Genomic DNA, 450,695 nt, shown 5'->3' on the forward strand with positions numbered 1-450,695 from the left:
TCGCCGGGCTTGTAGATGCCCACGTCGATGGCTTCGAGGATCAGCGCATAGGCGTCCTTCTGCTGTGGTTTCGTCTCGCCCATATCCGCCTTCCCGTTCTTGCGTCGCGCCACCCTAGGGCGGGAAGCCGCAGAGGATCAAGCCAGCCCGGCGATTGAAGCCGCTCGCGCGTCGAATTAGCATGGGCGCATGGTTGCTGCGTCCTTCTCCCACGTCCGTCATTGGGTCTTTGACCTTGATAACACGCTCTATCCGCCGGCCGCGCGGCTGTTTGACCAGATCGAGCAGCGCATGACGGCCTATGTGATGGATCAGCTCAAGGTGCCCCGCGCCGAGGCCGACCGCCTGCGCCGCCACTACTGGCACTTGCATGGCACCACACTTGCGGGGCTGATGCATGAACACGGGGTCGATCCCGTGCCTTACCTCGTGGATGTGCACGACATCGACCTCTCCCACCTTGAACCCGACCCAAAGCTTGCCGCGCTGATCAAAGGGCTGCCCGGGCGCAAGATCGTCTACACCAACGGCAGCGCGCCCTACGCCGAACGCGTCGCGGCGGCGCGCGGGCTTGAGGGCGTTTTTGATGCGATCTACGGCGTGGAGGATGCCGGCTACCGGCCCAAACCCGAAGCCGGCGCCTTTGAGAAGGTCTTCGCCCGCGATGGCGTGCAGCCCGGCGCGGCGGCCATGTTCGAGGACGAGCCGCGCAACCTTGCCGTGCCGCACAGTTTGGGGATGCGCACCGTCCATGTCGCGCCAGAGCGGCTGGAGGCTGCGCATATCCACCACCACACGTCCGATCTGGCCGACTTTCTGTCGCAGGTCAGCGGGGGCGAAACGGGCTAGAAGGCCCCTATATGTATGGTGGAACCCAAAGCGTACAGGAACACATATGACGAGTATCGCCGCCCGCCGCCCCTTCTGGCAGCGCCTTTTCTTCGCCGTGCCGGTCTTCGGCTGGATCCTCAAGGATTACCACGAAGGGCAGGATGCCAATATCTGGTATCACATCATCACTGTTGTCAGCCTCTGGCTGATTTCCGGCCTCACCTTCGGCATCGTGGGCATCGCCATCCCTGCCGTGATGGCCGTGCCGGTGATGTTCACCCTCCTCATCCTGATCAGCCGCGGCTGATCGCCCGCCAAAAAGGACGCCCCGCATGAGTCGCATCGACACGGATATCCTGATCTCCGGCGGCGGCGTCGCGGGGCTGACGGCGGCGGCCGCCTTTGGCACCGCCGGCTTCTCGGTGACCTGCGTCGATCCGCAAGCCCCGGTGACAGAAGCCGGCGCGCCCGGATCAGACCTGCGCACCACCGCCTTCCTGCAGCCCGCCCGCAGTTTTCTTGCCGAAGCGGGCCTGTGGGAGCGCCTTGCGCCCCATGCCGCGCCGCTTCAGGTAATGCGGATCGTGGACGCCGGCGGCAAGGAGCCCGAGCCGCGCGTGGTGAAGGATTTCAACGCCGCTGACATCTCCGATGAGCCCTTCGGCTGGAACCTGCCCAACTGGCTCTTGCGCCGGGAAATGGTGGCGCGCCTGCAGGAATTGCCCAACGTGCGCTTCCTGCCCGGCGTGGCCACCGAGCGCGTGCTCACCCGCAGCAGCGCCGCCCATGTCTCGCTTTCCGATGGCAGCCGCTGCGCCGCGCGCCTGCTGATCGCGGCGGATGGCCGCCATTCGCCAATGCGCGAAGCCCTCGGCATCCCTGTCAAAACCCTGCGCTACGGTCAGAAGGCGCTGGCCTTCTCGGTGACCCACCCGATCCCGCACGGCAATGTCTCTACCGAAATCCACCGCTCCGGCGGCCCCTTCACGCTGGTGCCGCTTCCGGATCTGCAAGGAACACCCCGCTCCGCCATCGTCTGGATGGAGCGCGGCCCCGAGGCACTGCGCCTGAAGAACCTGCCCGTGGCCGATTTTGAAGCCGAAATGCTCACCCGCTCCTGCGGCCTCTTCGGCCCGCTCACACTGGTGACGGAGCGCTCGATCTGGCCGATGATCAGCCAGATCGCCGAGCGCTTCCACGGCGAGCGCACCGCCCTCGTGGCCGAAGCCGCCCACGCCGTGCCCCCGATCGGCGCGCAAGGCCTGAACATGAGCCTCGGCGATCTGCGCGTTCTGCTGGATCTTGCCCGCGCCGCACCGGAACGCCTCGGCGACGCCGACATGCTCGCGCGCTACACCCGCAGCCGCCACCCCGAGGTGAAACTGCGCGTGACCGGCATCGACGCCCTGAACCGCGCCTCGATGATGGGCGCGCAAGGCCTGCGCGATCTGCGCGCAGGGATGCTGAACACGCTGTACTCCGTGGCCCCAGCCCGCAAAGCCCTCATGCGGGCCGGCATGGGGATGGCCACGCGCAACTAGGGGGCTCTGCCCCCGCCGCCTTCGGCGCCTCCCCCGAGATATTTACAGAACAAAGTGGGGCCCCATCATCTTGGCAGAAATATCCCGGGGGGAATTGGCCGGCGCGGCCAAGAGGGGCAGCGCCCCTCTCTACCCTGTGGCCTTGGCGAGCGCTTTTTCCAACCGGGCGACACTGGCGTCTACATCATAGAGCTTATCGAGGCCGAAGAGGCCAAGGCGGAAGCTCTTGTAGTCCGGGCCTTCATCACATTGCAGCGGCACACCTGCGGCGATTTGCAAACCAAGTTCCGCGAAGGCGCGGCCCGTTTGCACCTCCGGATCTTCTGTATAGGAGACCACGACGCCGGGCGCTTCAAAGCCTTCTGCCGCCACCGAGCGGATGCCATGTTCTGTCAGGAGCGCGCGCACGCGCTGGCCTTGCTCCCATTGCGCCTCGCGCAGTTTCTCAAAGCCGTATTTCCGGGTTTCCAGCATCGTGTCGCGGAACGCCTTCAAGGCATCTGTAGGCATGGTGGCGTGATAGGCGTGGCCTCCGGCCTCATAGGCCTCCATGATCGCGAGCCATTTGCCCAGATCCACCGCGAAGGACGTGCTCTGCGCCGCCTTGGCCCGCGCCGTGGCGGTTTCGTTCATCATCACGAGCCCGGCGGAGGGCGAGGCCGACCAGCCTTTCTGAGGCGCGGATATCAGCACGTCCACACCGGTGTCGCGCATATCCACCCAGGCGCAGCCGGAGGCGATGCAGTCCAGCACGAAGATCGCGCCCACCGCATGGGCGGCCTCGGCGACGGCTTTCAGGTAGTCATCGGGCAGGATCATGCCCGAGGAGGTTTCCACATGGGGCGCGAAGACGACCTCGGGGCGGAACTCCTGGATCTTTGCCACCACCTCCTCGATGGGCGCGGGTGCGAAGGGCGATTGCGGATCATTGCCCACCCGGCGCGCCTTCAAGACCGCCTCCTCGGACGGGATGTTCCCGGCTTCGAAAATTTGCGTCCAGCGATAGGAGAACCAGCCGTTTCGGATCACCAGCGCGCGTTTGCCGGTGGCAAACTGGCGCGCTACGGCCTCCATCGCATAGGTTCCGCCACCAGGCACAAGCGCCACGGCATCGGCGGCGTAGACTTCCTTCAGCATGGCAGAGATATCGCGCATCACCGCCTGAAAGGAGGCCGACATATGGTTGAGCGAGCGGTCGGTGAAGACCACCGAGAACTCCAGCAGGCCATCGGGATCGACGCTATCAAGCAGGGCGGACATGGGCATTTCCTTACAAGTATCAGGTTGGCGATACTCTTGCGCCTCCGCCCGGAAAGCACAAGCGGGGCTTAACCTATTGGGCCCGGGCGGCGCTCCTCGCTCAAAAGCACATTGGCCTCCACATTGCCCACGCCGGGCAGCGTCATGATCCGGCGGCGCAGCACGCGTTCGAAATCCGCCAGATCCCGCGCCACCACCCGCAGGCGGTAATCATAAAGCCCAAGCACATGCTCCACCGTCTGCACCTCCGGGATCGCCGAAATCGCGCGTTCGAAATCCTCTAGGCTCACCCGCCCCTTCGTCGCCAGCTTCACCCCCAGAAACACCGTCACGCCAAAGCCGAGCGCTTCCTTGTTCAGCACCAGCCGACGGCCCGCGATGATGCCGGCCTCCTGCATCCGGCGGATCCGGCGCCAGGCGGCGGGCTGCGACAGCCCGAAGCGCCGCCCTAGCGCCCCGGCGCTTTGCGTCGCATCCTGGCTGAGCGCGCGCAGCAGCTTGCGGTCGGTGTCGTCCAGATCGATCATAGGGGCAGCGTCTCGGCGGATTTGATCGTGGCCACATGCATCAGCGCCTCGATGTCGGCGATATGCGGCAGTGTGAGGATCTGGCTGCGGTAGACCTGCTGATAATGGGTGATATCGCGCGCCAGCACGGAAAGGCGCACATCCACGCGGCCCAGAAACGTCTGTATCTCGTAAACTTCTGGCACGTCCCGCGCCGCCGCGATGAAATCGTCAAAAGCGCGCGGCTCGGTTTTGTCGAGCGTCACTCGCAGCGAGACATCCACCGTATAGCCAAGCGCGCGCCAGTCGATCACCGCCTGCTGGGCCTCGATCACGCCGGCTTCGGTGAGCTTTTCGATCCGCCGCCAGCAGGTGGCGGAGGTCACGCCCGCGCGCTCGGCCAGTTCAGCCATGGAGAGATCCGGCTCGGCCTGCAAATGGCGCAGCAGGCGTCGGTCGGTGTCGTCGAGCATGATTTTCTCACCTATTCTAAAATATAGGAATGGATTTTTACATATCGCGGGAAATACTTCAATCACACCACGTGCAATTCGCTCCCCGCTGCCTATGCTCACCCCAGAACACTTCTGCAAGCAAGGAGCGCCGACATGCGCGTGTATTACGATCGCGATTGCGACATCAACCTGATCAAGGACAAGAAAGTGGCCATCCTGGGCTACGGTTCCCAAGGCCACGCCCACGCGCTGAACCTGCGCGATTCCGGCGCGAAGAACCTCGCCGTGGCGCTGCGCGAAGGCTCCCCTTCCGCCAAGAAAGCCGAAGCCGAGGGCTTGACCGTGATGGGCATCTCCGAAGCCGCCGCCTGGTGTGACGTGATCATGTTCACCATGCCCGACGAACTGCAGGCCGAGACCTACAAGAAATACGTACACGATCACCTGAAGCCCGGCTCTGCCATCGCATTCGCCCACGGTCTGAACGTGCACTTCGGCCTGATCGAGCCGAAAGAAGGCGTCGACGTGATCATGATGGCGCCGAAAGGCCCGGGCCACACTGTGCGCGGCGAATACGTCAAAGGCGGCGGCGTGCCCTGCCTCGTGGCTGTCCACAACGACGCTTCCGGCAAGGCGCTGGAAATCGGCCTCTCCTACTGCTCCGCCATCGGCGGCGGCCGCTCCGGCATCATCGAGACCAACTTCCGCGAAGAATGCGAAACCGATCTCTTCGGCGAGCAGGCCGTGCTCTGCGGCGGCCTCGTGGAGCTGATCCGCTGCGGTTTTGAGACCCTCGTCGAGGCCGGCTACGCGCCCGAGATGGCCTACTTCGAGTGCCTCCACGAAGTAAAGCTGATCGTGGACCTGATCTATGAGGGCGGCATCGCCAACATGGATTACTCCATCTCCAACACCGCCGAGTATGGCCAATACGTCACCGGCCCGCGCATCCTGCCCTACGAGCAGACGAAGAAAGCCATGAAAGAAGTCCTGAACGACATCCAGCAGGGCAAATTCGTGCGCGACTTCATGCTGGAGAACGCCGTGGGCCAGCCCACGATTAAAGCCTCCCGCCGCGCCAACGACGAGCACCAGATCGAAGCCACCGGCGAAAAGCTGCGCGGCATGATGCCCTGGATCTCCGCCGGCAAGATGGTCGACAAATCCAAGAACTGATCCGCCCCGTCAGGCGATCCCAAAGGGCTGCCCGCCGGGCGGCCCTTTTTTCGTGGCGCAACGCCCGCGCCCCCCTTACACAAGCCCGATGAGCACCCGCCCCACGCCCCTCAACTGGCTCTCCATCGCCACTCTCGGCTTCGTCTGGGGCGGCACTTTCATGGTGATCGAGATTGCGATCCGCGGCTTCACGCCCCTGCAGGTGGCCGCCGGACGCAGCCTCTTCGGCGCGCTCACCCTGCTGGCGGTCTGCGCCGTCACCGGGCGCAGCCTGCCACGGCTTCGCGATCCCCGTGGCGGCACGGTTTGGCTCTGCGCCATCGCCATGGGGCTGCTGTCAACAGCCATCCCCTTCTTCCTGATCAGCTGGGCACAAACGCGCGTCACCAGCGCCTTTGCCGGTGTCTCCATGGCGATGATCCCGCTCCTCGTGCTGCCGCTGGCCCATGTCTTCGTGCCCAGCGAGCGCCTGAGCGCAAGCAAGCTGGCGGGCTTCGCCCTCGGCTTTGCGGGCACAGTGCTTCTGGTCGGCGGCGGCGCTTTCGCCGCCAGCGGCAGCGACGGCGAGATCTGGGGGCGGCTGGCTTGCGTTCTGGCCGTCATCTCGCTGGCCTCAGGCGCGATCATCACCCGCCTCTGCCCGCCCACCCGCGTGCTGCCGCTGGCGGCGGCCTCGCTGCTGGTCTCCGCCCTCCTCATGGGCCCTGTGGCCCTGCTGGTGGACGGCTGGCCGCAGGCACCGGGCCGCGCGCCGCTCCTGGCGCTGCTCTTCCTCGGCATCGTGCCCACGGCGCTGATGATCTGGCTGCGCACCACGGTGATCCGCTCCGCTGGCCCCAGCTTCATGACGCTCACCAACTATCAGGTGCCGGTCTGGTCCATCCTTTTCGGACATCTCGTGCTGGGCGAGCCCGTGCCCCCGCAACTCACCCTCGCCCTCGCCCTGATCCTTGCAGGGCTTGCCCTCAGCCAATGGCGCGCGAAAAGAGCCGTCTGAAACGGGGCCCTTTTCCTCTTGCCAAAAATACCTCGGGGGGAGTCGCCCGTCAGGGCGGCGGGGGGCAGCGCCCCCCCTCTTCAACTTGCCGCGCTCACAGCGTCAACGATGCTGTCGATCACCTGCTCCAGCAGCACCGGATCCTCGCTCTCGCCCATCACCCGGATCAGTGGCTCGGTGCCGGACTTGCGGATCAGCAAACGCCCGGTGCCGCTCAAACGCCCCTCCCCATCCGCAATCGCGCTCTGCACGCTGCCCGCCGCCAAGGGCTCGCGCCCGGCTTCATAACGCACGTTCTTCAGCATCTGCGGCACGGTTTCAAAGCTCTCCGTCAGCTCCGAGGCCGCCCGCCCGGTGCGCGCCATCTCGGACAGGAACTGCAGCCCCGCAATCAGCCCGTCGCCCGTGGTGGCGTAATCCGTCATCACGATATGGCCCGATTGCTCGCCACCAAGGTTGAACCCCCCGGCCCGCATCGCCTCCACCACGTAGCGATCGCCCACCGGCGTGCGCTTCAGCTCAATGCCCTTATCATTCAGGTAACGCTCAAGCCCGAGGTTGGACATCACCGTGGCCACCAGCGTGTTGCCGGCCAGCCGGCCATCCTCGGCCCAGCGGGCCGCCATCAGCGCCATGATCTGATCGCCGTCGGCCACGCGGCCCGTCTCGTCGATGATCATCACCCGGTCCGCGTCGCCATCGAGGCAAATGCCCAGATCCGCGCCATGCTGAACGACCGTTTCGCTCGCCGTGCGCGTGAAGGTGGAGCCGCATTTCTCGTTGATATTGAAGCCATTGGGCGCAACACCCACGGGGATCACCTCGGCCCCAAGCTCCCAAAGCACATCCGGCGCGGCCTTGTAGGCGGCGCCATTGGCGCAGTCGATCACCACTTTCAGCCCGGTGAGGCGATCGCGGCTGGGGAAGGTCGTCTTGGCGTATTCCACGTAGCGGCCCCGGCCGTCGTCGATGCGCTTGGCGCGGCCGATGTTTTCGGGCTGGGCCGGCAGGATCTCTTCCTGCAGGATCGCCTCGATCTCGGCCTCGGCCTCGTCAGACAGCTTGAACCCATCCGGCCCGAAGAACTTGATGCCATTGTCGTGGTGCGGGTTGTGGCTCGCGGAGATCATGATCCCCAGATCGGCCCGCATGGAGCGCGTCAGGAAGCCCACGGCGGGCGTGGGCACCGGGCCCAGCAGCAAAACGTTCATCCCCGTGGAAGTCAGCCCGGCGGTGAGCGCGTTTTCCAGCATGTAGCCCGAGAGCCGCGTGTCCTTGCCGATCACCACGCGGTGGCGGTTCTGCCCGTCCTTGCGGAAGTAGCGCCCGGCCGCGGCGCCGAGCTTCAGCGCCATGTCGGCGGTCATCGGATAGCTGTTGGCCTTGCCCCGCACCCCGTCGGTGCCAAAGAGTTTGCGGCTCATCTGTTCTGCCTTTCATGCCCGTTTGCGGGGCGTTGCCCGCTGTCGTTTCAGGCCTGCCCGCTTAAGGTGGCCCGCATCAGGTCTGTGGCCTGCTTGGTTTCTTTCGTATCATGAACCCGCAGGATCTGAACACCCTGCCCAAGAGCGGCAAGCGCCACGGCAACCGAGCCGAATGCGCGATCTTCCGCCGCTTGTGCGCCGGCAATGACACCAATGAAACGTTTGCGTGAGGCTCCCAGCAGGATCGGGCAGCCAAGCGCGTGAAACAGGCTGATGCGCTGCAGAAGCGCGAGGTTATGGGGGATCGTCTTGCCAAAGCCGATGCCTGGATCCACGCAGATCTGGCTGCGTGGGACGCCGGCGGCCTCGGCCACGCCGATACGTTCCTCAAGGAAATCATAGACATCCAGCAGGACATTGCCGTAGCGCGGAGCCTTCTGCATCGTCTCGGGATCGCCCTGCGCATGCATCAGGCACACGGGCGCGCCCGCTGCCGCCGCCACCTCGGCCAGACGCGGATCATGGGTGAAAGCGGCGACGTCGTTTACCAGAGTGGCCCCCGCCGCCAGCGCGGCCTCGGCCACGGCAGCCTTGCGGGTGTCGATGGAGATCGCCACGTCGCTTTGGCCGCGGATCGCGGCAATCACCGGCGCGGTGCGGGTAATCTCGGCCTCCGTCTCCACGGTTTCCGCGCCGGGGCGGGTGCTTTCCCCGCCCACATCGATGATCGCGGCCCCGGCCTTTTGCATCGCCTGCGCGTGCGCCAGGGCCGCTTCGGGCGCGTTGAACTTGCCGCCGTCAGAGAAACTGTCCGGCGTGACGTTGAGGATGCCCATAAGCTGTGGTGCATCCATCGCCATGCCTGCCAGGGCCGCGCGCGATGCGGTGAGGCGGGCAAGCGCCTCAGGCGGCACGTTGGACGCCTCAAAGATGCGCGGTGCGGCCTCGCGGGAGAGCACTTCGACATGGGTGAACCAGCACCAGCCGCCCGCAAGCGTCAGGGCGCTGTCGGGGCGGGCGGGATCGGTTTGTGGGATCGGGCGGTAATAGAGGGTCATGAAACTGTTTTTGGACCACAAGGGCGCTTTGGCAAGCCTGACTACAGGTGCGTGAAATCGCCAAGCCCGAAACGGCGTTGCGGAACATCCGCTTCAGGCGCGCTGCCATCGCCGATGAACAGGCATTCACTGGCGTGGATCTGGCGGGCGAACCAATAGGCCAGCTGATCGGCGTCGCGCGGCGAGATGCCGGGGCCGCCGACCGCATCCAGCACGATCTTCGACGGGGCCCAGACGCTGATCTCACCGGCCTTGATCGCGTGATCAAGCTCTGTGCGGGTGCCCACGACGACACAGCGCGGATCGCGCCCCGCCAGCACCCAGGCATTCTGTTCGATCGCCAGCAGATCGATGCGCCGCTGCGCCGCCGGAGCTGCGGCAGTGGGCGCGGGCATATCCCCTGCCCCGACACAAAGCACCACGGGCACGCCACCGGCCTGCAGCGCATCGAGCCATGCCCCAAGCGCCGAGCTGGCCAGCACCGCATTGCCGAGGAACACCACCCGCGCGCCGGGGGCAACCGGCACCGGGGCCACCGCCCGCAGTGGGGTCTCGGATTTGGCGCGCACGATCTCCACCCCCAACGCACCGGGGCCGCGGTCGAGCTTCTCGATCCGCACGAAGACCCGCATCGCCTGAGGCGCGAGCAGGATGCGCTCGGCCACCCGTTCGGCCAGCGTTTCCAGCAGATTGAGCCGTTCGGCGGCCAACTCATAGGCAATGGCCTCGGTGAGCGTGTCATAGGACAGAATGCGATCCACATCATCATCCACCGGCCCCGTCTGGGGCAGCAGTTCCACGACGATGTTGAAACAGATCCGCTGGGTGGTGCCGCGCTCCGACTGGAACGCGCCGATCTCCACCTCCACCGTGTGATCGCGCAGGGAAATGCGATCCCGCGGCGCGGCGCCTTGTGTTGCGGCGCTGCGCTCGGAGGGGTGCGCGAAGGCGAGGTGAATGTCTTTGCTCATGGCGCAGCTCCCGCTGGCCTGCCTGCGCGCAGCAGGCAGGGGCCTCGTTTCGATGCCGTGTATAGAGGATTATCCCCGGCGGGTAAGGGCCATTTGCGACCGATCAGCGTTTGGAGACGCGGATCGGCTTGCGGTAGAAGTGATGCACACCGATGGTGGCCGTGCGCGGGAACTTCCGCGCCCAAGACGGGCTGACGGCCTTGGTGTGGTAATGCGTGGCCCCTTCGGTGAGCGGACGCTCATGGGCCTCGATGGCCGCCATCGCGATCTTGCCCACGTTGGAGTAGGCTTTCTTCTCGTGGATCACCTCGGCGTTTCCGTCACAGGTGAAGGTGAACTGGCACTGGTATTTCTTGCCGGTGCCCTGATGCACCACGCCGCAGATCGTGTCTGGGTAAATGCTGGCATCCACACGGTTCAGGATCACTTCGGCCACGGCGAATTGGCCTTTCACGCTCTCGCCACGGGCCTCAAAGTAGAGCGCCTTGGCAAGGCAGGCCCATTCCTCATCGCCCTTCACCGGCGGCTGACCGCGCAGCCAATCCTTGGTGTAGCTGATGCCCGATGTCAGGTTGTCGGGGCGCGGCTTGGGCTTGAGCGAGGTCGTCAACTGGTTGAGGTAGGCATCTGCAACGCCTTCGAGCGCGCTGCGCTCTTCCATCATCAGCCGGTTCAGTTGCGGGCCGACCAGAGCAGCCGGATCGGTGCTGCTGCTGAGGGTTTCACTGGCGTTTCCCGTAACGCCGTAGATGATCGTGAGCCCGGCAACCGCCAGGGCTTTGCGAAGATTTACGCGCATGTATTACCCAGTTCGTTCTCGTCGTACTTTTCAACACATTCCCAGCCCCCTCCGACCAAGAACAGAAGCGAGATAAAGGATTGATTTTGTTGAGTCTACCCGTGGTACCGCCAACAGGCCGGATCGGCGCAAAGCCGCCAACACCGCTAACAGGCGGCTCCGCCCCGCAGGAAGGCCACAGGCAGCGCGGCCGGCGAACCCTACGTCAAGCGCTTGATTCATAAGTTTTTATAGGGTTTCCACACCCCCATCCCGCAGCGCGTATTGAGCGGCGGACAACCGCGCAACCGGCACGCGGAAGGGCGAGCAGGAGACGTAGTGAAACCCGGCGGTGCGACAAAATGCGATAGATTCCGGGTTGCCGCCATGCTCGCCACAGATCGAAAGCGTCACCTGGGGATTCGCCTGCCGCCCGCGTTCGGAGCCGATGGTGAGCAATTCGCCCACCCCTTCGGCATCCAGAATGTGGAAAGGATCCTCGGGGAAGACCTCCTGCTGCACGTATTGGCTCATGAAGCGCCCCGCATCATCGCGGGAGAGCCCGTAGGTCATCTGCGTCAGGTCGTTGGTGCCGAAACTCAAGAAAGCGCAATGGGCGGCGATGTCCCCGGCGCGAAGGGCGGCGCGTGGCGTTTCCACCATGACGCCCAGCCGGTAGCTGAAATCCCCGCCCGTCTGGGTGCGCACGGCGGCGGCCACGGCATCGATGCGGGTTTTCACAAGCTCGACCTCGCGCTTGGCGCTCACCAGCGGGATCATGATCTCGGGCACCACCGGATCGCCCTTGCGGCTGGCCTCGATGGTGGCTTCAAAGATGGCGCGCGCCTGCATCTCGTAAATCTCGGGGATCGTCACCCCCAGCCGCACGCCGCGCATGCCCAGCATCGGGTTGAACTCCGACAGCGCCTCCACCCGGCGGTTCACATCTGACAGCGGCAGATCCAGCGCCTCGGCCAGCTCGCGCAGGCCCTCGCGGTCGTTGGGCAGGAATTCGTGCAGGGGTGGATCAAACAGGCGGATGCAGACGGGCCGCCCCTGCATGATCTCAAAAAGTGCTGTGAAATCAGCGCGCTGCATGGGCAGCAGTTGATCAAGCACCTCCTGCCGGTCCTGCGGGCGGTCGGCAAAGATCATCTCCCGCATCACGGTGAGGCGGTCGCCTTCAAAGAACATATGCTCGGTGCGGCAGAGCCCGATGCCATCGGCGCGGAAGCGCTCCGCGGTGCGCGCATCCGCCGGTGTGTCGGCATTGGCGCGTACCTTGATGTCGCGCACCGCGTCGGCCCAGCCCAGAAGCGTCTGGAAGGCATCATCGAGCCCGGCCTCCACCAGCGGCGTTTCCCCGGCGAGCACCGCGCCCGAGGAGCCATCCACCGTCACCACATCGCCTTCGCGCACCACGCGGCCATCGGCGCAGGTGAAGCGGTTGGCCTTGCGCGACAGCGACATCGCCGAGGCCCCGACGATGCAAGGCACCCCCAGCCCGCGTGCGATCACGGCGGCGTGGCTTGTCATGCCGCCGCGTTCGGTGAGCACGGCAGAGGCGGCGTGCATGCCGCGGATGTCGTCCGGCGTGGTTTCGCGGCGCACGAGGATACAGGCCTCGCCCTGCGCCGCCTTGGCCTGCGCGGCCGCCGAGGAAAACACGATCGCCCCGCGCGCAGCCCCGGGGCTCGCCGGAATGCCCTGCACCAGCACATCGCGATTGGCCTCAGGATCGACCTGCCGGTGCAAGAGCTCTGACAGCGCGCGTGGCTCCACCCGCAGGATCGCCTCGTCGCGGCTGATGATCCCTTCATTGGCCAGATCCACGGCGATGCGCACTTCGGCGCGGGAATTGCGCGGGATGCGCACCGCGTCCAGAATGCTCAAAGCCCCGGAATCAATGGTGAATTCGATCTGCATCTCTTCGCGCAGGCGGGTGCGGCAGCGGCTGCCATATTCCAGCAGGGCGGCGAATTGATCGGGGCAAAGCTCCTCCAGCGAGGCCCCACGCGGATCGCGGGTGAGGAAGATCGCCTCCTTCTGGCCCGCCAGCGCATCGCGGCTCTGGCTCTGGCTCAGGTAACGGCCCTTGATCAGCTTCTCGCCGGTTTTGCCGTTGACGAACTGGATCACGCCAGAGCCGCTTTCGGGCTGCCCCAGCCCCAGCGCCATCTCCTGCACCACGAGGCCCAGCCCCGCATCCGCCGGTGCGCCGCGTGCCTGCCGCAGCAGCCGCGCCGTGGTGCCCTCCCAGGCCCGCGCCATGGAGCGCAACACCTCAGCCAGCTGGCGCGCCGGGTCCTGCGGGAAGCTTTCGTCGGTCTCGGCCTCGTAGTCCTCCAGCGCGCGCCGCAAGGCGCTTGCGTCGGTCAAATCGTCGGCCTCGAACATATCGGGATCGAGCCGTGCGATGTGGATCGCATAGGCCTGAATGAAACGCAGGTAGAGCGCATTGGCCGCGCGTTCACCGATGGTTTCGGCAAGGAAAGCGTGGCGCGCATCGTTCATGCCGATGTTCAGGATCGCCCCCGGCCCGCCCCAGTCGGGATCTTCCGAACTGGGCCGCACCGACACCAGCGGCACATCGCCAAAAGCAGCCATCATGCGCTCGGTGTCGGCCATATGGCCTTCGGCGATGGCGTGGACCGTGGGAAAGGAGAGCGCGAGCGTCTTGGGCACGGGCAGGCCCAGCCGGATCAGCCGCTGCAGGCATTTCGCGCGGCCGCCATGGGTCTTCACCGAGATCTCGGCCTCTTCCGTGATCTCGCGATAGTCGGAGAATACATCCAGTTTCTGCACCGCAGCGTCCCTCCTCGGCCCGCGCAGCATAGCGTGGGCGAAGTCAGAAACAAGAGGCCGCAGCGCCGCGCCACGGCCTGTTTTGTCAGCCGTCGATGCGGGTCAGATCGGCCACCTGACCGCAAGTAGCACGGATGCGGTGCAGGAGGTTCAGACGGTTGCGGCGGATGATTTCGCTCTCGGCATTCACTTGCACGGCCTCGAAGTAAGCATCGATCGGCTCCCGCAGCGCGGCCATGGCCGCCATGGCGGCCGCGAAATCTTCGGCCTCGATGGCCGGAGAGATCGCACCCTCCGCCCTGTCGAGCGCAGCGAACAGGGCCTTTTCCTCCGCGCCTTCGGCAAATTTCACATCCGCGCCGAAGGAATATTCCACGCCGTCCTTCTCTTCGGCCTGCGTGAGGATGTTATTGGCGCGTTTGAAACCCTGGATCAGGTTCTCGCCATCATCGGTGGCCAGCACGTCCTGCAGCGCGCGCGCGCGCGCCACCAGCAGTGCCAGATCATCGTTGCCGTCCATGGCGAGGCAGGCGTCGATCACATCGTGGCGGATGCCCTGATCGCGCAGGTAGACTTTCAGGCGGTCGTGGAAGAAAGCGAGCAGATCGGCGGCATCTGCCCCCGGATAGCCCTTGGCAAAGACCTCCGCCAAAGGCGCGCGCACGCCGTTTTCCAGCACCAGACGGATCACCCCCAGCGCGGCGCGGCGCAGGGCGAAGGGATCCTTGGAGCCCGTCGGCTTTTCATCGATGGCCCAGAAGCCGGTGAGCGTGTCGAGCTTGTCGGCCAGCGCCACAGCCACGGAAACGGCTTCCGTCGGCACGTCATCGGACGGCCCCAGCGGCGAATAGTGTTGCTCGCAGGCATTGGCGACTTCCTGCGGCAGGCCGGCGTTCTCGGCGTAGTAACGGCCCATCAGCCCCTGCAGTTCGGGGAATTCATAGACCATCTCGCTGGAGAGATCGGCCTTGGCCACGCGCGCCGCCTGCTCGGCCAGATCGGCATCGGCCCCAACGAGGGGCGCGATCTCGCGCGCGAGTGCTGCGATACGGGAAATCCGCTCGCCCTGCGTGCCCAGCTTGTTGTGGAAGGTCACGTTATCAAGCGCTTGCACCCATTGGCTCATGTCGCTCCGGGCGATGCGCAGATCGTTTTCCCAGAAGAATTTCGCATCCGACAGGCGGGCAAACAGCACTTTCTGGTTCCCGGCCAGAATGGTTTTGCCCTGATCCTTCGTCTCGCGGTTGGCCACGGTGATGAATTTCTCGATCCGCCCCGTCTTCGGGTTCTTCACCGAGAAGAACTTCTGGTGCTCCTTCATCGAGGTTTGCAGCACTTCGGGCGGCAGGCTCAGGAAATCCTCGGCGATGTCGCCCATCAGAACGACAGGCCATTCAACGAGCCCGGCCACCTCGGTGAGCAGGCCCTTGTCGTCCACCACTTCAAGCCCTTGGGCGAAGGCCATGTTGGTGGCGTCGGCCCAGATGTGCTCTGCGCGTTCAGTTGCGTCCAGCACAACATGGGCGCGCTTGAGCTTGGTGGTGTAATCCTCGAACGAGGTGACAGAAAATACCCCCGGTGCCATGAAGCGATGGCCCTCGGTGGTGGCCCCGGCGGTGATGCCGTCGAGCTCGAAGGGCACAACGCGGGAGCCCTCTTCATCCGACAGGATGCAGAGGATCGAATGCAGCGGGCGCACCCAGCGCAAAGCGCCTGCGCCCCAGCGCATGGATTTTGGCCATGGGAAGTTGCGGATCACGCCTTCCAGCACCTCGGCGATGATCACCTCTGCCGCGCGGCCCGGCTTTTCGATGGAAGCAAAATAGACCTGCCCCTTTTTGTCGTCGCGGATCTCAAGCTGTTCCATGGTGAGCCCGCTTGAGCGCAGGAAGCCCTCAATCGCCTTCTCCGGCGCGCCCACTTTTGGCCCCTTGCGCTCTTCGCGCACGGCAGGGCTTTCAGACAGCAGCCCTTCCACCGAAAGCGCCAGACGGCGCGGGGTCGAGAAGGCACCTGCCGAGGCGTAGGTCAGGCCCGCGTCCACAAGCCCTTCCGTTACCAGCCGTTTCAAATCGGCGGCGGCCTTGCCCTGCATGCGGGCCGGGATTTCCTCGGAGAAGAGTTCGATCAGAAGGTCGGGCATTGTCTGGTCCTAGAACATCAGGAAGAGCTGGATGACGACGGCATTCGCCAGATCCACGAAGAAGGCGCTTACCAGCGGAAGGATGATGAAGGCAACAGGGGACGGGCCGTAATTCTTGGTGACGGCCGTCATGTTGGCGATGGCGGTGGGGGTGGCGCCTAGCGCGAAGCCGCCAAAGCCCGCGGCCAGCACGGCGGCGCGGTAGTTGCTTCCCATCACCGGGAAGAGCACGAAAAGCACGAAGGCGAGCGCCGCGACGGTCTGGAGGGTGAGCACGATGGCCAGCGTGCTGCCCATGCCCGCCAGCTGCCAGAGTTGTAGGCTCATCAGCGACATGGCCAGAAACAGCCCCAGCGTGAAATCGGAGATCAGCGCCAGTTCCGGCGTGCGGCTCACCTCTGGCGCGCGCGGCAATAGGACCGGGCGCAGGTTGCCAATCACGATGCCCATGATCAGGCAGGGCACGAAGACAGGCAGTTTCAGCCCCGTCGTGGCGATGGCTTCATAGAGCATGTAGCCCAGCAGGATCGAGATATTGAGCGTCAGCAGCACGCGCATCAGCCCGACGTTGGTGATCGTCGGGCGGTCGGCGTCCTCAAATGATGCGCCAACGCTGCCCTCTTCTTCCGGGTGGTCGGGCGTGAGGCTTTTACCTTCGATCAGGATCTTGGCAATCGGGCCGCCGATCAGCGCGGCCACGATCAGGCCAAGCGTGGCCATGGCGATGCCGATTTCCTCCAGCCCCGGCTGGCCTGTGCGCGCCGCGATCTCCGGCGCCCAGGCGATGGCCGTGCCATGGCCGCCGATCAGCGCGGCGGAGCCCAAGAGCACCGACATCTGCGACGGCAGGCCGAAGAGGAAAGTGGAAACGAGGCCAATGATGTTTTGCAGGAAGAGGAAGGCCACGGTGAGCAGCAGCAGCAGGAACAGCGGCTTGCCGCCCCGGATCAGATCCGCCATCCGCGCGTTCAGCCCGATGCCGGTGAAGAACATCACCAGAAGGAAATCCCGGCTCGCCATCTCGAAGCTGATCTCGATCCCGGCGAAACGGTAAAGGGCGAAGGTGAGCAGCGCCGCCGCGAGACCGCCGGAGACGGGCTCGGGGATGTTGAATTCCCGCAGCGGCTTCCAGGCCCGCGTGAGTTGCACGCCAAGCAGATAGACGAAGATCCCGAAGGAGACAGCCACGAATTCAGGCACGACGATGGCTTGCGGCTCCATGCGCTCAATCCCTGTATTTTTCGTTCAGCTGATGCCAGGCGAAGGCGCGGCCATCTTCATAGACGGCGACCACGCGGTCCACCCCGTCGGCGATTTCGCGTTGGGACAGGAAAGCCTGCGCTGCGCCGCTTCCCAGATCCGCGCCGATGCGTTTTGCGTCAAAACAGTCAAACCACCCCGGCGCGTTGAGGGGCTCGGCCCCCTCGTAGGGCAGGAAGGTTTCGGCGAGTGTGGCTGGCGGCGTCGGTGTGGTGAAACAGCCCCGGTAGCGCAGCGGCGAGGAGGTGCCGTCGATGCCGGTAAAGCCCGCGACCTCCATGGCTTCCGGCATTTCGGTGGCGGCGGCGACGAGCGTCACGTCCTTGCCGGCCTCAGGCCCAAGGCGCTCATAGAAGGCGTAGACCTGCAGGTAGTACATCGCCCCCCCTGCGATCAGACCGGTGGCCACGATGGCTCCTGCTGCGATTTTTCCCTTCATGCGCGCCCCTTTGCCCGATTGCAGCTTGCCTCTTGGCTTTGCCCTTACCACTCTGGCGGCGAAAGCACCACCGATGGGCAAGACAGGGCACAAGATGAGCGAAACTTTCTTCATTTCCATGTTTGGCGCCTTGTTTGCCGTGATGAACCCTTTCGTCAACCTGCCGATCTTCCTCGGCCTCACCGAGGGCGAGAGCGTCGCCGCCCAGCGCCGGGCCGCCGTGCAGATCGCGCTTTACACCGCGATCATGTGCGCTGTGGTGGCGGTGGCGGGGGCGGCGATCCTGAAGTTCTTCGGGATCTCGGTGGACGCTTTCCGGCTCGCGGGCGGGCTCGTGCTGGGGCAGATCGGGCTGAACATGCTCAATGGTTCATCGAGCCACTCCCACCACGGCACGCTGAGCGAGCAGAAGGAGCAGGCGGAGGTGGAGAACATCGCCTTCTTTCCGATGACCTTCCCGATGCTCGTGGGGCCGGGCACGATCACCACGCTGATCCTGTTTTCCGACAAAGCGGATTCGCTGCAGAACGCCGTGGCCTATGCGCTGGTGGTGGCGGTGGTGATCGGGCTGCTGGCGGGCACCTTCTGGTTTGCCGGCAGCATCGGCAAGCATATGACGGTGACGATGCGGGTGATCATGAGCCGGATCATGGGGATGATCCTGATGGCGATTGCCGCCGGGATGATCACCGAAGGGCTGAAGGTTCTGCTGCCGGGGCTGGCCGGGGCGGCGTGAGGAGGCCGGGGGCTCTGCCCCCGGACCCCCGGGATATTTTGGTCAGAAGATAAAGGCGGGCCTTAAGCGGCCTGACCGCCCGCTTCTGTTTGCACGAAAGCATCGGCGCATTGCTTTGCCAGGGCGCGGACGCGGCCGATGTAGGCCTGCCGTTCGGTGACGGAGATCACGCCGCGCGCATCGAGCAGGTTGAAGATATGGCTGGCCTTGATGCATTGGTCATAGGCGGGGTGCGCCATGATGATGCGCTTGCCGGTTTTGGGATCCACATGCTCCTGTGCGAGGATCGCCTCGCATTCGGCCTCGGCTTCCTCGAAATGCTTGAGAAGCACTTCGGTGTTGGCGACATCGAAGTTGAAGCGGGAGTATTCCTGTTCGGTTTGCTTGAACACATCGCCATAGGTGAGCGCGATCGGGGCATCGGGATCGTTGAACGGCATGTCCATCACGTGATCCACGCCCAGCACATACATGGCGAGGCGTTCGAGCCCGTAGGTCAGCTCGCCGGAGACCGGTTTGCAATCATGGCCGCCGACCTGCTGGAAATAGGTGAACTGGCTCACCTCCATCCCGTCGCACCAGACCTCCCAGCCCAGCCCCCAGGCGCCGAGCGTGGGGCTTTCCCAATCGTCCTCGACGAAGCGGATGTCGTGCATCTCCATGTCGATGCCGATGGCGGTGAGCGAGCCGAGATAGAGCGCCTGCAGATCGGGCGGGCTCGGTTTGATCAGCACCTGATACTGGTAGTAGTGCTGCAGGCGGTTCGGGTTTTCACCGTAGCGCCCGTCGGTGGGGCGGCGGGAGGGCTGCACATAGGCGGCTGCCCAGGCGTTGCTGCCCAGAGCGCGCAGCGTGGTGGCCGGGTGGAACGTGCCCGCGCCGACTTCCATGTCGTAGGGTTGCAGCACGGCGCAGCCCTTGCTGGCCCAGTAGTTCTGCAGCCGCAGGATGATCTCCTGAAAGCTGCGCGGCGCGGATTGCTCAGACATGCCGTCCCTCATCGAAAAAACGCTCTCTCCTTAGGGCCTCGCCTTGGGCGCGTCAACTCGGCCCCTCAGGCAGATTGGCGGCCAGCCAGGCTTTGGCGGCGACGCAGGTGTCGGCGACGCCCGGCGACAGCGGCAGCGCGCCTTCGGCAATATCTGCGAGCGGCACCCAGCGGGCATCGAGCGCGTCATCGGCGGCCACGGGCGTAGACGGCGCTCCTTTGCAGATCACGCCCGCCAGATAGAAGTGAAACCCCGGCGAGATGGCGTCGGCATGGCCCAGCACATGCACCCCGCGTGCGGTGAGGCCGGTTTCCTCCTGCAACTCGCGCTCGGCGGCCTGAAGCACGGTTTCGCCGTATTCCACGCGACCTCCGGGAAAGCCCCAGAGGCCTGCGTCCGGCGGGTTGCGGCGCTGCACCAGAAGCGCGTGGCTTTCGGTGAGCAGGATCGCCAGCACGGCAAGTTCAGGGCGTTTGGCCATCAACCCCCTCCTGAAGCAGCGCGGCTCCGATCTTCTGCACTTCGGTGACGAGCAGCTCCAGATCGCTGTCGCGGGTGCGGTGGTTGGTGATGTTGACGCGCAGGGCGAGGCGACCGTTGATCTTTGTGGTGGAGAGCACGGCGAGGCCGCTCTCCTGCAGGCGCAGGGCGACTTCTGCGTTCAGCGCATCGTAGTGGGCCACGGGGCCACCGGTGAAGCGGAAGCAGAGGATGTTCAGCGCCACCGGGCAGAGGGCTTCCAGATCCGGCGCGGCTTGCACCAGCGCCTCTAGCAGGCGGGCCTGTCGGCAGTTCTCGGCGATCACCGCGCCCAGCGCATCGGTGCCATGTTCGATCAGATGGGCATAGACCTTCAGCGCGCGGTAGCTGCGGGAGAGCTCGGGGCCGTAGTCCACCGGCCAGACGTCGCCCGCAGCCAGCCCGCGCGTGGCCGGGGCGAGGTAGTCGGGGCGCTCGGAGAAAGCCGCGAGATGGGTGGATGGATCACGGATCAGCACGCAGCCCGCGTCATAGGTGACCTGCAGCCATTTGTGGAAATCGAAGGCAAGGGAATCGGCCTTTTCCATGCCCGTAAGCAGCGGCGCAAGTGCGGGGCTGAGGCGGGCTGTGGCCCCGAAAGCGCCATCCACGTGGAACCAGAGCCCCTCCTGCGCGGCGATGCCAGCCAGGTCGGAGAGCGGATCGATGGCACCGGTGTTCACCGCGCCTGCGGTGCCGACGACGAGAAAGGGCGCAAACCCGGCGGCGCGGTCTGCGGCAATGGCATCCGTGAGCGCAGCCGGTTTCATGCGAAACTGCGCATCAACAGGGATGCGGCGCAAGGCATCGCTGCCGAGGCCGAGCATGTCGAAGGCGCGGGCCACGCAGGAATGGGCCTGCTCGGAGCAATAGCCCACAAGCCGCACCGCGCCCACACCCTCGCGGCGCACCTGCGCGCCAAGCGCCTGATCGCGCGCGCATTTGAGGGCGATGATCGTGGCCATCGACGTACCGGAGACGATCAGCCCGCTGGCGCTTTCGGGCAGGCCCATGGACTGCGCGCACCAGCGCACCACGGCGCGCTCCACGTAGATGCCGCCATGATCGCGCCCGCCGAGATTGGCGTTGATCGCAGCGGCCGCCATTTCGGGCAGGATATTGCCGGGGCTGCCGGCGCCATGGACCCAGCCCCAGAAGCGCGGATGGGTGTTGCCGACGCCGTAGGGCATCAGCGCCTGCAGGTGATCGACTACCGCCGCCGCCCCCTGCCCCTCGTGCGGCAGGGGGCCTTGCAGGGCGGCTTTCCGATCATCAGGCATGGGTGTCCAGACGGGGCCATCCCCGGCGGCCTCCATCTTGTCGAGCGCGGCGTCGAGCATGCGGTGCGCCTGCGCGCGGAAGCCCTGCCAGTCTTTCGGATCGAGCCTGCCCTCTGCCATTCCTGCCCTGCTCCCTTTGCCGTTGCGGCATCGTTACGGTGCAACACTCCTGCGGTCAATCGAGGCCGCCCCCATTGCAGGCGTGCATTGGAAGCGGCGCTTGGTTAGGCTCATTTTTGCGAACACATCCCCTCCCGGCCGATTTGAAAAAGATTTCTGATGAAGACAACGCTTTCCGCCGCTGCAATGCTCCTTGCCACCTGCCTGCCGATGAGCGCGCTGGCGCAATCCACCTTCTGGCTGCAGGTCGAGGCCCAGCCCTCCTTGCGCGAAGGGCAGGAGCGCGCCCGCGCCTATGCCGGGGCTTTTGACAATGTGAACGGGTTCTCGCTCGGCTCCGGTTGGTATGCGATCACGATGGGGCCGTTTTCCCGCGAGGATGCCGAAAAACTGCGCCGCGAACTGCGGTTCGAGAACCTGATCCCGCGCGATGCCTATATCGTGGACGGCAGCCGCTATCGCCAGCAGTTCTGGCCCATCGGCGCCAACAGCCGCAGCGCCGCCGCCGTGCCGCTGGAGCCGCAGGCAGGCGAAGGCAACACGATCGTTCTGAATGTGCCGCAGGCCGAGCCGGAAGCCGAAGAGACAGCCCCCGTCATCGCCGTGATCCCGGATGAGACGCCCACTGAGGCGCGCCGCTCCGAAGCGCGCCTGTCGCGCGAGGAAAAGCGCGAGTTGCAGACCGCGCTGCAGTGGGAAGGCCATTATACCGCCGCCATCGACGGCTCTTTCGGGGCCGGCACCCGTCGGGCAATGGAAGCCTACCAGAGCGCCGAGGGGCTGGAGGTGACCGGCATCCTGACCACGGCGCAGCGGGCCACTCTGGTGGAGACATACAAGTCGCAACTGGCCGAACTGGGCCTGACCCGCGTGATCGACGACACCGCGCTGATCGAGATCGATCTGCCGCTGGGCCTCGTAGCGCTGGATCGCTACCAGGCCCCCTTCGCCCATTACACCGCCACCGATGGCGAAAGCCCGATCACCGCGCTCCTGATCTCGGAACCCGGCACGCCGGAAACGCTCGCAGGCCTGTTTGACGTGATGCAAACGCTGGACATCGTGCCGCTCTCTGGCGAACGGAAACTGTCGCGCAATGCCTTCACCATCGAGGGCGAAGGGGCGGAGATTCGCTCCTACACCCATGTGCGTCACGAGGACGGGCTGTTGAAGGGCTTCACCCTGGTTTGGCCCACGGGCGATGACAAACGCTACGCGCGCGTGGTGGAGGCGATGAAATCCAGCTTCACCCCCTTCGGCAACCGCGCCATGCCGCAAAGCCTTGGACTTTCGCGCGAGGATCAGCAGGTGGATCTGCTGGCCGGGCTGGAAATCCGCAAGCCCAGCCGCGCGCGCTCGGGTTTCTACATCGATGCCGAGGGCACGGTGCTGACCACAGCCGAGGCCGTGGCCGCCTGTGAACAAGTGACGCTGGATGAAAGCCTGCTCGCTTCAGTGAGCTTCACCGACGAGGTGCTCGGCATTGCCGTCTTGAAGCCCGAAGAGCGGCTCGCGCCCATCGCCTATGCTGATTTCAGCGCCCTGCCCCCGCGCCTACGCTCCGAAGTGGCCGTGGCGGGCTATTCCTACGAAGGCCTGCTGGGCGCGCCCACGCTGACCTTCGGCACGCTGGACGATCTGAAAGGGCTTCAGGGCGAGGCGAGCCAGCAGCGGCTGGCCTTGGCCGCCCTGCCAGGCGACATCGGCGGCCCGGTGTTTGATGCCGGCGGGGCCGTTGTCGGCATCCTGCTGCCCCAGCCCGAGGCCGGCGGACGGCAATTGCCTGAAGGCGTCGCTTTCTCGGCCAGCGCCAGTGCAATCTCCGAAGCGCTGACCGCCAAGGGCTTGCGCCCGCGCACGGCCTCCGGCGTGGAAGGGCAGATGCACCCTGAGGATCTCTCGGGGCTGGCAGCCGACATGACGGTGCTTGTGTCCTGCTGGAACTGATGTCGGGCGTTCTGGCGGGTCAGACCCGCCAGAAATTCACCGTGAAGAGCGCATAGACGACCATGATCTCCAGCCGCCCGATCAACATGGCGGCGCAGAGCAACCATTTGGCGGTGGGGTTGAGGGCTGCGAAATTGCCTGCGGGCCCGATCTCCCCGCCAAGGCCGGGGCCGACATTGGCCAACGCCGTTGCCGCGCCAGAGACCGAGGTGATGAAGGACAGCCCCGTCATCCCCAGCAGCACCGAGAAGATGCCCATCGACACGAAGAACAGCATGAAGAAGGCGATCACCGAGCCCAGCACGTCTTCGGGGACGCTCTTGCCGCCGTAGCGGGGCGTGAAGATGCCGTTGGGCGAGTGGATGCGCTGGATCTGCGTCTTGATGGCGGAAAATAGGATCTGGTAGCGGAAGACCTTCACCGAACAGGCCGTGGAGCCCGCGCAGCCGCCGATCAACCCGATGAAGAAGAACAGCACCACCGGGAAGGTGCCCCAGAGCATGTAGTTGTCGGACGCGTAGCCGGTGCCCGTCATGATCGAAACAACGTTGAACAGAACCTTGCGCAGGGTTTCCTCACCCGGATCCTCCGCATGGCCCCAGCGCCAGAGCGCGACGACACAGCAGAGCACCAAGGCGATGGCAAAGAAGCCGCGGATCTGGGGATCCTGCCAGAAGGGCTGGGCCGTGCCCGCCAGCATCTGCACGTAGCGCACGAAGGGCAGCGCGGCGAGCACCATGAAAAGCGTGGCGGTGTATTCCACGCCCGGCCCGAAGGCCCCGAAGGAGGCGTCGTAATTGGCAAAACCGCCGGTGGCGATCGTGGTCATCGCGTGGGTCACCGCATCAAAGGGCCCCATGCCGAAACCAAGGTAGGTGAGCGCGCAGATCCCGGTGAGCCCGAGGTAGACAACCGAGATCGAGGTGGCGATCTGGGTCGCGCGGGGCAGGATTTTCCCATCGGTGTCAAAGCCTTCCGACCGGAAGAGCTGCATGCCCCCGATCCGCAGCTCGGGCAGGAACACCATGGCCACCACGATCACCCCGATGCCGCCGAACCATTGCAGCAGCGCGCGCCAGAACAGAAGCCCCTGCGGCAGCAGTTCAAGGCCTGAGAACACCGTGGAGCCCGTGGTTGTCAACCCCGACATTGCCTCGAAGAAAGCGTCCACCGGCGCGGCGCTGGTTTCACCCAGAATGAAGGGAATCGCTCCGAAAATCGGGAGCGCCAGCCAGACACCGGTGGTGAGAAGGAAGGTCTGCTGAAGGGAAAACTTGTCGCCTAGCCCGTTGGCGCAGGCCAGCGAGACAAGCCCGCCACAGGCACAGGTGATCAGCGCGCTTTCCAGAAACACGGGCCAGTGGCCATTGCCGTTGATGTAGTCGATCGCCATGGGCAACAGCATCGCCACCCCGAGGACGGTGACGAGCAGGCCGATAACGTATCCGACAGGGCGCAGATCAAACATGCGCGCAGGCTTGGCCAGCCCGCGTGCCGGTGTCAAGCGCCAGCGCGCTTGCGCGCGGCCGACTGAAACAGGAATACACCTGCGGCGATGAGCGTTGCGGCCACGGCAAGATTGGCCGGGGGCGCTTCCCCAAGGATCAGGATGGCGATTCCCGCGCCCATGACGGCTGCGACGGATCCGATCTGGCTCAGGTAGACAGGCCCGGCCATGCGTTGCAGCAGGAAGTAGAGCACGTAAAGCACCGAGAAGATGGCCGTTTCTGCCGCCAACCACGCGAGCGGCATGGCAGAGGGCGCGCGTGCGGCTGGCGCAAGCAGCAGGAATAGCCCGACCCAAAAGGCCGCCCCGGCCAGCATCGCGGCGGCGAGGAAGATCGGCGCGCGCCCTTCGGGCCAGCGCCGCGTGCGGTAGATGTTCCCCAGTGCGATCACGAGGGGCAGCGCCAGCGTGATCGCGACCCAGAGGGCCTCACGGCTGCCTCCCGTGGGATCAGGCGCAAGCTTGCCTGCAGCCAGCAACGCCGCCCCGGCCACGCCCAGTAGCACGGCCATGAAGCGCTGGGGCGAGAAGCGCTCCATCGTCAGCAGCAGCGCGATGGCATAGGTGGCAAGGATCGGGAAAGCGAAGGAAAGCGCGTAGAACCCCACGCCCACGTGGCGCACCGCCAAAAAGCCCAGCGCGTTGGGCAGCGCGAACAGCCCGCCTGCCACCAGCCCGTATTCCAGCACTCGCGCATCCACGCGCGCAGGCAGGGCCCGCAACCAGACCACACCAAGCAGAATCCCCGCCGAAAGCGCGCTCGCCGCCGTCAGGAAGGGCAGCGCCTGCCCGCCCGACGCCACCGCCTGCGCCGCAACGACGATGGAAAGCGCCAGCAGCGCGCCGACGGAAAGCAGCAACAGCGGGGCAAGAAAAACAGGGGTGCGGCCCGGGATCGGCTCGACTTTCGCGTGCAGGGTCATGTAGCGTCTCCTTATGTTGTTGCTGAGTATCTAGGTATCAAATTACTTTATATCAAGATAAAAGATGGAGGCAGAGATGGATCGCGCCCAGAAGGCACGGCAGCAATGGGAAACGGAGCTTGGTGGGCTGGACTACCTTCCGATGGAGATTTTCGGCCGTTTGAGCGAGGCCTCGCTGCTGTTTCGCAGGGATTGGCTTGAGCCGCTTCTGGCGGAGCATGGCGTGCAATCCGGCGAGTTCGACGTGCTCGCCACGCTGCGCCGCGCCGGAGCGCCTTACGCGCTGACACCCACGGAACTCTTTGAAGCAGCGATGATTTCTTCAGGCGGGATGACAAGCCGGCTGGACCGGCTGGAGCGCAGCGGCTGGATCAAACGTGCCCCCAACCCCAACGACAGGCGCGGCACGATCGTTTCGCTTACAGAGGCTGGCAAGTCGCTGGTGGACACCATCGTCCCTGCCCATCTGGCGAACGAGGCCAAAGCGCTCTCGCTGTTGTCGGACACGCAGATGCAGCGGCTCAATATCCTGATGGCCCGGCTGATCGAGAGCCTGCAGAAGCCGCATGAGGGCGACGACGGGGCCGCCTGACGGCCCCGCTCGCGTCAGCCGACGTGGAAGAGCGTGTTGAAAAGCTTGGGATCCAGGCTTTCGGAGGCGAATGTGCCGCCTTGGGTCAACACGCTCACCGCATCATGGCTGTGCAGGCTTTCCTGATGGCTGGCGATCACCCGGTAGTCGCCAATCCGCGCATCCGCGGATAGCTGCTCGGCAAAGAGCCGGGCGGCGTCTTCCACGAAGATCGGGTTGGCGGCGTTCAGCTCTGCAAAAGCCTGTTCGTCCTCACGCTTCACCATGACCTGCGTTTCGGTGGGCACGGCGGCGCGGCAGAGATCCACAAGATCCTCGAACCAGAGGCAGGGCTGGCCCGCTTCCAGTTCCACCGAGATCCGCGCCACGGAGCGCTGCGAATGCGGCGTGGCCAGCTGGCCCCGGAACTGGCGGGCGTGCTCGGACAGCTCCAGCGAGCAAGGGCATGTGGAGGAATAAACATAGTCCAGATGCACGATGCGGCGGCGCACGCCGTCGATCTCCACCAATTCCAGCGCGATGTCGTAATATTGAAAGCCAGAGAGTCCGGAGCGCAGAGAGGAGACCTTCAAAGGGAAGGAAAAGCGCATCTGGATGCGGGCGTCGAAGCTTTCCAGATCCGTCTTGTAGTCGTCCAGCGCCGCCTCGATCACCTCGAAGCTGAAAGTGCGCTCGGCGTGTTTGTAGAAGGTGCGCATGATCCGGGACATGTTGATGCCCTTCTTCTCGGCCTCAAGGCTCACCGTGCCGGTGACCGAGGTTTCGAGCGTCAGATCGCCGTTGTCGCGGGTGTGAAAACGGATCGGCAGGCGGAAATTCGAAATCCCCACGTGCTGGATTGCGCGGCGCTCGCCACGGATCAGGCTTTCGGGGCCGTTCTGCAGATCGGGCAGCGTCGCCTTATAGGCGTCGTCAACCCGGAATTCTTCCGGGTAGGCGCGGGCCAGTGCCGGGTAGTTCGCCCGGCCCTCCTGCGGCAGAAGGCGCGAGACGGTCGGGTCCAGTTCGGCCACCTCGGTGTAGCTGGCCTTGGCGGCCCAATCCCTGAGCGTGGCAAGCGCCTTCTCGGCTTCTTCCCGCGTCGGGGCCTCGTGGTGACGAGAAACCTGAATGTTCATGGCCTTCCTCTCGCGTTTCCTGCGTGCAGGTCACTAAGCTAGGCAGGTTGTCGCATCTTTCCAACTTTATTCGCCGGAAAAATGCGACCCATGGGCCGCGGGCCGCGCCTAGATGGCGGCCAGCGCCTGCTCCAGATCGGCGATCAGATCGGCCGTGCTCTCGATCCCAAGCGACACGCGCACGAGCCCCGGCGTGATGCCGAGATATTGTTTCTGATCCTCCGGCAGGCGCTGGTGCGTGGTGGTGGCCGGGTGGGTGACAAGGCTTTTCGCATCGCCCAGATTGTTGGAAATCGTGAAGACTTCCAAAGCGTTGAGGAAGCGGAACGCGCCTTCTTGCCCGCCTTCGACCTCGACCGACACCACGGTGCCGCCCTTCTCCATCTGCGCCTTGGCGATGGCGGTCTGGGGGTGGCTGTCGAGGAAGGGGTAGATCACCTTCTTCACTTTCGCGTGTGCCTGCAGCGCCTCGGCCACGGCCTGCGCGCTTTCGGCCTGCGCGCGGCAGCGCAGATCGAGCGTTTCCATGCCCTTGAGCATCACCCAGGCGTTGAATGGCGACATCGAGCCGCCGGTGTGCTTGAGGTAGGGCTCCAGCGTGCCGCGGATGAAATCCTTGCTGCCGAGCACCACGCCGCCAAGGCAGCGTCCCTGCCCGTCGATGTGTTTGGTGGCCGAGTAAATCACTACATCTGCGCCGTTTTCAAAGGCGCGCGAGAAGACGGGCGTGGCAAAGACGTTATCGACCAGCACGAGCGCGCCCTTGGCGTGGGCGATCTCGGAAACAGATTTCAGATCAATGACTTCCAGCGTCGGGTTGGAGACGGTTTCAAGGAAGACGGCCTTGGTATGGTCTCGCACGGCGGCGCGCCACTGGTCCAGGTCGGTACCATCCACGAAGGTGACCTCCACGCCGTAGCGGGTCAGGATCTCTTCGAGAATGTAAAGGCAGGAACCGAAGAGCGCGCGGGAGGAAACAACGTGATCGCCGGCTTTCAGCATCGACACCAGCGCGCCGTTGACGGCGGCCATGCCGGAGGCCGTGGCGAAAGCATCTTCCGCGCCTTCCAGCGCCGCGATGCGCTCTTCGAACATGCGCACGGTGGGGTTGCCGTAGCGGGCGTAGATGAACTCATCCTCGCCGATCTCGATGAAGCGCGCCTCCGCCTGCTCGGCGGTGTCATACACGAAGCCCTGCGTCAGGTAGATCGCCTCGGCCACCTCGCCGTACTGGCTGCGGCGCGTGCCGGCATGGACGAGTTTCGTGCGCGGGTTCCAATCCTTGCTCATTGTCTTCTCCGTTCGCCCCGCCTGTCGCGAGGCACAAAAAAACCCCCACCGCAGAGAGAGCGTCGGGGGCATTGCGCGATGCGATTTCCCAGACCTCTTTAGCGGCATGTTTAACGTGGCCCGCAATCCGGTGAACAAATCGCCACGATGGGGGACGGATAAACCTGTGGGGGCGAGGCGTCAAGGGTTGCTCTCAAGTGCGAAGCGTTCGCCCGGGCGGACGCGGAAACGCGTTCGCCGTGGGGCGGGCGAACGCGGCCTGCCGCTAGCGCGACAGGCAAAAAGACAGCCATTCTCTTGCACAGCTCCAAAAAACAGGTCATTCTGACCCTGAGGAAGTGTGCCCGATGCCAGCCCCGCGATACGCAGGGCTTTTTTGTTGCGCAATCCTCTCAGCATGTACCCAAAACAGGAAACGCATGACAGTTGACCAATTCTGGTTACTGATCGAGCGCGCGGACCTTTGCATCAGCCTCATAGTAGGCCTGTTTGCGATCGCCCAGCTTCTGAGAAATCGGTAACCCATCCTATCGCTCGCTGTGCTTCGAGTGCAGCGGTGGCGTTTTGGCAACTCTTTCCAGTGGACTGACAACGCGTGCCCTCTGCCCACAATCCTTTCAGCCGTCACTATGCTGTAACCGCCCGTTCACGCTTGCGTCGCATCATGGGCCTAACCGCTGGACACAAAGATGTTGTGCGGAGTGCTGCGATGCCTCTTACCCAGATCAACCTCACCCCCGATGCCCCGCTCACCGCCTCCGGGGCCAAGCTGGACGCAGACGCTTTGGCCGGGATGCTCGCGAAGGCGGGCCGGGGCCCGGTGGTGATCCTGCTCCATGGCTTCAAATTCTCGCCCTTCGCGGCGGATGCCTGCCCCCACAGCCATATCCTCGGCCTGTCCCCACGCAAGGCCCGCCGCGCGATCAGCTGGCCGCGCCACCTTGGCTTCTCCGGCATACGGGAGGATGAGGGTCTCTGCCTTGCCGTGGGCTGGCATGCGCGCGGCTCGATCTGGCGGGCCTTTCGCGAAGCAGAAGCCGCCGGGGACAGGCTTGGCGATCTACTCGCCATGCTGCACCGGATTGCGCCGGAGCAGCCCGTCAGCGTCATCGCCCACAGCCTCGGCGCGCGCGTCTTCTTCACGGCGCTACACAAGGCCCCGGCCGGTAGCGTGGCCCGCGCGGTGCTGCTGACGGGGGCGGAGTTCCGCGACAGTGCGGCGCGCGCCATGGAAAGTCCCGCAGGCCAAAGCGTGGAGGTGCTGAATGTCACCAGCCGCGAGAACGACCTCTACGACTGGATGCTGGAGCGGCTGATCGCGCCGCAGAACCCCTTCCGCCGCACGCTCGGCCACGGGCTGCGCGCGCGCCCGGTGCGTTGGCTCGACGTGCAGATCGACGATTCCGCGACGCTCAGCGCCCTGCGCGGCCTCGGTTTTCCCGTGGCCGCTCCGCAGCGGCGCATCTGCCATTGGAGCAGCTACCTGCGCCCCGGCCTGTTTCCGCTCTACACCGCCTACCTGCGCACTCCGGAACGGCTGCCCCTGAGCCTGCTGCGCGAGGCCCTGCCGCAGCCCCAAGCCCGGCGCTGGAGCCGGATGCTGGCCCTGCCACCCCTGCCCCTGCCCGCCTTGCGGCGGCAACTCAGGTAGCCCTCAGGCCAGAAACCCTCAGACCGGGCCCCATTCCGATTGCCCCTCGAGCCAGCCGCGGAAAGTGGCCAGCGGCTGTGCCTCGGCCTGTTCCTTCGGCCAGACCAGAAAATACCCCCCCAGATCCGGCCCCTGCCCCGCATGGGCCAGCCGAAGATCACCTGAAGCGAGGTAATTCTCCGCCAGATAGCGCGGCAGCAGCGCGAGCCCCAGCCCGTGCGCCGCCGCCTGCGCCATGGTGGAGAACTGGTCAAACAAGGTGCCGCGCGGATGCAGCCCGTCGACCCCTTGCGCGGCGAACCAGCGCTCCCAGGCGTCAGGGCGGGTTTCCAGATGCAACAGCGGCAAGCGCGACAGTGCCTCGGCAGTGAGCGGCGCATCGCCCAGCAGCCCCGGTGCACCCACAGCGACGACGTCCTCGCGCTTGAGCGGCAGATAGTCCACGCCGACCCAGTTCCTATGACCGAAGTGAATGGCCGCGTGAAAGCCCTCGGACGCGAAATCGAAGGGCCGCAGGCGGGTGGAGAGGTTGACCGTCACCTCCGGGTGGCGTGCGGCGAAATCCTGCAGGCGCGGCGCGAGCCAATGCATCCCGAAGGTGGGCAGGATCGCCAGATCGAGGCTGCCGCCGGTGGGGTTCGCCTTCAGCTTCAACGAGGCCTGCGCGATCTGCTGCAGCGCTTTACGCACCTGCCGCACATAGTCCACGCCCGCCGGGGTGAGTGCCAGCTTCACCCCATCGCGCAGCACCAGCGAGACGCCCATCTGCTCTTCGATCTTCTTCAGCTGGCGGCTCACCGCGCTTTGGGTGAGGTTCAGCTCTTCGGCGGCCGCCGAGGCGCTGCCCAGCCGCTCCACGGCCTCCAAAGCCAGCAGGGAGGAAATCGAGGGCAGGAAGCGGCGCGGCGCGAACATATGAGTTTTCCTCATGGGTGTTGATGGAATCTCACTACCCTTATCCCGCGCCCCGTGCAACGAAAGCGCGCTGGCCCCGCTTGCGATTCCGCACGGCAGCCGCCACTGTGACACCGCCCTGCCCCGCCGATGAAAGGACATCCCCGATGAACGATCACACCCCCCGCCTGCGCGCCAAGGATGCCCCCGGCCTTGCCGGTTTCAAATGGGACGATGCCTTCCTGCTGGAGGATCAACTGTTTGAGGAAGAGCGCATGCTGCGCGATGCCGCCCATGGCTTTGCGCAATCCACGCTGCAGCCGCGCGTGACGGCGGATTACGAGGCCGAGGCCAGCGATCCGGCGATCTTCCGCCAGATGGGCGAAGCGGGCCTTCTGGGCGCGACGATCCCGGAAGAACACGGCGGGCTGGGTGCGGGCTACGTGACCTACGGCCTCATCGCGCGGGAAATCGAGCGGGTGGATTCGGGCTACCGCTCCATGATGAGCGTGCAAAGCTCGCTCGTGATGTATCCGATCTACGCTTACGGCAGCGAAGAACAGCGCCAGAAATACCTGCCCAAGCTCGCCAGCGGCGAATGGATCGGCTGCTTCGGCCTGACAGAGCCCGATGCTGGCTCGGACCCGGCAGGCATGAAGACCCGCGCCGAGAAAACGGCCACGGGCTACCGGCTGACGGGCGCCAAGATGTGGATCTCCAACAGCCCGATCGCCGATGTTTTTGTCGTCTGGGCGAAATCGGAAGCCCACGGCGGCAAGATCCGCGGCTTCGTGCTGGAGAAGGGCATGAAGGGGCTCTCCGCGCCCAAGATCTTGCACAAGCTGTCCCTGCGCGCGTCGATCACCGGCGAGATCGTGATGGATGGCGTTGAGGTCGGCGAAGAGGCGCTGCTGCCCAATGTGGAAGGGCTGAAAGGCCCCTTCGGCTGCCTCAATCGCGCCCGCTACGGCATCAGCTGGGGCGTGATGGGCGCGGCGGAGTTCTGCTGGCACGCCGCGCGCCAATACGGGCTGGACCGCAAGCAATTCGACCGCCCGCTGGCGCAGACGCAGCTGTTCCAGCTCAAGCTCGCCAATATGCAGACGGAGATCACGCTCGGCCTGCAGGGCTCCTTGCGCGTCGGCCGCCTGATGGACGAAGCCCGCACCGCGCCCGAGATGATCTCGCTCATGAAGCGCAACAACTGCGGCAAGGCGCTGGAGATCGCCCGCCACGCGCGCGACATGCACGGCGGCAACGGCATCAGCGCCGAGTTCCAGGTGATCCGCCATATGGTGAACCTTGAAACGGTGAACACCTATGAAGGCACCCACGATGTGCATGCGCTGATCCTTGGCCGGGCACAGACCGGCCTGCAGGCGTTCTTCTAAGCGGCGATGGCCAGCCCGCAGCCCGAAGGCAATCTCTGGCAGGACAGCTGCGCGGAAAGTTTTGCGGCCGCCGCGCTTGCGGCGGATACGCAGGCCGACCTGCTGATCATCGGCGGCGGCTTCTCAGGCTGCGCGGCGGCGCTTGCGGCAGCCAAAGCCGGGGCCAGCGTGGCGCTTCTGGAAGCCAGAACAATCGGTTACGGCGGATCGGGCCGCAATGTGGGGCTGGTGAACGCCGGGCTCTGGCTGCCGCCGGAGGAGATCAACGACGCCCTTGGCATCACGGCAGGCGAGGCCCTCACCGCCCGCCTCGCGCTCGCGCCAGACCGTGTGTTCAACCTGATCGCTGACCATGGCATCGCCTGTGAAGCCACGCGCGCAGGAACGCTTCACTGCGCCCATGCGGCTTCCGGCCTGACGGATCTGGCCAGCCGCCACGCCCAACTCGGCACACGCGGCGCGCCGGTGGAACTGCTCGGTGAGTCCGAAACCGCCAAACGCACCGGCAGCACCGCCTTCTCGGGCGCGCTGTTTGATCCCCGTGCCGGAACGATCCAGCCCCTTGGTTACGTGCGCGGCCTCGCGCGCGCCGCCACAGAGGCCGGGGCTTTGATCCGCGAACACAGCCCCGTGCTGCGCCTGACGCGCGGCAACGGGCTGTGGCAGGCCACAACGGCGGGTGGCACCTTAAGCGCGCCCCGCCTCCTGCTGGCCACCAACGCCTATCACGCCGCCGCCGCCGGCCTGCCCGCCCCCGCCCATGTGCCGGTGCACTATTTCCAGCTCGCCACCGCGCCCCTGGGCGAAGCGGCCGCCCACATCCTGCCCGGCGGCGAAGGCGCGTGGGATACGGCGCTGGTGATGTCCTCGTTCCGGCGCGATGCGGCCGGGCGGCTGATCATCGGCGGCATCGGCAATCTGGACCATGGCGCAGGCATCGCGCATCGTAACTGGGCCGCGCGCAAACTGGCGCGGCTCTTCCCAAGCCTCGCAGGCGTGCCGCTGCAACACGCCTGGCACGGGCGCATCGCCATGACGGGCGATCACGTGCCGCGCATCCTGCACCTTGGCGCGGGCGGGCTGGCGCTTTTTGGCTACTCGGGGCGCGGCATCGGCCCCGGCACGGTGTTTGGCGAGGCCGCTGCGCAGGCGCTGCTTTCAGGCGACCTCTCAGATCTGCCCCTCGCCCCGGTGAACAGCCATTCCGAACGTGCCACGCACCTGCGCGCGGCATGGTACGAGGCCGGGGCCACGCTCACCCACCTTTTGGGCGCACGCGGCTAGCTTTCCGCGCGCAACTGGCGCAGACGAGAACGCTGCGCGGCCTCCACATGGGCCCGCATGGCGGCCTCCGCCCCGTCCTGATCACGTGCCCGCAAGGCAATCAGCACCGCCTCATGCTCCGCCACCGCCTCCCGCGCGCGCGCTTCACGACGCAGGGTTGAGGGGCCGAGGATCATCAGCGTGCGCTCCAGCCCTTCCATCGAGCGGGCAAGAAACCGGTTCTTCGCGGCCTGTGTGAGGGTAACGTGGAACTGTCGGTTCAGCGCATAGGCGCGCGCGGCATCCTCCACCTGCGCGCCCATCTCGGCGTTGATGACGGAGAGCTCGGCGATCTCGATGTCAGAGGCCGCACGGGCCGCCAGCCGCGCCGCCGTGCCCTCCAGCACCACGCGCATCTCGTAAAGCTCCATGACCTCGGCGTAATCAAGGCTGCGCACGGCCGCCCCGACGCGCGGCACATGGGCCACGAGCCCCTCGGTTTCGAGCTGCCGGATCGCCTCGCGCACCGGCGTGCGGCTGATCCCGAGCCGCGCGGCGATGTCGGTCTCGGTGAGCCGATCCCCCGGGCGCAGATCGCCACGCCCGATCTCGGCCAGAAGGCTGGCATAGGCGCTCTGGCCCTGCCGCCCGTCTCCTTTGGCTGCGCCGCTCATGGGTGGCCTCCCGATCTTGCCAAATTGCATACAACTGGATACAAGCGGATTCGAAACCCGTCAACACCGGGAGCCCCCCATTGCCCGCCACCCCCCTAGCTTTCCTGACCAAAGACCGTCTTTCCACCCTGGCGCTGGCCGCGCTCGGGGTTGCAGCCTTCTCGCTCCTGGGCCTGCCGCTGCCCTTCCTCTTTGGCCCGATGTGCGCCTGCCTGATCGCGGCACTTGCAGGGGTGAAGCTGCAGGGGTTCGGCCAGATCTCCGCCGCCGCGCGCACGATCCTTGGTGTCGCCGTGGGGGCGGCGATCACGCCGGAAGTGGCGCATCAGATCCCGGCGATGGCGCTTTCGGTCTCGCTGGTGCCGATCTACGTGGCGATCATCGCCGCCATCGGCGTGCCCTTCTTCACCCGCGTCTGCGGTTTTGACCGCGTCACCGCCTATTACGGCGCGATGCCCGGCGGGCTGCAGGACATGGTGATCTTCGGGCAGGAAGCCGGCGGCGACGTGCGGGCGCTGTCGCTGCTGCACGCCACCCGCGTGCTGATCATCGTGACCGTGGCCCCGCTGCTGATCACCAGCGTGTTCGGCGCCTCGCTGAACAACCCGATCGGCGCCCCGGCCCGCGAAGTGCCCCTGCACGAGCTGGCCCTGATGGCGGGCGCGGCCCTTGTGGGATGGAAGGGCGGCGAGAAGATCGGCCTCTTCGGTGCCTCCATCCTCGGCCCTATGATTGTGACGGCGGTGCTTTCGCTCACTGGCCTGATCCACCATCGCCCCCCGGCCGAGGCCATCCTTTGCGCGCAGTTCTTCATCGGCATGGTGATCGGCGTCTACTACGTGGGCATCACCTTCCGGGAATTGCGCCAGGTTGTGCTCTCGGGCGTAGCCTTCGTGCTCATCCTCGCCGCGCTGGCCACGGTGATGGCGGAGATTGTGGTGCTCGCCGGCCTCGCGCCACCGCTAGAAGCCTTCCTCGCTTTCGCCCCCGGCGGGCAGGCAGAGATGACGATCCTCGCCATCGTCGCCGGCGCGGACCTCGGCTTCGTCATCGTCCACCACCTAACCCGCATCATCGTCGTCATCCTCGGCGCCCCCATCATCGCGCGACGCTTGCCGCAAAGGCGGGGCTGACTTTCATGCCTCCGGCGGGGATATTTTCGCCAAGATGATGGGGCCCCACTTTGTTCTGTAAATATCTCGGGGGAGTCGCCCGGAGGGCGGCGGGGGCAGAGCCCCCTTTCCGCGCTTGACCGCGGGACGCAGCCGCAGTAGCTGCGCGCCATGGCACGTGCACCCCTTCTCCAGCTTTCCGACATCTCCCTCACTTTTGGGGGCGATCCCGTTTTCGACGATCTTTCGCTGGTGGTTCAGCCCGGCGACCGGGTGGCCCTCGTGGGGCGCAACGGGTCGGGAAAATCGACGCTGATGAAGGTCATGGCGGCGCTGGTGGAGCCTGACAAAGGCAGCCGCGTGGTACCGCCGGGCACCTCGGTGGGCTATATGGAGCAGGATCCGGACCTCTCCGGCTTTGAAACGCTGGGCGCCTTTGCCGCCAGCGGGTTGGAGGCCAGCGAGGCGTATCGGGTGGATGTGGTGGCAGAGGGGCTGAAGTTCTTGCCCGAGACACAGGTTGAGGCGGCCTCCGGCGGGGAGCGGCGGCGCGCGGCGCTGGCGAAACTGCTGGCGGAAGACCCGGACCTGATGCTGCTCGACGAGCCGACCAACCATCTGGATATCGAGGCCATTCAATGGCTTGAGGACGAGCTACGCGAGACGCGCAAGGCTTTCGTGCTGATCAGCCACGACCGCGCCTTCCTGAACGCCCTCACCCGCGCCACGCTTTGGGTGGATCGCGGGCAGGTGCGGCGGCAGGAAAAGGGCTTTGAGGCCTTCGAGGCCTGGCGCGACAAGACCTGGGAAGAGGAAGACGAGGCGCGCCACAAGCTCAACCGCAAGATCAAGGCCGAGGCCCGCTGGGCGGTGGAGGGCATCTCGGCCCGCCGCAAGCGCAACCAGGGCCGCCTTCGCGCCTTGCACGCGATGAAAGCCGACCGCGCCGCGCAGATCCGCCGTCAGGGCACGGCGGCGCTGGAGCTGGAAGCCGCGCCGCAATCGGGCAAGAAGGTGATCGAGGCCGTCGGGCTGGAGAAGCGCTTTGGCAACAAGGTGATCCTGTCGGGCTTCGATCTGAAGGTGCAGCGCGGTGACCGTGTGGCCTTCGTTGGCCCCAATGGCGTGGGCAAGACGACGCTGCTGAAGATGCTGATCGGCGAGGTTGAGCCAGATGCGGGCACGGTCTCGCTGGGCACCAAGCTTGAGATGGCGGTGTTTGATCAGAACCGCGCGCGGCTCGATCCCGACAAGAGCCTGTGGGACAACCTCGCCAGCGATCCGCTGCTGGGGGTTTCCGGGCGTTCGGATCAGGTGATGGTGCGCGGCACGCCCAAACATGTGGTGGGCTACCTGAAGGAGTTCCTGTTCGACGAAAGCCAGGCACGTGCGCCGGTGCGCGCGCTGTCGGGAGGCGAGAAGGCGCGGCTCCTGCTCGCCAAGATCATGGCGCGTGAAAGCAACCTGCTGGTGCTCGACGAGCCGACGAACGATTTGGACGTGGAGACGCTCGATCTGCTGCAGGACGTTTTGGGCGAATACGAAGGCACCGTGCTTCTGGTCAGCCACGACCGGGATTTCATCGACCGCGTGGCCGCGACCACGGTGGCGATGGAGGGCGATGGCAAGGCCACCGTTTACGCCGGGGGCTGGAGCGACTACCGCGCTCAGCGTGCCGAGGCGGCCCCGCGTGCTGGCGACAAACCGCAGAAGCCCGCAGCAAGCAAACCCACCCCCGCACCGGCACAGGCTGACGTGAAGACACCGGCGCAGCCTGCTGAAACCGAAGCGCTTTCCTTCACCGAGAAGAAGCGTCTTGCCGCGCTGCCCGCCGAGATCGAGCGGCTGGAGGCGGAGATTGCCAAGCTGACGGATTTCATGTCGGACCCGGACCTGTTCACCAAGGAGCCGCTCAAGTTTAAGAAGGCCAGCGAGGCGCTGGTGGAGCGGCAGCAGGCGCTTTCGGAGCGGGAAGAGGAATGGCTGATGCTGGAGGAGAAAGCCTCAGCCTGAACGCGGCCTGAGCCAGCGGATTTGACCGGCCGCATCGCCTTTCTATCCTTATCGGTAGTGACGGAAAGGATGCCTGATGCGACTGCCTTTGAAACTGCTGGCCCTTGCGGGCCTCGCCGCCCTGCCCTTTTCCGGCATGGCGACCGCGCAATCCGAGAGCGCTTCGGATGTGATCCGCTCCCAGATCGAAGCCTTCATCGCCGATGATGTGGGCACCGCCTTCGGCTTTGCCTCGCCGATGATACAGGGCATGTTCGGCACGCCCGAGCGCTTCGGCGAGATGGTGCGCGGGGGCTATCCGATGGTCTGGCGGCCAGATGACGTGCGCTTTCTGGACAGCCGCGATGCAGGCCCGGCCCGCTACCAGACGGTGATGATCCGCGATCAGGCCGGCGCGCTGCATTTCCTGGAGTACATGATGATCCAGCAAGGCGGCGAATGGCGCATCAACGGGGTGCGGTTTCTGGAGCCCCCCGGCGCGGGCGCCTGAGCAGGCAGCGCACGCAGGCTTAAACCCCCTTTAGCCCCCACCCTGTAGCCCTTGTGGCCAATCAGGTGTTTTCGCCGGGGCGATCAAGGGGGTACCGCATGAACAAGGCAATCACGGAAGGGCTGGTGTTCACACCGCCCGCGTTTTCGGCTGGGCTGGGCGTCTGGTCCAAGGGTGACGGCGTACCGGGCTCGCAAACCTATGACGGCGCGGCGAACGCGGCCATCGCCTTTGCGGATGCGGATTTCGGCGACTGCCTCGAACTGCTGAAAACCGACAGCACCCAGAAGCTGCGCTACATGGGGCAGGTTCCGCTCCCGGCGGGCTGCTACCTTGAGATCAGTGTCCGGGTGAAGGCGATCTCGGGCACGCTGCCTTCGGTGCGCATCGCGGGCTGGGCGGGCAACGCCAGCGAGGGCCATGTGAGCGGGCTGGTGGAGACAGGCCCCGCCGTGGCGCTGGCCTCCTACGGCGAGGCCGTCACGGTGCGCGCCATCGTGGGCTCGGGCAGCCGGGGCGGCGTGGACATGCCCTGGGGACGCAGCGCGATCTATGGCCATTTCGGGCTGGATCTGACGGGGGGCAACGGCGGTGTTGTCCGGATCGAAGACATCCGCATCGAGGATGTGACCCGCTACTTCCTGCGCGACATGGTGCCCGTGGTGGATGTGCGCGACTACGGCGCGGTGGGCGATGGCCTCACCGACGACACCGCCGCTTTCGAGGCCGCCGACACGGCCGCGGCGGGCCGCACCGTTCTGATCCCGGCAGGCAGCTACGCGATCAACAACCATCTGACGCTCGACAACCCGGTGCGCTTCGAGGGCACGCTGGTGATGCCCGACGACAAACGCCTGATCCTGATCAAGAGCTACGATCTGCCCACCTATATCGACGCTTTCGGCAACGAGCTGGCCGCCCTGCGCAAGGCGCTGCAGGCGCTGTTTCAGTTCTCCAACCATGATTCCCTCGATCTGGGCGGGCGGCGGATCGAGATCGACTCCCCGATCGACATGGCCGCCCTGGCCGGGCTGAGCAGCTTTGCCTCGCGCCGGGTGGTGCGCAACGGGCAGTTCAACGTGCAGGCCTCCTCCAACTGGAACGACACGGTGGTGACAAGCCAGGCCACCTATTCCACGGGCCAGGCCAAGAAGCTGACGGGCGTGGTGAATGTGGCCAATATCGAGGTTGGCTCGCTGGTGACGGGCGCGGGCGTGGGGCGCGAGGTCTATGTGACGTCCAAGAACGTGGGCGCGCAGACCGTGACCCTGAGCCAGGAGCTGTTTGACGCCGCCGGCACGCAGAATTTCACCTTCCGGCGGTTCAAATATGTGCTGGATTTCTCGGGCTTCTCCAAGCTCGACAAATTCGTGCTGGACGATGTGGAGTTCCAGTGTTCGGGCGCGGCCAGCGCCATCATGCTGGCCCCGGAAGGGCTGATCTTCACGTTGCGCGATTGCTTCATCACCAAGCCCAAGGATCGCGGCATCACCTCGATCGGCGGCGGCTGTCAGGGCATGACGATCGACCGCTGCCAGTTCCTCTCCAACGAGCAGGACATCCGGGTGCAGGATCGCACGACGATTGCCTTCAACGCCAACAGCAACGACACCAAGATCCGCGACAACCGCGTGGTGCGTTTTGCCCATTTCGGTGTGCTCAACGGCACCGGGCATATGTTCGTGGGCAACCACTGGTTCCATGGCGACAACGAAGCCACCGGCGTGCGCAAGGCGGGGCTGGTGTTCACCGCGCTCAGCCTGAAGACGCTGATCACCGGCAACTACATCGACAACAACTTCGTGGAACTGACGAACGAGCACGATTCCCAGCCCGATTTCAGCAGCCAGTTCTCTTTCGGGGGGATCACCTTCACCGGCAACATCTTCACCGTGAACGACGCGGCAAGCTGGTTCAACTGGATCGTGATCACGCCCTACGGGCAGGGCCATTTCATCAACGGGCTGAACGTGTCGGGCAACACCTTCCGCTCGATCAACGGCTCGGTCGAACGGGTGGAAAGCGTGGATGAAACCTACGCCTCGCTGGACATGACAAAGGCGCGCAACGTGACCTTTGCAGGCAATACGTTCAACAACGTGGACACCCGCGCGATCAACCCGGTGACGGTGCGCCATGTGCAAAACAGCTATGCGGGCACATGGACCGTCTCCTCTGAAGGGCACCTGCCGTTTGGCGGGGAAAGCCGGGGGGTAGACTCGGTAATGGCAGACGGGCCGATCAAATCCGGCAACACGACGATCTACAGCGCGCCCTATGCCAGCGTCGGACAAGGGGCGAACCGCGATCAGGTGCAGCTGAAATGGCAGCAGGCCTGCGACGGGGCCATGTGGGTGACGATGCGGATGGACGAACCGTCGTAAGCCGTCAGAGCCCGAGATCCGCGGGCGTGAGGTGGAAGGCCCTGCCGAAGCCGCCATTCAGGTAGCCGCGCAGCACGCGGAAGGCGACGAAGCGGAAATCGGCGAAATCAATGTAGAGTTTCGCCTTGGGATGCGCCTGCAGGTAATGCTGGCGCATTTCGGTGTTCTGGGCGGCGGCGCCCGTGAGAAACTCTGCCGAGCACTGAAGCGTGAGGCGCGGGTGGGTGAGCGGATCGCCCTTTTCGCCGGGCTCCCCCACCAGAAGCGAGCAGGCCGGATTGTCGCTGAGCGCCGTGGTGTGGCCAGAGAGGGTGGAGATCAGCGTCAGCGGCGCGCCCTGCGGCGTGGTGCCCATCGCCACGCGGGTGACCATCGGCATGGACGTGCCCGGCTCCATCACGGCGAGGGCGGCAAACCGCGCGCCATCCAAAAGCCCTCGCCCCAGCGTGCGCGCTTCATCATCGGTCGGGCGGATCGGGCCATCTTTCTTTTCCGGCATCGGCGCACTCCCTGCTAGGGTGGATTTGTCTGATTTGAATCAAGGCGCTCGGCGCCCTCTTTTGTTTAGCCTAGCGCAAAAAGGAGTAAAGCCATGTACAAGCATATTCTCGTCCCCATCGCGCCGGATCACCCGGCCAAAAGCTCTAACTCGCTCGATATCGCACAGCGCCTGCTCGCCGAGGACGGCGTGATCACGCTTCTGACGGTGATGGAGCCCATCCCCTCTTACGTGGCGCAATACCTGCCCGCTGGCCAGCAGGACAAGAACCGCGCCGAGATCCTTGGCGATCTGGAAAAGGACGTTGCCGCCCTTGGCAATGCCGAGGCCAAACTCGCCGTGGGCCACCCGGCGCGCGAGATCGAGGACTACGCCGAAAACCATGACGTGGATCTGATCGTGATCGCCTCCCACCGCCCGGGCCTGCAGGACTATTTCCTCGGCTCCACCGCCGCCCGAGTGGTGCGCCACGCCAAATGCGCGGTGCATGTGCTGCGCTGACCCCACAAGGCCGGGCCCCGCATCATCGCGGGGCTTGGCAGCGCGCCCGGATTGGCTAGAGTCACCTTCAAGAGGGATCTGACCAAGGGGGCGGGATGGCCGACGAAGACAACAGTTTCGGGGTGTTGCACGCCGAACCGGTCATCTATTGCGGGCGCTGCCGGGAAAATTTCGGAGAAGTCCGTTCGCGCGGGCTTCTTGGCGATTTCGTACGCTGCCCGAACCAGAAGCCCGGAGAGAAAACCCATGTCTGCCGCGTGATCAAGCCGCATTCGGGCGAGTTCTGGGCGGTGCTGGAAAGCTGGTTCTACCGGTATGAAAGCGAGTTCAGCCCGATGCGGCTGAACTGGTTTGGGTACCGTTTCAACGGGCGCGTGGGACTCTACAACGTGCTGCGCCTGCTCGCGATCCTGTTCTGCGCCTGGCTCGTGCATCTGGCCTATGTAAGCGCCTTTCCCAACTGGGTGCGTGTGGTGCCCGCGCTGATGGCTTTGGGTATCCTCTTTGACATCATCGTCACCAATACCTCGGTCGTCTTCATCTCCCGCTTTTCCGCCAGCGCCTTTCGCTCCACCTTCGAGATGATCTTCGGCTATTTGCAGTTCATCCTTTGCTTCGGCGTCTTCTATTTCTGCTACAAGGACGGCTTCGTGGTGAACCTCGAATTCGGTAAGGAGTTCTCGCTCAGCTATTTCGAAGGCGTCTATTTCAGCATCGTGACAGCCACGACGCTGGGCTATGGCGACATCTCCCCCCGCAACGGCCACTGGCTGGTGCAGAGCATGGTCATGGCGCAGCTCATGGTGTCGCTCTACTACGGCGCGATCATTCTGGGCGGCGTGGCCAGCTGGATCAACGAGCCCAAGCACCTGAAACCCTTCCGCAAACTGCATCCCGTGGATGATATCCGCAAGCATGCGCCTGCGGATGGGGCGGAGGGGGGCGCTGCCCCCCGTCCTTCGGACTCCCCCCGAGGTATTTGACGCGAGAGGAAGGGAGCCCCTTTCAGCTTGGTTCAACTTTCTCCGCCGGAGGCAAAAAGGTTAAGCTGATGGCGGCAGCGCTTTGGTTGACGCAAGGTTAACGCATTCGGAGATATCCCGGTTTCGTGATATAGAAACGCAGTTTTCAAGAAAGACCACCACCGACGTCCAGCCGCTGTTTTTGCGGCTGCGTTGGCAATTTTCCAAATACTTTCAACGCAAGGATAGTCCCATGACCTGCAAGACACTTGTTGCCGCTTTGATCCTCACCACCACCCCGCTCGCCGCACAGGCGCAGTTCATCGGGATGGGCCGCACGCTGGGGGCCGTTTCCCAGATCAGCACCTCGCTGGAGAAAAGCTGCCTCGGCAAGCCCGGGTGCGGCCAGACAGCAGACCTAACGACCCGCGCTGACACCACCGCGCTGGCCACCCCGCCGGTCGCTCAGCCCGGCGCGAAAAAGACCAACGAATGAGCCCAGTCCGCCCGGCAGATGGCCGGGCGGGCCCGGAATGTCCGGTGGAGGGACCGCGTCCCCGAAAGGGCTTTGCCCATTGCCCCTGCCCTACGAAATCTGCTCTAATGGATGTAACCAACAACAAGACATAGAGCAGCCATGAACATGCCCGGTGACGATCTCCTGTCCGGTTCCGATGCCAGCCAAACCTACGATGCTTCCTCGATTGAGGTGCTCGAAGGGCTTGAGCCGGTGCGCAAGCGGCCCGGCATGTATATCGGCGGCACCGATGAGCGCGCGCTGCATCACATGGTGGCCGAGATACTCGACAACTCGATGGACGAGGCCGTGGCCGGCCACGCCAACCGGATCGAGGTGGAACTGCACGCGGATTACTCGCTCACCGTGCGCGACAACGGACGCGGCATGCCCTTTGACCCGCATCCGAAATTCCCCGGCAAGAGCGCGCTTGAGGTGATCCTTTGCACCCTGCACGCCGGCGGCAAATTCTCCGGCAAGGCCTACCAGACGTCTGGCGGCCTGCATGGCGTGGGCGCTTCGGTGGTGAACGCGCTGTCGGATTCGATGGTCGTGCAGGTGGCGCGGGATCGCAAGCTGGTGGAGCAGCGCTTCTCGCGCGGAGTGCCGCTGGGCCCCGTCGAGCAAATCGGCGCCGCCCCCAACCGGCGCGGCACCACCACCACCTTCCACGCAGACGAGCAGATCTTCGGCCAGCACCGCTTCAAACCGGCGCGCCTGTTCAAATCCATCCGATCCAAGGCTTATCTCTTCTCCGGCGTCGAGATCCGCTGGAAAAGCGCCATCGATGACGGCGAGACGCCGACGGAAGCCACCTTCCACTTCCCTGGTGGCTTGTCGGACTACCTGCAGGAGACGTTGGGCAAGGCCTCCACCTATGCTGATGCGCCCTTCGCGGGCACCGTGGAGTTTGCCGAGCGCTTCAACACGCCGGGCAAGGTGGAGTGGGCGATCAACTGGACGCCAAGCCGTGATGGTTTCATCCAATCCTACTGTAACACCGTGCCCACGCCCGAGGGCGGCACCCATGTGGCGGGGTTCTGGGCGGCGATCCTGAAGGGGATCAAGGCCTACGGCGAGCTTGTGAACAACAAGAAGGCCGCGCAGATCACCCGCGACGATCTGCTAACGGGCGGCTGCGCCCTTGTCTCCTGCTTCATCAGCGAGCCGGAGTTCGTGGGCCAGACGAAGGACCGCCTCGCCACGGTAGAAGCCCAGCGGCTGGTGGAAGGCGCGGTGCGCGATCACTTCGACAACTGGCTGGCGGCGGATACGAAGTCGGCCGGCGCGATCCTCGATTTCCTGATCCTGCGCGCTGAAGAACGGCTGCGCCGCAAGCAGGAGAAAGAGACCCAGCGCAAATCGGCCACCAAGCGGCTGCGCCTGCCCGGCAAGCTGGTGGATTGCTCCGCCACGAGCCGCGAGGGCACGGAGCTGTTCATCGTGGAAGGCGACTCCGCGGGCGGCTCCGCCAAGATGGCGCGGGACCGCAAGACACAGGCGCTGCTCCCTCTGAGGGGCAAGATCCTGAACGTGCTCGGCGCGGCTTCCTCCAAGCTGGGCTCAAACGCGGAGATCAACGATCTGACGCAGGCGCTTGGCGTGGGGCTGGGCACGAAGTTCAACGTGGACGATCTGCGCTACGACAAGATCATCATCATGACGGACGCCGACGTGGACGGGGCCCATATCGCCTCGCTTTTGATGACCTTCTTCTTCACCCAGATGCGCCCGATGATCGACGCCGGCCACCTCTATCTGGCCTGCCCGCCGCTCTACCGGCTCACGCAGGGGGCCAAGCGCGTGTATTGCATCGACGATGCGGAGAAGGATGCGTGGTTCGAGAAGGGTTTGGGCGGCAAGGGCAAGATCGACGTGAGCCGCTTCAAGGGCCTTGGCGAGATGGACGCGAAGGATCTGAAGGACACGACGATGAACCCGGCCACGCGCAAGCTGATCCGGGTGACGATCGACGAAGACGAACCGGGCGAAACCGGCGATCTTGTGGAGCGCCTGATGGGCAAGAAGCCGGAGATGCGGTTCCAGTATATTCAGGAAAACGCGCGGTTTGTTGAGGAGCTGGATGTTTGAGGAGTGTCAGTTTTGATCTTTCTCGAGTTGGTCAAAGTAATTATCCAAAGCCTAATTGCTCTCGGGATAGCCGTTGTAGCTCATAGACAATGGCGGCTGGCAAAACTGACATTAGCTGAGAAGCTGTTTGACCGTAGGATGCAAGTCTATTCCAAAGTTGCGAGCGAAATTTCAAACCTCAATGCTTTAGGAAAAACCACCGCCGAAACGAGCAACAACTTGGCTGACGCTTGGAGGACTTCCCACTTTCTTTTTGGAAAAGAGGTATCGAACTATATTAACGAAATCCGTGCCGAAGTGCAGGACATAGAATTTTATCAATCACTCATTGAATCCGAAGCACATAAAGAAACGCGGCCTGAAAACATTGACCGGCAGGCCGAAAAAAAGAAGTGGCTCTCTAAACAAAGTGATCCCCTTTTTGAAGCTTTCTTACCTTACCTGACACTTACGGACTACCAGTAGAGTTGTGTGCCAACTTAAGCGCCCGCCCAGGGGGCGGGTCGGGCGCGTGCGACATGCTTTGCATGTCGCATTGGGTTGAGAGCAGAGCGCGGCTCGCCAAAGGGCAGCCCCAGCCCGTAGGTGGGGGCGATAGCCCCCGCCTGGGGGGCGGGCGGGGGCTGTCCGGCCTGCGGCCGGACGGTTGGTTGAGAGTGAAGCAACTCCTTCCCAAACAGGGGTGACACCCCGGACGCCACCGCGTTAGGCTCCATGCAAACCGGAGGCTTTCATGGACGCAACCACCGCCAAATACGCCGCTCTCATGCTTGCCGCCGGGATCGGCATTCCGCTGTTGGCCGCGCTCAACGCCGCCCTTGGCACGCGGCTTGGCAGCCCCTTTGCCGCCGGGCTCGTGCTCTTCACCGTCGCCTTCTCTGCCACCGCGCTTGTGGTGCTGCTCACCGGCCCCACCCCGCTTACCAAACTCCCCGGAACGCCCGTTCATCTCTTTGCCGCCGGGCTGCTTGTCGCCTTCTACGTGCTCTCCATCACATGGGTCGCGCCGCGCTTCGGGGTGGGCAATGCGGTGTTCTTCGTGCTGCTGGGGCAGCTGATCTCCGCCGCCGCGATCGACCATTTCGGCCTCTTCGGCGCGAAGCTCTCCCCGCTCAGCCTCACCCGTGCAGGCGGCATCGCGGTGATGGCCTTCGGCGTCTACCTCACGCAACGCGCCTGATGCGCGCCCTGCTCCCCCTGCTGCTGCTGGCGGCCTGTACCGTGCGCCCGCTCACACCCAATGAGGCCGCCTTCACAGAGACGCTCACTGGCGAAAGCCTTGATGCCGCGCCGATCCGCCTGATCACCAATGACTTCATCGGCTCCGTGCCCTATTCGCGCCCTGTCCGCCCCCGCACCACCTGCCGCGAGAAGATCCTGCCCCAGCCGGAAGGAGACCGCGAAGAGGTGCGCACGGCGGGCATGGTGGTGTTCAACCATGTCCACCTGAACCCCGCTTTCGCGCCCGAGGATCTGATGCCCGGCTACCCGGAGCGCCTCAACCTCGTGGCGGCGATGTTTCTGGCCCATGAGATGGTGCATGTCTGGCAATGGCAGAACCGCGACACCACGGGCTACCACCCGCTGAAAGCCGCCGCCGAGCATCGGGCCGAGGATCCCTATCTGTTCGAGATCGGCGAAAGCCCGCAATTCGCCGACTACGGCTACGAGCAACAGGCGAGCCTCGTGGAAGAGCTTGTCTGCTGCACAGCTTTGGACCCGGACGGCGCGCGCACGGCGCGGCTCGCGGCGCTGGTGCGGCAGGCGATGCCCGCCACGCTGGCGCGGCTGGACGATGCGGAGATCTACGTGCCCTGGCCCGATCTGGAGACTGCGGGCATCTGCAGTTGATCAGCGCTGCAGGCTTTGCAGATAGGCGATCAGATCCACCACCGGCTGGCTCGTGAACACCGGCTGGCCCGTCTCGGCCTTGATCACGGCGTCCTGCCCCTCAAAAAAATCGCCGTAAACGGGCATCGGACTGCCATGGGCCACGAGCGGATCACGCCCGTCGATCCGTGCAGCGACGCGGGCCACGGGGAAGCGGCCCTCATTGCCCGCCGCAAGGGCTGTCAGATCGCTGGGCTGTGGATTGAGCGAAGCGGCAAGCGGCCCCATGCCATCGGCCTTGTCCCCGTGGCAGCGGGCGCAATAGTCGGTGTAGAGCGCGTGCCCTTCGACCATGTCCTGCGCCTGCAGCGGCCCGGCCAGCGCCAGAAGCAACGGGATCCAACCTGTATTCATTGCAAACCTCCTTCCGCTCCCCACGAAAGGATCCTGCAACGCGCGCAAGGGGCGAGCCTTGATCGGGATCAAACCGCCGCTTTCGGGTTGCACTGGCACAGCCGCCGCGCCAGCCTGCACCCACAGCCCCCAAAGGAGCGCCCATGCCTGCCCTGTTGAAAACCACCGTCACTGGCCGTGTCACATGGCTGGGCACCGTGAAAAGCCGCGCCGATGCCCTTGCTTCGGCTCCGCGCGAGGTGCTGGAACTGCGCTTTTCCGGCCCCGTCGGGGAGGATCACGGCGGGCTCACCCGCCCCTCGTGCTCACGCGTGATCAGCCAGTACCCGCGCAGCACCGAGATCCGCAACACGCGCCAGCTCTCTGTCGTTTCGGCGGAGGAACTGGCCAAGATCGCCGCCCAGCTCGGCCTACCGCAGCTGGATCCCGCGTGGATCGGTGCCACCGTCGTTATAGAGGGCATCCCCGATTTCAGCCACATCCCGCCTTCAAGCCGCCTGCAGGGCGAGAATGGCGCGACCCTCACGGTGGATATGCAGAACCGCCCCTGCCACCTGCCCGCCCCGGTGATCGAGGCCGCCCAGCCCGGCCACGGCAAGGGCTTCAAGGCGGCGGCCAAGGGCCTGCGCGGTGTCACGGCCTGGGTGGAACGCGAAGGCAGTTTGCGGCTTGGCGAGGCGATCACGCTGCATATTCCCGACCAGCGCCCATGGCAGCCGCTGCCCGACCACCTGTCAGGACGCTAGGCGGAGAAATAGACACCCATCGCGCCCGCGCGTTTCCCATCCGAAACGGCATTCGACGATTTCAGCGTGGATTAGGTCGGAAAACCGCCTGTTGCGGCCATAAGCGCCGCGTATAGCTGGGGCAGACGCCGGGGCAACCGGCTCCAGCCAACAGGGATCGCACCATGGGTTACAAGTCCGACATCGAAATCGCCCGCGAGGCCAACAAGAAACCGATCCAGGAGATCGGCGCGAAGCTTGGTATTCCGTCCGAACACCTGCTGCCTTATGGCCACGACAAGGCGAAGGTCGGCGAGGATTTCATCAAGGGGCTTTCGGGGCGCGCAAACGGCAAGCTGATCCTTGTGACCGCGATCAACCCGACCCCGGCGGGCGAAGGCAAGACGACGACGACCGTGGGCCTTGGCGACGGGCTGAACCGCATCGGCAAGAAGGCGGCGATCTGCATCCGTGAGGCCTCGCTCGGCCCCTGTTTCGGGATGAAGGGCGGCGCGGCCGGCGGCGGCTATGCGCAGGTCGTGCCGATGGAGGAGATGAACCTCCATTTCACCGGCGACTTCCACGCGATCACCTCTGCGCACAACCTGCTTTCGGCGATGATCGACAACCACATCTACTGGGGCAACGAGCTTGAGATCGACATCCGCCGCGTGGCCTGGCGCCGCGTCGTGGACATGAACGACCGCGCCCTGCGCCAGATCACCGCCTCGCTGGGCGGCGTGGCCAATGGCTTTCCGCGCGAAGCGGGCTTTGACATCACCGTGGCCTCCGAGGTCATGGCCTGCCTCTGCCTCGCCGACGATCTGGCCGATCTGCAGCAGCGTCTGGGCGATATCATCGTGGCCTACCGCCGGGATCGCTCGCCGGTCTATTGCCGCGATCTGAAGGCCGATGGCGCGATGACGGTGCTGCTGAAGGATGCGATGCAGCCCAACCTCGTGCAGACGCTGGAAAACAACCCCGCCTTCGTGCACGGCGGCCCGTTTGCCAACATCGCCCACGGCTGCAACTCGGTGATCGCCACCAAGACGGCGCTGAAACTGGCCGATTTCGTGGTGACGGAAGCGGGCTTCGGCGCCGATCTGGGGGCCGAGAAATTCATGAACATCAAGTGCCGCAAGGCGGGCCTCGCGCCGAGCGTCGTTGTCGTCGTGGCCACGGTGCGCGCGATGAAGATGAACGGCGGCGTGGCCAAGGCCGATCTCGGGGCCGAGAACGTGGATGCCGTGAAGAAGGGCTGCCCCAACCTTGGCCGCCACATCGAGAACGTGAAATCCTTCGGCGTGCCGGTGGTGGTGGCGATCAACCATTTCGTCACCGACACCGACGCCGAGGTGCAGGCGGTGAAGGATTACGTGGCCAGCATGGGCTCCGAAGCGATCCTCTGCCAGCACTGGGCCAAGGGCAGCGAGGGCACCGAGGCGCTGGCCACCCGCGTGGCGCAGATTGCCGACGCGAATATGGCCAATTTCGCGCCGCTCTACGCCGATGAAATGGGCCTGTTTGACAAGATCAAGACCATCGCCAAGCGAATCTACCGGGCCGATGAGGTGCTGGCCGACAAGAAGATCCGCGACCAACTGCGCGACTGGGAAGAGCAAGGCTACGGCCACCTGCCCGTCTGCATGGCGAAGACGCAATACAGCTTCTCGACCGATCCCAACCTGCGCGGCGCGCCCACGGGCCATTCGGTGCCGGTGCGCGAGGTGCGGCTGTCTGCGGGGGCTGGTTTCATCGTGGTGATCTGCGGGGAAATCATGACGATGCCGGGCCTGCCACGCGTGCCGAGCGCGGAGCAGATCATGCTGAACGCGGAAGGTCAGATCGAAGGGCTGTTCTAGGCCTTGAGGGGCGACGCGGAAGGTTTTAAGGAACCCGCAGAATTTCCAAACCGGAGAGAAGCGATGATCCGCGCCGCCCAGGACTGCCACAGCATGCGCGAGCTGCGCGTGGCGATCGACGCGCTCGACGCGGAGCTCGTTGCGCTTCTGGCCAAGCGCATGGGCTATATCGACCGCGCGGTGGAGCTGAAACCGGCCGAAGGCCTGCCTGCCCGCATCCCGGCACGGGTCGATGCGGTGATCGAGAACGTCCGCCGCGAAGCCGCAGGCCGCGGGCTGGACCCGGAGCTTGCCGCCGCGCTCTGGACGCAGCTCATCGACTGGTCCATCGCGCGCGAGGCCCAAACGATCACCCCGGAATAAACCGGGCCCGCCCGGACGCAGTATGAATAGCCGGGCGCCTGAGGCCCGGCCACGGCATCAGGAGACGCATATGACAGCACAGATCATCGACGGGAAGGCTTTCGCAGCCGATGTCCGCGCCAAGGTCGCCACGCAAGTGGCTCGTCTGAAAGAAGAAAACGGGATCACGCCGGGGCTTGCGGTGGTGCTGGTGGGCGAAGATCCGGCAAGCCAGGTCTATGTGCGCTCCAAAGGCAAGCAGACAGTGGAAGTGGGGATGAACTCCTACGAACACAAGCTGGATGCGGAAACCTCGGAGGCTGATCTTCTGGCGCTGATCGAAAAGCTCAACGCCGATCCGGCAGTGCACGGCATCCTCGTGCAGCTGCCCCTGCCCGGCCATCTGAACGAAGATCTGGTGATCAATTCGATCGATCCCGCGAAAGACGTGGACGGCTTCCATATTTCCAACGTCGGCCTTCTTGGCACCGGGCAGAAATCCATGGTGCCCTGCACGCCGCTGGGCTGCCTGATGATGCTGCGCGCCCATCACGGCTCGCTATCGGGGCTCGATGCGGTGGTGATCGGGCGCTCCAACATCGTCGGCAAGCCGATGGCGCAGCTGCTGTTGGGCGACAGCTGCACGGTGACGATCGCGCACAGCCGCACGAAGGATCTGCCCGAGGTGGTGCGCCGCGCCGACATTGTGGTGGCCGCCGTGGGCCGGCCCGAAATGGTGCCGGGCGACTGGATCAAGGAGGGCGCGACGGTGATCGACGTGGGCATCAACCGCATCGAGAAGCCCGAAGGCGGCACGCGGCTCGTGGGCGATGTGGATTTCGCTTCCGCCAGCGCGCGCGCCGGGGCGATCACGCCGGTGCCGGGCGGCGTGGGCCCGATGACGATTGCCTGCCTGCTGGCCAACACGCTCACCGCCTGCTGCCGCGCCAATGGGCTGTCGGAGCCGGAAGGGCTGACGGCTTAAAGCGACAAGGGACGCGCCCGAGCCTGGGAGGCGCGCATGCGCCCTCCCGGGGGGAGGGTCGGGCGCGGCCCGGCGTTGCCGCCGGGCCAGACAGGCGTTCAGCCGCCCGCGTTAAGCGCCCACCGGCACCATCGTGCCCTGCAGCAGCGCCACTGGCTTCTCCCCGCTGTCCTGCACCGCAAAAACCTCGGCGACCACAACAACCAGCCGCCGCCCCGGTTTCACCACCCGCCCCCGCGCGATCAGATGGGTGCCAATGGCCGGAGCCAGCAGGTTGATCTTCATCTCCGCTGTCACCACCTCCTGCCCGTCCGGCAGGCGCGTGAGCGCCGCGTAGCCGGCAGCGCTATCTCCTAAAGCGAATGTCAGCCCGGCATGGGCAAAGCCCTGCTGCTGGCCCACCTCGGGCGTGATCGGAGCGCGGATCTCCACCGCGCCTTCCGCCACCGATACCACCTCGGCCGCGAAGCTGCGCATCAGCCCTTGGCGGGCGAAGCTCTCGCGGATGCGGGCTTCCATGGCGTCAGTCCTTGAACACGGGCGCGCGTTTGGCCATCCCGGCCATCACCGCTTCCATCTGGTTCGGTTGGCCAAGGATCGCGCCCTGGATCTCGCTCTCCAGCAGCAGCGCCTCTTCGCGGCTGGCCTTCTCGGTCAGCGTGATCAGGCGCTTGGCGGCGCGCATCGCGTCCGGGCTTTTGGCGGCGATCTCGGCGGCCAGCGCCTGCGCGCGGGCCAGCGGATCGGCGGAGACTTCCGTCACCACGCCCCAGGCCTCGGCCTGCAGCCCTTCGAAAACTTCGCCGGTGTAGGTCAGACGCCGCAGCAGATCCTGCCGCAGCACGGAGGGAAACAGCACCATGCCGCCCATATCGGGCACCAGCCCCCAGCGGCTTTCCATGATGGAGAACTTGCAATCGGGCGCAGCAACGCGGATGTCGGCACCGAACATGATCTGGAAGCCGCCCCCAAAAGCATAGCCATGCAGCGCTGCGATCACCGGCTGCGGCAGATCCCGCCAGACAAGGCTCACGCGCTGGAAGATATTCGCATCGCCATGGCTGCGCGCCATGATGCCGCCGCCCTCAGAATTGAGCTTCATCAGGTCGGGAAAGCTCGCCACGTCGATGCCTGCGCAAAAAGCCTCGCCCGCGCCCGCAAGAACCACGGCGCGCACATCCTTGCGCGCGGCCAGCGCCTCGCCCGCTTCCACGATGCCGGTGAACATGCCCCGATCCAACGCATTGCGCTTTTCGGGCCGGTTCAGGGTGACGGTGGCCACCTGATTTTCGATGCTGATCGTGACCCGTTCGCCCATGGCCGCGGCCTCCCCTCGTGCAATTGCGGATGCCCCCGAGCCTGAGGCGCGGCTGCATCAAACTCAAGGGTTTCGTCGCGGCACGCGCGGCGGCGTTGATGGCGCGGATTTAGCCCCTAGTATGGGCGCGACCCGCAACCTGCCCGAAGGCCCCGCCTTGCCTGCCTCCGAATCCTTCCCTTTCCCGATCCTCGAGCGCCTTGCTGACGAGCCGGTTACCCATTTTCAGGTTTTTGGGGACAAGAACTCCGGCACCAATTTCGCCCGCACCCTGATCGGGATGAACACCCAGACACCCTACCGGCCGATCTACGGCTGGAAACACGGCGTTCCGGCGATGGCGGCCTTTGAACCCGGCGCGCTGGTGGTGCTGCTCACGCGCAACGCGGTGGATTGGGCCAAGGGGATGTATCGCCAGCCGCACCGCAACCTCCCGGAAGACGGCGAGATGCCCTTTGCCGATTTCCTGCGCGCCGAGTGGCATTCCAGCGTGGGCCGCAAGCCCGTCCGCAACTGGACGAAGAAATGGGCGGTGAGCGCGGAAGAGGGCTTTGCCCATCGCGAGTTGCAACTGGACCGACACCCGCTTACCGGCAAACGCTACGCCAATATCTTCGAGATGCGCCGGGTAAAGCTCGCGGCGATGATCGGGATGCGCCACCGGGGCGTGAATTTCGCGCTGGCCCGTTTCGAGGATGTGCGGCGTGATCCTGTGGGCTTCGTGACGGGTCTCTCCGCTGCCTTTGATCTGGAGTTGCAGCCAGACCCCGCGCCGCCGCTTCACAAGGTCTCCCCCACCCGGAACAGCCGCCGGATCGTGCTGACGCCCGAGGTGCTTGCGCCGGAAGACATGGGCTTCCTGCTGGACGGCCTTGACCGGGAAACCGAAGCGCTGGCGGGCTATGCCTATGGGCCAGATGGCGCACCCGAGCTTCTATAGTCCCCACAAAAGCAAAACGCCGCCGGACATCCGGCGGCGTTTCTTGTTTGTGCCTTGGCCTTTAAGCCGAGGGCTCCGGCTCCATGCCGCCATCGGGCTTGGATTTGGGCTTTGTTTTCGGGATTGCGGTGATCGAGGGCGTGTTGCCGCTTGTCGGCGTGTCGTCCTCATCGTCGCCCCGGTTCAACGGCTCGCCGGCGATCACGCGCGTGATCTCATTGCCGGTAAGCGTCTCGTACTCCAGCAGACCATTGGCCAGCCGCTCCAGATCGTCGCGCTTCTCGGTGAGGATGCGCTTTGCCGTCTCGTAGCCTTCATCCACGATGCGGCGCACTTCGGCGTCGATCTTCTCCTGCGTCTCCGGGGAGGCATTGCCGCCGCCCTGGTAGTTGCCCAGGTAGGATTGCTGCTCGTTGGCGTAATCGATGTGGCCCAGCTGATCGGACATGCCGAACTGCGTCACCATCGCGCGGGCGATGCGGGTCACCTGCTGGATGTCCGACGCCGCGCCAGAGGTCACGTTTTCCTTGCCGAACACCAGCTCCTCGGCGACCTTTCCGCCCATCGCCATGGCGATCTTGGAGGTGTATTTGGTGAAGGTCACGCTCAGCTGATCGCGTTCCGGCAGGCTCAGCACCAGCCCCAGCGCGCGGCCGCGCGGGATGATCGTGGCCTTGTGGATCGGATCGTGCTGCGGCACGTTCAGCCCGACGATGGCGTGGCCGGCCTCATGATAGGCGGTCAGCTTCTTCTCATCCTCAGACATGACCATGGAGCGGCGCTCGCTGCCCATCATCACCTTGTCCTTGGCGTTTTCGAAATCTTCCATCGTCACGAAACGGCGGCCCACACGGGCGGCCATCAGCGCGGCCTCGTTCACGAGGTTCGCCAGATCGGCCCCCGAGAAACCGGGCGTGCCGCGCGCGATGATGCGCAGATCCACGTCGGGGCCCAGCGGCACCTTGCGGGCGTGCACGCCGAGGATCTTCTCGCGGCCCTTAATGTCGGGGTTCGGGACCTGCACCTGACGGTCGAAGCGGCCCGGACGCAGCAAGGCCGGATCCAGAACATCGGGGCGGTTGGTGGCGGCGACGATGATGATACCCTCGTTGGCTTCAAACCCGTCCATCTCCACCAGAAGCTGGTTCAGTGTCTGCTCGCGCTCGTCGTTGCCCCCGCCGTAGCCCACGCCACGGGAACGGCCCACGGCGTCGATCTCGTCGATGAACACGATGCAGGGCGCGTTCTTCTTGGCCTGCTCGAACATGTCGCGCACGCGGGAGGCACCCACGCCGACGAACATCTCGACGAAGTCGGAGCCGGAAATGGTGAAGAAGGGCACACCAGCCTCGCCAGCGATGGCGCGGGCCAGCAGCGTTTTACCGGTGCCCGGAGGGCCCACCAGCAGCGCGCCTTTGGGGATCTTGCCGCCGAGGCGGGAGAATTTCTGCGGGTTGCGCAGGAATTCCACGATCTCTTCCAGCTCGTCCTTGGCCTCGTCGATCCCGGCGACGTCGTCAAACGTCACCCGGCCATGCTTCTCGGTCAGCAGCTTGGCGCGCGATTTGCCAAAGCCCATCGCGCCGCCACGGCCCCCGCCCTGCATGCGGTTCATGAAATAGATCCAGACCCCGATCAGCAGCGCAAAGGGCAGAAGCGTCATCAGGAAGGAGGTGAAGCCCGATTGCTGTTGCGGTTTGGCGTTGACCGGCACGTTGTTGTCGATCAGCAGGTTCGTCACTTCCGCGTCATCGGGGCGGATGGCGACGTAATCATTGCCGTCGTTGCCGCGGAACAGGACGCGCTCGCCGTCCAGCGTCACGGAGGCGACATTGCCGCCCTCTACGGCCGTCACGAACTCCGAATAGCTCTTGCTGGAGGTGTTGATCGCGGAATTGTTGCCGCTGAACAGGTTGAACAGCGCCAGGATCAGCAGGAATGCCACGACCCAGAAGGCGATGTTTCGTGCGTTGCCCAAGGGAAATCTCCTCAAAACTTTTCAGGCCAGCGAGCCAAGGCCCCCAGCCGTTACCTTTAAAATAGAGATCATGAAGGTTTCTTCAATGCGATAAAATCGAAGTGAAGAAGTCCGAAGCCCCTTTAGCAAGCGCAATTGCGCCGTTCGGCCCATGACCGGCCAGCGGGGCCGCCATCAGGGCCTGTCCCCGCCAGAGCGCGGGCGCGGCCAGAAGGCTTGCGCGCGGCAGGCCTGATGTGCGCCAGTCGGGGCATTGGGCAAGCCCCGCTTCGCCCAGCATGGCGAGGCTATCGCCTTGTTCATAAGGTGCTTTCGCGATCCAGCGGGTGTCCCATGGCCCCGGTGCGGGGCAGGTCAGCCCCGCCACAGCCGCCGGTTCGCGGCAGATCCGCAAGTGGTTGCCTTCACGCAGGATCAAGCAGCCGTGCAGGTTTCGGGTTTCTCCGCCCAGCACCGCCTCAAGCGTTGCCGTGAGCGTGGTCAGGCGCGGGCGGTATGTTGCCGAGGCCACCCAGCAGAGCGCATGGGCGAATAGCCGCAGGCGGGTGTCCTCCGGGCAAGAGCCAAGCGCGCCTGTGTCAAATACCACGTCGCCGCCCTGCACCTGCGCGCAGGTTTGCGCCTTCTCATAGGCGAGTTGCGCAAGGGCGCTGCGGGCGCGATCCATCGCCTGCGCCGTTTCCGCCAGCCGGGCCTGATCCAGCTCTAGCGCCGCAATCGCCTTGCGCATCCGCACGCGGGAAAAGCGACCATCTGAATTGCTCGGATCTTCCGCCCACCCCTCCCCGATTGCTGACAGGTAGCGGCGCAGATCGGCCCGGCTGCAACCCAGAAGCGGGCGCAGCCAGCGCAGGCCTGCGTACTGCCGTTCGGCCTGCATCGCCGCCAGCCCGTCCACACCGGAGCCGCGCGCCAGCCGCAGCAGCAGCGTTTCGGCCTGATCGTCCTGCGTATGGGCCAGCGCCACGGCGGGCAGGCCCTCGGCCTTCGCCCAATCGGCCATCAGGTTGCGCCGCGCGCGGCGGGCGGCGTCCTGCAGGTTGCCCTGCCCGTCCCAGCCCGTCCAGTTCAGCACCCGATGCGCCACACCAAGCCGGGCGCAAAGCGTAGCGACGGCCTGCGCTTCCTCGGCGGAAGCTTGACGCAGGCCATGATCCACCGTCACCGCCATCAGGCGCTGCGCAGGCCAGGCGTCGGCCAGCGCGCAGAGCAGCGCGACGGAATCCCCGCCGCCAGAAACGGCAATGCCGAGCCTTTCGGGCTCGGCAAGGGTTTCGGGCCAGACAGGGCGGCCGGTGATCTGCTGAAAACGGCTCAGCTGCACCCGAGGCTCGACATGGTGGATTGCGCCTGCGACACGACGGCGGCCGCCGGGAAGCGAGCCTGCACTTCGCTCAGTGTCACGCAAGCCTCGTTGGTCTGGCCAAGCGCCGCCAGAGACGCCCCCAGTTTGAAGAGCGCATCCGGCGCGAGCGCGCCATCGGGCGTGCCGGAGAAGCTGTCCAGAAAGGCGCGCGCGGCGGCGGACATCTCGCCGAGCGCCTCGTGGGCCTGACCGCGCAGGTAATGCGCTTCAGCACTCAAGGGGCTGCCCGGATAGGTCTGGGTGAAGGCCTGGAACTGATCGGCAGCTGTGCGGTAATCCCCGCCGTCAAACGCCGCCTTGGCTGTCTCGAAGTCGGTTTTCTCACCGATGGCCAGCTCCGGCCCCTCGCCCGGCAGCGGCACCGCAGGCGCCGCCGCGGGTGCGCCTTCCAGCCCGCCAAGCGTGGAGGTTTCGCCAAGCTTGCTCAGATCGCCGCCTTCAAGCTCCACCAGACGGAACTCCAGATCACCGATCCGGTTGGCCCCGTCCTGCGCCACGGCGTTCACGCGGAACTCCAGATCCTCGGTGGCCGAGGTCAGCCGCTGCACTTCGCGCTCGATGGCGTCCAGACGCTCCAGCGGCGTGTTGCCACTCAGATTACCGCCCGGCGCCCCGGTGGTGGAGAGCTCGCGCTTGAGCTTCTGGATCTCCACATAGACCACCGACAGCTCCTGCCGGATGTCGGCCAGCGTCTGGGTGCGATCCTGGGCGAAGGCAAGGCTTGTGGGCAGGATCATCGCGCCCGACATCAGCAGCGCGGAAAACAGGCGTTTCATCGCGTGTCCTCTTTCTTTCTGGCTCAGCTCGTCAGCCCGCCTGCGGCCAGCACCGTCACGGCACGGCGGTTCTGGGCGTAGCAGCTTTCCTCGGAGCAGATCTCCAGCGGGCGTTCCTTGCCGTAGGTCACCGTTTTCAGGCGGCTTGCCGAGATCCCGCGCGAGACGAGATATTCGTTCACCGCATTGGCGCGGCGCGCGCCAAGGGCGAGGTTGTATTCGCGGGTGCCCTGCTCGTCGGCGTGGCCTTCGATCACGGCGGTGTATTGTGGGTTCTGCTGCAGCCAGTTGGCCTGCGCGTTCAGCGTGTTGCGGGCCACATCGTTCAGACTGCTCTGGTCAACGTCAAACAGGATGCGATCGCCCACCGCCTGCTGGAAATAGGCGATGGAGGTGGGATCGGACAGCTCGCCCACACCCACGCCGCCGCCGTTCAGCCCGTAATCGGCCGGGTTGATGCCATCGGCACCGCCGCCAGACCCAAAACGATCGTTGGAACAGGCGCTCACGCCGAGAGCGGCGAGCAGAAGAATTGCCTTGGTGAAATGCTTCATCGGGTTTGCCCCTTGCTTTGTCTTTATTGGCTCGATGGCCGTGAGGTTATCATCTCCGCCCCCACATGGGAACGGATCATCAGTTTTGCAGCGGAGACCATGCTGGATCCGAGGCCGCGCCCGGTGTCGGCACCTGCTTGAGGTTGCGGCCCGAGATGTCCACCGAATAGAGCGCCGGCTGCCCGTTTGCGCCCGAGGTGGCGCGGGTGAACATGATCACGCGCCCATTGGGGGACCACGTCGGGCCCTCATCGAGGAAGGAAGACGTTAGCAGGCGTTCCTCGCTGCCATTGGTGCGCATCACGCCGATGTGGAAGCGGCCCTTGTTTTGTTTGGTGAAGGCGATCAAATCCCCGCGCGGCGACCAGACGGGCGTGCCATACCGGCCCTCACCCATGCTGATGCGGCGCGCTTCGCCGCCGTTGGCGTCCATCACGTAGAGCTGCTGGGTGCCGGAGCGATCGCTTTCAAAAACGATCTGGCGGCCATCGGGCGAGTAGCTGGGCGCGGTTTCGATAGAGGGTGCACTCGTCAGGCGGCGCTGCTGGCCGGTGGCGAGGTTCATCGCGTAGATGTCGGTGTTGCCGCCCGAGGTGAGCGAGAAGACAACCGTGCCGCCATCCGGCGAGAAGCGCGGCGCAAAGCTCATTGCCCCGGCCTGATCGCCAAGGATGCGGCGGCCCACGGTGGCGACGTCCAGCAGGTAGACGCGGGGAAAGCCCGTTTCATAGGAGGTATAGAGCACCCGGTCGCCCGTGGGCGAGAAGCGCGGGGCCAGCACGATGGCGGAGCTGTCGGTCAGGTACTGCACGCCTGCGCCGTCGTAATCCATGATCGCCAGCCGCTTCTGGCGGGCGTCCTTGGGGCCGCTTTCGCTGACGAAGACAACGCGGCTGTCGAAATAGCCGCTTTCACCGGTGATCCGCGCATAGACGGCATCGGCCACCTTGTGGCCCATACGCCGCCAGCTGTCGGTGGTGCCGACATATTGCAGCCCCTTGCCCAAGGGCGCTCCGGAGAAGACGTCAAACAGGCGGAACTTGACGGTGAGTTGGTTGCCGTTCACTGCCACCGCCCCGGTGATCAGGGCTTCCGCGTTGATCGCTTTCCAGTCGGCATATTGCACCGGGCTCTCAAAGCTCGTGACATTGGCGATATAGGCGCTGGCCGGGATCTCGCGGAACAGGCCCGAGCCGGTCAGATCGGAGGCGATCACGCGGGCGATGTTGCGCGCATATTCGGTGGCCGCCGGGTTTTCGGCGATGAAATCGGGCACCGCGTAGGGCAGCGGCTCGATCACACCATCGGTGATTTCAATCCGGAGCGGCCCGTCCTGGGCTTTCACGGGGGCGGCAAACCAAGCCACCCCGCCCATGGCGAGCGCCGCAGCGGCGATCAGGAGTTTCGAACGGATCATTTGAACCTCATCTTCTCCGGGTTGAATACCATCTCGATCTCGCGCCAGTGATCATATTTTTCGCTCGGAAGCGAAAAACCTGTCGCGCCGCAGCGAATGATGGCCCGGCGGGCGGCCTCGTAGGCCTGATTGGCGGCGGCTTCATTGCCGCCGTCATAGCCGATCATGCGGATCGTGCCGAGTTCGGGTTTGGCGTCGCGCGTCATGGCAACGGCGACGGTCACGGTCGTTTTCAGCGCCTCGGTGGAGAGCGAGCCGACGTTCCAGCATTGGGAGATCTGGGCGATCAGCGAATCCTTCTCGCCCGAGGTCAGCGGCGGCCCTGCAGGGGCTGAGCTTGCAGCCGGAGCGGATTCGGTGCTGGTGGCGACACCGGCCAGCGCCGCGGCAACGGCGGCGTCGATGGCGGCATCACCGGCCTCAGTGGCGGGCGGGGTCTCTTGCGCCGGAGTTTCTGCCGGAGTTTCCGCCGAAGCTGTGGCCGTCTGGACCGGGCGCTGCGGGCGAGCTGTGGGGCGCTTGGAGGTCGTCGGAGCCGCTGCGGGCGGCGGTGCTGGGGCGGTTTCGGGCTGCTCTTCGGCCTCCGTCACGATGCGGGTCGAGGACTCTTCCGGCGCAGTAGCCTCCTGCGCTTCCTGCACGACTTCGGCCTCGGGCTCGGCTTCCGGCGCGGCCTCTTCGCGCACTTCGGTGTCGATGGTGACTTCGGGCGCGGGCGCGGGCGTGGGTTGCGGGGCAACACGCGGCGCGGGCTTGGGGCTTGAGTCCGGCGGGCTTGGCACCAGCACGGCCACATCCTCGGACGGGCTTTCCGGCGCGGGCGGCGGCGCATCCGCAACTTCCGCCTCCGGCACGGGCGTCAGCTCAGCCACGTCCGGCGTTGCGTCCGGCGTTTCGGGGGCTTGCGGTGCAATCGGCTCGGCGGCCTGACTGCTGGTGGTTTCCGCCTCGGGCGCTTCCGGGGCCGTTTGCGGCTCGGCCGGGGCTTGCGGCGCTTCGGGGCCTTCCTGCGACGTGAGCGGCGCGGCCTCCAGCGGCGCGTCCGGCACCGGCTGCGGCGTGGAGAGTGCTGCGAAATCGTCGCCCGAGATCAGCGAGACCTCGGCAACTTCGATTTCGGGCAGCGAATCCGTGGAGAGCCAGCCCCCGAAGAGCATCCACAGGATAAGGGCGACGTGACCGACGCCCGAGATTTTTTGACCGGTGTTCAACGCCACGCGCCCGCGCTCCGTCAGCCGTCCCGGCCGTCAAGGCTCGGGCCACCAGTGTCGGTGACGAGGCCAATGTTGTTGAAGCCCCCGGCGTTGAGCGCGCCCATGACCTGCACGACGCGCTCGTAGGGGATGGAGCCATCGGCGCGCAGGAAGACCTTGTCCGAGGTGCGCTCTGCCGCCACGGCGCGCAGCTTGGGGATCAGATCCTCCGGCGCGATGGGCGTGGTTTGCAGGATCAGCTCGCCCTCTTGCGTCAGCGTGATCGCCAGCGGCTCTTCCTGCTCGGTGGGCAGCGCGTTGGCCGCGGTGCGCGGCAGTTCCACTGGCACGCCGACGGTCAGCAGCGGCGCGGCCACCATGAAGATGATCAAGAGCACGAGCATCACGTCCACGAAGGGCGTGACGTTGATCTCGCTCATGGCCGCGCTGCGGCGGCCCGAGCGGCGGCGGCGGCCGCTGCCGCCCTGTTTCTGGATGACACCCGCGCCCATGGTTCAGCCGTCCAACTGGCGCGACAGGATGGTGGCGAACTCATCGGCGAAGGCCTCATAGCCGCCGACGATGCGGTCGCTGTCGACCGAGAGCTTGTTGTAGAAGATCACCGCCGGGATTGCGGCCAGAAGGCCCAGCCCCGTGGCCAGCAGCGCCTCTGCGATGCCCGGCGCCACGACGGCGAGGTTGGTGTTCTGCTCCTGCGCGATCTCGACAAAAGCGTTCATGATGCCGATCACGGTGCCGAAGAGCCCGATGAAAGGCGCGGTGGAGCCGACGGTGGCCAGCAGCGACAAGCCGCCATTCATCCGCTCGCTTTCCTTGGCGATGGCCACATCCATGCTGCGATCGATCCGCGCCTGCGCGCCCGCGATCAGCCCGCCGTCCTGCCGGTGGCTGCGCCGCCATTCCGTCATCCCGGCCGCAAAGACCTTTTCCGACGCGCCCGAAGGCTGGGAGCCGATCTTCTCGAACAGCTCGTCCAGCGGCTCGCCCGACCAGAAGGCGCGGTCAAATACCGCGGCCTCGGCGCGCGCGGCGCGGAAGGTGATGATTTTCTGGATGATGATCGACCAGGACCAGAAGGAGGCGATCACCAGGATCACCATCACGAGTTTCACGGTCAGGGTTGCACGCATGAAAAGCGCGAGGATCGAAAAATCGATCTCCTGCGCCATCGCAAGGGTTTCGGTTTCCATGTGCCTGCTCTGTTTGCGTTAGGCCGATGGGTCGGCTCTGGTTGGACGCGAATCTACAGCAGATTCCGTGCAAACGCCACAGAATGCGGAAGATACGGCGAAAATCGCCGCTTCAGTGCAAAAGCAGGCGGATATTCGCCGGCAGGCGCGCCGGCTGGCCCGCCTCATTGATCAGAACCACGGTGAGCCGGGCGGTGAAAATCACCTCGCCCGCGCGAAGGATTTCCTGCCAGAACTGGATTCGCGCGCCCGTGACGGCCTCGATCTGGGTGCGCACCTCAAGCTGATCGGCGAATTTTGCCGCCGAGAGATAATCGGCCTCGACCTTGCGCACCACGAAGGCCAGCCCCTCCTGCTCCTTCATCGCCCCCTGATCCACACCCAGCTCGCGCACCATGGTGGAGCGCGCCCGCTCGATGTAGCGCAGGTAGTTGGCGTAGAAGACGACCCCGGCCATGTCGGTGTCCTCGTAGAACACCTCGACGGGGTAGCTGTGGTAGGGGCTCATGGGCGCGTCCTTTGCTCGATCTCGCGACCGTGATAGGCAGTGCAGCCCGCTAGTGCAACCGCCCTGCCCGCTTGCCACGAAAGCAACGGACGGCCCGAAGGCCGCCCGCTGTCATGATCAGAACTTCCAGCGCAGGCCGCCCATGATGGCGGTGCCATCCTTGTAGTCGGCGCTGGCGTTGTCGAACTTGTACTCACGGATACCGCCGTAGACTTCGAGGTTCTGCTTATCGAAGTTCTGCACCACGGCCAGACCCACGGAGCGGCTGCCCGCGCCCTGTTCGAAGACGTCAGAGCCTTCGTAGTAGTCGAGCGAGAAGGCGGTGGTGCCGGCCTTGAACCAATCCTGCTGGTAGCCCGCTTTCACATAGCCATAGGTGGAGCTGTGATCGGCCGAGGTGCGGCCAGCGGCCACGGCGAGGCTGAGGCCGGTGTCCTTGTGCAGCACGGCAGCAGAACCGGAGAGCACTTCCTCGTCGTCACCGTTCCAGGCGTAGCCGAGGCCCGCGTCAAAGGCGTAGGCGCCGAAATCCTTCGAGTAGCGCGCGGCCACGTCGTAGTAGTCGTTGCTGTCACCGTCGCTCAGCACCTCCTGACCGTAGGAGCCGGAGAAGACGAAGCCATTGTAGTTGGCGCTGTCGTAGCGGGCGCGGAAGCGGCGGGAGCCGTCCATGTTGTCGAAGTGATCCGAGACTTTTCCGCCGGTGAACCCGCCGAGCGTGTCGCGCACGAGCTGGCCGCCGGCCATATCCGACACCGCAGCGCCCGCGATCACGCCGGTGCCGGAGAAATCGGCGCCGGTGATGCCGTCGGTGGCCATGGAGCCCTGACCGAAGGAGAAGGTACCGTAGGCATCAGACCCGAAGGAGACTTCAAGGTGGCGGATATCGGTCTTGTCGAAGGACCAGTCGCCGTGCTCGTCCTGGATGTTCACATCGCTGGTGGAGGACGGCGTGATGCCGAACTCAAGCCGGGTGCCCATCGTCCAGCCGGAGCCGAGGTTGGTTTCGGTCTCAAGCCCGATGCGGGAGCCGGAATTGTCGTTGTCGACCGGGAAATAGGTGTTGGACTGCAGGCCATCGTCATAGGAGAGGATGCCTTGGTTGATCTGGCCGTAGAATTTGAAGGTGGTGCCGCCGACGACCGTGGAGAGATCGGTGCTCTCGATGGTCAGCTCTTCGGCGGCCAGCTCTTCGGCGAAGGCCGGCAGGGCCAGGGTTGCGACGCTCGCGGTGGTGGCCAGCAGGATCTTGGTCTTGGTCATGTCTATCCCCGTTCACGCCCGCCCGGTTGCTTGCAGATACCGGGGCGTTCAGGCGCTATGAATCAGTGAGTTACCAGGCGGCTGTTGCACGCCCGCCACCCACCTAGAGGAATGTCATCCAAGGTTGAATAAGATATTGACAACCTAGATTGTCGTAAGCGGATTTCTGCCGCCGCGCATGGCGCGAACCGGCAGACCTCAGCTTGGCAGCTGCGACTGCGCGCGGGCAAAGAGCCGCAGGGCATGGCTTTTGTCATCCGCATAAGCAGGGAGCACCGGATCATAGGCCGCGCGGATCAGCGCCGCGATCTCGGGCCGCAGCACCGTGGCCCCGGTTTCCGGGAGCACAGCCAGCGGCGACGCGGCATGGAAGGCGGTATCGGACCACAGCAGCACCGATTGCACCATCTGGCTCAGCGCCAGCGTGTCGGCCGAGACCGCCGACAGATGCTCATCCATCCGCAGGAAGACGAAACAGGCCTTGATCGCCCCCTGCTCATCAAACCGGAAAATCCGGTACTGGTTGGCATCGGCCTCCTTGAGCCGCGCCACGAGCGTGGCCAGTTCCGGCACCAGCCGATCAAGGTTCGGCGTGTCCAGAAGCTCCTGCCAGTCGCGCAGGAAGAAGATCATCAGGTTCGCGCCCAACTCCGGGTCCGTCTCGGCCATCTTGTGGCCCGCCAGCGCCACCACGGCCTCGATCGCGCCCTTGATCACGCCGAGGCTCTCCTCCTCCACGCCAAAGACAACCGGCACGATGGGGCGGCCCCAGCGCGCGAAGGCGAAGCTTTGGTCAGAGCGGGTGAAAAGAGCTTCAACAGTTTCGGGGCTCAGCGTGGCCATGCGGGTCTCCTGCCTGTGGGATGCGGCCCACCGCATACGCGAAAACGCCGCGCCACATCAACCGGCCTTACTTGCCGAAAAGATCCGTCTGCCCTTCGGCCTTGGGCGCTTCCAGCCCCAGATGCTGCCAGCCCTTGCGCGCCAGCATCCGCCCGCGCGGGGTGCGCTGCACGAGGCCCTGTTGCAGCAGGTAAGGCTCGATCACCTCTTCCAGCGCATCCCGGCTTTCCGAAAGCGCGGCGGCGATGGTTTCGATCCCCACCGGGCCGCCGCCGTAGTTATCAGCAATCAGGTTCAGGTAACGCCTGTCGGCCCCATCCAAGCCAAGCGCATCCACGCCCAGCCGCTTGAGCGCGCTATCGGCGATCTCCTGCGTGACCTTGCCGTCGCCCTCGACCACCGCGAAATCCACCACCCGGCGCAACAGACGCCCGGCGATCCGGGGCGTCCCACGCGCGCGGCGGGCGATCTCCATCGCGCCTTCCGGCGTGGCGGGTGCGCCGAGCAGGCGGGCGGAGCGGGTGACGATCTCGTTCAGCTCCTGCACATTATAAAACTGCAGCCGCGTCGGGATGCCGAAGCGATCACGCAGCGGTGTGGTGAGCAGGCCGAGCCGCGTGGTGGCCCCGACGAGCGTGAAGGGCTGCAACTCGATGCGCACCGTGCGCGCCGCAGGCCCCTCCCCGATCACCAAATCGAGTTCGTAATCCTCCATCGCCGGATAGAGCACCTCTTCCACCGCCGGATTGAGGCGGTGTATCTCGTCAATGAAGAGCACATCGCGCGCTTCGAGATTGGTGAGGATCGCGGCCAGATCGCCCGCTTTCGCCAGCACCGGGCCGCTTGTCATGCGGAAGGAAACCCCCAATTCGCGCGCCATGATCTGGGCGAGCGTCGTCTTGCCAAGGCCCGGGGGGCCGTAAAACAGCGTATGGTCCATCGCCTCGCCCCGCCGCCGTGCGCTTTCGATGAAGACGCGCAGATTGGCGCGGGCCTCGGCCTGGCCGATGAATTCCTCCAGCGCCTGCGGGCGCAGGGCGCGATCCTGATCGCCGGGTTGCAGCTCAGGGCGTAAGGTCGGATCGGGCTCGCTCATCTATCAGCCTTTCGGGGCCAGCTTGCGCAGGGCGGCGCGGATCAGGGTTTGCGCGTCGGCCTCAGGGGCATCGCCCGCCACTTCGGCCACCGCCGCCGCCGCTTCAGACGGCGCGTAGCCCAGATTGGTGAGGGCGGACAGCGCATCCGATTGCGCCGCCGCATTGCCGGAAGGCTTGGGCGCGGCGCGTGCGGGCTTGGTGGGCGCGGGCTCTGCGGTTTCCAGCACGTCGCCCGGATCCGCCTCAAGCGTCGCGCCGAGCGACCCGGCCATGGCCATCACCGTGGGCGCTTTATCCTTCAACTCGATCACCACCCGCTGCGCGGTTTTCGGGCCGATGCCCTTGGCCGCCTTGATCGCCGCCTGATCGCCCAAGGCAATCGCGCGGGAGACGCCCTCTGGCCCCAGCGTGCCCAGAATGGCGAGCGAGGCCTTCGCCCCGATACCCTGCACCCCCATCAGAAGCCGGTGCCATTCCTTCTCCACCAGCGAGGTGAAGCCGAAGAGCTGCATCAGATCCTCGCGCACCAGCAGGTCGGTATAGAGCGCCACCGCCTCGCCCACGGGGGGCAGGCTGGCGAGCGTGCGGTCGGAGACATGGACGATATAGCCCACGCCGCGCACGTCGATCATCACGTGGTCAGAGCCCTTGTAATCGATACGGCCCGAGAGTTTGCCGATCATGCGCCCGCCTTTCTGAGTGCCTTCTGCCGGTTGCCGGTTTGCGCGTGGAAAGCGTGGCAAATCGCGATGGCCAGCGCATCCGCCGCATCCGCGCCGGCAAGCTTCACGCCGGGCAATTGCAGCTTCACCATGTGTTGAACCTGTTCCTTGGCCGCATGGCCGACGCCCACAACCGTTTTCTTCACCGCATTTGGTGCATATTCCCCCACGGTCAGCCCCGCCTGCGCCGGAACCAGCAACGCAATGCCGCGCGCCTGGCCCAGTTTCAGCGTGCCCACGGCATCCTTGTTGACGAAGGTCTGCTCCACGGCGGCGGTATCAGGTTGGAAGGTGGCGAACACATCGGTGAGCTCGCGGTGCAGCTGGTGCAGCCGCTCGGCCAGCGCGCCGGGCACCGAGTGGATGATCCCATTGGCAACGTGGGTGAGTCGCGATCCTTCCGCGTCAATCACCCCCCAGCCCATGTTCCGAAGCCCCGGATCGATGCCCAAAACCCGCATTCTGCCCAGCCTGTTTACATTTTTTTTCACAAGTAGCACGAAACGCGAACATTTGCCAATGGCGCGGGCGCAGGCATTTGTGATCACATCCGCGATCACAATCGCCAAAATGCGACACGGATGCCCCGATTCCCGTCTGAAAACGACACCCGCGCAAGGGCGCCTTTCGCCTTTGTAACAAGGTGTTTTCGGCCATTCCGACCCATGCAGAAACTGCATGGAAGTTATGCGCCCCACGCCTCTTGATCCATGAAACCCACCGCTCTATTTGCGCCTCAGACACCGCATAAAAATGCATCAGAAAGAAAAGAAAGGACGGCACCTATGGCTGCTTTTGAAACTGCCCGCCCCGCAACCGGCTCCCTGTTTGGTGGCCGTCTGGCCAATTTCTTTGGCGCCCTGATCGAGTGGAACGACGAGCGCGTGACCCGCAAGGCGCTCTCCAAACTCACCGACCGTGAACTGGACGATATCGGCCTGAACCGCGGCGACATCGAGTCGATGCACCGCTAAGGCATCCGCCCCTTTCAACAGGGGGCCGGATTAAAAAAAGGGCCGCTTCGGATCACCCGAAGCGGCCTTTTTCATTCGTGAAACGAGCGCACTCTTTACAGTAAATCTACAAACCTGCCCCTTAAGGCAGGATCTTGTTCAGATGGCCGGCAACCCACAGCGTGGCCGGATCGGCCTGCATCATATAGGCCCCGACCTGCTCAACCGAGGTGCCGGCGGCCAGCTTGTCCACGCGCTGCGTGTAGGTGGCGCCGCCCAGTTGGGCATAGAGAAATCCCTTGAATGCGAAGACGCCGACCGCCACGAGCACAAGCCCGCGGATCGGGAAACGCCGTTCGACACGCCGGCGCGGCGTGGAAACGATCAACCCGTCATGGCCGATCGTGTGAACGTAGCCTCTGGACAGCTTCCTGTGCCGCTTGTCGATACGGCGCAGACGCTTGTCAAAGCTCTGGAGATTGGCATCCGCCATAGCAGCCTCCGCAAGTCGGCCCCCACCGACAGCTTCAATTTCCCCCCGAAATGTGGCGAAAACAAGGCGATTAAGGCGAAATTTAGGAAATTTGCGTGTTTCTCGGTCTCATTTGCCCATGGTCAGCGTCGACCAGTCAACAATCATTTCGTGGTGGATCAGATTGAACCCGTTCGCGGTATAAACCTCGATCACCTCGGCGGCCTGATCGTTCAACAGGCCCGACAGAATCACGTAACCACCCGGGGCGACATGGGCCGCCATATCCGGTGCGAGATCCACAAGCGGGCCTTTCAGGATGTTGGCAAAGACCAGATCAAAGGGCGCGGCCTCGGCCAGAACCGGGGAGTCAAACCCCTTGGCTTCCACGCAGCGCACCCGGCCCGAAAGATCGTTGGAAGCCACATTGGCCTCGGCCACGTCCACGGCCACCTCGTCAATGTCGCTGGCCAGCACGGGATCGGGCCAGATCTTGGCCGCCGCCATGGCCAGCACGGCCGTGCCGCAGCCGATGTCGGCCACGTTCTTGCCGGTGAACCCGCCCTCTGCCAGACGATCCAGCGCGCGCAGGCAGCCCAGCGTCGTGCCGTGGTGGCCGGTGCCAAAGGCCATGGCGGCCTCGATGCGCAGGCCAATCGCGCCCTCTGGCAGCTTGTCCTCATCATGGCCGCCATAAACGAAGAACCGGCCCGCCGCGACGGGCGAGAGCTCACGCCGCACCTTGGCGACCCAATCGGTCTCCGGCAGTTCCGACACCACGAAGGGCTTGGCCTCAAACGCCACGGAAAGCACCGCCAGCGCGGTTTCATCCGGTGCCTCGGTGAAATAGCCGCCCACTTCCCAGAGGCCCGAGCCGTCCTCGATCTCGAAGACGCCCACGCCCATGGGCTCGGGCTCCATCCGCTCGATGGCCTCGCCAAGGCGTTCGGCGGCGGGCTTGCCCGGAAGGGTGGTGAAAGCGGTGAATGTGGGCATGGCGTCCTCGCGTGATGGCTTGCAGGGCGCTTAGACGCCCTGCTGCCACGCGTCAAGCGGTGGCGCCGGTCCCGATCGGGCAGTTCACGCCGGTGCCGCCGATGCCGCAGTAACCGGCCGGGTTCTTGGCGAGATACTGCTGGTGGTAATCCTCGGCGAAATAGAAGGCCGGGGCGGGCAGGATTTCGGTGGTGACATCGCCAAACCCGGCTTCGGCCAGCTTGGGCTCGAAGGCGGCCTTGCTGGCGCGCGCGGCCTCGGCCTGCGCCTCCGTGAACGTGTAGATGCCAGAGCGGTACTGCGTGCCCAGATCGTTGCCCTGGCGCATGCCCTGCGTCGGATCGTGGTTCTCCCAGAAGACGCGCAGCAGGGCCTCGTAGCTGACAACGCTCGGGTCATAGATCACACGCACCACCTCGTTGTGGCCCGTCTGCCCGGTGCAGGTTTCCTCATAGGTCGGGTTCGGCGTGTAGCCGCCCGCATAGCCCACCATGGTGAGCCAGACGCCCTCGACCTGCCAGAACATCCGCTCCACGCCCCAGAAGCAGCCCATCCCGAAGATGGCTTGCTCCATCCCGGCGGGAACATCGGCTTGCAGCGGGCGGCCGGACACGAAATGGGTCTCGGCGGTGGCAATCGGCGTGGCGCGGCCCGGGAGGGCAGCCGATTGCGCAACCATCTTGAGCTTCTTGTTGGTGTTAAACGTGAGCATCGCGGTCTCCTCGCAGGTGGCTTTGGCTGCAGATATAGGCGCTCGCGCGGGCGGCTTCTACTCTGCTGGCGCAGCTGTGAAGCGCGACAGCCGGGTTTCGTTACCCGGCTCCGGGTGGCGCGGGATCAGCAGCGAAAGCCCGAGCGAGCAGAGCGCGATTGCCGCGGCCAGAGTGAACACAGCCGCCGGGGAGGCCAGCCACAATAGGCCAAGCAGCACCGGCAGGAAGACGGCCGCGATATGGTTGATCGTGAAGGCCACGGCGGCGGTGGGGGCGATATCCTGCGGGTCGGCGATCTTCTGGAAGTAGGTTTTCAGCGCCAAAGCCAGCGCGAAAAGCAGGTGATCCAGCACGTAGAGCGCGCTGGCCAGCACCACGCCCCAGCCGAACATGTAAATGCCGCCGTAGGCCAGGAACACGAGCGCAAGGCCCGCATACTCGAAGATCAGCGCGTTGCGCTCGCCAAAGCGGTGCACGGCGCGGCCCATCAGCGGCGCGAAGATCATGTTGGCGACGAGGTTGATCAGGAAGAGCGCGGTGACTTGATGCACTTCGAAGCCGAAGCGCTCCACCATCATGAAACCGGCGAACACCACGAAGATCTGCCGCCGCGCGCCGGCCAAGAACTGCAGCGCATAGTAAAGCCAATAGCGCTTGCGCAGCACGATCTGGCGGCGCTGTGGGTTGGGCGTTTCAAATTGCGGGAAGGCGAAGAGGCAATAGGCCGCGATGGCCACGGTGATGCCCCCCGTCACGAGATACACGAGGTTGTAGGTGAGCCCCAGCCGATCCCACGACAGCACGATCACCACGTAGATCACCAGCGTCGCGGCGGAGCCCACGGCGGCCAACCAGCCCAGCATCTGCGGGGCGCGGTCCTTCGCGATCCACTGCAGCTGCAGCGATTGGTTCACGGTTTCATAGTAGTGAAAGCCGATGGAGGAGAGCATGGTGATCATCAGGATCCCGCCAAGGCTCGGAAACCATGCAGTAACAGCCGTTGCCGCGCCCAGTAGCGCAAGAGTCACCAGCCCAAGCACCTGTTCGCGGATGAAAAGCAGCAGGCCGATGACGCCGATGGCGAAAAAGCCGGGGATCTCGCGCACGCTGTGCAAAAGGCCGATGTCGGCCCCGTCGAAATCGGCCACCTCGATGACAAAGTTATTCAGCAGCGCCGACCATGTGGAGAAGGCGATCGGCATGGCGATCGCCGTCAGCACCAGCAGCGCGATTGGGCGGCGCCAGACAGGCAGGGAGGCGGCATCTTCGAGGCGAACGGTTTTCATGGCTTTCGCATACGCGGCAAACCGGGGGCTGAAAAGACAATTCACTGTTCACCAGCGCACAATCCGATGCGCGAAGGCCACCCGCCCTGACGCATGCGCATTGACTGCGGGCTGCTGCCGCTTGAGGGCTCGGCTGATCGCAAGCGTGCGCGCGCTGTGAACCAGCGAAACAAGCGTTGCGGGCCCTCGCTTAGCCGCAATGGGCTTTTACACGGCATCCCGGGCCGGATCGGCATGCGTGCCCAAAGGCGGCTCTCGCTCCGCAGTGGGGCAAGCCGGATCTGCCGCAGGAGCGCCCGCCATCGGGTCGGGAGCACCGGAAGCAAGCGCCAGATCGGCCGCTTCATTGGAAGGTGCGCCGGATAGCTGCACGGCGATTTCCTCCATGAGAACCGCCTTTCGCAGGGGTTTGGACAGAAACCCCGTCATCCCCGCCTCGAGGCAGTTGCGCCTGTCCTGCTCAAAGGCATTGGCCGTGAGCGCCACGATCGGCACGGGGGCGCGGGCGCTGCCTGCTTCCGCCGCGCGGATTCGGCGCGTGGCCTCGATCCCGTCCATGTGTGGCATCGACATATCCATGAGGATCAGGTCAAACCCGCCCTGCCCTGCGGATTCCACCGCCTGCAGACCATCTTCGGCAAAGGTCAGATCGACCCCGGCCCCATCCAGCAGCCGGCTCAGAACAAGCCGGTTTGCGCGATTGTCTTCCGCTGCAAGGATGCGCCGCCCGGCGAGGCTTCCCGCCGTAGGCGGCGCGGTAGCCTCCGGCGAAAGAACCGCAAGCGCGGCGGCCTCAGCCAGCGGCAGCGTGACCTCCAACCGGAAGGTGCTGCCCTTGCCTTCCACGCTGCGCGCGGTGAGATCGCCGTTCATCTTGCGGGCAAGCCTGCGGGAGATCGCAAGCCCCAGCCCCGTGCCGCCATGAACCCGCGTGATCTGCCCATCAACCTGCTCGAAAGGTTCGAAAATCCGCTCTATCGCGCCCGCCGGGATCCCTGGCCCGGTATCGCAGACCTCCACCGTCACCCGCGCTTTTGTGGCCTTGGCCCCGGAGCGGGCCACGGCAAGCTTCAGGGAAACGGACCCTTCGGCGGTGAATTTCAGCGCGTTGCCCAGCAGATTCATGACGATCTGGCGCAGCTTCCCGGCATCCCCCACGAGAACCGCCCCCTCTGCCGGAGCCAGATTTGCTTCGAACACAAGCCCTTTCTCCGCCATGAGCGGTGCCAGCGCGCGGGCGGCATCCGAAAGGGGCGCGCTGAGCGCGAAAGGTTCGGCGTCAAGCTCCGTCTTCCCGGCCTCGATCCGGGAGAAATCCAGCACGTCGTTGATGATCGAAAGCAGCGCGCGCCCGGCGCTTTCGATCGTGTCCACCACGTCGCGCTGATCCGAGCTGAGCTGGCTTTCCGACAACACATCCGCCATGCCAAGAACCGCGTTCAGAGGCGTGCGGATCTCGTGGCTCATCACGGCCAGAAACTCCGATTTCGCCACGCTGGCGGCTTCTGCCTGACGCTGCAACTCCCGCGCTTCCTGCGCACGGGCCACCAGCGCGGCCTGCGAGGCTTCGAGTTTCGCCAGCATTTCCCGGCCCTCGGCATTGGCGGAGAGCAAGCGCTTTTCGGCCTCGTGCCGGCTTTCGTTCTGGCGTTTGAGCCTGTCAAACAGGCCTGCGAGCATGGTGAACAGGAGCACCGCCGCCGTGAAATGCACCATATAGGTGCGCAGATCGGCCTGCGGGCGCAACAGGCTGTCGCCAAGGATGACGCCGCACATGCCCGATAGCACGGTTATTTTGGCCCGGATCGACGGCGGATGCAGCATGGCCACCAGCTGCGCGTTCACGAGCCCCGCCGTGAGAAACGCCATGCACAGCACCCAGACATCCGGCCCGCCGACAAACCAAAGGATGCCGATGGCCCAGCAAACGCCGACGGCCCAGAAGCCTGAACCGAAGGTCAGCACCCGGCTCGCGCGGCGCGGGTTGCGCAGGATCAACCCGCTGCGCTGCACGTGGCGCACAAGCGAAAGCTCCACCACTTCACTGGCGCTGAGGGCGAGCGCGGCCACCACGCCCCAGGCCGGCGAAATGAACACCGCGACGATCAGCGCGCCGGCAAGCTCAAACCCGGCCCGCACAGGGAAGGTCGCGAAACGGCCACGGCAAAACCGTTGCAGCCGTCCCTGCCGTGAATATTTGGTTTTGGCCAGTTCGGCCGGATCTGAATCGGTTTGCGCCATTCCCTGCTGCCCGTTGGGGCCTGAAGCCGGTGGGTCTATCCCCCAGCTATCGCACAGGAAATCTTGCCAGCCGGTTAAGCGGCGCTCAGAAGAAGCTTTGCGGGTCGATGTCGATCGACACCCGTGTGTTGGCGGGAACGCGCAGCTGCCCCACCCAGGCCTGAAGGGCCTGCTGGATCGGCACGCCCTTGGCCGCCTTCACGAGAAGGCGCACCCGGTGCCGCCCGCGGATGCGCGCAATCGGCGCGGGCGCGGGGCCAAACACCTGCGCCTGAACCTGCCGCAGCGGCGCATCCTGCCGGGCCAGCTGGTTGCCCAGATCGAAAGCCGTCTGCACATCCAGCGAGGATATCACGATCCCCGCAAGCCGCCCGTAGGGCGGTACCCCCGCCGCCTCGCGCTCGCGTGCCTCGGCGCGCCAGAAGCCCTCCTCGTCGCCTGAAAGGATCGCGCGGATCACAGGGTGCTCGGGCTGGTAGGTTTGCAGCAGCGCCAGCCCCTTGCGCTCACTGCGCCCGGCCCGCCCCGCCACCTGCCGCATGAGCTGAAACGTGCGCTCGGCCGCGCGCAGGTCACTGCCCTGCAGGCCAAGATCCGCGTCGATCACGCCAACGAGGGTCAGAAGCGGGAAATTATGCCCCTTTGCAACGAGTTGCGTGCCGATGATGATGTCGGCCCCGCCCTCCGCAATCAGCTTGATCTGGGCTTTCAGCGCGCGTGCAGAGGCAAAAAGATCGGACGACAGAACCGCCACGCGCGCCTGCGGGAAGGCCTCGGCGGTTTCCTCCGCCAACCGCTCCACGCCGGGGCCAACGGGCGACAGCCGCCCCTCGACCCCGCAGCCCGGGCAGGCTTCCGGCATCGGCTTCGTCTCGCCGCATTGGTGGCACATCAGCCGCTTCAGAAACCGGTGTTCCACCATGCGCGCGTCGCAGTGATCACAAGCGATCTGATGGCCACAAGCGCGGCAGATGGTGACGGGCGCATAGCCGCGGCGGTTTATGAACAGAAGCGCCTGCTCGCCCTTCTCGATCCGCGCATTGACCTGTTTTTTCAGCGCGTCCGAGATCCAGCGCCCGGCGGGCAGCTTCTCGGCACGCATATCGAGCGCGCGCATTTCCGGCAGTTCGGCCGCCCCGAAACGCGCCGCCAGATCAAGGCGGCGGTATTTGCCCGCTTCGGCATTGGCCCAGCTTTCCAGCGAGGGCGTGGCCGAGGCGAGGATCACATGCGCGCCACAGAAAGACGCCCGCAGCACCGCCATGTCACGCGCCGAATAGAGCACGCCGTCTTCCTGCTTGTAGGAGGTGTCATGCTCCTCGTCGACAACGATCAGCCCCAGATCGCGAAACGGCAGGTAGAGGGCAGAGCGCGCCCCCACCACGAGCTGCGCGCCGTTTTCCGCCACCATGCGCCAGCAGCGGCGGCGCTCGGTGAGGGTAACGCCGGAGTGCCACTCGGCGGGCCGCGCGCCGAAGCGCTTTTCCACCCGGTCCAGAAACTCTGCCGTCAGCGCGATTTCCGGAAGCAGAACAAGGGCCTGCCGCCCGATCTTCAGGCATTCCGCGACAGCCTCCAGATAGACTTCCGTCTTGCCCGATCCGGTAACGCCCTTGAGCAGAGTTGTACCGTAGTCGCGGCTGGCCACGCCTTCCCGCAGGGCGGCGGCGGCCTCCGCCTGATCGGGGGAGAGATCCACGCCGCCGTAATCGGCCTGCAGCTGCGGATAGGGGAGATCGCGTGGGCTTTCCTCCTCGCGCACGACGCCCTGTTTCACCAAGCCCTTCACCACCGTGCTGCTGACCCCGGCCATCTCGGCCAGTTCGCCCAGCGTGAATGCCAGCCCGCCGTATTCCTGCAGCGTCTCCACGACGCGTCGGCGGGCGTCGGTCTGGCGGTCGGGTTGGCCGGTGCCGAGCCGGTAGATCTTGCGCATCGAGGGCGGATCGCTCAGCCCCGGCGCGCGGGTGGCAAGGCGCAGCATCGCGGGCATCGGCGTGATCGTGTAATCGGCGACGCGCATCAGGAACTGGCGCATGTCCGCCCCCATCGGTGGTACGTCGAGCACACGCGAGATACTGCGCGCCTTCTTCAGGTCAAAGCCGCCCTGCCCCGGCCCCCAGACAACGCCAATCACCTTGCGCGGACCCAAGGGCACCTCGACAAAGGCCCCCAGAAAAGCCCCGCCTGCGGGCGCGCGATAATCCAGCGTACGGTCCAGCGGCTGGGTCGTCAGAACCGCCACCAGCGCGCCTTCCTCGAAATAGCTCTGTTCCTGCCCCGCCGACATGCCCTGCGCCCCAGTTTGATCGCGGAGCTCAGACTACCCCCCCAGCCGGAGAAGCGAAAGCCACCTTTGGGCCCACCTATGGCTGGGGCCTGATTGCGACACAAGCGGCGACAATGTTCGAAAAACACTCTTTTCCGTTCACTTCTGGCCGATAATCCCTGTATGGTTGCGCAAAATAAACAAGAGGCAGGCATGTCGAGCACCGCCAAAATTGACCATTCCCTGCGCGAGCAGATCATCAACGATCCGGAAGTGATCCTTGAGGATCAGGATCTGATGCGCGCCCTCGTGGCCGCCAACGAGAAGGCACTCGGCGGCAATATCGTCGATCTGCGCGGCATCGCGATGGAGCGGCTTGAGGCCCGGCTGGACCGGCTGGAGGACACCCACCGCTCCGTGATCGCCGCCGCCTATGAAAACCTCGCCGGCACCAATCAGGTGCACCGCGCCATTCTGCGGATGCTGGATCCCGTCACCTTCGAGGGCTTCCTGAAGGAGCTCGACGGCGACGTGGCCGAGATCCTGCGCGTGGATTGCGTGCGGCTCGTGCTGGAAACCGTCCAGACGGACGATGACCCGACGATCAAGAAACTTGGCGATGTGCTGAGCGTGGCAGATCCGGGCTTCGTGGATGCCTATCTGACGGCCGGACGCGATGCGCCAGTGCGGCAGGTCACGCTGCGGCAGGCCATCCCGGAAAGCGACATGATCTACGGCGAGGCCGCCGAATGGATCCGCTCGGAGGCCTGCCTGAAGCTCGATTTCGGCGAAGGCCGCCTGCCCGGCATGCTGGTGATGGGCAGCGAGGATCCGCATCAATTCCGCGCCAATCAGGGCACCGATCTGCTGGCCTTCTTCGCCGGCACGTTCGAGCGCGCCATGCGGCGCTGGCTGGCCTAGACCGGTGCTTTCGCCCGCCACAACGGACGCGCTGGAAAACTTCCTCGATGCCCAGCGGGCGCTGAAAGCCTCTGCCGAGAACACGATAACCGCCTATCAGGCGGATCTTCTTGGGTTTCTGGCCTTTCTCGCCACTCACCACGGCGGCACCTTCGGGATGCGTCAGCTCAAGGCGGTCTCGCTTTCGGACATGCGGGCATGGCTTGCGCATGAGCGCAGCCGGGGCGCGTCGGCCCGCAGCCGCGCCCGCGCGCTTTCGGCTGTGAAGAGCTTCTACCGCTGGCTGGCGCGGCAGGAGGGCGACTTCGACCCCACGGCCGTGCTTTCGGTGCGCAGCCCGAAATACACCCGCAAGATCCCCCGCCCTCTTGCCGAAACCGCCGCCCGCGCGATGATCGACACGGTGGAACTGCAGGCCTCCGAGGCCTGGGTCGCCGCGCGGGACGTGGCGGCTGTGACGCTGATGTATGCCTGCGGCTTGCGGATCTCTGAAGCGCTTTCGCTTACAGGGGCCGATGCGCCGCTGCCCGATGTGCTGCGCATTCGCGGCAAGGGCAGCAAGGAGCGCATCGTGCCGGTGCTGCCCGCCGCGCGGGAGGCCGTGGCGGCCTATACGGCGATCTGCCCTCACCCGCTCGAAGCCGATGCGCCCCTGTTTCGTGGCGTGCGCGGCGGGGCGCTGAACCCACGCGCGCTGCAGAAGGTGATGGAGCAGGCCCGCCTGCAGCTTGGCCTTCCGGCCACCGCCACCCCCCATGCGCTGCGCCACTCCTTCGCCACCCACCTGCTCAATGCCGGGGGCGATCTGCGCGCCATACAGGAGCTTCTGGGCCATGCGTCGCTCTCCACGACGCAGGCCTATACGGCGGTGGAAACGGCCCGGCTTCTGGAGGTTTACGACAAGGCCCACCCCAAGGCGGCGGGCCGGGCGTGAGCTTTCACTCAGAGCCGTTGCAATCGCCGCCTGATTGCGCCATGACGATCCGATGACACCAGAACTCCGCGCGCTTTTCGTCCATCTCTTCACCGCTTCGGGTGCCGTCTTTGCCATCCTCGCCATGCTGGCGGCGGCAGACGGCAAATGGAGCCTGATGTTCCTCTGGCTCGTGGTGGCGCTGGTGGTGGACGGGATCGACGGCCCCTTGGCGCGGAAGTTCCACGTCAAGAAATACGCGCCGCAGATCGATGGCGTCTTGCTGGACCTGATCATCGACTACCTGACCTACGTGTTCATCCCGGCCTTCGCCCTGTTCACATCCGGCCTGCTGCCGGGCTGGACAGGCTGGATCGCGATCATCGTCATCACCTTCGCTTCGGCCATCTATTTCGCCGATACGCGCATGAAAACGCAGGACAATTCCTTCTCAGGCTTCCCCGGCTGCTGGAACATGCTGGTGCTTGTCATGTTCGCGCTGAAACCGGGCTTCTGGATCATCCTCGCGCTCGTCGTGGCGCTGGCTGTCGCGATGTTCCTGCCGCTCAAGTTCATCCACCCGGTGCGCACCGAGCGCTGGCGGGTGATCTCGCTGCCCATGGCCATTGCCTGGGCCTTCTTCGCGGGCTGGGCGGCCTGGGTCGATTTCGACCCGCAAAGTTGGGCGCATTGGGGGCTCGTGGTGACGAGCGTCTATCTGCTCTTTGCCGGGATCGCGCAGCAGATTGTGCCGCAGAAGACCACCGCCTGAGCTTTATCCAGAGGGCAGCCCCCGACCGCCGGGTGGGGGTGAAGCCCCCGCGTCGTGACGCAGGCACGCCTTAGGCGTGGGGGGGGGTCGGGGGCTGCCCGGCGTGCCGCCGGGCGGCGCATCCGAAATGCCACTTAGATCAGCAGCGCCCCCTCAAGCCGCAGCAGAGCCGCTTTCGTCTCCACGCCCCCTGCGCCTGAAAACCCGGTAAGCCCCCCTGCCCCGACCACCCGATGGCAGGGGATCAGAATGGGGATCGGGTTGCCGCCACAGGCCCCACCAACCGCCTGCGCCGGGTGGCCCAGCGCCTTGGCCAGATCGCCATAGGTGCGTGTCTGTCCGTAGGGAATTGCCCGCATCTGCGCGCAAACCGCCTGCTGAAAAGCGCTGCCTTCCACACGCAGCGGCAGATCGAAATCCGTCAGATCACCGGCAAAATAGGCCGCAAGCTGCGCCGCCGCCTCGGCGAGCAAAGGCGACGTGCTTTCCGCCGCGTCCCCATGCCAGGAAAGCGCGATGATCGCGCCGCCTTTCTCAGTCAGGGTCAGAGGGCCTAGGGGGCTGTGAAAGGAGGCCTGAAGCATGGCCCCATTGTCCACGCCGGCGCCCCTCCCGCAATCCGCTTCTTGCCCGAAATTAGGAAAATTGCCGAATCCGTGGTAGGATGGCACCCTTCATCAGAAATGCGTTTTGTCAAAATGGGGGGCACTGCCATGCCAACTTTCATTACCTATGCATCCTATTCCACCGAAGGCGCCCGGGGGCTCATGCAGAAGCCGGAAGACCGCCGGCCCGTGATCCAATCCATGCTCGACACGGTCGGCGGCAAGGTGATCGCGCTCTACATGGTGACCGGCAGCAACGACATCGTGCTGATCTCCGAAGCGCCCGATGGCGACGATGTCGCCGCGGTGGCGATGGCCGTGGCGGCGTCGGGTACGCTGTCGAAAGTGGAAACGGTGCGCGCCTGGGCCAGCGAGGATTTTGCCGGGATCGCGGCAAAGGCCGCAAAAATCGCCGGAAGCTACAAGGCGCCCGGAAAATAAGGCTTCAATGCAAAAAGGGCCGCCCGTAGGCAGCCCTTTTCTCAAGTCTTGTTGAACTCCGGCCTGTCAGCTCAGTGCGCTGTCGCAACGGCCGCAGACACCGGCATGGCTGTGCGTGCCGACATCGGGCAGGATCTTCCAGCAGCGCTGGCATTTCGCACCTTCGGCCTTCTCAAACACCACGCCCACATCCGCCACTTCCGGCAGGCGGAAGGCCTCTGGCGGCAGCGGATCGCCGGAAAGCGTGAGCTCCGACGTGATACAGACGTCGGCGAAATCGACTGTTTTCAGCAGCTTCAGCACATCGGCATCGCGCACATGCACCACCGGGGCTGCCTCGAGCGAGGCCCCGATCACCTTGTTCGTGCGCTGCACCTCCAGCGCCGCCGTCACCACCCGGCGCACCCGGCGCAGGGCGGCCCATTTCGCCGCCAGCGGCTCGTCGCGCCAATCGGCGGGCGTGTCGGGGAAATCCTGCAGGTGGACAGAGCTCGCATCACCCAGGAACTGATCGAGCCAGACCTCTTCCATCGTGAAGGGCAGGATCGGCGCAAGCCATGTGGTGAGCCGCGCATGCAGCAGCGACAGCACCGTGCGCGCGGCGCGGCGGCGCGGCGTGTCGCCGTCGCAATAGAGCGCGTCCTTGCGGATGTCGAAGTAGAAGGCCGAAAGGTCCACCGTGGCGAAGTTGAAGATCGCCTGGAAGACGCCCTGGAAATCATACTCCGCGTAGCCCTTGCGCACCTGATGGTCCAGTTCGGCCAAGCGGTGCAGCACCCAGCGCTCCAGCTCCGGCATATCGGCCGGCGCGGTGCGGTCGGCCTCGGTGAAATCATTCAGCGAGCCGAGCATGAAGCGCATGGTGTTGCGCAGGCGGCGGTAGCTGTCGGCTACGCCTTTCAGGATCTCCGGCCCGATGCGCTGATCCGCCGTGTAATCCGTCTGCGCCACCCAAAGCCGCAGGATGTCGGCTCCATATTGCTTGATCACTTCCGCCGGCACGATGGTGTTGCCGAGCGATTTGGACATCTTGTTGCCCTTCTCGTCCAGCGTGAAACCGTGCGTCACCACGTTGCGGTAGGGCGCGCGGCCCAGCGTGCCGCAGGCCTGCAGCAGGGAGGAGTGGAACCAGCCGCGGTGCTGGTCGGTGCCTTCCATGTAAACGTCGGCGATGCCGTCGGCGGTGCCATCGGCGCGGTCGCGCAGCACAAAGGCATGGGTGGAGCCGGAATCAAACCAGACGTCGAGCACGTCGAATATCTGCTCCCATTCGTCCGGATTGTAGCCCGCACCGAGGAAACGCTCCTTCGCGCCTTCCGCATACCAGGCATCCGCGCCCTCGGCCTCGAAAGCGGCAGAGATGCGCGCGTTCACCGCAGGGTCGCGCAGCAGGAAGCCTTCATCGGTGGGCAGCGCGCCTTTCTTCACGAAACAGGTCAGCGGCACGCCCCAGGCGCGCTGACGCGAGAGCACCCAATCCGGGCGTGCCTCGATCATGGAGTAGAGCCGGTTGCGGCCCGATTGCGGCCACCATTTCACCAGCTGATCGATCGAGTTCAGCGCGCGGGTGCGGATGGTCTTGCCCATCTCGTCCTGCCCGTCGCCCACTTCGCGGTCGACGCTGGCAAACCACTGTGGCGTGTTGCGGAAGATCACCGGCGCCTTGGAGCGCCAGGAATGCGGGTAGCTGTGCTTCACCCGGCCGCGCGCGATGATGCCGTAAGCCTCCACGAGCTTGGCGATCACGGCGGTGTTGGCCTTGCCTTCCTTGCCCTTGCGATCAAAGACCTGCAGCCCGGCAAAGAACGGCACATGGGGCAGGAACTCGCTTTCTTCGCCCACGTTGTGGGTCATGCGATCCAGCCAGTTGCGCTTCAGGAAGCACTCGTAGTCGTCCGCACCATGGGAGGGCGCGGTGTGCACGAAGCCGGTGCCCGCGTCATCGGTGACGTGATCGCCATCGATCATCGGCACGTCGTAATCCCAGAAGCCATCCGCGCCTTCGATCCCGGCGAAGGGGTGTTCGCAGATCAGCCCGTCAAGCTCGCTGCCCGCCACGTCGCGCACGCGCACGAAGGCCGTGGCGCGCGATTTCTTCAGCGTCTCTTCGGCCAGCGTATCGGCCAGCACGTAAAGATCGCCAGGCGAAGTCCAGCTTTCGTCCTCGGTTTCATCGACGCGGTACAGGCCATAGGCGATCTTGTCGTTATAGGCCACGGCGCGGTTGGAGGGGATCGTCCAGGGCGTCGTCGTCCAGATCACCACGCGGGCGTTCTTCAAATCGCCGGTGGCGTTGCGGAAGGAGAAGGGCACCCAGATCGTGTGGCTCTGGTGCTCGTGATACTCGATCTCGGCCTCCGCCAGCGCGGTCTTCTCGACCGGCGACCACATGACGGGTTTGGAGCCCTGATAGAGCGTGCCGTTCATGAGGAACTTCATGAACTCTTCGGCGATCACGGCTTCGGCGTGGAAATCCATCGTCAGATAGGGGTCGGCCCAGTTGCCGGTGATGCCGATGCGCTTGAACTCCTCACGCTGGATGTCGACCCAGCCTTCCGCGAACTTGCGGCACTCCTGCCGGAAGGCGACGACATCCACGTCGTCCTTGTTCTTGCCCTTGGCGCGGTACTGCTCCTCGATCTTCCACTCGATCGGCAACCCGTGGCAATCCCAGCCCGGCACGTAGCGCGCATCAAACCCCATCATCTGATGGGAGCGCACGATCATGTCCTTGATCGTCTTGTTCAGCGCATGGCCGATGTGCAGATGGCCGTTGGCGTAGGGAGGGCCGTCGTGCAACGTGAAGGGCTTACGGCCCTCTTTCTCGCGCAGACGGTCATAGACGCCGATCTCTTCCCAGCGCGCCAGCCACTCTGGCTCGCGCTTGGGCAGGCCCGCGCGCATGGGAAATTCGGTCTCGGGAAGGTTCAGAGTATCTTTGTAATCGGGGGTATCGGCACACATGTCCGGATCATCCTGTCAGGAGGGGAAGCGTTCATCTCGAAAATCGGCGCGGCCAGCCCATACGCCTTTGCCCGGCGGCCCTGCTGTTCAGAGCGCCGGGGTGATAATTCGAATAATGATCGCAATACGGCTCATCTCGGGATCGGCTTATAGGCCCATGCCTCAGGCAGGTAAAGCGCGGGTTTCGTTGCACTTGGGGGCTCTGCCCCCGCCGCGCCTTGCGGCGCGACTCCCCCGAGATATTTGAAGAACAAAGTGGGGCGCCATCATCTTGGCTGAAATATCCCGGGGTGCGGGGCAGAGCCCCGCTTAGGCCTGTGTACGGGCAGGGGCCCGATTGAATCGGTGTGCAGGGTGTAAGCCCCGCTTAAACCTTTTTGCCAGCGACGTAGCTCGCTCGGATGGCGCGGTCATCGCCCATCATGATGGTGGGAAAAAGGGCTTCCCAGAAATCTTCCGCGCGCGTGCTGCGCTGGGAGATGGCCGGGGTGGAGGCAAGATCAACGACGATGATGTCGGCCTCATGGCCTGCGGCAAGATTGCCGATGTGGTTATCGATCCGCAGCGCGCGGGCGGAGCCTTGCGTGGCAAGCCACCAGAGCTGCGCCGCATGCAGCGGCGCGCCGTTGAGCTGGCCGATCTCATAGGCTGCCGCCATGGTGCGCAGCATCGAAAAGGAAGAGCCGCCGCCGGTATCGGTGGCGAGGCCGATCCGGTGGCCCCCTTCCGTGAGACCCTTCATGTCGAAGATCCCGGATCCGATGAAAGTGTTGGAGGTCGGGCAATGGATCAGGGCGGCATCCATCTCTTTGAGCCGCGCCTTTTCGCGCGGAGTGAGGTGGATCGCGTGGCCGTAAAGCCCGCCTTCGCGCAGCAGGCCGAAGTGCTCGTAGGTGTCGAGGTAATCCCGCCGCTCGGGAAACAGACCGCGCACCCAGTCGATCTCGTCGGTCTGCTCGCTCAGGTGGGTCTGCATCAGCAGATCCGGCCGCTCACCCCAGAGCGCGCCCAGCGCCTGAAGCTGTTCGGGCGTCGAGGTGGGCGAGAAGCGCGGCGTGATCGCGTAGGATAGCCGCCCTTGCCCGTGCCACTTTTCCGCCAGCGCCTTTGACTGATCATAGGCGCTTTGCGGCGTGTCGGTCAGGAAATCGGGCGCGTTGCGGTCCATGCAGGTCTTGCCGGCCACCACGCGCAGGTTGCGCTGCAGGGCCTCAGTGAAGAAGGCCTCCACGCTTTCGGGGTGTACCGTGGTGAAGGAGCAGCAGGAGGTGGTGCCATGGGCCAACATCAGGTCGAAGTAGCGCGCGGCGATTTCGGCAGCATAGGTGGGATCGCCAAAGCGGCCCTCTTCGGGAAAGGTATAGGTGTTGAGCCAGTCGATCAGCCGCTTGCCCCAACTCGCGATCATGCCCGTTTGCGGGTAGTGCACATGGGCATCCACGAAGCCCGCGCTCAGCAGGTGATCGCCGTGATCCACCACTTCAGCCTGCGGATATCCCGCGCGCAGATCATCGCCTGAGCCCACGGCCGTGATCCTGCCGCCCTCGATCAGCACTCCGCCCCGACGCTCATGGCGCACGGCCTCTGCCAGCGGCGCATGGAAAGGGTCTGCGGTGAACTGCAGCGTCTGGCCAAGCAGGAGCGTTTGAGCGGTCATGGTGCCTCCGGTGTCTGGCCCATTTCTATGCCGCGCGCGGGGGCGGGTAAATCTCCCTTTGCCCCCTGTTTCTTTGAAAGAGTTTTGTCTAAACGATGGGGCAGCAAGGGTTTTGCCGCAGATTCCCCCCTGTTCCAGAGCTTCACGGAGGGCCGCCATGATCGCTGAACCGCGTCAGGATGAGACCGAGGAAGAGGATGACATCGTTCTGAACGAGCGTTTTCTTGCGCAGGTGCACGAGGCCGTGGTCGCAGGCGATGCGCCTGCGCTGCATGCGCTGCTGGACGATCTTCACGCCGCCGATATCGCCGACCTGATCGAGCAGGTGGGCAGCGGCGAGCGCGCCGAGCTGCTGGAGCTGATGGGCGGGCTTGATGGCGATGTGCTCTCCGAGCTCGACGAAGGCCTGCGCGAGGAGGTGATCGCCCAGCTGGAGCCGGAAGAGCTGGCCGAAGCGGTGCGCGATCTGGAATCCGACGATGTGGTCGACCTGATCGAGGATCTGGAAAGCGATCAGGCGGCGGCGGTGCTGGGCGCGCTCGACAGCGCCGATCGCGCCGTGGTGGAGCAGTCGCTCTCTTACCCGGAAGAATCCGCCGGCCGCCTGATGCAGCGCGAAGTGGTGATGGCGCCCGAGTTCTGGTCGGTGGGCGATGCCATTGATTTCATGCGGGAAGCCGAGGAGCTGCCAGAACAATTCTACCACGTCATCGTGGTGGACCCGCGCCTGCGCCCGGTGGGCTACGTGACGCTCGGCTCGATCTTGGCCGCGCCGCGCGCCACGCCGCTGAACGCGCTCTATGAGGACAGTTTCCGCACCGTGGAGGCCACCCGTCCCGAGGAGGACGTGGCCTATCTCTTCAACCAGTATCACCTGATCTCCATGCCCGTGGTGGACTCCGACGACAGGCTCGTGGGCGTGATCACCATCGACGACGCGATGACCGTGCTCGATGAGGAGCACGAGGAGGACATGATGCTCATGGCCGGTGTCGGCGAGAGCAGCCTGTCTGACACCATCCTAGAGACCGCGCAGCAGCGCTTTGGCTGGCTTTTCGTGAACCTGCTCACCGCCATTCTGGCCTCGGCCGTGATCGCGCTTTTTGCCGATGTGGTGGATCAGATCGTGGCGCTGGCCATCGCCATGCCCATTGTCGCTTCCATGGGCGGCAACGCGGGCACGCAATCGCTCACCGTGGCCGTGCGCGCCATGGCGACGCGGGATCTGACCGGGGCCAATGCCTACCGCGTGGTGGTGCGCGAAACCGCCGTGGGCTTCCTGAACGGGCTTATCTACGGGGTGATCCTTGGCACCGTGGGCTGGCTCTGGTTCGACAACGCCATGCTGGGGCTCGTGCTGGCAGTGGCCATGTGGCTGAACCTGATCGTGGCGGGCCTTGCGGGCATCGCCATTCCGCTGGGGCTTGAGAAAGCGGGGATCGATCCGGCGCTGGCCTCCGGCACGCTGGTGACAACGGTGACAGATGTTGTCGGCTTCTTCTGTTTCCTCTCGCTCGCAAGCTGGTTGCTGTTGTGAGCGCCGATACCCTGACAGAGGCGAAGGCCGCCGCGCGCAAGGCGGCTTTCGCCCGCCGTAAGGCTGCCCATGGCGAGGGCCACGACGCGGCTGCGCAAGGCTTTCTTGCCCAAGCGCTTGCACCGCATGCGGGCAAGGTACTCGCGGGCTATATGCCGATCCGCACCGAGGTCAGCCCGCTGCCGGTGATGGAGGCGCATACGGCAACCGCGCCTGTGGGCGTGCCGGTTATTCTGGGTGCGGGCCAGCCGCTTTCTTTCCGGCAATGGCAGCCCGGCTGCGCGATGGAAGAAGGTGCCTTCGGCGCGCTGATCCCGGCAGACAGCCCTGAGATCACGCCGGAAGTGCTCATCGTGCCGCTTGTGGCCTTTGACCGCCACGGCGGGCGGCTCGGCTATGGCGGCGGCTTCTACGATCGCACGCTTCAAGGCCTGCGCGCACGCGGGCCGGTGGTGGCGATCGGCTATGCCTACGCCGCGCAAGAGGCCGAGGCCCTGCCGCTGGAACCCACCGATCAACCGCTTGATGCCATCGTCACAGACGCAGGCATCCTGCGCTTCTGACGCGTCGTTCCACGCCCCAAACACCGGTTTCCGGCTTGCATGGCGTTCACGCTGCCCCTAAGGCAGGCGCATGAAAATGTTGTTTCTCGGAGATGTGGTGGGCCGTGGTGGCCGCGCCGCAGTGATTGACCGCCTGCCCGGCTTGCGCGAGGCATGGAAGCTGGATTTCGTCGTCGTAAATGGCGAAAACGCCACCTCGGGCAACGGGCTCTCCCCAGCCCACGCGCAGGAGATCCTCGCCGCCGGGGCCGATTGCATCACGTTGGGCGATCACGCCTTCGATCAGCGCGACATGCTCACTTACATCGAGAAAGAGCCGCGCATCATCCGCCCGATCAACTTCGCCAAGGGTGCTCCGGGCAAGGGTTTCCGCGTGTTCAACGCGCCGGGCGGCCGCAAGGTGCTGGTGGCGCAGGTCCTTGGGCAGGTCTTCATGAAGCGCCCCTTCGACGATCCTTTCTCCGCCATTGAACATGTCACCAAGGCACACCCTTTGGGCGGGCTCGTGCAGGCGAGCCTCGTGGACATCCACTGCGAGGCCACCAGCGAGAAGATGGGCATGGGCCATTGGTTGGACGGCAAAGTCAGCGTAGCGGTAGGCACCCACACCCATGTCCCCACGGGCGATGCCCAGATCCTGCCCGGCGGCACCGCCTTTCAGGCCGATGCGGGCATGTGCGGCGATTACAACTCGGTGATCGGCATGGAAAAGGCTGAACCCCTGCGCCGCTTCATCACCGGCATGGGCAAGGGCCGCTTCACCCCCGCCACCGGCGAGGCGACGATCAGTGGGCTCTACGTGGAAACCGATGACCGCACGGGCAAGGCCACTGCGGTGAAGATGGTCCGCGTCGGCGGGCGACTCGAGGCGTCGGGGCCGGCTTGAGCGCGGCCCTTCGGGCTGTTCCGGGCGCGGCTGAGCCCGGTGGGGCATGGCCCGGCTGGCCACTGTGCGCCAATGGCGAGCCCTCGCCCAATCCGCCTGTTTTTCAAGCAGAAACGCGCATTTATGCGGGGAAACCCGCGCATCGCCACAAGGAAACGCTTGCCCGAAGCGGTGCCGTAGGCGAAAAAGGGCAGCCTGTTTTTTAGAACTGAACCGAATGACGTTCCTCGATTTTCCCCCTTTCATCGAAGCCATGCTGAGCCTCGCGGTGGTTGCCGTGATGTTCGTGATGTTCCTCACCGAACGCTACCCGGCGGAGGTCGTGGCCATCGGCGGCGTTTCGGCCCTCTTGGTGCTGGGCATCCTGCCCTATGCCGGGGCCATCGCGGTGCTTTCCAACCCCGCCCCCTGGACGATTGCCTGCATGTTCATCGTGATGGGCGCGCTGGTGCGCACCGGGGCGCTGGACTGGTTCACCCAGATGGCCGAGCGCAACGCCGCCTCGCGCCCCAAGCTCGCCGTGGCCGCCCTCATGGGCTTCGTGATCCTCGCCTCGGCCTTCGTGTCCAACACGCCGGTTGTCGTGGTCATGATCCCCGTCTTCGTGCAACTGGCCAACCGGCTCGGCCAATCGGCCTCCAAATTCCTGATCCCGCTCTCCTACGCGGCGATCATGGGCGGCACGCTGACGCTGATCGGCACCTCGACGAACCTGCTGGTGGACGGCGTGGCGCGCGCGCAAGGCATGGAGCCCTTCTCGATCTTCGAGGTCACGCCCATCGGCCTCGTGGTGGTCTGCTATGGCATGCTCTACCTCTACCTGCTCGGCCCAAAACTGCTGCCGGACCGCTCCTCCATGGCGAACCTGCTGTCGGGCCGCGCCAAGATGAAATTCTTCACAGAGGTCGCCATCCCTGACGGCTCGTCCTTGATTGGCCAGAAAGTCACCGAGGTGGATCTGTTCCGCCGCGACGGCGTGCGGCTTGTGGACGTGCTGCGCGGCGATGCCTCGCTGCGACGGGATCTCACGTCGGTGGAACTGGAAACCGGCGACCGCGTGGTGCTGCGCACGGAGATGAGCGAGCTACTGGGCCTGCAGCAGAACAAGGATCTGCGATCCGTGGACAAGCTCTCCTCGGTGCAGACGACAACCGTGGAAGTGCTGATCTCGCCCGGTGCGCGAATGATCGGGCGCTCGCTTGGCTCCCTGCGCCTGCGCCGCCGCTACGGCGTCTACCCGCTCGCCGTGCACCGCCGGAACCAGAACATCGGCCGCCAGCTCGACGATCTCGTGGTGCGCGTGGGCGACACGCTGCTGCTGGAAGGCGCCCCGGAGGACATCCAGCGCTTGGCGTCCGACATGGGGCTGGTGGACATCTCCAAACCCTCCGACCGCGCCTACCGCCGCAGCCATGCGCCGATTGCCATCGCCAGCCTTGTGGGCATCGTGGCGCTGGCCGGGCTTGGCGTCGCGCCGATCCTCGCGCTTTCGGTGATCGCCGTGGCCGTGGTGCTGCTCACCCGCTGCATCGATGCGGAAGAGGCCTTCTCCTTCATCGACGGCCGCCTGCTGGCGCTGATCTTCTCGATGCTCGCCGTGGGCGCGGCGCTGGAAGCCTCCGGCGCGGTGAGCCTCGTGGTGGAATCCATCGCCCCGGCGCTGGGGCAACTGCCGCCCTTCCTGATCGTCTGGGCGATCTACCTGCTGACCTCGATCCTGACGGAGCTTGTCTCCAACAACGCGGTGGCCGTGGTGGTGACGCCGATTGCCATCGGGCTGGCCACGGCGCTGGGGTTTGACCCGCGCCCGCTGGTGATCGCGGTCATGGTCGCGGCCTCGGCCAGCTTCGCCACGCCGATCGGTTACCAGACCAACATGATGGTCTACGGCCCCGGCGGCTACAAATTTGCCGACTTCCTGAAGGTGGGCATCCCGCTCAACCTGACGATGGGCATGCTCGTCTCGGCGGTGATCCCGCTGATCTGGCCGCTGTAAACAGCCCCGCGCGCCCCTCTTGAACCTCTTCGGCCCTCTGACATATAGAGGGCCGACGCGAAACCCACCGCTTGGAGATACCCATGGCAGGCCATTCCAAATGGGCCAACATCCAGCACCGTAAAGGGCGCCAGGATGCGGCCCGCTCGAAACTCTTTTCGAAGCTGGCAAAAGAAATCACCGTTGCCGCGAAGATGGGTGACCCCGACCCCGACAAGAACCCCCGCCTGCGCCTTGCGGTGAAAGAGGCGAAATCCCAATCCGTCCCGAAAGACGTGATCGAACGCGCGATCAAGAAGTCCATGGGCGGGGATGCGGAAAACTACGACGAGATCCGCTACGAAGGCTATGGCCCCAACGGTGTGGCGGTGATCGTGGAAGCGATGACCGACAACCGCAACCGCACCGCTTCGAACGTTCGCTCGACCTTTTCAAAAAACGGCGGCAACCTTGGCGAAACCGGCTCCGTGGGCTTCATGTTCGACCGCAAGGGCGCGGTGAGCTACCCGGCCAGCGTGGGCGATGCGGACACCGTGATGATGGCGGCCATCGAGGCCGGCGCGGACGACGTGGAAAGCAGCGAGGATGGCCACATCATCTACTGCGCGGACACAGACCTGAACGAGGTGTCCACCGCGCTTGAGGCCGAGCTGGGCGAATCCGACTCCACCAAGCTGATCTGGATGCCCTCCACCACGACGGAACTGGACGCCGACGGCCTGCGCGCCCTGATGAAGCTGGTGGATGCGTTGGAAGACGATGATGACGTGCAGAACGTCACCACCAATTTCGAAGCCTCTGACGAGGTCATGGCGCAGCTTTAAGCGCCTGCGCCTTTGGCACATCCGGGAGCGGGGCTGGCTGCCCCGCACCCCGCGGATATTTTTGCCAAGATGATGGGGGCAAAAAACGGCGCCCCACTTTGTTCCCCAAATATCTCGGGGGAGTCGCGCCGCAAGGCGCGGCGGGGGCAGAGCCCCCTACCCGGCCAGCGCGCACGCAAGCGCGCGTTGGCGCTCCAGAACCATCGGCAGATCCAATGAGGTGACATGGCCTTCGGCGACAACGCGCCGGCCCTGCACGAAGAGATCGCGTACCTTGCTGGGCCCGGCGAGCAGAAGCGCGGCCGGGTCCCAGCTGCCGGCAGCTTCCACACAGCTCAGATCCCAGACAGCAATGTCAGCCTGCGCGCCAAGGGTGAGGCGGCCGCAGTCGGGGCGGCCGAGCACATCGGCACCTCCGCGCGTGGCGATCTCCAGCGCCTCGCGGGCGCTCATGGCATCCGCGCCAAGTGAGACGCGCTGCAGCAGCATGGTCTGGCGGGCTTCGGTAACAAGGTTGGCGACATCATTGCTGGCCGAGCCGTCCACGCCGAGGCCGACCTTCACCGCCGCGTCGCGCATCGCGCGCACCGGGGCGATGCCGGAGCCGAGGCGGCAGTTGGAACAGGGGCAATGAGCGACGCCGGTGCCGGAGCGCGCGAAGAGGTCGATCTCCTGCCCGTCCAGTTTCACGCAATGGGCGTGCCAGACGTCTTCGCCCGTCCAGCCCAGATCTTCGGCATATTGCCCCGGGCGGCAACCGAATTTTTCTAGCGAATAGGCGATATCTTCATCGTTCTCCGCCAGATGGGTGTGCAGCATCACCCCCTTGTCGCGCGCCAGCAGGGCGGCCTCGCGCATCAGATCGCGGCTCACCGAGAAGGGCGAACAGGGTGCGAGCCCGACGCGCACCATCGCGCCGTCGCGCGGGTCGTGGAAAGCGTCCACCACGCGGATGCTATCGGCCAGGATGGCGTCCTCGCGTTCCACGAGGCTGTCGGGCGGCAGGCCGCCGTCGCTTTCGCCGATCGACATCGCGCCGCGCGTGGCGTGAAAGCGCAGGCCGATCTCCTGCGCTGCCGCGATGGTGTCATCGAGCCGCGCGCCGTTGGGGTAGAGGTAGAGGTGATCAGACGTCATCGTGCAGCCCGAGAGCGCCAGTTCGGCGAGGCCGGTGAGGGCTGAGACATACATGTGCTCCGGCCCGAAGCGCGCCCAGATCGGGTAGAGCCGTTGAAGCCAACCAAAAAGCAGTGCGTTCTGCGCGCCGGGCACGGCGCGGGTAAGGCTTTGGTAGAGGTGGTGATGGGTGTTCACGAGCCCGGGTGTCACGAGGCAGCCCGCAGCCTCCAGCACCTCGGCATCTTGCGCCACGAGCCCTTGCCCCACGGCGGCGATCTTGCCGCCTTCGATCAGGACATCGGCACCGCGCAGCTCGCGGCGGTCATCATCCATGGTGAGGATAGCATCGGCGTTGCGGATCAGGGTGCGATGGGCGGGCATGGGGGCTCCTTCAGCGTTACGCCGCCTTCGGTGCATGTTGGATGCCCGCGTGCCGGCAGAAAGCGGTGAAGGACCCGGCAAGCGCGGGGGCACCCTAGCCCTTTGCGCCGCCTCAAGGCAAGGCGCTAGCCGTCAAGAAATCTCGAAAGCACCTGCAGGGCTTCGGCGTGAAGTTCGGCACTCCCGGCCGCAAGCACCCGACCGCCTTCGTGCGCCGGGCCGCCGGCCCAGTCGGTGACGATGCCGCCCGCCGCTTCGATCACAGCAATCGGGGCTTGAATGTCATAGGCGTTGAGCCCGGCTTCGATCACCAGATCCACCTGCCCCGCCGCCAAGAGCGCGTAGGCATAGCAATCCATGCCGTAACGGGTCAGGCGGCAGCGGCTGGCGACCGCTTCAAACCCCGCCCGCTCCTGCGCGGAGCCTACTTCGGGAAAGGTGGTGAAGATCGTGGCCTGCGCCAGTGCGCGGCCCCCGCGTGCGGCGAGCGGGCCCTTCCCCTGCGGCCCTGTCACTTCTGCAAGGCCGAAGCCCCCGGTGAAACGTTCACCGATGAAGGGCTGATCGATGATCCCGAAGGCAGGGCCGGTTTCATCCCCCACCGCGATCAGCACGCCCCAAGTTGGCGTGCCCGAGATGAAGCCGCGAGTGCCGTCGATCGGATCGAGCACCCATGTCAGCCCGCTGCTGCCTTCTGAGGCGCCGTATTCCTCGCCAAGAATGCCATCCTGCGGACGCTGCTCGGCCAGCACCGCGCGCATGGCGCGTTCGGCGGCGCGGTCGGCTTCCGTCACCGGATCGTAGCCACCGGCCTCCTTGTTGTCGGCGGCCAGCCCCGGCGCGCGGAAATGCGGCAGGATCGCCTGACGCGCCGCATCGGCCATGGCGTTTGCGGTGGCAATCAGAGCGGTTCGGGTGTCGGGATCGGGTGTAAACATGAAAAAACCTGCGCCAGTGATGGCGCAGGCGGTAGCGCGGCAACGCGCGCCGGGTCAAGGCTTAGTCATCGGTATCAGGCTTCGGCGGCCGTTGTGCAGGACCGCGTCCCCTCTTGGGCGGCTCGGGATCCGTGCCCGCCGCAGCCGGATCCAGCTAAGCGGCGTCGCTCAGGACGCGGGCCAGATCGAACAGGCGGCGGCGCTGGTTTTCCGGGATCGCATAATAGGAGCGCACCAGTTCGAGCGCTTCCTTGTCGGCCAGAATATCCCCCTGCACGGAAGATTTGGCCGCGTGATCCTCGGCACCTTCGCCTTCGTAGCCCTCGAAGAAGAAGCTCACCGGCACCTCGAGCGTTTCAGCGATGTCCCAAAGGCGGGAGGCGCTGACCCGGTTCATGCCCGTTTCATATTTCTGGATCTGCTGGAACTTGATCCCAACATTCTCTGCAAGCTGTTGCTGCGTCATCCCCACCATCCAACGACGGTGGCGGATGCGCTTGCCAACATGCACATCTACCGGATGTTTCATTTTCTAGTCCTGTTTCTGACACGAGTGTGCTTTTTGAGTGGAGGAACCCCTCGCCAGGGGCCCTTGTGCCGCCTGCGCCTGCGCCGTTCTGCCATCCCCTGCGAAAACGGGCCAACGTGGCCAACGTTCAAAGCTTACCCCGGAAAGGGAACAATTACACTGAAAAACTATCCTAGCGTGCGCGAAAGTTAACGCGCGGTAATATGACACCCTAGGGGACGCTGGGTCACGGTGATTACGAAAAAGTGATGTGTTATCAGCCGATAGCCAATCGCAGGAGAGTCGCATGTTGTCATTTCAGGTTGCCGAACCCGGGAAAACCGCCCTCGCGGAGCAGGAGGTGCCTATGCCGGGCGCGGGCGAGGTTCTCCTGAAGGTTGCAGCCTGCGCGCTGAACTTCGCGGATCTGCTCATGATCAAGGGCAGTTATCAAGATACCCCACCCCTGCCTTTCACGCCAGGGATGGAAGTGGCCGGCACGGTGGAGGCGCTCGGCCTCGGTGTGGACAACCTGCCGCTGGGCGCGCGCGTGGCCTGTTTTCCGGGGCGCGGGGGGCTCGCGCAGTATGCCTGCGTGCCCGCAAGCCTTTGCGTGCCCCTGCCCGACCCGATGCCCTTTGACGAGGCGGCGGCCTTTCAGGTCGCGTATGGCACCTCGCACCTTGCGCTTGGCCACCGCGCGCGCCTGCAACCGGGCGAGACGCTGCTTGTCACTGGCGCGGCCGGGGGCGTGGGGCTGACGGCCATCGAGATCGGCAAGCTGATGGGCGCGCGGGTGATCGCCAGCGCGCGGGGGCCTGAGAAGCTTGCCATCGCGAAGGCCGCAGGGGCCGATCACTTGATCGATTCTGACAGCGGCGATCTGCGGGCCGAAGTGAAGGCGCTCGGCGGGGCGGATGTGGTCTATGAAGCCGTGGGCGGGCAGACCTTCACCGACGCCCTGCGCGCCTGCAACCCGGAGGCACGGATGATCCCCATCGGCTTTGCCGGAGGCGAGGTGCCGCAGATCCCGGCCAACCACCTGCTGGTGAAGAACATCACGGTGATCGGCCTGTACTGGGGTGGCTATCTGAAATTCAACCCGGCGGCGCTGACGGAAAGCCTCGCCGAGTTGTTCGGCTGGTATGAAGCCGGCAAGCTCAAGCCCCATGTCAGCCACCGTCTGCCGCTGACCCGCGCCGACGAAGCGCTGGAGCTTCTGCGCAGCCGGGTCTCTACGGGCAAGGTCGTCGTCGAGCCCTGGGCGTGAGACCGCCGGGCCCTGCTTCACACAATCTCAACGATTTGGACGCCGCTGCGCGAATCGGATAGGGTCGGGCGTCGCGAGAGGAAGGACACCCCGAATGCCCCAGTATGAATATAAGGTCGTGCCCGCGCCGCAGCGTGGTGAGAAGGCCAAGGGCCTGAAAACCGCAGGCGAGCGCTTTGCCCATGCGCTGATGGGCGTGATGAACGATCTGGGCCGCGATGGCTGGGAATACCTTCGCGCCGATACGCTGCCTTGCGAGGAGCGCTCGGGCCTGACGGGAAAATCGACCACCTATCAGAACATGCTTGTCTTCCGCCGCGAAGTGGCCGCGACGGCCCTCATCGAGCCGCCGAAGGCGCTGGAAGCGCCGAAAGTGTCTGACAGTGTGCCAGAACCGGCCAATGATGCCGGTGCCGCCGAGGTTGACGACGCCGCCGAGACAGAGACGCAAGAGGCCCCGCCCCTCGCCGCGCAGACGCCCGAAGCCCTCTCGGCCTCGCTGTCGCCCAAGATCGCCTCGGTGAACAGGCCGCAGGAAGGCAAGGCGCCCAAGGTGGGGCCCGCCGCCAACAAGAGCTGACGGCGGCTTTCCCCTACACCATTTCGATGGCCAAAGCGTGAATCCGCCCGATCAACTCGGGCCCGATCGCGCCATGCACCGCCCTGTGGCGGGCAATCCGTGTGGCCCCGCTCACGGCATCTGAACTGATGCGCACGCGGAAATGGCTCTGCCCGCCCTCCTGATAGCCCGCGTGGCCGCGGTGCTGCTCGCTTTCATCGATCACCTCAAGGGTGGCCGGGCTGAAGGCACTGGCAAGTTTGCCGTGAATTTCGTCTGCGACTGTCATTTTTTCGGTGTTTTCCTCTTCCGCTCGCGCGTCAAAACACTAAACTGCCTGCCTCGTATAGAAAAGGTGTGGGCAATGAGCAAAAGCGACCCCTTCGGATTCGACATGTCGGTCTCTTCGGACAAGAAGAAAAGAACCCGCGGCAAGCGCGGCATGTCCGGTGCCTTCGAGACCTCGACCCGGAAGTGTGAGCACCCTGGTTGCGAGGAAGTGGGCCAGTATCGCGCGCCCCGCTCCCCGGACAACCTCGATGAGTACCTGTGGTTCTGCAAGGATCATGTGCGCGAATATAACCAGAAATGGAGCTTCTTTGACGGCGCGACCGAAGCCGAGATGGAAGCCCAGTTCAGCAAGGATCGCGTCTGGGAGCGGGAAACCAAACCCTTCAAGAAGAGCGTGGAAGAACAGGCCTGGGAGCGGCTCGGCATCAGCGACGCCCATGAGGTGCTCGGCGGCAACGCCACGCGCAACCCGGGCCGCAACGCCGCGGGCGGCGGGCGTAAGCTGCCCCCCACCGAGCGCCGCGCGATCGAGATTCTCGAAGCCAAGGACACGATGACGAAGGCCGAGGTGCGCAAGCAGTACAAGGCGCTCATCAAGGTGCTCCACCCCGATATGAACGGTGGGGACCGCAGCCAGGAAGAACAGCTGCAGGAGGTCGTCTGGGCCTGGGATCAGATCAAGGACAGCCGCAACTTCAAGTAAGCCCTGCAGGCTGGCATTCCCTTTGAAAGGCGGCTTTCGGGCCGCCTTTTTTCATTTCCAGCACGCCTGCGCGATGCTTTGCCACTTGGCCTTGCGCCCGCGCCGGATATGTTGCACCACATGCAGGCTGCCCGCGCGCGATCTGGCGCATGGGCTGGCAAGACAGAGCGTAGGTTAGGCAATGGCGGACGGCACGATGGATTTGAATGAGAAACCGACCGAGGAAATTTCGGTCCGCGATGTTTTCGGTATCGACACCGACATGGTCGTGAAGGGGTTTGCCGAAGCGTCTGACCGCGTACCGGATCTTGATCCGACCTACAAATTCGATCCCGACACCACGCTCGCCATCCTCGCCGGCTTCAGCCACAACCGCCGCGTGATGATCCAGGGCTACCACGGCACCGGTAAATCGACCCACATCGAACAAGTCGCCGCGCGCCTGAACTGGCCCGCCGTGCGCGTGAACCTCGACAGCCACATCAGCCGGATCGACCTCATCGGCAAGGACGCGATCAAGCTGAAGGACGGCAAGCAGGTCACCGAGTTTCAGGAGGGCATCCTGCCCTGGGCCCTGCGCAACCGCTGCGCCATCGTGTTTGATGAATATGACGCCGGCCGCGCGGATGTGATGTTCGTGATCCAGCGCGTGTTGGAGACCGACGGCAAGCTCACGCTGCTCGATCAGAACCAGGTGATCAAGCCGCACCCCTATTTCCGCATTTTCGCCACCGCCAACACCGTTGGCCTCGGCGACACCACGGGCCTCTACCACGGCACCCAGCAGATCAACCAGGGCCAGATGGACCGCTGGAGCCTGGTGGCAACGCTGAACTACCTCAGCCACGATGCCGAAACCGCCATCGTGATCGCCAAGAACCCGACCTACAACACCGAGAGCGGCCGCCGCACCATCAGCCAGATGGTCACCGTCGCCGATCTGACGCGCACCGCCTTCATGAACGGCGATCTCTCCACCGTGATGAGCCCGCGCACCGTGATCGCATGGGCTCAGAACGCGCAGATCTTCCGCAACGTGGGCTACGCCTTCCGCCTGAGCTTCCTGAACAAATGCGACGAGCTGGAACGCCAGACCGTGGCCGAGTTCTACCAGCGCTGCTTCGACGAGGAACTGCCCGAAAGCGCGGCCAGCATGAGCCTGCGTTAAGCGGCAGAGCCTGCAAAAAACATTGGAAACGGGGCCCTTGATGGGCCCCTTTTCTTTTGCATCTTGGCCGCGAGAAAGCGACTTGCCTTGTGCCAGACGGCATCTAACGCACAAGACTTGGGCGCATCTCCCGAAATTTCAGCCAAAGTTTTCACAATGCCCGATTGGCAGGCGCAAATTTCACGCCTAGGCTCAAATCATGGGCATTGTGCGAACACTCACCTTTTCGGCCCTTCTCGGCCTGCTGGCCCCTGCCCCTCCGGCACCGGCCTTTCAGGCCACGCCCGATCAACAGCTGCGCTTCTTTGCCACCTGCGCCGGGCGGTTGTCAGCCCAGATGGAACACCAGTGGATGTTTGACGGCGCGGCGTCCGAGATCACCATGGCCCACCGCGACAGCGTGATCGACATACTGGAGGCGCTCATGCCGCCCGATCGCGGGCGGGACGTGCTGGCGATGCGGATCGAGGCCAAGATGGCCCATGCCGCTCTGCTGACCCGCGCCACCTTCAACGAGGACACCGAGGATGCCGCCTGGGCGATGTCCACGGCGCTGCGGCTGGCCGCCGATTGCGAGGCGCTCCTGCTCAGCTGAGCACGGCCACTTCGCCCCCAAAATCCTGCCCCGCGCCACTGGCCATTGCTGAAAAATCCACCTAGGTTGCATGCGGCAAGACAAAGCGAAGGCGCAGGCCCGATGACGACATCCGACAACCCGGCAGATCCGTTCAAGAAGGCGCTCGCGGAGGCCACCAAGGTGATGGCCGACGATCCCGATCTCTCGGTCAGCTATTCGGTGGATCCGCCCGGCCAAACCGGCGATTCCGTGCGCCTGCCGCAGGTCTCGCGCCGGATGACCCGGCAGGAGGTCATGCTCGCGCGCGGCACCGCCGATGCGCTGGCGCTGCGCCACAAGTTTCACGATGCCGCCACCCACGGCCGTTTCATGCCCGAAGGCCAGATGGCGCGCGATCTCTACAACGCGATGGAGAACGCCCGCTGCGAGGCGGTGGGCGCGCGGGCCATGCCCGGCACGCTCACCAACATCGACGCGCAGATCGCCAATGAGGCCGAGCGCAAGGGCTACGGGCAGGCCAAGTCGCAATCCGACGCGCCCCTGCCGGTGGCCGCGGGCTACCTGATCCGCCACCTCGCCACGGGCCGCGCCCTGCCCGAAGGCGCGCAGAACGTGATGGACATCTGGCGCGGCTATATCGAACAGCAGGCTGGCGGCACGCTTGATAATCTGGAGAAGGCGCTGAAAGATCAGGCAAATTTCGCCCGCTTTGCGCGCCAGATCATCAGCGATCTGGGCTATGGCGATCAGCTTGGCGAAGATCCGGATGGCGAGGACGACGACGCAGGCGATGATGCCGAGCAGCAGCCCGAGGAGCAGGAAAACCCTGACAGCCAGGGTCAGGACGACAGCGACACCGACGAGGCCGAGGCCAGCCCCGAGCAGAGCCAGGATCAGCAGCAGGATGCCGCCGAGGCGCAGGTCTCGATGGATGATCTGGCCGATATGGAGCTGGGCGACGAGGCCGAAATGCCCGAAGGCGATGCCCCGATGGAGCCGCCGCCTCCGGCCCCGATCTCGGACGCTGACCCGAACTACGAGGTCTATGACACGGAATTCGACGAGGAAATCCGCGCGGAGGATCTGGCCGAACCGCAGGAGCTTGAACGCCTGCGCGCCTATCTGGATCAGCAGTTGGAACCGCTGAAAGGCGCGGTTTCGCGGCTCGCCAACAAGCTGCAGCGCCGTCTGCAGGCGCAACAGAACCGCAGCTGGGAGTTCGACAAGGAAGAAGGCGTGCTGGACGCAGGCCGCCTTGCGCGCGTCGTCGCCAACCCGACAACGCCGCTCTCCTTCAAGGTCGAGAAGGACATGGAGTTCCGCGACACCGTTGTGACGCTGCTCTTGGACAACTCCGGCTCCATGCGCGGCCGCCCGATCTCCATCGCCGCGATCTGCGCCGATGTTCTGGCCCGCACGCTGGAGCGCTGCCAGGTGAAGGTGGAAATTCTCGGCTTCACCACGCGGGCGTGGAAAGGCGGGCAGAGCCGCGAGAAATGGCTCGCCGATGGCCGCCCGCAGCAGCCCGGCCGCCTCAACGATCTACGCCACATCATCTACAAGCAGGCCGACGCCCCGATGCGCCGTACGCGCCCCAATCTGGGGCTGATGATGAAAGAGGGCTTGCTGAAAGAGAACATCGACGGCGAGGCGCTCGAATGGGCGCACCGCCGCATGGTGGGCCGCCCCGAGGCACGCAAGATCCTCATGGTGATCAGCGACGGGGCCCCGGTGGATGACTCAACTTTGTCGGTCAACCCTGCGAATTACCTCGAAAAACACCTGCGCGACGTGATCGCCATGGTGGAGAAGAAGAAACAGGTGGAGCTTCTGGCCATCGGCATCGGCCACGACGTGACGCGCTACTACCAACGCGCCGTGACGATTACAGATGTCGAACAATTGGCCGGCGCGATGACAGAACAGCTCGCCGCTCTCTTTGACAGCGATCCCCGCGCCCGTGCCAAGGTGATGGGCCTGAAACGCGCGAGCTGATCGCGCGCCGTGCCGGGCCGCCCCATGGCCCGGCGCTCCCTCATTTCCGACATCGCGAAGGACCAACGGCCATGTTCCAGACCTTCACCGCCACCTCCCGCCCCGAGCAAGGCCCGCCGCGCCTTGCCCGCCTGCGCGCCGAACTGGCCGCTGAGGGGCTTACCGGCTTCCTCGTGCCGCGCGCCGACGTGCATCAGGGCGAATACGTCGCCCCCTGCGATGAGCGGCTGTCCTGGCTCACCGGTTTCACCGGCTCGGCCGGCTTCTGCATTGCGCTTACGGATGTGGCTGGCGTGTTCATCGATGGCCGCTACCGGGTGCAGGTGCGCCAGCAGGTTGATACCCAAGCCTTCACGCCCGTGCCTTGGCCCGAAACCCAGCCCGGCCCCTGGCTGGCCGAGCAGCTGCCGGATGGCGGGCGCGTCGGCTTTGACCCCTGGCTGCACACCGCTGGCGAGATCGCGGCGATCGAAGCCGATCTGGACGGCACCGGCATCAGCCTCGTGCCCTGCCGCAATCTGGTGGACGCGATCTGGGAGGGCCGCCCGGCGCGCCCGCAAGGCAAAGCCTTCGCGCAGCCGCTTGAAAACGCTGGCGAAACCGCCGAAAGCAAATGTGAACGCCTTGCCGAGGGCCTGCTGAAAGCCGGGCAGAAATCCGCGCTGATCACCCTGCCGGATTCGCTCTGCTGGCTCTTGAACATCCGCGGCAGCGACATCCCCCGCAATCCCATCGCGCAGGGCTTCTGCGTGCTGTTTTCCGACGGCCGCGTCGCCCTCTTCATGGATCCCGAAAAGCTCGTGGATCTCGCCGATCTCTTCGGACCCCTCGTGACCTGCTACCCGCAGGACGCCTTCGCCCCCTTCCTCGCAAATCTCACCGGCCCCGTGCGCGTGGACAAAGCCTCCGCGCCACTGGAAGTCAGCCGCATTCTTGCCGACGCCGGGGTGGAGATCGTCTACGAGACAGACCCCTGCATCCTGCCCAAGGCCTGCAAGAACGACGCCGAGATCGCAGGCACGCGCGAAGCCCATCTGCGCGACGCGGTGGCCATGGTGCGCTTCCTCGCGTGGCTCGATGCGGAGGCGCCAAAGGGCGGGCTCAGCGAGATCGACGTTGTGCAAAAGCTCGAAGCCTTCCGCCGCGCCGACAACGCCCTGCGCGAGATCAGCTTTGAAACCATCGCCGGTGCGGGGCCGAACGGGGCCATCATGCATTACCGCGTGACGGAGGGCTCCAACCGCGCCATCACGCCCGGCGACATGCTGGTGCTGGATTCCGGCGGCCAATATGTGGACGGCACCACAGACATCACCCGCACCATCGCGACAGGCCCGGTGACGGAAGAGCAAAAAGCCTGCTTTACCCGCGTATTGCAGGGCATGATTGCCATCTCCCGCGTGCGGTTTCCGCGCGGGCTCGCGGGCCGCGATCTGGATCCGCTGGCGCGCTATCCGCTCTGGCTGGCGGGGCAGGATTTCGATCACGGCACCGGCCACGGCGTGGGCGTATACCTGAGCGTGCACGAAGGCCCGCAGCGCATTTCGCGCATCAGCCATGTGAAGCTTGAGCCGGGGATGATCCTCTCCAACGAGCCGGGTTATTACCGCGAGGGCGCTTTCGGCATCCGCATCGAGAACCTGATCGTGGTGCAGGAGGCCGAGGCCCTTGGCGACGGGCGCGACATGCTCGATTTCGAGACCCTCACCTGGGTGCCGATCGACAGGCGGCCGGTGGCGGCCGGAATGCTGAGCGGTGACGAACGCGCCTGGCTCAACGCCTATCATGCCGAAATCCTCGCGCGGCTAGCGCCCAGGTTGGAACCGGACGCAGCGGAATGGCTCGCCAAGGCCTGTGCGCCCATCTGACGCTTACGGAAGCGGCGAAACCCCACTAACCTGTGGCCAAACCGATTCCCCTATCAAAAGGAAACACCATGGCCGACTACATCACCATCGCCCCGGTGCCGGGCACCTGGGTCGTTCGGGCCGGTGGCGCGGTTCTGGCCGAAACCATCGGCGCGCTGGAACTGAAGGAAGGCGATTACCCGCCGGTGATCTACTTCCCGCGCGATGACATCGCGATGGCCTTTCTGGAAAAGACCGATAAAACAACAGTCTGCCCGCATAAGGGCACGGCGAGCTACTACGCGATCCACGCCAAGAGCGGCATCATCGAAGAGGCCGGCTGGAGCTATGAGGATCCGAAGCCCGAGGTGGAAGCGATCCGCGAATACCTCGCCTTCTACCCAAACAAGGTCACCGTTGAGCAGCTCTGAGCTGCCTCTTCGCCTCCGGAAAAAGCACCCGCCCCGTTCACCACGCGGCGGGTGTTTTTCTGGTTAGGAGTGCTCTTCTGCCGCCGTGGCCGCAAGCGCGCGGTTGAAGACCCGCAGGGCGTCCACATGGAAGAGCGCGCCCAGCAGTTCGGGCGGCTGGCCCTCTCCACGCAGCTTCACGATGGGGATGAAGCCCACGCGGGTGGCCTCGAAGATCGGCATGGCGGCCTCCAGCGTGGCGCTTTCGTTGAGGTAGGTGCCCTGCTCTACCAGATCCCAGCATTTGTCTTCCGGCGCGGCGGAGTCCGCCCCCTTGGGCCGCATCAGCTTGCCCACGCCGAAGGTGGCGAGCAGATAGGCCTGCGGCCCCGCCGCCAGATGCACGCCGCGATTTTCCAGCTGGGTGAGGAAGAAGGAGCGCGCCACGAGGCGGCTTGCAAGCGCGGTGGAGAGCGACACGGCGACCATCACCGCAAGGCCCGTCTGCCAATCACCGGTCAGCTCGAAGACAATGAGCGTGGTGGAAATCGGCGCGCCCAGCACCGCCGCGGCCACCGCCCCCATGCCCGCGAGCGCGTAGATCGTTTCGGAGCCGGAGACGTCGGGCAGGATCCCCGTGGCGACGATGCCGAAGGCGAGCCCCGTCAGCGCGCCGATCATCAGCGAAGGGGAAAACACCCCGCCGCCCATGCGCCCGGCCATGGTGATCGAGACGGCGGCCGTCTTGACCACGGCGAAGACGACAGCACTGCCCAAGAGCAGATTGCCAGAGAGCGCGGCGACGGTCGTCTCATAGCCGACGCCGATGATATGGGGAAACCAGATGGCAATCGCGCCGAGCATGGCGCCAGAGAGCGCCGGGCGGCAAAAGTTGGGTATGTGCAAGCGTGCCTGCAGGGAACTGCCCAGATCATCCGCGAAAAAGATCGATTTCATCAAGGCGACCGCCACAAGTCCGCTTACCAATCCGAGGATCAGGAAGGCCGGAAGCTCCACGTAGAAGGCCAGCGCGTTGAGCACCGGCAGGTCGAATTCGGTCACATCGCCATAATGCAACCGGCTCACCACGGTGCCCGCCACGGAGGCAATCACGATGGGGGCAAAGGCATGGACAGCGAAGTGGCGGAGCACAACTTCCAACGCGAAGAGCGCGCCAGCGATGGGGGTGTTGAAACTCGCCGAAACGGCAGCAGCCACGGCGCAGCCCAGAAGATCGCGCCCCGTTACGCCATTGGCATGGATGCGGTTGCTCACCCAGGTGGAAATCACGCCCGCAAGGTGCACCACCGGCCCTTCCCGCCCCGTTGAGCCGCCGGTGGAGAGGGTGATCAACGAGGCCAGTGCCGAAGCGATCCCGGCGCGGCGTTCGACGCGCCCATCGTAAAGCGCAGCCCCTTCGATCACATCGGCCACCGAACGCACCCGGCCATCGGAGGTGAACGCGTTGAGAATGATGCCCACGGCCAGCCCGCCAAGGATTGGCACACAGAGCACGATGTACCACGGCAGGCTGCCCACAAGCGTATGAAGCCCGCCCACATCATCGGTGCCGTACACCAGCGTCTGAAGCTCCGCGATGGCGATGCGAAAGCCCACGGCGGCATAGCCCCCCGCGATCCCGACCAAGAGCGCGATGAACCAGAACTGGAACTCCCCCGGCCCCTTGCGGCGCAGCACGGCCCAGCCGTCCCGGCAGGCAATGGCGGCGGCATTCACCTGCCGCGCAATCGGGTTGGCTTCGGGTTCGGCCATGACTGGCGCACCCCTTTCGCTCGCGCGCGCTTGGCTCCGGCTTTCCCTCGCGGCGCGCCTCGCCTAGGGTGCCATCGGACATCACCGCGCAAGGAACGCCCCATGACGATCGAGGCCGCGATCTCCGAACTTTTCCCACTCCTAGGCGATCGCCTGAGCCGATCCAAGGGCGATCTGGCCCAACATGGGCGCAGTGAAACGCATTTTAACAACATGTTACCAGATGCGGTCGCCTATCCGGAAAACACCGGCGAGGTGAGCAAGATTCTGGCGGTCTGCCATGCGCAGGGCTGCCCGGTGGTGGCCTGGGGCACGGGCACCTCGCTGGAAGGTCATGCGCTTGCCTTGCGCGGCGGGATTTCGCTGGATCTGTCGCGGATGAACCGGGTGCTGGCCGTGCACCCTGAGGATATGGATGCGGTGGTGCAGCCCGGCGTCACCCGCGAGGCGCTGAACGCAGAGCTGCGCGCCACGGGGCTGTTCTTCTCGGTCGATCCCGGCGCCAATGCCTCGCTCGGGGGCATGGCCGCGACCCGCGCGTCGGGCACCACGAGCGTGCGCTATGGCACCATGCGCGACAATGTGATCGGGCTCGAGGTGGTGCTGGCGGATGGACGGGTGATCCGCACCGGCACGCGGGCGCGCAAGTCCTCGGCCGGTTACGATCTGACGGGGCTTTTCGTGGGCAGCGAGGGCACGCTGGGCATCATCACCGAGCTGACCCTGCGCCTGCGCGGCCAACCGGAGGCGATTTCCTCCGCAATCTGCGCGTTTGAAAGCGTGGAAGCCGCCGTGGAAACCGTGATCGCCACGATCCAGAGCGGGATTTCCATGGCGCGGATCGAATTCGTGGATTCCGCCACCGCGCGGGCGTTCAACCTTTACGCCGGGCGTGAGATGCCGGAGAAACCGCATCTGCTGGTCGAATTTCACGGCTCGCCAGCCAGCGTGGCGGAGGATGCCGAGCGGCTTGGGGAACTGGTGGCGGAGTTCGGCGGCAGCGATTTTGCTTGGTCCAGCAAGCCTGAAGAACGCAACGCGCTCTGGGCGCTGCGCCACAACGCCTACTACGCCTGCCTCGGCCTGCGTAAGGGGGCGACGGCGCTGGTTACGGATGTCTGCGTGCCGATCTCCCGGCTCGCCGAAGCCGTGGAGGCCACCCGCGCCGATATTGCCGAAAGCCCGCTGGAGGGCCCGATTCTGGGCCATGTGGGGGATGGGAATTTCCACGCCGTGCTGCTGGTGGAGCCCGGCAATGCAACGGAACTGGAAGAGGCCCTGCGGCTCTCGGCCCGGATGACGGAACGCGCGCTGGAGATGGAGGGCACGGTGACGGGGGAGCATGGCGTGGGCGTGGGCAAGCTGGCCTATATGCCGCGCGAGCATGGCGAGGCCTGGGGGGTGATGGGGGACATCAAGGCGGCGCTCGATCCGACGAATATCCTGAACCCCGGTAAACTGGTGCAGCGGAATTAGGCGCGAAGAGGTTGCCCGGGTGGGCAGCCGCATATCGTTCGTCGAGCGCTGGGGAGTTAAAATGCCCGTCGCGCAAGCGGCAGGCCGCGCCCGCCCACCCCCGGGTGGGCGCGTTCCGCACCCACCTGGGCGGCCACTCAACTCTGTTTGATTATCCGGCCAAAAGCGCCTGTGCCGCCGCGCGGGCTTCCGGTGTGATCCGGTCGCCCGAAATCATCCGCGCGATCTCGTCCACGCGCTCATCCGAGGCCAGCGGCACCACTTCAGAGAGCGTCTGCGCGCCCTCGACCGTTTTCTGCACCCGCCAGTGGTGCCCCCCAAGCGCGGCCACCTGCGGCGAGTGGGTGACGACCAGAACCTGCCCTTGCCCCGCCAGCGCAGCAAGACGGCGGCCGACGGCATCAGCGGTTGCCCCGCCCACGCCCCGATCGATCTCGTCAAAGATCATGGTGCGATCGGAGGAGTCCTTCGTCAGGCAGACCTTCAGCGCCAGCAGGAAACGTGAAAGCTCCCCGCCGGAGGCGATCTTGTTCAGCGGCCCCGCAGGCGCGCCGGGGTTGGTGGCCACAACAAAGGCCACCTCGTCCACACCGTCCGGGCCTGCGGAGCCGAGCGTAACTTCGGTGGTGAACACTGCGCGCTCCATCTTGAGCGGGGCGAGTTCCGCCGCCATCGCCGCGTCGAGCGCGCTTGCCGCCTTGCGGCGCAGGCCGGTCAACACCTCGGCGCAGGATGTGTAGTGAAGCTCCGCAGCGACAAGCGCTGCGCGCAGTTTGCCGATGTTCGCACCGCCCTGATCCAGCGCCTCCAGCCGGGCGCGCAGGCCTTCGGCAAACCCACCCAGATCGTCGGGTTGTACGCCGTGCTTGCGAGCAAGGCCGCGGATCGCGAAGAGCCGCTCCTCGACCTGCTCCAGCTCGTAAGGATCAAACGAGAGGCCGTCCAGAAACCCCTCAACGGCCTGCTGCGCCTCGCCCAGTTCCGCCATGGCGCGGCCCAAGGCGGCAAGCGCCTCTTCCAGCCCGCCAGCCGCCTCCCCGGAAGCGCCTTCAAGCCAGCGGCTGGCGTCGTTGAGCATGGATTCCGCGCCCTCGTAGCCAAGGGCGGCATGGGCGCGGGCGATGTCTTCGCGGATCTTCTCGGCGGCCTGCATCTGCCGGCGGCGCACGTCCAGCGTTCCGTCTTCCCCCGGCTCCGGGTTGAGCTTGTCCAATTCGGCCACGGCGTGGCGCAGGAAATCTTCCTCGGCCTGCACCTCGGCCAGTTCGGCTTCCGCCTCCTCCAGCGCCTTGCGTGCGGTCCGCACGGCAGCCCAGGCGGCGCGCACCTCGGCGATCTCGGCTTCGCATTCCGCGTAACGGTCCAGCAGGCCACGATGAGAACGGGCGTTCAGCAGGCCGCGATCATCGTTCTGGCCATGCAGCTCTACCAGCGTTTCGGAGACCTGCCGCAGCACCTCGCCCGAGGCGCGGCGGTCATTGATGAAGGCCGTCTTGCGCCCGTCTTTCGTGTTGGTGCGGCGCAGGATCAGCTCTCCGCCTTCCACCGGCAGCCCCGCCTCTTCCAGAACGGCCAGCGCCGGGTGGCCGGGGGCCAGTTCGAACTCTGCCGTCACCTCGCCCTTCTCGGCCCCAGCGCGCACCAGTTCGGCCCGGCCACGCCAGCCCAGCACGAAGCCAAGCGAATCCAGCAGGATGGATTTCCCTGCCCCGGTTTCACCCGTGAGCACGTTGAGGCCCGGCTGGAAGGCAAGCTCCAGCCGGTCGATGATCAGCATGTCGCGGATATCCAGCGCCCGCAGCATCAGGCCACACCCCTGCCGTCGATCAGAGCCATTCGCCCTTGATCATCTGGCGATAGACCTGCCGCAGCCAGCCGTCGGAGAACAGCCCGGGCTCCACGCCCTGTTGCGTCAGCAGCTTGTAGCCGTCCTCGTACCAATCGGTGGACTGGAAGTTGTAGCCGAGGATCGCGCCCGCCGTCTGGGCTTCCTGCACGAGGCCGAGCGAGAGATAAGCCTCGATCAGGCGATAGAGCGCCTCGGGTGTGTGGGTTGTCGTCTGGAATTGCTCCACGACCACCCGGAAACGGGCGATGGCAGCGGAGTAATGGCCGCGCTTCAGGTAGTAGCGGCCCACTTCCATCTCCTTGGCGGCAAGGTGATCGAAGGCCAGATCGAACTTCAGGATGGCGGAGCGGGCGTATTCGCTGTCCGGATACCGCTCGATCACCGTGCGCAGGGCCTGCAGCGCCTGGAAGGTCAGGCCCTGATCACGGCCGATGGCGTCGATCTGATCGTAGTAGCTGAGCGCCAGAAGATACTGCGCGTAGGCGGCATCCTCGTCCGCCGGGTAGAAATCGATGTAGCGCTGCGCCGAGGAGCGGCTGTTGTCGTAGTCGCGATCCTGATGGTAGGCGAAGGCCTGCATGATCAGCCCGCGCTTGGCCCATTCGGAATAGGGATAGAGCCGCTCGATCTCGCCAAAGAGCACCGCCGCTTCATCAGGGTTGTTTGCGGCAAGCTGGAATTCGGCCTGTTTGAAGATCGTTTCGGCATCGAGGCTTTCGATGGCAACGTCTTCCGTGCCGGAGCCGCCGCCGATGCCAAGGCGGCTGCAGGCCACCAAAAGCGTGACGGATGCGAGAAGAAGAGCTTTTGCTGCCCGAGACCTGACGCGAGTCATGTAGCCCCTATCCTGTAATTCCCTCTGCGGAGGCGGTGTGCCACCCCCTGATTGAGGTTGTTCCTAGCACAGAAAAATGCGGGGCAAAACGCCTTTGCGCGCAAATCTGCGCGGCTCAGGCATGAAGGGGCACGTCGGCCTTATGCACGCCCACGCCCGGCAGCCGCAGCGCCATCTGGGTGTCGCAGGTGACCATCTCGAAAGCGGTGGGATCGGCAAAGAGCTTGCGCAGCAGCTGGTTCGTCATCATGTGCCCTGCGCGGTGGCCCACGTAGCGGCCCAGAAGCGGTGCCCCAGCTAGGGCCAGATCGCCAAGCGCGTCCAGCATCTTGTGGCGCACGGCTTCATCCTTGTGGCGCAGGCCACCCGGTGTGAGCACTTCGGCCCCATCCACCACAACGGCGTTTTCCAGCGAGCCGCCAAGGGCCAGACCATTGGCGCGCATCACCTCGATGTCAGACTGGCGGCAGAAGGTGCGGCTGTCGCTCAACTCGCGCACGAAAGCGCCGTTGGCCATGTTCAGCACCTTGTCCTGACGGCCGATGGCGGCGTCTTCGAAATCGATGTGGAAATCGATCAGGAAGGTCTCGGACGGCTCAAGCCGGGCGAAAGCCTCGCCCTCTCGGTATTCCACCGGCTTCAGAACGCGGATCGCGCGCACCGGTGCATCCAGCTTGCGTACGCCAGCGGCCAGCAGCGCCTGCACGAAATGGGCGGAGCTTCCGTCCATCACCGGCACTTCGGGGCCGTCGATCTCGATCAGGGCGTTCTGGATGCCACAGCCCGCAAGCGCGGCCATGATATGTTCGATGGTTTGCACCGAGGCGCCCGAGGGGCCGTCGATACGGGTGCAGAGGCGTGCCTCGCCGACCGCGTCCCACAGGGCCGGGATCATCGGTTCGAAATCCAGATCAGTGCGCCGGAACCAGATGCCGTATTCGGCCGAGGCCGGATGCACGGTCATGCGAACAGGTGCGCCCGAATGGAGGCCCACACCTTTAAACTGGACAGCGGATTTGATCGTGGTTTGCACGTGGTCACCCAAGGTTGCCGCCGGCACTTATGGCTCTTTCGGCTGCGCGTCAGGGGCGCGGCCTGGTTCTGCTCTCGTCCGGCACCCTCGAAGTAGAGGCGGGCGCTCATATTCACAACTCAAACATTGTAACCGTCTGAAACATGAAGATTCACAATGCGCGGATTTTTGCCGGCGTTTGCGCTATCAGCGCATAACCTCATGTAATCAAAGCAAAAGAGCCGGCACATGGCCGGCCCTTTCTGGAGGTAGTTCCTGAATTGTGACTTAACGTCACAAAGAAATCAGTTCGCCTGACGCCGCAGGAAGGCGGGGATCTCGATGCGGTCCTGCTCGGGATCGGCCTCGTTTTCCTCCTCGTAGGAGTGCATCGGCGGCTGCTGGCGCGCCGGGCTCTGGGCCGGGCCTTCGCCGTGGCCCGTCATGCGGCCAATGAGGCTGTTGATGCCAAAACGCGGCTTCTCGGCGGCCGGAGCCGGAGCGGGGCGCGGTGCGGCTGCCGGGCGCGGTGCGGCCTCGGGCGATTTCGCCACGGCGGCGCGCAGGCGGGCCAGCGCTTCCGGCGACGGCGTGCCCGGTGCCGGGGCACGCGGGGCAACGAAATCCTGCGCCGGGGTTTCCAGCGAGGCACGCGGCGCTTCCGGCTGGCGGGCCTGCGGCTGATGTGCCTGAGGCTGCTGGAATTGCGGCTGACGCTGCTGCGGCTGGTAGGCCGGCGGCGGCAGCTCATCGCTATCGTCCAGATCGTCGAAGATGTCTTCGGCCTGCTCGTTGGCGGCAAACTCCTGCGCGTTCATATCGCCAAAGAGCGTGGGCTCTTCCACGGCGACTTCGGCGGCAACCGGAGCGGCTTCCATGGCGACAGCCTCTTCTTCCGCGACCTCGGCAGCCGGTGCGAGCGGCTCGGCCAGGCGGCGGCGCGGCATCGGCATGTCGTCGGTCTTGGCGGCGGCGTCGATACCGGTGGCCACAACAGAGACGCGCATCGTGCCGTCCATCGAGGGATCCAGCGTGGAGCCGACGATGATGTTGGCGTCCGGATCCACTTCCTCGCGGATGCGGTTGGCGGCTTCGTCCAGTTCGAACAGGGTCAGATCGTGGCTGCCGGTGATGTTGATCAGCACACCGCGCGCACCGCGCAGGGAGATCTCGTCCAGCAGCGGGTTGGCGATGGCCTTCTCGGCGGCCTGAACGGCGCGATCCTCGCCAGAGGCTTCTCCGGTGCCCATCATGGCCTTGCCCATCTCGTCCATCACGGCGCGGACGTCGGCGAAATCGAGGTTGATCAGGCCCGGACGGACCATCAGGTCCGTCACGCCCTTCACACCCTGATAGAGCACGTCATCGGCCATCGAGAAGGCCTCGGTGAAGGTGGTTTTCTCGTTGGCGAGGCGGAACAGGTTCTGGTTCGGAATGATGATCAGCGTGTCGACGACCTTTTGGAGCGCCTCGACGCCCTCCTCGGCCTGACGCATGCGCTTAGCGCCTTCGAACTGGAAGGGTTTCGTCACCACGCCCACGGTGAGAACGCCCAACTCGCGTGCGGCCTGCGCGATGATCGGGGCCGCACCGGTGCCGGTGCCGCCGCCCATGCCGGCAGTGATGAAGCACATATGCGCGCCTGCGAGGTGATCCACGATCTCTTCGATGGTTTCCTCAGCGGCTGCCGCGCCCACCGTGGGGCGTGCGCCGGCACCGAGGCCCTCGGTGGCCTTCACACCCATCTGGATGCGGGCCGGAGCCTTGTTCTGCTGCAGCGCCTGCGCATCGGTGTTGGCCACGACGAATTCCACGCCGTCGAGCTCTTTTTCGATCATGTTGTTGACGGCATTGCCGCCCGCCCCACCGACGCCGAATACCGTAATCCGGGGCTTCAACTCTTCATGCTCTGGCATGGTGAGATTCAATGTCATTGGTCTGTCCGCCTGTTAATTTCGAGGACCGGTTTTCTCCGGCATTTTGTGCCTGTTCTGCACCAATTCTATCCACAGTTTTCCGAAACGTCATTAAAAAAACGCAGATTCCCCGCCAAATATGGCAGGGAAATTCCTTCGATTCGCGAGATTTCGCCGGGGATACGAAATGTAGGGGTTACCAGTTATCCCTGAACCACTTCACCGCCCGCTTGAGCGAACGTGCCGGATAACGGTCGTTGGGGATCTCGAAATCCCACCATTCGTCCTGCGGATGCGCCGCGAAGAGGCAGAGCCCCACGGAAGAGGAAAACGCCGCGCCGGTGGCTGCCTGCGGCAGGCCCTGCACGCGCAGGGGGCGGCCCAAGCGCACCTGCTGGCCAAGGATCTTGGAGGCAAGCCCATCAAGCCCCGGAATCTGGCTGCCGCCACCCGTCAGAACGATCTGCTGGCTGGGCAGATGCTCAAAGCCCGCCGCGTCCAGACGCTCCCGGACCTCTTCAAGGATCTCCTCCACGCGCGGGCGCATGATGCCGATCAGCTCCGCCCGGCTCACCGTGCGCCGGTCGCGCTCCCAGTCGCCGCAATCGCCGCCGATGTCGATCATCTCGCGATCATCCATGCCCGTGGCCACCACGCCGCCGTGCACCGTCTTGATGCGCTCGGCTTGCGTGAGCGGGATCTGCAGCCCCTTGGAGATGTCCGAGGTCACGCTGTCGCCGCCCAGCCGGACGCTGTCGGCGTAGATCATGTGTTTCTTGATGAAGATGGACATCCCGGTGGTGCCACCCCCGAGATCGATACAGGCCGCACCCAGCTCCTGCTCGTCTTCCACCAGCGAGGAGATGCCCGAGACATAAGCCGAGGAGGCCAGCCCGGCGACCTCCAGATCGCAGCGCTTGATGCAATGCAGCAGCGTCTGTATCGCCGCGCCGTCCACCGTGAGCAGATGCATGTCGGTGGCAAGGCGGTTGCCCACCTGCCCGCGCGGATCGCTCAGCCCGCTGCGGTGATCCAGCGCGAAATTCACCGGCTGAGCGTGCAGCACCTCGCGGCCCGGCCCGATGTCGGGCACGTCACAAGCCGCCAGCACGCGCGCCACGTCCTGCCCTTTCACCACGTCGTCATGCAATTCAATCGCGCCCGCCAGCCCGTAGGAGCGCGGCCGCGCGCCGGAGAGGCAGGCGATCACGTGATCCACCCGCACATTGGCCATTTTCTGCGCCGTCTGCACCACGGTGCGGATCGCGCGTTCGGTTTCCTGCAGCGTGTCCACTTCACCCAGCCGCACCCCGCGCGAGCGCGTTGTGGCCGCTCCGATCACCCTGAAGCTCGATTGCCCCGCCATGCTGCCGACGCCATCGGATTCCGAAAATTCCGCCGGGCCATCAAAGCGCAACACGAGGCAGCCGATCTTGGAGGTGCCCACGTCGAGGATGGCGATCACCCCCCGTTGCATCGCCGCCTGGCGCATGTTGCGCATCGCGCGCTGCTGTGCGTAAAGGTCACTCATTCCTGCTCACTCCCATTTGCTGGAGCTTGGCTTCCCGCAGTTCATCGGCCGCCGGTTTAGACAGCCGAAGCGTGGGCCGCTTCTCGTTCCGCATATCAATCGCCACCAGATCGCGCGCCAGCAGATCCTGCACCTTGTTCAGCGCGATAACCCGCTCCAAAGCCTGCACCGGACGCTCTTCGGGCAGCAGGATGCGCTGCCCGCGATCCAGCACCAGATCCCAGCGCCGCTCGCCCATGCGCACGAGGCCGCGCATGCGATCGGCAATCGGCTCGGCGGCCTTCAGCACCGCAAGCGCCTCGGGCACCGCCGCATTGGCCCCGTCGCCCGCCACCAGCGGCAGGTCGGGCCGCTGTGCCCGCGCCACGAGATGGGCCACGCGGTGGCCTTCGTGATCCAGAATTTCAATGGCGTCACGCCCGCGCCAGACAACTGCCGGCACGCGCTCTTCGATCTCCACCTGCAGGATACCGCCGGGGCGGATACGCAGATCCACGCGCGCCACGGCATCGAGCCCCTCCACCGTCTGGCGCATGGATTCCAGATCCAAATCGAAGGAGGAAATCGGGAAATCGACAGGCAGGATCTCGCGGATGTCTTCGCTCACCTCGATGGAGGCGCCGTCGATGGCCATCAGATTGACCATGAATTCAGGCCGCTCGGCCACGCTGCGGCGGATTTCGGCGATCTTGCCGCTCACCGCGTCGCGGCGCTCCTGCCCGGCAAAGAACACAGCGCCGCCAAGGGCGACGCACAGGATCGGCAGGCCGACCATGGTGAACTTGCGAAACGAAGGCGTGAGCCAGAGCCGCTGCATCCGGTAGGCCGCGCGGCTTGGGGCCGGATCGCGCGGCGCGACGGGCTGTTGGGGGGCGTTGCGGGCAAAGCCGCTCAACGGTCGCATGAGGCATCCTCCACCATCCAGCGGCAGAATGTGCCAAAGCTATACCCTGCGTGCTGCGCCTGTTCGGGCGAAAGCGAGGTGGGCGTCATGCCCGGCTGGGTATTGGTTTCCAGCAGGAAAAGCCCGGCAAGGCCCTTGGCCTCATCCCAGCGGAAATCGGTGCGCGAAACGCCCCGGCAGCCGAGCACCTGATGGGCGCGCAGGGCGTAATCGCGGCAGGCCTCGGTGATTTCGGCGGGGATATTGGCGGGCACCTCGTGTCGCGAGCCGCCGGGCTTGTATTTGGCGTCGTAATCATACCAGCCGTCGGTGAGGATGTCGGTCACGGCCAGCGCCTGATCGCCCATCACAGTGACGGTCAACTCGCGGCCCGGCACGAAGGCCTCCACCATGACCACCTCGGGCATGGCGTCATCGAGCTGGGGCGGGCCGTTGCTGGCCTCATTCACCAGATAGACGCCCACGCTGGAGCCCTCATTGTTGGGTTTCACCACATAGGGCGGGGTCAGCATATGGCGGGCGGAGACCTCGGCCTTAGGGGCCAGAACGCTCTCTACCACCGGAAGGCCTGCCACGCGGAACGCGGCCTTGCTGCGTTCCTTGTCCATCGCAAGCGCAGAGGCCAGCACGCCGGAATGGGTGTAGGGAATGCGGAGCCACTCAAGCAGCCCCTGCACGCAGCCATCCTCGCCCCAGCGGCCATGCAGCGCGTTGAAAACGACGCAATCGCCGATCTCCTGCAGACGCGCTGCAAGATCTGGCCCGGCGTCCAGCTCGATAACGGTGAATCCCTCGCCCCGGAGTGCGGCGGCGCATTCGCGCCCGGATGACAGCGAAACCTCCCGCTCAGCGGAAGGGCCACCCATCAGAACCACAACTGTCGGGGCTGTCCTGCTCGACATGCCCACTCTTTGCCTCGTTCACGCGGGCCTTTTGATATGGCCCGTCTTTTTCGTGAAACACCGCCCGGTTCGGGCGATCACTCTGCCGCCGGTTCGCCGACGCGCATGATTTCCCAGTCTAGCGTTATTCCGCTGTTTTGGAAAACCTTTTTTCGAACGAGTTCGCCCAGATTTTCAAGATCCGCCGCCGTGGCACCGCCGGTGTTGACCATGAAATTGGAGTGCATCTCCGACATCTGCGCCCCGCCGATGCGCGCGCCGCGCATGCCGGCGTCGTCGATCACCTTCCAGGCTTTCAGATCATGCACGTCATCGGCCTTGCCCGTGGAGCTGAACCCGGCCGGGTTGCGGAAGGTGCTGCCGGCGGTGCGCTCCTTGGTGGGTTGCGTCGCATCGCGCTTGGCGAGTTGCTCTTCCATGCGGGCGTGCAGCGTGGCGGGATCGCCATCTGCGCCTTCAAAAATGGCTTCCACCAGCACCCAGCCCTCGGGCAGATCGCTCTGGCGGTACTGGAAATTCAGATCCTGGGCGGTGAGCGTCACAAGCTCCCCTGCCCGCGTCACCGCCTTGGCCGAGACGAAGTGATCCGCCACGTAGCTGCCGTAGCAGCCCGCGTTCATCCGCACCGCGCCGCCGATCGCACCAGGGATCGTGCGCAGGAAGGTGAGATCCACGCCAGCATTCGCCGCCTTGCGCGCCACATGAGCGTCCAGCGCTGCGACGCCTGCCGTCACGCGCGTGCCCTCAATCGTGATGGAATTGAAGCCGCGCCCCATACGGATCACGGCGGCGCGCAAGCCGCCATCGCGCACGATCAGGTTGCTGCCCACCCCCATCGGAAACACCGGCATGGCGGGATCAAGCGCTTTCAGGAAATCCTGCAGATCGGCAAGATCGGCGGGTTGGAAGAACAGGTCGCAATGCCCGCCCACGCGCAGCCATGTGAGCCCGTCCAGCGCGCGGTTTTCCTGCAGGGTGCCGCGCACCTGCGGCAAGGCCAGCGTGCTCATTTGTAGCCGCGCGCCCAAGGCTCGATCCGGGTTGTCCAATACCACCCCACATAGCGGCCCAGCGGCCCGGCGGTGAGGATGTACAGCGCAATGGATGTTGCCCAGGACATGAAGCCGACGTAGCCCAGATACTCCACGTTGCGCTTCTGCAGCTCTTCATTCGGCCCGCGCCCATGGGTCACCACGTCGATCAGCGAGGAGAAGAAGGCGGTGATCGCATGCCAGACGGCATGAGCCGCGCGCACGGCAAACGCACAGAGCCGCGCCCCGGCCACCGCCAGCGCATGGCCCAGCTTCTGCACCCCGAAGAGCACAAAGAAGAAGGCAAACAGGAAGATGTTTTTCTGTCCGGTCATGGGCCCTGTGTGACGTGGTTGCGTTAAAGAATTATTTCGGCGCGGGCGAGAGCTGCCGTTTAATCCAGCGCCCTAAATATAGCAACGGCCAGCGCAAAGTCGAAGCCCCTGCGGCAAAAACGGCCAATCCTATCCAGGGGCCGTTCTGGTAGGTGACCCAGCCCAGAAGCGGCACACCGACGGCGATCAGCCCATAGGCGGCGGGCCAATGGTGGTGCTTGCTGGGGAACATGGCGATCAGATTCGCGATGACAACCCAGAGGCAGGCAAGGATGAGCGAGGGCGTCATTGCACCCGCCCTTTCCAACGATCCATTGCACGAATCCCGTAGTATTTCAGCGGCTTGCGGAACATCGACAGGAAAGCCGCAAACCCCGCCAACCCGATCCAGAGCCCATGCGCCCGCGCCAGCCAGACGATCAGCACCGGTGCCAGCGCCAGCAGGATCACGCCGGGTGCGAACTGGTGGCGCATGGGCAGCATGGCCACGCCAGTGGCCGCCACAACCCAGAGGCAGCAGGCCAGCAGCACCGGGCTCATGACGCTGCGTCCAGATCCTTCAGGCGCGCAGGCAACCCATGCGCCCAGGTGGAAATCGTGCCCGCCCCAAGGCAGACGACCATATCCCCCGGCGCGGCCTGCTCGCGCACCAGCCGCTCCAGATCCTCTTCGCTTTCCACTGCACGTGCGTGGCGGTGGCCGTGGCGGATCAGCCCTGCCACCAGATCATCGCGGCTCGCACCGGGGATCGGATCCTCACCGGCGGAGAAAACCTCGGAAATCCCCACCACATCGGCCTCGTTGAAACAGGTGCAGAAGTCCTCAAAGAGCGAGGCCAACCGCGAGTAGCGGTGCGGCTGGTGCACCGCGATCACCCGGCCTTCGCTGGCCTGCCGCGCGGCTTTCAGCACCGCTTCGATCTCCACCGGATGGTGGCCGTAATCGTCGATGATGGTGACACCGTTGATCTCGCCCACCTTGGTGAAGCGCCGGTTCACGCCGCCGAAACTGGCCAGCGCCTCGCGGATTTCCTCGCGCTTCATGCCGAGGTGGCGCGCCACGGCCACGGCCGACAGCGCGTTGGAGACGTTGTGATCGCCCGGCATCGGCAGGGTGCAGCCTTCGATCTTGCTGTCTTCGCCTTGCAGCAGGATGTCGAAATGCGCCACACCCGCCTTATACGTCAGGTTCACCGCGCGCACATCGGCCTGCGCGTTGAAGCCAAAGGTCACCACGCGGCGGTCGGTAATGCGGCCCACAAGCGCCTGCACCTCTGGATGATCGGTGCAGCAGACGGCCAGCCCGTAGAAGGGGATGTTGGAAACGAACTGGTGGAACCCTGCGCGCAGCGTGTCGAAATCGCCCCAGTGCTCCATATGCTCCGGATCGATGTTGGTGACGATGGCAATCGTTGCGGGCAGGCGGTTGAAGGTGCCGTCGCTTTCATCGGCCTCCACCACCATCCATTCGCCCTGCCCCATGCGCGCGTTGGAGCCATAGGCGTGGATGATGCCGCCGTTGATCACGGTCGGATCGATCCCGCCCGCATCCAGCAGCGTGGCCACCATCGTGGTGGTTGTCGTCTTGCCGTGGGTGCCGGCCACGGCGACGTTGGATTTCAGGCGCATCAGCTCGGCCAGCATCTCGGCGCGGCGCACCACGGGCAAACCTTGCGCGCGGGCGGCGTCGAGCTCGGGGTTGCCCGGCTTGATCGCGGAAGAAATCACCACGACCTCGGCATCCTGAAGGTTCTCGGCGCGCTGGCCGATGAAGATCTTCGCGCCCAGCCCGGCAAGGCGCTCGGTGATCTTGCTGTCCTTCAGGTCAGAGCCCTGAACGGTATAGCCGTGGTTCAGCAGCACCTCCGCGATGCCCGACATGCCAATCCCGCCGATCCCGACGAAGTGAATGGCGCCCAGTTCCAGCGGAAGTTTCGTTGCTGCACTCATTGTTTCTCTTTCTACGTGGCCGGGGCGTGGCGTGCCTGCCCGGCCAATTCCTTCACCATTTCCACGAGCCGCCCCGTTGCGTCCGGGCGCCCCTGCCCCAAAGCGGCCTGCGCCATCTGGCTGGCAGCATGGGCGTCGCCGAGGATCGCGCCTGTTTGCTCTGCCAGCGCTTCGGGATCAAGGGCGGATTCGGGGATCAGCACCGCCGCACCCGCCTCCACCAGCCCGCGCGCATTGGCGCTCTGGTGATCGTTTGTGGCGGCGGCAAAAGGCACGAGGATCGCCGGCCGCCCGATGATCGAGATATCGGCCACCGAAGAGGCCCCCGCCCGGCTGATCACCAGCTGGGCCTCGGCCATGCGGTCCGGGATGTCGGTGAAGAAGGGCTGCACGTAAGCGTTGATGCCATTCTCTGCGTAGAAAGCCTCGACCTCGGGTAGATCCTCGGCGCGCGCCTGATGGGAGATACGCAGGTGGCGGCGGATGCCTTCGGGCAGGAGCGCCATGGCCTGCGGCACGACCTCCGACAGGATGCGGGCGCCCTGAGAGCCGCCGATCACCAGAACGCTCATCGGATGATCGCCCGGCGCGATATAGGGCGCACCCGCACGCGCCAGCACGGCGGCGCGCACCGGATTGCCGGTGTGCACGCCTTCCACACCCGCAGGCAGTTCCGTGGGCCAGATGCCACAGGCGAAGGCATCCACCTTGCGGGCAAACTTGCGGTTCACAAGGCCGGGAAAGCCGTTCTGCTCATGGATCATGCGCGGCAGGCGCATCAGCCAGGCCGCCGCGATGGCCGGGAAGGACGGGTAGCCGCCAAAACCGACCACGACGGCCGGACGATCCTTGCGCATCTTGCCCATCGCCGCCATCACGCCACGCGCCAGCTTGAAGGGCACGCCCGCCTTGGCCGCGATGCCGCCGCGCGCAAACGTGGCTGAAGGAATCTGCTCGATCTCCACGGCCTCCGGGAAGCCGCCCGTATAGCGCGCGCCGCGCGCGTCGGTCGAAAGCTTCACCCGCCAGCCCAGATCCAGCATGGCCTCCGCCAATGCCTGTGCAGGAAACATATGGCCGCCGGTGCCCCCGGCCGCGATCACAAGAAGCGGCGCGCTCACCCGCCGTGTCCCCGGCGCAGGAAGTGGTCGCCGATCTCGCCCTGCGGGCGCGTGCGGGTCAGGGCCAGCAACATGCCGACGGCCAGCCCGCCTGCAATAAGCGAAGAGCCACCGTAGGAGACGAAGGGCAGCGTCATGCCTTTTGAGGGCAGAAGCCGCACCGCCACGCCGATGTTGATCAGCGCCTGCACGCCGAACATGCAAGCGAGGCCGGTGCCTGCGAGCCGGATGAAGGGATCGCGCTCCCGCATCAGCCGCATCAGGGAGCGGAAGGTGATGGTGGCATAGAGGCCGATGATGATCAGCACGAGGATCAGCCCGTATTCCTCGGCCGCCACGGCAATGATGAAATCCGTATGCGCATCGGGCAGCGACCATTTCACCTGCCCCTCGCCCACGCCGACGCCAAAGAAACCGCCCTCGCGGATGGCGTTGGTCGCGTAGCCCATCTGGGTGGTGGGATCGACTTCGGGGTTCAGGAAGCCATCGATGCGGCGCGCGAAATGCTCCGAGCTGTTATAGGCTACCGTTCCGGCCGCTACCACGGCCAGCGCCATGCCGATCAGCAGGACGAGCGGCGCACCGGCTACGAAATACATCACGCCCCAGCCAAAGAGCACAAGGCAGGCCTGCCCGAAATCGGGCTGCATGGCCAAAAGGCCGACGATGGTGATCACCAGCGCGAAAGAGATCGACTTGCCCGGGGGGCCGTTGATTTCCTGGCTGGCGGCCATCAGCCAGGCCGCCATGATCACGAAAACGGGTTTCAGAAACTCCGACGGCTGCACGGAGGCAAAGCCCAGCGAATACCAGCGCACCGCGCCCTTGCCGAAATCGGTGCCGAAGAACGGCAACAACAGAAGGGCCGCGAAGGCTGCGAAGAAACACATCACCCCAAGCCTGCGCACCATGACGGGCGTGAAGGTAGAGACAACAAACATCACCGAAAGCGCCATGCCGCCAAAGACAAGCTGCCGCTGTACATAATGATATTGCGAAAGCCCGTTGCGCTCGGCCAGCGGCACCGAGGCCGCAAGCCCCAGCAGCAATCCGATCACAAACAACAACAGGATGAAAGACAGCGACCACTTGTCCACCGTCCGCCACCATTTCGGAAGTACCGGCTCGCCGCTCTTCACGGGAGCCGCGCCATACACCATTTCCGTCATGGGAAACCGCCCAATTCTGCCTCTCGTACCGCCCGTTTTCCGGGTCTGGGCCAAAGTGTAGCCGGAAAAACCTGCCCGCGCTAGTCGCGAGATCGACATTTGCAGTTGGCCTACCGGGCGCGGCTTGCGCCCGGCGCCGGAGGTTTACATAGTTGTTACATTTTAAAAGGAGGCGGTGATGCCCGGACAGACGGCGCTCAAACAGGCCGAACGCACACTGAATGCCGTTGCTTTCCGTATCGGCACCGCGCTCTCGCCCGTTCTGCACGGGCGCGACCTGAAGAACCGCCTCACCTGCGGGCCCGGCGCGCCGAAGATGTATCAGACACTCTTCGTAAACCCGCGTGAGGTGGAATTCATGCTGCATGGCAAAGTGCCGGGCACCCGGCGGATCAAGCGGGAAGAAAGCGGCCGCGTGCTGGGGGGCGACTGGGAGGACGCCAAAGTCCGGATCAACGATTTCCCGAAAGCCCAATACCTGCACCGCCATTTCGTGGACGGCCTCAGTTGGGAGGACTGCGGCGCCCATGACTTCCTGATGACCGCGATCGAGACCTACGGCCACGGCGATGGCATCAAGACCCGCGAAGGCATGATCCGCCGTTACGACGCCCTGCAGCGAACTTTCGAGGATATGAAGGCCACGGGCCAGCTGAAATCCCGCCGCCAGCTCAAGGGCGGATCTCTGCGGGAAAAGGGCGGCATCACCATGCACGTGGGCCGCGACGGAATGCCCATCTTCGGCGGGGGCGGCACCCATCGATTGGTGATGAGCCAGATCCTCGGCCTGCCCCGCATCCCCACGCAGCTGGGCGTCACCCACCCCGACGCGATCGCCTCGGGCGCCTTCGCCGCGCTCAAATCCCGTGTCCCGCAGGATCCCCAGCGTTAGATCGCGGGGCTCTGCCCCGCACCCCGGGATATTTCCGGTCAGAAGATGGGGCCCCACTTTGTTCTAAAAATATCTCGGGGGAGTCGCCGAAGGCGGCGGGGGCAGAGCCTCCCTCGCCTTACCCTTTCAGCTGCGCGACGGCCGACATGAAGGCCTCGCCGCGCTTCTCGAAGTTGGGGAACTGATCAAAGCTGGCGGCGGCAGGGGCCAGCAGCACTGTATCCCCGGGTTCGGCTTCCGCGGCGGCGCGGGCGACGGCCGCCTCCATGGTTTCACAGATCTCATGCGGCGTGTCGCTGATCTGGAGCGCGAAGTCGCGGGCGGAAAAGCCGATCAGGTAGGCCTTGCGCACCTTGCCGAGCGCGCCCCTCAGGGCCTCGATGCCGCCCTCTTTCCCAAGACCGCCGGCGATCCAGCGGATGTTGTCAAAGGCCTGCAGCGCTTTTTCGGCACTGTCCACGTTGGTGGCCTTGCTGTCGTTTACGAAGGTCACGCCGCCAATCTCGGCCACGATCTGGGAGCGGTGCGGCAGGCCTTCGAAGCTTTGGAAGGCTTGTTCGATCAGCTTAGGCGCGATCCCCAGTGCACGTGTGGCGGCATAGGCGCAGCAGGCGTTTTGGTGGTTGTGCGCGCCCGGCAGGCCCTTGATGGCGCGCAGGTCGATCGCGGCCACCTGACGCCCCTTGCGCATCTCCGAGAGAAACCCTTTGCGTGCGAAGACGGACCAGCCGGGGCCGGCAAGCTTGCTTTCTGCGGAGACCCGGATCACCCGGTCATCGGCCGCACCCTGCGCCATCTGGTTGGCCAGATAGCGCCCTTCGGCCTCGTCGACGCCAATCACCGCACGGTCGGGGCCGCCTTCAGCAAAGAGCCGACGCTTGGCGGCGAAGTAGCCGCCCATGCCCGCGTGGCGATCCAGATGATCGGGCGAGAGATTGGTGAAGACGGCAATATCCGGTGTCAACGCGCGGGCCAGATCCGTCTGGTAGCTCGACAGTTCCAGCACCACCACCTCGCCATCCTGCGGTGGATCAATATCCAGCACGCCACGGCCGATGTTGCCTGCAAGCTGCGTCGGCTTTCCGGCTTCGCGCAAGATGTGGTGGATCAGCGCCGAGGTGGTGGATTTGCCATTGCTCCCTGTCACTGCGATCACGCGTGGGGGCGTGTCGAAATCGCCCCAGCTTTCGGCAGCGTAGGAGCGGAAGAACAGGCCGATGTCATTGTCCACCGGCACGCCCATCTCCCAAGCCTTGGCGATGTGGCGGTTCGGCTCCGGGTAGAGATGCGGGATGCCGGGCGAGGTGATCAGCGCGGCCACGCCTTCCCAGCTGGCATCGCGGGAGAGATCGGCGCAGGCAAAGCCCTCGGCTTCCGCCTTCTCGCGCGCCTCCGCGCTGTCATCCCAGCAGAGCGGCTCCGCGCCGCCAGCTTTCAGCGCGCGCGCCGTGGCGAGGCCCGAACGCCCCAGCCCCAGCACGGCCACTTTCTGCCCCTCATATCCAAGAACCGGAATCATGCGCTCACCACTCCAAGGGTTTCTGATCGCGGAAGAAGCCGCCCGGCGGCCCGTCCGTCGCGAGATTGGCCAGCCAGAGCGCCGTTTGCGCGCCCTCTTCGGGCGTGCGCGGCGCGCCGGCCCCGCCCATGCGCGTGGCGACCCAGCCCGGGCACATGGCGTTTATCTTCACAGTTTGGGCAGGCAACTCGCGTGACAGCGCCAGTGTGAGCGCGTTCAGCGCCGCCTTGGCCACGCCATAGGCGTTGGGCCCGTGCAGCCCTTGCGAAAACGCGCCCCAGTCGGACGAGAGGTTCACGATGCGCCCGTATCCTCGCGCGACCATGCCGGGCGCGAGCGCGCGGATCAGATCGAAGGGCCCTTCCACCATGACGGCCATACAGGCGGCAAAGCCTGCCGGGTTGGCGAGCATCCCGCCCTCGGGCAGGACGCCTGCGTTGTTGATCAGGATGTCGAACGCGCCTGCGTCCGAGATGGCGGCGCGGCTTTGCAGATCGGTCAGATCCAGCGGCACGGCCTGCGCCCCGATCGCCTCGGCCACGGAGGCCCCGCCAGTCATGTCCCGCACGCCGATGACAACCTCATGGCCTTGCGCCACCAGCCCTTCGGCGATGGCGCGGCCAATGCCTCGGTTGCCGCCGGTGACGAGCGCGCGCGGCATCAGCGGATTTTCAGGGTGGCCAGCCCGATCAGCGCGAGGATCAGCGAGATGATCCAGAAACGGATCACGATCTGGCTTTCCGCCCAGCCGCGTTTCTCGAAATGGTGATGGATCGGGGCCATGAGGAAGACGCGTTTGCCCGTCATCTTGAAGTAACCGACCTGGATGATCACCGAGAGCGTTTCCACCACGAAAAGCCCGCCGACGATGCCCAGCACCAGCTCGTGCTTCGTGGCAATCGCGATGGCCCCAAGTGCGCCACCCAGGGCAAGCGATCCGGTGTCGCCCATGAACACGGCTGCAGGCGGCGCGTTGTACCACAAAAAGCCTAGCCCGCCGCCGATCAGCCCGGCGCAGAAAATCAGGATCTCCCCGGTGCCCGGCACGTAGTGAACCTCCAGGTAATCGGTGAAGTCGACCCGGCCCACCGCATAGGCAATCGCGCCCAGCGTGCCGGCGGCGATCATCACCGGCATGATCGCGAGCCCATCGAGCCCGTCTGTCAGGTTCACCGAGTTCGCCGCGCCGACGATGACGAAAATCGTGAAGGGAATGAAGAAGATGCCGAGGTTCAGCAGCAGATCCTTGAAGAAGGGAAAGGCCAGATGATTGGCCAGATCGGCGGGCTGCACCCAGGCCGTCCAGACGGCCGCGATTGCGCCGATCCCGCAGCCCAACAACAGGCGCACCCGGCCCGGCACCCCTTTCGGGTTGTTATGCGCGACCTTCTGGTAGTCATCGATGAAGCCGATCAGCCCGTAAGAGAGCGTCACGAAGAGGATCATCCAGACATAGGGGTTATCCCAGCGCGCCCAGAGCAGTGTGGAGACGATTACCGCGCCAAGGATCAGAACCCCGCCCATCGTCGGCGTGCCCTGCTTGGTTTCAAGGTGGCTGGCGGGGCCATCGGTGCGGATCGGCTGGCCGTTGCTCTGCTTGGCGCGCAGCAGGTTGATCAGGGGGCGGCCGAAGATGAAGCCGAAGATCAGCGCCGTGAAAAAGGCGCCACCGGCGCGCAGGGTAATGTAGCGGAAGAGGTTGAACACATCCCCGCCGTCGGAAAACTCGGTCAGCCAGTACAGCACGTCACACGCCCTCGGTCAGTCTTTTGCGGCCTTGCGGCCTTGTTTTCGGATCGCGTCCACAACGCGCGACACATACGACCCTTTGGAGCCCTTTACCAAGATAACATCACCGGCATCCAGCAAATGATGCGCCTTGGCCACGAGCGCATCGGCTTCGGCGACCCAATGGCCGCGTTTCTGCGGCGGCAGCGCATCCCAGAGGTGTTTCATGCGCGGGCCGACGCAGTGGATCAGGGTGAAGCTCTGCAGCGCGTCGTTCTGCGCCAGCGCGCGGTGCTGCGCGGCCTCGTCCTCGCCCAGTTCCAGCATGTCGCCCAGAATGGCGATGCGCCGCCCGCGCGAGACCTTGCCCAGCCCGTCCTTCGGCTTGCTGGCGGCCAGCACCTGAAAGGCGGCGGCCATGGACACCGGGTTGGCGTTGAAGGCGTCATCGATCAACTCGATGGCCAGATCATCCTCGGTCGGGTCAAGGATGATGATTTCCTTGGTGCCCCGCCCGGCCGGCGGCTGCCAAAGCGCCATGTCGGAGGCCGCAAGGCCGATGTCGCCGCCCACGGCCTCGACACAAGCCAGAACACCGAGCGCGTTGAGCGCGAAATGCGGTGCGGGCAGTGAGAGCTTGAAGAGCACATGCTCGCCCGCTGCCGTGGCGCGGATCACCGTGGCTTCGGGGGAAAGTGCTACGGTTTCAAGCACGTAGTCGGCATCTTTCGCCGTCCCGAAACGGACTACCGTGGCCGCCTTTGCGGCGGCAACCTCAGCAAGGATCGGAGCGGTGGGCACATCGGTGTTGAAGATCGCGGTGCCGCCTTCGGTGAGCCCCTCGAAGATCGACGCTTTCTCATGGGCGATCCCGTCAATCGACTCGAAGGCCTCCAGATGGGCGGGCGCGACGGTGGTGATCAGTGCCACATGGGGCGCGGCCATGCGCGACAGCGGTGCGATCTCGCCGGGGTGGTTCATGCCGATCTCGATCACGGCGAAATCGGCATCTGCGGGCAGGCGCGCCAGCGTGATCGGCACCCCCCAATGGTTGTTGAAGCTCTTCTCGGCGGCATGGACCTTGCCCTGCCGCTCCAAAACCGTGCGCAGCATTTCCTTGGTCGAGGTCTTACCCACAGAGCCTGTCACCCCGATCACCTTGGCGCGGCTGCGCGCCCGGCCTGCGCGGCCCAGATCTTCCAGCGCGGTGAGCACGTCAGCGACGAGCAGCAGCGGCGCATCCGCAGGCACCCCGTCGGGAATGCGAGAGACAAGCGCCGCGCCCGCACCCTTTTCCAGTGACTGTGCCACGAAATCATGCCCGTCGCGCACATCCTTCAGCGCCACGAACAGCTCGCCCGGCTCAATCGAGCGGGTGTCGATCGAGATGCCGCTTACCGCCCAATCGCCGCCGTGCGCCTCGCCACCAGTGGCCATTGCCGCGTCCTGCGCGCTCCAGAGGGGAGTGTTCATCACAGCCTGCCTTCCAGCGCGGCCACCGCCACGCTTGCCTGTTCCGCATCGTCAAAGGGCAGCACATCGTCGCCGATCACCTGCCCGCTCTCATGGCCCTTGCCCGCGATCAGCAGCACGTCGCCGGGCTGCAGCGTGTCCACCGCGCGCAGGATCGCCTCGGCGCGGTCGCCCACCTCGGTGGCTTCGGGGCAGCCTTCCATCACCATGGCACGGATGCTCGCGGGCTCTTCGCTGCGCGGGTTGTCATCGGTCACGAAAACAACATCGGCATGCGCTGCCGCCGCCTGCCCCATCAGGCGCCGCTTGCCCTTGTCGCGATCCCCGCCCGCGCCGACGATCACCACGAGCCGCCCCATCACATGGGGGCGCATCGCTTTCAGTGCCGTGGCCACCGCATCCGGCGTATGTGCGTAATCCACAAACACCGCAGCGCCGTTTTCGCGCGTGGCGGCAAGCTGCATCCGGCCCCGCACGGTTGTCAGATCGCCCAGAACCTCGAAAACACGCGGCGCATCGGCCCCGGCGGCGATCACGAGGCCACAGGCCAGCAGCACGTTCTCGGCCTGAAAGCCGCCGATGAGGTTGAGCCGCGCGGTGTAGGCCTTGCCCTCGAACTGAAAGAGCAGATCCTGCCCCGTCGCATCAAAGCGCTGCGCGGTGAGGCGCAGATCCGCCCCCTGCCCGCGCCCGACGCGCAACACGCGCTGGCCGCGGCCTTCCGTGATGGCGCAGACCTCTTCGCCCTTGGGATCGTCGATGTTCACCACCGCCACACCCTCTTCGGGCAGCACGCGGGTGAAGAGCCCCATCTTGGCCTCGAAATAGGCCTCGAAGGTCTCGTGGTAATCCAGATGATCTTGCGTGAAATTGGTGAACCCGGCCGCCGCCAGCCGCACGCCATCCAGCCGCCGCTGGGAAAGCCCATGCGAGGAAGCCTCCATCGCGGCATGGGTCACACCGGCGTCGGCGCATTGCGCCAGCGCCCGGTGCAGGGTGATCGGCTCCGGCGTGGTATGGGCGAGCGGCGCGGTGAAACTGCCCTCGACGCCCGTGGTGCCGAGGTTCACCGCCTCTTCGCCGAGAAGGTTCCAGATCTGGCGGCAGAAGGTCGCCACGCTTGTTTTGCCATTTGTACCGGTGACGGCGACCATGGTTTCGGGCTGCGCGGCAAACCAGAGCGCCGCAGCATAGGCCAGCGCGAGGCGCGGATCTTCCACCACCACAAGCGCGGCCTCGCTTTGGGCAAGCTCTGCCTCTGCGATGCGCGCGCCTTCCGGATCGGTCAACACCGCGCCCGCGCCCATGCGCAGGGCGTATTGGATGAATTCTCCACCATGGATCTTGCTGCCCGGAAGGGCCGCGAAAAGATGGCCTTCCTTCACGGTCCGGCTGTCCACCGACAGCCCCGTGATCTGCGCGTCGCGCCCGCCCCGGGCATTGAGCCCAAGCGCCGCGAGCGATCTTGCCTCAGCCTGCCCGGCCATGCGCTCGCCCCTGTTCGTTAGTTCGAGGTGAGTGTTATCGCAACTTCCGGCAGGGGTGCAATCTGGGGCCGCACGCCAAGGAGCGGCGCGGTGCGCTCGATCAGCTCCGCCGCCACCGGCACAGCCGTCCAGCCCGCCGTGCGGCGCTCTTCGCCGAGGGCAAAAGTCTTGGGTTCATCCAGCGTCACGATCACCACGTATTTCGGGTCATCCGTCGGGAAAACCGAGGCAAAGGTGGCAATTACGCGATCCTTGTAATAGCCGCCACCGGTTTCCTTCGGCTTGTCGGCGGTGCCGGTTTTGCCGCCCACCGAATAGCCTTCGACCTTGCCAAAGCTCGCCGTGCCGCGATCCACCACCTGCCGCAGCATGTCGCGCAGGATGGCGGAAGTTTGCGCACTCACCACGCGCTCGCCGCGCTGGGGGCCTTCCTGCCGCAGAATCGTCGGCGTGATCCGCGTGCCGCCGTTGAGCACGCTTGCATAGCCTGCCGCCAGATGCAGCGGGCTCGCCGACAGCCCGTGGCCGTAGGAGATCGTCATCGTCGAGATGTCGGACCAGTTCTTGGGCAGAAGCGGCTTGGCGCTGGGGCCTTCCACGAGCTCAACTTCGGTGGGCTCGAAGAAACCGAGCTTCTTCATGAACTCCTGCTGGCGCGGGGTGCCGATCATCATCGCCATGCGGGCGGTGCCGATGTTGGAGGATTTCACGATCACATCCGTCACGGACAGCTGCGGGCCGTAGTTCTTGAAATCGCGGATCCGGTGGCGGCCCCACGTCATCGGGCCGGTGGTGTCGACCATGGTGGAGGCATTCACCAGCCGTTCCTCTATGGCCTGCGCCGCGGTGAAGATCTTGAAAGTGGAACCCAATTCGTAAACGCCCTGCACCGCGCGGTTGAAGAGCGGGCTGTCAGAGGGCGAGCCTTCCACGGCGGGGCGCGGGCGGTTGTTGGGGTCGAAATCCGGCAGCGAGGTCATCGCGATGATCTCGCCGGTGTGGGCGTCAAGGATGATCCCCGTCGCGCCCTTGGCCTGCATCAGCTGCATGCCGCCGTTCAGCACATGGCGCATGGCGGCCTGCACCGTCAGATCGATCGACAGCTGCAGCGGCGCGCCCTGGTTGGCCGGATCGCGGAGGTAATCGTCAAAAATCTTCTCCACCCCCGCCACGCCGACGACTTCCGCCGAATGCACGCCTTCGCGCCCGAAGGAAGCGCCGCCAAGGATATGCGCGGCCAGTTTGCCGTTAGGATAAAGCCGCATCTCGCGGGGGCCAAACATGAGGCCCGGATCGCCGATGTCATGCACGGCTTGCATCTGCTCAGGGCTGATTTTCTTCTTGATCCACAGGAACTTGCGCTTGCCGGTGAAATCCTTCACCAGCCGCTCTTCCTTGAGGTCGGGGAAGATCTTCACCAGCTCCCGCGCCGCGCGTTCCTTGTCGATCATGATCGGCGGCTGCGCGTAAAGCGAATGGGTGAAAAGGTTCGTCGCCAGCACATTGCCGTTGCGGTCCACGATGTCGGAACGCTGCGCGAGGATCTCGGAGCCGGAGGCCGCCGCGCGGGGCTCGCGCGGCTCGATGGAGGCGATATGCGCCATGCGCACGCCCACCAGAGCAAAGGCGCAGACAAAGGCCGCGCCCAGAACCAGAAGCCGCCCTTCGGCCCGGTTGCGGGCCTTGTCGCGCATTTCCTCGTGGCGCTGGCGGATATTTTCCTTCTCGATTGCGTCGGGGTTTTCCCCTTTCGCCCGAGCCTCAAGAATACGCGCCAGCGGGCGCAGAGGGATGCGCGTCATGGCTGCTGCTCCACCATCCCGGCGACCTCGATCGGGTCGGTGATCGGAAGAAGCTCGGGCTGCGGATAGGCGACCTGATCGGTGGTGCCGAAATGGCCCGGCTCAAGCGGCAGCAGGCCCAGCGTGTCGAAGTTCAAGGCGGCCAGTTCACGCAGGCGTTCGGGGCGGTTCAGGTAGGCCCATTCGGCTTTCAGAACCGCAAGCCGCTCGCGTTTGGCCGCGATCTGCCCCTGCAGGCGCTCCACCTTCTTGAGCGCCTCCTGCGTGGTGTAATTCTCGTGGTAGGCTTTGAAGGCCAGCCCCATCACGGCAAGGATCGTCACGATATAAAGAATGTTACGCATCAACGGCGCCCCCCTGCTTTTTTCTTGGCTCCCGGCAACCCCAGCACGGCCCGATCCACCGGGCCAGATGGCGCATCGGTGCGGATACCGACCCGCAGTTTCGCAGAGCGCGACCGCGGGTTTTCGGCCAGTTCCTGATCGTCCGGCCCGACGGCTTTGCGGGTCTTCATGGTGAATTGCGGCGCATCCTCGGCGGCTTCGGGCGCGTAGCGGTTGGCCCGCCCACCGCCGCCGGAGCGGGCCTGAAAGAAGCGCTTCACGATCCGGTCTTCCAGTGAATGGAAGGTGACAACGGCCAGTTGCCCGCCGGGACGCAGGGCCCGCTCGGCGGCTTCAAGCCCTTCGACGAGCTGGCCGAATTCATCGTTCACATGGATGCGGATCGCCTGAAAGCTGCGTTTGGCCGGGTGGCTCTGGCCCGGTTTCGGGCGCGGCAGGCAGGATTCGATCACGCTGGCCAGTTGCAGGGTGCGGGTGAAGGGCTCGGCCTCCCGAGCCCGCACAATCGCGCGGGCAATCCGGCGCGAGGCGCGCTCCTCGCCAAAGAGATACAGCACATCGGCGATCTCTGCCTCGTCCGCCTCATTGACGAAATCCGCTGCCGAGAGGCCGGCCTGGCTCATGCGCATGTCGAGCGGGCCGTCCTTGTTGAAGGAAAACCCCCGCTCCGCCAGATCAAGCTGCATGGAAGAGACGCCCAGATCGAGCACCACGCCATCGAGCGGCGTGTCGTGGTAGGTATCCAGCTCGGAAAACGTGCCCTCGACGAGCTTCAGCCGGTCGCCATAATCGCCCACCCAGCCTTTCGCCATGTCGAAGGCCAGCGGGTCACGGTCCACGCCGATGACAAGATCCGCGCCCTCGGCCAACAGGCCCTTGGTGTAGCCCCCGGCCCCGAAAGTGCCGTCCAGCCAAGTGCCAGACACGGGCGCGACGGCCGCCAGAAGCGGACGCAGCAGAACGGGAATATGGGGAGCGTTAGCGGAGGAAGCGGCAGCGGCCACGGCTCAATCCTCCTCGTCACCATCCAGATACTCGGAAGGATCTGTGTCCGGATCGAAGTCGTCATCCTCTTCGAGCCCTGCGTAGATCTCTTCGTCGTAGGTCTCCGGTTTCCAGATTTCGAACGTGTCGCCGTTGCCGGCGCACATCACGCCCGACTCAAGGCCAATCTTCTCGCGCAGGTTCTTGGGCAGAACGAGGCGGCCTGTGTCGTCGATCGTGGTTTCGATGGATTGGGTCATGTAGAGGCGTTGCAGCGCCTTGCGCTTCTTGGAACCGCGCGGGAGCTTCGCGATCTTGCGCTCCACGCTGTCCATCGCCTCAACGGAAAAACATTCAAGGAAGCTGCGGCTTTCGCCACCGTAGACAACGATCAGCCGGGGCGCGTCGCCGCTTTTCCATTCGGGATCACAGGCTTCGAGCACACGACGAAACGGGGCCGGAATAGACATCCTGCCCTTCGTATCCACCTTGTTCAGGTGTTCGCCTCTAAAACTCGTCGCCACTGTCCCTCGCGGCCTCTCGCTGTTGTTCTGCGTTGCCCCGCGATGTGCGGGGCCCGGAATGGAAAACGGCGAATTGAGCTGCTGCCACTGCCCAATTCGCCGCCCTCGTCCCATCTCTGGGGTGTCCAGCTACGCGCGCCACCTGGGGGGATGTCTGCTCGCTCGCGCGCCGGATCTCTTGGTTCGATGAAATCGGGTGCCTGTATGAAACCTGACTTGGTGCCTTGTTCGGGGTTCTTTGTGTGCCCCTTGTGAGCCCGTCCTCATCGTGGGTTTAGGAATGGCATGGGAATTCATGGCAATCAACACCTAATTTTGGCACCCGGCCCAGATTTCGCCTGAATCCACAGGCACCAAATACAGGAAATCCACCGCAAAACCGGGGTTTTTCACTAGATGTATGATTCGAAGAGGGGTGCGCCGCCTAGATATAGAGGCCGCGATTCCGGCCACTTTTTCCCAAATTTTTTCCGGCTTCAACCGGCGCGCAGGTGAGCTGTTGCCCGCAAGCCACGGAAAATGACACATTTTCGCCGTATTTGCGGCCTCACTCCCAATGAAACGGGGCAAATTCCATGAGTCGAGGCCGAAAAAAGGGCGCGGCCTCCCGGCTGCGCCCCATGCGGGCAAATCTGTTCCCGCAAATTCCCATCTGCGCGGCTTTCACCCACCTCGTGCCCATGATTTCCCAAGAGCAGCCCGGAGGCCGCCCCGGTTTCAGGCGATCAGGCCATGCCGCCGGCCACCAGCCGATGCGCCAGCCGCGCGTAGGCCTCTGCCGGTGCGCCCTCGCCCAGTGCCACGGGGCTGCCCGCATCGCCTGCCAGCCGCACATCCAGATCCAGCGGCATCTCGCCAAGGAAGGGCACGCCCAGCCTCTCGGCCTCGGCCCGAACACCGCCATGACCAAAGAGATGCGCCTCATGCCCACATTTGGGACATATATATGTGGACATATTCTCCACGAGCCCCAGAACCGGTGTGTTGAGCTTGCCGAACATGTCGAGCGCCTTGCGCGCATCCAGCAGCGCAACGTCCTGCGGGGTTGAAACAACGATGGCCCCGGTGAGTTGGGTTTTCTGGCACAACGTGAGCTGCACATCGCCCGTGCCCGGCGGCAAATCCACCAGCAGAACGTCTAGCTCACCCCAAGCCACCTGCGTGAGCATCTGCTGCAAGGCCCCCATCAGCATCGGCCCGCGCCAGACAACCGCTTGATCCGGGTCCACCATGAAGCCGATCGACATCAGCGTCACGCCATGGGCCTTCAGGGGAATGATCGTTTTGCCATCAGGCGAGGCCGGGCGCTGATTGATCCCCATCATGCGCGGCTGAGAAGGGCCGTAGATGTCGGCATCCAGCAGCCCCACCTTGCGGCCCTGCTTCGCGAGTGCCACTGCAAGGTTGGAAGAAACGGTGGATTTGCCCACACCGCCCTTGCCGGAGCCAATGGCCAGAACGCGGTCCACGCCCGCCACCTGCATCGGCCCCTGTTGCGGTGTGGGATGGCGCCCCACCTTCAGGCTGGGCGCTACCCCTTGCGCGGGCGCGGGCGCGGGCTTTGGGGACGGGCCATGCGCTGTGAGCACGGCTGAAACCTGCGCCACACCGGGCAGCGCCCGCACCGCCGCCTCTGCCGCTGCACGCACTGGCTCCAGCGCACGGGCCGCCTCGGCGCTCTCCGCCTCGATGACGAACCGGACCGAGTCGCCCTCGACCTGCAGCGCGCGCACCAGATCTGCCGATATCACATCAGCAACACCCCCAGCGGTAACGCCGCGTAACGCCTTGACAACTTCTTCCCGCGAAACCGCCATTTCTGAGTCCTTTCCACTGTTTCAGCCCCTAGGTGTGCCCCTTCTGCCAAAGGGGCAAGAGGACACAACGGCCCGCGCGCAAAAAACCAACCATTTGATTAAAAAATAGGTCAGCACGACATATGCATTTGCTGCATAGCAGCGTTGATCCGGTTTGGGATTGTGCATCTGCAGCATTCACCTAAATTAGTTCTCGTTAGCGCAATCGAGCGTATCCGAACAAAACCGAAGAAGAGACGAGCCCATGGCTATCGCATCGAACATCACCACCGTGAATGCTGGCGCATTCGACCGCATCCAGGCCGCATTCGGCGCCCTGTCTGAGCGTGTCGCCCAGTACAAGCTGTACCGCGCCACGATCAACGAACTGCAAGAGCTCTCCAACCGTGAGCTCGCTGATCTGGGCATCTCCCGCTCGATGATCAAGCGCCTCGCCTACGAGGCGGCCTACAAGAACTGAGTTTCCTTTCGGGTGCCCCGCTCCTCCTCCCTTGGGGCCCCTGAAAATCGGCGGTGACGCGCTCCTCCTCCCTGCGTCACCGCCCCAGATACCGGGCACATGCCCGTGTGATGCAACGGATCCCTCTCCTCCTCCCTGGGATCCCGCGCAAACGCGAAGGATCCCCTCCTCCTCCCTGGGATCCCAAGCTCTCATCGGTGGCACCCCTCCTCCTCCCTGGGTGTCACCGATCCAGTTTTCTCGGGGCGTCCGGCGGCTCCGAACATGGTTGCGAAAGGCCCTCTCCTCCTCCCTGGGCCTTGCGTGAACCGCGGCAGCCCCCCTCCTCCTCCCTGGGGCTGCCGCACAAGTTTCCGGGGGCCTCGTGCTCCCACCGGTATGCGGCAGGCCCTCTCCTCCTCCCTAGGCCTGCGAGCATGTCAGCGATGGCGCCCTCCTCCTCCCTGGCGCTATCGCACCAAATTCCGGGGCTTTCACCCCGACATGGTTACGCGGCCTCCTTCCTCCTCCCTGAGGCCACGTGAACCGAGCGGCGGCGTCTCCTCCTCCCTGACGCCGCCGCTCCAAAAAAATAGGGCCACTGCGGCCCGCAAGGTTACGCGAGGCTCCTCCTCCTCCCTTTGGGCCCGCGTGATAACGAACGGCGATGCCCCCTCCTCCTCCCTGGGCATCGCCGTTTTTTTCTGCCCGATCGCCAGATGCATCCGTCCAGCCGCGCCGCTCTGCAGGCGGCGTCTGGCGCTGGACGCGGCGCGGGCCGCGCGCTACCCCTTGTGCAAACATGCCTGCAGCGCCTGCGCGCGCCGCCCAGAAAGGGAAGATACCATGAGCCTCAGCCTGTCCGATCCGAGCCTGCTGCGCGAAGCCGCCTGCGTGGGCGGCACCTGGATTGCCGCCGAAGGGCGCGACGCGACCGAGGTCCGCAACCCCTCCACCGGCGCGCTGATCGGCAAGATGCCCGAGCTGACGCAGGCCGAGGTGAGCACCGCCATCGAGGCCGCGCAGGCCGCCCAGAAGGCCTGGGCCGCGCGCACCGCGCTGGAGCGCGCCGACATCCTGATGGAATGGTTCCGCCTGATGATGGCCAACCAGGAGGATCTGGGCCGCATCCTGACCGCCGAACAGGGTAAGCCGCTGGCCGAGGCCAAGGGCGAGATCGCCTATGGCGCGAGCTTCATTCGCTGGTTCGCCGAGGAAGCCCGCCGCATGTATGGCGAGATCATCCCCGGCCACCAGCCCGACAAGCGCCTTCTGGTGATGCGCCAGCCCATCGGCGTGGTGGCAGCGATCACGCCGTGGAACTTCCCCAACGCGATGATCACCCGCAAGGCTGGCCCCGCGCTCGCCGCGGGCTGCGCCATGGTGCTGAAACCCGCCGAACAGACGCCCTTCTCTGCCGTGGCACTGGCCATTCTGGCCGAAAGGGCCGGGATCCCGGCCGGGCTCTTCTCCGTTGTCACCGGCGATGGCCCGACCGTGGGCAAGGTGATGACGGACAGCCCCGTGGTGCGCAAGCTCACCTTCACCGGCTCCACCGAAGTGGGCGCGATCCTCTATGCGCAATGCGCACCGACGATCAAGAAGCTGGGGCTGGAGCTGGGTGGCAACGCGCCCTTCATCGTCTTTGACGACGCCGATGTGGACTCTGCCGTGGAAGGCGCGGTGATCGCGAAATTCCGCAACAATGGCCAGACCTGCGTTTGCGCCAACCGCATTTACGTGCAGGCCGGCGTCTATGACGCTTTCGCCGAGAAGCTCGCCGCCAAGATTGCCACCCTGAAAACCGGCGACGGCTTCGAGGAAGGCGTCACCTTCGGCCCGCTCATCGATGAGGACGGGCTGGCCAAGGTGGAAGACCACGTGGAAGACGCCAAATCCAAGGGCGCGCAGGTGATCCTTGGCGGCGCGCGTCATGAAAAGGGCGGCACCTTCTATCAGCCGACGATCCTCACCGGGGTCACCAGTGCGATGAAGGTGACGACCGAGGAAACCTTCGGCCCCGTCGCCCCCCTGTTCCGGTTTGAGAGCGAAGAGGAGGTCATCAAGGCGGCCAATGACACCGAATTCGGCCTCGCCTCCTACATCTACGCGCGTGACGTGGCGCGGATCTTCCGCGTGTCCGAAGCGCTGGACTACGGGATGGTGGGCGTGAACACCGGGCTTGTCTCCACCACCGAAGCGCCCTTTGGCGGGGTCAAATCCTCGGGCCTCGGGCGCGAAGGCAGCCGCCACGGGCTCGATGATTTCACGGAGATCAAATACGTCTGCCTCGGCGGGATCGCCTGATGGGCGCGCCGGTGAATGCCTTCAAGGCCCGGCTGGCGGCAGGGGAACGGCAGATCGGCTGCTGGCTGAGCCTTGCCAACCCCTATTCGGCCGAGCTGATGGCCGCCACCGGCTTTGATTGCCTCGTCATCGACGGCGAGCACGCGCCCAACGATCTGCGCACCACATTGGCGCAGCTTCAGGCGCTCGCGGGCACCGGGGTGGAGCCCGTTGTCCGCCTCACGGCGGGCGAGCCGTGGATGATCAAGATGGCGCTCGACATCGGCGCGCAATCGCTGCTGATCCCGATGGTGGACACCGCCGAACAGGCCCGCGCCCTCGTCGCCGCCACGCGGTTTCCGCCCGAGGGCATCCGCGGTGTCGGCTATGCGGTGGCCCGGACGGCAGGTTTCGGGGGCAACCCCAGCTATGGGCAGACCGCCAACCGCGAGATCTGCCTTTTCGTGCAGGTCGAAAGCCGCGAAGGCCTCGCCAATCTCGATGCGATTTTAGCGGTGGAAGGGGTGGACGGCGTATTCATCGGCCCCGCCGATCTGGCCGCGAGCCTTGGGCACCTCGGCAATGGCACCCATCCCGAGGTCACGGGCGCGATCGACGATGCCATCACCCGCATCGCGGCCAGCGGCAAGACGCCGGGGATCATCTGCTTCGATCTGGAACGCGCCGCGCATTACCTGCAGCTTGGTGCCCGTTTCGTGGCGGTGGGGGCGGATATGGCGATCCTCGCCAGCGCCGCCCGCAGCCTTTCTGCGAAAGCGAAAGCGTTGCCATAAAAAGGGGGGCCGGCAGCCCCCCTTCCTGCAGCAGACTCCTGCCAGGTCAGAAGCGCATGCGCAGCCCGGCCGTCAGGGCGTGCTGATCCGAATTTCCGGAGAAGCGGCCTTCGTAGTTGGCAAAGAGATGGCTGGTGCTGTTCAGGACGACCCCGCCTTCGATAACCACTTCCAGCCGGTTCTGATCGATGTTCTCGATGGTGGCGAAGGAGGCCCCGCCGTTCAGCGGCACCGTCTGGAAGGTATTGCTGAAGCTGCGCGCTCCGGCGATTTCAACCGATCCGAAATAGAGGTTGTCGCCCCGCGTCCGGCTGGTGGCAACACGCAGGCCGAGCCGCCCGTAGCCGCTGTCTTCGTCAAAGCTGGCCACGGTCGCGCCGCCGTTGGACTCCACGTAACCGTCCACCTCGTATTTCTCCCAGCCAAGTGCGGCGAAGGGGATCAACTGGTAAGACCCATCGTGAACGCCCGGATTCGTCATCCGCTTCGGCATCCGGCGGCCCACTTCAATTTCGGCCTGGTAGGATTTCCCATCGGTCTTGCCCACGAAGCTCGAGCCACCCGCAACGCGGGTGTTCTCGTAGTCATAGGTGCCGAACTGCAGATCCGCGATCCCGTAGAAGCCCGCGCGGTTCTCATAGACGGCGTAGAGCTCCAGCATGTAGTTGCGCGTATCCAGCGAGGAATCCGTGCCGGAAAGATCGGTGTTGAAATTGTTGTAGGCCACCGAGGCACCGTAGCGCAGCATGGAGACCTCGCCCTCGCCAAGCACGTCGCTCGACAGGGATCGCGTGTGATCGACGCCGATCAGAATGCCACCGCCCGAGTAATCCAGCTCGGCACTGGCACCAAACCCGTCGTAGTCACCGCTGTACCCGGTGACCTGCGCATAGCCCCGGAAACCTTCGATGCCCAGCATGTCATCAAAGACCTGTGCGTTCGAAGACACGTCGATGGAGCCCCCCGTCGGGTAGTAGGTGTCGGACGCAAGCGCCATGCGCCGGGTGGCGCTGTGATGCGTGCGCGAAATCACAGAGGCCGTGTCCCGATACTGGTTCAGCGGCAGGGTCAGCCCGCCCGTCCCAACAGCGGAGACAAACACGCAGGAGGAGACGGCTTCGGCAAAAGCGATCGCGGAGTCACCGCCAGCCCGCAGAAAATCCAGGTCCCCGACACATCCGTTGGGCGTTGAAAAGGCAAGCTGGATGTAATCGGCATCCGTGGTGCCGACGCCGCTTGTCGATCCCAGAGGTGTCACGACAAAGCTCGACCCGTCCTGCACGAATGCGTCTGTGTCGCTGGAACCGAGAGCAAAGTCGCCGTTGACGTCCACGATGTCGGCGTTGACGATGGAGACGAGCGTCACATTGGCGGCGTTCAGGTCAGCCGAAATCGAGCCGAACGTCAGCGCGGCATCACCGATATCCCGGTCTTCATCCGTCACCAGAACGAAGGTTGTCGTGGCGCCCGAGGTCAGCGTGAAGTTGTTCAGAACATAGTCGATAGCAGCATAGCCATCCTCGAAGCCACCTGACAACACTAGGTTCCCCGTGGCTGTTCCAAAGTCCGCGGCACTGCCCAGATCGCCGCCGCCCACCGGCAGGGTGCGGCCGAAGTTGCCCGAGCCGCCGCCGCCGTAGCCAGCCAGGCCGTAGTTTCGGTTCACGACCCCTGCCGCCGCAAGATCGGCATCAAGCGCTGTGACGAAACCGGGAAGGAACGCATGTTCGCCTCCCATCGATCCGGACTCGTCAACGATGAAGACAACGTCAGCCGATTGCGCGAAAGCAGTCGATCCGATGCAGATCGCGCCTGTCGTAATTTGACAAATTTTCAAGAGTGCCGTGCCACGCATAGGGAACCTCGTGAGAACTGGTGGTATTCGTTGAATTCAATACCCCAATCGTAACACCCCAAGCTGACGCTAGGTCAATAAACTGCGCCACGCGCGCCAAAACGCGGATGCCCTGTGGCAAATCCCCACCACAACCCCTTATTTCATTGAGTCTGATACGTTTTCCCAAGGCCGGCGAACGCCCGACTACACTGTTAACGAAAGGTTAACGCTATCAGGATCAATCCTGAAATGCATTCCATTTTGGAATACCTGAATGCGGTGCCCTTCCCGCACAGCGCGCCAAGACGCTTGAGTCTTGCCGCCACAGGGCCGCCGCCGGCCAATCGAATGGCCAGGCTTGGCAGGAACCAAAAACGATTGATCAAAGCCCGAACAAAGGCCCGCAGCCACGGCGAAACAGGCGCAGACCGCACCCGGCGGCCTGCGTTTCGACCTCATCACCCCGGGGGTGCCAAACGCCGATTACTTCAGGAGCGCCTCGAACTCGCGCCACTCGCCCTTGCTCATGCCCGAGCTTTCCTGCGTCACGGGCTCACCCGCGAGCATCCGGCGCAGCGCGTCCAGCGCCTTGGCCGAAAGCGTCGCCCCGCCCATGCGGTAGTCCTCGAAGGCGGCATAGGCGAAGGGCACCCAATCGGCCACGACCTTGCAGATCTCCTCGGCATAGACGCGGATCTCGTATTGCGCATGGGCATCGGCGCGCAGGCGCAGAAAGTGGAAGAGGTTGTGGAGATCCACCTTCCAGTACCATTGCGTGTAAATGTTGGCCGGCAGGTTCATGCGGGCAAGCTCCCGCGCCAGCCCCTGCTGGCCCTCCTGCCCGATCATCTCCTCGTAGTGATCATAGCAGCGCGCCGCGTCGCCCTTGAGAAACTCCAGCACCCGCGCGGCCTCTTCGCCCGAAAGCGCTTCGCCCCGGCCCTGATTGTTGATCACCGATTGCGCGGCGAGTTGTTCGGGCTGCGGAATGTAGAACTCGCGGTCCAGAATGGAGTAGCGCGCGGAGTATTCGTTCACATTGGCGGTGCGGTGACGGATCCACTGGCGCGCCACGAAGACGGGCAGTTTCACGTGCAGCTTGATCTCGCACATCTCGAACGGTGTTGAGTGCCAGTGCCGCATCAGGTAGCGGATCAGCCCCTCGTCGTTGGAGACCGATTTCGTGCCCTTGCCATAAGAGACCCGCGCCGCCTGCGTGATCGCGTTGTCGTCGCCCATATAATCGATCACCCGGATGAAGCCGTGATCGAGCACAGGGTAAGCGGTGTAGAGATGGGCCTCCATGCCGTCGGAAACAGCGCGCAACGTCTGGCGCGGCGTGGCGCGCAGGGCGTCGATTTCTTCCTGTTGCTCGGGCGTCAGCGGCATCGGGGGCTCCTCAAGGGTGGTGACTCGTGTGGCACTATATCTGGCGGGAGCAGGCAGGGAAACCACAGGATGAGGTGGCACCACCAGAGGGTGAATTTGCCACAGACGAAAGGCGATTGCGAACCTTTGGCACGCGGGCGTTGACTTGCGCAACTCAGCCTCAATACTCCTTGGCCAACGAGGCAGCAGTCAAAAAAGATAAAAGACATGGCACATTACAGGGCAAACCTGATCCTTGCCACCGCATGCGTGGCATTGGCCGCCTGCTCTGGCGGCACCGCAGACACCGACAGTCCCGACGACACCTTCACCGGAGAAGGCTTCCTACTGGCCGGTACGGAAGAGGCCTTCGCGGGCCAAAGCATCCTGCGCTACGATGGCGACGCGGAAGTATCCACCGTCAGCTACAACGCCGCCGCCGATACGTTCTTCGTCGACAACCTGCCCTTTGACGGTGATGGCGTCTACGATCGCGACGATGTCGTGGCCTCGCTCAACGGCTTCAACGTCTACGAGAACAACAACCTCACCGAACGCCGTGCCTACAAAGCGCTTCACGGCCAAAGCACCTCGGGCCAAACAAGCGTGTCCATCATCCGCACCGGCAGCTACGCCGGGTATGGTTTTGGCGGTTTCGTCTACGCCCGCAACGGCCGCGTTCAGCTACCAAGCACAGGTCAGGCCACCTTCACCGGCCAATATGCCGGCACACGCGTGTTCGACGGCCGCGCCGGGCAGCAATACACGACCGGCACTGCCGTGCTTGAAGTGGATTTCTCCGATTTCGCGGCCACAAACGCCGTGGAAGGCGCGATCTTCAACCGCCAGGTCTTCGACACCAACGGCAATCCTGTTGCCTTGCTGGAAAGCGATGGTGTGACCACTTACACCTTGCCGACGCTCGTGCTGGCCACCGGTTCGATCACCAACGCCGGCGAAATTGTCGGCGAGGTCGCCAGCGAACGCGCACCGACAGGCAGCACGACGACCTCAACTTTTGAAAGCGGCAGCTACTACGCCGTGATCGCAGGTGACAACGCCGAGGAAATCGCAGGTGTGATCGTGGTGACCTCCACCGAGCCGGAAACCAGCGATGGCGTGCTCGAAACCGGCGGTTTCTTCGTCTACGACTGACATGGCCCGCCGCGCGCCTCTCCTCGCCGCGCTGGCCTTCTGGCTTTGCGCGGCCCTGCCCGTTTCGGCGCAGACATTGCGCGTGGATGCCGAAGACGGCCCCCGCGCGGCTTTCACCCTGCTGTTCAACGGCTACCCGCAGGCCGCAGCGGAGCTTTCGCGCGCCTTGATCCAGCGCGATCCGGGCGATCTAGAAGCGCATCTTGCACTATCGCGGGCGGAGCGGGTGCTGGGAAATTTCGACAGGGCCACCGAGGCCGGCAAGGCGGCCTGGGCGCTCGCCGAGACCGGAGAGGAGCGCTTTGCCGCCGCGCTTGTCACGGCGCAGGCGCTTTCGTCGGATGGCAAACGCACCCGCGCGATGCTCTGGCTGCGCCGCGCCGCGCAGGAAGCCCCCGATGAGGCGCGCAAGGCGCAGGCGATGCGCGATTTCCGCTACGTGCGCGGGCGCAACCCCTTCGCCACCAAGCTCTCCTTCACCTCGCGCCCCTCTTCCAACATCAACAATGGCTCCAAATCCGACACGCTGATCATCGACGGCCTGCCCTTCGTGATCAGCGGCGACGCCCGCGCGCTCTCGGGGCTTGAAGTCGTGCTCGGCGGCAGCACCGCTTACACCAAGCGGGTGTCCGAAAACCGCCTGCTGCGCTTCGGTGTGCGGTTTGAAACGCGGCACTATGCGCTCTCCTCCGACGCACAGAAACAGGCGCCGGATCAGTCGGCCTCCGATTTCAGCTATAGCGAGATCGAATTCACCCTCGGCGCCACCCAGCTGCGCGATCCGCGCCTCGGCATCACCGATCTGAGCCTCGATGCGGGCCGGGCGTGGTATGGCGGCAGCCCGCTCGCCAATTTCTTCCGCGGCACGGTGGAGCACCGCCAGCGGCTCGGCCAAAGCGTGACGGGCACCTATTCCGTCTCGCTCACGCGCCAGTTGCGGCTCGACAGCAGCACGCAGGATTCCACCGACATCTTCGCGCTTGGCACATGGGCCATGACGCAAGCGAGCGGCGGCGTACTGGGCTGGAGCCTAGGCGCGCGTGACATGCATTCGGACTCCGCAGCCATCGCCCATAATGCGCTTCTTGCCGGGATCAGCTACCAGCCCGAGGCCGAGATCTTCGGCACCCGCAGCGTCATCGCGCTGGATCTGGAGCGGCGCGATTACGACAAGCCGCTTTTCGGCACCATGCGCGAGGATACGAAAACCCGCCTCGGCGTGACCTTCTTTCTGAACGGCATGGAGTATTATGGCTTCGCGCCCACGCTCAACATGTCCTATACCCGCACCAAATCGAATATCTCGCTCTACGACACCGAGGAAATCGGCGTGAACCTCGGGCTGAGATCCACGTTCTGAGTGCAAGGGCCCCATGGCGACAGACCTTCATGCAGCATTCGACGCCCGCCTGAGCACGCCCCTGCGCGCACGCCTGCCGCGCGGGCTGGCCGAGCCGCTGATCTTCGGGCTGAAATTCCTCTGGGCGGCGCTTTTCGGCATCCTCTTTCTGATCGCTTTGGTGGTGACACAAGCGATCTGGCAGCCGGACTGGTGGGTCAGCCGTTATGATGCGCTGCTGATCTACGCGCTCACGGTGCAGGGGCTGATGCTTTGGCTAAAGTTGGAAAGCTGGGAAGAGGCCAAGGTGATCTTCCTCTTTCACCTGACCGGCACGGTGATGGAGATCTTCAAAGTGAATGCGGGCAGCTGGAGCTATCCGCAACCTGCCGTGGTGCAGATCCTCGGCGTGCCACTGTTTTCGGGCTTCATGTATGCCTCTGTCGGCTCCACCATCGCGCGGCTGTTTCGCCTGTTTCGCGTCCAGCTGGCCCCCTACCCACCCTTTTGGGCCACGGTGCTGCTGGCCACTGCCATCTACGTGAATTTCTTCGCCCATCACTTCATCTGGGATTCCCGCTACCTGCTTTTTGCCGCCACGGTGCTGCTTTTTGCCCGCACCCGGATGTGGTTTTTCACCTCCAATCACGCCCATTGGGTGCCGCTGCCCGTGGCCATCCTCACCTGCAGCTTCGCGCTCTGGGTGGCCGAGAACATCGGCACTTGGAGCGAGACCTGGGTCTACACCGGGCAACGCCCCTGGCAGATGGTGTCGCTGCACAAGATGGGCAGCTGGTACCTGCTGCTCTATGTCTCTTTCGTGACGGTCACGCTGGTCTACCGCGATCTGCTGCGGCCGGAAAAACTGCGCAAGGATGGGGTTACGGGTTTTCTTGAACCCGCGGAGTGACTAGCTGTTGAGCGTCACCGAACCAAATCCGCAAACAGGGAGCCCCCGATGGGTATCAAATATCTGCACACCATGGTGCGCGTGAAGGATCTGGAGGCCTCGATGGCCTTCTACAAGCTGCTCGGCCTCGAAGAAACCCGCCGCCACGACAGCGAAGGCGGGCGTTTTTCGCTGATTTTCATGGCGCCTCCGGGCCAGCCGGACTGCCCGGTGGAGCTGACCTACAACTGGGATGGCGACGATGAGCTGCCGTCTGACAGCCGCCATTTCGGCCACCTTGCCTATGAGGTGGACGACATCTACGCCACCTGCCAGCACCTGCAGGACAACGGCGTGCTGATCAACCGCCCGCCGCGCGATGGCCGCATGGCCTTCGTGCGCTCGCCGGACAATGTCTCGGTAGAGCTGCTGCAGAAGGGCGAGGCGCTCGCCCCGGCGGAGCCTTGGTCAAGCATGGAAAACACCGGCCATTGGTAAGGCGTTCGCGCCTCTTTGCCCCGGCCGCCATGGCCGGGGCGCTTCTTCTGGCCAGCTTGTGGCAGTGGCCCGCGCAGGCGCAGACCGGCGGCTGCCGTCAGGCGCTGGTGCTGGGGCTCGATGTTTCGGGCTCTGTTGATGCCAGCGAATACGCCATCCAGCGCCGCGGGCTTGCGAATGCCCTGCGCCACCGCGAGGTGCGCGCCGCCCTCCTGCAACTGCCCGATCTGCCTGTCGCCCTCATGGTCTTTGAGTGGAGCGGCGCTGGCCAGCACGCGGACATCACGGGCTGGCACCTGATGAAATCCGACGCCGCGATCGACTCCGTCGCCGCCATGCTGGAAGACATCGACACGCGCCCCACCCCGGCCCCGACAGCTATCGGCAGTGCGATCCTCTACGCGGTGGACGCATTCAGCGAAGTCTCCGCCTGCCTGCACCGCACGCTCGATCTGTCCGGCGATGGCAAAAGCAACGATGGCCCTCTGATCACCGACGCACACGCAGCCGCCGAACGCGCCGGCGTCACGATCAATGGCCTTGTGATCGGCGGTGACACCGCGACCGCCCGCGACGACCGCGCCGCCCAGATCGGCGAGCTTGTGGCCTACTACCAGCACAGCGTGATCCTTGGGCCCGGTGCTTTTGTGGAGGCCGCGCTCGGATTTGAGGATTTCGAGCGCGCCATGAAGCGCAAACTGTTGCGCGAGCTCGATGGCTTCGTCTTTGGGGCCGCGCCCCAGCCAAAAGAACGCCCCTAGAACAGCTCAGTAAATGTAGCGGATCTGCTCGCTCCAGTAGCGCTCCACCCGGCGCAAGGAGACGTTGATATCCTCGATCCCATCCGCTCCCAGAACCCCGCGCGATTGCAGCCCGTCCGCATGGCGGGCAAAAAGCTCTGCCACCACATCGCGGATCCGGCGGCCCTTCTCCGTCAGCCGCACCCGCACGCTGCGGCGATCCACCTCGCAGCGCTGATGGTGCATATAGCCCATCTCGACAAGCTTCTTCAGATTGTAGGAGACATTGGAGCCCTGGTAATAGCCTCGGCTCTTCAGCTCCCCGGCCGTGACCTCATTATCACCGATGTTGAACAGCAGAAGCGCCTGCACCGGGTTGATCTCAAGGATCCCGACGCGCTCAAACTCATCCTTGATCACATCCAGCAGCAGGCGGTGCAGCCGCTCCACTAGCGCCAGCGCCTCAAGATAGCCCGAGATGAACCCCGTATTGCCGGGGATCGACACCGAATTGTGCATCGTCATCCTATTCTCCGCCTTGTTCTTTCCAGCAGAGAATCGGGGGGAAAGCCGAAGATCCGGTTAATCCGCGAAAAAAGCGCACCAAATGCGCGCTGATCAGCCCTCGCCGCGGGCGTGGCGCGCGATCACGGTGAGCAGATCAAGGTATTCCGGCGGCGTCGGGGCCTGCCCGGTGACCCACGACAGCAGATCCTGATCGTTCTCCGCCAGCAGCCGATCATAAAGCAGCAGCTCCGCCTCGCCGAGCGCGGCCAGCCGGCTGTCGGCGAAGGGGCCAAGGATCACGTCCATTTCCTTCATACCGCGCCGCCAGGAGCGCATCGTCATGCGTTTCAGCCGGGCGTCCGGCGTTTCCTGAACCACCCCCATCAGCCCTGCGCCTTCAACGCGCTGCGCAGGCGCTTTTCCAGCATCGCCAGCTTTTCAGCCGAGCGGCTCATCTCGCTTTTCAGCTGCCGCAGATCCGACAGCAGATCGGAGACCTCGCCGGGCAGTTCAACCTCGTCCACAGGGCCACTCAGCCCTTCGCCCTCGCCGGTCAGCATCCAGCGCATAGAGACATTCAGGATGCCCGAAAGCATCTGCAGCTTGTTGGCGCGCGGCTCTTGCAGATCTTCCTCCCAGACGCGGATCGTCTTGAGCTTCACGCCCAGCCGCTTGGCCAGCTCGCCCTGGCTCATGCCCATGGCCTCGCGCGCCCCGGCAAGGCGATCGCCAAAAGTGGCGGCCTCGGCGCTGAACCAGCTGTCATCCGTCTCGGCGCTTTGGTCGGTGGTCTCGCTCATCTGGGCTCCTTTCGCCGAAATGGCGGCTTGATCGGTCTGCGCGCGCACCCTAAGACATGGCTCCGGCAGATACAAACCGGAGGCCGCCATGTCTTTCCTTTCCGCGACACTAGACCGCGTGAAACCCTCGCCCACCATCGCCGTGACGACAAAGGCGGCGGAGCTGAAGGCCGCGGGCGCCGACATCATCGCGCTTGGCGCGGGCGAGCCGGATTTCGACACGCCGAACAACATCAAGGCCGCCGCGAAAGCCGCCATCGACGCAGGGAAAACGAAATACACCGCGCCCGATGGTATCCCGGAGCTGAAAGCCGCGATCTGTGCCAAATTCGCGCGCGACAACGGGCTGACCTACACGCCCAAGCAGATCTCGGTCTCCACCGGCGGCAAGCAGGTGCTTTACAATGCGCTCATGGCCACGCTGAATGCGGGCGACGAGGTGATCATCCCCGCCCCCTACTGGGTCAGCTACCCCGATATGGTGCTGCTCGCCGGTGGCACGCCGGTGGTGGTGGAAGCCGGTATGGACACGGCGTTCAAGATGACGCCCGCGCAGCTTGAAGCCGCGATCACGCCGAAAACGAAATGGCTGATCTTCAACTCGCCCTCGAACCCCACGGGCGCAGGCTATAGCCGCGCGGAGCTGAAAGCGCTCACCGATGTGCTGATGCGCCACCCGCAGGTCTGGGTGATGAGCGACGACATGTACGAACATCTCACCTTCGACGGGTTCGACTTCTGCACGCCTGCGCAGGTGGAGCCGGGGCTTTACGAGCGCACGCTCACGGTCAATGGCGTCTCCAAGGCCTATGCGATGACGGGCTGGCGCATCGGCTATGCGGGGGGGCCGGAGCATCTGATCGCGGCCATGCGCAAGATCCAGAGCCAGTCCACCTCCAACCCCTGCTCGGTGAGCCAATGGGCCGCCGTTGAGGCACTGAACGGTCCGCAGGGTTTCCTCGCGCCCAACGCCGAGCTGTTCCGCCGCCGCCGCGATCTGGTGGTGGAGATGCTGAACGCCGCAAAAGGTATCGAATGCCCGGTGCCGGAAGGGGCGTTCTACGTCTATCCCTCCATCGCGGGCTGCATCGGCAAGGTCAGCGCGGGCGGGACAAAGATCGAAACCGATGAGGATTTCGCCACCGCCCTGCTGGAGGAAACCGGCGTGGCCGTCGTCTTCGGCGCCGCCTTCGGGCTTTCACCCAACTTCCGCGTCAGCTACGCTACCTCGGACGCGGCGCTGGCGGAAGCCTGCCGTCGCATCCAGGATTTCTGCAAGGGATTGCGTTGAGTTAAGGGGTTTTGCATGGCGGCCGAACTGCCAGAATACTATTTCCGGATCCGGGAGAACGGCGCGACCGTCTTCCGGGTCGACACGGAAAACCGGCAGCGCCGGATCGAGATGGACCAGATCGCCATGGCCAACGTCAAGAACGGCCAAATCAAACCCCATGGCGACCGGGAGCTCTCGCAGAAAGACATGCAGGTCATCCAGGAATGGATCGACGCCCGCCGCGCCCTGCTGGCCAAACGCGACATCGACGACATCCTGCGCGCGGTGGATTACCTCAACACCACCACCCACTGGGTGCAGAGCAAGGCCACGGATGACGATCTGGAGGCAGTGACGGACGCGCTTCTGCTGGCCATGCATGATCTGCGCTCGGTCCTCGTGCGCAAAAAGGCCGACCGCCTGATGAGCGGCAAGGGCTAGGTGCCAAAAGAAGGGGGCTCTGCCCCCGCCGCCTTCGGCGCCTCCCCCGAGATATTTTCAGAACAAAGTGGGGCCCCATCTTCTGGCCAAAAATATCCCGGAGCGCGAGGCAGAGCCTCGCAAGACGTCTTTTAGGCCGACGCAGGCGCTTCGGCCCCAAGGGCAGGCACCGTCCAGAGCCAGAAGCGCGCCAGAAGCAGCACGGCCGCGGAGGCAAGGCCAAGCACCAGCCCGTACCAGACTCCGTGGACGCCGTAGCCCAGCGTGAAACCGATCACATAGCTTGCGGGCATGCCGACACCCCAGTAGCTGAAGGCCGCAATGAGCATCGGGGCTCGGGTGTCCTTGACGCCGCGCAGAAGCCCCAGCCCCACGGCCTGCGCCCCATCCACAAGTTGGAAGAAGCCGGAAATGATCAGAAGCGCGCTGGCCAGCGGGATGATCACGCCGCGATCGGGGTTGTCGGGCGCGAGGAAAAGCCCTGTGATCACTTCGGGCACGGTGAAGAACACCACCACAGTGGCCGAGGCAAAGAGCATCGACATGCCCAGCACCACCCGTGCGCCGCGTTTGAGATCCTCCACTTCGCCACGGCCAAGAGCGCGCCCCGCGCGCACGGTGGCGGCGTTCGACAGCCCCAGATGCACGAGGAAGGTGGCCGACGAGACCTGCAGCGCGATCCCATGGGCGGCGACTTCCATTGTCCCGATCCAGCCCACAAGCACGGCCGCCCCGGCAAAAAGGCCCACCTCGGCGAGCAGGGTTACACTGATCGGCCAGCCCAGCAGGAAGACGCGCTTCATCGCCTCGCCATCAGGTTTCCAGAAGCGCTGGAACAGCCGGTAGATTTTGAGCGCGGGCGCCATGCTGGCATAGGCGGCAAACATCGCGAGCGTGGCCCCATTGGCGATCACCGAGGCCAGCGCGGCCCCTTTCACGCCCATCTCGGGCGCGCCGAAATTGCCGAAGATCAGCACCCAGTTCAGCAGCCCGTTCAGCACAGCCCCGGCGATGGACACCCAAAGGATGATCTGCGTGCGCTCAAGCCCCGACAGGAAGCTCTTGAGCGCCATCACCAAAAGCGCAGGCAGCACGCCGAAGCCTGCAATCCGCATGTAATCGCGCGCGTCCGAGGCCAGTTGCTCGCCCTGCCCCAGCGAGGACAGCAGCGCGCCGGAGTTCCAGAACAGCGGCAGCACCAGCAGGCTGTAAGCAATCGACAGCCACATCCCCATGCGCGTGGCGCGGCGCACCTCGGTTTCATCTCCTGCCTCGCCGGCCTCCGCCACCATGGGCATCACGGCAAGCGCGAAGCCCGAGCCAAAGATATAGATCACGAAGAAAAGCGAAGAGCCCAGCACCACGGCGGCCAGTTCCTCGACCCCGTACCAGCCCATCATCACCGTATCGGTGACCCCGATGGCGAATTGCGCAAGATGCGAGCCGATCAGCGGCAGGCCGAGCGTCAGAATCATCTTGATGTGCTGAAAAACCGGGCGAACTTGAGACATGGCCCAGCCTTAGGCGCTTTGCTCAGTCCCGGCAAGGCTTGGCAAGCGCTTGCAGGGGCGCGGTTTTTACGCCCCTGCCGGTATCGCGCCTCAGGCGCCGCCGCGGCGCTGGTCGGGGTGCAGCGAGGTGCCGAGAATGTGGTCCGAGCCATGCACCACATGGCCCGCATGGCCGACGATCAGCGGATCGGGCAGCTTCGCGATCTCGGGATCCTTGTCGGGGTAATCGACGGTGGACAGGAAATGGCGCATGCAATTCAGCCGCGCGCGTTTCTTGTCGTTGGATTTCACGATGGTCCAGGGCGCATCCGCCGTATCGGTGTAGAAGAACATCGCCTCCTTGGCCTCGGTGTAATCATCCCATTTCGACAGCGACGCCTTGTCGATCGGTGAGAGCTTCCAGCGTTTCAGCGGGTCGGTTTCGCGGGCTTCGAAACGCTTCTTCTGCTCGTCCTGCGTGACGGAGAACCAGTATTTGTGCAGGCGGATGCCGGAGCGCACCAGCATGCGCTCGAACTCCGGGGCCTGGCGCATGAATTCGAGATAGTCGTTTGGAGAACAGAAGTTCATCACCCGCTCGACGCCAGCCCGGTTGTACCAGCTTCGATCGTAGAAGACCATTTCACCGGCCGTGGGCAGGTGCTGCACGTAACGCTGGAAGTACCATTGCCCGCGCTCTTCGTCGGTGGGTTTGTTCAGCGCCACGATGCGGGCCTGCCGGGGGTTCAGGTGCTCCATGAACCGCTTGATCGTGCCGCCCTTGCCGGCCGCATCGCGCCCCTCAAACAGGAGCACGAACTTCTGCCCTGTCTCCTGTGCCCAGAGCTGCACCTTCAGGAGTTCGGCCTGAAGCTGCGCCTTTTCCGCCTCATAGGTGCTGCGGGCCATGCGGCGACTGTAGGGGTAGGCTCCGCTCTCAAAGGCGATGCGCACGCGTTCAGGCAGGGGTTTGGTGGCGCCGTTCAGCGGCTTCTTTTCAGCAGCTCCTTCCGGGACAATTTCTGTGGCTTTCTCTGTGGCGGCAGGGGTCGTTGCGGTCGTTTCCAGCACGGTCATCTCGGCTCCTTTTCGCTTCTGGTTCGCTCTTGGGATCGCGGTCAGACAAACCCGTAAAGGGCGCGCGCCGCCATGACCTGAGTCAAGCCATTCGCAAAAACTTCATGAAAACCGGTTTCAGGGATGAGGGCTGCGGGGTTGCCCGAAACCAAATCTGCCGCTACTGTCGAGCATGGTGATGATTTTGGGCAAGGAGTGAGTGACCAACCCCAAGTTGGATGAACGGCAATCCCCATATGGCGTTCGTCTGAGTCTGATCACCGGTTTTTTTCCGAAACGTCTTATCCCCAGCGTGGAAAAATACCTGTTCAATCACCAAGGCGGGGGCCGCTGCCCGGCGGTCCCCGTCCATTTGTCTGGCCATTTGTTTAGGGCCATTTCCGCACCGCCATTTTCTGGAAAACGCCTGTTTCCGCGGGCTTGCTTTGGCTATGGCCCACCCGCCTGCCCCGGCGCCTATCCGTATGGGCAGGCGCACATCCAGCCCTCTTAAGGCTTTGTCAAGGAAGCAGGCACAGCCAGAGCCTTTGCGCCAGAAACACCGCTGAAAGGTCACAATGGCAGCATCGGGGGCCCACAATCGCTTGCGATCCTGAGGATGCCCGGCCACTGCGCCGTGTGTGTAACAAGTGTTCAGTTAATGAGTGCCGGGCCCCGTGGCCTGCCGCGAGGCCCGGATCCACCCGCCCAAGCCCGTTAAGGGCCCGGGAGAAGGAGACAAAAGATGCAAGAGCCCCAGATCCGCCCGCACAGCCGTCCGGCGCATGAAGGCCTGCCGCTTTCGGCCATCAGCCGCACCCTGCGCGCCGCTCCGCAACCGGCCGCGCCGAAACCCCGCAAACCCGGCAGCACGACGCCACCGCAGCGGCGCAGACTTGCCCCCGCGGCCTACCGCTTCACCGATTGGGCCAGCATCTGACGCACCTTGGGGCCCGCGAAACTATCGGTTTCCCTTCGCCAGCATCGGCGGGCTATCCTGCGGCCAGACAGCCGATACTCAGTCAGGAGCCATGCCGTGCCGCGCCCCGTTTCCAGCATCCGCAACCTTGGCCCGGCCTCGGATGAAAGCTTCGCGCGTGCCGGAATTACCTCGGCCGAAGAGCTGATCGAGATGGGGCCGGATGAGGCCTATAAGAGGCTTCTCAAAGCGGGCTCGCGCCCGCATTTCATCGGCTACTACGCCATGGTGATGGGGCTGCAGGGCCGCCCGTGGAACGATTGCAAGGGCAAGGAGAAAGTGGCCCTGCGCGCGCGGTTTGACGCGATCAAATCCGCTGCCGGCCCCAATCCGATGGCGGGAATTGAGCAGATCCTGAACGAGATCGGCACCGGCACGCGGCGCTAAGGCCGTTAGGTGCGCAAAGCCGGCAGGCCGACGCCCGTGCTTTCAAAACCCCCATCCGCCGCCAGCACCTGCCCGGTGATGTAGCTCGCTTTCTCCGAACACAGAAACACGATGGCCTGCGCGATCTCCTCTTCGCTGCCGTAGCGATTGAGCGGGATCGCGTCGTGATAGGCATCGATGATCTCCTGGCTGTGCACGGCCATGGCGAGCTTCGTGCGCACCGGGCCGGGGCAGACGCAATTGGCGCGCACGCCGTGTTCGCCCAGCTCAGCAGCCTGTTGCTTGGTCAGTTGGATGACGGCGGCCTTCGAGGTGCCATAGGCCACCCGCAGCGTGGAGGCGCGCAGGCCCGAGATGGAGCCGATGTTCACGATGGCGCCTTTGCGCGCGATCAACGCCGGGGCGGCGGCCTGCGAACAAAGGAAAACGCCGTCCAGATTGGTGGCCATCACGCGCCGCCACATGGTGAAATCGCACTCCGCAATGGGGCCGAACTCGGCCACGCCCGCGTTGTTCACCAGCGCATCCACGCCACCGGCCCAGCCCAGCACCGCCTCCATCATCTGCGCGACCTGCGCCGGGTCCGAGACGTCCTTCTCAACGGCCAGCACGCTCTCGCCCAGGGGAGCAGCTGCCGCGCTGAGTTCGGGCCCGTCGCGATCCACCATGGCAACGCGCCAGCCCTCGCTCAAGAAAAGCCGCGTGGTGGCCAGTCCGATTCCACGGGCCGCCCCGGTGACGATGGCGCAGTTTTGCATGTCTCTCTCCTTCTCCTGTGCCCTTTTTGGCAGATGGCGCAAGGAGAAGGCAAAGGCGAAACCTCAGACGCGGGCGAGAACCTCATCGGCCAGCGCGGCAATCTCCAGCGCCGCCGGGCCCTTGCGGCCCTTCTCGCTGACGCCCAGCCCCTCGCCGAGCGCTTCGGCAAAGACAACGCGGTTGCCGATCACGGTGTCGGCCTTCTCGCCCTGCAGCTCCGCCACTTTCTGCGCCACTTCGGCGGTGAGCCTTGCGCGGGCTGCGGCGCGGTTCATCACGAAAAGCACCGGTTTGTCTTCCCGCGCGGCGAGTTCCATCAGGCCCTCGGTCGCCCAGAGATCCACCTGGCTCGTGGCGATCGGCACGATCACCAGATCCGACACCCGCAGCGCGGGCCGCAGATCGGCATCGATCTTGGGCGGAGTATCGACGATCACCACGTCATGGCTGCCCGAAAGCTTGCCCACCTCGTAAGACACACCCCAGGCCGAGGCGGTGCCGAAGCTTAAGCCCTCATCCTCGCCGCGGGCCTCAAAGCGCGCCATGAACCAGCGCCCGAGCGAGCCCTGAGGATCGGTGTCCAGCACCGCCACGCGCATCCCGCGCTCGCGGAAGGTGATGGCGAGGTTCGCGGCAAGGGTCGTTTTGCCGGATCCGCCCTTTTGCTGGGCCACTGTCAGTACAATTCCGCTCATGGGCGCTCTCCTTCGTGCCGACTCAACACCGGCTTATGCTGCAATTGCAAACAAAACCTGCACACCAGCCCCGCGACGAAGCCACGCGCCCCTTCGCGCACCGCCGCACCACTGGGCGAAGCGCCCAAAAAACAGGCGGCGCAAAAGATGCCGCACCCAAGCCCCGCGCCCGCCCGCGCGCGCGGGATGGAAGGCCCCGCCGCCCTGCCCTACATCCCGCTTGTGAGCACCAAGTTACGCATAACCGTCGTCGACGCAGATCCTGAGCGCGCCCATATGATCGTGGACGGGCTCTGCGAGGCTGGCGATTTCGATGTCACCGTGCTGGGCGATGAAACCGGCCTTGCCCGCAAGCTCGCGCAGCTCGCGCCCGACGTGGTGCTGATCGATCTCGCCAACCCCAGCCGCGACACGCTGGAGCAGCTTTCCGTGGCCAGCGGTGCCAATTCCCGCCCCGTCGCGATGTTCGTGGACCGCTCCGACCCCGACATGACCCGCGCCGCGATTCAGGCCGGGCTTTCGGCCTACGTGGTCGACGGGCTGAAGAAAGAGCGCATTAAGCCCGTGATCGACGCCGCCATCACGCGCTTTCACATGCTGTCCCAGATGCGCAGCGAGTTGAACGCCGCCAAGGCCGCGCTGGCCGAGCGCAAGACGATCGAGCGGGCCAAAGGGCTGCTGATCCAGGCGCGCGGCATCACCGAGGATCAGGCTTATGCGCTCCTGCGCAAGACGGCGATGGATCAGGGCAAGAAGGTCGGCGAGGTGGCGCAGGCGCTCGTGACGGCCGCGGAGCTTCTGAAATGAAGCCGCGGCTCACAGCCGGGTTCATCCCGCTGGTGGATTGCGCACCGCTCGTGGTGGCCCATGAACTCGGCTTTGCCGAGCGCGAGGGCTTCCAGCTTGATCTGGTGAAACAGCCCTCATGGTCCGCGATCCGCGACATGCTCGCGCTCGGCCATATCGAGGCCGCGCATATGCTCTCCCCCATGCCGGTGGCGATGTCGCTCGGGCTGGGCGGGCTGGCGGCGCGGGTGGACGTGCTTATGGTCCTGTCCGCAAACGGAAATTCCATGGGCGTCACCCCGGCCATCGCTGAGCGGATGCGCGCCAATGGCTGGAGCGGCGATTTCAACGCGCCCTTTGAGACAGGCAAGCACCTGATCGAGGCAACCGGCGGCGAGATCCGCCTTGGCGTGCCCTTTCCCTTCTCCATGCATGCGGAGCTCTTTTACCACTGGCTCGGCGCGCTCGGCATTTCCTCGGGCGAAGCGCTTGATGTGCGCACCATCCCGCCGCCGCGCATGGCCGAGGCCATCGGCGCGGGCGAGATCGACGCCTTCTGCGTGGGCGAGCCTTGGGGCTCGCTCGCCGTGGAAACAGGCGTGGCTGAACTGGTGCTTCCCGGAAGCGCCATCTGGGCCTTCGCGCCGGAAAAAGTGCTCGCCGTGCGCCATGAGTGGTGCGAGGAGAACCCTGATCTCACCCGCCGCCTGATGCGCGCGGTGCACGCCGCCAGCCGCTGGCTTGGGGAGGCCGAGAACCGGATGGTGGCTTCCGAGCTGCTGGCGCGCTCCGATTACCTTGACCTCTCCGACAGCATCATCGACCGCGCCCTGACCTGGACGATCCAGCCACGCATGGGCCAGTTGGGGCAGCACGTGGAGAACTTCCAGCGCTTCCACGGCGGTGCAGCCACCTTTCCGTGGCGCTCACAAGGCGCGTGGATCGCGACCCATATCGCCGCCCGCGCAGGGCTTTCCCGTGAAGAGGCGCTGGAGGTGGCCCGCGGCTGTTTCCGCAGCGACCTCTACCGCGCCAACCTCACCGGCACCGGTGCGGATATGCCCGGCGCGTCCGAAAAGCTGGAAGGCGCCCTGCCCCGCGCCACGCCCGTCGCCTCGGTGCGCGGTGAGATGATTCTGGGGCCCGACGCCTTCTTTGACGGTCAGGTTTTCGACTTCGGCACCTGAAGCGCGCTCAAAAAACGGGCAACGAGAGAATACCTCCAAGTAACACGCCGATGACATCGGCCCGCCCTCGCCGCACCGCAGCAAACCCTGCTACATAATCTTCAGTCGCGCAGGGCAAGGGCGTCCTGCAGAGCGATACCCAAAGACACTGGGAATACCTGAGCAATGCCGCTCGATCTGTCTCCCCCTCCTCCCTGGGGCGCTGGACAGTTCGCGCGGCATTTTTTTTTGCCCCTTCCTCCCAAGGGGCGATGTGAAACGAGAGGACGCACGCAATATGAAACGCGCTATCAGCACAGCCGTCGCCGCCAGCCTTGCCATGGCCGCGCCCGCCACGGCCGAAATGCTCGACGTCGAGAAAGACGAGCTGACCTTCGGCTTCATCAAGCTGACCGACATGGCCCCGCTGGCCGTCGCCTATGAAAACGGCTACTTCGAGGACGAAGGCCTCTTCGTGACGCTCGAAGCCCAGGCCAACTGGAAAGTGCTACTGGACGGCGTGATCGACGGTCAACTCGACGGCGCGCATATGCTCGCAGGCCAGCCGCTCGCCGCCACCATCGGCTTTGGCACCGAAGCCCATATCATCACCCCCTTCTCCATGGATCTGAACGGCAACGGCATCACCGTTTCCAACGAGATCTGGGACAAGATGAAGCCCCATGTCGCCAAGATGGACGACGGCCGCCCGCAGCACCCGATCTCTGCTTCCGCGCTGAAACCGGTGGTCGAGGAATATGCCGCCGAGGGCAAGCCCTTCAACATGGGCATGGTCTTCCCCGTCTCCACCCACAACTACGAGCTGCGCTACTGGCTCGCCGCCGGTGGCCTGCACCCGGGCTTCTACTCGGCCGAGAACATCACCGGCCAAATCGGCGCCGATGTGCTGCTCTCCGTGACCCCGCCGCCGCAGATGCCCGCCACGATGGAAGCCGGCACGATCTACGGCTACTGCGTGGGTGAGCCGTGGAACCAGCAGGCCGTGTTCAAAGGCATCGGCGTGCCGGTGATCACCGACTACGAACTCTGGAAGAACAACCCCGAGAAGGTCTTCGGCATCACCGCCGAGTTCGCCGAGGAATACCCGAACACCACCGTTGCCATCACCAAAGCCCTGATCCGCGCCGCGATCTGGCTGGATGAGAACGACAACGCCAACCGCCCCGAAGCGGTGGAGATCCTGAGCCGCTCCGAATATGTGGGCGCGGATTACGAGGTGATCGCCAACTCCATGACGGGCACGTTCGAGTATGAAAAGGGCGACAAGCGCGAAGTGCCGGACTTCAACGTCTTCTTCCGCTACAACGCCACCTACCCCTTCTACTCCGACGCCGTCTGGTACCTGACCCAGATGCGCCGCTGGGGCCAGATCACCGAAGCCAAGCCCGACAGCTGGTTCGATGAGGTCGCCAAATCCGTCTACAAGCCGGAGATATACCTCGAAGCCGCCCGTCACCTCGTGGAAGAAGGCCTCGCCAATGAAGCCGATTTCCCCTGGGACAGCGATGGCTACAAGGCCCCGACCCCGGCTGCCGACATCATCGACGGCATCCCCTACGACGGCAAAGCCCCCAACGCCTACCTCGACAGCCTGCCGATCGGCCTGAAGGGTGAGCAGACGGTCGTCGGCAACGAGGTCCAGGGCTAAGCCCCCCTCCTTCGGGCGCGCTTCACACACTCCCCGGCGCGCCCCTTTCTCCTCCTGCTTCAGGCAGGAGGGGAGCCCCAGCAGAAACCAGCCCCACGCCAGCAAAGGAGACGGACCATGGCAACCGTCGATCCAGACTTTTCCGCCGCCGAGGCCAAAGAAGCCCGCCGCGCCCGCCTCTTCACCCGCATCAACAAGGCCGACGCCTGGTTCAAGGTGCTGGGCCTCTCGTTCATCACCCCGATCCTGAAAGCGATCGCCGGCGACAACCCCCGCGCCCAGATGAAAGAAATCTGGATGCTGCTCGGCGTGCCGCTGATGTCGATCCTGATCTTCCTGATGGTCTGGGCCAACCTCGCCCCGAAAGTGCAGACATCGCTCGGCGCCATCCCCGGCCCGTCGCAGGTCTGGGAGCAGGTGATCAACCTGCATGAGGACGCGCAGCGCACCAGCGCCAAACGCGATGCTTTCTACGAGCGTCAGGAAGAGCGCAACGCCAAGCTTGAAGCGGAAGGCAAATCCGACAAGGTCAAATGGCGCACTTTCACCGGCAAGCCGACCTATTACGACCAGATCTGGACCTCGATCAAAACCGTCTTTTTCGGCTTCCTGCTGGCCACCATCGTCGCCGTGCCACTGGGCATCGCCGCGGGCCTTTCGCCGGTCGCCAATGCCGCGATCAACCCGATGATCCAGATCTTCAAGCCGGTGTCCCCGCTCGCCTGGCTGCCGATCGTGACGATGGTTGTCTCCGCGCTCTACACCACCAATGACGGGCTCTTCACCAAGAGCTTCCTGAACTCCGCCATCACCGTGACGCTCTGCTCGCTCTGGCCGACGCTGATCAACACCGCCCTTGGCGTGGCCTCCATCGACAAGGATCTTGTGAACGTTTCCAAGGTCTTGAAGATGAACACCTACACCAAGATCACCAAGCTCGTACTGCCCTCTGCCCTGCCGCTGATCTTCACCGGTCTGCGTCTGTCGCTCGGTGTGGGCTGGATGGTGCTGATCGCCGCCGAGATGCTGGCGCAGAACCCGGGCCTTGGCAAATTCGTCTGGGACGAGTTCCAGAACGGCTCCAGCCAGTCGCTCGCCAAGATCATGGTGGCCGTCTTCACCATCGGCATCATCGGCTTCCTGCTGGACCGCCTGATGTACGCCATCCAGTCCATGTTCACCTTCTCCAACAACCGGTGATCGACATGGGTATTCTCGAACTGAAAAACGCCTCCAAGAGCTTCGGTGTCGGTACTGCGAAAACCGACGTGCTGAAGAACATCGACCTGAGCGTGAAGGAGGGCGAGTTCCTCGTCCTCCTCGGCTTCTCCGGCTCCGGCAAGACGACGCTGATCAACCTGATGAGCGGGCTGGAGAAGCCCACCGGCGGGGAAGTCACCTTCAAGGGCAAGCCGATCACCGGCCCCGGCCCCGAGCGTGGCGTGATCTTCCAGAGCTATTCGCTCATGCCCTGGCTCACGGTGAACGGCAATGTGGGTCTCGCGGTCGACACGATGTTTCCTGAGATGTCCAAGAAGGAACGCGCCGAGAAGGTGTCGCATTACGTGAAGATGGTGGGCCTCGGCCATGCCACCACGCGCCGCCCGGCGGAGCTTTCGGGCGGGATGCGCCAGCGGGTCAACGTGGCCCGCGCGCTGGCGATGGATCCCGAGATGCTGCTCTTGGACGAGCCGCTCTCCGCGCTCGATGCTCTCACCCGCGCCAATCTCGCCGATGAGATCGTCAACATCTGGGATACCGACAAGAAGACCTGCGTGCTGATCACCAATGATGTGGATGAAGCCATCATCATGGGCGACCGCATCATCGCACTGAACCCCGATGGCACGTTGGGCAAGGCGTTCGAGGTCAACATCCCGCGCCCGCGCGACCGGATGGAGATGAACGACAGCCCGATCTTCAAGCGCCTGCGCGCCGACGTCACCAAATACCTGATGGACGTGGGCATCGAGGCCAAGGTCGAAGGCAGCCGCCTGCTGCCCGACGTGACGCCGATCCATGGCGTTCCGGCGGCCGTGGCCCAAGCGCAGGAAGGCATGATCGACCGCAACTTCCTCGACTTCTCCCAGCTCCACAAGATCTACCCCACCCCCAAGGGCCCGCTCACGGTGGTGGAGGATTTCAACCTCAAGCTCAACCGGGGCGAATTCATCTCGCTCATCGGGCACTCAGGCTGCGGCAAATCCACCGTGCTCACCATGGCCGCTGGCCTGAACGACATTTCCAAAGGCGCGATCCGTCTGGATGGCCGCCACGTGGAAGGCGCAGACCCGGAGCGCGCGGTGGTGTTTCAGTCGCCGAACCTCTTCCCCTGGCTCACCGCGCGTGAGAACTGCGCGATCGGGGTGGACAAGGTCTATCCCAAGGCCAGCCGCGCCGAGAAGCAGGACGTGGTGGATTACTACCTTGAGCGCGTCGGCCTTGCCGATGCCATGGACCGCCCGGCGCATTCCATGTCCAACGGCATGAAACAGCGTGTCGGCATTGCGCGGGCCTTCGCGCTGTCGCCCAAGCTGCTGCTGCTCGATGAGCCCTTCGGGATGCTCGACAGCCTCACCCGCTGGGAGCTGCAGGAAGTGCTGATGGAGGTCTGGGACCGCACCAAGGTCACCGCGATCTGCGTCACCCACGATGTGGACGAAGCCATCCTGCTCGCCGACCGCGTGGTGATGATGACGAACGGCCCGCAGGCCACCATCGGCAAGATCGTGGACGTGGACCTGCCGCGCCCGCGCACCCGCCAGGCCCTGCTGGAACACCCCGATTACTACAACTTCCGCTCCGAAGTGCTCGATTTCCTTGAGGAATACGAACACGGCTCCACCAGCAAAAAGAAGGACGCAGCATAATGCCTAAGCAGAACCTCGTGATCATCGGGGCGGGCATGGCGTCGGGCCGCGCGCTGGAAGAACTCCTCGCGCTCGCACCGGATGCCTATAACGTCACGCTCTTCAACGCCGAACCCCGCGGCAACTACAACCGCATCATGCTCTCCCCGGTGCTTTCCGGCGAGAAGACCTATGAGGACATCGTCACCCATACCGCCGAATGGTATGAGGAAAACGGCGTAACCTGCCGCTTTGGCGAAAAAATCGCCTCCGTGGATCGTGCCCGCAAGGTGGTGATCTCCGAAACCGGCGAGGAGGTGCCCTACGACAAGCTGATGTTTGGCACCGGCTCCAACCCTTTCATCATCCCGCTGCCGGGCCATGACCTTGAAGGGGTCATCGCCTACCGCGATCTCGAAGACACGAACACCATGATCGCACTGGGCGAAAAGCCCGGCGCGAAAGCCGTGGTGATCGGCGGCGGCCTGCTTGGGCTGGAGGCCGCCGCCGGACTTGCCTTGCGCGGTGTCGACGTGACGGTGGTGCACATCATGGGCCACCTGATGGAGCGCCAGCTGGATGAAGCCGCCGGCTATCTGCTGCGCAAGGCGCTGGTGGACAAGGGCATCAAGGTGATGTGCTCGGCCAACTCCAAGGAGATCCTCGGCGAAAACGGCCGCGTGAAGGCGCTCTTGCTGGATGACGGCACCGAACTGCCCTGCGACCTGCTGGTGATGGCGGTGGGCATCCGCCCCAACATCGCGCTCGCCAAAGAGGCCGGGCTGATGGTGGGCCGGGGCATCCATGTGGATGACCAGATGATCACCTCGGACGAGGACATCCTCGCTGTGGGCGAATGCGTGGAGCATGACGGTGCCATCTTCGGCCTCGTCGCGCCCCTTTACGATCAGGCCAAGGTGCTGGCGAGAACGCTGGTGGGCGAGGAAGCCAAGTTCGTCCAGAAAGAGCTTTCGACGAAGCTGAAAGTGACGGGCTGCGATCTCTTCTCTGCCGGGGATTTCGCAGAAGGCGAGGGCCGCGAAGACATCGTGCTGCGCGATCCGGCCCGTGGTGTCTACCGCCGCCTCGTGATCGAAAAAGGCAAGATCGTCGGCGCGGTGATGTATGGCGACACCGCCGACAGCAACTGGTTCTTCGGCCTGATCAAGGACGGCGAAGACATCACCGAGATGCGCGAAACGCTCATCTTCGGCCCGGCCTATCAAGGGGGCGAACCGCTGGACCCTATGGCGGCCGTTGCAGCCTTACCGGATGACGCGGAGATCTGCGGCTGCAACGGCATTTCCAAGGGCGACATCGTGGCGGCCATCAAGGCTGGCGCGCATGATCTGGGGGCGGTCCGCGCCACCACGAAGGCCTCGGCCTCCTGCGGGACATGCACCGGCCTCGTGGAGCAGGTTCTGGGCGTAACCCTCGGGGATGATTTCGTGATCCCCGCCGCCCAAGGCATGTGCGGCTGCACCGATCTGAGCCACGAAGACGTGCGCCGCATGATCAAATCGCAGGAGCTGAAGAGCCAGCAGGCGGTTTGGCAGGCCTGCGGCTGGAAAACCGTGAACGGCTGCCATGTCTGCCGCCCGGCGGTGAACTACTACCTGCTGGCCGACTGGCCGCTCGAATACCAGGACGATCCGCAAAGCCGTTTCGTGAACGAGCGCAACCACGCCAACATCCAGAAGGATGGCACCTACTCCGTGGTGCCGCGCATGTGGGGCGGCATCACCACGCCTGACGAACTGCGCGCCATCGCCGATGCCGCCGACAAGTACAACGTGCCGACGGTGAAGGTGACAGGCGGGCAGCGGATCGACCTTCTGGGCGTGAAGAAAGAAGATCTTCCGGCCATGTGGTACGATCTGAACCAGGCTGGGCTCGTGTCGGGCCACGCTTATTCCAAAGGTCTGCGCACGGTGAAAACCTGCGTCGGCAAGGATCACTGCCGCTTCGGCACGCAGGACTCCACCGGCCTTGGCATCAAGCTTGAAAAGCTCCTGTGGGGCAGTTGGACACCGCATAAGGTGAAGCTTGGCGTGTCGGGCTGCCCGCGCAACTGCGCCGAAGCCACCTGCAAGGACGTGGGCATCATCTGCGTGGACTCAGGTTTTGAGGTTTCCGTCGCCGGCGCTGCCGGGATGGACGTGAAGGAAACCGAGCTTCTGGCCAAGGTTGCCACCGAGGAAGAGGCCATCGCGCTCACCACAGCCTTCATCCAGATCTACCGCGAGAACGCGAAATATCTGGATCGCGGGTACAAATGGGTCGCGAAAGTGGGCCTCGACTGGGTGAAAGCGCAGATCGTGGAGGATTTAAAAACCCGCGCCGCGCTGGTGGAACGGTTCGAGATCAGCCAGTCGATCTACCGCAAGGATCCCTGGGCCGAGCAGGCCACGCCGGATTACCGGGAAAAGAAATGGAACCCCATTGCAGATCTCACGCTGGAGGCCGCGGAATGAGCTGGATCGACATCGGCAACATCGAAGACATCCCCGTGCGCGGCGCGCGCGTGCTGAAAACCCGCATGGGCTGCGTGGCGGTGTTCCGCACCTCCGAGGCAGAGGTCTTCGCGGTGGATGACACCTGCCCCCACAAGCAGGGCCCCTTGAGCGAGGGCATCGTGCACGGCAAGGCCGTCACCTGCCCGCTGCACAACTGGGTGTTCTCGCTGGAAACCGGCATGGCGCAGGGGGCCGACGAGGGCTCCATCGCGACCTACCCGACGATGGTGGAAAACGGGCGCATCCTGATTTCGGCGGATGCGCTGCAATCAAGGGTGGCGGCGGAATGACCGCCCCCACCTGCACCACCTGCCCCTATTGCGGGGTGGGCTGCGGGGTCATCGCCCCGCAGGCCGCAGGCGGCGCGGTCGCAGGCGATCTCGCGCATCCCGCGAACTTCGGGCGGCTCTGCTCGAAGGGCTCGGCGCTCGGCGAGACCCTCGATCTCGAGGGTCGTCTTCTCGCCCCGCAGATCGCGGGCCGGGACGCAAGCTGGGAGGAGGCGCTCGATCTGGTTGCGGGGAAGTTCGCGCAGGCGGTGGCCGACCATGGCCCCGACAGCGTGGCGCTTTACGTGTCAGGCCAGCTGCTGACCGAGGATTACTACGTCGCCAACAAGCTGATGAAAGGCTACATCGGCTCGGCCAATATCGACACGAATTCAAGGCTCTGCATGGCCTCCTCCGTGGCGGGCCACAAGCGGGCCTTCGGCACCGATACCGTACCCGGCACCTACGAGGATCTGGAAGAGGCCGATTTGCTGGTGCTGGTGGGCAGCAATCTGGCGTGGTGTCATCCGGTGCTGTTCCAGCGCGTTGCCGCCGCCAAGGCTGCACGGCCCGGCATGAAGGTGATCAACATCGATCCCCGCCGCACGGCGACCTCCGATCTGGCCGATCTGCATCTTGCGATCCGCCCCGACGGCGATGCCGCGCTGTTCAACAGCCTGCTCGCCGAAATCGCCGACCGTGGCGCGGTGAACGAGGCTTACGTTGCCGCCCATGTGAACGGGTTTGACGCAGCCCTCACCGCCGCCCGCGCCTCTGATCCTTTCGACAGCGGCTTGACGGCGGATGAGCTGAAAGCCTTCCATGATCTCTGGATCGGCAGCGAGAAGGTTGTCACCGTCTATTCCCAAGGCGTGAACCAATCCGCCTGCGGCACTGACAAGGTGAACGCGATCCTGAACTGCCACTTGGCCACGGGCCGCATTGGCAGGCCCGGCATGGGGCCGTATTCCGTCACTGGCCAGCCCAACGCCATGGGCGGGCGCGAGGTGGGTGGGCTGGCCAATATGCTCGCCAACCACCTTGACCTCGAGAACGCAGATCACCGCGCTGCGCTGCAGGGCTTCTGGCAGAGCCCGACGATGGCCGCGAAACCCGGTCTCAAGGCAGTGGACCTGTTCCGCGCCTGTGCCGACGGCAAGATCAAGGCGCTCTGGGTGATCTCCACCAACCCCGCCGTCTCCCTCCCTGAGGCGGACGCGGTGGCCGAAGCGATCCGCACCGTGCCCTTCACCGTGGCCACCGACATCATCGAGGTCACCGACACCAACGCCTGCTGCGATGTGCTGCTGCCCGCCACCGGCTGGGGAGAGAAATCCGGCACCGTCACCAATTCCGAGCGTAGGATTTCGCGCCAGCGGCCCTTCCTGCCCGCCCCCGGCGCGGCGCGCCCGGATTGGGCGATCCTCTGCGATGTGGCCAAGCGGATGGGCTTTGAGGGCTTTGATTTCGCCGATGAAAGCGCTGTTTTCGCTGAGTATGCCGCCAGCACCGCGCTTGCGCGCGATTTCGGCAAGGATCTGGATCTGACGGGGCTCGCAGGCCTGAACAAAGCGGAATACGACGCGCTGGCTCCGGTGCAATGGCCGGTGCCCGAAACCGGCGCGCCCGGCGGCCGCTTCTTCGCGGAAGGCGGCTTCTACCATGCTGACGGCAAGGCAAAGATGCTACCGATCACGCCCCCGGCGCTTGCCGAGGATGAAGCCTACCCCTTCCGGCTGAACACAGGCCGCATCCGTGACCAGTGGCACACGATGACGCGCACCGGCAAAACCGCGCGCCTTTCGAGCCACCTCGCCGAGCCCTTCGCCGAGATCCACCCGGAAGACGCCATCGCCAACGGCATCCACGACGCCGATCTGGTAGAGGTCACGAGCCCCACCGGCACCGCCCGCGTCCGCGCCCTGCTCACCACCCGCGTGCAGCGCGGCGCGATCTTCCTGCCGATGCATTGGACGGCCAGCTTCTCGGCCCCCGGCAAGGCCAACACAGCCGTCGCGGGCGTCACCGACCCCGTCTCGGGCCAACCCGCGCTGAAAGGCAGCCACGCGCGCATCGCCCGCTTTGCGGCGGCGTGGTATGGCTTCGCCGTCTCGGTGAACCAGATGCAGCCCAACCGCCCCTATTGGGCCGTGGCCCGCTGCGCTGGCGGCTGGCGCGCCGAGGTTGCCGGGTTGAAAACGCCCGCCGATTGGGAGGCAGAAGCCCGCAGCCTGCTAGGGCTTACCGGAGGCACGGCCACCCTGCTGGAAGATCCGGCCACCGGCACGGCGCGCGTCGCCATCGAAGACAAAGGCCGCATCACCGGGCTCTTCTTTGCCGCCCGCCAGCCCGTCGCCGTGGCCCGCAGCCATGCGGCGCGCCTGCTGGGCAGCGAAACCAGCCCGCTCAAGGCGCTTGCAGGCCGGACTGGCAGCGATCGCCCTGATCCCGGTGCCACTGTTTGCTCGTGTTTCGAAGTTGGGATAAACACCCTGAAGCTTGCCATCCAGGATGGGGCAACCACCGTTGCCAGCCTCGGGGAACGTACCTGCGCCGGAACCAACTGCGGCTCCTGCAAACCCGAGCTTCAAGCGCTGATTGACGCCGGTTTGCAGAAGGTCGCCGCTGAATGAGCCTTGGGCCATATGTCCGCATTCTCGGGAGGGGCCCCGGCCGCTCCCGCTCCCTCACCCGTGAAGAAGCCCGCGCGGCCTTCGCGCTGATCCTGTCCGGCGAGGCCGCGCCCGAGGCCACCGGCGCGCTCCTGATGCTGATGCGCTTCAAGGGCGAGGTGGCCGAGGAAATCGCGGGTTTCGTGGATGCCCTGCGTGCCACGCTGCCCGGCTGGCAGGGCTTGCCGGTTCAGTTGGACTGGCCCACCTACGCCGCTGGCCGCAGCCGGGGGCTGCCTTGGTTTCTGGCCGCCGCGAAACTCGTGGCACAAGCCGGGGTGCCGGTGTTGATGCACGGCTGGAACTCGCACCAGAACCCGATCGCCTCCGTGCGCAACGCGCTGCCCGGCCTCGGCATTCCCTCCGTCGACACGCCCAAGGCCGCCGCGCAGGCGCTTGAAACCACGGGCATCGCCTATGTGCCGCTGGAGAGCCTCTCCGCCGATGCCCTGCGAATCCTGCAACTGCGCGACGTGCTCAACCTGCGCTCCGCCGTGAACACCACGCTGCGGGTGATGAACCCGGCGCTTGCCCCGGCCTCGGTGCAGGGCGTCTTCCACCCGCCCTACCGCGAATTGCAACAGGACGCAGGCCAGCTGCTGGGCCAGCACGCCTTGAGCGTGATCAAGGGCGGTGGCGGCGAGTTCGAGCGCCACCCCGCCAAAGCCTGCGCGCTCTACGGGCTGCGCAACGGTCAGCCGTGGGAGGGCACCGCCGCGGCGCTTACCGAGACGCCGACCCGCCTTGCCGACGGTCCGGATGCCAGCAACCCGGAAGATCTGCCCGCCCTCTGGCGCGGCGAGATCGAAGATCCTTTTGCCGAAGCCGTGATCACCGGCACTGCCGCGCTGGCCCTGCACAGCGCCGGCAAAGCGCCTACCTTAACAGAAGCCGACGCGCTCGCCGCAAGCCTCTGGGCCGCGCGCCCGCTCACAGCCCTCACATAGGAGACCCGCCTCCATGAAAGCCTTCCCGATGTTCCTGCGCACCACCGGCCGCCGCATCGTGATCCTTGGCGGCGGCGAACAGGCGGCGCAAAAGGCAAGGCTCGCGCTCAAAACCGACGCCGCGATCTGCCTCGCCTTCCCCGGCACCCCGGACGAAGAGCTTTCCGCCCTGATCGCGGAAGGCCGCATTACACGGCACGCAGGCGCCATCACCCCCACGCTCTTTGAGAACTGCGCGCTCACCTTCGTGGCCACCGGATGCCCCGGCCTCGACGCCGCGCTGCACGCCATCGCAAAGGACGCCGGCGCCACCGTCAACGTGGTGGACCAGCCCGATCTCTGCGACGCGCTCACCCCCTCCATCGTGGACCGCGATCCGGTGGTGGTGGCCATCGGCACCGAAGGTACCGCGCCCGTGCTCGCGCGCCAGATCAAGACCCGCGTCGAGGAAATGCTGGAGCCGCGCCTCGGTGGGCTGGCCGCGCTTGCCGGCCGCCTGCGCGGGGCCGCCGCGCAGCGGCTCAGCCCCCGCGCCCGCCGCGATCTCTGGCGCTGGGTGTTCAACGACGCCCCCCGCCGCGCCTATACGGCGGATAGCGAACGTGCCGCCGCGAAGATGATCAAACAGGCGATTTCTGCGGGCGGCGCGCCCGCTTCAGATGCCGCCCCCATCGCGCTCGTCTCCACCGGCACCGGTGGGCGCGACATGATCACCTTGCGCGCCGTGCAGCGCCTGCAGGAGGCCGACGCGATCTTCTGCCTCGCCCTGCCCGATGACGCCATCCTCGAACTCGCCCGCCGCGATGCCGAGCGCCAGATGCTGAACCCCGACATCGCGCCCGAACCGCTCGCCCGCCTGCTCGCCAATCCCACGGAAACCGGCGCGCGCGTGGTGCTGCTCACAGGCCATGACGTCGCCAGCAGCCCGCAGATCGCCGCCCTTACGGCAGCGCTCGCGCAGCTTGGCAGCAAAGCCGAAATCATCGGCGGCCACTACCCGCAATCCGCGAGAAGCGCCACACAAGCCGCCTGAAACTGAAGGAAGTTGGTGGAGTCGATCGGGATCGAACCGACGACCTCGTCATTGCGAACGACGCGCTCTCCCAACTGAGCTACGACCCCACTGCCGCAACAGAAACCGCAAAGCGCGGCGCAGGTCAAGCCTCGCGCCGCGCCTCACTTTGTTCTGAAAATATCCCCGCCGGAGGCTCCCGAAACAGCCACCGGCGCAAGGCCTGAGGCCTACTCTGCCGCCTCCAGATACTCTTCCAGCGGCGGGCAGGTGCAGATCAGGTTGCGATCGCCGTGCACGTTGTCCACGCGGCCCACGGGCGGCCAGTATTTGTCGACCTTGAAGGCCCCCGGAGGGAAGCAGCCCTGCTCGCGGCTGTAAGGGCGATCCCAGTCGCCCACCAGCGAGGCCACGGTATGCGGCGCTTGTTTCAGCGGGTTGTTCAGCGGATCGATCCGCCCCGCTTCCACATCCGCGATTTCCGAGCGGATCGAGAGCATCGCGTCGACGAAACGGTCAAGCTCCGCCTTTGTCTCGCTCTCGGTGGGCTCCACCATCAGCGTGCCGGCTACAGGCCAGCTCATGGTCGGGGCGTGGAAGCCCGAATCCATCAGCCGCTTGGCGATATCGTCCACCGTGATCCCGGCGCTGTCGGTGTAGGGGCGGGTGTCGAGGATGCACTCATGGGCCACACGCCCCTGCCCGCCTTTGAACAGCACCTCGTAGGCGCCGGACAGCCGCTTGGCGATGTAGTTGGCGTTCAGGATGGCGACCTTGGTGGCCTGCGTCAGCCCCTCGCCGCCCATCATCAGCACGTAAGCCCAGCTGATCGGCAGGATTGAGGCCGAGCCATAGGGCGCGGCCGACACCGGGCCTTCCACGCCGGAGGCCTCCGGGTGGCCCGGCAGGTAGGGCGCCAGATGTGCCTTCACGCCAATCGGGCCCATGCCGGGGCCGCCGCCGCCGTGGGGGATGCAGAAGGTCTTGTGCAGGTTCAGGTGGCTCACATCGCTGCCAATCTCGCCGGGCTTCGCAAGCCCGACCATGGCGTTGAGGTTGGCCCCGTCCAGATAGACCTGCCCGCCGAACTGGTGCGTGATCGCGCAGACCTCTTTCACCGTCTCCTCAAACACGCCGTGGGTGGAAGGATAGGTGATCATGCAGGCGGCAAGGTTGTCCCCCGCCGATTCCGCCTTGGCGCGGAAATCAGCCAGATCCACGTCGCCGTTTTCGGCCGATTTCACCACCACGACCTTCATCCCCGCCATCTGTGCCGACGCCGGGTTAGTGCCATGGGCAGAGACCGGGATCAGGCAGATGTCGCGGTGATGATCGCCGCGTGCCTTGTGGTAGGCGGCGATCGTCAGCAGGCCTGCGTATTCCCCTTGCGCACCGGAGTTCGGCTGCATGGACATCGCGTCATAGCCGGTGATCTCGCAGAGCTTGGCCGAGAGATCCTCGATCATTTTCGCATAGCCCTTGGCCTGCTTGCGCGGCGCAAAGGGGTGCATCGTGCCGAACTCGGGCCACGTCACCGGCATCATCTCGACGGCGGCGTTGAGCTTCATCGTGCAGGAACCGAGCGGGATCATCGCGCGGTCCAGCGCCAGATCACGGTCCGCGAGGCGGCGCATGTAGCGCATCATCTCGGCTTCGGCGCGGTTCATGTGGAAGATCGGATGCGTCAGGTACTCGCTTTCCCGCAGCATCGAGTCCGGGAAGTTCAGCTCCAGCACGGAGGTGTATTTCCGATCCGTCCCCAGCCATTGCGGCGCATCGGCCTTCACGCCGAAGGCTTTCCAGACCGCTTCCACAAGCTTGTGGTCGACGATCTCATCCACGGAAATCCCGATCCGCGTCTTGCCCACGGCGCGCAGGTTCACGCCCTCGGCGACGGCGGATTTCATGATCGCCTTCTGGAAGGCCCCCACTTCCACGGTGATCGTGTCGAAGAAGGCTTTCGTTTCCACGTTGAAGCCTGCGTCGCGCAACCCGTTGGCCAGCGTGCAGGCGTTGAAGTGGATCATCTCGGCGATGGAGCGCAGCCCCTTGGGCCCATGGAACACCGCAAAGAAGGAGGCCATCACTGCCAAGAGCGCCTGCGCGGTGCAGACGTTGGAGGTGGCCTTCTCGCGGCGGATGTGCTGCTCGCGCGTTTGCAGGGAAAGGCGATAGGCCTTGCCGCCCTGCGCATCCACCGACACGCCCACGATGCGGCCCGGCATGGCGCGTTTGAAGGCATCCTTGCAGGACATGAAGGCCGCATGCGGGCCGCCATAGCCCATCGGCACGCCGAAGCGCTGCGCGGACCCGACGGCAATATCGGCCCCCATCGCGCCCGGCTCCTTGATGAGCGTGAGCGCCAGCAGGTCAGTTGCGACGATGCCCACGGCCTTGGCGGCGTGCAGCGCGTCCATTTCAGCCGCGAAATCGCGGATCTCGCCGTAAGTGCCCGGATATTGGAAGATCGCACCGAAGACCTTATCGGCCTCCAGATCCTCCGGCGCGCCCACGATCACCTCGATGCCCAAGGGGGCTGCGCGGGTCTGCATCACCGCGATGTTCTGCGGGTGGCAGTTTTCATCCACGAAGAAGGCCGTGGCTTTCGATTTCGCCACGCGCTGCGCCATCGTCATGGCTTCGGCGCAGGCGGTGGCCTCGTCCAGAAGCGAAGCGTTGGCGATCTCAAGCCCGGTGAGATCGGCCACCATCGTCTGGAAGTTCAGAAGCGCCTCAAGGCGGCCCTGCGCGATCTCCGGCTGGTAGGGCGTGTAGGCCGTGTACCACGCCGGGTTCTCGAGAATGTTGCGCTGTATCGCGGGCGGGGTCACCGTGCCGTAGTAGCCCTGCCCGATCAGGCTGGTCATCACCTTGTTCTTGCCGGCCACCTTCCGCATCTTCTGCAGAAGCGCGTATTCGGTCATCGGCTCCCACTGAAGCGCGTCTTTCTGGCGGATGCTCGCAGGCACCGTCTGATCGATCAACTCATCAAGGGAAGAAACGCCGATCACCTCCAGCATCTTCGCCATTTCATCCGGCGAAGGGCCGATGTGGCGGCGGTTGGCGAAATCGTAGGAATTATAGCCTGTGGGCGTATAGGGCATGGGGGCCTCCGGCTTAGCCGATGAAGGTTTTGTAGGCGGCTTCGTCCATCAGATCGTCGAGGACGGAGAGATCCTCGATCTTCATCTTGAAGAACCAACCGTCGCCCGTGGGATCTTCGTTGACCTTGCCGGGATCGTTCACGATCGCCTCGTTCACTTCCACGATCTCGCCATCGAGCGGGGCGAGGATGTCGGACGCCGCCTTCACGGATTCGATCACCACGACCTCATCGTCCTTGGCCACTTCGGTGCCTTCCTCGGGCAGTTCGACGAAAACGATGTCGCCCAGTTGCTCGGAGGCGTGTTCGGTGATGCCCACGACAACGAGATCATCCTCGACGCGGAGCCATTCGTGTTCTTCGGTGAATTTCATCTGAGTTTTCCCTGTCAGCTTGCTTGTGTCAGCGTTTGTAGGTGGAAGGCCGGAACGGCATGGCGGAAACGGTGGCCGGAAGGCGCTTGCCGCGCACATCGGCGAAGATGCGGGTGCCTTCGGAGGCAAGCTCCGTGGGCACATAGCCCATGGACATCGGGCGCTCGATGGAGGGCCCAAACGCACCCGAGGTGATCTCGCCAATCGGTGTATCGCTGGCCTCATCGGCGAAAAGCTGGGTGCCCGCGCGCATCGGGGCGCGGCCCTCGGGCAGCAGGCCCACGCGGCGGCGGGCGGTACCGTTTTCAAGCTCGGTCAGGATGCGCGCGGCACCGGGGAAACCCCCGGCGCGATCCCCACCGGTGCGGCGCACCTTCTGGATCGCCCATTCCAGCGCGGCTTCAACGGGGCTCGTGGTGGTGTCGATGTCATTGCCATAGAGGCAAAGCCCGGCCTCAAGGCGCAAGGAGTCGCGCGCGCCAAGGCCGATGGGGGCCACGCCCTCCTGCGCCAGCAAAGCGCGGGCAAAGGCGACGGCCTGATCTTCGGAAACCGAAATCTCGTAGCCATCCTCGCCGGTGTAGCCGGAGCGGCTGATCCAGAGATCACCGAACTCACTGGGGAGAATGGCCACATCCATGAAGCGCATCTCGGCGGCAGCGGGTGCGATGGCGGCCAGAGCGGCCTCGGCCTTGGGGCCCTGCAGCGCCAGCAGCGCGCGATCGGTGATCACCTCGATCTCGCAGGCCGCGCCGATCTTTTCCTGCATATGGGCCACATCGGCGGCTTTGCAGGCGGCGTTGACGACGAGGAACAGGTGATCGCCCCGGTTGGCGACCATCAGATCGTCCAGAATGCCGCCTTCGTCATTGGTGAACAGCGCATAACGCTGGCGGCCCTCGGCGAGCGCCTGGATCGAGACCGGCACGAGGCTTTCCAGCGCCGCCGCCGCGCCCGCGCCGCGCAGGATCACCTGCCCCATGTGGCTGACATCGAACAGCCCGGCCTCTGCACGCGTGTGCAGGTGTTCCTTCATCACGCCCATCGGATATTGCACGGGCATTTCATAGCCGGCAAAGGGCACCATCTTGGCCCCGAGCTCCACATGAAGATCGTAGAAAACCGTCCGTTCCAGATCGCTCATCGCGTTCCCCTTTCGCCGGCGTCCTGTCGCGGCCCGGCATCAATCCTGCCCACCTTTCGGCGTGCCTTGATGCCCCCTCTGTCCCTTCGCCTGAGATCGTTATCCCTTCGGCGCCCCGTCTTTCACGGGGTCTCTCCAGAGTGTTCTGCCGCCCCACGGTCCTTTGGCCTGAGAGTTTACCGGGGCGGTTGCTCCTTCGGCACCAACCGCTGGCGCGGCCGGATTCTCCCATGGGGTTGTCGTTCCTGTTAAGCGAAGCGTCGGCTTCTGACAAGGGCTTGCAAACGCCGCACGGCAGCGGCAGCGTGGCCCCATGAGCGATCCTTTTTTCTTTGGCTACGGCTCCTTGGTGAACCGCGCGACGCATGGATATGGCGATGCCGCACCGGCCCGCGTGCACGGCTGGCGGCGGCACTGGCGGCAGATCGCAAGCTTCCCGCGCGCGATTCTCACCGCTGCGCCGGAGGCCGGTTCGCGCATCGACGGGCTGATCGCGCGGGTGCCCGGTGCCGATTGGGCCGCGCTTGACGCGCGCGAGGCCGCCTATGACAGGATCACGGTAACGGGCCGGATCGATCACAGCCACGCCAGCGCTTCAGCCATCGCGATTTATGAGATCCCTGCGGCCAAGCATCCTGCGCCGGAGGCCCCACACCCCATCGCGCTCAGCTATCTGGACGTTGTGGTACAGGGCTATCTGGAGGAGTTCGGCTTACGTGGCGTCGCGGATTTCTTTGCCACCACAACCGGCTGGGAGGCGGGCATTCTGGACGACCGCTCAAATCCGCTCTACCCGCGCGCAGGGGCTACAACACTGGACGCCAAGCTACTGACGGACAAGCATCTTTCTGGCTTGTGAAGCAGCGTATTCAGAAGCGGTGAGCGCCCGCCTGTGGGCGCGGAAACGCGCCCGCTGGGGGAGGCGGGCGCGTGGCTGTTTCTGGCGAAACAGCCCTATTTGCGCAGATTGAACAGGCTTTGTTGCCGGGCCTGCCGTTGGAAGGGCGCGGGTGCCGGTGTTGCAACCTCGCCCGCCGCCTGTTTGGCGATCACCCGCTGCGCCAGACCGTAGCCGATCACCGCAAAGAGGATCCCCCCCGCCGCCTGCCCGATCAGCACCCCCGGTGCGCCCATGAGGGCGGAGAAGAGCATCACGAAGGGGATCGTGCCCAGCGTGTGGCGGCCCCAGTTGAGCCAGGTGGAATAGAACGGATGGCCGAGGTTGTTGAAGGCCGCGTTGGACACAAACAGCACCCCGTTGAAGAAGAACGCCAGCGCCAGCGGGCCGCAGAACAGGAAAACAAGCTCGCGCGCGAGCCCCGTCGCACTGAAGAGATCGGCAATCGGAGCGCGCAGCAGGAACAGGATCAGCGACACGCAGAGTATGAAACCGGCGGTAAAGATCAGCGCGTCGCGGTAGGCCCCGCGTACCCGCTCGTGCTGCTTGGCCCCTGCGTTCTGGCCGATGATCGGACCCACCGCGCCCGAAAGCGCGAAGATCACCGCGAAGGAGAGCGGCGTGAGCCGGCCCACGATGGCCATGCCCGCCACGGCCTCTTCGCCATAGGCCGCCATGGCGCGGGTCACATAGGCCGAGCTGAAGGGCGTGGCGACCTGTGTCAGGATCGCGGGCAGAGCTATGGCGAAAACCGGTTTGAAATCAGCCGCAAGGCCGGCGAGGCTCACCCGGGAAAATCCACCGTAGTGGCGGATCACCGGCGCAAGCCCGGTGACGCACATGGCAATCCGCGCGCAGACGCTGGCCAGCGCCGCGCCGTTCAGATCCAGCCCCAGCGCAAAGATGAAGATCGGGTCCAGAACCGCGTTCACCCCGCCGCCCCAGAGCGTGACATACATCGCCCTGCGCGCGTCCCCGTGGCCGCGCAGCACCGCGCTGGCAACCATCCCCGCGAGCATCAGAGGCATGGAGGGGATGATGATCTGCAGGTAATCGACCGCCAGCTCCTGCGTGCGCCCGTCCGCGCCCAAAAAGCCCGTGAGGCTGTGCAGGTTGAGCCAGACAACCGCCGCCAGCACCACGCCCATGCCGACGCCAAAGGCCAGCGTATGGGTGGCCTTGCGCCGCGCCTCCTCCGCATCCCCCGCCCCCAGCTGCCGCGCCACCAGCGCACCCGCGGCGATGGACATGCCGATGCCCAGCGAGGTGGTGAAAAACAGCACCGCACCCGCATAGCCCACGGCGGCGGCCAGCTCGGCCTGTCCCAGCATGGAGATGAAGACCATATCCACGAAATCGACGAAGAAGACCGCCATCAGCCCCACCGAAGCGGTGAAGCTCATCACCGAGACATGGCGAAACAGGCTGCCTTCCAGAAATTTCGCTTGTTCGTTGGCCATCGATCCGCTCCCACCCGTGAGAGCGCCACGATACGCGGATTGGCCTATTGGGGAACAATGAAAAACGCGCAAGGCCTGTGCATACCTTGCGCGTTTTTATAACAAAGTGGCCTGTGGCGGCTCAGGCTTTCGCGCGGATCACCTGCAAGAGCGGCAGCACCGCGCTCATGTCGGGGCCGTGGCTCTGACCGGTGAGCGCCTTGCGCAGCGGCATGAACAGCCCCCGCCCCTTGCGCCCGGTGGCCTCTTTCACGGCAGAGGTCCATGCGCCCCAGCTGTCACCGTCCAGCGGGCCTTCGGGCAGCAGCGCCATGGCCTGCGCCACGAACTCCGCGTCCTCGGCGTCGATCACCGGCTCCGCGCCATCGCGGAACATCGCCCACCAGCCTTCCAGATCGGCCAGCGTGGTGATGTTTTCGCGGGTCACGGCCCAGAACTGCTCGGCAAGCTCCGCCGGAACGCCGATCTCGGCGATCTTGCCCTTCACCGCGTCAAAGGGCAGGCCCTGATTGATGCGGGCGGTCAGCGGGAAGAGATCCTCGACATCGAATTTCGTCGGCGCCGCGCCGAACTTCGACAGATCAAAGCCTTCGATCAGCTCCTCCATGGAGCCGCGCAGCTCCACCGGATCAGAGGAGCCCAGCCGCGCCATGAGCGAGAGCAGCGCCATCGGCTCCACCCCGCGCGCGCGCAGATCGCGCAGCGCCAGCGTGCCAAGGCGTTTGGAAAGCGCCTCGCCCTGCGGGCCGGTGAGCAGCGAGTGGTGCGCGAAGTTCGGCACATGGCCGCCCAGCGCTTGAATGATCTGGATCTGGGTGGCGGTGTTCGTCACGTGGTCAGAGCCGCGCACCACGTCGGTGATGCCGAAATCCACATCGTCACAGACGGAGGCCAGCGTGTAGAGGAACTGCCCGTCGCCCCGGATCAGTACCGGATCAGAAACGGAAGCCGCATCGATCGAGAGGTCGCCGAGGATGCCGTCTTTCCACTCGATGCGCTCTTGATCGAGCAGGAAGCGCCAGTGACCGTTGCCGCGCTCGGCGCGCAGCTTGGCTTTCTCCTCGTCGGAAAGCTTCAGCGCGGAGCGGTCATAGACGGGCGGCTTGCCCATGTTCAGCTGCTTCTTGCGCTTCAGGTCAAGTTCCGTCGGCGTTTCGAAACACTCGTAAAAGCGGCCCTTGTCGCGCAGCTCCTGTGCCGCCGATTCATAGCGCTCAAGGCGGGAGGACTGCGTTTCCACGCGATCCCAGGTGAGGCCGAGCCACTCCAGATCCTCCTTGATGCCATCCGCATATTCCTGCTTGCTGCGCTCCGGATCGGTGTCATCCAGACGCAGGATGAACTGCCCTCCGGCCTTGCGGGCGATCAGGTAGTTGAACAGCGCGGTGCGCAGGTTGCCCACGTGGAGGTAGCCGGTTGGGCTGGGGGCGAAACGGGTCACGGTCATCTTTTTTGCCTTCGCTTTGAAGCGTCGCTTCCTCTTAGCCGGGGCGCGCTGAAACGCCAAGAGGCGCGCGGACCCAACGTCAGAGGGGATTTTTGCATCCGCGCGGTCTAACAGAAGCAAAGCCAAGGTGCGAGAGGGGATTTCATGGCCGGCAACTACGTTCTGAACATGTATGAGAAGATGCTGAAATGGCCCTTCGGGCGGCAGATCTTCTCGGCCTATTCCGCGCGCCGCGCGCCCTATTTCCGCACCATCAACCCGCTGATTACCGATGTGCGGCCCAATCATTGCAGCGTGCTGATCAAAAAGCGCAAAGGTGTGCAGAACCACATCGGCACCGTCCATGTGATCGCCATCGCCAACGGGCTTGAGATGGCCATGGGCTTCATGGCCGAGGCCTCCATCCCCAAGCACCTGCGCTGGATCCCGAAGGGCATGCAACTCGACTACACGGCCAAAGCGGGAAGCGACATCACCTGCACCGCCGATGTGGCGCCCGAGGATTGGGTGCCCGGCGACATGCAGGTGCGCGTGGAAGCCAAGGACGATCAGGGCATCACCGTGGTGCGCGGCACGATCACGCTCTGGATTTCGGAGAAGCCCGCCAAAGGGTAATGCGAAAAAAATCGATTTTTCACGTGCAAGTGACTGGCCAGCCCGCGTCGACGCCCTAAGCTCCCTGCAAGGCATCGATAAAGGAGTACCCCATGTCCGACGTGAAAATCACCCGCCGTGCCGCCATGCTCACCGGCGCCGCCCTGCCGCTGGCGGCGGGCCTCACCACGCTCTCCGGCCGCCCCGCTTCGGCTGCGGCCGAGATGATGGGCCCCGGTGGTGCAGCCTTCTCACGCATGAAGCTGGGCGGGTTCGAGGTCACCACGCTGCTGGATGGCAACCGCACGGTGGAAAACCCGCAGGAGATTTTCGGCATGAACGCCTCGCCCGAGGAGTTCGCCGAAGTGTCCGCCGCCAATTTCATCCCCACCGACAAGTCGCAGTTCTTCTTCACGCCGACCGTGGTGAACACCGGCAGCGAGCTTGTGCTCTTTGACACCGGGCTTGGCGCGGGCGGCATTGCCAAGGCGCTTGGCGATGCGGGCTACACGCCGGATCAGATCGACGTGGTGGTGCTGACCCACATGCACCCGGATCACATCGGCGGCATGATGACGGAAGGCGCGGCCACCTTCCCCAACGCCCGCTACGTGACCGCGAGCACGGAATACGACTTCTGGAGCAAGATGGAAGCGGGCAACCGCGTGGGCGACATGGTCGCTGCCAATGTCACGCCGATGGCCGAGAAGCTGAGCTTCCTTGAGGATGGCGGCTCGGTTGTTTCCGGCATCACTGCGATGGCGGCACACGGCCACACACCGGGCCACACCACCTATATGCTGGAAAGCGACGGGCAGCAGCTTTTGCTGATCGGCGATGCGGCCAACCATTATGTCTGGTCGCTGGGCTACCCGGATTGGGAAGTGCGTTTCGACATGGACAAAGCCGCCGCCGCCGCGACGCGCCGCAAGATCTTCGGCATGCTGGCCGCCGACAAGGTGCCCTTCATCGGCTACCACATGCCCTTCCCCGCCGTGGGCTTTGTGGAGGCCAAGGATTCGGGCTTCCGCTACGTGCCTGCGAGCTACCAGATGATCATGGGCTAAGCCCCACACTCTAGCGCGGCGGGGTGACCATCCCCGCCGTTGCGCGCCAGAACTGCAGGATCTCACTGCTGAGATCCACATCGCACATGCCGGAGGCGCAGGGCGGCTGATTGCCCCCCCACCCCGGCCAATCGTGCCCCCCATCCACCGTTGTCAGAACCGCCACCGGTGCACCGCCTTCTGACGGCAGGTAATCGCTGCGCACTGTCATGGTTTGATCGCCGCCCGCCCCGGCCCCAAGATCCGGGTACAGGCTTTCGATCCGGCGCGGCTGGGTCTGGTTGAATGCCGCCAGCCAATCCTCGGTGCGGCGGCGCTGGCTCGTGAGGTCGAAATTCCCGCGCTCCCGCCCGATCGGATTGAAGAGCACACAGCGCATCGCGATGTAGATACTGCCCGGCTCCGCACAGCGCGGATGGCGCTGCAGCTCGGCCACGATCTCCTCCACCGGCAGGGCGAATTTATCCGCTGTGCCCATGTGAAACAGGAAAGGCCGCTTCACGTCCCGGTTCGGCCCGAAGCGCGCGGGGCTCGCGTGCCCGGCCTCCACCGCGCGCATCTTGGCCGCGTTCACTCCCATGCCAGCGGCGGCAAAGCCTTTGAACCGCGCAGCCAGTGGCGCGGTGAGATAGAGCTGGAACACAAACCCCGCCCCGGCGGAGAAGCCCGCCGCATAGAAGCCCTGCACGTCGCGCTCGGCCTCGGTGGCGTCCATCAGCGCTTCCACGAAGGCGAGATCGGAAAAGCCCGTGCCGCCCGCGCAGCCGTAGGGCGCAGCGAGCCCGGCCCAATCCTGCGCCTGAAAGCCGATCTGCCGCCAGATCGACGAGCAGACGCCATCCTCTCCCACCTCGCGCGCATCCGGCACGATCAGGATCAGCCCCGCCTCGGTGTTGTAGCGCCAGAGGTTCACCATCGCCTCCGCCCCCGCGCCTGCCCCGTGGAAGGCGATGAGCGCGGGCAGGCTGCCGCCCTGATCGGGGATATGGCGGCAATAGCGGCGCGGCGCGCCCTCAACCGTGATTTCGCAGGCTTCAAAGGCGGTGGAGGGGCATGAGAACTCCGCCGGATCGGGCGGCGTACAGGCCTGCGCCCAGCCCTGCGACGGCAGAAGCGCCAGAGCGGCGAAGAGGAAGAAGCGAAAGGCGGCGCGGGTCATGCCCCTGTGATGGCGCAGGAAGGCAAACAGCCGGTTAATAGCTCGCCGAAAATCACACGGGATGCACTGGCCAGATCGCGCCCAGATCCTTCAGGCCGGTGGCGATCAGCTCGCGCAGCACGCCCAGATCCACATCCGACAAGCGATTGATATAGAGGCAGGATTTACCTGTCTTGTGCTTACCCAAGCGGGAAAGCAGATCGGAGTAATCCTGATAGCCGGGCATGATGTAGAGCGACAGCGCGCTCTTGCGTGGCGAGAACCCGGTGGCGAGGAAATCGCCCTCCCGGCCCGACTCGTAGCGGTAGTGATAACGCCCGTAGCCGATGATGCTCGGGCCCCACATGCGCGGCTCAAAGCCCGTGACCTCGGCAAAAAGCGCCGCCAGCTGGCGCGCGTCATCGGCACGGCGCTCAGGCGCGACCTGCGCCAGAAACGCCTCCACGCTGGCCTCGGTGGCTTGCGTCTTGTTCTCGGCCATCGCCGCGCCTCCCTTCCGCTACAGGTAAAGGGTGCTGGCCACGACGAAGAAAATCAAGACACCGAACACATCGTTGGAGGTGGTGATGAAGATCCCCGTGGCCACCGCCGGATCCTGCCCGAGCGCTTTCAGCACGAAGGGGATCACCGCGCCCAGCGTGCCTGCAAGCAGCGTCACCAGCGTGAGCGCCACCAGCGCGGTGGCGGCCAAAGCGCCCGCATCAGGGATCGGCAGGAAAAGGCTGACCAGAAGCACCACGAGCCCCGTGACCGCGCCCGCACAAAGCCCGTTCAGCGCCGCGCCCGCCATTTCGCGCAGCACACGGTCGCGGAAATCGCCCCGCCACGTGTGGCCCGAGGTGATCGCCTGCACCGAGACCGTGCTGGACTGGATGCCGGAGTTGCCGGCCGTGCTCATCACCACCGGAATGAACGAGGCCAGAATCGCCGCCTGCGCCAGCACCTCCTCGAAGGAGCCGATCACCATGGCCGCCACGGACGAGCCGATCAGCCCGCCCAGAAGCCACGGCAGACGGCGTTTGAGGATCGTCAGCGGCCCGTCGAACTGGGTCGAGGCCGGGGCGACGCCGCCCATGACGAGCATATCCTCCTCCGCTTCTTCGCGCAGGATCTCGGCCAGCTCGCGCGGGGCGACGCCGCCCACCAGCCGCCCGGCGCCATCCACCACGGCAATCGCGTGCAGATGCTGGGCCTCGGCCAGCCGCAGCACGTCCTCGCGGTCGGCCTCGGCGCTGACGATCATCGGGTCCGGCGTGAGGATCGCGGCTACCTCTGTCTGCGGCGGCGCGATCAGCACGTCGCGAAAGCGCAAGGTACCCACGGGGTGGTGCAGATCGTCCACCACGAAGATCATGTCGATCTTGCCGATCTCGCCCGAACGGCGGCGGATATCTTCGGTGAGCGCGGCCACGCTCCAATGCAGCGGCACCGCCATCAGCCCGTGGCGCATCACCGTGGCGACGGCGTCCTGCTGGGCCTGCACGGCGTGGCGCAGGGCTTCGGCCTTCGGGTGGCCGTCGATCAGCTCTTCGGCGAAATCGCGGGGCAGCTCCAGCAGCGTGTCCACCGCTTCATCCATCGGCATCTTGCGCAGCAGGCTGCGGAACTTGGCGACCGTGGTGGGATCAAACAGAACAGTGTGCAGCTCGGCATCCAGCTCCGAGAGCACCGCAAGGCTCATGTGTTCGGGCAGCCAGTGAAACAGCCGCCGCGCGCTTTTGGCGCGCAAGGACACGAGCGCGGAAAGCACGTCGGCCGGGTGCCAGCGATCCAGTGCGGTGAGAAGCGGCGCGCGGTCGTCCGCGCGGATCATCGCCTCGATCCGCTTCACCGTCGCCCGGTTGGCCGCCCGCCCGGCCTCTTGCGCTTCCGAGGCCCAAAGGAGCGGGGCGGTGGCATCCGTGCGGGCGTCAGGCATGGCGAGGCTTCCTCAGGGGCGCGTCAGCTGTTGTCGCGCCAGCGGTTGACGATCGGGTAGCGGCGATCCAGCCAGAAGGCGCGCGGGGTGAGACGCGTGCCGGGGGCGGACTGGAAGCGTTTGTACTCGGAGATGTAGATCAGATGCTCCACGCGCTTCACCGTGTCGCGCTCAAAGCCTGCGGCGACGCAATCGGCCACGCTGGCTTCCTCGTCGATCAGCATCGTCAGGATCGCATCCAACACCTCGTAAGGCGGCAGGCTGTCTTCGTCCTTCTGATCTTCGCGCAGCTCGGCACTGGGGGGCTTGTCGATCACGCGCGGGGTGATGACCTCCCCTTCAGGGCCCTTCATCCACGGCCGGTGGTTGGCGTTGCGCCAGCGGCAGGTCTCAAAAACGCGCGTCTTGTAGAGATCCTTGATCGGGTTGTAGCCGCCGTTCATGTCGCCATAGATCGTGGCATAGCCCACGGCGACCTCGCTCTTGTTGCCCGTCGTCAGCAGCATGGCGCCGAACTTGTTGGACATCGCCATCAGCAGCAGCCCGCGCAGGCGGGACTGGATGTTTTCCTCGGTGATGTCGGCTTTCGTGCCCTCAAACAGCGGCGCGAGCGTGTTGGTGACGGCAGCGCGGCTTTCGGTGATCGGCACGTAATCGTAGTGGCAGCCCAGCGCCTTGGCGATGATCTCGGCATCTTCCAGCGAGGCTTGCGAGGTGTATTCAGACGGCAGCATCACACAGCGCACGTTTTCCGCGCCCAGCGCGTCCACGGCGATGGTGGCTACAAGGGCGCTGTCGATCCCGCCGGAAAGCCCCAGCAGCACCTTGCCGAAGCCTGTCTTGCGGCAGTAATCGCGCAAGGACTCCACCATGCAGCGATAATCCTGCTCCCAGGCGTCGGGCTGATGAGCCTTCGCACCCTCTTGCGCGCGCCAGCCTTCCGGCGTGCGCACAAGATCCACCGTGGCCAACTCTTCCTCGAAGGGCGGCAGGATCATCGCCATCTCGCCGCCCGGGTTCAGCACGAAGCTTGCACCGTCAAACACCTGATCGTCCTGCCCGCCGACCATGTTGAGGTAGATCAGCGGCAGGCCGGTTTCGACAACGCGGGCCACCATGTGATTGAGCCGGGTTTCCAGCTTGCCCCGGTAATAGGGTGAACCGTTGGGCACCAGCAGGAACTCAGCGCCGGTCTCGGCCAGCGTCTCGGAGACATCCTCGTGCCAGGCATCCTCGCAGACGGGCGTGCCGATGCGGGTGTTGCCTACGCTGTAGGGGCCGCCGAGGGGGCCGCTGTTATAAAGGCGCACCTCGTCGAAGACGGTTTCATTGGGCAGGTGGTGCTTGAGCACGCGGCTGCGGATCTTGCCGCCTTTCAGGATGTAATAGGCGTTGAAAAGCTGCCCGTCCTCGAACCACGGCCCGCCGATGCCCATGGCGGGGCCGTCGGCGCATTCTTCGGCCAGCACCTCGATATGCGCGATGGCGTCGGTGAAAAAGGCCGGTTTGCGCACCAGATCCTGCGTGTTGTAGCCGGTGATGAACATCTCAGGCAGGGCGACCATATCGGCCCCCGCGAACCGGGCCTCCTGCCAGGCCGCCTTGGCGCGGGCGGCATTGCCAGCCAGATCGCCCAGCGTCGGGTTCAGCTGCGCAAGGGTCAGGCGAAAACGGTCACTCATGGCGCGGTCGCTCCTGCAGGGGGCCTTGGTTCTTCATCTGCCCCCGTCTTTACCAGACTGACCGGCAAGGGAAAGCCGCATCCGCCCCGCGTGCGCAAAAGCCGTTGTCAGCCCCCGTGGGCTCCTTTACCTTTTGCCGCAAACAGCGCCCGTCAGGCCGAAAAGGCCAATCGGGCAGCACAATGCGAACAGGCCAAGGGGGCTGACGTGCAGTTCAGACACGCAGGAAAACGCGCCGCGACAGGCGCAATCACGCAGGCTGTGATGGGGGCCGCGACGGCGATTGCGCTCGTGCTCGCCACACCGGGCGCGGCGCTCGCACAGACGGCGGGCGAAGGCCCGGTGGTGACGAAGCAATACGAAGATGGCGGGGTGTATGAAGGCACCTTCCGCAATGGCAAGCAGCACGGGCAAGGCAGTTATCGCCTGCCCAACGGCTATGAATACGAAGGCGAATGGCAGGACGGCGAGATCCGCGGCCAGGGCCGGGCGAAGTTCCCCAATGGCTCGATCTATGTCGGCGCTTTCGCCGACGGCAAACCCGAGGGCGTCGGCAAGATCACCTTCGCCGATGGCGGCACCTATGAAGGCGACTGGACGGACGGGCGCATCGAGGGCAACGGCATCGCCACCTACGCCAACGGCGTGGTCTATGAAGGCGGCTTCCGAAATGCGCTGCACCACGGGCTCGGCGTGATGAAAAGCCCCAACGGCTACATCTACGAGGGCGATTGGGTGGACGGCGTGAAGGAAGGCACCGGCCTGATCACCTACCCCGATGGCGCGATCTACGAAGGCACGATGATCGCTGGCAAGCGCGAGGGCACCGGCAAGCTGACGATGCCCGACGGGCTCGTTTACGAAGGCGATTGGCTGGATGGCCAGATCGACGGCAAGGGCAAGCTTCTGCAGATCAACGGCGATGTCTATGAGGGCGAGTTCGTCGCCGGGCAGCGCCATGGGCAGGGCAAAGTGACCTATGCCAACAGCGACGTCTACGAGGGCAGCTTCCAGAACGACAAGCGCCACGGGCAAGGCACGTTCACCGGCACCGACGGCTACCGCTATGTCGGCGGCTGGACGGACGGCCGCATCGAGGGCACGGGCGAGGTCACCTACCCCGATGGCTCCATCTACGTGGGCACTTTCGTGAACGATCTGGCCGATGGCACCGGCAAGATCACCTACCCGGATGGCAACACCTATGAAGGCGCGTGGAAAGCCGGGGTGATCGAAGGCAAGGGCGTGGCGCGCTACACCAACGGGCTGGTTTACGAGGGCGAATTCGCCAACGCGAAAAACCACGGTCAGGGCGTGATGACCTACCCCGACGGCTACCGCTACGAGGGCGAATGGTTTGACGGCCAGCGCCACGGCGAGGGTGTGGCCACCTATGCCGATGGCACCGTCTATACCGGCACCTTCAAGGCCGGTCAGCGCGAAGGCACCGGCAGCATCGTGATGCCCGACGGCTTCCGCTACGAGGGCGAGTGGTCCGGCGGTGAGATCGACGGGCGCGGCGTGGCGACCTATGCCAATGGCGATGTCTACGAGGGCATGTTCAAGGCCGGCAAACGTCAGGGCGAAGGCACCATGCGCTTTGCCACCGGCCAGCGCCAGAGTGGCTCCTGGGAAGGTGGCGCCTTCACCGATGGGGAGACGACGTTCCCGTCCGGCGAAGGGGAAGCACCAGCCTCCGAGGCCGCGCCTGCGCAAGAAGGGTCTGACGGAAACTAACGTCCAGATTCAAATTGGTAAGGGCAGCCTCCGTCCGAGGGCGTGGGGCTAAAAGCCCCCGCCCGTGGGGGCGGACGGGGGCTGCCCGGCGTGCCGCCGGGCGATCCGATTAAAATCTACTGAGTGAAACGAGGTGCCGCAGCTTTCTACGCGCCAAGAAGCGTTAAACCACCTCACCCGCCGCCAGCCGCGCGAGCAGCGCATCGCCTTCTTCCAGCACCTGCGCGCAATGGGCGTCGTCCATCCTGTCCCACGTGCGATACATCTGCCCCATGCGCGGGTTTCCGGCAAACCGCTCCCGGTGGCGGTTCAGGAAGTGCCAGTAGAGCAGGTTGAACGGGCAGGCCCCCTCCCCCTTCTTCGCCTTCACATCATAGGCGCAGCCCTTGCAGTAATCCGACATCCTGTCGATGTAGGCCCCGGAGGAGACATAGGGCTTGCTGCCCACCACGCCGCCATCGGCAAATTGTGACATCCCCAGCGTGTTGGGGGCCTCCACCCACTCAAACGCATCGGCGTAGACGGCCAGATACCATTCATGCACCTGCGCCGGATCGACGCCCGCCAGCAGGGCGAAATTGCCCGTCACCATCAACCGCTGGATGTGGTGGGCGTAGGCCTCGCGCTCCGTCTGGGCAACGGCGGCCTTGAGGCAGGCCATCTGCGTCTCGCCGCCCCAATAGGCGGCGGGCAGATCGCCCCCCTGTCCCAGCACATTGCGCGCCACGTAGCCCGGGCCTTCAAGGAAATAGACGCCGCGCACGAACTCTCGCCAGCCGAGGATCTGGCGGATGAAGCCCTCCACACTGTTCAGAGGGGCGCGGCCCGCACTGTATTCGCGTTCCGCCGCGCGGCAGACCGCCAGCGGATCCAGCAGGCCGACGTTGAGGTAAAGCCCGATCATCGCGTGGTTGAGGAAGGGATCTCCGGTGAGCATCGCATCCTGCGTCTCGCCAAAGCCCGGCAGGCCGTGGGTCAGAAAATGCGCCAGAGCTTCCTCGGCCTGCTGCGCATCGGTGGCGAACCAGAAATCCTCCAGCGAGCCGAAATTGCCGGAAAAACGTTCGTTCACCAGATCCAGAACCGCGCGCGTCGCCGCATCCGGCGCAAAACGCTTGGGGCCTTGCCGGAACATATCTGGCTTGGCGGGCTTGCGGTTGTCGTGATCGAAGTTCCACTTCCCGCCAACGGGCTTGTCGCCCTCCATCAAGAGGCCCGTTTCGCGTCGCATCTCGCGGTAGAAATACTCCATCCGCAGGCTCTTGCGCCCGTCTGCCCATGCGGCAAAGCGGCTTTGGGCGCAGATGAACCGGTCATCCTCCAGCATCTGCAGATCGAGCGGCATCTCTTGCAAGGCCTCGATCAGGCGCCATTCGCCGGGCCGTGTGGCGATGACCGCGCTTGCGCTTTCGGCCTGCGCCGCCGCCAACAGGGCTTCTGGGATCGAGGCAACGGGATCGTCAGCGTCCAGCGCCGTGTACCGCACGCGCCAGCCGTCCTTTTCCAAGGCTTCGGCGAACTTGCGCATGGCAGCGAAGATAAAGGCGATCTTCTTGGGGTGATGCGGCACGTAGTCCGTTTCCGCCGCGACTTCCGCCATCACCACCACGTCCCGTGCTTTGTCGGCCGCTTTCAAGGCCGCCACGTTGGGCGTGAGCTGATCGCCCAGCACCAAGACAAGGCGCGGTTTCTGAGGCGCGCTCACCACGGGATCTCCTTCCCGGCCCAATCGCGGAAGCAGCCGGTATCGGCAGGCGTCAGCCCATCGAGCACCGACAGCAAATGCGCCGCGCTCTCTGCGGCGGGCACTGCCGGATGGCGAGTTCGATAGTCGGCGGTGAAATCGGTGGCCACGGTGCCCGGATGCAGGGCGCAGATCGTGGCCTGCTTATGGGTGCGCGCCACTTCGATCGCGGCGGTGCGCAGCATCTGGTTCAGCGCCGCCTTGGAGGCGCGGTAGCCGTACCAGCCGCCCAGATGATTGTCGCCAATAGAGCCGACGCGGGCCGAAAGGGCCGCGAACTGCCAGGGCGCGTTGCGTGGCTGGCGTGGAAGCAGGTGCTTGAGCAGCAGCAGCGGGCCGATGGCATTGACGGCGTAGAGCTGGGCCAGCGCCTGCGGCTCGACCGCGCGAAGGGATTTCTCCGGCGCGCTGCCCTCAGGCGCGAGCTGGCCGACCGTGCAGAGGATGCGGTCAAACGCGCCGTCAACGCCCTCCAGCAACCGCGCGATGCTGGCCTCATCTGTCACGTCCAGCCCATCGGCGCTTCGGCTCAATCCAACCACCTCTGCTCCTGCCGCCGTGCTGGCCTGCGCCAGCGCCGCGCCGATGCCGCCTGATGCGCCGATGATCAGCACCCGTTTCATGCCGTGTCTCCCACTCCATTGCGGTCTTCCGGAGGTAAACCGCTCAAGCCCCGCGTCAATTTCCGCCGATGCGCCCGTTTGGGGCTTTCCTTTCCGTCAGCCGCGCGTATTATCCGCCGCCATGGACCGCATTGCGCATATCAGCCCCCTCGCCGCCCCGGCTTTTGCCGGCGCTGCCCTGCTGTCCGCGCTAGCCCTGCTCCTTAGCCGCCTCTGAGCGTGCCGGTTCGGTGCGACCGCTCAGAGGATCTTTGCCGCACCCCGAACCCCAATTTGGCTAAGCAGACAGCACGAAAGACCTTGCCATGACCATCGACAAGAGCCAGCAGGACCATGTCCTGATTTTCGACACCACCCTGCGTGACGGCGAGCAGAGCCCCGGCGCGACCATGACCCATAACGAGAAGCTGGAGATCGCCTCCCTGCTTGACGAGATGGGTGTGGACGTGATCGAAGCGGGCTTCCCCATCGCCTCTGAAGGCGATTTCCGCGCCGTGACCGAGATCGCGCAACGCAGCAAGAACAGCGTGATCTGCGGCCTGTCGCGCGCGCAATACGGCGACATCGACCGCTGCTGGGAAGCGGTGAAACACGCCGCCCGCCCGCGCATCCACACCTTCATCGGCACATCGCCTCTGCACCGCGCCATCCCGAACCTGACGAAGGACGAAATGGCCGAGCGCATCCACGACACCGTCAGCCACGCGCGCAACCTGTGCGACAACGTGCAGTGGTCGCCGATGGACGCCACCCGCACCGAGCATGACTACCTCTGCCGCGTGGTGGAAATCGCGATCAAGGCCGGGGCCACGACGATCAACATCCCCGACACCGTGGGCTACACCGCGCCGCGCGAAAGCGCCGATCTGATCCGGATGCTGATCGAGAAGGTGCCGGGCGCGGACGAGATCATCTTCGCCACCCATTGTCACAACGATCTGGGCATGGCGACGGCCAACGCGCTGGCCGCCGTGGAAGCGGGCGCGCGACAGATCGAATGCACGATCAACGGCCTGGGCGAGCGCGCGGGCAACACGGCGCTGGAAGAAGTGGTGATGGCGCTGAAAGTGCGCAACGACATCATGCCCTTCCGCACCGGCATCGACACCAAGAAGCTGATGCATATCTCCCGCCGCGTGGCGACGGTCTCGGGCTTTCCGGTGCAATACAACAAGGCCATCGTCGGCAAGAACGCCTTTGCCCATGAAAGCGGCATCCATCAGGATGGCATGCTGAAGAACGCCGAAACGTTTGAGATCATGCGGCCGGAGGACATCGGCCTGTCCGAAACCAACCTCGTCATGGGCAAGCACTCCGGCCGCGCCGCCCTGCGCGCCAAGCTGGCGGAGCTGGGGTTTGAACTGGCCGACAACCAGCTGAAAGACGTTTTCGTGCGCTTCAAGGCGCTGGCGGACCGCAAGAAGGAAGTCTACGAGGACGACCTGGTTGCGCTGATGCGCGACAGCGGCTCCGATCAGGCCCATGACCGGCTGCAGGTGAAATTCCTGCGCGTGATCTGCGGCACCGAAGCGCCGCAATCGGCAGACCTGACGCTGAGCATCGACGGGGTCGACAAGCAGATCACCGCTCAGGGCGATGGGCCTGTGGATGCCACCTTCAACGCCGTGAAGGCGCTGTTTCCGCACACCGCCCGCCTGCAGCTCTATCAGGTGCATGCGGTGACCGAAGGCACCGATGCACAGGCCACGGTGAGCGTGCGCATGGAGGAGGACGGCAAGATCGTCCATGGCGAGGCCGCCGACACCGACACCGTGGTGGCCTCCGCCAAGGCCTATGTGAACGCGCTCAACCGGCTGCTGGTGCGGCGCGAGAAATCCAAGCCCGGCGACGATGTGAAAACCGTCTCTTACAAGGACGTCTCCTGACGATCTTATCCAGACCCGGCCCTTCTAAGCGCCCCGGCCCCAGCGGCCGGGGCATTTTTCGTTGCGTCGCGAAAAAGAGGGGGCGCTGCCCCCGCCGCCTTTCGGCGGCTCCCCCGAGATATTTGCAGAACTAAAGTGGGGCGCGGTGGATGTTGAAAAATGGAAAGGAAGCGGCGTGGATTGCTGCCGATAAGTGGCAGAAAGTCGGAAAATGGAAAGGCGGCAAAAAGGTGCCGAAGGCTACGCGCATTGGCCTTTCCAACCTGCGCGTCAAGGGCCTATAACACTGCGGCCCGCCGAGCCACGACTCGGGCCGGGCCATTGGCGCATCTGGGGAACGGGAAGACCGATACATGCTAGGCTTTGGGGGATTGTTTTCGTCGGACATGGCGATTGACCTTGGGACGGCGAACACGCTCGTTTACGTGAAGGGGCGCGGCGTGATCCTGAACGAGCCCAGCGTGGTGGCCTACCATGTGAAGGATGGCCGCAAGCAAGTGCTGGCCGTGGGCGAAGACGCCAAGCTGATGCTGGGGCGCACGCCGGGCTCGATCGAGGCCATCCGCCCGATGCGCGAAGGCGTGATCGCGGATTTCGACGTGGCCGAGGAAATGATCAAGCATTTCATCCGCAAGGTTCACAAACGCACCACCTTCTCCAAGCCGAAGATCATCGTCTGCGTGCCCCATGGCGCGACGCCGGTTGAGAAGCGGGCAATCCGTCAGTCGGTTCTTTCCGCAGGCGCGCGCCGCGCGGGCCTGATCGCAGAACCCATCGCCGCTGCCATCGGCGCGGGCATGCCGATCACCGACCCCACAGGCAACATGGTGGTGGACATCGGCGGCGGCACCACGGAAGTGGCCATTCTGTCCCTCGGCGATATCGTCTATGCGCGCTCCGTGCGCGTGGGGGGCGACCGGATGGACGAGGCCATCATCTCCTACCTGCGCCGCCAGCAGAACCTGCTGATCGGCGAAGCCACGGCGGAGCGTATCAAGACCTCCATCGGGACCGCGCGCATGCCTGATGACGGGCGCGGCGCAGCGATGCAGATCCGGGGCCGTGACCTGCTCAACGGCGTGCCGAAGGAAATCGAGATCAACCAGGCACAGGTGGCCGAGGCGCTGGCGGAGCCGGTGCAGCAGATCTGCGAAGCGGTGATGACGGCGCTGGAAGCCACGCCGCCGGATCTTGCAGCCGATATCGTCGACCGGGGCGTCATGCTCACCGGCGGCGGCGCGCTGCTGGGCGAGCTGGATCTGGCCCTGCGCGAGCAGACCGGGCTGGCCATTTCGGTGGCTGACGAAAGCTTGAACTGCGTGGCTCTGGGCACCGGCAAGGCGCTGGAGTATGAAAAACAACTGCGTCATGTGATAGACTACGAGAGCTGACGGGCGCAGGCCGCCCCCGGGAGAGACGGTGGCATACGAGCGGAACACCAACACGGAATACTTCAACCCGATCCGGCGCATCCTGATCGGGGTTCTGCTGTTGCTGCTGCTCGGGATCTTCCTTGTCTGGCGGATCGACAGCCCGCGGGTGGAGCGTTTCCGCGCCCAGATCACCGACCAGATCGTGCCGAGCTTCGACTGGGCGCTGGCCCCGTTCACTTTCGTGGGCAATGTGTTCAACGATTTCCAGTCCTATCAGCGGATCTACGAACAGAACCAGGAGCTCAAGCGCGAGTTGCAACAGATGAAGGCCTGGAAAGAGGCCGCGCTGCAGCTGGAGCAGAAGAACGCCAAGCTGCTGGATCTCAACAACGTGCGGCTCGACCCGAAGCTAACCTTCGTCACCGGCGTGGTGTTGGCGGATTCGGGCAGCCCCTTCCGGCAGTCGGTGCTGGTGAACGTGGGCGAGCGCGACGGCATTCAGGACGGCTGGGCGACGATGGACGGCATCGGCCTTGTGGGCCGGGTCTCGGGCGTCGGGCGCTCCACGGCGCGGGTGATCCTGCTCACCGATTCCAACAGCCGTATCCCGGTGACGATCCAGCCCTCGGGCCAGAAGGCGATGCTGGCAGGCGACAACACCGCCCTGCCCCCGATCGATTTCATCGAAAGCCCCGAGCTGGTGCGCCCCGGTGACCGGGTTGTGTCTTCGGGCGACGGCGGGGTGTTCCCGGCAGGCCTCCTTGTGGGCCATGTGGCGCAAGGCTCCGACCGCCGCCTGCGGGTGCGGCTGGCCGCCGACTACGAGCGGCTCGAATTCCTGCGCGTACTGCGCAGCCGGGTGGTGGAGCCGCTGACCGACCCCGGCCACCTGCTGGCCCCGGCCTTCCCGCCGACGGGCCCGGCAACACCTGCGGAGGCCGCGGAAGGCAGCGCCGAAGCGGGCGCGGGTGAGGCGGCCGAGAATGGTTGATCCGATCCTGTCGAGCCGTCTGGCCTACCGGCTGCTCTATGTCGGGCTGGCCACGCTGATCCTTTTCCTGCAGCTTGTGCCGCTGCAGACCGTCCCGCGCGGCTGGGCGGCGCCGGATTTCCTCGTGGGCCTGACCTTTGCCTGGGTGCTGCGGCGGCCCGACTACGTGCCCGCCCTGCTGATCGCCGGGGTCGCCCTCACGGCGGACCTTCTGTTGCAGCGCCCGCCGGGGCTGCATGCGGCGCTGGTGCTGATCGGGGCTGAGTTTCTGCGCAGCCGGATGGTGCTGAACCGAGATCTGCCCTTTCTGGTGGAATGGGCGCTGGTTGCGGCGGTGGTGCTGGGGCTCGCGCTGGCCGAACGGCTGGTTCTTGCCGGTCTCTTCGTGCCCACCCCCCGCCTTGGCTTGACCTTCATCCAGGCGCTCACCACCATTGCGGCCTATCCGTTGGCCGTGCTGGCCAGCACCCATCTTCTGGGCATCCGCAAACTGGCGCGCGGCGACGTGGATTCGAAAGGCAGGCTGGTATGAAGCGCTCCCCCAAGGACACCGCCGAAAGCACGCGCCGGATCTCGCGGCGCGGCCTGCTGGTGGGCGGCATCCAGCTGGCCTTCATCGGCGTGCTCGGCATGCGGATGCGCCAGCTTCAGGTGAAGGAGGCCGACCAGTACCGCCTTCTGGCCGAGGAAAACCGCATCAACATCCGCCTGCTGCCGCCGCCGCGCGGGCTGATCCATGATCGCAACGGCATCACCGTGGCCGACAACACCCAGAACTACCGCATCGTCATGGTCCGCGAGGATGCCGGCGACGTGGACGAGGTGATCGCGCGGCTGCAGCAGCTTGTCTATCTGGAACCGGCCGATCTGGAGCGCGCCCGCAAGGAGATCAAGCGCCGCAGCCCCTTCGTGCCGGTGACGGTCACCGACCGCATCAGCTGGGACGAGCTGTCCCGCGTCGCCGTCAACAGCCCCGCCCTGCCGGGGATCACGCCGGAAGTCGGGCTGTCGCGCTATTACCCGCAGTATGGCGATTACGCTCATATCGTGGGTTACGTGGGCCCGGTTTCCGATTACGACCTGAGCAAGATCGACGATCAGGATCCGCTTCTTCAGATCCCGAAATTCCAGATCGGCAAGACGGGCATCGAAACCAAGATGGAGAAGGCCCTGCGCGGCAGCGCAGGCGCGAAGCAGATCGAGGTCAATGCCGTAGGCCGCGTGATGCGCGAGTTGGGCCGCCGCGAGGGCGATCCGGGCGAGAACCTGCGCCTGACCATCGACAGCAAGCTGCAGAACTACGTGCAGGCCAGACTGGGCGAGGAAAGCGCCACGGCCGTGGTGCTCGACACCCGCACCGGCGACATCCTCGCGGCGGGCTCCACGCCGAGCTTTGACCCCAACAAGTTCGTGCGCGGGATCTCTGTGAAGGACTACTCGGAGCTGACCGGGAACAAGTACCGCCCGCTGGCCAACAAATCCGTGCAGGGCACCTATCCGCCAGGCTCCACCTTCAAGATGGTGGTGGCGCTTGCCGCGCTGGAAGCCGGGGCGGTGACGGCGCAGGACACCGTCTATTGCCCGGGCTACATGGAGCTGGGAGATCGCCGCTTCCACTGCTGGAAGCGCGGCGGCCATGGCCATGTGAACCTCAACGCCTCGCTCGAACAATCCTGCGATGTTTACTACTACGATCTGTCCCTGCGCATCGGCGTCGACAAGATCGCCGAGATGGCGCGCAAGCTGGGGCTGGGCGAGCGCTTCGATGTGGAGATGTCGGCGGTGGCGGAGGGGCTGATCCCCACCCGCGCGTGGAAGCAGGAGGTCCGGGGGCAGTCCTGGCTCAAGGGCGACACGCTCAACGCCTCCATCGGGCAAGGCTTCGTGCTGGCCTCGCCGCTGCAACTGGCGGTGATGACAGCGCGGCTGGCCACCGGCAAAGAGGTGGTGCCGCGCCTGATCAAATCGGTGAACGACGTTGAGCAGCCCGTGCTGGGCGGCGCGGATCTGGGCTTTAACAAGGCCTTCCTGCGCGAGGTGCAGGAGGGGATGTACAACGTCTCCAACAGCCGCCGGGGCACCGCCTATTCGATGCGCATCGTCGAGGATGCCTTCCGCATGGCCGGCAAGACGGGCACCAGCCAAGTGCGCAACATTACCGCCGCCGAGCGCGCGCGCGGCGTTGTCTCCAACGCCGATCTGCCGTGGGAGCGGCGCGACCATGCGCTCTATGTGAGCTATGCGCCCTACGATGATCCGCGCATCGCTGTGAGCGTGGTCGTCGAACACGGCGGCGGCGGCTCCACGGCGGCGGCCCCGGTGGCGCGCGACATCGTTCTGCAGGCGCTCTACGGCGGCACGCCACCGCTGTCGGCCTACCCCGAAAAGGATCGCGGCCGTATCGAGAGCCAGCAGGACAAGATGGAGCTGCGCGATTTCGACAGCTTCGGCGAGGGCCAGACCCGCGCATGAGCTATCTTGAGTATAACGTCAAAACGGTGCCCACGGGCCTGAAGAAGGTGCTCTACCTGAACTGGCCCGTGGTGCTCTTGTTGGCGGCGGTCTGCTCGGTGGGCTTCCTGATGCTCTACTCGGTGGCGGGCGGCACGCTTTCGGTCTGGGCGGAGCCTCAGATGAAGCGCTTCGGGCTTGGGTTGGCGGTGATGTTCTTCATCGCCATGGTGCCGATCTGGTTCTGGCGCAACATGGCGGGGCTGGCTTACGGCCTGTCGGTCTTGCTGCTCTTGTACGTGGAGTTCTTTGGCTCCGTCGGCATGGGGGCCCAGCGCTGGATCAATCTTGGCTTCATGCGGCTACAGCCGTCTGAGCTGATGAAGATCACGCTGGTGATGCTGCTGGCCGCCTATTACGACTGGCTCGACATCAAGAAGGTCTCCCGCCCGCTCTACGTGGCGATCCCTGTGGTGCTGATCCTGCTGCCCACCGCGCTGGTACTGCGCCAGCCGGATCTCGGCACCTCCGTGCTGCTGCTCGTCGGCGGGGCAACGGTGATGTTCCTGGCCGGTGTCAGCTGGTACTACTTCGGCGCGGTGCTGGCCCTCGTGGTGGGCATCGTGACAGCCGTGTTCCAGTTCCGCGGCACGCCCTACCAGCTTCTGAAGGATTACCAGTACCGCCGGATCGACACCTTCCTCGATCCCTCAAGCGACCCTCTGGGCGCGGGCTATCACATCACTCAATCCAAGATTGCGCTGGGATCAGGCGGCTGGACGGGGCGCGGCTTCATGCAAGGCACGCAAAGCCGGCTGAACTTCCTGCCCGAGAAACACACCGATTTCATCTTCACCACGCTGGCCGAGGAATTTGGCTTTGTCGGCGGAGTGACGCTTCTGGTGCTCTACACGCTGATCCTGCTGTTCTGCGTGGCCTCCGCGATCTCCAACCGGGATCGCTTCGCCTCCCTGCTGACACTTGGCATCGCGACGACCTTCTTCCTCTTCTTCGCGGTGAATATGTCCATGGTGATGGGGCTTGCGCCCGTGGTGGGCGTGCCGCTGCCGCTGGTGTCTTATGGCGGCTCGGCGATGCTGGTACTGCTGGCGGCTTTCGGGCTTGTGCAAAGCGCCCATGTGCACCGGCCGCGATGAGGCTGCAAGCGCCTCAGTCAACACAATCAACCTAAGTTGAGCCACATTTCGCCGGAGCCGGGAGGCAGGGCTGGGCAAGGCACGCCCCCCTTGCTAAGCGTGGGGCACCTCAAGCCAAGGAGCCCTGCCGATGTCCGTATTCCACTTTGCTTGCAACGTCACCGATCTGGACGAGGCCCGCGCCTTCTATGGCGGCCTGCTGGGCTGCGAAGAGGGGCGCAGCACCGAGACATGGGTGGATTTCGATTTCTTCGGGCACCAGCTCTCGCTGCATCTGGGCCAGCCCTTCGCCACCGCCAACACCGGTCATGTGGGCGAGCACCTCGTGGCGATACCGCATTTCGGCGTGGTGCTGGACAAGCCCGCGTGGGACGCGCTGGCCGAAAAACTCACCAAGGCGGGCGTGGCCTTTGAACTGGCCCCGGTCACGCGCTTTGCAGGCGAGCCGGGCGAGCAGAGCACCATGTTCTTCCGCGATCCTTCCGGCAATCCGATCGAGATCAAGGGCTTCGCCGCGAGCGCCGGGCTCTTCGCGCGATGATCAACGTGCTTTTCTCCGCCGGTGACGAGCGCTGGCCCGCCTATGCCGAGGCCCTGCCCGCCGCCTTTGCCGCTAAGGGGCTCAAGGTGAACTTGCACCGGGACCAGAGCAATCCGGCGGCGGTGGACTATCTTGTCCATGCACCCAACGGCACGGTCAGCGATTTTGCGCCCTTCGTGAACGCCAAGGCCGTGCTGAACCTCTGGGCCGGGGTGGAGAAGATCGTCGGCAACCCGACGCTCACCCAGCCGCTCACGCGTATGGTGGATGCGGGCTTGCAGGAGGGCATGGTGGAATGGGTCACCGGCCATGTACTGCGCTACCATCTGGGGATGGATCGCCAGATCATCGATCAGCGCCCGGTCTGGGAGCCCGTGGTGCCGCCGCTGGCGCGCAACCGCAGGGTGGTGCTGCTCGGGCTGGGCGAGCTTGGCACGGCCTGCGCGCAGGCGCTTGCGGCGCTGAACTTTCAGGTGATTGGCTGGAGCCGCCGCGCAAAGGACGTGCCGGGCGTCACCTGCCTGTCAGGCACGGAAGGGTTGAAGGCGGCGCTTACGCAGGCCGAGATCTGCGTGCTGTTGCTGCCCCAGACCCCGGCGACGGAGAATCTGCTCAACGCCGAAACACTCGCGCTGATGCCGCGCGGCGCTTTCCTGCTCAATCCCGGGCGCGGGCCTCTGATCGAGGATGCAGCCCTTCTGGCGGCGCTCGACAGCGGCCAGATCGCCCATGCCACGCTCGATGTCTTCCGGGTGGAGCCCCTGCCCGCCGATGATCCCTATTGGGCGCACCCCAAGGTGACGGTCACGCCGCATATCGCCTCGGAAACCCGCGCCGAGACGGCCTCGGAGGTGATCGCCGAGAACATCCGACGCGGCGAGGCGGGCGAGCCGTTCCTCTACGTGGTGGATCGCAGCGCCGGGTATTGAAGGCCCGGAACAAGGCCGCAGGCCGCCGGGCCAGCGGCGGACCGTCCCGGCGGTCTGCCGCTTTGGCAGGGCAAGCGCTACATTCGAAGCTTCTGCGGATTTGGCACGATAAAGGGCCCAGCACAGGCCGAACAGCGGCAGCCCACGGTCCTCCGCCGGTCCGGCTCGCTACGTCAAACGCGGCGGCTTGTCCGGATCCATCCCCGGCGCAGCCCCCGGCGTTTTCACAGACTCCTTGGGCAGCTCCGGCAGATCAAACCGCAGGCCCACGCGGGCGAGCTTGGCGCAGATCGGATCTGAGGCGCGGAAGAAGGCCACGTCCAGCCCTCCGGCCTCGATGCCGGAGAAGGTGAGCGCCTCGGCCACGGCGCGGGCGAGCGGATCTTCCGCCCCCGGCACCGGATCGACGAAGGCCAGCAGATGCCCCTGCCCGCCGCCCTCATAGGTGACTGCCGCCAGATAAGCGAAGCGCGCAAGCCCCGTGGCGGTGGCGAGTTTCGCGTCCAGCCCCGTCAGCAGCGCTTCCGGCAAAGCCCCCGGCGCGCGGACCTCTTCCGGGCGGGCTTGAAGCTCTTGCGGGGCCTGCGCGAGCGTGGCCTGCAACCAGTCCACCGCCGATGCCGGGATCAGGATCTCTGACGGGGCAACACCAAGGTTCACCCCCAACCCATAGCCCTGCCCGGCGAGCATCCCGCAGATCAGCCGGCCCGAGAGCGCGGCGAAAGGCGCGACACCGCCTGCGAATTCCGCCAGCCTCTCTTCGCGGTCGAAAACAACGACGAAAGCCCCCTGATCGGTTTCAAAGAGGCGCGGGGTGATCTGCTCGCCTTCGGCCTCGGCTTCCAGCAGCAGGTAAAGCTCGCCATCGGCCAACCGCTCGTAGAAGCGCAGCCGCGCGGCATCATCCTCGGGCGCGGCCTGCATGGCGGCATGGGCGGTATCAAGCGGGGTCATCCAGCAGGCTCCTGACGGTTGCGCGCAAGGCCGGCAGAACCTCGGCCTCGAACCACGGGTTTTTCTTGAGCCACCCTGTATTGCGCCACGAGGGATGCGGCAAGGCGAAGGCCTGCGGCGCGTGGTCCTGCCAGGCCGCCACCCGCGCCGAAACGCTGGCGCTGCCGCCCAGATGAAACCGATGCGCGTGCGCGCCGACAAGGATCTTCAGCCGGACATTCGGAAGGCTTGCCATAACCCGATCATGCCATGTGGCGCGGCAGAGGGGCGGCGGCGGCAGATCGCTGCCCGCCGCGTCGTAGCCGGGAAAGCAAAAGGCCATGGGCACCACGGCGATGCGTGTGAGATCGTAGAACTCCGCCTTATCCACCCCCATCCACTCGCGCAGGCGATCACCGCTGGCATCGGTGAAGGGGCGGCCCGATTCATGCACCCGCAGCCCCGGTGCCTGCCCGGCCACGAGAATGCGCGCCGTGCCACCCGGCGTGAACCACGCCACAGGGCGCGGCGTATGGGCGGTGTGGGTTGCCGCGAAACGGTCCGCACAGAGGCGGCAGGCGCGGATTTCGGCGTCAAGCGGGGTATCCTGCATGGCCCAGAGGTAGCCAGAGCCGCCACGTGCCGCAAAGAAAATCGAGCCCACAGCGATGACGCTTGCTTTATTTCGATATTTCTAGAAATATAAAACAATGAGCAACGAATCCCCCTTCCCCGCCTCCTCTGGCACGCTTCCGCTGGAAATCGCGGCCTCGACCTTTGCCGCGCTCGGCTCCGAGCAGCGCCTAGCGGTGCTGCGCACGCTGGTGCGCGCCGGGCCGGACGGCCTTTCCATCGGCGATCTGGGCGCACGCTGCGGCGTCACCGGCTCCACGCTGACCCATCACATGAAGATCCTCGCGCAGGCCGGGCTGGTGAGCCAGTCCAAACAGGGCCGCTCCATCATCTGCGTCGCCGCCGCCTATGACGAGATGCGCGCGCTCTCCCAATTCCTGCTGTCTGAATGCTGCGCCGATTGCGCCACCCCTCACGAGGCCCACGCCCATGACTGACCTGCCCCACCCGCCCCGCTCCCCGCTCGAAGCGCTGCGCCGTACCGACAAAGCCTGGCTCGCGATCGTGCTGATCCCGCTGGTCCTCGCGGTGCTCGACCGGGAACAGGTCGGCCCGACGATCCGCTTCGCGGTGGAGGCGCTTGGCCATACCGGCATCTTCATCGGTTTCGCCGTGCTGGCCGTGGCCTACCTGAAAGCCACCGGCGCGGAGGCGCTGCTGGCCAAGGCTTTCGAGGGCCGCGAGGTGCGGATGATCTTCTTGGCCGCGCTGCTTGGAGGGCTTTCGCCCTTCTGCTCCTGCGAGGTGATCCCCTTCATCGCCGCCCTGCTGGCCGTGGGCGCGCCGCTTTCGGCGGTCATGGCCTTCTGGCTGGCCTCGCCGCTGATGGATCCGGCCATGTTCCTGATCACCTCCGGCACGCTGGGCTTTGACTTCGCGCTCGCCAAAACGGGTTCCGCCGTAGGCCTTGGCCTGATGGGCGGCTTCACCGTGATGGCCTTCGCCCAAAGCCCCGTCTTTGCCGATCCGCTGCGCCAGCAACCGGTGAAACAGGGCTGCGGCTGCGGCACGAACCCTTTCACCGGCAAGCCGCACTGGGCCTTCTGGAATGAGCCCGCCCGCCGTGCCACCTTCCGCGACACCGCCTTTGAGAACGCGCTCTTCCTCGGGAAGTGGCTGCTGCTGGCCTATATGATCGAAGCGCTCATGCTGCACTATGTGCCCGCAGAGATGATCGCCACGGTGCTGGGCGGTAGCGGGCTGCAGCCGATCCTGCTCGGCGCGCTCGTGGGGGCTCCCGCCTACCTCAACGGCTATGCTGCCGTGCCGCTGGTGGACGCGCTTCTGGCGCAAGGGATGAGCAATGGGGCGGCCATGAGCTTCGTGATCGCGGGCGGCGTCAGCTGTATCCCTGCGGCCATCGCCGTCTGGGCGCTGGTGAAACCGCGCGTATTCTTCGCCTACCTCGGCATCGCCATGGTGGGCGCCATGCTGGCCGGGATCGGCTGGGCCGCCATCGCCTGACACGGCCAACCGCCGCAAATGCACCGCCGCGCGCCGTGCCGGCGGTGCAAACTGTTGCCCAAACCGAAAACTCGGATCATGCTGAGTTTCGGGAAGAGAACAAGCGGAACACTCCGCACGGGATGGGCAGCATGTACAGGGTCTGGAATTTCGTCACCAACTACTCGCTGCTCCTGATCCTCGGCGCATTGTTCGCCCTGATCTGGGCCAATATCGACGCCCACAGCTACCATGCCTTCGTGGAGTTCGTGCTGATTGACGATTTCTTCATCGGCCACGCCCATACCGACGATCATGGCCATGTCCACCGCACCCTGACGCTGCACTATCTGGTGAACGATGTGCTGATGGCCTTCTTCTTCGCCATCGCCGCGAAGGAGGTCTGGGAGGCGATCATCCTGCGCAACGGCTCGCTGCGCGGCAAGAAGGCCGCCACACCGCTTTTTGCCACGGCAGGCGGGATGTTTGGCCCGATTGCCGTCTACCTCGGTATCGCCACTTTCCTTGGCTCCGATACCTTGAGCGCGGTGAGCCGGGGCTGGGCGATCCCCACGGCGACCGACATCGCCTTCTCCTACCTCGTGGGGCGGCTGGTGTTTGGCGCGGGCCATCCTGCGGTGCGCTTCCTGCTGCTGCTGGCCATTGCCGATGACGCTGCCGGGCTGATCATCCTCGCCGTCTTCTACCCGACGGGCGATCTCGCGCCGCAATGGCTGCTGCTTTCGCTCGGGGCCTCTGTCGCGGTGTTCCTGCTGTTCAACTGGCTGCCGCGCCGGATGGATCGGGGTGATCAGCTGCGCAGCCATTCCACCCGCGTGCGCAAGCTGCTTTCGTACTGGCCCTATGCCGTGGCCGGGGTGCTCAGCTGGTACGGCTTCCAGCAGGCCGGGCTGCACCCCTCGCTCGGGCTTCTGCCGGTGGTGCCCGCCATCCCCCACGCCGACCGCGCCTTCGGCATTTTCTCGGAGGCCGAAACCCACCTGCACGATCTGCTCAACGACATCGAGCACATGCTGAAACACCCGGTGGAGATCATCCTTTTCTTCTTCGGCCTGCTCAACGCGGGCGTGGAGTTTTCCGCCATCAGCGCGCCGACGTGGCTCGTGCTCTCGGGCCTGCTGATCGGCAAACCCTTCGGCGTGCTGCTCTTTGGCTGGCTGGCCGCCAAGCCGTTCGGGCTGGGCTTGCCGGCGGGCATGCGCACGGTGGATCTTTTCGTGATCGGCTGCGTGGCCGCCATCGGCTTCACCGTGGCGCTGTTCATCGCCTCCGTGGCCTTCCCCGCAGGCGCGGTGCAGGACGCCGCCAAGATGGGCGCGCTCTTCAGCTTCGGTGCGGCCATGATCGCCATCGGGGCGGGGCGACTGTTCAGGGTTCAGAAACAACACCTCTAAAGGGCGGGGATTTTCGCCACATCGTTTCCCCTTTTTGGACATTATCCCCCGCTAGGATGACGCCTAGCCACGGGAATTTGCCTTCCGGCTGCGGCATTTGACTGTCCTTTGCCCTCGGCATCGGCCATAATATGCGCAAAATGGCAGGCTAAAAGGCCCGTTAAGAAGTGTTTGTTTCAAGCACCTGGCCAGCACAGGCGAGATCAAGGCATCGGGATGCTCGAATTCGATAATGTCAGCAAGTCCTTCTGGACCGGGGAACAGCACAAGGTGATCCTTGATGATGTCTCTTTCCGCGTGGAGCTGGGGCGCTCGCTGGGCATCCTTGCCCCCAACGGCACGGGCAAGACGACGCTGATCAACATGATGGCCGGGCTGGAAAAGCCTGACAGCGGCGAGATCCGGCGCGGCTGCCGCATATCCTTCCCGCTGGGGTTCATGGGGGGCGTCTCCAACCGGCTCTCGGCGGTGGAAAACTCGCGCTACATCGCCCAGCTCTACGATCTGGATCCCGACTACGTGGAGGCCTTCTGCCGCTGGCTCTGCGGGCTGGAAGAATATTTCGATATGCCGGTGGGCACCTATTCCTCGGGCATGAAGGCGCGGTTTTCCTTCGCGCTGCTGCTGGCACTAGAATTTGACATGTACCTGATCGACGAGGGCATGCCCGCCACCACGGATGTGGAATTCAACCGAAAGGCCGGGAGCATCCTGCGCGAGCGGCTGCGCAACACCACGATCGTGGTCGTCTCCCACTCCCCCGAAACGCTCGAGCAATACTGCCGATCGGCCGCGGTGCTGCGCAATGGCCAGTTCCACATGTTCGACACTCTGGAAGAAGCGAAGCGGCTCTATGACTACCAAGCCTAAAGCGAAGAAATTCCGCATCCGCCGCCCGGCCCCGCAGGCCAGCGCCGCCCAGCCCACGCCCGCCAACTCCCAGACGGCGGCGCCCAAACCGGATGCGCCGCAGGCAGGCGGGCAGCCTCAGGCCCAAGCACAGGCCAATGCCGGGGCCCAGCCACAGGCCCAATCCGGCGAAGTGAGCTCGGCGCGCGAAGTGAACACCGAGCAGGAAATCATGGCGATCCGCAAGGAAGGGCTCACCGGGCGTCAGCTGCGCATGGCCCGCCGGGTGGCGCAGAAACATGGGCTCGCCCCCACGTCCGATTTCGACGCGGTGCGCCTTCTGCGCGCCCAAGGGATCGATCCGTTCCAGCGCACCACGGCGCTGGATCTCGTGACGCAGGAACAGGGCGGTGGCGGTGGCGGCCAGCCCCCGGCGAACCTGCCCCAAACGGTGCCGCAACCCGGCAACAACCTGCCCAGCCCCGAGCTGGCCCCGGCGCAATCGCGCGAACGCGAAATCCGCGACATCCAGCGCGACATCGTGCGCCGCCGCCGCCGCCGGATGGGGCTGCTGGCCACGCGGCTGGCCTTCTTCGTCGGCCTGCCCACGTTGATTGCGGGCTACTATTATTACAACATCGCCACCCCGATGTATGAGACGAAATCGGAGTTCGTGATCCAGAAGACCGAAGGCCAGGGCTCGACCTCCCTGGGCAGCCTATTCGCCGGCACGGGCTTTGCCGCCTCGCAGGATTCGATCACCGTGCAGAGCTATCTGGAAAGCCGGGACGCGATGCTGCGGCTGGATCAGGATCTGGCCTTCAAGGCCCATTTCAGCCAGCCCTCGATCGACGCGATCCAGCGCCTGCCCGCAGGGGCCACGCGCGAGGATGCCTATAAAGTCTACAAAAAACGCGTGAAGCTCGGCTACGATCCGACGGAAGGCATCATCAAGATGCAGGTCTCCGCCGCCGATCCCGAGATCAGCGCGGAGTTCTCCCGTGCGCTTCTGGGCTATGCCGAACAGCAAGTGGACGAGCTGACCCAACGCCTGCGCGAAGACCAGATGCGCGACGCCCGCGCCAGCTACGAGAAGGCCGAAGAAGAGATGCGCATGGCCCAGCGGCGCGTGATCGATCTGCAGGAGCAGTTCAAGGTGATCAGCGGCGATGTGGAAGTCTCGCTGCTGACCAACCTGATCTCGACGCTTGAACTTGAGCTGACGCAGGAGCGGCTGAACCTGCGCGAGCTGATGTCCAACCCGCGCCCCAACCCGGCCAAACAGGCCCCGCTGGAACGGCGAATCCAGAACCTTGAGGAAGAAATCGCGAACTTGCGCAGCCAGCTGACCGAAGGCCAGGGCGGCAGCCTGTCGCTGGCGCGCATCAGCAGCGAGTTGGCCGTGGCAGAAACCGATCTGCAGACGCGCACGCTGCTGCTGCAACAAGCCCTGCAACAGCTCGAAACCGCCCGCGTGGAGGCCAACCGACAGGTGCGCTACATTTCGCAGGGCGTCAGCCCCATCGCGCCCGACGAGGCCACCTATCCGCGTGCCTTCGAGAACACGGTTTTGGCCTTCCTGATCTTTGGCGGCATCTACCTGATGATCTCGCTCACCGCCGCCGTTCTGCGCGATCAGATCTCGTCCTGAAGCGTTTCGGATGGAACTGACACATCGTGCATAGCTTTTCGCGTTCGACCGAAGGGAGAGGCAGCGAAGAAGCGATTCAAGTTTCATCTGAAACGCGGTAGCGCGCAAAACTGCCCAAGCCTGCGGCAAGCGCGACTCTTTCAAGCAAAAATGCAAAGCCCCCATGGGCTTTGCCCTTGAATTCATGTCATAGTCTCATCGTAAATTGCCGGTAAGCCGGCCTTTGCCGATTTGTTTTTTGAACTGAACCCAAGTGAGTTTTGACATTGCAAAAACCCGTCGCCACCGTGGCCCCGAACACCTGGAGCTTTCTGCGTGACCCGATGATCACCCCCACGGGCTTTCGTGAATACGATGCCCGCTGGCGCTTCCCCGAAGAAATCAACCTGCCCGGCATGACAGCCCTCGGCCTTGGCCTCGGCACCCAGATGCGCCGCCGGGGCATCGATCCGGTCATCGCCGTGGGCAACGACTACCGCGATTATTCGCTCTCGATCAAACTGGCCCTGATCCAGGGGCTGATGCGCGCCGGCATCGCCGTGAAGGACATCGGCCCGGCGGTCTCGCCCATGGCCTATTTCAGCCAGTTCCACCTTGATGTGCCTGCCGTGGCCATGGTCACCGCCTCGCACAACCCCAACGGCTGGACAGGCGTGAAGATGGGCTTTGAGCGCCCCCTTACCCACGGCCCCGACGAGATGGCCGAGCTGCGCGACATCGTGCTTTCGGGCGATTGGGAAGAAGTGCCCGGCGGCTCCTACGAATTCGTGGAAGGTGTCAAGGAAGCCTACATCGAAGATCTCGTGGGCGATTTCAAAATGAGCCGCCCGCTGAAAGTCGTCTGCGCCACCGGCAACGGCACCGCCGCCGCTTTCGCACCCGAGATTTTCGAGCGCATCGGGGTGGAGGTCGTGCCCAGCCACACCGAACTGGATTACACCTTTCCCAACTACAACCCCAACCCCGAGGCCATGGAGATGCTCCATGACATGGCCGACAGCGTGAAAGCCTCCGGCGCCGATCTGGCGCTCGGCTTTGACGGTGACGGCGATCGCTGCGGCGTGGTAGATGACGAGGGCGAGGAGATCTTCGCCGACAAGGTGGGCGTGATCATGGCCCGCGATCTCTCCAAGCTGTACCCCAACTCCACCTTCGTGGCGGATGTGAAATCCACCGGGCTTTTTGCCTCGGACCCGGAGTTGAAGGCCAATGGCGTGAAGGCCGATTACTGGAAAACCGGCCACAGCCACATGAAGCGCCGGGTGAAGGAAATCGGCGCGCTGGCGGGGTTTGAGAAATCCGGCCACTACTTCCTCGCTGAGCCGGTGGGCCGCGGCTACGACTGCGGCATGCGTGTCGCCGTCGAGATCTGCAAGCTGATGGACCGCAACCCGGACATGAGCATGTCGGACCTACGCAAAGCCCTGCCCAAGACCTTCTCCACCCCCACGATGTCGCCCTATTGCGCCGACACCGAGAAATACGCGGTGCTGGAGCGGATCGTGGCAAAGCTGGTGGCGCATGCAGAAGCCGGCGGCACGATCGCCGGGCGTAAGATCGCCAATGTGGTGACAGTGAACGGCGCGCGCGTGATTCTGGACAACGGCGCCTGGGGGCTCGTACGGGCCTCCTCCAACACGCCCAACCTCGTGGTGGTCTGCGAAAGCCCGGAAAGCGCCGAGGAGCTGAAACAGATCTTCACCGAGATCGACGGCTTCATCCGCACCGAGCCCGCCGTGGGCGACTACGACCAGACGATCTGAGGCCACGGCCTCCCAAGGCCCCCTGCCCGACCACCCCGCAAGAGCGCCGGTCGGGTCCCTGCGGGGGCCGCCAAAAAAGTGAAAGCCCCGCCGCATTTTTTGTGGTTTGGGGCTTGCACCCACCGGGGCGGAGCCGTAAATACGCGCTCACAGTTGGGGTGTAGCCAAGCGGTAAGGCAGCGGTTTTTGGTACCGTGTACCGTAGGTTCGAATCCTACCACCCCAGCCACATCTCCCTATCAGCACGATCACACGCCTGAGCGTCCAGCGCACGTCTGGCTGATGCTCAGCACGGTGCCTGAGCCAGTTCGGCCGTGGCCTCCGCAGTAAACACAGCCGTGTCAGAGGCTTGCGCCGACAGGTGGGAGACCGTCGCCCCGGTAATCTCGGCCCCCGAGACGGTGATCGCGCGGGCGCCGAGGGTGTCGTCTACGTCAATCGTAAAGGCGATCACGCCGCCCGGCGGCAGGTCGGTGATCTTGAGTTCGAGCTGATCCTGCCCGTCGGTCACCTGCGGCAGCGCTGCAAGGGCGCTTTGCCCGCGTACCACTTCGAACGGCTGGAAAACTTCCACACCGGCCCCGCGCCCTGTCACATCGAAGATCAGCCCACCGGCGGATAGGGACAGATCAAGCGTCAGGGTGCTGGCCCCGATGGCGCAGCTGCCTTCGTTGCGGATTTCGAACCGGTCTTTCGGCGCGCCTTCGACAAAACGCACAAGCAGCCCGGCCTGCGCGGCGGTGCCCAGACAGGCCAGCGTAACGGCCGTGAAAACGGTGGTGAAGCGGTTGAGCATAACGGAGTCTCCCTGATGTCCCTGTAAAGACTACGGCGGCAGCGCGCTTTCGGATCAGATCCGGCCGCCTGTGCCTCTCCTTGCGCCACCGCGATGCGCCGTAGCGATGCTTCCCTGTTCGCGCCCCTCAAACATCATATTAAATTATAATGTACGATTTTTGTTTTTCGTGTATGTATACGTCATGCCTGATTCACTTAAAGAGGGTCCCGTGGCCACGCCAACCCCAGTTTCCGCCCGACACTGCACCCCCCAGCCCGACCCCGAGGCGCGCCGGGCAGCGATCACCGCGATAGAGCCGCTGCTGGCGCGGGTGGGTGGGCGCAACCAGTTACTGGTGCGCGTCGAAACCGAAGACGGGCTGGTGGGCTGGGGCGAGAGCGGGCTCTCCTCGCGCGAAACCGCCGTGGCCGCCGTGATCACCGATTTCGCCCGTTTCCTGCTAGGGCAGGATTCCCGCCGCATCGGGCGGATCTGGCAACAGTGCTACCGCAGCCAGTATTTCGAAGGCGGGCGCGTGCTGACGGCGGCGCTCTCGGCGATCGACATCGCCCTGCACGATCTGCTGGGCAAGCGGCTCGGCGTGCCGGTCCACCAGCTTCTGGGCGGCAAGCAGCGCGACGTGGTGCCCACATTCGCAAGCTTCCTCGCCACGACGGATGCACAGGCCGTCGGCGCCACGCGCCAACTGGTGGAGGCCGGCTGGGATTGCGTGCGCATCTACCCGGACGGCTTCAACGGCGACGGCAGCTTCGATCCCCGCGCCTCGCTGGGCCGCACCGTGGAGATCCTCACCCTGCTGCGCAAGACTTTCGGCCGTGGCCTTTGCCTCGGCATCGATCTGCACCACCGCTATTCTCCTGCCGAAATCGCGAGCCTGTGCAACATGCTGCCCGCGGGCGTGCTGGATTTCCTCGAGGAGCCGATCCGCTGCGAAAGCCCAGAGGCCTATGCGGCGCTGCGCCAGATGACGAGCATTCCCTTCGCCGTGGGCGAGGAGTTCGCCTCCAAATGGCAGGCCGCCCCTTACATCGAACAGGGGCTGACCCAATACATGCGGCTCGACATCTGCAACATCGGCGGCTTCACCGAGGCGATGAAGATCGCCGGCTGGTGCGAGCGCCATTACATCGACCTGATGCCGCACAACCCGCTCGGCCCCGTCTGCACGGCCGCCAGCGTGCATATGTCGGCAGCCGTGCCGAATTTCTCATGGCTTGAAACCCGGCAATCCCCGGTGGAATCGCTCGGCTTCCACGATCCGCATCTCTTCCCTACGCAGGTGAGCCTGGAAGGGCCCGTCTACCGGGTGCCCGACGGCCCCGGGCTTGGGGTCGAGGTGAACGAGGCCGCCATTCGCGCCAGCGTGCCGGAACATGCGGAATGTCCGCATCTGGTCCGGCCCGATGGCTCCGTCACCAACTGGTGACACCCCTAACCCGTAAAGGAGGAGATATGGGTTACTTCAGAAAAGCGCGCGCCGCGCTCACAACCGGCGCAAGCGTGGTGGCCCTGGGCCTTGCCACGCCGCTTTGGGCCGCAGACTACGCCGAGGCCCCAATGTTGGAGGCGCGTGTTGCGGCGGGCGAGTTGCCGCCGCTGGAGGAGCGCCTGCCGAAATCTCCACTGGTGTTCGAAACCGTGGAAAGCATCGGCACCTATGGCGGCACAATGCGCCGGGCCATTCTCGGCGGTGGCGATCAGCACAATATCGTGCGCGTGGTCGGCCATGAGAACCTCGTGCGCTGGAGCGTGGACTGGACAGAGATCAAGCCGAACATCGCTGAAAGCTGGGAAGTGTCGGAAGATGCCACCACCTTCACCTTCCGCCTGCGCGAGGGCATGCGCTGGTCCGATGGTGCGCCTTTCACGGCCGATGACATTATGTTCTGGTACGAGGTCTTCTCCGATCCGCGGCTGACGCCTTCCAAACATCCGATCTACGTGGGGCCGGAGGGGCCTGTCGAGGTCAGCAAGATCGACGATCTCACCGTCCGCTTCACCTTTGCCTCGCCCAACGGGCTGTTCATCCCCAACCTCGCCTATGGTTTTGGCTATTACCCGGTGAACTACCCCAAGCACTACCTGAGCCAGTTCCACGCCGATCATAACCCCGACGGCATTCAGGCGCTGATCGACGCCGAACCCGCCGCCGACGACTGGACGGCCCTGTTCCAGCTGAAGGCCGGCCACATGCATACGCCCGCCTTCTGGCAAAATCCGGACCGCCCGACCCTGCATCCGTGGAAGCTGCAGAACGCCTATGGCGCAACGGACCGGCTTGTCGCGGAGCGCAACCCCTACTTCTGGAAGGTGGATGCCGAGGGCAACCAGCTGCCCTATTTCGACGCGATCACATGGGATCAGGTGGAAGATCCCGAAACGATCCTGCTCAAGGCCTTCAACGGCGAGATCGACTACATGAACCGCCACCTGGGCCGCCCGGCCAACCGCGCCATCCTGGCCGACAACGCAGAGCGCGGGAAGTATCGCTTCTTCGACACCAATGATCTCCCCTCCAACGGCGCGATCCTGATGCTCAACCTCAACAACCCCGATCCGGTGAAGGCCGAGATCGTGGGCAACAAGGATTTCCGCATCGGGCTGAGCCATGCCGTCAACCGACAGGAGATCATCGATCTGATCTACCTCGGCTCCGGCCGCGCCGCCCAAACCGCGCCGCAGCCTGTTTCGCCGCTCTACAACGAGCGCATGGCGACGCAGTTCACCGCCTTCGATCCCGCGCTCGCCAATGAACACCTCGACAAGGTGCTGCCCGAGAAGGACGCCGACGGCTACCGGCTCGGGCCCGACGGCAAGCGGTTTTCGCTGGTGTTCATGGTGGCCGATGTCTTCGGGGCGCAGTTTCCCGACGTGATGGAGCTTGTCGCGCTCTATGCCGCCGATGTGGGGCTGGATTTCCAGATCCGCATGAGCGACCGCGCGCGCCTGCAGGAGCTAGCGGTCTCGTCGCAGCATGACGCCTACATCTGGAACTGCGCCGGCGGCCAATCCGACGCCTATACCTCGCCCGAATGCTACCTGCCCTTCGGCACCGCCGTTTACTGGGCTCCGGAATGGGCGAAATGGGGCGTGGACCCAAGCACCGGATCCGAGCCGCCGGAAGCAATCAAGGCGCTGTTTGATCAATATGACCTGGTCAAATCCGCCCCCACGGCTGAAGCGCGCAAGGCCGAAATGGAAGCGTTGCTGGAGCTTTCGGCCGATCAGTTCCTGACCATCGGCCTCGTGCAGAGCGATCCGGCCTTTGGCGTGGCCCGCACCAATGTGCGCAACGTGCCTGATCCGCTGCCGATCTCGGGCCAGCTCTGGTATCCGTCGCCCTACGTGAGCCAGATGTATTACGAAGGCGGCAAAGCCCTGCCATAGGCGGCTGCCACGCCGGCCCGGGCATCCTCCCCGCCCGGGCCGGACCCTTGCCATCCCACCGGGATGCGCGCCCCTTTTCCCGACGGAACTTCCCCGATGACTGGCTTTATCTATCGCCGGCTCCTCACCATGATCCCCACGGTCTTTCTGGTGTCGGTCGTTACCTTTCTCATCATCCAGCTGCCCACCGGAGACTACCTCGACACGCTGGCGGCAGAGCTTTCGGACTCAGGCGGCCTCGATGCGGGCACTATGGAAGCTCTGCGCGAGCGCTACGGGCTCGGACAACCCTTCTTCGTGCAATACTGGAAATGGATGTCCGGGATCCTGTTTCACGGCGATTTCGGCCTCTCCTTTGAGAAAAACCTCCCCGTGGGGGATCTGATCTGGGATCGGCTGGGCTGGACCTTCGCCATCTCCCTGCTGACGCTGATCTTCATCTGGGCCGTGGCCCTGCCCATCGGCATCTATTCCGCCGTGCGGAAGTATTCGGTGGGCGATTACGTGGCCACGTTCTTCGGCTTCATCGGCCTTGCGATCCCGAACTTCCTGCTCGCCCTTGTGATGATGTATGTGGCCTTCAAATACTTCGGCCAGAGCGTCGGCGGGCTTGTCTCGCCGGAGTATCTCGACGCGCCGTGGAGCTGGGCGAAATTCACTGATCTGCTCGCCCATATCTGGATGCCCATCGTCGTTGTCGGCACCTCCGGCGCGGCTGCGCTGATCCGCATCATGCGTGCCAACCTGCTGGATGAGCTCTATCGGCCTTACGTCGTGACCGCGCGGGCCAAGGGCATGAGCGAGTTCCAGCTTCTCATGCGCTACCCGGTGCGCGTTGCCCTGAACCCTTTCATCTCCACCATCGGCTGGATCCTCCCGACGCTCGTGTCGGGCGAGATCATCGTGGCCGTGGTGATGAACCTGCCCACCACCGGCCCCATGCTACTTCGGGCGCTTCTGGTGCAGGACATGTATCTCGCTGGCTCTCTGATCCTGATCGTCAGCCTGCTCACCGTGGTGGGCACGCTGATTTCGGATCTGCTGCTGGCCTGGATCGACCCGAGGATCCGCTACCAATGACAGCTTCCCCCTCTTCCCTCCCCATCCCCGAGGCCGCCAACACGACGGAGACACTGCCCGATCTTCTTGGCCCCTGGGCCTTGATGTGGCGCAAGTTCCGCCGCCACCGCGTCGCTCTGCTCAGCCTCTGGCTCGTGGGCTTCATTTACCTGCTCGCCCTGTTCGGCGAGTTCTTCGCCACCACCGACATCCACGAAACCAACCGCCGCGCCCCCTTCGCGCCGCCGATGGGGATACATCTTTTCACCGAAAACGAAGACGGCGCGCGCCAGATGCTCCTGCACGTCAAGGGGTTGAAGCTGACGCTCGATCCCGTGGAGCGCCGCCGCAGCTTCGTGGAGGATCCCGAAAAGATCATCCCTCTGGGCTTCTTCGTGAAAGGCTTCGACTATAAGCTCCTCGGCCTCGTCGAAACCGACCGGCACTTCTTCGGACCCATCAACCCGAAGGATCGCGCCTACCTCTGGGGCGCCGACAGGCTGGGGCGCGACATTTATAGCCGGATCGTCATGGGCACGCGGGTGTCGATGTCCATCGGGCTGGTGGGCGTTGCGATGTCGCTGGTGATCGGCGTCGCGCTGGGGGGGCTGTCGGGCTACTACGGCGGCTGGGTGGACAATGCGATCCAGCGCCTGATCGAGTTCCTGCGCTCGATCCCGACGATCCCGCTGTGGATGGGGCTCGCCGCCGCCATCCCGCTCGACTGGCCGCCGCTGCGCACTTACTTCGTGGTGACGATCATCGTCTCCATGATCGGCTGGACCTCGCTCGCCCGCGAAGTGCGCGGCAAGTTCCTTTCCCTGCGCGGCGAGGATTTCATCACCGCCGCGCGGCTCGACGGGCTCACCGACTGGCAGGTGATCCGGCTCCACATGGTGCCCAGCTTCTCCAGCCATATCATCGCCTCCCTCACGCTGGCGGTGCCGCTGATGATCCTCGCCGAAACCTCGCTCTCCTTCCTCGGCATCGGCCTGCAGCCGCCCATCGTGTCCTGGGGCACGCTGCTGAAGGAGGCCCAGAACATCCGCACGATCATCCAGGCCCCCTGGCTCTTAATCGCCCCCGGCGCGGTGATCGTGCTCGCCGTGCTCGCCCTCAACTTCCTCGGAGACGGACTTCGTGATGCCGCAGACCCAAATGCCCACTGACCCCCTCGTGGAGATCCGCGATCTGCGCACCCATTTCTTCACCGATGACGGCGTGGTGAAGGCGGTGGAAGGCGTGGATCTGGACATCCACCCCAACCGCACCCTCTGTGTGCTGGGGGAATCCGGCTGCGGAAAATCCATCATGGCCCGCTCCATCCTGCGCATCGTCGATGCGCCGGGGCGGATCGTGGGCGGCCAGATCACCTACCGCAACGCGCAAGGCCAGACGGTGGATCTTGCCCGCGAGCCCATGGGCAGTAAAAGGCTGAGGGCGATCCGGGGCGGCGATATCGCCATGATCTTTCAGGAGCCGATGTCCTCGCTCGGGCCGATCCAGAAGATCGGAAAACAGATCAGCGAAACGATCCTGCTGCACCGCAAGGTGAGCAAGGCGGAAGCAAAAGAGCTGGCGATCGAACTGCTCGACCGCGTCGGCATTCCCAACCCGCGTGCGCGCTACGAGGCCTACCCGTTCGAGCTGTCCGGCGGCATGCGCCAGCGCGCGATGATCGCCATGGCGCTTTCCTGCCGCCCGCGCCTGCTGATCGCGGACGAGCCGACAACCGCGCTCGACGTCACCACGCAGGCACAGATCCTCGATCTGATCGGCGAATTGAAAGAGGAGCTTGGCATGGCGGTGATGCTGATCACCCATGATCTGGGCGTGGTCGCCGAAGTGGCCGAGGACGTGGCGGTGATGTACATGGGCAAGGTGGTGGAGAAAGGCGATGTCTACTCAATCTTCGAAGCCCCGGCCCACCCCTACACCCGCGCGCTTCTGGCTTCCGTGCCGCGCATTGGCGAGGGCCGCAAGGCCCGGCTGCCCGCCATTCGCGGCATGGTCCCCCATCCGCTCGCGCGGCCCTCGGGCTGCACCTTCCGCAGCCGCTGCGATCATGCGCGCGCCGGTGTCTGCGACGCCGCAGAGCCCGCGCTCTCCCCCGCAGGCCGCACCGAAGCGGCCTGTTTCCTTCCCCAAAGCGAGGCCCCCCATGACTGAGCCCCTGATGCAGGTAAAAGAGCTCGACATGCATTTTCCCGGCAGCGGCGCGGCGGCACCGATCCGGGCGGTAGATCGTGTCTCCTTCGAGGTGATGCGCGGCGAAAGCTTTGGCATCGTTGGCGAAAGCGGCTCCGGCAAAACCACGCTGGGCCGCTGCCTGATGCAGATCCTGCGGCCCACGGCGGGCTCGGTGCGTTACCACGGCGTCCGGCATCAAGATGCAGAGCTGACAACGCTGGACGCCGAGGCCTTGCGCGCCATCTGGCGCGACATCCGCATGGTGTTTCAGGATCCGCAAAGCTCGCTCAACCCGCGCCTGCGGGTGATCGACCTGATCGGCCAGAGCCTGCAGCAGGCCGAAGGGTTGAAGGGCAAAGCGTTGGCGGACCGCGTGGCCGCGCTTCTGGAGCAGGTCGGCCTGCGCCCGGAGTTTCTCCTGCGCTACCCGAACGCCTTTTCGGGCGGCCAGCGCCAGCGGCTGGGAATTGCCCGCGCACTGGCCACCAGGCCGGAGTTGATCATCGCCGATGAGGCCGTTTCGGCGCTGGATGTCTCGATTCAGGCCCAGACGCTGAACCTGCTGATGGATCTGCAGGACGAACTGGCCCTGACCTATATCTTCATCGCCCATGATCTGGCCGTGGTGGAGCATTTCTGCGACCGGATCGCGGTGATGTACCGGGGCCGGATCGTGGAACTGGCTGAAACCGACAGGCTCTTTGCCACGCCGCGCCACCCTTACACACGGGCGCTTCTGGCCTCGGTGCCGACGCCCGATCCAAGGTCCCGCAAGGCCAAGATCAAGGCCAGCACAGCCGCTCCGATCGCAGCCGGGCCGTCAAGCCTGGAGGGCTGCCAGTTTGCCCCGCGCTGCGCCCATGCCACCGACCTGTGCCGCCAGGCCCGCCCGCCCCGCCGCAGCATCGGCGGCGCAGAGGTGCTGTGCCATTTCGCCGGAGAGATTTGAGCCCTCCACACGCACCCCTGTACACAAATGTCTAGACAACCGAGGCCCGCGCCTCCTAACGTCTCCCCTACGGGACATTCGGGGAGGGCCAGCCATGAAATCGCACTATCGCGTCGTGATCATCGGGGGGGGTGTCGTGGGCACGTCAGTGCTCTACCACCTTGCGAAATTCGGCTGGCAGGATGTCTGCCTGCTAGAGCGCAGCGTGCTGACGGCCGGGTCCAGCTGGCATGCCGCCGGCGGCATCCATGCGCTCAACGCGGATCCGAACATGGCCGCACTTCAGGCCTACACCATTGATCTGCTGAGCGAAATCGAGGCCGAAAGCGGCCAGAACATCGGGCTTCACATGACGGGCGGGCTCACGCTTGCGGGCACGCCGGACCGCTGGGAATGGCTGCAATCGGCCTACCGGGTGTTCCAGTCCATCGGCATCGAGGATTGCGAACTGCTGACTCCGGAAGAGGCGCAGAAGCGCTGCCCGATCATGTCCACCGAGGGGATTCTCGGCGCGATGTGGGCGGATCGCGAGGGCTATATCGACACCACGGGCACCGTGCACGCCTATGCCGTGGCGGCGAAGAAACGCGGAGCGAGCTATTTCGAGCACACCAAGGTCGAGGCGCTGGAGCAGACGGCGGACGGCTGGCGCGTGATCACCGACGAGGGCACGATCACGTGTGAGCATGTCGTGAATGCCGCCGGGCTCTGGGCCAAGCAGGTGGGCCGCATGGCCGGGGTGGAACTGCCCGTCTCGCCGCTCAAGCACCACTACCTGATTTCCGACAGCATTCCCCAGATCGAGGCGCTGGATTTCGAAGTGCCGATGACGGTGGATCTGGAGGGCTTCACCTACTTGCGGCAGGATCAGAAGGGCGTTCTGCTCGGGATCTACGAGGTGGATCACGAGCATTGGGCGATGGATGGCGCGCCGTGGGATTACGGGATGGAGCTGTTTCAGGAGCAGACCGACCGCATCGAGAAAGAGCTCATCATGGGATTTGAGCGCTACCCCTGCCTGCAGGAGGTCGGTGTGAAAACATGGGTCAACGGGGCCTTCACCTTCTCGCCCGACGGCAACCCGCTCGTCGGCCCGGTGCCCGGAAAGCGCGGTTACTGGACGGCCTGCGCGGTCATGGCGGGCTTCCTGCAAGGCGGCGGCGTCGGCAAGACGCTGGCCGAATGGATGATCCACGGCGAGCCGGAAGCCGACGCCTGGCCGATGGACGTGGCCCGCTATGGCCGCTTTGCCGAGAACCGCGATTACATCCGCCAAACCACCGGGCAGTTCTACTCCCGCCGCTTCGTGATGACCTACCCCAACGAGCAGCTTCCGGCGGGCCGCCCGTTGAAAATGGCCCCGGCCTACGGCGAGATGAGCGCGGCGGGCTGCCGCTGGGGCGTCAGCTGGGATCTGGAGGTGCCGCTCTACTTCGCCCCGAGCGAGGATTTCGTGGAAACCCCCACCCTGAAACGCTCCAACGCGCACCCGATCGTGGCCGAGGAATGCCGCGCCGTGCGCGAGACGGTGGGGCTTTTGGATATCACCGGCTTCTCGCGCTACGAGGTCTCAGGCCCAAATGCGGAGCGTTGGCTGAACCGGATCTTCGCCACCAAGCTCCCCAAAGCAGGCCGCGCGCGGCTGGCGGTGGCGCTTGGGCAGAACGGCAAGCTGAAGGGCGATCTGACGCTGCTGAACTGGGGCGATGGCACGTGGTGGATCATGGGCTCCTACTACCTGCGCGCCTGGCACATGCGCTGGTTCAACGACCAAATGGAAGAGGGCGTTGCGCTGCGCGATCTGGGGGAGGAAGTGGCGGGCTTCTCGCTCTCTGGCCCCAACGCGCGCAAGGTGATCGAACGCCTGAGCGAAGACGCCGTGGGCGCCCTGCCCTTCATGGGCTGCGGGCGTTTTGACATCGGCCTGATCCGGGCCCATGTGGCGCGAATGTCGGTGACGGGGGAGCTGGGCTTCGAGATCAACTGCCGCATGGGCGATCACGCCGCCCTGCGCCGCGCGCTTCTGAAAGCGGGCGAAGGGCTGGGCCTGAAGGAAGTCGGCTTCAACGCGCTACTGAGCCTGCGGCTGGAGAAGAGCTTTGGCATCTGGAGCCGGGAGTTCACGCAGGCCTATACGCCGGGCGAAACCGGGATGGATCGCTGGATCGACTGGGAGAAGGGCGATTTTCTGGGGCGCACAGCCGCTAGGTCAGAAGCCAACGGCAACGGCCCAGCGCGCCGCTTGGTGACCGTAAAAATCGCAGACGGCGATGCGGATGCGAGCGGCTATGAGCCTGTCTGGTGCGAGGGGCGCAAGGTCGGCTTCGTGACGTCAGGCGGCTATGGCCACACCGTGGGGGCCTCGCTCGCCATGGCGTTGGTGGAGGCCGATTGCGCTGACGCAGGCACGGCGCTCTCGGTGCATGTGGTGGGCGTGGAGCGCGCCGCTGAGGTGATCGCCGCCTCCCCCTATGATCCTACCGGCAAAGCGATGCGCCTATGAGCGGGAGGCGGCGCGCAGGCGGCGGAAGGCGCGCACGCGCCGAGGCCCCACCGCCGAAGCGCGAGGTGAACTACCGCAATTTGCGCAACCCCTTCCCGCCGATGGCCCTCTTCTCGCAAGATCGCGTGGTGGCCATCCACGAAGCGGCTTTGGAGGTGTTGGAACGCCTCGGGGTCAAGGTGCTGCTGCCCGAGGCCCGCGCGCTGTTCAAAGCCGGTGGCGCGCGCATCGCGGCGGATGGCGAGATGGTCCATATCGGGCGCGAGATGGTGGAGGCCGCGCTGGCCTCGGCCCCGCGCAGCATCCCCTGCCGTGCGGGAGCGCGGCACCGGGATCTGGTGCTGGAGCCCGGCGCGCTGGTATTCCAGCCCGGCGCAGGCGCGCCCCATGCCACCGATCTGAAGCGCGGGCGGCGGCCCGGATCGGGGCAGGATTTCCGCGAGTTCGTCCAGCTCACACAGGCCTTTGACGTGCTGCACATGATCCCGCCCGTGGTCGAGCCGCAGGACATCCCCACCCACCTGCGCCACTATTTCACGCTGGAGGCACAGCTTACGCTCTCAGACAAACTGCCCTTCATCTTCGCCCGCGGCACGCCGCAGGTGCAGGACAGTTTCGAGATGCTGCGCGATTTTCGCGGGCTGTCTGATACGGCGTTCCACAGCGCCAGCCATTGCTACACGATCATCAACACCAACAGCCCCCGCACGCTGGATATTCCCATGGCGCAGGGGCTCATCGATTTCGCCCGCGCCGGGCAGGTCTCGATCATCACGCCCTTCACGCTGATGGGTGCGATGGCCCCGATCACAGTGGCGGGCGCGATCACCTTAAGCCATGCCGAGGCGCTGGCCGCGATCACGCTGGCGCAACTCGCCCGCCCCGGCGCGCCGGTCTGCTATGGCACCTTCACCTCCAACGTGGACATGAAATCCGGCAGCCCCGCTTTCGGCACGCCGGAGCATTTCAAGGCCTCGCTCGCGGCTGGGCAACTGGCGCGCCACATCGGCCTGCCGTGGCGGAGCGCGGCCGGATCGGCGGCCAACCTCAACGACGCGCAGGCCGCCAACGAAACGCAATTCGGCCTCTGGGGCTGCCTCATGGCCGGGGCCACGGTGGTGATCCACGCGGCGGGCTGGCTGGAGGGCGGACTGACCGTGTCTTTCGAGAAGATGATCTGCGATCTGGAAGTCTTGCAGATGGTGGCGGAGATGTGCGCCGCGACCCAAGCCGGGGAGGCCGAGATCGGGCTCGATGCGCTGGCCGAGGTCGCTCCCGGCGGGCATTTCTTCGCCACCGGCCAGACGATGGCCCGCTACCAGAGCGAGTTCTATCAGCCGCTGGTGGCCGAAACCGCCAACTTCGGCACGTGGCAGGAGGCCGGCGCGCAGGATGCCTCGCAGCGGGCCACGGCGATCTGGGAAGGCCTCCTTGCACAGGGCCCCACGGTGGCCGTAGATCAGGCGCGCGCCGATCAGATGCGCGCCTTCATCGCCAAACGCACCGCCGAGGGCGGTGCCCCGCCCGAAAGCTGATCCATGGCCGCAAGCCCCGCCTCCGAGACGCACCTCGCCCACACCAAGGCTACCCGCGCCGACTGGCTGCGCGCCGCGCGCGACGTGCTGGTGAGCGATGGTGTGGGCGAGGTGAAGATCCTGCCCTTGAGCACCCGGCTCGGCGTCTCGCGCTCCAGTTTCTACTGGTATTTCAAGAGCCGCCCCGATCTGCTCGAGGCGCTGCTGGCGGAGTGGGAGGCCCATAACACCGCAACGATCCTTGCCCATTGCGAAGAGCCCGCCGCTTCCATCGGGGAGGCCGTGTGCAATTTCTTCACCTGTTTCGTGGATCCGGCGCTGTTCGATCAGGGGTTGGATTTCGCAGTGCGCGAATGGGCGCGCAGGGATGCCGCGGTGCGTGCAAGGATCGACGCGGCGGATGCGCGGCGGATCGCCAGCGTGACGCAAATGTTCGCCCGCCACGGCTACAGCCCCTACGAGGCCGACATCCGCGCGCGCATCCTCTATTTCATGCAGCTCGGCTACCACGCGCTGGACGTGCGCGAACCGATGGAGGCCCGCATGGCGCGGATCGAAGGCTACCTGCTGGGCTTCACCGGCCGCCCGCCCGATCCGGCTTTGCTGGATCGCTTCTCGGCCCGCTTTCTCCCTTAGGCAAAGCCCTCAAGTGCTGCGCGCTTCTTGGCCAGAAACAGCGCCTCGGCTTGCGTGGGCGCGCCTTTGATCGCGATGTCATAAGCCTGCGCGGCCTCCCCCGGCCTGCCGAGCCGCGCCAGCAAGGCGGCGCGGGCGGCGTGCCAGGGCTGAAACTCGGAAAGCTCGGCCTCAAGGCGCTCCACCAGCGCCAATCCTTGCGCCGGCTCTCCGGCCTCGGCCAGCGCCACGGCCGCGTTGAGCCGGACAACGGCGGTGGGCTCATGGGCCAGCAAGGCCCCGTACAGGGCGGCGATCTGGGGCCAGTCGGGGCCCGGCTCCGCCATCTGGCAATCCGAGATCGCCGCCTTGATCTGGAACGGCCCCGGCGCGCGGCGCGCCATGGCCTGCGCCAGCAGCGCGCGCCCCTCGGAAAGCTTCGCCGCATCCCACAGTTCCCGCGGTTGTTCGCCCGGCGGCAGGGCCGCGCCATCGGCACCTATGCGCGCCGCCCGCCGCGCCCCCGTGAGCAACATCATCGCCAGCGCGCCCTCGATCTCGGGCTCTTCCGGGCGCAACCCGTTGATCAGCCGCATCAGGAACTCCGCCTCCCGGCACAAATCGCGCGGTTCTCCGGGGCCGGCCACATAGCCGGTGGTGAAAATCAGATAGACCGTCGTCAGAACCGCCGCGAGCCTCTCGGGCCAAAGCCCAGACGCCGGCACTGCAAAGGGAATGCCCGCCGCCGCGATCTTGGCCTTCGCGCGGCTGATGCGCTGGCCCATGGTGGCATCAGTATCCAGAAAAGCGCGCGCGATTTCTGGCGTGCTCAGCCCACAGACACTGCGCAGGGTGAGCGCCACGCGGGATTTCGGCTCCAAAGCCGGGTGACAGCAGGCAAAGATCAGCCGCAGGCGCTCATCGGGGATCTCCTGCGGCGCCTCCGCCTCCGCCTCTGCCAACAGCGCCAAGGCTTGCGCCTTCTGCCCATCCCGCTGGCCCGCCCGCATCCGGTCAATCGCCTTGCGCCGCGCGACCTGCAGCAGCCAGCCCGCCGGAGACGCCGGGAGCCCGCTGCGCCCCCAATGGGACAACGCGCTTACCGCCGCTTCCTGTAAGACCTCCTCGGCGAGATCCAGATCGCGTAAGCCTGCCGCCAGCACGGCCAGAAGCCGCCCCCGCTCAGCCCGCATCACGGCCTCCAGCTCTCTGGACACCGTGATCGCGCTGGCGGAAGCGGGTGGCTTGCTCATCGCCTACCCGGCCGAACTGTAATCCATGACCGGGCGCACCTCGACCGTGCCATAGAGGGCCGAGGGGATCAGCGCGGCATAGGTGAGCGCCGCGTCCAGATCCGGCACGTCGATCACGTAGTAGCCGCCCAGATGCTCGCGCGTTTCGGCGAAGGGGCCGTCCATCGTCTCGACCTTGCCGCCGCGCACGCGCAGGGAGGTGGCGGTTTCCACGCCCATCAGCCCCTCGCCGCCAAGCATCACGCCGTCGGCTTTCATCTTCTCGCTCAGATGGAAGTAGCCCTCCATCATCGCATCGAAGTCCGGGGTACCCTCGGCCGGTTCGAGGGCGGGATCACCGTAGATCAGAAGCATGTATTGCATGGGAGTTTCCTTTTCTAATAGGGGGTCTATACCTCAAGGACGCCTGCCCTTGCCGGATTTCGACACGGGTTTGGAAAAGATTCATATCCGGGGCGTTTACTGGGCCCGCCGGAGTAGGAAGGAGGGCCCGGCATGATCACGGGGCTGCACCATATCGCGCTGATCGCGTCGGATTACGCGCGCTCCAAGGCGTTTTATACCGAGGTTCTGGGCTGCACGATCCTGCATGAGGCGCATCGGGCGGAGCGCAACTCGTGGAAGCTCGACCTGCAGGTGCCGGGCGGCGGGCAGCTGGAGCTGTTTTCCTTCCCCGAGCCGCCAGCGCGCCTGAGCCGGCCCGAGGCCTGCGGGCTGCGGCATCTGGCGTTTCGGGTGGCCGATATTGCGGAGGAAATCGCGCGGCTGGAGGGCCACGGCGTGGCTTGCGAGCCGGTGCGCGTCGACCCCTATACCGGCGCGCGTTTCACCTTCTTTGCCGATCCCGATGGGCTGCCCATCGAGCTCTATGAGGCCGGTTAGCGCTTGGCGATCTGGCCGCTCTCGATCATCTGGGCGAACATATCCGTCATGGACTCCGCGAGCGGGCGATAGCTGAGCCCAAGGGCTTTCACGGCCTTCGTATTGTCGGCCCGAAACGGCACATCCACATTGCGGGTGACGGACTGCCGGCTCATTCTGGCCAGCGGCGCGATGAGCCAGACAAGCCATTTCGGCAGCGCCTTTCGCGGCAGCGGATAGGCCGCGCCGTAGCTCGGCAGGAGTGTTGCGGCCATCTGAACGAAATCGGTGTCTACGGCAGAGACGATGTTGCGCCCCTCGGCCTCGGGCAGGTAAGCGGCGGCCAGATGCGCCTGCGCCAGATCGCGTACATCCACGCAGCCAATGCCCCAGCGCGGCGCGCCGGCTTTCATCCGGCCGGAGGCCATCTGCCTGAGAACACTGAAGCTTTCGCTCGTGGGCCGGGCTTGAAGCGCCGGGCCGATCACGAGGCTGGGGTTCACCACCACCAGATCCCACTGCGCTTGCGCCTGCGCCATCTCCCATGCCGCCTGCTCGGCTTTCGTCTTGGAATAGGAATAGGGGTTGTGAGTGAGCGAGGACGTCGTGTTCCAGACCGATTCATCCAGCCGCCCGCCGGGGGCGCTCGCGATGTCGGCGTTGTCGCCATAGATCGCGGCGACGGAGCTTGTGAGCACCACCCGGCGCACCGAGGGCGTGGCGCTGGCGGTTTCTAGCACGTTGCGCGTGCCCAGAACTGCCGGGTCCACCAGATCCGCCTGCGCATCTTGCACGTTCAGCGTGAAGGGCGAGGCGGTGTGAAAGACTGTCCCGCAGCCCGCCATGGCCTGCGCGTAGCTGCCCTGATCCAGCAGGTCGGCCTTGAACAGGGTGAGCGTGCCGGGCGCGGCCTCAGCGATGGCGCGCAGATGGGATGTCTTGGCCTCGTCCTCAGGCGCGCGCACGGCGGCGTGCACGGTGACTCCCGCCTGCAGCAGCGCCTTCACGATCCAGCCGGCCACATAGCCCGTGGCCCCGGTCACGAGCACAGGCGCGGAAGTGTCGATCAGCAGGGGCATGGGGCTCTCCGTGGTGGGGACTGCTTTATCAGATAGCCCCGCGCGGCCGAAATCCTAGGCCTGCGCGAGATGCGACAGCACCGCATCCGCGGTGGCCTTGTTGATCGCAAGCGGCGTGTCATAGAGGATCGCCAGCCGCAGCAGGCTTTTGACGTCCACATCATGGGGCAGCGCCGAAAGCGGGTCGATGAAGAAGAACAGCGCATCGAGCCGCCCTTCCGCGATCATCGCGCCAAGCTGGGCGTCCCCGCCAAGGGGGCCCGAAAGCAGACGCTCGACCTCAAGTCCGGCCTCGGCCTGCAGCCGCCCGCCGGTTGTGCCGGTCGCGCAGATCGAGAAGCCCGCGAGTTGCGTGGCGTTTTCCCGCGCCCACTCCACGATGATCTCCTTGCGGGCGTCATGCGCCACCAGCGCGATGCGCTTTGCCATGCCTGAAACTCCTTGGCCTTGCGTGCTTTGGCCTTTCCTTAGCGGAACATAGCGCCCCGGCAAGGAAAACTTTGCCCTTGCAGCGCGAGGCAGCCCGGCTGTAACCGGTTGCAACGCTTGCGCCCCCACCCCATGATCGCCCCATGCCCATAGATGACGCCTTCGATCTGCAGGATTTCCTGCCCTACCTGCTGAACCAGTCCGCCGAGGCCTGCGGGCTGGGGTTTCAGAAGATCTACAAGGGGCGCTACGGCATCCTGCGCAGCGAGTGGCGGGTGCTGTTCCACCTCGGGCGCTACGGTGACATGACCGCGAAAGAGATCGTCGAGCGTGCCAAGACGCATAAGACCAAGATCAGCCGCGCGGTGAAGGCGCTGGAGGACAAACGCTACCTCAAGCGCGAGAAAGACGAGGGCGACAGGCGGCTTGAGCATCTGACGCTCACCCCCGCCGGGGCCAAGGTCTACCGCGATCTGGTGGAAGAGGCGCGCCGTTACGATGCGGCGCTGCTGGCGCGGTTGAGCGCGGAAGAGGCCGCCGCCCTGCGCCGCGCCCTCCTCACGCTCTCCAGCTAGTCTGAACAGGCGTTCAGAAAGCGGCTTAGGGGGCCAGCACCCAGCTGCAGCCCGAGAAATCCGCCGCCACGCGCAGCACGGGATCGGGTTCCCCCACGCGGATACGGCATGCTTCCGCAAGCCCGGCCACATCGGCCGGCGCGCTCGTAGCCGCGCGCAAGGCATCGGCCAGTGGAACGCCAACTGCGCGGTGCAGCACGCCAATGGCGGTGGTCAGATCCAGATCCGCCCCGGCCAAGGTGCCATCGGCCAGCGTCAGGCGCCCCGCCTCGCGGCGGATCTCCCGCCCGTTCAGCGTGAAGCGTGCCTGATCGGTGCCCGCTGGCGACATCGCATCCGAGACAAGGAAGATCGGCGCGGGGCCCTGTTTGGCCGCCCATGCGGCGCGGATCGAGGCGCGGTGGACATGGATGCCATCCGCAATAAGCCCAGCAGCCAGCCCGCTATTGTCCAAAGCCGCCCCAACGACGCCGGGGGCGCGGTTGCCCATCTGGCTCATGGCGTTGAACAGGTGAGTGACGCACGCCGCGCCCGCTTCTTGGTAGGCCATGGCGGTGTCGTAATCGGTGTCGGTATGGCCGAGCGAGACGATCACACCCGCGCCTGCCAGCGCGCTGACCTGATCGGGCGTCACGTTCTCCGGCGCGACTGTCACCATCAGCGCGGGCAGCGCTTCAGCGGCGGCCAGAAGGGCGGCAAGATCCTCTGCCTCCATCGGGCGGATCAGCGCGGCGGAATGTGCGCCCTTGCGGGCCACGGAAAGATGCGGCCCCTCAAGGTGCAGCCCTCCGATCCCCTTCACGCCCCCCCGCACCGCTTCAATAGCGGCGGCGATGGCGGCGCGGGTCTGTTCGGGCGTATCGGTGATCAGCGTCGGCAGGATCACCCCCGCCCCCAGCCCCATATGCGCCTGAGCGATCGTGGCCAGCGTTTCCGGCGTGGGCGCGTCATTGAACATTACGCCGCCGCCGCCGTTGACCTGCAGATCGGCGAAGCCAGGGCAGAGGATATCACCCTGCAGATCCACCATCACATCGGCAGGCGTCTCCGGCCCTGCCCCGATGGCCGCAACCCGGCCGCTCTCGATCAGCAGCCCGGCCTCGGGATGCAGCCGCGCGCCGTCAAACAGCGCGCCGCCACAATAGAGGGTGCGTCCGGCCATCAGACGGTTTCCGTCACTTTCTTGAGGTGGCGCGGGGCGTCCGGGTTGATCCCGCGCTTCGCGGCGACCTGCTCCACCATCGCATAGAACGACACGATGAGCGCGATCGGATCGGTCAGCCAATGGCTGGTGCGCTGATGGGCAAGCACCTGCGCGCCGCCATGGGCCTTGTCAGACGTCACGAAGACCTGCGCGCCCTTGCCAGCGATCTGCGCGGCCACATCCACCAGCGCGCCTTCAGCGGCATCGGCCGCGGCAAAGCCGATCACCGGGAAATCCTGATCCACGATCGAAACCGGCCCATGCAGCACCTCCGCCGAGGAATAGCTCTCGGCGTGGATCTGGCAGGTTTCCTTGAACTTCAGGGCTGCTTCGTTGGAGATCGCCCAAGACGGCCCGCGCCCCAGCGTGTAGAGCGAGGAGCCGGTGATCGCATCAACCGCTGCACTCCAGTCGCAGCGCGTAGCGGCATCAAGCTCAGCGGGCAGCAGGCGGATGGCATCGAGCAGCGCTTTGTCCTGCTTGCACTCAGCCAGCAGCCACAGCCCGCTCACGAGCGAGGTGACGAAGGTTTTCGTGGCGGCCACCGAAAGCTCCGGCCCGGCGCAGATGCCAAGGGCGGCGTTGGCGGTTTGCGCCAGCGGCGAAGTCAGATCATTGGTGATCGCCACGGCATAGGCCCCGCCCGCGCGAGCGCTGCGCGTCATCTCCACGATGTCTGGGCTCTTGCCCGATTGGGAAACCGAGATGCAGGCGGCGCGCGCCAGTTTCAGCTCCGCGCCGTAAACCGAAGCCACCGAGGGGCCGACGGAGGCCATCGGCAGGCCCAGCAGCAGCTCGCTTGCGTATTTCAGGTAGGTGCAGGCGTGATCGGAAGAGCCCCGGGCAACGGATACCAGCAAGGCCGGGTCAGCGGCGCGGATCGCTTCGGCGGCGGCGGTGATACCGCCCTGCCCTTCGCTCAGCAGGCGCTCGACGGCCACCGGGATCTCTTCGATCTCGCGGCGCATCTGCGTGGTCTGTGCGTTCATCTCTTGTCCTTCGCGTTGGAAAGCCGCAGCTCGGCCACGAAATCGTAGGCGTCACCGCGGTAGGTGGATCGTGTGAATTCGGCCACCCGGCCGCTGGCCAGGTAGGAAGTGCGCTGGATGCTCAGCCCGGCGACGCCCGGCTCCACATCCAGCAGAGCCGCGTCATCCTCTTCGAGGTTGATGGCCGAGATTTTCTGAATGGCGCGCACCGGGCGCAGGCCTTCGGCTTCCAGCACCTCGTAGAGCGAGGTTGTCACCAGAAGTGGGTTCGACAGGATGTCGGTCGGCAGGGCCGCGCGTTCGATGGCCATGGGCTTGCCGCCGGCTTCGCGGATCCGGGCGATGCGGGCCACGGAGGCATCCGCACCGAGCCCCAACGCCACCATTTCTTCCGGCGACGGCATGAAAACGCCCCGCTCCAGCCAGGTGGAGCGCGTTTCCAGCCCACGCCGCTGCATGTCTTCCGAGAAGGAGGTGAGCACGGAGAGCGATTGCTCCACCCGCGGCGCGGCATCGCGCACGAAGGAGCCCGATCCCTGCCGCTGGATGATCGCGCCCTTGGCAACGAGTTCCTGAATGGCCTTGCGCACGGTGACGCGCGATAGCCCTGTCAGTTCGGCCAGCTCGCGCTCTGGCGGCAGCGAGGCGTTTGGCGAGAGGATGCCCTGCTCGATGGCCTCTTCAAGGCGGCGGCGCAGTTGCACGTAGCGCGGGCCGGTGCCCTTGCCGAGCCAGTCTTCCGGGGTCAGGAACTCGGTGATCGTCATGCTGCCAATGCCTCGCTGAAATCGCGGGCCAGCGCGAGCGCGCCGTCCATGGTGCTGCCTTCGGGCGCGGCAATCGAGGCGCGCGCCTCCGGCGGAAGGTAATCGGTGTAATGGGGGCCGATGCCGCCGGTGAAGCACAGCGGCTCGCCCGGCTGCCAGCCGAGATGCGAAAGGCTGCGCATCAGGTAGGCGGCGCCCTCCTGCAGGATCTGACGGGCTACGGGATCACCCCCGGCCGCGGCTTGCGTCACGCGTTGGGCCAGCGCGGCCACCTCGCGCGGCGGAGCTTCGAACGCGAAGCTCACGATGGCCTGCGGGCCGTCGAAAATGTCTGAAAGGCCCTCGATCACGCCCGTGCGCGGCAGGATACCGTCTTCGGCGTTCACGGCGGCGGAGAGCAATTGGCGGCCCACCCAATAGGCCGAGGCCTCATCGCCCAGAACCGTGCCCCAACCGCCGAGCACGCGCAGCCCGTCCGGGGCCTGACGCCCAAGGAAGGAGCCGGTGCCGCAATGGGCCACGGCCCCGATCCGCGCGCCCAAAGCGCCGCGGATGGCGGCGGGGCGATCTTCATCGACGCGCACATGATCCAGTGGCAGCGCCTGCGCGACGCGGGCGATCATGCTGTCGCCCTTCACGCCCGCAAGGCCGATGAAAGCGGGCGTGGCGCGCAGGGCGGCTTCCGAAAGGCCCGCCGCCGCGCCCAGCGCCGCGATGCCTTCGCGCAGCACAGCCGTGGCCGTGGCAAAGCCGGTGGTCACATTGGCGGCGCCCAGCTCCACCGCGTGGCGCTGCCCGCAGCCCTCGATCAAGAAGCGGCACCGAGTGCCGCCACCATCCACGGCGATGATGTGCGAGTCGTGTCTCATGCGGACAGTGATACGATACCTCTCTGCCAATTTAAATACCTTTTAGATACCAAATGCAGCAAAATCTTCAATTTTCCTTTCAAATCAGGCGCAAAACCGAACCAGACCATAAAATGGTAGACAAATGGTATCTAAAAGGTATCCTAGCGACAACCAAGGGGGAGAATCGCATGGCACAGCAAGGCACAGAAGAGCGCAGGCCTGAGTCGGAGGGGTTGGATCAACGCGCCCCGGCTGAGGCGGCCGCGTTTCTCTTTGCCGCGCAGGCCGAGGCTGCCCGCGCCGCAACAGCCTGCGCCGATAGCCTGCCCCCCGCTGCCGCTGCCATGGCCGCCACGATCCGCGCCGGGGGCACACTGCATTATGTGGCCGCTGGCTCGTCGGCACTCATGGCCCTCGCGGACGCTCTGGAATTGGAAGGCACCTTCGGGATCGACACCGCGCAGGTGCGAATCCATATGGCAGGGGGTGTCCCGCAGGACAGCTCCATGCCCGGTGGGACCGAAGATGACGCCGAGGCCGGGGCCGCTGTCGGCGCGCTGGCCGGGCCGCAGGATTGCGTGATCACCGTCGCCGCATCAGGCCGCACGCCCTACACCTGCGCGGCAGCTGAAGCGGCGCGCGAAAACGGCGCCGCCGTGATCGCCATCGCCAACAATGCTGATGCGCCACTGCTGAAAGCCGCCCATCACCCGATCTTCCTGCCCACCCCGCCCGAGCCTGTGGCCGGTGCCACCCGCATGGGCGCAGGCACCGCGCAAAAGATCGCGCTCAACACGCTCTCGACGCTGATGGCGATCGAGCTTGGCCATGTGCACGATGGGCTGATGGTCAACGTGCAAGCCACCAACATCAAGCTGCGCGCACGGGCCGAAGGCATCGTTGCCGCCGCCGCCGATGTGCCGCGCGAGGCGGCCCGCGCGGCGCTTGCCACAACCGATGGCGCGGTCAAACCCGCCGTCCTGATTGCCCGCGGTGCTGCCAGCACGGCGGAAGCCGAGGCACTTCTTTCGGCCTCGGGCGGCGTACTGCGCCGCGCGTTCACTTTACTCGAAAAGCCGGGAACACCGGCCTGACCAACCCAACCTGGAGGGAACCATGAAGACCAAACACGCCCTGCTGACCCTGATGGCCAGCACCTGCCTCGCCGGCGCTGCTGCCGCGCAGGACACCACGATCACCATCGAAAGCTGGCGCAACGATGACCTCGCCCTGTGGCAGGAAAAGATCATCCCCGCCTTCGAAGCCGCCAACCCCGGCATCAAGGTGAAATTCACCCCCTCCGCCCCGGCCGAATACAACGCCGTGCTGAACTCCAAGCTGGACGCAGGCTCCGCGGGCGATCTGATCACCTGCCGCCCGTTCGACGCCTCGCTCGCGCTCTATGACGCCGGCCACCTCGCCGATCTCTCCGGCCTTGGGGCCATGGCCAACTTCTCTGACGTGGCCAAATCCGCCTGGCAGACCGACGACGGCGCGGCCACCTTCTGCGTGCCGATGGCCTCCGTGATCCACGGCTTCATCTACAACAAGGACGCTTTCGCCGAGTTGGGCCTCGAGGTTCCGCAGACCGAAGACGAATTCTTCGCCGCGCTGGAGACCATCAAGGAAGACGGCACCTACATCCCGATGGCCATGGGCACAAATGACCAGTGGGAAGCCGCCACCATGGGCTACAACAACATCGGCCCGAACTACTGGAAAGGCGAAGAAGGCCGCCTTGCGCTGATCAACGGCGAGCAGAAGCTCACCGACGAAGCCTGGGTTGCGCCTTACGCGACGCTGGCCAAATGGGGCGCTTACCTGGGTGACGGCTTTGAAGCCCAGACCTACCCCGACAGCCAGAACCTCTTCACGCTGGGCCGCGCAGCGATCTACCCGGCAGGCTCCTGGGAAATCACCGGCTTCAACGCGCTGGCCGATTTCGAGATGGGCGCGTTCAAGCCGCCGGTGAAAGCCGCGGGCGACACCTGCTACATCTCGGATCACACCGACATCGCCGTGGGCCTGAACGCAGCCTCCCCGAACATGGAAGCCGCCAAGACCTTCCTTGAGTGGGTCGGCTCCGAAGAGTTCGCCTCGATCTACGCCAACGCCCTGCCGGGCTTCTTCTCGCTGTCGAACTTCGACGTGCCGATGGAAGATCCGCTGGCGCAGGAATTCGTGGGCTGGCGCAGCGAGTGCGAAAGCACGATCCGCTCCACCTACCAGATCCTGTCGCGCGGCACCCCGAACCTCGAAAACGAGACCTGGGGCGCGTCCGTGGCGGCGATCAAGGGCACCGAAACGCCGGAAGCCCTTGGCCAGAAACTGCAGGACGGCCTCGCCTCCTGGTTCGCACCGCAGCAGTAACCCCTCCCGTTACTGCGACCTGATCCGGGCGCGCCTGTACGCGCGCCCGGACACTCCCAAGGAGGTTTTCCCTAATGCCCCGTATCCGCTGGCACATCGTGGTGTTCCTGGCTCCGGCCGTGCTTGTCTACACCGCCGTGATGATCTTTCCGCTGTTCAACACGCTGCGCCTCGCCCTTTACAGCGAGGTCGATCAGGCCCGCGTTTTCGTCGGCATGCAGAACTTCCGCACGCTGTTTGGCGATCCGATCTGGTCCGAGGCGTTCTGGAACGCGCTTGGCAACAACTTCTGGTTCTTTTTGATCCACATGCTGGTGCAGAACCCGATCGGCGTGGCGCTGGCCGCCATCCTGAGCCACCCGCGCCTGCGTTTCGCCGCGCTCTACCGCTCCGCCATCTTCATCCCCACGATCCTGAGCTTCGTGATCGTCGGCTTCGCCTGGAAGCTGATCCTTTCGCCGATCTGGGGCATCGCGCCGAGCATGCTCGATGCAGTCGGTCTGAAATCGCTTTTCGCGCCCTGGCTGGGCAAGGAAGAATACGCCCTCACCACGCTGGCGCTGATTTCCGTGTGGCAGTTCGTCGGCATCCCGATGATGCTGATCTACGCCGCGCTGCTGTCGATCCCCGAAGAAATCCTGGAAGCCGGCGAGATCGACGGCATCACCGGCATGGCCGCCTTCTGGAAGATCAAGCTGCCGCTGATCCTGCCCTCCATCGGGATCATCTCGATCCTCACATTCGTGGGCAATTTCAACGCGTTCGACCTGATCTACGCCGCGCAGGGCGCGCTGGCGGGGCCGGATTTCTCCACCGACATCCTCGGCACCTTCATGTACCGCACCTTCTTCGGCTTCCAACTGCAACTGGGCGATCCGCACATGGGATCGGCCATCGCCGGAGCCATGTTCGCCATCATCCTCGTGGGCGTCTGCATCTACCTCTTCGGGATCCAGACCCGCCTGCGCCGCTACCAGCTGTGAGGAGTTGAGAGAATGCACAAGGCCCGCACTAACCCGCTCAACCTCTTCGCGATGCACGGCGCGCTGATCCTTTACACGATCATTGCCCTCTTCCCCGTCTTCGTGATCCTCATCAACTCCTTCAAGACGCGCAAAGCCATCTTCCGCGAACCGCTGGCGCTGCCCGACAGCGAGACCTTCAGCCTGATCGGCTACCAGACGGTGATGAAGCAGGGGGATTTCTTCCTCTACTTCCAGAACTCGCTGATCGTGACGGTGGCCTCGCTGTTCTTCGTGCTGCTCTTTGGCGCCATGGCCGCCTTCGCGCTGGCCGAATACCGCTTCAAGGGCAACCTCGTGATGGGGCTCTATCTGGCGCTCGGGATCATGATCCCGATCCGCATCGGCACCGTGGCCATTCTTGAAATGATGGTGGCCACGGGCCTCGTGAACACGCTCTGGGCGCTGATCCTTGTCTACACCGCGCAAGGGCTGCCGCTGGCGGTGTTTATTCTCAGCGAGTTCATGCGGCAGGTCTCGGACGACCTGAAGAACGCAGGCCGCATCGATGGGTTGAGCGAATACACCATCTTCTTCCGCCTCGTGCTGCCGCTGGTGCGGCCGGCAATGGCGACGGTGGCGGTGTTCAACATGATCCCGATCTGGAACGACCTCTGGTTCCCGCTGATCCTTGCGCCGGCAGAAGAAACCAAGACGCTCACGCTGGGCTCGCAGGTCTTCATCGGCCAGTTCGTGACGGATTGGAACGCGGTGCTCTCCGCGCTCTCCATGGCGATCCTGCCGGTGCTGATCCTCTACGTGATCTTCTCGCGCCAGCTCATTCGCGGCATCACCTCGGGAGCGGTGAAATGATTTTCGCCCGGACCTCCAACAGAGGGCTGCCCCCGGCCGCGGGTGGGGGGAAAATGCACCGTCCATCGCTGGTATCGCCCGGCGGCCCCGCCGCCGGGCCGCGCCGACCCGCCCCCATGGGGCGGCGCGATTGCGCCACCCCGCGGGTCTCTGCGCCCCGGCTTCCGCTTGCCGTCAATCAAGGAGCCCGCCTATGACACGCGTTCTCATCGCCGGCCTTGGCAACATGGGCCTCTCCCATGCGCTGGCCCACCATCACCACGCTGACGCCGAAATCGTCGGCCTCGTGAACCGCTCCGGCCGCGTGGACCATCCCGCGCTGTCTGCATACCCCGCCTTCAGCGACTTCCACGACGCCCTCGCGGCCACCAAACCCGATCTCGTCGTCATCGCGACCTACTCCGACAGCCACGCCGACTACGCCTGCGCTGCAATGGAAGCCGGGGCGCATGTGTTCGTGGAGAAACCGCTCGCCACCACCGTGGCCGATGCCGAGCGCGTCGTGGCCTGCGCGAAAGCCAACAATCGCAAGCTCGTTGTCGGCTATATCCTGCGCCACCACCCCTCCTGGGTGCGGCTCATCAAGGAAGCGCGCGGCCTTGGCGGGCCTTACGTGTTCCGCCTGAACCTGAACCAGCAATCCTCGGGCGCGGAATGGGAAACCCACAAGGCGCTGATGCAGACGACAAGCCCGATCGTGGATTGCGGCGTGCATTACGTGGATGTCATGTGCCAGATCACCGACGCCAAACCGGCGCGCGTGCACGGCATGGGCCTGCGGCTCTCTGACGAAATCGCGCCCGACATGTATAACTACGGCCAGTTCCAGGTGATTTTCGAGGACGGCTCTGTGGGCTGGTACGAGGCCGGCTGGGGCCCGATGATGAGCGAAACCGCCTTCTTCGTGAAAGACATCGTTTCGCCCAACGGCTCTGTCTCCATCACCGATGGCAACAAGGGCGCAAGCAGCGATATCGACGGCCACACCAAGGTCGGCGGTCTACTTGTGCACACTTCTAAAAGTGACCGCACCATCGAGATGCCAGATGAACCCGGCCATCAGGAACTCTGTGACGCCGAGCAGGCCTACATGCTGCGGGCCATCGCTGAAGGCACAGACCTAACCCGCCACATGCAGGATGCCGTGCAATCGCTGCGCATCTGCCTTGCCGCCGACGAAAGCATTCGCACCGGCCAACCCATTGATCTGAAGGAGGCCTGACATGACCGCCCTCTCCCTCACCAACGTCTGCAAATCCTTCGGCCCCGTGGAGGTGCTGAAAGACATCAACCTAGACGTGGAAGACGGCGAATTCGTCGTCTTCGTCGGCCCCTCGGGCTGCGGGAAATCCACCCTGCTGCGCGTGATCGCGGGGCTGGAGGATGCCACCTCCGGCGAGATCAACATCGCCGGCGAACAGGTGAACGCCACACCGCCTGCCAAGCGCGGCATCGCGATGGTGTTCCAGTCCTACGCGCTCTACCCGCATCTCACTGTGCGCGGCAACATGGCGCTGGCGCTGAAACAGGCGAAGGTTTCCAAGGACGAGATCGAGGCCCGCGTGCAGGAAGCCAGCCGGATGCTGGATCTGGGCGCCTACCTTGACCGCCGCCCGTCCGAGCTTTCGGGCGGTCAGCGCCAGCGCGTCGCCATCGGCCGCGCCATCGTACGCCAGCCCAAGCTCTTCCTGTTCGACGAGCCGCTCTCCAACCTCGACGCCGCCCTGCGGATGAACACCCGGATCGAGATCGCCAACCTGCACCGCCAGCTGGCCGCCTCGATGATCTACGTCACCCACGACCAGACCGAAGCCATGACGCTCGCGGACAAGATCGTCGTGCTGCGCGACGGGCGCGTGGAGCAGATCGGCTCGCCGATGGAGCTTTATAACAACCCCGCCAACCAGTTCGTCGCGGGCTTCCTTGGCGCGCCCTCGATGAACTTCCTGCCCGCCGCGCGCGTGACGGAGGGCGATCCGCGCACGCTGGGCATTCGCCCGGAGGATATCACGCTCAGCGCGGATGGTCCGCTGAAAGGCCGCGTGATCCATGTGGAGCACCTCGGCGGCGATACGAACCTGATCGTGGATGCCGAGGGGCTGGACATGACGGTGCGGCTTTTTGGCCAAAGCAACGTGGCGGTGGATGAAACCATCGGCCTCGGGTTCGCGCCGGAGAAAGCCTATTACTTCGACGCGGAAGGTCAGCGGGCGCGGTAGGTTCGCATCTGTCCGGCGGATTGGCCCTCAAGCCAGACAGCAAGGCCCGGCGCGGGGGGAGCGCCGGGCCTTTTTCGATCCAACAGGGTCACTTTTCGCTACAAAGGGCAGCGCCGCCCCATGGGGGCGGGCCGGCGCTGCCCGGGCCGCTGCGCGCCCCGGGCAAAGAAAAAGGCGGCCTCAAAGAGCCGCCTCTCCCAGATTAATGCTAGGTCCCTTATCAGGCCAGCTCACCTGCAAGCGCGCTTTCGATCAGCGCGATGCTCTCATCCACCCCGTAAAGCGCGATGAAGCCGCCGAAGCGCGGGCCCTGGCTTGCGCCCAGCAGCACCTCGTAAAGCGCGCCGAACCATTCGCGCAGGTTCTCGAACCCGTGGTTCTTGCCCACAGCGAACACCAGCGACTGCAGATCGTCCGCATCCTCGAAGCTGAAGCCCGACAAATCGGCCTCCTGCCCCATCGCGGCGTTCTTCTTCTCGATCATCGCCTTGGCCACGTCGATGTCCTTCAGGGCGGCCACCAGATCGGTGAGTGCGGCGCGCTCCTGCTCGCTCGGCGCGCGGTAGACCTTCGCGGGCTTCACGAAATCATTGTAGTAGCGCACGGCGAAACCGGCGGCCTGATCCATCTGCGGGTTGGCCTCGGGGCTGGCCTCGGGCGCATAGCGCTGGATGAAGCCCCAGAGCTTGTCTTTCTCCTCGGCCCCGGACACGGAAGCGAGGTTGAGCAGCATGGAGAAGGGCACCACCATGTCGGAGATCGGCACGTCGCCGCCGTGGATATGCCAGACCGGGTTGTTCAACTGGGCCTTCAGATCCTGATCCGGGTAGGCGCGCAGTTGCTGGTGGTATTCATCCACCGCCTTCGGGATCACGTCGAAATGCATCCGCTTCGCCGTTTTCGGCTTCTGATACATGAAGTAGGCAAGGCTCTCGGTGGAGGCATAGGTCAGCCACTCGTCGATCGACACGCCGTTGCCGGAGGATTTGGAGATCTTCTGGCCGTGCTCATCAAGGAACAGCTCGTAGGTGAAATGCTCCGGCGCGGGCCAGCCAAGGATGCGGCAGATGCTGTCGTAGATCGGCGTGTTGGTGGAGTGATCCTTGCCGTACATCTCGAAATCGACCTCCAGCGCCGCCCAGCGCGCGCCGAAATCGGGCTTCCACTGCAGCTTAACGTTGCCGCCGGTGACAGGCAGCGTCCATTCCTTGCCGGTCTCATCGTCGAAGGTGATCGTGTGGTTTTCCGCATCCACCTTCTTCATCGGCACATAGAGCACGCGGCCGGTTTCCGGGTGGATCGGCAGGAAGATCGAATAGGTCTGGCGGCGCTCTTCGCGCAGGGATTTGAGCATGACCTCCATGATCGCGTCATACTTCTCGCAGGCGCGTTTCAGGATCTCGTCAAAAGCACCGGAGCGGTAGTATTCGGTGGCCGAATAGAACTCGTACTCGAACCCGAAGGTGTCGAGGAAACGGCGCAGCATGGCGTTGTTGTGATGGCCGAAGCTATCGAATTCCTCGAACGGGTCCGGCACCGAGGTGAGCGGCTTCTGCAGATGCTCTTTCAGCATCTCCTGGTTGGGCACATTGCCCGGCACTTTGCGCATGCCGTCCAGATCATCCGAAAAACAGATGAGCTTGGTGGGCAGATCGCTGATCACCTCGAAAGCGGTTTTGATCATCGTGGTGCGGGCCACTTCGCCGAAGGTGCCGATATGAGGCAGGCCCGACGGGCCATAGCCCGTCTCAAACAGCACGAAGCCCTTCTTGGGCGGCTGCTTCTGATAGCGTTTGAGCACCCGGCGCGCTTCCTCGAAGGGCCAGGCTTTCGAACTCATTGCAGTCTCGCGAAGATCAGACATCGTGCTAACTTTTCCTTAGTATCGCAGCCCCGTGCCACGACAAAGCGTGTCCTAAGTGCGGCTCAGCTTAAGGTCAATGTTCCGATGCGCGTTTGGCGCCAGATTCGCGCCGAATAAGACCTGAACAACCCTGTCTGCGCACACGGCGCAAGCCCCTTGGTCCTTATGGGAAAAGGACACCACGCGCGGACCACGTTTCAGATGCCTGTAAAACATGGTATCATGACACCCGCAACCACGCACGAACAGCAGGTCACATCCCAAAGCTGACCGCCGCCACCCATCAGACGACGGTCTCTTTTGCAATCGCTTCTCGGGAGTGCAAAATGACGCTACTGCCTTCAGACATTCAGACTGTCTCAACCGTGTTCGACGATCCAACGCTTGAATTTCTGGTCGCTGCCGATGTTGAGCTCGTGACGATCGGCGGACGCACGTTTCTCTACGTCGCCTCAATCGTCGACGATGGCATTGCCGTTTTCGAACTCACCTCAAACGGAACACTGCTGCCGCTGCCCGATGTGGAAGACGACGGCACCGTTGAGTTGGACGGGGCCTTTCAACTGACAAGTCTCGAGATCGGCGGATCGACGTACCTTTTGGCCAGTGGTCAATTCGACGACGGCCTTTCCCTGTTCTCCGTCGACCCGTCCACCGGCGCACTCTCGCATGTCGACAGTATCTCAGACACACCGGCACTCGAACTCGACGGCGCTTCCGGCCTTACAAGCGTCACCATTGGGAGCCGGACGTTCGTCGTCGTCGCCGGTTACAATGACAGCGGGATCTCTGTTCTGGAAATCGGGCAGAACCTGCACTTCAGCCACGTGCAGAGCATCCCGGACTCCGGCAACCTCGAGCTTCAAAACGCCTATTTCAGCCATGCCACCACGGTAGGCGGGAAGGTTCTGGTCTTTGTAACCGGGTATCTGGACGACGGGATCAGCGTGTTCGAGATGGATCCCGCCGGCGGTCTGACGCCTCGGTTCGATCTCGCCGACAGCGCTGCCACGTTGCTGGGCAGACCGGCGGAGATGGCCTCCGTCGACATTGATGGCACCACCTATCTCTACGTCGCCAGCCAGGCCGAAGCCGGGGTTTCGATCTTCTCCGTATCCCCTGACGGAACCCTGACCCCCTCGGGGCAGGTCAGCGATCCGGCAATGGCCGGAGCACACGGGCTATCCACCCATGATATCGGCGGCACAACCCTGCTCGCCGTCGCATCGCAAACAGCTGGAACAGTGAGTGTGTTTGCCGTGCAGTCCAATGGAGGGCTCTCGCTTGTCGGGCGCCTGTCCGATGACGGCAACACTGCTTTTGCGGGCACATTGCACGGCGCCTTCACGGAGATTGAAGGCCGGTTGTTCTATGTTGCCTCCGGCGCATCCGATAGCGGAGTCTCGGTGCTTGAAATCGGCGGCGGCGATGCCACGCTGGAGGGCACCGAGGGCGATGATCAGATTCTGGGGTTGGGTGGGGACGACCACCTGATTGGCCAGGCCGGAGACGACACGCTGAATGGCGGGGCGGGTGACGACACGATGGTCGGCGGGGCCGGAGCGGATGTTCTGGACGGCGGCGACGGGACCGACACGGCGGTATATGAAGGCAGCGAAGATGTTATCGTGTCTCTCGTGGATGGCACGGGATCGTCGGGCGACGCCGAAGGCGACACGCTGTCAGGGATCGAAAATCTTGTCGGCGGAGATGGCGATGATGATCTGATCGGAAACGCCAGCGACAATCAGCTCGACGGCGGTGCGGGCCGCGACGCCCTCCGCGGCAACGAAGGCGGCGACGTCCTTTCAGGCGACGACGGCAACGATGTTCTGGACGGCGGCGCAGGAGCCGACGTGCTGGACGGTGGAGCAGATCGCGACACGCTGGACGGCGGCACCGGAGACGACATCCTCACAGGCGGTGCCGGCAGGGATTGGTTCGTGTTCCGCGCTGAATTCGGATCTGACACTGTGACGGATTTCGAACACCAGACGGATCGAATTGACCTGCGCGCCTACCCCGATCTGGTCAGGTGGCAGCAGCTAAGTTTCGAACAGGTGGGTGATGACGTGCTGATGACGATCCATGGCACAGCAGATTCAATCCTGTTTCTTGATCAGACAGCGGAAGATTTCGGACGCAGCGATTTCCTGCTTTGAGATCCGGGCGGTTCGCGGCTCGGGAGGGAGCGCCCCTCTCACCCATCGCCAACTGTTCATGGGGCAATCACGACGCGGCGTTTCTCGCGCGCGGCCTGTTTGACGGCGGCGAGCACCCGCAGCGTGCGCAGCCCCTCCTCGCCGCTCACCAGCGGCGCGGCCTGCCCGGCGATCACTTCTGCGAAATGATCCAGCTGCGCTTCCAGCGGATCTTCCGCTTCCACAGTGAGGCCCTCGCGGGTGATCGGCTCCCACCAGCCGCGCTTTTGAGGGTGGTGCCAGAGCCCCAGATCGGGGATCGACAGCGCGCCACGGGTGCCTGCGATCGTATAGGCGGGCACGTCGGTTTTCGGATAGGCCGGGTTCTCGCCGGACGCAAACTCCCAGCTCCACGGCGACACCGCGCAGTCGGAGATCGACACCGTTCCCAGCGCGCCGCCTGCGAACTCCAGCAGCATGGCGGCTGTGTCTTCCACGGCGAAGCCGCGCACCGCGTTGCTCTCTACGGCCTGCACCGCCGTGACCTCACCGCAGAGGTGGCGCAGCAGGTCCAGATCATGGATCAGGTTGATGAAAACAGGCCCCGCCCCTTCCGCGCGCCGCCAATCGGGCGCGAAGTAATCTTCGGGTTTGTAGAGCCAGAACAAAGCGTTGGCCGCTACGATCCGCCCCAGACGCCCAGCCTCGATGGCCTCTTTTACGGCCCGGATCAGCGGGTTGTAGCGGCGATGATGGCCCACCAGCACCGGCACGCCCGCCGCCTGCGCCGCCGCCACCAGTTGCTCGGCTTCTTCCACCTTGTCGGCGATAGGTTTCTCCACAAGCACCGGCACCCCGCGCGCCACGCAGGCCAGCGCCTGCGCCACGTGGAGCTGGTTGGGCGAGGCCAGCAGCGCACCATCGGGCGTCACGGCCTCAAGCGCTTCATCCAGCGCGGCAAACAACGGCACCCCGGCCTGCGCAGCCACCTGCGTGGCCTGCGGGGCCGGATCCACGATGCCCGCCAGCCAGCCGCGCGCGCCCAGCATCGCGATATGGCGCTGCCCGATAAGCCCCGCGCCGACAACAATAATCCGTGGTTTTTCCATGCCCCTACCCATGCCTATTCTCCCGTTTCGCCCCACTCTAACGGCGCGGCGCGAAACCGGTAGCGGTTTCGCGGCAAACCGGCACGCGCCTGCGGCGCAAAACCCCGCCGATCGGCGGTTTTGCCCTCTGGCCCTTGGCGCGGCCCGCCACTATCCTCGCTTCAAGCCAGTTATTGGAGAAGACCCGTGTCCCAGATCCCCACCACCCTCACGGCGCAAGATTGCCTCGTGGCCATCATGATCGCCGAATCCGCTTCCGACGAGGTGGTCCGCACCAGCGAGCTTGTCACGATCCAGCGCATCGTGAACCATTTCCCGGTGTTCCACGATTACGATCAGGACCGCATGAGCACGGTGAGCAACATCGTTTTTGACCTTCTGGAAGAGGAAGACGGGCTCGATGCGCTCTTCGGTCTCGTGCGCGAGAACCTGCCGGAGCGGCTTTACGAAACGGCCTATGCCATGGCCTGCGACGTGGCCGCCGCCGATGGCACGCTGCACGGCCCCGAGCTGCGCCTGCTGGAAGAGATCCGCTACGAGCTGAACATCGACCGCCTGCACGCCGCCGCCATCGAACGCGGCGCGCGCGCCCGGCACATGACGTTGGGCGGCTAAGCACCAGCGAGCCGAGGCCACCTGCGCATGATCGATCTGAGCAATGTTGCCTACAGCTGGCCGGGGGCTACGGCCGCGCCCGGCGCTGGTGTGGCGCGGTTGAAGATCGACGCTTTCCACCTTGGCAAAGGCGAAACCGCCTTCCTGCATGGCCCCTCGGGCTGCGGGAAATCCACTTTCCTTGGCCTTGTCTCCGGCGTGCTGAAGGCCGACTCGGGCGAAGTGTGCGTGGATGGCACCGATCTTGGCAGCCTCTCCGCCGGGGCGCGGGATCGCTTCCGGGCGGAGCGGATGGGGGTGATCTTTCAGCAGTTCAACCTGCTGCCCTACCTTTCCGTGCTGGAGAACGTGCTGCTTTCGGTGCGGTTTTCGCCCAAGCGCCGCGCCGCCTGCGGGGCCGATCCTGCGGCCGAGGCGCTGCGGCTGCTCACCCATCTGCGCATGGGCGCGCCGGAGCTTCTGGCCGCGCCCGTCTCCCGCCTGTCGGTCGGCCAGCAACAACGCGTCGCTGCCGCCCGCGCGCTTCTGGGCCGTCCGCCGGTGGTGCTTGCCGATGAGCCGACCTCTGCGCTGGATGAAGAGGTGAAGGCCGAGTTCCTTGACCTCCTGATGGCCGAATGCGCGCAAGCGGGCAGCAGCCTTCTCTTCGTCAGCCACGACCCGCGCCTCGCCGCGCCCTTTGACCGCGCGCTGGCGTTTCGCGATTTCGCCCAAGCCGAGGCCGCCGCATGATCGCGCTTGCTTATCGTAGCCTGCTGAACCGGCGCTTCACGCTCTTGCTCACGGTACTGGCCATCGCGCTGTCCGTGGCGCTGCTGCTGGGCATCGAACGACTGCGCCAGCAGGCGCGCGATGGGTTCACGCAATCGGTTTCCGGCACCGATCTGATCGTCGCGGCGCGTGGCAATGATCTGCAGATCCTGCTGGCCGCCGTTTTCGGCATCGGCTCCACCTCCAACACGCTGGATTGGGACGCCGTCGAGGCCCTGCGCGCCATGCCGGAAGTCGCGTGGGCCGTGCCGATCTCACAAGGGGACAACCACCGGGGCCACCCGGTGATCGGCACCGAGCCCACCTATTTCGAGCGTTTCCAATATGGCCGCCGCGAGGCGCTTGCCTTCGCACAGGGGCGCAGCTTTGACACCTCCCAAGAGGCCGTGATCGGGGCGGAAGTGGCCACCCGGCAGGGCTACGGGCTTGGCACCACCATCGTGAACGCCCATGGCGCGGGCGATGTCTCCTTCGATCTGCATGATGAAGCCCCTTTCACCGTCGTCGGCATCCTTGCCCCAACCGGCACGCCGGTGGATCGCATGGTCTATGTGCCGCTCGAAGGGTTTGACGCGATCCACGCCGACAGCGCCGCAGCGCCCGCAACGGCAGACCCTTTCGCCGCCCCCTCCGCCCCCACTGTGCCCGCGGAGGCCAATGCCCCCTACCGCCCCAAGGCCGTGAACGCCGTTTTCATCGGGCTGGCCTCCCCCACGGCGATCCTGAACGTGCAGCGCAAGGTGAACCAATATGAGGCCGCGCCGCTCACCGCCGTGATGCCCGCCGTCTCGCTGCAGGGGCTGTGGCAGATCACCGGCACCGCCGAAGACACGCTGCGCGCCATGAGTTGGGCCGTTGTTGTTGCCGGGCTGATCGGCCTCGTGGTGATGCTTGCGGCCACGCTCGAAGGGCGGCGGCGCGAGTTCGCCATCCTGCGCTCGGTGGGTGCGACGCCCGCGATGATCATGCGGCTGATCCTTGGCGAGGCGCTGCTGATCACGGGATTGGGAATTTGCGCCGGGCTCATTCTGCTTTACCTGTTGCAGGCGGTGGCGGCGCCGCTGCTCGCGCGCGAGTTCGGCCTGCATCTGGGCTGGGCGCTTTCCAGCCGGGAGCTTATGCTGCTCGGCGCGGTGCTGCTGGCGGCCCTGCTGGCCAGCCTCGCCCCCGCATGGCGCACCTACCGCGCAACGCTGGCCGACGGGCTGACCCCTCGGCTCTGAGCCGACACGAGACAAAAGACGACACAGGAAACCGACAAATGAAACGCTTGATCCTCGCCACCGGGCTTTCGCTCCTTCTTTCCGCCCCCGTGGCGGCCACGGAAAGCGAGGTCGTCTACTGGGACGGGCTTTTGCCGGTGCAGGAACCCTACGAGGACCCTTTCCTCGATCTCACCTATGAAGATCTCGCCGATCTGCGCTTCATCTACGACTACGAGCAGGATCCCCAGAAATTCGCCGAGTTCGAGGACTACCCCGCTCAGGTGGAGGAAGCCCGCGCCCGGCTCACGGATCAGGGGCTCGACATCCAGTATCTGTTCGGAATGCGCGATATTGTGCGCGAGAAGCGCCGCGAGGCCTATGAGAGTGTGAACGAGGATCTCATCGGAAAATCGGTCCGCATCCCCGGCTACATGCTGCCCTTGCAACTGGATGGTCGCAAAACGACCGAATTCCTGCTGGTGCCCACCGTGGGTGCCTGCATCCACACCCCGCCCCCTGCCCCCAATCAGGTCGTTTACGTGACCTACCCCGAAGGCATCGAGGTGACGGGGCTCTACACGCCCGTCTGGATCACCGGCGACATGCTGAGCGATCTCTCCCGCCGCGAGGTGAACCTTGTAGACGGACAGGCCAGCGTGGATGTCGCCTACCGCATCGATGCGTTGAAGGTGGAAGAATACAAGTAAGCCAAAACCTTAAGCCGGGCGCGTGCCGCCCGGCCCACGCTTAAGCTTTCTTACCTGCGAAAACGAAGCAGCGTTCGCGCCGCACGGTGAGCCAGAGCGGCGTGCCGGGCTTGGGCAGGAAAACGCTGGGCACGGTGGCCTTCAGGATCGAGCCGTCGAAATCCATGCGGAATTCCACGAGGCTTTCACGCCCCATGAAGCGCGCCCGTTCCACAACGCCGCGCGCTGGCACCCCGGCCAGAGGCGTCGGATTGGGCCCTTTCCCGGCGCGGTCGAAATCGATCTTCAAGTGCTGCGGGCGGAACACGATATCCACTTCGGTGCCATCCGCCACGCCGGGCGCAAGGAACTGGCCGAAGGCCGTTTCGGTCAGCGCGCCGCGCACAGTGCCCTGAATGACGTTGATGTCGGAGAAGAAGGCCGCCGCGGCGCGGTCCACAGGCTTGTTGTAGATGTTGTAGGGCGCGCCCTGCTGAACGATCTTGCCGTCGCGCATCAGCGCGATCTGATCGGCCATGCGCATGGCCTCATCGGGCTCGTGCGTGACCAGCAGAACCGCCGTGCCTTCTTCCTTCAGCACCGCAAGCGTTTCATCGCGGATGTCATCGCGCAGGCGGTTATCAAGGCCGGAGAAGGGCTCGTCCATCAGCATGATGCGCGGGCGTGGAGCTAGCGCTCGGGCCAGTGCCACGCGCTGCTGCTCGCCGCCCGAAAGCTGGTGCGGGTGTTCGTCGGCAAAATGCAGAAGGCCCACGCGGGTGAGCAGCTCCTCCACCCGCGCGCGCTTCTCCGCCGCACTCCCTTTGAGGCCGAAGGCGACGTTCTGCGCGATGGTCAGGTGCGGAAACAGCGCGAAATCCTGAAACATCAGGCCAATGCCGCGCCCTTCCGGCGGCACGCGGTGGATCGTGTCGCAGACAAGCTTGCCGTCGACGTAGATCTCGCCGCTGCTCTGCATGTCCACGCCCGCGATGATGCGCAAGGTCGTTGATTTGCCGCAGCCCGAAGGGCCGAGCAGGCAGGTCACTTCCCCCGCCGCGATCTGCAGCGAGACGCCGTCCACCACGTTGCGGCCGCCGAAGCGGCGGGTGATGTTGCGGATTTCCAGTCTGGGTGCGGTGCCTGCCAAAGGTTCTTGCCTGAAGTGTACCCGATCAATTCCATCGGGCTTTCCTCAGGCAGATACCAGCCCTAATTGCCCGGCACAACCCTCGCCGCCGCGCGCGCGCCGGTGAGAACAGCTGCAAAGCCCACGACCAAAACCACGACGCAGATCGCCAGCAACTGCTCGTACTTGTGTCCCTCCGGCAGCAGCGCGGCCACGAAGGGCTCGGCGCGCAGGAAATAGGCGGCAGCCCCCAGCATGGCGGCAGCAAAGGCCACGCCGAAGGCCCAGCGCGGGATGGCGCGGCCCTGCACGAGTCCGATGATCAGCACCGGCGTCAGGAACATGCTCGCGGTGCCGGAGACGGCCACGGCGTCAAACAGCGTCTGGTTGCCCGAAAGGGTCAGCAGCGCGCCGATGCCCATGAAGGCAACCATGGCGATCCGCCCACCCGACAGCGTGCGGGGCAGCCAGCGCAGCTCTTCCACGCAGAGCCGCGCGGCGGAGGCCAGGGCGCTGTCCAGCGTAGAGAGAGCCGAGACGAGCAACGAGAGCAGCAGCGCGGCGAAGATCCACGGCGGGAACATCCCGGCCCAGGTTCCGATCAGCTCGCCCTCATAGCCCGCGCCCACAAGGCCGGCCTGAATGCCGAAGAAGCCGAAGCCGATGATGCAGGCCGTGCTGATCCAGAAGGCGTGCAGGAACGAAAGCTTCGTCGTGCGCGCATCGGCCAGGAAGCCACGGTCCATCATCACAGGATCATGCGCCGGGTAGGAGAAGACCTGCAGGAAGGCCACCAGTAGCAGCACCCAGCCGTTGTAGCTGCCCGAGGTGCCCGGCGCGGTGAGCACGGCGGCAAGCGAGAAGCCGGGGCTGAGGATCAGCGCGAGGAAGGCGGCGGCGAAGACCACGAGGAAGACGATCATCTGCACCACATCGGTGCGCAGCGAAGCCGAAAGCCCGCCGGCCGCGGAATAGGCCAGCCCAAAGCCCGCGACCGCCAGCACCGACCAAAGCTGCGCGCCCTCTACCCCGGGCAGCACCGCGCCGAAGATCAGGCCGACAACGAGCAGGTTTGCGAAGACCTCCGACAGCAGCCGCAGCCCGATGACGAAATTGTAGCAGCCGGTGCCAAAGCCACCGAAGCGCTGCGAAAGCCAGTCCTGCACGCTGCGCCCGCCGCCTGCGCGGATGCGCGCCACGATGAAGCCGCCGGTCAGGAAGGAGCCATAGTAGGCTGCATAGGCGAGGGTTCCGGCCATGCCGTAGAAATAGCCGAGGATCGCGGCGTTCATCAGCGAGCGGGCGAAGATCCAGGTGGTGACCTGGCTCAGAACGAGCGTCCAAAGCCCCGGTGCCGCGCCCTGCGCGCCGATGCCGCCGAAGAAGCCCTCCGGCGTGGCCTTGCGCGGTGCGACGGCGAGGCTTGCGGCAATGACGAGCCCGAAAAGAGCAATGAGGATAATGGCCTGCATGGGGATCTTCCTGTTGTGCGTCACCTGTTGACCCAATGCTTACACACCGCTCCCCTTGCGGCGCGAGTGGAAAGAACGGGGGTGACAGGATCGTGAGAGCCATCTTACTGTTTGGTGAACACTGTGGCCCGTGGAAGGCAAAGGGGAACGGCATGAAGAACATCGTGGTTGCCACTGATCTGTCGGGCCGCTCCGCCCATGCGCTCAGCCGCGCCTTTCAACTGGCCGCGCAATCCGGGGCCTCGGTGACGGTAGTGAAGGTCGCGGATGAGGATCTGCCCGCCACCATGTCGGCCAAGATCCAAATCGACGCGCAGGAGATGCTGGAGGCGCTCTGTCGGGCGGAGGCCGCAAAACATCCCGCGCCTTTCTCCATTGAGGTGCTCACCGGCGATCCGGCGCAATGCATCCGCGCCTGCGCCCGTGATTATGACAGCGATCTGATCGTGCTCGGCGCCCACCGGCGGCGCGGCTTTCTGGACGGGATGCGCGAAACCACGCTGGAGCATCTGGTGCGGATCGTGCGCCGCCCTGTCCTGCTGGCTTCGCTGCCTGCCGATGCGCCTTATACGAAGGTTCTGGTGCCGATGGATTTCTCGCCCGCCTCCACGGCAGCGGCGAAAGCGGCGCTGAAAGTGGCGCCAGCCGCCGAGATCGCCGCCTTCCACGCGGTGCATGTGCCCTATCAGGGCATGGCGCGCGGTGGCCCCGAGAAGGGCATGGAGGATGTGTTTCTGAACGAAGCCCACGAGGAGCGCGACCGCTGGCAGGCGCAATCGGGCCTGCCCGAGAGCTTCCCCCTGCCCGACATCAGCGAGGGGTCCGCCCAGCAGCTTTTGGACGCGAAACTGGCGCTCTTCGGCCCGGACCTGATCGCCATCGGGGCCCACAGCCGCGCCACGGCGGCGCGCTGGATCGTGGGCAGCTTCGCCGCCGGGCTGGTGCGCAACCCGCCCTGCGACGTGCTGGTGACACGCCCCGCGTAAAGCCGGGCGCGCCGCTGCCTTACAGCGTGGCGTTCACCGCGCCACCGTCCAGCAGCACGTTCTGGCCCACGATGAAGCCTGCGTGCTGGGAGCAGAGGAAGGCGCACATGGCCCCGAACTCGGCCGAGGTGCCATACCGCCCGGCGGGGATTGTGGCGGCGCGCTGCGCAATGGCGTCTTCCATCGAGATGCCCTGCTGCTGCACCACGGCGTTATCAAGCGCGATAGCGCGATCCGTGGCGTGGATGCCCGGCAGCAGGTTGTTGATCGTCACGCCCTTGCCCGCGACCTGCCGCGAGGTGCCGGCCACATAGCCGGTGAGCCCGGCGCGCGCGCTGTTGGAGAGGCCCAGAACGGCAATCGGCGATTTCACCGACTGGCTGGTGATGTTCACCACCCGGCCCCAGCCCTTCTCCATCATCTGCGGCAGCAGCGCCTTCATCAGCGCGATGGGGGTGAGCATGTTGGCATCCAGCGCCTTGATGAAATCATCGCGGTCCCAATCGCTCCACATGCCCGGCGGCGGGCCGCCCGCGTTGGTCACGAGGATGTCCACGTCGCCCGCCGCTGCCAGCACTTTCGCGCGGCCCTCTTCCGAGGTGATGTCGGCGGCCACGGCGGTGACTTCCACGCCGAACCGCGCGCGGATCTCCTCGGCCGTCGTTTGCAGCGGGCCTTCGGTGCGCGCGTTCAGCACAAGGGCGACGCCCTCGGCGGCCAGTGCTTCGGCGCAGCCGCGCCCCAGCCCCTTGGACGAGGCGCAGACAAGCGCCTTCTTCCCTGCGATTCCCATGTCCATGGAATGCTCCCTTCGCTTCCTGATGTGGCGCATGCCGGTGACATGCGATCTTGTGAATTCCTGCCTGCCTTCCGGCAAGCGCCGCGCCCACCCTGCCCCAGGGCTGCGCGATTCGCACCCTCTGGCCGATCGGTTCCCGCTTTGCCACGTTCTGCAGCACGCTTGCAGTATTGTTCACCCAATCGAAACACTCTTGCGCCAATGCTTGCCTTGCACTTGGCACGGGGCGGCCCCAGATTGACCAAAATCTTGTAAAACTTTACTTTACTGGCGGGGGTACTGCGATGAGCCACGCAGTCCGCGCCCTTGCAGGGCCCCTGTGCAGGGCCAAACCACACGCACCGGGCGCCTGCCGGTGGCTCCAGGACGAAAAGAGACTTGTGAAGATGTTGCCGCTTCCAGCCGGTTCCATGCTGCCTTTGCAAACCCTGCCCGTTTTCCGGGCGGAGGCGTTTGTTGCGGTTGATGGTGCCAATCTGGGCGATCCGCTGAGCGATGCGAGCGAACTGGTGCTGGACGACACCTATGCGCTCACCGAAGGCGCGCGGCGCGGCAAGCTTGCCATCGCCGTGACGCCGGACGGCCCGTTCCGCGTCTCCGACGGCTCCGACATCGGCGAGGCCGGCAACCAGATCCACCTCGACAGCACGATCACCCTGATGAGCCCGGACGGCGCCACCATGGAAGCGCTGGTGCTGGCCGAGGTGAACCCGGACGAAGGCTATCTGGTGGAGGTCTACCTGCTGCCGCTGGCCGATCTGGCCCCGAAAACCGATTACCGCCTCGTGGGCGTGGAGAGCGACACCGCCAAGGCCCGCTTTGCCGAGGTTGCCTGCGTCTCCTTCGCGCGCGGCACCCATATCACGCTGTCTGACGGCCGCCAGCGCCCCATCGAGGATCTGCAGGTTGGCGACAAGGTGCTGACCCGCGATGACGGCCCGCAGACGATCCGATGGATTGGCCAGACGACGATGCGCGCGGTGGGCGATTTCGCCCCCATCGTGATCCGGCGCGGCACGCTCAACAATGCCAATGATCTGACGGTCAGCCCCAACCACCGGCTGTTCATCTACCAGCGCCGGGACGAAATCGGGCTGGGCCGCTCCGAGGTGCTGGTAAAGGCCAAGCATCTGGTCAACGGCGAAAGCGTGTTCCGGCAGGACGGCGGCTTCGTGGATTACTTCCAGATCCTGTTTGACCGCCATCACATCATCTATGCCGAGGGCATTGCGGCGGAAAGCCTTCTGCTGGATCGCCGCACCACGCCCGCCCTGCCGCAAGATCTGGCGCATCGGCTCTCCAACCTGATCCCCGGCCATGCCGACAGGCCGCACAAGGATTTCGAGATCCACAAGAGCCTTCTGAGCGCCAACGCGGTGGACGATCTGCGCCGCGCCTCCGATCGCTGATCCCGTGGCACGCGCGCCGCAGGATCGCCCGGCCATCCGGCTCTACCCGCCCGCCCTTTCCGTGGCCACGCCCTGCGCGGCAATCCTGCTGGAATGGCTTGCTCCCCTTGGCTGGCTGCCCGGCTGGCCCAGCCTCTTCACCGCCCTCGGCCTTGCCCTCATGGCGCTGGCTGGTTGGCTCGCCATGCGCGCGGGCCGTGCCTTTGCCACGGTGAAAACCAATATCGACCCGCGCAGCCCGGCCACCGCCATCGCCGAAACTGGCCCCTACCGCTTCACGCGCAACCCGATGTATCTGGGCATGGTGTTCTTGCAGATCGGCCTCGGCCTTGCGTTTTCGCTGGAGTGGGCGCTGCCGCTCGCCGCCCTGCTCTGGCTCGCGCTGGACCTTGCCGTGGTGCGCCCGGAAGAGGCCTACCTGAGCGCGAAATTCCCCGAAAGCTACCCGGCTTACCGCAGGCGCGTGCGGCGCTGGATCTGAGCCAAGCCTTATTGCCCTTTTCGCGGGCGCAGCCTATATCGCGCCCATGTTGGACAGAGCCTCAAACACGCCCGAACTGCCTGCCGAAGTCGCCCGCCGGCGCACCTTCGCCATCATCTCGCACCCGGACGCCGGGAAAACCACCCTGACGGAAAAATTCCTGCTCTATGGTGGCGCGATCCAGATGGCCGGACAGGTGCGCGCCAAGGGCGAGGCCCGGCGGACGCGGTCGGACTTCATGAAGATGGAGCAGGACCGCGGCATTTCCGTTTCGGCCTCGGCGATGTCCTTTGATTTCGGCAAGTTCCGCTTCAATCTGGTGGACACGCCCGGCCACAGTGACTTCTCTGAAGACACCTATCGCACGCTCACCGCGGTGGATGCCGCCGTCATGGTGATCGACGGCGCGAAAGGCGTGGAAAGCCAGACGCAAAAGCTGTTTGAGGTTTGCCGCCTGCGCGATCTGCCGATCCTGACCTTCTGTAACAAGATGGACCGCGAGAGCCGCGACACCTTCGAGATCATCGACGAGATTCAGGAAAACCTCGCCATCGACGTGACGCCGGCCAGTTGGCCCATCGGCGTGGGCCGCGATTTCATCGGCTGCTACGATCTGCTGCGCGACCGGCTCGAGCTTATGGACCGCGCCGACCGCAACAAGGTGGCTGAAAGCATCGCCATCGAAGGGCTGGACGATCCGAAGCTGGCCGAGCATGTGCCCGCCGATCTGCTGGAGAAGTTCCTTGAAGAGATCGAGATGGCAAAAGAGCTGCTGCCGCCGATGGACGCGCAGGCGCTACTGGACGGCACGCTGACCCCGATCTGGTTCGGCTCCGCCATCAACTCTTTCGGGGTGAAGGAGCTGATGGAAGGCATCGGCGCCTTCGGGCCCGAGCCGCAGGTGCAATCGGCCGAGCCGCGGCAGGTGAGCCCGGCGGAAACCAAAGTGGCGGGTTTTGTCTTCAAGGTGCAGGCCAACATGGACCCGAAGCACCGCGACCGCGTCGCCTTCGTGCGCATGGCCTCGGGCCATTTCAAACGCGGCATGAAGCTGACCCACGTGCGCTCCAAGAAGCCGATGGCGATCACCAACCCGGTGCTCTTCCTCGCCGCCGACCGCGAACTGGCGGATGAGGCCTGGGCGGGCGACATCATCGGCATCCCCAACCACGGCCAGCTGCGCATCGGCGATACGCTGACCGAGGGCGAGATGCTGCGCGTCACCGGCATCCCCTCCTTTGCGCCGGAACTTCTGCAGACAGTGCGCGCGGGCGATCCGATGAAGGCCAAGCACCTTGAGAAGGCGCTGATGCAGTTTGCCGAGGAAGGCGCCGCCAAGGTCTTCAAACCGAATATCGGCTCGGGCTTCATCGTCGGCGTCGTTGGCGCGCTGCAGTTCGAAGTGCTCGCCAGCCGGATCGAGCTGGAGTACGGCCTGCCGGTGCGCTTTGAGGCCAGCCAGTTCACCTCGGCGCGCTGGGTCCATGGTGCGAAGCCCGCTGTGGAGGCTTTCGCGGCCGCCAACAAGCAGCACATGGCCACCGACAATGACGGCGACATGGTCTACCTCACCCGCCTGCAATGGGACATCGACCGCGTGGGCCGGGATTACCCGGAGGTCACGCTTTCGGCCACGAAGGAAATGCAGGTCTAGCACCATTCTCCCCCGGATCGGCTGTGGATAACTCTGTGCACCCTTCCGCCGCACGGGGGTAACGCTGCGTCATACCGGCGTCTCGGACTGCAAAACGCCGCGCGGCGCCCGGCCTCCTCAGGGGCGGGCGCGGCCTGCGTTCCCCGCGCAAGGATATTACGCCGCCATTTTGATGGCGGGTAGACGGCCGGCTTGAATGCTCTCTCGGCCCGCAATCTCCAAATTGCCGATAATTCTCACTGAATCAGAACGGTATACTGCTGCGTGCCACGTCGCGGCAGGGCTGTGGCTCCGTCGGTCCATCCTGTTAATGCGCCAATCCGGGGCCCATACGCTGCGGAAAACCCCGCGAATTGCCGCCAACCCACCGCCTCCATTGACGAAATGCCTGTTTTTCAGTAGGCACAGGCGCACCAGAAGGGGGGATGTGCATAATTCGCCGCGGCATCCGGCCGGCGGGCGAGCCCCCACTCATAGCGAATACGGCGTCACAGAGCCGTAGAACACGGATACGAATGACGAAATTTGCTGATCTCAAGCTGGATCCCAAGGTCCTGAAGGCCGTCGAGGCCGCAGGCTACGAAACCCCCACCCCCATTCAGGCCGGGGCGATTCCCCCGGCGCTGGAAGGGCGCGATGTGCTGGGGATCGCACAGACGGGCACCGGCAAGACGGCTTCCTTCACCCTGCCGATGATCACACTGCTTGCCAAGGGCCGCGCCCGGGCGCGGATGCCGCGCTCGCTGGTGCTGGCACCCACGCGCGAGCTGGCCGCCCAGGTGGCCGAGAACTTCGACATCTACGCCAAGAACACCAAGCTCACCAAGGCGCTGCTGATCGGCGGCGTGAGTTTTAAGGAGCAGGACGCGCTGATCGACCGCGGCGTGGATGTGCTGATCGCCACCCCGGGCCGCCTGCTCGATCACTTCGAACGCGGCAAACTGCTGCTGACGGGCGTGCAGATCATGGTGGTGGACGAAGCCGACCGCATGCTCGACATGGGCTTCATCCCCGACATCGAGCGCATCTTCTCGCTCACCCCCTTCACCCGTCAGACGCTGTTTTTCTCCGCCACCATGGCGCCGGAGATCGAGCGCATCACCAATATGTTCCTGTCCAACCCGGCCAAGGTGGAAGTGGCCCGCGCCGCCACCACCTCGGAGAACATCACACAGGGCGTGGTGGTCTATAAGCCGAGCCGCAAGGATCGTCAGGCCAAGGAAAAGCGCGAGCTTCTGCGCGCCCTGATCGAACAGGAGGGTGAGGGCTGCACCAACGCCATCGTCTTCTGTAACCGTAAAACGGATGTGGATATCGTCGCGAAATCGCTGCAGAAACACGGCTACAACGCCGCGCCGATCCATGGCGATCTGGACCAGAGCAAACGCATGGAAGTGCTCGGCGGCTTCCGTGAAGGCAACCTGCGCTTCCTTTGCGCCTCAGACGTTGCCGCGCGCGGGCTGGATATTCCCAACGTGTCTCACGTCTTCAACTACGATGTGCCGAGCCACGCCGAAGATTACGTCCACCGCATCGGCCGCACCGGCCGCGCCGGGCGCAAGGGCAAAGCCCTGATGATCTGCGTGCCGCAGGACGAAAAGAACCTCGACGCGATCGAGCGCCTCGTGAAACAGGACATCCCGCGCCTCGAAAGCCCCTACACACCCGAGGCGCCGAAATCCCGCTCCCGCAAAAGCGCCGACAGCGCTGAGGACACTCCGCGCGAGAAGAAACCCGCCAAGGCAGAGAAAGCAGAGCGTTCGGAGAAGAAGGAGCCCAGCAGCGCCTCCAAATCCTCCCGCGCGCGCAGCAGCAGCTCGCGTAGCAAGCCCAGCGATCAGCCCCGCGAAAGCAATCGCGGCAAGGGCGGTCAGGTCGTCGGCATGGGCGATCACCTGCCGAGCTTCATCGCGCTGAGCTTCGAAGAGCGCCGCGCTGGCTGAGCCAGCCCGCCAATTCCTGAACAACAAGACCCGGCCAATGGCCGGGTCTTTCTTTTCGCGGGGGCTCTGCCCCCGCACCCCCGGGATATTTCGGGTCAGAAGATGGGGCCCCACTTTGTTCTGTAAATATCTCGGGGGGAGTCCTGAAAGGACGGGAGGCAGAGCCCCCCTCCCCCGCTGACATCAGACGAGGCGGCTTATAATCACGGTGACTTCAGGCTTCTTGCCGATCTCGTCCTGCGCGGCGCGGCGGGTGGCGCGGCGCAGGTCTTCTTCGATCTTGTCGTCATTGGTGAGCGTCTTGGATTTCATGCGCATCATGAGCTGGGTCAACTCGCCTTCCAGCACATCCACGAGCGGCGCGCCGGAAGTGCCCATCTCAGGCAGGCCCATCAGTTCGACCCAGGGCTCGCCCAGCGGTTCGTCTTCCTCGTCGATGATCACCGTCACGATCACATGGCCGTTCAGCGCCATGCGTATGCGATCGCGCACCACACCATCCATCGCGCCGATCTTCACCGAGCCGTCCAAGTAGGTGCGGCCGGTTTCCACGTAATCCACCACCTGCGGCAGATCGCCGGTCAGGTCCAGCATGGTGCCGTTCACGGCCACGGCAGACGGAATGCCCGTTTCCTTGCCGAGCTTGGCGTGTTCGCGCAGGTGGCGGTGTTCGCCGTGCATCGGGATCAGCATCTGCGGCTTGATGATGCCGTGCACCGCCTGCAGGTCGGGCCGGTTGGCGTGACCTGACACGTGGTAATCCCCACCGTGATCATCCACCACGTCCACGCCCATTTCGGAATAGGCGTTCATGATGCGGATCACGCCGCGTTCGTTGCCGGGGATGGTTTTGGAGGAGAAGAGGAAGGTATCGCCTTCTTTCATCTCAAGCCCCAGGTATTTGCCACGGCTCAGCTGGGCCGAGGCCGCGCGGCGCTCGCCCTGGCTGCCGGTCACGATCAGCATCAGGTTCTCGCGCGGGATCTCCGCCGCTTCTTCTGCCGACACGGTTTTCGGAAAATCGCCCAGGATGCCGGTTTCTTCCCCGGCGGTGATCATCCGACGCATGGCGCGGCCCAGCAGGCAGACCGAACGGCCCGCCGCCTGCCCCGCTTCCGCGAGCGATTTCAAGCGCGCGATGTTGGAGGCGAAGGTGGTGGCCACGATCATGCCCTCGGCCTGCGCCACCAGCTCTTTCAGCGGTGCTGCGACACTGGCTTCCGAGCGGCCCGCATGGGGCGAGAAGACGTTGGTGGAATCGCAGACCAGCGCCTTGACGCCCGGCTTGGCCACCGAGGCCCAGAGATCCGGGTCAAAAGGCTCGCCGATCACCGGCGTCTGGTCCAGCTTGAAATCGCCGGTGTGCACGATGCGGCCCGCGGGCGTGTCGATCACGAGGCCGGAGCTTTCGGGGATCGAGTGCGAGACCGGCAGGTAGCCCACCTTGAAGGGGCCGGCTTCGATCATCTCGGGAAAGGCGGACGCGGTGATCACCTCATCCTCGGGCTGGCCGGCGTCCTCCATTTTGCGGCGTGCGTGCCAGGCGGTGAAGCTGCGCGCGTAGACGGGTTTGCCCAGTCGCTGCCAGAGATGGCCGACACCGCCGACGTGATCCTCGTGGGCATGGGTGATGAAGATCGCCTCCAGCCGGTCCGCGCGTTCGGCGATCCAGCTGATGTCCGGCAGGATCAGATCCACCCCCGGCGTGCTGTCCATGTCGGGGAAGGTCACGCCCAGATCCACGAGGATGTAGCGCTCCTTGCCCTTCGGCCCGTAGCCGTAGACATAGCAGTTCATGCCGATTTCCCCGGCACCGCCGAGGGGGAGATAGATCAGACGCGAGTCACTCATGAACTGCCCAATTCCTTGTTGTATTCGTGGATGACGGTCAGACCATGCATCGTCAGATCGTCTTCGAAATGGTCAAATAGGGCATCGCCCTGCTGGAACAAGGGCGCCAGACCGCCGGTGGAGATCACCTTCATCGGGCGCGCGCGTTCCTCCTTGATGCGGGCACATACGCCATTCACGAGGCCAACGTAACCCCAGAACACCCCCGATTGCATACAGGCCACCGTGTTGGTGCCCACGACGCGCGCCGGTTTCGTCACGTCCACGTGGGGCAGCGCAGCCGCCGCCTCGTGTAGGGCTTGCAGCGAGAGGTTCACGCCGGGCGCGATCACCCCGCCCACATAGGCACCATCAGTATCGACCACGTCGAAGGTGGTGGCGGTGCCGAAATCCACCACGATCAGATCGCCGCCGTATTTGCTGAAGCCCGCTACCGTGTTGACCAGCCGGTCCGGGCCCACCTGCGTGCCCTCGTCCACGCGCACATCCACCGGCAGGCGGCATTCAGGCTTGCCCACCACGAGGGGGCGGCAGCCGAAGTAGCGGTCGGAGAAGACGCGCAGGTTGAACACCACGCGCGGCACGGTGGAGGAGATGATCACCTCGGTGATATTGGCCTCGATCTTCTGGAAATTCATCAGCGTCGAAAGCCAGACGTAATACTGATCCGCCGTCCGCTGGTGTTCGGTGGAGGTGCGCCATGTGGCGACAAAGGATGTGCCATCCCAAATCGAGAAGACGGTGTTGGTGTTGCCGCAGTCGATGCACAGAAGCATGCGGGCCTCCTTGCGCTATTGGTGCTCTAGAAAAAGACGTCCGCCGCGGGGATGGACAGGCGTCCGGCAGGCGTCTTCAACACGAGGTTGCCTGCGGTGTCTACCGTTTCAAAGGTGCCCTGATGGCTTTCGCTCATGGTGCGCGCGGTGATCGGCTCGCCCAGTCTGGCGGCGCGCGCGAGCCAGGCTTCGCGGATCGGGGCAAAGCCGTAGGTGGTGAACTGCGCTTCCCAGCGGGCATAGGCCGGGGCGAGCAGGTCCAGAAACTCTTCCGGTGTCACCCGCGCGCCGGTCTCGCTCAGCAGGCTCACAGGCGGCGTTGCGCCAGCTTCCACCTCATCCCGGCCCGGCGCGGCGGCGAGGTTCACCCCGATGCCGATGCAGAGATGCAGCGCGCCGCCCGTATGGCCGAGGCTTTCGAGCAGGATGCCCGCCACTTTGCCACCATTGAGCAGCACGTCATTGGGCCATTTCAGCGCGAACATCTGGCTGCGCCCGGTTGCGGCCACGAAGGCCTCCCAAAGCGCGAGCGAGGCCACGAAGGAGCGCAGGGCGATCACGTCGGGCGACTCCGTCGGGCGCAGCACCAGCGTGGCCGAGAAATTGCCTTCAGGCGCTTTCCAGACGCGGCCACGGCGGCCCCGCCCTGCGGTCTGCTTCAAAGCGAGGATCCATTCTGGCCCTGCCAGCGTTGGTGCAATGCGCACGGCCTCGGCGTTGGTGCTGTCCAACTCGGCCAGCACACGCCGGCCATAGCCCAAGGGCCATGGATCAGCGGACAAGGGTTTCCGCCGCCAGCGCTGCCGCCGTATCGACACCGAAGAGGTTGAACACGCCGAACACCATCACCGCCGCAGAGCCCATCAGGAAGACCCAAAGGATCGGGGAGCCATTCTTGTCCAGCGCTTCGGTCTCTTCGCCGAAATACATGAAGTAGACGATCCGCAGGTAGTAGAAGGCTCCGATCACGGAGGCGATCACACCGGCCACGGCGAGCCATGTCATGCCGCCATCCACAGCCGCCGCCAGCACCGAGAGCTTGCCAAAGAAGCCCACCATCGGCGGCACGCCCGCGAGCGAGAACATCAGCACCAGAAGCGCCAGCGCGCCGGTCGGATCTGTCTTGGAATAAAGGCTCAGCGCACGGATGTCGCGCACGGGGCGGCCGTCTTTCTCCATGCCGATGATGAAGGCGAAGGTGCCGATGTTCATGGTGACGTAGATCGCCATGTACAGAAGCATCGCCTGCACCCCGGCCTCGGTGCCGGATGCGAGCCCCATCAGGGCAAAGCCCATATGAGCGATGGAGGAGTAGGCCATCAGGCGCTTGATGTTGGTTTGCCCGATCGCGGCGATTGCGCCGAGGAACATGGAGGCCACCGACAGCAGCGCGATGATCTGTTTCCAGTCCCCCACGGCCCCGCCGAAGGCGTCATGCACCACGCGGGCAAAGAGCCCCATCGCGGCCACTTTGGGCGCGGTGGCGAAGAAGGCCGTCACCGGCGTGGGCGAGCCCTCGTAGACATCCGGCGTCCACATGTGGAAGGGCACAGCGGAGACCTTGAAGGCAAGGCCCGCAGCGATGAAGGAAAGCCCCACGAGGAGGCCGAGCGAGAGCCGCCCGTCTTGCGCGGTTTCCACGATGCCGGAGAAGAGCGTGGTGCCCGCAAAGCCGTAGGTCAGCGAGGCCCCATACAGGAGCAGGCCCGAGGAAAGCGCGCCGAGCACGAAGTATTTCAGGCCGGCTTCGGTGGATTTCACCGAGTCGCGCCGCAGCGAGGCCACGACGTAGAGCGCGAGCGATTGCAGTTCGAGCCCCATGTAGAGCGCCATCAGATCGCCGGCGGAGACCATCATCATCATGCCGACAACCGCCAGCACGATCAGTACCGGGTACTCGAAGCGCAGCAGATCACGCTTGGCGAGGTAGCCCTCGCTCATCAGCAGCACGGCCGAAGCCGAGAGCAGGATCACGACCTTAGAGAAGCGGGCGAAGCCATCGTCCACGAAGGCACCATTGAAGGCGGTCTGCACCGGGCCACCGGAGAGGCCGATCCAGATCGCGACGGCGGCAAAGACGGCGGCCGTGGCCCACAGCAGCGCAGGCGCGGCCTTGTCCTTGGTGGTGTAGACGGCAAAGAGCAGCGCGCCCATGGCGTAGACCGCCAGGAACAGCTCGGGAAGGACGGTGGCGATATCAGCGGAAATCATTTGTTTCCCCCCTTAATGCTGCGCCACTTGGGTGGCTGCCCCGCTATCAAGCGTGGCGATGGTATATTGGTTCACAAGCGCTTCCACCGAAGGCCCGATCACGTCTGTCACGAGGCTCGGGTAGACGCCGAGCAGGATCGTCATCACGACGAGCGGCGCGAAGATCACCTTCTCGCGGCGGGTCATGTCGGTGATGGTTTTCAGGCTTTCCTTGATCAGATCCCCGAAGACCACGCGGCGGTAGAGCCAGAGCGCATAGGCCGCCGAGAGGATCACGCCGGAGGTGGCCACGACGGCAACCCAGGTGTTGGCCTGGAAAACGCCCATCAGCGTGAGGAATTCGCCGATGAAGCCTGAGGTGCCCGGCAAGCCGACGTTGGCCATGGTGAAGAGCATGAAGATCAGCGCATAGGCGGGCATGCGGTTCACGAGGCCGCCGTAGGCGTCGATCTCGCGGGTGTGCATGCGGTCATAGATCACGCCGACGCAGAGGAAGAGCGCGCCGGAGATGAAGCCGTGGCTGAGCATCTGGAAGATCGCACCATCAATGCCCTGCTGGTTGGCGGCGAAGATGCCCATCGTCACGTAGCCCATGTGCGCGACCGAGGAATAGGCGATCAGCTTCTTCATGTCTTCCTGCACCAGCGCCACGAGCGAGGTGTAGACGATGGCGATGGCCGAGAGCCAGAGCACGAAGGGGCCCGCAATCTCGCTCGCCATCGGGAACATCGGCAGGGAGAAGCGCAGGAAGCCGTAGCCGCCCATCTTCAACAGGATCGCCGCCAGCACCACGGAGCCAGCCGTCGGAGCCTGCACGTGGGCGTCCGGAAGCCAGGTGTGCACCGGCCACATCGGCATCTTCACCGCGAAGGAGGCAAAGAAGGCCACCCAGAGCAGCATCTGCATCCCGCCCACGATCTGCCAGCCAAAGAGGCTGATCGTGTCGGAGGAGAACTCGTGCTGCAGCAATTCGGCGATATTGGTGGTGCCGGCGTCCAGATACATGGCGATCATGGCAACGAGCATCAGCACCGAGCCGATGAAGGTGTAGAGGAAGAACTTGAAGGCAGCGTAGATGCGGTTCTTACCGCCCCAGATGCCGATGATCAGGAACATCGGGATCAGCCCTGCCTCGAAGAACAGGTAGAACAGCACCAGATCCAGCGCGCAGAAGACGCCGATCATCAGCGTTTCCAGCACGAGGAAGGCGATCATGTATTCCTTCACCCGATGCGTCACCTCCCAGCAGGAGAGGATGACAAGCGGCATCAGGAAGGTCGTCAGCATCACGAAAAGGATCGAGATGCCGTCCACGCCCATGCGGTAGCTCAGGCCGAGGATCCAGTCCTTGTCTTCGACGAACTGGAAGCCCGTGTCGGCCGGATCAAAGCCGATCAGCAGCAGCAGCGAGACGAGGAAGGTCGCGCTGGTGGCCAGAAGGGCCAACCATTTGGCGTTCTGGCGCGCGTCCAGATCGTCGCCGCGCAGGAAGAAGGCCATGATCAGTGCTGCGAGCAGCGGCAGAAAGGTGATGATCGAAAGGAGGTTTTCCATCAGTTCGCTCCTCCGCCGATCACCATCCAGCTGACGAGGATCACGATCCCGATCACCATGGCGAAGGCGTAGTGGAATAGGTAGCCCGACTGCGCCCGGCCCGCGAGCCGGGTGAAGAAGGGAATGACGCCCATGGCAAGCCCGTTGATGCCGCCGTCGATCACATCGCCGTCGCCCTTCTTCCAGAAGAAGTTGCCAAGCGCCTTGGAGGAGCGCACGAAGAGGAAATCATAGGCCTCGTCGAAGTACCACTTGTTGAGCAGGAACTTGTAGAGCGGCTCCTGCGAGGCAGCGAGGCGTTTGGGCAGGCTCGGGTTCACGATGTAGAAGAGATAGGCGAGCGACAGCCCGATCAGCATGGCGATGAAGGGCGAGACCTTCACCCATTTCGGCGCGTGGTGGGCGTTGTCCATCACGTGGTTTTCCGGACGCATGTAGATCGCGCCCACCGGGGCCTGGCCGTGGTGCAGCGCCGCCGTGGCGGCGTGATCGTCGCTGGCGTGCTCCGCTGCGTGATCAGCACCTTCGCCGTGGGCTTTGTCCTCGGCGTGCTCATCCTTGGCGACGGCGTGATCGTCGCCTTCCGCCTTGGCGTGGTCATCGCCATGCGCGTCGCCGTGGCTTTCGGAGGCCTCTGCGTGGTGGTCGGGGATGCCGAAGAACTTGTTCACCTGATCATGGGTGCCGAAGAAGCTGCCGAACCAGATCATCCCGGCAAAAATTGCACCAAGCGAGAGCACGCCCAGCGGCACCAGCATCACCATCGGGCTTTCATGCGCATGCTCATGGGTGTGCTTGTCACCGCGCGGCTTGCCGAAGAAGGTCAGGAACATCAGGCGCCAGCTGTAGAAGCTCGTCATGCAGGCCGCGACGACGAGCATCCAGAAGGCATACATGCCCGCGTCCGACTGCGCCCCGAAGGCACTTTCGATGATCGCGTCTTTCGACAGGAAGCCGGCAAAGCCGATATGGGTGAGCGGGATGCCGACGCCGGTGATAGCCAGCGTGCCGATCATCATCGCCCAATAGGTGTAGGGGATCTTTTTGCGCAGGCCGCCGTAGTTGCGCATGTCCTGCTCGTGGTGCATCGCGTGGATCACGGAGCCCGCACCGAGGAAGAGCATGGCCTTGAAGAAGGCGTGCGTGAAGAGGTGGAACATCGCCGCCGAGTAAACGCCCACGCCCGCGGCCACGAACATGTAGCCAAGCTGGGAACAGGTCGAATAGGCGATCACGCGTTTGATGTCGTTCTGCACGAGGCCAACGGTGGCGGCGAAGAAGGCCGTGGAAGCGCCGATGTAGATGATGAAGGTCTGCGCGCCGGGGGCGTATTCCATCAGCGGCGACATGCGGCAGACGAGGAAGACGCCCGCCGTCACCATGGTTGCCGCGTGGATCAGCGCCGACACAGGCGTCGGGCCTTCCATCGCGTCCGGCAGCCAGGTGTGCAGGAAAAGCTGGGCCGATTTGCCCATCGCGCCGATGAACAGCAGGAAGCCGATCAGGTTGGCCGCGTTCCACTCACGCCACAGGAAATGCAGGTTGGTTTCGGCCAGCGCCGGGCCGGCGGCGAAGACATCGTCGAAGTTGATGCTGTCCACCAGGTAGAACAGCGCGAAGATGCCGAGCGCGAAGCCGAAATCGCCCACGCGGTTCACCACGAACGCCTTGATCGCGGCGGCGTTGGCGGAAGGTTTGCGGTAGTAGAAGCCGATCAGAAGGTAGGAAGCCACGCCCACGCCCTCCCAGCCGAAGAACATCTGCACGAGGTTGTCCGCCGTCACCAGCATCAGCATGGCGAAGGTGAAGAACGAGAGATAGGCGAAGAAGCGCGGTTTGTAGACCTCGCCTTTCTTCCACTGCGGATCGTGATCCATGTAGCCGAAGCTGTAGAGGTGCACGAGGCTCGACACCGTGGTGATCACGATCAGCATAATCGCGGTGAGGCGATCGAGCCGGATCGCCCAGGCCGTATCGAGGCTGCCGGACTGAATCCAGTCGAGGATGTGGATCTGCTCCATCGTGCCATCGAAGGTCAGGAAGATGATCCAGCTGAAGAAGGCGGAGACGAAGAGAAGCCCCGTGGCCACCCATTGGGCGGCGGTTTCGCCGATGATCTTCCAGCCGAAACCGCAGAGGATGGCGCCGATGAGCGGGGCAAAGAGGACGATGCTGGCCATGCGCTTAGCCCTTCATCACGTTGACATCTTCCACCGCGATCGTGCCACGGTTGCGGAAGAAACAGACGAGGATCGCGAGGCCGATGGCGGCCTCGGCGGCGGCGACGGTGAGCACGAAGAGCGTGAAGACCTGCCCGACGAGATCGCCGAGGAAGGCGGAGAAGGCCACGAGGTTGATGTTCACCGCCAAGAGCATCAGCTCGATGCTCATCAGGATCACGATCACGTTCTTCCGGTTCAGGAAGAGCCCGAAAATCCCGATCACGAACAGTGCCGCGGCAACCGCCAGGTAGTGTTCAAGTCCGACCATGCGTCCCTCGCATTTCACTGGCAGGCGGGCCTGCCGGTACATTCTAGTCTCATTGGCCGCGCGCCTTATTTAAAAGCGCGCCGCGTTTATCCTTCGAGCCCTTGGCCGGGCTTCACATCCACCACGTCCATCGCCTTGGCCGGATCGCGGTACATCTGCGCCAGCACGTCCTGACGTTTCACGTCGGGGCGGTGGCGCAGGGTCAGCACGATGGCGCCGATCATGGCAACAAGCAGGATCAGGCCCGCGGCCTGAAAGAGGTAGATGTAATCGGTGTAGATCAGCCGCCCGAGGGCTTCGGTGTTATGCGCTTCGGAAAGCGCCGGCGTCACGGCGGCGCGCAGGCCTTCGGCCTGATCGGCAAACTGCCAGACGCCGATCGCAAGCCCGATCTCCATCAGCAGCACCACACCGATCAGAAGCGCCAGCGGCACGAATTTCGCCATCTCCCCGCGCAGCTCGGCGAAATCCACGTCGAGCATCATCACCACGAAGAGGAAGAGCACCGCCACCGCGCCGACGTAGACGATCACCAGAAGCATGGCGACGAATTCCGCCCCGAGGATCACGAAGAGCCCAGCGGCCGACAAGAAGGTGAGGATCAGCCAGAGCACCGAATGCACCGGGTTGCGGCTCACGACAACGAAAAGCCCGGCCACCACAGCGGTGATGGCAAAGACGTAAAAGGCGAAATCGGCGACTGTCATTGGCTTCCGTCCTCCGCGGAGGCGGCGTCGCCTCCGTCCGTGAATACGCTCTGGGCGATCTGCAGCGCTTTCGTCATCGCCGGGGTGCCCCCGAACATCGACATCTGCAGGATCACCTCGGCGATCTCCCGCTCGCTCGCGCCGGCTTCCAGCGCGTGGCGGATGGTGAGCTTGAGTTGCGGCTCGGCCTGCGCGCCCAGCACCGTCATGGCGGCGATGTTCAGCAGAAGGCGCGTCTTGCTGTCGAGCCCTTCCGGGTTCAGCGTCTTGCCGAAAGCCATCTCCATGAAGCTCTGGGAGAGCGTGGGCATCAGATCCTCAAAACCGGCCGCTTTGGCGTAATTGGCCATGGCCGGGTTGAAGGCCTTGGCCATCTCCTGGCTCTGCTCCATGAAGGCTTCGAAGATCTTGGTGAAATCGCTGGTCATCGGTAGGGCGCATCCATTTCGAGGTTGCGGGCGATCTCGGCTTCCCAGCGCTCACCGTTCGCAAGGAGCTTGTCCTTGTTGTAGAAAAGCTCTTCGCGGGTCTCGGTGGCGAACTCGAAGTTTGGCCCTTCCACGATGGCATCCACCGGGCAGGCTTCCTGACAGAAGCCGCAGTAGATGCATTTGGTCATGTCGATGTCATACCGCGTGGTGCGGCGGGAGCCGTCATCGCGCGGCTCGGCATCGATGGTGATCGCCTGCGCCGGGCAGACGGCCTCGCAGAGCTTGCAGGCAATGCAGCGCTCTTCGCCGTTGGGGTAGCGGCGCAGGGCGTGTTCGCCCCGGAAACGCGGGCTGAGCGGCCCTTTTTCATGGGGGTAGTTCAGCGTCGATTTCGGCGCGAAGAAATACTTCAGCCCGAGCTTCATGCCCTGCCAGAAATCCTGCAGCAGGAAGTATTTCGCGGCGCGGTTGATGTCGATCTGGGTCATGTCAGCCCCCCACGGTCCAGCGGGCATAAGCGCCCCAGAATGCCCCGAACTGGGCGAAGAAAGCCACGATCACCACCCAAGCGAGCGAGAGCGGCAGGAAGACTTTCCAGCCGATCCGCATCAGTTGGTCATAGCGGTAGCGCGGCGTGATCGCCTTCACCATGGCGAAGAGGAAGAAAAAGAAGGCCATCTTGGCGACCATCCACAGCGGCCCATCCGGCAGGAAGGGCACCGGCGAGAGCCAGCCGCCGAAGAACAGCAGCGTGGTAAGCGCGCACATCAGGAAGATGGCGATATATTCGCCGGCCATGAACAGCAGGAAGGGCGTGGCGGAATATTCCACCTGATAGCCCGCAACGAGCTCGGATTCTGCTTCCGGCAGATCGAAGGGCGGGCGGTTGGTTTCAGCCAGCGCGGAGATGAAGAACAGGAAAACCATCGGCAGATGCGGCAGCCAGTACCAGCCGAAGAACCCCCAGCCGGTGTCCTGCGCGCGCACGATGTTACCGAAGTTCATCGAACCGGTGGTGATGATCACCCCGATGATGATCAACCCGATGGAGACCTCGTAGGAGATCATCTGCGCCGCAGAGCGCAGAGAGCCGAGGAAGGGATATTTCGAGTTCGACGCCCAACCGCCCATGATCACGCCGTAGACCTCCAGCGAGGAGACGGCGAAGACGTAGAGGATGGCGACGTTGATGTCGGAGAGCACCCAGGTGTCGTTGAAGGGGATCACCGCCCAGGCGATCATGGCCAGCACGAAGCTTGTCATGGGCGCGAGGAAGAACACGGGCTTATCCGCGCCTGCCGGCACAACCACTTCTTTTACAACGTATTTCAGCGCATCGGCCACCGATTGCAGCAGGCCGAAGGCGCCCACCACGTTGGGGCCGCGCCGCATCTGGACAGCCGCCCAGATCTTGCGGTCGCCATAGACGAGGAACAGCAGCGAGATCATCACGAAGCCGATCACCAAGAGGCATTGCGCCACGATGATCAGGGCGATCCCCGGTCCGGTCGAAAAGAAGTCAGCCATTGTCCCTCACACCGTCGGTATGCCGGTTTCGGCGCAGGTTTCCACTGCGGCCCCGGCATCGATTGTCTTCAATCCTTCGGGCAGCGCCGGCGAGATCGTGTAGACGGCATCTCCATACCAGACCCCCCGCTGCTCTGCCACATTCGTGCGCACGTGGCGCGCGTATCTGTAGCCACGGATCACCGTGTATTGCGCTGCCGCGCATTCGGCGTATTCCGCCACATCCTGATTGTCCCGCGCGCCCTGCATCGTGACGCGGAAACTCACCAGATCCCCGTCGAGCAGGCGCGTTTCGATGCCCTGATAGCTGGGCTCGAACGGCAGCTCGTCCCGGCTGACCGGTTCCGGCTCTGCACAGGCCGCCAGCAGGGCTGCGGCAGGTATGGCAAGCAAGGCCCGCATCTTATTCCGCCGCCACCTTGCCTTGCGCCCGCTCCGTTGCCAGCGCGGCCAACTCGCCCATCAGCGCCGAGGCGCGGGCGATCGGGTTCGTCAGGTAGAAGCTGTCCACCGCCGGGGCGAAATCGCCCGCGATCAGCTTACCGGCGCTCAACGAAGCACCTTCGTTCTCGATCACCTCGTCGATCCGCGCCAGATGCGGCACCGCCTCGATCAGCGCGGTGCGCAACTGCGCGAGGCTGTCGTAAGGCAGCTGTGCGCCGCACTCGGCAGAGAGCGCGCGCAGGATGGCCCAGTTTTCCTTGGCCTCACCCGGCGCGAAGCCCGCGCGCATGGCAAGCTGCGGGCGGCCTTCGGTGTTGACGAAAAGCCCGTTTTCTTCCGTATATGCCGCGCCCGGCAGGATCACATCGGCCCGATGCGCGCCACGATCGCCATGGCTGCCCTGATAGATCACGAAGGCCCCTGCGGCGATGTCCAGCTCGTCCGCGCCGAGGTTGTAGATCACATCCGCACCCTGCACGGCCCCCATGCCATCGGCATTGACGGCACCTACATCCATCGCGCCCACGCGGGCGGCGGCGGTGTGCAGGATCAGCAGGCCGCTTTCGGTGTTGGCGGCGATCTCCTGCGCGGCGGCCAGAACGGCTGCCCCGTCTTCGCCTTGCAAGGCACCCTGCCCCACGATCACGAGCGAGGCCTTGGCCTTGATCTCCGCATCGCCGCCCATGGCGACGACCTTCTCAAGCGCGGCGCGATCGGCACCGGCGTGATAGTAATTATACGTCAGATCAACGGCTTGCCCCACAAGCGCCACTTCCGCGCCGCGCGCCCAGGCGCGGCGGATGCGGGCGTTAAGCACTGGCGCTTCCTCGCGCGGGTTGGTGCCGATCAGTAGGATCCGCTCTGCCGCGTCGATGTCCTCGATGGCCGCCGTGCCCACATAAGCAGCACGGTTGCCAGCGGGCAGTTTCGCCCCGTCGGTGCGGCATTCCACAACGCCCCCCTTGGCCTCAACGAGCCCTTTCAGCGCGAAAGCGGCCTCGACCGGGGCCAGATCACCCACGAGGCCCACGAGTTTTTGCGCGCCGTTGATCGCTTCAGCCGCCTTGGCGAGCGCCTCGCCCCATGTGGAGGGCTTGAGCTTGCCGTCCACCCGGACATAGGGCTTATCGAGCCGCTGGCGGCGCAACCCGTCCCAGACGAAACGCGTCTTGTCGGAGATCCACTCCTCGTTCACGCCGTCATGGTTGCGCGGCAGCATCCGCATCACTTCGCGGCCCTTGGTGTCCACCCGGATGTTGGAACCGAGCGCATCCATCACGTCGATTGTTTCGGTCTTCGTCAGCTCCCAGGGCCGCGCCGTGAAGGCGTAGGGCTTGGAGGTGAGCGCGCCCACGGGGCAGAGATCGATGATGTTGCCCTGCAGGTTGCTGTCGAGCGTCTGGTTCAGGTAGCTCGTGATCTCGGCATCCTCGCCCCGGCCCGTCTGGCCCATCTGGGTGATGCCGGCCACTTCGGTGGTGAAGCGCACGCAGCGGGTGCAGGAGATGCAGCGCGTCATGTGGGTTTCCACAAGCGGGCCGAGGTTCAGATCCTCCACCGCGCGCTTGGGCTCGCGGAAGCGGGAGAAATCAACACCATAGGCCATGGCCTGATCCTGCAGATCACATTCGCCGCCCTGATCGCAGATCGGGCAATCCAGCGGGTGGTTGATCAGGAGGAACTCCATCACGCCCTCGCGGGCCTTCTTGACCATGGGCGAGTTGGTTTTCACCACCGGCGGCGCGCCTTCCGGCCCCGGGCGCAGATCGCGCACCTGCATCGCGCAGGAGGCGGCGGGCTTGGGCGGTCCGCCCACAACTTCCACAAGGCACATGCGGCAGTTGCCCGCGATGGAGAGCCGCTCGTGGTAGCAGAAGCGCGGGATCTCGATCCCGGCCTCTTCGCAGGCCTGGATCAGCGTCATCGCCGGATCCACCTCGATCTCCTGATCGTCGATGATGATTTTGCGCAGATCGGTCATACCGCCTCCGTCCCTGAGCTCATGTGGCTCAAATATTTGAAATCATAGGCCGCGTCGCTTGCGCCATTGGTCGCGAGCTCCGAAAGGCGCGCCTTGCCCTCGGCCAGCGTCGGCCGGTGCCCGGCGCGGATTGGCCAGATCACGTAGGTTGGCTCATCGATTTTAGCGAACCACTCGTCGCGACGGGCAAGGAACTTGCCATGCAGCGTATCGTGCACAAAGGCCGAAAGCGCCGCCGGCGTTTCCCACACTGAGAGCGTCGCCACGACACGCGGATCCGCGTCCAACACCTGTGCAGGCGCGTTTTCCGGCGTTGTCATATCCGCGTCCGTCAAACGCCAAACAAAGCCCTTGGCCCTATCAGCGATGCCGTTCACAGTGTCCAGCGCGTTCACAAAAGGGGCCACGCGAGGATTATCCACCTCGCCCAGAAGCCGCCCCCAGTTCATCTGGGCCACGTGATATGCAGGCATCGCGCTCACCCCTCGCAGCGCCCGGCAAAAGTGATGCCGCCTTCCACGATGGACAGCTGGCCCAGCGGCGTGTCGGGGCCGACGCGCCAGTCGATCTCGGAGGAGCCGTAATACTTGATGCAGTGGCGCACGCCCTCGTGCCGCGCGGCCTCCTTGGCCCCTTCCAGAGAAGAGGCCGCAGGCGACACGCGCACGGTGAAATCCCGCCGCGCCTTGCGCTCGCTGCTCACCTTCGTCTTGAAGGCCACGCCGTCGTACAACTGTTTGGGCGTGTTGCTGCAGGCCGCCATCAGCGCCAGCACGGCAAAGCCCAGCGTGGCTTTTACAAGCATCGATTTGCGGTCAGCCATCATCATCTCAACGCACCTTCGAGAACGTCGGCGGATGGCCTTCGTTCTTCTCCAGAACAACCATGGAATCATGCACATGGATCGCGCTCACCTTGCCCTCGAACTCGGGGTGCGGCGGCTCGCCGGGGTAGTACCAGCGATGCATGTCGTCGATCATATCCCTGATCTGGTTGAAGAAATTATCCTTATTGCCCCGCCCACCGCCGAAGCCGCGATAGTAGCTCGTGTGCAGATCCTCGATCAGGTAGAGCCCACCGTCCTCCAAGAGCGGAAACAGCACCTCAAGGCTCTTCTTGATGTGGGGCATCATGTGGGAGCCGTCGTCCAGCACCACATCGATGCCGCCCATCTCCTCCACCACGCTGCGCAGAAATTCGGGATCGTCCTGCGATCCGATCCGCACCTGCCCGTCCTGCCCGTCAAAGGCACGGCAGTTCTCGTTGATGTCGACACCGAAAATATGCGCCTCCGGCCCGAAGAACTTGCGCCAGAGCTGCAGGCTGCCGCCCTTGGCCACGCCGATCTCAAGGAATCGAAATCCGGTGCCGCGATACTGGCTCAGGTAGCGCTCATAAAGCGGGATGTAATGGTGCCACTTCGAGACGGAGCGCTTCTTGTTCTCCGCAAAGATGCGCGCCAGATCGCCTTCGTATCCGTATTTTTCACGGATGTCGGAGACGATATCGCCGTCGGCAGGAAAGAGAAACTTCTTCAACAGGCCTACTCCGCCGCCACCGCGCTGACGCGGCCCGACCGTTTGTGCTTGATGCGATCCTCGATCTCGTCGCGGAAGTGGCGGATCAAGCCCTGGATCGGCCAGGCGGCCGCATCGCCAAGGGCGCAGATCGTGTGGCCTTCGACCTGCTTCGTAACATCAAGCAGCATGTCGATCTCTTCCGGCTCGGCATCGCCGCGCACGAGGCGGTCCATCACGCGCATCATCCAGCCGGTGCCTTCTCGGCAAGGCGTGCACTGGCCACAGCTTTCGTGCTTGTAGAATTTGCTCAACCGCCAGATCGCCTTGATCACATCGGTGGACTGATCCATCACGATCACCGCCGCCGTGCCAAGCCCCGAGCGCTGCTCGCGCAGCCAGTCGAAATCCATGATCGCATCCGTCGCGATGTCTTTTGGCAGCAGCGGCACGGAGGATCCGCCTGGAATCACCGCTTTCAGGTTGTCCCAACCGCCGCGCACGCCGCCGCAGTGACGGTCCAGCAATTCGCGCAGCGGGATCGACATCGCCTCTTCCACCACGCAGGGGTTGTTGACGTGGCCGGAGATGGCAAACAGCTTGGTGCCAGCGTTGTTGGGCCGCCCGAAGGAGGCAAACCAATCCGCGCCGCGCCGCAGGATCGTGGGGATCACGGCGATGGATTCCACGTTGTTCACCGTGGTCGGGCAGCCATAGAGCCCCGCGCCGGCCGGGAACGGCGGCTTCATGCGCGGCATGCCCTTTTTGCCCTCAAGGCTTTCGATCAGCGCGGTTTCCTCGCCGCAGATATAGGCGCCCGCCCCGTGATGCAGATAGAGATCGAAATCCCAGCCCGACCCGGCGGCGTTCTTGCCCAGAAGCCCGTCGTCATAGGCTTCGTCGATCGCGGCCTGCAGACATTCGCGCTCGCGGATGAACTCGCCGCGGATGTAGATGTAGCAGGCGTGCGCGCCCATGGCGAAAGAAGCGATCAGCGCGCCTTCGATCAGCGTGTGCGGATCGTGGCGCATGATCTCGCGATCCTTGCAGGTGCCGGGCTCGGATTCATCGGCGTTGATCACAAGGTACGACGGGCGGCCATCGCTCTCCTTCGGCATGAAGGACCACTTCAGCCCAGTGGGGAAACCCGCGCCACCCCGGCCACGCAGGCCAGAGGCCTTCGCTTCATTGATGATCCAGTCCCGACCCTTCTTGATCAGATCGCCCGTGCCATCCCAATGGCCACGCTTCTTCGCGCCCGCCAGCGTGCGCTCGTGCATGCCGTAGATATTGGTGAAGATCCGATCCTTGTCCGTCAGCATCGTCTTATCCTTCGTTGTCCCGGCGCTTGCGCCAGATCTGATAGGTTACCACCAGCGCCCAGAAAAATCCGGCCAGCGCGGCAAGGTCGAAGAGGAACACGTAGCGGGCCTCTAGCCCCAGACGGGGGCCCGCCCATTGCGCGCCGAGCCACAGCAGCATGGTGACGGCAATCACGACGCCCACCACGCGCGACTGGCGCGCCAATGCCTTATCCTGCTCGGACGGGCCGCTCATTGGCCACCCTCCGCGCCAATCATCTCGCGCGCCTGTTCGACCCAGCGTTGCCGCGCGATCCGGTCTTTCTTGTTGATGCCGAGCGCCTCGGTCAGCTTTGCCACTGCAGTTTCATCCAGCGCCGCGATCTGGGCGAGCGTGGTGATACCTTCCTCCTGCAGCTTCTCCAGCATCGGGCCCTGAATGCCTTTGATGCGCAGAAGCTCGCTGTCATCGGCGGCTGCAGGCGCCTCCGAGCTGGCGGCGGGCGGCGTGTAGCGCCATGTGCCCTTGCGCGCGGCCAGTTCCTGCTCACCGGCCAGCAGTGTAGAGGCAAGCGGCGCGGCCTCGGCCTTGGGCTCGGGCGCAGTTTCAGGGTCTGGAGCGGGGGCCTGTTCGGCGGGGGCTGCGGCGGTTGTTTCCAGCGAGGCTTCGGGCATCGGCTCCGGCTCGGGTTCAGGCGTGGGCTCGGGCTCTGGTTCCGGCACAGTCTCAGGGTCCGAAACCGGGGCCTCGGCCTTCGGCTCGATCTGGCTGCGGACGGCATCCATCACGGCGGCGTCTTCGGCTTCCGCCTGCGGCTCCGGGCGCGGATCGGCCAGCGACGCCTCAACGGCCGCGCTGGCCTCGCGCATAGCCTCGGCCACGGCGGTTTCGCCTGCGGGGCCACCGAAGAGGCGGCTCAGCACCAGCCCGCCCAAGGCGAACACAACGAGCCCGGCCGAGATCCCCAGCGATCCGCCAAGCACCAGCCACACGATGAGGCCCGCACCAAGAGCAATGGCCCAGTATTTTGCTTTGGTCATATTCCCGTTCCCCCGTTGATGCTTTCACGTTTCATGACAAGGGCATAGCACAGACGGGCTGCGCATGCGCCAACAAGCGCCTGCCGATGTCCGTTCTGCCGTGTGGCTGCCCTCAACGTGATCACTCCTCTTGCGGAAACGGGCGCGCCTTAAGCGCTGCCCTTCTCGGTTGCGAAGGCTTTCGCCTGGTCGATCCAGCCGTCACGCTCGATGCGGCCCTTGAACTTCAGCCGGGCGTCCACCCAGGCCACCTCCCCTTTGCCCCATTTGGCTATCTGCTCGAAATGATAGATGCCCATGTCGTTGAGCAGGGCTTCAAGCTTCGGCCCCACGCCCTTGAGCCGCTTCAGATCATCCGCACCGCCAGCCCCGGCTGACGTCAGCAACTCCGGCTGAACCTCGTCCGCCGCTGCCGGGCTTTCGGTTTCCACCGCGGGGGCTTTTTGCGCAGCTTTCGCAGCCTTTTCAGGCGCGGGTTTCGCCGGTTTCTTCGGCGTCTTGCCCTTGCCGCTGTCAAGCCACGGCGTGATCAGCGGCACTTCGGTGCCATCGATGCGCTTGATGGTGTCGCCCAGATCGGTGGCCAGTTGCACCGAGCCATTGCTCGCCGCGCGGCCCTCGGCCCCTTCGGCAAGGCTTGTCAGGCCCGACAGCGGCTCCGCCGCATAACGGCCGTTCTGCGGGCCGGGCCGGGGCACGTCACCGGCGCGGAAGGCGTCGATCATCGCGGCGAAGCCTTCCGCCGTGAGATCCTCGTAGAAATCCTTGCCGATCTGCGCCATCGGCGCATTGGTGCACGCCCCGAGGCACTCGACCTCTTCCCAGGAGAGCTTGCCGTCCTCGGAAATCTGATGCGCTTTAGGCGCGATCTTTTCCTTGCAAACCGCAATCAGATCTTCCGCGCCGCAGATCATGCAGGACGTGGTGCCGCAAATCTGGATATGGGCCACCTCGCCCACCGGCTGCAGCTGGAACATAAAGTAAAACGTCGCCACTTCCAGCGCGCGGATATGGGCCATGCCCAGCATATCAGCCACGGCCTCGATGGCGGGTTTGGACAGCCAGCCCTCCTGCTCCTGCGCGCGCCAGAGGAGCGGGATGATCGCGGAGGCCTGACGGCCTTCGGGAAACTTCGTCATCTGGGCCTCGGCCCAGGCCTGGTTTTCCGGCGTGAAGGCGAAGCTTTCGGGTTGATCCGGGTGAAGACGGCGCAGCATCACTTGCCCCCTTTGAGCCCGTGACGGCGGCGGGAGCCTCCGGCGGGGATATTTCTGGTCAGAAGATGGGAGAGGCCGCTCATCTGTCGATCTCCCCGAACACAACGTCCATCGTGCCGATGATGGCGGCCACATCGGCGAGCTGGTGGCCCGTGGCGACGAAATCCATCGCCTGCAGGTGCAGGTAGCCCGGCGCGCGCAGCTTGGCGCGGTAGGGTTTGTTGGTGCCATCGGCCACGAGGTAGACGCCGAACTCGCCCTTGGGCGCTTCCACGGCGGCGTAGACTTCGCCCGCGGGCACGTGGAAGCCCTCGGTGTAGAGCTTGAAGTGGTGAATGAGCGCTTCCATCGAGGTCTTCATCTCGCCGCGCTTGGGCGGGGTGATCTTGCCGCGCGCGAGGATGTCGCCCTGCCCTTCGGGCGCACGCAGCTTTTCGATGGCCTGTTTGATGATCTTCAGGCTCTCGCGCATCTCCTGCATGCGGCAGAGGTAGCGATCGTAGCAATCGCCGTTCTTGCCGATGGGGATGTCGAACTCGAATTCGTTGTAGCACTCATAAGGCTGGGCGCGGCGCAGATCCCACGGCAGGCCGGAGCCGCGCACCATCACGCCGGAGAAGCCCCATTTCTGGATGTCGTCCTCGGTGATCACGCCGATATCGGCGTTGCGTTGCTTGAAGATGCGGTTCTCGGTCAGCAGCCCGTCGATGTCATCCATCACGCGGGGGAAATCATCGGCCCAGGCGTCGATATCGTCGAGCAGCTCGGGCGGCAGATCCTGATGGACGCCGCCGGGGCGGAAATAGGCCGCGTGCAGCCGCGCGCCGCAGGCCCGCTCATAAAAGACCATGAGCTTCTCGCGCTCCTCAAAGCCCCATAGCGGCGGGGTGAGCGCGCCCACGTCCATCGCTTGCGTGGTGACGTTCAGGAGGTGATTCAGGATTCGGCCAATTTCGCTGTAGAGCACCCGGATCAGCGAGGCGCGGCGCGGCACTTCCACGCCGGTGAGCTTTTCGATGGCAAGGCACCAGGCGTGCTCCTGGTTCATCGGCGCGACGTAGTCGAGCCGGTCGAAATAGGGCAGGTTCTGCAGGTAGGTGCGGCTTTCCATCAGCTTCTCGGTGCCACGGTGCAGCAGGCCGATATGGGGATCGCAGCGCTCCACGATCTCGCCATCCAGCTCTAGCACCAGACGCAGCACGCCGTGGGCGGCCGGGTGCTGGGGCCCGAAGTTGATGTTGAAGTTGCGGATCTTCTGTTCGCCGGTCAGGACGTCTTCGAAATTGCCATCCATGCCTCAAATCCTCGCGTAATTTTCCAGCCAGCGCGGCGGCAGGCTCTCAAAGCGCCCCGCGACAGCTTCATACTGGCCGCGCAGCGCCATGCGGGCGCGCTCGGCCTGATCCTTCTCCATCGCAAGGCTGCGCCCCGCATGGACCCGGCGATCCAGCTCCGCCGGATGCGCACCGATGCCGAGAAAGGCGCAGATGCGCGCCACGGTTTCCGCGCTGAACAGTTGTTCAAAGAACAGAACCAGCCGGTTCTCCGGCGGCACCGCCGCTTCCAGCCGGGCCAGCGTGCCCGCATAATCGGAGCGCATGATCACTTGCTGATCCGCGCCCGTGAGCGCCTTGTCCAGCAAATCCCGCGCGATGGCCTCCACGTCGCCCTCATCCTTTGCCTTGCGCCCGGCCACCATTCGGATGTTGGACCACAGCCGGTCCAGCGGATCGCGCAGGATGTAGATGAAGCGCGTCTGCGGCGCGAGGCCGGCCATCATGCGCAGATCGCCCTCCGGCAGCAGGCCGTAGGACGGGGTCACATCGCCCAGAAGGCGGGCCCCGGTGCCTGCGGCGGAGAGGTAGGCGAGATAGGCGCGGTGGCCAGTGCGATCGCCGGACAGCAGCGCGATGGCCTCCTCCAACACTTTGATGCGCGCATCGAGGTTTTCGTGCTTGGCCGCCGGTGCAAAGGCGCGGCGCGCCTTCAGATCCGCCGCCTTGCGGGTGAATTGCTTCACCTGCCAGGCCTGTTTGCGCGGATCGGCGGTGTCAAAATAGTGCAGCTCTTTCATGGCGGGCATCGCGCAATCGGGATGGCTCGCGAGATAGCGGTAGAGCCAGCTCGTCCCCGCTTTCGTCGCGCCGATCCCGAACATGAGCGTCTCTGCCGCCATGATGTCAGCCTTTGCCCCCGTCGGTTTTCTCATCGCCCGGCAGGATATATTCCGCGCCCTCCCAAGGGCTCATGAAATCGAACTGGCGGTATTCCTGCGTCAGGCTCACGGGCTCATAAACGACGCGCTTCTCGGCCTCGTCGTAACGCACTTCGGTGTAGCCCGTCGTGGGAAAATCCTTGCGCAGCGGATAGCCGCGGAAGCCGTAATCGGTGAGGATTCGGCGCAGATCCGGGTGGCCGGAGAAGAGGATGCCGAACATGTCGAAAACCTCGCGCTCGAACCAGTTGGCCGAGGGGTGCACGTCGGTGATCGAAGGTACCATGTCCTGCTCGCGCACTTGCACCCGCACGCGGATGCGCTGGTTCGTGTACATCGACAGGAAGTGGTAAACGACATCAAAGCGCTTCTCGCGGCTCGGGTAGTCCACCGCCGTGATGTCCACCAGCGAAGAGAATTTGCAGGTGCGATCGGCTTTGAGGAACTCCACGAAGGAGACAAGCGACGACAGCGCCACCTCCACCGTCAGTTCCCCATGCGCCACCGCGTGGGAGAGCACGCAATCCGGGCGTTTCAGCTCGATATGGAGGCCAAGCTCCGCCGGCGTATCACTCATCGCGAATCTCCCCTGAAAACCGGGCTGCGCCAGCCCCTGAAGAACGGCCAAAATCTGTGGAAAGTCCGAGGGTTGCCGGGAAAAAGGAAAGGCCGTGACGTGCAGCATAGCTCGCCCGTGATGCCGGTTGCCCGATCATGCCCTCGTTGCCCCCTCTTCAATCGGCTCAAGGTGGAGGGTCGCCCCTCTGCCCCGATCTCCAAAGGGTTATAGGAGCAACCAACCTCAACCTCAATAGTGCGCTCTGTCCCACCCCCTCAAAACGGGATTCTTGCCCGGATTCCCGTAACATAGTAAACACGGCAGTAACCAAAAAAACGATCGAGCGCAGGTTAAGGAGCAGGCAATGCCGGTAACGGGCTATTTTTTCGTCATGGACGGGTTGCGGTTTGAGTCCCAGGCGATCCTGCTGGCCACCTCGCTGCGGCGACAAATGGGGCCGAAAACGCCCATCATCGCCTATGTCTCGGAGCCGAAACTGGCCGAAATCACCCGTGTGACGCGCCATGTCCTGCGCAACCGCAATGTGGAGATCCGCGCGCTTTCGGTGGAGGGCGCGGGCTGGGCCACGCCCTATCCCCATGGCAACAAGATCCTCGCCGCCTGCGCGCGGCGGGAGGGCTGGGACGTGTCGGTGTTTCTGGACACCGATACCGTCTGCCTCGCGCCGATGGATTTCTCAGACTGCGCCGAGGCGCCTTGCCTCGCGGCGGTGCCGGAAGGCGTGCCCACATGGGGCCGCAACATCGAAGACTGGGAGGCCGCCTATGCGAGCCTCGGCCTCGCCGTGCCCGAGGCCCGCGTGCGCCTGACCCGCGGGCGCAACCGGCGGATGCCGCCTTATTTCAACGCAGGGCTGGTGGCCTTCAAGGAAGAGGCCACCGAAGGCGGCGCGCGCTTCCCGGAGGTCTGGCTTGAAACCGCCCGGCACCTCGATCACGATACAGCAATTGCGGAGAAACGCCCGTGGCTGGATCAGATTTCCCTGCCCATCGCAATGGCGCGCATGGGCGCGCGGATGATCGTGAAGCCCGAAAGCTACAACTACTCACTGTACCGCCGGGACGCAGACCAAAGCGCGGCGCAGATCCATCTTGCGCATTATCACATGCCCGCTGTGTTCCGCCAATGGCAGCCCTGCCGCGAGATCATCCAGCACGCCTACACCGCCTGCCCGCCCAAGCTGCGGCGCAACCTCGGCTACCGGCTGGGAAGTTTTCTCAAACCCGATCAGGAAAACGCGGCCACCGCGGCGGAATGAGCTGCAACGCCCGCGCTGTCCTGCCGAGGCGAGGTCAGCCGGCCGAAGCCTATTAGCGGACGATGGTACCGGTGCGCCGGATCTTGCGTTGCAGCTGCAGGATCCCGTAGAGCAGCGCTTCCGCCGTCGGCGGGCAACCGGGCACGTAGACATCCACCGGCACGATGCGGTCACAGCCGCGCACCACGGAATAGCTGTAGTGATAATAGCCGCCGCCATTGGCGCAGGAGCCCATGGAGATCACGTAGCGCGGCTCGGGCATCTGGTCATAGACCTTGCGCAGCGCCGGGGCCATCTTGTTGGTGAGCGTACCGGCCACGATCATCAGGTCCGACTGGCGCGGCGAGGCGCGCGGGGCGGTGCCGAAGCGCTCAAGATCGTAGCGCGGCATGGCCGAATGCATCATCTCAACCGCGCAGCAGGCCAGCCCGAATGTCATCCAGTGCAGCGAGCCGGTGCGTGCCCAGTTGATGATGTCCTCGGTGGAGGTCAGCAGGAAGCCTTTGTCCTGCAGCTCGCGGTTCAACGCCTGCGTGGCGACTTCCTTGTCCGCGCCTGCGGTATTGGCAGCAGTGCTCACTCCCATTCCAGCGCCCCTTTCTTCCATTCATAGGCAAAGCCGATGGTGAGAACGGCGAGGAACACCATCATCGACCAGAAGCCCAAAAGCCCCACATCCTTGAAGGCCACGGCCCAGGGAAAGAGGAAGGCGATCTCGAGGTCGAAGATGATGAAGAGGATCGAAACCAGGTAGAAGCGCACGTCGAATTTCATCCGCGCGTCGTCGAATGCGTTGAAGCCGCATTCGTAGGCCGAAACCTTTTCCGGATCCGGATTGCGCACGGCAACGATGACGGCGGCAAGAATCAGCACGAGGCCCAGTCCGATCGCCAACCCGAGGAAAATCAGGATCGGCAGATACTCCCTCAGCAGCTCATCCATAAGTGCCCCCTTGTTGCTGGCCCGCGCGTTCGTACGGCTTGCCAAAGTGATGTAGCCGTCCGGCACGCGAGGGTCAACGAAAACACCGGCCCCTGCGGCACTTGCGCGACAATCTCCGCCACGCGCGGCTCACGCGGGGGGCGCGATGGGCGGGTAGAAGGGCCGCGCGTAAAGCAAGGCTTCGCCGGGCTTTGGAAGGCTGGCCTGAAAACCCGCGCGCGCCGTGATCCGTTCATACCACGCCAGAAGCGCGGGGAAGGGCTCAAGAGGGGCGAAATGGCGCGCCATGTAGATCGCCTGCCCGACACTGATATCCGCCGCCGAAAACCCGCCATCGAGCAGGTAATCCCGCCCCGAAAGCCGCGCCTCCAATGCTGCGTAGCATTTGCCCAGCCGCGCCGCTTCGAGCTTGGTCACGATGGGCGAGCGCATCGCATCCTCATAGAGCATCACATGCTGTTGCGTGAGCGCGGCGGAATGCTGGCTGACGGTCTCGGCGAAGTGCACCCAGACCAGCCAATCGGCGCGCTCCTCCGCCCCCGGCATGCGCCCAAGCCCGGCCTCGGGGAAGCACTCGCAGAGGTATTCCGTGATCGCCCCGGTTTCAAAAAGGCGGCGCTCGTCGATCTCCAGAGCCGGCACGCGGCCTGCGGGGTTCAGCGCTAAATACTCAGGCTGGCGCAGGCTTTTGTCGAAGGGATGGACAACCACCTCGAAGGGCACGTCCAACTCGTGCAGAAGCCACAGCGTGCGCATCGAGCGTGTCTGGGGACAATGGTGCAAACGGATCATTCTGGCTCCTGTTCAAATGCGGGCGCGGGCCCTGTGGTGCGCCTTGGGGCTCTGCCCCAAACCCCGGGATATTTTTGCCAAGATGATGGGGCCCCACTTTGTTCTAAAAATATCTCCGCCGGAGGCATGAAAGTTCTTCAGCCTGACAAAACCACACTGCCCCTCATGGCTTCTTCGCGGATGATGCGGGCAATCAGGGCGCAGTCGTCCAGTGTGAAGGTCAGGGGCAGGCGCATGTCGATGATGGCGCGTAAGATTCGGTCGCTCTTCGGCATCGGCGCGCTCGGGGCGTACCGCCAGCTGTCGTAGCGCGAGGTGAAGGCTTTCGGCTCGGCGGCGCCGAACCATTTCAGATCCACGCCGCGTGCGGCGCAGGCCGCAAGAAAGGCTTCGATCGCCGGGTTGGGCCAGTCCAGCAGGAGAAACTGGATCGAGGAGGCCACGTAGCTTTCCGCCTGGGGCCGCGCGATCAGGGTGAGGCCGGGCGTGTCGCGCAGGCCCGCTTCGACCGCGCGGTAGCGCTCGTTCCACGCCGCGCATTGTGTTTCGAGCCGCGCCAGTTGCGGGCGCAGGATCGCGGCGCGCAGGTTGTCCATCCGGCCCGAGATATTGGGGGTATCGTAGCGCAAGGCCTCATAGGCGCTCTCAGGTGGCCCGGCCGGGTGGCGGCCATAGAGCATGTAGCTGCCCGACAGCATCGTGGCCCGCGCCATCAGGTCCGCATCATCGGAAATCAGCAGGCCACCCTCGCCGGAGTTCACGTGTTTATACGTCTGGCAGGAGTAGCAACCAAAGACGCCATGCCGCCCCGACAGCACCCCGGCCCAGCGCGCGCCCATCGTGTGGGCGCAATCCTCGATCACCTGCACCCCGGCCCCATCACAAAGCGCCATCAGCGCGTCCATGTCGCAGAGGTGGCCGCGCATATGCGACAGCATCAGCACCCGCGCGCCGGTTTGCGCGATTTTCTCGGCGAGATCCTCCAGATCGATCACAAGGCCTTCCGTCACCCCGACAAACACCGGCACCGCCCCCACCGAGGCGATGGCACCGGGCACCGGGGCGAGCGTGAAGGCATTGGTGAGCACGCTTTCGCCCGGCTGCACCTTGAGCGCACGCAGCGCCGTGGCCAGCGCGTAGCCGCCGGAAGCAACCGCCAGCGCATATGTCGCGCCCATCTGCGCGGCGAATTCCTGCTCCAACAGCGCGGTTTGCGACACCTCCCCCGGCGCTTCGTTGTAGCGGTGGAGCCTCCCGTGGCGCATCACCTCAACAGCCGCCGCGATGCCCTCCTCGGGGATCGGCTCCTGCTGGGTGAAACTGCCGGTGAATACGTCTTGCGCCTGCATCGGGCCTCCTGCCGGTCTGTGCGGGCGGCAGAGTGGACGGCGGCGGCGGCAAGGTCAACGGGGGCGGCGCAGAGGTCGCAATCGGGGCGCAGGCATGTCGAGAACCGGCAAGCCGTCCGCTTTCGCCTCGTCGACACTGCCCTGTATGGACGCCGCCGCTCTTTTCCTTGACCTGCACTATTCTGATCTGCCCCAGCCTGTGCGTGACAGGGCGCAAATGTGCCTGCTGGATCTGACGGCCATTGCCATCGGCGGGGCGCAGACGCCGCTCGCTAGGATCATCGCCGATCATGCCCATTGCCAGTTCGGCGGCGCTCATCCGATGCTGCTGGACGGGCGCGGCGCCTCGCCCGCCGGGGTGGCGCTGGCCGCGGGCATGACAATCGACGCGCTGGACGGACATGACGGGTTCAACCCGGCCAAGGGCCATGCGGGCTGCGGTGTTCTTTCGGCCCTGCTGGCCTACGCACAGGCAACGGGCCGGATGAGCGGCGCGGCCTTCCTCACCGCCCTTGTGGCGGGCTATGAGGCCGCGTGCCGGATCGCCCTCGTGCAGCACGCCAGCGTGCCGGACTACCACACGTCGGGCAGCTGGGTCGCGGTGGCCTGCGCGGGGCTCGGCGCGCGCTACCTCGATCTGGGCGCAGACGCGCTGGCGCACGCGCTGGGGATCGCGGAGTACCATGGGCCGCGCAGCCAGATGATGCGGGTGATCGACCACCCCACCATGCTGAAAGACGGTTCGGGCTGGGGCGCGATGGCGGGCGTCTCCGCCGCCTATCTCGCCAAGGCAGGCTTTACCGGCGCGCCCGCGCTCACAATGGCGACCGATCATAAGGCCTGGAGTGATCTGGGCCAGCGCTGGCTGATCCTTGAGCAGTATTTCAAGCCTTACCCCGTCTGCCGCTGGGCCCATGCACCCGTGGAGGCCGGGCTTTCCTTGTGCCGCGCCCATGGCCTGCAAAGTGCCCATATCGTACGCATCACGGTTGAGACATTCCACGAATCGATCCGGCTGGCGAAAGCCGATCCCGCCACCACCGAAGAAGCGCAGTATTCCACGTCCTTTCCGCTCGCCGTGGCGCTGGCGCGGGGCGGAATTGCGCCTTCGGATGTGGCCGGCGCCGCGCTTGCAGATCCCGAGATTCGCCGACTTTCTGCCGCGACGACGCTCGTTGAGCACCCGGAGGCGAACGCGGCCTTCCCGCTCACACGGCGCGCGCGCGTCACGCTCACGCTCACCGACGGGAGGGAGATCACGAGCGCTTGGCACCAACCCCGGTGGGACGCGGAAGCCCCGCCCACCAAGGAAGAGATCCGGCAGAAATACCTGCAGATCGCAGAACCTGCGCTTGGGATGCAGCGGGCGTCAGAGCTGAAGGAGGCCGTTGCGCGCCTGCCAGAGGAGGGGCTTGCCCCCTACCTGCGGCTGATCACTCAGCCGATCAGCCCGCGCACCACCTCGGGCAGCGCGGCGTAATCCTCGAGCAGCCCTTCCGGTGCCATGGCCTCCACCGCGCGGCCCTCAGGCCCGAAAGTCACGAGAACGCATGGCACCCCGGCGGCGCGGGCGGTTTCGCGGTCCGTCACCGTGTCGCCGATCAGCAGCGATTGCGCCACATCCCCGCCCACGCGGGCCACGGTTTCCACGTAGGGCTCGGGGTTGGGTTTGCGCACGGGCAGTGTGTCCGCCCCCACGAGGGCTGCGAAGAGATCGCGCACGCCGAGGCGTTGCAGCAGTTCTTCCGCGAGCCCTTCCGGCTTGTTCGTGCAGACGCCCACGCGGTAGCCCGCCGCCCGCAGCCCCTCCACGGCCTCCACCGCGCCCGGATACATCACGGTGTGCGTGTCGATGTTCTGCCCGTAGCTTTGCAGCAAGCGGGGATATTGCGCTTCGATGGCGGCGGACGCATCACCCGGCGCAACGCGGGAAAAGCCCAGCGTGAGCATCGCGCGCCCGCCGCGAAAGGCGGTGGCGGCGTCAGCCAACGGATCCAGCACATCGCCATGCCCGAGATCGCGGAAACAGGCATTGGCCGCCGCGATCAAATCGCGGCTCGTGTCCGCGAGCGTTCCGTCCAGATCGAAGATCACCGTTTTCATGCGCCTGCCCTCCTGCCCTTCGGCATGTTTTCGCCACGCCCTGCAACACGCGGTAAACTCTTTTGACCCCATGCGCCCTTGCGGCTTTCGTCAAGAGCGATAGAACGGGCAGCATCCAAAGAAAAGAGCAGCTTTCATGCCCATTGCCCTGATCATTCTCGCCGCCGGCCAGGGGAGCCGGATGAATTCCGATCTGCCCAAGGTGCTGCACCCGCTCGGCGGCGCGCCGCTTCTGGCCCATGCGATGGACGCGGGCGCGGCCCTGATGCCTGAGAAAACGGTTGTTGTCGCCGGACACGGATATGAGGCCGTCGCCAAAGCGGCCAAGGCACATGATCCCGAGGCCGTTGTCGTGCGGCAGGCGGAGCAGCTGGGCACCTCCCATGCCGTAGCACAGGCGCGTGAGGCTTTGGCTGGGTTTGAGGGCGATGCCGTCGTGCTTTACGGCGACACGCCCTTCATCCGCCCCGAAACGCTTGAGGCGATGCTCGCGGCCCGCGCCAGCCATCCCGTTGTTTTCCTTGGCTTTGAAGCCGCCGACCCCAAGCGCTACGGCCGCTTCATCACCGAAGGCAGCGCGCTTGAGCGCATCGTGGAATACAAGGACGCAAGCGAGGCCGAACGCGCCATCACGCTGTGCAACTCCGGCGTCATGGCGGCGGATGCGCAAACCATGTTCCGCCTGATCGAACAGGTCGGCAATGACAACGCCTCCGGCGAATACTACCTGCCCGATCTGGTGGCGCTGGCCCGTGCAGAAGGCCTGAGCAGTGGATTTGTAACCTGCGACGAGGCCGAGACGCTGGGCATCAACACCCGCGCCGAACTGGCCGGGGCGGAGGCCCTGCTGCAGGCGGCCAAACGCTCTGAGGCACTGGAGAACGGCGTGACGCTGGTGGCCCCGGAAACCGTCTTCTTCGCCCATGACACCTATGTCGGCGGCGATACGGTGATCGAGCCCAACGTCGTGTTCGGGCCCGGCGTGACGGTGGAAAACGGCGCGAAGATCCGGGCGTTCAGCCATCTGGAAGGCTGCCACGTGGCCCGTGGCGGCGTGATCGGCCCCTACGCTCGCCTGCGCCCCGGTGCGGAACTGGCCGAGGATGTGCGCATCGGCAATTTCGTGGAGGTGAAGAACGCGCAGCTGGCCGAGGGCGTGAAGGTCAACCACCTCTCCTACATCGGCGATGCTGCCATCGGGGAGCAGACGAACGTCGGCGCGGGCACGATCACCTGCAACTATGACGGCGTGTTCAAGCACCGCACCGAGATCGGCGCGCGGGCTTTCATCGGCTCCAACACCATGCTCGTCGCCCCGGTGAAAGTGGGCGATGAGGCGATGACGGCCTCGGGCTCCGTGATCACCTCCGACGTGGAAGCCGGCGCGCTGGCGGTGGCCCGCGCCAAACAGGCGGTGAAACCGGGGCTTGCGCGCCGGATGTTCGAAAAACTCAAGGCCGCAAAGGCCCGCAAGGCGAAAGAGCAGGAATAATGTGTGGAATTGTAGGGGTCCTCGGGGATCACGAAGCCGCGCCAATCGTTGTTGAAGCGCTGAAACGTTTGGAATATCGCGGCTATGACAGCGCGGGCATCGCCACCGTGAACAACGGCAAGCTGGACCGCCGCCGCGCGGTCGGCAAGCTCGTGAACCTCTCCGATCTGCTGGTGCATGAGCCGCTGGCCGGCAAAGCCGCCATCGGCCACACCCGCTGGGCCACCCACGGCGCGCCGTCGGTCACGAATGCCCACCCGCATCAGGCCGGCCCCGTTGCCGTGGTGCATAACGGAATCATCGAGAATTTCCGCGAGTTGCGCGCCGAACTTAAAGCTGCCGGCATGGGCTTCGTCACCGAGACGGACACCGAAACCGTCGCCCTGCTGACGCAGCACCACATGAACGAAGGGCTTTCGCCGCGCGCGGCGGCGGAAAAGACGCTGGGCCGCCTCGAGGGCGCTTTCGCACTCTGCTTTCTGTTCGACGGGGAAGATGATCTTCTGATCGCCGCCCGCAAGGGCTCACCGCTGGCCATCGGCCATGGCGACGGCGAGATGTTCGTTGGCTCCGACGCCATCGCGCTTTCGCCGATGACGAACGAGATCACCTATCTGGAAGAAGGCGACTGGGCCATCGTGACCCGCCAAAGCCTTGAGATCCGCGATGCCAACGGCGCACTGGCCAACCGCGCGAAGAAAACGATCCAGATCGACGCCACCCGCGTGGAAAAGGGCGGCCACAAGCACTTCATGGCCAAGGAAATTGCCGAGCAGCCCACGGTACTGGGCGAGGCGGTGGATCACTACCTGACAGGCGACGGCAATGCCGTGAAGATCCCCGCCGAAGAGCTTGATTTCACTCAGTTTGACCGGATCACCATGGTCGCCTGCGGCACGGCGTTTTATGCCTGCCTGACGGCGAAATACTGGTTCGAGCAGCTCGCGCGCCTGCCTGTCGAGGTCGATATCGCCTCCGAATTCCGTTACCGCGAGCCCCCCGTCGCCCCGCGCACGCTGGCGGTGTTCGTCTCCCAATCGGGCGAAACGGCCGATACGCTCGCCGCCCTGCGCTACATGGAGGGCAAGGCCGCGAAGATCCTGTCGGTGGTCAACGTGTCGGAAAGCTCCATCGCGCGGGAAAGCGATCTGGCGCTGCCGATTCTGGCCGGTGTCGAGGTCGGCGTGGCCTCCACCAAGGCCTTCACCTGCCAGCTCAACGTGCTCGCCCTGCTCGCCCTGCGCGCCGCCGAAGCGCGGGGCGAATTGGTGCCCGACGCCCTGCGCGCCCATCTGGCCGCCCTGCGCAACCTGCCGGGGCTGATGAACCACGCGCTTGGCGCGAGCGACACGATCGAGGCGCTGTCGCGCGAGCTTGCAAAGGCGCAGGACATCCTGTTCCTTGGCCGGGGCGCGATGTATCCCATCGCGCTGGAAGGCGCGCTGAAACTCAAGGAAATCAGCTACATCCACGCCGAAGGTTATGCATCAGGCGAGCTGAAACACGGCCCCATCGCGCTGATCGATGAAAACGTGCCGGTGATCGTCATGGCGCCGCGTGACGGGCTTTTTGACAAGACGGTCTCCAACATGCAGGAGGTCATGGCGCGCGGCGGCAAGGTGCTGCTGATCACCGACGCCGAAGGCGCACGGCAGGCCGGGGAAGATGTCTGGCGCAGCGTGATCCTGCCGGAGATTCCCGATCTGCTGGCCCCGATCCTCTACGCGATCCCGGCGCAGCTGCTGGCCTATCACACCGCCGTGGCCAAGGGCACGGATGTGGACCAGCCGCGCAACCTCGCCAAATCGGTGACAGTGGAATGAGCCCCGAGGCCGCGCTTGGCCAGCTCGAATCGCTTGGCAACGCGCAGAAGGCGGGTGAAATGGCCGCTTACCACAAGGCCGCGCGGCGCTATCTGGGCGTTTCCAATCCGCAGATCGACGATGCGGTGAAAGGCTGGCGCGCCGCCCTTTCCGTCGAAGAGCGCGTGGCGCTGGCCGATGCGCTTTGGGCCAGTGATGTGCACGAGGCCCGAGTGGCGGCTGCCAAGCTGCTCACGCAGGCCCGCCTGCGCCCGGATGAGGGCGCTTGGGACGTGATCAAGGGCTGGGTGCCGGAGTTTGACGCCTGGGCCGTGGCCGATCATGCCGCCATCGCGGGGCAGAAACGGCTGGTGGCGGTGCCTGCCCGGCTGGATGAGGTGGAAGGCTGGACGACATCCGAGCACATGTGGACCCGCCGCGCCGCGCTGGTGATGACGCTGCCCTGGGCCAAGATGAACACACCGAAACCGGCAGAGCTTGAGGCGCGCGAGCGGATCCTTGGCTGGGCGGCCGCCTATGTGGAAGATCGCCAGTGGTTCATCCAGAAAGCCGTGGCCTGGTGGCTGCGCGATCTGTCCAAACGCGCGCCTGAGCGGGTGGCCGCGTTTCTGAACGAACATGGCGACGCGATGAAGCCCTTCGCGCGCAAGGAAGCGTCCAAATACCTGACCAATAGCGTTTCGGATTAAACGTGAATCGCTTCTTCGCTGCCTCTCCCTTCGGTCGAACGCGACAAGCGATGCAGAATGTGTCTGGTTAAATCCGAAACGCTCCAGCTTAGATCGGCAGGCGGGTGGTGTATTTCAGCTCCCGCAAGCCGAAGCTCGAATGCACCGCCGCCACGTGGCGGTTGCGCAGCAGGCTGTGCGTCATGAAGCGCTCATAGGCCTCCACGTCGCGCACGCGGATTTTCAGGATGTAATCCGACGCGCCCGAAACGGCGTGGCACTCCATGATCTCGGGGTGGGCCGCGACGACAGCGGCGAACTCCGACACCGCTTCCGCCGAGTGATCCTTGAGCGAGACATTGGCGAAGACAACGAGTTTCAGGTGCAGCTTGGCCGGATCCAAGAGCGCCACGCGGCCCTTCACCAGCCCCGCCTTTTCAAGCTCGTTCAGCCGCCGCCAAAGCGTGCTTTGCGGGACCTGGCAGCGCTCGGACAGCTCTGCCAGAGAAGCGGCAGAGTCGCGCTGCAGCTCCCGCAAGATCCGCATATCCTGATCAGAATATTCCATTCTGGCACGCTAGTCGGAAAATTTAACCCAGCCAAGCCCGCCCGTTCCCTGCTTCTGAAATCTTCTTGCCTGCCTGCTGTGCGATACTGGCTTTGGAGCAGGAAAACGGGAGGCACCGTCATGGCCACATCTGCACAATACGCAAGCAAACACCCGGACGCGGACGGGTTTTACAGCTACAGCGCCGAGGAAGATGCCGTCTGGGGGGAGCTTTTCACCCGGCAGATGGCAGCGCTGCAGGGCAAGGTCGTGCCGGATTATCTGGCGGGCGTGGAGGCGCTTGGCCTGAACGCTGGGAAAGTGCCCCAGATCTGCGAAATCGACGCGCGGCTGCACGCCGCCACCGGGGCCGGCGTGGAGGGCGTGCCCGCGATCATCCCGCCCAGCCAATTCTTCAAACTCCTCGCGGCGCGCAAGTTCCCCGTGGCCACCTTCCTGCGCCGCCGGGAGCATATGGACTATATCGAGGAACCGGACCTGTTTCACGAGGTCTTCGGCCATTGCCCGCTGCTGACCAACGCCGATTACGCCGATTTCATCGAGGGCTTCGGAAAGAAGGCGTTGAGCCTCGGAAAAGGCTATTCGTGGCATCTATTCCGGTTGTTCTGGTTCACCGTGGAATTCGGCATGATCCGCACGCCGGACGGTTTGCGCGCCTATGGGGCCGGGATCGTTTCCTCGCCGTCTGAGTTGACCCATGCGACGGGCGGCACGGTGCAGATGCAGCCGTTCGATCTGGAGACCGTGCTGCGCACGCCCTACCGGATCGACATCGTGCAGCCCACCTACTTCGTGATCGAGGATTTCGCCCAACTGGCAGCATTGCTAGAGGTGGATTTCGGCGCGGCGATTGATGCGGCCAAGGCCAAGGGCGATTTCGCGCCTCTGTTTGCGGCGGCATGACGGACTGCACAATACCAAAAGCACTGAGCGCCTGACCAGGCGGGCGCGAACGCGCCTGCCCCCGTGCTGAGAGCACACCTTCGGTGTGGCGGCAGGGCAGGCGCGTGCCCGTTTCAGGCGAAACAGGCCAAGTAGCGCTTCCCCGCTGCGGCCAGCCATGCTAGCGCAGCGCTATGAGCCAAGAGGATCGCATCACCCAGCTTGAAGAGCTGATTGCGCATCTCACCCGCACGGTGGAGGATTTGTCGGACGTGATCGCCCGGCAGGATCAGGACATTGCGCGGCTGAAAGGCCGGGTGCAGTTGCTGGTGGAACGCGAAGCGCAGCGCGAGGCCGATGACGGAAGCTCCATCCCGCTCGCAGACCAGCGCCCGCCCCATTGGTAAGATTCAGCGCCGCTCGTAATCCTGCGCGATGACCTTGCCTTTATGGAGCAAGATCTCGGTGTGGCTCGCGCCGCCGAACCGCTCGTAAGCGGTGACGAAGGCCGTGCTCTTTTCCATCCGCTTCGCACCGCTGCCCTCGCAAGGCTTGCCTTTGCCCTTGCCGCAGATGCCGCGCTTGATCTGCTCGTAGGCGGTGTCGGTCTGGGAATAGGGGATGGATTTCACCAGTGGATCGTAGCGCATGGTTTCATGGGTGATTGGCGCGCCCAGCACCGCAAGCCCCGCCGTGAACTGGCGCGCGCAGCCGTCGGAGAACCCTGTCACCGCATGGAGCCGCGGCGCGGTGGAGCCCGGTGCGCTGTCATAAAGCCTGAAGCCACTGCCCTTTTCGGGGAAGCGGTCCACCTCCTTGCCCAGCGCCTTGCCGCGCACCCCGCAGACCTTGCGCACCTCGCCAAAAGCCAGAGGCCCCTTGGCCTCGGCCGCTGCTGGGGCTTCAGCGGCGACGCCGAATTCCTCAAGCTGGCGGGTGGCGGGCGCGTCCGGCGAGACGGGTTTCTCATCGCTTCCAGCGCCAAAAAGCCCGGCAAAGAGCCCAGTCGCGTTGATCTCGTCGGTTTCCGTCATCGCGGTAGAGGGCGCATCTTCGGCGATGTCCACCTCCGAAAGCCGCTCGATCTGAACGGCCTCCTCTTCAGGCGCGGCCTCGGGCGGTGTTGTCTGCATGCAGGCCGAAAGCGCCAGCGTGGTTAACGCGGCGGGCAAAAAACCGATGGTGCTAGATTTCCTCAACCGTCAGAACCCCCCCAAGGCTCTTGATCGCTCCCTTGATCTGCGGGTTCACGGGATAGAGCCGTTCGAGCGAGATTTCAACCTCGCCGGGGAGATCGGGGTGAATCAGGCAGAAATTCACCGGTCCGCGGCTGCGCGCCTGCTTGTCCTGCGCGGCTGTGTCCAGAAGATTGGCAACCGTCGGGATAGCCGTGGCATCCTCCAGAAAGATCTTCAACCCGGCGCTGCCGGCATCGGCCACCACGCTGTCGATCGGCTGCACCGCGCGTGCCAGAAGCTTCAGCTGATCGCTCTCAACCGTGGCTTCCACCGTCACGACGACCTTGGAGCCGGTCTCCAGATACTCGCGGCTGGCCTCCAGCGTGTCGGAGAAAATGGTGACCTCATAGGCCCCTGTTGGGTCAGACAGCTGCGCAAAGGCAAAACGGTTGCCCTTGGCCGATTTGCGCTCCTGCCGCCCGGCCACGGCACCGGAAAGCCGCGCGATCATCGCACCGCCCTTCTTCGTCTGCTCTTCCAGCTCCGAAAGCGTCAGCACCTTCTTGCGCTTGAGCGCGGGCATGTAATCATCGAGCGGGTGGCCGGAGAGGTAGAAGCCAATGGCCTTGAACTCCTCGGTGAGCCGCTCGGCGGGCAGCCAGTCCGGCGTGGCCGCAAGGCGCGGCTCGGGCAGATCCTCCCCGGCTTCGCCAAAGAGCGAGACCTGACTAGAGGCGCGCTGCTCGTGGATGGCAGCGGAATAGGCCACAAGCGCCTCGATGCTGTCAAAGACGCGCTTGCGGTTGCGGTCCAGCTCGTCAAAGGCCCCGGCGCGGGCCAGCATCTCCATCGGGCGCTTGCCGACGCGCTTCAGATCCACCCGGCGGGCGAAATCAAAGAGCGTGGCGAAAGGCTTCTCGCCGCGCCCCTTCACCACCATCTGCATCGCCTCGCTGCCGACGTTTTTCAGCGCGCCGAGCCCGTAGACAAGCTTGCCCTCGGCCACACTGAAGGTGGCAAGCGAGCGGTTCACGCAGGGCGGCAGGATTTCGAGCCCGAGCCCCTCGCGATCACGATCCTTGCGCGCTTCCTCGGCGTAGATCGCCAGCTTGTCGGTCAGGTGGATATCGCAGTTCATGACGCCCGCCATGAACTCCACCGGGTGATTGGCTTTGAGCCAGCCCGTCTGGTAGCTCACCACCGCATAGGCGGCGGCATGGGATTTGTTGAAGCCGTAGTTGGCGAATTTCTCAAGAAGGTCAAAGACTTCGCTGGCCTTCTTCTTGTCCACCCCGTTTTCGGCTGCGCCCTTTTCGAACTTCGGGCGCTCGGCGTCCATCGCCTCTTTGATCTTCTTGCCCATGGCGCGGCGCAGCAGGTCCGCGCCGCCAAGGCTGTAGCCCGCCATGACCTGCGCGATTTGCATCACCTGTTCCTGATACACGATGATGCCCTGGGTCTCTTCGAGGATATGATCGATCAGCGGGTGCACCGAGGCCAGTTCACGCTGGCCGTTCTTCACCTCGCAATAGGTGGGGATGTTCTCCATCGGGCCGGGGCGATAGAGCGCCACCAGCGCCACGATGTCCTCGATGCAGGTGGGTTTCATGCGCTTGAGCGCATCCATCATGCCCGAGCTTTCCACCTGGAACACCGCCACGGTGCGCGCCTCGGCGTAGAGCTTGTAGGTTTTTTCGTCATCCAGCGGGATGGCGTTGATCTGGTTCTCCGCGCCTTCGGCAGGCTCGTAGAGCTGGGTGCCATCGGCGGCCACATGGATCGGGCGGCCCGATTTCAGGATCTGCTCGATGGCGTTCTGGATCACGGTGAGAGTTTTCAGGCCAAGGAAATCGAACTTCACGAGCCCCGCCTGCTCCACCCATTTCATGTTGAACTGGGTCGCGGGCATGTCGGAGCGCGGATCCTGATAGAGCGGCACCAGCGCGTCGAGCGGCCTGTCCCCGATCACCACGCCCGCGGCATGGGTGGAGGCATTGCGCAGCAGGCCTTCCACCTGCTGGCCGTAGGTCAGCAGCCGCTCCACCACTTCCTCGTTGCGCGCCTCTTCCCGCAGGCGCGGCTCGTCGATAAGCGCCTGCGCGATGGAGACAGGCTTCACCCCCTCCACCGGGATCAGCTTGGACAGGCGGTCCACCTGCCCGTAGGGCATCTGCAGCACACGCCCCACATCACGCACGGCGGCCTTGGAGAGTAGCGCGCCGAAGGTGATGATCTGGCCCACCTTGTCGCGGCCGTATTTCTCCTGCACGTAGCGGATCACCTCCTCGCGGCGGTCCATGCAGAAGTCGATGTCGAAGTCGGGCATGGAGACCCGCTCGGGGTTCAGGAAGCGTTCAAACAGCAGGCTGTAGCGCAGCGGATCAAGGTCGGTGATGGTGAGCGCATAGGCCACGAGGCTGCCCGCGCCCGAGCCCCGGCCGGGGCCCACGGGGATGTCGTGATCCTTGCCCCACTGGATGAAGTCCGCAACGATCAGGAAGTAGCCGGGAAAGCCCATGCCCTCGATGATGTCGAGCTCGAAGTCGAGCCGCTTCTGATACTCTTCCACGCTGGCGGCATGGGGGATCACCTTGAGCCGCGCCTGCAGGCCTTCGTTCGCCTGACGCCGCAGTTCGGCCACCTCGTCATCGGCGAATTTCGGCAGGATCGGATCACGCCGGTAAGCCATGAAGGCGCAACGGCGGGCGATTTCCACCGTGTTTTCAATCGCCTCCGGCAGGTCGGCAAACAGCGCCGCCATCTCCTGCGGGCTTTTGAAGTAATGCTGCGGGGTCAGGCGGCGGCGGGCCTCCTGCTGATCTACGTAAGCGCCTTCCTTGATGCAGATCAGCGCATCATGGGCCTCATACATCTCGGCCTTGGGAAAGTAGACGTCATTTGTCGCGACCAGCGGCAGGCCCATCCCATAGGCCATCTCCACGAACCCGCGCTCGGTGGCGCGCTCGGCTTCGGTGCATAGCCCACCCTCGCCCGGGTGGCGCTGCAGTTCCACGTAGAGCCGGCCCGCATAGATCGCGGCCAAGCGCTTCATCAGCGCCTCGGCCTTGGGGCGCTGCCCGGCCTGCAGCAGCTTGCCCACCGCGCCTTCGGGACCGCCCGAGAGGCAGATCAGCCCCGCGCCATGGGCCTCAAGCTCCTCCACCGTTACCTGCGGCAGTTCTCCACCGGCATCCACGTAGAGGCAGGAGGAGAGCTTCATCAGGTTCTCGTAACCTTCCTCATTCTGCGCGAGCAGAACGAGTGGCGCAGGCTCGCGCGGCTTCTCGCCGGGCGCGGGCGGATCATAGGCCACATCCACCTGGCAGCCGATGATCGGCTGGATGCCCTTTCCGGCGGCCGTCACCGAGAATTCCAGCGCGGCGAACATCGCGTTGGTATCGGTGATCGCCACGGCGGGCATGCCGGCAGAGGCGCAGCGATCGGGCAGCTTCTTGACCGGCACCGCGCCTTCCAGAAGCGAATATTCGGTGTGGACACGCAGGTGAATGAAGGAGGGAGTCGTCGTCATGGCCGCAAGCTAGCGCAAGCCGCGCGGGCGCGAAACGGCTTTCGCAGGGCAAAGCGGCTGCCCCGCAGGCAGCGAATGGCGCAAAGCCTTGCGCAAATCGCGCCCAGCGCCCAATATTTCCGCGCTGCGCAAAGGTTAAGCACTTTCGCCAAATCGGCGAAAGTTCCCCGCTTGCCAGAACCCGCTGCCAAGGCTTTGATATGGCAGCCTGCACGCGCCGCAGGGCACATCTCCAAGGGCTTTACGCCGCATCGGGCCCGGGGGAAGAGGATCACAGACAGCGGCGGTGGGCTCCATGACTGCCATATCCTTCCTTCTGAACGGCGAAAGCGTCGCCCTGCCGGAGGTGGCGCCAACGATGACGCTGCTGGACTGGCTGCGCGAGCAGCGCGGGCTGACCGGCACGAAAGAAGGCTGCAACGAAGGCGATTGCGGGGCCTGCACGGTGATCCTGACGGACGCGGGCGGCACTCCGGCGGCGATCAACGCCTGTATCACCTTCCTGCCGCAGATCCACGGCAAGGCCCTGCGCACCGTGGAAGGGCTTACAGGCGAAAACGGCGCGCTGCACCCGGTGCAGCAGGCCATGGTCGCCTGCCACGGCAGCCAATGCGGCTTCTGCACACCGGGCATCGTCGCCTCGCTTGCCGCCGCTCAGGCCACGGGCGACACCGCCCATGATGACGTGCTCGCCGGCAACCTCTGCCGCTGCACCGGCTACGCCCCGATCATCCGCGCCGCCGAAAGTGCTCAGGCCGACACCGGCTGGGCCAAGGCAGATACCAACGCCCTGCCCCACTTTGTTCCGGAAATATCCGCGGGGGGTGCGGGGGGCAGCCAGCCCCCCGCCTTCCTGCCCGCCTCCGCCGACGAACTGGCAGCGTGGTATGACGCCCACCCAGACGCCACGCTGGTGGCAGGCGCGACCGATGTCGGCCTCTGGGTCACCAAGCAGATGCGCGATCTGGACGAGATCGCCTTTCTGGACGGCTGCTGCGATCTTCAACAGATCGAAGAAAGCGCCGATGGCCTGCGGATCGGCGCGGGCGTCACGCTCGCGGCGCTCCGCGAAGCCATCGCGCCCCGCCACCCCCATTTCGCCGAGATGCTGCGCCGCTTCGCCTCCACGCAGGTGCGCAACCGCGCCACGATCGGCGGCAATATCGCCAATGGCTCCCCCATCGGCGATGCACCCCCGGCCCTGATCGCGCTTGGGGCCACGCTGCATTTGCGCAAAGGGGAAGTCCGCCGCAGCCTCGCGCTGGAGGATTTCTTCCTTGAATACGGCAAGCAGGATCGCGCGCCGGGCGAATTTGTGGAAGCCATCACATTGCCCGCCCAGCCCGACCGGCTGAAATGCTACAAGCTTTCCAAGCGTTTCGATCAGGACATCTCCGCCGTCTGTGGCTGTTTCAATCTCACTGTTGACGCCGGAACCGTTAATGAAGCGCGCATCGCCTTTGGCGGCTTGGCCGGCACGCCGAAACGCGCAAGCCACGTCGAGGCCGCGCTGCTCGGCCAGCCGTGGAGCCTTGCCACCGTGCAGGCCGCGCTGCCCGCCTTTGCCGCCGATTACACCCCGATGAGCGACATGCGTGCTTCGGCGGCCTACCGCCTTGCCACCGCACAGAACATGCTCCTGCGCTATTTCCACGAGGATCAGGGCGTGGCCACCAATGTGTTGGAGGTCTCCGCATGAGCGTCGCCAAGCCTCTCCCGCACGATACCGCCGCGCTGCATGTCACCGGCACCGCCCGCTACGTGGACGACATCCCCACACCGCGTGGCACGCTACATCTGGCCTTTGGCCTGTCCGAGATTGCCCATGGCACGATCACCGGGCTGGATCTGACGAAGGTCCGGGAAGCGCCGGGCGTTGTCGCCGTGCTTACCGCCGAGGATCTGCCCTTCGCCAATGACGTATCGCCCTCTGTCCATGACGAGCCACTGCTGGCCACCGGCAGTGTGCACTACCTCGGGCAGCCGATCTTCCTCGTGGTGGCCGAAAGCCATTTGCAGGCGCGCAAAGCGGCGCGGCTGGGCCAGATCAGCTACGCCGAAAAGCCCGCGATCCTGACGGTCGAGGCCGCGATGGAGGCCAACAGCCGCTTTGAAGACGGCCCCCGCATCTACACGAAGGGCGATGTGGACACCGCCCTCGCCGCCGCCTCGCGCCGTGTGGAAGGGCGGATCGAGATCGGCGGGCAGGAGCATTTCTACCTCGAAGGTCAGGCCGCGCTGGCCCTGCCGCAGGAGGGCGGGGACATGCTGGTGCATTCCTCCACCCAGCACCCGACCGAGATCCAGCACAAGGTGGCCGACGCGCTTGGCCTGCCCATGCATGGCGTGCGCGTCGAGACGCGGCGCATGGGCGGCGGCTTTGGCGGCAAGGAAAGCCAGGGCAACGCGCTCGCCGTGGCCTGCGCCGTGGCCGCGCGCCTGACAGGTGCCCCCTGCAAGATGCGCTATGACCGCGACGACGATATGGTCATCACCGGCAAGCGCCACGATTTCCGCATCGATTACACGGCCGGGTTTGACGCCGAGGGCCGCCTGTTGGCGGTGGAGTTCACCCATTACACCCGCTGCGGCTGGGCGCAGGATCTCTCGCTCCCCGTGGCCGACCGCGCCATGCTGCACGCAGATAACGCTTATCTGCTGCCGTCGGCGCGGATCACTTCGCACCGGCTGAAGACGAACACCCAATCCGCCACCGCCTTTCGCGGCTTCGGTGGGCCGCAGGGGATTGTCGGGATCGAGCGGGTGATGGATCACATTGCCGCCGATCTGGGACTGGATCCGCTTTTGGTGCGTCAGAAGAACTTTTATGCCTCCGGCGGGGATATTTCAGCCAAGATGAAGGCGGAAGGGGCCGCGCAGACGACGCCTTACGGGCAAGTCGTAGAGGATTCGGTGATCCGCGAGTTGGTGGCGGATCTGGCGGTGCGTTCGGACTATGCGGCGCGGCGAGCGGCGATTGCGGAGTGGAACGCGCAGAGCCCGATCCTGAAGCGCGGCATTGCGCTCACGCCAGTAAAATTCGGCATCAGCTTCACGCTCACCCACCTCAACCAGGCCGGCGCGCTGGTGCATGTGTATCAGGATGGCTCTATCCACATGAACCACGGCGGCACCGAGATGGGGCAAGGGCTGTTTCTGAAGGTGGCGCAGGTGGCGGCGAGCCGCTTTGGTGTTTCGGTGGAGAAGGTGAAGATAACCGCCACGGATACGGGCAAGGTGCCCAACACCTCGGCCACGGCGGCCTCCTCAGGCTCCGATCTGAACGGCATGGCGGTGAAGGCGGCCTGCGACACGATCCGGGGCCGCATGGCGGCGCTGCTGGCCGAGCGTCACCAGACGATGCCCGAGGCCGTGCGTTTTGAAGGCGGCGAGGTCATCGTGGGCCATGAGCGCTACAGTTTCGAGACGGTGGCGAAACTGGCCTATGAGAACCGCGTGAGCCTCTCGGCCACGGGCTTTTACAAGACGCCCAAGATCGAGTGGGACCGCATCAAGGGCGCAGGCCGCCCCTTCTTCTACTTCGCCTATGGCGCGGCGGTTTCCGAGGTGGTGATCGACACGCTTTCCGGTGAAAACCGCATCCTGCGCACCGACATCCTGCATGACGCGGGTGCTTCACTGAACCCGGCGCTCGACATCGGGCAGGTGGAGGGCGGCTTCGTGCAGGGCGCGGGCTGGCTAACCACGGAGGAACTCGTCTGGGACGGCAAGGGCGCTTTGCGCACCCATGCGCCTTCGACCTACAAGATCCCCGCCTGCTCCGATCGCCCGCGCCTGTTCAACGTGGCGCTCTATGAGGGCGAAAACCCGGAAGAGACAATCTACCGCTCCAAGGCCGTGGGCGAGCCGCCGTTCAACCTTGGCATTTCGGTGCTGATGGCGCTGTCGGATGCCGTGGCCGCCTGCGGCGATGGCAGCCAGTATGTGGCGCTCGATGCCCCGGCCACGCCGGAGCGCCTCCTCATGGCCGTGCGCCGCCAGCAGGGGATTGCGTGATGTTTGACCGCGCCGCCCTTGCCCACCAGATCGCCCGCCACGGGAGTGTGGTGCGCGTGGTGGTGGCGAAGGCGGAAGGCTCCGCCCCGCGCGAGGCTGGCGCGGCCATGATCGTCTGGGAAGGCGGGCAGAGCGGCACCATCGGTGGCGGCGCTTTGGAATATGAGGCCGCCGCCCGCGCCCGCGCGCGCCTCTCTGAGCCCGGCGCGCGCTGGCTGCGCCACGAGCCGCTCGGCCCGGCCCTTGGCCAATGCTGCGGCGGCGCGGTGACGCTGGCCTATGAGGTGTTTGACGCCGCCACCCTGCCCGACGCCGCGCCGAGCTTCCAGCGCAGTTTTGGCACCGAGCCCTGCCCCGCAAGCCTCACACGCCTCGCCCAGCGCCATGCGGCAAGCGGCGATCCCGTACCCGTCACGCTCTCCGGCCACTGGCTGGCCGAGCCGATGGGCCGCGCCGCCCTGCCCGTCTGGATCTACGGCGGCGGCCATGTGGGCCGCGCTATCGCGGCTGTGCTGGCCCCCTTGCCGGAGTTCGCCCCCACGCTCATCGACATCGACTCCGCGCGCCTGCCCGATCCGCTCCCCGAAGGCACCGAAAGCCTGATCGCCGCGCATCCCACACGCCTCGTGGCACATGCACCGCAAGAGGCGCAACACCTCGTGCTCACGCACAGCCACGCGCTGGATCTGGAGCTCTGCCACGCGCTGCTCACGCAAAGCGCCTCCCGCATCGGCCTGATCGGATCGGCCACCAAATGGGCGCGCTTTCGCAAAAGGCTCGCCACCCTCGGCCACCCGCAAGCCGCCATAAACTGCATCGAATGCCCCATCGGCGATCCCGCCCTTGGCAAACATCCACAAGCAATTGCGGTCTCCGTTGCCGCTGCGCTATTGAAGCGCCAAAACCAGCAAAACGCCACGAAGGACGTTGCATGACCACAGGGACAGACAGCTACCTGATCGAGATCGACGGGCTCACGAAAGCCTACCCGGGCGTCGTGGCCAATGACGATGTCTCGTTCAGGATCAAACCCGGCGAGGTGCATGCGCTCCTTGGCGAAAACGGCGCCGGGAAATCGACGCTGGTGAAGATGATTTACGGGCTGGTGAAGCCAGACAGCGGCCAGATGCGGCTCAACGGACGCGCCTTCACCCCCGCGGAGCCGCGCGCTGCGCGGGCCTCGGGCGTGGCGATGGTGTTTCAGCATTTCTCGCTCTTTGAGGCGCTTACCGTGGCCGAGAACGTGGCCCTTGGCATGGAGAACCCGCCGGGGCAGCGCGCGCTGGCCCAGCGCATCCGCGAGGTGAGCGAGACCTACGGCCTGCCGCTCGATCCCGACAGGCTGGTGGGCGATCTGTCTGCCGGCGAGCGCCAGCGGGTCGAGATCATCCGCTGCCTGCTGCAGGATCCGCGCCTGCTGATCATGGACGAGCCCACCAGCGTGCTCACCCCGCAGGAGGTGGACATCCTCTTTGAAACCCTGCGCAAGTTGTCGGCGGAAGGCACAGCGATCCTCTATATTTCGCACAAGCTCGAAGAGATCCGCACGCTCTGTGATGCGGCCACCATCCTGCGCCTTGGCAAGGTGGTGGGCGAGTGCATCCCGCGTGAGGTGTCGGCCCGCGACATGGCCGAGATGATGGTGGGCACCAGCCTGCATGTCCCCACGCGCGAAGCCAGCGAAGGCGGCGAGGTGCTGCTGAAGGTGGCCGGGCTGTCAGTCGCCTCCGCCAACCCTTTCGGCACATCGCTGAAGAACGTGCATTTCGAGGTGCGCGCCGGCGAAGTGCTGGGCATAGGCGGCGTCGCCGGCAACGGGCAGGACGAGCTGCTCGCCGCCCTCTCCGGCGAAGTCCGCGCCCCGGCGGAAGCCGTCACGGTGAAAGGCCAGCCCATCGGCCAACTCGGCCCCAATGCCCGCCGCCGCCTCGGCGTGCTGGCCGCGCCGGAGGAACGCCTCGGCCACGCCGCCGCGCCCGACATGAGCTTGACCGAAAACGCCCTGCTCACCGGCGCGATCCGCGAAGGCCTCGCCACCAGCGGCTTCGTCAACTGGCCCAAGACGCGCGGCTTTGCCGAGCGCATCATCAAGGATTTCGACGTGCGCACCCCCGGCCCAGAAAACGCCGCACGGGCGCTTTCCGGCGGCAACCTGCAGAAATTCGTAATCGGCCGGGAAATCCTGCAAAAACCGCAGGTTCTGGTGGTGAACCAGCCCACATGGGGCGTCGATGCCTCCGCCGCCGCCGCGATCCGGCAGGCGCTGCTGGATCTCGCCGCCGAAGGCGCGGCCATCGTGGTGATCAGCCAGGATCTCGACGAGCTGATGGAAATCTCGGACCGTTTCGCCGCGCTCAACGAAGGCCGCCTCACCGCGCCGCGCCCCGCCAAAGGGCTCACCGTGGACGAGATTGGCCTGATGATGGGCGGCGCCCACGATATGGAGACCGCCCATGTCTGAGCGCGCGCTCCTTACTTTGTTCCGGAAATATCCCCGCCGGAGGCATGAAACTCTATTCCCTTCGGAGGCCACCCTGTGATCCGGCTCGAAAAACGCCCCAGCCCGTCCAAGGCCTGGACCTACGTCACCCCGCTGCTCGCGGTGCTGCTCACCATGATCGCGGGCGGCATCCTTTTTGCCATCCTCGGCAAGGATCCGTTTGAGTCGATCCGCACGATCTTCTGGGATCCGCTCTTCAACGCGCAGTTCGCAAGCTACTCCCGCCCGCAGCTTCTAGTGAAGGCCGGGCCGCTGATCCTGATCGCCATCGGGCTGTCGCTCGGCTTTCGCGCCGGGATCTGGAATATTGGCGCGGAAGGGCAATACATCATCGGCGCGATCTGCGGCGCGGCGCTTGGCCTTGCCTTCTACCCGACGGAAAACCGGCTGATCTTCCCGGCCATGGTGCTGGCCGGAGCCCTTGGCGGCTGGGCCTGGGCGATGATCCCGGCGGTGCTGAAAACCCACTTCCGCACCAATGAGATCCTTGTCTCGCTGCTGCTCGTCTACGTGGCCGAACAGCTTCTCGCCTCCATGGCGCTGGGGCTCCTGCGCAACCCCGACGGCGGCGGCTTCCCCGGCAGCCGCAACTTCCGCAGCTTCCCCGCCGCCTCCAACCCGGAGCTTTTCGAGGGCACCGGGATGCACTGGGGCGTCGTGGCGGCCTTCATCGCGGTGATCTTCGCCTATGTGCTGCTGAGCCGCCATATGCTCGGCTTCCAGATCCGTGTCACCGGCCAGAGCCCGCGCGCCGCGCGCTTCTCCGGCGTGTCGCCCACGCGGCTGATCCTGATCTGCATGGGTATCTCCGGCGCGCTTGCCGGTATGGCGGGGATGTTCGAAGTCACCGGACCTGCCGGGCAGATCAGCATCGATTTCAACGTGGGCTACGGCTTCACCGCGATCATCGTCGCCTTCCTTGGCCGCCTGCACCCGATCGGCATCCTGCTCGCAGGGCTTTTGATGGCGCTCACCTATATCGGGGGCGAACTGGCCCAGCTCATGCTCGGCCTGCCCGCCGCCGCGATCCAGCTCTTTCAGGGGATGCTCCTGTTCTTCCTGCTCGCGGTGGATGTTCTGACGAACTTCCGCATCCGCCTTGCCAAACCGGAGGCCGCGTAATGGACCTGTCCGCCATCAACCCGCTCGTGCTGCTCGCCTCGCTCATGGTCGCGGCCACACCCATCCTGCTGGCCGCAATTGGCGAGCTTGTCGTGGAGAAAGCCGGGGTGCTGAACCTCGGCGTCGAAGGCATGATGATCACCGGCGCGATCTGCGGCTTCGCCATCGCGGTGGAAAGCGGCAGCCCCCTGCTCGGCTTTCTCTGCGCCGCGCTTGGCGGCGCGCTGCTCTCGCTGATCTTCGCCTTCCTCACGCAGTATCTGCTCTCAAACCAGGTCGCCACCGGGCTTGCGCTCACGCTTTTCGGCCTCGGGCTCTCCTCGCTTCTGGGCCAGAGCTATGTGGGCATCAAACCCCCGGCAACCAACAAGCTCAACATCCCCCTGCTGTCCGACATCCCGGTGCTCGGTCAGGTGCTCTTCTCCCATGACCTGATGGTCTACGTCAGCCTCGCCATCGTGGCGGGCGTCTGGGCGCTGCTGAAGTACAGCCGCCTTGGGCTCGTGCTGCGCGCGGTGGGCGAAAACCACGACGCCGCCCATGCGCTCGGCTACAAGGTGATCCGCATCCGCATGGCCGCCATCGCCTTCGGCGGCGCCTGCGCGGGGCTGGGCGGGGCCTACCTGAGCCTAGTGCGTGTACCGCAATGGACGGAAGGCATGACGGCCGGCGCGGGCTGGATCGCGCTTGCCATCGTGGTCTTTGCCAGCTGGAAGCCGTGGCGCGTTTTGCTGGGTGCCTATCTTTTCGGCGGCGTCACCGTGCTGCAACTCAATCTGCAGGCCGCCGGCCTCGCGATCCCTGTCGAATACTTGTCCATGAGCCCGTATCTGATAACGATCCTCGTGCTTGTGATCATGTCTTCGGGCAAGGGGCGCGCGGCGCTGAATGCGCCGGCGGCGCTCGGGCGTGTCTTCCACGCGTCCTCTTAACCGGATAAACACATCCTTATGCGATCTGCTCGCCAACACATGAAAAAAGACTCAACAAGGAGAGACATTCAATGAAACTCACCCACCTGCTTGCCGGGGCTGCCATGGCCATCGGTCTGGCCAGCACCGCCGTGGCCGAAGACAAGGTCAAGGCCGGCTTCATCTACGTGGGCCCCGTCGGCGACGGCGGCTGGACCTACGAGCACGATCAGGGCCGCAAGGCCGTGGAAGAAGCGCTCGGCGACAAGGTCGAGACGATCTATCAGGAAAGCGTGCCGGAAGGCGCTGACGCCGAACGCGCGATCACTCAGATGGCGCTCTCTGGCGCAGACATCATCTTCACCACCTCCTTCGGCTACATGGATCCGACGATCGCCGTGGCCGAGAAATTCCCGGATGTGAAGTTCGAGCACGCCACCGGCTACAAGCGCGCCGACAACGTGTCGATCTACTCCGCCCGCTTCTATGAGGGCCGCGCCATCCAGGGCCACATCGCTGGAAAGATGACGAAGACGAACAAGATCGGCTACATCGCATCCTTTCCGATCCCGGAAGTGATCCGCGGCATCAACTCGGCCTATATCCACGCCAAGAAGGTGAACCCGGACGTCGAGTTCTCCATCATCTGGGCCTACACCTGGTTTGACCCGGCCAAGGAAGCCGACGCCGCCACCGCTCTGATCGAGCAGGGCGCGGACGTGATCCTGCAGCACACCGACTCCACCGCGCCGCAGGCGGCCGCTGAAAAAGCCGGTGGCGTGATCACCTTCGGTCAGGCCTCTGACATGGGCGAATACGCCCCGCTGCCGCGCGTCTCTTCCATCATCGACAACTGGGGCCCCTACTACGTGGCCCGCGTTCAGGCCGTGCTGGATGGCACCTGGGAAAGCACCGACACCTGGGACGGCATCGGCCCGGGCATGGTCGGCATCGGTGAAATCTCCGACGCCGTTCCGGCCGACGTGAAAGCCGAAGCGCTCGCCATGAAAGACGCGATCGCGGCTGGCGAATACCACCCGTTCACAGGCCCGCTGAAGAAGCAGGACGGCTCCGACTGGCTGGCCGAAGGCGAAGTGGCTGACGATGGCACGCTGCTCGGCATGAACTTCTACGTGGAAGGCATCACCGCCGAGATCCCGAACTGATCGGATCGACACGACAGACAGAAGGGCGCGGCTTCGGCTGCGCCCTTTTTCTTTTGTCCAGAGGATCAGAACGCCGGACCTATCGCACCTTAAAAGGTCCACATTCATCCTGAGGGCTGTGCCTGCCTGGGCGGGCGCGAATGCGCCTGCCGAGGGGCAGGCAGGCGCAGCCCGGCGGTGCCGGGCAAGAAAGAGCATTGAACATCAACACCCGCTTGCCCGACCTCTGCCGCCCTTCTAGGCTCCGCACATGCCTGCTGATCTCTATGCCGCCTCTGTTCCCGTCTACGCTCGCTTTGTGGCCCGCATCCCCGCCCTGCTGGCCTACGACGGCGCGCCGGACGCGCTCACTTTCCGCCTTATGCCCGGCATGCTTTCGGCGGGCGAGAACCTGCACACGGCACAGGGCTACGTACCCCGCGCTCTGACACCGCTCACCGGAACACAAGCGCCCGACCTGCCCGAAGGCCCGCATGACGCCGCAACGCTCCTGCACCGCAGCGCCCTGCTCGGAGATTGGCTCGCCACCCTCACCCCGCAGGACTTCGTCAACGCCGCCCAAACCCGCGTGACCCACCGCGCCGGTGAGGCCGATCTCACCCAAAGCGGCGATACCTTCCTGCTGCACTACGCCCTGCCGAATTTCTTCTTCCACCTCGTCGCCGGCTATGCGGGCCTGCGTGCCGCCGGGGTGCCGCTGTCCAAAGGCGATTTCGACGGCTTCCACAGCTACCCGCCCGGCTTCGCCTTCCAAGGCACCGGGATCTGATCCCCCTTCCCAAGCGCGGCCTGCTCTGCCACCAATACCGCATGACACAGCCAGCCCTCTCCCCGCTCTCCGGCGCGCCGCTTTCGGCGCTTTGCTTCGGTGCCATGCAGTTTGGCGGCACCGCCGATGCAACGGCCTGCGCCCAGATGTTCGCCGCCTGCCGCGCGGCGGGCGTGAACTTCTTCGACACCGCCCACGGCTATACCGAAGGGCGCTCCGAAACGATCCTCGGGCAACTGGCCAAGGCCGAGCGCGAGGATCTGCTGATCGCCAGCAAGGTCGGATACGTGGGCGGCTGCGATCGCGCCACGCTGCTGGCGCAGTTCGACATCTCGCGCCAGCGGCTCGACATGGACATGGTGGATCTGCTCTACCTGCACCGGTTTGACGATGGCACACCCCTTGAAGAGACTTTCGAGGTCATGGCCGGGCTGCAGGCCGAGGGCAAGATCCGCTACATTGGCGTGTCGAACTACGCCGCGTGGCAGGTGATGAAGGCGCAGGCGATCGCCGCGCGCCTTGGCACGCGGATCGACATCATCCAGCCGATGTACAACCTCGTGAAACGGCAGGCCGAGGTGGAGCTTCTGCCGATGTGCGAAAGCGAATCCATCGCCTGCGCGCCCTATTCGCCACTGGGCGGCGGGCTGCTGACGGGCAAATACGCGCAAGGGGTCGGGGGTCGGCTGGTCGCTGACGAGCGCTATGCCGAACGCTACGCCCCGAAATGGATGCACGAGGCCGCGCAAGGGCTGTCCACGCTGGCGCAGGAGGTGGGGGTTTCCGCCATCAGCCTCGCCGTGGCTTGGGTCGCGCGGCATGCGGGCGTCACCGCGCCGATCATCTCGGCCCGCTCCGCAGAGCAGCTCGCCCCCTCGCTCGCCGCGCAGGAGGTGACGCTGGACGACTCGCTCTATGCACAGCTTTCCGCGCTCACCCCCACCCCGCCCCCGGCGACGGACCGGCTCGAGGAGGCATGAGCGACATACTTGTTATTGGCGGCGGCATCGCGGGGCTCGCTTCCGCCGCGCGGCTCTCTCACCTCGGGCGCGTGATGCTGCTGGAGCGCGAAACGGCGCTCGGCTACCATGCCTCCGGGCGCTCCGCCGCGATGTTCGAGGAAACCTACGGCCTGCCCACCACCATCGCGCTCAATCAGGCCAGCCGCGCCTATCACGCCGAGGCCAACGGCGGTGTGCTTTCACCGCGCGGGCTGATGCTGGTTGCTCGCGCGGGCGAAGAGGCCGCCTTCGAGGCCGACCTCCAGACCATGCAGATGGACGCGCTCTCGCCTTCCGAGGCCGCCGCGATGATCCCCATTCTAGATCTCGGCGTGATCACGCAAGCAGGCTATCGCGCCTACGCCTGGGACATCGACACCGACCGCCTGATGCAGAATTTCGCCCGCGAACTGCGCGCCAATGGCGGAGAGATCCACACCGGGGCGGAGGTTACATCCATCCGGCGCGACGGTGGCACATGGCATATAACCACCACCGATGAACGCACGTTTAGCGCACAGATCCTCGTAAATGCCGCCGGGGCCTGGGTCGATCAGATCGCCGCCCTTGCAGGCGTGGCACCCGTCGGCATCACCCCCCTGCGCCGCTCCATGGCGCGCCTGCCTGCCCCCGATGGCCATGACGTGGCGCACTGGCCGATGCTCTTTGGCCCCGGCGAAACGTGGTATGCCAAGCCCGATGCAGGCGCGCTGATCGTCTCCCCCGCCGACGAAGAACCTACCCCGCCGATGGACGCCTGGGCCGACGACATGGTGCTGGCCGAAGGGCTCGCGCGCTTTGAGGCACATGTCACCCTGCCCGTCACCCGGCTTCTGGCCAATTGGGCCGGCCTGCGCAGCTTCGCGCCCGACAGGCAGTTGGTGATCGGTGAGGACCCGGCCGCGCCGGGCTTCTTCTGGTGCGCCGGGCAAGGCGGCTACGGCTTCCAGACGGCCCCTGCCTATAGCGCCCTGCTGGCTGATCTCGTCGCCGGACGCGTGCCCGAAGTCGGCGCCGATCTGGCCGCTGCCCTCTCCCCCAACCGCTTCGGAGGTGCCTGATGGCATTCTGGCCCCGGCTCAAACCCGATGATCGCAACATCCGCCCTCACGAGGCCCCCGGCCAATACATCGCGCCCGCCGCGAGCCGGAACGAGGCCCCGATTCTGGCCGTTCTGAAAGAAGTGCTGCCCGAAACAGGTCGCGCGCTGGAGATCGCCAGCGGCACCGGCCAGCACATCGCGGCCTGCGCCGCGCAGCACCCGGGCCTGCACTGGCAGCCGAGTGACATCGAAGACAGCCGCCTTGCCTCCATCGCGCAATGGGTCGCGGAATCGGGCCGCGAGAACCTCGCACCGCCGATCCGGCTCGACGCCACCCGCGCGCCTTACGCGGGCGCGCCCTATGACGTGATCCTGCTCGTGAACCTGCTTCACCTGATCAGCGAGGACGATTGCTGGGCGATCCTCACCCATGCGGCGGCGGCGCTGAACTCAGGTGGGCTCTTTTGCTTCTACGGCCCTTTCCTGCGCGAATCGGGCTTCGCCAGCGAAGGCGACCGCGCCTTTCACATGCATCTTCAAGGGATCGATCCGGGCGTGGGCTACAAACAGGTGCGCGATCTGCAGAACTGGCTCGCCTCGCGGGGGTTCACGCTTGAGGCCTGCCACGAGATGCCCGCCAACAACCTGATGTGGATCTGCCGGAAAGGCTGAGCGGCCTGTGAAACCAAGCGCGGGGCCCGAGGGCCCCGCTGCATATGCGCCTTACCCGAAGACGAAATCGATGTCCGCCGGGGCCGTTCCGGCCAAACCTTCCAGCAAGACGCTGCCCCCGCCGGCCACCGTGATCAACAGATCGCTGCCCTGATCGGCAAAGCTCAGGCCCGCCATCCCGCCGGCAATACCGTCGAACTTCAGCTCGTCCAGGCCAATCTCGAAATCGATGATCACATCCGCGCCTTCACCGGCCCGGAACAGGAAGCGATCCTCACCCGCACCGCCGCGCAGCGTGTCATTGCCCGCCCCGCCGGCGAGAATGTCATTGTCCGCACCGCCGTTGAGGCTGTCGTCGCCGTTGTTGCCATAGAGCAGATCGTTACCAGCCCCGCCTCGCAGTACATCCTTGCCTGCGTGGCCGGAGAGGATATCGCGGCCTGCGCCGCCGTCCAGAAGGTCATCGCCCTTGTTGCCAACGAGATCGTCGTCCCATTCCCCGCCGTAGAGCTGATCATCGCCATCGCCGCCGGAGAGGGAATCCCGGCCCTTGCCGCCAAACAGCACGTCGGAGCCATTTCCGCCAAGCAGAAGATCGTCCCATTCGCCGCCGGACAGGCGATCATCCCCGTCGCCGCCGTCCAGCGTATCCTTGCCCCGGTCGCCCAGAAGCGAGTCATTGCCGGTGCCGCCAAAGAGCATGTCGTCCCAGGCACCGCCGCGCAGGGTGTCGTCCCCGGCGTTGCCACGCAGCACGTCCTTGCCATTGCCGCCCTGAAGCGTGTCGTTGCCTTCGCCGCCCCAGAGCTTGTCAAAGCCGTTGCCACCGTCGATCACATCGTCGCCGAGGCCGCCGAAGATCTGATCGCCCTGCCCTTCACCAAAGGCGATATCGTTGCCATCGCCGAGAAAGAGCCGATCAAACCCGTTGCCCGCGCGGATGATTGTCTCACCGATCAGGTTCAGCGGTACCCCGTCGCCCGAGACATCGCTTTCCAGCAGGACATCATTTGCCCCGCCAAGATTGAACTCCCACGGCAAGGCAAGGAGGTAGGCTTCGATCGCCCCGGTGTTGCCGCCGGCCTCCTCAGTCAGAAGATCCGCCCAGTCCTGAACGCCCAGCGCCAGACCCGTGATCGTGAACTCTTCCGTCCCGTTGCGCGAAACGGTGATGTCCTCGATGTTGCCCGCAACGAGCCCGCCATCGCCCGCGGCAAAGCCCGTGCCGCCAAGCGTGATCTGGAACCACGTCGCCGACAAGCTGACCTCGGAGGCCGAGATCGCGCCGAATGACACAGGCCCGGCAAGCGCATCGAAAACGGTAAGGACGGAGGAGAGCGGCAGGCTAGAGGCCGCGTTGAATCGCACGACGGGCATGGGAATCCCTTTCAAATACTTGTTCTGCACATCACGCCGAGTGGCGGCGTCTGCGTTAACATATATTAATTTTGCGTTAACATCTTGGAGAAAGGCGGTTTTTCCCCTGCAAAGCGGCTTCTCGCGCGGATTATCGACAATCCCACCGCACGCGGCACCACTGTTCAGGTTGCGGAAACGGGTTGCCGCAACCCCTACGGGAAATTGGGGTATCTTCGTTTCTTGGTCTGATCAGCCAGCCCGCTCTGCCTGCGTGTCCGCCGCGCGAATCGGCGGCGGGCTCACCCACCCCTGCGGGCCGCGGCCACGATGCCGAAAAGGATAAGCGCGGGCAGGATGAGCAGTTTGAACAAGAAGACCGAAAAGATCATCAGGTAGCTGCGGATCAGCACGTCGGCGTTCTCGTAAACACCTTCGGCCAGCTGCTGGTAGCGGTCCAGCGCATCGCCTGCGTCGCGCAGGGATTTCAGCCAGCCCTCCGCCGCTTCCGTACCGGGCTGTGCGTCCGGCACCCGGGCCGTGATCTGCGCCACAACGGCGCTGTGCTCGGCCCAGACATCGGCCGTCATCCAGTCCGCCATCAGCCCGGCGAGCAGATAGGCCAGCGGCAGTGCCACGGCGAGCAGAAGCCCGTAGCGCAGCAGGGTGCGTTCCACCACGCTGGCCGGGCTTGCGCGCCCTGCCAGCCGCCTGAGCGCCTCGCCTGCAAGCGCGAGCCCCACGAGCCCCCAGCCCACCGCTCCAATCGGCCCGACCGCCACCGAGATCACGCCCGTGGCGACCATGACCAGAAATACCATCCCGGCGATCCGCTCCACGGTGTCGTCGATCGGCTCCAGCCAGCGCAGCGGCTGGCCCGAGCCCGACACCACAAGCGATCCGCCCACCTCGACCTCCTGTGCGGTGGAGAGGAAAGCATTGAGCGTGCGCAGCGAGACGTAGATCCCTGCTGAGGCTCCGGCAACGCCGGAGGCATAGGATTCTGCCTGCTGTGTCAGAGGGTTGCCCTTGTAGAAGGCGGTGCCCAAAGCGGCGATCAGAAGAAAGGCCACCAAGATCGGCCAAGGCAGTTTGCGGGCATTTTTCTGGTCTGACGGGGCGGCGCGCGGTGTCATGGCTCGATCCTCGGCGGGTGGGCCGCCTGTTATTGTGTATCTTTGGCCGGAAGTGTCCGCGAAGAAGCGCGCTTTGCAAAAGAAAACCGTGCTGCCAAACGAAGAACGCCCCACGAAACCGTGGGGCGTGTTGTTAAGGCCGCGCCTGCGCCGCCCGGCATCAGCCTTGCGGCGCGTGGCGTTCAGCCATCCACGCGGATGGTGGCGTTCTTCGGATCATAGGGGCTGTCTTCCACCACCTCGGCGTCCCAGAGCTGATCGAACATCTTCACCTTCAGCTTCGTACCCACCTCGGCCAGTTCGGGTTTCACGTAGCCCATGCCGATGGATTTGCCGAAATGTACCGAGTAACCGCCGGAAGTGAGCCGCCCGACGCGCGTATCGCCGTGGTAGAGCGCCTCGCGGCCCCACGGGTCGGCGTCCGCCGGGCCATCCACCAGAAGCGTGACGCATTTGGAGCGGATGCCCTTGGCCAGCATCGCCTCCTTGCCGAAGAAATCCTTCTCAAGGTCAATGAAACGGTCGAGTCCGGCCTCGGCAGGCGTCGCGTCGCGGCCCAGTTCGGTGCCGAAGGCGCGGTAGCTTTTCTCCTGCCGCAGCCAGTTCTGCGCCCGTGCGCCCACAAGGCGCATGCCGTGCTTTTCGCCCGCCGCGAGAAGCGCGTTCCAGAGGTAACGCTGCATTTCAATCGGGTGGTGAAGCTCCCAGCCCAATTCCCCGGTATAGGCAACGCGGATCGCGTTCACCGGGCACATGCCCAGTTCGATCTGGCGTGCCGAGAGCCACGGGAAGCGCTTGTTGGAGAGCGCGGTGTCCGGGTCGGCGTCCTTGATCAGCTCTTTCAGCACGTCGCGGGATTTCGGCCCGGCGATGGCGAAAACGCCGTGCTGGCTGGTGACATCCTGGATCACCACCGGCGCGCCGTTTTGGGCCATGAAATCCTCGGCGGCCTTGCGCAGGTAGTCGGCGTCATAGGCCGTCCATGCCCCGGCAGAGACGAGGTAGTAGCTGCTCTCGCCCGTGCGCACGATGGTGTATTCGGTGCGCGTGGTGCCGGCTTGGGTAAGCGCATAGGTCAGGTTGATGCGGCCCACCTTGGGCAGGCGGTTGCAGGTGAACCAATCCAGAAACGCCGTCGCGCCCGCGCCGGTGACGGTGTGTTTGGTGAAGGCCGTGGCGTCGATTAGGCCGACGCCATGGCGGATCGCCTCGGCCTCCTGACGGGCGAAGTCCCACCAGCCGCCGCGCCGGAAGGAGCGGCTGTCGTGATCGGAGAAACCTTGGACCGGCTGCACCTCGGACTGACCGAGGATGGCGCCTGCCCCGTGGGGGGGCGCAGAGCGCCCGCCCTGGGGGGCGGGGCGGGCGCCATCCGTGCCGCTTTGCGCCACGGATGATTTGGGTTCGACCGCATAGTAATTCGGTCGCTCCCAGCCGTTCACGCAGCCAAACTGCGCCCCCAGCGCGGCCTGCGCATCATAGGCGGGCGCGGTGCGCAGCGGGCGGCAGGCTTCGCGCTCTTCATCCGGATGGTGCAGGATGTAGACGTGCTCGTAGCATTCCTCGTTCTTGCGCGCGGCGTATTCGGTCGTCATCCAGCCGCCGTAGCGTTTGGGATCTAGCGAGGCCATGTCGATTTCGGCCTCCCCTTCCACCATCATCTGCGCAAGGTAATAGCCGGTGCCGCCCGCGGCCGTGATCCCGAAGGAAAACCCTTCCGCCAGCCACATGTTGCGCAGGCCCGGTGCGGGGCCGACAAGCGGGTTGCCATCGGGCGTGTAGCAGATCGGACCGTTGAAATCGTCTTTCAAACCAACCGTTTCCGACGACGGAATCCGGTGGATCATGGACATGTATTCCTCCTCGATCCGCTCCAGATCGAGCGGGAAGAGATCGGCGCGGAAGCTGTCCGGCACGCCATATTCAAAGCGCGCGGGCGCATTGCGCTCGTAGGGCCCAAGGATCCAGCCGCCGCGCTCCTCGCGCACATACCACTTGGCATCCGCATCGCGCAGAACCGGGTGCTCGCCGTGGCTTTTGCGATACTCCACCAGCGCCGGATCGGGCTCGGTGACGATAAACTGATGCTCAACGGGAATGGCCGGGATCTTGATGCCCAGAAGCTGCGCGGTGCGCTGCGCGTGGTTGCCGGTGCAGGTCACCACATGTTCGGCGCGGATCTCGAAGGTCTCCTCGGACGGCACAAGATTGCCGCCCTTCTCCACCATGATCCGGCCGCGCACGATCCACTCAGAGCCCGTCCACTCGTAGCCATCCACCTGCCGCTTGCGGATCACCTCAACGCCACGCTGGCGCGCGCCCTTGGCCATGGCCATCGTCACATCGGCCGGGTTGATGTAGCCGTCGGTGGGGTGATAGATCGCGCCTTCCAGATCCTCGGTGCGCACCAGCGGCCAGCGCTCCTTGATCTGCGCGGGCGACAGCCACTGGTAAGGCACGCCGCAGGTCTCGGCCGTGGTGGCGTAGACCATATATTCATCCATCCGCGCCTTGCTCTGCGCCATGCGCAGGTTGCCGACGATGGAGAAGCCCGCGTTCAGGCCCGTTTCCGCCTCAAGCGTCTTGTAGAACTCCACCGAATACTGGTGAATATGCGTCGTCGCGTAGGACATGTTGAACAGCGGAAGCAGCCCGGCCGCATGCCACGTGGAGCCCGAGGTCAGTTCGTCGCGCTCCAGAAGGACGACATCCTCCCACCCGGCTTTCGCCAGATGATAGGCAACCGAGGCCCCGATGGCGCCACCGCCAACGACCAATGCTTTCACGTGGGTTTTCATAGGCTTTCCCTGCTTTCAGGCGTTCGCGCAAATCATGGCAGATTCTGCGGGAGCGCCGAAAGAGAAGCCCGACCGAAAAACCCGCAAAACCGACGCGGGGGAAGCGGCGGTTCCCAAGATCAGTTGCTGTCGGCCTTGCAGGACTTGAACCCGCGCTCAGACGAGCAGGCAAACACCGTCGGCGCGGGCACGGCGGCCTCAGACTCTGCGCCCTTGCCGAAGCGGCTGAAGAAACTGGTTTTTTCGACTTCAGCTGCGGCGGCGGGCGCAGGGGCGGCGGCGTCGGCCACATCCGCCGCTTCGCTCTTTGCGCGCAGCTCCTGCAGCCCGGCCCCTGCCGCCTGCCAGCGGCTGGTGGCCTGATCGCGCATCAGGGCGGCATAGTCGGACACGGAAAACGCCTCGCCCGCGGCCTCGGCCATCGCCTGACGGCGCGAGAAATCCACGCCCGCCACGGTGAACCCCATGATGATCGCGAAAAGTGCCATGAAACCGATGCGCAAGGCGTGCTCCTTTCCCAAGCTGCTTGTAGACATCCTGCCGCGCAATTCGGGCGGTTTTGAGAAGCGCGCCCGGCAATCCCGTGGCGTCATGTTTGCGCTCACAAGCGCGGGGCCGCGCTTGTTTCCCCCTGCCCCGCTGCGGTAGGTAGGCGCAGACGCATCTCAACGGGCCAAAACCATGCAGACCACGCAAACCGTTGCCGAAACCCGCGCCGCCCTGGCCACCTTGCGCGAAGGCGGCAAGCGCCTTGGCCTCGTGCCGACGATGGGTTTTCTGCACGAAGGCCACCTGTCCCTGATCCGCCGCGCCAAGGCCGAGACCGATGTGGTGGCGGTTTCGATCTTCGTGAACCCGACGCAGTTTGGCGACCCAAAGGATCTGGAGAAATACCCGCGCAACACCGAGGGCGATCTGGCGCTTCTGCGCGCCGAAGGGGTGGATCTCGTCTTCATGCCCGAGGTGGCGGACGTTTACTTTGCCGATGCCGAAACCATCGTCGAAACAACGCGGCTCGCCAACATGATGCATGGCGCGGTGCGGCCTGGGCATTTCCGTGGGGTTTCCACCGTTGTGACAATGCTCTTCAACATCATCCAGCCCGATGTGGCGGTGTTTGGAGAGAAGGATTTCCAGCAGCTCGCCGTGATCCGCCGCATGGTGCGCGATCTGCATATGCCGGTGGAGATCATCGGCGGCCCCACCCTGCGGGAGGCGGACGGGCTGGCGATGTCTTCGCGCAACGTGCGGCTTGGCTCAGAGGATCGTGCCGCCGCCGTGGTGCTGAACCGGGCGCTGGATCTGGCCGAGCGCATGGTGCGCGAGGGCACAACCATCGCCGCGCTGAAAGCCGCTGTCGCCGCCCATATCGAGGCCGAACCGCGCGCGCTGCTGCGAGCCGTCGATATCTGCGCGCCCGACAGCCTTGAGGAATTGGCCGGCCCCGTCACCGGCCCCGTCGCCCTGATGATTTCCGCCGAGTTTGGCGGTATCCTGCTGATCGACCAACGCGTCGCCGCTCCCTGAAGCGGTGCGCGCCTGAAAGGAACAAGATGTCCAAGCAAACCCAGATCCGCCGCACCACCGTGCCCCAGATCGCCGCGCGCAAGGGCGGGGAGCCGATCGTGTCGCTCACCTCCTACCACGCGCACACCGCTGCGATCGTGGACCGCCACGCCGATTTCATCCTCGTGGGCGACAGCCTCGGCATGGTGATGCACGGGATGGAAAGCACCGTGGGCGTGCCGCTCGATCTGATGATCATGCATGGCCGCGCCGTGGTGCGCGGCACCAAGAAGGCGCTGATCGTGGTGGATATGCCCTTCGGCACCTACGAGGAAAGCCCCGGCGTGGCCTTCCGAAATGCCGCGAAGATCATGAAGGAAACCCAATGCGGCGCGGTGAAGCTCGAAGGCGGTGCGCGCATGGCTGAAACCATCCGCTTCCTCACCGAACGCGGCATCCCGGTGATGGCCCATATCGGCCTCACCCCGCAAAGCTCCCACGTGATGGGCGGCTTCAAGACGCAAGGGCGCGACGAGGACACCTGGGCGCTGCACGAGGCCGACGCCAAGGCCGTCTCCGACGCCGGGGCCTTCGCCGTTGTGCTTGAAGGCATGGTAGAGCCGCTGGCGGCGAAGATCACCAAGCAGATCCCGATCCCGACCATCGGCATCGGTGCTTCGGTAGAGTGTGACGGGCAGATCCTCGTGCTGGAAGACATGCTGGGCCTGAACGAATGGACGCCGAAATTCGTAAAGGTTTACGGTCAGTTGGGCCCGATGATCGAGCAGGCGGTGGAAACCTACGCCAAGGAAGTGCGCGAACGCAGCTTCCCCACCGAGGATGAAGTCTACCGGTAAAGCGTTTCGGATTTAAGCTGGTACATCTTGCATCGCTTTTCGCGTTCGACCGAAGGGAGAGGCAGCGAAGAAGCGATTCAAAGTCAATCCGAAACGCTCTAGGCGCGCGAAAACGCTCAATCCGTGATAGAATGAGGCCGCCGGACACACGTCTGGCGGTTTTCATTTGTGTATTTTGATCATCACGGGAGGCCCATTATGGCCAAGCTCAAACTCTCCGACGCCGCCGAAACCATGCGCCAGATCTATTACGATCCCGCCGCCGCTGAAGTGCAGGTCAGCCTCGATATCCGCGGTGTGCAGGTTTACTTCCTGAAGAACGGCACACTGGTGATCCCCGGCACCAATGAGTTTTCCGACTGGTTCGAGTTTAATTTCGATGTCTTCGGCACCGAAGGCCACGGGTTCGAAGTGGCCCATGGCGACAGCGGCGCGGTCTGGCATGCGGGGTTTCTGGAACATGCGCAAACCGTGTTCAGCTTCGCCAAACCACTGAAGCCGAAGTTCATCATCGGCCATTCGCTAGGCGCGGCCTCGGCGCAGATTGTCGGCTCCTCGCTGCGCGTGCCGACCGTGGCCTTTGCCTCGCCGCGCACCAACCGGGGCGAAAAGCGCTTCTCCGGCGCAGGCTGGGTGCTCAACATCTGCCGGGTGGACGATACCGTCTGCCACGTGCCGCCGCCTTTCATGGGGTTTCAGCACGTGGGCAGCGTGCGCTGGATGATGCCAGACGAGGCCAACCCGGGGCAGGATCACCGCATCCACGAATATATCGACTGCATGGCGATGGAACAGAACGCCAAGCGCATCGAAAGCCACTGGCCAAGGTAGTACGGCGCCTAAGCAGGTTGCGTGGCCACGCCCGGCACCACCGCCGCCTGCCCGGGCTTCGACTCAACACAGCCCCATTCCTGCAGCCCAAAGCCCGCCATGATCGCCAGCGCCAAGATGATCGCTTTCATATCCATTGCCTCCCGCAATTCGCATGAAAGTGATACGGGCCAGCACGGGCGTTCCGTCGCTGCTTTTCAGGGGCGGTGGCGAGGAAAGGTTACAGCGGGCTGGGGAACTGCGCGTCGGATTCGGCACTGCCCACCTTGTGCCACGCGGCAACGTCCAGTTCATGGCCCAGCTTCACCGAAAGCCCTTTGAAATTCGGGCGCTCAAGGCTCCAGACGAAGAGGTTCTCGCGGTTGGGACCGGAGAAATAATCGATCACGTCCAGATGATGCGCGAACCAATCGCGCCGCCAGGCGTCCAGCACGGCGTGGCGGTGTGGCAAGCCGCGATGCTTGCGGTAGCTTTGCAGGTAAGCGCCCTCGGCATGTCGCGCCCGGCTGCGCAGCCAGGCTTCCACATCGCGCGTGTTGAGAACGAAAAGCGCCTTCGGGTAGGCCGCGTGCAGGGCGCGGAACTCGCGAAATCCCTCGATCAGCCCAGATTCATCCACCTGCTCGATATCGGTAAACACGTCCACCTCGGCCCAGCCCGCTAAGGGACGCCGCCCCGCAGCAAGATCGCTTTGCAGATCGCGCGCAAGCTGGCCGAACTCCCAATGGGCAGCGCGATAGCCGTGGTGTTCCAAAAAACGGCCGATGGCGCGGGTGCCACACCGGTTGAACCCGATCTGGAACACTTTTCGCCTTTGTCCTGACATTTCAAATCTCTTGGGTCTCAATCCGGCACCCTATGCGGCACCTTCCCTAGGGGTACCCTAAACACCGGAAAAGGCAAGGCTTCCCGCCCCGCCTCAGGCCCTAGAGCATCGAGGGCACCACCTGATCCGGCGGGCGGTGGCCGTCTTCAAAGGTCTTGATGTTGATGATCACCTTCTCGCCCATCTCGATGCGGCCCTCTTCGGTGGCCGAGCCCATATGGGGCAGCAGGATCACGTTGGGCAGATCGGCAAGGCGCGGGTTGACCATCTGGCCCTGCTCGTACACGTCGAGCGCCGCGCCGGCGATGTCGCCGGCCCGCAATGCACGCGTCAGGGCGGCTTCGTCCACCACCTCGCCGCGCGAGGTGTTCACAATCACCGCGGTGGGCTTCATCAGCTTCAGCCGCCGCGCGTTCAGCAGGTGGAAGGTGGCCGGCGTATGGGGACAGTTGATCGAGAGGATATCCACCCGGCTGATCATCTGATCGAGGCTCTCCCAATAGGTTGCCTCCAGAGCGGCTTCGGTGTCGCGGTGCAGGCGGCGGCGGTTGTGGTAGTGGATCTGCATCCCAAAGGCCTTGGCGCGTTTGGCAACGGCCTGACCGATCCGGCCCATCCCGAGAATCCCCAGCCGCTTGCCCGCCACCCGGTGGCCGAGCATACCCGTGGGTGCCCAACCGGCCCATTGGCCATCCTGCACCATGCGCACCCCTTCCACGAGGCGGCGCTTGAGCCCGATGATCAGGGCAATGGCCATATCGGCGGTGTCATCGGTCAGAACATCCGGCGTGTTGGACACGAGAATCCCGCGCTGACGCGCGGTCTGCACGTCGATGTGATCCACCCCCGCCCCATAGCTCGCGATCAGCTTCAGCCGCTCGCCCGCCTGCCCCAGCATGCCGCCGTCGATCACATCGGTGATCGTGGGCACGAGCACATCGGCGCGTTTCATCGCCTCGACAAGCTCCTGTTTCGTCATGGGCTTGTCGTCTTCACGCAGTTCCACGTCGAACAATTCCTTCATGCGGGTCTCGACGCTTTCGGGCAACCGTCGCGTCACGACAACACTCAGGCGTTTGGATGGCATTGGCGGCTTCCCTTTTCTTCCAATCGCTCGCGGCTGGTGCCACACTGCCCCCTAGCGACGGCAGGCACAAGAACCTGCCGCAAGGTTTGAGGGTCGGGCGAGCAATTTTATTTCGCCGACAGGGTTGACGTGTGGAGGCAGGATGCGTCTGCGAGCGCGCGCCATTGCAGTGGCGAGTTTGATATCTGTTTTGGCAACCGGCAGCTGGGCCGAAGAGCGTGGCCCCGTGACCAATCTTCCCATCCCCCGTTTCGTCTCGATGAAGGCGTCTGAAGGCAACGTGCGCCGTGGGCCGAGCCTGACGCATCGGATCGACTGGGTGTTCAAGCGGCGCGACATGCCGCTGGAAATCACCGGCGAATACGGCCATTGGCGGCGTGTGCGTGATCGAGATGGCGCCGGCGGCTGGGTGCATTACTCGCTGCTGTCCGGCACGCGGACGGTGATCATCGAACAGGATATGCTCACCTTACGCGCCCGCCCCGATGAACGCAGCCCCGAGACAGTGCAATTCGAGGCCGGTGTCGTGGCGCGGCTGGGCGAATGCACCACCGACTGGTGCCGCCTCTCTGCCGGTGGCTATCGCGGCTGGGCACAGAAGGCCGCCCTTTGGGGCGTGATGCCCGACGAGATCCGCGAGTAAACCGGTCTTGCCGCGCACGGCTGGGCTTTGCTAGGGCTGAAAGCGAACCGACACCCCGGAGCCCGCCCCATGCTTCCAACAGACCGCAGCCGCCTTGGCGCAATGGCGGGCATCGCCTCGACCGGGGTGGCGCTCACACTGGTGCTTCTGAAGCTCTGGGCGCTGGCGGTGACGGGCTCGCTTTCCGTGGCCTCCTCGCTCACGGACAACGCGCTGGATCTCCTTATGAGCCTCGGGGCTTTGGCGGCGATCCTCTACGCGGCACGCCCGCCGGATGAGGATCACGCCTTTGGTCACAGCAGCGCCGAGGATCTGGCCGCACTTGGGCAGGCCGCCTTCATCCTCGTGGCCGCCGCGCTGATTTCCATCGCTGCCATCAGCCGCCTGCTCTCGGGCGATCCGCCCGACATCACGCAGGAGGGCGTAGGGATGGCGATCATTGCGGTGTCGGTCGTTCTCACCCTCGCGCTGGTGTTGTTCCAGCGCTATGTGGTCGCGAAAACCGGCAACCGCGTGGTGGCGGCGGATTCGCTGCATTACCTGTCGGACCTCGTGCCCAATCTCGGGGCCATCGTCGCGCTCTTTGCCGCCTCGCGCTACGGGATGAACCATCTGGACAGCGGCATCGCGCTGGCCACAGCGGCCATGCTGGTGGTGAGCGCGCTGCACATCGGCAAGGGCGCGTGGGACGCGCTGATGGACCGTGCAGCGGACCCGAAGCTGGTGGCGGAAGTGGAAAAGATCGTGGACGGCTGGCCCGGCGTGCAGGGCCACCATGATCTGCGCAGCCGCTCGGCGGGCTCACAGGTCTTCATCAACATGCATATCGAGGTGGACGGTAGCCTGACGCTGTTTGAAGCCCATGAGATCGGCGCCGCCCTGAAGCGCGAGATCTGCACCCGGTTTCCCGAAGTGGATCTGATTATTCACAAGGATCCGGCGCACTAGGGGGCTATCGGAATACACAGCCGGGAAGGCCCCGCCCGGGGTGGGGGCTGAAAGCCCCCGCCTTGGGGGCGGGCGGGGGCTGCCCGGCGTGCCGCCGGGCAAGAGGGCTTATTCCGCCGCGATCAGCCCACGCCCCTTGAGCAGCGCCTCAACGCCGGGCATACGCCCACGGAAACCCGTGTAGAGCGTTTCCGCCTCTTCGGAGCCGCCGGTGGAAAGGATCCGCGCCTCCAACCGCTGCGCGGTGTCGGCATCAAAGGGATCGCCCGCTTCCTCGAAGGCCTCAAACGCATCGGCATCCATCACTTCGCTCCACATGTAGCTGTAGTAGCCCGAGGAGTAGCCGTCGCCTGCGAAGACATGGGCAAACTGCGGCGTGGCGTGGCGCATGCGGATCGCTTTCGGCATGCCGATTTCGGCCAGAACCTCGGCCTGTTTCGCCATCGTGTCCGCCGGGGCCGCCCCTTCGTGGAAGGCCAGATCCACAAGCGCGGACGCCACATATTCCACCGTCGAAAAGCCCATGTCGAAATTCTGCGCCTCCAACAGACGCGCGAGCAGATCGGCAGGCATCGCTTCGCCTGTCTCGGCATGAGTGGCATATTCCGCCAGAACTTCGGGCACCGCCAGCCAGTGCTCGTAGAGCTGGCTCGGCAGCTCCACGAAATCGCGCGCCACGGAGGTGCCGGAGATCGACTCATAGGTCACATCCGACAGCATCTGGTGCAACGCGTGGCCGAACTCGTGAAACAGCGTGCGCGCATCGTCAAACGACAGCAGCGCGGGCTGACCAGCTTCCGGCTTGGCGAAATTGCAGACGTTCACCACGATGGGCCGCACCTCGCCGCCGAGCTTCTTCTGGCTGCGCATCGCCGAGCACCATGCGCCGGAGCGCTTGGAGGCGCGGGCAAAATAATCGCCGATGAACACCGCCATATGGCGGCCATCGCGCAGCACTTCCCAGGCGCGCACGTCGGGGTGGTAAAGCGGCACGTCGAGCGGCTTGAAGGTCAGGCCGAAGAGGCGCGTTGAACAGTCAAACGCCGCCTCGATCATGCGATCAAGCTGCAGGTAGGGCTTGAGCTCGGCCTCATCCAGGTCATGCTCGGCCTTGCGCCGTTTCTCGGCGTAATAGCGCCAGTCCCAGGCTTCCAGATCGCCGTTGATCCCGTCGGCCTGCATCATTGCCTCCAGCACCTGCGCGTCCGCATCTGCCTGCGCCTTGGCCGGGGCCCAGACAGCCATCAGCAGATCGCGCACGGCCTCGGGCGTGCCGGCCATTTCGGTTTCCAGCTTGAAGGCGGCGAAGTTCGGATAGCCCAGAAGCTTGGCGCGCTCCTCGCGCAAGCCCAGTGTTTCCACGGTGAGGGCGCGGTTGTCGGTGTCACCGCCGTTGGCCCCACGGGCGCACCAGGCCTCAAACGCCTTACGGCGCAGCTCCCGGCGGGGGGAAAACTGCAGGAAGGGCACAATGAGTGAGCGCGAGAGCGTGATCACATGGCCCTCCACGCCCTTCTCCTGTGCCGCAGAGCGCGCGGCGGCCAGAAGAAAGCCCGGCAAGCCTTCCAGATCCTCTTCCGCCAGTGCCATATGCCATCCGCTTTCATCGGCCAGAAGGTTCTGGGTGAACTGCGTGCCCAGCACCGCGAGCCGCTCTTTGACATCCCGAAGCCGTTCGGCCTGCGCCCCCTCAAGCTGCGCGCCTGCCCGCACGAAGCTGCGCCGGGTCAGCATCAGCACGCGCGCCTGCTCCGGGGTGAGGCCCAGCGTATCGCGGCGGTCCCAGAGCGCCTCGATCCGCTCAAACAGCGCGCGGTTCATGGTGATCTCGGAGCCATAGGCGGCAAGCTTGGGCGAGAACTCCCGCTGCAGCGCCTGCCGCGCGGGGTTACTGTCGGCGCCGGCGAGATTGTAGAAAGTCCCCAGAACCCGGCTCAAGCCCTCATCGGCCTGCTCCAGCGCCTCGATCGTGTTGGCGAAGCTGGGCGCTTCCGGGTTTTCCGCGATGGCCTTGATCTGGCCACGGGCCTCGGTGAGAGCGGCCTCGAAAGCGGGGGCAAAATCCTCGTCCGATATTTCGGCGAAAGGCGGCAGGCCGAAGGGCGTGGTCCATTGGGTGAGCAGCGGGTTGGACATGGTGGAACTCCTTTGTTGGCAGGCAAGCTAAGCCGCTGCCGGGGGAAGTTCCAGAGCGCGCACGTCGTTTTGAGCAAGGGCTTTGCCGGGTGGCGGCAGACCGCCACCCGCGAAAGGTTACTCCACCGTGATGGTGATCACATCCGACACTACTGGCGGCTCATGGGCCACGTGGAAGGCATCGCCCATCACCAGCTGCAGCGTATGTGTGCCGGGGGGCAGCTCCAGCGTCACCTGCGTCTGCCCGCCGCCGAAATGCTTGTGGTTGTCATCGGCCGGGATCGGCTCCACGCCATCGGCGGCAGCATCGAATGGTGCGCGGTTGAGGAACAGGTGGTGGTGGCCGGTGTTGTCCCACTCCACGCCCGCGGGCGCGACGCCGATGCCCACTGCGCCAAAGGCCACCGTCACGGGGCCAGAAATGGTGTCACCGTCCTTCGGGCTGATGATATACACCTGCGCGCCCTCGGGCGAAGGCGTCTCACCGGCGAAAGCCGGGGCTGCGGCAAGGGCCAAGATGGCCAGAAATTTCTTCATTCTATCCTCCCTTGAAATCCCGGCTCCTCAGGCCGGATAGCGGAAAGATAGCACGCTTGCCTCAGAAGTCGTTAACGTGGCCCTTCTGGCGCAGTTTCTTTTCCAGCTGGCGCAGGGCGAGCGAGAGCGTAATCGTCATGGTCAGATAGATCAGGGCGACGACGTTGTAGGTCTCGAAATAGCGGAAGTTTCCAACAGCGGTGACTTTGCCAAGCTGGGTGATGTCCAGCACGCCCAACACGGAGACGAGCGAAGAATCCTTCACCATGGCGATGAAATCATTGCCCAGCGGCGGCAGGATCGTGCGGATCGCCTGCGGGAAGATGATGAAGCGGAAGCGGTGCCAGCGCGAAAGCCCCAGCGCCTGCGCAGCCTCGATCTGGCCTTCGTCCACCGAAAGCAGCCCGGCCCGGAAGACCTCGCCGATGAAGGCGGAATAGGCGATGGTGAGCGCGATGATGGCGCGCCAGAGGAGGCTGAAATCGCGGGTCCGGATCGGCTCCAGCCCGACAAGCCCGGTGGCCCAGTTCCACAAAGCAACAAGCACGGGCGCGAGCACGAAGGCGACGTAGAGCAGCAGAACGATGATCGGAATGCCGCGGATCACCTCTGTATAGAAGCGCGCGATCTGCCGGATCAGCAGCCAGCGCGAGCCCGCCGCCAGCGCCAAGAGAAGCCCGAGAAGGCTTGCCAGCGTAAACCCAACAATCGTGACGAAAATCGTGATCCCGATGCCCTTGGAGAGTGTTTGAAGGATCTGGCGGTACAGATCATCCGTCACCACCTGGTAAAAGAGGGTGAGGCCAATGGCGGCCACGGCAAGCAGCCACCACGGGAAATCGGGTTTCTTAGGTTTCATGGGTTCTTACAAATCGCCCGGCGGCACGCCGGGCAGCGCCTGCCTGCCCCCCGGCAGGCGCTGCCCTCTGGTGTGCTGAGGTGCGATCAGGCTCATCCGCCGATCTTGTACTCGAGGAACCACTTGGTGTTCAGAGCATCCAGCGTGCCGTCTTCCTTCATGGAAGCAATCGCGGCATTGATCGGCGCGACAAGCTCGGAGCCTTTCGGGAAGATGAAGCCGAAATCCTCAGAGCCCAGCGGCTCGCCGATGATCTTCAGCTTGCCTTCGGAGGCCGCCACATAGCCGTTGGCCGCCGTGCTGTCGGAAAGCACGAGATCCACATCGCCCGTGCGCAGCGCCTGCACGCCGGCACCGAAGGTTTCAAACAGCTTGATGCGCGGGTTGGCCTCATTGCCGTCGAGCACATCGTAAACGCCCACATAGAACGGGGTGGTGCCCGGCTGGGCGGCCATCAGCAGATCTTCATTGGCGGCAAAGCTTGCCGCATCGGTGAAGCGTTCTTCATCGGCAGCCACGATCATCAGCATTTCCGAGCGCATGTAGGGGGCGGAGAAATCCACCATCTCGGCACGATCCTCGCGGATGGTGATGCCGGTCATGCCCAGATCATACTGGCCTTCGGAAACGGCGGGGATCATCGCGTCCCAGCTGATGTTCTCATAGGTCACGGTGGCGTTCAGACGTTTGGCGATCTCGGCCATCGCGTCATATTCCCAGCCCACGGCCTCGCCCGAGCCCGGCTCGACGAACTGAAGCGGCGGGTAGGCGTTTTCGGTGACAACGACGATCTCCTGACCGCCCAGATCGGGCAGATCGGCGGCGGAGGCGAACGTGGCGAGCGACGCGAAAGCGGCGGCCAGAACAGGTTTGACGGCAGACATCATGGCAGACATGGGGAACTCCTGCTGGGGTGTGATTGGGTGCGAACCTAGTGCCGAAGCCCCCCGCCCCGCAAGCGCTATCCCTGCGCGCAGCAGGGGCAACCGGCGCGTTTCTTCACGGTAATGCTGCGCGTTTCAGCATAAAGCGCGTCATAGATCATCAAGCGGCCCCGCAAGCCCTCGCCCGCGCCCGCAATCTCCTTCACTGCCTCGACCGCCATCATCGCCCCGATGACGCCGGGCAGCGGGCCAAGCACCCCTGCGGCAGCGCAGGAGGGCGCAAGCTCTGGCGCGGGGGCCTCAGGAAAGACGCATTGATAACAGGGCGCGCCGCGCGCCGGATCAAACAGGCTGATCTGCCCTTCCCATTGCGTCAACGCGCCAGAAATCAACGGCTTGCCCAGCGCGACGCAGGTTTGGTTGACCAGATAGCGCGTCTCGAAGTTGTCGGTGCCGTCGAGCACGAGGTCATACTCGGCGAAAAGCTCCGGCGCGATCTCTGCGGTGAGGCGGCGGTTGTAGGGTTTCACCGTGATATGCGGGTTCTGCGCCAGCATCGCGGCCTCGGCAGAGAACACCTTGGGCGTGCCGATACGGCCATCGGTGTGCAGCACCTGCCGCTGGAGGTTTGAGTTGTCCACCGTGTCGGCATCGATCACGCCAATGGTGCCGACGCCCGCCGCCGCCAGATAGAGCAGCGCGGGCGAGCCCAGCCCCCCGGCCCCGATCACCAGCACACGCGCATCCTTCAGGCGCTTCTGCCCTGGGCCACCCAGCTCGCGCAGCACGATGTGGCGGGCGTAGCGGTCCAGCTCGGTGTCCGAAAACGGCCCCGCCTGCGCCGCCACAGCCTCGGCCACCTCGGCTTGGCGGCCGTCATGGCGGCCCCTAAGGCGGATCAGAAGGGCGCGGTAGGCGAAGATCAACACGCCCACGCCGCCCAGGATCAGCCAGTTCGCCACCGAGCCGCCGGTGTTCATCCGCAGCGGTGCATCGGCGGGCAGCGTCAGGTGGATCAAGATCATGGCCAGGTAGATCACCGCGATCAGCGCCAGCCGCAGCTTGCGCGGCGCGCCCATGAAATGCCCGGTGACCCAGACAACGGCCATGACAAAGAGGATATTGCCCATCGCCTAGCCGCGCCCGGTGGAGCCAAAGCCGCCAGCGCCCCGCGCCGTCTCGCTTAAGGCATCTGCCAGTTCAAAACGCGCCTGCACCACGGGGGCCACGATCATCTGCGCGATCCTGTCGCCATGCTGCACCGTGAACGCCTCCTGCCCGGCGTTGAGCAGGATCACCCCAAGGGGGCCGCGATAATCGCTGTCGATGGTGCCCGGCGTGTTGGGCAGGGTAATCCCATGCTTGAGCGCAAGGCCCGAGCGCGGACGGATCTGCACCTCGAAGCCGGCCGGGATCTCCAGCCGCAGCCCGGTGGAAATGAGCGCCCGTTCACCGGGGGCGAGCGTCACGGCTGCCTTGCCCGGAAGATCTGCACGCAGATCTGCCCCGGCGGCCCCGGCGGTTTCATAGGCAGGAAGCGGCAGGCTGCGGTCTGCATCTTCGGTGTGGGAGATGCGGATCACCGGTGTCATGCCAGCGCGTCCGCGATTTCCTGCGCCAGACGGTTGGCGACCTGATCCTTGCCCATGCGCGGCCAGCTGTCGGCCCCGTCTGCCCGGATCAGCGTCACCGCGTTTTCGCTGCCGCCCATGATGCCGGTTTCCGGCGACACATCATTGGCCACGATCCAGTCGCACCCCTTGCGCGCCCGCTTGGCGGTCGCATGGGCCAACACGTCGTCGGTCTCGGCGGCAAAGCCCACCACCAGCGCCGGGCGGCCCGTTTTCATCTGGCTCACACCGGCGAGGATGTCGGGGTTTTCGGCAAATTCCAGCACCGGAAGCCCGCCCTTGCCGTCTTTCTTGATCTTGGACGCGCTTTCGCTGGCCACCCGCCAATCGGCCACGGCGGCGGCGAAGATGGCGGCGTCGGCTGGCAGCGCAGCCTCCACGGCCTCTTTCATCTGGCGGGCGGTTTCCACCTGCACCAGCCGCACGCCCTGCGGCGGCGGCACATCAGCGGGGCCGGTGACAAAGGTCACATCCGCGCCCAGCGCCACCAGCGCGCGCGCCAGAGCCGTGCCTTGCGCGCCCGAGGAGCGGTTGGCGATGTAGCGCACCGGGTCAATCGGCTCATGGGTGGGGCCGGAAGTCACCAGCACGTGCTTGCCCTTCAGCGGCCCCTCTTTCAGGGCGGTCTCAATGGCGGCGACGATCTCCAGCGGTTCCGCCATGCGGCCGGGGCCATATTCGCCGCAGGCCATGTCCCCCTTGTTGGGGCCGACCGTCAGAATGCCATCGGTTTCAAGGGTTTCCAGATTGCGCTGGGTGGCGGGGTGCTCCCACATGCGCACGTTCATCGCGGGCGCGATGAGCACGCGCTTGTCGGTGGCCATGAGCAGCGTGGAGGCCAGATCATTGGCGTGGCCGCCCGCCATTTTGGCCATCAGATCGGCCGTGGCCGGGGCGACAACCACCAGATCGGCGGCGCGCGAGAGCTCGATATGGCCCATCTCGGCCTCATCCGTCAGATCAAACAGATCGCGGAAAACCTTCTGGCCGGCCAATGCAGATGTGGAAAGCGGGGTCACGAATTCCTCGGCAGCGCGCGTGAGAACCGGCGTCACGGTTGCGCCGCGTTCACGCAGGCGGCGGATCAGATCGAGGGATTTGAAGGCGGCGATCCCGCCCCCGATGATCAGCAAAATCCGTTTGCCTGCCAGCATCTTCACGCCCGCTCTTGTTGCAACCGGTTCAGGTGTAGGCCCCCGCGCACCCGCTGGCAAGGGGAGCCGGGGTGCGGGGCGCGCAGGGGGCTACTGGGGGGAGCGGATCAGTTCAGATAGGCCAGCACCTGCGGGCTTTGATCGGCCATATGCTTGCGCATCTTGTCAAACGCGATGCTTTCGAGCTGGCGCACACGTTCCTTGGAAAGCCCAAGTTCCTCGCCAAGGCTCTGCAGAGTGCGCGGATCTTCCTGCAGCTTGCGGGCCTGCACGATGAAGCGCTCGCGCTCATTCAGGGTGCTCAGCGCATCTGCGATCCATTGGCTCATGGTGGCGCTGTCGTGCATGTCTTCCACCTGCTCAGCAGCTTGCGGGCCATCATCCTCCAAGGCCTCAATCCACTCGCGGCCCTCTTCGTCGGAAGATTGCTGCGCGTTGAGCGAGAAATCAGAGCCCGCAAGGCGGCCCGACATCATCTGCACATCGGCCAGCGGTACGCCGATCTCGGTGGCGATCATCTGTTGGATCTGGAACGCGTCCAGATGCTCACCATTTGCCCCTGCCTCGCGCTCAAGCCGGGCCTGCACACGTTTCATGTTGAAAAACAGGGACTTCTGGCTCGCCGTGGTACCAGTGCGCACCATGGACCAGTTGCGCATCACGTAGTCCTGGATCGACGCTTTGATCCACCACACAGCGTAGGTGGAGAAACGCACGCCGCGATCGGGATCAAATTTGTCCGCCGCTTTCATCAGGCCAAGGCTCGCTTCCTGAATGAGGTCATTCATGGGCGCGCCATAGCGGCGGAATTTGCTGGCCATGGAAATCGCCAGCCGCATGTAGGCGGTGACAAGGCGGTGCAGCGCGGCTTCGTCGCGGTGATCGCGCCACGCGTAAGCAAGTTGAAGTTCGGTTTCCGCGTCCAGAAGTTCGGCCTTCATGGCCTGGCGCGGCATGGACATTGTGCTCGTCATGTCTTTCGGCATTCTCGACCTCCCAGGTGCGAAACAGCGGATCGGATCTTTCGCCTTTTTCCTGATCAGTGTTACGCAAGGGCTAAAGGTTTGGATCACAACAAGGCGTTAAGAATGATGCAGCCAAAGCGGAGTTTCGTGATCGGCGGGGCCAGCAGCGGGAAATCGTCCTGGGCGGAAACCCATGCAAAACAATTGGATGCAAGGCCCTTCTACATCGCCACGGCGCAGGCATTTGATGCGGAAATGCGCGAAAAAATTTATGCGCATCAGAAACAACGCGGCGCGGCGTGGGACACGATCGAAGCGCCGCTGCAGGTGGCTGAAGCGCTTGGTACCCTGCCCGCCGGACGTGCCGCGCTGCTGGATTGCGCCACACTCTGGCTCACCAACCACCTGCTCGCCGAGCATGATCTGGAAGCCGAGGAAGCTGCACTTCTGGCCGCCATCAGCGCCTGCAAGGCGGATCTTGTGATCGTCAGCAATGAAGTGGGCGGAGGGATTGTGCCCGAGAACGCGCTCTCCCGGCGGTTCCGTGCGGCGCAGGGGCGGCTGAACCAGAAGCTGGCCGCACAAGCGAGCGTCGTGGTGACGGTGATCGCGGGCCTGCCGCTCGCGCTGAAAGGCCAGTTGCCATGATCCGCTTTTGGTGGGTGCGCCACGGCCCGACCCATGAAACCGCCTTCACCGGCTGGCGCGACGTCCCGGCCGATCTGTCCGACACCGCCCTGATCGCCCGCGTGTCCGAAGCCCTGCCTGAGGGGGCCCCCGTGATCTCCTCCGATCTGCGCCGCGCGGTCGACACCGCCACCGCCATCGCCGGCACCCGCCCGCGCCTGCCCCACCGCGCAGGCCTGCGCGAGTTCGATTTCGGCGCATGGGACGGCAAACACTGGCGCGAGGTCGCCGAGAGCCACCCGGAGCTTTCCCGCCGCTACTGGGAAGAACCCGGCGAAGCCGCCCCTCCGGGTGGGGAAAGCTGGAACACCGCCGCGCGCCGCATCCGCACCGAGATCGACGCGCTCTGCGCCGCGCCTCCTGCCGCCGACATCATCCTCGTGGCACATTTCGGCACCATCCTGACGCAAGTGCAGCGCGGCCTTGGCGTGAGCGCATACGAGGCATTGGCGCACAGGATCGACAACCTTTCCATCACGCGGATCGACGTTGATGAAGGCCAATGGAGCGCCCCGCTGATCAATCACGTTCCGTGATATCCACCAGCAAAAACATTCGCTTTCCTCATGCGCGCGCCCCGCTTAGCCTTGCGCCATGACCTATGACCTCGCTCTCGCCGATCGTTCCTATTCCAGCTGGTCCCTGCGTGGATGGCTGCTGTTCGAGAAATTCAACATCCCCGTGCGGACCCGCTTCGCCCGGCTCTACACCGAGGCTTTCCCGGCCATGATGGCCGATTTTGCCCCCGCCCGCACGGTGCCTGCGCTGCGCACACCCGGCGGCACGGTGATCCCGGAGTCGCTCGCCATCGCGGAGGAGCTCGCGAGCCGCCACCCGGACGCGGGCCTGCTGCCCGCTGATCCGACAAAACGCGCCGTCGCCCGTGCCTTGATGGCCGAGATGCACGCCGGGTTCACCGCCCTGCGCTCCGCCTGCCCGATGAACATGCGCGTGTCTTATCAAGGCTTTGAGCCGGATGAAGCCGTGCAAAAAGACCTGCGCCGCCTTGAGGAGATCTGGGCCTGGGCGAGGGAGGCCACCGGCAGTGAAGGCCCCTGGCTCTGCGGCGACTACTGCGCGGCAGATGCGTTTTTCGCCCCCGTGGCGGCGCGCGTGGCGGGCTACGGGCTGAAAATCGCCCCAGCGGCGCAAAGCTATGTGGAAGCGCATCTTGCCGACCCGGCCTTCCGCCGCTGGCGCGCCATGGGGCTGGTGGATGGCGAACCGCAGGCGTTCTACAAACGCGATTTCGCGCTGGTGCCCTGGCCCGGCCCCACGCCCCTGCCCGCCCGCGCGGTTGCAGGAAGCGAGGCGGAAAACAGCGCCTGCCCCTACTCCGGCAAACCTGTGACCCACGTGCTGGAACTCGATGGCCGCCGTTTCGGGTTCTGCAACGCTTTCTGCCGCGACAAGACCGTCGCCGATGCCGAAGCCTGGCCGGCCTTCCTCGATCTTTACCATTCCTAAACCAAGCGCCCGTTAACCCTTGATACAGGGTTAACGGCCCGCCCTTTGGCGGCGGGCGAAAGGCGGCGGATGGTGGCTCAGACCTATACAGTGGCCTTCGAGGGCATCGATGCGCGGATGGTGGAGGTGCAATGCGCCGTCACCCCCGGCATGCCCGCCTTTTCCGTGGTCGGCCTGCCGGACAAGGCTGTTTCCGAGGCGCGCGACCGTCTGCGCGCCGCGCTCTCGGCCATGTCCATCGCGCTGCCGAACCGGCGCATCACCATCAACCTGTCGCCGGCGGATCTGCCAAAGGAGGGCTCCCATTTCGATCTGCCCATCGCGCTCGCGCTGTTGGCCGCGCTCGACATCCTGCCGCGCGAAGAGATCGAAAACACTGTTTCGCTGGGCGAGCTGTCGCTGGACGGCACGCTGGTGCCCGTGATCGGCGCCCTGCCCGCCGCCATGGCCGCCGCCGAGGAAGAGCGCACGCTTGTCTGCCCCAGGGCCTGCGGGCCTGAGGCGGCCTGGGCCGGCGAAACCCCGGTGATCGCGGCCGAAAACCTTGGCGCGCTCGTGGCCCATTTCACCGGGCAGAAGGCCATCGCGGCCAGCGCCCCCGGTGAGGTGACAGGCACGGCCTACACGCGGGATTTTCGCGAGGTGAAGGGGCAGGAACGCGCCAAACGCGCGCTGGAGATCGCCGCCGCGGGGCGCCACCACGTGCTGCTCGTCGGCCCGCCGGGCTCGGGCAAATCCATGCTCGCCGCCCGCCTGCCTGGGATTCTGCCCGCCTTGAGCCCGGCCGAAGCGCTGGAAACCTCGATGATCCACTCGCTCGCGGGGCTCCTGCGGGAGGGCGGCATCTCCCGTGAACGCCCGTTCTGCGAACCGCATCACACCGCCTCGATGGCCGCCATCGTGGGCGGTGGCAAGGGTGCGAAGCCGGGGCAGATCTCGCTGGCACACAATGGCGTGCTGTTTCTGGACGAGTTCCCGGAGTTCTCCCGGCAGGTGCTGGAAACCCTGCGCCAGCCGATCGAAACCGGCCATGTGGTGGTAGCCCGCGCCAATGCCCATGTGCGCTACCCCTGCCGTTTTCTGCTGGTGGCCGCCGCCAATCCCTGCCGCTGCGGCCATATGAGCGACCCGGCCCGCGCCTGCGCGCGCGTGCCCCTCTGCGGCGCAGAGTACATGGGCCGGATCTCCGGCCCGCTGATGGATCGGTTCGATCTGCGCATCGAAGTGCCGCCCGTCAGCTACCGCGATCTTGACCTGCCGGACGCGGGCGAAGGCAGCGCCGAGGTTGCCGCGCGGGTGGCCGCCGCGCGGCAGGTGCAAGCGGCGCGGTTTGCGGAGGCAGAAGGCGTGCGGGTGAACGCCGATGCGGAAGGGGCGCTGCTGGAGGCCGTGGCCACGCCGGATTCCGCCGGCAAGGAGATGCTGGCCAAGGCGGCCGAACGTTTCGGCCTCACCGCACGCGGCTATCACCGCGTGCTGCGCGTGGCCCGCACCATCGCCGATCTGGACGGAAGCGCAGCCGTGGGCCGCATCCATGTGGCCGAAGCGCTGAGTTTCCGGCTCAGCGCGTCCGAGACCGCCTAGGCGCGTTTGGCCTCGATGGCCTGCCAGATCTTTTCGGCGATATTCACCCCGTCAAACCGCTCCAGTTCCTGAATGCCGGTGGGCGAGGTCACGTTGATCTCCGTCATGTAGTCGCCGATCACGTCGATCCCGACGAAGATCAGCCCCTTCTCCTTCAGGGCCGGGCCAATGGCGGCGCAAATCTCCAGATCGCGCTCGGTCAGGCCGATCTTCTCGGGCCGTCCGCCCACATGCATGTTGGAACGCGTCTCCCCAGCCGCAGGCACCCGGTTGATCGCGCCCACGGGCTCGCCATCCACGAGAATCACCCGCTTGTCGCCGTTTGACACATCCGGCAGGAACTTCTGTGCTATGAGGGGCTCGCGATTGATGCCGGAGAACAGCTCGTGCAGCGAGGCGAGGTTGCGATCGTTGGGATCAAGGCGGAACACGCCTGCGCCGCCGTTGCCGTAAAGCGGCTTGAGGATGATGTCGCCATGCTCGGCCTTGAAGGCGCGGATCGTGTCCAGATCGCGGGCGATCAGCGTTGGCGGCGTGTAGTCGGCGAATTGCAGCACCATCAGCTTTTCCGGGCAGTTGCGCACCCAGAAGGGATCGTTCACCACCAGCGTTTGCGGATGGATCATCTCCAGCAGATGGGTGGTGGTGATATAGCCCATGTCAAAGGGCGGATCCTGCCGCAGCCAGACGACATCGTACGTCGAAAGATCCACCTCCTGTTCGTCGCCCAGCGTGAAATGGTTGCCCTTTTCGCGGCGGACCGTCAGCGGCCAGCCCTTGGCCAGAACCCGCCCTTCGCGGAAGCTCAGACGGTCCGGCGTGTAGTAAAACAGGCTATGCCCGCGCGCCTGCGCCTCTTCCGCGATGCGAAAGGTGCTGTCCGCATCGATATTGATCGGCGCGATCGGATCCATCTGAATGGCAACTCTGAGCGACATGGCTAATCTCCTTTCGCACCTACATGGCGAAAGGCGGATGCCGGATCAATGGCGATTGGCGCAATTCACCAAACCGCGATGGTTCAACCTATTGCCCCACTCAGGCCCACATGCCGGCATTCTCGATCACCTCGATTTCGCCAGCCGCATTCACCAGCGCCAGATCGATGCGCATTGGCGTGAGGAGCCCTGCCGGTTCCCCGGCGAGGAATTCTTCCGCTGCGGCCATGATGCGCTGCAGCTGCCGCCGCCCCAGCCGCTGCGCCGCCTGCGCATGCGTGGTGCTTTTCTTGACTTCGATGAACACAAGCTCGCCGTTCTGGCTGGCGATCAGATCCACTTCGCCGCCCCGCCCCCGCCAACGCTGGTGGCGCATCTGGGCACCCCTCGCGCTGTAGTAGCGTTCCACCGCGCCTTCGGCGGCAAGCCCTGCGTGATAATTGAGCTGCTGACGGATCGCTTTCATGACCAGAACTCCCATCGAGTAGGAAAACTCTAGCGCCAAGGAATTTCTCGGTGGTTAACGGCTCAGGGAAAGCGCTTGCTGATAGACGTCGCGCCGTTTCAGCCCATAGGCCTCGGCCACCATGGCCGCGGCATCTTTCACCGAAAGTGTCTCAAGCGCGCGGCGCAGGGCGGTTTCGACGTCTGCCTCTTCCATCGCAGCCTCTCCGGCGCGATCCACCAGCACAACCACCTCGCCTTTCGCGCCAGACGCCGCGTAGTGATCGGCCAGTTCGGCAAGGCTCGCGCGCCGAACCTCTTCGAATTTCTTCGTCAACTCGCGGCACACGGCCGCCTGCCGCCCGCCGCCCAACACCTGCGCCATATCCGCGAGGCTGGCCGCAAGCCGCTTCGGGGATTCGTAGAACACAAGCGTCGCTTGCACGTCCGCGCAGGCCTCCAGCGCGGCGCGGCGGGCGCCGCTGCTGTTTGGCTGGAAGCCGGCGAAATAGAAGTGATCGGTCGGCAGGCCCGCGATGGTGAGCGCGGTGATCGCTGCTGAAGGGCCCGGCGCGCTTGTCACCAGATGGCCCGCCTCCAGCGCCTCGCGCGAAAGGCTGTAGCCCGGATCCGCCACCAGCGGCGTGCCTGCTTCCGAGGCATAGGCCACCGATTTGCCCTCCGCCAGCGCGCGCATCAGCCGGGGGCGTGCGGCGTCACCGTTGTGATCGTGGTAGGCGATCACCGGGCGCTCGCCCAGCGGCACGCCGTGGATGTCCAGCAGTTTGCGCAGGGTGCGCGTGTCTTCGGCGGCGATCACATCGGCGCTCGCCAGCACGTCAAGCGCGCGCAGGGTGATGTCGCGCGCCGAGCCGATCGGCGTGGCCACGAAATACAGCCCCGCGGGCAGCGGGCGGATCTGATAATTCATGGGCACCCTTCTTGCGTCCGTTTACAGTTGCGCGGCAAACCCTTAGGGTCCGGGGACGTATTTTGACCGTGCTCAGGGATGAGGTCCAGCCCATGTTTTCCGTTTCTCGCTTTGTCCGCAAACCGCTGAGGCTTCTGGCGCTTCCGCTGCTCAGCCTTACGCTTGCCGCCTGCCAGCCGGTCAGCACCGGGGGCAATTCCGGCCCCTCGATCAATACCAACAAACCCGTGCAGGTCGCGCTGCTGGTGCCCAAGGGCTCCGGCCAGTCCGGCGACGCTCTGGTAGCACAAAGCCTTGAAAACGCGGCCCGCCTCGCGATGGCCGATCTGGACGGCGTGACGATCGACCTGCGCGTCTACGACACCGCCGGTTCCGCCACACAGGCCTCTGCCGTGGCCACGCAGGCTGTGAACGAGGGTGCGAAGATCATCCTCGGCCCGCTCTACGCCCAATCGGCCAATGCCGCCGGGCTCGCCACCGCCTCGCGCAACGTCAATGTCATCGCCTTCTCCAACAACACCGAGATCGCCGGCGGCAATGTCTTCGTGCTGGGCAACACCTTTGAGAACACCGCCAACCGGATGGTCAGCTACGCCACCCGTCAGGGCAAACGCAACATGGTGATCGTCACCGCCGACAATCCGGCCGGCGCGCAGGGTGCCAATGCGATCCAGAGCGCGGCCAGCCGCTACGGGGCTTCCGTGGCCGGCGTGGTGCGCCACCAGTTCTCCCAGCAGGGCGTCATCGACGCGGTGCCTGCCGTGAAGTCCGCCATCCAGAGCAATGGCGCGGATTCGGTCTTCTTCACCTCCGACACCGCAGGTGCGCTGCCGCTCTTCACCCAGTTGCTGCCTGAATCTGGGATCGACCCGACCCTGACCAAATTCATGGGCCTCACCCGCTGGGACATCCCGGCCTCCACGCTGGAGTTGCCGGGCGTTCAGGGCGGCTGGTTTGCCCTGCCCGATCCGGGCCTGCGCAGCAATTTCACCTCGCGCTACAGCGCCACCTATGGCGGCTCGCCGCACCCGCTCGCCGGCCTCGCCTATGACGGCATCGCCGCCATCGGTGCCTCGGTGAAGGCCGGGCGATCTGATGCGCTGGCGAAATCGGGCCTCACGCAGGCCTCGGGCTTCGTAGGCGTTAACGGCATCTTCCGTTTCCTGCCTGATGGCACTAATGAACGCGGGATGGCGATCGGTGAGATCCGCAACAACCAGGTAACTGTCATTGACCCTGCCCCGAGAAGTTTCAGCGGCGCCGGCTTCTGAGCGGCCCCGCTTCACGGTCCCGGCCCCGGCGGAGCTGATCTGCCCGGCGGCCGAGATCTTCGATCCCGAAACCGTGCGCGCGGCCCTCGTGGCCGCGTTTGGCGATGATGCCGATTGCCGCGACATCCGAGCCACGACGGTGACCTGCCTTGCCAAGGCCCAGAAAGACGGGCGCGCGCGCATCGCAGAAGCCTTCGCAGCCGATCCGCTGAAGGCCCGCGCCACCACCTCGGCCTATACCTACCTCACCGATTGCCTCGTTACGATGGCCTTCGAGGTCGCCACGCAATGGCTGCACCGGGTGCAGACGCCCACCACGGGCGAGCGCATCTCGGTGCTGGCGGTGGGCGGCTATGGCCGGGCCGAGATGGCGCCGTTCTCCGATGTCGATCTGTTGTTCCTGACGCCTTACAAGATCACCGCCTGGGCGGAGAGCGTGATCGAATCCATGCTCTACATCCTCTGGGATCTGCGCCTGAAGGTGGGCCACGCCAGCCGCACGGTGAAGGATTGCCTGCGGCTCGGGCGCGAGGATTACACCATCCGCACCGCCCTTCTGGAAAACCGCTTCCTGATCGGCGACCGCAAGCTGGCCAATGAGCTCAATACTGTGCTCACGAGCCAGCTTTTCGCCAATTCGGCCTCGGAGTTCATCGAGGCCAAGCTCGCCGAGCGCGGCGAGCGCCACCGCAAGCAGGGCCTGCGCTACGTGGTGGAGCCCAACATCAAGGAGGGCAAGGGCGGCCTGCGCGATCTGCAGTCGCTGTTCTGGATCGCCAAGTATATCCACGGCGTGCAGGACACAGCCGAGCTGGTGAAACTGGGCGTGTTCACCCGCGATGAATACCGCAATTTCGAACGCGCCGAGCGCTTCCTCTGGGCCACGCGCTGCCATCTGCACCTGATCGCGGGCCGCGCCACCGAACAGCTCACCTTCGACATGCAGGTCGAGGTGGCCGACGCCATGGGCTACACCGATCACGGCGGCCGCCGGGCGGTGGAGCATTTCATGCAGGCCTATTTCCGCCACGCCACCCGCGTGGGCGAGCTGACCCGGATCTTCCTCACCAAGCTCGAAGCCAGCCACGTCAAGAAGGCCCCCTCGCTCGTCGGGCTGTTCCGCCGCCGCAAGCGGGTGAAGCCGGGCTACAAGCTGGTGCAGAACCGGCTGACCTACGCGAGCGAGAGGGAATTCCTCTCCGACAAGCTGAACCTGCTGCGCATCTTCGAGGAAGCCCTGCGCACGGGTTACCTGATCCACCCGGACGCGATGCGCACGATCACGGCGAACCTCGATCTGATCGACGACGAGATGCGCGCCGACAAGGAGGCCGTGCGGCTCTTCCTCGGGCTGATGCTCAAGCACGGCAACCCGGAGCGCGCGCTGCGCCGGATGAACGAGCTGGGCGTGCTGGCGGCCTTCATCCCCGAGTTCGAGCCCATCGTCGCGATGATGCAGTTCAACATGTATCATTCCTACACGGTGGACGAGCACACGATCCAATGCATCAAGACACTGGCGCGCATCGAACATGGCGAGCTGGTGGAAGAGCTGCCCGTGGCCTCGGGCATCCTGAAGGAAGGCGTGAACCGCAAGGTGCTCTATGTGGCCCTGCTGCTGCATGACATCGGCAAGGGGCGGCCCGAGGATCACTCCATCCTCGGCGCGCAGATCGCACGGAAGGTGGCCCCGCGCCTTGGGCTGAAGAAAAGCGAATGCGAAACCGTCGAATGGCTTGTGCGCAATCACCTGCTGATGTCGGACACCGCCCAGAAGCGCGACATCTCCGATCCGGCCACGGTGCGCGGCTTCGCCAAGCAGGTGGCCACGCAGGAGCGGCTGGATCTGCTCACCGTGCTCACCGTCTGCGACATCCGCGGCGTTGGCCCGAGTGTCTGGAACAACTGGAAGGCCACCCTGCTGCGCAACCTCCACGCCGAAACCGACCATGCGCTGGAGAACGGGCTGGCGGATCTGAACCGCGGCAAGCGCGAGGCCGAGGCCAAGCGTGCCCTGCGCGAGGCGCTGGCCGACTGGGATCCCAAGGATCTGCGCGAAGAGGTCAAGCGCCACTACGGCCCCTACTGGCAGGGGCTCGACACCGAAGCTCACGTCAAGATGGCGCATCTGCTCAAGGGCATCCGCACCGACGAGATCCGCATCGACGTCTGGCCTGATGAAACCCATGACGCCACCCGCGTCTGCTTCTCCATGGCCGATCACCCCGGCATCTTCTCCCGCCTCGCCGGGGCGCTGGCGCTTGTGGGGGCCAACGTCGTGGACGCGCGCACCTACACCACGGCGGATGGGTTCATCACCACGGTGTTCTGGGTTCAGGACGCCGAGCACCACCCCTACGAAATCAGCCGCCTGCCCCGTCTGCGCCAGATGATCGAGCGCACGCTCAAGGGCGAAGTGATCGCGGGCAAGGCGCTGGCGAGCCGCGACAAGGTCAAGAAACGCGAACGCGAGTTCCGCGTGCCCACCAACATCACCTTCGACAACGAGGGCAGCGAGATCTACACGATCATCGAGGTCGACACCCGTGACCGCGCAGGCCTGCTCTTCGACCTCACCCGGACGCTGGCCAACGCCAATATGAACATCGCCACCGCCCAGATCGCCACCTACGGCGTGCAGGCGGTGGATGTGTTCTACGTGAAGGACATGTTCGGGCTGAAGCTTTACGCCGAGAGCAAGCAGAAGGCGCTGGAGGCCAAGCTGCGCGACGCCATCGAAAAGGGCGTTGAGCGGGCGGGCGCCGCATGAAGCAAATCCGCCTGATGGCCGGGTTCCTGACGGTGGGCGTCTGGACGCTGCTGTCACGGCTCATGGGCTTCGTGCGCGACATCATGATCGCGAGCTACCTTGGCGCGGGGCCAGTGGCGGAGGCTTTCTTGATCGCCTTTTCCCTGCCCAACATGTTCCGCCGCTTCTTCGCCGAAGGGGCGTTCAACATGGCCTTCGTGCCGATGTTCTCCAAGAAGCTCGAAGGCGGCGAAGATGCCGCCGGTTTCGCGCGGGAGGCTTTTACCGGGCTGGCCACGGTGGTGCTTGTCTTCACCCTGATCGCGCAAGCCGCGATGCCGTGGCTCGTGCTGGCGATGGCTTCGGGCTTTCTGGCCGACGAGCGCTTTGATCTGGCGGTGCATTACGGGCGCATCGCCTTTCCTTATATCCTCTTCATCTCGCTGGCGGCGCTGCTCTCGGGCGTGCTGAACGCCGCCGGGCGTTTCGTGGCCGCGGCGGCAGCGCCGGTGTTGCTGAACGTCCTCTTCATCGGCGCGATGGTTCTGGCGGCCCAGTTTGGCTGGCCGATCGGGGAGGCGATCGTCTGGACAGTGCCTCTGGCAGGCATCGCCCAGCTGGCGCTTGTCTGGTGGGCCGCCGGGCGCGCGGGCTTTCCGATCCGCCTGCAGCGGCCCCGGCTGACGCCGGACATGAAGCGCCTCGCTGTGATCGCCGCACCGGCGGCCCTTGCAGGCGGCGTGGTGCAGGTGAACCTCCTCGTGGGGCGGCAGGTGGCGAGCTTCTTTGACGGGGCCATTGCCTGGCTCAACTACGCGGATCGGCTCTATCAACTGCCGCTCGGCGTGGTGGGCATCGCCATTGGCGTGGTGCTGCTGCCCGACCTCTCCCGCCGTCTTAGGGCGGGCGATGCGGCGGGCGGGCAAGCGGCGCTGAGCCGCGCGGGCGAGGTCTCGCTCGCGCTCACCGTGCCCTGCGCGGTGGCCTTGGTGGTGATCCCGCAACAGCTGATCGGCGTTCTCTTTGAACGCGGGGCCTTTGGCCCTGCCGACACGGCAGCCACGGCGGCGGCGCTGGCGATCTACGGGCTGGGCCTTCCGGCCTTCGTGCTGCAGAAGGTGCTCCAGCCGCTCTATTTCGCGCGAGAAGACACCAAAACCCCGTTCCGCTTCGCGCTTGTGACGATGGTGATCAACCTCGTCGTGGCCATCGGCGCGGCCTTCTGGATCGGTTATCTGGCGGCGGCGGTGGCGACCTCGCTTTCCGGATGGGTCATGGTGCTTCTGCTCTGGCGCAAATCGCGCGAGATGGGACCAGAGGCGCAGTTCGACGCCCGCTTCCGCAACCGCTGGTGGCGGATCGTGCTGACCTCGCTGATCATGGGCGGCTGGCTCGTGGCCTGCGCCTACGCGCTTGCGCCGATGTTTGCCGCAGGCGCACTGCGCTATCTGGCGCTGGCCATCGTGATCGTCTCGGGGATCATCGTCTATTTCTCCGTCGGCCATGTGCTGAACGCGGTGCGCCTGAGCGAATTCAAAGCGGCGGTGAAACGGGGCTAAACAGAGGGCCAGCGGCCCGGAACAAGGCCGCAGGCCGCCGGGCCAGCGGCGGACCGTCCCGGCGGTCTGCCGCTTTGGCGGGATCAGCGCGACGGTTGAGGTTTTTCGGTCTTGGCTGGCATAAAGCGCGCAGGCCTGAAGGAGGAGCGGCAGCCCACGGTCCGCCGCTGGCCCTCCCTACCTCCGGCGCACCACCGCCAGCACGCGTTTCCAGCCGCCCGGCACCAGCAGGAAGCTCACGCCGAAGCCCGTGGCAAAGCCGGCCAGATCCGCCACCCATTCCCGGCTGCCGCCAAAGAGGATGCCCCACAGAAGCTGGATCCCCAGCAGGAAGGCAATCAGTGAAAACGCGCGGTATTTGTTCGCGCCCCGTGCCGCCAGATCGACCCACATCAGGAAGGTGAAGGAGCCGATCAGCCCGTAGACCGCCGGATAGCCGCCAACCAGCGGCACCGGATCGTTCAGCAAGAGCCCATAGGCCAGCGCGCCCATTGCGGCGGAGCCGAAGAAGATCAGCAGCACCGCCCACCACGAAAAGATCTCCCCGGCCATCTTGCCCAGCGCCAGCAGGAAGACGAGCACGAAAAGCGTGTGGGTGAAGGTCACATGCACCAGCGGGTAGGACACAAACCGCACCAGCATGTCGGGGCGGTAAATGCCATTGGCCAGCATCCAGTCAAACAGATCGCCCGAGAAGGCAAAGCGCTGCACCGCATCCAGCCGCCAGCCCGCGCCGCCGGAAATAATCCCCCGCTCCCCGAGCGTGAAAGCCACCTCCAACCCGAAGATCAGCAGGGCCAGCCCCACCACCACCGGCGGCAAGGGATTGATCGGGGATTCCTCGTAGGGGCTGCTCATGCTCTCGCTCCATCCGGTTGACGGCTTGTGCCCCCATCGGTAAGCGAGCCGTGTATAGAAATCCAGACGGAGTACGCATCATGACGGAGGTGGTCCACACACCGCGCGTCTTTTCGGGGATCCAGCCCTCGGGCAACCTGACCCTCGGAAACTACCTTGGCGCCATCAAGCGCTTTGTTGAAATGCAGGACAGCGGCATCGAGACGCTCTACTGCATGGTCGATCTTCACGCGATCACCGTCTGGCAAAACCCTGAGGATCTGCGCCGCGCGACGCGCGAAGTCGCCGCCGGTTTCATCGCCTCGGGCCTTGATCCGGCGAAATCCATCCTCTTCAACCAGAGCCAGGTGCCCGAGCACGCCCAGTTGGGCTGGATCTTCAACTGTGTCGCCCGCATGGGCTGGCTTAACCGGATGACCCAGTTCAAGGACAAGGCCGGCAAGAACCGTGAGAACGCTTCGGTGGGCCTTTTCGCCTACCCGAACCTCATGGCCGCCGACATCCTGATCTACCACGCGACGCACGTACCCGTGGGCGAGGATCAGAAGCAGCACCTCGAACTGACGCGTGACATCGCGACGAAGTTCAACAACGACTTCGGCGTTGATTTCTTCCCGATCACCGAGCCGGTGATCGAGGGCGCGGCGACGCGGGTGATGAGCTTGCGCGATGGCGCGAAGAAGATGAGCAAATCGGACCCGTCCGACATGAGCCGGATCAACATGACCGATGACGCCGACGCCATCGCCAAGAAGATCCGCAAGGCGAAAACCGACCCGGACGCCCTACCGAGCGAGGCCGGGGGCCTTGCCGAGCGCCCGGAGGCGAAGAACCTCGTCAACATCTACGCCGCGCTGTCGGAGCAGAGCGTGGATGCCGTGCTCGCGGATGTCGGCGGCAAGGCGTTCTCGGAGTTCAAGCCGATGCTCGCCGATCTGGCCGTGGCCAAGCTTTCGCCGATCGCCGCTGAAATGGCGCGTCTGATGGAAGACACCGCCGAGATCGACCGGATCCTCGGCGACGGTGCCAAACGCGCCCAAGCCATCGCCGCGCCGATCCTCGATCAGACCTACGACATCGTCGGCATGGTCCGCTCGCGCTAAGGGCGCTTGAGTAAATGCGGGCGCGGAGGGATCTCCCTTCGCGCCCGTTTTCGCGCCTACTCCACGCTCAGGCGGCAGAGGATGGTGTTGTCCTGCTCCAGATCCGGCCCCCAGATCAGCTGCGCCGAGGCGTCCCAGGAGATGCGGTCATAGCCGTCCTTGGGGCTTACGTCCGCTTCTGCATAGAGGCTGGCCGCCTGCCAGCCAGAGGCATCGAAACCGGGCTGATCCCAGCCCTCCGGTTCCTCAGAGGCCGTGAAACCGCAGGCCCCTTCCCCGGCGACGGGGCTGTCGACCTTCTCGCAGGACTTGTCCACCGGGGCATGGTGGATCACGAGGCACTGCCAGCTTGCGTCGCTCACCGCCGCGATCGCTCCGGCTGCGTCGAAGATCTGCAGGATCACGCCCCCATCGCCCATCTGCTGACGCCCGGTGCCGATGTATTCGAGCCCGGTGTCGTTTTCCTTGAAATCCTTGGCCACGAGCCCCAGCACGAAGGGGCGTTCGGCCTCGAAGGTGAAGCTTTCGGCATTAAACGAGCGTTCCGTCGTGATCGATACGCTGTCTTCCGCCACCTGCTGCCCATCGACGCGCAACTCGAACCAGTTGTCGGCCCAGACATCGGCTGAAAACGGCTCCGCCGAAAGCGCGGCGGGCAGAAGGGCAAGGGCGGCGGCCATTTGGATCTTCATGGAAATCTCCTGTTCTGTATGTCGGTTGAACGCGCGAGTGGCGGGGTTCCGTCGCGGGATCGGGAAAGTAAGCCTAAAGCGCCTTGCCATAGCGCGCCGCCTGCACGTTGCGGCTGACAAAGCCCATCCCCTCGTAGGCCCGGCGCGCCTGCCAGTTGGCGGGGTCCGCGCTCACCGTCAGGCTTGTGCAGCCCAAGGCCCGCCCCAAAGCCTCGGCATGGGCCACGAGCGCCTTGCCCACACCGGCCCCGCGATGGGCGGGCGCGACGTAGAGGTGATGCAGGTCAAGCCCGCGTCGGCTGAAATGCAAGAGCCCGGCGTCGCGCAGCGCAGCGTAGCCGACGCATGCGCCGCCGATCTCGGCCACAAGCCCGCGCACCCAGGCCTGCGGCCCGAAGAGCGCGCTTTGAAGGCCATCCGCTTCCACCTCGACCACATCGCCATGATGGGCCGCCAGCGCGGTGATCATCGCCAGCAGCGCGGGCACGTCGCCGGGCTGCGCGGCGCGCACCTGTATTCGCGTTTTGTCTGGTAAGTCTGTCATCGTCCTTGGCTCCTGAAGCCGCCGGACGGATCGACATGAAAAAACCGCCCAGCGGCGGTTTCTTATCTCGCAACACCTGCTGCCGACCGCCCCTTATGGAAAGCGGGTAAAAAAGTAGGCGGCAGAGAGGGTGCGTTGATCGGTCATGTCCTAGGCCTAGCGGGCCTGCGCCAACCGATCAAGCCTTAAGCGCCGGACCGGCTCAGATCAGGCGCACCTGTGTGCCGACCTTGGCCAGATCGAACAGCTCCTGAATCTGGGAGTTGTACAGCCCGATACAGCCCGAGGACGACTTCCGCCCGATCTTGCGCGTGTCATGCGTGCCGTGGATGCGGTAGTATGTCCAGCTCAGGTACAGCGCGTGGCTGCCGAGCGGGTTGTCCGGGCCGGGGCCGACAACTTCGGGCAGTGTCGGGTTGCGCTCCAGCATCGAGGGCGTGGGCCGCCACGTGGGGCCGACAACCTTCTGCACCACTTCGGTGTAGCCAAGCCGCGTCAGATCTTCCGTGAGCGGCACGGAGGACGGGTAGAGCTTGTAGATCGTGCCTTCCTCGTTCCAGAAATGCACCACGCGGGAGGTGGTATCGCAGAGGATCACGCCGTTCTTGCGGCTGTCGAAGTGATCCTGCCACTGGGCGGCGCGGAAGCTCGAGGTGTTGCGCTGAACCTTCGGCTGGTAGACCTGCCCCGGCACCGGGCCATCGGCGTCGGCGTTCCAGTCCTGCGCACGCAGGAGCGTCGGGGCGCAGAGCATGGCACTGGCAGACAGGCCAAGGCGCAGCGCGGCGCGGCGGGACAGACGGGAATCACTCATGGCAGCCTCGTAATCTTGCAACAAGCGGACCATCTACCAGAGCAGGCCCGTGCATCCAATAAAGAGATTGTGAGCCTGCGGCCTGCCGCCGATCAGCGGCACCGGATACCGCCCCATGCGCGGAAATGCACAGAACCTGTCACGCCTTGCGGAATTCAAACGCTGGCGCACAGGCGTTACCTTGAAGCTAACCCCATAAAGCCAAAGGTGCCCCAATGCCTGATACGCTCTTTTCGCCTTCGCCTGATGCCAAAGTTCACCCGCAAACGCGCGTGGGCCACATCCACCTGCGCGTCGCCGATCTTGACCGCGCCATCGCCTTTTATTCGGGCGTGCTCGGCTTCGAGGTTACCCAACGCTATGGTGCGCGGGCGGCCTTTCTTTCGGCGGGCGGCTATCACCACCATATCGGCCTGAACACATGGGAAAGCCGCGGTGCCACGCCGCCACCGCCGGGCCACACCGGGCTGTATCACGTGGCCTTCCTCTTCCCCGATCGCGCCAGCCTCGGCGCGGCGCTGGCACGGGTGCAGGCGGCAGGCCTAAGCTTTGACGGCGCGTCTGACCACGGCGTGAGCGAGGCCGTTTACCTGCGGGATCCCGACGGCAACGGCGTGGAGCTTTACCGCGACCGCCCCGAAGGCGAGTGGCCGCGCAAGCCCGATGGCACGCTGGCGATGGTCAACGCCCCGCTCGACGTGGCCGCGCTGATCGCGGAAGGCACGGCAGGCTGAGGCGGCGCATCCGTCACACGCCTGTCATATCGGCCTGCCATGGCTTGCGGGCCTGAGAGGCGCTGCGCCACGGCCTTCCCCCCGGCCCTGCCTGTCCCTCGCCCCAGAGGCACCCCTGTCCTGCCCCCGGCCCCCACGGCCGGGGGTTTTTCCTATCCGGCTGGCCCGGCAGGCAGCCACCCTCCCTTTACCCTCCCGCCTTCGCGCCCTAGGGTCACGGCGATCAGAGAAGGAGGCCCCAATGGCGACCGGCACCAATGTGCACACCTATTTCGAAGGCCGCTGGCACAAGGGCGACGTGCCGATCATGCGCGCAGCCGATCACGGCATGTGGCTGGGCACCTCTGTCTTTGACGGCGCGCGCTATTTCGAGGGCGTCGCGCCGGACTTGCTGGCCCATTGCCACCGCGTCAACGCCTCGGCCCGGGCCCTGATGATCACGCCCACGGTTTCAGCCGAGGATATGGTGGCGCTGGTCTGGGAAGGGCTCGCCGCCTACCCCAAAACAGCCGCCGTCTATATCCGCCCCATGTATTGGGCGCTTGAAGGCGGCCACCTTGGCGTTTTGCCCAAGGAAGGCGCCACGGGCTTTGCCATCGCGCTGGAAGAGATCCCAATGGCCCCGCCCGAAACCGCCACCACGCTCTGCCGCACCCGCTTCCGCCGCCCGGTGCTGGAGGATGCCGTGGTGAACGCGAAGGCCGGCTGCCTCTACCCCAACAACGCCCGCATGCTTGCCGAGGCGCGCGACAAGGGCTTCGGCAACGCGCTGGTGGCCGACGCCCTTGGCAATGTGGCCGAGACCGCCACCGCCAACGTCTTCATGGTGCGCGACGGCGAAATCTTCACCCCGGTGCCCAACGGCACCTTCCTTGCCGGGATCACCCGCGCGCGCCACATCGAAAACCTCCGCGCCGATGGGCTCAAGGTGCATGAATCGGTGCTGACGTTCGAGGATTTCCGCACCGCGGATGAGGTCTTCCTCACCGGGAACATGACGAAAGTCACCCCCGTGAAGGGCTTCGAGGACACCTCCTACCAGATCGGCCCCGTCACCCGCCGGGCGCGTTCGCTCTATTGGGACTGGGCGCATTCGGCGCAGGCCTAGCTTTCGCGCAGGTATCATAAGCTGTTGTCAGCCCTTGCGCTTTGCGCAACACTCCGCCCGCAAGACAGGAGGCCCTGATGCGGAAATTTCTCGTGGTTCTGGACGACAGCCGCGAATGCCTGAATGCAATGCGCTTCGCGGCCATGCGCGCGGCGCATACCGGCGGCGGCGTGGCCATCATCTCGGTGATTCCGCCCGATGAGTTCCAGCACTGGATCGGCGTGGGCGACATCATGCGGCAGGAAGCGCGCGAGCGCATCGAGGTCCATTTCGAGGTTTTCGCCAAATGGATGCGGGATCGTCAGGGCATCGACCCGGAGCTGATCATCCGCGAAGGCGAAGCCGTGCCGGAAATCCTGAAGCTGATCCGCGAGGATGAGGAGATCGGCGTTCTGGTTTTGGGCGCAGGCACCGGCAAACAGGGCCCCGGCCCTCTGGTGACGCAGCTCACCCGCTCCTCCGGCACGCTGCCGATCCCGATCACCATCGTGCCCGGCGATCTGTCGAAAGAACGGCTGGAAAGCATCACCTGACGCGCCTGCGCGCCGCCGATTTAGAACCGTTCCAAATCTTGACAGAGCCCCTGCGAGGGCGCATATCAGAAGCCCAGACGAAAGGCGCTTTCGATGTTCATTCAAACCGAGTCCACTCCGAACCCCGCAACGCTGAAATTCCTGCCCGGCCAGACCGTGCTGGAAGCCGGCACAGCCGATTTCCCCACCGCGGACGCCGCAGGCAGCTCCCCGCTGGCGCAGCGCATCTTTGCCGTGCCCGGCGTGACGGGCGTGTTCTTCGGCAATGATTTCGTGACCGTGACCAAGGGCGACGCCACCGAATGGGATCACGTGAAACCGGCGATCCTCGGCGCGATCATGGAGCACTACCAATCCGGCGCGGCCGTGATGGAAGGCGAAAGCGCTGCCGCTGGCCACGCTGCCCATGATGGCCCCGACAGCGAGATCGTGGATCAGATCAAGGAACTGCTCGACACCCGCGTGCGCCCCGCCGTGGCGCAGGACGGCGGCGATATCACCTTCCACGGCTTTGATCGCGGCATCGTCTACCTGCACATGCAGGGCGCTTGCGCCGGTTGCCCCTCCTCCACGCTGACGCTGAAGATGGGCATCGAGAACCTGCTGCGCCATTACATCCCGGAAGTGCTCGAAGTGCGCCCCGTGGCCGCCTGAGCCGGGACAAGGATTTCCATTTCAAAGGGCGCTGCACTTGCGGCGCCCTTTGCTTTCGTGCCAAGCGATCCCCATGACAGCCACGCTCCTCGCCCTTGACACCTCTGGCCCCCATTGCGCCGCCGCCGTTCTGATCGCGGGCGAACTGCGCGCCTCTCGTTTTGAGGAGATGGCGAAAGGGCAGGCCGAACGGCTGTTTCCGCTGCTTGAGGAGGTGCTGGCCGACGCCGGAGTGGGCTTTGCCGATTTGAGCGCCATTTCCGTGGGCACCGGCCCCGGCAATTTCACCGGCATCCGCATCGCGGTGTCCTCCGCGCGCGGGCTTGCGCTGTCGCTTGGTTGCCCGGCCATCGGGGTGAGCAGCCTTGAGGCCGCCGCCTATGGTGCTGATGGCCCCACCGTTGCGGCGCTCGATGCCAAGCGGGGCAACCTCTATCTGCAGGGCTTCAGCACAAAAGCCCCCCAGCCCGCGCAACTCACCACGTTCGATGCCTTGCCCGAGGGGCTCGCGCAGCCCGGCCTCACCTGCATCGGCTCCGCCGCCGAGGCGCTCGCGGCGCAGATCGGCGCGGCCCTCGCTGCGCCTGCCTATACGCAGGCCGAGGCCATCGCCCGCATCGCCGCCGCACGCCTCGCCTCAGATCCAGAGGCCTGCGCCCGCAGCCGCCCAGCGCCGCTCTACCTGCGCGCCGCCGATGCCGCCCCGGCCAAGGATGCGCCCCCGGCCCTGCTGGACCCCTGAGCATGGAGCCCGCCGCCCTCGCCGCTCTTCACGCAAGCGCTTTTGCTGACACCCGCCCCTGGACAGAGGCGGAGTTCGCAAGCCTGATGGCCGATCCCACCTGCTTCCTGAGCACCATCCCCGGTGGCTTCGCACTGGGGCGTTGCGTTGCCGGAGAAGCCGAGCTGCTGACCATCGCCGTGGATCCTGCCCAGCGCCGCAAGGGGCTCGGAACGCAGCTTATGGCCGCCTATGAAAGCGCTGCCCGCGCCAAGGGGGCCGAACGCGCCTTTCTGGAAGTCGACGCCGAAAACACCCCGGCGCTGGGGCTTTATCTGTCAAACGGATATGACGAATCTGGCCGCCGGAAAGCCTATTACCGCCATGCCGACGGCCACCGCAGCGACGCGCTGGTGCTGGCCAAATCGCTCAGCTAGGCCCAAATCCTGTTCACCCCTGACGGCAAGCAAGCGAAAACCCCTTGCGACGCAGGGAATATGACCAATCGGTAAAATTTCCGGTTGACCAAAGCCGCGGCGACGCCCCTTATTTCCCGATGATCTTCTTGAGATCGGATAAACAGGCGGGGTATCGTTCTTCCATAAACGACACCCCCATAACAACAACCGGGAGATTCCTAATGACCCTGATGCGGACATTCCTTGGCGCAGCAGCCTCGCTGGCCCTGACCGCTGGCGCAGCGCTGGCCGATCCGGCCATCATCTTCGACCTTGGCGGCAAGTTCGACAAATCCTTCAACGAAGCCGCCTTCAACGGTGCCACCAAATGGGCCGAGGAAACCGGCGGTGCGTTCCGCGAGATCGAGCTTCAGTCCGAAGCCCAGCGCGAGCAGGCCCTGCGCCGCTTCGCCGAGAACGGCAACAACCCGATCGTCATGGCCGGCTTCGCCTTCGCCTCCGCTCTGGAAGCCGTGGCACCGGATTTCCCTGACACCAAATTCGTCATCATCGACATGGTGGTGGATCAGCCCAATGTGCGCTCCGTTGTGTTCAACGAGCATGAAGGCTCCTACCTCGTGGGCGTGATGGCCGCGAAAGCCTCCGAATCCGGCACCGTCGGCTTCATCGGCGGCATGGACATTCCGCTGATCTCCAAATTCGCCTGCGGCTACGTGCAGGGCGTAAAGGCCACCAACGCCGACGCCACCGTGATCCAGAACATGACGGGCACCACGCCTGCAGCCTGGAACGACCCGGTGAAGGGCGGCGAGCTGACCAAAGCCCAGATCAGCCAGGGCGCTGACGTGGTTTATGCTGCCGCTGGCGGCACCGGCATCGGCGTTCTGCAGACCGCAGCCGATGAAGGCATCCTGTCGATCGGCGTGGACTCCAACCAGAACCACCTGCACCCGGGCAAGGTCCTGACCTCCATGCTCAAGCGCGTGGACGTGGCCGTTTACAACGCCTTCACCGATGGCGTTGATCTGGAAACCGGCTTCTCCGTGCTCGGCCTCGCCAACGATGGCGTCGGCTACGCGCTGGACGACAACAACATGCCGCTCGTCGATGACGAGATGAAGGCTGCCGTGGAAGCCGCGAAGGCTGGCATCATCGCAGGCGACATCAAGGTTCACGACTACATGTCCGATGAATCCTGCCCGGTGATGTAAGCCACAGATGGCAGAGCAAGCAAACATGGGGCGGCAGGAAACTGCCGCCCCCGCCATTGAGCTTCGCGGCATCTCCAAGGCCTTCGGACCGGTGCAGGCGAATAAGGACATCTCCATCAAGGTCGCGAAAGGGACGATCCACGGGATCATCGGCGAGAACGGCGCGGGGAAATCCACCCTGATGTCGATCCTCTACGGCTTCTACAAGGCCGATTCCGGCGAGATCCTGATCAATGGCCAACCCACCCTGATCCCCGACAGCCAGGCCGCGATCAGCGCCGGCATCGGCATGGTGTTCCAGCATTTCAAGCTGGTCGAGAATTTCACAGTGCTTGAGAACGTGGTTCTGGGCGCGGAAGAAGGCGGCTTGCTGAAGCCTTCGCTCGCCAAAGCCCGCAAACTGCTCAAGCAACTCTCCGAAGAATACGAATTGCGCGTGGATCCGGACGCGCTGATCGAGAATCTCTCGGTCGGCCACCAGCAGCGCGTAGAAATCCTGAAAGCCCTCTACCGGCAGGCCGATATCCTGATCTTGGACGAGCCCACCGGCGTGCTGACGCCGGACGAGGCCGATCACCTGTTCCGCATCCTGAAAGGGCTGAAGGACGAAGGCAAAACCATCATCCTGATCACCCACAAGCTGCGCGAGATCATGGAGGTGACCGATACCGTCTCCGTGATGCGGCGCGGTGAGATGACCTCCACGGTAAAAACCAGCGAGACCAGCCCCGAGGATCTGGCCGAACGCATGGTCGGCCGCAAGGTGCTGCTGCGGGTTGATAAGAAACCGGCCACGCCGGGCGAAAACGTACTGGAAATCAAAGGCCTGCGCGTGATCGACGACAAGGGCGTGGAGCGCGTGAAGGGCATCGACCTCACCGTGCGCGCCGGGGAGATTGTCGGCATCGCGGGGGTGGCCGGCAACGGGCAATCCGAGCTTCTGGAAGTGCTCGGCGGCTATGCCAAGGCCACCGGCTTGGTGAAGCTGAACAGTGTGGAGCTGGATCTGACCGGCAAGCATTCCGACGGCAAATCCCGCCGCGACAAGGGCATCGCCCATGTGCCGGAAGATCGCCACTCCGAAGGGCTGATCCTCGATTTCCAGGCCTGGGAAAACGTTGCCTTCGGCTATCAGGACGATCCCCGCTACAACCGCAATGCCATCCTGATGAACAACGCCGCGATCCTGAAGGACACGCAGGAAAAGATGGAGCGGTTCGACGTGCGCCCGCCCAATCCACGGCTGGCGGCGAAAAGCTTCTCGGGCGGCAACCAGCAGAAGATCGTTCTGGCGCGCGAAATCGAGCGCAACCCGGACCTGCTGCTCGTGGGCCAGCCCACGCGCGGGGTGGACATCGGCGCCATCGAGTTCATCCACCAGCAGATCGTCGCCCTGCGCGATCAGGGCAAGGCGATCCTGCTTGTCTCGGTGGAACTGGAAGAGATCCTCGGCCTCGCCGACCGCATCGCGGTGATGTTTGACGGGCATATCATGGGCGAACGCCTGCCCGCTCAGACCAATGAAAAAGAACTCGGCCTCCTGATGGCCGGCGTAAACGAGGGAGCCGCCTGATGAAGAAGATGCCGAAATGGGCGGACGTCCTCCTCATCCCCGTGATCAACCTGACGCTCGCCTTCCTGATTTCGGGCCTCGTGATCTGGGCCATCGGAAAGGACCCGTGGGTCGCCATCAAGACGATGGTGCAGGGCTCCTTCGGCGACAGCCGGGGGCTGGGCTATACGCTTTACTACACCACCAACTTCATCTTCACCGGCCTTGCGGTGGCCGTGGCTTCGCACGCGCGGCTGTTTAACATCGGCGGTGAGGGGCAGGCCACGATTGGCGGGCTTGGCGTGGCGCTCGTGTGCCTCGCACTGCCCTGGCCGCATTGGACGTTGGCCCTGCCCGCCGCCGTGATCGGCGGCGCGCTCTTTGGCGCGGCCTGGGCGGCGATCCCGGCCTATCTGCAGGCCAAGCGCGGCAGCCATATCGTGATCACCACGATCATGTTCAACTTCATCGCCGCCGCCCTGATGGGCTACCTGCTGGTAAACGTGCTCAAGGAGCCGGGCAACATGGCCGCCGAAACGCGCTCCTTCCCGCCCGGCGCGCATCTGCCCACCTTCCACGAGATGCTGGCCCCCTTCGGCATCGCCTTCAACAAGAACGCGCCTGCCAACATCAGCTTCCTCGTGGCGATCCTCTGCCTGATCGGCTTCTACATCCTGATCTGGAAGACCCGCCTCGGCTACGCGATCCGCGCCTTCGGTCAAAGCGAAACCGCCGCCGTCTATGCCGGGATCTCCCCGGTGAAGATCACCGTCATCGCGATGCTGATCTCGGGCGGCCTGGCCGGGCTCATGGCGATCAACAACGTGATGGGCGAGGCCGAACGGCTGATCCTGAACTCGGTGGAAGGCGCGGGCTTCATCGGCATCGCCGTGGCGCTCATGGGCCGCAACCACCCGGTGGGCGTGTTCCTCGCAGCCCTTCTCTTCGGCTTCCTCTATCAGGGCGGCGCGGAACTGGCCCTGTGGGAGAGCATCCCGCGCGAGCTGATCGTGGTCATTCAGGGCCTCGTGATCCTGCTCACCGGCGCGCTCGACAACATGGTGCGCGCGCCGATTGAAAAGCTGTTCCTGACCTTCGGCAAGGGAGAGGCCTGATGGATTTCCTGACGATCATCCAGATTTTGGATTCCACCGTCCGCCTCGCCACCCCGCTGCTGCTGGCCTGCCTTGCCGGCCTGTTTTCGGAGCGCGCCGGCGTGTTCGATATCGGCCTTGAGGGCAAGATGCTGGCGGCGGCCTTCCTGTCAGCCGCCGTGGCGGCTGCCACGGGCAGCGCATGGCTCGGGCTCTGTGCGGGAATCTTTGCCTCCGTGCTGATGGCCCTGCTGCACGGGCTGGCCTCGATCACCTTCCGGGGCGATCAGCTGATTTCCGGCGTGGCGATCAACTTCCTCGCCGCGGGCCTCACCGTGGTGATCGGGCAAAGCTGGTTTGCCCTTGGCGGGCGCACGCCCTCGCTCATGGGGGCGGGACGGTTTGAGCCGATCACCCTGCCCTTTGCCGAGGCACTGGCCGAGGTGCCCCTGATTGGCCCGATCTATTCGGAGCTGATCTCGGGCCACTCGATCCTTGTCTACGTCGCCATGGCCACGGTGCCGCTCACATGGTGGGTGCTGTTCCGCACCCGTTTCGGCCTGCGCCTGCGCGCGGTTGGCGAAAACCCCGGCGCGGTCGATACGGCTGGCATCTCGGTGGTGCGGCTGCGTTACACGGCGGTGATCATCTGCGGCGTGCTCTGCGGCATCGCGGGCAGCTACCTTGCCACCGGCCTTGCGGCGGGCTTCGTGAAGGACATGACGGCTGGCCGGGGCTTCATCGCGCTGGCCGCACTGATCTTCGCGAAATGGCGCCCCTGGCACGCGCTTGGGGCCTGCCTGCTGTTCGGCCTGCTGGAAGCCATCGGCAACCGCTACCAGAACATCGACATCCTCGGCGTGACCCTGCCGGTGCAGTTCATGCAGGCCCTGCCCTACATCCTCACCGTGGTCATTCTTGCAGGCTTCGTCGGCAAGGCGATCCCGCCGCGTGCTGGCGGCGCGGCCTACGTCAAAGAGCGGTGACAGAATCGATCCGATTTGTCGCAGGCGTGGCTATATGCTGCACCTGCGGCATCGGTTAAAGGGAAGGCCTGTTAGCGGGAACAGCCAATGCAAATATATCTCCCCATCGCCGAAGTATCGGTCAACGCCTTCCTTCTTCTGGGGCTCGGCGGCATGGTGGGGATCTTGTCTGGCATGTTCGGTGTCGGCGGCGGCTTCCTGATGACACCGCTGCTGTTCTTCATCGGCATCCCGCCCGCCGTGGCCGTGGCCACCGAAGCCAACCAGATCGTTGCTTCCTCCTTCTCCGGCGTGCTCGCGCATCTGCGGCGCAAGACGGTGGATCTGCGCATGGGGCTCGTGCTGCTTGTCGGCGGCCTCATAGGCGCGGCACTGGGCGTGCAGATCTTCAACGCGCTCAAGGCGGTCGGACAGGTCGATCTGCTGGTAACGCTCTGCTACGTCGTGTTCCTCGGCATCATCGGCACGCTGATGTTCATCGAGAGCCTGAACGCGATCCGCAAATCCAAACGCCCCGGCGCGGTGCCCAAGCGGCGCAAGCACAACTGGATTCACAACCTGCCCTTCAAGATGAAGTTCCGCACTTCGGGGCTCTATATCTCCGTCATCCCGCCGGTTCTGGTGGGGGTGAGCGTGGGCATTTTGGCCGCGATCATGGGCGTGGGCGGCGGCTTCATTATGGTGCCCGCGATGATCTACCTGCTGGGCATGCCCACCAAGGTCGTCGTTGGCACCTCGCTGTTCCAGATCATCTTCGTGACGGGGTTCACCACCCTGCTGCACGCCACCACGAACCAGACGGTGGACATGATGCTCGCCGTGCTGCTGCTGATCGGCGGCGTTGTTGGCGCGCAGATCGGCACGCGGATCGGGGTGAAGCTGAAGGCCGAGCAACTCCGCATTCTGCTGGCGATCCTCGTGCTTGTCGTCTGTGGCAAGCTGGCGCTGGATCTGCTTCTGGAACCGGGCGAGCTTTATTCGCTCGGCGCGGCGGGAGGCCACTGAGATGACCCTTCGCACCCGCCTGCGCCCCCTCTTCCTTGCCCTCGGGCTGGCCGCCGCGCCGCTTGCCGCTTTCGGTGAGGAGGTCGTTGCGGGGCTGTCCCAAAACCAAGTGGCAATCACGGCGAATTTCGACGGCTCCGACATCCTGATCTTCGGCGCGGTGAAGCGTGAGGCCCCCCTGCCCGCAGGCGAGCCGCTGCAGGTGATCGTTGCCGTCTCCGGCCCGCAGGTCCCCGTCACCGTGCGCCGCAAGACGCGCCAGCTCGGGATCTGGGTCAACACTGACAGCGTTGAAGTCGACTCCGCCCCCAGCTTTTATGCCGTGGCCACCTCCGGCCCGATTGCCGAGATCCTGACCAACACGCAGGATCTGCGCTACCGAGTCACCACCCCGCGCGCGATCCGCTCGGTGGGGGCTCCTGATACGATCAGCGATTCCGAGAATTTCACCGAGGCGCTGATCCGCATCCGCAGCGAAGCCGGGTTGTATCAGCTGCTGGAAGGCACTGTGGACGTCACAGACCAGACGCTGTTTTCCACCTCCATCTCGCTGCCCGCGAACCTGACGGAGGGCGAATACACCGCCCGGATCTTCCTGACCCGCGACGGCGAGGTGGTGGACGAATTCGACACCGCGCTGGACGTGCGCAAAGTGGGGCTGGAGCGCATCCTCTACACGCTCGCGCACGAGCAGAGCCTGCTCTACGGGCTGCTCTCGCTCGCGATCGCCATTGCTGCGGGCTGGGGCGCCTCTGCGGTGTTCTCGCTGCTGCGCAAATAGCGCCTAGGTGCGCGGCACCACCGCGCTTTCACCGCGTGAAATCCGGCCGACTTCTTCCATGAACTCAGCGCGCTTGCCCGCAAACCAGCGCGTGTAGGCACGCTCGGAGAAGGATTTGACCCGGAACAGCGTATTTTCCGACAGCCCGTCCACAAGAACAAGCCGCCGCGCTCCCGCCTGATCCACGCCGACAACCACGTTGCGCGGGGTCAGATCAAACGCCACGACGCGGGCGGCTTCAAGCGCGTCCAGCAAGGCGGCGCATTGCGCCACGAGATCCTCGCCCAATCCTACCGCCTCGATATAGCGGTGCAGCGACGGCGCGACACCGCCTTCCGGCCCGCTGATCTTCTCCACCACCATGCCGATGCCGAGGTTCGTCTCCACGAAGCCCCACATCGCAGGCAGCACGTCTGGCAGCGTGCCGCAGCGGGCCAGTGCCGCGAGGTATTCCTCGTATTCCTTGTAGGCGGTCCGCACCTCGCCGAAACGGCGCTTGATCGGGCGCAGGCGATGGGACAGTCCGGGCGGCTTGCGGCGCGGCTTCATCACCTTGATCAGGGCGTTCTCCACTTCGGGGTGCTGGTACACCCAGCGCCCGGAGCCCTGCGCCAGCAGGCCGGTTTCTTCCAATGTGACAGAGCGGTTCAACTGCACGGCTCAGGCCTCGCTTTCCAGTGTCAGCTGCGTCGGCGCGACCTCCAGATCGGCCACACTGAGCGGGCCGGAAGGCAGCGCGAGCCGGTTGCGCACCACCCAGTGCAACCGTTTCTCCGCGCGCGTGATCGCCACATAGGCGAGGCGCTTCCACAGCGGCTGCCCGGCCTCGGTGCGCCCCATGCGGGCAGCGGCATAAAGATCGGGTGCGAAGACCTGCACCGTCTCCCACTGGGAGCCTTGCGCCTTGTGGATCGTCACCGCCGCACCGTGCAGGAAGGCTGCGCCCATGCGCGCCGCGTAGGGGATGAAGGGCTCCTCCTCGTCGGGGAATTCGATCTTCACGATCGAGGCCGCGCCGACGCGCGGATCCTCCGCCCCCAGTACATGCAACCGCGAAAAGCCCGGTTTGCGCCCGGGGCCGAGATAGACAACCTGCGCCCCCTTGATCAGCCCGCGCGCCTCCAGATCGATCCGCTTCTTGCGGTGCTTCATCGGCAGCTCGATCCCGTCGCAGATCAGCGGCTCGCCGGGCAGCAGATCGTCCGGCGGGGCCCCGTAGGCGTTGCGGAAGGCCTGGATCAGCCGCACCCGCGTGGCGTTACGCCAGACCAAGACCGGCGAGCGCGCCATCAGATCGCTCTCCACCCGCTGCGCCATGACAACGCGATCATCCCGCCGCGCGGTCTCCTCGATCATACGTTCAAAGGCCTCGAAACCGATCTCCGGATCGGCCAGCGCATGGGCCAGATCGAGGATGGGGTTGTCCTGCGTCTGCCTGTGGACGCGGTGCAGGATCAGCTGGCGCTCCTCGGGCAGCTGTTCAAACACCATCTCGCCCGATTGCCCCACGGGGGCAAGCTGCGCCGGATCGCCGAAAATCACCAGCGTCGGGAAAATCTCTTTCAGATCGTTGAACTGGCGCTCATCCAGCATCGAGGCTTCGTCGATGAAACCGATGTCCAGCGGATCTTCGCGCCGTTTCCACCCGGTGATGAAATCCGAGCCCCGCAGCCCCGCGGCGGCCAGAGCGCCGGGGATGGATTTGTTGTTCTCGTAGAAGGCCTTGGCGCGTTCGAGCGCCACCTCCGTCAGGCCTTCGATCTCGGGCTTGTCGCCGTTGCCGGCCAGCCAGTCGGCGATGCGCTCGTATTCGGGGTCGTAAACGGGCGTATAGAGGATGCGGTGGATCGTGGTGGCGGGCACGCCCCGGTTGCGCAGCACGCTCGCCGCCTTGTTCGTGGGCGCGAGAATCGCCAGCGTGCGGCGCTCCTTGCGGCGGCGGCCTTCGTAGTCGCCCGAGACGACCTCCACCCCGGCCTCTTCCAGCGCCTTGTAGAGGCGTGCAAGCAGCAGTGTCTTGCCCGAACCGGCCTTGCCGATCACCGCCAGAACGCTTGTGCCGCTGGAGGCGGGCGGCTTCAGAAGGCTGTCGTCCAGATCGATTCCAGCGCCGCGCAGCTCCTCGGCGACACGGTCAAAGGCCTCGGCCTGATCTTCGGAAAAAGTGATGGCGGGCATGGTCATGGCGCGACCCTACAGCGGTGTGCAGGCCAGCACCAGCACCCCCGATCACGCCCCGCTCAGGCGGGCTCGCGCAGGGGGCTGCGCACAAGGCGGCTGTCGTTGAACCAGGCTTTGGAAAGGCCCGCATCAATGCCCGCGCGCACCGCCAGCGCCATGCGGATGTCCTCGGAGAAACGCCACAGGCCAAGGCTGACGCGATCTCTCCCCTGCCCCCGGCTGCTCAGGATCGTCGGGCCCCACCCGAGGCGGCGGTAGATGCGGATCATCCGCTCGTCAAAAACGGCCGCCGCGTGGCTCAGGTGGAAGGCGCGCCCCACTTCCGCCGCGCCCAGCATGAGCTGCGCGGACACCTCGCTCCCCGCTTCGGGCGCAAGGCAGAAGCGCGTGCATTCCCAGATATTGCCATCGCTCAGACGCTCGCCCTCCAGCAGATCGTGGAAATGATCATTGAGCATCGTGCGCCCGCGCGTGGGCAGAAACCGCAGCGAACCAAGGTGCCGCTCGCCCGCGCCGGTGCAGATCACGTAAAGCGGGTTCAGCTCGTCATAGGCGTCGCGCTCCTGCCCCGCCCGATCCACGGCAACGGGCCAGCCGAGGCGCGTGGAGAACTGCCGGGCCCGATCGGTGAACATGCCCCGCGCAAGGGCCGGGACGGCCGCGAGCTCGCGGGCATAGAGATAGTGCAGCATGATGTGCCCCCTTTGACGGTAGAGGACACAAGAGCTAGCAACGGGTTGGTAAACGGCGTTGAAAGCGGCCGTGCGCAGGCTCTCAGATCGGCAGCAGCCCTTGGGAGAGCGCCGTCACCACGGCGTGGGTGGTGTTCATCGCGCCAAGTTTCAGGCGGGCGCTTTCGATGTAGCTGCGCAGGGTGTTTTCGGAGATGCAGAGGCTGTCGGCCACCTGCGCGCGGTTCAGCCCCAACGCCAGAAGGCGCAGCGCATCGGTTTCGCGCGGGGAGAGCGGTTTGCGCGGGGCTGTTGGCGGCGTGTGGGGGGCCTGCGCCTCGGCCTCGATCCGCAGCGCCGTCTGGTTCAGGAAATGCGACAGCAGCAGCAGATCATGGGCATGGGCCGAGATGAAAGCCTGCCAGCTTTGATCCGAACAGCTGTGGTTCACGGTGAAAATGGCAAACTGCCCGTTGGGCCCCCGGATCGGCACCGAGATCCCTTGGGTGCCCACACCGCTGGCCAGCGCCTCCCCGTGGAAGGCGCGCACGGCTTTGGGGGCCCAGTCGAGGCGCTTCCATTCCACCGGGGTAAAGCCCGAGAAACAGGCCCCCACGACCGGATCGATCCGGGCATAGCCCTGCGCCACATAGTCGGCAACCCAGGCATCCGAATAGGTGAGCACCGCGTATTGATCGCCGGTGGAGTTGAGCGAGTGATAGACGACGTGATCGGTCTGGAAGAGATCCCGCAGGTCCTTTACAGCCTCCTGCAAGCGGTCATGCGTTCGGGCGCCGGAAAGGCCCTCGATCTGCTCCATCACTGGTACGTTCATCGGCGGCTCCACCCCTTGCCCCCTGACCGATGCCCTGACCCCGCCCGCGTGCGGCCGTTCCGGCTGGCTGGCGCGATTGCGCGGCCAGTTCCCGCTGCGCCGTCTGGCGCGCCGCTTCAAGCTGCTGGCCCAACGCCTGCAGATCATTCTGGCAGGCGAAGTTCCGCAGGTCCGTCAGAACATCGATGATCCAATCGTTCCGCATCTTAGACATTCATTCAGCCGGGTTAACGAAGGGTTAAGGCCAAAGCGGAAGACCCGCTTTGGCACAGGGTGGAGGGCCAGATCTTCTGGCTGGAGTGAGCGAACGTGCCCTTTGGTCCGCGACGCGAGCCATCGGGCTGAGAAAAGCCTAGCACGCTGGGCGCGCGCTTCGGAATTCGCCGTTTCCACCCCGGTAGAAATGGTGGGGCGCCCCTCTGTAAGCCTTTGATATGAAACAAGCCGCCAAAAGGAAAACCGGCGGACTGCCGCTGCAGACCGCCGGTTTCTTTAGGTCACGAGGGAACGCGACTCTTCGCGCCTGCTTTACTTCGCTTCCAGCGCTTCCTCAAGGGTCCGCAGACCGGTGCGCGGCGCTTGCACCAGCACCGACATATTGCCCGGCAAGTGCTCGTTTTTACGCATCTTCGTATGCGCCTGCGGGATCTCCGCCCAGGGGAACACCTCGGACATGCAAGGGTCCAGACGGCGCTCCACCATCAGACGGTTGGCCGAAGCAGCCTGGCGCAGGTGGGCAAAGTGGCTGCCCTGAATGCGCTTCTGGTGCATCCAGACATAGCGCGCATCCATCGTCAGGTTGTAGCCGGTGGTGCCGGCACAGATCACGACCATGCCGCCCTTCTTGCAGACGAAGGTCGAAACCGGGAAGGTCGCCTCACCGGGGTGTTCGAAGACCATGTCCACGTTCACGCCCTTGCCGGTGATCTCCCAGATCGCCTTGCCGAACTTGCGCACCTCGTTGAACCACTCCTTGTATTCCGGCGTGTTCACGGTGGGCAGCTGGCCCCAGCACTTAAAGTCCTTGCGGTTGATCACGCCTTTCGCGCCAAGGCTCATGACGAAATCGCGCTTGTCTTCCTCGCTGATCACGCCGATCGCATTGGCACCTGCGGTGTTGATCAACTGGATCGCGTAGGAGCCAAGGCCGCCAGACGCGCCCCAAACCAGCACGTTCTGGCCCGGCTTCAGCTCATGCGGGTGGTGTCCGAAGAGCATCCGGTAGGCGGTGGCCAGCGTCAGCGTGTAGCAGGCGCTTTCTTCCCAGGTCAGGTGCTTGGGGCGCGGCATCAGCTGCTGGGCCTGCACGCAGGTGAACTGTGCAAAGGAGCCATCCGGCGTTTCGTAGCCCCAGATGCGCTGGCTGTCGGAGAACATCGGATCGCCGCCGTTGCAGTGCTCGTCGTCGCCATCGTCCTGGTTGCAGTGGATCACGACCTCGTCGCCCACTTTCCAGTTCTTCACCTTGTCGCCAACGGCCCAGACGATGCCCGAGGCATCGGAGCCCGCGATATGGAAGGGCGCGCCGTGCACGTCAAACGGGGAGAGCGGGATGCCGAGGCCAGCCCAGACACCGTTGTAGTTCACGCCGGCGGCCATCACGAGCACGAGCACTTCGTGGCTGTCGGGGCGCGGCACATCGACCACTTCCTGAAGCATCGCCTGCTCGGGCTCGCCGTGGCGCTCGCGGCGGATCGCCCAAGCATACATCTTCTCGGGCACGTAGCCCATCGGGGGGATCTCCCCGATTTCGTAAAGGTCTTTCTCGGGCGCGTCGTAGGGTGCGATCGCCGAATTCGTATCCAGTGCCATGCGAGCCTCCTGTTGGGTCAAGTTGTGCCGCAGCGCAGAATCGCGCGGCGCTTGATCATGGAATACCGACGGCTTTGTAATTATGCAACCTCATTGAGGTTATTTTTGTAATTTTATGACCCAGCAACTGCAGAAATTACTGCGGCAGCGCAGAAAAACCTGCGCCTGAAAGCAGTTGCCCCACACCTGCGGCATAGAAATCCAGAAGGGCGCGTTCCTCAGGGTTGGGGACAATCCCCGCATCGCTTTCCAACAAGATCCGCCGCAGCAACAGGATTCGCACGCCCATCTCCGCCGCCATGACAGCATCGCCGCGTGGCAGTTGGAGCGGGAACCCCTCCGCCTTCAGCTGTCCTGCAAGCTGCTGGACGCGGGCCGTCACATCCTCGGGGCTCAGTGGCCCTTGTGCCGTCGCGACCGTGTATGCGACGAGCGGCACCGGGGGCATCGGCATGCCCTGCCCGATCCGCTGCATCAGTTCCCGGCCAAGGCTGCGCGTCAGATCGCCGCCTGCACGGGTTTCCGCGTGAAGATGGCGAAGGGAGAGCGGGCTGCCAAAGCGCACCGCCGCGTAGCCGAAGCGGTGAAACCGCCCGGTGAGCTTGAAGCGCAACTGGCGCAGGAGGAATCCGAGGCTTGCAAAGAAGCCGAACCGGAAGCGGCGTTCCCCTGCGGCCTGCGCTTCGGTCAGGATCCTGTCCTCCAGCACCCGATCGTAGTTCAGCGAGACCGGCACGAAGACGACGTCTTTTCCTTCCGGATCGAAATCCGACACGATGTAGCTCAGAATGCCCAGCTTGGCCGGGCGCATCTCGCCCGAAAGGCTCAGGCCCCCTTCCGGGAACACGGCCTGCGTGACCCCGCCCTTGGTGGCCAGTTGCACGTAGCGCTCCAGCACCTTGCGATAGAGATCGTTGCTGTTTTTGCGCCGGATGAAATAGGCCCCCATGGCCCGGATCAGCGCCGTAAGCGGCCAGACGCGCGCCCATTCCCCCACCGCGTAAGAGAGCGCCGAGCGTTCGGCGGCGAGATAGGTCACCAGCACGTAGTCCATGTTGGAGCGGTGATTCATCACGAAGATCACCGTGGCGTCCTTGTCGATCCCCTTTAGTGCGGATTCATCTGCGCTGGAGGTGCGCACGCGGTAGGCCGTCTGCGAGATGAAGCGCGCCAGCCGGATGGCGAAGCCGAAATAAGCGGTGGCCGAGAAACGCGGCACGATCTCGCGCGCGTAGCGTTTGGCGGTTTCAAAGCCCACGTTCTCCGGCACGCCATTGGCCTGCGCCCAGGCACCTGCGGCCTCGATCACCTCCGGGTCATAGATCAGCCGCTGGATCATGTCGTGGCGGCGGGCCAGCTTGAAGGGTTGGATCGGGCGTTCCAGACGGGTGTTCAACTGGGCCACCGCGCGCTCCATGCGGCGGCGGAAAAACCAGCGCACACTGGGCAGCAGGAAATGGCTCAGCGCGGTGACCGCCGCGAACAGCAGGATCAGGATCAACAGCCAGAGGGGGATCTCGACGGTCTGGAACATGGGCCACCCTTGCGCAGAAAACAGGCACGGCAAACAGCTATTGCGCGACAGGGGCAAGGCGAGGCGAGATTTTCCTGGCCAGCGTTGCCGAAATGCGAATGCCCGCTGCGCGGCGGCGCGCCATCTGCTATGCAGTTGCAGAAAATTTCATGACGCTGCGCCGCAGCGAATTGACAAGGTAACGAAATTCCAAGTATCAACCTTTGAACGGAATAAAATTACCCAACGCGAATCCGCGAGGCCCCGATGACCGAGACCCAGAAAGATCGCCCCTGGCTCTTCCGCACTTATGCCGGCCACTCCACGGCCAAGGCATCCAACGCTTTGTACCGCACCAACCTGTCCAAGGGGCAGACGGGGCTTTCGGTGGCCTTCGATCTGCCAACGCAGACGGGCTATGATTCCGATCACGAGCTGGCGCGCGGCGAAGTGGGCAAGGTTGGCGTGCCGGTGAGCCATCTGGGCGACATGCGCACCCTGTTTGACGAAATCCCGCTCGAACAGATGAACACCTCCATGACGATCAACGCCACCGCCCCCTGGCTGCTGGCCCTCTATATCGCGGTGGCCGAGGAACAGGGCGCCGATGTCAGCAAGCTGCAGGGCACCGTTCAGAACGACATCATCAAGGAATACCTGAGCCGCGGCACTTACGTGTGCCCGCCCAAGCCGTCGCTTCGGATGATCACCGATGTGGCCGCCTACACGCGCGAACACCTGCCCAAGTGGAACCCGATGAACGTCTGTTCCTACCACCTGCAGGAAGCGGGCGCGACGCCGGAAGAGGAGCTTGCCTTCGCGCTGGCCACCGCCACGGCCGTTCTGGATGATCTGAAAGGCAAAGTGCCGGCAGAAGCCTTCCCGCAGATGGTAGGGCGGATCTCCTTCTTCGTGAACGCGGGCATCCGGTTCGTCACCGAGATGTGCAAGATGCGCGCCTTCGTAGAGCTGTGGGACGAGATCTGCCAGGAGCGTTACGGCGTCGAGGATCCGAAATTCCGCCGCTTCCGCTACGGCGTTCAGGTGAACTCGCTCGGGCTGACAGAGCAGCAGCCGGAGAACAACGTCTACCGGATCCTGATCGAGATGCTGGCGGTGACGCTGTCGAAAAACGCCCGCGCCCGCGCGGTGCAGCTTCCGGCGTGGAACGAGGCCCTCGGTCTGCCGCGCCCGTGGGATCAGCAATGGTCCCTGCGGATGCAGCAGATCTTTGCCTATGAGACGGACCTACTGGAATACGGCGATCTCTTTGACGGCAACCCGGCGGTGACGAAGAAGGTCGAGGCGCTGAAAGAGGGCGCGCGGGCCGAACTGGCGCAGATCGACGCGATGGGCGGCGCGGTGGCCGCGATCGAATACATGAAATCGCGCCTTGTGGAGAGCAACGCGGCTCGGATCGGGCGCATCGAAGTGGGCGAAACCACTGTTGTGGGCGTGAACCGCTGGACGGAAGCCGCCGAAAGCCCGCTCACCTCGGGCGATGGTGCGATCATGGTGGCGGACCCGGAAGCAGAGGCCGACCAGATCAACCGGCTCACCGCATGGCGCGAGGCCCGTGACGAAGCCGCCGTTCAGGCCGCACTGGCAGAGCTGCGCACCGCGGCCGCTTCGGGCGCAAACGTCATGCCCGCCTCGATCAAAGCCGCCAAGGCCGGGGCGACGACGGGCGAATGGGGCGACGTGGTGCGCGCTGCCTTCGGCCAGTACCGCGCACCCACCGGCGTGTCGCGCAACCCCTCCAACCGCACCGAGGGGCTGGAAGAGATCCGCGCGCAGGTCGATGCGGTGTCCGACAAGCTCGGCCGTCGCCTGAAATTCCTCGTCGGCAAGCCGGGGCTCGATGGCCACTCCAACGGCGCCGAGCAGATCGCCGCCCGCGCCCGCGATTGCGGGATGGACATCAGCTATGAAGGCATCCGCCTCACGCCGGGCGAGATCGTGGACGCCGCGAAGGCGGAGGAGGCCCATGTGGTGGGGCTGTCGATCCTGTCGGGTAGCCACATCCCGCTGATCGAGGACCTGATGGGCCGCATGCGCGCTGAGGGGCTTTCGCATGTGCCGGTGATCGTAGGCGGGATCATCCCCGATGCCGACGCCGAGCGCCTGCGCGCCATGGGTGTGGCTCGTGTCTACACGCCGAAAGATTTTGAGCTGAACCGGATCATGTGCGACATTGTCGGCATCGTAGATCCAACAGCCGTGGCCGCCGAATGACACATCGCCTTTCCGGGCTTCTCGCCCTGCCGTTCCTCGCCCTGCCCTTCGCGGGGCAAGCGCAGGAGTTGCCGCAAGCTCTGACCGAAATCATCGACGCGCGCGCCGCCGATTGCGCGGGTTTTGAGAACGGTGAGCTGGCCGTGGAGCGCGGTGCCGTGAGCCGGGTGGACCTGAACGGCGACGGGGAACGGGATGCGGTGCTGGACGAGAGCTACCTAAGCTGTTCCTCGGCGGCGAGCCTGTTCTGCGGCACCGGCGGCTGCATGGTGAACTTCCTGATCGGCGACACCGTGGACACGCGACTCGCCAAGGGCTGGGAAGCGGTGCTCTTCGGTCCCTTCACCGTGGTCCTGACGCAGGTGCATGGCACCGAATGCGGCGGGACGGGCGTGAACACCTGCGTTGAAGCGCTTGTGTGGGATGAGGAGCGCAAGGCCTTCAATACGGTTTCGGACGCTTTGGAATAACCCACTTTCGTTGAAACAGCTTCGCGTCACGCCGCCCTGAGCGCGCTTGCAGCGTAGGCCCTGCCGCGTCATACCCGTAGGCAAAGGCAAACAGCGGAGCCATACCATGACCATTCATATCGGGGCCCAACCGGGCGATATTGCCGAAACCGTCCTGCTGCCGGGCGATCCCTACCGCGCGAAATGGGCGGCGGAATCCTTCCTGAGCGACGTGAAGCTCGTCAATGAAGTGCGCGGGATGCTCGGCTTCACCGGCACGTGGAAAGGCAACCGCGTGACGATCCACGGCTCCGGCATGGGGATGCCGAGCCTGTCGATCTACGCCAACGAGCTGATCCGCGATTACAACGCGCAGACGCTGATCCGCATCGGCTCCTGTGGCGGGATGCAGGAGAGCGTGAAGGTGCGCGACGTGATCCTCGCGATGACGGCCTCCTCGATCTCCACGCCCTCGCGCGGGATCTTCAAGGAGTTCCAGTTCGCCCCTTGCGCCGACTGGTCCCTTTTGCGGGCCGCTGTTGGGGCCGCCGAGGCCAAGGGCACGCCGACCCATGTGGGCGGGATCTATTCTTCCGATGTGTTCTACGACGAACGCCCAGACCTGAACGAGCAGATGACCCGCCACGGTATTCTGGGTGTGGAGATGGAAGCCGCCGAGCTTTACAACCTCGCCGCCCGCCACGGCCGCCGCGCTTTGGCTGTGCTGACCGTATCGGACCACCTGATCACCGGCGAGGCGCTGCCCTCGGATCAGCGTGAAAAGAGCTTCGGCGACATGGTGGAAATCGCCCTTGAGGCGGCCTTTGCCTGACAAGGGTCCGGGCCCTTGCGGGCCCGGGATTTCTTGCCTCCGGCGGGGATATTTTTGCCAAGATGAAAGGGCTTAGAGCCCATGGCTGCCGTCGTACCCATTGGGCGGCGGCGGCGCCCAGCCTTGCAGGCTGCCCTCAAGGGGGGCGAGGATTTCCACGTTGAGCGAGAAGCAGGCGGCGGCGTCGCTTGAATGCTGGTCGCCACAATCGCCTCCCGGGCAGGCCGAGAGCGCGCCCAACAGATCCTGTTCGGCGAAGAACTCAAGGTAGTCCCCCGGGCGCACCGGGCTTTGCTTCATGAAATACTGGCCCGTATCGCGGGTGAAGCCCGTGCACATGAAGACATTGAGCACGTCATGCACCAAACGCTCCGCTTGGGCCGGTGGCAGGCCGGTTTCGCTTGCGAGCGCGCGGGTGAGATTGGAGTGGCAGCAGTGGTGATACTGCCTGCCTGACAGCAAGTTGTGGGTGTAGGGATCGCAGCGGGTGCCGATCACATCGTGCACCGCGCCGCCGTAGGCGTCGAACCCGTACCAATCGAGCGTGTCATGGGTGATCGTGGCGAGCGGGCGCAGGTGGGGGAAGCTGGACCACATGCGATCCCCTGTGGAGAGGTGGGTGCCGTGGAGCGCGCGCGTCTTGCCGGAATAGAAACGCTCGTTCAGATCCTGCGCGTTCCAGAGATTGAGATCGCCCACCTGCGGGCCTTCCACGGAATGGATGCGGAAGAAATGCCCAGCGGGCACCTGAAAGCAGCGGGCTTCGCGCGCAGGGACAAGCACCTCCTCCACGCGCGTCAGCGTTTCACGTGTGCGGCCATAGAGCGCCATGTCGGGCTTTGGCAAGGTGTCCACCGGATAGCAGATCACCGGGGCCACGGCCTTGCGGGCGGCGGCGTCCGCAGGGGCTTGGGTTTCGGGCGTTTCGGGTTTCATCTCACCTCCGGCTGCTTTCAGCGGAGTTGACCATGCCCCCTGCCCCGCATCAAGCGTTGCGCCCGGCTTGCCGCCCGGAGAAGAGGCAGCCACCGAGGAAAGTGCCTTCGAGCGCGTTGTAGCCGTGGTAGCCGCCGCCGCCGAAGCCCGCGACCTCGCCGGCCGCGTAGAGCCCGGCAAAGGCGTTGCCATCGGGGCGCAGCACTTGGCCTGTCAGATCGGTGTGCAGCCCGCCGAGCGATTTGCGGGTGAGGATATTGAGCTTCACCCCGATCAGTGGCCCGGCGGCGGGATCAAGGATGCGGTGCGGCTTGGCGGTGCGGATCAGGCGATCGCCCCGGTAGGCGCGCGCGCCCCGGATGGCGGTGATCTGGGCGTCTTTCGAATAGGGGTTCTCGATCTGCGCGTCGCGCGCCTCGATCTGGGCGCGGATGCGGGCGGGATCGAGCGGCGCATTGGGCGCAAGCGCGTTCATGCCTTTGATCAGCGCATCCAGATCCTCCGCCACCACGAAATCCGCGCCATGGGCTTTGAAGGCCTCCACGGCGGGCGTCGCCCCCTTGCCGAGGCGCTGTTTCAGCACCTGCCCCCATGTGCCGGAGGTGAGATCGGGGTTCTGCTCGGAGCCCGAGAGCGCGAATTCCTTCTCGATGATCTTCTGGGTGAGGATGAACCAGCTGTGTTCATGCCCTGTCGAGAGGATGCGTTTGAGCGTGCCCAGCGTGTCGAACCCCGGCAGGTACGGTGCTTCCATGCGCGCGCCATTGCCGTCAAACCACATGGAGCTTGGGCCGGGCAGGATGCGGATGCCATGGTTGGGCCAGATCGGATCCCAGTTCTGCAGCCCTTCGGTGTAGTGCCACATGCGATCGGCGTTGATCACGGCAGCACCCGCGGCTTCGGCGGTGATCTGCATCTGGCCGTCCACGTAATCCGGCACGCCGGCGACCATGAAATTCGGGGCCTTGCCGAGGCGGCCTTCGGGCCAGTGCTTGCGCACCAGATCGTGGTTGCCGCCGATGCCGCCCGTTGCGATCACCACGCTTTCGCCCGTGTAACGGAAGCTGCCGGTGACATCGCGATTGGTGGAGGCGCCGCGCCCCTCGCTTGCTTCGGCGAGGATCTCGCCCTCGACGCCTGTCACCTGGCCGCCTTCCACGATCAGATCGCGCACCCGGTGGCGGAAGCCGAAGGTGAGCTTGCTCGCTTGTGCCGCCTCATGGGCCAGCGCCGCGAAGGGTTTCACGACGCCCGTGCCGGTGCCCCATGTGATGTGGAAGCGCGGCACGGAATTGCCGTGTCCGTCGGCCAACGCGCCGCCGCGCTCGGCCCAGCCCACAACGGGGAACCAGCGCATGCCGAAGCCCTGCAACCAGGGGCGCATCTCTCCTGCGGCGAAATCGAGATAGGCTTCGGCGAAGGCTTTGGGGTTGGCGTCCTCGGGCCGGTCAAACTGCGCGGAGCCGTACCAATCATTGGCGGCCAGCGCGCGGCTGTCCTTGATGCCCATGCGGCGCTGCTCGGGCGTATCCACCATGAAGAGCCCGCCGAGCGACCACCAGGCCTGCCCGCCAAGGCTTTGCGGGCCTTCCTGATCGAGCAACAGCACGCTGCGCCCGCGCGACACCGCCTCATGCGCGGCGACAAGGCCTGAAAGCCCGCCGCCGATGATGATGACATCTGCCGAGTGTTCCTGATGTGCCATGAGTGCCTCCCCCCTGTTGCGCAAAGCTTAGCCAGCAGGCCAATAGCGCAACAGGGCGGACGTGGCGTCAAGGGTGGCGGCCCGGCTGCGTGCCGGGCTTGCCTGTCTGCCTGTCTGCCTGTCTTAGATCACCACCACATCCAGCGGCGGGAAGCCGTTGAAGCCGATGGAGGCATAGGTGGAGGTATAGGCGCCGCAATTGCGGATGATGAAGCGATCGCCGCAGCGCAGGCCGAGCGGCAAATCCACCGGGCGCTTTTCATAGAGCACATCGGCGCTGTCGCAGGAGGGGCCAGCGAGGATGCAGGGGCCGGTGGCCTCGGCGGTGCGTTCGGTGATGAACTGGTAGCGGATGGCTTCGTCCATGGTTTCGGCGAGGCCGGAGAACTTGCCGATGTCGAGGTAGACCCAGCGGTGCAGATCGTCCTCGGATTTGCGCGACACGAGCAGCACCTCGGCGGCGATGGCACCGGCGGCAGCCACGAGGCCACGGCCCGGCTCGGCCATCACATGGGGCACATCGCCGAAACGCTCGGTGACCAGTTCCATCACGCGTGCGGCATAGGCGTCGGCGGCGTCGATTTCATCGCCGTAGAAGGCCGGGAAACCGCCACCGATGTTGAGCAGCGTAAGGTCAAAACCGGCTTTCTTCGCCGCATGCCAGGTGGCGGCGACCTGATCGAGGATCGGCTTCCACATGTCGGCGCGGCGGGTTTGCGAACCCACATGGAAGGAGAAGCCCACAGGCTCCAGCCCCAGCGCGCGGGCGCGGGCCAGCAGGCCAAGCGCGTGATCGCGGCCACAGCCGAATTTGCGGGTGAGCGGCCAGTCGGCCTCGGAAGCGTCCACGATCAGGCGGATATAGACCTGCGCGCCGGGGGCGTGCTCGGCGATTTTCTCCAGTTCCTGCCCTGCATCGGCGGCAAACAGGCGGATGCCAGCGGCGTGGGCGAAGCGGATGTCGGGGATCTTCTTGACGGTGTTGCCGAAGGAGATGTTCTCGGGCCGCGCGCCATGGGCCATGCAGAGCTCGATCTCGGCACGGGAGGCGGCGTCAAACCCGGAGCCAAGCTGCACGAGGCGCGCAAGGATCGCATCGGCTGGGTTGGCTTTCACGGCATAGTGGATATGGGCTTTACCGAGGCCGGTTTTCAGCAGGGTGTACTGCGCCTCGACGCGGTCGATATCGAGCACCAGCGTCGGGCGCTCAAATCGGTTGGCGAGGATGAAGGATTCGGCGGCCGTCAGATCGGACGCGGGGGCGAGAAAGGAAGGGGCTTCCGACAGGTCGGTTACGTGTACGTTCATGGTCATCTCCAATAGACCCGGCCATCACTATGACCGCTCAATTCCAAGGGAGACGTTACCGTCGCTACGTAACCGTGCGTTGGGCGCTAGGCCCGAGTCGCCGTGCCAGAGGCGCGTGCGTTGGCGTCATTGGTTTGCCATATGGGGTAAAAATTTTACCCTATCAAGAAAAAATTTCTCTCATACGTGCATTTCTCGTTCCAGTCGCTCCGGACTGTGTTCTGCTTGCCCTAGAGAGCTGTCTGCCGCAGAGATATCTTGCATTCTTTTGAGGGCTTTCGATCAGCCAAAAGCACATGCGCCGGTACCTAGATGAGTCTACTATTCGTTAGAACCATCGCCAAGAAGCGAACCTGATGTTTGATCGTCTTGTGGCAGCGTTCTGATCACGGTCGCGGCGGTTTCATCGAATTCCGCCTTGCCTATTGGCTATAAAAGCCTCTCGCCGCTTCTTGGGCGACCAATTCGTCTAATCGACCGTCTTTGATGGCCTGAGACAAGGTTACACGATCTTTCATGGCCTCGAATATAGACGGTACTCTACTGATTTGCTATAGAAACGGCGGGCCAGTCGGCCCGCCCGGTTGGAATCTAATAAAAGCGCGGGAAACGGGGAAAACTGCCCTTTGGCCCGCACAGGATACGCCAGCATCCTACCAACCTCCTTCCCGGCGACAGAGCGCCACCGGGTGCGCATGAGAGATTGTGCTGATTTAGGGCCGCCTGTGACTCTAGCCGGAGTGGGCGGCCCTTCCTGTTTCATCCTCGCCCCGAACGCCGGTCAGCTTTACGCCGGGACTCGCGACCAACAACATGGCCACCTCCTTCCAAATATGGTGCGAGCCGAGTCGCCCGCATCAACACCTTGCCCCAGCGACGAATAGACGTCAACCGCTATCCTCTACCACGAATGATTTATATACTTGTATACGCGCGAATGGGGGGTTAAAAGGGTGGAGGAGAAAGCATGGAGGTCGGTATGGCCAGACAGAGAAGCCCGCGTTACCCGTCCTATGCGGTTGGTGATGCGATTGATTATGCCCGCAAGATTTACAACGGTGACGGGATGCACCCAATGGATCGGGAGGTGGCTGTAAGGCACCTTGGATACACGAGCCTAAATGGCGCATCAGCTACCGCCCTCGGTGGTCTGAAGCAATATGGCCTAACCATTGATGCGGGCAAGGGAATGGTGAAGCTCACTGATCTTGCACTGGATATTATTGAACCGGTAGATAACGAATCGCGCGACAAGGCGATCCAGATTGCAGCGTTTTCCCCAGCCCTTTTTCATAGCCTTCGGGAGAGGTTCCCTGACCGAGCGCCATCACCTGAAAACCTTCGCGGGCATCTTATCCGGGAAGGGTTCACGAAGAGCGCCGTTCCATCTGTGATTGAGGCATATCTGGCGACCTGCGAATACGTGGAGAAAACGGAAGAACTCGAAAGTCATGGCATTGCAGAATCTTCGTCGGTAAACCCTGAAAAGAGTTCTGAATCGACAGGGGGGCAACAAATGATCGAGGGTGGCATCCACACCGAAACGCCGCAACCATCGCCGCCACCAGAAGTGGTAGAGGCACAGCTAAATAAGATTAGCGCAGAAATCGTTGGGGATCGGGTCAGGGTTTCCGGCTATCTTGATGCCAAGGGTCTCGGCCTCCTCAAGAAGAAAATTTCTGCGCTTGAGGCGTTTCTTGCGATAGACGCTGACCAAGACGACGATGAATAACTCCTAACCGGAAAACGGGGCCATTCTTTCGGGGGTGGCCCTTTGATTTGAAACTTGTCAAAAGGGGATACACCCCCCAAAAAAACGCCCCGCAATCGCGGGGCGTTTCCTGTTTTCGGGGCGGAGCGCTTAAACCGCGCGTTCCACCATCATCTTCTTGATCTGGCCGATGGCCTCTGCCGGGTTCAGGCCCTTGGGGCAGGTCTTGGCGCAGTTCATGATCGTGTGGCAGCGGTAGAGCTTGAAGGGATCCTCTAGCTCGTCCAGACGCTCGCCGGTGGCTTCGTCGCGGCTATCGATGATCCAGCGGTAGGCGTGCAGCAGGGCTGCCGGGCCGAGGTAGCGATCGCCGTTCCACCAGTAGCTCGGGCAGGAGGTGGAGCAGGAGGCGCACATCACGCATTCATAGAGGCCGTCGAGCTTCTTGCGATCCTCAATGGATTGCTTCCACTCTTTCGCCGGACGGTTCGTCTTGGTTTCCAGCCACGGCATGATCGAGGCATGCTGGGCGTAGAAATGGGTCAGATCGGGGATCAGATCGCGCACCACCGGCATATGCGGCAGCGGGTAGATCTTTACCTCGCCCTTCACCTCGTCCATGCCGTAGATACAGGCCAGCGTGTTGATGCCGTCGATGTTCATCGCGCAGGAGCCACAGATGCCTTCACGGCAGGAGCGGCGGAAGGTCAGCGTCGGATCGATCTCGTTCTTGATCTTGATCAGCGCGTCCAGGATCATCGGGCCGCAGGTGTCCATGTCGACGAAATAGGTGTCGACCTGCGGGTTCTTCCCGTCTTCCTCGTTCCAGCGGTAAATCTTGAACGTGCGCAGGTTCGTCGCGCCCTCGGGCTTCGGCCACGTCTTGCCGGTGACGATCTTGGAGTTCTTGGGGAGTGTGAATTGCACCATCTGCTCACCCTTTCCTATCTGTGTTCACGGGGCGGGCCGTGTGCGGCCCGCGGGGTTGGCTAGTCTTCCAGCAGGGAGGACTGGATCGTGCTGCCCGAGGTCAGGAACAGAACCGCGCGCTGGCGTTCCGTGTCATCCATCGTCGGCCAGAGATCCTCATCCCCTGCCAGAAGCGGGAACTGATTTGGCAGCCCGCTGGTGTCCGTCCCGGTGCTACAGGCCGCAAGCCCCATCAGGGACAGGCCAATAACCACAGCAGACAGACGGCGGACATGCATCAGTAGACCCTCGCTTTCGGTGCAATCTTCTTCAGATCGATTCCACCTTCGTCTTCTTTCGTCAACGGATCAAGATGCACGGGGCGATAGTCGAGCGTGACCTTCGGCCCGTCCACCACCGCCAGCGTGTGCTTGCGCCAGTTCTTGTCGTCGCGATCTGGGTAGTCCTCGTGGGCATGCGCCCCGCGGCTTTCCTTGCGCGCCTCGGCCCCGACGATCGTTGCCATGGCGTTGGGCATCAGGTTCGTCAGTTCGAGCGTTTCCATCAGGTCGGAGTTCCACACAAGCGTGCGGTCGGTGACCTTCAGATCGTCGAGCTTGGCCGCGACGGCCTCCATCTTCTTCACGCCTTCGGCGAGCGTCTTGTCGGTGCGGAAGACGGCGGCATCAGCCTGCATCGTCTTCTGCATCTCAAGGCGCAGCTCGGCGGTGGGGGTGCCGCCCGTGGCGTGGCGCAACCCGTCGAAGCGGGCCAGTGCGGCGTCCACGGATTTCGTGTTCAGCGGCAGGTTCGGCGCATCGGCGTCCACCACCTGACCGGCGCGGATCGCGGCGGCGCGGCCGAAGACGACGAGGTCGATCAGCGAGTTGGAGCCAAGGCGGTTGGCGCCATGCACCGAGGCACAGCCCGCTTCACCCACGGCCATCAGGCCCGGCTGGATGCGCTCGGGGTTCTTCGCGTCGGCGTTCAGCACCTCGCCCCAGTAGTTCGTCGGAATGCCGCCCATGTTGTAGTGCACGGTGGGCAGAACCGGGATCGGCTCTTTCGTCAGATCGACACCGGCAAAGATCTTGGCGCTTTCGGAGATGCCCGGCAGGCGCTCTGCCAGCGTTTCCGGCGGCAGGTGGTTGAGGTGCAGGTGGATGTGATCGCCATCCTTGCCCACGCCGCGGCCTTCACGGATCTCCATCGTCATGCAGCGCGAGACCACATCGCGGGAGGCGAGATCCTTATACGTCGGCGCATAGCGCTCCATGAAGCGCTCGCCTTCGGAGTTCGTCAGGTAGCCCCCTTCGCCGCGCGCACCTTCGGTGATCAGACAGCCGGAGCCGTAGATGCCGGTGGGGTGGAACTGCACGAATTCCATATCCTGCAGCGGCAGGCCCTGACGGGCCACCATGCCGCCGCCGTCGCCCGTGCAGGTATGCGCGGAGGTGGCGGAGAAATAGGCGCGGCCATAGCCGCCGGTGGCCAGCACGACCATCTTGGCGTTGAACACGTGGATCGTGCCATCATCGAGCTTCCAGCAGACAACACCCTGGCAGATGCCGTCTTCCGTCATGATCAGGTCGATCGCGAAATACTCGATGTAGAACTCGGCGTTGTGCTTGAGCGACTGGCCGTAGAGCGTGTGCAGAATGGCGTGGCCGGTGCGGTCGGCGGCGGCACAGGTGCGCTGCACCGGGGGGCCTTCGCCGAACTGCGTGGTGTGGCCGCCGAAGGGGCGCTGGTAGATCTTGCCGGCCTCGGTGCGCGAAAACGGCACGCCGTAGTGCTCGAGCTCATAGACCGCCTTGGGCGCTTCGCGGGCGAGGTATTCCATCGCATCCGTATCGCCGAGCCAGTCGGAGCCCTTCACGGTGTCATACATGTGCCACTGCCAGCTGTCCGGGCCCATGTTGCCCAGCGAGGCGGCGATACCGCCTTGTGCGGCCACGGTGTGGGAGCGCGTCGGGAAGACCTTCGTCACGCAGGCGGTTTTCAGCCCCTGCTCGGCCATGCCAAGCGTTGCACGCAGGCCAGCGCCACCGGCGCCAACGACGACAACGTCGTATTCATGCGTTTCGTATTCGTATGCTGCTGTCATGTCTGTAAGTCCTTATCGCGCTCAGAGGGCGATCTTGACGAGGGCGAAGAGGCCCATCGCAATCAGCGTGTAGGAGAAGGCTTTCACGGCCACGCGGGCCAGTTCACCCGGGATGCCGTGCACGTAGTCTTCCACCGCTTCCAGCGCCTCGTTCATCAGCTGCACAAGGCCAACCACGAGCGCAAGGCCCGTGACGATGGCCGGGAACGGCTGGCTGAAATAGGCGAGCACCTCTTCCTGCGTGCCGCCAAGGCCGGCGCCGAAGGTAAAGATGAAGAGCGGGGCGAGCACCACCATCAGGATGGAGCGCACGGTGAATTGCCAGTGGCCTTGGGTGCCGAAGCGGGCGGAGCCGAGGCCGACGGCGCGTTTGCGGTCTGTCAGGTAACGCATGTTGGCCTCCTTAAACCACGATCACGGTGAGAATGGTGAGAACGGCGCTCGCGGCGATCATGGCGATGCCCAGCTTCTCGGCGGTTTCCACTTTGAAGCAGTAGCCGAAATCCCAGATCACGTGCCGCAGGCGGCCGAGCGTGTGATACCAGAGCGCCCATGTTGCGAAGAAGAGCACCAGATCGCCGAACCAGCTGCGCAGCAGACCGTCGATGAAAGCAAAGGCGCTTTCAGAGGTCGCCGCCGCCAGAAGCCACCACACCACCAGAAGCGCCGTGCCGAGGGCAACGATGCCGCTGATGCGGACGAAAATGGAGGTCATTGAGGTGAGCTGTGGCCGGTAATACGGACCGATCATGAAGGGAGAAAGTGGGCGTTGCCCCCTGTTCACGTCTGCCATGGGATACCCTTTCAGGTGATGATGCCTTTGGATCGCGATTTCGCAACATGCATAGCGATATTTGCGCGCGAGTCACGCCTAAGCCGCTGACGTTAGCGCTAATCGGGGCATTTTCGGCGGATTTGCCGCAGCTTGTGATCACACATATTCAGAGTGTGATCACAAATCTGACTACTCCGTTACCAGATCGTAAAGACTGTGCAGATGCGCCTCGAATTCGGTGCACATCGTGATTCCGGCTGTCTCGGGATCGTAATAGGCGTTCGGCTCACCGCAGCTCTCCACCCAGACGGAGAGCGGCAAGGACAGGCGCAGCTCGCCATTGAGCGCGGCGACTTCAACTTCCAGAAGCCGCGCGGTGAGCGGGGCGTCCTCAAAGGCCCCCGGCATCAGCACGATCGGCTCCCCCTGCCCGGCTTCAAACCGTTCCGTGAGGCCGTCCAGCACATCCCCCCAGGCGTCGAAGGCCTGATCGAATTCATCCGGGCAATAGCCCGCGCGTTCTTCCGGCAGGCCCAGCGCTTCCGCGAACGCCTCGCGTTCGTCGGGGTTTGCGCCGTAGAAAAGGCAGACGGTGTTGTAGAAACGCTGCTCGTCGGGGCCGTGCACGTCCCACCAGGCCACGGCCTCGCCTTCATCCTCCATCAGGTAGACTTCGCCGAGAAAGCCATAGGCCGCATCAATGGCGATGGCCTGCGCTGTTTCCTCGTCAAACAAGCTGTCCACCAGCAGGATGGAGAACACATCGGCGGCGTCTTCCTCTTGCCCGAAGATCGGCACCTCTTCGAGATCGATCAGCGCATGGCCCAGCTCGTGGTAGAAGATACCCAGCAGGTTGGCCTCGACAAACCCGCGCCGGGCCTCATCGTCCTGCGCACTGGCCGCCGTTGCCAGAAGGGCGGCGGCCAGAGCCGGGATCGTGAAGAGCCGTGATCTATGCGCCATGAAGCCTCCCTGCCGACGGGCGTCAGACCGGCATCAGTGCCCAGTAATCGAGATCGAGCAAGACCTCGGGGGCGTATTTGCCGTCTTCGACCTTGAGCGCGAAGGGCGCGGCCCCGGCCTTCACAGCCACAAGGCGTAGCCGGATCGCCCCCACGCCCGGCGCGCCCGTTTCGGCCACGTCCAGCACCTCGCTCCAGGCTTTCACGGTATCGCCCGCGAAACAGGGGTTGGCATGGGCACCGGCGTTGATCCCGGCAATCATCTGCGCGTTGGCCAGCCCGTTGAAGCTGAGCGCACGCGCCATAGAGATCACATGCCCGCCGTAGATCAGGCGCTGGCCATCGGGGCGGAAGGTGGCGTCGAAATGCACCTTGGCGGTGTTCTGCCAGAGCCGTGTGGCGAGCATATGCTCGGCTTCCTCGATCGTGACCCCGTCCACATGGTCGATCTTCTCGCCCACGGAATAGTCGCCCAGCCGGTGCGGCTCGCCCGCTAGGGTGAAATCATAGCCGGTGAAATCAAGCCCTTCCGGGGTCACCAGCTGATCGGCCGGCACCGCTTTCGACAGATCGGGGAGCACGGTTTCGGGCGCGGGGGCCTCCAGATCGCCTTTGCGCACCATCACCCAGCGAACGTATTCCAGCACGGCCTCACCGCGCTGGTTGCGCCCCGTGGTGCGCACATAGACAACGCCGGACTTCCCGTTGGAGTTCTGCTTGAGCCCGATCACCTCGGATTCCGAAGTGAGCGTATCGCCCGCATGCACCGGCTTCAGGAACCGCCCTTCAGCATAGCCGAGGTTCGCCACCGCGTTGAGCGAGATGTCCGGCACGGTTTTGCCGAATACGGTGTGAAACGCGATCAGATCATCCAGCGGGGCAGCCGCCAGACCAACCGAGCGGGCAAATTCATCCGAGGAGGCGAGCGCGTGGCGCGCCGGATAGAGCGCGTGATAGAGCGCCCGTTCGCCGCCAGAGAGCGTGCGCGGCACGGCGTGGCGGATCACCTCGCCGACTGTGTAATCCTCGAAAAACCGGCCCGGGTTGGTCTTGGCCATTTACTGTTCTCCCAGCTTTGTATCGGGGGTGTAGGTGCCCTCGGCCTCCTTCACCACGGCCTGCGCGCAGCGCATCACGCCGTTGGAGGCATCAAAGGCGTAAGCAGGCGAGCCATGCAGTTCCCAGCCCTTGTTCAGGGCGGCGGTCACCTTGTGGCAGAAGGCCGAGGTGTCGTCCTCGGTGAGCAGGCGGTAGAGTTTCATCCGTAGGTTCCTTGGAAGGGGTTGTGGCCAAGGAACGTGTGGATCCCGGCGATCACCGCATAGATCAGGAGCGTGAGGCCGACCAGTTTGAAATCCTTGCTGCGCGGACCCGGGGCGGGGGCCTGCCACGGGCCTTCGGCCTTGTTGATGATCAGCATTTCCGAGATCGCCCAGAGGATCAGCCCGCCAAAGAGGATGATCGAGGCCAGATCGCCATTCACCACCAGATGCGCCACGCCCCAGACCGTCATGCCCAGCAGCATCGGGTGGCGCAGCTTGCTGGCCAGCACGCCCTTGCTGCTGCCGACGCCAAAGAGGTAGATCGACACGAACATCAGCAGGTTGTTCAGATGCCCCATGCCCGGCAGCGGGCTGTAGACCGGGATGAACTCGGCACCGCGGTAGCCGAAGATCATCATCAGCAGCGAAAGCCCGATAGCCCCTGCCACCAGCCCCTTGCCCTTGTCTCCCATCGCGGCGCGGCGCGCCGGGGCCAGCCGTTTGAAATAATGCGCCAGCGCCCAGAGCGCCACGCCTGCCGTCAGAAGCACCATGTGCTATCCCTCCAATGCTGCGATTGCCTTTGCCTTGGAGAGTGTCTGACGGGCGGTGACGATGTGCAAGTTCTCAACGATCTTGCCGTCCACCACGGCCACCCCCTGCCCTGCGGCCTCAGCGGCTTCAAAGGCAGCGATCTGGCGGTTGGCGAGGTCGATCTCGGCGTCTGAAGGCGCGAAGGCCTCGTTAGCGATGGCCACCTGCGCCGGGTGGATCAGGGTTTTGCCGTCAAAACCCATGTCGCGGCCCTGTTCGCATTCGATGCGCAACCCGTCTTCGTCCTTGAAGGCGTTGTAGACGCCATCCACCGCCACCACGCCATGGGCGCGGGCGGCCAGCAGGCAGAGCTGCAGACTCATGAGCAGCGGTTCGCGGTCGGCGCGGTAGCGGGTGTTGAGATCCTTGGCCAGATCATTGGTGCCCAGCACGAAGCCCGTGAGCTGCGGATGGGCGGCGATCTCGGCAGCGTTGAGAATGCCCAGCGGCGTTTCCATCATCGCCCAGATCGGCGTGTCGCCCAGCAGATCGGCCAGCGCCTGCACATCGGTGGCAGAGTTGACCTTGGGCAGCAGGATCGCATCCGCGCCCACGTCTTTCATGGCGGCCACATCCGCCGCGCCCCATTCGGTATCCAGCCCGTTGATGCGCACGATCTTCATGCGGGGGCCGTAGCCGCCCGCCTTCAGGGTGGTGGCCAGCAGATCACGCGCCGCGGCTTTCTCCTCCACGGCGACGGCATCCTCCAGATCGAAGATGATCGCATCCACCGCCAGCCCCTTGGCCTTCTCAAGCGCGCGCTCCTTGGAGCCGGGGATGTAAAGGACCGAACGATAGGGCCGTGCGAGCTGTTCCATGATTCCGCCTTCCGCAATAAAGTTGCGCAAAACATCGCAATTGGGCAGGAAATGGCAACCCCCATTTTGCCGCAGCGCAGAAAAAATCGGTCTCAGCCGGCTTCCGCCCCGCCCGTTAACCACTTCTTGGAGCCTCTGGGCGCAGCCTGAGGGACATGACGCCGCGCGGTTGCGGCGCATGAACTCGAAAGGGGTTACCCATGAAAGACGGCTTCTTTGCCCTGTCGCTTGGTGTCGGCGCCCTCTTGCTCGCCACCAGCCACGCCTTTGCCCAGCAAAGCAACTGCGCCACCCGCGAAGAGGTGGTGGAACGGCTCACCAGCCACTACGGCGAAACCCGGCGCTCGATCGGGCTTGGCGCGAACAACGTGGTGGTCGAAACCTACGCGTCTGACGAAACCGGCAGCTGGACGATCACCGCCACCCTGCCCAACGGCACTACCTGCCTCGTGGCCTCGGGGCTGTCGTTTGAAAACATCGCCGAGGCGCTCCCCGCCAAGGGAAGCGACGCTTAAGGCCGGGCTGCCCGCCCCAGCGGCCCCTTTAGAACAGCCCGTCGTGGACGAGTTTCACGCCGGTGATCAGAAGCAGCGCATAGCTGAGGATGAAGAACGGCCGCTCCGGCATCCAATTGTGCGCGCGCACCCCGATCCAGACCCCAAGCACCGCCACCGGGGCCAGAAGCACATTGGCCAGCAGCGTCTGCGCGGTGAACATCCCCAGCACGGCATAGGGCAGCGCCTTGAACAGGTTGATCGCCCAGAACACGATGACCGACGTCGCCTGATAGGTGGTTTTCCCCACGTTTTGCGACAGCATGTAGATCGCCACCGGCGGCCCACCCGCATGGCTGATATAGCTGGTGAAGCCTGCCACGGCCCCCGTCACATAGCCGATCCAGCCCGCCAGCGGTTTCTCGGAGATGCGGATCCAGTTCACATGGCGGCCGAACTGGAAGGCGACAAAGGCCAGCGCCACGAGGCCGAGCATCAGCCGCAGCAGATCCGCATCCGCCAGCCCGAACAGCAGTGCGCCAAGGGCGATGCCGGGCAGGCTGCCAAGGATCAGGCGCTTTGAGCTGGGGCCATCCCACTTGCGCCAATAGGGCTTTAGCGCGGTGACATCCATCAGCATCAGAAGCGGCAACATCAGCCCAACGGCCAGCTCAGGCTCCAACACCAGCGCCAGCAACGGCGCAGCGGCAAAAGCCGCACCAGAGCCGAATCCCCCTTTGGAGATTCCCGCGTAAAGCACCGCCGGAACAGCGAACAAAAAGAATGTCAGGTTCAGCTCCACAGCCCGGCTCCTCCTGCCGTTGGGTCAGCATGACACCCCATTAGCGGGTAAATGTTAGCGCTAAAAGCAATAATGTTAGCGCCCTCAGCAAGAATGTTGCGAAATGCCGCGCTGCAGCGCACTTGCGTGAAAGCCCTGAAACCCTTACGCATCGCGCCAAGCTCAACCAAACTGGAGATCGAATCCATGGCCAGACCCAAGATCGCCCTCATCGGCGCCGGTCAGATCGGTGGCACGCTCGCCCACCTCGCCGCCCTCAAAGAACTGGGCGACGTCGTCCTCTTCGACATCGCCGACGGCGTTCCGCAGGGCAAGGCCCTCGACATCGCCGAATCCGGCCCCGTTGACCGCTTCGACGCCGCCCTCTCCGGCACCACCGATTACGCCGACATCGCCGGCGCCGACGTGGTGATCGTGACCGCAGGCGTGCCGCGCAAGCCGGGCATGAGCCGCGACGATCTTTTGGGCATCAACCTGAAAGTGATGAAATCCGTCGGCGAAGGCATCCGCGACAACGCGCCGAACGCCTTCGTGATCTGCATCACCAACCCGCTGGACGCCATGGTCTGGGCGCTGCGCGAGTTCTCCGGCCTGCCCCACAACAAGGTCTGCGGCATGGCCGGCGTGCTGGACTCGGCCCGCTTCCGCCACTTCCTGTCGGTGGAATTCGACGTGTCGATGAAAGACGTCACCGCCTTCGTGCTGGGCGGCCACGGCGACACGATGGTGCCGCTGACCCGCTACTCCACCGTGGCCGGCGTGCCGCTGCCCGACCTCGTGAAGATGGGCTGGACAACGCAGGAAAAACTGGACGCCATCGTGCAGCGCACCCGTGACGGCGGCGCCGAGATCGTTGGCCTGCTGAAAACCGGCTCCGCCTATTACGCGCCCGCCGCTTCCGCGATCGAGATGGCCGAAGCCTACCTCAAGGATCAGAAGCGCGTTCTGCCCTGTGCCGCCTATGTGGACGGCGCGTTCGGCCTCGAAGGCATGTATGTGGGCGTGCCCACCGTGATCGGCGCGGACGGCATCGAGAAGATCCTCAACATCGAACTGTCCAAAGACGAGCAGGCGATGTTCGACAACTCCGTTAACGCCGTGAAAGGCCTCGTGGACGCTTGCAAAGGCATCGACCCGACGCTGGCCTAAGCCGCATCTGCCTTTGAACGGATCGGGAAAGCGGGGCTTTGGCCCCGCTTTTTCTTTGTTCCGCTATAGCTTGCCCTCCCTGCGGCAAGTTTTGCCTTTCGCCCGGGGTGGCTTAGGTGCAGGCTACGGCCAGATCGTCCGACTGATCCCCCCGAAGGAGCCTGCCCCGTGTCATCGCGCCAGAACGCCGCCCGTCTCCGCCGCTGCGCGCTGGCCTATACGCTTCTGGCGCTGACCGCCTGCGCCTCTGCGCCCCGCGTGCCTGCCCCGCCCCCGGAAGAAACCGTGGCCCGCATGACGGCGCTGTTTCGCGACGCCTGCCTTGCCAATGCCGGAAGCTTCGCGCGCACAGAAAAGGCGCTGATCGACTACGGGTTCGACGCCTCCTCCGGGCTAGGCGGCCTTGTGAGCTTTGTCGATACGCGCAACTTCCTGATCGCCTCGGTCGGCGACGCCTCCAAGGCCCCCGTGCCTGAGGGAAGCCCGCCCCGTCGCGGCGAAATTTACTGCAGCGTCAGCTCGCCGAACATCAGCGAGGGGCAAGCCCGCGCTGCCTTGCAAGACTCCGTGGCCGGTTTCGTGGAAAGCGCACGCCTCGTAGAAGGCGATCGCGCGATGAGGGAGGCCGGCGCGGCATGGCTGCTGATCCCCACCGCCCCGGCCTCCCGCGCCGACGACAGCCTGCTGGCCGTTACCCTAGAGGATCTGCCCCTGCCCGATTTCTTCCAGCGCGCCAACGGCCGCCCCGATCAGCGCGTCCCGGTGTTTCGCAGCTACGGGCTTGGGATCGTGCGCTTTCGCTAGCCAGCCGGCTTGCAAAGCCTGTGCTTGCTGGATAGCCTTCAGCGCTTTCTGACCACGCCCAGCCGGAGACCCCAGCGATGACAGCCAGCGCGCTTCCTTCCTTCAAGGTCATGGGCGAGCGCAATTCCGGCACGAACCTGCTGCACAAGATGCTGGCCAGCCAGTTCGATGTCTTGGTGCACCCGACATCTTCCGGTGTTTCGGACCGGCAAAAGAGCATTCTGCCCCGCTTTGCCAGCCGCTGGAGCAGCCCTCGGGCGGCCAAGGAAGCGGTGCAGGATCACAACCACTTTGCGGAACTGCCCGAAAACGGGGGCTGGAAACATGCCGCGGCTTCCGAGCGGCTCTGGGACGAATTTGCCGATCCAAGAAATGTGACTCTCATCTTCCTGCTGCGCCACCCGGTGAGTTGGAGCCAATCGATGCACCAGAACCCGTTTCACGGGCTGGCCCGCGTGCCGCGCGCCTATGCGGAGTTCATCCGCGCGCCCTGGCTCACCGTGGCGCGGGACGGGTTCGATCAGCGGATCTTCGAAACGCCCCTGCACCTGCTGCGCGCCAAGGTGGAGAGCTATCTTGCTTTCGCCGAAGCCCACCCAAACGCCTGCGTCCTGCGCTACGAGGATCTGGTACTGGATCCCGAGGCCGCCTTCCGCAAGATCGGCGTCTGGGACGCGCGCAAGGTGGAGCCCCCCGGCCTGCCCGCCCAAAGTGCGCGCACCTTCGGGCGCAATCCGCTCTCGCGCGAGGGCTATATCGCCAAGGCGCAGGCCACCGGATACCACAGCCTGTCGCAGGCGGACCGGGACCATTTCCAGAGCGCACTGACCGGGAGCCCGCTTCTTGCGCTGTACCCTTTTGACACCGCGTGAATGCCTGAACCGAGCCGCGGTGAGGTGAGCGCTAACAGCACCCGCCGGGGCGCGGTGAGTCGCTAACCACGCAAAAACACCCTTCTTTTCCTTGGGTCAGTATTTGTGATCACACTTTTTCCGCCTGTGATCACAAAACCCGCTATTTTGACGGTTTTCCGCCGATGTTCGCGCAAACCTCTTTTTTTGCGGGGGCGGAATGTGCTTATACCTCCCACCGAGAGCATTCAACAACGGGACAGTTTCATGAACATTCATGAATACCAGGCGAAGGCGCTCCTTCGCGAATATGGCGCGCCGGTTTCCGACGGCCGCGTCGTGCTGAAAGCCGAGGACGCAAAGACCGCCGCCGGTGAACTCGACGGCCCGCTCTGGGTCGTCAAGGCACAGATTCACGCGGGTGGGCGCGGCAAAGGCTCCTTCAAGGAAGCCGCTGCCGGCGAAAAAGGCGGTGTGCGCCTGGCGAAATCGGTGGAAGAAGCCGCCGAGGAAGCCCAGAAGATGCTGGGCCGCACGCTGGTCACGCACCAGACCGGCCCCGCCGGCAAGCAGGTGAACCGCATCTACATCGAAGATGGCTCCGGCATCGAGAAAGAGCTCTACCTTGCTCTGCTCGTGGATCGCCAGACCTCCAAGATCTCTTTCGTCTGTTCGACCGAAGGCGGCATGGACATCGAGGAAGTGGCCGCTGCCACGCCCGAGAAGATCCTCTCCTTCTCCGTTGATCCCGTTACGGGCTACATGCCCTACCACGGCCGCCGCATCGCCTTCGCGCTTGGCCTTGAAGGCAAGCAGGTGAAGGAATGCGTGGCGCTGATGGGCCTTCTCTACAAAGCCTTCGTCGAGAAGGACATGGAGATGCTCGAGATCAACCCGCTGATCGTGACCGATGCGGGCTCGCTCAAAGTGCTCGACGCCAAGCTCGGCTTTGACGGCAACGCGATCTACCGCCACGCCGATATCGCCGCCCTGCGCGACGAGACCGAAGAAGACCCGAAAGAGCTGGAAGCCAGCAAATACGATCTGAACTACATCGCGCTCGACGGTGAGATCGGCTGCATGGTGAACGGCGCGGGCCTTGCCATGGCGACGATGGACATCATCAAGCTCTACGGCGCTGAGCCGGCCAACTTTCTCGACGTTGGCGGTGGCGCCACGAAAGAGAAAGTGACGGAAGCCTTCAAGATCATCACCTCTGACAAGAACGTCAAAGGCATCCTCGTGAACATCTTCGGCGGCATCATGCGCTGCGATGTGATCGCGGAAGGCGTTGTGGCGGCTGTGAAAGAGGTCGGTCTGCAGGTTCCGCTCGTGGTGCGCCTTGAGGGCACCAACGTCGAGAAAGGCAAGGAGATCATCAACACCTCCGGCCTCGACGTGATCGCTGCGGACGACCTGAAAGACGGCGCGCAGAAAATTGTTAAAGCGGTGAAAGGCTGAACCCATGGCAGTTCTCGTCAATGAAAACACCAAGGTGATCTGTCAGGGCTTCACCGGCTCGCAAGGCACCTTCCACTCCGAACAGGCCATCGCCTACGGCACCAAGATGGTGGGCGGCGTGACGCCCGGCAAAGGCGGCCAGACCCACCTTGACCTGCCGGTGTTCAACTCCGTGCACGAAGCCAAGCACGTGACCGAGGCCAATGCCTCCGTCATCTACGTGCCGCCGCCGTTCGCCGCCGATTCCATCCTCGAGGCCATCGACGCCGAGATGGAACTGATCGTCTGCATCACCGAAGGCATCCCGGTGCTGGACATGATGAAGGTGAAGCGCGCGCTGGAGGGGTCCAAATCCCGCCTGATCGGCCCGAACTGCCCCGGCATCATCACCCCGGACGCCTGCAAGATCGGCATCATGCCCGGCCACATCCACAAGCGCGGCTCGGTGGGCGTTGTCTCCCGCTCCGGCACGCTGACCTATGAGGCCGTGAAGCAGACGACAGATCTGGGCCTTGGCCAATCCTCCGCCGTCGGCATCGGTGGCGACCCGATCAAGGGCACCGAGCACATCGACGTGCTGGACATGTTCCTCGACGATCCCGAGACGCAGTCGATCATCATGATCGGTGAGATCGGTGGCTCCGCCGAGGAAGAGGCCGCCGAGTTCCTGGCCGAGCAGCGCAAGAAAGGCCGCTGGAAGCCAACCGCTGGCTTCATCGCCGGCCGCACCGCCCCTCCGGGCCGCCGCATGGGCCACGCCGGTGCGATCGTTGCCGGTGGCAAGGGTGGCGCGGAAGACAAGATCGAGGCGATGAAAGCCGCCGGGATCGTTGTTGCCGACAGCCCCGCCACGCTGGGCGAAGCCGTTCAGGCCGCGATCGCCAAGGGTTGATCGAAAGGGGCTTGTTCCCAACATCTGCCCAGCACGCGCTGGACAGGACGAAATACCAGAGGTTCCGGGCCAAACCGCCCGGGGCCTCGCCGCAGGAAGGGCCACGACAGGGGCCGCTATGGGCCCCTCTCCTGACGCTTCGAAGGAAACGGAAAACGGATATGTTTTCGGTGACGGCACATCAGATTGACAGGGCGCCCGGAGCCTTCCGGCGGCGGTCGGCCCTGCTTTGCGCCGCCTTTGTGCAGGAGGCCCGCCCATGACCTTCGCACAATCGATCCAGAGCTGCTTTCGCAACTACGTGACTTTCTCGGGACGCGCCGCGCGTTCGGAATACTGGTGGTTCTTCCTCTTCGGCCTCCTCGGCTCCGCCGCCGCTGGCGTGCTCGACACGATCTTCTTCGGTGCAACCGTCGTGGAAACCACGGTGACGGACAGCTCCGTGTCCGGCTCGGTTGAAAACAACGGCCCCCTCGCTTCGCTGTTCTCCCTCGTCATCCTGCTGCCCAGCCTCGCCGTGGGCTGGCGTCGCATGCATGACACCGGGCGCTCAGGCCTTTACCTGCTCTATCCGCTGCTCGTCTGGCTCGGCATCCTCGGCTTCATCGGCTTTGCGCTCATGCTGAGCGGCGCCACGGGCGGGCTTGGCTTCTCGGGCCTTGCCGCCGCCATCGGCGGGCTGTCGGCTGTGATCCTGATACCCGCGTTCATCATCCTGCTGATCGCCCCGCTCATCGTGCTCTGGTGGCTGACCCGACCCTCGCAGCCCGGCACCAATGCTTACGGTCCCCATCCTTCGGAGGAGAACTAAATGACCGATCAATCCCCGAACGACGTTTTCCACGCCTCCTCGTTCTTGCAAGGCCACAACGCCGAGTATGTGGAGCAGCTCTACGCGCAATACGCCAATGATCCGGCCGCCGTGGACGCCGCCTGGCAGGAGTTCTTCCGCCAGCTTGGCGATGCGGAGATGGACGTGAAGGCCGAGGCCCATGGCCCCTCCTGGCAGCGTGCCGACTGGCCGCCGATGCCCAATGACGATCTGACGGCGGCGCTGACCGGGGAATGGGGCGAAGCCGAGGTCAAGGATGCAGGCCGCAAGATCAAGGAGAAGGCCGCCGAGAAAGGTGTCGCCGTTTCCGAGGATGCGGTGAAGCGCGCGGTGCTGGATTCGATCCGCGCCCTGATGATCATCCGCGCCTACCGGATCCGGGGCCACCTCGTGGCCGATCTGGATCCGCTCGGCATGCGCGAAAACACCCCGCACCCGGAACTGGACCCGAAATCCTACGGCTTCACCGAGGCCGACATGGACCGCCCGATCTTCATCGACAACGTGCTCGGGCTGCAGATGGCCTCCATGCGCCAGATCGTGGAGATCGTAAAACGCACCTACTGCGGCACCTTCGCGCTGCAGTACATGCATATCTCCAACCCGGAAGAAGCGGCCTGGCTCAAGGAGCGCATCGAGGGCTACGGCAAGGAAATCGCCTTCACCCGCGAAGGCCGCAAGGCGATCCTGAACAAGCTCGTCGAGGCCGAGGGCTTCGAGAAATTCCTGCACGTCAAATACATGGGCACCAAGCGCTTCGGTCTTGATGGCGGCGAGGCGCTGATCCCGGCGATGGAGCAGATCATCAAGCGCGGCGGCGCGCTGGGTGTGAAAGAGATCGTCATCGGCATGCCCCACCGCGGCCGCCTCTCGGTGCTCGCCAACGTGATGGGCAAACCCTACCGCGCGATCTTCAACGAGTTCCAGGGTGGCAGCTTCAAGCCCGAGGACGTGGACGGTTCCGGCGACGTGAAATACCACCTCGGCGCCTCCTCCGATCGCGCCTTTGACGGCAACAAGGTGCACCTCTCGCTCACCGCGAACCCGAGCCACCTTGAAGCGGTCAACCCGGTGGTGCTGGGCAAGGCGCGCGCCAAGCAGGACCAGCTCAAAGACCGCAAGCGCACCTCGGTGCTGCCGGTGCTGCTGCACGGCGATGCGGCCTTCGCGGGCCAGGGCGTTGTGGCCGAGGGCTTTGGCCTCTCCGGCCTGCGCGGCCACCGCACCGGCGGCACGATGCATATCGTGGTGAACAACCAGATCGGCTTCACCACCGCGCCGCACTTCAGCCGCTCCTCCCCCTACCCGACCGACATCGCCCTGATGGTGGAAGCCCCGATCTTCCACGTGAACGGCGACGATCCGGAGGCCGTGGTGCACGCCGCGAAAGTGGCCACCGAATTCCGCCAGATGTTCCGCAAGGACGTGGTGCTCGACATCTTCTGCTACCGCCGGTTCGGCCACAACGAGGGCGATGAGCCCATGTTCACGAACCCGATCATGTACAAGAAGATCAAGAAGCAGAAGACAACGCTGCAGCTCTACACCGAGCGCCTCGTGAAGGATGGGCTCATCCCCGAGGGCGAGATCGAAGACATGAAAGCCGCCTTCCAGGCGATGCTCAACGAGGAGTTCGAAGCCGGCAAGGCCTTCAAGCCCAACAAGGCCGACTGGCTGGATGGCCGCTGGTCCCACCTCGACAAGCAGCAGGAAGATTACCAGCGCGGCGAGACCGCCATCGCGGAGGAAACCTTCAAGGAGGTCGGCAAGGCGCTGACCACCTACCCGGAGGGCTTCCCGATCCACAAGACCGTGGCGCGGATGCTGGACAACAAGGCCGAGATGATCAACACGGGCCAAGGCATCGACTGGGCCACCGGCGAAGCACTGGCCTTCGGCTCGCTGATGACGGAAGGCTACCCGATCCGGCTCTCGGGGCAGGATGCCACCCGCGGCACCTTCTCCCAGCGCCACTCGGGCTTCGTGAACCAGGACACCGAAGAGCGCTACTACCCGCTCAACCACATCCGCAAGGGTCAGGCGAAATACGAGGTCATCGACTCGATGCTCTCGGAATACGCGGTGCTCGGATTCGAATACGGCTACTCGCTGGCCGAGCCCAACGCGCTGACGCTCTGGGAAGCGCAGTTCGGCGATTTCGCCAACGGCGCGCAGATCATGTTCGACCAGTTCATCAGCTCCGGCGAAAGCAAATGGCTGCGGATGTCGGGCCTCGTCTGCCTGCTGCCCCACGGCTTTGAAGGCCAGGGCCCGGAGCACTCCTCCGCCCGCCTTGAGCGCTTCCTGCAGATGTGCGGTCAGGACAACTGGATCGTCGCCAACTGCACGACCCCGGCGAACTACTTCCACATCCTGCGCCGCCAGCTGCACCGCTCCTTCCGCAAGCCGCTGGTGCTGATGACGCCGAAATCGCTGCTGCGCCACAAGCTGGCCGTCTCCACGATGGAGGATTTCACCACCGGCTCCAGCTTCCACCGCGTGCTGTGGGACGACGCCGAGAAGGGCAACTCCGACACCAAGCTCGTGGACGACAAGAAAATCAAGCGCGTCGTCATGTGCTCGGGCAAAGTCTACTTCGACCTGCTCGAAGAGCGCGATGCCCGCGGGATCGACGACATCTACCTGCTGCGCGTGGAGCAGTTCTACCCCTTCCCCGCCATGTCGGTGATCGACGAGCTGCAGCGCTTCCCCAACGCCGACATCGTCTGGTGCCAGGAAGAGCCGAAGAACCAGGGCGCCTGGTTCTTCATGGAGCCCAACATCGAGTGGGTTCTCGGCCGCATCAAGGGCAAGGCCAAGCGCCCTGTCTACGCCGGCCGCGCCGCCTCCGCCTCGCCCGCCACGGGCCTCGCCAGCCAGCACAAAGCCCAACAATCCGCGCTCGTGAACGACGCGCTCACCATCGAAGGATAAGCCACCATGTCCACTGAAGTCCGCGTCCCGACCCTTGGGGAAAGCGTAACCGAAGCCACCGTCGCCACCTGGTTCAAGAAGCCCGGCGATGCCGTAGCCGTGGATGAGATGCTCTGCGAGCTGGAAACCGACAAGGTGACCGTCGAAGTGCCGAGCCCCGTGGCCGGCACCCTGGCCGAGATCGTGGCCGCTGAGGGCGATACCGTCGGCGTCGACGCGCTGTTGGCCAACATCACCGAAGGCGCGGGCGCTGAGGCCCCGGCCCCCGCCGCCCCCGCCAAGGCCGAAGCCGCCCCGGCAGCTGCCGGTGGCGATGCGGTCGACGTGATGGTGCCGACGCTGGGCGAAAGCGTCTCGGAAGCCACCGTCGCCACCTGGTTCAAGGCCGTGGGCGACACCGTCGCGCAGGATGAGATGCTCTGCGAGCTGGAAACCGATAAAGTCTCCGTCGAAGTGCCCGCCCCTGCCGCTGGCGTGCTGACCGAGATCGTCGCGCCGGAAGGCACCACGGTTGAGGCTTCCGCGAAACTGGCCGTGATTTCGGGCTCCGGCGCCGCCCCGGCGAAAGCCGCCGCGCCCGCCGCCGCTGCCGCAGCGCCCGCTTCTGCCGCCACCGGCAAGGACGTGGAAGATGCGCCTGCCGCCAAGAAGATGATGGCGGAAGCCGGTTTGACTGCGGGCTCCGTTCAGGGCTCCGGCCGCGACGGCCGCGTCATGAAGGACGACGTGCAGAAGGCCATCGCCGCCGGTGCCGCCGCCGCCAAGGCCCCGGCCCCGACGGCTGCCCCCCGCGCGCCGGTTCCGGCCGATGACGCCGCCCGCGAAGAGCGCGTGAAGATGACGCGCCTGCGCCAGACCATCGCGCGCCGCCTGAAGGACGCCCAGAACACCGCCGCGATCCTGACCACCTACAACGAGGTGGACATGACTGAGGTCATGGCCCTGCGCAACGCCTATAAGGATCAGTTCGAGAAGAAGCACGGCGTGCGCCTTGGCTTCATGTCCTTCTTCACCAAGGCCTGCTGCCACGCGCTGAAAGAGGTGCCGGAAGTCAACGCCGAGATCGACGGCACCGACATCGTCTACAAGAACTTCGTGCACATGGGCGTCGCCGCCGGCACGCCGCAGGGCCTCGTGGTGCCGGTGATCCGGGACGCCGATGCGATGTCCTTCGCCGACATCGAGAAAGCCATCGCCGAGAAGGGCCGTCGCGCCCGTGACGGCAAGCTTTCCATGGCGGAAATGCAGGGCGGCACCTTCACCATCTCCAACGGCGGCGTCTACGGCTCGCTGATGTCCTCGCCGATCCTGAACCCCCCGCAGTCCGGCATCCTCGGCATGCACAAGATCCAGGACCGCCCGATGGTCATCAACGGCGAGATCAAGATCCGCCCGATGATGTATCTCGCGCTCTCCTACGATCACCGCATCGTGGACGGCAAAGGCGCGGTGACCTTCCTCGTGCGCGTCAAGGAAGCGCTCGAAGATCCGCGCCGCCTGCTGATGGATCTGTAAGCCAGCAAACCCAACGGGCGGAAGGCACGCTTTCCGCCCGCCCACCGGGACATGCGCCGATGATGACCCCCGAGCTCAACGCCCTCGCCCTTCTGGGCCTGCTGCACGCCGCACTCTTCGTTGCGATGTCGGTCAGCGCCAACCGCCTGCTGCCTGCGTCTAAAACGCTGGGCACCCGCGAAGCGCCGCTGGAGCATGAACTTACGGGAAAGACGGGGCGCATCTACCGCGCCCTGCGCAACAACACCGAGAACCTCGGCTTCTTCGCCGCCGCCGTCGTGGTGGTGCAGCTCTCAGGCGCCAACTCCGGCTTCACCGCCACCTGCGCCTGGCTCACGCTCGCCACCCGCATCGCCTATGTGCCCGCCTATGTCTTCGGCTGGGTGCCCTGGCGCAGCCTGATCTTCACCACCGGCTTCGGTACCACCACGCTCATGTTCGTGGCGGCGCTTCTCTGATGCTACTTTGTTCCGAAAATATCTCGGGGGAGGCCCGCAAGGGCCGGGGGCAGAGCCCCCATCCCCGCGCCACGAAAGGAAATCCCCATGGCAGACTATGACGTCATCGTAATCGGCGCTGGCCCCGGCGGCTATGTGGCCGCCATCCGCTGCGCCCAGCTGGGCCTGAAAACCGCCTGCGTGGAGGGCCGCGAGACCCTCGGCGGCACCTGCCTGAACGTCGGCTGCATCCCATCCAAGGCCCTGCTGCACGCCACCCATTCGCTGCACGAAGCCGAGCACAACTTCGCCACTATGGGCCTGAAGGGCAAAAGCCCGTCCGTCGACTGGGATCAGATGAAATCCTACAAGCAGGATGTGGTGAACCAGAACACCAAGGGCATCGAATTCCTGTTCAAGAAGAACAAGATCGACTGGCTCAAGGGCTGGGGCTCGATCCCGGAAGCGGGCAAGGTGAAAGTGGGCGACGAGGTGCACAACGCCAAGTCGATCATCATCGCCTCCGGCTCCGAAGCGGCCTCCATCCCCGGTGCGGAAGTCGAGATCGACGAGAAGATCGTCGTCACCTCCACCGGTGCGCTGGAGCTGGGCAAGATCCCGAAAAAGCTCGTCGTCGTCGGTGCAGGCGTGATTGGACTTGAGATGGGCTCTGTCTACGCCCGCCTCGGCGCGGAAGTGACGGTGGTGGAATTCCTCGATCACATCACCCCGGGCATGGATGCCGATATCCAGAAGCAGTTCCAACGCACGCTCAAGAAGCAGGGGATGGAGTTCATCCTCGGTGCCGCCGTGCAGAAGGTGGAGACGGCCAAGAACAAGGCGAAAGTCAACTACAAGCTGCGCAAGGACGACAGCGAACACACGCTCGATGCCGACACCGTGCTCGTCGCCACCGGCCGCAAACCCTACACCGAAGGCCTCGGCCTTGATGCGCTCGGCGTCAAGCTCAGCCCCCATGGCCAGATCGAAACCGACGCCCATTGGGCCACCAACATCCCCGGTGTCTATGCCATCGGCGACGTGATCGACGGCCCGATGCTGGCCCACAAGGCCGAGGACGAAGGCATGGCCGTGGCCGAGGTGATCGCGGGCAAGCATGGCCATGTGAACTACTCGGTGATCCCCGGCGTGATCTACACCACGCCCGAGGTGGCTTCCGTGGGCAAGACCGAGCAACAGCTGAAAGAAGAGGGCCGCGCCTACAAGGTCGGCAAGTTCCCCTTCATGGGCAACGCGCGGGCCAAGGCCGTGTTCCTTGGCGACGGCTTCGTCAAACTGCTCGCCGACAAGGAAACCGACCGCATCCTCGGCGCTCATATCATCGGCCCCGCCGCCGGCGATCTGATCCACGAGATCTGCGTGGCGATGGAATTTGGCGCCTCCGCACAGGATCTGGCGCTCACCTGCCACGCGCACCCGACCTACTCCGAAGCCGTGCGCGAAGCCGCGCTGGCCTGCGGCGACGGGGCGATCCACGTGTAAGTGGGGCACATGCACTGAAGGTTACGACGGGCGCTCATTTGGGCGCCCGTTTTCTTTTGCAGAAGATCCTTTTCGCCTGTCACGCAAGTGACAGGCACGCGCCTGCCCGCCCCACGGCGGGCGCGTTCCGCCCCCGCCCGGGCAGACGCTCAGCGCTTGTAACAATCCGATTTAAGCCACCAAGAGCCGCAGCCCCTGCGTCACATCGGTGCGCACCGCCAACCGAAGCCCCGGCTCATCGCCTGCCTTCAGCGCCGCGATGATCAGGCGGTGGTGCGGTGGCGGCTCGGTGCGCCGCAGGCGGCCATAGAGACTGCGCATCGTGGGGCCAAGCTGCAGCCAAACCGTCTCCAGCATCGCCAGCATCGCCGGTGCCTGTGCGCGCAAATACAGCGTGCGGTGGAACTCCAGATTCGTGCGGATGTAGCCGATGGCGTCCTTCTTGGCGACATTCTCGGCCACGGCGGTGTTAATCGTCTGCAGCCGCTCGATCAAGGCCATATGAGCGCGCGGCAGGGCGCGGCTTGCAAGCTCCGGCTCAAGCAGCGCACGCAGGGCGGCCAGCTCCTCGATCCGCTCTGGCGAGAGCGCGGGCGTGCTTACCCGGCCAGAAGCCGACAGCGTCAGCGCGCCCTCGGCCGCCAGACGCCGCACCGCTTCGCGCGCTGGCGTCATCGAGACATCGAACTCCCGCCCGATTCCGCGCAGTGTCAGGGCCGCACCGGGCGGCATCGCGCCATGCATGATACGGGCGCGCAAGGAGCGGTAGACGGTTTCATGGGCGGAAAGCGAGGCCTCCGCGGGGCGCTGTGTGGCTTGCATGTGAGATTGTGATCACATTTGCGCGGCGCGGGCAATCCGGTACTGCAATCAGGCAAATCGATAGCGATGCAACTGGCTGCCATGATCGCGCAGCCAGCGGCGCGGGGCCTCATATCCGGGCTCAAGCTCTGCCACCACGGCCCAGAAGGCGGCGGAGTGGTTCATCTCCCGCAGATGCGCCACCTCATGGGCGGCCACATACTCAAGCACCTCCCGCGGGGCGAGAATCAGACGCCAGGAATACATCAGCGCGCCCGCACTGCTGCAGGAGCCCCAGCGCGAACGCGTATCGCGCAGGGTCAGGCGGCTGTAGCTGCGCCCGATCCGAGCCGCATAGCCCGTGGAGGCCGCCGCCAGCCTTTCACGCGCCAGCGTTTTTAGAGCACCGCCAAGCCTTGCGCCGATCTCCTCTTCCGGCCCCGGCACGGCGATGGCTTCTGCGCCGATCTCCACCCGCCGCCCGGACGCAGGCTCAAGCAGGCGCGGCGTGCCTTCCAACGGCAGCTGCGCCCCGAACCGCAAGGCAACCTCCGGCAGGCAATCGGCCAACTGCCCCCGCACCCAGCCTGCCTTCAGCGCCAGAAACTCCCGCGCCTCGCGTTCCTTCGCGCCCCTTGGCAAGGTCAGCGTCACCCGGCCATCCAGCCGCGAGACGCGCAGCGAAATCCGCTTCGCCCGTGCAGATCTGCGAAAGCGCACCGCGATCTCCGGCGCGCCGGGCAGGCTCCAATCTTCCATGTGTTCCCGACCTCCCGCGCGCCACCAAGCCCGCGCATTGCTGCCGCCATGCCTACCGCAGGTCGCGATGCCGGAAAAGCCTTTGACACCCGGTGGCACTTGTGGCAGTTGGCTGCGACTCTGATACTGTGAACAGTGCTGCTGGAAAGGGAAACCCATGCCCAAGGAAGAATGGGGCGTGAAGCGCGTCTGCCCGACAACGGGCAAACGGTTTTACGACCTGAACAAGAACCCGATCGTCAGCCCCTATACCGGGCAGGTTGTGCCGATTGATGACGGCAGCAAATCCCGCGTCATGGTCGCCGACAAGGCCGACAAGCAGAACCCGGCCAACCAGGTGGACGACGAGGATGACGTTCTGGAAGATGACGAAGATACGGACATCGATCTGGACGATGATCTGCTCGACGAGGACGATGACGAAGACAACGTCTCCCTCGACGATCTGACCGATGTCGCCGGAGACGACGAAGAGAACTGATCTCTTCCCACGCTTTGAAACCTTGAAACGCCCGCCATTCGGTGGGCGTTTTTTTGTAGGTAAAAAGTCCCCACGCGATCAGCGCGCGGGCGGATAGTGAGGCAAAATGCCTCTCCGGTGGGCAATCAGGCGCGATTTTTGCGGATTTTACACATACACCGATATAAGAGTCGTAGCGAAGCCCTCCTAAAATGGGATTTCACTTGTTTGCAACTTGGGCCCCGGCCAATGAACATAGTCTTTTTTGGCGGTGCTCTTCACAGCGTGGGCATCCCCACTGTTTTGATACGGAGATATTGGAATGACTGAAGAAAAGAAAAAGAACGCGATCAACCCGAAGCTCGTGCGCACTTTTGCCAAGGCGATGTGGTCGGCAGACGTGGCCGAGCAAAAATTCGAAAACGCTGAGGCACGCCAGGCCGCCTTCAAGGCGACGGCGAAGGATTATGGCAAGAAAGCCCGCGTCATCATCCGACAGCTTCAGAAAGCTGGCGCCGAGATTTCCATCAAGGAATCCGAAGCGGCCTGAGGGGATCCTCACGGCAAGATAGGCACGACGTAATGGCCGCGCGCTGACAGGTGTGCGGCCATGATCAATAGATGCGTGGAGGGACGCCGCAGGCAAGAGGTGGTTTTGCTGTGTTTTCTCCTCCGCTCTTGACTGTTTCTATAAAGGAAAATCCCATTGGGCGGCGAGAACGATTACCCCACTTTGGTGGTCCACATAGGTTCCGGGAAGACGGGTACAACGTCTATCCAAGGCGCCTTGAAGGACAAACCAGTCGTTCTGCGCAAACAGAAGGTAGCTTACCTGGGATTGATGCTGGAAGAACTGCGCGAGGCAGATGGCTACGCATGGGCCAAATCCAGCGCTCCCAACACTTTCCTTTCCAGCAAGGTCGACGATGAGGAAGCTGAGGTTTTCTTCGGCGCATTGATGAAGGGCCTCGCCAGGTTGCGACGCAACGGCATCGAGAAAGCCCTTATCATCAACGAGGCCTTTCTCGGCCGGAACCGCAGGATCCTTCCGCTTCTGAAACGGGTGCAGGATGCAGGCGTTCCAATGGAGATCCACTGCTACATACGGCGACCGGATAAATGGGCGACCAGCGCTTACTTGCAGTTTGGGTTGAAACACAAGTCAAAGGGGCCGCTACTGACCTTTGAGCAATGGCTTCAGCGCTTCGAGGAAAGCGGTGATTTTCTCGTAAAGCTTCAAGAGTGGGAAGAGGCGTTCGGCAGCGATCTTCGTGTTCACAACTTTGAAGCCGCAGGCAATGTTGTTGATCATTTCTTTTCCGTGATTGGGATCGACCTTCGTGATGCGCGCCAATCCAACCCTTCCCCTTCAAATGCAGCGCTCGCCAGCTGGGCGGTGTTTAACGCCATGCAAAAAGGTCGGGTCTTTCCGTCGGCTTTCCGACGGGTGGCGCGTCAGCTTGGCATTGCCGACCAGGTTGGACAGAAAGAGGACACCAATTTTCCGTTGCCGCCCGTGGACGAGCTCCTCCCCACAGCGAAGCAGTTAACGAAACTGCAGGTGGAGAAGCAGGGATATCTCGACTATGTAAACCGCCTCATTGAGCGCAGCGGAGAGCCGCCGCTTGAGTTTTCACAGGTCGCAACCAAGGAGGTCTCCGTCGACCCCTGGGAGATGAACCAGCTTCAGCTTCGAATGATTTTCAGCCTCGCCGAGCAGGTCGACGCCCTGCAGGAGCAGGTAAAAGAGTTGTCCGCTGCAGAGGCCGCGCCCCGCCGCAAGAAGGGTTCGACCTAGCTTCCGGAACCGGCTTTTTGCCCCTCCCGGGAAAAAGTGAGATGCCGCGAAAAAATCCCCCCGATCAACGTTTTTTTCGCTTGAACTCCCTTGGGGGCTCCAATACATACCCGCTCACGGAACGACGCAGCGGCCCACGCCGCACCGGTTGCTCCGAAAATGATGGGGCCTTAGCTCAGCTGGGAGAGCGCCTGCATGGCATGCAGGAGGTCAGCGGTTCGATCCCGCTAGGCTCCACCATCACCCTCCTTCAGATTTCGACAAACCGTTGAAACCAAGTGGTTTCGTTTGGCAAACACACTCAATTCGCTTGGTCTTGTAGATTAGGTTTGGGTGACGCCGAGCCGTTGCCGACGAGCGGAAACTCGTGAAGCACTCCTTGCCCACCTCAGCATCAGCTGAGACTTCCTGTCATGTCTGGCACCAAACCTCGGCACATTGCAGCCTGCGGCAGCCTGAAGCTGCATGCGCTTTTTCCGGGCCACTTAACGACCCGCCACATTCGGCGTGGCGCAATCTGGCAGAAAATCAAACCAGCAGGTCACGGGGCTCTTAAATGGGATCATGTCGCCTGCGCGTTGCCTTCAGGGGCGATCCGCTCAATCTGGCATAGCTGAAACGCCCGGTCGCGGCACATGAGTCAACAGGGTTTCCCGAAACCGTTTCGTGTTCTAACCTGCCAAAAATGGGAGGAAACATGGCTTCGCTTCGGGAAGTGTTGCGCGCGATCGGCGCTGCGTTGAGGGACGGGCGCGTGCGCAGCGTGCTGGCAATGACCGCCGCCATCGTCGTTTGGGCATCTATTGTCTACCACTTCGTCGAGGGCTGGAGTTGGCTCGATTCCATATATTTTTCGGTGGTCGCCGTTTCCACGGTCGGCTTCGGAGATTTCTCACCCGAAACCGCATTCGGGAAGATCTTTACCATCGGTTACCTCGTGATCGGCCTCGGCGTGTTCGTCGCGATGGTCTCAACGATCGCCGATGCAATCCTCACACAATACAAACAAGACAGAGACGACCCGAAGGGACAGAACGCCAAAAGGTGAACCGCCAAAACTCAAGCCCAAGGGTGCATTAGAGATGAAGGCACGCGCCTGCCTTCAATGCTTCATTGCACAGGCCGGGTGACAGCGGGGAAGGAACAGGGAGACGCACATGACAGACAAGACCCAAACTGGAGCAGACAGCCAGGATTCACGCGTGGTGGACCTAGCAATCAGGCTGATGTTCCTCGGGCTGTTCATCTACAGCGCGATCGTGATGGTCACGCCTCTGGCGAGCATCTTCATCTGGGCCGTGATCCTCTGTGTCGCGATCTACCCGGTTTTCGACAAGCTGCAATCGCTTCTGGGTGGCCGCAAATCGCTCGCGTCGACGCTTCTTGTCCTTGTCGGGCTCGCCCTGACGATCGGGCCGATTGCCTCGGCGGTTTCCGGCTTTGCCACCCTTGGCTCGGAGTTCACCGAACAGCTTGCGGCGGGGGAACTTAACCTGCCGCCACCGCCGGAAGGGCTAAATGACTTCCCGCTTGCCGGCCCGCAGATCAAGGAAGTCTGGCTGCTTTTCAACCAGAACCTCGACGTGGCACTTGCCAAATACAGCGAGCCCATTCTCGACATCACCAAATCGCTCTTCGGCAAGGTGCTTGGCGTGGGTGTCGGCCTGCTGGGGCTGGCGCTTTCGGCGATCATCATGGGAGCCCTGCTTTCGCCGGGGCCGACGCTTGTGGTCGGCGTTCAGAGATTTGCCAACAGGATCTTTGCACCGCGCGGAGGGGATTTCGTGCTGATGGCCGGCGCAACGATCCAAAACGTGATGAAAGGCGTCGTGGGTGTCGCCGCGATCCAGGCTTTTGTCGTCTGGCTGCTGCTCACGTTGTTCGGCATCGGCTCGGCCACCACGCTGGCCTTCATCAGCCTGATCCTCTCCATCGTGCAGATTGGCCCGGGCCTCGTTCTGATCCCGGTGATCATCTTCGCCTGGAGTTCGATGTCGGGTGGCTTGGCACTGGTCTTCACCGTGCTTGCGATACCGACGATGATCATGGACAGCTTCCTGCGCCCGATCTTCATCTCGCAAGGCCTGAAAACCCCGATGCTCGTAATCCTGATCGGCGTGCTGGGAGGGGTCATGGCCTATGGGCTGATCGGCATCTTCATGGGCCCCGTCCTGTTCGCCGTCTTTTACGAGCTGTTCACCGTCTGGATCGAAGCTGATCCCGAGGCAGCAGAGACGGGCGTGGAGACGAGCACGGAAACGGGCGACAGCGCGGGCGAAGCCTCATGAAACGCACGATCTGGACGACGGTCGCGATCCTTGCAGTGTTCCTCGCCTGGTACATTGCCGCAGATCGCATGACGCCGATCACTGGCAATGCCCGTGTGAAGGCGGTTGCAACAAGTGTCGTTCCCGAAGTGACGGGCACGGTTGTCGAGGTTCTGGTGGAAAACGGACAGGTCGTCGACGCCGGTGACGTTCTCGTGCGGATCGATCCGCGCAGCTACCAGATCGACCGGGAGAAGGCAGAAGCCGATCTCGCCTCCGCCACACAGGACGTTGGCGCATCTTCCGCGGAGGTCAGCGGGGCGCAGGCCAAGGTGGCGCGGGCGCAAAGCGATCTGGACACGCTGCGCCTGCAGAGCGAGCGTATCTTCGCCCTTGAGAAAAAGGGGCTTGTGACAACCGCCAAGGCCGACGACGCGCGCGGCAAGCTCACAGAGGCCGAAGCCAGTCTTGAGAATGCGCAGGCCGATCTTGAGCGTGCCAAGCAACGGCTGGGCAAGGAGGGCGAGGAGAACGCCAAGATCCAGCGTGCTCTGGCGGCGCTTGCCGAAGCCGATCTGAATCTTGAACGCACCGAGCTCAAAGCCCCTGCCCGCGGTGTTGTTTCGAACCTGCTGATCGCTCCGGGCACCTACGCGCGCTCCGGCAGCGACCTTGTGACCTTCCTCGATGCGACGGATGTCTGGGTGGAAGCCTATCTGACCGAAAACAACCTCGGGCTCGCGCAGGTCGGTGCCCCGGTGGAGGTTGTACTGAACATGCATCCGGGCCGGGTGCTGCAGGGGCGGATCGAAAGCTTCAGCGCAGCAGTGTCGGTGACGGGCTCGGATGCCCCCGGTGCGCTGGCGAGCGCGCCTTCCACGACAGGATTCCTGCGAGAGCCGGAACGCTTCCCTGTGCGCATCGTGCTGCCCGGCTACGAGGCCGGAAGTCTGGAAGATGATCTGCGTCTGCAACTGAACGGTCAGGCGGATGTGATCCTCTATCCGACCGACAACGGCTTCATGAACTTCATCGGGCGGATGTACATCCGTGCCGCCGCTTTCCTCTCCTATGCCTATTGAGGACAAGCGCGCGATCTGGCGGCTGATGCTGGGCACGTCCGTGGTCTTCGGCCTCGGCCTCCTTTTGGACTGGCCGATGGCGTTTCTGGGTGCTGTTTTCACGACGCTGTTTCTTCAAGCGCCCGCCGCCATGCCGGTGAAGGTGTCGGTCAAACTGTTCACCTTCGCGATTGGCGCGATGCTGCTGTCGTGGGTGCTGTTTTCCCTGCTTGTGCCCTACCCGGTGGTCTTCCTTGCGGTGGTCGCACTCGCGATCATGCTGTCCTTCGGCTGGACGATCTCCGGCGCAGGAATCCTGCCCGGTGTCCTTGCCTTGATGGCGGCGATGATGGTCCCCAACATCATCGTGCAATCTGAGGAACTGGCGCTGGTGCTTGTCAGCTGGATCCCGCTCAATCTGCTGATCGCAGGCTTCGCGTCCGCCCTTTGCTTTACGCTGATCCCTGCGCCTCCGCCCAAGGCCCCCCAAGCCAAAGCGCAACCGGCGCAAGCGGATTTCGATCCGAAGCGGCGCTTGCTGCGCATGACGATGGTGACGGTTCCCTTTGCGATCCTCTTTTTCCTGTTGGAATCCTCCGCCCTGCTGGTCCTGTTCTTCGTCGCGCTGCTGAGCCAGCAGCTTGCCGCGATGCCCTCTGCAGGAAAGGCCGTTGCCAAGGGCATGCTGACGGCAAACCTCCTTGGCGCGGCGCTTGCGATGGTGTTTTACGAGATCAACGTGATCGCGCCCTCCGCCATCACAGCGGTTCTTTTGATCGCCCTGCTTTGTGTGACGATGGGCACTTTGGGCAAATCACAACATGCGCTGGCACCCGCGGCTGGGTCGGCCATAACGACTGTGCTTGTCGTCTACGGCGGCTCCATCGCGCCTTTTTCAGACGAGGCCGATGTCAAAAGCCTTGTCCGCGTCATTCAGATCGGGGCTGCGGCGAGTTTTGTGATCCTCGCCTATCTCGTCGTCGACGAATTCCTCCCGGAACGCAAATTTGCAGAGGGCGTCGCGAACAAACCCGCTTAGACGGCGGCTGCAGGCTCGGTCTGCACGGGGTTCGGGCGCGGCGTAAAAGCCAAGCGAATGTGAAACTCAGTCAAACACGACACGAATGGGCGCTTGCCCTAGTATTTCATCCAGTTCCGTCGGTGACGTGTGCCCATAGCCGGGATCATTGGCCAGGCCTCTTCCAATCAACTGAACGACTTCTGGCGAGCCCGCGTATTTGGAATGACTTCCTGACGAAGAGTCGGCGATCTCCGACAGGTCAATTGCGGTCACTCCAAACTGTGAGAGAAACTCGATATCGCTGGCCCCAACTCGGGGGACGCCGCCCGCCAAGCGGCGCGAAACCTTCAGCGCCGCATCGTCCTGTGACAGCAACACATAGAATCGCGCACGGTCCTCGCCGATCTGGGCCATTTGCGTCTGGAACAGATCCACGTCGATGTCAGGTGCCGCGAGGACGACCGCCTTCAGGCGACCAATACTGCCCAGTCTGCCGTTTTGCGCCTGGTCGAGAACGGCCTCCATCGTGAGCAAGGTTCCCATCGAGTGTGCGAAGATATCAAACCCATTCGCGTCAGTTCTGGCGAGCAACTCCCCCGCCTCGATCAGCTTGGGGCGCGCCACCAGCGCACTGTTCAGATCGTAGACATATCGCGTGGTTTTACCGGCGGACGCCCAGGAGAAAAGGACCGGAACGCCCTGGAAACCGGTGTCCTCTACAAACTGCCCAACCCTAAGCAGCGCATCGCTGGCCGTATTGTTAAAGCCATGAACGAAGAAAAGAATGTCGCGGTCTTTTGGCGGGCGCTTGGCAAGCTCTCTGTTGATCGATGCAATGAAGGCTTCGTCGCTTCCAAAGGTCGCCGGATCAACGATCGCGAATTCCGTCCGCGGGTCCGGTGGCAAACGGCTTGGCCGTCTTAGCTCCCCGGCCACATGGGAGGGCGGAATCGAGACCGTCACTGACGCAAGGCCTAGCTCCGGCGCCCGTTGGCCAGAATAGAACGCCCCCACCATTTCGGAGGATTGACGGGTTGTCGCGATAAAGACTTTGTGCCTCTTGGCCTGTTCCACGGAAGCGGCAGGCGCTTCAGGATTGTCGATCCCGATCAACTCCGGCGGAGGGCTACAGGAGGCGAGCAGCCAAAAAGTCAAGATCCCCGCGCAGCAGGCTTTCGCATAATGGACACCTGCCAACTTCCCAATCATCGCCTTTACCCCGTGGAATTCGCCTCTTTTTCTTAACGATAGCAGTCAATCTACCAAAAATCATCCGTCCTTTCTGTGCCACTATGCCGACCTCTTCTGACGCGAAACTGGTTAGCCGATGTCGGATGTAGTAATCATCTTTGGCCTTAACTGATCAGGGCAAGAACGGCAGTTCTCGTGACCGCGTCAACCGGCATAGAAAGCGCGTCCCGCCGGAAAGCGGTCTTTGACCGCAGGGCCGAATTGCAGCGTGTAAATTCACTTGAGCGCCATTTTTCGTTCGCTACAGATAGTCCGCAGTCTGCGTGCCTAGCGCAGGTGCCGCGCGTGATGCGGTAAGGGTTGCGCCATCAATGCGGATCGGGCAGCGCGTGGTGCGCAGGCTTTGGCCCTCCCCAGCATCCACCGTTTGCACCATGTCCAGCGCCGCGAATCCTTCCGTCGCCGTCAGTGCTGGCCAGTCCAGAACTTCGGCGCACCAGATGTCTTCGGGTTCAAGCCGGGCCAGCCAATGGGCCACCGACTCACTCGCCAAGTGATCACGCAGGATCGCCTTGATCGCATCGCGCCGCGCGAAAGCATCATCGGCAAAAGGCAGGATCGCCGGGCAGTCCAGCAACCGGGCCAGCGTGTCGATCGGGGCCATGGCCAGTGCGAGGTGTCCGTCGGTGCAGGCGTAGAGGCCGTAAGGCGCGGCCACGGTGGCATTGGCATTGCTGACCGCGCTGCGGGTTGGCATCGCGCCATCGCCGTTCAGGTAGCTTGTGAACAGCTCAAACTGCATGTCGATGGCGGAGGAGAGCAGATCCACCTCCACAAGCGCGCCCTGCCCCGTCGTGCCCCGGCGCAGGAGTGCGGCGAGGATGCCCTGCACAAGGTGATTGCCGCAGGTGATGTCGAGCACGGCAAAGCCTGCGGGCACCGGGCCGTCGCCGCCATCGCCCGAAAGCCACGCCATGCCGGAAAGCGCCTGCACCAGTAGATCCTGCCCGGGCTTCGCCACCCACGGCCCTTGCCTGCCATAACCGCTGACCTCGCCGTAGATGATGCCGGGGTTGAGCGCTGCCACCGCATCATAATCCAGGCCGATCCGCGCCATCACGCCGGGGCGGAAGTTGTGGATCATCACGTCTGCCGTGGCGATTAGCGCTTTCAGCTTCTCCAGATCGCCCGTGTCCTTCAGATCGGCCGCGACGCTGGACTTGTTGCGGTTGATGGTGTGAAACAGCAGGCTGTCAGGCCCCAGTTTCTGGCCTGCGATCACTAGGCCGCGGCACAGATCCCCCACGCCGGGGCGCTCGATCTTGATCACCTCCGCGCCAAGATCAGCGAGCCGGAGGGCCGCCATCGGCCCCGCAAGAAACTGGGCAAAATCCAACACGCGCAGGCCTTCCAGCGGTTTCATCAGCCCGATTCCTTTCCCTTTTTCAACTTTTCACGCGGAGAGGCCTGTCAGGCGTCATCCACGCAGACTTGCCGCTGCTGCCCCAGCCCCTGAATGCCCAGTTCCACCACGTCCCCGGCTTTCAGGAAGCGCGGCGGGGTGAAGCCCAGCCCCACGCCCGGCGGCGTGCCGGTGGAGATCACATCTCCCGGATGCAGCGTGAAAAACTGGCTCAGGTAGCTGATCAGATGCGCTACGCCATAGACCATGGTGCGGGTAGAGCCGTCCTGCACGCGTTCGCCATTCACAGAGAGCCACATGGCAAGATCCTGAGGATCGCCCGCTTCATCCGGCGTCACCAGCCAGGGGCCGATCTGGCCGAAGTTGTCGCAGCTCTTGCCCTTGGACCACTGCCCCTGCCGCTCGATCTGGTAGGCGCGCTCGCTCACATCGTTGATCACACAGTAACCCGCGACATGATCCAGCGCCTCGGCCTCGCTCACGTATTTCGCGGGCTTGCCGATCACCACACCAAGCTCCACCTCCCAGTCGGTTTTCTCGGAGCCGCGTGGGATGATGATCGGATCATCCGGTCCGCAGATCGCGCTGGTGGCTTTCATGAAGAGCACCGGCTCGCTGGGCACCTCCATGCCGCTTTCGGCGGCGTGATCGGCGTAGTTCAGCCCGATGCACATGAATTTCCCGGTGCCGCCGACACAGGCCCCGATACGCGGATTGCCCTCCACGAGCGGCAACTGGGACGGATCCAGCCCTTTGAGCCGGTCCAGATGGCACAACACATCGCCCGCGATGTCGGAGATGATCCCGGAGAGATCCCTGATCTGGCCGTCGGCATCCACAACGCCGGGTTTCTCGGCCCCGCGCACACCGTAACGCACTAATTTCATTTGTGTTCTCCTCTCTGCCTCAGATCGCCCAGCCGCCGTCGATCACATGGGCTTGGCCCGTTGTGTAGGCGCTTTCGTCGGAGGCGAGGTAGGTCGCCAATGCGGCGATTTCCTCGGCCTTGCCGATGCGCCCCATGGGTTGGCGGGCGATGAAATCGCGCATCGCCTTCTCGTAATCGCCCGTCGCGCGCAGGCGTTCGTGCAGGGAGGGGCTCTCCACGGTGCCCGGGCAGATCGCGTTGCAGCGGATGCCTTTGGTGACCCATTCCGCCGCCACGGCCTTGGTGATCCCGATCACGGCGGCCTTGGAGGCGGTATAGGCAAAGCGGTTCTGCGTGCCGGTGACGGACGACAGCACCGAGGACATGTTGATGATCGAGCCGCCCCCGTTGTCCAGCATCGCCGGCAGGAAGGCGCGGATCATGCGGTATTGCGCCTTGGCGTTCAGTTCGAAGGCGAAATCGTAATCGGCCTCGCTGCACTCCAGCACCGAGCCCGCATGGACAACGCCCGCGCAGTTGAACAGCGCATCAAGGGGGCCAAGCTCTCCGGCCAGTGCCGCGATCTGGGCGGCGTCGGTCACATCCAGCCGCCGGGGTGTGATGCCCGCGATGCCCTCCAGATCCGCAAGCGCGGCTTCGTTGATGTCGGCCGCGATCACGTCAGCGCCTTCAGCGGCAAACATCTCCGCACTTGCGCGGCCGATGCCCTGCCCGGCGGCGGTGATCAGGGCCTTTTTTCCGTCCAATCGTTTCACGTATGCTCTTCCTTCTTTTTGCGGGCCAGTGATCCGGGCCAATTCGGATCAGGCGATCTTGGGCAGACAGGCGGGGCCTGTCGGTGTGAAGCTTTTGTAGGTCAGGATGAACTCCTGATGGCCGAGGCTTTCGGAGCAGGTTTCTTCCCCCGCAGCCGTTGCCATGATGCGCGTCAGGATCTCTTCGGCAACCTCGGAGAGCGTCTTTTCGCCCTCGATCACCGCGCCCGCGTTCACGTCCATGTCGCCCGCGAGCGCGCGGTAGGTGTCGGGGTTGGCGCAGATCTTGATCACCGGCGAGAGGGCCGAGCCCACAACCGAGCCGCGCCCGGTGATGAAAAGCGTCAGATGCGCGCCGGAGGCGATCATCTCCACGATCTCGGCGTTGTCCGCGATGTTGGGAAAGCCGAAGCGCACCTCGCCATCTGGCACCACGTCCATCAGGTAGAGCCCGCCCGTGGGCGGCATGTCACCGGGCTTTATGATGCCGCTGATCGGCGAGGCGCCGGATTTCACGTAGGCTCCGAGGGATTTCTCCTCGATCGTGGACAGCCCGCCGGTGGCGTTGCCCGCCGCGAAACTGCCGTAGCCGAGCGTTTCATAGTAGCGCGCGGCCTTGGCGACGCAGGCTTTCAGTTCTTCGGCCAGTTCCGGCGTGGCGGCGCGCTCTGCCATGATGTGCTCGCAGCCGATCAGCTCGCCGGTTTCCTCGAAGATGCAGGTGGCCCCCTGCTGCACCAGCGCGTCAAAGGCCAGACCGGCGGCCGGGTTGCCGGAAATGCCCGAGGTGCCATCGGAGCCGCCGCAGATCGTGGCGACGGTCAGATCGCTCACCTTCATCGGCACGCGGGGCACGTCGGCAATCGCCTCCAGCGCCTGCGCCACGAAGGCTGCGCCCTTACGGATGGTTTCGCGCGAGCCGCCAGCTTTCTGGATCACCAGCGTTTCCACAGGGCGGCCCGTGGCTGCGATCACCTCTTCAAGCCGGGAACGGTTGAAGCTTTCGCAACCAAGGCTCACCAGCAACACCGCGCCCACGTTGGGGTGGGTGCAGAGCTTTTCCATCATCGCCTGCGCGTAGTCATTGGGGTAGCAGCCGGGGAAGCCGATCAGGTGGACGGGCTGGCCGCGGAACTCCGCCACCACTTGGCGCGCCACGAAATGCGCGCATTCCACCAGATAGGCCACGGCCACCACGTTGCGGATGCCCTTGCGCCCATCGCTGCGCGCGTATCCCAATAGCTCAGTCATGGCTCAACCCCGCCTCCTCGGCCCGGTAATGCGTGGCCGTGTAGCGGCTGCGGATGTTGTGGACATGGACATGCGCGCCCGCCGGAATGTCCTGCGTCGCCTCGCCGATGGGCATGCCGTATTTCACCACCAGCGCGCCGGCGGGGATGGGCTGATCGGCCACCTTATGGGCCATGGAAACATCCGTGAGCGTCACCACGCCGCCTGCCCCGGCAAGCGCTGTGCCCGCGGGCGCGGCGCGCAGGGCGACCTGCACGTTATCTGTGGGCGAAAGCTTTAGAAACGCGCTCATGCCGCCCCCTTCATCTTCGCCAGCAGGATGTGATCGGTGGCCAGCACCACCTGATCCTCCTGATTGAGCACTTCGCAGGTCTCGATCACCTGCCCCATCCCTGCGCGTTTGACGTCGGGCTCCTTGCGGGTGATGGTGACGCGGGTGCGGATCGTGTCGCCGATGTGCACCGGGCGGATGAAACGCAGCCTGTCGTAGCCGTAGGAAAAGGCCTGCGGGTTGATCACGCTAGCCGTCATGCCGATGCCGATGGAGAAGACCATCGTGCCATGGGCGATGCGCTGCCCAAACGGCTGCGTGGCGCACCAGTCGGCGTCCACGTGGTGGGGGAAGAAATCCCCAGTGTGGCCCGCGTGGACGACGAAATCCGTCTCCGTGATCGTGCGCCCGAGCGTTTCGCGGGCATGGCCGATCTCGTAATCCTCGTAGTAGATGTCTTCGGTGTGCATGGCGGCCTCAGGTTTCCGGCGTATGGGCGGCGGGATCGCGGTATTTCACCGTCTGGATATGCTCGGCATAAAGCGCCAGCTCGCCTTCGTTCTTGAACACTTCATAGGAGACCTTCACGAGGCCCATATCCTTGTATTTGGGGCGCTTTTCGAGGTTTGTGCGTACGGTGTGGATGGTGTCTCCGATGAAGACGGGCTTGATGAAGCGCAGCTTGTCGTAACCGTAGCTGAAGGTGTTGACGTTGTTATGCGCCATCAGCCCCAGCCCGTAGGCAAAGACCATCGCGCCGGCCACCAACCGCTTGCCGAAAATGCCTTCTTCGGAGGTGAAGATGTCGTCCGCCACGTAAGGGTGATTGTCCATCACGAGGCTGTTGAAGAGCATCGCCTCGCCTTCCGAAATGGTGCGCCGGATGGAGCGCCATTTCTGGCCCGGCTCGAAATCCTCGTAGAGCCATGTTTCCACGTTGAAGAGCGGGATATCCTCGGGGCTGTCGCCTTCGGCGTAGTAGCTTTTCGGGCTCATCTTGCGCTCCTTTCCTAAGGTTTCACGGCCAGCGGCGTGGCCGGAGCGGCGCTGCTTTCATAGGCGGCTTCCACCAGCGCCATCGTGTGCCAGGCGTCCTCCACGCTGCTGATCAGCGCGTCTTCCTCGCCGGTGGCGAAGCGCTGAAGCTGGCTCATGCGGGAGGCGAAAGCGTCGGGAAACCACGCGCCGGTGAGTGGCACCGCCTGCCAGCCGTCGCCGGTGTTCAGTTCCAGAATGTCGGGCTCGCCGCGCGGGTAGTCGAGGTTGACGCCTAGTTGCAGGTAGGCCGCTCCCTCGCTACCGCAGATGCGGAACTCGCAAGCCTGATGACGGCGGCCGAAGGCGTGGTTGTGGTTGATCGAGAGCGCGCAGCGGATGCGTTCGCCGTAGTCCAGAATGGCCGCCGTGCGCGTCTGGGCGATCTTGCTTGAGGGGTGGCCGATGGATTTGGCGTGCACGCCTTCGGGATTGCCCAGCAGGCTGCGGATGACATCGAGGTAATGGATCGAATGCAGCGAAAGCTCCACGCGGGGCAGCGGCTCAAGGAACTTCCACAGGCCCCAGGGCGTATCCAGCGCCAGCCAGGCGTCGAAATCCAGCACCTCGCCCAGAAGGCCCCGGTTCACCGCATCTTGCAGGGCCAACATCATCGGCGCGAAACGCAGCTGGAAATTCACCGCCGCCTTGAGGCGTTTTTCGCGGCAGATCTGAAGAATTTCCGTCGCCCCGGCCAGATCGCTGCCCATGGGCTTTTGCAACAGAACGGGCGCTTCATCGGGCAGGAGCCGCAGGATCCCGGCGTGGGCATCGGGTGGCGTGGCCAGATCGAAGAGCGCGCCGGGGTGCGCGGCGGCGGCTTGCGGCGTGTCAAAGGCGATCAAGCCATGAGCGGCGGCGAGCGTCCCGGCCTTTTCAAGGTCAGGGTCATAGATCCCCGCCACCGCGTAGCCCGCCTTGGCGTAGGCGGGCAGATGGGCGTCCGTCACGATGGAGCCCGCCCCGAAGATCACGATGGGGCGCGGACGGCTGGCCTTGGGCCAATGCTGTTGCAGATCGTCAAACATGGCTCACTCCAAATGGAAGACTTCATCCATCATCGCCCACCACTCGCCCTCCTTGCGGGTATCAAGCGGCACCTGGCAGGGCATGCAGACATCCCACCAGCGCTGGGTTTCGGGATCGGCGGCCATCTTCGCGGCGTCAGCGGCGAAATCGGAGCCGTGGTATTCCCAGTACCCAAACAGGATGTTCTCGGGTTCTTTTAGGAAGATCGAGTAGTTGCGGATGTTGCAGGCAGAGATCATCGCCAGCACACCGGGCCAGACATCGGCGTGCAAGCGTTTGTATTCCTCCACCTTTTCGGGAGCGAGCCCGATTATCATACCCATGCGTTGCATCAGGTTGCTCCTTTCCCGAAGCTGTGGCTCAGGCCCTCGATGCGGCAGGCATCAATGGCCTGGAAATCCCAGGCGATGCCGAGCCCCGGCGCATCGCTGGCATAGGCGCGGCCCTGCTCCATGCGCATCGGCTCGGTGGTGAGGCTGTCAAGCTGCGGGATGTATTCGAGCCACGGCGCATTGGGGATCGCGCAGACGAGGCTCACATGCAGCTCCATCAGGAAATGCGGGCAGACGGGCACGTTGAAGGCTTCGGCCAGATGGGCGACCTTCATCCACGGGGTGATCCCGCCGATGCGGGCCACATCCACCTGCACGATGTCGGCGGCGCCGGCGGCGAGGTAATCCTTGAACTGACTGAGGGAATACATGCTCTCGCCCACGGCGATCGGCACCGATGTGGAGGCCGCGAGCCGCGCGTGCTCCAGCAAGTCATCAGCCGGTAGCGGCTCTTCGAACCACGCGATGCCCTGCTCTTCCAACACCCGCGCACGGCGGGCGGCCTCGGCCCCGGTGAGGCTCTGGTTGGCGTCCACCATGATCTCGTAAGCTGGGCCGACGGCGTTACGCACCGCCGCGAGCCGTTCGCGATCCTCGCTTAAGTGAGGGCGACCGATCTTGATCTTGGAGCCTGCAAACCCCTTGGCCTGCGCGTCCAATGCATCGGCCACCAGATCCTCGGTGGGGATATGCAGCCAGCCGCCTTCGGTGGTGTACATCGGCACGCTGTCCTTCGCGCCGCCGAGCATCCGCCAGAGCGGAAGATCCGCCCGTTTGCAGCGCAGATCCCAAAGCGCGGTGTCGATCGCAGCCAGCGCCAGCGAAGTGATCACGCCGACGCTGGTGGCATGGGTGGAGAACAGCAGATCGCGCCAGATGCGCCCGATCTCCTCGGCCTCGCGCCCGATCAGCTGCGGCACCAGCGTTTCCTTCAGAAGGCTCATAACGGCGGGGCCGCCCTGCCCGATGGTGTAGCTGTAGCCGACCCCTTGCGCGCCGTCAGAATCCGTGATGCGCACGAAGGGCGTCTCCTGCGAGACGAAACTCTGGATCGCATCTGAGCGCCGCACCTTGGGCTTCAGGTCGTTCATCCAGATCTCGACATGTTCGATCTTGGCCATTTCGCTTACCTCAGGCTGGCTTCACTGGCGGCATCGAAAAGATGGCAGCGCATCAAATCAAGCTGGAAGGGCAAAACCTCGCCATCCCGGATGGGGCGCGGATTGAGCATCTTGGCCTGCACCTCGTTTCCGGCCAGCGTGGAAAAGAGCAGCGTTTCGGTACCCAGCGGCTCCGAGAGGTTCACCTTCATGTCGAAGGCCGCGTGCTGGCCCTCCATCGGCAGGGAATGGCCGCGCGGCATCAGGTTGTCGGCCCGAAAGCCAAGGATCACCGCCTGCCCCTCGCGCACCTTGCCTTCAAAGGCGGTGGGCAAGGCCACGGTGGGGCCGTTTTCAATGGCCACCGCACCGTTCGTGATGGTGGCGGGCAGAAGGTTCATTGGCGGGGAGCCGATGAAGGTCGCCACGAAGGTGTTCACCGGGTTCTCAAACACCTCCAGCGGCGTGCCGACCTGCTCGATATAGCCGTCGCGCATGATCACGATGCGGTCGGCGAGCGTCATCGCCTCCACCTGATCGTGGGTCACGTAGACGATGGTGGATTGCACCTTCTGGTGCAGCTTCTTGATCTCTGTGCGCATCTGGGTGCGCAGCTTGGCGTCGAGATTGGAGAGCGGCTCATCGAACAGGAAGACCTCGGGGTGGCGCACAATGGCGCGGCCCATGGCAACTCGCTGGCGCTGCCCGCCCGAAAGCGCGCCGGGCTTGCGGTCCATGTAATCGCTCAACGACAGGATATTGGCAGCCTCCGCCACCGCCTTGTCGATCTCGCCTTGCGGCTTGTTGGCGATTTTCAGCGAGAAACCGAGGTTCTCGCGCACCGTCATATGCGGGTAGAGCGCGTAGTTCTGGAACACCATGGAGATGTTGCGGTGGCGGGGCGGCAGATCGTTGACCACCCGATCCCCGATGGAAATCTCGCCGCCCGAGATCGCCTCAAGCCCGGCGATCATCCGCAGCGTGGTGGATTTGCCGCAGCCCGAAGGGCCGACGAGCACGACGAACTCGTTGTTGGCGATCTCAAGATCGATGCCGTGAACGACTTCCAGCGCTCCGTATTTCTTCACGACGCTGCGCAGTTGGACCTGGGCCATGTCTTATCCTTTCACGCCGCCGAAGGTGAGGCCGGCAATGAGGTGTTTCTGAACGATGAAGGTGAGGATGAGGGCGGGGATGATCATCAGCACGGCCAATGCGCACATGCCCCCCCAGTTGATGGTGAATTCGCTGGTGAAATCCCGCAGGCCCACGGGCATCGTCTTGGAAAAGGTCGAGCGGGTGAGCTGGCTTGCGAGCGCATACTCGTTCCACGAGGTGAGGAAGGCGAAGATCCCGGCAGAGGCGATCCCGGCGCGGGCGACGGGGAACTCCACCTTCCAGAAGGCCTGCCAGCGGGTGCAGCCATCGATCTCGGCGGCTTCGGCCAGCTCGATGGGCACCTGACGGAAGAAACCGTCAATCAGCCAGATCGTGAAGGGCACGTTCAGCGCCACATAGACGAGGATCAACCCGAGGTGGGTGTCGATCAGCCCGGTTTTCGCCATCACGATGAACAGCGGCAGCGAGAGCGACACGCCGGGCACCGCGCGGGTGAGCATGAGGCCGATGAAGATCCCGGCCTTGCCCTTGAACTTGAAGCGCGCAAACGCGTAGCCCCCGGCCATGCCCACGAGGATGGCGATCACGGTGGAGGTGACGGAGATGATCAGCGAGTTGGTGAAATACTGCACCACCGGCACGCCGCCCTCGCCCACCGCGCCGAACATGGCGCGGTAGTTGTCGAGGTTCAGCTCCGACGGGATCCAGACTGGCGGCTTGGCCATGATCTCTACCGTGGGGCGGAAGGAGTTGAGCACGATCCACAGGCCGGGCACGCAGATGATGGCCATGGCGATGAAGAGCGCGAAGAGGTGGAGCGCCTTCAGGATGCGCGCCTTGATGCGGTGTTTGAGGTTCTCGTTCATGGCGCGCCCCTAGCCCCCCATGCCCAGCTCGGCGCGCGCGGCGTTGAGCTTGCGGAAGAAGTAAACGGTGAAGAAGATCGCCAGAAAGATGGAGATGTAGCCCATCGCGTTGGCGTAGCCCATGCGGGCATCCACGTAGCCGGTGCGCCCGATCAGCGTCCAGAGAAGCTCGGTGCGCCGCGCGGGGCCGCCGTTCGTCATGATCTGCACGATGTCATAGGCGCGGGCCACGTCCAGCGAGCGGATGGCGAGCGCGATATAGATGAAGGGCATGATGAAGGGCAGCGTGATGTGGCGGAAGGTCTGCCACGGGGTGCAGCCGTCCACGGTGGCAGCCTCGATTGGATCGCGCGGCACCGCGAAAAGCCCGGCAAGGATCAGGATCGCGAAGACGGAGGTGGAAGACCACATCTCGGCCACGAGGATCGAGAAGAAGGCAAGCTTGCCGTCCACCAGCCAGGGGATCGCCTGATCGGTGAGCCCCAGCGATTGCAGGGCGTTGTTCACGAGGCCGACGTTGTCGTTGAAGATGAACTTGAACTGAAACCCCACGAGGATCGGCGAGAACATCATCGGAAACATCATGATGGTGCGCAGGGAGCGCTGGCCCCATGTGACCTTGTTCACCAGAAGCGCCAGCCCCAGCCCCATCAGCATTTCAAGGTTCAGCGCGATGGTGAGCAGCAGCACAGTGCGGCCGAAGGCTGTCCAGAAATGGATGCTGGTGAGCGCCTTTTCGTAGTTGGCAAAGCCGATCCAGCGATAAAGCGAGTCCGGCCGCGTCAGGCGGTAGGGGGTGAAGCTCGAATAGAGCGACAGCAGCAGCGGGATCAGCACAACAGCCGCGAGGATAATGACCGCAGGCAGCAGCAGGACAAACCACGCCGGTGGCTTCAGTCGGGACATCGGCCAAACTTTCCTGATTGGGGTGTCTGTAGGGTGCGTGTCGGCAGGCGGCGCGGGAGATCCGCCGCCTGCCGGATCAGGTGAGGCGCTTAGTAGACGCCTTCCTCCTGCATCAGCTCGTCAACCGCGTCGGCTGCGGTCTGGAGCGCGTCTTCCACCGATTTGTCGCCAAGGATCGCGGCTTGAAGCTCGGGGTAGATGAGGTTCGTGGCTTCGATCCAGTAGGGCGTCTGCGGGGCCGGGAAGGCGTGGCTGGCCGCCGCCTGGAAAGCTTGCAGCACTTCGGTGCGATAGGCATCGCCCTCGGCACTGGCCACCACATGCTCCCAGACCGCCGTGCGGGTGGGCAGCGGGCCTGCCGCGCTTTCAAGCTTCTGGCTGTCTTCGTTGGTCAGCCAGTCCACCAGCGAGGCGGCGGCCTCCTTGTGCTCGCAAGACTCCGTGACGGAGAAGCCATGGTGCCCAGACCAACCGGTGCGTGCGCCGGAGGAGCCTGCAGGCTGCACTTTCACGCCCACATTGCCAGCGGCCTTGGAGCTGTCGGTGCCGTTGAAGAAGCCCGCCCAGCCCGGCCAATCCAGATTGAGCGCGATGGTGCCGGAGGCAAAGCCCTGCCCGAGGTCATCCCAGAGGTAGGAGGTGGTGCCCGGCGGCACGGCGCCTGCTTCGTAGAGATCCACGAACCACTGCAGTGCCCGCGCGCCCGCGTCGGAGTTGAACGCCGGGGACCAGTCTTCGTTGAACAGCTGGCCGCCCTCGGCCACCACCATTTCGTAGAAGCGGCCCACGATGGCTTCGTCCTTGCCTGCGTATTGCGTGCCGTAGAAATTGGGCGCATCGGTGAAGAAGATCGCCTGTTCCTTCACGTCTTCCCATGTGTCGGGCGGAGTCAGATCCTTGCCCGTCTTCTCCTTGTAGGCCGCCTTGTTGGCTTCATCCTCGTAGATGTCTTTCAGGTAGTAGAGCGCCGATACGTCGAACTGTGCGCGCGGCAGCATCACCAGCGCGTCGCCGATCTTGGAGGCTGCCATGTTGGCGGGCACGAAGCCGGCCATGGTTTCCTCGGAGAGATAGGGCGTCAGGTCGGTGTAGAGGCTCGGGTATTGCGAGGCGAAGGACGAGTGGTTGGAGCCGACGCACCAGCCCAGCGTGCCGGCGGCGAGGTCGGATTTGAACTCCTTGTCCAGCTCGAAGTGGTTCTTCTTGCTGATCACTTCCACGGTCGCGCCCGTCGCTGCCTCCCACTCGGCGATGCGCGCATAAAGCGCCTCATATTGCTGCCCGCCGATGAGTTTGGCCTGCAGCGTGATCCCGTCAAATTCTGCCGCGCCCGCAAGGCCCGCGGCCATCGACAGCGCCGTTGCACCAAGCAACACGTTGATTCCAGAGCGTTTCATCAAGTTCCTCCCATGATGACGAGCCTTCGGTTTGGATGTCTTGCCGGCCCGTAGCGTGTTTTATGGATAAACTTGACTTTCATATTTAGTCAATGCTTATCTTCCTCAAGGGCAATTACCCCATCGGAGGACCCATGCTTTTCGACACGCATCTGCACCTGATCTACCCGGAACGCCTGAGCTATCCGTGGCTTGCCGACGTGCCCGCGCTGGATGCGCCCAGCCGCTTTGACAGCTACACGGTGCTGGCCGGGCGGCTCGGGATCGCCGGCTGCCTGCACATGGAGGTGGATGTCGCCGAATCGCAGATCGCGGCGGAGACCGATCTGGTGGAGGAGCTGATGGCGGCCCCCGGCTCCCTGATGCGCGGCGCGATCTCCTCCTGCCGCCCGGAGAGCGAAGGTTTCGCCGCCTTCCTTGAAGCCGCGCAGGACCGCGCCGCGATCAAGGGCTTCCGCCGTGTGCTGCATGTGGTGGAGGATGCGCTCAGCACCACGCCCCTGTTTCGGGACAACGTGAAACGGCTCTCGGGCACCGGGCTGACCTTCGATCTCTGCGTCCTGCCCCGCCAGCACGGGATCGTGGTGGAACTGGTGGATCACTGCCCCGATGTGACCTTCATCCTCGATCACTGCGGCGTGCCCGATATCGCGGGCGGGGCCTATGAGAGCTGGAAAGAGGGGCTGTTGCGGCTGGCCGAGCGCCCCAACGTGATGGCCAAGATCTCGGGCGTCGTCGCCTATGGTGACCCCGAGCGCTGGAGCCTCGCCGATCTGCGCCCCTATGTGGAGACGACGGCGGCCGTCTTTGGCCCAGACCGGCTTGTCTGGGGCTCCGATAGCCCTGTATGCAATCTGGGCGGCGGGCTGCCCACATGGGTGGCCGCCACCCACGCCCTGACCTCCGGTTGGAGCGAGGCCGAGCGCGCGGCGCTCTACGCGGGCAACGCCCGGCGGATTTGGAACCTGTAAGGCGGGCTGTGATGGACAAGGTGGTGCGCGAGACGACGGCGCGGTTAGAAAGCGGCAAATACAGCGCCCCGGCGCTCTCCAAGGGGCTCGACATCCTCGAACTGCTGGCCGAGGAGCCGCGCGGCTTCAAGAAAAGCGAGATCGCGGCGGCGCTGGATCGCTCCCTTTCCGAGATTTTCCGCATGCTCACCGTTTTGCAGGAACGCGGCTACGTGATGCTGGACCCGGACAGCGAGCGCTACACGCTCACCATGCTGCTGTTTGAACTGGCCCACCGCCACCCGCCCACCAAGCGCCTCACCCGGCTGGCCGGAACGATCATGGAAGAGGTCGCGCAGGAAACGAACCAATCGGTGCATCTGGCGATCCTGCACGGCAGCAACATCCTTGTCATCGCCCAGACGGACCCGCCCGGCAACAACATCACCTCTGTGCGCCTCGGCGCGCGGGTGCCGATCGTGGTGACGGCCTCCGGCGCGGTGCTGACCTATGCTTATGAGCCGGAGCGCCGCGAGGAACTGCTCGCCCGCATCCCCGGCGTGAAACCCGCCGACCGCAAGAAATTCAACGAAAGCGTCGCGCAGGCGGAGACGCTGGGCTACTGCGAAAGCCCCTCAATGGTGATCGAAGGGGTGCACAATATCTCGGTGCCCGTCTTCTCCTACGCGGGCGAGGTGATCGCGGCGCTGACCATGCCTTACATCCGGCGGCTGACGGAAAAGGGCGATCCGGATTTCGCCTCCTGCAAGAAGATCCTGATCGACGCCAGCGCAGCGCTTTCGGTGAAACTCGGCGCCGGGGCCGCCGCGCCGGGAGCAGGAGAATGAGCGCGCCGCGGCTTCACACGAGCGCTGAGCCGATCACCCTGCGTGGCATGACATGGTCCGACCCGCGCGGCTATGATCCCGTCGTGGCGGCTGCAGAGGCCTTCATGCGGGCCAATCCCGGCGTCACGATCACATGGGACAAACGCTCGCTGCAGGGGTTTGAAAGCACCCCGGTGGATGAACTCGCCGCCGCCTATGACCTGATGGTGATCGACCACCCCCACACCGGGATCTGCGTGGCAGAGGGCTGCCTGCTGCCGCTGGATGCATGGCTCCCCCCAGAGGTGCTGCAGGCGCTGGCCAATGAGACCGTGGGCAAGAGCTACGTGAGCTACACGCTGCAGGGCCACCAATGGGCGCTGCCCATCGATGCCGCCACGCAGGTGCAGGCCCACCGCCCCGACAAGGGCGCGCGCGCCGCCACATGGGCCGAGGTGATCGCGGCAGCCCAGGCGGGTGAGGTGATCCTGCCCCTGCGGCCCCCGCATGGGCTGATGTGCCTCTACACCCTGGCCGCCAATATCGGGCAGCCCTGCGGCTCTGCGCGCGATGAGCTTCTGCCCCGCGCCACCGGGCTTGCCGTGTTCGAGGCCCTGCTGGCCGTGAGCCGCCACCTTGATCCGGCATGTTTCGGGATGGACCCGATCGCCGCGCTGGATGCGCTCTGCGAAGAAACGGGCCGCCTGCGCCTCGCCCCGCTCACCTATCTTTACAAGGGCTACGCCAACGCGGGCTACCGCGCGAAACCCGTGGCCTTCACTGACATCCCGACACTGGGCCAGAGCGGCCCCATCGGCTCGGCCCTTGGTGGCACCGGCATCGCCGTCTCTCACCGCTGCACGCACCCGGCACTGGCCGCAGGCTTTGCCGGCTGGCTCGCCGGGGCGGAATGTCAGCGCGGGCTTTATGCACAAGCCAACGGCCAGCCGGGCAACGCGGTGGCCTGGGCGGATGCAGAGGTCAACGCCCCGGTGAAGGGCGCGTATTTTGACACCCGGGCCACCCATGAATCCGCCTGGCTGCGCCCGCGCCACGCGGGCTACATGGGCTTTCAGGAAGACGGCGGCACGATCGTGACAGAGGCCCTGCAGGGCAAGATCGCCCCCGAGGCCGCCCTTGATGCGCTAAACGCCCGTTTCGCCGCCAGCTTCCCCATCGACTGAAAGAGCCGACATGACATCAACCGCCCCCCTCGCCGGCCTCAAGGTGCTGGATTTCAGCCAGTTCCTCGCCGGGCCCTACGCCTCGCTGCGGCTCGCTGACCTTGGCGCAGACGTGATCAAGGTGGAGCGCGCCGGGACAGGGGATCTGTCGCGCTATCTCTATGTCTCGGAGGTGCGGATCGACGGCGAAAGCACGATCTTTCACGCGATCAACCGGGGCAAACGCTCGATCTCTGCCGATCTGCGGCAGGAGGCCGACCGCGAAAAGATCTGGGCGCTGATCGATGAAGCGGATGTGGTGATCCAGAACTTCCGCCCCGGCGTGATCGAACGGCTGGGCTTTGGCCCTGAGGTGGTGCGCGCGCGCAAGCCTTCTATCGTTTATGGCTCGATCTCGGGCTATGGCAGCGGCAACCAGTGGCAGGGGCTGCCGGGACAGGACCTGCTGGCGCAGGCGCGCTCAGGCATCATGTGGCTTTCGGGCGGCGCAGCGGATGGCCCGGTGGCTCTTGGCCTGCCCGTCGCCGACATCCTCGCAGGCGCGGCGCTGGCCCATGGCATCCTTGCGCTTCTGGTGCGGCGCGGGATCAGCGGTGAAGGCGGGCTGGTGGAAACCAGCCTCATCGAGGCGATCTGCGATCTGCAGTTCGAGCTGCTCACCACCCATTTCAACGACGGCGGCCAGCCGCCCCAGCGGCCCGGCAACTTCCCCGCCCATGCCTATCTGGCCGCGCCCTACGGCGTCTACCGCACGGCGGATGGCCATGTGGCCATCGCGATGAACAGCCTAGACAAACTCGCCGCCTGCCTCTCGCTCGATGCGCCCTTCTCAGGCCTTGACCCCTTCCGCCACCGCGACGCGATCAAGGCGGAACTGGCGATCCATCTGGAGACCGAACCCACCGACCACTGGATCAGGATTTTCGTCGCCGCCGACATCTGGGCCGCGCCGGTGCTGGACTGGAAAGGGCTTGTGGAGTCCGGCGTGCTGCAATCGCTGGACATGCTGGGCGAAACCACGCGCGGCGGCCAGTCCATGCAGATGCTACGCAGCCCGCTGCGCATCGACGGTGCCCGCGCCAGCACCGACACGCCCGCGCCCTACCTTGGCGGCCCCGCGCCAGCATGGGGCCGTGACGAAAGCTGACGGGCCGAAAAGTGCCTTCAGGCTTCGTCCTCGAAGAAATCGGGGTTCTGCGCACGGGCTTCGTCGAGCGTCTGGTGGATCGCGCCAATATGGCTGCGCAGGCGCTCTTCGGCCTTGGCCGCATCGCCCTCGATGATCGCCGACAGCAGCGCGCCGTGCTCGCCCAACACCTTGTGCCGCCGCTCCGCCGAGAGCGTGATGTAGCGGACGCGGTCCATATGGGCCTTCTGCTCCTGGATCAGCACCCAGGCATGGGGGTGGCCCGCGATCTGGCAGAGCTTTTCGTGCAGCGCCTCGTCCAGCGCGTGAAAGCGGGCCGGATCCGGGTTGGCCAGCGCCGCCTCCTGGCTAGCGAGATTGGTTTTCAGCGCGTTCACATCGGCAGGCGTCAGGTTGCGCATCGCCTCGCGCAGGCATTCGACCTCCAGCGCGATCCGGGTGAAAACGGCATCCTGCACCGCCTTTTTGGAGATCCGGGTGATCAGCGTCGCCCGTTGCGGCCGGATCGACAGGAACCCCACCTTCGAGAGCCGAAAGAACGCATCGCGCACCGGCTGGCGCGAGACATCAAGCCGCCGGGCGATCTCGGCCTCCGAGACTTTCGAGCCCGGGGGCAGCTCCAGCGAGATCACGGCATCATAAAGCGCCTGATAGACCTGTTCCGTCGCGGAATTGGCGGCGGCGGGCAAAGGGGCGATCAGGGGATCTTTCATAGGGGCTCCGTGGGGCGATTGATCACGGGAAACCTAGTGCAGAATATATTTTGACACAACTAATAAACTAGCATATCAGTTTTTCAACGCGACGCGCAGAAGGCCCCCACATGCCCCTCACCGATCCCGACAGGTTGTTCCCCGCAGAGCCCGGCCAGCGCGCCCTTGCGCGCGCGCTTTATGAAAGCGTCGCTGGCTTGCCGATCATCAGCCCGCACGGCCATTGCGACCCAAGCTGGTTTGCGCAGAATGCGCGCTTCCCGAACCCGGCAGAGCTCTTCGTGGTGCCTGATCACTACGTCTTCCGGATGCTGGTGAGCCAGGGCGTTTCGCTCTCCGATCTAGGCGTGCCACGCGTGGATGGCGGCGCGGTCGAGAGCGATCCGCGCAAGATCTGGGCGCGGTTTGCGGCCAACTACCACCTGTTCCGCGGCACGCCCTCGGCCATGTGGCTCGATCATTCCTTCGAGCATGTCTTCGGCATCGACGAGATCCTGCGCCCCGAAACCGCCGCCGCCACCTATGATCACATCGAAGCCTGCCTCGCGCAGGAGGCCTTCCGCCCGCGCGCGCTGTTTGAGCGGTTCAACATCGAGGCGCTGGCCACCACCGAAGGCGCGCTGGACGATCTGGCCCACCACAAGGCGATCCGCGAGAGCGGCTGGCAGGGCCGCGTGATCACCACCTACCGCCCCGATGCCGTGGTGGACCCGGAGTTCGAAGGCTTCACAGCCAATGTGGAAGCGCTTGGCGCGCTCACCGGCGAAGATACCGCCAGCTGGCAGGGCTACCTCGCCGCCCACCGCGCCCGCCGCGCCTTCTTCCGCGCCCATGGGGCGACAGCCACCGACCACGGCCACCCCTCCGCCCGCACCGAGGATCTGGGTGACGCGGCGGCGGCGGCGCTTTTCGCCAAAGTGCTTTCAGGCGCGTTCACCGCTGAGGAGGCCGATGCTTTCCGGGGCCAGATGCTCACCGAAATGGCGCGTATGAGCCTTGAGGACGGCATGGTGATGCAGATCCACGCCGGATCGCGCCGCAACCATTCCGTTCGTGTCTTCGCCGAATTCGGCCGCGACAAGGGGTTCGACATTCCGGGCCGCACCGATTTCGTGGGCGCGCTGAAGCCGATGCTCGACGCAGTCGGCATGGAGCCCGTCCTCACCATCCTGCTTTTCACCTTGGACGAAACCACCTACGGCCGCGAGTTGGCCCCGCTGGCCGGCGCCTACCCTTCCTTGCGCCTTGGCCCGCCGTGGTGGTTCTTCGACAGCTTCGAGGGCATCCGCCGGTTCCGCGAAGCCACCACCGAAACCTGCGGCTTCTACAACACCGCAGGCTTCAACGACGACACCCGCGCCTTCTGCTCCATCCCCGCCCGGCACGATGTCTCGCGCCGTTCGGATTGCGCCTATCTCTCTTCGCTCGTGGCCACGGGCCGCCTGCGCGAGGCCGAGGCCTTCGAGGTGGCGCAGGATCTGGCCTACGGGCTGGCCAAGGCCGCCTACCGCCTCTGACATTTCCCGACTACAAACAGGACGCCCATGACCCTCACGTCGCAAAACCGCTATGCCATTGACCCGGAGGCCGCCAAGGGCTTCGACACCGAGGCCCTGCGCCGCCATTTCCACGTGGGCGATCTGTTTGCGCCCGGTGAGATCCGGCTGGTCTACACCCATTACGATCGCCTGATCCTCGGCTCCGCCGTGGTGGACGCCGCGCCGCTGGTGCTGGATCACATGGCCGAAACCGGCACGCCGGGCTTTCTGGACCGCCGGGAGATGGGCATCCTGTGCCTTGCCGACGCGGGCACCGTCTCCGTTGGTGGCAGCCGCCACGAGATGGCACGGGAAGAGATCCTCTATATCGGCATGGGCGCAGGCCCGATCACGTTCGAAACCGGCCGGTTCTATATCCTTTCCGCCCCGGCGCACCAGAGCCACCCCACCCGCCTGATCCGCCACGCCGAGGCCCGCCGCGTGGAGCTGGGCGCGCCGGAAACGGCCAATGAGCGCACCATTTTCCAGTACCTGCACCCTGACGTCTGCGACAGCTGCCAGCTTGTCATGGGGATCACGCGGTTCAAAGCGGGCTCCGTCTGGAACACCATGCCCGCCCATGTGCATGATCGCCGGATGGAGGCTTATCTCTATTTCGACATTCCCGAGGCCCAGCGCGTTTTCCACTTCATGGGCCAGCCGCAGGAAACCCGCCACATGGTGATCGCCAACGAGGAGGCGATCATCTCGCCGCCGTGGTCGATCCATTGCGGCGCGGGCACATCCGCTTACGCCTTTTGCTGGGCGATGGCGGGGGATAACGTCGATTTCACCGATATGGACATGATCGCTATGGAGGATCTGCGATGAGCGGCACATTCAGCCTGACAGGCAAACGCGCGCTGGTAACCGGCGCAAACACCGGGATCGGGCAGGCCATCGCGCTTGGCCTCGCCGAGGCGGGCGCGCATGTGATCGCCGCCGGGCGCTCCTCCTGCGCCGAAACCGTTGAGGCCTTTGCTGCCAAGGGCTGGTCGGGCGAGGCCATGACGCTCGATCTGGCCGACCCGGCCGCCGGGGCCGCCAAGCTTTCGGAAGCGGGCGATCTGGACATTCTCGTCAACAACGCGGGCATCATCCGCCGCGCCGACAGCACCGATTACACCGAGGCCGATTGGGACGACGTGATCGACGTGAACATGAAGGCCGTGTTCCTGATGTGTCAGGCCTTCGGCAAAGCCGCCATCGCCGCCGGGCGCGGCGGGCGGATCGTCAACATCGCCTCGCTCTTGAGCTTTCAGGGCGGCATTCGCGTGCCCGCCTATACCGCCTCCAAACACGGCGTGGCCGGGCTGACGAAGATCCTCGCCAATGAATGGGCCACGAAGGGCATCAACGTGAACGCCGTGGCGCCGGGCTACATCGCCACCAACAACACGCAGGCCCTGCGCGAAGATCCCGTGCGCAATACGGCGATCCTTGAACGCATCCCGGCAGGCCGCTGGGGCGATCCGGCCGACATCGCGGGCGCCGTGACCTTCCTCTGCACCCCGGCTGCGAACTACGTGACGGGCACCGTGCTGAACGTGGACGGAGGCTGGCTTGCCCGCTGACGCGCCACGTCTGAGCCGCGCCGGGTCTGCCCCCCGGCGCAGCATCGTCCACCTCGGCCCCGGTGCCTTCTTCCGCGCCTTCAACGCTGTCTTCACTGAAGAGGCGATGGCGGCGGAAGGTGGCGATTGGGGCATCACGGCGGTGTCGCTGCGCAGCGCAGGCGCGCGCGATCAGATGGCACCGCAAAGCGGGGCCTACACCTCTGTGACGCTGTCCGAGAGCGGCAACCGCGCGCAGGTGATCGGGGCCATCGTCGAGGTGCTCGTGGCCCCTGAGGATCCCGAAGCCGTGCTCGCCGCACTGGCCGATCCGGCGGTGAAGATCGTTTCGCTCACCATCACCGAGAAGGGCTATAGCCACAACCCGGCCACCGGCGCGCTTCGGCTGGAGGATGTCGACATCGCCCATGATCTGGCCAACTCCGCCGCGCCGCGCAGCGCCATCGGCTTCATCGTGGAGGCCCTTGCCCGCCGCCGCGCCGCGGGCGTGGCCCCGTTCACCGTGCTCTCGTGCGACAACCTCCCCTCCAACGGCCACCTCGCCAAGGGTGTGACGCTGGATTTCGCCCGCGCTCGCGATGCTGGCCTTGCCGCCTGGATCGAAGCCGAAGTGCCCTTCCCCGCCACGATGGTGGACCGCATCACCCCGGCCACGACGCAAGCCGATGTGGACGCGCTGGCAGCGGCCGAGGGCTACCTTGATCCGGCCTGCGTGGTGCATGAATCCTTCCGCCAATGGGTGATCGAGGATCGCTTCGCGCAGGGCCGCCCCGCGTGGGAGGCCGCCGGCGTGCAGTTCGTGCAGAATGTGGACGCCCATGAAACCATGAAGCTGCGCTGCCTGAACGGCACCCATTCCACGCTGGCCTATCTGGGCTATCTGGCTGGGCTCGAAACCATCTCCGACGCCGCGCATGATCCGCTCTTCGCCGCCCTGCTGGAACGGCTCTGGGCCGTGGAGATCCTGCCCACCGTGCCCCAGCCCGAGGGCGAGGATCTGCCCGCCTATACCGCCGCGCTGCTGGACCGCTACCGGGATCGCGCCATCCGCCACAGGCTCTGGCAGATCGCCATGGACGGCAGCCAGAAGCTGCCCCAGCGCCTGCTGGGCACCATCGCGGACCAGCGCGCCAAGGGCGTGCTGCCGCAAGGGCTCTGCCTCGCTGTGGCCGCCTGGATGCGCTACGTGGGCGGCGTGGACGAAGCGGGCCAGCCCATCGACGTGCGCGATCCGCTGGCTGCGCGTCTGAAAGCGGAGAGCGACGGCGCGGGCGATGCGGCGGGCAAAGTGGCCGTCCTGCTCGCCTTCGGCGAAGTCTTCCCCGAGGCCCTGGCCACGGATGCCGCGTTCCGCGCCGCCGTGACCGAGGCCTACAGCCGCCTCGCCACGGAAGGCGCGCGGGCCGCGATAGAGGGCTACCTCTCCGGCGCGGCGTAATCCGCGCCGCTGGCTGCCTTCGGGAAGGCGTCCAGCACCTCACCCACCAGCGGATTGGGAAACCGCCGCTGGCGGGTGATCGCGTAGAAGCCTTCCGTCACCCCCTCAAGCTGCGCCAACTCCAACAGGCGGCCCGAGGCCAGCTCGTCCTGCACAACAACCGGCGGCAACACCGCGAGCCCCGCCCCGGCGCGCACCAGAAGGCGCAGCATCGCCATGTCGTCGGCCTCGGCTGCGATGCGCGGCACGATCCCCATCCGCCCGAGCAGCGCATCGATGGAGGCGCGCAGCGCGGCCTCCGGCGTGGGCAGGATCAGCGCCTCCTGCGCCAGCAGCTCCGCCAGCCCGCGGCCCGCAAGGCCGGGCGGGCCGATCAGGCTCACCGGTTGCTGCGCGAGCCGATGGACAAGGTAAGGGCTCGCCGCATCCCGCGCGGGCACGAGATTGCTCAGCACAACATCCAGCGCGAGGCTTTCCAGCCCGCGCAGGAGCTCTGGCAGAGGGCCGGAGCGCAGCACCACTTCCACGTCGTCGCGCCCGATCACCGGGGCGACGAATCCGAATTGGAAGTTGCGCGACAGCGTGGCCAATGCGCCGACGCGCAGCACACGACGCTCCGCGCCTGCGCCTTTCAGGGTGGCGCTCAAATCTTCTGCAGTGCGGAAAATCGCCTCCGCATGGTCCAACGCGATCCGCCCGGCCTCCGTCAGCACCAGCCCCCGCCCTTGCCGGGTGAAAAGATCATGGCCCAATGACGCCTCCAAGGCCTTGATCTGAGTGGATAAAGCGGATTGCGACAGGTTCAGCATCCGTGCCGCGCCCGTCAGCGTGCCATCCTGCGCCACGGCGCGAAACAGGCGGAGGTGGTGGAGATTCAGCGCCACATCAATTCCAAAATACAGAACGTTTTGACCCAACATATGTAATTTTTAAAACCATTGCTAGCCGCTAGTTCTCCTCGGAGTTCCATTTCCCCACCGGAGACACCCATGTTCCCGACCATCGCCACAGCGCTCCTCGCACCGCTTTTTCTGATCCTCGCCGCCCTCGTGATGGCGCTGACACCGGGCCGCCGCCCGGCCACGGTGCGCTGGCTGCCGGAAGCCGCGAGCCTCGCCGCCCTCCTGCTTTCGGTTGCGGCGATGGCGCAGCTGCTGTTCGTCGGCCCGGCGCAGCTTTCGCTGGTGGGAGATCCCATCGCCATCGCCTTCGCCTCGGACGCGATCAGCGCCACGATGGCGCTGCTGGTGGCCTTCATCGGCTGGATCGTGATGCGCTATGCCCGCAGCTATCTGGACGGCGAAGCCCGCGAAGGGCGGTTTCACAGCCTGATGCTTGCCACGCTGGCCGCTGTGCTGCTTCTGGTGCTCTCTGCAAGCCTTCCGGTGCTGATCGCGGGCTTCCTGCTGGTCGGCGCGGGCATCCGCCAGTTGCTGCTGTTCTACCCCGAGCGCGCCGCCGCACAGCGCGCCGCGGCGAAATTCTCCGCTGTCTGGCACGCAGGCGACGCCGCTCTGGTGGCCGCGACACTGCTGCTTGGGCTGAGCCTTGGCGCATCCTCCTTTGACGGGCTGGCTACAGCAGCGGCAGGTGGCCTGAACGCGGGCGCGCAGCTCGCCGTGGCGCTGATCGTGCTGGCCGCGCTGCTGAAAACCGCCGCCTTCCCGGTGCATGGATGGCTCACGGAAGTGATGGAGGCCCCGACCCCGGTATCGGCGCTGCTCCATGCCGGGATCATCAACGCGGGCGGCGTCATGCTGATCCGTCTGGCGGAACTGGTGCAGGCCAGCCCCGGCGGCATGGCGGCGCTGGTGATGCTCGGCGGGCTGACGGCGCTGTTCGGCGCAGTGGTGATGCTGACGCAGAGTGCCGTGAAAACGGCGCTGGCGTGGTCCACCGTGGCGCAGATGGGCTTCATGCTGCTGCAATGCGGCCTTGGGCTCTGGGCGCTGGCGCTGCTGCACATCGTGGCCCATTCGCTCTACAAGGCCCATGCCTTCCTGTCCTCCGGTGGAGCCGTGCAGGCCGTGGCCGCGCTGCGCCGCCCCGGCCCCGTCGCCGTGCCGGGCCTGAGCGCGGTGCTGAAATCCTTCGCCATCGCGCTGGCGATCTACGCCACGATGGCCACGGGCTTCGGCCTTGTGACCGGCGCGAAAAGCGCGCAGGCGCTGGCGCTTGGCACCATGCTGATCTTCGGGGTGGCCTACCTCGTGGCGCAGGGGCTTGCCGATGCCGCCCCCGCCGCCCTGACCCGCCGCACGGCGCTGGCTTCCTTCGCGGCCGCCACCGCCTATTTCGGCTTCCAACTGATCGCCGCCGCGATCTGGGGCCCGTATCTTCCGGCCGCCCCCACCCCCGGCGCGCTGGAATGGGCGCTGATCGTGCTCACCGTCGTCTCCTTCGGCTTCGTCGCCTTCGCGCAGGCACTGTTTCCCCATTGGTCGCACCACCCGGCGAGCAACGGGATGCGGGTGCACCTTGCCAATGGGCTCTACCTCAACGCGCTGCTCGACCGCCTGATCGGCGGCTTCAAATCCGCACGCCTCCAGTAACCGCAACGAAAGGGCAACCAAGATGTTCATGAACCACACCACCATCGCCCCGGCCCGAGTCACCGGCCTTTTGCAGGCTGCAGGTGCTGCCGGACGCGCGATCCCGCCCGCCTTCCCGCTCGCGGCCACCGTTGCGGTGAACCCCTTCCTCGGCCAGACCGGCGAAGACCTTGCCACCACAGCCGCGCGGCTGGCCCGCGTGGCGGGGATCACCGTCACGCGGCCCCGGGCTGCGGCGCTCGCGCGCATCGCGGATGGCACGATCACCGACGATGACCTCGCCGCCGCGTTGATCGCGCATCCGTCTCCGTTTAAGCCGATGGATCTTGCCATGCTGAAGGCCAAGGCCCATGCGCCCGCGCCGGAACCGAAAGCCCTGCCCACCGTCGCCGAACTGGCCGCCGAGTCCACCGGCACCGATTGGCCTGCCGTGATCGAACGCACGATCGGGCTCTGGGCGGCTGGGCATTTCGATCAGGGGCAGGCGCTCTGGATGCCCGACCATGATCGCGGCGCGTTCGCCGCCTGGCAGGCCTGGGCCAGCCGCGACCTGACGCCCGAAATCGCCGGGCTCACCGGGTTCTGCGCCCATGTCTCCGCCGCGCCCGACACGCCGGAACGCGCCGTGCTGCGCGCCTGCGAGCGGCTCGGCCTGTCGGAAGCGGCCTCGGAAACCGCCTTCCACCGGCTGCTCACCGAGCTTGGCGGCTGGGCCCAACACGCGCGCTGGCTGCTGTGGCAGGCCGAACAGGCCGGTGGCAACGACGCCACGCTGGGCGATCTGCTGGCGCTGCGGCTGATCTGGGAAGAGGCACTTCTGGCCCATGTGCCCGAAATCGCCCCCCGCTGGGCCGAGACCGTGGCCGCCCATGAGGCCCCCGTGGGGCCGACCCCCGCGCAGGTGGTGGACGCGATCCTTCAGGACGCAAGCGAACGGGCGCATCAGCGCAAGCTGGCCGGTGCCTTCGCGGCCCCCAGCCCCGCCACCGCGCGGCCTGCGCTGCAGGCGGCTTTCTGTATCGACGTGCGCTCCGAGGTTTTCCGCCGCGCGCTGGAAGCGCAGGCACCCGGCATTGAAACCATTGGTTTTGCGGGATTCTTCGGCCTGCCGCTGTCGCACCAGCCTGCGGGCTCTGATGTGGTGGAAAACCACCTGCCGGTTCTGCTTGCCCCGGCGCTGCATTCCTGCAGCCACGCCATCGAGGAGCGCGAGCAGGCCAGCCGGATCGCGGCCCGCGCCACCCGCGCCTGGGGGCGGTTCCGGCAGGCGGCTGTCTCTTCCTTTGCCTTCGTGGAAAGCGCAGGGCCGCTCTACGGCGCGAAGCTCGTGAAGGATTCCTTCGGCGTGAAAACCGAAAACGCCGCCAGCAGCCCGCCGCCGCAGCTCACCGATGCGCTCAGCCTCGATGAAAAAGCCGCGCTGGCCGCCAAGGTGCTGAAAGCCATGAGCCTGACGGGCAATTTCGCCCGCATCGTGCTGCTGCTCGGTCATGGCGCGCAGGTGACGAACAACCCCCACGCCAGCGCCTATCATTGCGGGGCCTGCGGCGGGCACACCGGCGAGGTTTCGGCCCGGCTGCTGGCGATCCTGCTCAACGATCCCGCCACGCGCGAGGCGCTGCCTGCCCACGGCATCACCCTGCCGCAGGACACGCGCTTCGTGGCGGGGCTGCACGACACGACGACGGACCAGATCACGCTCTACACCGACGGGCTCTCCAGCGGCCACGGGGCCGATCTGGCCCATCTGCGCGGCTGGCTCGACGCTGCCGGCGCGTTGGCGCGGGCCGAACGGGCGCAAAGGCTGAACGGCGCGACCCCGGACAGCCTTGCCCAGCGCGCGCGCAACTGGGCCGAGGTGCGCCCGGAGTGGGGCCTTGCGGGCTGCGCCGCCTTCATCGCCGCGCCCCGCAGCACCACGGCGGGGGCCGATCTGGGCGGGCGGGCCTTCCTGCACAATTACGATTGGGAGTCTGACGCGGGCTTCGGCACGCTGGAGCTGATCCTGACGGCGCCCGTCGTCGTGGCGAGTTGGATCAGCCTGCAATACTACGGCTCCGCCGTGGCACCGGAGGCCTTTGGCGGCGGCAACAAGCTGATCCACAACGTTGTCGGCGGCATCGGCGTACAGGAGGGCAACGGCGGACGGCTGCGCGCAGGGCTACCCTTCCAGGCGGTGCATGACGGCGCGGCGCTGGCCCATGATCCGCTGCGGCTCTCGGTCTTCATCGAGGCCCCGCAGGAGGCGATCAGCGCCGTACTGGCCAGCCACCCCGAAGTGGCGCAGCTGTTTGACAACGGCTGGCTGCACCTTTTTGCGCTCAAAGAGGGCACGGTGGCGGCGCGCTACCAGCCGGGGCGTGGCTGGCGCGACGAGCATGTGTCTGGCCTCGCCGCCTGAACTTAAACAACGCGGGCGGGCACCACGGCGTGCCCGCTCACGGCTTTACGAAGAGCTTGCGCGGCACCGAGCACAGGGGCTCTGCCGCGCCAGTTTCAGTGATGAGGATGGTTTCGGTCGTCTCCAGCCCCCAGCTTTCCATCCAGAGCGCGGGCATGAAGTGGAAGACCATCCCCGGTTTCAGCTCGGTTGTATCCTCCGCCCGGATCGAAACCGTGCGCTCGCCCCAGTCTGGCGGATAGCTCAGCCCCACCGGATAGCCCGCGCGCCCTTCGCGGTGGATGCTGTGGCGCTTGAGCACATCGGTGAAGGCATTGGCGATGTCACAGGCCCGGTTGCCCGCCCGTGCCGCCTCCAAACCGGCCGCGATTCCCTCCAGCTGCGCAGCTTCCGCGGCCAGCATTTCGGGCGGCGGCGTGCCAAGGAAGACCGTCCGGCACAGCGGCGCGTGGTAACGGCGGTAGCAGCCCGACAGTTCGAAAAAAGTCGCCTCGCCCGCGCGCATCTGATCACCGTTCCACGTCAGATGCGCCGCAGTGGCGTCCAGCCCTGAGGGCGTGAGCGGCACGATGGCGGGGTAATCGCCCCAATCCTCCCCGACGCCCAAAAGGGCCGCGCGGCTGATCTCGGCCACCAGTTCGTTCTTGCGCAGCCCCGGTGCGGCGTGCTCGATCGCGGTGGTGACGATGGCGTCGGAAATGCGTGCGGCCTTGCGGATGAAGGCGATCTCCTCGCCGGATTTCACCAGCCGCTGCCAGTTCACCAGCGCCGTGGCATCCACAAGCTGCGCTTCCGGCAGCGCCTGGCCCAGCACCGCGTGGGCCTTGGCGGAGTAGTAGTAATTCTCCATCTCCACCCCGATGCGCCCACGCCCCTGCCCCAGATCGATCAAAAGCCGCGCCAAATCCTCCATCGCGTGGCGCTCGGTGGATTGCACGAAGTGATCGCCGTAGCCGTGGATATGACCAGCCCCCATGTAACAAGTGCGCAGCGCGCCGAAGCTGTCCATCCTGCGCCCCCACCACTGCGGCGCACCGCTTTGCGTCACGATCACCCCCTGATGCACATAAAAGGACCAGCCGTCATAGCCCGTCAGCCAGGCCATGTTGGAGGGATCGGTGACCAGCAGTGCCGACAGCCCGGCTTGCTCCATCGCGGTACGCACGAGCGCAAGACGGCGGGCGTATTCCTGTGCAGAGAAGGGAAGCGACTCTGGGGCCATGGGCGGATCCTTCCTTGGGGTGAGACGCGAATGGCGGGAGCCTAGCAGGTTTCACACGACGTGACGCAAGGTTCCCGCGCCCGGTTTGACAGGGATCATACCGCCCGCCCCGCTCCTGCGTCTTTCTGAGGACAAAGCCAGACACAGGAGCACCCATGGGCACCCCATCCTACCCCGACCTCACAGCCGCCATCAGCAAGCAGATCGGCACTTTGCGCAAGGACATCCCCGGCACCATGACCGGCTTTTCGCAGATGTCCAAGGACGCCTGCGGCGAAAGCGTGTTGGACGAGAAGACCAAGGAGCTGATCGCCATGGGCATCGCCATTGCCCTGCGCTGCGATGGCTGCATCGGCTTTCACACCAAGGCGCTGATCCGGCTCGGCACCACGCGGCAGGAGTTCGAGGAGATGCTCGCGGTAACGATCTACATGGGCGGCGGGCCCTCGCTGATGTATGCCGCGCAGGCGCTGGACGCCTGGGAGCAATTCGGCGGGCCTTCCTAAACCGCTTTGCAAACAAAACCCCCGGCGGGCACGCGTCCGCCGGGGGCTGTGTCAGAGACGATCTGACGGGATCCCTTCCCCGCCCGCAAGGGGCGTGGGGGCCGGGGGCGCTTCGGGAAGCGGGGGGATGGCAGAGTGCCAATCCATCCCCGCGCCGATGGCCGCACCGCCGATCAGGGCGGTCGCAGCCGCGAAACCCCAGGCCAGGAAGGTGTCCGGTTTTGCCTGTCGCTTTGGTTCCGCCATGATCTGCTCCCTCTCCTGATCGCGGCGTCCCTTGCGCTCTTAGTCTGCCATATCCTCGATCAGACCGGCCTCGACGGCGGCGGTAAGCTCTGCCTCATCGGCAAAACCGTCGCCGCTGGCGTCGATCTCGGTGAAGACCTCTTCCGTCAGGTCGGGGTAGTTGACGGTGATCTCGGCATACGAAACCAGGCTGTCGCCGTCCGTGTCGATATCCGACAGGGTGATTGCGAAAGCCGGGGCCGCGAACAGAGCGACCAGCATGGCACCAACTGCTGCACGACGCATGTGTATTCTCCTGTTGAGATGGGTGGCGGACTGCCCGCCACTGAACGCGAGATCATCATCCGCCCGCGCCGTTTCAAGCCCCCGCAAGGGCCACCCTGAAAATATTTTCTCGCAGCGCCGCTCTCTATGTACTGCACTGATTCAAGGCGATTTTTCAGAGCGATTCGGCGTCAGCCTCGGGCACCGCAAGGTGGTGGGGCGGCGTGGCGTCGGGCTGTTCGATCACCGCAATCGCCGCTTGCGCAAGGAAGCGCCCGGCGGCCTCGACGTCTTCGGTGAGGCTCATCGCCTCGGGCGCGAAATCGCGCACCAGCGGGATGGTTTCCTTGGTGTAGAGATCCACGTCGCGCCCCAGCACCAGCCCACACGCGCGCATGGCCTTCAGCGCGGCCAGCGCGTCCGTCGTGGAGCAGCAGATCAGACCGTCGGGGCGCTCCGGCCCCGCAAGCTTCCCGGCGATCAGCGCTTCGCAGGCGGCGCGATCGGGGTTGCCGAGAATGCCCTCCAGCATCCCAAACCGCGCGCCTCCCGGCGCCAACACCGCTTCGATGCCCTCCCGCAAATGGCGGGCATAGCTCTGAGCGGCGGGTGGCGCGAGGCACAGCAGCCGCCGACGCCCCCGCGCCAGAAGCCCGCGCGCGGCGATCTCGCCAAAGGCGCGGTTGTCGAAATCGTAGGAGGCCATGGGCTCGGGCCAGTCGCAACGGCCCATCGTGGCAAAGGGAAAGCCCGCGTCCAGCATGTAGCGCACACGGGCGTCGCGCGGCTCGATCTGTTCGATCAGAATGGCATCGGCCAGCCCGTTTTCCACCACCTGTTTCACCGCGCCCAGAGGATCGCCGGCGCTTTGGGAGAAGGTGGTGACGATCAGATTGTAGGGCGTCGCGCGCAACGTATTGGCGACAGAGGCGATCAGCCGTCCCGCGTGGTCAGACACCCGATCCTCGATCCCCAAGACCAGCGCGATGGTGAAGGTCTTGCCCGTGCGCAGCCGCAGCCCGCCGCGATTGGGGGAATAGCCAATCTCCCGCGCGATGGCCTGCACCCTGTCGCGCGTGGCCTGCGCAATGTCGGGCGCATCACTCAGCGCGCGGCTCACCGTGGGCACGGCAAAGCCGCTGAGTTGCGCAATCGTCTTGAGGGTGGGCTTGGGCTTCATCTGGCGGCCAATCGTAGCGAGGAACCTTATCTAAAACGTTTCAGGAACCTCTTGCAATATTCCTAAATCGTTTTAGAAACCTTTGAACCGAGTCTTTTCCGCCCGATGGCGCGCTGATGGGAGGCACACCCGATGACACAGACAACCCCGCTCACAGGCCAATGGGCCGTGGCCGATTGCACTGGCAAGACGCAGTTCACCATGGATCTGCCCGGCGACATCACCAGCGCCATGGCGGCGCAGGGGCTCATCGAAGATCCCTATTTCGGCCAGAACGAATACAAGGCGCGCTGGATTGCCGGGCGGGACTGGACGGCCACCCGGCGGTTCACCGTCTCTGACCCGCGTCAGGTTCTGGTGCTTTCGCAGCTCGATACCATGGCCACGGTGCGGGTGAACGGCACCCCCGTTCTGGAGGCCTCCAACGCCTTCCGCCGCTACCGCGTGCCGCTCGCCGAGGTCCTGACCGAAGGCGAAAACGAGATCGCGATCACCTTCCACTCCCCCACCCGCGCGGCAAACGAGCGGCAGGCGGCCCAGCCCTATTTCGTGCCCTACACCCAGAATTACCCCGTGCCCAACGGCAACATGCTGCGCAAGCCGCAGTGCGATTTCGGCTGGGATTGGAACGCCGCACTCATGCCCTCTGGCCTCTACGGCGATCTGCATCTTGAACCCGAGGCCGAGACCCGCATTGCCGATGTGCTGGTGCATCAGACCCACAGCCCCGGCCACGCGCAGGTGGAGGTGAGCGCGCTCATCGAAGGCGCAGGCGGCCCCGCGCAGGCCACGCTCTGTGGGCAGGCGGCGACCGGCGTGGTGGAGGGCGATCAAGTGTGCTTCACCTTCGAGATCGCCAATCCCGCCCTCTGGTGGCCCGCAGGCCAGGGCGCACAGCCGCTGCATGATCTGGAGATCACCATCGGCACGGCGCAAACCTCCCTCCGTATCGGCTTGCGTGAGATTGAGCTGGTGAGCGAGCCTGACGAGGTCGGCCGCAGCTTCGGTTTCCGCGTCAACGGGCGCGATGTGTTCGCCAAGGGCGCGAACTGGATCCCGCAGGATGCGCTGCCGGGCAACGCCAAGCCCGAAGAGCTGCGCGGCCTGCTGCAATCGGCCGTGGACGCCAATATGAACATGCTCCGCGTCTGGGGCGGCGGCTGGTACGAGAGCGAGGCCTTCTACGATCTCTGCGACGAGATGGGCCTGATGATCTGGCAGGACGCCATGTTCTCCTGCTCGCTCTATCCGGCCGATGAGGCCTTCCTCGCCGAGGTCGCGGAGGAGGTGGCCGACAACGCCCGCCGCCTGCAGCACCGCGCAAGCCTCGCGCTCTGGTGCGGCGACAACGAGCTGATCGGCGCGCTCACCTGGTATGAGGAAAGCATCAAGGACCGCGACCGCTACCTGGTGGCCTATGACCGCCTCAACCACACCATCGAACGGGCGCTGAAATCCGTCGATCCTGCCCTGAACTGGTGGCCCTCCTCCCCCTCGCCCGGCCCGCTCTCCTTCGGGGATGCCTGGCATGATGACAGCTCGGGCGACATGCACTTCTGGTCCGTCTGGCACGAGGGGCGCAGCTTTGAACACTATCGGGATGTAAACCCCAGATTCTGCTCGGAATTCGGCTTCCAATCCTACCCGTCGATGGATGTCGTCCGCCGCTTTGCCGACCCTTCGGATTTCAACATCGCCGCCCCGGTGATGGAGAGCCACCAGAAGAACGACGGCGGCAACGCGCGCATCGCGGAGACGATGTTCCGCTATTTCCGCTTCCCGGTGGATTTCGAGAACTTTGTCTACATGAGCCAGGTGCAGCAGGCGATGGCGATCCAGACGGCGGTGAGCTACTGGCGCAGCCTGCAACCCCACTGCATGGGCGCGCTGATCTGGCAGCTGAACGATACATGGCCCGTCTGCTCCTGGGCGTCGCTTGATCACGGCGGCGGCTGGAAGCTGCTGCACCACGCCGCGCGCCGCTTCTTTGCGTCCGTCGTGGCCACCGTGGTGCCGCTTGAGGCGGGCTATGAGATCCGCGTGGTCAGCGATCTGCCCGAGGCGGCCGAGATCACGCTGGAGGTCTCTGCCTTCACGCCGGACGGCAAGGAGCGCCACCTGACAAGCGTCAAACGCGCGCTTGTGCCCGGGCAGGCGCAAAACTGGGCCACGGTGCGCGACATCGAGGCTGATGAGATGCTGCTGCTGCGCTGGAACGGGCCGGAGGGCACCTCGGGCAGCGACTGGTTCGCGCCCAAGCCCTACAAGGCCTATGATCTGCAGGCCCCGGCCATCACGCAGGAGGTTGTGGAAGACAGCGGGGCCTATGAGATCACGCTCACAGCTTCCGCCCCGGCCTTCTTCGTTGCGCTGGAGGCGGACCAGCCGGGACGGTTCTCCGACAACGCCATCCTGCTGATGCCGGGCGCACCGCGCAGCCTGCGCTTCGTGCCTGCGGAAGCTGGCGCAAGCGCGCCGACATTCTTGGTTCGCGATCTGCACTCCGCCACCTACGGCTGAGCGCGCAGGCGCCGGGCCGCCGAAACCCATTGAAAGCCCCAGCATACCCCTGAATACCCCTGACAATCGCCGGGCCGCGTGCTAGAGCGCAGGCCCGGCGCCACACGCGGCGCGCTCGAAGGAACGGCTGCATGTATCTCGACCTGACACCCCGCTACACCCGGCGCGAGCGCTGGCGGCTGCGTGGCGTCTATGTCGTCTACCAGATCGCCATCCACCTGCTGCTGCCCGTCTTCCTCGTGATCCTCGCCCTGCGCACCCGCAAGGAGCCCCTCTACGGCGCGCAATGGTGGAACCGCTTCGGCTTCATCGGCCCGCGCACGCAGGGGCGCGTCTTCATCTTCGCCGCTTCGCTGGGCGAAACCCGCGCCGCCACACCCGTGATCGCCCGCCTGCTCGCGCGCGGCGAGACGATCCTGCTCACCCATTCCTCCGCCGCCGGCCTCGCCGAGGCGCGCCGGGCCTTTCCGTCGGAAATCGCCGATGGCCGCGTGGTGTCGGCCTATGTGCCTTTTGATATGTTCTGGGCGCTCTCGCTCTTCTATCACCGCCACCGCCCCAAGCTGGGACTGGTGGTGGAGGCCGAGCTTTGGCCCGCCATGCTGGTGCAGGCCGCGCGGGTGAAGCTGCCGATGTTCCAGATCAACGGCAACTACACTGAGCGCGGATTTACCCGCGATTCCAAGAAGTTAGGCGGCGCACGCCTGCTCTTTTGGCGACTCTATCAGGGCATCCTCACCAAGTCACCGGAACGGGCCGAGCGCTATCTGGCCGCCGGAATGCCGCCGGAAAGCGTGCAACTGGTGGGCGAACTGAAATTCGACCAGCAGCAGAAAGAGCCGCAGATCGAGGCCGCCAAGGCGCTGCTGGCCACGCATCCCGCCGGCGCGCCCGTCTTCGGCATCGCAAGCTCCATCGAGGGCGAGGAAGCGGCGCTGCTGGCCATCGTGGCGCAGCTGCGCGGCGAGGTTTCGCCTGCGCCCCGCATCGTCTGGGTGCCGCGCAGCCCGCAGCGGTTTGAAGCCGTCTGCACACTTCTGCAGGAGGCAGGTGTGGACGCGCGGCTGCGCAGCGCGGTTTTGGCGGCGGATTTCACTGCTCCGGACGGCTTCACTTGGCCCGAGGTTCTGGTGGGCGACAGCATCGGCGAGATGGATTTCTACTACAGCCTCTGCGACCTGATGTTCGTCGGCGCCACGCTCTATCCGATGGGCGGGCACAACATCATCGAGCCGCTGGCGCTGAACAAGCCCGTCGTCACCGGCCCCTCGATCCACGGCATCCTCTACCCGGCGCTGGAAGCGATCGAGGCAGGCGCGCTGCGGAAGTATGAAAATGAACAGGAAATGGGCAAAGACCTCGTTTCTCTGTTCTCAGATGTTGAAAAACTGCAAGGCTTTGCCGCCAAAACCGGCGGCTTCCACGGCCAGCACAAGGGGGCCGCAGACCGCACGGTTTCCACGCTTGCGCCCTATCTGGAGGCAGACCATGGCTGAGCCCTGCATCGCGCTACGCTATGATGCCTGGCCCGAGATCGGGCTTGGCCATCTGCGCCGCGCCTATGCACTGGCCCGTGAATGTGCGGCACGTGGCATCACCGTGCTTCACGTCGTGCCCGCACAGAGCCGTGCCCTTTTGCTGCGCGACGGCATCCCGGAAAACACGATCCTCGACGCAGGCAGCGACTGGCTCTCCCCCGCCATCACCCATGTGATCACCGACATCAACTGGCACGGCAATGGCGCGGGCGCGTCGGAGGAAGTTGCGCATCTCACGGCGCAGGGCGCGACGGTCGCCATGATCGATTGCATCCCGCCCGATGAGTACCGCGATCAACCCTCGCCCCCGGCCCTGATCATCACGCCCTACCTGAACGCCCGCGCGCTTTTCCCCAAGCCGCCCAACGCTCCGCGGTGGGAAACCGGCGCGCGGTTCACGATCCTTTCACCGGACTACAGCACCCTGCGCGCCGCCCCCCCGGCCAAGACCGAGCGCCTGCTGATCACCTGCGGCGGCTCGGATCCGGACGCTTTCTCGCTCGCCACCGTCGATGCTCTTTTGCCATCCGGCCTGCCGCTCGACGTGGTCATCGGCCCGCTCTTCTCCGAAGACATCCGCGCTGGCCTTTCAGCCCGCGCCCAAGCCAATCCGCAGATCGCCCTGCATGACGCCCCCGCCACGCTCGCACCGCTGATCGCGCAGGCCGGGCTTGTCGTGGGCCGCGTCGGACTGGTCCGATACGAGGCCGCCTGCCTTGGCACCTACGGGATTTACCTCGCCGCCGGAGAGGCTTACGCTGAATACTTCACCCGTTTCACTGCACGCGGTTTCGCCGAGATTTACCAAGACGGCCAGGCCGGTGGCCGCGCCGCCTACCTTGACCGCCTACAAGCCCTCGCCGATCCAGCCACACGCGCGCCCCTTCTGGCCCGCAATGCGGAAGCCATGAAAGCCGTGGATGGCAACGGCGCCGTCAATGTGATTGATTTGGTCCTGACCCTGAACCCCGGAGGCCCCGCATGAGCCTGACCATCGAAGGCAAAACCATCGGCCCGGAAGAAAAGTGCTTCCTCATCGCCGAAGTCAGCGCCAACCATGACCGCGATCTCGAGCACGCGCTCCAACTTGTGGACATCGCCGCCGATGCCGGCTGGGACAGCCTGAAACTGCAGACCTATGACGCCGACACTCTGACGATCCGCTCCAATCACCCCTCGATGGCAGTGGATCCCGTCTGGGGCAAAGAAAACCTCTACGAACTCTATGAAAGCGCCGGAATGCCGATGGAGTTCCACGCCCCGCTCTTTGCCAAGGCGCGCGAACGGGGGCTGCTGCCCTTCACTTCGATCTACGATCCGCGTGATCTGGATTTCATCGAGAGCCTCGATTGCCCGATTTACAAGATCGCTTCCTTCGAGATGACGTTCGACGATCTCCTCGTGGCTGTCGCAGGCACGAGAAAGCCGATCATCCTTTCCACCGGCATGGCCAATCTGGCGGAGATCACCCATGCGGTGGAAATGTTGGATAAACACAATTCCGGCGAGCTGATCCTGCTGCATTGCTGCTCTTCCTATCCGGCGCCGTTCGAAAACATCAACCTCAACGCCATGCAGACCATGCGCGAACGCTTCGGGAAAATGGTCGGATTCTCCGATCACACCATCGGTGCCCTCGGCCCGCTCACCGCCGCCGCCATGGGGGCTGTGGCCGTCGAGAAACACTACACGTCTGACCCGACGCGCAAGGGCCCGGACCACAGGTTCTCGGCCACGCCCGACGTGATGAAAGAGATCGCAGAGGGCATGAAGGGCATCCACGCCCTTAAGGGCAGTGCCGAGAAAGGCACGACAGAGGCCGAGCAGGTCTCCAAATCCGTCGGCCGCCGCTCCGCATTCGCCCTGCACGATTTGCCTGTGGGCCATGTGATCACAGACGCCGATTTTCGCTTCGTGCGCCCGGCTGCCGGCATCCCGCCCAACGACGCCGGCGCGGTGCGCGGTCGCAGCCTGAAAACCGCCGTCAAGGCAGGCCATCCGATCACCTACGAGGACATCGCTTGAGCTGCCTTGCGATCATGCAGCCAACCTTTCTGCCTTGGCTTGGCTATTTCGCGCTGATCGATCAGGCCGACCGTTTCGTCTTTCTGGATGACGTTCAATTCTCCAAGCAAAGCTGGCAAAGCCGCAACCGGATCAAGGGGCCCAACGGGGAGGTTATGCTCTCACTTTCCGTAGCCCGCAAACCTTCCAAGCCCCTGATCATGGAGGCAAAACTGGCAGAGAACGGGTTCGAGGCCAAGCTGATGAAATCGGTCCAAGCCTGCCTCGGCAAAGCTCCTCACTATCCACTGGTGGCCGAGATCCTCACCGAGGGTTTCGCACAGATCCCCCTAGGGCTCTCCGCCGTGAACCGCTCCATCATCGCCGCCATCGCCAAAGCCACCGGCATCGAAACGCCCATGGTTCTGGCGAGCGAAAGCGGCATGCCGGGCGGGGAGAAATCCGATCGACTGCTGGCCTTTTGCGAGACCTTCGGCGCCAGCAGTTACCTCTCGCCCGTCGGGTCCTACGGCTACCTCAGCGCCCAAAATCCCTTTGCCCAAAGCACCGTCACCCTCGGTTTCCAAAACTTCGCACACCCGGTCTACCCACAGTTCTTCGGCCCCTTTCAATCCCACCTCGCCGCCATTGACGCGCTCGCCCATGTTGGCCCCGAGGGCTTCCTGCCCCTTGTCAGATCGGGCATTCACCCGCCACACTCCATCGAAGACATCGCAAGGATGAGCCAGTGAAACACTACGATATCCTCATCGCAGGCGCCGGATTCGCCGGCATCTACGCCGCCTGGCGCCTCGCCCGCTCCGGTGCGAAAGTGGCGCTTGTCGAGGCCTCCGACAAGATCGGCGGCAACCTGCAGTCCAAACGCTGGAAGGAATGGTGGGTGGACAATGGCACCCACAATTTTGACATCCGCACCCCTATCGGCGAGGCCTTCTATACCGACATTCTGCGCGACAACATCCTGATCTGGGACGATCAGCAATGGGGCTGCACCACCGACAAAACCTGGACGATGGGCTTTGAGATGCCCGACTTCAGCGTCGATGATCCGGCCCTCGCTCAGACAGCCCTCGCCGAGCTTGCCGCATTGGAAGCGGAGCCGGAAAAACCCGTTCCCGCACAGTATCTTGACTGGTATCAGGCCACCTATGGCCCCACGCTCACCGAAGCGGTTAAACCGATGCTGGCCAAATACACCGGCAGCGATCCGGCGCTATTCTCCTCCGACGCGCGCGGCGCGCTTGGCATGTTCTCCCGCCCGAAACTCGGCAACGATGCGGAGATGATCGCGCTCAAGGAATCCTCGCCCTTCTGGGACGCCCGCGTGGGCGTCTCCCTCGCGTCCGGCGATCCGCGCTTCGCTGGGAAAAGCGTGAACAAGAAGTTCTGCTACCCGGCCAAAGGAGCGCTCACCGGCTTCTGCGATGCCGCAAAAGCGCGGCTTGAAGCGCTCGGCGTCGACATTTTCACCTCCAGCGGCGTGAGCCACATCGAAGACGGCAACGGTTGCGTGGAAGTCAAAGCCGGGGATCATTCGTTCCGCGCCGGAAAGCTGTTCTGGTCCCTGCCGGAAGTGGTTCTGGCGAAGGTGCTCGGGATCGACGTGGACCTGATGAGCAGCGCCGTGCCCGTTGGCACCTGCTTCTTCGTCTTCGAGGTTCCCGAGGCCAGCATCCTCGGCCCGGATTACCTGCAGGATTACAGCCTCTCCCGCCTGCCGTTCCGCTACAACAAGCTGGGCGTCTACAGCGAACAGACAAAAGCCGACGGCACCACGCTTGTCACCGCCGAAGCCCCCTGCCATCCGGCGAAGATCAAAGAGGTGGCCACGGAAGCCAATCTCGCGCGCGCCTGGGAGGCCATGCTGGATGTCGGCTTCGTGAAACAGGGCACTCAAGCCAGCAACGCTATGTTCTGGGGGCACCCCGTTGCCTATACGATGCCGAAAACCGGCTGGCGCGCGCCCTACGAGCAGGCACAAGCCGCCTTCGCCAAGGTCTCGGAACGGATCGTCGGGGTGGAATTCGGCTACCGGGGGCGTTTCAATTTCATGACATTTTACGACACCAAGCTCGAATCCCGGCTTCTCGGAGAGCCCACGTGAGCGACACCCTGATTTCCCACTACCAGGCCCTGCTCGCCGAGCATGGTCCCGGCGCGCAGGCCGTCCAATGGGCCGACGCCCAGACCCAAAGCGCCCGGTTTGCCGTGCTCACAGGCATCGCGCCGGAGCTGGGCCACGTGCTCGATGTCGGCTGCGGCCTCGCCCATCTCCATGCTTTCCTCAAGGCGCGCGGGCATAGAGGCAGCTACCACGGCGTCGATATCGTGCCGGAGTTCATCACCCATGCAAATGCCGCCATGGCAGACGATCCCAAGGCACAGGCCACGCTCATCTCACCGGATGCGCCGCTCCCGACATGCGATTACGCGCTGCTCTCGGGCGTCTTCAACAACCGCATGGACGACAACTGGGGTTTCATGACCCAAACCCTGCGCCGCATGTGGGCATCCGCCGAAAGAGGCATCGCCTTCAACGCCATGACGAGCCACGTGGATTACCACGACGAAGGGCTCTACTACGTTGATCCGATGCAGGTTTTCACCTTCTGCAAGGCGGAGCTCGGCGGCCACCCTGTCCTGCGGCACGACTATGTCTTGCGCCCCGGCGGCTTCCCCTTCGAGTTTGCCATCTACCTGTACAAATCTCCTGCACAACCCCTGACCTGACTCGGCTGTTCCGAGCCAACTTTGTTCTAAAAAAATCTCGGGGGTGCGGGGGCAGAGCCCCCGCTCCGGTCTGGCGCGCAAGCGCCAGAGACATCCTGCCTCCAGCCGGGATATCTCGGTCAGAAAGGTGTGCGCGAAGCGCTTAAATGCCCTGCAATGCGCGGAACATGACTTCGGCGCGGACCCAGTCCTCGGGCGTGTCGATGTCCTGCACCCGATGGCGCGGCAGGATCAGGGGGCGGGCACCGGCCCCGAAGGCCGGGCGGTTCTCGCGCCAGGCCACCGCTGTGCCCCAGTAGAACTGGCCGGCGTCGTGATAGGCCTCTTCCAGGTCCTGGGAGCGAGTGGCGTAGTTGGAGGAATCGAACATTTCGAGCCCTTCCCCCTTCAGGCGCACCGCGCGCTGGATCGGGAAGGCGAAGCTCGTCACCGGGATAATGTAATCCGCGCCTTCGATCATCTGCGCGCCGGTCCGAATGTCGTCCGGGCGCACGAAAGGGGCGGTGGCGTAGAGGCAGCAGATCGCCGTGGGCTCCTGCCCTCTTGCCTTCAGATGGTCCAGCATATGCACGATCACCGCAGCCGTTGTGGCGTGATCGTCCGACAACGCGGCCGGGCGGATGAAAGGCACCTCCGCGCCGCAGGCACGGGCAACCTCCGCAATCTCGGTGTCGTCGGTTGACACGAGAATGCGATTAAACACCCCGCTCGCCTGCGCCGCTTCGATGGACCAGGCGATCATCGGCTTGCCGCAGAACGGCTTGATGTTCTTGCGCGGGATCCGTTTGGAGCCGCCGCGCGCCGGGATCATGCAGATGCTCATGCCAGCGCCGTCTCCACCGCCGCAATCACCTGATCCTGCGCCGCTTCCGACAGCCCATAATAGAGCGGGATCGAAATCGCCTGCGCATAGTAGCTTTCGGCTTGCGGGAACTGGCCAGCTTCAAAGCCGAGGCGGCGGTAATAGGGTTGGGTGTGTACCGGGATGTAATGCACGTTCACGCCGATGCCCGCCGCGCGCAACGCTTCGAACACCGCACGCCTGCGGGCGGCTTCCACCCGGATCACGTAGAGGTGAAAGGAGGAGCGCGCCGTGGCGAGGCGGCCGGGGCGTTTGAGGGGCAGGTTTCCGAGCGCCGCATCGTAGCGTTCGGCCAGCAGGTTGCGCCGGTCCACGTATTCAGACAGCCGCGCCATCTGCGTCACGCCCAGCGCCGCCTGAAGCTCCGTCATCCGGTAGTTCAGCCCCAGTTCCACCTGCTGGTAATACCACGGGCCTTCGGATTCGCCTTCCATCAGCACCGGATCGCGGGTGACCCCATGGCTGCGGAACAGCTCCATCTTCTGCGCCAGAGCGGCGTCCTGCGTGGTTGCCACGCCGCCTTCCGCCGTGGTGACGATCTTCACCGGGTGGAAACTGAAGACGGTGATGTCGGAGTGGCGGCAATCGCCGACCGGCTTGCCTTCGAAACTGCCGCCGATCGCATGGGAGGCATCTTCAACGACCTTCACGCCATACTCCCGCGCCAGCGCGCCGATGGCGGCCATGTCGCAGGATTGCCCACACATATGCACCGGGATCAGCACCTTGGGCAGGCGACCTGCGGCCTTGGCGGCTTCCAGCTTTTCGGACAGCGCCTTGGGGCACATGTTGGCGGTTTCGGGATCCACATCGACGAAATCCACATCCGCCCCGCACAACAGACCCACGTTCGCGGAGGCCACGAAGGTGATCGGTGAGGTCCAGAGCAGATCGCCGCGGCCAAGGCCCAGCGCGAGGCAGGCGATGTGCAGCGCGGAGGTGGCGGAGTTCACCGCCACCGCATGGACCGCGTTCGTGGCCTGCGCCACGGCGGCCTCAAAGGCCGGCACCTGTGGCCCTTGCGTGAGAAAATCGCCGCGCAGCACCTCGGTGACGGCGTCGATGTCCTCCTGCCGAATGTCCTGCCGGCCGTAGGGGATCATCGCTCGACGTCTTTGGCCATTTCGAGGAATTCATCCTCGGGCAGCCATTGGGTGTTGTTGCCGGAGTTGTACTCAAAGCCCTGCGCCACCGGCGTGCCGGTTTCGCCGATCAGGTTCTGGGCGAAATCGGTGTGGTGGGCGAACTGGATCGTCGGCTTGATCACGTAGTGATCATGGAACTCCAGCGTCAGATGGCTGTCATCGGCCGGGCACATGACCTCGTGCAGCTTCTCGCCGGGGCGGATGCCGACGATTTTCTGCGGCAGATCGGGGGCCATGGCCTTCGCCAGATCCACCATCCGCATGGAGGGGATCTTGGGTACGAAGATCTCGCCGCCCTGCATGCGGGTGAAGTTCTTCAGCACGAATTGCACGCCTTGATCCAGCGTGATCATGAAGCGCGTCATATTGGCGTGGGTGATGGGAAGCTCGGTCGCGCCTTCTTCCATCAGCTTCATGAAGAAGGGCACAACGGAGCCGCGCGAGCCCACGACGTTGCCGTAGCGCACCACGGCAAAGCGGGTGGCGCGGCTGCCGACCATGTTGTTGGCCGCCACGAAGAGCTTGTCCGACGCAAGTTTCGTCGCGCCATAGAGGTTCACCGGGTTCGCCGCCTTATCCGTCGACAGCGCGATCACTTTTTCCACCCCGCGCGAAATCGCCGCCTGAATCACGTTCTGCGCGCCGTGGATGTTCGTCTTGATGCATTCGAACGGGTTGTATTCCGCTGCGGGCACCTGTTTCAGCGCCGCGGCGTGGATCACGTAATCCACCCCGTCCATCGCCTCTTTCAGGCGCTCGCCGTCGCGCACGTCGCCGATGAAATAGCGCATGCAGGGCGCGTTGTACTTCTGCTGCATCTCGAACTGCTTCAGCTCGTCGCGCGAAAAGATGATCACCTTGTTGGGGCTGTAATCGGCGAGGATATGCTCCACGTATTTCTTGCCGAAGGAGCCGGTGCCGCCGGTGATCAGGATATTCTTGTTGTTAAACATGCGTTTTCGTGTCCGTCGTACAGCCTTGGCCTTTGGCGCAAAGAATTACCCGCCCTGCCCGGAAGATGCCATGTAAAAAAGCCTTCTGCGGTGGTCAGGGGCGGAAGGCCGCCATGAGCGCCGCAACGTCGGCGCGCAGGCGGGGGCGGATCTCGCCGGGGCGCGGGGCATCGCGCAGGGTGGTGAACCAGTGATCGGGGGGATCCTTTGCCAGCCTGTGCCCGCTCCAGTGCAGGCCGCGCAGGATCGCCTCGGCGTCTCGCGGGGCGCGCTCGGGCAGTTCCTGCCCGGTGAGCGCCGCCCAGACTCCGGCCCAGCAGCGCCCCACCGACCACGGATTGTAGCCGCCGCCGCCCAAGACCAGCATCCGGGGCGCAAGCGGCAGCAGGGCGCGGACGCAATCGGCGTGCGAGTTGTTGGACAGCGCGAGACGGGAGAGCGGATCTTCCAGCAGCGCATCAGCCCCGCATTGCAGCACGATGGCTTCCGGTTTGAAAGCCGCCACCGCAGGCAGGATCAGCTCATCCAGCACAAAGGCAAATTCGCTGTCGTTGAAGCCCCGCTCCACCGGTAGATCCACGAGATTGCCCGCCCCACGCACCCCCAACGCGCCGGTGAAGGGCCAGCGTTTTTCCTCGTGCACGGAGAGGCAGAGCACCTCCGGCTGATCTTCAAAGGCCAGCGCCACGCCGTCGCCATGGTGGGCGTCGATGTCCACATAGGCGACGCGCGAGATACCCAGATCGCGCAGGCGCAGGATCGCCAGAACCGCGTCGTTCAGGTAGCAAAACCCGCTGGCGCGGTCGGGCAGCCCGTGGTGGGTGCCGCCCGCCGGGTTGTAGGCCACGCCGCCTTGCGCGATCAGCTCGGCGCCCAGAAGCGAGCCGCCCGCCGCCGTGGCGGGGCGGCGGTACATTTCAGCAAACACCGGATTGGAAGGCGTGCCCAGCGCGAACTGGTGGCGCTCCGCATCGCTGGCCACCTGCCGCTCCTCGCAGCCTTGAAGGGCCGCGATATACTCCGGCGCATGCCAGCGGGTCAGCGCGGCCGGTTTGGCGCGCGGGCTCAGGCGGAAACTGCCCGGCGGCAGCCAGCCCAGCGCGCGGGCCAGATCCATCACGGTGGAGACACGCGGCACCCGCAGCGGGTGATGCGCGCCGTAGCTCGATGCGCGGAAGATCTCGGCCCCGATGAAGGCTGGCGCTGTGCTGGCGCTGGGGGTGGGGGTGGTCACGGCGGCGGCCTCTTTCAAACGGCGATCCCACGGGGATCTTTCACCCGGTGAGATAAGCCAGCCACGGCGCCACAGCAAACCGGCTGTTTCGAGCCATATGTCCCATTGATCTTGCCCGGCGAATGCATAACTCTCGCTTAGACAAACGAAAATGTGCCTCGCATGATCAAATACGCGCTCAAATGTGAGAACGGACACGGCTTTGAAAGCTGGTTCCAATCCGCCGCCGCCTTCGACTCGCTCAAGGCGGCCCATATGGTTGCCTGCCCAGACTGCGGCTCTGCCGATGTGGCAAAAGCGCTGATGGCCCCGCCGGTGCGCCCGGCGCGCAAGGCGGCCACCGTGCCAGCGGCCGAGCCGAAAGTAAGCATGGCCGCAGGCGAGGCCGCGCCGGAGATGACGCCGGAAGCGCGTGAAAAGGCGCTCAAGGCGCTGCGCAAACAGGTGGAGGCCAATTCCGACTACGTCGGCACCTCCTTCGCCAAGGAAGCGCGCAAGATGCATCTGGGCGAAAGCCCGGAGCGCTCGATCTATGGCGAGGCCAGCGCGCAGGACGCAAAGGCCCTGCTGGAGGACGGCATCCCCGTCGCGCCCCTGCCCTTCCGCCCGACCCGAAAATCCAACTGAAAGCCTTCCCATGACGATCCTGATCACCGGCGCGAACCGCGGCATTGGCCACGCCCTGACCGAAGCCTACCGGGCGCAAGGTGAGGAGGTGATCGCCACCGCCCGCAGCGCCGGGCCGGGGGACGTGCCGCTGGACGTAGCCGATCCGGCGTCGGTCGCCGCGCTGGCGGCAACGCTTGAAGGCCGGCCGATTGATCTGCTCGTGTGCAATGCGGGCGTCTACCTCGACAAGGGCCAACCGATGGATGGCTACCCGGCGGAGATGTGGGCCCAGAGCTTCGCGGTGAACGTGACGGGCGTTTTCCTGACCATTCGGGCGCTGCTGCCCAACATCCGTGCGGCAAAGGGCAAGATCGCGATCATCTCCTCGCAGATGGCCTCGCAGGAGCGTGCGCCGGGCGGCAGCTACATCTACCGCGCCTCCAAGGCGGCGGCGCTGAACCTTGGGCGCAACCTGGCGGTGGATCTGGCCCCGGACGGCATTGCCGTGGGCATCTACCACCCCGGCTGGGTGCGCACCGACATGGGCGGCGGCACGGCGGACATTTCAACCGCAGAGGCCGTGGAAGGGCTGATGCTGCGCTTTGATGCGCTTTCGCCGGCCACCACGGGCTGTTTCGAAACATGGGACGGGCGCGCGCACCCCTTCTGAGGCCCCCGCGCGCAAGCTTTCGCGCGCCCAGCCGGGCGGGAAGGCAACTTTCGGCAAGATTTCCGCGCTTTGTCGCAACCTGAATGGCCTGCGCGCCCTTGCGCGCGGCCCCGCTCGCCCGTATGAAGCCAGCGGCTCAGATCCCGCACTGCAAGGAATTCCCGATGCCCACACTGGTGATGAAATTCGGCGGCACCTCCGTCGCCACCCTGGACCGCATCCGCCGCGCCGCCAAACGCGTGGGCGTTGAGGTGTCCAAGGGCTATGATGTGATCGTGATCGTCTCGGCCATGGCCGGCAAGACGAACGAGCTCGTGGGCTGGGTGCAGGAAACATCGCCCCTGTTTGACGCCCGCGAATATGATGCCGTTGTCTCCTCCGGTGAGAACGTGACGGCGGGCCTGATGGCGCTCGTGCTGCAGGAGATGGGCGTGCCCGCGCGCAGCTGGCAGGGCTGGCAGGTGCCGCTGAAAACCACCAGTGCGCATTCCTCGGCCCGGATCGAGGAAATCGGCACCGAGAATATCAACGGCAAATTCGCCGAAGGTATGAAAGTGGCCGTCGTGGCGGGTTTCCAAGGCATCAGCCCGGAAGGCCGCATCACCACGCTGGGCCGGGGCGGCTCCGACACCACCGCCGTGGCCTTCGCCGCCGCGTTCGATGCCGAGCGCTGCGACATCTACACCGACGTGGACGGCGTTTACACGACCGACCCGCGCATCAGCTCCAAGGCGCGCAAACTTGACAGGATCGCCTTCGAGGAGATGCTGGAACTGGCCTCGCTCGGGGCCAAGGTGCTGCAGACGCGCTCCGTGGAACTGGCCATGCGCTACGGCGTGAAACTGCGTGTGCTTTCGAGCTTCGAAGAACAAACCGACACATCCGGCACCCTTGTCTGTGCCGAGGAGGAAATCGTGGAATCCAATGTTGTCTCCGGCGTCGCCTATTCGCGCGACGAAGCCAAAATGACCCTGATCTCCGTGGCCGACCGCCCCGGCATCGCCGCTGCCATCTTCGGCCCGCTTTCCGAGGCCGGGATCAACGTGGACATGATCGTGCAGAACATCTCGGAAGAGGGCCGCACCGACATGACCTTCTCCTGCCCCACCGATCAGGTGGCCCGCGCCGAAGCTGCGGTGAAGAAGGCCAAGGACGCAGGCATCATCAACTTCCACGCGCTGGACGCGGATACGAACGTTGCCAAGATCTCCGTTGTCGGGATCGGCATGCGTTCCCACACCGGTGTGGCCGCCCAGATGTTCAAGGCGCTCTCTGCCGAGGGCATCAACATCAAGGTCATCACCACCTCCGAGATCAAGATTTCGGTGCTGATCGACCGGAAATATATGGAACTCGCCGTACAGGCGCTGCATGATGCCTTCGAATTGGAAAAGGCAGCCTAAGAAAGGCCCCGATCAGAGGCCATGTCGGAAAGCACAGAGAGCGAAAGCCGCAAACTGCTGGGGCGCCTTCGGGATGCCCTTGCGGAAGACAGCGCCGGTCAGGCGCGGCTGGACAGGATCACCCACCTGATCGCAGATTCCATGCAGACGGAGGTGTGCTCTGTCTACCTGTTCCGCGATGCCGAAACGCTTGAGCTTTGCGCCACCGAAGGGCTGAACGCCGAGGCCGTGCACAAGACGCGGATGCGCCTTGGCGAGGGCCTCGTGGGGCGCGTCGGCAAGTTTTCCCGCGTCGTCAACACCGCCAATGCCCCCGCCGAACCGGGGTTTCGCTTCATGCCGGAAACCGGGGAGGAGATTTACTCCTCCTTCCTCGGCGTGCCGATCCAGCGCGTGGGCGAGAAGCTGGGCGTTCTGGTGGTGCAGTCCAAGCAAGCGCGCCAATACTCCGAAGATGAAGTCTACGCGCTAGAGGTCGTGGCCATGGTGCTGGCCGAAATGGCCGAGCTGGGCGCTTTTGTTGGCGAAGGCGAAGCGCTTTCCCGGCTGCACACCCATCCCGTCATGCTCAAGGGCACCGTGGGGCAAGAAGGCACCGCCGAGGGGCGCGTGTATCTGCACGAGCCGCGCGTCGTTGTCACCAACCCCATCGCCGATGATCCCCATGCCGAACTGCGCCGCCTGAACGAAGCCGTGGAGCAGTTGCGCGTCTCAGTGGACGAGCTGCTCTCCAATGCTGGCACGGGCGACAAAGAACAGCTTCAGGTTTTGGAAACCTACCGGATGTTTGCCAATTCGCGCGGCTGGCGCCGCCGGATGGAGGAAGACATCGCCCGCGGTCTTTCCGCCGAAGCCGCGGTGGAGAAAGAACAATCCGCCGCGCGTGCGCGACTGGAACAAAGCCCCGACGCCTACCTGCGCGACCGGCTCCATGATCTGGACGATCTCTCCAACCGCCTGCTGCGCATCCTGACCGGTCAGGGCAAGGACACCGGTGCCGAGATCCCCGACAACCCGGTTCTGGTGGCCCGCAACATCGGCCCGGCAGAGCTTCTGGATTACGGCCGCAAGCTCAAGGGCATCGTGCTGGAAGAGGGCTCGGTCGGCTCCCATGCCGCCATCGTCGCCCGCGCGCTGGCGATTCCGCTGGTGATCCACGCCGAACGCATCACGACAGATGCGCTCAACGGCGATCATATCCTCGTGGACGGCGAGCGCGGCGTGGTGCACCTGCGCCCCGAAGACAGTGTGACGAGCGCTTTCCGCGACAAGATCGCGATGCAGACGCAGGCGCAGGAGCGCTATTCCTCGATCCGGGATCTGCCCGCCACGTCCAAATGCGGAACGACCGTTCAGTTGATGATGAACGCCGGGCTGATGGCCGACCTGCCCTCGCTCGTGGGCTCTGGCGCAGAAGGCGTGGGCCTGTTCCGCACAGAGCTGCAGTTCCTGATCCGCAACAGCATGCCCCGCCGGGCCGAGCTGGCCGCGATCTATGCGCGCGTGATGGAAGCCGCTCAAGGCAAGCGCGTGGTCTTCCGCACGCTGGATATCGGCTCTGACAAGGTTCTGCCCTACATGAAGCCGCAGGACGAGCCGAACCCGGCGCTCGGCTGGCGTGCGATCCGCGTTGGGCTTGATAAGCCGGGCGTCATGCGGATGCAGTTGCAGGCGCTGATCCGCGCCGCCAATGGCCGCCCGCTGTCGATCATGTTCCCCTTCGTCGCCCAGTTCGACGAATACCGTGAGGCGCGTGCCTTCGTGGAAGGCGAATTGCACCGCGAAGCCCGCCTTGGCCACCCGCTGCCCGAGAAGATCGAGATTGGCGCGATGCTGGAAACGCCCTCGCTCGCCTATGCGCCGCGCCAGTTCTTCGAGATGACGGATTTCATCTCGATCGGCGGCAATGACCTGAAGCAGTTCTTCTTCGCCGCCGACCGTGAAAACGAGCGCGTGCGCCGCCGCTATGACACGCTCAACGTCAGCTACCTGAGCTTCATCGAGCAGATCGTGAACCGCTGCAACGAGACCGGCACGCCGGTTTCCTTCTGTGGCGAGGATGCGGGCAAGCCGGTTGAAGCGGTCTGTTTTGCCGCCATGGGCCTGCGCCAGCTGTCGATGCGCCCGGCCTCCATCGGCCCGGTCAAGAACCTGCTGCGTCGGGTGGATCTTGCGGAAGCCAAGGCCGTGATCGACGAAGCCCGCACCTCCGGCGTGCAATCGGTGCGCAAATCGGTTCTGGAATGGCTGCAAACGCAGGACGTGATCGCCTGATTGCCTTGCCTGCCTAGGGCTGCGTGATCTTCGTCACATCGCCGCCAACGCCTGCCCATGCGCCGGGCACCAGTTCCAGCCCCAGCACGCGGTCCGGGTTCGTGGGCGGCGGCATATGCACATCCGCAAGGCGCTCAAAGCCAAAACGGCTGTAATAGGGGTAATCCCCCACCAACAGGATGCGGCCCCAACCGTATTTCGCGGCGTTGGCGAGGCTTTCATACATCAGCAAGCCGCCCAGCCCCTCTCCCTGCCGGGTGGGGTGCACGGCGACGGGGCCCAGCAAAAGCGCCTCATCCGCGCCCACGTTCACCGGCCAATAGCGGATCGCACCGGCCATGATGCCATCGACATCGCGCGCCACCATGCACAGCCGGGCCACCGGCGGCACGCCATCGCGCAGACGGTAGGAGGAAAGCGCCTCACGGCCCGGAGCAAAACAGGTATCGTAGAGGGCTTCCACCTCCCACCAATCGTCTTTTGTTTCGCAGGTCAGCCTGTATGACACGTCTTTTTTATCCTCACGGGGTGGAAACGGCCCTAACACGGCGCTACCCCTTGGGCAAACCATTAGGAAGCCTAGATGTTCTATCGCCCGCATGAAGGCCACGGCCTGCCGCACAACCCGTTCAACGCCATCGTTACCCCACGCCCGATCGGCTGGATCTCCAGCAGGGGTGCAGATGGCAGCGACAACCTCGCCCCCTATTCCTTCTTCAACGCCATCGCCTACACGCCGCCGCAGGTGATGTTTGCCTCCACCTCCGACAAGCCCGACCGCCCGCGCGGCAAGGACAGCCTCGGAAATATCGAGGAAACCGGCGTCTTCTGCGTCAACATCGTGGAGTTCTCGGCCTTTCAGGCCATGAGCGATACCTCCGGCGCCTATGAGCGTGAGGTGGATGAATTCGCCCGCGTCGGCATCGAGAAGGCCCAGTGCCGCGAGATCGACTGCCCCATGGTCGCTGGCGCACCGGCCGCACTGGAATGCCGCCTCGTGGAGGTGGTGAAGCTGCGCGGCCCCTCCAACTACATGGCCATCGGCGAGGTGGTGGGCGTGCACATGCGCGACGATTGCCTGAAGGACGGCGCTTTCGACATCACCACCTTCCAGCCGCTGGCCCGCCTCGGCTACCGCGATTACACCCGCGTGGCGGAAGTCTTTACCCTGAAACGCCCGGACGACGCCTGAGCGCGGCAAAGGAGAGCAAAATGACAGACACCATGATCGGCGTGATCGGCGGCTCCGGCCTCTACGAGATCGACGGGCTCGAAAACGCCACATGGCAGGCGGTGGAAAGCCCCTGGGGCGCGCCGTCCGACGAGATCCTCACCGGCACGCTGGACGGTGTAAAGATGGCCTTCCTGCCCCGCCACGGGCGCGGCCATGTGCATTCGCCCAGCACGGTGCCTTACCGGGCCAATGTCGACGCGCTCAAGCGGCTCGGCGTGACGGATGTGATCAGCGTCTCGGCCTGCGGCTCTTTCCGCGAGCATATGGCGCCGGGCGATTTCGTGATCGTGGACCAGTTCATCGACCGCACCTTCGCGCGCGAGAAAAGCTTCTTCGGCACTGGCTGCGTGGCCCATGTGAGCGTCGCGCACCCGACCTGTCCGCGCCTTGGCGATGCCTGCGAGGGGGCCGCCAAAGCCTCCGGCATCACCGTCCACCGGGGCGGCACCTATCTGGCGATGGAAGGCCCGCAGTTCTCCACGCTGGCCGAGAGCAAGATGTACCGCGAAAGCTGGGGCTGTGACGTGATCGGCATGACGAACATGCCCGAGGCCAAGCTCGCCCGCGAAGCCGAGCTCTGCTACGCCTCCGTCGCCATGATCACCGACTATGACAGCTGGCACCCCGACCACGGCGAAGTGGATGTGAGCGAGATCATCAAGACGCTGATGGGCAACGCCGACAAGGCCCGCAGCCTCGTGGCCCGCCTGCCCGCCCTTCTGGGCGCAGAGCGCGCCGATTGCCCGCACGGCTGTGACAAAGCGCTGGAGTTCGCCATTCTCACCGCGCCCGAAAAACGCGATCCGGCCCTGATGGCCAAGCTTGACGCCGTGGCCGGACGGCTGCTTGGGTAAGGCAAACAGAAAGCTAAAGCTATGTCCTTCGAACTCTGGCTCGCCTTTGTCGCCGCCTCCACGGCGCTGCTGCTCATCCCCGGCCCTACCGTTCTGCTGGTGCTGAGCTACGCTCTGTCGAAGGGGCGTTCGGTGGCGGTGGCTTCGGCGGCCGGTGTGGCGACAGGCGATTTCATCGCCATGACACTCTCGCTGGCAGGGCTCGGCGCGCTGGTGGCCACCTCGGCCACGCTGTTTACGGTGCTGAAATGGGTCGGCGCGGCCTATCTGGTGTGGCTCGGGATCAAGCTGATCCGCTCCGCGCCCACCGAAGGCCTCGCAGTGCCACAGGCCGATGTGACGGCGCGCGGCGTCTTTGCCCATAACGCGGTGGTGACGGCACTGAATCCGAAATCCATTGCCTTCTTCATCGCCTTCGTGCCGCAGTTCGTGCGGACAGAAGCGCCGCTGCTGCCGCAGTTCGCCGTGCTCGTGGCCACTTTCGTGACATTGGCCACGCTGAACGCGCTGGCCTACGCGCTGGCCGCCGACCGCCTGCGCCGCGTCATCGCGCGCCCGGCGATCCTCACATGGATCACACGCGGCGGCGGGGCCGTGCTGATCGGCATGGGCGTGCTGACCGCCAGCCTGAGGCGGGCGGCATGAGCCTCAGTTCACCCGTACCCACTCCATACGAACCTTAAGCTTGGTCGCCCATCCGGGCTTCAGCAAAGTGTCAAGCTGGGCGAGCCTCTCGCAGGTGGCATCGCAGGCTTCCGGCTTCAGCGGCTCGGGCTTGAACACAACGATCCTCGGTTCGTTGTTCTTCTCCGGATCGCGCAGAACGGAATCCACGATGAACACGCTATAGGCACCATTCGCCAGCCGCTCTTCAATGGCTGGCAGGCAATCCTCACGGAACTTGCTGCGGAAACTCGCATCGAACTGCTGGCTCAGGATCCACTTCTTCTGGGCCCCTTCCGCCTTCAGGAAGGTCACGACGTTTTCTCCAAGCCAGCCCGACATGCTATCTACGGCATCGTTGAAGTTCTCGCCAACCGTGTTGCGGCTGATGAAGCCCAGCGTCTCCACGGACGTCTTCAGATCCGCGTTTTCCTTCACGCAGATCGGGGTGCGCTCGAACACGCGGCTTCTCAGGTGGAAGGCATAGGCATGGCCCGGTTTCGGCTCCACCACTTCCTGCGCGCTGACAAATTTCTTGAGGAAGAGGAAATCCCCCTCCCCGGTTTGCATCAGATGCGTCTTGCCGTAGGCAAAACTTGCTGCGACGCACAGCGCGCCACCCAGCAGCGCGTAGCGTTTCCAGTTGAATGTCTCTGGCATGCCACCCTCCCTCAATCCGGACAGCACACGGAGCCACCGCAATTGTGGTACCCGGCCTCGCAAGCGATGGCAGGTCCGGTGGCAAGGGTTAGATGCGCCAAAAGCGCCAGTACAGTGAGCCTGAACATGGGAACGTCCTTCTGAAATGATTGCCTTTAAATGCGAGCATTATAGCAAAAACTCGCCCATACCGCGAATCTCGGTCGACAAGGCCAGCTAAGCGCCTGATCCCTCTGCCTTCCCCGATCCCTTGCGTTGCAAGCCCGCCCCTCACCCGCATAGGCTGCGCGAGCAACAGCGAATCGCCAGAAATAGGCAGGGACAAGCGCCATGAAAAAAGACGTAAAAGACTACATCCGCACAATCGTGGACTTCCCCCACGAGGGGATCCTGTTCCGCGACGTGACAACGCTGTTCGCCGATCCGCGCGGCTTTCGCATGGCGATCGACCAGATGCTGCACCCCTATGCCGGGGAGCGGATCGACAAGGTTGTCGGGCTGGAGGCGCGCGGCTTTATCCTCGGCGGTGCCATCGCTCACCAGCTGTCGGTCGGCTTCGTGCCTGTGCGCAAGAAGGGCAAGCTGCCCGGCACCACCATCAGCGAGGAGTACACGCTGGAATACGGCGAAGCGATCGTGGAGATCCACGATGACGCCCTGCAGCCGGGCGAGAAAGTGCTGATCGTAGATGATCTTCTGGCCACCGGCGGCACGGCGGAAGCCGGTATCAAGCTGGTGGAGCGGCTCGGGGCCGAAATCATCGGCTGCGCCTTCGTCATCGACCTGCCCGATCTGGGCGGCCGCGAGCGGCTGGAGGCAATGGGCATGGATGTCTACACGCTCTGCGCGTTCGAAGGGCTTTGAATTCGCGCCTTAAGTCGCCATATGCTTGTCTATGAAGCGATTTACGGAGAAGCCCTTTGACCCCCGATGATGTGTTCAGCCTTCTGCCCGACGAAGGCCTGCCCCTGATCCTGCTCGCGATCTTCCTCGTGATCTGCATCGCCAAGGGCGTGAAGATCGTGCCGCAATCGGAAAAATACGTGGTCGAACGCTTCGGCCGCCTGCGCTCCGTGCTGGGGCCGGGGATCAACTTCATCGTGCCCTTCCTCGACGTGGTGCGCCATAAGATCTCGATCCTCGAACGCCAGCTGCCCAACGCCACGCAGGACGCAATCACCGCCGACAACGTGCTGGTGCAGGTGGAAACCTCGGTCTTCTACCGCATCCTTGAGCCGGAAAAGACGGTCTACCGCATCCGCGACGTGGACGCCGCCATCGCCACCACGGTGGCCGGGATCGTGCGCTCCGGCATCGGGGAAATGGAACTCGATGAGGTGCAGTCCAACCGCCAGCAGCTGATCGCCTCGATCAAGCAGCAGGTGGAGGATGCGGTGGACAACTGGGGCATTGAAGTGACCCGCGCCGAGATCCTCGACGTGAACCTCGATCAGGCCACGCGCGAAGCGATGCTGCAGCAGCTCAACGCCGAACGCGCCCGCCGCGCGCAGGTCACCGAGGCCGAGGGGCGCAAACGGGCGGTGGAATTGCAGGCCGACGCCGAGCTCTACGCCGCCGAACAAACCGCCAAGGCGCGCCGGATCTCCGCCGATGCCGAAGCCTATGCCACCGGCGTCGTGGCCGCCGCCATCCGCGACAACGGGCTTGAAGCCGCGCAATACCAGGTGGCGCTGAAACAGGTTGAAGCCCTCGTCGCACTCGGCAAAGGCGAAGGCAAACAAACCGTCGTCGTGCCTGCAAACGCGATGGACGCTTTCGCCAATGCCTTCACCATGCTGAAAGGCAAAGGCTGATGTGGGCGATCTGGTGGCTCTGGATCGCCGCCGGGCTGGTGCTGGCGATCCTTGAAGTGCTCATCCCGGGCTTCATCCTCTTGGGCTTCGCCATCGGCGCAGCCCTCGTGGGGCTGATCTTCCTGCTCCCCGGCGCCGCCAGCGCCACCTTGGCCGCCTCGCTTCCGCTCACACTCGTTGTCTTCGCCCTGCTCTCCGGCCTCGCCTGGGTCCTCCTGCGCCGGGCCTTCGGCACCCGCAAAGGGCAGATCAAAATCTGGGACCGCGACATCAACGAGGACTGATCCCCTTCCTCTCGCCTCAAATACCTCGGGGGTGCGGGGGCAGAGCCCCCGCCCCGGTCTGGCGCGAAGCGCCAGAGACTTCATGCCTCCGGCGGGGATATTTTCAGAACAAAGTGGGGCCCCAACTCAGGCGCGCAGAACAGCGCCGGGGTTCATGATCCCGGACGGATCCATCGCAGCTTTGATGGCGCGCATGGTGGCGAGTTTCGCCGGATCGCCGTAGCGCTCCAGATCGTCGACCTTCAGTCTGCCCACGCCGTGCTCGGCAGAGACAGAGCCGTCATAGGCCGCGACAAGATCATGCACGCCGCGTTTGACCGCGGGGCGCAGGTGATCGAAATCGGCGCGCGATTTGCCTTGCGGCGGAAAGACGTTGAAATGCAGGTTGCCATCGCCCAGGTGACCGAAGCAATTCACCCGCACCGGGCCGAGCGCGGCCATCGCCTCTGTGGCCTCGGTGATGAAAGCGGCGATCCGCCCCACCGGCACCGAGATGTCATGGGAGGAGATCGAACCGATCTTGCGGTTGGCGAGCGGGATGGTTTCACGCACCGCCCAGAAGGCCGCGCGTTGGGTTTCGTTCTGCGCGATCAGCCCGTCCGTGACGAGCCCTGCGTCAAGCGCCTCTTCGAAGACGGCTTCCAGCAGCGCGGCGGGCGCTTCGCCGCGGCCAAGGCCAAGGTCCACCAGCGCCATCCACTCGGGGCGCTCGGCGAAGGGCTGGCGCAATTCAGGCATGGTTTCAGAAAGGAAATTCAGCCCCTCCCGGTGGATCAGCTCAAAGGCGCTCACCCCGCCCCCGGCCTGCGCGAGGCAGAGCGAGAGCAGCTCCAGCGCTGCCGCCGGATCGCGTACCACGAAGAGCGCCGTGCCCTCCTGCAGCGGGCGCGGAAACAGGCGCAGCGTGGCGGCGGTGATCACGCCGAGCGTGCCTTCCGCGCCGATCAGCAGGTTCTTGAGATCATAGCCCGTGTTGTCCTTGCGCAGCCGTTTCAGACCGTTCCAGATACGTCCATCGGGCAGCACAGCCTCAAGCCCAAGGCAGAGATCGCGCGCGTTGCCGTAGCGCAGCACGTTCACGCCGCCGGCATTGGTGGCGAGGTTGCCGCCGATGCGGCAGGTGCCTTCCGAGGCCAGAGAGAGCGGAAACAGCCTGTCCGCCGCGGCCGCAGCCGCCTGCACCTCTTGCAGGATGGCCCCGGCCTCCACGATCATCAGGTTTTCCTCCGCATAGACGGACCGGATCCGGATCATCCGCTCCAGCGACAGGATCACAGGCGCGGGGCCTTCCGGCATGATCTGCCCGCCCACGAGCCCCGTGCCACCGCCAAAGGGCACAACGCCCACGCGGGCTGGCGCACAAAGCTTCACAATCTCCGACACCTGCTCCGTCGTCTCCGGAGCCAGCAGCACCCCGCCCTGCCCCAAATAGCGGCCCCGCGGTTCTTCCAGATAGGCGGGCGTCAGAGGGCGAAACAGGCGCTCGGGCAGCGCGGCGGCGAGCTGCGCGCGGAAGGCGTCATCGGCGGGGTTCAGCATAGGCGTTCCTTCAGATCTTGAACGCACCATGCATGCAGGCCGGGGCTTCGCAAGTCAGAAGTCTTCCTCCAGCAGAAAAGCCGGCTCCAAGACCACGATGGTGGGTTGGCGCGGCAGGGTCCGGAGGCTGGCGGTGTAGCTTGCCTTCGCGGAGCGCTCGATGGCGTAGCTTTCGCTCATCCCGGCCAGAAAACTTTCCAGCGTCGCGCGCCCGAACCAATGCATCGGGATCACCACCGAGGCCCGCAGGCGCGTGAGCACTTTCATCATCGTTGGCGTGTCGAGCGACATGCCCCCGTCCACTGCCGCCATGACCACATCGAGCCGTCCAAGGGCGGCGTATTGCGCGGCGTCCGGTTCGTGGTGCAGGTGGCCAAGGTGGCCCACGCAGAGGCCCGCCACCTCGAAGACGAAGATCGAATTGCCGCCGGTTTCGACGAAATCGCTCTCATACCGGCTGCGGATATCGGTGGGCACGTTACGGATCAGCATTTCCCCCAGATCGAGGTGATGATCGGCCGGCGTGCGGCCATCGCCCCACCCGCGCAACACATGGGGGATGCGCGGATCGGGGCGCGCTGTCCAATGGCTTGAATGGGCGTGGTTCATCGTCACCACGTCGGGCACGAAATTCACGAGCCCTAAATAGCCGGTGTAATCGGTCGCCACGCTGAGCCCTCCCGCGGTTTGCAGCAGGAAGGTCGCGTGGTTTACATAGGTGATGCGCAGGCTGTCTTCCTCAACCGGAGACAGGAAGGAAGCCTTCTGAAGGTAGGCGATGCCGGGTGCAGACTCCGCCAGCGCGATACAGTGGCTCGGGCGGCGCTCCTGCGCGCTGGCGGCGGTGAGCCCCAGCAGGCTGGCGGCGGCACAGGCGATCAGGTGTTTCAGCATCGGCGTTCCCTCCCTGCAGATCAGGATAGGGGAATTGGCCGCAAAGTCACGGAATGGGCGGCGGAGGCGCTATCCGGCCAAAGTCTTGCCGCGCCGATCGCCCCGCAGATTGGCGTAGAGCACATGATTGCGCCAGCGGCCGTTGATCTGCAGGTAGCTCTGGGCCACGCCTTCGTATTTGAAGCCCGATTTCTCCAGCACCCCGCGCGAGGCGGCGTTTTCGGGCAGGCAGGCGGCCTCGATGCGGGAAAGATCCATCTCGTGGAAGGCGTGATGCACCACGGCGGCGATGGCCTCGGCCATATAGCCCTGCCGGGCGTGGCGCGCGCCGACCCAATAGCCGAGCGTGGCCGATTGCGCCGGGCCACGGCGGATGTTGTCCAGCGTGATGGCCCCGATCAGCCCGCCGTGCTCGCGGTGGAACAGGAAGAGCGGCACCGCCGTATCCTGCGCCGCGCTGCGCTGCGCCCAATACACCCGATTGGTGAAGCTCTTGCGCGTCAGGTGGGCCTCCGACCATGTCGGCTCCCAGGGCTTCAGGAACTCCGCGCTTTCCTGCCGCAGGTTGGCCCAGCCGCGAAAATCGCCATGCACGGGCAGGCGCAGCAACAGCCGCTCGGAGGCGAGCCGGAGTTTGCGCCTGCGCCCAAGCATCAGGCCGCGAGCCTCTTCGTGACCTGCGCGAGCCCCGGCGCGGCTTCAACGGGCCCGTAGAGCGCCATCGCCACCCGCTGCGCCTCGATCATCTGGGCGGCGAAATCGCGCGTGTCCTGCAGGGTGACGGCATCGAAGCGCTCGACCGTCTCCTCAAGGCTCGGCACACGGTCGCGGATCGCCACCATGCGCGCCAGCCGCTCGGCCCGGGCCGAGGCGCTTTCCAGCCCCATCAGCATCCCCGCCTTGATTTGGGCGCGGGCGCGCTCCACCTCGGCTTGCGTCATCTCCTCGGCGCTGCGCTTGAGCACGTCAATGGTGAGATCCGTCAGCTCGCCGATCTGCGCCGCACTGGTGCCGGCGTAGATCGTGGTGAGGCCGGTGTCGGCATAGGCCCCCGTCTGGGCGAAGATCGTGTAGCAGAGGCCGCGCATCTCGCGCACCTCCTGAAACAGCCGCGAGGACATGCCGCCGCCGAAGGCTGTGGTGAAGATCTGCGCGCATTCGATGGCATCATCTCGGTAACCCGGCCCTTCGAAGGCCAGCGTGAAATGCACCTGCTCCAGATCCTTCACCTGACGGCGCTCGCCGCCCCGGAAGGCGGCTGCCTCGGTGGGCTGCTCGGTGCTGCGCTCCAGATGGCCGAACAGCTTCTCGGTCTCGCGCACGATGGCGTCGTGATCCACACCACCAGCGGCGGCGAGGATGATGTGTTCGGGGCCGTATTGCTCGGCCACGAAGCCCGCCAGATCGCCGCGCGTGAAGGCGCGGACGCGTTCGCTGGGGCCAAGGATCGTGCGGCCGATGGGCTGGTTCGGGTAGGCCTCTTCCTGAAGCCAGTCGAAGATCACGTCATCCGGCGTATCGAGCGCTTGGCCGATCTCCTGCAGGATCACGCCGCGCTCTACTTCGATCTCTTTCGGATCGAATACCGGGTTCAGTACGATGTCGCAGAGCACATCCATCGCCAGCGGCACATCTTGTGACAGGACACGGGCGTAATAGGCCGTCATCTCGCGGCTGGTGTAGGCGTTGATGTAGCCACCCACATCCTCGATGGCCTCGGCGATCTGCAGCGCGCTGCGCCGCTTGGTGCCCTTGAAGGCCATATGCTCAAGGAAATGGGCGATGCCGTTCTGTTCGACGCGCTCATGGCGGCCCCCGGCGGTGATCCAGAGGCCGATGGAGGCCGATTGCAGCCCCGGCATATGCTCGGTCACGACGCGGACGCCGTTGGGC

General features: G+C 64.8%; 425 protein-coding genes, 3 tRNA genes and 2 riboswitches (2 of these 430 only partly in view). Of the genes, 209 read left to right on the forward strand and 219 right to left on the reverse strand.

Going from position 1 to position 450,695, the window contains the following annotated elements; all coding sequences use genetic code 11:
• Positions 1-83: the 5' end (the start) of a GntR family transcriptional regulator gene (locus KVX96_RS12620; protein ID WP_261194847.1), read on the reverse strand. The gene continues 562 nt to the left of window position 1, outside the view; only the first 83 of its 645 coding nucleotides appear in the window; it begins with the start codon at positions 81-83; its stop codon lies beyond the left edge, outside the window.
• 106 nt (positions 84-189) lie between these two features.
• Between KVX96_RS12620 and KVX96_RS12625 the strand changes: the two genes are divergently transcribed.
• From KVX96_RS12625 to KVX96_RS12635, 3 genes are read left to right on the forward strand one after another with little or no spacing between them, the layout of a single operon-like run.
• Entirely contained in the window at positions 190-849 is a 660-nt protein-coding gene (locus KVX96_RS12625) for a pyrimidine 5'-nucleotidase (RefSeq protein WP_261194848.1), read from the forward strand.
• A 46-nt stretch (positions 850-895) separates the two neighbouring features.
• The gene (locus tag KVX96_RS12630) at positions 896-1,138 is read left to right on the forward strand and encodes a hypothetical protein (RefSeq protein ID WP_261194849.1); all 243 of its coding nucleotides are present in this window, start codon (positions 896-898) and stop codon (positions 1,136-1,138) included.
• 25 nt (positions 1,139-1,163) lie between these two features.
• On the forward strand, positions 1,164-2,372 hold the full coding sequence (locus KVX96_RS12635; RefSeq protein ID WP_261194850.1) for a UbiH/UbiF family hydroxylase: 1,209 nt from the start codon (positions 1,164-1,166) through the stop codon (positions 2,370-2,372).
• Positions 2,373-2,501: 129 nt separating this feature from the next.
• Here KVX96_RS12635 and KVX96_RS12640 read toward each other — a convergent pair whose 3' ends face one another.
• The 3 genes from KVX96_RS12640 to KVX96_RS12650 all read right to left on the reverse strand — a co-directional run bounded on the left by KVX96_RS12640 (position 2,502) and on the right by KVX96_RS12650 (position 4,611).
• The gene (locus KVX96_RS12640; protein ID WP_261194851.1) at positions 2,502-3,632 is read right to left on the reverse strand and encodes an aminotransferase class V-fold PLP-dependent enzyme; all 1,131 of its coding nucleotides are present in this window, start codon (positions 3,630-3,632) and stop codon (positions 2,502-2,504) included.
• 68 nt (positions 3,633-3,700) lie between these two features.
• The gene (locus KVX96_RS12645; protein WP_261194852.1) at positions 3,701-4,159 is read right to left on the reverse strand and encodes an Lrp/AsnC family transcriptional regulator; all 459 of its coding nucleotides are present in this window, start codon (positions 4,157-4,159) and stop codon (positions 3,701-3,703) included.
• The gene (locus tag KVX96_RS12650; protein WP_261194853.1) at positions 4,156-4,611 is read right to left on the reverse strand and encodes an Lrp/AsnC family transcriptional regulator; all 456 of its coding nucleotides are present in this window, start codon (positions 4,609-4,611) and stop codon (positions 4,156-4,158) included. The genes KVX96_RS12645 and KVX96_RS12650 overlap by 4 nt, the downstream gene beginning before the upstream one ends.
• A gap of 135 nt (positions 4,612-4,746) precedes the next feature.
• On the opposite strand from KVX96_RS12650, the gene ilvC reads away from it, so the two are divergent.
• Together ilvC and KVX96_RS12660 are read left to right on the forward strand one after the other, a co-directional pair.
• Entirely contained in the window at positions 4,747-5,769 is a 1,023-nt protein-coding gene (gene ilvC / locus KVX96_RS12655) for a ketol-acid reductoisomerase (RefSeq protein WP_261194854.1), read from the forward strand.
• A gap of 88 nt (positions 5,770-5,857) precedes the next feature.
• Positions 5,858-6,766, forward strand: a complete 909-nt coding sequence (locus KVX96_RS12660; RefSeq protein ID WP_261194855.1) for a DMT family transporter — start codon at positions 5,858-5,860, stop codon at positions 6,764-6,766.
• A gap of 80 nt (positions 6,767-6,846) precedes the next feature.
• Here the strand turns inward: KVX96_RS12660 and glmM are convergent, their stop codons facing one another.
• The 8 genes from glmM to KVX96_RS12700 all read right to left on the reverse strand — a co-directional run bounded on the left by glmM (position 6,847) and on the right by KVX96_RS12700 (position 17,644).
• On the reverse strand, positions 6,847-8,190 hold the full coding sequence (glmM, locus tag KVX96_RS12665; protein ID WP_261194856.1) for a phosphoglucosamine mutase: 1,344 nt from the start codon (positions 8,188-8,190) through the stop codon (positions 6,847-6,849).
• Between the two features lie 47 nt (positions 8,191-8,237).
• A complete protein-coding gene (folP, locus tag KVX96_RS12670) occupies positions 8,238-9,248 on the reverse strand; it encodes a dihydropteroate synthase (protein WP_261194857.1) in 1,011 nt (336 codons plus the stop codon).
• A gap of 41 nt (positions 9,249-9,289) precedes the next feature.
• Positions 9,290-10,219: a dihydroneopterin aldolase gene (locus KVX96_RS12675; protein WP_261194858.1), complete on the reverse strand. Its 930-nt coding sequence runs from the start codon at positions 10,217-10,219 to the stop codon at positions 9,290-9,292.
• A 103-nt stretch (positions 10,220-10,322) separates the two neighbouring features.
• On the reverse strand, positions 10,323-11,018 hold the full coding sequence (locus tag KVX96_RS12680) for a cell wall hydrolase (RefSeq protein WP_261194859.1): 696 nt from the start codon (positions 11,016-11,018) through the stop codon (positions 10,323-10,325).
• Positions 11,019-11,246: 228 nt separating this feature from the next.
• Complete coding sequence (ppdK, locus tag KVX96_RS12685; protein ID WP_261194860.1) at positions 11,247-13,832, reverse strand: pyruvate, phosphate dikinase; 2,586 nt, start codon at positions 13,830-13,832, stop codon at positions 11,247-11,249.
• A gap of 55 nt (positions 13,833-13,887) precedes the next feature.
• Positions 13,888-15,945 carry a glycine--tRNA ligase subunit beta gene (glyS, locus tag KVX96_RS12690; RefSeq protein ID WP_261194861.1) on the reverse strand — a complete coding sequence of 686 codons (2,058 nt, stop codon included), beginning with the start codon at positions 15,943-15,945 and terminating at the stop codon, positions 13,888-13,890.
• 9 nt (positions 15,946-15,954) lie between these two features.
• Positions 15,955-17,166 (reverse strand): sodium/glutamate symporter, encoded by a 1,212-nt coding sequence (gltS, locus tag KVX96_RS12695; RefSeq protein WP_261194862.1) that lies wholly within the window; start codon positions 17,164-17,166, stop codon positions 15,955-15,957.
• 4 nt (positions 17,167-17,170) lie between these two features.
• Positions 17,171-17,644 carry a DUF6446 family protein gene (locus tag KVX96_RS12700; RefSeq protein ID WP_261194863.1) on the reverse strand — a complete coding sequence of 158 codons (474 nt, stop codon included), beginning with the start codon at positions 17,642-17,644 and terminating at the stop codon, positions 17,171-17,173.
• 94 nt (positions 17,645-17,738) lie between these two features.
• Between KVX96_RS12700 and KVX96_RS12705 the strand changes: the two genes are divergently transcribed.
• Positions 17,739-18,380, forward strand: coding sequence for a MarC family protein (locus KVX96_RS12705; protein ID WP_261194864.1), 642 nt, complete (start codon positions 17,739-17,741; stop codon positions 18,378-18,380).
• A gap of 62 nt (positions 18,381-18,442) precedes the next feature.
• On the opposite strand, the gene KVX96_RS12710 is transcribed toward KVX96_RS12705, so the two are convergent.
• The 3 genes from KVX96_RS12710 to KVX96_RS12720 are packed head-to-tail and all read right to left on the reverse strand — an operon-like array spanning position 18,443 to position 21,288.
• On the reverse strand, positions 18,443-19,369 hold the full coding sequence (locus KVX96_RS12710) for a glycine--tRNA ligase subunit alpha (protein ID WP_261194865.1): 927 nt from the start codon (positions 19,367-19,369) through the stop codon (positions 18,443-18,445).
• Positions 19,370-19,421: 52 nt separating this feature from the next.
• Positions 19,422-19,850, reverse strand: a complete 429-nt coding sequence (locus tag KVX96_RS12715; RefSeq protein ID WP_261194866.1) for an NUDIX hydrolase — start codon at positions 19,848-19,850, stop codon at positions 19,422-19,424.
• A complete protein-coding gene (locus tag KVX96_RS12720; protein ID WP_261194867.1) occupies positions 19,834-21,288 on the reverse strand; it encodes a pyridoxal phosphate-dependent decarboxylase family protein in 1,455 nt (484 codons plus the stop codon). The genes KVX96_RS12715 and KVX96_RS12720 overlap by 17 nt, the downstream gene beginning before the upstream one ends.
• A gap of 159 nt (positions 21,289-21,447) precedes the next feature.
• On the opposite strand from KVX96_RS12720, the gene KVX96_RS12725 reads away from it, so the two are divergent.
• Positions 21,448-23,235: a trypsin-like peptidase domain-containing protein gene (locus KVX96_RS12725; protein WP_261194868.1), complete on the forward strand. Its 1,788-nt coding sequence runs from the start codon at positions 21,448-21,450 to the stop codon at positions 23,233-23,235.
• Between the two features lie 19 nt (positions 23,236-23,254).
• On the opposite strand, the gene KVX96_RS12730 is transcribed toward KVX96_RS12725, so the two are convergent.
• Together KVX96_RS12730 and KVX96_RS12735 are read right to left on the reverse strand one after the other, a co-directional pair.
• Entirely contained in the window at positions 23,255-24,703 is a 1,449-nt protein-coding gene (locus KVX96_RS12730; protein WP_261194869.1) for a TrkH family potassium uptake protein, read from the reverse strand.
• Positions 24,704-24,735: 32 nt separating this feature from the next.
• Positions 24,736-25,665, reverse strand: coding sequence for a DMT family transporter (locus tag KVX96_RS12735; RefSeq protein ID WP_261194870.1), 930 nt, complete (start codon positions 25,663-25,665; stop codon positions 24,736-24,738).
• A 76-nt stretch (positions 25,666-25,741) separates the two neighbouring features.
• On the opposite strand from KVX96_RS12735, the gene KVX96_RS12740 reads away from it, so the two are divergent.
• A complete protein-coding gene (locus KVX96_RS12740) occupies positions 25,742-26,257 on the forward strand; it encodes a MarR family winged helix-turn-helix transcriptional regulator (protein WP_261194871.1) in 516 nt (171 codons plus the stop codon).
• Between the two features lie 14 nt (positions 26,258-26,271).
• Here the strand turns inward: KVX96_RS12740 and folE2 are convergent, their stop codons facing one another.
• Positions 26,272-27,375 carry a GTP cyclohydrolase FolE2 gene (folE2, locus tag KVX96_RS12745; RefSeq protein ID WP_261194872.1) on the reverse strand — a complete coding sequence of 368 codons (1,104 nt, stop codon included), beginning with the start codon at positions 27,373-27,375 and terminating at the stop codon, positions 26,272-26,274.
• Between the two features lie 108 nt (positions 27,376-27,483).
• Positions 27,484-28,665: an O-succinylhomoserine sulfhydrylase gene (gene metZ, locus KVX96_RS12750; RefSeq protein ID WP_261194873.1), complete on the reverse strand. Its 1,182-nt coding sequence runs from the start codon at positions 28,663-28,665 to the stop codon at positions 27,484-27,486.
• A 77-nt stretch (positions 28,666-28,742) separates the two neighbouring features.
• A riboswitch (SAM riboswitch) is annotated at positions 28,743-28,821 on the reverse strand.
• 553 nt (positions 28,822-29,374) lie between these two features.
• On the opposite strand from metZ, the gene KVX96_RS12755 reads away from it, so the two are divergent.
• On the forward strand, positions 29,375-30,316 hold the full coding sequence (locus KVX96_RS12755) for a hypothetical protein (protein WP_261194874.1): 942 nt from the start codon (positions 29,375-29,377) through the stop codon (positions 30,314-30,316).
• 18 nt (positions 30,317-30,334) lie between these two features.
• Here the strand turns inward: KVX96_RS12755 and KVX96_RS12760 are convergent, their stop codons facing one another.
• Positions 30,335-31,231, reverse strand: coding sequence for a LysR family transcriptional regulator (locus KVX96_RS12760; protein WP_261194876.1), 897 nt, complete (start codon positions 31,229-31,231; stop codon positions 30,335-30,337).
• A 146-nt stretch (positions 31,232-31,377) separates the two neighbouring features.
• On the opposite strand from KVX96_RS12760, the gene KVX96_RS12765 reads away from it, so the two are divergent.
• Positions 31,378-32,601, forward strand: a complete 1,224-nt coding sequence (locus KVX96_RS12765) for an acyl-CoA dehydrogenase (protein ID WP_261194878.1) — start codon at positions 31,378-31,380, stop codon at positions 32,599-32,601.
• A gap of 6 nt (positions 32,602-32,607) precedes the next feature.
• On the forward strand, positions 32,608-33,885 hold the full coding sequence (locus KVX96_RS12770) for an NAD(P)/FAD-dependent oxidoreductase (protein ID WP_261194879.1): 1,278 nt from the start codon (positions 32,608-32,610) through the stop codon (positions 33,883-33,885).
• Here KVX96_RS12770 and KVX96_RS12775 read toward each other — a convergent pair.
• Positions 33,882-34,538 carry a GntR family transcriptional regulator gene (locus tag KVX96_RS12775; RefSeq protein ID WP_261194880.1) on the reverse strand — a complete coding sequence of 219 codons (657 nt, stop codon included), beginning with the start codon at positions 34,536-34,538 and terminating at the stop codon, positions 33,882-33,884. The two genes, KVX96_RS12770 and KVX96_RS12775, sit on opposite strands and share 4 nt — an antisense overlap.
• Positions 34,539-34,618: 80 nt before the next feature.
• Between KVX96_RS12775 and KVX96_RS12780 the strand changes: the two genes are divergently transcribed.
• From KVX96_RS12780 to KVX96_RS12795, 4 genes are all read left to right on the forward strand, one after another.
• On the forward strand, positions 34,619-35,671 hold the full coding sequence (locus KVX96_RS12780; RefSeq protein WP_261194881.1) for an AbrB family transcriptional regulator: 1,053 nt from the start codon (positions 34,619-34,621) through the stop codon (positions 35,669-35,671).
• A 150-nt stretch (positions 35,672-35,821) separates the two neighbouring features.
• A complete protein-coding gene (locus KVX96_RS12785) occupies positions 35,822-37,663 on the forward strand; it encodes an ABC-F family ATP-binding cassette domain-containing protein (protein ID WP_261194882.1) in 1,842 nt (613 codons plus the stop codon).
• Positions 37,664-37,739: 76 nt separating this feature from the next.
• Complete coding sequence (locus KVX96_RS12790; protein ID WP_261194883.1) at positions 37,740-38,153, forward strand: DUF4864 domain-containing protein; 414 nt, start codon at positions 37,740-37,742, stop codon at positions 38,151-38,153.
• Positions 38,154-38,251: 98 nt separating this feature from the next.
• On the forward strand, positions 38,252-40,537 hold the full coding sequence (locus KVX96_RS12795) for a glycosyl hydrolase family 28-related protein (protein WP_261194884.1): 2,286 nt from the start codon (positions 38,252-38,254) through the stop codon (positions 40,535-40,537).
• Between the two features lie 4 nt (positions 40,538-40,541).
• Here KVX96_RS12795 and KVX96_RS12800 read toward each other — a convergent pair whose 3' ends face one another.
• The gene (locus KVX96_RS12800) at positions 40,542-41,036 is read right to left on the reverse strand and encodes a HugZ family protein (protein WP_261194885.1); all 495 of its coding nucleotides are present in this window, start codon (positions 41,034-41,036) and stop codon (positions 40,542-40,544) included.
• Between the two features lie 93 nt (positions 41,037-41,129).
• Between KVX96_RS12800 and KVX96_RS12805 the strand changes: the two genes are divergently transcribed.
• The 7 genes from KVX96_RS12805 to KVX96_RS12835 all read left to right on the forward strand — a co-directional run bounded on the left by KVX96_RS12805 (position 41,130) and on the right by KVX96_RS12835 (position 46,958).
• A complete protein-coding gene (locus KVX96_RS12805; RefSeq protein WP_261194886.1) occupies positions 41,130-41,537 on the forward strand; it encodes a universal stress protein in 408 nt (135 codons plus the stop codon).
• 95 nt (positions 41,538-41,632) lie between these two features.
• Complete coding sequence (locus KVX96_RS12810; RefSeq protein ID WP_261194888.1) at positions 41,633-42,520, forward strand: potassium channel family protein; 888 nt, start codon at positions 41,633-41,635, stop codon at positions 42,518-42,520.
• A gap of 232 nt (positions 42,521-42,752) precedes the next feature.
• Entirely contained in the window at positions 42,753-42,995 is a 243-nt protein-coding gene (locus KVX96_RS12815; RefSeq protein WP_261194890.1) for a hypothetical protein, read from the forward strand.
• Positions 42,996-43,142: 147 nt separating this feature from the next.
• Complete coding sequence (parE, locus tag KVX96_RS12820; RefSeq protein WP_261195453.1) at positions 43,143-45,107, forward strand: DNA topoisomerase IV subunit B; 1,965 nt, start codon at positions 43,143-43,145, stop codon at positions 45,105-45,107.
• Between the two features lie 12 nt (positions 45,108-45,119).
• Entirely contained in the window at positions 45,120-45,572 is a 453-nt protein-coding gene (locus KVX96_RS12825; protein ID WP_261194891.1) for a hypothetical protein, read from the forward strand.
• A 268-nt stretch (positions 45,573-45,840) separates the two neighbouring features.
• Positions 45,841-46,287 carry a DMT family transporter gene (locus KVX96_RS12830; RefSeq protein ID WP_261194892.1) on the forward strand — a complete coding sequence of 149 codons (447 nt, stop codon included), beginning with the start codon at positions 45,841-45,843 and terminating at the stop codon, positions 46,285-46,287.
• Complete coding sequence (locus tag KVX96_RS12835) at positions 46,287-46,958, forward strand: hypothetical protein (RefSeq protein ID WP_261194893.1); 672 nt, start codon at positions 46,287-46,289, stop codon at positions 46,956-46,958. The genes KVX96_RS12830 and KVX96_RS12835 overlap by 1 nt, the downstream gene beginning before the upstream one ends.
• Here the strand turns inward: KVX96_RS12835 and KVX96_RS12840 are convergent, their stop codons facing one another.
• On the reverse strand, positions 46,959-47,351 hold the full coding sequence (locus KVX96_RS12840) for a c-type cytochrome (RefSeq protein ID WP_261194894.1): 393 nt from the start codon (positions 47,349-47,351) through the stop codon (positions 46,959-46,961).
• A gap of 143 nt (positions 47,352-47,494) precedes the next feature.
• Here KVX96_RS12840 and KVX96_RS12845 point away from each other — a divergent pair, with 143 nt between their 5' ends.
• The 4 genes from KVX96_RS12845 to folD all read left to right on the forward strand — a co-directional run bounded on the left by KVX96_RS12845 (position 47,495) and on the right by folD (position 51,265).
• Positions 47,495-48,097, forward strand: a complete 603-nt coding sequence (locus KVX96_RS12845) for an MOSC domain-containing protein (RefSeq protein WP_261194895.1) — start codon at positions 47,495-47,497, stop codon at positions 48,095-48,097.
• A 164-nt stretch (positions 48,098-48,261) separates the two neighbouring features.
• The gene (locus KVX96_RS12850) at positions 48,262-49,938 is read left to right on the forward strand and encodes a formate--tetrahydrofolate ligase (RefSeq protein ID WP_261194896.1); all 1,677 of its coding nucleotides are present in this window, start codon (positions 48,262-48,264) and stop codon (positions 49,936-49,938) included.
• 66 nt (positions 49,939-50,004) lie between these two features.
• Complete coding sequence (locus KVX96_RS12855) at positions 50,005-50,301, forward strand: chorismate mutase (RefSeq protein ID WP_409977125.1); 297 nt, start codon at positions 50,005-50,007, stop codon at positions 50,299-50,301.
• Between the two features lie 70 nt (positions 50,302-50,371).
• Entirely contained in the window at positions 50,372-51,265 is an 894-nt protein-coding gene (folD, locus tag KVX96_RS12860) for a bifunctional methylenetetrahydrofolate dehydrogenase/methenyltetrahydrofolate cyclohydrolase FolD (protein ID WP_261194898.1), read from the forward strand.
• A gap of 111 nt (positions 51,266-51,376) precedes the next feature.
• Here the strand turns inward: folD and KVX96_RS12865 are convergent, their stop codons facing one another.
• Positions 51,377-51,784, reverse strand: a complete 408-nt coding sequence (locus KVX96_RS12865; RefSeq protein ID WP_261194900.1) for a PaaI family thioesterase — start codon at positions 51,782-51,784, stop codon at positions 51,377-51,379.
• Positions 51,785-51,788: 4 nt separating this feature from the next.
• Positions 51,789-52,583, reverse strand: coding sequence for a crotonase/enoyl-CoA hydratase family protein (locus KVX96_RS12870; protein WP_261194902.1), 795 nt, complete (start codon positions 52,581-52,583; stop codon positions 51,789-51,791).
• Positions 52,584-52,704: 121 nt separating this feature from the next.
• Between KVX96_RS12870 and KVX96_RS12875 the strand changes: the two genes are divergently transcribed.
• Positions 52,705-53,523, forward strand: a complete 819-nt coding sequence (locus KVX96_RS12875) for a hypothetical protein (protein WP_261194903.1) — start codon at positions 52,705-52,707, stop codon at positions 53,521-53,523.
• Positions 53,524-53,584: 61 nt separating this feature from the next.
• On the opposite strand, the gene ftsH is transcribed toward KVX96_RS12875, so the two are convergent.
• From ftsH to ruvC, 14 genes are all read right to left on the reverse strand, one after another.
• Positions 53,585-55,501 (reverse strand): ATP-dependent zinc metalloprotease FtsH, encoded by a 1,917-nt coding sequence (ftsH, locus tag KVX96_RS12880; protein WP_261194904.1) that lies wholly within the window; start codon positions 55,499-55,501, stop codon positions 53,585-53,587.
• 82 nt (positions 55,502-55,583) lie between these two features.
• Positions 55,584-56,825 carry a tRNA lysidine(34) synthetase TilS gene (gene tilS / locus KVX96_RS12885; RefSeq protein WP_261194906.1) on the reverse strand — a complete coding sequence of 414 codons (1,242 nt, stop codon included), beginning with the start codon at positions 56,823-56,825 and terminating at the stop codon, positions 55,584-55,586.
• Positions 56,816-57,643, reverse strand: coding sequence for a tol-pal system protein YbgF (ybgF, locus tag KVX96_RS12890; RefSeq protein ID WP_261194907.1), 828 nt, complete (start codon positions 57,641-57,643; stop codon positions 56,816-56,818). Before ybgF ends, tilS begins: the two co-directional genes overlap by 10 nt.
• Before the next feature lie 23 nt (positions 57,644-57,666).
• Entirely contained in the window at positions 57,667-58,197 is a 531-nt protein-coding gene (gene pal / locus KVX96_RS12895) for a peptidoglycan-associated lipoprotein Pal (protein WP_261194908.1), read from the reverse strand.
• A gap of 79 nt (positions 58,198-58,276) precedes the next feature.
• Positions 58,277-59,572: a Tol-Pal system beta propeller repeat protein TolB gene (gene tolB / locus KVX96_RS12900; RefSeq protein WP_261195454.1), complete on the reverse strand. Its 1,296-nt coding sequence runs from the start codon at positions 59,570-59,572 to the stop codon at positions 58,277-58,279.
• Positions 59,573-59,610: 38 nt separating this feature from the next.
• On the reverse strand, positions 59,611-60,831 hold the full coding sequence (locus KVX96_RS12905) for an energy transducer TonB (protein WP_314733122.1): 1,221 nt from the start codon (positions 60,829-60,831) through the stop codon (positions 59,611-59,613).
• 14 nt (positions 60,832-60,845) lie between these two features.
• On the reverse strand, positions 60,846-61,319 hold the full coding sequence (gene tolR, locus KVX96_RS12910; protein ID WP_261194910.1) for a protein TolR: 474 nt from the start codon (positions 61,317-61,319) through the stop codon (positions 60,846-60,848).
• A gap of 3 nt (positions 61,320-61,322) precedes the next feature.
• Entirely contained in the window at positions 61,323-62,018 is a 696-nt protein-coding gene (gene tolQ, locus KVX96_RS12915) for a protein TolQ (RefSeq protein WP_261194911.1), read from the reverse strand.
• A 112-nt stretch (positions 62,019-62,130) separates the two neighbouring features.
• Entirely contained in the window at positions 62,131-62,526 is a 396-nt protein-coding gene (gene ybgC / locus KVX96_RS12920) for a tol-pal system-associated acyl-CoA thioesterase (protein WP_261194912.1), read from the reverse strand.
• A 117-nt stretch (positions 62,527-62,643) separates the two neighbouring features.
• Positions 62,644-63,789 (reverse strand): porin, encoded by a 1,146-nt coding sequence (locus KVX96_RS12925; RefSeq protein WP_261194913.1) that lies wholly within the window; start codon positions 63,787-63,789, stop codon positions 62,644-62,646.
• A 198-nt stretch (positions 63,790-63,987) separates the two neighbouring features.
• Positions 63,988-64,632 carry a hypothetical protein gene (locus KVX96_RS12930; RefSeq protein ID WP_261194914.1) on the reverse strand — a complete coding sequence of 215 codons (645 nt, stop codon included), beginning with the start codon at positions 64,630-64,632 and terminating at the stop codon, positions 63,988-63,990.
• Positions 64,633-64,699: 67 nt separating this feature from the next.
• Complete coding sequence (ruvB, locus tag KVX96_RS12935; RefSeq protein WP_261194915.1) at positions 64,700-65,728, reverse strand: Holliday junction branch migration DNA helicase RuvB; 1,029 nt, start codon at positions 65,726-65,728, stop codon at positions 64,700-64,702.
• A gap of 3 nt (positions 65,729-65,731) precedes the next feature.
• Positions 65,732-66,412: a Holliday junction branch migration protein RuvA gene (gene ruvA / locus KVX96_RS12940; protein WP_261194916.1), complete on the reverse strand. Its 681-nt coding sequence runs from the start codon at positions 66,410-66,412 to the stop codon at positions 65,732-65,734.
• Positions 66,409-66,912 carry a crossover junction endodeoxyribonuclease RuvC gene (gene ruvC / locus KVX96_RS12945; protein ID WP_261194917.1) on the reverse strand — a complete coding sequence of 168 codons (504 nt, stop codon included), beginning with the start codon at positions 66,910-66,912 and terminating at the stop codon, positions 66,409-66,411. Before ruvC ends, ruvA begins: the two co-directional genes overlap by 4 nt.
• Positions 66,913-67,236: 324 nt before the next feature.
• Between ruvC and KVX96_RS12950 the strand changes: the two genes are divergently transcribed.
• The gene (locus tag KVX96_RS12950; RefSeq protein ID WP_261194919.1) at positions 67,237-67,425 is read left to right on the forward strand and encodes a DUF1127 domain-containing protein; all 189 of its coding nucleotides are present in this window, start codon (positions 67,237-67,239) and stop codon (positions 67,423-67,425) included.
• Between the two features lie 121 nt (positions 67,426-67,546).
• Here KVX96_RS12950 and KVX96_RS12955 read toward each other — a convergent pair whose 3' ends face one another.
• From KVX96_RS12955 to KVX96_RS12980, 6 genes are all read right to left on the reverse strand, one after another.
• Positions 67,547-67,897 (reverse strand): hypothetical protein, encoded by a 351-nt coding sequence (locus KVX96_RS12955; RefSeq protein ID WP_261194920.1) that lies wholly within the window; start codon positions 67,895-67,897, stop codon positions 67,547-67,549.
• A 108-nt stretch (positions 67,898-68,005) separates the two neighbouring features.
• Positions 68,006-68,872, reverse strand: a complete 867-nt coding sequence (locus KVX96_RS12960; protein ID WP_261194922.1) for a 50S ribosomal protein L11 methyltransferase — start codon at positions 68,870-68,872, stop codon at positions 68,006-68,008.
• A 52-nt stretch (positions 68,873-68,924) separates the two neighbouring features.
• Positions 68,925-69,584, reverse strand: a complete 660-nt coding sequence (gene msrA / locus KVX96_RS12965) for a peptide-methionine (S)-S-oxide reductase MsrA (protein ID WP_261194923.1) — start codon at positions 69,582-69,584, stop codon at positions 68,925-68,927.
• Positions 69,585-69,641: 57 nt separating this feature from the next.
• Positions 69,642-70,871 (reverse strand): MFS transporter, encoded by a 1,230-nt coding sequence (locus tag KVX96_RS12970; protein WP_261194925.1) that lies wholly within the window; start codon positions 70,869-70,871, stop codon positions 69,642-69,644.
• A 207-nt stretch (positions 70,872-71,078) separates the two neighbouring features.
• Positions 71,079-73,112 carry an ATP-binding protein gene (locus KVX96_RS12975; protein WP_261194927.1) on the reverse strand — a complete coding sequence of 678 codons (2,034 nt, stop codon included), beginning with the start codon at positions 73,110-73,112 and terminating at the stop codon, positions 71,079-71,081.
• 85 nt (positions 73,113-73,197) lie between these two features.
• On the reverse strand, positions 73,198-75,402 hold the full coding sequence (locus tag KVX96_RS12980; protein ID WP_261194929.1) for a primosomal protein N': 2,205 nt from the start codon (positions 75,400-75,402) through the stop codon (positions 73,198-73,200).
• Between the two features lie 192 nt (positions 75,403-75,594).
• Here KVX96_RS12980 and KVX96_RS12985 point away from each other — a divergent pair, with 192 nt between their 5' ends.
• From KVX96_RS12985 to KVX96_RS12995, 3 genes are read left to right on the forward strand one after another with little or no spacing between them, the layout of a single operon-like run.
• Positions 75,595-76,302, forward strand: a complete 708-nt coding sequence (locus tag KVX96_RS12985) for a DUF484 family protein (RefSeq protein WP_261194930.1) — start codon at positions 75,595-75,597, stop codon at positions 76,300-76,302.
• Between the two features lie 4 nt (positions 76,303-76,306).
• Positions 76,307-77,236, forward strand: coding sequence for a tyrosine recombinase XerC (locus tag KVX96_RS12990; protein WP_261194931.1), 930 nt, complete (start codon positions 76,307-76,309; stop codon positions 77,234-77,236).
• Between the two features lie 52 nt (positions 77,237-77,288).
• Positions 77,289-77,987 (forward strand): CDP-alcohol phosphatidyltransferase family protein, encoded by a 699-nt coding sequence (locus tag KVX96_RS12995; RefSeq protein ID WP_261194932.1) that lies wholly within the window; start codon positions 77,289-77,291, stop codon positions 77,985-77,987.
• Positions 77,988-78,121: 134 nt separating this feature from the next.
• On the opposite strand, the gene KVX96_RS13000 is transcribed toward KVX96_RS12995, so the two are convergent.
• Complete coding sequence (locus KVX96_RS13000; RefSeq protein WP_261195455.1) at positions 78,122-78,571, reverse strand: methylated-DNA--[protein]-cysteine S-methyltransferase; 450 nt, start codon at positions 78,569-78,571, stop codon at positions 78,122-78,124.
• Positions 78,572-78,700: 129 nt separating this feature from the next.
• On the opposite strand from KVX96_RS13000, the gene KVX96_RS13005 reads away from it, so the two are divergent.
• Complete coding sequence (locus tag KVX96_RS13005; protein WP_261194933.1) at positions 78,701-79,033, forward strand: GYD domain-containing protein; 333 nt, start codon at positions 78,701-78,703, stop codon at positions 79,031-79,033.
• Positions 79,034-79,099: 66 nt separating this feature from the next.
• Here the strand turns inward: KVX96_RS13005 and ileS are convergent, their stop codons facing one another.
• Both ileS and guaD read right to left on the reverse strand, forming a co-directional pair.
• Positions 79,100-81,997 carry an isoleucine--tRNA ligase gene (gene ileS, locus KVX96_RS13010; RefSeq protein WP_261194934.1) on the reverse strand — a complete coding sequence of 966 codons (2,898 nt, stop codon included), beginning with the start codon at positions 81,995-81,997 and terminating at the stop codon, positions 79,100-79,102.
• Between the two features lie 367 nt (positions 81,998-82,364).
• Positions 82,365-83,654, reverse strand: coding sequence for a guanine deaminase (gene guaD, locus KVX96_RS13015; RefSeq protein ID WP_261194935.1), 1,290 nt, complete (start codon positions 83,652-83,654; stop codon positions 82,365-82,367).
• A gap of 157 nt (positions 83,655-83,811) precedes the next feature.
• Between guaD and mgtE (KVX96_RS13020) the strand changes: the two genes are divergently transcribed.
• The 5 genes from mgtE (KVX96_RS13020) (at position 83,812) to KVX96_RS13040 (ending at position 89,460) form a co-directional block, all read left to right on the forward strand.
• Entirely contained in the window at positions 83,812-85,191 is a 1,380-nt protein-coding gene (mgtE, locus tag KVX96_RS13020) for a magnesium transporter (RefSeq protein ID WP_261194936.1), read from the forward strand.
• Positions 85,188-85,754: a 5-formyltetrahydrofolate cyclo-ligase gene (locus KVX96_RS13025; RefSeq protein WP_261194937.1), complete on the forward strand. Its 567-nt coding sequence runs from the start codon at positions 85,188-85,190 to the stop codon at positions 85,752-85,754. The genes mgtE (KVX96_RS13020) and KVX96_RS13025 overlap by 4 nt, the downstream gene beginning before the upstream one ends.
• A gap of 70 nt (positions 85,755-85,824) precedes the next feature.
• On the forward strand, positions 85,825-86,640 hold the full coding sequence (locus tag KVX96_RS13030; protein ID WP_261194938.1) for a YmdB family metallophosphoesterase: 816 nt from the start codon (positions 85,825-85,827) through the stop codon (positions 86,638-86,640).
• 217 nt (positions 86,641-86,857) lie between these two features.
• The gene (locus KVX96_RS13035) at positions 86,858-88,636 is read left to right on the forward strand and encodes an SLC13 family permease (RefSeq protein ID WP_261194939.1); all 1,779 of its coding nucleotides are present in this window, start codon (positions 86,858-86,860) and stop codon (positions 88,634-88,636) included.
• 83 nt (positions 88,637-88,719) lie between these two features.
• Positions 88,720-89,460 (forward strand): YebC/PmpR family DNA-binding transcriptional regulator, encoded by a 741-nt coding sequence (locus KVX96_RS13040; protein WP_261194940.1) that lies wholly within the window; start codon positions 88,720-88,722, stop codon positions 89,458-89,460.
• Between the two features lie 156 nt (positions 89,461-89,616).
• Here the strand turns inward: KVX96_RS13040 and KVX96_RS13045 are convergent, their stop codons facing one another.
• The 3 genes from KVX96_RS13045 to KVX96_RS13055 form a co-directional block, all read right to left on the reverse strand.
• Entirely contained in the window at positions 89,617-90,960 is a 1,344-nt protein-coding gene (locus KVX96_RS13045; RefSeq protein ID WP_261194941.1) for an 8-oxoguanine deaminase, read from the reverse strand.
• Between the two features lie 125 nt (positions 90,961-91,085).
• Positions 91,086-91,898, reverse strand: a complete 813-nt coding sequence (gene hisN / locus KVX96_RS13050) for a histidinol-phosphatase (RefSeq protein ID WP_261194942.1) — start codon at positions 91,896-91,898, stop codon at positions 91,086-91,088.
• Positions 91,899-92,052: 154 nt separating this feature from the next.
• A complete protein-coding gene (locus KVX96_RS13055; protein ID WP_261194943.1) occupies positions 92,053-92,427 on the reverse strand; it encodes a helix-turn-helix domain-containing protein in 375 nt (124 codons plus the stop codon).
• 286 nt (positions 92,428-92,713) lie between these two features.
• On the opposite strand from KVX96_RS13055, the gene KVX96_RS13060 reads away from it, so the two are divergent.
• Together KVX96_RS13060 and KVX96_RS13065 are read left to right on the forward strand one after the other, a co-directional pair.
• Positions 92,714-93,676, forward strand: coding sequence for an NADPH:quinone oxidoreductase family protein (locus KVX96_RS13060; protein ID WP_261194944.1), 963 nt, complete (start codon positions 92,714-92,716; stop codon positions 93,674-93,676).
• Between the two features lie 94 nt (positions 93,677-93,770).
• Entirely contained in the window at positions 93,771-94,256 is a 486-nt protein-coding gene (locus KVX96_RS13065) for a DUF4177 domain-containing protein (RefSeq protein ID WP_261194945.1), read from the forward strand.
• Positions 94,257-94,269: 13 nt separating this feature from the next.
• On the opposite strand, the gene KVX96_RS13070 is transcribed toward KVX96_RS13065, so the two are convergent.
• On the reverse strand, positions 94,270-94,524 hold the full coding sequence (locus KVX96_RS13070) for a BolA family protein (RefSeq protein ID WP_261194946.1): 255 nt from the start codon (positions 94,522-94,524) through the stop codon (positions 94,270-94,272).
• 75 nt (positions 94,525-94,599) lie between these two features.
• Between KVX96_RS13070 and KVX96_RS13075 the strand changes: the two genes are divergently transcribed.
• From KVX96_RS13075 to KVX96_RS13100, 6 genes are all read left to right on the forward strand, one after another.
• On the forward strand, positions 94,600-95,229 hold the full coding sequence (locus KVX96_RS13075; protein WP_261194947.1) for a J domain-containing protein: 630 nt from the start codon (positions 94,600-94,602) through the stop codon (positions 95,227-95,229).
• Positions 95,230-95,410: 181 nt separating this feature from the next.
• A complete protein-coding gene (gene cobS, locus KVX96_RS13080; RefSeq protein WP_261194948.1) occupies positions 95,411-96,397 on the forward strand; it encodes a cobaltochelatase subunit CobS in 987 nt (328 codons plus the stop codon).
• A gap of 199 nt (positions 96,398-96,596) precedes the next feature.
• Positions 96,597-96,992 carry a hypothetical protein gene (locus KVX96_RS13085; RefSeq protein WP_261194949.1) on the forward strand — a complete coding sequence of 132 codons (396 nt, stop codon included), beginning with the start codon at positions 96,597-96,599 and terminating at the stop codon, positions 96,990-96,992.
• Between the two features lie 102 nt (positions 96,993-97,094).
• Positions 97,095-98,969 carry a cobaltochelatase subunit CobT gene (gene cobT / locus KVX96_RS13090; protein WP_261194950.1) on the forward strand — a complete coding sequence of 625 codons (1,875 nt, stop codon included), beginning with the start codon at positions 97,095-97,097 and terminating at the stop codon, positions 98,967-98,969.
• Between the two features lie 71 nt (positions 98,970-99,040).
• Positions 99,041-100,837 carry an aminopeptidase P family protein gene (locus tag KVX96_RS13095; protein ID WP_261194951.1) on the forward strand — a complete coding sequence of 599 codons (1,797 nt, stop codon included), beginning with the start codon at positions 99,041-99,043 and terminating at the stop codon, positions 100,835-100,837.
• Between the two features lie 68 nt (positions 100,838-100,905).
• Positions 100,906-101,247 carry a DUF427 domain-containing protein gene (locus KVX96_RS13100; RefSeq protein ID WP_261194952.1) on the forward strand — a complete coding sequence of 114 codons (342 nt, stop codon included), beginning with the start codon at positions 100,906-100,908 and terminating at the stop codon, positions 101,245-101,247.
• A 63-nt stretch (positions 101,248-101,310) separates the two neighbouring features.
• Here KVX96_RS13100 and KVX96_RS13105 read toward each other — a convergent pair whose 3' ends face one another.
• Entirely contained in the window at positions 101,311-102,999 is a 1,689-nt protein-coding gene (locus tag KVX96_RS13105; protein ID WP_261194953.1) for a chloride channel protein, read from the reverse strand.
• 102 nt (positions 103,000-103,101) lie between these two features.
• On the opposite strand from KVX96_RS13105, the gene KVX96_RS13110 reads away from it, so the two are divergent.
• On the forward strand, positions 103,102-104,475 hold the full coding sequence (locus KVX96_RS13110; protein ID WP_261194955.1) for an FAD-binding oxidoreductase: 1,374 nt from the start codon (positions 103,102-103,104) through the stop codon (positions 104,473-104,475).
• Between the two features lie 151 nt (positions 104,476-104,626).
• Here KVX96_RS13110 and recN read toward each other — a convergent pair whose 3' ends face one another.
• The 14 genes from recN to ftsW form a co-directional block, all read right to left on the reverse strand.
• Positions 104,627-106,279, reverse strand: a complete 1,653-nt coding sequence (gene recN / locus KVX96_RS13115; protein ID WP_261194956.1) for a DNA repair protein RecN — start codon at positions 106,277-106,279, stop codon at positions 104,627-104,629.
• Between the two features lie 22 nt (positions 106,280-106,301).
• Positions 106,302-107,159: an outer membrane protein assembly factor BamD gene (locus KVX96_RS13120; protein ID WP_261194957.1), complete on the reverse strand. Its 858-nt coding sequence runs from the start codon at positions 107,157-107,159 to the stop codon at positions 106,302-106,304.
• A gap of 115 nt (positions 107,160-107,274) precedes the next feature.
• Positions 107,275-108,192 carry a UDP-3-O-acyl-N-acetylglucosamine deacetylase gene (gene lpxC, locus KVX96_RS13125; protein WP_261195457.1) on the reverse strand — a complete coding sequence of 306 codons (918 nt, stop codon included), beginning with the start codon at positions 108,190-108,192 and terminating at the stop codon, positions 107,275-107,277.
• Positions 108,193-108,476: 284 nt separating this feature from the next.
• Entirely contained in the window at positions 108,477-110,105 is a 1,629-nt protein-coding gene (ftsZ, locus tag KVX96_RS13130; protein ID WP_261194958.1) for a cell division protein FtsZ, read from the reverse strand.
• Positions 110,106-110,283: 178 nt separating this feature from the next.
• Positions 110,284-111,618, reverse strand: coding sequence for a cell division protein FtsA (gene ftsA, locus KVX96_RS13135; protein WP_261194959.1), 1,335 nt, complete (start codon positions 111,616-111,618; stop codon positions 110,284-110,286).
• Positions 111,611-112,522, reverse strand: coding sequence for a cell division protein FtsQ/DivIB (locus KVX96_RS13140; protein ID WP_261194960.1), 912 nt, complete (start codon positions 112,520-112,522; stop codon positions 111,611-111,613). The genes ftsA and KVX96_RS13140 overlap by 8 nt, the downstream gene beginning before the upstream one ends.
• Entirely contained in the window at positions 112,510-113,430 is a 921-nt protein-coding gene (locus tag KVX96_RS13145) for a D-alanine--D-alanine ligase (RefSeq protein ID WP_261194961.1), read from the reverse strand. The genes KVX96_RS13140 and KVX96_RS13145 overlap by 13 nt, the downstream gene beginning before the upstream one ends.
• A gap of 71 nt (positions 113,431-113,501) precedes the next feature.
• Positions 113,502-114,434, reverse strand: a complete 933-nt coding sequence (murB, locus tag KVX96_RS13150) for a UDP-N-acetylmuramate dehydrogenase (RefSeq protein ID WP_261194962.1) — start codon at positions 114,432-114,434, stop codon at positions 113,502-113,504.
• On the reverse strand, positions 114,431-114,790 hold the full coding sequence (locus KVX96_RS13155) for a hypothetical protein (protein WP_261194963.1): 360 nt from the start codon (positions 114,788-114,790) through the stop codon (positions 114,431-114,433). The genes murB and KVX96_RS13155 overlap by 4 nt, the downstream gene beginning before the upstream one ends.
• Positions 114,791-114,821: 31 nt before the next feature.
• Positions 114,822-115,079, reverse strand: coding sequence for a DUF2484 family protein (locus KVX96_RS13160; protein ID WP_261194964.1), 258 nt, complete (start codon positions 115,077-115,079; stop codon positions 114,822-114,824).
• Positions 115,076-115,330 carry a DUF2484 family protein gene (locus tag KVX96_RS13165; protein WP_261194965.1) on the reverse strand — a complete coding sequence of 85 codons (255 nt, stop codon included), beginning with the start codon at positions 115,328-115,330 and terminating at the stop codon, positions 115,076-115,078. Before KVX96_RS13165 ends, KVX96_RS13160 begins: the two co-directional genes overlap by 4 nt.
• Positions 115,327-116,739 carry a UDP-N-acetylmuramate--L-alanine ligase gene (gene murC, locus KVX96_RS13170; protein WP_261194966.1) on the reverse strand — a complete coding sequence of 471 codons (1,413 nt, stop codon included), beginning with the start codon at positions 116,737-116,739 and terminating at the stop codon, positions 115,327-115,329. The genes KVX96_RS13165 and murC overlap by 4 nt, the downstream gene beginning before the upstream one ends.
• An 11-nt stretch (positions 116,740-116,750) precedes the next feature.
• Entirely contained in the window at positions 116,751-117,860 is a 1,110-nt protein-coding gene (murG, locus tag KVX96_RS13175; protein WP_261194968.1) for an undecaprenyldiphospho-muramoylpentapeptide beta-N-acetylglucosaminyltransferase, read from the reverse strand.
• Entirely contained in the window at positions 117,857-119,029 is a 1,173-nt protein-coding gene (gene ftsW / locus KVX96_RS13180; protein ID WP_261194970.1) for a putative lipid II flippase FtsW, read from the reverse strand. Before ftsW ends, murG begins: the two co-directional genes overlap by 4 nt.
• Positions 119,030-119,207: 178 nt before the next feature.
• Between ftsW and KVX96_RS13185 the strand changes: the two genes are divergently transcribed.
• The gene (locus KVX96_RS13185; RefSeq protein WP_261194971.1) at positions 119,208-119,921 is read left to right on the forward strand and encodes a hypothetical protein; all 714 of its coding nucleotides are present in this window, start codon (positions 119,208-119,210) and stop codon (positions 119,919-119,921) included.
• Between the two features lie 118 nt (positions 119,922-120,039).
• Here KVX96_RS13185 and murD read toward each other — a convergent pair whose 3' ends face one another.
• The 10 genes from murD to KVX96_RS13235 form a co-directional block, all read right to left on the reverse strand.
• Positions 120,040-121,440, reverse strand: coding sequence for a UDP-N-acetylmuramoyl-L-alanine--D-glutamate ligase (gene murD / locus KVX96_RS13190; RefSeq protein ID WP_261194973.1), 1,401 nt, complete (start codon positions 121,438-121,440; stop codon positions 120,040-120,042).
• A 4-nt stretch (positions 121,441-121,444) separates the two neighbouring features.
• Positions 121,445-122,101 (reverse strand): SDR family NAD(P)-dependent oxidoreductase, encoded by a 657-nt coding sequence (locus KVX96_RS13195; protein WP_261194975.1) that lies wholly within the window; start codon positions 122,099-122,101, stop codon positions 121,445-121,447.
• Positions 122,101-123,186 carry a phospho-N-acetylmuramoyl-pentapeptide-transferase gene (gene mraY / locus KVX96_RS13200; RefSeq protein WP_261194976.1) on the reverse strand — a complete coding sequence of 362 codons (1,086 nt, stop codon included), beginning with the start codon at positions 123,184-123,186 and terminating at the stop codon, positions 122,101-122,103. The genes KVX96_RS13195 and mraY overlap by 1 nt, the downstream gene beginning before the upstream one ends.
• Positions 123,187-123,201: 15 nt before the next feature.
• Positions 123,202-124,641 carry a UDP-N-acetylmuramoyl-tripeptide--D-alanyl-D-alanine ligase gene (murF, locus tag KVX96_RS13205; RefSeq protein ID WP_261194977.1) on the reverse strand — a complete coding sequence of 480 codons (1,440 nt, stop codon included), beginning with the start codon at positions 124,639-124,641 and terminating at the stop codon, positions 123,202-123,204.
• On the reverse strand, positions 124,641-126,128 hold the full coding sequence (locus tag KVX96_RS13210) for a UDP-N-acetylmuramoyl-L-alanyl-D-glutamate--2,6-diaminopimelate ligase (protein WP_261194978.1): 1,488 nt from the start codon (positions 126,126-126,128) through the stop codon (positions 124,641-124,643). Before KVX96_RS13210 ends, murF begins: the two co-directional genes overlap by 1 nt.
• Positions 126,129-126,145: 17 nt before the next feature.
• On the reverse strand, positions 126,146-127,930 hold the full coding sequence (locus KVX96_RS13215) for a peptidoglycan D,D-transpeptidase FtsI family protein (RefSeq protein WP_261194979.1): 1,785 nt from the start codon (positions 127,928-127,930) through the stop codon (positions 126,146-126,148).
• Positions 127,927-128,274 carry a cell division protein FtsL gene (locus KVX96_RS13220; protein ID WP_261194980.1) on the reverse strand — a complete coding sequence of 116 codons (348 nt, stop codon included), beginning with the start codon at positions 128,272-128,274 and terminating at the stop codon, positions 127,927-127,929. The genes KVX96_RS13215 and KVX96_RS13220 overlap by 4 nt, the downstream gene beginning before the upstream one ends.
• Positions 128,274-129,278 carry a 16S rRNA (cytosine(1402)-N(4))-methyltransferase RsmH gene (gene rsmH / locus KVX96_RS13225; RefSeq protein WP_261194981.1) on the reverse strand — a complete coding sequence of 335 codons (1,005 nt, stop codon included), beginning with the start codon at positions 129,276-129,278 and terminating at the stop codon, positions 128,274-128,276. The genes KVX96_RS13220 and rsmH overlap by 1 nt, the downstream gene beginning before the upstream one ends.
• A gap of 3 nt (positions 129,279-129,281) precedes the next feature.
• Positions 129,282-129,782, reverse strand: coding sequence for a division/cell wall cluster transcriptional repressor MraZ (mraZ, locus tag KVX96_RS13230; protein ID WP_261194982.1), 501 nt, complete (start codon positions 129,780-129,782; stop codon positions 129,282-129,284).
• Between the two features lie 725 nt (positions 129,783-130,507).
• A complete protein-coding gene (locus KVX96_RS13235; protein WP_261194983.1) occupies positions 130,508-131,599 on the reverse strand; it encodes an Mrp/NBP35 family ATP-binding protein in 1,092 nt (363 codons plus the stop codon).
• Positions 131,600-131,843: 244 nt separating this feature from the next.
• On the opposite strand from KVX96_RS13235, the gene KVX96_RS13240 reads away from it, so the two are divergent.
• From KVX96_RS13240 to KVX96_RS13250, 3 genes are all read left to right on the forward strand, one after another.
• Positions 131,844-132,059 (forward strand): DUF1127 domain-containing protein, encoded by a 216-nt coding sequence (locus tag KVX96_RS13240; RefSeq protein WP_261194984.1) that lies wholly within the window; start codon positions 131,844-131,846, stop codon positions 132,057-132,059.
• 825 nt (positions 132,060-132,884) lie between these two features.
• On the forward strand, positions 132,885-134,345 hold the full coding sequence (locus KVX96_RS13245; protein WP_261194985.1) for an NAD-dependent succinate-semialdehyde dehydrogenase: 1,461 nt from the start codon (positions 132,885-132,887) through the stop codon (positions 134,343-134,345).
• Positions 134,345-135,118: an HpcH/HpaI aldolase family protein gene (locus tag KVX96_RS13250; protein ID WP_261194986.1), complete on the forward strand. Its 774-nt coding sequence runs from the start codon at positions 134,345-134,347 to the stop codon at positions 135,116-135,118. The genes KVX96_RS13245 and KVX96_RS13250 overlap by 1 nt, the downstream gene beginning before the upstream one ends.
• Positions 135,119-135,164: 46 nt before the next feature.
• On the opposite strand, the gene KVX96_RS13255 is transcribed toward KVX96_RS13250, so the two are convergent.
• Complete coding sequence (locus KVX96_RS13255) at positions 135,165-136,856, reverse strand: autotransporter outer membrane beta-barrel domain-containing protein (RefSeq protein ID WP_261194987.1); 1,692 nt, start codon at positions 136,854-136,856, stop codon at positions 135,165-135,167.
• Between the two features lie 582 nt (positions 136,857-137,438).
• A complete protein-coding gene (thyX, locus tag KVX96_RS13260) occupies positions 137,439-138,344 on the reverse strand; it encodes an FAD-dependent thymidylate synthase (protein ID WP_261194988.1) in 906 nt (301 codons plus the stop codon).
• A 207-nt stretch (positions 138,345-138,551) separates the two neighbouring features.
• Between thyX and KVX96_RS13265 the strand changes: the two genes are divergently transcribed.
• Genes KVX96_RS13265 through KVX96_RS13285 form a run of 5 tightly spaced genes read left to right on the forward strand, consistent with a single transcriptional unit; the run spans position 138,552 to position 142,965 of the window.
• Entirely contained in the window at positions 138,552-139,478 is a 927-nt protein-coding gene (locus KVX96_RS13265; protein ID WP_261194989.1) for a hypothetical protein, read from the forward strand.
• 1 nt (position 139,479) lies between these two features.
• Complete coding sequence (locus KVX96_RS13270; RefSeq protein ID WP_261194990.1) at positions 139,480-140,838, forward strand: surface lipoprotein assembly modifier; 1,359 nt, start codon at positions 139,480-139,482, stop codon at positions 140,836-140,838.
• Positions 140,839-140,851: 13 nt separating this feature from the next.
• A complete protein-coding gene (locus KVX96_RS13275) occupies positions 140,852-141,727 on the forward strand; it encodes a DUF817 domain-containing protein (RefSeq protein WP_261194991.1) in 876 nt (291 codons plus the stop codon).
• 48 nt (positions 141,728-141,775) lie between these two features.
• Entirely contained in the window at positions 141,776-142,204 is a 429-nt protein-coding gene (locus KVX96_RS13280) for a VOC family protein (protein ID WP_261194992.1), read from the forward strand.
• Positions 142,198-142,965, forward strand: a complete 768-nt coding sequence (locus tag KVX96_RS13285; protein ID WP_261194993.1) for a DUF1194 domain-containing protein — start codon at positions 142,198-142,200, stop codon at positions 142,963-142,965. Before KVX96_RS13280 ends, KVX96_RS13285 begins: the two co-directional genes overlap by 7 nt.
• A 6-nt stretch (positions 142,966-142,971) precedes the next feature.
• Here the strand turns inward: KVX96_RS13285 and KVX96_RS13290 are convergent, their stop codons facing one another.
• The 3 genes from KVX96_RS13290 to KVX96_RS13300 form a co-directional block, all read right to left on the reverse strand.
• The gene (locus KVX96_RS13290) at positions 142,972-143,469 is read right to left on the reverse strand and encodes a MarR family winged helix-turn-helix transcriptional regulator (protein ID WP_261194994.1); all 498 of its coding nucleotides are present in this window, start codon (positions 143,467-143,469) and stop codon (positions 142,972-142,974) included.
• Between the two features lie 93 nt (positions 143,470-143,562).
• The gene (locus KVX96_RS13295; RefSeq protein WP_261194996.1) at positions 143,563-143,835 is read right to left on the reverse strand and encodes a succinate dehydrogenase assembly factor 2; all 273 of its coding nucleotides are present in this window, start codon (positions 143,833-143,835) and stop codon (positions 143,563-143,565) included.
• The gene (locus KVX96_RS13300; protein WP_261194997.1) at positions 143,835-144,251 is read right to left on the reverse strand and encodes a multiprotein-bridging factor 1 family protein; all 417 of its coding nucleotides are present in this window, start codon (positions 144,249-144,251) and stop codon (positions 143,835-143,837) included. The genes KVX96_RS13295 and KVX96_RS13300 overlap by 1 nt, the downstream gene beginning before the upstream one ends.
• An 88-nt stretch (positions 144,252-144,339) precedes the next feature.
• Between KVX96_RS13300 and KVX96_RS13305 the strand changes: the two genes are divergently transcribed.
• Both KVX96_RS13305 and KVX96_RS13310 read left to right on the forward strand, forming a co-directional pair.
• Positions 144,340-145,542, forward strand: a complete 1,203-nt coding sequence (locus KVX96_RS13305) for a pyridoxal phosphate-dependent aminotransferase (protein ID WP_261194998.1) — start codon at positions 144,340-144,342, stop codon at positions 145,540-145,542.
• Between the two features lie 15 nt (positions 145,543-145,557).
• Positions 145,558-145,965, forward strand: a complete 408-nt coding sequence (locus tag KVX96_RS13310) for a hypothetical protein (RefSeq protein WP_261194999.1) — start codon at positions 145,558-145,560, stop codon at positions 145,963-145,965.
• A 131-nt stretch (positions 145,966-146,096) separates the two neighbouring features.
• On the opposite strand, the gene KVX96_RS13315 is transcribed toward KVX96_RS13310, so the two are convergent.
• Both KVX96_RS13315 and ppk2 read right to left on the reverse strand, forming a co-directional pair.
• Positions 146,097-147,440 (reverse strand): MATE family efflux transporter, encoded by a 1,344-nt coding sequence (locus KVX96_RS13315; RefSeq protein ID WP_261195000.1) that lies wholly within the window; start codon positions 147,438-147,440, stop codon positions 146,097-146,099.
• A gap of 126 nt (positions 147,441-147,566) precedes the next feature.
• Entirely contained in the window at positions 147,567-148,532 is a 966-nt protein-coding gene (ppk2, locus tag KVX96_RS13320; RefSeq protein WP_261195001.1) for a polyphosphate kinase 2, read from the reverse strand.
• A gap of 724 nt (positions 148,533-149,256) precedes the next feature.
• On the opposite strand from ppk2, the gene KVX96_RS13325 reads away from it, so the two are divergent.
• The gene (locus KVX96_RS13325; RefSeq protein WP_261195002.1) at positions 149,257-149,451 is read left to right on the forward strand and encodes a hypothetical protein; all 195 of its coding nucleotides are present in this window, start codon (positions 149,257-149,259) and stop codon (positions 149,449-149,451) included.
• 96 nt (positions 149,452-149,547) lie between these two features.
• Positions 149,548-149,877, forward strand: coding sequence for a TfoX/Sxy family protein (locus KVX96_RS13330; protein ID WP_261195003.1), 330 nt, complete (start codon positions 149,548-149,550; stop codon positions 149,875-149,877).
• Positions 149,878-149,882: 5 nt separating this feature from the next.
• On the opposite strand, the gene KVX96_RS13335 is transcribed toward KVX96_RS13330, so the two are convergent.
• Positions 149,883-150,635 (reverse strand): SDR family NAD(P)-dependent oxidoreductase, encoded by a 753-nt coding sequence (locus tag KVX96_RS13335; RefSeq protein ID WP_261195004.1) that lies wholly within the window; start codon positions 150,633-150,635, stop codon positions 149,883-149,885.
• Between the two features lie 63 nt (positions 150,636-150,698).
• Positions 150,699-151,331, reverse strand: a complete 633-nt coding sequence (gene parA / locus KVX96_RS13340) for a ParA family partition ATPase (protein ID WP_261195005.1) — start codon at positions 151,329-151,331, stop codon at positions 150,699-150,701.
• A gap of 222 nt (positions 151,332-151,553) precedes the next feature.
• On the opposite strand from parA, the gene KVX96_RS13345 reads away from it, so the two are divergent.
• The 10 genes from KVX96_RS13345 to KVX96_RS13390 all read left to right on the forward strand — a co-directional run bounded on the left by KVX96_RS13345 (position 151,554) and on the right by KVX96_RS13390 (position 165,238).
• Positions 151,554-152,138, forward strand: a complete 585-nt coding sequence (locus tag KVX96_RS13345; protein WP_261195458.1) for an ANTAR domain-containing response regulator — start codon at positions 151,554-151,556, stop codon at positions 152,136-152,138.
• The gene (locus tag KVX96_RS13350; protein ID WP_261195007.1) at positions 152,135-153,304 is read left to right on the forward strand and encodes an ABC transporter substrate-binding protein; all 1,170 of its coding nucleotides are present in this window, start codon (positions 152,135-152,137) and stop codon (positions 153,302-153,304) included. The genes KVX96_RS13345 and KVX96_RS13350 overlap by 4 nt, the downstream gene beginning before the upstream one ends.
• A gap of 319 nt (positions 153,305-153,623) precedes the next feature.
• Positions 153,624-154,952, forward strand: a complete 1,329-nt coding sequence (locus tag KVX96_RS13355) for a CmpA/NrtA family ABC transporter substrate-binding protein (RefSeq protein WP_409977126.1) — start codon at positions 153,624-153,626, stop codon at positions 154,950-154,952.
• 117 nt (positions 154,953-155,069) lie between these two features.
• Positions 155,070-156,152 (forward strand): ABC transporter permease, encoded by a 1,083-nt coding sequence (locus KVX96_RS13360; RefSeq protein ID WP_261195010.1) that lies wholly within the window; start codon positions 155,070-155,072, stop codon positions 156,150-156,152.
• Positions 156,153-156,157: 5 nt separating this feature from the next.
• Positions 156,158-157,822 (forward strand): ABC transporter ATP-binding protein, encoded by a 1,665-nt coding sequence (locus KVX96_RS13365; RefSeq protein ID WP_261195011.1) that lies wholly within the window; start codon positions 156,158-156,160, stop codon positions 157,820-157,822.
• Positions 157,822-160,275, forward strand: a complete 2,454-nt coding sequence (nirB, locus tag KVX96_RS13370) for a nitrite reductase large subunit NirB (RefSeq protein WP_261195012.1) — start codon at positions 157,822-157,824, stop codon at positions 160,273-160,275. The genes KVX96_RS13365 and nirB overlap by 1 nt, the downstream gene beginning before the upstream one ends.
• Positions 160,272-160,607, forward strand: coding sequence for a nitrite reductase small subunit NirD (gene nirD / locus KVX96_RS13375; protein ID WP_261195013.1), 336 nt, complete (start codon positions 160,272-160,274; stop codon positions 160,605-160,607). The genes nirB and nirD overlap by 4 nt, the downstream gene beginning before the upstream one ends.
• The gene (locus KVX96_RS13380) at positions 160,604-163,219 is read left to right on the forward strand and encodes a nitrate reductase (protein ID WP_261195014.1); all 2,616 of its coding nucleotides are present in this window, start codon (positions 160,604-160,606) and stop codon (positions 163,217-163,219) included. Before nirD ends, KVX96_RS13380 begins: the two co-directional genes overlap by 4 nt.
• On the forward strand, positions 163,216-164,205 hold the full coding sequence (locus tag KVX96_RS13385; protein ID WP_261195015.1) for a glycosyl transferase family protein: 990 nt from the start codon (positions 163,216-163,218) through the stop codon (positions 164,203-164,205). Before KVX96_RS13380 ends, KVX96_RS13385 begins: the two co-directional genes overlap by 4 nt.
• Before the next feature lie 13 nt (positions 164,206-164,218).
• On the forward strand, positions 164,219-165,238 hold the full coding sequence (locus KVX96_RS13390; protein ID WP_261195016.1) for a bifunctional precorrin-2 dehydrogenase/sirohydrochlorin ferrochelatase: 1,020 nt from the start codon (positions 164,219-164,221) through the stop codon (positions 165,236-165,238).
• A 13-nt stretch (positions 165,239-165,251) separates the two neighbouring features.
• Here KVX96_RS13390 and KVX96_RS13395 read toward each other — a convergent pair.
• From KVX96_RS13395 to gcvT, 4 genes are all read right to left on the reverse strand, one after another.
• A tRNA-Ala gene (locus KVX96_RS13395) sits at positions 165,252-165,327 on the reverse strand.
• A 120-nt stretch (positions 165,328-165,447) separates the two neighbouring features.
• Entirely contained in the window at positions 165,448-168,321 is a 2,874-nt protein-coding gene (gcvP, locus tag KVX96_RS13400; RefSeq protein WP_261195017.1) for an aminomethyl-transferring glycine dehydrogenase, read from the reverse strand.
• Between the two features lie 13 nt (positions 168,322-168,334).
• Positions 168,335-168,694 carry a glycine cleavage system protein GcvH gene (gene gcvH / locus KVX96_RS13405; protein ID WP_261195018.1) on the reverse strand — a complete coding sequence of 120 codons (360 nt, stop codon included), beginning with the start codon at positions 168,692-168,694 and terminating at the stop codon, positions 168,335-168,337.
• A 28-nt stretch (positions 168,695-168,722) separates the two neighbouring features.
• A complete protein-coding gene (gcvT, locus tag KVX96_RS13410) occupies positions 168,723-169,838 on the reverse strand; it encodes a glycine cleavage system aminomethyltransferase GcvT (RefSeq protein WP_261195019.1) in 1,116 nt (371 codons plus the stop codon).
• 146 nt (positions 169,839-169,984) lie between these two features.
• Positions 169,985-170,079, reverse strand: a riboswitch (glycine riboswitch).
• 72 nt (positions 170,080-170,151) lie between these two features.
• On the opposite strand from gcvT, the gene KVX96_RS13415 reads away from it, so the two are divergent.
• Positions 170,152-170,697 carry a gamma-glutamylcyclotransferase family protein gene (locus KVX96_RS13415; RefSeq protein ID WP_261195020.1) on the forward strand — a complete coding sequence of 182 codons (546 nt, stop codon included), beginning with the start codon at positions 170,152-170,154 and terminating at the stop codon, positions 170,695-170,697.
• Between the two features lie 95 nt (positions 170,698-170,792).
• On the opposite strand, the gene KVX96_RS13420 is transcribed toward KVX96_RS13415, so the two are convergent.
• Entirely contained in the window at positions 170,793-172,196 is a 1,404-nt protein-coding gene (locus KVX96_RS13420) for an MATE family efflux transporter (protein ID WP_261195021.1), read from the reverse strand.
• Positions 172,197-172,317: 121 nt separating this feature from the next.
• Positions 172,318-173,643 (reverse strand): glutamate--tRNA ligase, encoded by a 1,326-nt coding sequence (gene gltX, locus KVX96_RS13425; protein ID WP_261195022.1) that lies wholly within the window; start codon positions 173,641-173,643, stop codon positions 172,318-172,320.
• A gap of 144 nt (positions 173,644-173,787) precedes the next feature.
• Here gltX and KVX96_RS13430 point away from each other — a divergent pair, with 144 nt between their 5' ends.
• Positions 173,788-174,258 (forward strand): hotdog fold domain-containing protein, encoded by a 471-nt coding sequence (locus KVX96_RS13430; protein WP_261195023.1) that lies wholly within the window; start codon positions 173,788-173,790, stop codon positions 174,256-174,258.
• 92 nt (positions 174,259-174,350) lie between these two features.
• Positions 174,351-175,304, forward strand: coding sequence for an MBL fold metallo-hydrolase (locus tag KVX96_RS13435; RefSeq protein ID WP_261195024.1), 954 nt, complete (start codon positions 174,351-174,353; stop codon positions 175,302-175,304).
• A 10-nt stretch (positions 175,305-175,314) separates the two neighbouring features.
• On the opposite strand, the gene KVX96_RS13440 is transcribed toward KVX96_RS13435, so the two are convergent.
• From KVX96_RS13440 to KVX96_RS13455, 4 genes are read right to left on the reverse strand one after another with little or no spacing between them, the layout of a single operon-like run.
• Positions 175,315-176,463 (reverse strand): hypothetical protein, encoded by a 1,149-nt coding sequence (locus KVX96_RS13440; RefSeq protein ID WP_261195025.1) that lies wholly within the window; start codon positions 176,461-176,463, stop codon positions 175,315-175,317.
• A 52-nt stretch (positions 176,464-176,515) separates the two neighbouring features.
• Entirely contained in the window at positions 176,516-176,944 is a 429-nt protein-coding gene (locus tag KVX96_RS13445) for a DUF1801 domain-containing protein (protein WP_261195027.1), read from the reverse strand.
• Between the two features lie 18 nt (positions 176,945-176,962).
• Positions 176,963-178,381: a magnesium transporter gene (gene mgtE / locus KVX96_RS13450; protein WP_261195028.1), complete on the reverse strand. Its 1,419-nt coding sequence runs from the start codon at positions 178,379-178,381 to the stop codon at positions 176,963-176,965.
• A 23-nt stretch (positions 178,382-178,404) separates the two neighbouring features.
• Positions 178,405-180,063, reverse strand: a complete 1,659-nt coding sequence (locus tag KVX96_RS13455) for an NAD+ synthase (protein WP_261195030.1) — start codon at positions 180,061-180,063, stop codon at positions 178,405-178,407.
• 264 nt (positions 180,064-180,327) lie between these two features.
• Between KVX96_RS13455 and KVX96_RS13460 the strand changes: the two genes are divergently transcribed.
• Positions 180,328-181,800 carry an MORN repeat-containing protein gene (locus KVX96_RS13460; RefSeq protein WP_261195459.1) on the forward strand — a complete coding sequence of 491 codons (1,473 nt, stop codon included), beginning with the start codon at positions 180,328-180,330 and terminating at the stop codon, positions 181,798-181,800.
• Between the two features lie 163 nt (positions 181,801-181,963).
• Here the strand turns inward: KVX96_RS13460 and KVX96_RS13465 are convergent, their stop codons facing one another.
• Both KVX96_RS13465 and KVX96_RS13470 read right to left on the reverse strand, forming a co-directional pair.
• Complete coding sequence (locus KVX96_RS13465) at positions 181,964-183,505, reverse strand: cryptochrome/photolyase family protein (RefSeq protein WP_261195032.1); 1,542 nt, start codon at positions 183,503-183,505, stop codon at positions 181,964-181,966.
• Complete coding sequence (locus tag KVX96_RS13470; protein WP_261195034.1) at positions 183,502-184,167, reverse strand: SDR family NAD(P)-dependent oxidoreductase; 666 nt, start codon at positions 184,165-184,167, stop codon at positions 183,502-183,504. Before KVX96_RS13470 ends, KVX96_RS13465 begins: the two co-directional genes overlap by 4 nt.
• 305 nt (positions 184,168-184,472) lie before the next feature.
• Between KVX96_RS13470 and KVX96_RS13475 the strand changes: the two genes are divergently transcribed.
• The 8 genes from KVX96_RS13475 (at position 184,473) to KVX96_RS13510 (ending at position 193,495) form a co-directional block, all read left to right on the forward strand.
• Entirely contained in the window at positions 184,473-186,053 is a 1,581-nt protein-coding gene (locus tag KVX96_RS13475) for a 2-isopropylmalate synthase (protein ID WP_261195035.1), read from the forward strand.
• Positions 186,054-186,406: 353 nt separating this feature from the next.
• A complete protein-coding gene (locus KVX96_RS13480; protein ID WP_261195036.1) occupies positions 186,407-187,444 on the forward strand; it encodes a rod shape-determining protein in 1,038 nt (345 codons plus the stop codon).
• Between the two features lie 28 nt (positions 187,445-187,472).
• Positions 187,473-188,417: a rod shape-determining protein MreC gene (gene mreC / locus KVX96_RS13485; RefSeq protein ID WP_261195037.1), complete on the forward strand. Its 945-nt coding sequence runs from the start codon at positions 187,473-187,475 to the stop codon at positions 188,415-188,417.
• Positions 188,410-188,949, forward strand: coding sequence for a rod shape-determining protein MreD (locus KVX96_RS13490; RefSeq protein ID WP_261195038.1), 540 nt, complete (start codon positions 188,410-188,412; stop codon positions 188,947-188,949). Before mreC ends, KVX96_RS13490 begins: the two co-directional genes overlap by 8 nt.
• On the forward strand, positions 188,946-190,889 hold the full coding sequence (gene mrdA, locus KVX96_RS13495) for a penicillin-binding protein 2 (RefSeq protein ID WP_261195039.1): 1,944 nt from the start codon (positions 188,946-188,948) through the stop codon (positions 190,887-190,889). Before KVX96_RS13490 ends, mrdA begins: the two co-directional genes overlap by 4 nt.
• The gene (gene rodA, locus KVX96_RS13500; protein WP_261195040.1) at positions 190,886-192,025 is read left to right on the forward strand and encodes a rod shape-determining protein RodA; all 1,140 of its coding nucleotides are present in this window, start codon (positions 190,886-190,888) and stop codon (positions 192,023-192,025) included. Before mrdA ends, rodA begins: the two co-directional genes overlap by 4 nt.
• A gap of 130 nt (positions 192,026-192,155) precedes the next feature.
• Complete coding sequence (locus KVX96_RS13505) at positions 192,156-192,566, forward strand: VOC family protein (RefSeq protein WP_261195041.1); 411 nt, start codon at positions 192,156-192,158, stop codon at positions 192,564-192,566.
• Positions 192,563-193,495 (forward strand): 2-hydroxyacid dehydrogenase, encoded by a 933-nt coding sequence (locus KVX96_RS13510; RefSeq protein WP_261195042.1) that lies wholly within the window; start codon positions 192,563-192,565, stop codon positions 193,493-193,495. The genes KVX96_RS13505 and KVX96_RS13510 overlap by 4 nt, the downstream gene beginning before the upstream one ends.
• A gap of 168 nt (positions 193,496-193,663) precedes the next feature.
• Here KVX96_RS13510 and KVX96_RS13515 read toward each other — a convergent pair whose 3' ends face one another.
• Together KVX96_RS13515 and KVX96_RS13520 are read right to left on the reverse strand one after the other, a co-directional pair.
• Positions 193,664-194,449 carry an SseB family protein gene (locus tag KVX96_RS13515; RefSeq protein ID WP_261195044.1) on the reverse strand — a complete coding sequence of 262 codons (786 nt, stop codon included), beginning with the start codon at positions 194,447-194,449 and terminating at the stop codon, positions 193,664-193,666.
• Positions 194,436-195,041 (reverse strand): uracil-DNA glycosylase family protein, encoded by a 606-nt coding sequence (locus tag KVX96_RS13520; RefSeq protein ID WP_261195045.1) that lies wholly within the window; start codon positions 195,039-195,041, stop codon positions 194,436-194,438. The genes KVX96_RS13515 and KVX96_RS13520 overlap by 14 nt, the downstream gene beginning before the upstream one ends.
• A 97-nt stretch (positions 195,042-195,138) precedes the next feature.
• Between KVX96_RS13520 and KVX96_RS13525 the strand changes: the two genes are divergently transcribed.
• The 7 genes from KVX96_RS13525 (at position 195,139) to KVX96_RS13555 (ending at position 202,411) form a co-directional block, all read left to right on the forward strand.
• Positions 195,139-195,498: an ArsR/SmtB family transcription factor gene (locus tag KVX96_RS13525; protein WP_261195046.1), complete on the forward strand. Its 360-nt coding sequence runs from the start codon at positions 195,139-195,141 to the stop codon at positions 195,496-195,498.
• A complete protein-coding gene (locus KVX96_RS13530; RefSeq protein WP_261195047.1) occupies positions 195,491-196,525 on the forward strand; it encodes a permease in 1,035 nt (344 codons plus the stop codon). Before KVX96_RS13525 ends, KVX96_RS13530 begins: the two co-directional genes overlap by 8 nt.
• 131 nt (positions 196,526-196,656) lie before the next feature.
• On the forward strand, positions 196,657-197,919 hold the full coding sequence (locus KVX96_RS13535; RefSeq protein WP_261195048.1) for a Na+/H+ antiporter NhaA: 1,263 nt from the start codon (positions 196,657-196,659) through the stop codon (positions 197,917-197,919).
• A gap of 216 nt (positions 197,920-198,135) precedes the next feature.
• Positions 198,136-198,789, forward strand: a complete 654-nt coding sequence (locus tag KVX96_RS13540; protein WP_261195049.1) for an ABC transporter ATP-binding protein — start codon at positions 198,136-198,138, stop codon at positions 198,787-198,789.
• Positions 198,773-200,419: a capsule biosynthesis protein gene (locus tag KVX96_RS13545; RefSeq protein ID WP_261195050.1), complete on the forward strand. Its 1,647-nt coding sequence runs from the start codon at positions 198,773-198,775 to the stop codon at positions 200,417-200,419. Before KVX96_RS13540 ends, KVX96_RS13545 begins: the two co-directional genes overlap by 17 nt.
• Before the next feature lie 323 nt (positions 200,420-200,742).
• Positions 200,743-202,182 (forward strand): phosphomannomutase/phosphoglucomutase, encoded by a 1,440-nt coding sequence (locus KVX96_RS13550; protein ID WP_409977127.1) that lies wholly within the window; start codon positions 200,743-200,745, stop codon positions 202,180-202,182.
• Between the two features lie 154 nt (positions 202,183-202,336).
• A tRNA-Gln gene (locus KVX96_RS13555) sits at positions 202,337-202,411 on the forward strand.
• Positions 202,412-202,468: 57 nt separating this feature from the next.
• Here KVX96_RS13555 and KVX96_RS13560 read toward each other — a convergent pair.
• Positions 202,469-202,978 carry an aggregation factor core gene (locus tag KVX96_RS13560; protein WP_261195052.1) on the reverse strand — a complete coding sequence of 170 codons (510 nt, stop codon included), beginning with the start codon at positions 202,976-202,978 and terminating at the stop codon, positions 202,469-202,471.
• 211 nt (positions 202,979-203,189) lie between these two features.
• On the opposite strand from KVX96_RS13560, the gene KVX96_RS13565 reads away from it, so the two are divergent.
• The 9 genes from KVX96_RS13565 to KVX96_RS13605 all read left to right on the forward strand — a co-directional run bounded on the left by KVX96_RS13565 (position 203,190) and on the right by KVX96_RS13605 (position 215,240).
• Complete coding sequence (locus tag KVX96_RS13565; RefSeq protein WP_261195053.1) at positions 203,190-204,407, forward strand: mandelate racemase/muconate lactonizing enzyme family protein; 1,218 nt, start codon at positions 203,190-203,192, stop codon at positions 204,405-204,407.
• A 26-nt stretch (positions 204,408-204,433) separates the two neighbouring features.
• The gene (locus tag KVX96_RS13570) at positions 204,434-206,368 is read left to right on the forward strand and encodes an ABC transporter substrate-binding protein (protein ID WP_261195054.1); all 1,935 of its coding nucleotides are present in this window, start codon (positions 204,434-204,436) and stop codon (positions 206,366-206,368) included.
• A 96-nt stretch (positions 206,369-206,464) separates the two neighbouring features.
• The gene (locus KVX96_RS13575; RefSeq protein ID WP_261195056.1) at positions 206,465-207,448 is read left to right on the forward strand and encodes an ABC transporter permease; all 984 of its coding nucleotides are present in this window, start codon (positions 206,465-206,467) and stop codon (positions 207,446-207,448) included.
• Positions 207,445-208,596: an ABC transporter permease gene (locus KVX96_RS13580; RefSeq protein ID WP_261195057.1), complete on the forward strand. Its 1,152-nt coding sequence runs from the start codon at positions 207,445-207,447 to the stop codon at positions 208,594-208,596. The genes KVX96_RS13575 and KVX96_RS13580 overlap by 4 nt, the downstream gene beginning before the upstream one ends.
• Positions 208,586-209,596: an ABC transporter ATP-binding protein gene (locus KVX96_RS13585; RefSeq protein WP_261195058.1), complete on the forward strand. Its 1,011-nt coding sequence runs from the start codon at positions 208,586-208,588 to the stop codon at positions 209,594-209,596. Before KVX96_RS13580 ends, KVX96_RS13585 begins: the two co-directional genes overlap by 11 nt.
• Positions 209,589-210,566: an ABC transporter ATP-binding protein gene (locus tag KVX96_RS13590; RefSeq protein WP_261195059.1), complete on the forward strand. Its 978-nt coding sequence runs from the start codon at positions 209,589-209,591 to the stop codon at positions 210,564-210,566. The genes KVX96_RS13585 and KVX96_RS13590 overlap by 8 nt, the downstream gene beginning before the upstream one ends.
• A gap of 94 nt (positions 210,567-210,660) precedes the next feature.
• Positions 210,661-213,069 (forward strand): FAD-dependent oxidoreductase, encoded by a 2,409-nt coding sequence (locus KVX96_RS13595; protein WP_261195060.1) that lies wholly within the window; start codon positions 210,661-210,663, stop codon positions 213,067-213,069.
• Complete coding sequence (locus KVX96_RS13600; protein ID WP_261195061.1) at positions 213,066-214,604, forward strand: trimethylamine methyltransferase family protein; 1,539 nt, start codon at positions 213,066-213,068, stop codon at positions 214,602-214,604. Before KVX96_RS13595 ends, KVX96_RS13600 begins: the two co-directional genes overlap by 4 nt.
• A gap of 3 nt (positions 214,605-214,607) precedes the next feature.
• Positions 214,608-215,240: a TetR/AcrR family transcriptional regulator gene (locus KVX96_RS13605; protein WP_261195062.1), complete on the forward strand. Its 633-nt coding sequence runs from the start codon at positions 214,608-214,610 to the stop codon at positions 215,238-215,240.
• On the opposite strand, the gene KVX96_RS13610 is transcribed toward KVX96_RS13605, so the two are convergent.
• Both KVX96_RS13610 and KVX96_RS13615 read right to left on the reverse strand, forming a co-directional pair.
• Positions 215,237-216,472, reverse strand: a complete 1,236-nt coding sequence (locus KVX96_RS13610; protein WP_261195063.1) for an RNA polymerase sigma factor — start codon at positions 216,470-216,472, stop codon at positions 215,237-215,239. The genes KVX96_RS13605 and KVX96_RS13610 overlap by 4 nt on opposite strands.
• 3 nt (positions 216,473-216,475) lie before the next feature.
• Positions 216,476-216,835 (reverse strand): YciI family protein, encoded by a 360-nt coding sequence (locus tag KVX96_RS13615; RefSeq protein WP_261195064.1) that lies wholly within the window; start codon positions 216,833-216,835, stop codon positions 216,476-216,478.
• Positions 216,836-216,967: 132 nt separating this feature from the next.
• On the opposite strand from KVX96_RS13615, the gene KVX96_RS13620 reads away from it, so the two are divergent.
• A complete protein-coding gene (locus KVX96_RS13620) occupies positions 216,968-217,354 on the forward strand; it encodes a VOC family protein (RefSeq protein WP_261195065.1) in 387 nt (128 codons plus the stop codon).
• Here the strand turns inward: KVX96_RS13620 and KVX96_RS13625 are convergent.
• Both KVX96_RS13625 and KVX96_RS13630 read right to left on the reverse strand, forming a co-directional pair.
• Entirely contained in the window at positions 217,351-218,412 is a 1,062-nt protein-coding gene (locus tag KVX96_RS13625; protein ID WP_261195066.1) for an NAD-dependent epimerase/dehydratase family protein, read from the reverse strand. The genes KVX96_RS13620 and KVX96_RS13625 overlap by 4 nt on opposite strands.
• A gap of 54 nt (positions 218,413-218,466) precedes the next feature.
• Positions 218,467-218,841, reverse strand: a complete 375-nt coding sequence (locus tag KVX96_RS13630) for a methylglyoxal synthase (RefSeq protein WP_261195068.1) — start codon at positions 218,839-218,841, stop codon at positions 218,467-218,469.
• A 143-nt stretch (positions 218,842-218,984) separates the two neighbouring features.
• Here KVX96_RS13630 and KVX96_RS13635 point away from each other — a divergent pair, with 143 nt between their 5' ends.
• Positions 218,985-219,416 carry a MarR family transcriptional regulator gene (locus KVX96_RS13635; RefSeq protein WP_261195069.1) on the forward strand — a complete coding sequence of 144 codons (432 nt, stop codon included), beginning with the start codon at positions 218,985-218,987 and terminating at the stop codon, positions 219,414-219,416.
• A 25-nt stretch (positions 219,417-219,441) separates the two neighbouring features.
• Here KVX96_RS13635 and nagA read toward each other — a convergent pair whose 3' ends face one another.
• Genes nagA through KVX96_RS13655 form a run of 4 tightly spaced genes read right to left on the reverse strand, consistent with a single transcriptional unit; the run spans position 219,442 to position 223,245 of the window.
• A complete protein-coding gene (nagA, locus tag KVX96_RS13640) occupies positions 219,442-220,578 on the reverse strand; it encodes an N-acetylglucosamine-6-phosphate deacetylase (RefSeq protein ID WP_261195070.1) in 1,137 nt (378 codons plus the stop codon).
• Positions 220,578-221,609, reverse strand: a complete 1,032-nt coding sequence (locus tag KVX96_RS13645; RefSeq protein ID WP_261195071.1) for an SIS domain-containing protein — start codon at positions 221,607-221,609, stop codon at positions 220,578-220,580. The genes nagA and KVX96_RS13645 overlap by 1 nt, the downstream gene beginning before the upstream one ends.
• Positions 221,606-222,376 carry a GntR family transcriptional regulator gene (locus KVX96_RS13650; protein WP_261195072.1) on the reverse strand — a complete coding sequence of 257 codons (771 nt, stop codon included), beginning with the start codon at positions 222,374-222,376 and terminating at the stop codon, positions 221,606-221,608. Before KVX96_RS13650 ends, KVX96_RS13645 begins: the two co-directional genes overlap by 4 nt.
• The gene (locus KVX96_RS13655; RefSeq protein ID WP_261195073.1) at positions 222,373-223,245 is read right to left on the reverse strand and encodes a BadF/BadG/BcrA/BcrD ATPase family protein; all 873 of its coding nucleotides are present in this window, start codon (positions 223,243-223,245) and stop codon (positions 222,373-222,375) included. The genes KVX96_RS13650 and KVX96_RS13655 overlap by 4 nt, the downstream gene beginning before the upstream one ends.
• Before the next feature lie 170 nt (positions 223,246-223,415).
• Here KVX96_RS13655 and KVX96_RS13660 point away from each other — a divergent pair, with 170 nt between their 5' ends.
• The 6 genes from KVX96_RS13660 (at position 223,416) to KVX96_RS13685 (ending at position 229,651) form a co-directional block, all read left to right on the forward strand.
• Entirely contained in the window at positions 223,416-224,321 is a 906-nt protein-coding gene (locus tag KVX96_RS13660; RefSeq protein WP_261195074.1) for an N-acetylmuramic acid 6-phosphate etherase, read from the forward strand.
• Between the two features lie 22 nt (positions 224,322-224,343).
• Positions 224,344-225,597 (forward strand): ABC transporter substrate-binding protein, encoded by a 1,254-nt coding sequence (locus tag KVX96_RS13665; protein ID WP_261195075.1) that lies wholly within the window; start codon positions 224,344-224,346, stop codon positions 225,595-225,597.
• Between the two features lie 74 nt (positions 225,598-225,671).
• Positions 225,672-226,580, forward strand: coding sequence for a carbohydrate ABC transporter permease (locus tag KVX96_RS13670; RefSeq protein ID WP_261195076.1), 909 nt, complete (start codon positions 225,672-225,674; stop codon positions 226,578-226,580).
• Positions 226,581-226,592: 12 nt separating this feature from the next.
• Positions 226,593-227,432, forward strand: coding sequence for a carbohydrate ABC transporter permease (locus tag KVX96_RS13675; protein ID WP_261195077.1), 840 nt, complete (start codon positions 226,593-226,595; stop codon positions 227,430-227,432).
• A 193-nt stretch (positions 227,433-227,625) separates the two neighbouring features.
• Positions 227,626-228,654 (forward strand): Gfo/Idh/MocA family protein, encoded by a 1,029-nt coding sequence (locus KVX96_RS13680; protein ID WP_261195079.1) that lies wholly within the window; start codon positions 227,626-227,628, stop codon positions 228,652-228,654.
• Between the two features lies 1 nt (position 228,655).
• Positions 228,656-229,651 carry an ABC transporter ATP-binding protein gene (locus KVX96_RS13685; protein ID WP_261195080.1) on the forward strand — a complete coding sequence of 332 codons (996 nt, stop codon included), beginning with the start codon at positions 228,656-228,658 and terminating at the stop codon, positions 229,649-229,651.
• Positions 229,652-229,871: 220 nt separating this feature from the next.
• Here KVX96_RS13685 and KVX96_RS13690 read toward each other — a convergent pair whose 3' ends face one another.
• Positions 229,872-231,515: a lysine--tRNA ligase gene (locus KVX96_RS13690; RefSeq protein WP_261195081.1), complete on the reverse strand. Its 1,644-nt coding sequence runs from the start codon at positions 231,513-231,515 to the stop codon at positions 229,872-229,874.
• A gap of 326 nt (positions 231,516-231,841) precedes the next feature.
• Between KVX96_RS13690 and KVX96_RS13695 the strand changes: the two genes are divergently transcribed.
• Positions 231,842-233,677 carry a M10 family metallopeptidase C-terminal domain-containing protein gene (locus KVX96_RS13695; protein ID WP_261195082.1) on the forward strand — a complete coding sequence of 612 codons (1,836 nt, stop codon included), beginning with the start codon at positions 231,842-231,844 and terminating at the stop codon, positions 233,675-233,677.
• Between the two features lie 56 nt (positions 233,678-233,733).
• Here KVX96_RS13695 and KVX96_RS13700 read toward each other — a convergent pair whose 3' ends face one another.
• Positions 233,734-234,765: a Gfo/Idh/MocA family protein gene (locus tag KVX96_RS13700; protein WP_261195083.1), complete on the reverse strand. Its 1,032-nt coding sequence runs from the start codon at positions 234,763-234,765 to the stop codon at positions 233,734-233,736.
• A gap of 237 nt (positions 234,766-235,002) precedes the next feature.
• On the opposite strand from KVX96_RS13700, the gene KVX96_RS13705 reads away from it, so the two are divergent.
• From KVX96_RS13705 to KVX96_RS13720, 4 genes are read left to right on the forward strand one after another with little or no spacing between them, the layout of a single operon-like run.
• Complete coding sequence (locus tag KVX96_RS13705; RefSeq protein WP_261195460.1) at positions 235,003-235,380, forward strand: tellurite resistance TerB family protein; 378 nt, start codon at positions 235,003-235,005, stop codon at positions 235,378-235,380.
• Positions 235,381-235,407: 27 nt separating this feature from the next.
• Entirely contained in the window at positions 235,408-236,112 is a 705-nt protein-coding gene (locus KVX96_RS13710; RefSeq protein WP_261195084.1) for an ABC transporter ATP-binding protein, read from the forward strand.
• Positions 236,109-237,374 carry an ABC transporter permease gene (locus tag KVX96_RS13715; RefSeq protein ID WP_261195085.1) on the forward strand — a complete coding sequence of 422 codons (1,266 nt, stop codon included), beginning with the start codon at positions 236,109-236,111 and terminating at the stop codon, positions 237,372-237,374. Before KVX96_RS13710 ends, KVX96_RS13715 begins: the two co-directional genes overlap by 4 nt.
• 38 nt (positions 237,375-237,412) lie before the next feature.
• A complete protein-coding gene (locus tag KVX96_RS13720) occupies positions 237,413-238,063 on the forward strand; it encodes a DUF3299 domain-containing protein (protein WP_261195086.1) in 651 nt (216 codons plus the stop codon).
• Between the two features lie 40 nt (positions 238,064-238,103).
• Here KVX96_RS13720 and KVX96_RS13725 read toward each other — a convergent pair whose 3' ends face one another.
• Entirely contained in the window at positions 238,104-239,192 is a 1,089-nt protein-coding gene (locus KVX96_RS13725) for an ABC transporter ATP-binding protein (protein ID WP_261195087.1), read from the reverse strand.
• 62 nt (positions 239,193-239,254) lie between these two features.
• A complete protein-coding gene (locus tag KVX96_RS13730; RefSeq protein WP_261195088.1) occupies positions 239,255-240,643 on the reverse strand; it encodes a sodium:proline symporter in 1,389 nt (462 codons plus the stop codon).
• A gap of 152 nt (positions 240,644-240,795) precedes the next feature.
• Between KVX96_RS13730 and KVX96_RS13735 the strand changes: the two genes are divergently transcribed.
• Positions 240,796-241,629, forward strand: a complete 834-nt coding sequence (locus KVX96_RS13735) for a universal stress protein (RefSeq protein ID WP_261195090.1) — start codon at positions 240,796-240,798, stop codon at positions 241,627-241,629.
• 19 nt (positions 241,630-241,648) lie between these two features.
• Here the strand turns inward: KVX96_RS13735 and KVX96_RS13740 are convergent, their stop codons facing one another.
• Positions 241,649-242,428, reverse strand: a complete 780-nt coding sequence (locus KVX96_RS13740; RefSeq protein WP_261195091.1) for an SDR family oxidoreductase — start codon at positions 242,426-242,428, stop codon at positions 241,649-241,651.
• 386 nt (positions 242,429-242,814) lie between these two features.
• On the opposite strand from KVX96_RS13740, the gene KVX96_RS13745 reads away from it, so the two are divergent.
• The 4 genes from KVX96_RS13745 to KVX96_RS13760 all read left to right on the forward strand — a co-directional run bounded on the left by KVX96_RS13745 (position 242,815) and on the right by KVX96_RS13760 (position 247,915).
• Complete coding sequence (locus KVX96_RS13745) at positions 242,815-243,837, forward strand: Hint domain-containing protein (RefSeq protein ID WP_261195093.1); 1,023 nt, start codon at positions 242,815-242,817, stop codon at positions 243,835-243,837.
• A 4-nt stretch (positions 243,838-243,841) separates the two neighbouring features.
• The gene (locus KVX96_RS13750) at positions 243,842-244,318 is read left to right on the forward strand and encodes a methyltransferase family protein (RefSeq protein WP_261195094.1); all 477 of its coding nucleotides are present in this window, start codon (positions 243,842-243,844) and stop codon (positions 244,316-244,318) included.
• Positions 244,319-244,364: 46 nt separating this feature from the next.
• On the forward strand, positions 244,365-245,972 hold the full coding sequence (locus KVX96_RS13755) for a peptide chain release factor 3 (protein WP_261195095.1): 1,608 nt from the start codon (positions 244,365-244,367) through the stop codon (positions 245,970-245,972).
• Between the two features lie 515 nt (positions 245,973-246,487).
• A complete protein-coding gene (locus KVX96_RS13760; protein ID WP_261195096.1) occupies positions 246,488-247,915 on the forward strand; it encodes a DEAD/DEAH box helicase in 1,428 nt (475 codons plus the stop codon).
• Positions 247,916-248,098: 183 nt separating this feature from the next.
• On the opposite strand, the gene KVX96_RS13765 is transcribed toward KVX96_RS13760, so the two are convergent.
• The 23 genes from KVX96_RS13765 to KVX96_RS13875 form a co-directional block, all read right to left on the reverse strand.
• The gene (locus tag KVX96_RS13765; protein WP_261195097.1) at positions 248,099-249,766 is read right to left on the reverse strand and encodes a ribonuclease J; all 1,668 of its coding nucleotides are present in this window, start codon (positions 249,764-249,766) and stop codon (positions 248,099-248,101) included.
• The gene (locus tag KVX96_RS13770) at positions 249,763-250,542 is read right to left on the reverse strand and encodes a type III pantothenate kinase (protein WP_261195098.1); all 780 of its coding nucleotides are present in this window, start codon (positions 250,540-250,542) and stop codon (positions 249,763-249,765) included. The genes KVX96_RS13765 and KVX96_RS13770 overlap by 4 nt, the downstream gene beginning before the upstream one ends.
• Before the next feature lie 26 nt (positions 250,543-250,568).
• Positions 250,569-251,324: a biotin--[acetyl-CoA-carboxylase] ligase gene (locus KVX96_RS13775; protein ID WP_261195099.1), complete on the reverse strand. Its 756-nt coding sequence runs from the start codon at positions 251,322-251,324 to the stop codon at positions 250,569-250,571.
• Entirely contained in the window at positions 251,314-252,753 is a 1,440-nt protein-coding gene (gene nuoN, locus KVX96_RS13780) for an NADH-quinone oxidoreductase subunit NuoN (protein WP_261195100.1), read from the reverse strand. Before nuoN ends, KVX96_RS13775 begins: the two co-directional genes overlap by 11 nt.
• A gap of 12 nt (positions 252,754-252,765) precedes the next feature.
• Positions 252,766-254,307, reverse strand: coding sequence for an NADH-quinone oxidoreductase subunit M (locus KVX96_RS13785; protein WP_261195102.1), 1,542 nt, complete (start codon positions 254,305-254,307; stop codon positions 252,766-252,768).
• The gene (gene nuoL / locus KVX96_RS13790; protein ID WP_261195103.1) at positions 254,307-256,487 is read right to left on the reverse strand and encodes an NADH-quinone oxidoreductase subunit L; all 2,181 of its coding nucleotides are present in this window, start codon (positions 256,485-256,487) and stop codon (positions 254,307-254,309) included. The genes KVX96_RS13785 and nuoL overlap by 1 nt, the downstream gene beginning before the upstream one ends.
• Positions 256,488-256,491: 4 nt before the next feature.
• The gene (gene nuoK / locus KVX96_RS13795) at positions 256,492-256,797 is read right to left on the reverse strand and encodes an NADH-quinone oxidoreductase subunit NuoK (RefSeq protein ID WP_085868819.1); all 306 of its coding nucleotides are present in this window, start codon (positions 256,795-256,797) and stop codon (positions 256,492-256,494) included.
• Between the two features lie 86 nt (positions 256,798-256,883).
• A complete protein-coding gene (locus KVX96_RS13800) occupies positions 256,884-257,504 on the reverse strand; it encodes an NADH-quinone oxidoreductase subunit J (RefSeq protein WP_261195104.1) in 621 nt (206 codons plus the stop codon).
• Entirely contained in the window at positions 257,501-257,932 is a 432-nt protein-coding gene (locus KVX96_RS13805; RefSeq protein WP_261195105.1) for a carboxymuconolactone decarboxylase family protein, read from the reverse strand. Before KVX96_RS13805 ends, KVX96_RS13800 begins: the two co-directional genes overlap by 4 nt.
• Complete coding sequence (nuoI, locus tag KVX96_RS13810) at positions 257,929-258,423, reverse strand: NADH-quinone oxidoreductase subunit NuoI (protein ID WP_261195106.1); 495 nt, start codon at positions 258,421-258,423, stop codon at positions 257,929-257,931. The genes KVX96_RS13805 and nuoI overlap by 4 nt, the downstream gene beginning before the upstream one ends.
• 1 nt (position 258,424) lies before the next feature.
• A complete protein-coding gene (gene nuoH / locus KVX96_RS13815; RefSeq protein WP_261195107.1) occupies positions 258,425-259,462 on the reverse strand; it encodes an NADH-quinone oxidoreductase subunit NuoH in 1,038 nt (345 codons plus the stop codon).
• Positions 259,463-259,468: 6 nt separating this feature from the next.
• Positions 259,469-259,864, reverse strand: coding sequence for a hypothetical protein (locus tag KVX96_RS13820; RefSeq protein ID WP_261195108.1), 396 nt, complete (start codon positions 259,862-259,864; stop codon positions 259,469-259,471).
• Position 259,865: 1 nt separating this feature from the next.
• Positions 259,866-261,887: an NADH-quinone oxidoreductase subunit NuoG gene (gene nuoG, locus KVX96_RS13825; RefSeq protein WP_261195109.1), complete on the reverse strand. Its 2,022-nt coding sequence runs from the start codon at positions 261,885-261,887 to the stop codon at positions 259,866-259,868.
• The gene (locus KVX96_RS13830) at positions 261,884-262,360 is read right to left on the reverse strand and encodes a DUF3291 domain-containing protein (protein WP_261195110.1); all 477 of its coding nucleotides are present in this window, start codon (positions 262,358-262,360) and stop codon (positions 261,884-261,886) included. Before KVX96_RS13830 ends, nuoG begins: the two co-directional genes overlap by 4 nt.
• Before the next feature lie 5 nt (positions 262,361-262,365).
• Complete coding sequence (locus tag KVX96_RS13835) at positions 262,366-262,710, reverse strand: hypothetical protein (protein WP_261195111.1); 345 nt, start codon at positions 262,708-262,710, stop codon at positions 262,366-262,368.
• Positions 262,711-262,717: 7 nt separating this feature from the next.
• Positions 262,718-263,425, reverse strand: coding sequence for a class I SAM-dependent methyltransferase (locus tag KVX96_RS13840; RefSeq protein WP_261195112.1), 708 nt, complete (start codon positions 263,423-263,425; stop codon positions 262,718-262,720).
• A gap of 5 nt (positions 263,426-263,430) precedes the next feature.
• Positions 263,431-264,726: an NADH-quinone oxidoreductase subunit NuoF gene (gene nuoF, locus KVX96_RS13845; protein WP_261195113.1), complete on the reverse strand. Its 1,296-nt coding sequence runs from the start codon at positions 264,724-264,726 to the stop codon at positions 263,431-263,433.
• Between the two features lie 4 nt (positions 264,727-264,730).
• Positions 264,731-264,961, reverse strand: coding sequence for a DUF5337 domain-containing protein (locus KVX96_RS13850; RefSeq protein WP_261195114.1), 231 nt, complete (start codon positions 264,959-264,961; stop codon positions 264,731-264,733).
• Positions 264,958-265,746: a hypothetical protein gene (locus tag KVX96_RS13855; protein WP_261195115.1), complete on the reverse strand. Its 789-nt coding sequence runs from the start codon at positions 265,744-265,746 to the stop codon at positions 264,958-264,960. Before KVX96_RS13855 ends, KVX96_RS13850 begins: the two co-directional genes overlap by 4 nt.
• Positions 265,747-265,895: 149 nt before the next feature.
• Complete coding sequence (gene nuoE, locus KVX96_RS13860; RefSeq protein ID WP_261195116.1) at positions 265,896-266,963, reverse strand: NADH-quinone oxidoreductase subunit NuoE; 1,068 nt, start codon at positions 266,961-266,963, stop codon at positions 265,896-265,898.
• Between the two features lie 79 nt (positions 266,964-267,042).
• The gene (locus KVX96_RS13865) at positions 267,043-268,257 is read right to left on the reverse strand and encodes an NADH-quinone oxidoreductase subunit D (protein ID WP_261195117.1); all 1,215 of its coding nucleotides are present in this window, start codon (positions 268,255-268,257) and stop codon (positions 267,043-267,045) included.
• Between the two features lie 3 nt (positions 268,258-268,260).
• Positions 268,261-269,139: a sulfotransferase family protein gene (locus KVX96_RS13870; RefSeq protein ID WP_261195118.1), complete on the reverse strand. Its 879-nt coding sequence runs from the start codon at positions 269,137-269,139 to the stop codon at positions 268,261-268,263.
• A 4-nt stretch (positions 269,140-269,143) separates the two neighbouring features.
• Positions 269,144-269,755 (reverse strand): NADH-quinone oxidoreductase subunit C, encoded by a 612-nt coding sequence (locus KVX96_RS13875; RefSeq protein ID WP_261195119.1) that lies wholly within the window; start codon positions 269,753-269,755, stop codon positions 269,144-269,146.
• A gap of 346 nt (positions 269,756-270,101) precedes the next feature.
• On the opposite strand from KVX96_RS13875, the gene KVX96_RS13880 reads away from it, so the two are divergent.
• Positions 270,102-271,016: a hypothetical protein gene (locus tag KVX96_RS13880; protein ID WP_261195121.1), complete on the forward strand. Its 915-nt coding sequence runs from the start codon at positions 270,102-270,104 to the stop codon at positions 271,014-271,016.
• A gap of 52 nt (positions 271,017-271,068) precedes the next feature.
• On the opposite strand, the gene KVX96_RS13885 is transcribed toward KVX96_RS13880, so the two are convergent.
• From KVX96_RS13885 to KVX96_RS13900, 4 genes are all read right to left on the reverse strand, one after another.
• Positions 271,069-271,602: a NuoB/complex I 20 kDa subunit family protein gene (locus tag KVX96_RS13885; protein ID WP_261195122.1), complete on the reverse strand. Its 534-nt coding sequence runs from the start codon at positions 271,600-271,602 to the stop codon at positions 271,069-271,071.
• Complete coding sequence (locus KVX96_RS13890) at positions 271,593-271,958, reverse strand: NADH-quinone oxidoreductase subunit A (RefSeq protein WP_261195124.1); 366 nt, start codon at positions 271,956-271,958, stop codon at positions 271,593-271,595. The genes KVX96_RS13885 and KVX96_RS13890 overlap by 10 nt, the downstream gene beginning before the upstream one ends.
• 129 nt (positions 271,959-272,087) lie before the next feature.
• A complete protein-coding gene (locus tag KVX96_RS13895) occupies positions 272,088-272,750 on the reverse strand; it encodes a glutathione S-transferase family protein (RefSeq protein WP_261195125.1) in 663 nt (220 codons plus the stop codon).
• A gap of 137 nt (positions 272,751-272,887) precedes the next feature.
• Complete coding sequence (locus KVX96_RS13900) at positions 272,888-274,099, reverse strand: DegT/DnrJ/EryC1/StrS family aminotransferase (RefSeq protein ID WP_261195126.1); 1,212 nt, start codon at positions 274,097-274,099, stop codon at positions 272,888-272,890.
• Between the two features lie 94 nt (positions 274,100-274,193).
• Here KVX96_RS13900 and KVX96_RS13905 point away from each other — a divergent pair, with 94 nt between their 5' ends.
• A complete protein-coding gene (locus KVX96_RS13905; RefSeq protein WP_261195127.1) occupies positions 274,194-275,579 on the forward strand; it encodes an MmgE/PrpD family protein in 1,386 nt (461 codons plus the stop codon).
• Here KVX96_RS13905 and KVX96_RS13910 read toward each other — a convergent pair.
• Positions 275,537-276,202, reverse strand: a complete 666-nt coding sequence (locus tag KVX96_RS13910) for an HAD-IA family hydrolase (RefSeq protein WP_261195128.1) — start codon at positions 276,200-276,202, stop codon at positions 275,537-275,539. The two genes, KVX96_RS13905 and KVX96_RS13910, sit on opposite strands and share 43 nt — an antisense overlap.
• A gap of 136 nt (positions 276,203-276,338) precedes the next feature.
• Here KVX96_RS13910 and glmU point away from each other — a divergent pair, with 136 nt between their 5' ends.
• Genes glmU through KVX96_RS13925 form a run of 3 tightly spaced genes read left to right on the forward strand, consistent with a single transcriptional unit; the run spans position 276,339 to position 280,206 of the window.
• On the forward strand, positions 276,339-277,694 hold the full coding sequence (gene glmU / locus KVX96_RS13915; RefSeq protein ID WP_261195129.1) for a bifunctional UDP-N-acetylglucosamine diphosphorylase/glucosamine-1-phosphate N-acetyltransferase GlmU: 1,356 nt from the start codon (positions 276,339-276,341) through the stop codon (positions 277,692-277,694).
• Positions 277,694-279,517 (forward strand): glutamine--fructose-6-phosphate transaminase (isomerizing), encoded by a 1,824-nt coding sequence (glmS, locus tag KVX96_RS13920; RefSeq protein WP_261195130.1) that lies wholly within the window; start codon positions 277,694-277,696, stop codon positions 279,515-279,517. The genes glmU and glmS overlap by 1 nt, the downstream gene beginning before the upstream one ends.
• Positions 279,514-280,206, forward strand: coding sequence for a DNA alkylation repair protein (locus KVX96_RS13925; RefSeq protein WP_261195131.1), 693 nt, complete (start codon positions 279,514-279,516; stop codon positions 280,204-280,206). Before glmS ends, KVX96_RS13925 begins: the two co-directional genes overlap by 4 nt.
• Positions 280,207-280,294: 88 nt before the next feature.
• Here KVX96_RS13925 and KVX96_RS13930 read toward each other — a convergent pair whose 3' ends face one another.
• Complete coding sequence (locus KVX96_RS13930) at positions 280,295-280,753, reverse strand: Lrp/AsnC family transcriptional regulator (RefSeq protein WP_261195132.1); 459 nt, start codon at positions 280,751-280,753, stop codon at positions 280,295-280,297.
• 120 nt (positions 280,754-280,873) lie between these two features.
• Here KVX96_RS13930 and KVX96_RS13935 point away from each other — a divergent pair, with 120 nt between their 5' ends.
• Complete coding sequence (locus tag KVX96_RS13935; RefSeq protein ID WP_261195134.1) at positions 280,874-281,656, forward strand: phenylalanine 4-monooxygenase; 783 nt, start codon at positions 280,874-280,876, stop codon at positions 281,654-281,656.
• A 173-nt stretch (positions 281,657-281,829) separates the two neighbouring features.
• Positions 281,830-282,042, forward strand: coding sequence for a SlyX family protein (locus KVX96_RS13940; RefSeq protein WP_261195135.1), 213 nt, complete (start codon positions 281,830-281,832; stop codon positions 282,040-282,042).
• Between the two features lie 3 nt (positions 282,043-282,045).
• Here KVX96_RS13940 and KVX96_RS13945 read toward each other — a convergent pair whose 3' ends face one another.
• Positions 282,046-282,807 (reverse strand): hypothetical protein, encoded by a 762-nt coding sequence (locus tag KVX96_RS13945; RefSeq protein WP_261195136.1) that lies wholly within the window; start codon positions 282,805-282,807, stop codon positions 282,046-282,048.
• 13 nt (positions 282,808-282,820) lie between these two features.
• On the reverse strand, positions 282,821-286,342 hold the full coding sequence (dnaE, locus tag KVX96_RS13950; protein WP_261195137.1) for a DNA polymerase III subunit alpha: 3,522 nt from the start codon (positions 286,340-286,342) through the stop codon (positions 282,821-282,823).
• A 295-nt stretch (positions 286,343-286,637) separates the two neighbouring features.
• On the opposite strand from dnaE, the gene xdhA reads away from it, so the two are divergent.
• The 11 genes from xdhA (at position 286,638) to KVX96_RS14005 (ending at position 299,542) form a co-directional block, all read left to right on the forward strand.
• A complete protein-coding gene (xdhA, locus tag KVX96_RS13955; RefSeq protein WP_261195138.1) occupies positions 286,638-288,041 on the forward strand; it encodes a xanthine dehydrogenase small subunit in 1,404 nt (467 codons plus the stop codon).
• Entirely contained in the window at positions 288,038-290,359 is a 2,322-nt protein-coding gene (gene xdhB, locus KVX96_RS13960; protein ID WP_261195139.1) for a xanthine dehydrogenase molybdopterin binding subunit, read from the forward strand. Before xdhA ends, xdhB begins: the two co-directional genes overlap by 4 nt.
• Positions 290,359-291,294: a xanthine dehydrogenase accessory protein XdhC gene (gene xdhC, locus KVX96_RS13965; RefSeq protein ID WP_261195140.1), complete on the forward strand. Its 936-nt coding sequence runs from the start codon at positions 290,359-290,361 to the stop codon at positions 291,292-291,294. Before xdhB ends, xdhC begins: the two co-directional genes overlap by 1 nt.
• The gene (locus KVX96_RS13970; RefSeq protein ID WP_261195141.1) at positions 291,291-292,820 is read left to right on the forward strand and encodes an ABC transporter ATP-binding protein; all 1,530 of its coding nucleotides are present in this window, start codon (positions 291,291-291,293) and stop codon (positions 292,818-292,820) included. Before xdhC ends, KVX96_RS13970 begins: the two co-directional genes overlap by 4 nt.
• Before the next feature lie 75 nt (positions 292,821-292,895).
• Positions 292,896-293,981, forward strand: coding sequence for an ABC transporter permease (locus KVX96_RS13975; RefSeq protein ID WP_261195142.1), 1,086 nt, complete (start codon positions 292,896-292,898; stop codon positions 293,979-293,981).
• Positions 293,981-294,913, forward strand: coding sequence for an ABC transporter permease (locus tag KVX96_RS13980; protein WP_261195143.1), 933 nt, complete (start codon positions 293,981-293,983; stop codon positions 294,911-294,913). The genes KVX96_RS13975 and KVX96_RS13980 overlap by 1 nt, the downstream gene beginning before the upstream one ends.
• A 71-nt stretch (positions 294,914-294,984) precedes the next feature.
• The gene (locus KVX96_RS13985) at positions 294,985-296,058 is read left to right on the forward strand and encodes a BMP family ABC transporter substrate-binding protein (RefSeq protein ID WP_261195146.1); all 1,074 of its coding nucleotides are present in this window, start codon (positions 294,985-294,987) and stop codon (positions 296,056-296,058) included.
• 250 nt (positions 296,059-296,308) lie between these two features.
• Positions 296,309-296,827, forward strand: a complete 519-nt coding sequence (locus tag KVX96_RS13990; RefSeq protein ID WP_261195147.1) for a DUF1993 domain-containing protein — start codon at positions 296,309-296,311, stop codon at positions 296,825-296,827.
• A gap of 41 nt (positions 296,828-296,868) precedes the next feature.
• A complete protein-coding gene (locus tag KVX96_RS13995) occupies positions 296,869-297,807 on the forward strand; it encodes an aldo/keto reductase (protein ID WP_261195149.1) in 939 nt (312 codons plus the stop codon).
• Positions 297,804-298,889, forward strand: a complete 1,086-nt coding sequence (locus KVX96_RS14000) for an NAD(P)/FAD-dependent oxidoreductase (protein WP_261195150.1) — start codon at positions 297,804-297,806, stop codon at positions 298,887-298,889. Before KVX96_RS13995 ends, KVX96_RS14000 begins: the two co-directional genes overlap by 4 nt.
• The gene (locus tag KVX96_RS14005) at positions 298,889-299,542 is read left to right on the forward strand and encodes a class I SAM-dependent methyltransferase (RefSeq protein WP_261195152.1); all 654 of its coding nucleotides are present in this window, start codon (positions 298,889-298,891) and stop codon (positions 299,540-299,542) included. Before KVX96_RS14000 ends, KVX96_RS14005 begins: the two co-directional genes overlap by 1 nt.
• Positions 299,543-299,593: 51 nt before the next feature.
• On the opposite strand, the gene KVX96_RS14010 is transcribed toward KVX96_RS14005, so the two are convergent.
• The 4 genes from KVX96_RS14010 to KVX96_RS14025 form a co-directional block, all read right to left on the reverse strand.
• A complete protein-coding gene (locus KVX96_RS14010) occupies positions 299,594-300,919 on the reverse strand; it encodes a calcium-binding protein (protein ID WP_261195154.1) in 1,326 nt (441 codons plus the stop codon).
• A gap of 281 nt (positions 300,920-301,200) precedes the next feature.
• Positions 301,201-302,034, reverse strand: a complete 834-nt coding sequence (locus KVX96_RS14015; protein WP_261195156.1) for a hypothetical protein — start codon at positions 302,032-302,034, stop codon at positions 301,201-301,203.
• A 182-nt stretch (positions 302,035-302,216) separates the two neighbouring features.
• Positions 302,217-304,832, reverse strand: a complete 2,616-nt coding sequence (locus KVX96_RS14020) for an FAD-dependent oxidoreductase (RefSeq protein ID WP_261195157.1) — start codon at positions 304,830-304,832, stop codon at positions 302,217-302,219.
• Positions 304,833-304,951: 119 nt separating this feature from the next.
• Complete coding sequence (locus tag KVX96_RS14025; RefSeq protein ID WP_261195159.1) at positions 304,952-305,320, reverse strand: hypothetical protein; 369 nt, start codon at positions 305,318-305,320, stop codon at positions 304,952-304,954.
• A gap of 193 nt (positions 305,321-305,513) precedes the next feature.
• Here KVX96_RS14025 and panC point away from each other — a divergent pair, with 193 nt between their 5' ends.
• The 3 genes from panC (at position 305,514) to KVX96_RS14040 (ending at position 308,026) form a co-directional block, all read left to right on the forward strand.
• Positions 305,514-306,359 (forward strand): pantoate--beta-alanine ligase, encoded by an 846-nt coding sequence (gene panC / locus KVX96_RS14030; protein WP_261195161.1) that lies wholly within the window; start codon positions 305,514-305,516, stop codon positions 306,357-306,359.
• Between the two features lie 26 nt (positions 306,360-306,385).
• Entirely contained in the window at positions 306,386-307,195 is an 810-nt protein-coding gene (gene panB / locus KVX96_RS14035) for a 3-methyl-2-oxobutanoate hydroxymethyltransferase (RefSeq protein ID WP_261195162.1), read from the forward strand.
• A 198-nt stretch (positions 307,196-307,393) separates the two neighbouring features.
• Complete coding sequence (locus KVX96_RS14040; protein ID WP_261195164.1) at positions 307,394-308,026, forward strand: hypothetical protein; 633 nt, start codon at positions 307,394-307,396, stop codon at positions 308,024-308,026.
• An 8-nt stretch (positions 308,027-308,034) separates the two neighbouring features.
• Here KVX96_RS14040 and KVX96_RS14045 read toward each other — a convergent pair whose 3' ends face one another.
• From KVX96_RS14045 to KVX96_RS14055, 3 genes are all read right to left on the reverse strand, one after another.
• Entirely contained in the window at positions 308,035-308,157 is a 123-nt protein-coding gene (locus KVX96_RS14045; protein WP_261195165.1) for a hypothetical protein, read from the reverse strand.
• An 89-nt stretch (positions 308,158-308,246) separates the two neighbouring features.
• Positions 308,247-308,831 (reverse strand): sulfotransferase, encoded by a 585-nt coding sequence (locus KVX96_RS14050; RefSeq protein ID WP_261195166.1) that lies wholly within the window; start codon positions 308,829-308,831, stop codon positions 308,247-308,249.
• A 121-nt stretch (positions 308,832-308,952) separates the two neighbouring features.
• A complete protein-coding gene (locus KVX96_RS14055) occupies positions 308,953-309,939 on the reverse strand; it encodes a 2-hydroxyacid dehydrogenase (protein ID WP_261195167.1) in 987 nt (328 codons plus the stop codon).
• Positions 309,940-310,081: 142 nt separating this feature from the next.
• Here KVX96_RS14055 and KVX96_RS14060 point away from each other — a divergent pair, with 142 nt between their 5' ends.
• On the forward strand, positions 310,082-310,582 hold the full coding sequence (locus tag KVX96_RS14060; RefSeq protein WP_261195168.1) for an SH3 domain-containing protein: 501 nt from the start codon (positions 310,082-310,084) through the stop codon (positions 310,580-310,582).
• A gap of 69 nt (positions 310,583-310,651) precedes the next feature.
• Positions 310,652-311,530 (forward strand): cation diffusion facilitator family transporter, encoded by an 879-nt coding sequence (locus KVX96_RS14065; RefSeq protein ID WP_261195169.1) that lies wholly within the window; start codon positions 310,652-310,654, stop codon positions 311,528-311,530.
• 108 nt (positions 311,531-311,638) lie between these two features.
• On the opposite strand, the gene KVX96_RS14070 is transcribed toward KVX96_RS14065, so the two are convergent.
• From KVX96_RS14070 to KVX96_RS14105, 8 genes are all read right to left on the reverse strand, one after another.
• Complete coding sequence (locus tag KVX96_RS14070) at positions 311,639-313,666, reverse strand: M3 family metallopeptidase (protein WP_261195170.1); 2,028 nt, start codon at positions 313,664-313,666, stop codon at positions 311,639-311,641.
• 117 nt (positions 313,667-313,783) lie between these two features.
• Complete coding sequence (locus KVX96_RS14075) at positions 313,784-314,203, reverse strand: DUF4399 domain-containing protein (RefSeq protein ID WP_261195171.1); 420 nt, start codon at positions 314,201-314,203, stop codon at positions 313,784-313,786.
• 61 nt (positions 314,204-314,264) lie between these two features.
• Positions 314,265-315,062 (reverse strand): amino acid ABC transporter permease, encoded by a 798-nt coding sequence (locus KVX96_RS14080; protein ID WP_261195172.1) that lies wholly within the window; start codon positions 315,060-315,062, stop codon positions 314,265-314,267.
• 92 nt (positions 315,063-315,154) lie between these two features.
• Positions 315,155-315,949 carry a transporter substrate-binding domain-containing protein gene (locus tag KVX96_RS14085; RefSeq protein ID WP_409977128.1) on the reverse strand — a complete coding sequence of 265 codons (795 nt, stop codon included), beginning with the start codon at positions 315,947-315,949 and terminating at the stop codon, positions 315,155-315,157.
• A gap of 74 nt (positions 315,950-316,023) precedes the next feature.
• Positions 316,024-317,076 carry a HesA/MoeB/ThiF family protein gene (locus tag KVX96_RS14090; RefSeq protein WP_261195174.1) on the reverse strand — a complete coding sequence of 351 codons (1,053 nt, stop codon included), beginning with the start codon at positions 317,074-317,076 and terminating at the stop codon, positions 316,024-316,026.
• A gap of 3 nt (positions 317,077-317,079) precedes the next feature.
• Positions 317,080-317,538 carry a dUTP diphosphatase gene (dut, locus tag KVX96_RS14095; RefSeq protein WP_261195175.1) on the reverse strand — a complete coding sequence of 153 codons (459 nt, stop codon included), beginning with the start codon at positions 317,536-317,538 and terminating at the stop codon, positions 317,080-317,082.
• A complete protein-coding gene (gene coaBC, locus KVX96_RS14100) occupies positions 317,535-318,731 on the reverse strand; it encodes a bifunctional phosphopantothenoylcysteine decarboxylase/phosphopantothenate--cysteine ligase CoaBC (protein ID WP_261195461.1) in 1,197 nt (398 codons plus the stop codon). The genes dut and coaBC overlap by 4 nt, the downstream gene beginning before the upstream one ends.
• Positions 318,732-318,838: 107 nt before the next feature.
• Positions 318,839-319,717, reverse strand: a complete 879-nt coding sequence (locus tag KVX96_RS14105; RefSeq protein ID WP_409977109.1) for an RNA polymerase factor sigma-32 — start codon at positions 319,715-319,717, stop codon at positions 318,839-318,841.
• Positions 319,718-319,819: 102 nt separating this feature from the next.
• On the opposite strand from KVX96_RS14105, the gene cobU reads away from it, so the two are divergent.
• From cobU to KVX96_RS14125, 4 genes are all read left to right on the forward strand, one after another.
• Positions 319,820-320,344, forward strand: coding sequence for a bifunctional adenosylcobinamide kinase/adenosylcobinamide-phosphate guanylyltransferase (gene cobU / locus KVX96_RS14110; RefSeq protein WP_261195177.1), 525 nt, complete (start codon positions 319,820-319,822; stop codon positions 320,342-320,344).
• Positions 320,341-320,919 carry a histidine phosphatase family protein gene (locus KVX96_RS14115; RefSeq protein ID WP_261195178.1) on the forward strand — a complete coding sequence of 193 codons (579 nt, stop codon included), beginning with the start codon at positions 320,341-320,343 and terminating at the stop codon, positions 320,917-320,919. The genes cobU and KVX96_RS14115 overlap by 4 nt, the downstream gene beginning before the upstream one ends.
• Before the next feature lie 58 nt (positions 320,920-320,977).
• Positions 320,978-321,850, forward strand: a complete 873-nt coding sequence (locus KVX96_RS14120; RefSeq protein WP_261195179.1) for a glutathione S-transferase — start codon at positions 320,978-320,980, stop codon at positions 321,848-321,850.
• Positions 321,851-321,919: 69 nt separating this feature from the next.
• Positions 321,920-323,434 (forward strand): YifB family Mg chelatase-like AAA ATPase, encoded by a 1,515-nt coding sequence (locus KVX96_RS14125; RefSeq protein WP_261195180.1) that lies wholly within the window; start codon positions 321,920-321,922, stop codon positions 323,432-323,434.
• On the opposite strand, the gene gshB is transcribed toward KVX96_RS14125, so the two are convergent.
• The 3 genes from gshB to rsmI form a co-directional block, all read right to left on the reverse strand.
• A complete protein-coding gene (gene gshB, locus KVX96_RS14130) occupies positions 323,431-324,372 on the reverse strand; it encodes a glutathione synthase (protein WP_261195181.1) in 942 nt (313 codons plus the stop codon). The genes KVX96_RS14125 and gshB overlap by 4 nt on opposite strands.
• Positions 324,373-324,472: 100 nt before the next feature.
• Entirely contained in the window at positions 324,473-324,829 is a 357-nt protein-coding gene (locus KVX96_RS14135; protein ID WP_261195462.1) for a YraN family protein, read from the reverse strand.
• Between the two features lie 63 nt (positions 324,830-324,892).
• Positions 324,893-325,747: a 16S rRNA (cytidine(1402)-2'-O)-methyltransferase gene (gene rsmI, locus KVX96_RS14140; RefSeq protein ID WP_261195182.1), complete on the reverse strand. Its 855-nt coding sequence runs from the start codon at positions 325,745-325,747 to the stop codon at positions 324,893-324,895.
• Positions 325,748-325,839: 92 nt separating this feature from the next.
• Here rsmI and KVX96_RS14145 point away from each other — a divergent pair, with 92 nt between their 5' ends.
• Genes KVX96_RS14145 through murJ form a run of 3 tightly spaced genes read left to right on the forward strand, consistent with a single transcriptional unit; the run spans position 325,840 to position 331,326 of the window.
• Positions 325,840-327,018 carry a penicillin-binding protein activator gene (locus KVX96_RS14145; RefSeq protein WP_261195183.1) on the forward strand — a complete coding sequence of 393 codons (1,179 nt, stop codon included), beginning with the start codon at positions 325,840-325,842 and terminating at the stop codon, positions 327,016-327,018.
• Positions 326,978-329,788: a [protein-PII] uridylyltransferase gene (locus KVX96_RS14150; RefSeq protein ID WP_261195185.1), complete on the forward strand. Its 2,811-nt coding sequence runs from the start codon at positions 326,978-326,980 to the stop codon at positions 329,786-329,788. The genes KVX96_RS14145 and KVX96_RS14150 overlap by 41 nt, the downstream gene beginning before the upstream one ends.
• Positions 329,785-331,326 (forward strand): murein biosynthesis integral membrane protein MurJ, encoded by a 1,542-nt coding sequence (gene murJ, locus KVX96_RS14155; protein WP_261195187.1) that lies wholly within the window; start codon positions 329,785-329,787, stop codon positions 331,324-331,326. The genes KVX96_RS14150 and murJ overlap by 4 nt, the downstream gene beginning before the upstream one ends.
• 177 nt (positions 331,327-331,503) lie before the next feature.
• Here murJ and KVX96_RS14160 read toward each other — a convergent pair whose 3' ends face one another.
• The gene (locus KVX96_RS14160; RefSeq protein ID WP_261195188.1) at positions 331,504-332,184 is read right to left on the reverse strand and encodes a rhomboid family intramembrane serine protease; all 681 of its coding nucleotides are present in this window, start codon (positions 332,182-332,184) and stop codon (positions 331,504-331,506) included.
• An 80-nt stretch (positions 332,185-332,264) separates the two neighbouring features.
• On the opposite strand from KVX96_RS14160, the gene trpS reads away from it, so the two are divergent.
• A complete protein-coding gene (trpS, locus tag KVX96_RS14165) occupies positions 332,265-333,287 on the forward strand; it encodes a tryptophan--tRNA ligase (protein WP_261195190.1) in 1,023 nt (340 codons plus the stop codon).
• A 56-nt stretch (positions 333,288-333,343) separates the two neighbouring features.
• On the opposite strand, the gene KVX96_RS14170 is transcribed toward trpS, so the two are convergent.
• From KVX96_RS14170 to KVX96_RS14180, 3 genes are all read right to left on the reverse strand, one after another.
• Positions 333,344-333,979: a PEBP family protein gene (locus KVX96_RS14170; RefSeq protein WP_261195191.1), complete on the reverse strand. Its 636-nt coding sequence runs from the start codon at positions 333,977-333,979 to the stop codon at positions 333,344-333,346.
• A gap of 73 nt (positions 333,980-334,052) precedes the next feature.
• Positions 334,053-334,523: a GNAT family N-acetyltransferase gene (locus tag KVX96_RS14175; RefSeq protein ID WP_261195192.1), complete on the reverse strand. Its 471-nt coding sequence runs from the start codon at positions 334,521-334,523 to the stop codon at positions 334,053-334,055.
• Between the two features lie 202 nt (positions 334,524-334,725).
• Positions 334,726-335,337, reverse strand: a complete 612-nt coding sequence (locus tag KVX96_RS14180) for a L,D-transpeptidase (protein ID WP_261195193.1) — start codon at positions 335,335-335,337, stop codon at positions 334,726-334,728.
• 215 nt (positions 335,338-335,552) lie between these two features.
• Between KVX96_RS14180 and KVX96_RS14185 the strand changes: the two genes are divergently transcribed.
• The 12 genes from KVX96_RS14185 (at position 335,553) to KVX96_RS14240 (ending at position 346,135) form a co-directional block, all read left to right on the forward strand.
• Positions 335,553-336,071: a VOC family protein gene (locus KVX96_RS14185; protein WP_261195194.1), complete on the forward strand. Its 519-nt coding sequence runs from the start codon at positions 335,553-335,555 to the stop codon at positions 336,069-336,071.
• Between the two features lie 241 nt (positions 336,072-336,312).
• Positions 336,313-337,179, forward strand: coding sequence for a branched-chain amino acid aminotransferase (locus KVX96_RS14190; RefSeq protein ID WP_261195195.1), 867 nt, complete (start codon positions 336,313-336,315; stop codon positions 337,177-337,179).
• A gap of 77 nt (positions 337,180-337,256) precedes the next feature.
• On the forward strand, positions 337,257-337,712 hold the full coding sequence (locus KVX96_RS14195; protein ID WP_261195196.1) for a universal stress protein: 456 nt from the start codon (positions 337,257-337,259) through the stop codon (positions 337,710-337,712).
• 93 nt (positions 337,713-337,805) lie between these two features.
• A complete protein-coding gene (locus KVX96_RS14200) occupies positions 337,806-338,366 on the forward strand; it encodes a NifU family protein (RefSeq protein ID WP_261195197.1) in 561 nt (186 codons plus the stop codon).
• A gap of 73 nt (positions 338,367-338,439) precedes the next feature.
• Positions 338,440-339,108, forward strand: a complete 669-nt coding sequence (tsaB, locus tag KVX96_RS14205; RefSeq protein ID WP_261195198.1) for a tRNA (adenosine(37)-N6)-threonylcarbamoyltransferase complex dimerization subunit type 1 TsaB — start codon at positions 338,440-338,442, stop codon at positions 339,106-339,108.
• 2 nt (positions 339,109-339,110) lie between these two features.
• Entirely contained in the window at positions 339,111-339,524 is a 414-nt protein-coding gene (locus KVX96_RS14210) for a GNAT family N-acetyltransferase (protein ID WP_261195199.1), read from the forward strand.
• Positions 339,525-339,727: 203 nt separating this feature from the next.
• Positions 339,728-340,717 (forward strand): BMP family protein, encoded by a 990-nt coding sequence (locus KVX96_RS14215; protein ID WP_261195200.1) that lies wholly within the window; start codon positions 339,728-339,730, stop codon positions 340,715-340,717.
• A gap of 7 nt (positions 340,718-340,724) precedes the next feature.
• Entirely contained in the window at positions 340,725-342,290 is a 1,566-nt protein-coding gene (locus tag KVX96_RS14220) for an ABC transporter ATP-binding protein (protein WP_261195201.1), read from the forward strand.
• Positions 342,290-343,384, forward strand: coding sequence for an ABC transporter permease (locus KVX96_RS14225; protein WP_261195202.1), 1,095 nt, complete (start codon positions 342,290-342,292; stop codon positions 343,382-343,384). The genes KVX96_RS14220 and KVX96_RS14225 overlap by 1 nt, the downstream gene beginning before the upstream one ends.
• On the forward strand, positions 343,384-344,349 hold the full coding sequence (locus tag KVX96_RS14230) for an ABC transporter permease (RefSeq protein ID WP_261195203.1): 966 nt from the start codon (positions 343,384-343,386) through the stop codon (positions 344,347-344,349). Before KVX96_RS14225 ends, KVX96_RS14230 begins: the two co-directional genes overlap by 1 nt.
• 87 nt (positions 344,350-344,436) lie before the next feature.
• Positions 344,437-345,354 carry a sulfite exporter TauE/SafE family protein gene (locus KVX96_RS14235; protein WP_261195204.1) on the forward strand — a complete coding sequence of 306 codons (918 nt, stop codon included), beginning with the start codon at positions 344,437-344,439 and terminating at the stop codon, positions 345,352-345,354.
• A gap of 1 nt (position 345,355) precedes the next feature.
• Positions 345,356-346,135, forward strand: a complete 780-nt coding sequence (locus tag KVX96_RS14240; protein WP_261195205.1) for a TIGR02186 family protein — start codon at positions 345,356-345,358, stop codon at positions 346,133-346,135.
• A gap of 3 nt (positions 346,136-346,138) precedes the next feature.
• On the opposite strand, the gene KVX96_RS14245 is transcribed toward KVX96_RS14240, so the two are convergent.
• The 6 genes from KVX96_RS14245 to KVX96_RS14270 form a co-directional block, all read right to left on the reverse strand.
• The gene (locus tag KVX96_RS14245) at positions 346,139-346,786 is read right to left on the reverse strand and encodes a PhoP regulatory network YrbL family protein (protein ID WP_261195206.1); all 648 of its coding nucleotides are present in this window, start codon (positions 346,784-346,786) and stop codon (positions 346,139-346,141) included.
• A 9-nt stretch (positions 346,787-346,795) separates the two neighbouring features.
• Positions 346,796-348,319, reverse strand: a complete 1,524-nt coding sequence (locus KVX96_RS14250) for an ATP-dependent RecD-like DNA helicase (RefSeq protein ID WP_261195207.1) — start codon at positions 348,317-348,319, stop codon at positions 346,796-346,798.
• Between the two features lie 56 nt (positions 348,320-348,375).
• Positions 348,376-349,008: an acyl-homoserine-lactone synthase gene (locus tag KVX96_RS14255; RefSeq protein ID WP_261195208.1), complete on the reverse strand. Its 633-nt coding sequence runs from the start codon at positions 349,006-349,008 to the stop codon at positions 348,376-348,378.
• Positions 349,009-349,090: 82 nt separating this feature from the next.
• Complete coding sequence (locus tag KVX96_RS14260; RefSeq protein WP_261195209.1) at positions 349,091-349,822, reverse strand: helix-turn-helix transcriptional regulator; 732 nt, start codon at positions 349,820-349,822, stop codon at positions 349,091-349,093.
• Between the two features lie 528 nt (positions 349,823-350,350).
• Positions 350,351-351,634: a crotonyl-CoA carboxylase/reductase gene (gene ccrA, locus KVX96_RS14265; RefSeq protein WP_261195211.1), complete on the reverse strand. Its 1,284-nt coding sequence runs from the start codon at positions 351,632-351,634 to the stop codon at positions 350,351-350,353.
• A gap of 136 nt (positions 351,635-351,770) precedes the next feature.
• Entirely contained in the window at positions 351,771-353,168 is a 1,398-nt protein-coding gene (locus tag KVX96_RS14270) for a 1-acyl-sn-glycerol-3-phosphate acyltransferase (RefSeq protein WP_261195212.1), read from the reverse strand.
• A 246-nt stretch (positions 353,169-353,414) separates the two neighbouring features.
• Here KVX96_RS14270 and KVX96_RS14275 point away from each other — a divergent pair, with 246 nt between their 5' ends.
• The 3 genes from KVX96_RS14275 (at position 353,415) to deoD (ending at position 356,663) form a co-directional block, all read left to right on the forward strand.
• A complete protein-coding gene (locus KVX96_RS14275; RefSeq protein ID WP_261195214.1) occupies positions 353,415-355,382 on the forward strand; it encodes a protein meaA in 1,968 nt (655 codons plus the stop codon).
• Positions 355,379-355,852, forward strand: coding sequence for a hypothetical protein (locus KVX96_RS14280; protein ID WP_261195216.1), 474 nt, complete (start codon positions 355,379-355,381; stop codon positions 355,850-355,852). Before KVX96_RS14275 ends, KVX96_RS14280 begins: the two co-directional genes overlap by 4 nt.
• Before the next feature lie 106 nt (positions 355,853-355,958).
• Entirely contained in the window at positions 355,959-356,663 is a 705-nt protein-coding gene (gene deoD, locus KVX96_RS14285; RefSeq protein ID WP_261195217.1) for a purine-nucleoside phosphorylase, read from the forward strand.
• A gap of 72 nt (positions 356,664-356,735) precedes the next feature.
• On the opposite strand, the gene KVX96_RS14290 is transcribed toward deoD, so the two are convergent.
• The 3 genes from KVX96_RS14290 to KVX96_RS14300 all read right to left on the reverse strand — a co-directional run bounded on the left by KVX96_RS14290 (position 356,736) and on the right by KVX96_RS14300 (position 360,612).
• Positions 356,736-357,599: an urea carboxylase-associated family protein gene (locus tag KVX96_RS14290; RefSeq protein WP_261195218.1), complete on the reverse strand. Its 864-nt coding sequence runs from the start codon at positions 357,597-357,599 to the stop codon at positions 356,736-356,738.
• A 49-nt stretch (positions 357,600-357,648) separates the two neighbouring features.
• Positions 357,649-359,304 carry an FAD-binding dehydrogenase gene (locus KVX96_RS14295; protein ID WP_261195219.1) on the reverse strand — a complete coding sequence of 552 codons (1,656 nt, stop codon included), beginning with the start codon at positions 359,302-359,304 and terminating at the stop codon, positions 357,649-357,651.
• A gap of 123 nt (positions 359,305-359,427) precedes the next feature.
• Positions 359,428-360,612 (reverse strand): type III PLP-dependent enzyme, encoded by a 1,185-nt coding sequence (locus KVX96_RS14300; protein ID WP_261195221.1) that lies wholly within the window; start codon positions 360,610-360,612, stop codon positions 359,428-359,430.
• Between the two features lie 967 nt (positions 360,613-361,579).
• On the opposite strand from KVX96_RS14300, the gene KVX96_RS14305 reads away from it, so the two are divergent.
• Positions 361,580-362,344, forward strand: coding sequence for a hypothetical protein (locus KVX96_RS14305; RefSeq protein WP_261195222.1), 765 nt, complete (start codon positions 361,580-361,582; stop codon positions 362,342-362,344).
• Positions 362,345-362,473: 129 nt separating this feature from the next.
• On the opposite strand, the gene KVX96_RS14310 is transcribed toward KVX96_RS14305, so the two are convergent.
• From KVX96_RS14310 to KVX96_RS14355, 10 genes are all read right to left on the reverse strand, one after another.
• Positions 362,474-363,253, reverse strand: coding sequence for a succinate dehydrogenase iron-sulfur subunit (locus tag KVX96_RS14310; protein WP_261195223.1), 780 nt, complete (start codon positions 363,251-363,253; stop codon positions 362,474-362,476).
• 59 nt (positions 363,254-363,312) lie between these two features.
• Entirely contained in the window at positions 363,313-363,531 is a 219-nt protein-coding gene (locus KVX96_RS14315) for a hypothetical protein (RefSeq protein ID WP_261195224.1), read from the reverse strand.
• Positions 363,531-365,339 carry a succinate dehydrogenase flavoprotein subunit gene (sdhA, locus tag KVX96_RS14320; RefSeq protein ID WP_261195225.1) on the reverse strand — a complete coding sequence of 603 codons (1,809 nt, stop codon included), beginning with the start codon at positions 365,337-365,339 and terminating at the stop codon, positions 363,531-363,533. The genes KVX96_RS14315 and sdhA overlap by 1 nt, the downstream gene beginning before the upstream one ends.
• 21 nt (positions 365,340-365,360) lie before the next feature.
• Positions 365,361-365,732: a succinate dehydrogenase, hydrophobic membrane anchor protein gene (locus tag KVX96_RS14325; RefSeq protein ID WP_261195226.1), complete on the reverse strand. Its 372-nt coding sequence runs from the start codon at positions 365,730-365,732 to the stop codon at positions 365,361-365,363.
• 10 nt (positions 365,733-365,742) lie between these two features.
• Positions 365,743-366,132: a succinate dehydrogenase, cytochrome b556 subunit gene (gene sdhC, locus KVX96_RS14330; protein ID WP_261195227.1), complete on the reverse strand. Its 390-nt coding sequence runs from the start codon at positions 366,130-366,132 to the stop codon at positions 365,743-365,745.
• Between the two features lie 171 nt (positions 366,133-366,303).
• The gene (locus KVX96_RS14335; protein WP_261195228.1) at positions 366,304-367,077 is read right to left on the reverse strand and encodes a DUF4344 domain-containing metallopeptidase; all 774 of its coding nucleotides are present in this window, start codon (positions 367,075-367,077) and stop codon (positions 366,304-366,306) included.
• A gap of 22 nt (positions 367,078-367,099) precedes the next feature.
• The gene (locus KVX96_RS14340; RefSeq protein WP_261195229.1) at positions 367,100-368,134 is read right to left on the reverse strand and encodes a MaoC family dehydratase; all 1,035 of its coding nucleotides are present in this window, start codon (positions 368,132-368,134) and stop codon (positions 367,100-367,102) included.
• Positions 368,135-368,338 (reverse strand): DUF1737 domain-containing protein, encoded by a 204-nt coding sequence (locus KVX96_RS14345; protein WP_261195231.1) that lies wholly within the window; start codon positions 368,336-368,338, stop codon positions 368,135-368,137. It abuts the gene before it with no gap.
• Complete coding sequence (locus KVX96_RS14350) at positions 368,335-368,892, reverse strand: NnrU family protein (RefSeq protein WP_261195232.1); 558 nt, start codon at positions 368,890-368,892, stop codon at positions 368,335-368,337. The genes KVX96_RS14345 and KVX96_RS14350 overlap by 4 nt, the downstream gene beginning before the upstream one ends.
• A 3-nt stretch (positions 368,893-368,895) precedes the next feature.
• A complete protein-coding gene (locus KVX96_RS14355) occupies positions 368,896-369,750 on the reverse strand; it encodes an HpcH/HpaI aldolase/citrate lyase family protein (RefSeq protein ID WP_261195233.1) in 855 nt (284 codons plus the stop codon).
• A gap of 200 nt (positions 369,751-369,950) precedes the next feature.
• On the opposite strand from KVX96_RS14355, the gene KVX96_RS14360 reads away from it, so the two are divergent.
• The gene (locus tag KVX96_RS14360) at positions 369,951-370,265 is read left to right on the forward strand and encodes a hypothetical protein (RefSeq protein WP_261195235.1); all 315 of its coding nucleotides are present in this window, start codon (positions 369,951-369,953) and stop codon (positions 370,263-370,265) included.
• 28 nt (positions 370,266-370,293) lie between these two features.
• Here the strand turns inward: KVX96_RS14360 and KVX96_RS14365 are convergent, their stop codons facing one another.
• A complete protein-coding gene (locus tag KVX96_RS14365) occupies positions 370,294-371,046 on the reverse strand; it encodes a sulfite exporter TauE/SafE family protein (RefSeq protein ID WP_409977110.1) in 753 nt (250 codons plus the stop codon).
• 186 nt (positions 371,047-371,232) lie between these two features.
• Here KVX96_RS14365 and mdh point away from each other — a divergent pair, with 186 nt between their 5' ends.
• The 10 genes from mdh to lpdA all read left to right on the forward strand — a co-directional run bounded on the left by mdh (position 371,233) and on the right by lpdA (position 383,424).
• Positions 371,233-372,195 carry a malate dehydrogenase gene (mdh, locus tag KVX96_RS14370; protein WP_261195238.1) on the forward strand — a complete coding sequence of 321 codons (963 nt, stop codon included), beginning with the start codon at positions 371,233-371,235 and terminating at the stop codon, positions 372,193-372,195.
• A gap of 168 nt (positions 372,196-372,363) precedes the next feature.
• Positions 372,364-372,999, forward strand: coding sequence for a hypothetical protein (locus KVX96_RS14375; protein WP_261195239.1), 636 nt, complete (start codon positions 372,364-372,366; stop codon positions 372,997-372,999).
• A 77-nt stretch (positions 373,000-373,076) separates the two neighbouring features.
• Positions 373,077-373,871 carry a sulfotransferase gene (locus KVX96_RS14380; RefSeq protein ID WP_261195240.1) on the forward strand — a complete coding sequence of 265 codons (795 nt, stop codon included), beginning with the start codon at positions 373,077-373,079 and terminating at the stop codon, positions 373,869-373,871.
• Between the two features lie 246 nt (positions 373,872-374,117).
• Positions 374,118-375,311 carry an ADP-forming succinate--CoA ligase subunit beta gene (gene sucC, locus KVX96_RS14385; RefSeq protein ID WP_261195241.1) on the forward strand — a complete coding sequence of 398 codons (1,194 nt, stop codon included), beginning with the start codon at positions 374,118-374,120 and terminating at the stop codon, positions 375,309-375,311.
• 4 nt (positions 375,312-375,315) lie between these two features.
• Positions 375,316-376,203, forward strand: a complete 888-nt coding sequence (sucD, locus tag KVX96_RS14390; RefSeq protein WP_261195242.1) for a succinate--CoA ligase subunit alpha — start codon at positions 375,316-375,318, stop codon at positions 376,201-376,203.
• A gap of 259 nt (positions 376,204-376,462) precedes the next feature.
• Complete coding sequence (locus KVX96_RS14395; protein WP_261195243.1) at positions 376,463-377,014, forward strand: DUF805 domain-containing protein; 552 nt, start codon at positions 376,463-376,465, stop codon at positions 377,012-377,014.
• Positions 377,015-379,969: a 2-oxoglutarate dehydrogenase E1 component gene (locus KVX96_RS14400; protein WP_261195244.1), complete on the forward strand. Its 2,955-nt coding sequence runs from the start codon at positions 377,015-377,017 to the stop codon at positions 379,967-379,969.
• 6 nt (positions 379,970-379,975) lie between these two features.
• Complete coding sequence (gene odhB, locus KVX96_RS14405; protein WP_261195245.1) at positions 379,976-381,484, forward strand: 2-oxoglutarate dehydrogenase complex dihydrolipoyllysine-residue succinyltransferase; 1,509 nt, start codon at positions 379,976-379,978, stop codon at positions 381,482-381,484.
• Between the two features lie 59 nt (positions 381,485-381,543).
• Complete coding sequence (locus KVX96_RS14410) at positions 381,544-381,942, forward strand: MAPEG family protein (RefSeq protein WP_261195246.1); 399 nt, start codon at positions 381,544-381,546, stop codon at positions 381,940-381,942.
• Between the two features lie 87 nt (positions 381,943-382,029).
• Positions 382,030-383,424 (forward strand): dihydrolipoyl dehydrogenase, encoded by a 1,395-nt coding sequence (gene lpdA, locus KVX96_RS14415; protein WP_261195248.1) that lies wholly within the window; start codon positions 382,030-382,032, stop codon positions 383,422-383,424.
• A 171-nt stretch (positions 383,425-383,595) separates the two neighbouring features.
• On the opposite strand, the gene KVX96_RS14420 is transcribed toward lpdA, so the two are convergent.
• Positions 383,596-384,246 (reverse strand): GntR family transcriptional regulator, encoded by a 651-nt coding sequence (locus tag KVX96_RS14420; protein ID WP_261195250.1) that lies wholly within the window; start codon positions 384,244-384,246, stop codon positions 383,596-383,598.
• 48 nt (positions 384,247-384,294) lie between these two features.
• Positions 384,295-384,984, reverse strand: coding sequence for a M48 family metallopeptidase (locus tag KVX96_RS14425; protein ID WP_261195251.1), 690 nt, complete (start codon positions 384,982-384,984; stop codon positions 384,295-384,297).
• A gap of 157 nt (positions 384,985-385,141) precedes the next feature.
• Here KVX96_RS14425 and KVX96_RS14430 point away from each other — a divergent pair, with 157 nt between their 5' ends.
• The 8 genes from KVX96_RS14430 to KVX96_RS14465 all read left to right on the forward strand — a co-directional run bounded on the left by KVX96_RS14430 (position 385,142) and on the right by KVX96_RS14465 (position 391,609).
• Positions 385,142-385,465 (forward strand): TIGR02300 family protein, encoded by a 324-nt coding sequence (locus KVX96_RS14430; RefSeq protein WP_261195252.1) that lies wholly within the window; start codon positions 385,142-385,144, stop codon positions 385,463-385,465.
• A gap of 301 nt (positions 385,466-385,766) precedes the next feature.
• Positions 385,767-385,994, forward strand: coding sequence for a hypothetical protein (locus KVX96_RS14435; protein WP_261195253.1), 228 nt, complete (start codon positions 385,767-385,769; stop codon positions 385,992-385,994).
• Positions 385,995-386,150: 156 nt separating this feature from the next.
• Positions 386,151-387,242, forward strand: a complete 1,092-nt coding sequence (locus tag KVX96_RS14440; RefSeq protein ID WP_261195254.1) for a hypothetical protein — start codon at positions 386,151-386,153, stop codon at positions 387,240-387,242.
• Positions 387,243-387,406: 164 nt separating this feature from the next.
• Positions 387,407-387,482 (forward strand) — tRNA-Ala (locus tag KVX96_RS14445).
• Positions 387,483-387,927: 445 nt separating this feature from the next.
• Positions 387,928-388,290, forward strand: coding sequence for a potassium channel family protein (locus tag KVX96_RS14450; RefSeq protein WP_261195255.1), 363 nt, complete (start codon positions 387,928-387,930; stop codon positions 388,288-388,290).
• Between the two features lie 109 nt (positions 388,291-388,399).
• Positions 388,400-389,530, forward strand: a complete 1,131-nt coding sequence (locus KVX96_RS14455; protein ID WP_261195256.1) for an AI-2E family transporter — start codon at positions 388,400-388,402, stop codon at positions 389,528-389,530.
• Positions 389,527-390,591, forward strand: a complete 1,065-nt coding sequence (locus KVX96_RS14460) for an HlyD family secretion protein (protein ID WP_261195257.1) — start codon at positions 389,527-389,529, stop codon at positions 390,589-390,591. Before KVX96_RS14455 ends, KVX96_RS14460 begins: the two co-directional genes overlap by 4 nt.
• 25 nt (positions 390,592-390,616) lie before the next feature.
• Positions 390,617-391,609, forward strand: a complete 993-nt coding sequence (locus KVX96_RS14465; RefSeq protein ID WP_261195258.1) for a DUF2955 domain-containing protein — start codon at positions 390,617-390,619, stop codon at positions 391,607-391,609.
• A gap of 66 nt (positions 391,610-391,675) precedes the next feature.
• Here KVX96_RS14465 and KVX96_RS14470 read toward each other — a convergent pair whose 3' ends face one another.
• The 15 genes from KVX96_RS14470 to KVX96_RS14540 all read right to left on the reverse strand — a co-directional run bounded on the left by KVX96_RS14470 (position 391,676) and on the right by KVX96_RS14540 (position 405,155).
• Complete coding sequence (locus KVX96_RS14470; protein WP_261195260.1) at positions 391,676-392,800, reverse strand: alpha/beta hydrolase; 1,125 nt, start codon at positions 392,798-392,800, stop codon at positions 391,676-391,678.
• A 283-nt stretch (positions 392,801-393,083) separates the two neighbouring features.
• A complete protein-coding gene (locus tag KVX96_RS14475; protein ID WP_261195261.1) occupies positions 393,084-394,205 on the reverse strand; it encodes a CaiB/BaiF CoA transferase family protein in 1,122 nt (373 codons plus the stop codon).
• A 47-nt stretch (positions 394,206-394,252) separates the two neighbouring features.
• Positions 394,253-395,092 carry a fumarylacetoacetate hydrolase family protein gene (locus KVX96_RS14480; protein WP_261195262.1) on the reverse strand — a complete coding sequence of 280 codons (840 nt, stop codon included), beginning with the start codon at positions 395,090-395,092 and terminating at the stop codon, positions 394,253-394,255.
• A 19-nt stretch (positions 395,093-395,111) separates the two neighbouring features.
• The gene (locus KVX96_RS14485; protein WP_261195263.1) at positions 395,112-395,849 is read right to left on the reverse strand and encodes an SDR family oxidoreductase; all 738 of its coding nucleotides are present in this window, start codon (positions 395,847-395,849) and stop codon (positions 395,112-395,114) included.
• 48 nt (positions 395,850-395,897) lie between these two features.
• The gene (locus KVX96_RS14490) at positions 395,898-397,100 is read right to left on the reverse strand and encodes a UxaA family hydrolase (RefSeq protein WP_261195264.1); all 1,203 of its coding nucleotides are present in this window, start codon (positions 397,098-397,100) and stop codon (positions 395,898-395,900) included.
• Positions 397,093-397,392 (reverse strand): UxaA family hydrolase, encoded by a 300-nt coding sequence (locus KVX96_RS14495; protein WP_261195265.1) that lies wholly within the window; start codon positions 397,390-397,392, stop codon positions 397,093-397,095. The genes KVX96_RS14490 and KVX96_RS14495 overlap by 8 nt, the downstream gene beginning before the upstream one ends.
• Positions 397,389-397,841, reverse strand: a complete 453-nt coding sequence (locus KVX96_RS14500) for a MaoC family dehydratase (RefSeq protein ID WP_261195266.1) — start codon at positions 397,839-397,841, stop codon at positions 397,389-397,391. The genes KVX96_RS14495 and KVX96_RS14500 overlap by 4 nt, the downstream gene beginning before the upstream one ends.
• Before the next feature lie 7 nt (positions 397,842-397,848).
• Complete coding sequence (locus KVX96_RS14505; protein WP_261195267.1) at positions 397,849-398,367, reverse strand: MaoC family dehydratase; 519 nt, start codon at positions 398,365-398,367, stop codon at positions 397,849-397,851.
• A 14-nt stretch (positions 398,368-398,381) separates the two neighbouring features.
• The gene (locus tag KVX96_RS14510) at positions 398,382-399,434 is read right to left on the reverse strand and encodes a Gfo/Idh/MocA family protein (RefSeq protein ID WP_261195268.1); all 1,053 of its coding nucleotides are present in this window, start codon (positions 399,432-399,434) and stop codon (positions 398,382-398,384) included.
• Between the two features lie 3 nt (positions 399,435-399,437).
• Positions 399,438-399,758, reverse strand: a complete 321-nt coding sequence (locus KVX96_RS14515; protein ID WP_261195269.1) for an L-rhamnose mutarotase — start codon at positions 399,756-399,758, stop codon at positions 399,438-399,440.
• A gap of 8 nt (positions 399,759-399,766) precedes the next feature.
• The gene (locus tag KVX96_RS14520; protein WP_261195270.1) at positions 399,767-400,888 is read right to left on the reverse strand and encodes a mandelate racemase/muconate lactonizing enzyme family protein; all 1,122 of its coding nucleotides are present in this window, start codon (positions 400,886-400,888) and stop codon (positions 399,767-399,769) included.
• Between the two features lie 5 nt (positions 400,889-400,893).
• Positions 400,894-401,982 carry an ABC transporter ATP-binding protein gene (locus KVX96_RS14525; RefSeq protein ID WP_261195271.1) on the reverse strand — a complete coding sequence of 363 codons (1,089 nt, stop codon included), beginning with the start codon at positions 401,980-401,982 and terminating at the stop codon, positions 400,894-400,896.
• A gap of 3 nt (positions 401,983-401,985) precedes the next feature.
• Complete coding sequence (locus KVX96_RS14530) at positions 401,986-402,852, reverse strand: carbohydrate ABC transporter permease (RefSeq protein WP_261195272.1); 867 nt, start codon at positions 402,850-402,852, stop codon at positions 401,986-401,988.
• 9 nt (positions 402,853-402,861) lie between these two features.
• Entirely contained in the window at positions 402,862-403,758 is an 897-nt protein-coding gene (locus KVX96_RS14535; protein ID WP_261195273.1) for a carbohydrate ABC transporter permease, read from the reverse strand.
• A gap of 89 nt (positions 403,759-403,847) precedes the next feature.
• Positions 403,848-405,155: an ABC transporter substrate-binding protein gene (locus KVX96_RS14540; protein ID WP_261195274.1), complete on the reverse strand. Its 1,308-nt coding sequence runs from the start codon at positions 405,153-405,155 to the stop codon at positions 403,848-403,850.
• A gap of 134 nt (positions 405,156-405,289) precedes the next feature.
• Between KVX96_RS14540 and KVX96_RS14545 the strand changes: the two genes are divergently transcribed.
• From KVX96_RS14545 to KVX96_RS14560, 4 genes are read left to right on the forward strand one after another with little or no spacing between them, the layout of a single operon-like run.
• A complete protein-coding gene (locus tag KVX96_RS14545) occupies positions 405,290-406,126 on the forward strand; it encodes an amidohydrolase family protein (RefSeq protein WP_261195275.1) in 837 nt (278 codons plus the stop codon).
• Positions 406,127-406,137: 11 nt separating this feature from the next.
• Positions 406,138-406,953: an IclR family transcriptional regulator gene (locus KVX96_RS14550; protein WP_261195276.1), complete on the forward strand. Its 816-nt coding sequence runs from the start codon at positions 406,138-406,140 to the stop codon at positions 406,951-406,953.
• Positions 406,950-408,116: an extracellular solute-binding protein gene (locus tag KVX96_RS14555; protein ID WP_261195278.1), complete on the forward strand. Its 1,167-nt coding sequence runs from the start codon at positions 406,950-406,952 to the stop codon at positions 408,114-408,116. Before KVX96_RS14550 ends, KVX96_RS14555 begins: the two co-directional genes overlap by 4 nt.
• Positions 408,117-408,126: 10 nt before the next feature.
• A complete protein-coding gene (locus tag KVX96_RS14560) occupies positions 408,127-409,263 on the forward strand; it encodes a CaiB/BaiF CoA transferase family protein (RefSeq protein ID WP_261195279.1) in 1,137 nt (378 codons plus the stop codon).
• 17 nt (positions 409,264-409,280) lie between these two features.
• Here KVX96_RS14560 and KVX96_RS14565 read toward each other — a convergent pair whose 3' ends face one another.
• Positions 409,281-409,976 (reverse strand): GntR family transcriptional regulator, encoded by a 696-nt coding sequence (locus KVX96_RS14565; RefSeq protein WP_261195280.1) that lies wholly within the window; start codon positions 409,974-409,976, stop codon positions 409,281-409,283.
• A gap of 110 nt (positions 409,977-410,086) precedes the next feature.
• Here KVX96_RS14565 and uxaC point away from each other — a divergent pair, with 110 nt between their 5' ends.
• From uxaC to KVX96_RS14585, 4 genes are read left to right on the forward strand one after another with little or no spacing between them, the layout of a single operon-like run.
• Positions 410,087-411,493, forward strand: a complete 1,407-nt coding sequence (gene uxaC / locus KVX96_RS14570; RefSeq protein WP_261195281.1) for a glucuronate isomerase — start codon at positions 410,087-410,089, stop codon at positions 411,491-411,493.
• Between the two features lie 27 nt (positions 411,494-411,520).
• Complete coding sequence (gene kduI / locus KVX96_RS14575; RefSeq protein WP_261195282.1) at positions 411,521-412,345, forward strand: 5-dehydro-4-deoxy-D-glucuronate isomerase; 825 nt, start codon at positions 411,521-411,523, stop codon at positions 412,343-412,345.
• On the forward strand, positions 412,342-413,088 hold the full coding sequence (kduD, locus tag KVX96_RS14580) for a 2-dehydro-3-deoxy-D-gluconate 5-dehydrogenase KduD (protein WP_261195283.1): 747 nt from the start codon (positions 412,342-412,344) through the stop codon (positions 413,086-413,088). The genes kduI and kduD overlap by 4 nt, the downstream gene beginning before the upstream one ends.
• Positions 413,078-414,526: a mannitol dehydrogenase family protein gene (locus KVX96_RS14585; RefSeq protein ID WP_261195284.1), complete on the forward strand. Its 1,449-nt coding sequence runs from the start codon at positions 413,078-413,080 to the stop codon at positions 414,524-414,526. The genes kduD and KVX96_RS14585 overlap by 11 nt, the downstream gene beginning before the upstream one ends.
• Here KVX96_RS14585 and KVX96_RS14590 read toward each other — a convergent pair.
• A complete protein-coding gene (locus tag KVX96_RS14590) occupies positions 414,505-415,410 on the reverse strand; it encodes a LysR family transcriptional regulator (protein ID WP_261195285.1) in 906 nt (301 codons plus the stop codon). The two genes, KVX96_RS14585 and KVX96_RS14590, sit on opposite strands and share 22 nt — an antisense overlap.
• A 105-nt stretch (positions 415,411-415,515) precedes the next feature.
• Here KVX96_RS14590 and KVX96_RS14595 point away from each other — a divergent pair, with 105 nt between their 5' ends.
• Both KVX96_RS14595 and KVX96_RS14600 read left to right on the forward strand, forming a co-directional pair.
• On the forward strand, positions 415,516-417,078 hold the full coding sequence (locus tag KVX96_RS14595) for a proton-conducting transporter membrane subunit (protein ID WP_261195286.1): 1,563 nt from the start codon (positions 415,516-415,518) through the stop codon (positions 417,076-417,078).
• Between the two features lie 22 nt (positions 417,079-417,100).
• A complete protein-coding gene (locus tag KVX96_RS14600; RefSeq protein WP_409977111.1) occupies positions 417,101-419,479 on the forward strand; it encodes a YbcC family protein in 2,379 nt (792 codons plus the stop codon).
• Between the two features lie 37 nt (positions 419,480-419,516).
• Here the strand turns inward: KVX96_RS14600 and KVX96_RS14605 are convergent, their stop codons facing one another.
• Positions 419,517-420,701 carry a M24 family metallopeptidase gene (locus tag KVX96_RS14605; RefSeq protein WP_261195288.1) on the reverse strand — a complete coding sequence of 395 codons (1,185 nt, stop codon included), beginning with the start codon at positions 420,699-420,701 and terminating at the stop codon, positions 419,517-419,519.
• A 155-nt stretch (positions 420,702-420,856) separates the two neighbouring features.
• On the opposite strand from KVX96_RS14605, the gene KVX96_RS14610 reads away from it, so the two are divergent.
• Positions 420,857-421,207 (forward strand): carboxymuconolactone decarboxylase family protein, encoded by a 351-nt coding sequence (locus KVX96_RS14610; RefSeq protein WP_261195289.1) that lies wholly within the window; start codon positions 420,857-420,859, stop codon positions 421,205-421,207.
• 285 nt (positions 421,208-421,492) lie between these two features.
• On the opposite strand, the gene KVX96_RS14615 is transcribed toward KVX96_RS14610, so the two are convergent.
• Together KVX96_RS14615 and KVX96_RS14620 are read right to left on the reverse strand one after the other, a co-directional pair.
• On the reverse strand, positions 421,493-421,738 hold the full coding sequence (locus tag KVX96_RS14615; protein WP_261195290.1) for a hypothetical protein: 246 nt from the start codon (positions 421,736-421,738) through the stop codon (positions 421,493-421,495).
• A 154-nt stretch (positions 421,739-421,892) separates the two neighbouring features.
• A complete protein-coding gene (locus KVX96_RS14620) occupies positions 421,893-422,897 on the reverse strand; it encodes a LacI family DNA-binding transcriptional regulator (protein ID WP_261195291.1) in 1,005 nt (334 codons plus the stop codon).
• Between the two features lie 132 nt (positions 422,898-423,029).
• On the opposite strand from KVX96_RS14620, the gene KVX96_RS14625 reads away from it, so the two are divergent.
• The 7 genes from KVX96_RS14625 (at position 423,030) to KVX96_RS14655 (ending at position 431,710) form a co-directional block, all read left to right on the forward strand.
• The gene (locus KVX96_RS14625; protein WP_261195292.1) at positions 423,030-425,417 is read left to right on the forward strand and encodes a beta-mannosidase; all 2,388 of its coding nucleotides are present in this window, start codon (positions 423,030-423,032) and stop codon (positions 425,415-425,417) included.
• Positions 425,418-425,548: 131 nt separating this feature from the next.
• Positions 425,549-426,913, forward strand: coding sequence for a 3-deoxy-D-manno-octulosonic acid transferase (locus KVX96_RS14630; RefSeq protein ID WP_261195293.1), 1,365 nt, complete (start codon positions 425,549-425,551; stop codon positions 426,911-426,913).
• Positions 426,906-427,940: a hypothetical protein gene (locus KVX96_RS14635; protein WP_261195294.1), complete on the forward strand. Its 1,035-nt coding sequence runs from the start codon at positions 426,906-426,908 to the stop codon at positions 427,938-427,940. The genes KVX96_RS14630 and KVX96_RS14635 overlap by 8 nt, the downstream gene beginning before the upstream one ends.
• Positions 427,937-428,980, forward strand: coding sequence for an N-acetylneuraminate synthase family protein (locus tag KVX96_RS14640; RefSeq protein ID WP_261195295.1), 1,044 nt, complete (start codon positions 427,937-427,939; stop codon positions 428,978-428,980). The genes KVX96_RS14635 and KVX96_RS14640 overlap by 4 nt, the downstream gene beginning before the upstream one ends.
• Positions 428,981-428,994: 14 nt before the next feature.
• On the forward strand, positions 428,995-429,711 hold the full coding sequence (locus KVX96_RS14645) for a WbqC family protein (RefSeq protein ID WP_261195296.1): 717 nt from the start codon (positions 428,995-428,997) through the stop codon (positions 429,709-429,711).
• Positions 429,708-431,084 carry an FAD-dependent oxidoreductase gene (locus KVX96_RS14650; RefSeq protein WP_261195297.1) on the forward strand — a complete coding sequence of 459 codons (1,377 nt, stop codon included), beginning with the start codon at positions 429,708-429,710 and terminating at the stop codon, positions 431,082-431,084. Before KVX96_RS14645 ends, KVX96_RS14650 begins: the two co-directional genes overlap by 4 nt.
• Positions 431,081-431,710, forward strand: coding sequence for a class I SAM-dependent methyltransferase (locus KVX96_RS14655; RefSeq protein WP_261195298.1), 630 nt, complete (start codon positions 431,081-431,083; stop codon positions 431,708-431,710). Before KVX96_RS14650 ends, KVX96_RS14655 begins: the two co-directional genes overlap by 4 nt.
• 142 nt (positions 431,711-431,852) lie before the next feature.
• Here KVX96_RS14655 and pseF read toward each other — a convergent pair whose 3' ends face one another.
• From pseF to KVX96_RS14675, 4 genes are all read right to left on the reverse strand, one after another.
• A complete protein-coding gene (pseF, locus tag KVX96_RS14660) occupies positions 431,853-432,533 on the reverse strand; it encodes a pseudaminic acid cytidylyltransferase (RefSeq protein ID WP_261195299.1) in 681 nt (226 codons plus the stop codon).
• Positions 432,530-433,675: a UDP-4-amino-4,6-dideoxy-N-acetyl-beta-L-altrosamine transaminase gene (gene pseC / locus KVX96_RS14665; protein ID WP_261195300.1), complete on the reverse strand. Its 1,146-nt coding sequence runs from the start codon at positions 433,673-433,675 to the stop codon at positions 432,530-432,532. The genes pseF and pseC overlap by 4 nt, the downstream gene beginning before the upstream one ends.
• Entirely contained in the window at positions 433,672-434,670 is a 999-nt protein-coding gene (gene pseB / locus KVX96_RS14670) for a UDP-N-acetylglucosamine 4,6-dehydratase (inverting) (protein ID WP_261195301.1), read from the reverse strand. The genes pseC and pseB overlap by 4 nt, the downstream gene beginning before the upstream one ends.
• Positions 434,671-434,764: 94 nt before the next feature.
• Complete coding sequence (locus KVX96_RS14675; RefSeq protein ID WP_261195302.1) at positions 434,765-435,904, reverse strand: acetoin utilization protein AcuC; 1,140 nt, start codon at positions 435,902-435,904, stop codon at positions 434,765-434,767.
• 162 nt (positions 435,905-436,066) lie between these two features.
• Between KVX96_RS14675 and KVX96_RS14680 the strand changes: the two genes are divergently transcribed.
• From KVX96_RS14680 to ptsP, 4 genes are all read left to right on the forward strand, one after another.
• Entirely contained in the window at positions 436,067-436,531 is a 465-nt protein-coding gene (locus tag KVX96_RS14680; protein WP_261195303.1) for a DUF1178 family protein, read from the forward strand.
• Positions 436,532-436,541: 10 nt separating this feature from the next.
• Entirely contained in the window at positions 436,542-437,183 is a 642-nt protein-coding gene (locus KVX96_RS14685; RefSeq protein WP_261195304.1) for an SDR family oxidoreductase, read from the forward strand.
• A 164-nt stretch (positions 437,184-437,347) separates the two neighbouring features.
• The gene (locus KVX96_RS14690; protein ID WP_261195305.1) at positions 437,348-438,586 is read left to right on the forward strand and encodes an aspartate kinase; all 1,239 of its coding nucleotides are present in this window, start codon (positions 437,348-437,350) and stop codon (positions 438,584-438,586) included.
• A 21-nt stretch (positions 438,587-438,607) separates the two neighbouring features.
• Entirely contained in the window at positions 438,608-440,860 is a 2,253-nt protein-coding gene (ptsP, locus tag KVX96_RS14695; RefSeq protein WP_261195306.1) for a phosphoenolpyruvate--protein phosphotransferase, read from the forward strand.
• Between the two features lie 13 nt (positions 440,861-440,873).
• On the opposite strand, the gene KVX96_RS14700 is transcribed toward ptsP, so the two are convergent.
• A complete protein-coding gene (locus KVX96_RS14700) occupies positions 440,874-441,368 on the reverse strand; it encodes a GNAT family N-acetyltransferase (RefSeq protein WP_261195307.1) in 495 nt (164 codons plus the stop codon).
• Positions 441,369-441,443: 75 nt separating this feature from the next.
• Between KVX96_RS14700 and KVX96_RS14705 the strand changes: the two genes are divergently transcribed.
• Genes KVX96_RS14705 through KVX96_RS14715 form a run of 3 tightly spaced genes read left to right on the forward strand, consistent with a single transcriptional unit; the run spans position 441,444 to position 443,593 of the window.
• The gene (locus KVX96_RS14705; RefSeq protein ID WP_261195308.1) at positions 441,444-442,052 is read left to right on the forward strand and encodes a flavin reductase family protein; all 609 of its coding nucleotides are present in this window, start codon (positions 441,444-441,446) and stop codon (positions 442,050-442,052) included.
• Between the two features lie 20 nt (positions 442,053-442,072).
• Positions 442,073-442,948 (forward strand): S-methyl-5'-thioadenosine phosphorylase, encoded by an 876-nt coding sequence (locus KVX96_RS14710; protein ID WP_261195309.1) that lies wholly within the window; start codon positions 442,073-442,075, stop codon positions 442,946-442,948.
• 21 nt (positions 442,949-442,969) lie between these two features.
• Positions 442,970-443,593, forward strand: coding sequence for a LysE family translocator (locus tag KVX96_RS14715; protein ID WP_261195310.1), 624 nt, complete (start codon positions 442,970-442,972; stop codon positions 443,591-443,593).
• Positions 443,594-443,596: 3 nt separating this feature from the next.
• Here KVX96_RS14715 and KVX96_RS14720 read toward each other — a convergent pair whose 3' ends face one another.
• Positions 443,597-444,271: a hypothetical protein gene (locus KVX96_RS14720; protein ID WP_261195312.1), complete on the reverse strand. Its 675-nt coding sequence runs from the start codon at positions 444,269-444,271 to the stop codon at positions 443,597-443,599.
• Positions 444,272-444,601: 330 nt separating this feature from the next.
• Here KVX96_RS14720 and KVX96_RS14725 point away from each other — a divergent pair, with 330 nt between their 5' ends.
• From KVX96_RS14725 to KVX96_RS14735, 3 genes are all read left to right on the forward strand, one after another.
• Positions 444,602-445,135: an adenine phosphoribosyltransferase gene (locus KVX96_RS14725; protein ID WP_261195313.1), complete on the forward strand. Its 534-nt coding sequence runs from the start codon at positions 444,602-444,604 to the stop codon at positions 445,133-445,135.
• 83 nt (positions 445,136-445,218) lie between these two features.
• A complete protein-coding gene (locus tag KVX96_RS14730; RefSeq protein ID WP_409977129.1) occupies positions 445,219-446,085 on the forward strand; it encodes an SPFH domain-containing protein in 867 nt (288 codons plus the stop codon).
• Positions 446,085-446,369, forward strand: a complete 285-nt coding sequence (locus KVX96_RS14735) for an NfeD family protein (protein ID WP_261195315.1) — start codon at positions 446,085-446,087, stop codon at positions 446,367-446,369. The genes KVX96_RS14730 and KVX96_RS14735 overlap by 1 nt, the downstream gene beginning before the upstream one ends.
• Before the next feature lie 126 nt (positions 446,370-446,495).
• Here the strand turns inward: KVX96_RS14735 and KVX96_RS14740 are convergent, their stop codons facing one another.
• The 4 genes from KVX96_RS14740 to KVX96_RS14755 form a co-directional block, all read right to left on the reverse strand.
• Positions 446,496-447,908 carry an FAD-binding oxidoreductase gene (locus KVX96_RS14740; RefSeq protein ID WP_261195316.1) on the reverse strand — a complete coding sequence of 471 codons (1,413 nt, stop codon included), beginning with the start codon at positions 447,906-447,908 and terminating at the stop codon, positions 446,496-446,498.
• A gap of 54 nt (positions 447,909-447,962) precedes the next feature.
• Positions 447,963-448,802 carry an MBL fold metallo-hydrolase gene (locus KVX96_RS14745; protein WP_261195317.1) on the reverse strand — a complete coding sequence of 280 codons (840 nt, stop codon included), beginning with the start codon at positions 448,800-448,802 and terminating at the stop codon, positions 447,963-447,965.
• A gap of 69 nt (positions 448,803-448,871) precedes the next feature.
• A complete protein-coding gene (locus KVX96_RS14750; RefSeq protein ID WP_261195318.1) occupies positions 448,872-449,456 on the reverse strand; it encodes a GNAT family N-acetyltransferase in 585 nt (194 codons plus the stop codon).
• On the reverse strand, positions 449,456-450,695 hold the 3' portion of the coding sequence (locus KVX96_RS14755) for a M16 family metallopeptidase (RefSeq protein WP_261195319.1). It continues 23 nt past the right edge of the window; 1,240 of the gene's 1,263 nt are visible here — the last part of the coding sequence; its start codon lies off the right edge, out of view; the stop codon is at positions 449,456-449,458. Before KVX96_RS14755 ends, KVX96_RS14750 begins: the two co-directional genes overlap by 1 nt.

It is taken from the genome of Pseudoruegeria sp. SHC-113 (assembly GCF_025376885.1).
GTDB lineage: Bacteria > Pseudomonadota > Alphaproteobacteria > Rhodobacterales > Rhodobacteraceae > Pseudoruegeria.

Bases quoted from the DNA above. Each gene is read 5' to 3' on its own strand.
- folP (WP_261194857.1), bottom strand. From the start codon at position 9,248: ATGACCCTCTATTACCGCCCGATCCCACAAACCGATCCCGCCCGCCCC.
- KVX96_RS14725 (WP_261195313.1), top strand. From the start codon at position 444,602: ATGAAAAAAGACGTAAAAGACTACATCCGCACAATCGTGGACTTCCCC.
- rsmI (WP_261195182.1), bottom strand. From the start codon at position 325,747: ATGAATTATCAGATCCGCCCGCTGCCCGCGGGGCTGTATTTCGTGGCC.
- KVX96_RS13600 (WP_261195061.1), top strand. From the start codon at position 213,066: ATGAGCGGGAGGCGGCGCGCAGGCGGCGGAAGGCGCGCACGCGCCGAG.
- KVX96_RS14005 (WP_261195152.1), top strand. From the start codon at position 298,889: ATGGCATTCTGGCCCCGGCTCAAACCCGATGATCGCAACATCCGCCCT.
- KVX96_RS14640 (WP_261195295.1), top strand. From the start codon at position 427,937: ATGAGCCTGACCATCGAAGGCAAAACCATCGGCCCGGAAGAAAAGTGC.
- KVX96_RS14610 (WP_261195289.1), top strand. From the start codon at position 420,857: ATGGGCACCCCATCCTACCCCGACCTCACAGCCGCCATCAGCAAGCAG.
- KVX96_RS12955 (WP_261194920.1), bottom strand. From the start codon at position 67,897: ATGGCGGATGCCAATCTCCAGAGCTTTGACAAGCGTCTGCGCCGTATC.
- nuoK (WP_085868819.1), bottom strand. From the start codon at position 256,797: ATGGTCGGACTTGAACACTACCTGGCGGTTGCCGCGGCACTGTTCGTG.
- KVX96_RS12850 (WP_261194896.1), top strand. From the start codon at position 48,262: ATGGGTTACAAGTCCGACATCGAAATCGCCCGCGAGGCCAACAAGAAA.
- KVX96_RS13240 (WP_261194984.1), top strand. From the start codon at position 131,844: ATGGCTATCGCATCGAACATCACCACCGTGAATGCTGGCGCATTCGAC.
- KVX96_RS13530 (WP_261195047.1), top strand. From the start codon at position 195,491: ATGACTGACCTGCCCCACCCGCCCCGCTCCCCGCTCGAAGCGCTGCGC.
- KVX96_RS14085 (WP_409977128.1), bottom strand. From the start codon at position 315,949: ATGATGTCTGCCGTCAAACCTGTTCTGGCCGCCGCTTTCGCGTCGCTC.
- ruvB (WP_261194915.1), bottom strand. From the start codon at position 65,728: ATGAGCGAGCCCGATCCGACCTTACGCCCTGAGCTGCAACCCGGCGAT.
- KVX96_RS13830 (WP_261195110.1), bottom strand. From the start codon at position 262,360: ATGCCTGCATATCACGTGGCCCAGATGAACTGGGGGCGGCTTCTGGGC.
- KVX96_RS13235 (WP_261194983.1), bottom strand. From the start codon at position 131,599: ATGGCGGTTTCGCGGGAAGAAGTTGTCAAGGCGTTACGCGGCGTTACC.
- ptsP (WP_261195306.1), top strand. From the start codon at position 438,608: ATGTCGGAAAGCACAGAGAGCGAAAGCCGCAAACTGCTGGGGCGCCTT.
- KVX96_RS13430 (WP_261195023.1), top strand. From the start codon at position 173,788: ATGGCCGGCAACTACGTTCTGAACATGTATGAGAAGATGCTGAAATGG.
- KVX96_RS13295 (WP_261194996.1), bottom strand. From the start codon at position 143,835: ATGGGGGTGGTTCAGGAAACGCCGGACGCCCGGCTGAAACGCATGACG.
- KVX96_RS13095 (WP_261194951.1), top strand. From the start codon at position 99,041: ATGTTCCAGACCTTCACCGCCACCTCCCGCCCCGAGCAAGGCCCGCCG.
- lpdA (WP_261195248.1), top strand. From the start codon at position 382,030: ATGGCAGACTATGACGTCATCGTAATCGGCGCTGGCCCCGGCGGCTAT.
- ppk2 (WP_261195001.1), bottom strand. From the start codon at position 148,532: ATGACCGTGCTGGAAACGACCGCAACGACCCCTGCCGCCACAGAGAAA.
- KVX96_RS13940 (WP_261195135.1), top strand. From the start codon at position 281,830: ATGAGCCAAGAGGATCGCATCACCCAGCTTGAAGAGCTGATTGCGCAT.
- mgtE (WP_261194936.1), top strand. From the start codon at position 83,812: ATGATCGCTGAACCGCGTCAGGATGAGACCGAGGAAGAGGATGACATC.
- KVX96_RS13720 (WP_261195086.1), top strand. From the start codon at position 237,413: ATGAAACGCTTGATCCTCGCCACCGGGCTTTCGCTCCTTCTTTCCGCC.
- KVX96_RS14170 (WP_261195191.1), bottom strand. From the start codon at position 333,979: ATGAAGATCCAAATGGCCGCCGCCCTTGCCCTTCTGCCCGCCGCGCTT.
- sdhC (WP_261195227.1), bottom strand. From the start codon at position 366,132: ATGGCAGACGTGAACAGGGGGCAACGCCCACTTTCTCCCTTCATGATC.
- KVX96_RS14045 (WP_261195165.1), bottom strand. From the start codon at position 308,157: ATGAAAGCGATCATCTTGGCGCTGGCGATCATGGCGGGCTTTGGGCTG.
- thyX (WP_261194988.1), bottom strand. From the start codon at position 138,344: ATGCCGCTGACGCCCGAGCAACAGGAAGAAATCGACGCCCTGCGCGCC.
- murJ (WP_261195187.1), top strand. From the start codon at position 329,785: ATGAAGCAAATCCGCCTGATGGCCGGGTTCCTGACGGTGGGCGTCTGG.
- KVX96_RS13005 (WP_261194933.1), top strand. From the start codon at position 78,701: ATGCCAACTTTCATTACCTATGCATCCTATTCCACCGAAGGCGCCCGG.
- KVX96_RS13675 (WP_261195077.1), top strand. From the start codon at position 226,593: ATGCACAAGGCCCGCACTAACCCGCTCAACCTCTTCGCGATGCACGGC.
- KVX96_RS12625 (WP_261194848.1), top strand. From the start codon at position 190: ATGGTTGCTGCGTCCTTCTCCCACGTCCGTCATTGGGTCTTTGACCTT.
- rodA (WP_261195040.1), top strand. From the start codon at position 190,886: ATGAGCTATCTTGAGTATAACGTCAAAACGGTGCCCACGGGCCTGAAG.
- coaBC (WP_261195461.1), bottom strand. From the start codon at position 318,731: ATGCTGGCAGGCAAACGGATTTTGCTGATCATCGGGGGCGGGATCGCC.
- KVX96_RS13710 (WP_261195084.1), top strand. From the start codon at position 235,408: ATGATCGATCTGAGCAATGTTGCCTACAGCTGGCCGGGGGCTACGGCC.
- KVX96_RS14185 (WP_261195194.1), top strand. From the start codon at position 335,553: ATGCCTGATACGCTCTTTTCGCCTTCGCCTGATGCCAAAGTTCACCCG.
- KVX96_RS14080 (WP_261195172.1), bottom strand. From the start codon at position 315,062: ATGAAACCTAAGAAACCCGATTTCCCGTGGTGGCTGCTTGCCGTGGCC.
- KVX96_RS14495 (WP_261195265.1), bottom strand. From the start codon at position 397,392: ATGAGCGCGTTTCTAAAGCTTTCGCCCACAGATAACGTGCAGGTCGCC.
- KVX96_RS14065 (WP_261195169.1), top strand. From the start codon at position 310,652: ATGCTTCCAACAGACCGCAGCCGCCTTGGCGCAATGGCGGGCATCGCC.
- ftsA (WP_261194959.1), bottom strand. From the start codon at position 111,618: ATGAGTGACCTTTACGCACAGCAGCGCGCGATGCGCAACATGCGCCAG.
- trpS (WP_261195190.1), top strand. From the start codon at position 332,265: ATGACGGAGGTGGTCCACACACCGCGCGTCTTTTCGGGGATCCAGCCC.
- KVX96_RS14180 (WP_261195193.1), bottom strand. From the start codon at position 335,337: ATGAGTGATTCCCGTCTGTCCCGCCGCGCCGCGCTGCGCCTTGGCCTG.
- KVX96_RS13445 (WP_261195027.1), bottom strand. From the start codon at position 176,944: ATGGCCGAGAACAAGACGCAAGCCACCGAGGCCAGCGTGGAGGCGTTT.
- KVX96_RS14635 (WP_261195294.1), top strand. From the start codon at position 426,906: ATGGCTGAGCCCTGCATCGCGCTACGCTATGATGCCTGGCCCGAGATC.
- KVX96_RS13980 (WP_261195143.1), top strand. From the start codon at position 293,981: ATGGACCTGTCCGCCATCAACCCGCTCGTGCTGCTCGCCTCGCTCATG.
- KVX96_RS12630 (WP_261194849.1), top strand. From the start codon at position 896: ATGACGAGTATCGCCGCCCGCCGCCCCTTCTGGCAGCGCCTTTTCTTC.
- KVX96_RS12950 (WP_261194919.1), top strand. From the start codon at position 67,237: ATGGCTGCTTTTGAAACTGCCCGCCCCGCAACCGGCTCCCTGTTTGGT.
- kduI (WP_261195282.1), top strand. From the start codon at position 411,521: ATGACCCTCACGTCGCAAAACCGCTATGCCATTGACCCGGAGGCCGCC.
- KVX96_RS14625 (WP_261195292.1), top strand. From the start codon at position 423,030: ATGACACAGACAACCCCGCTCACAGGCCAATGGGCCGTGGCCGATTGC.
- mdh (WP_261195238.1), top strand. From the start codon at position 371,233: ATGGCCAGACCCAAGATCGCCCTCATCGGCGCCGGTCAGATCGGTGGC.
- sucC (WP_261195241.1), top strand. From the start codon at position 374,118: ATGAACATTCATGAATACCAGGCGAAGGCGCTCCTTCGCGAATATGGC.
- KVX96_RS14565 (WP_261195280.1), bottom strand. From the start codon at position 409,976: ATGAAAGATCCCCTGATCGCCCCTTTGCCCGCCGCCGCCAATTCCGCG.
- KVX96_RS13755 (WP_261195095.1), top strand. From the start codon at position 244,365: ATGTTGGACAGAGCCTCAAACACGCCCGAACTGCCTGCCGAAGTCGCC.
- KVX96_RS13995 (WP_261195149.1), top strand. From the start codon at position 296,869: ATGACACAGCCAGCCCTCTCCCCGCTCTCCGGCGCGCCGCTTTCGGCG.
- KVX96_RS13665 (WP_261195075.1), top strand. From the start codon at position 224,344: ATGAAGACCAAACACGCCCTGCTGACCCTGATGGCCAGCACCTGCCTC.
- KVX96_RS14740 (WP_261195316.1), bottom strand. From the start codon at position 447,908: ATGCTGAACCCCGCCGATGACGCCTTCCGCGCGCAGCTCGCCGCCGCG.
- KVX96_RS13590 (WP_261195059.1), top strand. From the start codon at position 209,589: ATGACTGAGCCCCTGATGCAGGTAAAAGAGCTCGACATGCATTTTCCC.
- KVX96_RS12795 (WP_261194884.1), top strand. From the start codon at position 38,252: ATGAACAAGGCAATCACGGAAGGGCTGGTGTTCACACCGCCCGCGTTT.
- KVX96_RS13595 (WP_261195060.1), top strand. From the start codon at position 210,661: ATGAAATCGCACTATCGCGTCGTGATCATCGGGGGGGGTGTCGTGGGC.
- KVX96_RS14355 (WP_261195233.1), bottom strand. From the start codon at position 369,750: ATGGAACAGCTCGCACGGCCCTATCGTTCGGTCCTTTACATCCCCGGC.
- mgtE (WP_261195028.1), bottom strand. From the start codon at position 178,381: ATGCCTGACGCCCGCACGGATGCCACCGCCCCGCTCCTTTGGGCCTCG.
- ruvC (WP_261194917.1), bottom strand. From the start codon at position 66,912: ATGCGGGTTTTGGGCATCGATCCGGGGCTTCGGAACATGGGCTGGGGG.
- KVX96_RS13770 (WP_261195098.1), bottom strand. From the start codon at position 250,542: ATGCTTCTGTGCATCGACTGCGGCAACACCAACACCGTCTTCTCGATT.
- KVX96_RS12640 (WP_261194851.1), bottom strand. From the start codon at position 3,632: ATGTCCGCCCTGCTTGATAGCGTCGATCCCGATGGCCTGCTGGAGTTC.
- KVX96_RS13685 (WP_261195080.1), top strand. From the start codon at position 228,656: ATGACCGCCCTCTCCCTCACCAACGTCTGCAAATCCTTCGGCCCCGTG.
- pseB (WP_261195301.1), bottom strand. From the start codon at position 434,670: ATGTTTAACAACAAGAATATCCTGATCACCGGCGGCACCGGCTCCTTC.
- KVX96_RS13000 (WP_261195455.1), bottom strand. From the start codon at position 78,571: ATGCTTCAGGCCTCCTTTCACAGCCCCCTAGGCCCTCTGACCCTGACT.
- KVX96_RS14720 (WP_261195312.1), bottom strand. From the start codon at position 444,271: ATGCCAGAGACATTCAACTGGAAACGCTACGCGCTGCTGGGTGGCGCG.
- KVX96_RS14040 (WP_261195164.1), top strand. From the start codon at position 307,394: ATGGCCAAGCTCAAACTCTCCGACGCCGCCGAAACCATGCGCCAGATC.
- KVX96_RS13265 (WP_261194989.1), top strand. From the start codon at position 138,552: ATGGCACATTACAGGGCAAACCTGATCCTTGCCACCGCATGCGTGGCA.
- KVX96_RS14525 (WP_261195271.1), bottom strand. From the start codon at position 401,982: ATGGCCCAGGTCCAACTGCGCAGCGTCGTGAAGAAATACGGAGCGCTG.
- KVX96_RS13290 (WP_261194994.1), bottom strand. From the start codon at position 143,469: ATGACGATGCACAATTCGGTGTCGATCCCCGGCAATACGGGGTTCATC.
- KVX96_RS13700 (WP_261195083.1), bottom strand. From the start codon at position 234,765: ATGGAAAAACCACGGATTATTGTTGTCGGCGCGGGGCTTATCGGGCAG.
- KVX96_RS13885 (WP_261195122.1), bottom strand. From the start codon at position 271,602: ATGGGAGTGAGCACTGCTGCCAATACCGCAGGCGCGGACAAGGAAGTC.
- KVX96_RS14280 (WP_261195216.1), top strand. From the start codon at position 355,379: ATGACACATCGCCTTTCCGGGCTTCTCGCCCTGCCGTTCCTCGCCCTG.
- nuoG (WP_261195109.1), bottom strand. From the start codon at position 261,887: ATGACCGATCTGCGCAAAATCATCATCGACGATCAGGAGATCGAGGTG.
- folD (WP_261194898.1), top strand. From the start codon at position 50,372: ATGACAGCACAGATCATCGACGGGAAGGCTTTCGCAGCCGATGTCCGC.
- KVX96_RS13165 (WP_261194965.1), bottom strand. From the start codon at position 115,330: ATGAGCCCGGTGCTGCTGGCCTGCTGCCTCTGGGTTGTGGCGGCCACT.
- KVX96_RS13245 (WP_261194985.1), top strand. From the start codon at position 132,885: ATGAGCCTCAGCCTGTCCGATCCGAGCCTGCTGCGCGAAGCCGCCTGC.
- KVX96_RS14000 (WP_261195150.1), top strand. From the start codon at position 297,804: ATGAGCGACATACTTGTTATTGGCGGCGGCATCGCGGGGCTCGCTTCC.
- KVX96_RS14680 (WP_261195303.1), top strand. From the start codon at position 436,067: ATGATCAAATACGCGCTCAAATGTGAGAACGGACACGGCTTTGAAAGC.
- tolQ (WP_261194911.1), bottom strand. From the start codon at position 62,018: ATGGAAACCGAAACCCTTGCGATGGCGCAGGAGATCGATTTTTCGATC.
- KVX96_RS13310 (WP_261194999.1), top strand. From the start codon at position 145,558: ATGGCGGCCGAACTGCCAGAATACTATTTCCGGATCCGGGAGAACGGC.
- KVX96_RS12735 (WP_261194870.1), bottom strand. From the start codon at position 25,665: ATGACCCTGCACGCGAAAGTCGAGCCGATCCCGGGCCGCACCCCTGTT.
- KVX96_RS13045 (WP_261194941.1), bottom strand. From the start codon at position 90,960: ATGCCCGCCCATCGCACCCTGATCCGCAACGCCGATGCTATCCTCACC.
- KVX96_RS13855 (WP_261195115.1), bottom strand. From the start codon at position 265,746: ATGACCAAAGCAAAATACTGGGCCATTGCTCTTGGTGCGGGCCTCATC.
- KVX96_RS13470 (WP_261195034.1), bottom strand. From the start codon at position 184,167: ATGAAACGGGTGCTGATCATCGGCGCATCAGGCGGCATCGGCGCGGCG.
- KVX96_RS14090 (WP_261195174.1), bottom strand. From the start codon at position 317,076: ATGGGCAATATCCTCTTTGTCATGGCCGTTGTCTGGGTCACCGGGCAT.
- nuoE (WP_261195116.1), bottom strand. From the start codon at position 266,963: ATGCTGCGCCGTCTTCACCCGGATCAACCCGAAAGCTTCGCCTTCACG.
- gltS (WP_261194862.1), bottom strand. From the start codon at position 17,166: ATGGAGCCGCAAGCCATCGTCGTGCCTGAATTCGTGGCTGTCTCCTTC.
- KVX96_RS13065 (WP_261194945.1), top strand. From the start codon at position 93,771: ATGCCCCAGTATGAATATAAGGTCGTGCCCGCGCCGCAGCGTGGTGAG.
- KVX96_RS13420 (WP_261195021.1), bottom strand. From the start codon at position 172,196: ATGGCCAACGAACAAGCGAAATTTCTGGAAGGCAGCCTGTTTCGCCAT.
- KVX96_RS13475 (WP_261195035.1), top strand. From the start codon at position 184,473: ATGACCATCGACAAGAGCCAGCAGGACCATGTCCTGATTTTCGACACC.
- KVX96_RS14465 (WP_261195258.1), top strand. From the start codon at position 390,617: ATGCTGGGCACGTCCGTGGTCTTCGGCCTCGGCCTCCTTTTGGACTGG.
- KVX96_RS14335 (WP_261195228.1), bottom strand. From the start codon at position 367,077: ATGGCGCATAGATCACGGCTCTTCACGATCCCGGCTCTGGCCGCCGCC.
- KVX96_RS14295 (WP_261195219.1), bottom strand. From the start codon at position 359,304: ATGGCACATCAGGAACACTCGGCAGATGTCATCATCATCGGCGGCGGG.
- KVX96_RS14480 (WP_261195262.1), bottom strand. From the start codon at position 395,092: ATGAAATTAGTGCGTTACGGTGTGCGCGGGGCCGAGAAACCCGGCGTT.
- KVX96_RS14020 (WP_261195157.1), bottom strand. From the start codon at position 304,832: ATGAAAACCCACGTGAAAGCATTGGTCGTTGGCGGTGGCGCCATCGGG.
- KVX96_RS13210 (WP_261194978.1), bottom strand. From the start codon at position 126,128: ATGGCCGGGCAGGCTGAGGCAAGATCGCTCGCGGCGCTTGGGCTCAAT.
- KVX96_RS13570 (WP_261195054.1), top strand. From the start codon at position 204,434: ATGGGTTACTTCAGAAAAGCGCGCGCCGCGCTCACAACCGGCGCAAGC.
- KVX96_RS12790 (WP_261194883.1), top strand. From the start codon at position 37,740: ATGCGACTGCCTTTGAAACTGCTGGCCCTTGCGGGCCTCGCCGCCCTG.
- KVX96_RS12835 (WP_261194893.1), top strand. From the start codon at position 46,287: ATGCGCGCCCTGCTCCCCCTGCTGCTGCTGGCGGCCTGTACCGTGCGC.
- KVX96_RS14425 (WP_261195251.1), bottom strand. From the start codon at position 384,984: ATGGAAGATTGGAGCCTGCCCGGCGCGCCGGAGATCGCGGTGCGCTTT.
- nuoI (WP_261195106.1), bottom strand. From the start codon at position 258,423: ATGACCCAGATCGACATCAACCGCGCCGCGAAATACTTCCTGCTGCAG.
- KVX96_RS13155 (WP_261194963.1), bottom strand. From the start codon at position 114,790: ATGACCGGACAGAAAAACATCTTCCTGTTTGCCTTCTTCTTTGTGCTC.
- KVX96_RS14615 (WP_261195290.1), bottom strand. From the start codon at position 421,738: ATGCGTCGTGCAGCAGTTGGTGCCATGCTGGTCGCTCTGTTCGCGGCC.
- KVX96_RS12700 (WP_261194863.1), bottom strand. From the start codon at position 17,644: ATGAAGGGAAAAATCGCAGCAGGAGCCATCGTGGCCACCGGTCTGATC.
- KVX96_RS13690 (WP_261195081.1), bottom strand. From the start codon at position 231,515: ATGTCTGATCTTCGCGAGACTGCAATGAGTTCGAAAGCCTGGCCCTTC.
- KVX96_RS12930 (WP_261194914.1), bottom strand. From the start codon at position 64,632: ATGGCCACGCTGAGCCCCGAAACTGTTGAAGCTCTTTTCACCCGCTCT.
- KVX96_RS12975 (WP_261194927.1), bottom strand. From the start codon at position 73,112: ATGGCGCAAACCGATTCAGATCCGGCCGAACTGGCCAAAACCAAATAT.
- KVX96_RS12765 (WP_261194878.1), top strand. From the start codon at position 31,378: ATGAACGATCACACCCCCCGCCTGCGCGCCAAGGATGCCCCCGGCCTT.
- murF (WP_261194977.1), bottom strand. From the start codon at position 124,641: ATGAACACTCCCCTCTGGAGCGCGCAGGACGCGGCAATGGCCACTGGT.
- odhB (WP_261195245.1), top strand. From the start codon at position 379,976: ATGTCCACTGAAGTCCGCGTCCCGACCCTTGGGGAAAGCGTAACCGAA.
- uxaC (WP_261195281.1), top strand. From the start codon at position 410,087: ATGCCCCTCACCGATCCCGACAGGTTGTTCCCCGCAGAGCCCGGCCAG.
- nirD (WP_261195013.1), top strand. From the start codon at position 160,272: ATGAGCTGGATCGACATCGGCAACATCGAAGACATCCCCGTGCGCGGC.
- KVX96_RS13745 (WP_261195093.1), top strand. From the start codon at position 242,815: ATGTTGCCGCTTCCAGCCGGTTCCATGCTGCCTTTGCAAACCCTGCCC.
- KVX96_RS14055 (WP_261195167.1), bottom strand. From the start codon at position 309,939: ATGCCATCCAAACGCCTGAGTGTTGTCGTGACGCGACGGTTGCCCGAA.
- guaD (WP_261194935.1), bottom strand. From the start codon at position 83,654: ATGACCGCTCAAACGCTCCTGCTTGGCCAGACGCTGCAGTTCACCGCA.
- KVX96_RS14455 (WP_261195256.1), top strand. From the start codon at position 388,400: ATGACAGACAAGACCCAAACTGGAGCAGACAGCCAGGATTCACGCGTG.
- cobS (WP_261194948.1), top strand. From the start codon at position 95,411: ATGGCGGACGGCACGATGGATTTGAATGAGAAACCGACCGAGGAAATT.
- KVX96_RS12785 (WP_261194882.1), top strand. From the start codon at position 35,822: ATGGCACGTGCACCCCTTCTCCAGCTTTCCGACATCTCCCTCACTTTT.
- KVX96_RS14545 (WP_261195275.1), top strand. From the start codon at position 405,290: ATGCTTTTCGACACGCATCTGCACCTGATCTACCCGGAACGCCTGAGC.
- KVX96_RS14310 (WP_261195223.1), bottom strand. From the start codon at position 363,253: ATGGTGCAATTCACACTCCCCAAGAACTCCAAGATCGTCACCGGCAAG.
- gcvH (WP_261195018.1), bottom strand. From the start codon at position 168,694: ATGAAATTCACCGAAGAACACGAATGGCTCCGCGTCGAGGATGATCTC.
- KVX96_RS12660 (WP_261194855.1), top strand. From the start codon at position 5,858: ATGAGCACCCGCCCCACGCCCCTCAACTGGCTCTCCATCGCCACTCTC.
- KVX96_RS13705 (WP_261195460.1), top strand. From the start codon at position 235,003: ATGATCGCCGAATCCGCTTCCGACGAGGTGGTCCGCACCAGCGAGCTT.
- hisN (WP_261194942.1), bottom strand. From the start codon at position 91,898: ATGTTTACACCCGATCCCGACACCCGAACCGCTCTGATTGCCACCGCA.
- KVX96_RS13540 (WP_261195049.1), top strand. From the start codon at position 198,136: ATGCTCGAATTCGATAATGTCAGCAAGTCCTTCTGGACCGGGGAACAG.
- deoD (WP_261195217.1), top strand. From the start codon at position 355,959: ATGACCATTCATATCGGGGCCCAACCGGGCGATATTGCCGAAACCGTC.
- KVX96_RS13185 (WP_261194971.1), top strand. From the start codon at position 119,208: ATGCCCGGACAGACGGCGCTCAAACAGGCCGAACGCACACTGAATGCC.
- xdhC (WP_261195140.1), top strand. From the start codon at position 290,359: ATGTTTGACCGCGCCGCCCTTGCCCACCAGATCGCCCGCCACGGGAGT.
- KVX96_RS13415 (WP_261195020.1), top strand. From the start codon at position 170,152: ATGAGCGATCCTTTTTTCTTTGGCTACGGCTCCTTGGTGAACCGCGCG.
- KVX96_RS13440 (WP_261195025.1), bottom strand. From the start codon at position 176,463: ATGACCCGCGCCGCCTTTCGCTTCTTCCTCTTCGCCGCTCTGGCGCTT.
- ftsZ (WP_261194958.1), bottom strand. From the start codon at position 110,105: ATGACATTGAATCTCACCATGCCAGAGCATGAAGAGTTGAAGCCCCGG.
- gcvT (WP_261195019.1), bottom strand. From the start codon at position 169,838: ATGAGCGATCTGGAACGGACGGTTTTCTACGATCTTCATGTGGAGCTC.
- KVX96_RS13970 (WP_261195141.1), top strand. From the start codon at position 291,291: ATGACCACAGGGACAGACAGCTACCTGATCGAGATCGACGGGCTCACG.
- KVX96_RS13650 (WP_261195072.1), bottom strand. From the start codon at position 222,376: ATGACGATCACCGAGTTCCTGACCCCGGAAGACTGGCTCGGCAAGGGC.
- KVX96_RS13390 (WP_261195016.1), top strand. From the start codon at position 164,219: ATGAAAGCCTTCCCGATGTTCCTGCGCACCACCGGCCGCCGCATCGTG.
- KVX96_RS13270 (WP_261194990.1), top strand. From the start codon at position 139,480: ATGGCCCGCCGCGCGCCTCTCCTCGCCGCGCTGGCCTTCTGGCTTTGC.
- KVX96_RS12650 (WP_261194853.1), bottom strand. From the start codon at position 4,611: ATGCTCGACGACACCGACCGACGCCTGCTGCGCCATTTGCAGGCCGAG.
- KVX96_RS12775 (WP_261194880.1), bottom strand. From the start codon at position 34,538: ATGAGCGGCGCAGCCAAAGGAGACGGGCGGCAGGGCCAGAGCGCCTAT.
- KVX96_RS14505 (WP_261195267.1), bottom strand. From the start codon at position 398,367: ATGAGCCCGAAAAGCTACTACGCCGAAGGCGACAGCCCCGAGGATATC.
- KVX96_RS14715 (WP_261195310.1), top strand. From the start codon at position 442,970: ATGTCCTTCGAACTCTGGCTCGCCTTTGTCGCCGCCTCCACGGCGCTG.
- KVX96_RS14685 (WP_261195304.1), top strand. From the start codon at position 436,542: ATGACGATCCTGATCACCGGCGCGAACCGCGGCATTGGCCACGCCCTG.
- KVX96_RS13635 (WP_261195069.1), top strand. From the start codon at position 218,985: ATGCCCATAGATGACGCCTTCGATCTGCAGGATTTCCTGCCCTACCTG.
- KVX96_RS13905 (WP_261195127.1), top strand. From the start codon at position 274,194: ATGTCGAGAACCGGCAAGCCGTCCGCTTTCGCCTCGTCGACACTGCCC.
- KVX96_RS13520 (WP_261195045.1), bottom strand. From the start codon at position 195,041: ATGCAGGATACCCCGCTTGACGCCGAAATCCGCGCCTGCCGCCTCTGT.
- KVX96_RS14305 (WP_261195222.1), top strand. From the start codon at position 361,580: ATGGAGGTCGGTATGGCCAGACAGAGAAGCCCGCGTTACCCGTCCTAT.
- KVX96_RS13110 (WP_261194955.1), top strand. From the start codon at position 103,102: ATGACGATCGAGGCCGCGATCTCCGAACTTTTCCCACTCCTAGGCGAT.
- KVX96_RS13030 (WP_261194938.1), top strand. From the start codon at position 85,825: ATGAAAATGTTGTTTCTCGGAGATGTGGTGGGCCGTGGTGGCCGCGCC.
- KVX96_RS14540 (WP_261195274.1), bottom strand. From the start codon at position 405,155: ATGAAACGCTCTGGAATCAACGTGTTGCTTGGTGCAACGGCGCTGTCG.
- KVX96_RS13120 (WP_261194957.1), bottom strand. From the start codon at position 107,159: ATGACTCGCGTCAGGTCTCGGGCAGCAAAAGCTCTTCTTCTCGCATCC.
- ileS (WP_261194934.1), bottom strand. From the start codon at position 81,997: ATGTGTGCCGATACCCCCGATTACAAAGATACTCTGAACCTTCCCGAG.
- KVX96_RS14300 (WP_261195221.1), bottom strand. From the start codon at position 360,612: ATGAACGTACACGTAACCGACCTGTCGGAAGCCCCTTCCTTTCTCGCC.
- KVX96_RS14555 (WP_261195278.1), top strand. From the start codon at position 406,950: ATGAGCGCGCCGCGGCTTCACACGAGCGCTGAGCCGATCACCCTGCGT.
- KVX96_RS14630 (WP_261195293.1), top strand. From the start codon at position 425,549: ATGTATCTCGACCTGACACCCCGCTACACCCGGCGCGAGCGCTGGCGG.
- KVX96_RS14515 (WP_261195269.1), bottom strand. From the start codon at position 399,758: ATGGGTATGATAATCGGGCTCGCTCCCGAAAAGGTGGAGGAATACAAA.
- KVX96_RS13615 (WP_261195064.1), bottom strand. From the start codon at position 216,835: ATGCAATACATGCTTCTGATCTACGGTGATCCCGCCCTCGAACCGGCC.
- tolR (WP_261194910.1), bottom strand. From the start codon at position 61,319: ATGGGCGCGGGTGTCATCCAGAAACAGGGCGGCAGCGGCCGCCGCCGC.
- ftsW (WP_261194970.1), bottom strand. From the start codon at position 119,029: ATGACGGAAATGGTGTATGGCGCGGCTCCCGTGAAGAGCGGCGAGCCG.
- KVX96_RS13085 (WP_261194949.1), top strand. From the start codon at position 96,597: ATGGGCATTGTGCGAACACTCACCTTTTCGGCCCTTCTCGGCCTGCTG.
- KVX96_RS14430 (WP_261195252.1), top strand. From the start codon at position 385,142: ATGCCCAAGGAAGAATGGGGCGTGAAGCGCGTCTGCCCGACAACGGGC.
- KVX96_RS14315 (WP_261195224.1), bottom strand. From the start codon at position 363,531: ATGCATGTCCGCCGTCTGTCTGCTGTGGTTATTGGCCTGTCCCTGATG.
- KVX96_RS14735 (WP_261195315.1), top strand. From the start codon at position 446,085: ATGTGGGCGATCTGGTGGCTCTGGATCGCCGCCGGGCTGGTGCTGGCG.
- KVX96_RS13355 (WP_409977126.1), top strand. From the start codon at position 153,624: ATGGCCGCGCCCGCCACGGCCGAAATGCTCGACGTCGAGAAAGACGAG.
- ruvA (WP_261194916.1), bottom strand. From the start codon at position 66,412: ATGATCGGCAAACTCTCGGGCCGTATCGATTACAAGGGCTCTGACCAC.
- KVX96_RS13715 (WP_261195085.1), top strand. From the start codon at position 236,109: ATGATCGCGCTTGCTTATCGTAGCCTGCTGAACCGGCGCTTCACGCTC.
- murD (WP_261194973.1), bottom strand. From the start codon at position 121,440: ATGATTCCGGTTCTTGGATATGAGGGGCAGAAAGTGGCCGTGCTGGGG.
- KVX96_RS13515 (WP_261195044.1), bottom strand. From the start codon at position 194,449: ATGACCCCGCTTGATACCGCCCATGCCGCCATGCAGGCCGCGCCCGAG.
- KVX96_RS13070 (WP_261194946.1), bottom strand. From the start codon at position 94,524: ATGACAGTCGCAGACGAAATTCACGGCAAACTTGCCAGTGCCTTCAGC.
- KVX96_RS13525 (WP_261195046.1), top strand. From the start codon at position 195,139: ATGAGCAACGAATCCCCCTTCCCCGCCTCCTCTGGCACGCTTCCGCTG.
- KVX96_RS14475 (WP_261195261.1), bottom strand. From the start codon at position 394,205: ATGAAACCGCTGGAAGGCCTGCGCGTGTTGGATTTTGCCCAGTTTCTT.
- KVX96_RS14400 (WP_261195244.1), top strand. From the start codon at position 377,015: ATGACCGATCAATCCCCGAACGACGTTTTCCACGCCTCCTCGTTCTTG.
- KVX96_RS13670 (WP_261195076.1), top strand. From the start codon at position 225,672: ATGCCCCGTATCCGCTGGCACATCGTGGTGTTCCTGGCTCCGGCCGTG.
- ybgC (WP_261194912.1), bottom strand. From the start codon at position 62,526: ATGAGCCCCTACCACAGCTACCCCGTCGAGGTGTTCTACGAGGACACC.
- ppdK (WP_261194860.1), bottom strand. From the start codon at position 13,832: ATGCTGCGCGGGCCGAGGAGGGACGCTGCGGTGCAGAAACTGGATGTA.
- KVX96_RS14250 (WP_261195207.1), bottom strand. From the start codon at position 348,319: ATGACCATGCCCGCCATCACTTTTTCCGAAGATCAGGCCGAGGCCTTT.
- KVX96_RS12755 (WP_261194874.1), top strand. From the start codon at position 29,375: ATGCCTCTTACCCAGATCAACCTCACCCCCGATGCCCCGCTCACCGCC.
- KVX96_RS14255 (WP_261195208.1), bottom strand. From the start codon at position 349,008: ATGCTGCACTATCTCTATGCCCGCGAGCTCGCGGCCGTCCCGGCCCTT.
- KVX96_RS13075 (WP_261194947.1), top strand. From the start codon at position 94,600: ATGAGCAAAAGCGACCCCTTCGGATTCGACATGTCGGTCTCTTCGGAC.
- KVX96_RS13040 (WP_261194940.1), top strand. From the start codon at position 88,720: ATGGCAGGCCATTCCAAATGGGCCAACATCCAGCACCGTAAAGGGCGC.
- KVX96_RS14195 (WP_261195196.1), top strand. From the start codon at position 337,257: ATGCGGAAATTTCTCGTGGTTCTGGACGACAGCCGCGAATGCCTGAAT.
- KVX96_RS14015 (WP_261195156.1), bottom strand. From the start codon at position 302,034: ATGACACCGCGCGCCGCCCCGTCAGACCAGAAAAATGCCCGCAAACTG.
- parE (WP_261195453.1), top strand. From the start codon at position 43,143: ATGCCCGGTGACGATCTCCTGTCCGGTTCCGATGCCAGCCAAACCTAC.
- KVX96_RS14535 (WP_261195273.1), bottom strand. From the start codon at position 403,758: ATGTCCCGACTGAAGCCACCGGCGTGGTTTGTCCTGCTGCTGCCTGCG.
- KVX96_RS12865 (WP_261194900.1), bottom strand. From the start codon at position 51,784: ATGGAAGCCCGCATCCGCGAGAGCTTCGCCCGCCAAGGGCTGATGCGC.
- KVX96_RS14500 (WP_261195266.1), bottom strand. From the start codon at position 397,841: ATGCACACCGAAGACATCTACTACGAGGATTACGAGATCGGCCATGCC.
- KVX96_RS13480 (WP_261195036.1), top strand. From the start codon at position 186,407: ATGCTAGGCTTTGGGGGATTGTTTTCGTCGGACATGGCGATTGACCTT.
- KVX96_RS13760 (WP_261195096.1), top strand. From the start codon at position 246,488: ATGACGAAATTTGCTGATCTCAAGCTGGATCCCAAGGTCCTGAAGGCC.
- pseC (WP_261195300.1), bottom strand. From the start codon at position 433,675: ATGATCCCCTACGGCCGGCAGGACATTCGGCAGGAGGACATCGACGCC.
- KVX96_RS13925 (WP_261195131.1), top strand. From the start codon at position 279,514: ATGAGCCCCGAGGCCGCGCTTGGCCAGCTCGAATCGCTTGGCAACGCG.
- KVX96_RS12875 (WP_261194903.1), top strand. From the start codon at position 52,705: ATGGGCGCGACCCGCAACCTGCCCGAAGGCCCCGCCTTGCCTGCCTCC.
- KVX96_RS14270 (WP_261195212.1), bottom strand. From the start codon at position 353,168: ATGTTCCAGACCGTCGAGATCCCCCTCTGGCTGTTGATCCTGATCCTG.
- KVX96_RS13535 (WP_261195048.1), top strand. From the start codon at position 196,657: ATGTACAGGGTCTGGAATTTCGTCACCAACTACTCGCTGCTCCTGATC.
- KVX96_RS12720 (WP_261194867.1), bottom strand. From the start codon at position 21,288: ATGGCAGAGGGCAGGCTCGATCCGAAAGACTGGCAGGGCTTCCGCGCG.
- tolB (WP_261195454.1), bottom strand. From the start codon at position 59,572: ATGGGCGGGGTGGCTTGGTTTGCCGCCCCCGTGAAAGCCCAGGACGGG.
- KVX96_RS12800 (WP_261194885.1), bottom strand. From the start codon at position 41,036: ATGCCGGAAAAGAAAGATGGCCCGATCCGCCCGACCGATGATGAAGCG.
- KVX96_RS13220 (WP_261194980.1), bottom strand. From the start codon at position 128,274: ATGCGTAACATTCTTTATATCGTGACGATCCTTGCCGTGATGGGGCTG.
- KVX96_RS14210 (WP_261195199.1), top strand. From the start codon at position 339,111: ATGGAGCCCGCCGCCCTCGCCGCTCTTCACGCAAGCGCTTTTGCTGAC.
- KVX96_RS12925 (WP_261194913.1), bottom strand. From the start codon at position 63,789: ATGACCAAGACCAAGATCCTGCTGGCCACCACCGCGAGCGTCGCAACC.
- KVX96_RS13610 (WP_261195063.1), bottom strand. From the start codon at position 216,472: ATGAGCAAGCCACCCGCTTCCGCCAGCGCGATCACGGTGTCCAGAGAG.
- KVX96_RS13660 (WP_261195074.1), top strand. From the start codon at position 223,416: ATGGCACAGCAAGGCACAGAAGAGCGCAGGCCTGAGTCGGAGGGGTTG.
- KVX96_RS13800 (WP_261195104.1), bottom strand. From the start codon at position 257,504: ATGACAGTCGCCGATTTCGCCTTTTACGTCTTTGCCATCACCGCTGTG.
- KVX96_RS13805 (WP_261195105.1), bottom strand. From the start codon at position 257,932: ATGACCAGCGATTTCACCAAGATCTTCGAAGCCTTCATGGAGCAGAGC.
- nuoN (WP_261195100.1), bottom strand. From the start codon at position 252,753: ATGATTTCCGCTGATATCGCCACCGTCCTTCCCGAGCTGTTCCTGGCG.
- KVX96_RS14105 (WP_409977109.1), bottom strand. From the start codon at position 319,717: ATGCCGAAAGACATGACGAGCACAATGTCCATGCCGCGCCAGGCCATG.
- KVX96_RS14510 (WP_261195268.1), bottom strand. From the start codon at position 399,434: ATGTTTGACGATCTGCAACAGCATTGGCCCAAGGCCAGCCGTCCGCGC.
- KVX96_RS13785 (WP_261195102.1), bottom strand. From the start codon at position 254,307: ATGGAAAACCTCCTTTCGATCATCACCTTTCTGCCGCTGCTCGCAGCA.
- msrA (WP_261194923.1), bottom strand. From the start codon at position 69,584: ATGCTCACGTTTAACACCAACAAGAAGCTCAAGATGGTTGCGCAATCG.
- KVX96_RS14160 (WP_261195188.1), bottom strand. From the start codon at position 332,184: ATGAGCAGCCCCTACGAGGAATCCCCGATCAATCCCTTGCCGCCGGTG.
- cobT (WP_261194950.1), top strand. From the start codon at position 97,095: ATGACGACATCCGACAACCCGGCAGATCCGTTCAAGAAGGCGCTCGCG.
- KVX96_RS12840 (WP_261194894.1), bottom strand. From the start codon at position 47,351: ATGAATACAGGTTGGATCCCGTTGCTTCTGGCGCTGGCCGGGCCGCTG.
- KVX96_RS13605 (WP_261195062.1), top strand. From the start codon at position 214,608: ATGGCCGCAAGCCCCGCCTCCGAGACGCACCTCGCCCACACCAAGGCT.
- KVX96_RS14600 (WP_409977111.1), top strand. From the start codon at position 417,101: ATGTTCATGAACCACACCACCATCGCCCCGGCCCGAGTCACCGGCCTT.
- KVX96_RS13990 (WP_261195147.1), top strand. From the start codon at position 296,309: ATGCCTGCTGATCTCTATGCCGCCTCTGTTCCCGTCTACGCTCGCTTT.
- KVX96_RS13880 (WP_261195121.1), top strand. From the start codon at position 270,102: ATGCCGGTAACGGGCTATTTTTTCGTCATGGACGGGTTGCGGTTTGAG.
- KVX96_RS14550 (WP_261195276.1), top strand. From the start codon at position 406,138: ATGGACAAGGTGGTGCGCGAGACGACGGCGCGGTTAGAAAGCGGCAAA.
- KVX96_RS12740 (WP_261194871.1), top strand. From the start codon at position 25,742: ATGGATCGCGCCCAGAAGGCACGGCAGCAATGGGAAACGGAGCTTGGT.
- KVX96_RS13985 (WP_261195146.1), top strand. From the start codon at position 294,985: ATGAAACTCACCCACCTGCTTGCCGGGGCTGCCATGGCCATCGGTCTG.
- KVX96_RS14070 (WP_261195170.1), bottom strand. From the start codon at position 313,666: ATGTCCAACCCGCTGCTCACCCAATGGACCACGCCCTTCGGCCTGCCG.
- KVX96_RS13105 (WP_261194953.1), bottom strand. From the start codon at position 102,999: ATGGCCGAACCCGAAGCCAACCCGATTGCGCGGCAGGTGAATGCCGCC.
- KVX96_RS12635 (WP_261194850.1), top strand. From the start codon at position 1,164: ATGAGTCGCATCGACACGGATATCCTGATCTCCGGCGGCGGCGTCGCG.
- KVX96_RS13630 (WP_261195068.1), bottom strand. From the start codon at position 218,841: ATGGCAAAGCGCATCGCGCTGGTGGCGCATGACGCCCGCAAGGAGATC.
- KVX96_RS13765 (WP_261195097.1), bottom strand. From the start codon at position 249,766: ATGAGTGACTCGCGTCTGATCTATCTCCCCCTCGGCGGTGCCGGGGAA.
- KVX96_RS13140 (WP_261194960.1), bottom strand. From the start codon at position 112,522: ATGCGACCGTTGAGCGGCTTTGCCCGCAACGCCCCCCAACAGCCCGTC.
- panB (WP_261195162.1), top strand. From the start codon at position 306,386: ATGTCCAAGCAAACCCAGATCCGCCGCACCACCGTGCCCCAGATCGCC.
- KVX96_RS12730 (WP_261194869.1), bottom strand. From the start codon at position 24,703: ATGTTTGATCTGCGCCCTGTCGGATACGTTATCGGCCTGCTCGTCACC.
- KVX96_RS13335 (WP_261195004.1), bottom strand. From the start codon at position 150,635: ATGCAAAACTGCGCCATCGTCACCGGGGCGGCCCGTGGAATCGGACTG.
- KVX96_RS13055 (WP_261194943.1), bottom strand. From the start codon at position 92,427: ATGAAACATCCGGTAGATGTGCATGTTGGCAAGCGCATCCGCCACCGT.
- KVX96_RS13275 (WP_261194991.1), top strand. From the start codon at position 140,852: ATGGCGACAGACCTTCATGCAGCATTCGACGCCCGCCTGAGCACGCCC.
- KVX96_RS12770 (WP_261194879.1), top strand. From the start codon at position 32,608: ATGGCCAGCCCGCAGCCCGAAGGCAATCTCTGGCAGGACAGCTGCGCG.
- KVX96_RS14325 (WP_261195226.1), bottom strand. From the start codon at position 365,732: ATGCGTTACCTGACAGACCGCAAACGCGCCGTCGGCCTCGGCTCCGCC.
- KVX96_RS13325 (WP_261195002.1), top strand. From the start codon at position 149,257: ATGCAAGAGCCCCAGATCCGCCCGCACAGCCGTCCGGCGCATGAAGGC.
- KVX96_RS14175 (WP_261195192.1), bottom strand. From the start codon at position 334,523: ATGACAGACTTACCAGACAAAACGCGAATACAGGTGCGCGCCGCGCAG.
- KVX96_RS13035 (WP_261194939.1), top strand. From the start codon at position 86,858: ATGACGTTCCTCGATTTTCCCCCTTTCATCGAAGCCATGCTGAGCCTC.
- KVX96_RS12715 (WP_261194866.1), bottom strand. From the start codon at position 19,850: ATGGCCAAACGCCCTGAACTTGCCGTGCTGGCGATCCTGCTCACCGAA.
- KVX96_RS14450 (WP_261195255.1), top strand. From the start codon at position 387,928: ATGGGAGGAAACATGGCTTCGCTTCGGGAAGTGTTGCGCGCGATCGGC.
- KVX96_RS13385 (WP_261195015.1), top strand. From the start codon at position 163,216: ATGAGCCTTGGGCCATATGTCCGCATTCTCGGGAGGGGCCCCGGCCGC.
- KVX96_RS13455 (WP_261195030.1), bottom strand. From the start codon at position 180,063: ATGAGTGACCGTTTTCGCCTGACCCTTGCGCAGCTGAACCCGACGCTG.
- dut (WP_261195175.1), bottom strand. From the start codon at position 317,538: ATGACACCGGTGATCCGCATCTCCCACACCGAAGATGCAGACCGCAGC.
- KVX96_RS13575 (WP_261195056.1), top strand. From the start codon at position 206,465: ATGACTGGCTTTATCTATCGCCGGCTCCTCACCATGATCCCCACGGTC.
- KVX96_RS13100 (WP_261194952.1), top strand. From the start codon at position 100,906: ATGGCCGACTACATCACCATCGCCCCGGTGCCGGGCACCTGGGTCGTT.
- KVX96_RS13730 (WP_261195088.1), bottom strand. From the start codon at position 240,643: ATGCAGGCCATTATCCTCATTGCTCTTTTCGGGCTCGTCATTGCCGCA.
- KVX96_RS13380 (WP_261195014.1), top strand. From the start codon at position 160,604: ATGACCGCCCCCACCTGCACCACCTGCCCCTATTGCGGGGTGGGCTGC.
- sdhA (WP_261195225.1), bottom strand. From the start codon at position 365,339: ATGACAGCAGCATACGAATACGAAACGCATGAATACGACGTTGTCGTC.
- KVX96_RS14490 (WP_261195264.1), bottom strand. From the start codon at position 397,100: ATGACTGAGCTATTGGGATACGCGCGCAGCGATGGGCGCAAGGGCATC.
- pal (WP_261194908.1), bottom strand. From the start codon at position 58,197: ATGAAGCATTTCACCAAGGCAATTCTTCTGCTCGCCGCTCTCGGCGTG.
- KVX96_RS14115 (WP_261195178.1), top strand. From the start codon at position 320,341: ATGATCCGCTTTTGGTGGGTGCGCCACGGCCCGACCCATGAAACCGCC.
- KVX96_RS14460 (WP_261195257.1), top strand. From the start codon at position 389,527: ATGAAACGCACGATCTGGACGACGGTCGCGATCCTTGCAGTGTTCCTC.
- dnaE (WP_261195137.1), bottom strand. From the start codon at position 286,342: ATGACGACGACTCCCTCCTTCATTCACCTGCGTGTCCACACCGAATAT.
- KVX96_RS14380 (WP_261195240.1), top strand. From the start codon at position 373,077: ATGACAGCCAGCGCGCTTCCTTCCTTCAAGGTCATGGGCGAGCGCAAT.
- KVX96_RS14235 (WP_261195204.1), top strand. From the start codon at position 344,437: ATGCAAATATATCTCCCCATCGCCGAAGTATCGGTCAACGCCTTCCTT.
- KVX96_RS12675 (WP_261194858.1), bottom strand. From the start codon at position 10,219: ATGAGCAAAGACATTCACCTCGCCTTCGCGCACCCCTCCGAGCGCAGC.
- KVX96_RS14275 (WP_261195214.1), top strand. From the start codon at position 353,415: ATGACCGAGACCCAGAAAGATCGCCCCTGGCTCTTCCGCACTTATGCC.
- KVX96_RS13460 (WP_261195459.1), top strand. From the start codon at position 180,328: ATGGGGGCCGCGACGGCGATTGCGCTCGTGCTCGCCACACCGGGCGCG.
- KVX96_RS14215 (WP_261195200.1), top strand. From the start codon at position 339,728: ATGACCCTGATGCGGACATTCCTTGGCGCAGCAGCCTCGCTGGCCCTG.
- KVX96_RS12725 (WP_261194868.1), top strand. From the start codon at position 21,448: ATGAAGACAACGCTTTCCGCCGCTGCAATGCTCCTTGCCACCTGCCTG.
- KVX96_RS12805 (WP_261194886.1), top strand. From the start codon at position 41,130: ATGTACAAGCATATTCTCGTCCCCATCGCGCCGGATCACCCGGCCAAA.
- ccrA (WP_261195211.1), bottom strand. From the start codon at position 351,634: ATGGCACTGGATACGAATTCGGCGATCGCACCCTACGACGCGCCCGAG.
- KVX96_RS13580 (WP_261195057.1), top strand. From the start codon at position 207,445: ATGACAGCTTCCCCCTCTTCCCTCCCCATCCCCGAGGCCGCCAACACG.
- KVX96_RS14595 (WP_261195286.1), top strand. From the start codon at position 415,516: ATGTTCCCGACCATCGCCACAGCGCTCCTCGCACCGCTTTTTCTGATC.
- KVX96_RS13280 (WP_261194992.1), top strand. From the start codon at position 141,776: ATGGGTATCAAATATCTGCACACCATGGTGCGCGTGAAGGATCTGGAG.
- KVX96_RS14410 (WP_261195246.1), top strand. From the start codon at position 381,544: ATGATGACCCCCGAGCTCAACGCCCTCGCCCTTCTGGGCCTGCTGCAC.
- KVX96_RS14435 (WP_261195253.1), top strand. From the start codon at position 385,767: ATGACTGAAGAAAAGAAAAAGAACGCGATCAACCCGAAGCTCGTGCGC.
- KVX96_RS14060 (WP_261195168.1), top strand. From the start codon at position 310,082: ATGCGTCTGCGAGCGCGCGCCATTGCAGTGGCGAGTTTGATATCTGTT.
- KVX96_RS13350 (WP_261195007.1), top strand. From the start codon at position 152,135: ATGAAGCCGCGGCTCACAGCCGGGTTCATCCCGCTGGTGGATTGCGCA.
- KVX96_RS12810 (WP_261194888.1), top strand. From the start codon at position 41,633: ATGGCCGACGAAGACAACAGTTTCGGGGTGTTGCACGCCGAACCGGTC.
- KVX96_RS13935 (WP_261195134.1), top strand. From the start codon at position 280,874: ATGGCCACATCTGCACAATACGCAAGCAAACACCCGGACGCGGACGGG.
- KVX96_RS14230 (WP_261195203.1), top strand. From the start codon at position 343,384: ATGGATTTCCTGACGATCATCCAGATTTTGGATTCCACCGTCCGCCTC.
- KVX96_RS12995 (WP_261194932.1), top strand. From the start codon at position 77,289: ATGACACCAGAACTCCGCGCGCTTTTCGTCCATCTCTTCACCGCTTCG.
- KVX96_RS13360 (WP_261195010.1), top strand. From the start codon at position 155,070: ATGGCAACCGTCGATCCAGACTTTTCCGCCGCCGAGGCCAAAGAAGCC.
- KVX96_RS13315 (WP_261195000.1), bottom strand. From the start codon at position 147,440: ATGATTCTGACGCTCGGCCTGCCGCTGATCGGCTCGCATCTTGCGCAA.
- ilvC (WP_261194854.1), top strand. From the start codon at position 4,747: ATGCGCGTGTATTACGATCGCGATTGCGACATCAACCTGATCAAGGAC.
- KVX96_RS13305 (WP_261194998.1), top strand. From the start codon at position 144,340: ATGTCTTTCCTTTCCGCGACACTAGACCGCGTGAAACCCTCGCCCACC.
- KVX96_RS13550 (WP_409977127.1), top strand. From the start codon at position 200,743: ATGATCACCCCCACGGGCTTTCGTGAATACGATGCCCGCTGGCGCTTC.
- KVX96_RS13890 (WP_261195124.1), bottom strand. From the start codon at position 271,958: ATGGATGAGCTGCTGAGGGAGTATCTGCCGATCCTGATTTTCCTCGGG.
- KVX96_RS14745 (WP_261195317.1), bottom strand. From the start codon at position 448,802: ATGCTGAAACACCTGATCGCCTGTGCCGCCGCCAGCCTGCTGGGGCTC.
- KVX96_RS12710 (WP_261194865.1), bottom strand. From the start codon at position 19,369: ATGTCTGAGCAATCCGCGCCGCGCAGCTTTCAGGAGATCATCCTGCGG.
- gltX (WP_261195022.1), bottom strand. From the start codon at position 173,643: ATGACCGTGACCCGTTTCGCCCCCAGCCCAACCGGCTACCTCCACGTG.
- nuoL (WP_261195103.1), bottom strand. From the start codon at position 256,487: ATGGCCAGCATCGTCCTCTTTGCCCCGCTCATCGGCGCCATCCTCTGC.
- KVX96_RS12680 (WP_261194859.1), bottom strand. From the start codon at position 11,018: ATGCGCGTAAATCTTCGCAAAGCCCTGGCGGTTGCCGGGCTCACGATC.
- KVX96_RS14620 (WP_261195291.1), bottom strand. From the start codon at position 422,897: ATGAAGCCCAAGCCCACCCTCAAGACGATTGCGCAACTCAGCGGCTTT.
- panC (WP_261195161.1), top strand. From the start codon at position 305,514: ATGCAGACCACGCAAACCGTTGCCGAAACCCGCGCCGCCCTGGCCACC.
- KVX96_RS14750 (WP_261195318.1), bottom strand. From the start codon at position 449,456: ATGCTTGGGCGCAGGCGCAAACTCCGGCTCGCCTCCGAGCGGCTGTTG.
- parA (WP_261195005.1), bottom strand. From the start codon at position 151,331: ATGAGCGGAATTGTACTGACAGTGGCCCAGCAAAAGGGCGGATCCGGC.
- KVX96_RS13930 (WP_261195132.1), bottom strand. From the start codon at position 280,753: ATGGAATATTCTGATCAGGATATGCGGATCTTGCGGGAGCTGCAGCGC.
- KVX96_RS12645 (WP_261194852.1), bottom strand. From the start codon at position 4,159: ATGATCGATCTGGACGACACCGACCGCAAGCTGCTGCGCGCGCTCAGC.
- KVX96_RS14520 (WP_261195270.1), bottom strand. From the start codon at position 400,888: ATGGCCAAGATCGAACATGTCGAGATCTGGATGAACGACCTGAAGCCC.
- KVX96_RS13645 (WP_261195071.1), bottom strand. From the start codon at position 221,609: ATGAACGCACAGACCACGCAGATGCGCCGCGAGATCGAAGAGATCCCG.
- KVX96_RS13160 (WP_261194964.1), bottom strand. From the start codon at position 115,079: ATGACGCCCTCGCTCATCCTTGCCTGCCTCTGGGTTGTCATCGCGAAT.
- KVX96_RS13365 (WP_261195011.1), top strand. From the start codon at position 156,158: ATGGGTATTCTCGAACTGAAAAACGCCTCCAAGAGCTTCGGTGTCGGT.
- gshB (WP_261195181.1), bottom strand. From the start codon at position 324,372: ATGTCGCTCAGAGTTGCCATTCAGATGGATCCGATCGCGCCGATCAAT.
- KVX96_RS12980 (WP_261194929.1), bottom strand. From the start codon at position 75,402: ATGTCGGCGGGGCAGGAACAGAGCTATTTCGAGGAAGGCGCGCTGGTG.
- KVX96_RS14225 (WP_261195202.1), top strand. From the start codon at position 342,290: ATGAAGAAGATGCCGAAATGGGCGGACGTCCTCCTCATCCCCGTGATC.
- KVX96_RS14350 (WP_261195232.1), bottom strand. From the start codon at position 368,892: ATGGTGCTTCTGACGGCAGGCGTGGCGCTCTGGGCGCTGGCGCATTAT.
- KVX96_RS14290 (WP_261195218.1), bottom strand. From the start codon at position 357,599: ATGAAACCCGAAACGCCCGAAACCCAAGCCCCTGCGGACGCCGCCGCC.
- KVX96_RS12970 (WP_261194925.1), bottom strand. From the start codon at position 70,871: ATGAAAACCGTTCGCCTCGAAGATGCCGCCTCCCTGCCTGTCTGGCGC.
- KVX96_RS14120 (WP_261195179.1), top strand. From the start codon at position 320,978: ATGACCTATGACCTCGCTCTCGCCGATCGTTCCTATTCCAGCTGGTCC.
- glmM (WP_261194856.1), bottom strand. From the start codon at position 8,190: ATGAGCCGCAAACTCTTTGGCACCGACGGGGTGCGGGGCAAGGCCAAC.
- KVX96_RS12830 (WP_261194892.1), top strand. From the start codon at position 45,841: ATGGACGCAACCACCGCCAAATACGCCGCTCTCATGCTTGCCGCCGGG.
- glmS (WP_261195130.1), top strand. From the start codon at position 277,694: ATGTGTGGAATTGTAGGGGTCCTCGGGGATCACGAAGCCGCGCCAATC.
- KVX96_RS13835 (WP_261195111.1), bottom strand. From the start codon at position 262,710: ATGGCTGACCGCAAATCGATGCTTGTAAAAGCCACGCTGGGCTTTGCC.
- xdhB (WP_261195139.1), top strand. From the start codon at position 288,038: ATGAGCGTCGCCAAGCCTCTCCCGCACGATACCGCCGCGCTGCATGTC.
- KVX96_RS12960 (WP_261194922.1), bottom strand. From the start codon at position 68,872: ATGCCCACATTCACCGCTTTCACCACCCTTCCGGGCAAGCCCGCCGCC.
- metZ (WP_261194873.1), bottom strand. From the start codon at position 28,665: ATGAGCAAGGATTGGAACCCGCGCACGAAACTCGTCCATGCCGGCACG.
- nuoH (WP_261195107.1), bottom strand. From the start codon at position 259,462: ATGGCTGACTTCTTTTCGACCGGACCGGGGATCGCCCTGATCATCGTG.
- KVX96_RS13870 (WP_261195118.1), bottom strand. From the start codon at position 269,139: ATGGCGGCAGAGACGCTCATGTTCGGGATCGGCGCGACGAAAGCGGGG.
- mrdA (WP_261195039.1), top strand. From the start codon at position 188,946: ATGAAGCGCTCCCCCAAGGACACCGCCGAAAGCACGCGCCGGATCTCG.
- tsaB (WP_261195198.1), top strand. From the start codon at position 338,440: ATGACAGCCACGCTCCTCGCCCTTGACACCTCTGGCCCCCATTGCGCC.
- glyS (WP_261194861.1), bottom strand. From the start codon at position 15,945: ATGCCCGACCTTCTGATCGAACTCTTCTCCGAGGAAATCCCGGCCCGC.
- KVX96_RS14470 (WP_261195260.1), bottom strand. From the start codon at position 392,800: ATGATTGGGAAGTTGGCAGGTGTCCATTATGCGAAAGCCTGCTGCGCG.
- KVX96_RS13250 (WP_261194986.1), top strand. From the start codon at position 134,345: ATGGGCGCGCCGGTGAATGCCTTCAAGGCCCGGCTGGCGGCAGGGGAA.
- KVX96_RS13680 (WP_261195079.1), top strand. From the start codon at position 227,626: ATGACACGCGTTCTCATCGCCGGCCTTGGCAACATGGGCCTCTCCCAT.
- nuoF (WP_261195113.1), bottom strand. From the start codon at position 264,726: ATGCTGACGGACAAGGATCGGATCTTCACCAATATCTACGGCATGCAC.
- KVX96_RS13735 (WP_261195090.1), top strand. From the start codon at position 240,796: ATGAAGAACATCGTGGTTGCCACTGATCTGTCGGGCCGCTCCGCCCAT.
- KVX96_RS13560 (WP_261195052.1), bottom strand. From the start codon at position 202,978: ATGCTCAACCGCTTCACCACCGTTTTCACGGCCGTTACGCTGGCCTGT.
- pseF (WP_261195299.1), bottom strand. From the start codon at position 432,533: ATGAGCATCTGCATGATCCCGGCGCGCGGCGGCTCCAAACGGATCCCG.
- KVX96_RS14560 (WP_261195279.1), top strand. From the start codon at position 408,127: ATGACATCAACCGCCCCCCTCGCCGGCCTCAAGGTGCTGGATTTCAGC.
- KVX96_RS14010 (WP_261195154.1), bottom strand. From the start codon at position 300,919: ATGCCCGTCGTGCGATTCAACGCGGCCTCTAGCCTGCCGCTCTCCTCC.
- glmU (WP_261195129.1), top strand. From the start codon at position 276,339: ATGCCCATTGCCCTGATCATTCTCGCCGCCGGCCAGGGGAGCCGGATG.
- KVX96_RS13875 (WP_261195119.1), bottom strand. From the start codon at position 269,755: ATGAGTGATACGCCGGCGGAGCTTGGCCTCCATATCGAGCTGAAACGC.
- KVX96_RS12870 (WP_261194902.1), bottom strand. From the start codon at position 52,583: ATGGGCGAACGGGTCACGATCAGCATCGAAAATCAGGTGGCCACCGTC.
- KVX96_RS13490 (WP_261195038.1), top strand. From the start codon at position 188,410: ATGGTTGATCCGATCCTGTCGAGCCGTCTGGCCTACCGGCTGCTCTAT.
- KVX96_RS12760 (WP_261194876.1), bottom strand. From the start codon at position 31,231: ATGTTCGCGCCGCGCCGCTTCCTGCCCTCGATTTCCTCCCTGCTGGCT.
- murC (WP_261194966.1), bottom strand. From the start codon at position 116,739: ATGAGTGCAGCAACGAAACTTCCGCTGGAACTGGGCGCCATTCACTTC.
- KVX96_RS13215 (WP_261194979.1), bottom strand. From the start codon at position 127,930: ATGACGCGCATCCCTCTGCGCCCGCTGGCGCGTATTCTTGAGGCTCGG.
- KVX96_RS14025 (WP_261195159.1), bottom strand. From the start codon at position 305,320: ATGGCACTTTTCGCGATCATCATGGGGTTCACCGTGGCGGGCGTGGAT.
- KVX96_RS13820 (WP_261195108.1), bottom strand. From the start codon at position 259,864: ATGCGGGCCTTGCTTGCCATACCTGCCGCAGCCCTGCTGGCGGCCTGT.
- KVX96_RS14125 (WP_261195180.1), top strand. From the start codon at position 321,920: ATGGTGGCTCAGACCTATACAGTGGCCTTCGAGGGCATCGATGCGCGG.
- KVX96_RS13695 (WP_261195082.1), top strand. From the start codon at position 231,842: ATGACGCTACTGCCTTCAGACATTCAGACTGTCTCAACCGTGTTCGAC.
- KVX96_RS13850 (WP_261195114.1), bottom strand. From the start codon at position 264,961: ATGAGCGGCCCGTCCGAGCAGGATAAGGCATTGGCGCGCCAGTCGCGC.
- nirB (WP_261195012.1), top strand. From the start codon at position 157,822: ATGCCTAAGCAGAACCTCGTGATCATCGGGGCGGGCATGGCGTCGGGC.
- KVX96_RS13255 (WP_261194987.1), bottom strand. From the start codon at position 136,856: ATGGGAGGCGAACATGCGTTCCTTCCCGGTTTCGTCACAGCGCTTGAT.
- KVX96_RS13505 (WP_261195041.1), top strand. From the start codon at position 192,156: ATGTCCGTATTCCACTTTGCTTGCAACGTCACCGATCTGGACGAGGCC.
- KVX96_RS14220 (WP_261195201.1), top strand. From the start codon at position 340,725: ATGGCAGAGCAAGCAAACATGGGGCGGCAGGAAACTGCCGCCCCCGCC.
- KVX96_RS14690 (WP_261195305.1), top strand. From the start codon at position 437,348: ATGCCCACACTGGTGATGAAATTCGGCGGCACCTCCGTCGCCACCCTG.
- KVX96_RS14710 (WP_261195309.1), top strand. From the start codon at position 442,073: ATGACAGACACCATGATCGGCGTGATCGGCGGCTCCGGCCTCTACGAG.
- KVX96_RS13910 (WP_261195128.1), bottom strand. From the start codon at position 276,202: ATGAAAACGGTGATCTTCGATCTGGACGGAACGCTCGCGGACACGAGC.
- KVX96_RS13585 (WP_261195058.1), top strand. From the start codon at position 208,586: ATGCCCACTGACCCCCTCGTGGAGATCCGCGATCTGCGCACCCATTTC.
- xdhA (WP_261195138.1), top strand. From the start codon at position 286,638: ATGACTGCCATATCCTTCCTTCTGAACGGCGAAAGCGTCGCCCTGCCG.
- KVX96_RS14420 (WP_261195250.1), bottom strand. From the start codon at position 384,246: ATGCAAGCCACACAGCGCCCCGCGGAGGCCTCGCTTTCCGCCCATGAA.
- KVX96_RS14200 (WP_261195197.1), top strand. From the start codon at position 337,806: ATGTTCATTCAAACCGAGTCCACTCCGAACCCCGCAACGCTGAAATTC.
- KVX96_RS13300 (WP_261194997.1), bottom strand. From the start codon at position 144,251: ATGAGCGAGACCACCGACCAAAGCGCCGAGACGGATGACAGCTGGTTC.
- KVX96_RS14075 (WP_261195171.1), bottom strand. From the start codon at position 314,203: ATGAAGAAATTTCTGGCCATCTTGGCCCTTGCCGCAGCCCCGGCTTTC.
- recN (WP_261194956.1), bottom strand. From the start codon at position 106,279: ATGCTGCGGGCGCTGGATATCCGCGACATGCTGATCATCGACCGGCTG.
- KVX96_RS13865 (WP_261195117.1), bottom strand. From the start codon at position 268,257: ATGGATGGCAATTTCGAAGACGTCCTGACCGGCGAACAGAAGATCCGC.
- KVX96_RS13060 (WP_261194944.1), top strand. From the start codon at position 92,714: ATGTTGTCATTTCAGGTTGCCGAACCCGGGAAAACCGCCCTCGCGGAG.
- KVX96_RS14240 (WP_261195205.1), top strand. From the start codon at position 345,356: ATGACCCTTCGCACCCGCCTGCGCCCCCTCTTCCTTGCCCTCGGGCTG.
- KVX96_RS12705 (WP_261194864.1), top strand. From the start codon at position 17,739: ATGAGCGAAACTTTCTTCATTTCCATGTTTGGCGCCTTGTTTGCCGTG.
- KVX96_RS14145 (WP_261195183.1), top strand. From the start codon at position 325,840: ATGTTTTCCGTTTCTCGCTTTGTCCGCAAACCGCTGAGGCTTCTGGCG.
- KVX96_RS14705 (WP_261195308.1), top strand. From the start codon at position 441,444: ATGTTCTATCGCCCGCATGAAGGCCACGGCCTGCCGCACAACCCGTTC.
- KVX96_RS12815 (WP_261194890.1), top strand. From the start codon at position 42,753: ATGACCTGCAAGACACTTGTTGCCGCTTTGATCCTCACCACCACCCCG.
- KVX96_RS14345 (WP_261195231.1), bottom strand. From the start codon at position 368,338: ATGAAACTCTACCGCCTGCTCACCGAGGACGACACCTCGGCCTTCTGC.
- KVX96_RS13620 (WP_261195065.1), top strand. From the start codon at position 216,968: ATGATCACGGGGCTGCACCATATCGCGCTGATCGCGTCGGATTACGCG.
- KVX96_RS13510 (WP_261195042.1), top strand. From the start codon at position 192,563: ATGATCAACGTGCTTTTCTCCGCCGGTGACGAGCGCTGGCCCGCCTAT.
- KVX96_RS13895 (WP_261195125.1), bottom strand. From the start codon at position 272,750: ATGATCCGTTTGCACCATTGTCCCCAGACACGCTCGATGCGCACGCTG.
- KVX96_RS14360 (WP_261195235.1), top strand. From the start codon at position 369,951: ATGAAAGACGGCTTCTTTGCCCTGTCGCTTGGTGTCGGCGCCCTCTTG.
- KVX96_RS14395 (WP_261195243.1), top strand. From the start codon at position 376,463: ATGACCTTCGCACAATCGATCCAGAGCTGCTTTCGCAACTACGTGACT.
- KVX96_RS14645 (WP_261195296.1), top strand. From the start codon at position 428,995: ATGCAGCCAACCTTTCTGCCTTGGCTTGGCTATTTCGCGCTGATCGAT.
- KVX96_RS12985 (WP_261194930.1), top strand. From the start codon at position 75,595: ATGTCGAGCACCGCCAAAATTGACCATTCCCTGCGCGAGCAGATCATC.
- KVX96_RS14190 (WP_261195195.1), top strand. From the start codon at position 336,313: ATGGCGACCGGCACCAATGTGCACACCTATTTCGAAGGCCGCTGGCAC.
- ybgF (WP_261194907.1), bottom strand. From the start codon at position 57,643: ATGAAACGCCTGTTTTCCGCGCTGCTGATGTCGGGCGCGATGATCCTG.
- KVX96_RS13625 (WP_261195066.1), bottom strand. From the start codon at position 218,412: ATGCCCCTGCTGATCGACACTTCCGCGCCTGTGCTCGTGACCGGGGCC.
- KVX96_RS14340 (WP_261195229.1), bottom strand. From the start codon at position 368,134: ATGGCCAAGACCAACCCGGGCCGGTTTTTCGAGGATTACACAGTCGGC.
- KVX96_RS14260 (WP_261195209.1), bottom strand. From the start codon at position 349,822: ATGAACGTACCAGTGATGGAGCAGATCGAGGGCCTTTCCGGCGCCCGA.
- KVX96_RS13655 (WP_261195073.1), bottom strand. From the start codon at position 223,245: ATGAGACACGACTCGCACATCATCGCCGTGGATGGTGGCGGCACTCGG.
- KVX96_RS13435 (WP_261195024.1), top strand. From the start codon at position 174,351: ATGTCCGACGTGAAAATCACCCGCCGTGCCGCCATGCTCACCGGCGCC.
- KVX96_RS14530 (WP_261195272.1), bottom strand. From the start codon at position 402,852: ATGAACGAGAACCTCAAACACCGCATCAAGGCGCGCATCCTGAAGGCG.
- KVX96_RS12845 (WP_261194895.1), top strand. From the start codon at position 47,495: ATGCCTGCCCTGTTGAAAACCACCGTCACTGGCCGTGTCACATGGCTG.
- folE2 (WP_261194872.1), bottom strand. From the start codon at position 27,375: ATGAACATTCAGGTTTCTCGTCACCACGAGGCCCCGACGCGGGAAGAA.
- KVX96_RS13195 (WP_261194975.1), bottom strand. From the start codon at position 122,101: ATGCCGCGCGCGCTCGTCACCGGCGGCAACCGAGGCATTGGCCGCGCC.
- kduD (WP_261195283.1), top strand. From the start codon at position 412,342: ATGAGCGGCACATTCAGCCTGACAGGCAAACGCGCGCTGGTAACCGGC.
- KVX96_RS13740 (WP_261195091.1), bottom strand. From the start codon at position 242,428: ATGGACATGGGAATCGCAGGGAAGAAGGCGCTTGTCTGCGCCTCGTCC.
- KVX96_RS13545 (WP_261195050.1), top strand. From the start codon at position 198,773: ATGACTACCAAGCCTAAAGCGAAGAAATTCCGCATCCGCCGCCCGGCC.
- gcvP (WP_261195017.1), bottom strand. From the start codon at position 168,321: ATGCCCTATACGCCCACAGGCTATAATTCCTACGATTTCGCCAACCGC.
- sucD (WP_261195242.1), top strand. From the start codon at position 375,316: ATGGCAGTTCTCGTCAATGAAAACACCAAGGTGATCTGTCAGGGCTTC.
- KVX96_RS13900 (WP_261195126.1), bottom strand. From the start codon at position 274,099: ATGCAGGCGCAAGACGTATTCACCGGCAGTTTCACCCAGCAGGAGCCG.
- KVX96_RS14605 (WP_261195288.1), bottom strand. From the start codon at position 420,701: ATGGCCCCAGAGTCGCTTCCCTTCTCTGCACAGGAATACGCCCGCCGT.
- murB (WP_261194962.1), bottom strand. From the start codon at position 114,434: ATGAGCACGCTGGCCTTGCCGCAGGTGCGCGGCACCCTGCAGGAAAAC.
- nagA (WP_261195070.1), bottom strand. From the start codon at position 220,578: ATGGCCGGACGCACCCTCTATTGTGGCGGCGCGCTGTTTGACGGCGCG.
- cobU (WP_261195177.1), top strand. From the start codon at position 319,820: ATGATGCAGCCAAAGCGGAGTTTCGTGATCGGCGGGGCCAGCAGCGGG.